This window comes from Oleomonas cavernae, from assembly GCF_003590945.1.
In the GTDB taxonomy this organism is placed as follows: Bacteria; Pseudomonadota; Alphaproteobacteria; order Zavarziniales; family Zavarziniaceae; genus Zavarzinia; species Zavarzinia cavernae.
Genome location: NZ_QYUK01000008.1, coordinates 164,098 through 611,637 on the forward strand (window position 1 = coordinate 164,098; position 447,540 = coordinate 611,637).

The window sequence follows — 447,540 nt, forward strand, 5'->3', positions numbered from 1 at the left end:
GCATCCGCAGCTTCGTGCCCCGCATGCTGGCGCAAGGGGGCGAGGCCCATGTGGTCAACACCGCTTCCGCCGCCGGGCTGGTGTCGCCCAAGGGCTCCAGCGTCTATTGCGTCAGCAAGCATGGCGTCGTCACCCTGTCGGAATGCCTGTACCACGAGCTGCGCGAGGCTGAATCCTCGATCGGCGTCTCGGTCCTGTGCCCGGCCTTCGTCGACACCGGCATCGCCCATTCCGACCAGACGCGGCCCGAAGGCACTGCCGCCAATCCGCTGTCGCAGCGCTATGCCGAACAGGTCCGCCGCGCCACCAAGGCCGGCAAGCTGAGTGCCGCCGACGTCGCCCGCATCACCCTGGAAGGCGTGCGCGCCGGCCGCTTCTACATCCTGCCCCACAAGGCCATCAAACGCGCGATCGAGACCCGGATGCAGGACATCCTGGAAGACCGCGTGCCCACCGACACCACGCCCCGCCCCTGATTGAACCGGAGAGATCCCATGAATTTCGAATATTCGGCCAAGGTCCAGGACCTGATGGAGCGCGTCAGCAGCTTCATGGACCGTCACGTCTACCCCAACGAGCACGTCTTCGAGGAACAGGTGAACGAGGGCAGCCGCTGGGAGCCCACGCGCATCATCGAGGAGCTGAAGGAAAAGGCCAAGGCCGAGGGCCTGTGGAACCTGTTCCTGCCCGAAAGCGAGCTGGGCGCCGGCCTCACCAACCTCGAATACGCGCCCTTGTGCGAGATCATGGGCCGCGTCGTGTGGTCGCCGGAAGTGTTCAACTGCTCGGCGCCCGACACCGGCAACATGGAAGTGCTGGCGCGCTATGGCACCGCGGAACAGAAGGAGCAGTGGCTGAAGCCCTTGCTGGAGGGAAAAATCCGCTCGTGCTTCGCCATGACCGAGCCCGACGTCGCCTCGTCGGATGCGACCAACATCGAAAGCTCGATTCAGCGCCAGGGCGATACTTACGTCATCAACGGCCGCAAGTGGTGGTCGTCGGGCGCTAACGATCCGCGCTGCAAGGTCTTCATCTTCATGGGCAAGACCGACCCGCGCAACCCCAACCGTCACGCCCAGCAGTCGATGATCATCGTGCCGCGCGAGACCGCCGGCGTGAAGATCCTGCGCCACCTGCCGGTGTTCGGCTATGACGATGCCCCGCACGGCCATGGCGAGGTGCTGTTCGAGAATGTCCGCGTGCCCTTGTCCAACATGCTGCTGGGCGAAGGCCGCGGCTTCGAGATCGCCCAAGGGCGCCTGGGGCCTGGCCGCATCCACCACTGCATGCGCCTGATCGGCCTGGCCGAGCGGGCGCTGGAGCGGATGTGCAAACGGGCGAAGAGCCGCATCGCCTTCGGCAAGACCGTGGCCGAGCAGACCGTGACCCTGGAGCGTATCGCCGAGTCCCGCATCCTGATCGACCAGGCGCGTTACCTGGTGCTGGCGGCGGCCGACAAGATGGACCGCTTCGGCAACAAGGTGGCGGCCAAGGAAATCGCCATGATCAAGGTGGCTGCCCCCAACATGGCCTGCAAGGTCATCGACTGGGCGATCCAGGTCCATGGCGGCGGCGGCGTCAGCAACGACTTCGGCCTGGCCTATGCCTATGCCGGCGCCCGCACCCTGCGCCTGGCCGACGGCCCGGACGAGGTGCACCGCAACCAGATCGGCAAGATGGAACTGAAACGCGTGCAGTAACAAGCGTGCCCTCTCCGCCGCTTGCGGGGGAGAGGGAGGGGACCCGGCGCGTCAGCGACGGGGAGGGTGAGGTGGTGAGTGGGTCAGAGCGCGCTTTACGCCGCCGACCCACCTCACCCAACCCTCTCCCCCTAAAGGGCGGAGAGGGCTTAAGCGATTGGGAGCGGAAGTCATGAGCGTGAAGCAACTGTTCGACCTGACCGGCCAGGTCGCCCTGATCACCGGCGGCTCGCGCGGCCTAGGCCTGCAGATGGCCGAGGCGCTGGGCGAGATGGGGGCCAGGATCGCCATCGCCGCGCGCAAGCCGCACGAGCTGGCGGCGGCCGAGGCCGCCCTCGCGCCCAAGGGCATCGAGGTCTTCTCGGTGCCCTGCGACCTGGGCGATATCGCCGCCAAGCCAGCCGAGAGGCTGACCACGGCGGTGCTGGAGCGTTTCGGCCGCATCGACATCCTGATCAACAATGCGGGGGCGAGCTGGGGCGCGCCGGCCGAGGATCATCCGGCCGAGGCCTGGCGCAAGGTCATGACCCTGAATGTCGACGCCGCCTTCTACCTGGCCCAGGAAGTCGGCAAGCGCGCCATGATCCCGCAAGGCGGCGGCAAGATCGTCAACATCGCCTCGGTCGCCGGCCTGGGCGGTAACCCGCCCAATCTCAACATGTTCACCATCGCCTACAACACCAGCAAGGGCGCCATGGTGAACTTCACCCGGGCGCTGGCCGCCGAATGGGGGCGCTACAACATCAATGTCAACGCGATCTGCCCGGGCTTCTTCCCCTCGAAGATGTCGCAGGGCCTGCTCGACCGCTTCGAGAAGGAAGTGCTGGCGGCAACGCCCCTGGGCCGCCTGGGCGGCGACGAGGATTTGAAGGGGGCGGCGGTCTATTTCGCCTCCGCCGCGTCGCGGCATGTAACCGGCCAGATCCTGGCCGTCGATGGCGGCACCGCCGTGGTCTGATGTTTCGCTCTGTGGAGGAACCATGAAGCAGCTCTACTGGCTCGACGATGAAGCATGGCAGCGGGTCGAACCGCTGTTGCCGTCCGGCGGACGCGGGGCCCCCCGCGTCGACGACCGGCGGGTGATCAGCGGCATTCTGCACATGCTGCATACCGGCGGGCGCTGGCGCGACTGGCCGACGGGCCACTACGGCCCCTATGCCACCGTGTGCAATCGCTATGCCCGCTGGCGCAAGCAGGGCCTGTGGTCGCGCATCCACGCCACGGCCGTGCCCGCCGTCATGTCGAGGCATGCACAGAATTCATAAATCCATCCAGCGAATATTCATTAGACGAATGAAACCCAACGGGTAGGCTATCGCTTGTCGGCCGCCCCCGTTGGGTTAGGCTGGCATGCTGGTTGCGTCGGTACCTGTTGTTGCTTGCCCGGCCACTCACGATGCCGGGGCCCTTTTCCAACAGCCAAGGTCCGCCATGACAACCGCACCAGATCCGTCGGCAGCACCCTCCAAATTCCTCCTGGCCCTGGAGGCGCGGGCCTTCTTCGAGCTTGGCGCCTATGTCGCGGCCTGGCCCCTCTATAATCTGGCCGCCAAGGGCGATGGCCACCCGGTGATGACCCTGCCCGGCCTGGCGGGTGACGATCCCAGCACCTATGCCTTGCGCAGCTTTCTGCGCGGCCGCGGCTACCGCGCCCATGGCTGGCATGCCGGGCGCAACACCGGCAAGGTCGAGCTGCTGGAGCCGCTGCTGGAACGCCTGCACAAGCTCAACACCCGCTATGGCCGCCCGGTCAGCCTGATCGGCTGGAGTGCCGGCGGCCTGTTCGCGCGCGAATTGGCCAAGCAGGCCCCCAAGGCCGTGCGCCAGGTGATCACCCTGGGCAGCCCCTTTGCCGGCAACCCGCGCGCCTCCAATGCCCGCCGCGTCTATGAATGGCTGAGCGGCAAGAAGGACGACGACCCGGCCCTGTCGGAGCGCCTGCGCGGCACCCCGCCGGTGCCCACCACCTGCATCTTCACCCGCACCGACGGTGTCGTGCCCTGGCAGCGCTGCGTCGAGGTGCCGGGCGACCAGGTCGAGAACATCGAGGTCGAAGGCAGCCATTCGGGCCTGGGTCACAACCCCGTGGTGCTGTTCGCCATCGCCGACCGGCTGGCCCAGAAGGAGGGCCTGTGGACCCCGTTCGACCGGCGCGGGCTCCGCTCTTTTTTCTATCCCGATCCTCAACGCCGGGCGCCCAGCCTGGCACCAGCGGAATGATGAAATGCAACAGCTGAGCGGCATCGACACGTTCTTCCTGAACGTGGAGAGCAATACCTGTCCCATGCATGTGGGCGGCCTGGTGATCCTTGAGCCTGGCGAGAAGGCGCCCAAGGACGGCGCCTTCGCCCGCATCAGCGCCCATGTGGAAAGCCGCCTCGACCGGATTCCGCCGATGCGCCGCCGCCTGCTGACCACGCCCCTGGACCTCGACCATCCCTATTGGGTCGAGGATCCGGATTTCGACCTGGTCCACCACCTGCGCCACCGCGCCCTGCCCGGCCCGGGCGACACCGCCCAACTGACCGAACTGGTGTGCGAGCTGACCAGCACCCGCCTGGACCGCAACCTGCCCCTGTGGGAACTGCACTATGTCGAGGGCCTGGCCAAGGGCCGGGTCGCCACCATCACCAAGATGCACCATGCCGCGATCGACGGGGTTTCGGGCGCCGAGATCCTGACCGAACTGCTCGACCTGACCGAGGTGCCCAGGGTCAACCCGCCGCCGGCCAAGCCGTGGAAGCCCGACCACATCCCCTCGCTGCTGAAGCGGCTCTATACCAGCGCCCGCTCCATGTCCAGGCGGCCGGTGGATACGTTCAAGCTGCTGCGCGAAAGCTGGCCCCTGCTCGCCTCGGTCAGCCGCGAGGCCTATGAGCGCGGCAAGATGATCCTGAAGGGCAATGCCACCGACGGCGTCATGGGCCTGGCGCCGCGCACCCGCTTCAACACCCAGATCACGGCGCGCCGCTCCTATGCCTATGGTTCGCTGTCGCTGGCCCGCATCAAGGCGGTGAAGAATGCCCTGGGCACCACGCTGAACGACGTGGTCATGGGCATCTGCGCCGAGGCGCTGCGCAATTACCTGAACGAAAAGGCCGACCTGCCGCCCCGCGCCCTGGTCGCCGGCATCCCCATGTCGATCCGCTCCGAGGCGCAGAAGGGCACCGCCGGCAACCAGGTGGTGTTCCTGCGCGCCTCGCTCCACACCGACGAGCCCGACCCGACCATCCGCCTGCGCAAGATCAGCGCCGACATGGCCGGGGCCAAGGAAAAGATGCGCGCCATGCCGGCCAACCTGATGGGCGACTGGGCCAAGCTGCCCGCCCCCGCCCTGATGGCCCAGGCGGCAAGGCTCTATGAGAATTTCGGCATCCAGAACTACCACGCGCCGGCCTTCAACGTGGTGATCTCGAACGTGCCAGGATCGCCCGTTCCGCTCTATTTCGCCGGCATGAAGGTGGTCTCGAACCACCCGATCAGCATCCCCTACCATGGCGCGGCCTTCAACATCACCCTGATGAGCTATTGCGGCAATCTGGACTATGGCCTGACCGCCGACCGCGATACCGTGCCGGACATCGAGCATTTCTCCGACCTGATGCAGCAGGCGCTGACCTTGCTCGAAGCCCGGGTCGCGCAGGCGGCCTAACCTCATCGTCATTCCAGCTTTCGCTGGAATGACGAAAAAAATAAGCGGCCAGCCAATGGCCCAAGCAAGAACCTAAGGGAGGCTCCATTGTCACAGAACCCGATGCCCTGGCTCCATTCCTATTCGCCCGGCGTGCGCTGGGATGCGCCCCTGCCCACCTCGGCTGTGCCCAAGGTCCTGGCCGATGCGGCAGCCCGCTACGGCGACCGGCCCGCGATCGAATTCAACGGTGCCCGCATCACCTATGCCCAGCTCCAGGCATTCGCCGACCGCGCGGCCAAGGGCTTCCAGAAGCTGGGGGTGGCACCCGGCGTGCATGTCGGCCTCTACCTGCCGAACTGCCCGCATTACATCATCGCCTTCTTCGGCATCCTGATCGCCGGCGGCACCGTGGTGAACTATTCCCCGCTCGATGCCGCACGGGTGCTGGAGCACAAGGTCGGCGACAGCGAGACCGACATCCTGGTCACCCTGGATCTCAAGGTGCTGTACCCGCAGATGGGCGGGCTGCTGAAGTCGACCCGGCTGAAGACCCTGGTGGTCGGCAACCTGGGCGATTTCACGCCCGAGCCAGACACGGTCGCCGCCTTCCTGCGCCAGGCCGGGCAACTGGCCGATATACCGGCGGACGACGCCCATGTCAGCTTCCGCGCCCTGCTGGACAACGACGGCCAGCCGCAACGCCACCCCGTCACCGATCCGGCCGCGACCATCGCCGTGCTGCAATACACCGGCGGCACCACCGGCCTGCCCAAGGGCGCCATGCTGACCCATGCCAACCTGACCGCCGGCTGCGCCCAACTGGTCGAGACCTGCGGCGGCGACAAGCCGGTGTTCGTGCCGGGGCAGGAACGCATCCTGGCGGTGCTGCCGCTGTTCCACATCTACGCCCTGACCATCAACATGATGATGGGCATCGTCATCGGTGCCGAAATCATCCTGCACGCCAAGTTCGAGCTGGAGGTAGTGATCCGCGAGTTGGCGGAGAAACGCATCACCTTCTTCCCCGGCGTGCCCACCATGTATGCCGCCCTGGTCGGCCACCCGGACGCCGCCAAAGTCGACCTGCACTCACTCAAATTCTGCGGCTCGGGCGGGGCGCCCCTGCCCACCGAGGTGCACGAGCGCTTCCAGAAGCTGACCGGCTGCGACCTCTCCGAGGGCTGGGGCATGACCGAGACCACGGCGCTGGGCACTTTCACGCCGGTCTACGGCATCCGCAAGATCGGCGCCTGCGGCGTGCCGCTGCCCGGCATCCTGCTCAAGTTCGTCGATGTCGACGATGCCACCAAGGCCATGCCCCTGGGCGAGCGCGGCGAGATCTGCATCAAGGGCCCCAATGTCATGAAGGGCTATTGGAAGAAGCCCGAGGCGACGGCCGAGAGCTTCACCGCCGACGGCTATTTCCGCACCGGCGATGTCGGTTACATGGACGAGGACGGCTTCCTGCGCATCGTCGACCGCACCAAGGACATGCTGCTGTGCGGCGGCTTCAACGTCTATCCGCGCACCATCGAGGAAGCGATCTACGAGCACGAGGCGGTCCTGGAAGTCACCGTCATCGGCATCCACGATCCCTATCGCGGCCAGACGCCCAAGGCCTTCATCAAGCTGAAGCCCGGCGCAGCCCCCATGACGCTGGAGGCGATGCAGGCCTTCCTCAAGACCCGCATCGGCAAGCACGAGATGATCGGCGCCCTGGAAATCCGCGACGACCTGCCCAAGACCCCGGTCGGCAAGCTGTCGAAAAAGGAACTCTACGACGAAGAGGCGCGCAAGCGGGCCAGTTGAGCCCTGGATCAAGGTCTTGCGTGGTTCGACAGGCTCACCATGACGAAAATCTTTTTGCCAACAAGACTCCCCCTCATCCTGAGCCTGTCGAAGGACGCACCACCCAACTGCCAGCCACGAACAACGTTACAGGAAAGGCTTACCCCATGACCACCCTGCAAAACCGCCAGTTCCGCCTGGCTGCCCGCCCCATCGGCCTGCCCAAGCCCGGCGACTGGGAATTCACCACGCAGGCCGCGAGCACGCCCGGCGACGGTGAGGTGCTGGTCAAGGTGCTGTACCTGTCGCTCGATCCGGCCATGCGCGGCTGGATGAACGAGGGCAAGTCCTATATCCCGCCGGTGGGCATCGGCGAGGTGATGCGCGCCGGCGGCATCGGTGAGGTGATCGCCAGCAACGATCCGGCCTTTGCCGTCGGCGATATCGTCAACGGCACGCCGGGCGTCCAGGAATACGCCGTTGTTTCGGGCAAGACCCTGACCCGTGTCGATCCCAAACTGGCGCCCCTGCCCGCCTATCTGGGCGTCCTGGGCATGCCGGGCATGACCGCCTATTTCGGCCTGCTCGATGTCGGCAAGCCTGGGCAAGGCGAGACCGTCGTGGTCTCGGGCGCCGCCGGTGCCGTGGGCGGCCTGGTCGGGCAGATCGCCAAGCTGAAGGGCTGCCGCGTGGTCGGCATCGCCGGTGGTGCCGACAAATGCAAATACGCGGTCGACGAGCTGGGCTTCGATGCCTGCGTCGACTACAAGTCGGAGGATGTGAAGAAGGCCCTGCGCGGCCATTGCCCCAAGGGCATCGACATCTATTTCGACAATGTCGGCGGCGATATCCTCGATATCTGCCTGACCCAGTTGGCGCGCCACGCCCGCGTCCTGATCTGCGGCGCCATCTCGCAATACAACAACACCACGGCGGTGAAGGGGCCCAGCAACTACATGTCCCTGCTGGTCAACCGTGCCCGCATGGAAGGCTTCGTGGTGTTCGACTATGCCCCGCGCTACGGCGAGGCGGTGCGCGATCTCGCCCAATGGCTGGCGCAAGGCAAGGTCACGGCGCGCGAGGATATCGTGAGCGGCATCGAGACCTTTCCCGATACCTTGCTGAAACTCTTCAAGGGCGAGAATTTCGGCAAGCTGGTGCTCAAGGTCGCTTGAGCCCAATTCTCCCTCGCCCCGCTTGCGGGGAGAGGGAACCTATTGCGGCATCGGCACCGGCCGCCCTTCCGGCGGGACCGAGAGGCCCGGCAGCGGCGGCAGGGCGGGCGTGACCCCGGGCGGGGCCAGCGTCTTGGGCTGGACCAGGTCGGCACGGGCGGGCGTCAGGTCGATCACCCGGGTGCCGTCGATCCGGTAGGCCCAGCCCTTGGTCTTGGCGGCCAGCGCGGCCGCCTCGGCCTTGGCCGCCTCCGGCATCTTGAAGATGGCGGCGCCGTCGGGGCCGGGCGGGGCCTGGATCTTGGCCCCTTCGGCCGCGATCGAATCCTCGAACACGGCAGCGATCGTGGCCCAGCCCTGGCCGTCGACGGTGGCGATCTCGAAGGTCACCACGACCCCGTCGAAGGTCTCGTAGACCACCTTGATCGCCGGCTTTTCCGGGTCGGTGGCGGCCGGCGCGGTCTTCACATCCTCGAACACCAGATAGGTCGCGGCGACGGACAGGGCATTGGCGCGCTGCGTCTTCATGTCCTCGGTGCCCGCCGCCAGGTCGGCGACGAGGAAGGGGGCATCGGGCTTCTCCCGCGCGATACGGACGGTTGCATCGGCATGGGTGACCGAGACGGCCCTGATCCGCACGGGCGCGATCACCGTCAGTTCCCGGTCCAGCCACTGGGCCGGATCGCGTTCCACCCGCAGCTCCGCCTCGCCCAGCCAGGACTGCGCCTCGCCGGCAAAGCGCAGGAAGAAGCGCGACACCTTGGCCGCCCCCATGGTCTCGTCCGGCCGGCCCAGGATCAGGTCGGCCAGGGCCTCGCCCTGCCCGTCCTTCACGGTCAGGCGCAGGCCCTTGGTGCCCTGGGCGACATCCTCGACATCGAGGAAGCGGTAGCGGTCGGGCCGCGCCGTCTTGGGCTCGATCGCCTTCAGATCGGCCAGGGCCAGCAACAGGCGCTGGACCTTGGCGAAATCGACGCGGTAGCCGCCCCGCTGCGGCATCACCCAGGTCTCGCCCTCGACCCGCTTCAGGCTGAACGCGCCTTCGGCCCCGGTGAAGGAGACTTCCGCAACATCGTTCAGCGCGGCCTTGAGGTCGGGCAGCATCAACTGCCCGGAGAGGTCGGCCTGGGTCTCGCGGATGCGCTCGATCACCAGCCAGGCACCGGCGAGCGAGAGCAGGATGGTCAGGCCAAGCAGGATGGCGAGAGTCGAACGGCGCATGTCGTCGGGGCCTCTCGAGCGTCAGACCACGCCACGCCGCGCACGGCGGCGGCGTAGGCGAACCAGGGAAATGAAGAAGGCGACGATCGCCACCACGATCGCCATGGCGGCGATGTTGACGAAGCGCAGGCGGCTTTCGAGATTGTCGATGTCGACTTCCAGGTTGCGCTGCACGTCGCGCAGCTCGCGCCTGGTCGCGACGACCTCGGCGCGGGCCTCGGCCAGGGCCTTCTCGGTCTCGGCCGAGACGATGGCGCCGCCGGCGCCGCCCGGGCGGGCGCTGCGCAATTCCTGGATCCGCGCCTCGGTCGCCTGCAGCTTGGCCTGGAGTTCCTGGCTGCGCGCCAGGAACTTCTGTTCGGCGTCGCGTTTCAGGCCGTCGATCACCTCGAACGGCCGGCTGGCCGCGCCGCGGCTGCGGATGGCGATCAGGTCGCTGGAACCGGCCAGGTTCTCGACCGCGTTGACGATCAGGTTGCCGTTGTCGGCGCGCGGCACCACCTGGCGCTGGGCCCCCTGGCCCATCTCCTCGATCCACAGCCGGTCGTCGATGATATCGACATCGGCAAAGACCACGACATTGATCGGCGTCGCCGATTCCTTCAGCGCCGCCCGTTCCTTGGCCCCGAAGGCGGGCGTCTCGCCTTCCTTGGTGGGATTGGGCGACTGTTCCTCGGTCACCTTGGGGGCGCCGTCGGGGAAAGCGGTCTTGACCGGCCCGGTGACCCGGGCGGCCAGGGTGAAAGGCTTGCCCGTGGGTTCGAAGCCGCGCAGCAGGTCCTGCGGGTCGCCGGTCACGCGCAGCATGATCGGGTCGAAGGCCATGGCATCCTCGGTCGTGCTGATCAAGGGTTCCAGGGTCGTCGTCGCGCCCTCGACGGCCGAAATGGCGCCCGGTGTCGCCACCAGCACCTGGTCGAGATCGGCGGTGACGACATCGTCATGGTTCATCTGCGCCTTGGGCACGCGCAGCCAGACCACATAGTCGACCGGGCGGCGGCTGCCCGGGATCGTCACCTTGGTCGCGAGCCGGCGGTCGCCGATCACCTTGGTGGTGTCGACCTTGATGCCCCAGGCCCCCAATAGCGGTTCGAGGTCGGAGGTCATCTGCGGCGGCGGCGCGCCCTGCCCGGCCATCTGGCTGGCCACTTCGGCATTGGGATCGACCATGACCACGGCCCGGCCGCCGTTCAGGACGAACTGATCGATGGCATAGAGCTGCTGCGGATTGAGCTTGGGCGGATGGACGATCAGCAGCATGTCCACGTGGGCGCCGACTTCCACGAAATCGGACGCCATCATGCGCACGTCGTAGAGTTCGGCCAGTTGCGAATAGGCGGCAAAGGGGTGCGACTGGCCGCGCAGGGCCGCCATCGCCCCACCGAAACCGACATCCAGCGGCAGGGTCGAGATCACCGCCAGCACCGGCTTCTTCTCGGCCGTCAAGGAGACGATCATCTTGGCCAGGTCGTATTCCAGGAACGGCTCGCGATCGGGTGTGATCACCGGCATCACTTCGCGCCCGCCGATCGGCCCGGTGCCGACGACGCCGAAATAGAAGGATTCGCCAGACGGCGTCTCGTTGCCCTGGATGCCCGCCGCGGCGGCTTCGTCTTCCGTGTCGGTATAGGGTGCCGGATCGATGATCTGGATGCGGATATTGCCGTGTCCGGCCCGCTTGAAGGCATCGAGCAGGTCGGTCACCCGGCCGGAAAAGGCTTTGAAGGCGGGGAACTGGTTGGCCAGGGTCGCCGAATAGAACAGGCGCAGGGTGATCGGCTCGTCGAGCTTGGCCAGCACCGCGCGGGTGCCGTCGGACAGGGTGTAGAGGCGGTTCTGCGTCAGGTCGACGCGCTGGCCGGTCAGGCCCACCTGGGCGATCAGGTTGACCACCAGGAACAGGATGGCGATCAGGGCGAGGGCGGCACCGCCGGCGATGCGAACGCGGGTGGCACCCATCTCAGTTCGCCTTCTTCATGTCGATCGTGATCGCGTTGGCGGCCAGGGCCGCGACGATCAGGGTGGTGAAGAAGACGATGTCTTTGAGTTCGATCACGCCGGTGACGATGCCGTTGAAATGGGTCAGGAAGCTGAACGAGGCGACCGTGTCGACGATCGCCTGCGGCGCCCAGCCCGAGAAGGCGTCGAGCACCATGGGCGCACCCGACGCGGTGAACAGGAAGCACACCACCACGGTCAGCACGAAGGCGACCACCTGGTTGCGCGTCGCCGCCGACACGCACGAGCCGATCGCGAGATACGCGCCGGCCATCAGGAACGAGCCGATGTAACCGGCCACGATCACGCCGTTGTCGGGCTGGCCCAGATAGTTGACGGTCAGCCACATGGGGAAGGTCAGGGCCAGGGCGATACCGGTGAAGACCCAGGCGGCCAGGAACTTGCCGACGATCGCCGCCCACAGGGGCACCGGCAGGGTGAGCAGCAGCTCGATCGTGCCGGCCTTGCGCTCCTCCGCCCACAGGCGCATGGCGATGGCCGGGATCAGGAACAGGTACAGCCAGGGATGGAAGGTGAAGAAGGGCACCAGGTCGGCTTCGCCGCGCTCGAAGAAATTGCCGATGTAGAAGGTGAAGATGCCGTTCAGGAACAGGTAGACGATGATGAAGACATAGGCGAGCGGGGTGGCGAAATAGGCCGCCAGCTCGCGCCGGGCGATGACGAGGGTACTGCTCATGACCGCACCTTCTGCGCGTCGCTGGTGGTCAACTGGCGGAACACGTCGTCCAGGCGGCCGTGCTCGGTGCTGAGGTTCTCGACCGCCACACCGATCTGGCGCAACCGGGCGGCCACCCCTTCGATGATCGAGACGCTGCCGTTTGGCAGCACCAGGTAATCCTGGCCGGTACGCCAGCCATCCGGGGTTACCACCCGGGCCACACCGGGCACGTCGGCCAGGCGCGACGGCATGTCCAGGATGACGGCGGCGAGACTGATGCGGATGGCATTGTGCAAGGGCGAGCGGGCGACCAGCTGCGCCGGCGTGCCGTCCGCCACCACCCGGCCGCGATCGATGATCACCGCGCGGGTGCACACCGCCTCGACCTCTTCCAGGATGTGGGTGGAGACGACGATCGCCTTGTCGGGCGCCATGCGCGCGATCAGGTTGCGCACTTCATGCTTCTGGTTGGGGTCGAGGCCGTCGGTCGGCTCGTCCAGGATCAGGCACGGCGGATCGTGCAGGATGGCGCCGGCCAGGCCGACACGGCGCTTGAAGCCCTTGGACAGGGTATCGATCGGCTGGTCGAGCACACCTTCCAGTTCGACCTGCTCGACCACCCGGCCCAGGCCCAGGCGGATCGCGGCCCGGTCCAGCCCGCGTACCTGGCCCAAGAATTCCAGGAAACTGCGCGGGGTCATGTCGCCATAGGACGGCGCGCCTTCAGGCAGGTAGCCCAGGGCGCGCTTGGCCTTCAGCGGCTCGCGCTCGACATCATGGCCGGCGATCGCGACCCGGCCCCTGGTGGGGGTCAGGAAGCCCGCGGCCATCTTCATGGTGGTGGACTTGCCGGCGCCGTTGGGTCCTAAGAAACCCAGGACCTCGCCGCGGCCGACATGAAAACCGACGCCGTCGACCGCCGTGAAGGGGCCGAAGCGTTTCACCAGATCCACAATTTCGATCATGGGCGCCGCGCAATCCGATTGGTCAACCATGTATCGGCGCGCCTTCGCGCCGCCTCCCCTTGTGGCGCGCCAAGCTAGGGGGGACAGGGCGGCGGATCAAGTCGAGATCACCGGGGATGGTTTGGGAGGGGGCTGGTGCCTCGAGGGGTGGCCCGACCGAACGGAGGAAAGGGGGCTGGGGGCTAGGGGGTCTTCCCACCGTCCGGTCGGGCCGTTGTTGAGGACCAACGCTGCTAAGATCGGTGGGCAATGGGGCGGTCGCGGGGCGCAAATGAGGCGAAAGGAAGGCATTTTCTTCGGGCTTTTTTCTTGTGAGCCCGCCCGCCTTGCGTTCACAATGACGGGCACGTGACAGCCGCAGGGAGAGAACGGCGTATGGAGCAAGGCGTGATCGCTTGGTTGTCGGGCCGAACGGCCGAAACAACCGCCCCAGCGAGTGCCCAACCCGCCCCCCGTCGCATCTTCTTCTCCCGCCGCGAACTCGACCGGATCTTGAGTCTCTATGGCCGCATGGTCGCCGCCGGCGAATGGCGCGACTATGCCATGGCCGATGGTGTCGAGGTCGCGGTCTTCGCCGTGCACCGCCGTTCCTCCGAACAGCCGCTCTACCGCATCGAGAAGCGCCCGGCCCTGGCCAAGCGCCAGGGCGCCTTTGCCGTCATCGCCGCCGGCGGCCGCATCCTCAAACGCGGCCACGACCTCGACGCCGTGCTCGCCGTGCTGGAACGCAAGCTGCTGAAGCTGGTCGACGGGGAATAATCTCGCACCGGCATCCTGCGTCCTTCGAGACGGCCCTCCGGGCCTCCTCAGGATGAGGAAAATTGTTTTGGCATAAGAGACTTACCTCATCCTGAGGAGCCACCGCAGGTGGCGTCTCGAAGGACGCACAACGCCGCTCCCAGCCCTACTCCGCCGCCTCCGGCACGGCATGGCTGCGGCCCTTCAGGGGGCTGCCCTCGCCCGTCTCGAACGGCGGCTTGCGGGCCTTGAAGGCTTTGCCAATCTGGGCCTGCAGCATGGCCAGGCGCACGCGGGCCACCCCTTCGTTCACGTAAGGCACCCGGCGCCGCACCTGATTCGCCGCCGCAATCACCGGGCGCAGGGCGCGCGGCAGGTGGCGCCAGCCGGTGCGCGGGATTTCCAGCGTATCGGCCGCCAACTCGCCGATAATGTAGCGCGAGAACCCGGCATAGGAGCGGGCGTCGAGCCCGCCGACGACCCGGGCGACCGGCCCGGGGAGGTTCTTCACCGCCTCGGCCCCCGCACCCAGCAGGGCGTTGGAGAGCGAGCGGCTGTCGTCGTCGGCATCGGGCTGGGAACGCACCAGCAGGCTGAACAGGGCGGCCGCCTGGGCATAAGAGTCGGGCAGCAGGGCCTCGTCGACCCCCATGATATAGCCGACATAGCGCCACAGGTGGACGACCCCCTCCTTCTCGCGCGGGCTGAGGGTGAAGCCCAAGTCGATCAGCGGCCCGACCATGCCCAGCGAAAAGGCCAGCGCAGTCGCCGCCATGTCCGCCTGGTTGATCGGCGTGCCCCAGTCGGCGGCTTTCCAGCGCGGATCGCGGCTAATCCCGGCGCGGACCATGGCGTGCATCACCCGCACCCGCACGGCCGAGGCAAAGCCGGCGGAAAACCGCCCGACATCGCCCGAGGCATAGATATCGACGCCGAACTTGCCGGTTTCCTGCAGGCGCGAATAGGTGCGGCCGTTCAAGGCCCCGGTCATCACGAGCACCCGGGCGATCGCGCTCGAACAATAGCCGACCATCAAGGTGCCCGAGCCCAGGGCATAGCGCAGCAAGGGCCCGGTCGCGAGCGCCGCCCGGCAGCCGATCCGCATCAGGTCGCCCTCGACCCAGTCGGGCCGGCGATCGACATGGGCGAAGAAGTTGGCCAGGGGCGGCGGCGCCTCGGGCACCGCGTCGATGCCCTTGGTCAGGGCCAGGTCGAACATCCTCCAGCCGTCGCTCTTGGCGGCCTTCATCCAGATGACGAGCGCATCGGCCAGCGGATCGCCCTGGGTGAGCCCGGCCCTGACCGCGGCGCGACGCACCGGATCGGTCGAGGGCGCGCCGAAATGGCGGGTCATGTGCAGGGTCCAGGGGGCGGGATCGAGGTCGGGATCACGCCAGCGGCTGGGCACGGGCGATGCGGCGTCTGTGGACATTCTTCTGCACCTCTTCTCAACGCCGCCTATTGTATATGAGTAAAAACTCATATCTACTTACATCGTCGCCCCTCCCCACAAGGCTTGGCCGTGGCTGTTCAACCGCTTGATATCGCAATGAAAAAAGAGCCGACCCAGGGCCGCGCCCGGGCCACGGTCGAGGCGGTGGTGACGGCGGCTGCTCAACTTCTGGCCGAGCGGGGCTATGCCTCGCTCACCACCAACCACATCGCCGAGCGGGCGGGGGTCAGCATCGGCTCGATCTACCAGTATTTCCCGGGCAAGGAGGCGATCATCGCCCGCCTGTTCGAGCAGACGGTGGACGAGATCCTGGGCGAATTTGCCCAAGGCCTGCTGGCCCTGCCGCCCCACGAAGGCAAGGCCCGCCACGCCTATGCCGCCGGCGTGCTCTACGACACGATCGACCGCCGCGCCGCCCTGGTAAGGGCGATGCAATACGAGGTGCCGTTCCTGCGCGACCTGCCGATCATCGGCGAGATGCGGCAGCGGCTGCTGGCCCTGGCAACCCAGATCTATGCCGCCAATATCAGCCCCCGGGCCTTCGCCCGCCCCGACGTCGCCGCCTTCCTGCTCACCGCCATGCTCCAGGCGGCGATCCTGGAAAGCATCCTGATGCCCGTCCCCGGCATCGGCCGGACCGAAGTGGTGGAGACCCTGGCCGAGATCATCGGGCGGATTCTGGGGCCGTTGGCCGGTTGATTGCAGATGATTGTTCCCGTCATCCCGGCGCAGGCCGGGATCCATTCGGGGGCAGCGCGCGACGTCTCAATGGATTCCGGCCGGCGCCGGAATGACGACCGAGGTTCAGGTGATCCGTCTGACAATGCCGGCACCCGAATGGGCTGTGCTATGGTTGCGCCATGGGAACACGCGCCACCGTCGTCGCCGTCAATGTGCCTTTCGCCCGCATGATCGACGAGGCGGAACTGGCCCGTGCGCTTGTCGCAGCCCGGCCCGGTAGCGTCTGGGCCGATCATGCCGAGCGCTTCCTATCCGAATTGGAGGCCGATGAAATCCTGCGTTTCTGCGATGCCCACGGCGTTTCCAAGACCGCGCTGAAAGCGACTTATGCCGCCTTCGATGCCGACCTGAAGCTTGGCAATCGCGACCTCGAGGAATGGCTGGCCGAACCGTGACACGCCACCCCGACGACTGGCTCGAACTCGCCCAAATCGCTTTCAAGATTGCGGATGCCGCCCGGATCGAGGTGTCGAGCGCCTTTGCCTTTGGGGGCGGGACGATGCTGATGTCCCGGATGCACCACCGCTTGAGCCGAGACCTCGACATCTTTCTCGCCGATGCCCAATACCTCACCTACCTGTCACCCAGGCTGAATGCGGCAGCGGAGCATTACGAAAATTACGAAGAAACGTCCCATCACGTGCGGATTGCCGTTGGCGACAGGGAAATCGATTTCATTGTCGCCCCGCACCTGACGTCGGTGCCAACTCAAGCTCAAGAGATTCTCGGCCGGCCAGTGGCTGTCGAGACCACGGCGGAAATCCTTGCGAAGAAACTGTTCTATCGTGGCCGCACTCTCAAGCCGCGTGATGTCTTCGACCTCGCCACCACGATCCGCTTGCAGCCCGACGCGCTTCCGACGGCGCAAGTCATTCGTGATCTGCTGAACGGTAAACTGCGTGAGGGCATCGATCGGCGCCTGGCAGAACTTCAGAGCGACTGGGCCACACGGGCAACAACGATCGATGTCCTGCCCGCCGGCACCCCGATTCTGCCCCACACCATCGAGATCGCCGGGGAATGGATGGCGGGCATCTAAGCCCTGCGCTGCTTCGCCGATTTACGAGACGCGCCGCAGCGCCTATATACCGGGGCATGGACGGCATTTCTTTCATCAAGATGCACGGCCTTGGCAATGACTTCGTCATCGTCGACGGCCGCTCCTCCCCCGTGGAGATCAACGAACCGCTGGCGCAGGCGATCGCCAACCGGCGGACCGGGGTCGGCTGCGACCAGCTCATCGTGCTCGAACCCTCCAGCGCCGCCGATGCCTTCATGCGCATCTGGAATCCCGACGGCTCGGAATCGGGCGCCTGTGGCAACGCCACCCGCTGCGTCGGCGCCCTGCTGATCGCGGGCAAGCGCCGCAACACGGTGACGATCGAGACCTTGGCCGGCGTGCTGACCGCCTCCACCGCGCCGGACGGCTTCATCACCGTCGACATGGGCGAGCCGAGCCTGGCCTGGGAGCAGATCCCGCTGGCCCGCGCGATGGACACGCTGCATGTCGATTACCGCCACTCCTCCGGCCTCCAGGACCCGGTGGCGGTGAACATGGGCAATCCCCATGCGGTGTTCTTCGTGCCCGACGCCGAGGCGGTCGATGTCGAGGCGATCGGCCCGGCGATCGAGACCGATCCCCTGTTCCCCGAACGCACCAATGTCTCCTTCGTCTCGCGCAAGGCCGACGGTTCCCTGCGCCTGGTGGTGTGGGAACGCGGTGCCGGCCGGACGCTGGCCTGCGGCACCGCGTCCTGCGCGGCCGTCGTGGCGGCGACACGGCGCGGCCTGATCGACCGCAAGGCAGCGATCTGGATGGATGGCGGGCGGCTGGACCTCGAATGGCGCGCCGACGACAACCATGTGATCATGACCGGCCCCATCGCCGTCTCCTTCAGCGGCGTCATCGCCCTGCCCCCGCGCGTCGAGGCGGCCTGAGCGCCCGATGACCGCCGGGATCGAGGTCATTACCTTCGGTTGCCGCCTCAACGCCTATGAATCCGAGGTGATGAAGCGCCACGCCCAGGCGGCCGGCCTCAACCATACCGTCATCGTCAATACCTGTGCCGTTACGGCCGAGGCGGTGCGCCAGGCCCGCAAGGCGATCCGCCGGGCACGGCGCGAGCAGCCCGGTGCCCGCATCCTGGTCACCGGCTGCGCCGCCCAGATCGAGCCCGAGCGCTTCGCCCGGATGGCCGAGGTCGACCAGGTCATCGGCAATATCGAGAAAATGGATGCCGCGAGTTTCAGTATCGGTAACACCGAGAAGGTCCGCGTCGCCGACATCATGGCCGTGCGCGAGACCGCAGGTCACCTGGCGGAAGGCTTCGGCAGCCGGGCGCGGGCCTATGTCCAGGTCCAGAACGGCTGTGACCATCGCTGTACCTTCTGCATCATTCCTTACGGCCGCGGCCCCTCCCGCTCCGTGCCGCTGGGCGCCGTGGTCGCGGAGGTGCGCCGCCTGGTCGAGGCCGGCTGCGGCGAGGTGGTGCTGACCGGGGTCGACCTCACCTCCTATGGCGACGACCTGCCGGGCCGGCCCAGCCTGGGGCAGTTGAGCCGCCGCCTGCTGAAGGCGGTGCCGGAACTGCCGCGCCTGCGCATCTCGTCGATCGATGCGGCCGAGGCCGACGACGACCTGATCGCAACGTTGAGCGAGGAGCCGCGCCTGATGCCGCACCTCCACCTGTCCCTGCAGGCCGGCAACGACCTGATCCTGAAGCGCATGAAGCGCCGCCATTCACGCGCCGATGCCGTCCGTTTTGCCGCGCGCCTGCGCGCTGCACGGCCCGATATCGTCCTGGGCGCCGATTTCATCGCCGGCTTCCCGACCGAGGACGAAGCGGCGTTCCAGGACACCCTGGCCCTGGTGGACGAGGTCGGCCTCACCTACCTCCATGTCTTCCCCTTCTCGGCGAGGCCCGGCACGCCCGCCGCAAAGATGCCGCAAGTGGCGCCCATGGTGGCCAGGGAGCGCGCCGACCGGCTGCGCGCCAGGGGCGAGCAGGGGCTGCACCGTTTCCTCGACAGCCGCCTGGGCTTGCGCGAATCCGCCGTCGTCGAAAACGGCGACCTGGCCCGGACCGAACATTTCGCCGCCCTGCGCCTGCCTGCACCGGGTATTGCCGGCGAGATCGTCAAAGTTACCGTTGGCGCCCGCGCGGGCGCGGAGTTGATTGCCGCATGACCGACACCAGCGAAGATACCGGGACCAAGAAGTCCGGCTGGCTCAGCCGGCTGAAGGCCGGGCTGTCGCGCTCGTCCTCGTCGCTGGGCCAGTCGATCACCGGCCTGGTCAAGAAGCGCAAGCTGGACGACGAGTCCCTGGACGAGCTGGAAGAAGCCCTGATCCGCGCCGACCTGGGCGTGGCCGTGGCGGGCGAGGTGCGCGAAGCCCTGTCCAAGGGCCGCTTCGGCCGGGAAATCTCGGACGAGGAGGTCAAGCGCGTGCTGGCCGAGGAGGTCGCCCGCGTCCTGAAATATTCCGAGAAGCCGCTGGTCATCGACAAGTCCCATCGCCCGCACGTCATCTTGATGGTGGGCGTGAACGGCACCGGCAAGACCACCACCATCGGCAAGTTGGCCAGCCGCTTCAAGGCGCAAGGGTTGAAGGTGATGCTGGCCGCCGGCGACACCTTCCGCGCCGCCGCGATCGAGCAGCTTGCCGTGTGGGGCGAACGCTCGGGCGTGCCGGTGATCACCCGCCCCGCCGGGTCGGATGCCGCGGGCCTGGCCTTCGATGCCCTGGAACAGGCCAAGCGCGAGGGCTATGACGTCCTGCTGATCGATACCGCCGGCCGCCTGCAGAACAAGGAAGGCCTGATGGCGGAGCTGACCAAGATCGACCGGGTGATCAAGAAGCTCGACCCGACCGCGCCCCACGACACCATCATCGTGCTGGACGCGACCACCGGGCAGAACGCGGTCAACCAGGTCGACGTGTTCGAGCGGGTGGCCAAGATCACCGGCGTGATCATGACCAAGCTGGACGGCACGGCGCGGGGCGGCGTGCTGGTCGCCATCGCCAAGAAATACTGGATGCCGATCCACGCCATCGGCGTGGGCGAGAGCATCGACGATTTTCAGGACTTCAATGCCGAAGCCTTCGCCAAGGCGCTGGCCGGCGTCGCGGATACGGTGTAACGCCATGGCCACCAAAGCCGCTCACAAGCCGATCAACCCCCTGCTGCGCCTGGCCCTCGAAGCCGGGCCCCTGGCGGTGTTCTTCTTCTGCAATGCCCGCTTCGGCATCTTCCCGGCCACCGGCGCCTTCATGGTCGCGACCCTCGTCGCCCTGGCCGCCAACTGGTCGCTGGAACGCCGCCTGCCGGTGATGCCCATGGTCTCAGGCTTCTTCGTGCTGATCTTCGGCGGCCTGACCCTGATCCTGCAGGACGAACTCTTCATCAAGATGAAGCCGACCATCGTGAACAGCCTGTTCGCGGTGATCCTGTTCGGCGGCCTCTATAGCGGTCGTGCGCTGCTGAAGCCGCTGTTCGGTGCGGCCATGCAACTGTCCGATCAGGGCTGGCGCGTGCTGACCTTCCGCTGGGCCTGCTTCTTCGTGCTGCTGGCGGGTTTGAACGAATTCGTCTGGCGCAATTTCGAGACCGATACCTGGGTCGACTTCAAGGTCTTCGGCATCATGCCCCTGACCTTCGCCTTCATGCTGGCCCAGATGCCCCTGATCATGCGCCATCAGCTCCCCGACGCCGACCAGGGGAAGTAACCGCAGGCACCACCTCACCCTTCCCATCGCTGACGCGACGGGCCCCTTCCCTCTCCCCCGCGAGCGGCGGAGAGGGAGACCTTGGTAGCCCTCTCCGCCCTTTAGGGGGAGAGGGTGGGGTGAGGTGGGTTGGCAGGGCAGGATCAGTGCGGCAAGGTCAGCCGATAGGCCAGGATCATGTTGTCGTTGGTCAGGCCGGCGTCATAGGGCACGCCCTGCATCAGGCCCTTGGCGGTCTGGAAATCGTTGTCGTTGGCGACCAGCAGGAAGTAGTCGTTAGGGCGGGCCTCGTCGAGCGCCGGCACCAGGGCCATCGCCTCCCACTTCTCCGACAGGGTCAGGGGACCGGCCGCCGCATTGTCGATATTGAGGCCGAAGCCGGCGAGCTGCGTGGTGTTCAGCATGTTGACGAGGTCGACAATGCGCACCGGCGTGATCGCGGCGTCGAGTTCCCGGCCCTTGGAAATCGGCTTGGGCGTGGTCTCGAACTCCGTGCCGGCGAGATTGGTCGCCCCCTTGGTGTCGACCAGCAGGACCGATTTGTAGACCTCGGGCGCCTTGCAGCCGCAGCCCAGCCCGTTGCCGTCGCGCGAGAGGACCAGCAGGCGGTGGCCGTCGAGGGCCACGACCTCGCTTTGCGCCGCCGCCTTGTCGGCCGGGCTGCCGTCGCCCTTGCCGGCGAAGATGGGCAGTTGCAGGGCATAATGCTCGACCGGCGCCTTGGGGGTCGGATCGGCCGAAATGTCGTAGACCAGGATGCGGGTGTTGTTGCGGTCGCCGGCATTGCCGGCCGAATCCTGGATCGTGCCGCTTTGCAGGATGGCGATCAGGCGCGTGCCATCGGGCGTGATCGCGACCGCTTCCATGCCCTGGTTGTTGCGGCGCCCGGTCTCGGGCTTGTCGTTAGAGCCGTAGTCGACCACGCCCCCGCTCATGGGCAGCAGGGCGGCCGGCGGCGCGATGAAGCCCTTCATGCGGCCGTCGGCACCGAAGAGATAGATGCCGGCGGTGTATTCGTCGCCGACATAGAAGCTGCCGTCGGCGCGGAAAGCGATCGCCTCGGCATCGAGCGAGACCTTGCCGGCCGCCGGGCCCTCGGCCGGGCTGGGCAGGACATGGCCCTGCTGGGTGACCGTGTGCGAATCGGGGTCGAGGCCGGTGGTCGCGGCACCCGAGAAATCGGTCAGCTTGATGCCCCGACCCGTCGGCTGCAGCACGATCTGGCGCTGGGATTCCGCTGCCGCCGGCAAAGCGGGGCCGCTGTAGGGCGTGAAGGTGAGGTCGTATTCGACCAGGCGGCCCTGATAGTCAGAATAGAATTTCTTGTCGGGATCGTTGAAGCCGCGGTCGGGCAGCGAGACCAGCTTGGCGGTGTAACGCTCTCCATCGCGCTTCCAACTGCCCGGCACCACGGCCATGGACGAGAAAGAGCCGAGCGAATCGCCCATGAAGTCCATCAAATTGGCCGAGAGGCGCCCGGCCCGGCCAGGCCCTGGTTGGCATAGGCGGCACCGTCGAATTCGACCGTCACCGGCCCGGCGTCGGTCGCGACATGGGGCGTGAGATACTCAGGCGATCCCGCCTGCGCCGCCCCCGTGCCCAGCAGCAGGGCGAAGGTGATACCAAGGGCGCCACTGCGGGCGAGTCGGACCGAGGCCATGAAGCGCACTCCCATCGTGATGACGGGGGAATCTGCTATCCACCCACAACACTTTCGCGACGCTTTCGTGACAATTCAAGGTCAGGGTGCCAGCGGGCGGTCGCCGGTTTCGCCGGGAGGGTTGGTAAAGGGCACAAAGACTGCCTGGCCTTCGACCTGGCGCCAATGGTTGAGCGCCCAGACGACCGAGGGGAAGGCGATCTCGCCCCAGGGGATCTCGTCCCAGGCGAACAGGCGAACCTCCAGGCTTTCGGCCCCGGGCGAAAAATCCGGCCGTGCCAGGGTGGCGCGGTGCATCAGTTGCACCTGTGAAATGCGCGGGATCGAATAGACCGCCAGCAAGGCGTCGATGACGATCTCGGCGTTGGCCTCCTCGCGCGCTTCGCGGCGGGCGCCGTCCGCCACCGTCTCGCCCACCTCCATGAAGCCGGCCGGCAAGGTCCAGAACCCCAGGCGCGGGTCGATGGCCCGGCGCGCCAGCAGGAAGCGGCCCTGGTGGGTGACGACCGAACCCACCACGATCTTGGGGTTCACATAGTTGACGAAGCCGCAGGTCCGGCAGACCAGGCGCTCGTGGTCGTCGCCGTCAGGCACGGTCAGGTGGAAATCGTGGCTCGGCCCCTTCCCGGGATCGGGCGGGATCATGCTCACGGCAGGCGGGACCGGGCGGCATCGAGGCCGGCCTCGAGCTCGGCATTGCCGGGGGCCAGCGCCACGGCCTTTTCCCAGGCGGCGACGGCATCGGCCTTGCGGCCCAGCACGTCATAGGCGCGGGCCAGCCGGGTCCAGCCTTCCAGGTCCTGCGGGTTGTCCTTCAGGCGGTCGGCGAGGCGGCCGACCATGCCCTCGATCATGGCCTGGCGTTCGGCCGGGCTCATGTCCTGGGCCGCGGCCATGTCGTCGGCGGTGGGGGCCGGCGCCGTGGGCGCGACCGGCTGGCCGGCGGCGGCAAGGCCGGCGATCACCGCGTTGCGCAGCGGATCGTCGGCCGCCAGCGTCGGCAACAGCGCCTGCCAATCCGCCACGGCACCAGCAAGGTCACCCCCGGCGAATTTGGCATAGGCGGCAAAGTGCCGGGCCGAGGGATCCTGCGGCGCCAGGGCCAGGGCCTGGTCGATCAGGGCCTTGGCTTGCGGCGTGATCTGGCCGTCGGCGGCCGCGATGCGCAACTCGGCGGCGGCCAGGCGCGCCTGGACCGAGTCCGGCACCAGCCCGGCGATCTTCTCGTAAGCCTCGGCCGCCGGGATCAGCTTGCCCTGGGCCGCCCGGGCGCGGGCCAGCAGCATCCAGCCCTGGGGATCGCCCGGGTTGGCCGCCATGCGGGCTTCCAGTTCGGCGATCAGGCGCGCGATCTCGGCATCCTGGCCTTGCGTCGTCAAGCGCTCGGCCAGGGGCCGATCGGGCATGCCGGCGGCACCCAGCCATTCGTACAGCAAGGCGGCCCCTCCAGGGACACCCAGGGCCACGACCAGGGCCAGCGCAAGCGACGGCTTCAGCCGGCGCGACGGCTCCTGTCCCCGCGCGGTCTTGAGCAGGCGCCGCTCGATCTCCAGCCTTGCCCCTGCCGCCTCGGCATCGTTGATCATGCCGGCCGCGCGTTCCGCCTCGAGTTCGTCCAACTGGGCGCGATAGACCGCCCGCTCGGCATCCAGCACCTGCTGCCCCGCACCGGGGCGCAGCAGCGGCCGCAGCAGCAGGATCGCCACCGCGGCGGCGACCAGGGCGAAAGCCACGACCATCATGCCCGGTCACCCGGCGACGGTTTTTCATCCAGCAGGTCGGCCAGGCGCGCCGCCTCGTCCGCGCTGAGCGGTGCCGGGGCCTCCACGGGCAGCGTCCCCCGGCGCCGGCGCCAGGCGATGACGGCCACAGCCGAGGCCAGCAACACAAAGGGTCCCAGCCACAGCACCCAGGTCGCCGGCTGGAACGGCGGGCGCAGCAGCACCCATTCGCCGTAGCGGGCCACCAGATAGGCCTTGATCGCCTCGTCGCTGTCGCCCGCCACCACCCGCTCGCGCACGATGCGGCGCAGGTCGGCGGCCAGGGGGGCGTCGGAATCCTCGATCGACTGGTTCTGGCACACTAGGCAGCGCAGCTCGCGGCTGATCTCGTGGGCCCGCGCCTCCAGGCCTGCGTCGGGCAGCGGCTCGTCGACGCCGATCGCCCAGGCGGCGGAACTGAGCGCCAGCAGCAGGCCCAGCGCGGGCAATATCCTCACTTCAGCAGCCTTTCGGCCATGGGCAGCATTTCGCCCCGGATCACGTCCTCCGTGAGCGGGCCGACATGTTTCCAGGCGATCTCGCCGGTCTTGGAGACGAGATAGGTCTCGGGCACGCCGTAGACGCCCCAATCGATGGCGACCCGGCCGGTCACGTCCGCGCCGATCAGGGTGTAGGGATTGCCCAGTTCCGCCAGGAACGCCTTCGAGGCCTCCGGCTTGTCCTTGTAGGCGATGGCGACCAGGGTGATGCCCGGCACCTTAGTCAGGGCGGTGAGCAGCGGATGCTCGATCCGGCAGGGCGCGCACCACGAGGCGAAGACATTGACCACGGTCACCCGGCCGGCCCGCAGGTCGGCGGCGGCCAATCCGGGCCCGGCCTCGTCCAGCCCCGGCAGGGCGAAATCGGGCACGGGCTTGCCGATCAGGGCCGAGGGCAGGGCCGAGGGGTCCTTGCCCAGGCGATCGAAGAAGGCGCCGCTCAGGCCCAGCACGACGGCCAGCGGCAGGGCGGCGAGCAGGAAGCGGTATTTGCCGGCCATCATCGCCAATTACTCGGCCGCCACGGGCACGGTCGCCGGCCGGCGCTTGGGCGCGCCGACGCGCAGCCGCCGGTCCGAGAGCGAGACCAGGCCGCCCAGGGCCATCATCAGGCCGCCGCCCCAGATCCACATGACGAAGGGCTTCCAATAGATCCGCGTGGCAAAGCCCCGGCCGCTGGGCTCGCCGACCACGACATAGAGATCGCCCAGGATCGTCGGCCGGATCGCCGCCTCGGTCGTTTCCGTCGGCGGGGCGGTGAAGCGGCGCGTCTCGGGCAGCATGGTGCCCAAATCGGCCCCGCCATAGGTCACATGGAAGCGGCCCTGCACCGAGGTATAGTTCGCCCCCGGGATCTCGCCCACCCCCTCGAAGGTGAGCTCATAGCCGCCCGCCAGCACCTTGTCGCCCACCGCCAGGATCTTCAGGTGTTCCTCGGTGAAGCCCGAGGCCGCGGCGATGCCGAAGACCGAAACGGCCATGCCCAGATGGGCAAGCGTCATGCCGACGGCACCGCGCGGCAGGGTGAGCAGGCGGCGCAGGGCACCCAGCGGCCCCAACTGGCGCAGGCGCACCCGCTCCGCCAGTTCGACCAGCACGCCGCCGGCCAGAAAGAAGGCAGCGATAAAGGCCAGGATCGACAGAACCGGCGCCTCGCCGGTGGCCCACAGGATGACGAGCGGAACACCTACCGCGACCAGGGCGACGAACTTGAGCCGGGCCAGCACGCCACCCAGGTCCGCCCGCTTCCACGACAGCATCGGCCCGACACCCAGGGCCACCACCAGCGGCGCCATCAGGGGCAGGAAGGTCGCATTGAAATAGGGCGGCCCGACCGAGACCTTGGCCCCGCCCACCACGTCGAGGATCAGCGGATAAAGGGTGCCCAGCAGCACCGTCGCCGTGGCGGTCGCCAGCAGCAGGTTGTTCAGCACCAGGGCGCCCTCGCGGCTGATCGTCTCGAAGAACCCACCAGGTTTCAGGGCGGGCGCCCGGATGGCGTAGAGCGTCAGGGCGCCGCCGGTCACCGCCAGCAGGAACGCCAGGATGAACAGGCCGCGCGCGGGATCGGAGGCGAAGGCATGGACCGAGGTCAGCACGCCCGAGCGCACCAGGAAGGTGCCGAGCAGGCTGAGCGAGAAGGCGATGATGGCGAGCAGGATGGTCCAGGATTTCAGCGTGTCGCGCTTCTCGACCACGACCGCGGAATGGAGCAGCGCGGTCGCCGCCAGCCAGGGCATCAGCGAGGCATTCTCGACCGGATCCCAGAACCAGAAGCCGCCCCAGCCCAGTTCGTAATAGGCCCAGTAGGAGCCGCCGCTGATGCCGATGGTGAGCGACGCCCAGGCCGCCAGGGTCCAGGGCCGCACCCAGCGCGCCCAGGAGGGCGGCACGCGCCCCTCGATCAGGGCGGCGACGGCGAAGGAGAAGGCGATCGAAATGCCGACGTAGCCCAGGTACAGGAACGGCGGGTGGAAGGCCAGGCCGGGGTCTTGCAGCAGGGGGTTCAGCCCCTCCCCCTCCAGGGGCGCCGGGTCGAGGCGGGCGAAGGGATTGGAGGTGAAGATCATGAAGGCGATGAAGCCCACGCCGATCAGCCCCTGCACGGCCAGGGCACGGGCGCGGAAGCCATCGGGCAGGTTGCGCCCGAACAGGGCGACCATGGCGCCGAACAGGGTCAGCATCAGGGCCCACAGCAGCAGCGAACCCTCGTGGTTGGCCCACACCCCGGTGATCTTGTAGAGCAGCGGCTTGGCCGAATGGCTGTTGGCGAAGACGTTGGCGACCGAGAAGTCGGAGGTCACATAGGCGTGCATCAGGGCGGCGAAGGCGCCGACCACCAGGGCGAACTGCAGCACCGCCGCGGTATCGGCCAGGCGCATCGAGGGCACGTGGCCGCGCGCCGCGCCGATCAGCGGGATGGTGCCCTGGACCAGCGCCACCAGGAAGGCGAGGATCAGGGCAAAATGGCCCAGTTCGGCGATCATGGCTTGGGCGCTCCCTCGGTGCCCGGATGAGCGGTGGCCGGTATCGGGTCGCCTTCCTTCCAGCGGCCGGACGCCTTCAAGGCCTCGACCACTTCCTTGGGCATGTAGGTCTCGTCGTGCTTGGCCAGGACCTGGTCGGCCTTGACCGAGCCGTCGGGCTGCCGCGTGCCTTCGGCCACCACGCCCTGGCCCTCGCGGAACAGGGCCGGCAGCATGCCGCGGTAGGTCACGGGCACGCTGGTGGTGAGGTCGGTAACGCGGAAGGTGACGGTGCCGCCATCCTCGCTGCGCGAGACCGAGCCCTGCTCGACCAGGCCGCCGATGCGGATGCGCTGGGTCGGCGGCGGCGCCTTGGCGACGATCTCGGTGGGCGAGAGGAAGAACACGAGCTGGTCGCCCAGGGACGACAGCACCAAGGCCGCGGCGGTGGCCACGCAGGCAAGGCCGGCCAGGCCGAAGATCAGGCGGCGGCGCTTGCGCGGGGTCATGCCGCATCCTTGGGCTGTGCGGCCCGGCGCCGGCGGGCGGGCCTGACCGCTTCCAGGGCCGCCAGCCGCGCCTCGGCCCGTTTCAGGGCGCGCCGGCTCGAGACGGCCAGGGCGATCACCACGATGAAGGTCACGGCAAAGGCCGGCCAGACGAAACCGGCATAGCCGCCCATGGCGAGGAAGTCGGCGATCCGGTCCATGGCCGCTCAGCCTTCCTGCGCCGCCAGGCCCAGGGTCAGGGCGCGGACGCGGCGGGCCACCAGCTCGGCCTTCATCCGCCACAGCAGGACGGTGACGAAGTAGAGCTGGAAGGCCAGGGCATTGATGAACAGGGGCCACAGGATCGAGCCGTCGATGGCCGAACCGCCCAGGCGCATGACCGAGGCCGGCTGGTGCAGGGTCGACCACCAGTCGACCGAGAACTTGACGATGGGCACGTTGACGGCGCCGACAATGGCCAGGATCGCCGCCGCCTTGGCCGCCCGCTCCGGCTCCTCGATCGCCGACCACAAGGCAATATAGCCGACGTAGAGGAAGAACAGCACCAGCATCGAGGTCAGCCTGGCATCCCACACCCACCAGGTTCCCCACATCGGCTGGCCCCACAGCGAGCCGGTGACCAGGGCGACCAGGCAGAAGCCGGCGCCCAGGGGCGCGGCGCTCTTGGCCGCGATGTCGGCCAGCGGGTGCTTCCACACCAGGGCGACGAAGCTGGCGATCGCCATGAAGCTGTAGCCGAACATGGCAAGCCAGGCGGCGGGCACATGGACGAACATGATCCGCACCGTATCGCCCTGCTGGTAGTCCGGCGGGGCAAAGCCCAGCCCCCACACCAGCCCCACCGCGAAGGCGAGCAGGGTCAGCCCGCCGGTCCAGGGCAGGACGGCGTCGGCAAGGCGCAGGAAGCGGGTCGGGTTGGCCAGGCGCGTCAGCATGATGGGATTGGTTTATCTCTCCGCGCGCCCCGCAACAACATGATCTGGATCATCTTAAAGTACAGCGAGGCGCAGTGCCGCAGCGGCCCCGACGGTCCCGACCGGCAGGCTGACCAGCAAAAGTGCCCCCAGCAAGGCAAGGCTGGGGCCGGTTTCGAGGCCAAGGCTGGCGAGCCCCACGGCGCCGGCGCCGAAGATGAGCACCGGCACATAGAGCGGCAGAACCAGAATCGCGATCAGGATGCCGGCCCGGCGCACCCCGACGGTCAAGGCCGCCCCCACCGCCCCGATCAGCGACAGGGTCGGCGTCCCCAGGGCCAGGGTCGCCACCAGAATGACGATCCCCGCCCCGTCCAGGCCCAGCAGCAGGCCCAGCAGCGGGCTGACCAGCACCAGCGGCAGGCCGGTGGAGAGCCAGTGCGCCAGGCACTTGGCCAGGATCACCAGGCTGACCGGCCCGCCCCCAGCAGCAGCAGGTCGAGGCTGCCGTCCTCCAGGTCGGCCTGGAACAGCCGGTCGAGCGACAGGAGGGTGGCGAGCAGGGCGCCGATCCAGATCACGGCCGGGGCGACCTGCGCCAGCTCCTCCCGCTCCGGCCCCGCCGCGAGCGGGAACAGCGTGGCGGCGATGACGAAGAATCCGACGACCAGCCCCACGCTGCCGCCCTGGGCAAAGGCCAGGCGCAGGTCGCGGTGCAGGATGGCGAGGAAGGCGCTCATGCGGGCAGACCACGCGGGCTGACCCATGGATTCCGGCCTTCGCCGGAATGACGCCATAAACACAAATCGTCATCCCGGACTTGATCCGGGATCCATTGGGGCTTGCAGCAATATCCTGCGTCCTTCGACAGGCTCAGGATGAGGAAAACCTTTGTGGCAAAAAGATTCCCCTCATGGTGAGCCTGTCGAACCACGCCATCCGCCCACCTCAGGACCCATGCGGTAAGACCATGCCGGTGGAGAGATGGATTCCAGCTTTCGCTGGAATGACGAACTAACACTCTGTCGTCATCCCGGACTTGATCCGGGATCCATCGGGCCGTCGCGGGGTGCCGGGGCCTGCGGCGCCCAATCGTCACGACGCCTTCTCCAGGACCAGGGTCCGGGCGTCTTCCAGGGCCAGGCCGTCGTGGGTGGCGACCACCACCATGCCGCCGCCCGCGCGGTGGTCGGCGATCAGGCCGGCGAGCATCTCGACGGCGGCGGCGTCGAGGCTGACGGTGGGCTCGTCCAGCAGCCAGAGCGGCCGCGGGCCGAGCGCCAGCCGGGCCAACCCTAAGCGCCGCTTCTGGCCGGCCGACAGGATGCCCGCCGGCAGGTCGGCCAGGGTCGAGAGGCCCAGGCGGTCGAGCGCACCGTCGACCGCGCCGCCGCCCTCGAAGCGCGCCCAGAAGGCCAGGTTCTCCCGGGCGGTCAGCGCCGGTTTCAGGGCGTCGCCGTGGCCGGCATAGCGCAGGCGGCGGCCGTGGTCCTCGTCGATGGCGGCGCCGTTCCAGGTGATGCGGCCGGCGCTGGCCGACAGCAGCCCGGCCAGCAGGCGCAGCAAGGTGGACTTGCCGGCACCGTTGGGCCCGCGCAGCACCAGCGCCTCGCCCGCGGCAACGCCTAAATCGAGGCCGGCGAAGACCGGCCGTTCGCCGCGGATGATGCCCAGGCCCTGCGCTTCCAGCATGTCAGTCGGCGGCGGCGCCGTGGCGCCCGGCGCCTTCCAGGAACCGGGTGGCGCCGATCACCGCCTCGACGTCGAGGGCGCCGGTGCCGATGTAGAATTCATTTTGCAGGGCCGAGTCGAGCGAGAGGTTCCACTGCTCATAGGCCGAGCGGCGATCCGAGCGCAGGCAGGTCTGCGGGAACTTGGCGATTTCGGCCGCCATCGCTTCGGCCGCAGCGCGCCCCTCGCCCTTGGCCACGACCCGGTTGACCAGGCCCATCGACAAGGCCTCCGCCGCCCCCACGGCCCGGCCGGTCAGGATCAGGTCCAGCGCGCGGCCCTGGCCGATGATGCGCGGCAGGCGCACGGTGCCGCCGTCGATCAGCGGCACGCCCCAGCGCCGGCAGAACACGCCCATGACCGCGTCCTCCTCGGCCACGCGCAGGTCGGCCCACAGGGCCAGTTCCAGGCCGCCGGCCACGGCATGGCCGCTGATCGCGGCAATCACCGGCTTGGACAGGTCCAGCCGGGTCGGCCCCATCGGCCCGTCGCCGTCGGGCTCGGTGCGGTTGGCATTGTCGCCGCGCGCGACCGCCTTGAGATCGGCGCCGGCGCAGAAGGTGCCGTGGTCGCCCCACAGCACGGCGACACGCGCCTCGTCATCGGCATCGAAGGCACGGAAGGCATCGGCCAGCGCCTCGGCGGTGGGACGGTCGACGGCATTTTTCGCCTGGGGCCTGGACAGGATGACGGTGGTCACCGGACCTGACGTCTCGACATGCACGGCCATGCCACGGCCCTCCCTTGAACCAATTGCGGCCGCATCATAGGCGAGGCGACGCGACGGGCCAGAAAAATCGAGGGGAACGGCCCTGTTGACCTTCGTCGGGTCTTCACGAGTGCTGCGCGCCTCACTATGCTCGCAAGCGATCGACGCGACCGATCGCACCCGCGATCGCGTCTCATGTTTTCGCTCGCCTTTTCATGGAGTTGCTCCGTGCCCTCGCTCGACAGCCTGAAGACCCGCAAAAAGCTCACCGTGGGCAAATCGTCCTACGATTATTTCAGCATCAAGGCGGCCGAGAAGAAGCTCGGCGACCTCTCCCGCCTGCCGGTCTCCCTCAAGGTCCTGCTCGAGAATCTGCTGCGCAACGAGAACGGCACCACGGTGACCGTGGACGACGTGAAGGCGATCGCTCAGTGGCTGGTCGACAAACGGTCGGACCGCGAGATCGCCTTCCGCCCGGCCCGCGTCCTGATGCAGGACTTCACCGGCGTGCCGGCCGTGGTCGACCTGGCCGCGATGCGCGACGCCATGACCGCGATGGGCGGCGACGCCACCAAGATCAACCCGCTCTCGCCCGTCGACCTGGTCATCGACCATTCGGTGATCGTCGACGAGTTCGGCAGCAAGGCCGCCTTCAAGGATAACGTGAAGCTCGAATACGAGCGTAATGCCGAGCGTTATGCCTTCCTGCGCTGGGGCCAGCAGGCGTTCGACAATTTCCGCGTGGTGCCGCCGGGCACCGGCATCTGCCATCAGGTGAACCTCGAATATCTGGCGCAGACCGTGTGGACGGGCAAGGAAGGCCGCACCACGCTCGCCTATCCCGACACGCTGGTGGGTACCGACAGCCACACCACCATGGTCAACGGCCTCGCCGTGCTGGGCTGGGGCGTGGGCGGCATCGAGGCGGAAGCCGCCATGCTGGGCCAGCCGATCTCGATGCTGATCCCCGAAGTGGTGGGCTTCAAGCTGACCGGCAAGCTCAAGGAAGGCAACACCGCGACCGACTTGGTGCTGACCGTCACCCAGATGCTGCGCAAGCACGGCGTGGTCGGCAAGTTCGTCGAATTCTATGGCCCGGGCCTCGACCAGCTCTCGCTCGCCGACCGCGCCACCATCGCCAACATGGCGCCGGAATACGGTGCCACCTGCGGCTTCTTCCCCATCGATGCCGAGACCATCAACTACCTGAAATCGACCGGCCGCAAGCCCGGCCGCGTCGCCCTGGTCGAGGCCTATGCCAAGGCCAACGGCCTGTGGCGGACGGCGCGCACGCCCGACCCCGTGTTCTCCTCGACCCTGGAACTCGACATCTCGTCGGTCGAGCCGTCGCTGGCCGGCCCGCGCCGCCCGCAGGACCGGGTGCCGCTGTCCCAGGTCGCCGCGAACTTCGCCGAGGAACTGGTGAAGCCCAAGCCGGGCTTCGACAAGGCCGGCAAGGAAAGCCAGCCGACCCCGGTGGCCGGCCAGAAGTTCACCATGGACCATGGCCATGTGACCATCGCCGCCATCACCTCATGCACCAACACCTCGAACCCCAGCGTGATGCTGGGCGCCGGCCTCCTGGCACGCAACGCCGTCGCCGCCGGCCTGAAGGTGAAGCCCTGGGTGAAGACCTCGCTGGCGCCGGGCTCGAAGGTCGTGACCGACTATCTGGCCAAGGCCGGCGTCAACAAGGACCTGGACAAGCTGGGCTTCAACTTGGTCGGCTACGGCTGCACCACCTGCATCGGCAATTCGGGCCCGCTGCCCGAGGCGATCGCCGATGCCGTGACCAAGGCCGACCTGGTCGCCGGCGCCGTGATCTCGGGCAACCGCAACTTCGAGGGCCGCGTCAACCCGCTGGTCAAGGCCAACTACCTCGCCTCGCCCATGCTCGTCGTCGCCTATGCCATCGCCGGCAGCTTGAAGATCGACCTGACCAAGGATCCGATCGGTTACGGCAAGGGCAACAAGCCGGTGTACCTCAAGGATATCTGGCCCAGCAACGCCGAGATCACCGAGACGGTGCGCAAGTGTGTGACCCCGGCCCAGTTCCGCGCCCAGTACGCCGATGTCTTCGGCGGCGACGCCAACTGGAAGAAGGTCAAGACCACCGCCTCCCAGACCTATGCCTGGGACAAGAAGTCGACCTATATCCAGAACCCGCCCTATTTCGAGAAGATGCCGGCCGCGCCCAAGGCGATCTCGGAAGTTACCGGTGCCCGCATCCTGGCGATCTTCGCCGACTCGATCACGACCGACCACATCTCGCCGGCCGGCAACATCAAGAAGGACAGCCCGGCCGGCAAGTTCCTGGTCAAGAACAAGGTCGCCCAGGCCGACTTCAACCAGTATGGTGCCCGCCGCGGCAACCACGAAGTCATGATGCGCGGCACCTTCGCCAATATCCGCATCAAGAACGAGCTGGTGCCGGGGACCGAGGGCGGCGTCACCACCTACTACGGCAAGCCCGGCGAGAAGGTGGAACCCGTCGTGGAGCCGATCTACGATGCCTCGATGAAGTACCAGAAGGCGGGCGTGCCGCTGGTCGTCGTAGCCGGCAAGGAATACGGCACCGGCTCGTCGCGCGACTGGGCGGCCAAGGGCACCAACCTGCTGGGCGTGAAGGCCGTGATCGCCGAGAGCTTCGAGCGCATCCACCGCTCGAACCTGGTCGGCATGGGCGTACTGCCCCTGGTCTTCAAGGACGGCGCCGACCGCAAGTCGATCGGCTTCGACGGCACCGACACAATCGACCTTGTGGGCTTTGCCGAGAAGCTGACCCCGGGCATGGACGTGACCTGCCGCATCACCAAGGCCGACGGCACGGTGAAGGAGATCGCCCTGCTGCTGCGCATCGATACGGTCGACGAGGTCGAATACTTCAAGAACGGCGGCATCCTGCACTACGTGCTGCGCGGCCTGCTGAAAGCCGCCTGAGCGGCTGGTTCCCAGGCGCCGGCGCGGGCAACCGCGCCGGCGCTTTTCTTTCTGGCGTGCGAATTTCCTTGACGCGAGACGGCAGTTTGAGCGATTCCGACTGCAGAACCAACCCGCCCCCTGGGAGCGACAGCATGCCGGCCCTTTGGTCGCAGACAAAAATGGAACCGAACGGCCGCCGGCCGTTGCCGGTCGCCTTTTGCCTGTCGCCCTACGCCGGCCATGCCGGCATGGGGGCAGGCCGCCTGGGCCGTGGAGGGTACGATCGCGGGTAGGCGACCCACGATCCTCGAATTTTCGAGAACCCCTCCAGGACCCGAACTGGAGGGGTTTTTCTTTGCCCGACGCAGAAATTCCTCCAGCGCGAGCGATAACGACCAAGAACCGCAATGAACATGGGATACTGAATTGTAGACAGGAGTTCCCGATGAGACCGATGGCGGCCTACCCGGCCCTTGTCCTGAATGCCGACTACCAGCCCCTGGGGCTTTACCCGCTGCACACCATGCCGTGGAACGACGCCGTGCGCGGCATGTTCAAGGGCAGCGTCGACGTGATCGAGGTCTACAACCGCAAGGTCCACAGCCAGCACCTGGCCTTGAACCTGCCTTCGGTGGTGGTGCAGAAGACCTATGTCCGGCTGGATACGCCGGCCCCCTGTCGCGCGCCGGCATCTGGATCCGGGACGAGGGTCGTTGCGCCTATTGCCGCAAGCGCATGCCCCAGCGGGACGTGACCTTCGACCACGTCCTGCCCAAGTGCGACGGCTATGGCGGCGGCTGGCTGAACACGGCCCTGGCCTGCTTCCCGTGCAACCAGCGCAAAGGCGCCAGGCGGGCGGAGCAGGCCGGCATGACCCTGCATGTCCGCCTGTGGCATCCCACGGTCGCCGAGTTGAACCGGATCGCCCGGCGCTTTCCGCCCCGCGGCGTGCCGGCCACTTGGCGCGCCTACGTGCCGTTCTGGCCGGAGGTTCCGGGCATTCCGGAGCTGTCGGACGAGCGGGTACTGGCCGTGACGAACCCGGCCTTCCCTTCCGGCATGACCGACCAGGACTATTGGAACGTCACGCTGGAGCGGTAATAACCCTGGACGGTAACCATCCGGTTATCGTTCAGGCGGCCGGGCCCAGGCCCTTCTCTTCCAGGCGCTCGCTCATGATCGCCTTCATTTGCGCGATCGATTCGTCCAGGCGCTGGGCGGCGGCGGTCACCTTCTCGCGGCTGGCGGGCCGCAGGCGGCCTTCGGCGGCGGCGGCCAGCAATTCCTCGACGTCGAAGAACTGGTCGATGTCCCAGTCGGCGCACAGGGAATCGATTTTCGAGATCGACTTCTTGCCCGAGGGCAGCTTCAAGGGCGGCGCCAGGGAACAGACGGGCACATCGAACGACGGCGCGGCGAAGATCACCGCATGGAGGCGGCCGACGCTGATCACCAGGCCGCTCTGCGCCATGATCTGCTTCATGCGGCGCGGGTTCCACCAGTGCTCCCAGGTCGGGGCCAGCTTGTCGAGGCCCAGTTCCTTGGCGTTGCGCACGTCTTCCGGGCAGAACGGCAGCAGGACCGGCTCCCAGCCCTGTTCCTTGAGGCCCAAAACCAGCCGCTCGATCTTCTGGACATAGGTGTAGGGAATGATCTCGAGCGCGAATTCACGCAGCACGATGATCGCCCGCTTGGGGTTGGGCGTCTCGTCGGGCGAGGTATCGGCGATCAGGCGCAGGGCCCAGTCGCCGCCCAGGAACACCGGCAGATCGATCTCGCCGGCCACCCGCAGGCTACGCTCGGTGCGCACCATCAGGTGATCGAAGGCACCCAGGTAGGTGCGCAGGAAATCGACATCCAGGCGGCGGGCGATGCGCGCCAGCATCGGCTTGGTCAATTCCTCGGGGTCGGTGGTGGGCGGCGCCAGTTCGGGCAGGTCGACGCCGGCGATGAAGGTCGGGATGCGGCGCATGCGGGCGGAAACCACCAGGTTACCGGCATAGCCGATGGCGAGGCCGCCGCCGCCGATCATGAAACCGGCAATGGTGCGCTTGGCCGAGAAGGCGTGCAGGTCGGTCTGATGGATCACCCGGCACTTGGTATAGGGATACCAGTCCCAGAAGCCGCGGAAGGCGCCATGCTCGTCGACCGCGACATAGATGTCGTAGTCCTCGCAGAAGGCCTCGTAGATGGCATGGAACAGGGCCTCGTCGCCGCTGTTGCCGCGGCCGTAGAAGCCCGCGACCATCAGCACCGGCCGCTGTTCGACCAGCCCCAGGCGCCGCGCCTCGCGCTTGACCGCGCGCTTGGCCTGTTTCTTTTCCTCGCTCTCGCGCCACCACTGCTTGTCCTCGACCTCGTGTTCGGGCAGCAGCAGATAGACGTGCTGGTTGTTCTTGTAGAGCGTTCGGCGCGACACGGAAAAGCCCGCCGCCTCGGCCATCGCGCGGAATTCGCTGGAGGAGTAGTCGTTGACCCAGCCGCTGGCCCGGCGGTTGGCGTTGGGCGCCAGTTCGAGGCTCTTATAGGTGCATAGCACGGCGACGCCCCGCCGGGCGATGGTGGCCAGCACTTCCTGCGCATCGGTCAGGTATTCCAGCACGCCCAGGAACGAAACCAGTTCCACCTCGTCGATCCAGTCGTCGGGCAGCGGCGCCGCATTGAGGTCGATGACGCGGGTGCGGGCATCGCGCGGGACGATATCGACCGGGATGTAGAGCCTGGCCTTGGACGAGTGCTCGAACTGCATGGCGCCGCAGCCGACATCCATCACGGTCAGGCCCTGCGGCACGAAACGCGCGGCGAAATCGGCCCGTTCCGCCCATTTGGCCGAGAGATGCTCGTCGGTCGACCAGCGCGAATAGTCCGTTACAGGCGACTTCGACATGACAACATTCCGATTTCAGCAGACAGGCCCGGTTCGCCCACCCCGGCCGGACAGCCGGGGTGGGCGGAGCGATCAATTGTCCAGGAAGCGGGTGATGCCGGCGACGCGGAAGATCACGTCGGCCAGATCCTGGATGAACTGGAAGCCCTTGAAGGCCATCTCGGGCAGCACGACGATCTGGTCGCCGGCCTGGACCGTCGGGTCCGGGATCAGCAGGATGGCGCCATTGGGCTTCTGCACCAGGAACCGGCCGCGTTCGGCCCGGTCGGTATAGCTGCCCGCCTGGGCGACATATTCCTCGGCCGTGACCCCCGGCTTCCAGACCAGGGTCTGCGGCGCCAGCACTTCGCCGGCGATCAGCACGGTGGAGGAGACCTTGGGGATGACGACGATATCCTCGTTCTCGAGCGGGATGTCGGCGACCCGGCCCTGGTCGTCTGAAACCACCAGGGTTCCGTCGGGCTTGGCGCCGCGCACGCGGTCGATGAACGACAGCACCATCTGCGCCTCGGCCGAGCGCAGGGCCGCCTCGCCGCTGGTCTCGACCACGGCCGTCAGCACGCTGCGCTGCAAGCGGTCGAGGGCGGAATCGAGGGCCTTTTTCTGTTGCTCGGCCACGGTCGTCCGGCGCAGATGCACCGCGCCGAAATTGGCGACCCGGGGATCGATCGGGATGTGCTCGAGCAGTTGGCGCAGGGTGGTCGATTTCGAGACCACATAGGTCGACTGGCCCTCGTAGGAACCTTCGAGGTGGACCGCGATCACCGGCGACATCGAATCCTGCTGGAACTCCACGATGTCCTGGTCGGACAGGGCGAAGCTCTTGAATTCCTGCAGGGTCAGGTACTTGGTGGACGGAATGCCGTTGCGCGTGCCGGTCACGAAGACATTGTTCACGCTGGGCAGCGGCCGCGCCAGGGTGACCAGTTCGGCCCCCGACATCTGCTTGCCGGCAAACTCGAACACGGCTTCGTTGCGGACCTCGCCGCCGGCCTTCACCACCGGATGCTGGCCGCCGACCACGATGGTGTCGCCTTCGCCCAGCGTCAGGGGCGGCAGGTCGCCGTCGAGCAGGAAGTCATAGAGGTCGGCCTTGGCGACGGTGCCGCCGTCACGCTTGATGGTGACGTCGCGGTAGGAGCCGGCGCCCTCGAGAATGCCGCCGGCGCGCACCAGATAGTCGAGCACCGAGTCGGCGGGCGAGCCCATGTGGCGGCCTGGCTGGGCGACGAAGCCGGTGACGAAGACACCGACCGCGCGGGCGTCGATGATGGTGCTGTAGACCTGCACCGTATCGGACGGGTAGGACTTACGGACCTGTTCCTGGATGGCGCTGGTCAATTGCCCCGCGGGCACGCCCTTGACCGAGACCGGGCCGACCTGCGGGATGAAGATGTTGCCCTGGGGATCGACGGTCTGCACCAGGTCCTGCTGCACGGCGCCGAACAGGTGGACCTGGACCTGGTCGCCCGGCTGCACCTTGTATTGCGGGTTGCCGCCGCCGACCGGGGCCGCGGCCTGGCGGTTGATGAACAGGCCGGCGCCGAAGGGACGGTCGGCCAGGCTGGGCGCGGTGGTGGAAACCGCCGCGGTCGAGGGCGCCGCGGTGGGATCGGGCGCCGCGGGGCCGCCGGTAATCAGGGACTGGGCGGCTGCCGGGCCTGCACCGACGGCGACGGCCAGCGCCAGCCCGGCAAGGAAACGGCGAACCGGGGCGCTCATCACGGCCATCATGACGGGCTCCGCTGCTGGAAGGGTATGCTTTGCTGGGAATCGGCCTGCGGCGCCGTGGGATCGGCGACGGGCGAGAAGCGGGGGTCCGCCTCCCCGGGCCGAGCGCCAGCGGGACCACGATCGTCCAGGCGCCATCCTGCAGGCAGGCGACACGCTGAACCGCCAGACCGGTGCCGCCCGCCGGGGTGAGCACCACCGTCGAGCAGCTATGGCCGGCGGCCGAAACATAGGACCGGCCCACGCGCGGCTGCCAGGTCCGGCCGGACTGGTCGACCAGCGGCGCGGTCCCGAAGGCCCCCGCGGGCACCGCCGCCGGCGTCGTCACCTCGCCCGGGCTGCGCCAGGGCGCGTCGCCGGGGATCAGGATCGGCGGATCGCAGGCGACGAGCAAAAGGGCCGCACCAGCCATGATCACGGCCGGCACCGCCTTGCGACTAAAGCGCGTCCTCATGCGTGGCAGCCTCCCCCACTCGACTGCGCGGACAATACTGCGTCCGCAGCAAATGCTGCAAGGCACTCGAGGTTTTGGGTCACAGCTCTATCTCCTTGAGCCAATCCGGCAGCGGCGCTGTCGGCAACGGGGCCGACCAGTGACGCGGCAGCGGGAAGGCGTCGATCAAAGGGGCCGGGTCAAAAACCACGGGCTGGGCATGGGCATCGACGGCCGCGATGGCATCGGCCCAATCGGTAGGTTCGGCCTGGCGTTGGACATAGCACCACACCTGCCGCCGCCCCGTGCCCAGGTAATAATCGGCAAAGCGATGGTCCACGCCATGTCCCGCTTGCGCCAGGTCGCAACGTCGAGGCCCCCGGCCCCTGGCCCCGATATAGAGCGCCGGGATGCCGAAAGCCTCGGCGATGATCAGGCCGTGAAGGCTTTTCGTCAGGATGCGTCTGCACGACAGAATCTCGGCGATGCGCTCGAACAGCGCCGTCACCCGTGGTGCGGTCCAGGTGTGGATCAGGCGGACCGTGGCGCCTGCGTCGCTCGGGATATGGTAGCGCCGATGTTCGGCCTTGGGCCGGGCATCGGGGCCTTGGCGGTCGAGTTCCGACAGGTGGGGGATGACCCCGAGTTCGTATTGCGACCTGGGCGTCAGGGCGAACAGATGCGGCAGCAGCAGCACCGGGTCGCCGTAAACCGCAGGCGCGTCGAGCCCGGCTTCCATCAGCACGGCGCGGGTCAGCGGCCCCCGGGTGGCGTGGACACGAAAGCCCGGCGCCGGCGCGCGGCGCAGATCGCCGCCCTCGTTCTTGGGCCAGAGGTTGCGGTCGAGGCCGGTGCCCCAAAGATGCACCAGGCCCCCGCGCAGGGCATGGCCGATGGTACCGACCGCCGCCAGCCGCTCGACGGGTTCGTCGAAATCGGCATGGGCGACGGCGACGCCGGTCAGGGCCGCGACAATCACCGGGCTCAGCGCATCGCCCAGATTGGCGAAAGGCACCTGCGCGGTAGCCGCCGCCCAGGCGACCCGCACCGCCGCATCGGCGGCCGGCGCCACCGTCTCGCGGCGGAACAGACGGCCAAGGCGCATCATCGGAACCGCGGCGGCCTGGTGGGGTCAGACCATGTGGTCACGAACACCCGCCCATACCAGCCGCCCGATGACCAGGGCGACCAGTGCGCTGAGGAAGGTGAAGAACACCGTCTGGGCGCGGTAAGGCAGGCGCGCCTCCTTGGGCTGCATGGGCGAAACCACGTCGACCACGTAGAGCTTTTGACGGCGCGCCTCGACCAGGGCCGAATCGAGGCCGGTCTGGGCATTGGCATAGGACTGCTTGGCCAGTTCGGCCTGCAGCGTCAGGATGCTGTATTCCTCGATCTGCGCCGCCCAGGAATCGGCGCCGCCGGTCAGCCGCGACTCCTCGATCTTGATCTGCTCGCGCAGGCCGGCCAGCTTGTTGCGCAATTCGGCCAGGCGCGGCACCTCGCCGTGGGAAATGTCGGTTATGGCGCGCATTTCCGCCTCGATCGCCGCCGCCTGGCCTTTCAACGTCGAAATGATCGAGTTGACCGAGGCCGAGGTCGCGGAAGGGTCGAGCGAGCCGTGCTCGTTGCGGAACCGGGTCAGCGCCACTTCGGCATCGCGCATCCGCTGCTCGGCGTCTTTCAGCTCGTTACGGGCGAGCGCCGTCAGGTCGGTCTCGGAGCGGGTGTTGAACTGGTTGATCAGGTCCTCGCCCTGCTTGGCCAGGCCCGTCGCCATCTTGTAGGCCAGGTCGGCATCGAAGGCCCGGGTCTCGAGGTTGATCATGCCGCTGACTTCGTCGAAGTAGATGCTGACCATGTCGTTGTAATAGCCGTAGAACGCCTCCCCGTCGGCGTTGGCGTCGAGCCGGGAATAGGAATCCACCGACTCGTCCGTGAAGGCCTTGCGCAGGTCGAGGGCGCCTTGAAGTTTGTCCATGGCATTGCGCGATTCGATGTAGCGCACCACCGAGAACGACTCGTCCATCGCGCGGCCCATGACCGAGCCGCCCTTGAGGAAGCTGAGCGCGCCCTTGCCGCCACCGCCCATGCCGCCGGCGTCATAGGAGGTGCGGACCTGGAACAGCGTGTCGACCTGGTAGACATCGGAGGCATAGCCGTAGATGTAGACCGCCGAGATCAGCGTCGGCACAACCAGCACCAGCAGGCTGAAGATCGCCGAGCGGATCTTGCCGCGGCGGATCGCCTCCCGGCTCTCCGCCATCGGCAGATGGGTTATCGCAACCTGGCGTGGGCGGGCCTCGCCCGGCTCGTCGCCGTCGCCGAAATCGTCGCCGAAACCGTCGTCGGGCTCGACCTCGCGGTCGGGCCTAGGCGGTCTCGGCGCTCGCCGAATACGCTCGGAAGGTGCGGATGGCTTCATCGATTGTGTCATATGGCGTCAACACACCTTGGTGAAGGACGTAGGCCACGTCACAGAAATGATGCACGAAATTCGTGCGGCTGGTTGCAAGAACGAGCGATGCCCTGGACCTGAGATCTTGCAGAGCGGCCTCGGCCTTGCGGCGGAATTCGTGGTCATGGGTAACAAGCCAGCCATCGATCGGGTAGCAATCGAAGTTCAAGGCCACCGCGGTCGCGAACATTACCTTGGCCATAGTGCTCGAAGGCAGCGCCCCCAGCAATACATCCATGTTTCTGCCCAGGTGAACGAAGTCGTCGACGCTGCGGATGACCTGGGGCGGCGAGCGGCCGTAGAGCTGGGCGGTGAAGCGGATATTGTCGCGCACGGTCATGCCGCGGATCAGCCCGGTGCGCGCCCAGACCGGCCAGCTCACGCTCATGTTGTGATGGGCGACCCGGCCCACCATCGGCGTTTCCAGATTGGCGAGCAGGCGGATGAAGGTCGACTTGCCCGAACCCTTGGTGCCCAGAATGGCGACGCTTTCGCCGCCGCGGATCGTCAGGCTGACGTCGTGAAGGGCCGTCCTGATATGGCCGCGTTCATAGTACTGGACCGTCACGCCCTCGAAGGCGGCGACCTTGGCCGGCGGGGTGAAGGGCGCGTTCATGACAGCGCCGCCCGGCTGCGGGCGGCCCGCTCGGCAATCACGGCAAACAGGACAAGGCCGACCAGCCAGCGCATGACATAGCCGAAGCTGGCCAGCTCCGCCTGGTACTTGCCGAAATATTCCTGGCGCATCAGGTCGTTGAGGTGGAGCAGCGGATTCCACAGGGCGTAGTCGTGCAGGAAATGGGGAATTTCCGGGATGACGAAGAACACGCCGCTGGTGATCATCAGGATGCGCAGGACAACCTGGAGGATCGGGCGCAGGATGCGGATCCGCGTGAACAAGGCATTCAGGATGATGCCGGCAAAAGTGCCGTAGAGGCCCGCGACCACCAGCAGCATGGCGACATAGGCCGGACGGAAGATCGGCTCCGACACACCTACCAGGCGAAAGACGCCGAAGGTGGCGAAGGACAGGATGATGTAGAGGACGACATTCACGATGCCGCGCCCGATCGCAATGTCGAGCATGGTGACCTGGGGGAAGAAGGCATAACGATCGGCCGACATCGAGGTCGACGAGACAAACAACAGGGTGCGCCGGAACATCCAGAACAACAGCACGCCGGTCGCGATGAAGGGGATGATCTCCATGCCGCGGTGGATGCCGCCGCCGCTGAAATAGCGGATGCCCGAGAAAATAGCGATGGCGATCGAGAGGCGGCCGAACTCGGTCCACAGGCCGATGAAGTTCAGCCCCAGACGTGCCTTGGCCTCGCGAAAAATCACCGCGCTCAGCACCCGCAACTGGTTCTGGATGGCGTTCAGCGCGTCATTCATCTGCAGGCAAATGCCACCATCGCAATGTCGACCCCCGCGGCCGCTCTGGCGGCACCCCCGTCACGGCGGCACCAACCGTTTGTCTTTATTCGGCTAATTGCTTCTTTCGGCAAGGAGTATCCGGCCGATCGCGGCCGAAATATGGCAGTGCAGCATAACCTCGGCGCGCGACGCCCCTCAGCGAAACAGGCGCAGAACCAATCGCAACAGGCCCGCGAGCAACCGCCCCGGCCCGCCGCCGCCAGCCCCGGGCCGCGGAATACCTGCCCCCGGCGCGCCCCGCCCACCGGCCGCGCGGCGCAAGGCCGCCTGGGCCTGCCGGCGCTGCTGGCGGGTCGCCGCGGCCTCTCGCCGCAGTTGGGCGCGATTGCTCACCGGGCCGGCCGCGCCCGAGCGGCGCGCGCCGCCTCGGCCTCGAGCCGGCGCTGTTCGGCCGCCTTGCGCCGTTCCTCGGCCGCCGCCTCGCGGGCGGCCAGGGCCTCGTCTCGTTTGGCCGTCAGTTCCTGCTGACGCAGCGCCGTCGCCTCGTCGCGCTCCTTCGCCCGGGCGGCGATCACGTCGTCGCGCGCTTTCAGGCGGGCGACCGACTCGATGCAGGGCACCTTGCCGTCGCCGCGCCATTCGTCGGCCTCTTCCTTGATCCGGGCCATGACCAGCGGGCGATCGGCGCCGTTGAGGGCCAGGTCGCGGTAGCGCACCTCGGCCAGGAATTCGGCGATCTGGGCATCGCCCAAGCCGCTGTCGCAGAAATAGCGCTCGAACATCTTCATGTTCAGCAGGATCGTGTGCAGGAACGGGTGGCGCAGGTCGGGGGTGAACGGCTCGTGGAAGCAGCCGGTCACCACCTCATAGGCCGGGAAATAGTAAAGCTCGGGATCGGCCGCCTGGTGGGCCTGGAAGAATTCGTCGACCGCGCTGCGCAGGATCGCCTTGGAGACCGCGCTGGCAACGATGGTCGCCGCCCCGCGGAAGGTCGCCATCAGGGGAATCGGCGAGACGGTGAAGACAATCTTGGCCGCCGGCCGGTGGGCGCGGATCAGGCGGTAGATGGCATGGAGGTTCTCCAGGCTTTCGGCCTGGCTGATCATGCGGAACTTGTGGCGGCCGGGGTCGTATTTGTCGGCCGGGACGGCGCGCCAGAAGACCTCGCCCGTGGGCTCGTCGTACCAGACTTCCGAGAGCCCCAGGGTGATGATGAAGACATCGCCCATGTCGAACAGTTCGCGGGTGCGCAGGCGAATGCCCTCGTCATAGCCGAACTCGGTCGCCTTGTAGTCGTGCCACAGCTCGACCTGGGGCACCTTGCCCTCCCAGGCCCATTCGAACTGCTGGCGGATGGCGAAGGTGTTGACGATGCCGTCACCCATGCGCGAGACATAGGCGATCGCATCCCGCCTGGTCGCCACATTGTAACCGATCGTGTTCAGGTAGCGGCTGATGTTGTTGGCAAAGCAACTGCCGAAGGCGATCAGGGTGCGGTCGGCGTTGACGAAGGGCGCCGCCGGCATCAGCCCCTTCAGGACCGCATGCTCCAGCGTGGTGTCGGCCGCCATGGCCGCCTCGTCGGGCCAGGCAAGCGGGTGGGGCGCTGTAGCCAAGGGCACCGGCGGATTGGCGCGCAGGGCCTCGCCCGCCGCAAAATCGGCCTGCCTCGCTTCGACATGGGCGGCGGCCAGGGCATCGTCGTCGACGCCTAAGGCAAATGCGCGGGCAAAGGCCGTGCCCAGCAGGGCCAGCGCATGCGGGGCCAGGCTGCGCCGATCGGCCAGGAACGGGTAGTTCAGGCCGGTCTGCACCAGTTCGAAAGCCGGGAAATAATGCAGCCGGTCGTCGCCCGGCCGGGCCTGGCGGTAGAAGTCGTCGACGGCGCTGCGCACAGTCGACTTGCTCGCGATCGAGGCGACCAGGGGCCCGAAGGACGACAGGTTCTGCGCCAGTGGCAGGGGCGACACGGCCAGGACGATCTGCGCCTGCGGCCGGGCCTGACGCAACAAGCGATAGCATGCCGCCAGATCGGCGACAGTCTCGGCATGGGTGGCGGTGAGGCAATCGACCACACCCGGCCCGGCCCCGCCGGCCAGGTACGGCGCCAGGTGGAGGTGTTGCACCGGCTGTTGCGAGACGTGGTACTGGGATTGGCCGGGACACAGCACGATGGTCTCGGCACACCCGACCACCGCCCGCAGGGCCGCCAGGTCCTGATCATCGAGGCCCAACACCGGATCGGCCGCCTGGTCCAGCGCGGCCGCCAGCACCCGGCGCAGGCCGTGAACATGCGCGATGCCGCCATCGAGCGCGCCCGGCAGCCCCGTGCTGGTCAGGCCATGGGCCTGCGCCGCGCGCAGCAGGTCGGACACGATGTCGCAGCCCAGGACGAGGACCTGCTCGCCAGGGCGGGCGCTGGAAACCGCCGGCACCCAGCCGCTAAGGAAGTAGCGCCCGATCCCTTCCGGTTTGCGCAACTCGTCGCGGGTGGGGTAGAAAATGGTGCTTTCGCCGCGAAAGAATGTGTTGCCGACACTGATCTTGCGGCCGTCGACCACGACCTCGGTGCCCGTGTCGCCGACGACCTCGCCATCCTCATCGGTGACGATTAGAGCTTCGTCCGCCGGTATTTCATGCTGCTCGATCATGCTACCCCCAACAACCCGACCTCAACCGCCCAATCAGGGCCGATTACCGCACCAACTGACAGCCGTTTGTAACAGTTCATCGCTAATTTGAAAGCGCTCCGCGGCACCGCGATTAGGCGGGACCTTGTGTCAATTTCGAGACAAGTGAAACCATCTTCATGGTGCCGCCCACAGGATTACACATGACTGCGATGCCGTCTATTATCGAGGATAAATATTTAGCAGAATTTATTGAAGACGGTCCGCTAGAACGTATCAGGATTCCCAATATTGATACGAACTCAACGCGGCTGGCGGAGTATTTTATTCCGCCCGAGTCCGATATTCTTGACCTTGGCTGCGGCCAGGGAAATATGCGTGAACATCACAATTGCCGCTCCTATGTCGGGCTCGACATTGCACCGCCGACCGACGAGATAAGTTATTTCGATCTAAACGCGGGAATACCGCCCGACCACCTCATTCGCGCTGCCAACCTTGTGATAATGACACAGGTTGTCGAGTATCTGGATGATCCAGCCCCCCTCTTCTCGCGCGTTGCCGCCATCGGTCGCCCCTTGTCTGCACCCATTGGACAAACGCCTACACCCGGTTTCCATATCAGTCGTTGCCGGCATGGCGCCGCGAGTACAGCCCGGCAGAATTCGAAGCCATGGCCAAGGCGGCAGGCTTCGACATTGGCTTTCGCCTGATCTTCGCCGGCGGCCAGTTGCTCACCTACATGCTGCTTCCGTCCGACGCGCGGTCGATCAACCCCTGGTGGTTCAGCAACGAGGCCCGTCGGTTCGTCAAGCAGCGGCGCAAGCGGGGCGACCGGCAGATCGAGAAATACATCGCGCAGATTTCGCCCGACGGCTGGCACCCGTCACGCAACTGGGATCAGCGCTCGGAACTCGCCGCTACGCTTATTCCGAAAGGCTTGGCAATCATGGACGTGGGTTGCGGCGGTATGTATTTCGAGAAGCACGCCCGACCGCGCCATTATCTGCCCGTCGATATGGCCCCGCGCGACCATCGCACCCAAGTGCACGACCTCGATGCCGCACCCTTGCCCGCCGAATGGATCGATGCGGTGGATCTGGTGTGCTTTCTCGGCGTGCTCGAATATGTGCAGGATCCTGCGGCACATTTGCGGCGGATCGCGGCGCGCGCACGTCCGATCCTCTGCTCCTACAACGTGGCCGAAAGGCGACGCCACGACAGCCTCCGCTATGCAAAGTGGACAAACACCCTGGACACCGATGCTTTCGAGTCGGTCTTGGCGGAAAGCGGTTTTGTCATCGCGCGACGCCTGCCTTTCGGCAACCGACAGTTGGTGTATTTGGCCTTTCCAGAGCCTGTCGCCAATCCACCCCCCTGGTGGCGCGATCTGCCTCATCCTCCGCTGGTCGCCGAGAATGGCGCCGAGACCCTCCGGGTCGATGGCGACCGGGCGCCCGGCACGAATGCCTGACCTCATGCACCCAGCCATTTCCGGCGGCGCATAGTCGCGTCGACACGCGGCCCAAAACCCCGGATAATCAACGAGCTAGCGGCGCTGCACCGATCGGGTCCGGAGGACTGCGGGCATGGCTGTTCCATCGATCGTCGGCCGCATGGCAAGCTTGTGGTCAAAACCAGCGAGGCCTCTCGTGAAGCATGAAAAATCCGTCGTCCTCCTGGGCTTCTTTGCGCGCGGCAATGCCGGGGACGAAGCATTCCTGCATGTTCAGTACGAACTGCTGAAGGACCAGTACAACATCATCGTGCCGATCGAGCACAAGAACGCTCACCCGGATTTCCACAAGTGGTATCCCTATACCGAGTGCGAGATCATCAACTACGATGAGATCCCGCGGCTCTACGGCCAGGACGTGGCCGGGATCCACATCGGCGGCGGCTCGCTCGCCTTCGGCTTTTCCGGCCAGTTCCTGCTGACCGCCATGGATGCCCGCAAGAAGACGCTGATCAGCGGCATCGATGCCTCGCTGAAGCCGCGCCTGCCGGCCGACCACATCCGCTTTGCGATCTACGACCGGCTGGATTTCCTGTCGGTGCGCACGGTCAAGTCGATCGACAATCTGCGCAAGAACAACATCCCGGTGCATCACGGCGCCGACTGGGCCCTGGGGCTGGGCGTGATCGAGCCGCCCAAGGACAAGCGCGGCGGCGCCCTGATCACCATCCGCGCCTTCGGCGAGCCGCCGGGCGACGAGCACCGGCGCGACATGCTCGCCCTGCACAAGTACCTGGAGCGCCAGGGCCACAAGGTGCGCTACCTGCCCTTCGCGCCCGAGGACCGCAAGTTCCTGGACCACTTCCCGCACATTCGCCCGTCGATCATCGAGAACGTCTGGCACGACCCGCGCCAGGTGAAGGGCCTGATCAAGGAAGCCGATTTCGTGGTCAGCGTCGGGCGCCTGCACACGCTGATCCTGTCGATGACCGCCCACACGCCGACCTTCGCCATCGACCCCAAGATCATGGCGGACGGCCGCCACATCCTCAATCGCAAGAACGTCTTCTTCACCGAGGAAGTGGGCCTGCCCTTCTATTATTCGGTGAACGAGGCGATCGAGGCTTACGGCGACGATTTCAACACCAAGGTCACGGTCAAAGATTTCGCGCCCGACTATTACGAGCGGCTGAAGTCCCAGATGGGTTACGTCCGCCAGATCCTGGGCACCCCGGCCGAGGAACTGCCCGCGCGGGGCACCGAAGGCCACTGGGCGGGCGCCACCGCCGGCGGCCGCACGCTGGCGGTCTCGCAGGCCCAGACCGAGGCCGACGAAGCCGCACGGGAAGAAAAACGCCGCCTCAAGCGCGAGGAAAAGCGCCGCGAGAAACTGGCGGCCAAAGGCAAAGTGTAATCGGTCAGATCTTCAATGGCAGGCCGATGGTGCGTCCTTCGAGACGGGCGCTGCGCGCCCTCCTCAGGATGAGGAGAATCTTTATGGCAGAAAGACTCTCCTTATCCTAAGGAGCCATGCGAAGCGTGGCGTCTCGAAGGACGCAGCCTGCCGGTCCAACGGCCGATCACGCCCCCGCGATGATCGCCTTCATCTCGATGATCGACTTGTCCAGGCGGGCCATGGCGGTGGCCAGCTTGCGCTTGGTCACGCCCTTGATGCCCGCGGCGGTCGCCTCCAGCAGGGCGTCGACATCGGGGAACTGACTGATACCCCAGTCGGCGCACACGGCATCGATCTTGCTGATCGACTGGCGCCCCGAGGGCAAGGGCAAGGGCGGCAGCAGCGAGGCGGTCGGCACCCCGAGGGTCGCCGCGAAGATCAGCGGATGCAGGCGCCCGACCGCGATCACCAGGCCGCTGGAGCCGATCAGCTGCTTGACACGGCGTGGGTTCCACCAGTGCTCGAGCGTCGGGGCCAGGCGGGCCAGATCCAACTGCTCGGTGTTGCGGGCATCCTCGGGGCAGAAGGGCAGGAAGGCCGGCTCCCAGCCCTGGGCGCGCAACCCCAGGATCAGTTCCTCGATCGCCAGGACATAGGAAAACGGCACCAGGGGCAGCGGGAACTCGCGCAACACCACCAGGGCCCGGCGCCTCGACGCGGTCACATCGGGCGCCGCGTCCATCGCCAGTTTCAAGGCCCAGTCCGAGCCGAAGGCCGCCGGCACCTGAAGCTGGCGGCAGACGTCCTGGCCGTGACGCGTGCGCACCATCACCTGGGCGAAGCCGGCAAGATAGTCGCGCATCACGGCGTGATCGACGACATCCGGGCCCTGCACCACCTCGCGGTCGGGCGGGTCGCAGGCCGGCATGTCCAGGTTGGGCAGGTCGACCCCCGACAGGAAAGTGGGAATGCCCCGCGCCCGCGCCTCCATCACCAGATTGGCGGCAAAGCCCACGGCCAGGCCGCCGCCGCCGATCATCATGGCGGCGATGGGCCGGCCGGATTCGAAAATATCCTGGCTGCACTGATGGACGATCTCGCAGCGATTGTAGGGGTACCAGCCCTCGTAACCATCGAGGGCGCCAAACTTGTTGACCGCGACGATGATGTCGCAGCTCGGCGCGAAGGTCTCGTAGATCGACTGGAACAGCGCCTCGTCGCCGCAATTGCCGCGCCCGTAGAAGCCGGCGACCAGGAGCGCCGGGCGCATGGCGGCGGCTGCCGGCTCCACGGTATCGCCACTCGCCAGCCGGGGCGGCGAGGGCCGCGGCGTGGCGGGAGCGAGTTGCATCAGGGTCGGCCCGGTCGCCGCCACCACCGTCGCGGTGACGATCAGGCCCTGTGCCTGGGCCAGGGTGGCCAGGGCGCGCTCGCCCTTCCTGGCCACCGCGCAGATCAGCGCGCAACCGGCCGCGGCGATTCGCGCCAGCACCGCCTCGGCATTGGCGATCCGCCCCCACGGAACCAGCAGCGTTACCAGATCGACCCGCGCGAGGAGCGCGTCGCTCAGGGCCTCGAGGGCGATGGCATGGTTTGCGGCCGGGCCGGCCAACAGCGGCTGCTCGATGACGGCGACGCGCGTGCTGTCGAGCGCCGCGAGGGCCAGGTGCGAGCCGTCGGTCAGGTCGAGAACCAGCGCACCGTCGGGAACGAGCGTCGCAAGCAGGTCGCGGGCGACATCACCAGGCTGTTTGTGAACGGCACGCTGGGCGAGGGTCGCGGTCTTGACAGAGCGGTGTTTGGACATCCCCACCTTGAACATCGGAGCAGTGGCCGCCGCTGTCGGCCAGCGAAAACTCAAGCATCTCGGCGTGCACAAGCACCCTAGCTACACCGGATTAGTGGTAATCACAATCATGCCCGGACAATAAAATGGCACGCGCCGCGGACGGCGCGTGCCAATTCCCGGCGAGACCGCGATCAGCCGGCGCTGGGCGTACCGCGGCTGGGCCGCGACGCCGCGGCGGCTTCCCGGCGGGCGACGGTTTCGCTGCGGCGGGCTTCGGCCGCGGCCTTGCGGGCGTCGGCGGCCTGGCTGCGCTGGGCGGCCGAGGTGGTGCGCTTCTCCGCCGAGGCGGACTTGCGGGCTGCGGCCGCCTGGGCGCGTTCTTCCTTGCTGACCACGGGCTTCTTTTCGCTCATCTTGGAAAATCCTTTCTCATTGACTTGTGCCGGCATCGACCCGCAGGGGAGACCCATGGGTCCCCGGCCTGCAGCCCCCGCCGCCGGCGGTTAAAGCGGTTACTGTTCGCCGCCGGTCCTCGTCTGCCGACGCTCCGCCACCGCGGACCGCCGTTCGATCGCCGCCTGTTCGCGACGCTGAACCGATTGGCTGCGCCGGGCATGGGCGGCGGCCTGACGACCTTCGGCCGCCTGTTCACGACGGGCGATCGCCGCCGCGCGGCGGTCAACGGCCGCCGGCTTGGCCGCGGCGGGGGCTTCCGCGGCGGGGACTTCCGCCACGACAGGCGCCACCGCCACGGTTTCCTCGACGACGGGCTCGGCAACCGGGGCTGCCTCGACGGCGGCCGCGGCGACGGGTTCCGCCGCCTTGGCCGTCGACGCCTTGCCCTTGCCCTTCGTGGAACCCGACTTGCTTCCGGACTTCAACAAACCACCAAACAATTTGGACATGTCACCATCCGTCTTCAGGGAGTTGCGCCGGCCTCAACCGGCCTTGCGTTCGGCGATCGTCTTCAGGCGCCGTTCTTCACGCCGCTCCGACAAGGCCTTGGCCCGCTTCTCGGCCTTTTCGGCCGCGCGCTGCTCGGGCGTCAGGCCGTCGTCCTTGGGCGCCTTGCCCAGGGCCTTCAGCTTGGCCGCGCGAGCCTCCGCCCTGGCGATTTCCTCGACGCTCTTGGAACCGACACGAACCTTGGCCATCTTCTCGCCGCGGATCCGCTTCAGCGCCACCGACCGATCCTGGCCACCCAGTTCGCGGTCCAGGGCCAGGGCCTCGGCGAAGGTCTTCTCGATGTCCTCGTCGGTCAGGCCGGTCTTGCAGAAGTAGCGCTCGAACGCCTTCATGTTCAGGTCCAGCACATGCGGGTGGGCATGGCGGCCGTCCGAACCGAACTGGTTCTTGAAGGCGTTCAGCACGATTTCATAGGACGGGAAGTAGAACAGCTTCGGGTCCTGGGGCTTGTTCTCGCGGTAGAGCTGGTCCAGCGCCGAGCGCAGGATCGCCTTCGACACCGCATTGGCGGTGATGCACGAGACATCGCGGAAGGTCGCGGCCAGCGGGATCGGCGACAGGGTGAAGACCACCGGGGTGCCGGGCTTGTGCTTGCGGATCAGGCCATAGATCGCCCGCAGGTTGGTCAGGCTTTCCTCGTGGGTGGCGACGCGGAACTTGTGCCGGGCGGGGTCGAACTTGTCGAACGGCACCGCGCGCCAGAACACTTCGCCGGTCGGCTCGTCGTACCAGACTTCCGACAGGCCGAGCGTGATGATGAACAGGTCGGCGCTGTCGAACAGCTCCTTGGTGCGGATCCGCACCTGCTCGTCATAGCCGAATTCCTCGGCCTTGTAGCCGTGCCACAGGTCGACCGACGGGGTGTGGTTCTCCCACGCCCATTCGAACTGCTGGCGGATCGCGTGGGTGTTCACGATGCCGTCGCCCAGGCGGGACACGTAGGCGACGTTGTCCTTCTTGGTCGCGACGTTGTAGCCGATGCCGTTCAGGTAGTTGCTGATGTTGGAGGCAAAGCAACTGCCGAAGGCGATGATGTTGGTGTCCTGGTCGATGAACGGCTCGGCCGGCATCCAGCCTTTCAGGAAGTACTTGGCGACGGCATCGGGCCGCTCGAGCATGTCGAGGGTCGGACCGTAGTTGGTGTTCTCGCCGCGGTAGAAGCTGTAGCCGAACGACATCTTCTTGCCGTCGACCACTGCCTCGATCGTCCGATTGACCACCTGAGTTCCGCCGGCTTCAGGCTCGTCAGTTGTTTTGGTCACAGTTTCCGCGCTCATCAGTATAGACCTCCAAATCGGCAAATCGTCACGAGTCTTCGCGCCCGGGCTTGCGTCAGTCAATTCAAATCGTAGTCGACTTTGCCGCACCGCAGCAACATTGCCAATGCCTTATATCGATTGCACTTACCACCGGCATGGCACCAGTTGCTCCACAACGGTACGGCGAACGGCCGCCCTGCTGTTCACACAAACGGCTATGCTTGCCGGGGAGCGTCGAGCCGATTGCCCCGCTAGACGATCTCCTTCAGGCGCGCCGCGTCCTCGAGCCTGGTCACCAGGACGCCCGCCGCGCTGACCACGACGGCAAGCCCCTCGACCCCCAGGACCCGCACCGGCAGGCCATCGGTCACGATGATGCTGCCGGCCGTTTCCTTGGCCTTGGCGTCGCCGATCACGACATTGCCGGCCGCGTCCTTGGGCAGTTCGACCTGCGCGCTGCGCCAGTTGCCGACGTCGGACCAGCCACAGGCCACCGGGACCGTCGCGACCCCGCTGGCATGCTCGAACAGGGCATAGTCGATCGATTTCTTCTCGGCCTGGCCGAAGGCCTCAGCATCCAGGTGCCAGGCGCCGCCGATCTCGACGGCGCGGGTCGTGGCCAGGCGGGCGGCGTCCAGAATGGCCTTCATGTGGATTTCCGCCTGGGCCAGGAAACCGGCCGCGGTGAACACGAACATGCCGCTGTTCCAGTCGAACCGGCCCGACGCGATATAGCCCGCGGCAACCGCCGCCTCGGGTTTCTCGTGGAAACTCGCGACCTCGAAGGCGCCGGGATGGGCGGCGATCGGCGCGGCGCGCTCGACATAGCCGAATTCGGTCGCCGGGCGGTCCGGGGTGATGCCGAAGGTGACCAGGCGGCCCTCGCGCGCCAGGATCGCCGCCAGGTCCAGGGCGTGGCGGAAGGCCGCTTCGTCGCCGATCAACTGGTCGGAGGGGAAAATGCCAATCGGCACGTCGGCGCCGTGGCGCCGGGCCACCCAGGCCGCGGCGACGGCGATCGCGGCGGCCGAGTCACGCCGCTCGGGCTCGAGCAGGATGGTCGCCTCGCCCGCGCCGATCTCGGCCAGCTGGCGGCGGATTTCCGCCTCGTGAACCTTGTTGCAGATGATCAGCGCCGGGGCAGCGCCCCTGCCCGACAGGCGCGCGATGGTGATCTGAAACAGGCTCTTGCCTTGCCACAACCGTAAAAACTGCTTCGGGTTGGCGTCGGTCGACAGGGGCCAGAAACGCGTCCCCGAGCCGCCGCACAGCACAACCGGTACCAAACTCGTCATTCCGCCCCCCGCATGCCGACGTCTCCCTAACTAAAGTGCCCGACCGGAGACGTCCACCCTCTTGCGCGGCACCGGACGAATTGCCGTGCCGCAACATGGAATGGATCTCTAGGGCATCCGGTTCCCGCCCGAAGATGATGAAGGTCACATTTGCGGCATTTTAATGTTGCACTGCCATGGCACGCCCCACGCCAAAAGCCAGGCGGGCCGCTGCTGGAGGCGCCCAAGTCGCCCTCGACCCGGGATCAATCTCTCCGGGCAGCAAGGCTCCGCTTTTCATTTATCGAATGTATATTATCGCTTTGTTCCCGTTATATGACTGAAATGCAGCAAAAACGACTGACGATTTATCCGGTTGCATGGACCAAACGTGACGCTTATCACTTTGCTTGGCCTTCGGTGCGATAGGGCGGGACGCGGTTCTTGACAGGGCCGTTTGTTGCACTGCAATGTAGCCAACAGACATTACTGAAGAGGGGCGGACATGGACGCTGGTATCGAGCGTGCCGAACGTCAGCAGCCAGTCAGGTTGCGCCAAAGCACCACCGCGAAGTATCGCGTTGGCGACAGCGACAAGCGGCCCTGGGGGGACTGGGCCGTTCTAGATGTCGGCAATGGTTACATCGTCAAGCGGATTCGGGTCGACCCCGGCCAACGCCTGTCGTTACAGTTCCATCATCATCGTGCGGAAGACTGGACGGTGATCAGCGGCAAGGGCATCGTCGAAATCGCCGGCAAGCCGATCGGCGTCGGCCCCGGCACCCATGTTCACATCCCGACCATGGCGACCCACCGGATTTCCAATACCGGCGACGAGGTTCTCACGTTCATCGAAATCCAGCGCGGCGAGGTGCTGGACGAAACCGACATCGTGCGGCTTTCCGACGACTACGGCCGCTGAGGCGGTTCGCGCCAAGACCGGTTGCGACACCCGAGAAGAACGCCCGCCGATCCGGCGGGCGTTTTTGCGCCAGGCCCCCTTCCAGGGCGGCGACCGCGCCCTTTGCCCCCAAACCGGGGCAATACCCACCCTTTGGCAGTAATGAAATATTATCAAACCCGCTGGATAGTTCAGGCTGTCGGTCACTCGAGGTTATTGCGTCGCTCATGACGGCTCCCCCCGGCGGTCACTAGAGGTTTACGGTTAGATGCGCTCCCCTTCTTCAAGGTTTCGCAGCAGCGGTGCCAGTCTCGGCACCACTTGGTTCCATGATTGCGCCATGAACGGGCCGACGGACACCCTTCAGGGCGAGCTTTGCAGCGACTGCGGCGCCGTTGAACGAGTCAGCCGGGCAGTGCTGCGGGCACGTCTCCAATGCCTCGAAGGCAGCGCCCCCGCCCGCACCTGAGCCGCCGGCTAGCGGCGAGCCGACAGCGACTGCAACAGGGCGCCGGCCAGGCGCAGACCGCGCAGGCCGCGCTGACGCAGGCTTCTGGTCCCCCGCGGGGTACCACCCGACAGCAAGTTCACCACATGCCAGACATCGCACGGCAGGCCGCTCTGCGGGTCGGCGTAGCGGGGATAGCCGATCAGCGCACCGGCCACCAGTTCATCCAGGGTCAGGCGCCGACGCCGGCGCGGCGCTGACTGCCGGTCGGTGGTAAGGCCCCAGCCGGCATAGAACGGCAGCCCATAGGTCGTCACCGCCAGGCCGCGCACCAGCGCCTCGAAACCGACCAGCGAGGTCATGGTGTGGACCTCGTCGACCAGGTCGAACAGGCGCACCACCGAGGTATCGACGACGATCTGATCGGCCAGGGTCAGGGCAACTGCGGCCGGGATGGCCCCTTGGCGGTTGCCGGCTTCGACATCGGGATGCGGCTTGTAGACGATCCAGGCGTCGGGACAAGCGGCCCGCACCGCCTCGAGCAGGCCCCGGTTGCCGCCGACCCCGGGGGCACCCAGCCGCACCGAAGCGTCGTCTTCGACCTGGCCCGGCACCAGGATGCGCCGGCGCCCGGCCGCGCCATCGACGACGACGTCCTGTGCCCGCCCGACATTGTATTTGGTCAGGCCGCGCTCGACGATGGTCCGGCGCAACCGTGCCGCCTCGGCCAGCAGGCCGGCGTCGAAGCCGCCGGCCTCGAGCAGGGTTTCCAACTCGCTGGGCCCGGTCGGGTCGAAATAGATGCCCTCGCGGTCGACCACCAGCGAAGCGGCCGCGACGTGATCCGAACCCAGCCCGACCGAGCGCAGGAAGCCATCCTCGATCCGCCACAGCGGCACCCCCGCGGCCGCGCAGGCCGCCGCCAGGTCCGCCGGGGCCCGCGCCGCCCAGACGGCGATTCGGCCGCCTTCCCGCCGGGCCCGCCGGACCGCCTTGGCGGTGTGATTGACGAAGGCGACCCTGCCCCAGCGGCTGGCGAGGAACCGGCGCGTGCGCTCGTGCTTCCAGGGCCGCAGCCCCACCACCACGGTATGGCCGGCGAATTCCCGGTCCATGTGCTTCACCCGCGCGATGTAGCGGGCGACGTCGAGCGCGCTTCCAGGCCTGCCGGTCAGCGGGTCGATGTAACGGCAGGCACCCACATAGGCCGCGGCCACCACCGCTTCCAGGCTGGGCCGCGCGGTGCGCCGGGCCACGGCCTGGCGGTCGTCGGTCAGGCCCCAGCCGGCATAGAACGGCAGACCGAAGCAGACGACCGGCACCCCCTGGATCAGCGCCTCGAACCCGGCCAGGCTGGTCGCGACATAGACCCGGGCCGCCCGCCTGGCCAGCGACGGCCAGGAGATTTCCCGCGCCTCCAGCGCGATGCCCTGCTGCCGCGCACTGTCCAGCAGGAAGCCCTGCCGGCGCCCGGCCAGCACGTCGGGATGAATCTTGACCCGGATGTCGGCGCCGGGATTTTCCGCGCGGGCCGCCGCCAGCATCGCCTCGAATGTCGCGGCATCGACCCCGCCGCCGGCGATCGAGGCATCGCCCACGGTCTGGTCGACCACGAGGACCAGGGGCCGGTCGCGGCCGGTGGGGTCGGCGTCGTCCAGGTCGGGGGCGTCGTTGTATTTGCCGATCGCGTGGCGGCGCATCAGGTCGAGCAATTGGCCCGCCATCGCCAGGTCCGCCGCCGGGATGGCGTGCCAGTTCTGGAGTGCGGCCTCGATGTCGGACCGGGCCTGGGCCTCGTAGTGAACGCCGCGGCTGTCCAGGACGATCGACAGGGGCGGCGTGCCCGCGACGCCCAGGCCCACCGACCGCAGAAAGCCGTCCTCGGCGGTGACGAAGGGCAGCCCCCATCGCTCGGCCAGGCGGCGGGCACGCTGCGCCGGCGCCTTGCGGCCCCAGCCGACGATGGCTGTCACACGGGGCGGGGGACGGACCAGGCCGCTGAGCCAGACCGGCGTCCCCAGGGAGCCGAGCAGCGACCGCAGGTGCGGCACCCGCCACCACATGCCGAGCGACAGAACCCCCACCCGCCGTGCCGGCGCCCCTGGTTGGGCGGTATCGCCGCCTGCCGCCATGTGGCGAGAACCTCTCTGAACCCGTTGCTGCGAAAGCGTTGAAAACTGGTGCCGGAACGATGGAACCGGCGGCCTCGATCGGTGTTGGTGTCGACGGGGTTCTCGCATGGCTGGCTGCTGATCGACAAGATGTTTCCCGGTCTTGCCCGGCTAAGCTCTTGCCTTGTCGAGCTATTTGTGATGTCCAGAGTGATCATGTGGATCGTGCTGCCGCCTGCCATGGATTGTTGTGCCGCTGACGCTTCGGCGAATGTCGGCCCGTGTGGGTGCCAGTTTTGATGGGTGTTCCGTTACCCGCCACCGTTTCGCCGATCGACGGCGATCGCCCTGCCCGGGCGCGCTGCTTCCTGTTCCTGCAAGGGCCGATCGGCCCGTTCTTTCGCCGCTTGGGCTTGGCTCTGGCCGCCCGGGGCCACAGGATCGTGCGAGTCAACTTCAACGGCGGCGACACCTACGATTGGCCGTGGCCGTCGGCCCGCCTGTTTCGTGGTGCGAACGACGAATTCCCCGCCTGGGTCGGCGCCCTGGCCAAGGCGCACGACGTCACCGATCTGGTCCTGCTGGGCGACTGCCGCCCCCTGCATGTCGCCGCCGTCGAGACCCTGAAGCAGTGGCGGCCGGCCCTGCTCGTCCATGTCTTCGAGGAAGGTTATCTGCGGCCGGACAACATCACGCTGGAACTGGACGGGGTGAATGCCCGGTCCAGCCTGCCGCGCGATCCCGCCGCCATCCTGGAATCGCCCGAGGCGGCGGCGGATTTGATTCTTTCCCACCCGGTGAGGCCGCAAAACATCGTGATGGGCCGGCGCACGCTGGCCTCCTACAGTTGGCTGTTCCTGCTGGGGTGGCTGTTTCAGCGCTACCGGCACCACCGGGAAAACGGGCCGGCGTTCGAACTCTGGACCTGGTTCAAGCGGCTGGCCGGCCGGCCCGCGCGCCTGGCCGAGGTCGCCCGGCGGGAGAAGCAGCTCCTGGCCAGCGGCGCGCCCTACTACCTCGCGCTGATGCAGCTCAATACCGACAAGCAGTTGCTGTTCCATTCGCCCTTCAAGTCGATTCACGAATTCCTGATCCAGACCGTGCAGTCCTTTGCCGTTCATGCCCCCAAGGACACGCTCCTGGTGGTCAAGGGCCACCCGCTCGACAACGGGCAGACGCCGCATGACCGGCAGTTGAACGAATTGGCGGCGCATTGGGGCGTTGCCGAGCGGATCGTCTATCTCGACGGCGGCAACCTCAGCGAGCTTCTGGGCGCCTGCCGCGGCGCGATCACGATCAATTCGACCGCCGGCATCTCGGCCCTGCACCGGTCGCTGCCGCTGGTCGTGCTGGGGCGCGCCATCTACGACCTGCCGGGGCTCACGCACCGGCGCGGCCTGGACAGTTTCTGGACCGATCCCGATCTGCCGCAGCGCGACCTCTACCTGGCCTGGCGCCAGGTCGTCGCCGCGCGCACCCAGGTCAACGGCGGCTTCTACACCAATCAGGGCATGGCCCTGGCCATGCCCAAGGTGATCGAACGGCTGGAGGCGGCCCCCGCCGCCGCGGCGTTGCTCGCGGCGCCGGGCACGGAGGCCTCGTACGAGGCGCCGGCCCAGGCGCTCGCCGGCTCCTGACTAGCGCTTGCGCCACCAGGACCGCAGCCGGGCCAGGCCCGATTTGCGCGGCTTGACGTGATACATCGGCAGGGACGCGATGAGCGGATGACCGAACAGCCCGCCGCTGCCGACCTGCTGTGCCGTCAGCGGCGCGATCGGCCCGGGAAAAGCTTCGATCAGCCGGTCTCCGTCGAACGGCTTGGGCTCCCAGGCCCGATCGATGGTGCCGATGAGGTCATCCCAATCGGTTTCCCTGACCCGGTGCTGGCGATAGGCCTGGACCTGCGCCATGCCCAGCCCGGCATAGAGGTCGGCGATGCGCAGATCGACCTCGTGCTCGTCCGCCGTCGACAGCGACACCAGCCCCGACGGGCCGCCGCGGGGCGAGAAGTAGAGGCAGGGAATGCCATAGCTCTCGGCGAAGACCATGCCGTGCAGGCTGGTCGAGACGATGCGCTTGCACGACAGGATCTGGTCCAGCCGTTCCTTCATCGCCGCGACGCTGACCGGCGTGACCGTGTTGATCAGCTTGACCGACGACTGGAGTGATTCGGGCACCCGATAGCGCAGGTGCCGGGGATCGGGATGGGCCTCGAAGGCCCGGTCGACCAGATCCGAGAGGTGGATGATCACGCCGAGTTCGTAGCGCTTCTCGATCCCGGGATTGTAGAAGCGCGGCAACAGCCAGACCGGATCGCCGTAGACGCCGCGATAGATGAATTCGGCCCGCTCCAGGATCTTGGCCGCGATCGGCCCCCTGGTCGCCATGACCCGGTAGCGAGTATCGGCCGGCATCTCGAACAATTGCCGATCCTTGCCGGCGCCGGGATTGCGGTAGCGCGAGGAGCCCGAGCCCCAGACCGTCACCTCGCCGCGCGAAAACAGGTTGGCGATGGTCCCGACCGCGCTGATGCGCGGCACCGGCGCATCGAAGAAGGCATGCTCGACCGGCTGGCCGGCGACGCAGGCGACCATCACCGGGCTCAAGGCGTCGCCGATATTCAGATGGTCGTCCGCGTGCGGTGCGGCGACCCAGGTGACCTTCAGGGGCTCAGCCATGTCCTGCCATGCAGTTTAGGAAACCGATACCGGGTTGGTAGTGCATGGTTTTCGCTGCCGTATCGACAAAAACCCGGAATCGGCCGCGGCAGATCGCCTCGCCTGAGTGTTGCATCACAGCAATCCTGCTGCATTCCGTCCAGCGTGTACCATGGTCGGGCCGCCCCAGCCCCATTCCTTCTTGCCCCCGGGCAACGAGGCGCGCGATTATCGCGCCCAAGGGGGGCAGGACGGGGGTCGCGTGTTTCACATACAATCTACCGTCATACGACGCCGCAGAAGCGCTGCATCACTGAAGGGGGACAGCCATCTTGGCGGCACGCTTGAATCCTTCTGACCCGGACCGGCCGACCGCGGCCTGGCCCGAGCCGCTTCAGCCCAGACAGGTTGGCGAGCGGCTGTCGGAAGCGACACAAGGTGCAGCCCCGGTGCCGGCGGGGAGGATCTCCCGGTTGGCCGGGGTGCGCATTGCGATCGACGGCTACAATCTGGCCCTGCCGCGGGGTACCGGGGTGGCGACCTATGCCCGCACCCTGTCCCACTGCCTGCATGATCTGGGCTGCAAGGTCGACATCCTCTATGGCCGGCGCGTCCACCTGGGCGACGCCCCGATCCTGCACGAGATCGCCTTTCTCGACCCCGATGGGGTCAAGCCGCCGCGGTGGCGGCGCCGTCTGCGCCAGTTCGCCGAGGCCTTCACCTCGCCGTTCGGCCGCAAGGCGCAGGTCATCACCATCGAGGGCCAGGTGATCGCCCGCGACGTCGCCGCCACCCTGCCGTATTTCGACCGGATCACGGCGGTGCCCGACCTGATCCACACCGCCATGCGCCATTTCAAGCGCTGGGGCACTTTCCTAGAGGTTCGGGTGCCCGACCCGCCGGCGATCATGCACTGGACCTATCCGCTGCCGATCAGGGTGGCCGGGGCCCGAAACATCTACACGCTGCACGACCTGGTGCCGCTGCGGCTGCCCTTCGCGACCCTCGACGACAAGAAATACTATTACAAGCTGATCCGGAAATGCGTCGAGACGGCAGGCCACATCTGCACGATTTCGCAGCGCTCCAAGGCCGACATCAAGGCCCTGTTCGCGATCGACGACAGCCGGATTTCCAATACCTACCAGTCGGTCGCCCTGCCCGCCGCCACAGCAGGCCAGACCGAGGCCGAATCGCGGCAGTATGTCGAGCGGGTCTACGGCTTTGGCTGGAAGGGCTATTTCCTGTTTTTCGGGGCGATCGAGCCCAAGAAGAATGTCGCCCGGCTGATCGAGGCCGTGCTGAAGGCCCGCCCCGGCCGTCCCCTGGTGATCATCGGCGATGCGGCCTGGAAGGCGGCGGAGGAGGTCACCTTCATTGCCGACTACGAGCGCGAGGTCCAGGCGACCGGCGCGCCGCGGCGGATTCACAAGTTCAGCTACGTTCCCGCCCCCCACCTGGCGGCGCTGGTCAAAGGGGCACGGGCCGTCCTGTTTCCGTCGCTCTACGAGGGTTTCGGCCTGCCGGTCCTGGAGGCCATGCTGATGGGCACCCCGGTGCTGACCTCGACCGAGGGCGCCATGCCCGAAATCGCCGGCGATGCGACCCTGCTGGTCGACCCCTATGACGTCGATGCGATCGCCGCGGCGGTCACCCGGCTCGATGCCGACGACGTCCTGGTCGCCGACTTGGCGCAGCGCGGACCGGGCCAGGCGGCCAAATTCGGCATCCCGTCCTATCTCGCCCGATTGGAAGAAATGTACGCCAAGGTCCTGGACCTCGATCCCGTTTGAAATGTGATAAAGCAGAGCAATGGCAAAGATCCTTCTTGATATTTCCCGACTGGTCGGCCGCGATCCGGAGCGCCCGCCCTCCGGTATCGATCGGATGGAGTATGCCTATCTTTGCCATTTTCTGAATCAGCCCCGGCAGCGGGTCGGCTTCTTCACCATTCGCGGCAACGGCTTCCGCCGCATCACCTGGGAAGATGCCTATGAGCGGCGTGACGACATCGCCGCCAACTGGATCGACCGCGTCAATCCCGACCTGCATCGCCGCCTGCGCCGCTTCTCCCCCTTGATGGACCGCTTCGTCAAGGCAGGCGAGCGCCTGATAGGCGAGCGGGCCGAGCCGGTTCCCGAGGTCAAGGGCCGCGCCATGTTCAAGCGCGGCGCGCCCTCCTCCATCCTGCTGTCGGTCTCGCACGGCGGCATCGACAAGAAGGGCCTGTGGGAGAATCTCAAGCAGCGTTTCGATGCCCGCCTGGCGGTCTATCTCCACGACCTGATCCCCTATCATCACCCCGAATTCGCCCGGGCGGGCGAGGACCGCCGCCACGTCGCCAGGCTCGAGACCATGATCAACACCTCGGATCTGGTGCTCACGAATTCCCACGTCACGGCCCACGACTTCAAGGCCTTCTGCGCGCAGACCGAACAGTCGCCGCCGCCGATCAAGGTCCTGCCGCTGGGCGTCGCCCCGGTCTACCGCAACCTCAAGCCCACGCCGCACCAGGAAGCCGTGCCCTGGTTCATCATGATCGGCACGATCGAGCCGCGGAAGAACCACAATCTGCTGCTGGCGATCTGGCGCCGCCTGCACGGCATCCTGGGCGACAAGACGCCGAAGCTGATCCTGATCGGCCGCCGCGGCTGGGAAATCGAGAACACCGAGCGGATTCTCGATCGCTGCGTCGCCCTGCGCGATTGCGTCGTCGAACTGCCCAGCCTGTCGGACGCCCAGTTGATCGAGTTGCTGCGCCGGGCCAATGCCCTGCTGTTCCCCTCGTTCGTCGAAGGCTACGGCCTGCCGATCGCCGAAGCCCTGACCGTCGGCATTCCGGTGATCTGCTCCGACATACCGGCCTTCCACGAGGTCGGCGGTGATGTCCCCGATTTCATCGATCCCCTGGACGGCCCCAAATGGCTGGACACGATCCTCGACTATGCCTCGGGGCAATCGGCCGCGCGGGCGGCGCAGATCGAGCGGATCAAGAATTATCAGCCGCCGTCGTGGGAGCGCCACTTCAGCATGCTGGAGGCATCGCTGGCCCGCCACTGCGGCCTTGATTCACCGGCAGGACAGCTTGCCCAGGCCTCGACCGCGGTGCTCGATGCCGCGCCGGATCCATTTGCGGTAACCCCTGGCGATTGAAACTCAATTGATAGTCGATTGATTCATGAAGCTTTTCCGGCCGCACACGCGGCAAGTGTGAAATTCTCGTGACCGGTCGGCTGCGTCAAGATTGTCACCTGAACGGCGGCGCATTTATGCTGCAACTGCGTAAAATACTGTAGGATTGTCCGCGTTATTGGCCGGCAAGATCGGTCCGCGCGGGGTCGGTGTTTCAGGTCTTTAGTACACGAGCAGATAGCTGGAGCGGATCATGCAGGAGCTTAAGGGTTCATCGGTGAAGGTCGCGATCATCTGCCCGTCGCTGGGCAAGAGCTGCGGTATCGCCCGGTATTCCCACTATGTCGCCACCTCGCTGAAGAAATTGGGGATCGGCACCGCGCTGCTGCGCTCGTCGTCCGACCTGTTCACCGTCCGGGAAGACGCCGCCCCGTTCGACTTCATCCTGGTCCAGCACGAATACGGCCTGTTCGACAACCTGTCGCCGCTGGGTACGGGCGAGGCCACCTCGACCCTGGTCGGCAACATCGAGCGTTACCAGGTAGCCTATCCGGGCACCCGGTCGGCGATCATCATGCACACGATCGTGCTGACCGATCACGTCCTCAACATCATGAACCAATGCCTGTTCGGCTCGGCCATCCCGGTGTTCAACCTGAACGGCCGGGGCTGCTACGAACTCGCCATTCCGCACCTGGAACACGGGGTCTTCGTCCATGAACCCGAAGGCGAGCCCAAGGCCAGGCCCCCGCGCAGCACCCCGTCCCAGCGCCGCGACCGTCCCACGGTGGGCAGCTTCGGCCTGCTGTCGCCCAACAAGAAGCCCACCCTGATCATCGATATCTGTGAGCGCGCGCAGGCGAACTTCATCGGCAATTTCGCCACCACCAGCCGCACCGCCGCGCGCGAACTCAACGACTATGCCGAGCGTCTGAAGGTGCCGGCAACGGTGTTCACCGACTTCTGCGAGGAAAGCGACCTCCTCGACCGGTTGGCGCCGATGGATTTCGGCATCGTCACCCAGGACCCCATCACGCACTGGGCGACCAGCGGCTCGATCCGCTTCCTGTTCAATTTCGGCGTGCCCGTGCTGGTTCCATACGGCCCGCAGTTCGAAGATTGCGGCGAAGGTGTGATCTTTGCCCACCAGGACGAGATGCACTTCCGCATCGACGAGCTGTTCGCCAGCACCGAAGCCTATGAACGTGCGTCGGAGCGTGCGCGCAGCTTTGCCGAAAAATATGAGATGTCGAAGGTCTATGCGCAATTCCTGGCGCTGCTGGCCGACACCCCGCCGTCGCACCTGACCGCCTATCGGATGCGCAATTTCCGCGATCAGCGCCGTTCGCTGACCCTGATCGACATGATGCTGCTGGGCAAGGTGGACGAGGGCATCGACAGCGCCGATGCCGAGCAGGAGATCATCGCCGCCTGTGCCTCGAGCGATGCCGAAGCGGCGGACGAGGCCCTGCAGGCCGTGATCGACAAGCAGTTCGCCGAAACCCCCTTGAAATTCAGCGTCGCCTGCGAGGGCCTGATCACGCCCTATCTCGAGGCGACCGACCGGCTGACCCTGCTCACCTCCTGCGCAACCCTGCCGTCCAACCTGTTCCAGGTCGAACGCTTCCTCAGCCACGACGACACCCTGCCCCCCGTCGTGCGCCGCGAGGCATTGCGTGATATCCAGGGTATCCAGCGCGAATACCACGAAGTCGTTTCCAACCGCATCTTCTCGGCCTCGGTGACGGGCAAGCTGGTCAAGCAATTGTTCCCGGAAACCTACGGTTCGGTCGGGCGCGACGCGGTGCAGCAGCTCCGCCGTGTCATGCAGGATTACATCGACCGGATCGGCTTCCGCGGCAGCGCCAACAGCGCCCCGATCCGCATCCCCGTGCTGCTGATCATGCCGGCGGCCAAGATCCTGTCCTATCTCGCCCGCGTCGGCGGCCTCGCAGCCAAGGATCTTCTCGACCTGGTCGGCACCTGCGGCCTGCCCACCGACATCTTCGACGACCGCCTGGTGTGGGTCGAATCGGCGGCCAAGTTCATCCAGGCGCAGACCACGGCGCAGCTGTCCGTCTCGACCGGCAGCCCGCTGGAGTTCCACACGCGCTATCGTGCCTACAAGGCCGAATTCGCCATGATGTCGAACGAACAGTTCGTCTATTCGGCGCTGGCCCTGTTCTTCAAGAGCCAGCCGTCGCGCGGCCGCCTGCAGGAAATCTGCAATGCGATCGACGGCAAGACCCGCACCGAGGCACTGATCCATATCTCGCAGCAACCGGAAGCCACCCTGTTCCAAAGCGCGGTGGTCGACATCGATACCCCGGCGTCGCACGAGGATCTGCCCAAGCCGATCTTGATGAAGAAGATCATCGACGAGTTCTTCCTGAGCGAGAGCGGCACCTTCGACAATGCCGTGGGCGACCAGAACTTCTTCCAGATCGCCCGCTTCTGGCTGTTCGACTGCCTGCGCAGCGCACTGGCCAACGATCTGTTCAAGGAAAAGACGGGCTTCGCCGTCAAGCCCGCCGCCAAGCTGTTCCCGCCCAAGCCGGAACCGACCTGGCTGCCCGAAGAACAGGCCCCGGCGTTCATTCAGGCACTGTCCGGCCCGCTGGCTGCCACGGCCCGAAAGGTGCTGTTCGGCGCGCGGGTCGACGAGGCGGCTCTCGATGAACTCGCGCCGGGCCTTGCCGCGGCCCGCAATCTGGTCGACCTCAGCCTGCTGGTCGGCGACAGCCTGACGCTGACCATCAACGTCCAGCCCGAACCATGGGCCAAGCTCGCGGCCCAGATCCCGGCCAGGGCACGGACCACCAACCTGTCCTTCAAGGACAAGGATGCCAACGCCAAGTCGATGCCGATCTTCGATCCCTCCTGGGTCGGCGAGGCGGTCAGTGCCGGCCTGCCGGATCGGGTCTGGGCCAATGTGTGGAATTCGATTTCCCGTTTCACCGCCGCCAAGATCGTCGCGCCATCGGAATTCCGCCGGGTCTCGCCCTGGGTGATTGCCATCGATCAGGTTACGGAAGAGGACGAATTCGACTTCGTCATCGTTCACAAAGGCCAGATCGACACCATGCAGGCTTGGCTGAAGCAGGAAATCGCCAAGAAATGGCAGCCCTACTTCGCCAACGAAGTGTTCATCGTCTTCAGCAAGCCGGAGGTCTCGCCGCTGTTCTTCGACGAGATCCATGTCCGGGTGGCCAAGGACCTGCTGCCGCCCAAGCGCAAGGGCCTGGGCAAGCTGCTGGCACGCTGACCGCGCCTCCCCCGGGGCTCCAGGAGCCCCGGGGGACGATCGGGAAAAGTGATCTTTGGGCGCAGGAATTGAACCCCGGGACCGTTTCAGTGTTGGTGTCGATGAGACGACCTGACCGACACACAAGGGACCCCCGATGTCCAGGGATGCATTCATCGCGGCCAACCGCTTTGGCCTAGGCCCCAGGCCTGGGGAATACCAGGCGCTGTCGGGGGATCCCCGGGGTGCCCTGCTGGCCCAGCTCTCGGCCCGCCCACCCGTCAGCGATCTGCCGGACACCGCCGGCGCCCTGGTCATCGCCAATTCACGCAAGGCCATGATGGCCGAAGGCAACGGCGAGAAAGCCTTGACCGACGGCCGCCCCGACAACCCGGTGCGCGAACTCTACCTGCGCGAGATCGGCGCCCGTTTCCGGCGCTGCGTCGACAGCGAGGCGCCGCTGCGCGAACGGCTGGTGCTGTTCTGGTCCAATCACTTCACCGTCTCGGTGGTGCGCAGCGGCGTGGTGCCGCTGGCCGGCGTGTTCGAGCGCGAAGCCATCGCGCCCCATGTCACAGGACGGTTCGAAGACCTGCTGCGCGCTGCCGCCCTCCACCCCGCCATGCTGACCTATCTCGATCAGGCGCGCTCGGTCGGGCCCGATTCCAAGGTCGGCCAGCGGCGCGATGCCGGCCTGAACGAGAACCTGGGCCGCGAGATTCTGGAATTGCACACCTTGGGCGTCGACGGCGGCTATACCCAGGAGGACGTGATCGCCCTGGCCAAGATCCTGACCGGCTGGTCGGTGGTGAAGGGCGGCGGCGACGCGCCCAAGCAGTTCGGCTTCGACATCAATCGCCACCAGCCCGGCGACAAGGTTCTGGTCGGCACCAAAATCAAGGAAGACGGCGAGAACGAAACCTATGCCGCCTTCGCCATGCTGGCCCGCCACCCCGCGACCGCCAGGCATCTGGCGACCAAGCTCGTGCGCCACTTTGTGGCCGACGATCCCCCGCCCGAGGCGGTCGCCAGGATCGCCAAGGTCTATGCCGACAGTGACGGCGACCTGACCGCCGTGACCAAGGCCTTGCTCGCGCTCGACACCATATGGGCGGCACCGCTGGTCAAGATGAAGACGCCCTGGGAGCTGGCAGTGTCGGTCGGCCGGGCCGCCGGCAGCGCCGAAATCATGAAGGACGAGGCCATGCTGTTCCGCCGCCTGCGCGGCCTGGGCCAGGCGCCCTTCACCGCGCCCTCGCCCGCCGGCTGGCCTGATCGGACAACGGACTGGCTGGGGCCCGATGCCTTGATGCGCCGCATCGACCTGCTCTCGGACGTCTCGGCCAAGATCAGCGGCTCGCTCGATCTCGAGCAGTTGCTCACCAACACGATCGCCCCCGTGATGGCACCGCAGAAGTTGCAGTTCATCAGGCAAGCCGGTGACCGCGCGTCGGCGGTGACCATGGTCTTTGCCAGCGCCGAATTCCAGCGGAGGTAACCCGGATGATTTCGAACCTGAATCGCCGTGCCCTGCTTCAGGCGATGCTGGCCGGCAGCCTGCTGGCGACGGTCCCCCGCGTCGCCTTTGCCAATACCGCCGGCGAGCGCCGTTTCGTCTTCGTCATCCTGCGCGGCGGCATGGACGGCCTCTCGGCTGTGCCGGCCTTCGGCGACCCTGATTTCGCCACCCTGCGCGGGCCGCTGGCCATCGCCGCCCCGGGCAAGGCCGACGGCGCCCTGGCGCTGGACGATCGCTTCGGCCTGCATCCCAGCCTCGCGCCCATCCACGAGATGTGGGCGGCGGGACAGATGCAGGTGGTCCACGCCGCCAGCACGCCCTATCGCGAACGCTCTCACTTCGATGCCCAGAACGTCCTGGAAACTGGCGGCGCCAAGCCCTCGGGCTCCGGGGTCGGCTGGCTGAACCGGGCCCTGGGCCTGATGGGCAGCAGCGGCCTGGGCCTGGCGGTCAGCCCGTCCGCCCCCCTGATGATGTCCGGCCCGACCCAGGTCGCGACCTGGGTCCAGGGCAACGACCAGCCGCCCTCGGCCTATCTGCTCGATGCCATCGACCGCCTTTATGGCGACGACGAGGCCTTCCACGCCGCCCTGGCCTCGGCCCGCGATACCGAGGATCTGCTGGCCGACGCCCAGACCTCGTCGATGATGCGGGAACGCGGCCTGAGCCGGCTGGCCCCGGCCTTCAAGGGCCTGGCCAGCCTGATGCGCGACCAGCGTGGCCCGCGGGTGGCGACGATCGAGGTTACCGGCTGGGACACCCATTCGGCACAAGGCAACGCCAAGGGTCGCCTGGCGACCCTGCTCGGCCAGTTCGGCGACGGCCTGGCGACCTTGAAGAAGGATCTGGGCCCGGTGTGGGCCAAGACCATCGTGGTGGCCGCCACCGAATTCGGCCGCACCGCAGCACCCAACGGCACCGGCGGGACCGATCACGGCACCGCGGGCGCCGCCTTCGTCCTGGGCGGCGCGCTGAACGGCGCGCGGGTGCTGGCGGACTGGCCGGGCCTGTCGCGCGACAAGCTCTACGAGGGCCGCGACCTGGCGCCGACCAGCGACCTGCGCGGGGTCTTCGCCGCGGTGCTGCGCGACCATTTGGGGCTGCCCGAACAGGATATCCGCGCCCGCGTCTTCGTCGATGCGGGCTCGCTGCAGTTCCAGCCGGATGTGGTGAAGGTCTGAGGCGAAGGGCGGCACGTCCGGCGTGCCGCCCAGCCCCTCAGGCGAAGATGAAGTTCGTGGCCGTCAGGTCGGTAGCGAGCGTGTCGAGCAGGGTGACCGAGTCGGTACCCATGAAGGTTACCACGGTGTCCGCGCCCACTTGAGCGATCGAGCCGGTCACCGCCAGATCGGCCAGCGAGGTAAAGCCGTAGCCCGAGACGTCGAGCTTGTCCTGGCCGTCGTGGAAGTCATAGAGCGTGTCCACGCCCGAATGGACCGCGAAGACGAAAACATCGAAGCCCAACTCGCCGTAAAGCCCATCGGCGCCCTTGCCGCCGGTGATGATGTCGTGGCCCGAGCCGCCGAAGATGTCATCGTTGCCGATCCCGCCGTCGATCGTATCGGCGCCGCAGCCGCCGGTCAGGAAATTGCTGCCGCGGTTGCCGATGATGGTATTGGCCAGCGAATTGCCGTTGCCGCTGAGATCGCCCGACCCGTCGAGGATCAGCACCTCGACCCGGCTGGTCAGGGTATAGCCGTCGACCATCGAGATGACGGTGTCGACGCCGTCGCCCAAGGCCTCGCTGACCACGTCGCCGGCATTGTCGACGGAATAGGTATCGTTACCCAGGCCGCCCTTCATGGTGTCGGCGCCGATGCCGCCGTTCAGCGTGTCGTCGCCGTCGCCACCCGTCAGCGTGTCGTTCCCCAGGCCGCCGAGTGCTGTATCGTTGCCCACGCCGCCGGCCAGGGTATCGTCGCCGGAGCGCCCCTCGAGCGTGTCGTTGCCGGTACCGCCCGTCAGGCTGTTGGCGGCGCCGTTGGCCCCCCGCAGGACATCGTTGAAGGCGGAACCGATAAGGTTCTCGACCCCCAGCAGGATGTCGTTGCCCTGGCCCGTGGCCTGGGCAAGGCCGTTGATCGCCAGATCGATCAGCAGGGTCCCGGCGGCGGTGGCATAGGAGGCGGTGTCGATCCCCGCACCGCCATCGATGCGGTCATCGCCCAGACCGCCGGCCAGGGTATCATTGCCGTCCTGCCCCAATAGCCGGTCATTGCCGCCAAGCCCGGTCAGGGTATCGTTGCCGAGGCCGCCGAACAGGATGTCGATGGCGTCACTGCCCGTCAGCGTGTCGTTGCCGCCCAGGCCCTTGACGGTTTCGGCGCCGCCGGCCGAGGTGCGGATGTTGCTGTTGTCGTTCAGGGTGAAGACCTGGGCGGCGCGCAAGGTTACCACCGACAGGTCGAGCAATTCGATCGGGTTGGCGCCGCCCACGGTGCCGATCAGGGTCAATTCGCCGGTATTGGAGTCCACCTGATACAGGGTCGAGCCGGCAACGCCGTAGCTGTCCTCGCCACCGCCGTCGCGGGTGACGATATCATAGCCGGTGATGTCCACATCGGCCGGGCCCAGATTGAACAGGATGCCGCTGTTGGGCGGGTCCTGCAGCACGAAGGCGTTATTGGCGGAGTCGAAATTGTAGAGGTCGGTGGTGGTCGCGCCAGCCACGGAATTTGTATAGGCCGCGGCCGTCACCCCCGGCGCATCGCCAAAATTGGCCTCGTTCTCGTCATAGGCCAGCGAGCCGTCGACCGAGACCACGCCGCTGTCGACATTGACCCGGTAGTTGCGGCCGTCTTCGCCGATCAGGCGCAGGCGGTCGGGAACCGGGTTGAAATCGGTGCCGCCCGGCTGGTTGCCGAAGGCGACCGACAGGGTCGAGGTGAGCGTGGCCTGGCCCGTGTTGATGTCGATTTCATAGACGCGGTTGGTGCTGGAAATGCCGTAGAGCAGGCCATCCACCGGCCGGAAATCGATGCCGAGCAGCCGCCCCGTCACCCCCGTGATGGCGGTGACCGTCGCCGCCGACGGGCTGCTCTCGTCAAAGCGGACCAATTGATTGTTGTCGGTCAAGCCGATCGTCGTCATGTCTCACTCCCCCCGGATGATGACACGCAACCTTACGCCCGTTTACCGACGCCGGACTTTTCCGAATTTGGAATGGATCTCATCATACGACAACTTCGGCACAACTTACAGGCGGATGGGGCCGGGCATCGCGGCTGGTTTGGAATTGATCCAATTCAAGCCGAGAGCGGCGGCAGGCCGAAGTCGCGAAGGTCGGGATCGCGCAGCGGGGCGTCGTAGTCGAGGAAATATTCGTCGAGCTGCGGCGGCGCCACCCTTGTGCTGCTGAGCATGGCATGGGCCTGGCCGCGGTGATGAATCTGGTGCACGAACAGGTGCGCCAGCACCGGGCCCATGGTTTCGATATCCATGCCCTTGGCGCCGCGGTCGAGGCGCACCGCACGGGTCAGGCCCGCGGTATCCAGGGCATCACACAGGGCGATCAGCCGGCGGTCGACGGCGCGCTGCGCCTCGATCAGGTCGGCAGCTTTGGGGCACGGGATCTCGTTCTCGAAATGGGCATAGGTCGGCACCCCGCCCTCCAGCCCTTCGACATAGAAGCGGTCGATGATCAGGATGTGGTTGAGGGTCGCCTGCAGGGACGGAAAGAACCCGACACGTTCCGCCGCGAATTCGGTATCGGACAGGTGCAAACAGGTGCGCAGCAGCCGCTCGTTCGACCAGGCATTGTTGCGCGCCATGTGCCGGAAATGGCTGACCAGATCCATGGGCGGCGGCGCCCTCAGTGCCCGTTCTTGGTCAGCCGGTCGAGGGCCACCAGGCCCTTGAGCACGGCCTCGATCTTGTCGAGCGGCACCATGTTGGGGCCGTCCGAGGGGGCATTGTCGGGATCCTCGTGGGTTTCCATGAACACGGCCGCGACGCCGATCGCCACCGCGGCGCGGGCCAGCGGCTCGACGAAGCGGCGATCACCGCCCGAGGTGCCGCCCTGGCCGCCCGGCTGCTGTACCGAATGGGTGGCATCGAAGACCACCGGACAGCCGGTCTCGCTCGCCATGATCGGCAGCGAGCGCATGTCCGAGACCAGCGTGTTGTAGCCGAAGGAAGCGCCGCGCTCGCACACCAGCGTATTGGGGTTGCCGGTCGAATCGATCTTGGCGACCACGTTCTTCATGTCCCAGGGGGCCAGGAACTGACCCTTCTTGACGTTGATCGCCCGGCCGGTCTCGCCCGCCGCGATCAGCAGGTCGGTCTGGCGCGACAGGAAGGCGGGGATCTGCAGCACGTCCATCACCTCGGCCACCGGCTTGCACTGGTCGGGCAGGTGCACGTCGGTGATCACCGGCAGGCCCAGGCTCTCCTTGATCTCGGCGAAGATCTCCAGGGCGACGTCCATGCCAAGGCCGCGGTTGGACTTGACCGAGGTGCGGTTGGCCTTGTCGAAGGATGACTTGTAGATCAGGCCCAGGCCGACGCGGGCGCAGATTTCCTTCAGTGCCGACGCCATCTCCAGCGCATGGGCCCGGCTCTCCATGGCGCAGGGCCCGGCGATCAGGGTCAGCGGCAGGTCGTTGCCGATGGTAAGCGAGCCGACCTTCACATGGCGTTGCGGGGCGGCGTTGTCGAGAAGCATGGCGTCATCCGGCTGAAACGAACGGGTCGCGCCCTATATAGGCCTTCCCCGGGGCCATTGCCATGATCGAGCGGCGTCAGTCGACGCCCATGCGCGCCAGGTAGGACTCGATCAGGGGCACGTCCTGCGGGTTGTTCAACTCCCAGAACGAATGGCCGCGCGCCTCGACCTCGACCGCCTTGATCGGCCAGCCCATTTCCAGGAAGCGGAGCTGTTCCAGCCCTTCGAGCTTTTCGAGCGGCATCGGCTGGAAACCGGCATAGGCGTTCAGCGCCTCGCGCCGATAGGCATAGAGGCCGACATGGTGAAACACCGGGACCACGCCATCGACCACCGAACGGCCATCGGTATAGGGGATGACCTCCTTGGAAAAATACATGGCGTTGCCCAGGGTGTTGGTCACGACCGTGGTGGCCCCCACGCGGCCCGCCTTGCGATCGGCCATGAAATTTTCCAGCGCCTCGGCATCGCAGCGCAGCACCGGCGTCGCCACCTGGGCTTCCGGGTTGACGATCATCGCCGCCAGCACGTCCGAGACGAACCAGGGCGGGGTCAGCGGCGCGTCGCCCTGCAGGTTGATGAAGATCTCGGCATCGAGGCCCAGCGTGGCGACCGCCTCCGCCACCCGCTCGGTACCGTTGCGGCACGATTCGGCGGTCATCACCACGGCAGCGCCCAGGCGCTCCGCCTCGGCGGCGATGCGGCGGTCGTCGGTCGCGACATGGATCGACGAAATGCCGTCGACCCGGCGCCCGGCCATGATCGTGCGCTCCAGCAGCGTGCGCGCCTGCCCCGAGGCGCCCTTCAGCACCGCCAGCGGCTTGCCGGGAAAGCGGCTCGATGCGAAACGCGCCGGAATGATGATGGCGGCACGTGGCATCTTTGTCTCCTTGGCAACAGGGGCAGCGGACGGGGCTGCGGGCCGGTCTAGCGTTTATGGTGTCGCCCCGGTCCCTGTCAACGCTTCCCATCCCGGGGGATCGGGCCCCGGTTCCCGCCTGGATTGTCCTTCGATCCGCTTGACTTGCTCTTCGGGGCCATCTGCAATGGCGGCAACAGTGAGGCGATGGGGGAGAGCATCATGGCGAACCGGCCAATCCCGGTGGTCGAGCAGGTCGTCGTCTATCGCCAGGGCGAAGCGGCGACGCGCCCCTGGGGCACCTGGGCGGTGCTCGATATCGGCGACGGCTTCATCGTCAAGCGGGTGACGGTCGAACCCGGCCAGCGCCTGTCGCTGCAGTATCATCATCACCGGGCCGAGGATTGGACCATCGTCACCGGCACGGGCCTGGTCGAGGTGGCCGACCAACCCATCGCCGTCTCCGCCGGCTCGCATGTCCACATCCCGCCGCTGGCGACCCACCGGATCACCAATACCGGCGACAAGACCCTGATCTTCATCGAGATCCAGCGTGGCGACATCCTGGACGAAGCCGACATCGTCCGCCTGTCCGACGACTACGGCCGGATTGCGCCGTAGCGGTCATCACCGCGGCCCAATTTTATTGGGTGTAAATGGGTGTCTGCCGGTTGGAAAATGGGTGTTAATGGGTGTAGAAATGGGTGATGATCAATATCTCATCCTTGTCCATCACGCCCGAAATCTTGTTGCTCGTCTCTAAGATCGACGAGTTCAAGGGCGCTTGGCGCACGCTGGGCACGCTGGCCCCTGAACGCTTGTCGGCCTTGCGTCGGGTCGCCACGATCGAGAGCATCGGTTCATCGACCAGGATCGAGGGCAGCAGGCTATCCGACCGCGAGATCGAGCGACTATTGTCCGGCCTTGAGATCAACGCCTTCGCAACCCGCGATGAGCAGGAGGTGGCCGGTTATGCCGAGGTGATGGAAACCATCTTTACCGCCTGGCCAGAAATCGCGATCACCGAGAATCATATCAAGCAACTCCACGGCAACCTTCTGCGCCATAGTGAGAAGGATGACTGGCATCGGGGCAGCTACAAGACCGCGTCCAACAGTGTCGCCGCGTTTGATCCCACCGGTCGGCAGATCGCGACCGTGTTTGAAACGGCAAGCCCCTTCGACACGCCGCGACTGATGGCCGAGTTGGTCACCTGGTACAACGACACAATCAGGGAACATACGCTGCATCCCCTGCTGGCGATCGGTATCCTTGTCGTGGTGTTCCTGGAGATTCATCCGTTCCAAGACGGTAATGGACGACTGAGCCGGATCCTCACAACGCTCGTGCTCTTGCGGGCCGGCTACGCCTATGTCCCCTACAGTTCGCTGGAAAGCATTATCGAGCACGGCAAGGAGGGCTACTATCTCGCCCTGCGCCAGACCCAGGCGACGATCCGGTCGGATGCACCGGACTGGACGCCATGGCTGCGGTACTTCCTGGGCGCGCTGCACCGCCAAGTGCGGCACCTGGAAGACAAGATCGAGCGGGAAAAGCTGCTACTTGCCAAGTTACCCGAACTCTCCATCCGGATTATCGACCATATCCGGCGGCACGGCCGCATCACGATCGCCGAAGCTGTAACCGTCACGGGTGCAAACCGAAATACCCTGAAACCGCACTTCAGGGCGCTGGTGGAACGGAGCCTTGTGGTCCTGCACGGCAGCGGTCGCGGCGCCTGGTACAGCCTGTCCTGATGACCGACCACGGCCTTGAAGCCGTGGTCGCCACGATCACTTCAGCGGTCCAGGCCGCCGACCAGCAGGTATTTGATGTCGACGAATTCGGCGATGCCGTGGTGGCTGCCTTCGCGGCTGTTGCCGCTTTCCTTGATGCCGCCGAAGGGGGCGAGTTCAGACGACAGCAGGCCGGAATTGATCCCGACCATGCCGTATTCCAGGCCCTCGGCGACGCGGAAGATCCGGCCCACGTCACGGCTGTAGAAATAGGCCGCGAGGCCGAATTCCGTGTCGTTGGCCGCCGCGATCACTTCCGCCTCGGTCTCGAAGCGGAACACCGGGGCCACGGGGCCGAAGATTTCCTCGCGCGCCACCGCCATGTCGCGGGTGACGCCCGAAACCACGGTGGGTTCGAAGAAGGTGCGGCCCAGGGCATGGCGCTTGCCGCCCACTACCACACGGGCGCCCTTGGCGGTGGCATCGGCCAGGTGCCGCTCCACCTTGTCGACCGCTTCCGCGGTGATCAGCGGGCCCTGGGTGACATTGGCCGTAGCACCGTCACCCACTACCAGGCCGGCGACCTTCTGGGCCAGCTTGGCGACGAAGGCGTCATAGACCCCGCCTTGAACATAGAGCCGGTTGGCGCAGACGCAGGTCTGGCCCATGTTGCGGAACTTGGAGATCATGGCGCCTTCGACCGCCGCATCCAGGTCCGCGTCGTCGAAGACGATGAACGGGGCATTGCCGCCCAGTTCCAGCGCCACCTTCTTCACCGTGCCGGCCGACTGGCGCATCAAGAGCTTACCGACCTCGGTCGAGCCGGTGAAGCCCACCACCCGCACGGCCGGGTGGCTGGTCAGCACGCCGCCGATCGCCGGGGCGTCGCCGGTGATGACGTTGAACACACCGGCCGGAATCCCGGCCCGCTGGGCCAGCACGGCCAGGGCGAGCGCGCTCAGCGGCGTCTCCGGTGCCGGTTTCACCACCGCGGTGCAGCCGGCGGCGAGTGCGGGGGCCAGCTTGCGCGTGATCATGCCGGCGGGGAAATTCCACGGCGTGATCGCGGCGACCACGCCGACCGGCTGGCGCGTCACGATGATGCGCGCGTCGGGGCGGTGCGAGGGGATGGTCTCGCCGTTGATGCGCTTGGCTTCCTCGGCATAGAACTCGACATAGGACGCGGCATAGTCGATCTCGCCCCGCGCCTCGGCCAGGGGCTTGCCCTGTTCGGCGGTCAGGATCAGGGCCAGGTCCTCGCGGTTGGCGATGATCAGGTCGAACCAGCGGCGCAGGATGATCGAGCGTTCCTTGGCGAGCTTCGCCGCCCAGGGCTTGAACGCCTTTGCGGCGGCATCCACGGCCTGCGTCGCCTGCGCCGCGCCGAAACGCGGCACCCGGGCGATCAGGGCGCCGGTGGCCGGGTTTTCCACCGCATCCACGGCCTCACCGACGAAAACGCCGTCGACGAGGCACCGGGTCTCCAGGAGGCCCGGATCAGTCAGTACAAGAGTCATGATCAGGCACCCACGTGAGCGGCGGCCAGGGCCTTCTCGAGCTTGTCGAGGCCTTCGTCGAGGATCGCGTCCGAGGCGGTCAGCGGCACCAGCACGCGGATCACATTGCCGTGGACGCCGCAGGACAGCAGGATCAGCCCGGCCTTCAGCGCCTCGGTGGTAACCCGCTTGGTGGCGTCGCCGTCGGGATCGTAGGCGCCGCGCGACTTGACGATGTCGAAGCCGATCATGGCACCGGGGCCGCGGATCGCGGTGATCGGCACCACGTCGTTGCGGGTCGCGATCCTGGCGACGCGCGCCTTGATCCGCTCGCCGATCGCATCGGCCCGGTCCAGCAGCTTCTCCTCGGCAATGACGTCGAGCACGGCGAGCGCCGCAGCGCAGGCGATCGGCGGGCCGGCATAGGTGCCGCCCAGGCCGCCCGGCTCGGCGCCGTCCATGATCTCGGCCCGGCCGATCACGCCGGAAATCGGGAAGCCGCCGCCCAGGGACTTGGCCACCGTCACCAGGTCGGGCTCGACGCCCGAATGCTCGATGCCGAACATCTTGCCCGTGCGGGCAAAGCCGGTCTGGACCTCGTCGGCGACCAGGACGATGCCATGGGCATCACAGATCTCGCGCAGCTTGACCAAAAGCTCGGTGGGCGCGGCATAGAAGCCGCCCTCGCCCTGGATCGGCTCGATGATGATGGCGGCGACGCGGCTGGGCTCGACATCGGCGCGGAACAGGAATTCCAGCGCGCGCAGGCTGTCGGCCACGGTGACACCGTGATCGGCGATGGGGAAGGGGATGTGATAGATCTCGCTCGGCATCGGGCCGAACTTCTTCTTGTAGGGCAGGACCTTGCCGGTCATGGCCATGGTCAGCATGGTGCGGCCGTGGAAGGCGCCGGCGAAGGCGATGACGGCCGAACGGCCGGTATGGGCGCGGGCGATCTTCACCGCGTTCTCGGTCGCCTCGGCGCCGGTGGTGAAGAAGATGGTCTTGGCCGGGCCCTTGAACGGGGCCAGCGCATTCAGCCGCTCCGCCAGTTCGACATAGGGCTCGTAGGGGGTGATCTGGAAGGCGGTGTGGGTGAACGCCTTGAGCTGTTCCTCGACCGCGGCGATCACCTTGGGATGGCGATGGCCGACGTTCAGCACGGCGATGCCGCCGGCGAAGTCGACATAGCGATTGCCGTCGACATCCCACAATTCCGCATTCTCGGCCTTGGCCGCGAACACCGGATAGGCGATCGACACGCCGCGCGGAATAGCGCGCTCGCGCCGGGCAAAGAGTTCGGCGTTCTTGGACATCGGACAAGGCTCCCCGCTGGTGTTGGACGGCCAGGAGCGTGAGGCCGGACGATACCCGCGAATAGGAGATTTATTGCAAGGATTGGTGCGTTTTAGGCACCGATAGGCCCGGGCCCTTCGATGTAATCATCAAGCCCCTCGAGTACTGCCCGAAGGAGAGTTGCTGAGGAGAGATAGGCGGGCACATGAAAACTGATCACGTCCTCCTCCCCTTCAGCGAAGCGCGTGACGACATGGAAAGGCGAGATCGCGCCGAACGCTCGAAGATCGTGAAAATGGCGCCGCACACGCCTTTTCTCGCGGCCATCGCTTTCCCAGAAGAAGGCATAGCCGTCATCGAGAAGGGCGAATGCGGCTGAAGTTGTGCCGCCCTTGCGGCTTCCCGAACCAGCAAGAGCCATGCGCACGACTTCCTGACCAAGAAGGTTCTTGGCCCGCAGCATCTCAACGGCATCGATCGAGACGAACACACCTGTTCGCTGTTGCAGCCGGCTCCGGAAATAGAGGGGCAGCAGCAGCACTCCCGATGCGATGCCCGCGCCGACAGCCTTGCCGACTGGGAGCTGGAATAAAAACAGAATTGCGAAACCCACGAACGGCAGCGTGGCCAAGAAAACAAACCTTCGCGAGCCGCGAAAGCCAGGGAAGGATCTGCGTGGCCTGTAGAACCGGCCACGTTGAGCAAGCCACAAAATTGGAAATCCAATGCTGGGGAACAACAGGAGAGCGATGAGCATCGCCATCAGGGTCTTTCCCTGAGACCCGACCCGATCGATGTAGACCCACCCCAGGATAGCCATCAGGAGGCACAGCAGGCTGCCCGCGCTGATGAACACCCTGCCGCGTCTAGTCACCAGGGTGGACTGCACCCCCTCGGTGAGTCAGTCAAATCAGGGACAGTTGGTTGTGACCAAGCCCTCAGGCTGCTGCGCAGCAGCCTGAGGGCTTGACCGGGTTTCGAACTCCACCGGCGAGGTATAGGCCAGCGCCGAGTGGAGCCGTTGCCGATTGTAGACCGCTTCGATGAATTCGCCGATAGCGGCCGTGGCGTGCCCGAGGTCACGGTAGTCGCCGCCGTCGACCTCTTCCTGCTTCAGCGTCTTCATGAAACTCTCGGCCATGGCATTGTCGTAAGGGCAGCCGGCCCGGCTCATGCTGGGCTGGATGCCGTGGGCTTGCAGGCGCTCGATGTAATCACCGCAGGCATATTGGACGCCCCGGTCGGAATGGTGCACCAGCCCGCCGGGAAGCACCTCTCGGCCGTCGAGCGCCATCTGCAAGGCTGCCAGGGCCAGTTCGGCCCGCAGGTGGTCGGCCATCGCCCAGCCCACGACCTTGCGGCTGAAGGCATCGAGCACCACCGCCAGGTAGACGAAGGCCTCGGCCAGCCGGACATAGGTGATGTCGGCCACCCAAAGCTGGTTGACCGCCAGCGGGACCAGCCGGCGCGCCAGGTTCGGCCAGAGCCGCCAGTCGTGTCGGGAGTCCGTCGTCGCCGGCTTGAACGCTGCCTTGCGCAGGCACAGCAGATTGTCCTCGCGCATCAGGCGCACCACGCGCTTGTGGTTGACCGCCCAGCCCTCACGTCGGAGCAGGGCCGTGAGCCGCCGGTAGCCGTAGTGACGGTGGGTCAGCGCCAGGTGCTGAAGCACGTCGCGCAGCGCCGTTTCTTCACGGCCGGGACAGTTCTCGGCCCAGCCCCGGTAGTAGGCGCCACGGCTGACATCGGCCAGGGCACACATCCGCTCGACCGTGGCCGTCACCCCGGCCCCTCGCCTTGCCGGCGCGTCATCGCTTGGATATAGGCGAAGACGCCGTCGCGCCAGGCGCGTCGCTCGCCTGCCGTGACGCCTCGAGATGCCGCAAGGCGTGCTTGAAAAAATCCAGGTCCAGCTGCTGCTGGCCGACCTTGCGCTCGAGCGCGGCGATCTGCCGGCGCGCCTGCTCCAGGTCGCTGGCGCTCGACGCCGGCCCCCGCGCCGCCGCCAGGATCCGCGCCTCCGCCTGCTTCGGCCGTCCCGGTCCCGGGCGCAGCGCCAGTTCACCGCCCGCGCGGAAATGATCCCGCCAGCGGTACAGCAGTCCTCGCTTGATCGACAACTCCCGGGCCAGTGCCGAACCGCTCTCGCCCGCCGCCAATCGTTCAACCACCGCCAGCTTGAAGGCCCGGCTGAACCGCCGCCTCGTCTCTCGGGTCATGCGTTCTCCTCAGCGAGAACTGTCCCCAATTTAACTGACTCAATCTAGGGGTTCACTCCAGGTCTGTCCCCTATTTTCCAACGTGGTCTGTCCCCTATTTTCCCTATTTTCGCGGCGCTTTTTACGCACCACCCCATGCCGTCATCCCGGCGCAGGCCGGGATCCATTCTGGGGCAGCGCGCGACGTCTCAATGGATTCCGGCCTGCGCCGGAATGACGATTAAGAATCGGTGCTCTCGACCGCGGCGACGCTTTCCTTCAACTCATCCGCCAGCCAGCGGCGCAGCCGCACCAGGTTGCGGCTGTCCCAGGCGGCGGTCGGGGCTAAAAGGCTGTAGCTGCCCAGGGTGACGTCTGTCGACAGAACCTCGACCAGGCGGCCGCTGGCCAGGTCATCGCCGACCAGGAGGGCGTTGGCTAGCGCCACCCCCTGCCCCTGCAAGGCCGCCTCGATCGCGGCGTCGGCGTGCCACAGGCGCGGGCCGTGCAGCGGTGGCACCGGATCCAGCCCGGCCTGGGCCAGCCACAGGCGCCATTGCTCCCGGCTTTCCTCGTGGATCAGCGGCGCGACCGCCAGGTCGGCGGGGCCGTCGAAGGGGCCGCGGCGCGCCACGAACACCGGGCTTGCCACCGGGAAAAACCGGGGCCGCAACAACTCCACCTGGGAGAGCCCCGGCAGCGCCCGGAGGTTGAAACCGATTTCCGCATCCGCCTCGCCCTTGGCAAAATCGGGCGAGCGGTCGGTCGGCTGGAGGATGATCTCGACCCCGGGCAACGCCGCTTCCAGGCTCGCGAGGCGCCGGGTCAGCCAGCGCACAGCAAGCCCCGGCACGCAGACGATGCGCATCTCGCCACCGCTGTCGCGGGGCGACAGTTCCTCGGTCGCGTCGGCGATGACGTCGAAGCCCTTGGCGATGCGCTCGTAATAGCGCCGGCCTTCGGCGGTCAGGACGATCCCCCGGCCCTCGCGTTCGATCAGCCGCACGCCCGCCCAGGCTTCCAGGTTGCGCAGGTGCCGGCTGATCACCGTGTGGCTGACGTTGAGGTCGTCGCCGGCGCGGCGCGTGCCGCCTAGGCGGGCGACGGCCTCGAAGGCACGCAGGGCGACGAGTGGCGGAAGACGGCGGGACAAGGGATGGCAAACCGCAGGGCTGACGAGCGCCGACCTTACACGCTCAGGCAGCCACTGGGGAATCCCCCTCCCCTGTGGCGCGCTTGCCGCAATGCACCAGGAAATTGAGTCAGCAGCTTTGCCCCATCTGGACAGGCGTTCGCAATTGCGGCGAAATCGTGACGTTGCATCGCATCATGTCTGCGCAGGGGCCAGGCGGCGGGCAACGTGCTTCAAGAGGGCATCACGCCTCCTCCCCGAGGCGCCGCACCCGCGTGTGGCCTACGTGACGGTCGATCGCCTGCCCGCCGTATGAGTCGCGTGGCGTGGCATTCCGTCACATCCGCCCTTCAACCGGTCCCGTCCCGCTCATCTTCCTCGCATTCCCGCGGTATTGCTGGCCGTTGGCGCGTTATGCGCCGGCCACATAAGGGCGTGCGGGAAGTCCGCGAAGATGGTGCGACCGCGAAGGAACCGGATGATCACATCCCGGGTTGATGCCCTGACGCTCCTTCGGGTCAAACAGCAGATGCGCAAACACGCCGTCAATATCACCGTTCTTCTTGTGGTTCTTGCCGTCCATGCCGGCATCTGGGCCTGGGTCAACCGCCCGGTGCCGATGACCAATTGGGAAGGCAGCATCCAGGCCTTGTCCTACGATCCGCACCGGGACGGCCAGGATCCCGAAGACGCTGTGCAGCCCACCGCGGCCCAGATCGACGAGGATCTGGCGATCATGGCCGGCGTTGCCCAGGGGATCCGCACCTACTCGAGCACCAAGGGCCAGGAAGAAATTCCGGCCCTGGCCGCGCGCTATGGCCTGACGGTGACCGCCGGCGCCTGGCTGGACACCCATGCCGACAAGAACGAGGCCGAGATCGCCGGCCTGATCCGCGTTGCCAACGAAAACAGCAATGTGAAGCGCCTGATGGTCGGCAACGAAGCCATCCTGCGCGGCGACGTGACGGTGCTCGAACTGATCCGCATGATCCGCGACGTGAAGCGCGAGGTCGACCAGCCGGTCTCGACCGCCGAGCCTTGGCATGTCTGGCTCGAACATCCCGAACTGGTCGAGGCGACCGACTATATCGCCGTACACATCCTGCCTTACTGGGAGGAGGTGCCGGCCGATCAGGTGCTGGATTATGTCGCTCGCCGCTATGACCAGATCGCCCGCACCTATCCCGGCAAGAAGATCGTCATCTCGGAAATCGGCTGGCCCTCGGGCGGCCGGATGCGCAGCGGCGCCATCCCCAGCGTGGACAACGAAGCGACCTTCATCCGCGACTTCCTGACCATGGCCCGTGCCCGCGGCTGGGACTACTCGATCATGGAAGCCTTCGACCAGCCCTGGAAGCGGCGGATCGAAGGCGCGGCCGGCGCCTATTGGGGCATCTTCAATGCCGACCGCGAACTGAAATTCCCGCTCTCGGGCGAGGTCGTCGCGATCCAGAACTGGCCGGTGCTGGCCGGCATCGCCGCCGTCGTCGCCCTGCTGCCCATGCTCTACTTCCTGCGCCGCTCGCGGAACTTGAAGCCCCAGGGCAAGCTGCTGTTCAGCGCCCTTTTGATGGTCGCGGCCAACCTGATGGTGTGGACCGTGCACTACGGCACGACCCAGTACCTGAACGGCCCGATGATCGCCGTGTGGTCGCTGCTGTCGCTGGGCATGGTGTTCCTGCTCACCCTGGTCCTGGCCGAGGCGCTGGAACTGTCGGAGGGCCTGTTCGCCAAGCGCATGCTGCGCCACTTCACGCCCTATCGCCTGCCCGCCGGCGCCGAGCGCGACCGCCACTGGCCCAAGGTTTCGCTGCACCTGCCGATCTGCAACGAGCCGGCCGAGATGGTGCGCCGGACCCTGGACAGCCTGGCCAAGCTCGACTACCCCAATGTCGAGGTCCTGGTGATCGACAACAACACCAAGGACCCCGCGATCTGGCAGCCGGTGCAGGCCTATTGCGAACTCCTCGGCGACCGCTTCCGCTTCTTCCACCTGGAAGTCTGCAAGGGCTTCAAGGCCGGCGCGCTGAACTTCGCCATGACCCAGACCGCGGCCGACGCCGAGGTGGTGGGCGTGATCGACAGCGACTATCTGGTCGAGCCCGACTGGCTGAAGTCGACCATCCCCTATTTCGACGAGGCCAAGGTCGGCTTCGTCCAGGCGCCGCAGGATCACTTCGACTGGGCCGGCAACGGCTTCAAGGAGATGATCAACTGGGAATATGCCGGCTTCTTCCACATCGGCATGGTGCTGCGTAACGAGCGTGATGCGATCATCCAGCACGGCACCATGACCCTGATCCGTCGCCAGGCGATGGAAGGTGTCGGCAACTGGTCGACCTGGACCATCTGCGAAGACGCCGAGATGGGCCTGAAACTGATGCAGTCGGGCTGGAAGTCGGTCTACATCAACCACCCCTTCGGCCGTGGCGTGACCCCCGACAGCTTCGAGGGCTATCGCGGCCAGCGCTTCCGCTGGGCCTTCGGCGCCATGCAGATCCTGCGCGGCCGCATGGGCTGGCTGAACCCGTTCAAGAAGACCGGCCTCACCTTCGCCCAGAAGTATCACTTCATCATGGGCTGGGCGCCCTGGGCGGCCGACGCGATGAACCTGGCCTTCACCGTGGCGGGCCTGGCCTGGACCGTCGGCCTGCTGCTGTTCCCGGAAATCTTCGCCTTCCCGGTCACCCTGTTCCTGGTGCCCACCCTGGCGGTGTTCGGCTTCAAGCTGGCCTATACCTTCTCGCTCTATGCCAAGCGGGTGCCCTGCACGCCGACCCAGGCCGCGGGTGCGGCGATCGCCGGCCTGGCCCTGACCTATACCGTGGGCAAGGCCTTCCTGATCGGCATCTTCAAGAAGGAAAAGCCCTTCCTGCGCACGCCCAAGCTGGAAGACAAGCCGGCGGCCATCCGCGGCCTGGTCCATGCCCGCGAGGAAACCACGCTGATGCTGTGCCTGTGGGCGGCGGCGGCGGCCGTGGGCCTGGTCTTTGGCCCGCGCGACCACGAGGCCTATGTCTGGGTGGCGGTGCTGCTGGTGCAGTCCCTGCCCTATGCCGCGGCCCTGCTCCTGTCGATGATGAGTGCGGTGCCCGGCTTGCGCGTCCTCCTGCCCTTCGGCCGCACCGCCGCCGTGCGCGGCGCCAAGGCCCCGGTCGCCAGCCTGCCCCAGCAGGGCACGGGGCATTGAGGCGGGGCGACACCGGAAGAAGCCCTCTCCTCCCCGGAGGAGAGGGTTGGGTGAGGAGGGTCGGTCCTCCCTGCCGTCATCCCGGCGAAGGCCGGGATCCATCCTGGGGCAGCGCGCGATGTCGCAATGGATCCCGGCCTTCGCCGGGATGACGATCGGGAGAAGGTCGTTGCCGATCGCTAATCTCACCCGGCGCCTGATGCGCAGCCGGTTCCTGCGCTTCGCCCTGGTGGGCGCGGGCGGGGCGCTGGTCGATATCGGGGCGCTGTACCTGGCCCGGGACGGCTTCGGCCTCGATCTCTACAGCGGCCGGGTGTTCTCGTTCCTGTGCGCCGTCAGCTTCACCTTCTTCGCCAACCGCGCCTTCACCTTCGGCGACGCCAAGCGCGGACGCCTGGCCCGGCAATGGCTGGTCTTCGCCACCAGCCAGTTGGGCGGGCTGGCGGTGAACTACGCCCTCTATGCCGTGCTGGTGACCTACTGGCCGCTGGCCCATGACGAGCCCGCCATCGCCGTCGTCCTCGGCTCGCTGGCGGGCCTCGTCTTCAATTATGCGGCGGCGCGCCGCCTGGTGTTCCGCGCCGGCTGAGGGATCAGCCGGCGGCGCCGGTCGCCACCGGCGGGATTTCACCGGGACGGCGGCGGGTCCGGCGCGGCGCCCGCGTGACCGGCTCGGCGGCCGCGGCCTTGGCGATGGCCTCGCTCTCGAGCGTCGCCCGCTTGGCCTCCTCCTTCAGGGCGACGATCGCCGCCGCTTCCAGCTCGACCAGGGATTCGCCCAGGAAATCGACGAAATCGGCGATGTCGGGCATGATCCGCCGGCAGGAATTGACGCCGATCGAGATCGTGCCGTTGTAGCTGAAGATGGCGATCAGCAGGCCCATGCCGTCGAAGATCGGGCCAAAGCCGATCTGCGCCGTCATCTGGGCGCCCAGGCTGTAGAGCGGAATCTGCGGGCCCGGCACGTTGGTGATGACGCAGTTGAAGATCGGGGCATGGGCATCCGCGACCTTCATCCTGGTATAGAGCCGGGTCGCCAGCGCCGCCGTGGCCGAGGGCACGAAGCGCGAATAGTCGGTCAGGTTGCGGGCGCCGATGGCGTTGGTCAGGCTCTTGGACTTCTGGGTGTTCTCGTGCACCGCGGCCAGGCGCGCCAGGGGATCGGCGACGTCGGTCGCGATCGAGACCAGCATGCCCGAGACCTGGTTGCCCAGGGCCCCTTCTCGGCCTCGTTGCGCACCGAGATCGGGGCGAAGGCGATCAGCGACTTCTCGGGCAGGGCATCGCGCTTCTGCAGCCAGCGGCGCAGGGCGCCGGCGCAGATGGTCAGGATCACGTCGTTGACGGTCGCCCCCTCCACCGCCTTGCGCACGCGCTTCACCGCCTCCAGCGACAGCACCGTGCCGTCCCACACCCGCTGGGGCGAGATCGGCACGTTGAGCGGGGTCTTGGGCGCCTGGAACGGGGCCGGCGGCGGATCCTCGCGGTACTGCGGCAGGCGCGCGACCGAGGTGATGACGGTCGAGGCGACACGCGGCACCAGTTCCAGCAGCTTGAACGGCGCGGCGATGCCGGTGGCCGCGGTGCGCAGCAGCAGTTGCACGGTCGAGGGTACCCGTTCGGGCACCCAGCGCTTGCGCGGCGGCTCGATATTACGGCCTTCGGGCGTCAGGTCGGTCAGGGCGAACAGAATGTCATTGCCCGAGACGCCGTCGATCGCGGCATGGTGGATCTTGATCAGGGTGGCGAAGGCGCCCTTGGGCAGCCAGTCGATGCCGTCCAGCCCTTCGATCACGTAGAATTCCCACAGAGGCCGCGTGCGGTCGAGCGGGTGGGAGAGAATGCGCGAGCACATGGTGACCAGCGAGCGCCAATCGCCCGGCGACGGCACGGCGACATGGCGCAGGTGATAGTCGAGGTCGAAATCCGGATCCTCGATCCAATAGGCGCGGTCGAGCGAGAACGGCACCTCGACCAGGCGCTGGCGGAAGGTGCGGGCCAGATGCAGGCGCTGTTCGACGCCGCTGCGAATCGCCTCGAAGCTGAACGGCACCGTCGCGGTCGACGGGTCGTAGAAGCACAGCCCGGCGATATGCATGGGGGAATTCGGGTTTCGAGGTAGAGGAACCCCTGGTCCAAACCACTGAGCTGGTGCATCGATCCGGTCTCCTTCACGGGGCGCGACGCGGGCGCGAGGATGCCGGCATCGAACCATCGCCAATACGTGGTGCGGCCGCCGCCACGTCCCTGGCCGGGCGCTGGCGGCGACGATGATGTCAAGCAAACAGGAAGCGACCTTACGCCAATGCGCCGCGCCGGTCACCGCTGCGGTGCAGCAAAGGCCGCGCCAAAACGGCGCGGCAACCGGGCGAGTGCTTACGCAGGCAGGACGGTTGAGAGAAACGCCCGCCTGATCAGCGGGTAGGCTTCACACTGGGCAGGGCGGGCGGCTGGCCCGCGTCGGCGAGCGACGCGCGCATCGGCTTGCCCGAGGAGATCTTGCTCGCCGCGGGCTTCACCGCCACCCGCTTGACCGGCAGGGTCGCCATGGGCGCGCTGAGCGAAACCAGTTGGGGCTTGCGCGGCGACGGACGGCGGGCCTCGTCGGCCCGTTCGGTCGGGCGGCAGGCCGGCTCGACCGCTTCGGGCGGTGTCGGCAGATCGCCGGCCGACACCACGGGGCGGCCCATCACCACCGGCTTGCCGGCGCGAATTTGCACGGTTGCCCCGTGGAATTGCGATTGCAGGGTGCCGGGCGCTGCCAGATCGGGCCGGACGCTGAACGGCGTTGCCACGGGCACGGTCTCCTTGACCTCGACCACCGCGGCTTCCATCTCGGGCACGTCGCCGCTGCCGCCATAGACGAAGCCGTAGAGCGGATAGACGCTGGTGCCGTAGTCGTCGACGATCGGGTACCAGACCCGCACCATCGACCAATCATTGCGCGGGCTGACGTCGATCACCGACACGCCGCGATCGATGCGGCCCTTGCGGCCGCTGCGGCGGCTGGCCCAGTTGGCGTGATCGACGATGACCTCGCGACTGTCGACCACCTGGCGAACCACGGCGACGTGGCCGCGGCGCATCGAGCCGCTGCGCTTGAAGACCATGACCGCGCCCTCTTGCGGGCGCCCGCCGGTCTGGTAGCCGGCGGTACGCGCCTGGCCCCACCAGGTCCAGGCATCGCCCATGATCGCCACCCCCGACACCTGGCGGGCATAGGGGACGCATTCGATGGCATGAGCCGGCGCGTTGAGAGAAAAGACACAGGCCATTGCGATGGCCGCAAGCATGCCGCGGCCAAAAGCCGTCCTTCTCTGCGCCATCTCGCCCCCTGCCCCTTAATTGTGCACTGCCCTCAAACCCGATGTAACAAACCGAAATATTCCTGTCCACCCTCAATCGCCTAAACAAAATGGGGGGATTCGACATCCCCCCTTACCAGCGCAACCACAAGATATTGCAGGTTTGCGCGATGCCATGTTGCGACGGCACGCAACCGCTTGCTAAAGCTGAGGCGGTCGTCGTTTTGAGATTACGCCCGATCCGGGCCGAAAAGGTGCCATGTCCCTGCTTGAGCCCGACGAACCCCCGGCGGTCGAAATCGTCAACCCGCAAGGGACCAGCGAGGCCGTCCTTATCTGCGACCATGCCAGCGCCCGCCTGCCCCGCCGCCTGGGTGACCTGGGCCTGAGTGAAGCGCAACGTCTGGAGCACATCGGTTGGGACATCGGCGCCGCGGCGGTGGCACGGCGGCTGTCGCTGGCGATCGACGCGCCGCTGGTCCTGACCGGCTATTCCCGCCTGGCGATCGACTGCAACCGGCCGCCCGGCGTGCCGACCTCGATCCCCGTCCTGACCGGGAGCGTCGAGGTGCCGGGCAACCGGGACCTGAGCGAGGCCGACAAGGCCGCCCGGGTCACTGGCCTGTTCGAGCCCTACCACGCCGCCATCGCCGCCCTGCTGGACGGCCGGGCGGCGGCGGGCAAGGCCAGCGCCGTGCTGGCGATCCATTCGTTCACGCCCCACCTGGGCGACGCGCGGCCCTGGAATATTGGCGTCACCTATGGCCGCGACCGGCGCCTGGCGGGCTGCTTCCTCGAGACGCTGCAGGCCTTCTGGCCCGGCATCGTCGTGGGCGACAACCAGCCCTATGCGGTGACCGATTCAGGGGACTACGCCATGCCGGTCTATGGCGAGCGGCGCGGCCTGCTCCACGTGCTGATCGAGTTGCGCCAGGACGGCGTGACCGACGCGACGGGCCAGATCCGCTGGGCCGACCGGCTGGCCGCCTGCTGGCGGCAATTCGCGGGCGACCTGCCGGCACTGGCCTTGCAACCGGTCAGTTGACCAGCCGGGCGTCGCCCGAACCGCAGGTGAGATTGGTGCCGACCTCGACCTTGCCCAGATCCATCCCCAGCGTGTCGTCGAGCAGGAGAGCCAGGGTCGGGGACAGCAAGGGATCCAGCAGATCCTCGACCACCGGGTTCAGCAAGGCGGTCACGTCGCCAATTGCCTTGCCGGTCAAATCCATGACCGCGCCCAGCGTGCCGTCGTCCTGCGGTTCGTAGGTCAGGACGTGGATACCGTTGATGGTCTGCGACACGCTGCTGACGAGTTCGGTCGAGGAATAAGCGTGATAGGCCGGTGCTTCGCCGATCTCGGGCGGCCAGTTATAGGTATGTTCCCAATCGGTGGCCCCGGCATCGGTGTCGATCAGGACCCCCACGCCCCGCCTTCGAACGGCCGGCGGGGCGCACAGCTGACGAACAGGATCGCGGTCCGGGTGCAGGTCTTGAGGCCGATATCGACCAGCGCGATCGGCTCGACGCTGGGCTCGATATCGGAGAAAAGATACTGTCGAGATCGACTTGGCCGATGCGCAGGTTGGCGATCGCCGTCTTCACGGCGATCGTCAGCGATTCCGGCTTGCTGTTGGGCGGGCAATTGAAATCGGTGACACGCGCCTTGCCGGCGCCAAGGTCGAGGCTAACATCGATGCGAACCGGGTCGCCCGGCACGATGATGATATCCACCATATCGTGGGGCACGCCCAGGAGCGAGCCGATCACCGTGACCAGGTCGAGGTGGAACAGATCGTTGAGCAGCGTCGTCACCGGCGCGACCAGATTGGCCACTTTGCTGGCGAGATTGGCGATGCCGGTCAGGCCCGCCAGTTCCAGCGAGACCACCGCCCGGACCTGCGCCGTGCGGACATAGATCTGGTTGGGCCCAAAAGGATTGGCCTTCGCCAGTTCCGGATTGCCGATCGCCGATAGTTGCGGCGGCTCGACGACCGACAGGCGCAGCGTGACGGTGTTGTTGTCCCCCAGGTCGAGCGGAATGCTGGCCGCCAGCCCGTTCTCGCCATTGGCCGCCTGGACGATGGCCTGGGTCAGGTCGAAGACGCTGAGCGTCGCGTCCATGCCAGCCGCGGGCGTACCGCTCGCCAGGCTGAGGATCGAGCCCAGGCGCATGGTTTGGCCGGCCGGGACGATGGCCTGGAGGTCGGCGAGGCCATCGATCGCGGTGGCGTTGATCGCGCTGCCGCCGTCACGTTCCAGGGCATCGATGGCGGCTTGCAGCACGGTGCCGACCGCCGCATCCGTCGACAGCACCTGATCCGTGCCGCCCGCGTCGAGGTGGAGGCCGATAGCGAGTTCGTCGACGAAATCCAGCAGGTTGATGTCGGTGTCGATGAGCCCCTGCCAACTGACCAGGGAGAGGTTCAGGTTCCCGCCCAGCAGGCCGCCGAACACCGCGTTCAGGACCGTCCCCTGGCTGCTGTCGAGGTGTACCAGGGTGCTTCGAATGGTCAGCATGGCAAGCGGCGAACCGACGAAGGCACTGGTGGCCCGGGCCGAGACGTCGAGGTCGGTGACGCCCAGCGCACCGGCGAAAAACGACGGGCTCGACCCGCGCCCGCTCAAGCGCACGGCGCGCGGATTGGTCCCGCCCGCGGTGAATCGATCGGCGACCGGGTAGACCAGGCCGCCGCCGCTCTTGTGCGAGTCGTAGGTTCCCAGGCAGAAGGTTACCTGATCATCGGCCGTGGGATCGACGCAAGCCTGGGTCAGCGCCAGCGTGCCGTAGCCGTTGTCGGTCAGCACCACCTGGGCAGCGGCGACCGCCCCTGCCGTGCCCCCGGTGCCGCCGTCGAGATGGCGGGCCGCCGCGATGGCGGCGAGGTCGAGCGTGTCCTGCAAGCTCTGCTTGGCGTGAAAGGCATAGCCGAGGTCGACCACCATGGACAGGGTGCCGATCAGGACCGGCATGGCCACCATGAAGACCAGCGCGGCGGCGCCACGCTCCCAGATCGGCCGCTTCGGCTCTCGTGTTCCCATGCTCGACAACCCCGTCTGCGGCGCTCCCGAGGGATGTACGCCACCAGCACCGGGGTCTATTCAAAGCCGGAAAATATCCACAAGCCGTTAACGGGCATGACGGCAGAGCCGCGATCGCAATCTTCAGTCGGCAGGCACGGTGAAGGTGCTGTCGACGCTCAATTCGTCGGGGATGGGCAGGACTTCGGGCATGATCCGGCAGGAATCGTCGAGCGAGAAGGTCACCGTGATGGTGACCTGGCCGGCGGTCGGCAAGGTGAGCGGCGAGAACGTCGGGCCGGCGCAACCGGTCCTAGGCTGCATGAAGCCCTGGAGGGCCTCGGCGATGGCCCGATTATAGATTTCCTGGCGGTCGGCGGCGTCCTCGCCCACGGATACCTGGCGCGACAATTCGCCCAGCCGGTAGCGCAACTGAACGTAGTCGGCCAGGATCTCGCCATAGGTCATGACGCCGAACAGCAGCGTCACCATCAGCGAGGCGATGAGCGCGAATTCGATGACCGCGGCGCCGCGCTCCCCGCGGCCTTGATCAATTGACGAGACGGGCATCATCACACGTGAGATTGGCCCCAACATCGACGGACGCGACGTCGACGCCGAGTAGATCCAACAGGGTATTGAGAAGCGAATCCACCGTGCTCGACAGCAGACTGAGGACGGGTGCCAAGACGCTGGTCACCGTTGACAGTGTCGTGACGACCCCGGTCAGCAGGGTGTTCACAAGATTCGCGTTGCCAGCCGCGGCTTGGTAGGTGTCGAACTGAATGCCATTGGGGTTCGTCGAGGTTTTCGGGCTGAGCATATTCACCAGGGAGGTCGAGAAGTTCGACGAGTGATGATAGCAATAATTTGCGCCGCTGGGGTCTGCGTCTGCTGTTGCGACGCATCGGCCAGGCGGTGTCACCCCCACTTCCGGCGGATTGATATAGGTATCGGGTAGATAGCTGCTGCCTGCGATGGCGCTGTCTACAAGCAAGCCCAACCCGCCGCCGCCATAGTCGAGCCGCGGACCATCCCAGTGAACATAGTCCGGCGGTGCGTAGCCGGAACACGCGCCAAAAGATTGAGAAGAGGTGGTTTGCAGAAGGTGCCGGATCTTGTCCAGATGTTGAGAATCGGGAGTGGTTCGACCGCAACGGGGACCTTCGATGCAAAGACCGAGGCGGCGTCCATCGTGCCGACGCGAACGATCGCCGCGCTGGATGCGGCCCGCACCGTGAGATCCTTTGTGCCGTTGCCGGTGGGACAAGTGTAGTCCGTCACGTAAGCCTCGCCGCCGGCCAGATCAATGCTGATGTCGAGCCGCGGAGTCGGCAAAACCTCAAGCCCAAATACCGTCTTGTGCTGCGTCGACCCTAGCAGGGCGCCGACCAGCCCGCCGACAACGGTCGACAACAGACCGGCAATGTTCAAACTAGCGGCCTGATTGAGCGCGGTTACCAGATCGCTGACCAGCGGCGCGCTCGCCAGCAGGTTGTTGACCGCCGTGGTTACGGGGCCGAGCACCGGCAACTGGATCGAGATATATACTCGCACCTGGCCGGTGCGGACATAGATCGCGCCCGCCCCGAACCGCTGGTCCGTGGCCGCCTTCGCCAGGGCCGGGTCGCCGATCGCGGACAATTGCGGCGGTTCGACCACGGCGAACTTCACCGTCACCGTGGCGGTCCCGTTCAGGATGCTGCTGCTCGATGTGCCCAGCCCAACCCCACCCTGCAAACCATTGACGCCGTTGGCGGCCATCAGCCCGCCCTGAACCAGATCAAGTGCGTTGATCGTCATATCGAGACCGGCCGCCGCCGTTCCGGTTTGCACACCGATCAGATCGGACAGCGTTATATTCGCCTCTCTTATGGCAGCCGATAAGCCGCTGCCCGCGGTATTGAGGCCGGTCAGTTCGATGCCCGCGGTGGTGCCGGTGCCCAGGACCGTGGCCGCAGTTGTCAGCAGGGTGCCGATGCTGACCTGGCTGCCCAGTACCTGGTCGTAATTGCCCGCGGCAACGCCGACGCTGGGGGCCAGCGCGTCGAGGAAGGTGAGCAAATTGATGTTCGCTGTGGCGATCCCGTTCGAGCCGAGCACGGTCAAGCTGCCGTTGCCGCCCAGCAGGCCCAGCACCAGGTTCGGGTTGGCACTGACCAGGGCGCTCCTGATCGTCAGTTGGGCCAAATTGCTGCCGCCCCGGGCCGCCGTCGATTGCACCGAATAGTCCAGCTCATCGATGCCGAAAATGCGCGCAAAGAAGCTGGGCGAATCGCCCTTGGCGCTCAGGCGGACCGCCTTTTGTTTGGTGCCGCCAGCGGTGAACCGGCTGCTGAGCGGGTATTGGAAAGCGCCGCTGCTGTCCCTGGCGGCGTAGTTGCCCAAGCATAGAAAGACCGCATTGTCGGTGGTGGGTATGGCGCAGCCCGAAGCGAGCGAGAAATCGGTAAACCCGTTGTCGTCGAGAACGGTCCGCGCCGCCGTCGTTGCGGCAGGGGTCGCCCCGGTACCGCCGTCGAGTTGCCGCGCCGCGGCAATCGCCGCCAGATCCAGCGTGTCCTGAAGGGTCTGCTTGGAATAATAGGCGTAGCCCAGGTCGGTCACAAAGGCGATGACACCGACGAGAATCGGCAGCGCCAGTGCAAACAGGATCGCCGCGGCGCCGCGTTCCCTGCGCATTCCCTTCGCCCGCGGCCGGCGCATTCGATCAAACCCCTCCGCGCACGGAAACAAGATTGGAAACCGACAGGGTCGTCAGGCTGGTTGGAAGCGGCACGACCGCGGGCATGAAGCGGCAGGCATCGGTAAGCTGGTAGCTGCCCTCGACGAGCACCTTTGCGTCGGCGCCGGCGCCGGTCGGGGTTATTTTGAAGGAGGCGCAGGTGGCCGTAACGGCATCGCTCTTGAAGGCATCGACCATCTTATCGTGCAGGTTGGTGAACGTCGCGCTGCGCGCGTTCTCATCCTCGCCCACCGCCATCTGCCGGGAAATCTCGCCCACCGCATAACGAAGCTGAATGTAGTGGGCCAATACCTCACCATAGGTGAGGATGCCGAACAGCATGGTGACCAACAATGTACTGACCATGGCAAATTCGATCATGGCGACGCCCCGTTCGCCTTTTCCAGATCGTTCTCGCCGGGTCTTCCACGCCGTCACGGCACCACTACCTTATGCAAGGACTTGTCATGGGGCGGAGGTTACCCCCGATACGCCCAATGTTCACACCAAATCAGGATCATTTTGACCAGAGTATGGTTAACGGATCCTGAAGATGCCTTTGTATCCAGGCGCTTTCCGAGGAAGGCAACGCCGAACATCTATCATTTTGGATGCAATCATCGCAGATTCTGTCAGATGCCGCCGGCGCCGAGCCCGAAGGCCATGCCCCGCATGATCGCGGCGTAGTGACAGGCCGAGGCAGCGAGGACGAAGCCGTGCCAGACCGCGTTCTGATAGGGCATGCGGTGGCGGACGTGGAAGAGAGTGCCGACGGTGAACAGCACCCCGCCCACGGCGATGAGGATCATGGTGGAGAGTTCGAGCGAGGCGAGCAGCGGCCGGATCGGGATCACCAGCATCCAGCCCATCGCCAGATAGATCGCGATCGAGACCCGCTCGTAGCGGCGGGGAAAGGCGATCTTCACGCAGACCCCGGCCACCGCGATGGCCCAGATCACCAGGGTGATGGTGATGGCCCAGGCGCCGTCGAGATAGCGCGTGGTCAGCGGCGTATAGGTGCCGGCGATCATCAGGAAAATGGCGGCATGATCGAAGCGGCGCAGGAATTCCCGGCGCGGCGACGGCTTGGTGAGGTTGTAGGCGGCCGAACAGATCAGCATGGCGTTGAGGCCGATGACATAGGGCACGACCGAGGCAAAGGCGCCGCCATCGCCGAAGATGCCGACCACGATCAGCAGCGCGATGGTGCCCAGCACGGCAAAGGCCACGCCCAGGATGTGCACCCAGCGATCGGCCGCCAGTTCACCGGCACCGTAGGCGCGCGGCCCCCAATCATAGACGCTGTCGCTCACCGATCCTCCCCGATGTTCTGCTTCTCGGCCAGCCCAGCCTAGCTCCGGGGGACGCCCGGGCCATCGCCTTGCACGGGCGGTAGTCCATACGGTGGATCACGACCCCTGACGAAGTGGTTAAGCTGGCCGGGTGTTGGGCAGGACCTGTGCGCGTTCGAGAAATCCGATCCCCAAGCGACCCACAGGAGACACCCCATGCAGCGGCTGAGCGGCCTCGACGCTTCGTTCCTCTATATCGAAACCCCCAGCAACCACATGCACGTCGGCATGCTGTGGGTCCTGAAACGCCCGCCGGCCGGCGACACGCCCTATTTCGACCGGGTGCGCAAGCTGGTCGAGGGCCGGCTGCACCTGTCCAAGACCTATCGCCGCCGGCTGCTGCCGGTGCCCTTCGACATCGACCATCCGCTGTGGCTGGAAGACCCGGATTTCGATCTCGACTTCCACCTGCGCCACATCGCCGTGCCGCCGCCGGGCGACGCGCCCAAGCTGCTGGAACTGGTGGCCCGGCTGCACTCGCGCGCGCTGGATCGCAGCCGCCCCCTATGGGAGATGTACGTCATCGAGGGGCTGGAGGACGGCCAGGTAGCGGTCTACATCAAGATCCACCATTGCTGCATCGACGGCATGGCGGGAACCGAACTGATGGTCTCGCTGCTCGATTTCTCGGCCGAGCCGCGCGAGGTGCCGCCGCCCGACAAGCCCTGGACGCCCGAACGGGCGCCGACCGATGTCGAGGTGCTGCTGCGGGCCTCGGTCAACGGCGTGGTCCAGCCCATGCGCATGCTGCGCCGGCTGCCCAAGGTGATCGGCGCCGGCATCGCCTTCGGCCGCCGCGCCCTGGCCCGCAGCGAGCCGATGCCCACCGCCCCCTTCCAGGCGCCCAAGACCCCGTTCAACCGGGCCCTGACGCCGCATCGGCGCTATGCCGTCGGCGCGGTGCCGCTGGACCGGATCAAGGCGGTGAAGAATGCCCTGGGCGCCACGGTGAACGACATCATCCTGGGCATGTGCGCGGGTGCCTTGCGGCGTTACCTGGAGCTTCACAACGAATTGCCGGACAAGCCGCTGCTGGCGGTGTGCCCGGTTTCGGTGCGCAAGGAGGACGACAAGAGCGGGGCCAACAACGCGGTCTCGGCCATGTTCGTCTCGCTGGCGACCGACATCGCCGATCCGCTGGCCCGGGTCACCGCGATCCAGGCCTCGACCGGCCAGGCCAAGGAGGCGCACAAGGCCCTGCCCGCCACCAATCTCCAGGACTGGTCGGTCTTTGCCGCCCCCCTGGTCGCGGCCCAGGCGGCACGGCTCTATTCGCGTTACAAGGTCGCCGACCTGCATCGGCCGCCCTACAACGTGATCATCTCCAACGTCCCCGGCCCGCCCTTCGCGCTCTACCTGGCCGGGGCGGAACTGCTGCACTCGTATCCGATCTCCCTGCCGATCGAGGGCATCGGCCTCAACATCACCATCATGTCCTACCGCGACGAGGTGGCGATCGGCCTGACCGCCGACCGCGAGGCCGTGCCCGACATCGACCTGCTGATGTCGCTGATGCCCCAAGCGCTGGACGAGATCGAGGCTGCGCTGAAGAAGAAGGCGGCGTAACCTGCCTTTTCACCGTCATGGCCGGGACAAGCCCACGGCTGTCCGGTTAAGATTACGCTCATAGCCAGCTCATCTGGTTGGGGTCGATGCGTTGTCTTGGCTCGGCCCCGATTAGCCGGTCGAGCCGTCGGCGGTGCATGAGGTTTGCGCGCACCAGGCGGGCGAAGGCGAGCGGGCTTTGAACCGTTTGCTGGGCGGCCTGGGCCAGGCGCAACAGCAGGAAGGCGATCAAGGCGACGGCAACCTGAATGCGGACCGCGTTCTCGCTGGTGCCGAGAAAGCGGCGGATCTTCAGGGTCTGCTTGACCCAGCGGAAGAACAGCTCGATGGCCCAGCGCCGCTTGTAGAGGTCGGCGATTTCCTGGGCGCTGGCATCGAGATCGTTGCTCAGGAGGCGCAGCACCTTGCCGGTTTCGATCGTGATGCAGACCTCGCGGACGGGGGCGGAGAACGGGTTCTTGCGGTTCGTGGCCTGGCGCCGCGGCAGCAGGCCGACGCGGTCGGACAGGATGTTGGCAGCGCCCTCGGGCAGCGGCCGTTCGGCGGTCACCGTCAAGGGCGTGTTGGACTTGAAGCGCGTGACGATGCGGCACCCGGCGGCGTCCAGCCCGGCCCACCAGGCGTAGTCGTAGTAGCCCAGGTCGAAGACATAGGTCGCCCCCGCTTCGATGGGCATGGCCTGGGCCGCGGTGATGTCGTTGACCTTGGCCGGGGTGACCGCCGCATAGATCGGCCGGTCGGCATCGGGGTCGTAGATGACATGGGCCTTGGCGCCGCAGGCATTGGCTGAGAAGCGCGCCCACTCTGCCGCCACGCCGGTCAGGCGGATGCTGGTCGAGTCGATGAGATAGGTGGCTTCACCCACGGCCCGGCGCAGGCCGCGCCCGGCACCGGCGACCATGGCGGCGAACAACGCGCTGAACACTTCACTGGGGCGCCCGGCATTGGCGTCGGCCAGGGTCGAACGCGACACCGTACGCCCGCCGACGTGATAGAGCCGCGCGGCATGGCTCTCCAGGCCCGCGACGATCTCCCGCAGGCTGCTCGCGCCGGACAATTGCCCGTACAGCAGGGCGATGAACTGGCTCTTGGTCGGCAGCCGCCGGACCCGGCGATCGGCCTGATGCGCCGCGGTCAGTTGCTCGAACCGATCCCAAGGAACCCACTTCAGCAGATCGTGGAAAACGCTATTGTGGTGTCGCACGGTGTTGCTCCGATTTCATGTCCAGGAGACGCGCCAACGTCTGAACATGAGTAGAATCAACACCGTGCAACCAGTCCACTAAAACTAAACCGGACAGCCGTGGGACAAGCCCGGCCATGACGGGTAGGAATATTGTGGGTTACCACGTCTCGGCGTAGGGGCGCAGTTCCAACTCGTGGGTCCAGGCGGAGCGCGGCTGCTTGTAGAGCTGCCAGTAGGTTTCCGCGATCGCCGTGGGCGAGAGGCCGGAATCCTCGCCCTTGGCCTCGAGATAGCCGGGCAGCAAGCTGCGCACCCGCTCGCCGTTGACCGCGCCGTCGATCACCACATGGGCGACATGGATGCCTTGGGGGCCGAATTCCCGCGCCATGCTCTGCGCCACCGCCCGCAGCCCGGCTTTGGCCGAGGCGAAGGCGGCGAACAGCGGCTTGCCGCGCAGGCTGGCGGAAGCGCCGGTGAAGATCACCGTGCCGGCGCCGCGGGTCACCGCCTCCTGCCCCACCAGCAGCGCGCCCAGGGGGCCCTGCCGCCACATGGCCTCGAAGAAATCGGGCGTGATCTCCAGGAAGGGCATGGGCCAGTTGCCGCCGACATTGAACACCACCAGGTCGGGCCGGCAGTTGTCCGCCGCCACCCGGTCGAACACCCGCTTCACATCAGCCTGGCTGGTCACGTCGGTGACGATCGGCACGACCGAGGCGACGGCGTCCTCCACGGTCTGGAGCTTCTCCTGGTTGCGCCCGGCGGCATAGACCGGCATCCCTTCGGCCGCCACCTTGCGCACCATGGCGCCGCCGATCCCGTCAAGCGGGCCGACCCCGAAGATCACCGCGGCTGGTTTGAAGTCCATGTCTACCTCCATCTGCCTCAGAACGCCCTCTCCGCCGCTTGCGGGGGAGAGGGAGGGGACCCGTCGCGTCAGCGATGGGGAGGGTGAGGTGGTGGTCGGGCCAGCGCGCGCTTTACGCCATCGACCCACCTCACCCAACCCTCTCCCCCCAAAGGGCGGAGAGGGCTTTTCTGGTTACGCCGCCAGGGCTTCTTCGACGAAGTCCAGGCGGTCCTGGCCGAAGAACATTTCCTCGCCCACGAAGAAGGTGGGGGCGCCGAAGGTACCGCGCTCCACTGCAGCCTGCGTGTTGGCGATCAGTTTCTGCTTGACCGCGCCGTCATTGATGCGCGCGGCGAAATCGGCCGGGTCGAAGCCGGCCTGCGCCAGGGTGGCGTTCAAGACCTCGGGATCGCCCAGATTACGCGGGGCGAGCCACATGGCATCGAAGATTGCATCGACGTAATCCATGAAGCGAGGCGTATCCAGGTAACTCACGGCGCCGCGCATCAGGCTGATCGTGTTGATCGGGAAATAGGGATTGAAGTTCAAGGTCACACCAAAGCGCCGGGCAAAGCGCTCCAGGTCCTTGTTCATGTACATGCCCTTGGCCGGGACCATGGCGGGCGACTGGTTGCCGGTCGCCTTGAACACGCCGCCCAGCAGGATCGGGACATAAGTCACCTTGGCCGGAGTGCGGGCCAGGACCGCGGGCAGGCGCTTGTGCGCCAGGTAGGTAGTGGGGCTGCCGAAATCGAACAGGAATTCCAGTTCATGGGTCATAGGGTGTTCCTCACCAGTTTTCCGACCAGGGGCGCAGGTCGAGTTCATGGGTCCAGGCATCGCGCGGCTGGGTGTGCAGGGACCAGTAGGCATCGGCGATGTGCTGCGGGTTCAGGATGCCGTCGGTCTCCCGCGTCTTGTAGAGGTCGGGGAAAGTGTCGCGGATGAAGGCCGTGTCGATGGCGCCGTCGATGATGGTATGGGCGACGTGGATGCCTTCAGGCCCCAGTTCCCGCGCCATGCTCTGGGCCAGGGCGCGCAGGGCATGCTTGGCACCGGCAAAGGCGGCGAATTGGGATTTGCCGCGCAGGGACGCGGTGGCGCCGGTGAAGATGATGGTGCCCCGCTTGCGCCCCAGCATGTGGCGTGCCGCCTCGCGGCCGGTGAGGAAGCCGGAGAAGCAGGCCATTTCCCAGACCTTGAAATAGACCCGGGCCGTGGTCTCGACGATCGGAAACCAGACATTGGCGCCGATGTTGAAGACCATCACCTCTACGGGTCCGATGTCGCGCTCGATCTGCTCGATCATCGGCACCACCGCCTCTTCCTTGCGGGCATCGACGCCGAAGGGTACGGCCTTGCCGCCGTCCGCCTCGATCGACGCGACCAGGGGGGCGAGCTTGTCGGCCTGGCGGCGTACCACCGCGGCGGTGAAGCCTTCACGGGCAAAGCGGCTGGCAATGGCGCCGCCCAGGGCGTCGCCCGCCCCGATGATCAGCGCGACCTTTTCGGCCATCGATATTCCTCCCGGACGACAGAAGGCTTGCGCTTCTGCATGATGTATGTCATCCAGAATTTAGCATGACGAGCATCATGCAGATGGTCAAGGGGGAAACCGATGGGGCATTCCCAGGCACAGAAGCAGGCGAACCACGACCGCATCGTCGAGGCGGCGGTGGGCCTGTTCCGCGAGCGCGGCTTGGGCGGGATCGGCGTGGCCGAGGTGATGCGAGCCGCAGGGCTGACGCATGGCGGCTTCTACAGCCATTTCGAGTCCCGCGATGCGCTGGTGGCGGAGGCCCTGGCCAAGGCCTTCGCGGTCGACGAGCGGCGCCTGGAAAAGGCCATGGCCAAGACCGGCAAGCCGGCAAAGCCGGCGATGCTCGAGGCCTACCTCACCCCGATCCACCGCGACAACCCGGCGATCGGCTGCACCGCCGCTGCCCTGGTGGCCGACATCGCCCGCGGCGGCGCGCAAGCCCGAGCGATCTTCACCGAGCAGATGCGGCGTTATGCCGACAGGGTGGCCGCCGTGCTGCCCAAGGATTCGCCGACCGCCCAGGCCGATGCCCTGTTCGCCTTCAGCGCCCTGGTCGGCGCCCTGCTGATCGCCCGCGCGGTCGACGATCCCGCCCTGTCGGACGCCGTGCTCGAATCCGCCCGGCGCAACCTGACCAAAGCCATTGCGTAACGCTTAACAGCCCATAAAACCCAGGAGAGCAAAGTGACCCAACCCTTCGACCATTCGGGCAAGCACGTCTTCGTTTCGGGCGGCACCAGCGGCATCAATTTAGGCGTCGCCCAGGCCTATGCCCAGGCCGGCGCCCGCGTCACCGTCCTGTCACGCAAGATCGACAAGGTCGAGGCGGCAGTCGCCACCTTGAAGGCGCTGGGCCCCGATGCCCAGGGCTTTGCCGGCGACGTGCGCGACGTCGGCCGGCTCGAGACCGTCTTCGCCGAGGCCGCCGCCACTTTCGGCGAGATCGACGTGCTGATCTCGGGCGCCGCCGGCAACTTCCCCGCCCCCGCCCTGGGGATTTCGCCCAACGGCTTCAAGTCGGTGGTCGACATCGACCTGCTGGGTACCTTCCACGTGGTGAAGTCAGCCTTCCCGCACCTGAAGAAGCCGGGCGGCGTGATCACCAACATCTCGGCCCCGCAGGCCTATATCCCGATGGATTTCCAGATGCACGTCTGCGCCGCCAAGGCCGGCGTCGACATGATCACGCGGGTGGGCGCGCTGGAATGGGGCGAATTGGGCCTGCGGGTCAATTCCGTGGTCCCCGGCCCGATCGAGGATACCGAAGGCATGGAGCGCCTGGCGCCGACGGCGGAAGCCAAGGAGGCTGCCCGCCAGTCGGTGCCCCTGGGCCGCTACGGCACCAAGAGCGACATCGCCAATGCCTGCATGTTCCTGTCCAGCCCCTATGCCACCTATATCTCGGGCGTGGTCCTGCCCGTCGACGGCGGCTGGAGCCTGGGCGGCGTCGCCGCCATGTCGGCCGGCATGAAGAAGATGATGATGGGGCGGTAATCTCGTAAATCCCTCTCCGCCGCTTGCGGGGGAGAGGGAGGGGACCCATCGCGAAGCGGTGGGGAGGGTGAGGTGGTGGGTCGGGACAGATCACGCTCTACGCCGCCGACCCACCTCACCCAACCCTCTCCCCCTAAAGGGCGGAGAGGGCTTTTTATCCCCCGATCAGGACCTTCTCGGCGGATCGGGTAAGCGCCGGCTTGGGCGCCGGCTTGAACAGGTAGTCGTCGGGCAGGCCCATGCGGCGGCAGGCCAGGATCGGCGGCGTGTCCTTCACCAGCCTGGGCAGCAGCTTGGCCAGGAAGCGCATCATCGCCGTGGTGCGCGCCACCTGGGCCGGGGTGCGGTGGAAGCCCAGCTTGTCCTTGGCCCAGTCCGGCAGCAGGTCGATGCCCGCCCCCACCAGCATTTCCTGGATCGCGGGATGGGTCTTGCCCATGCTGGAGTCGCGGCGGGCGACCTCGATGAAATTGTCGACCGCCGGGCGGCGCTCCAGCCTCGGCTCCCACGAGCGGATGTAGGCGTCGATTTCCGCCTGCGTCGTCGGCACCTCGTAACGCCCATAGTCGCGGGTGGAGTTGGCCGATTCGCTGGCCAGCTTCACCTTCTCGGCCTCGGTCATGCCGGGATTGACGTAGCGCTGGTAGGCCTGCGCGAAACCATAGCCGGCGGTCAGGTGCACGAAGGCCATGCGGTCGGGATCGAAGGCGGTGTAGCGCCCGCCGTCGGCCAGGGGGCCGCGCACCTTGGCGTGGCGCTGCGCCACTTCCTTCATCAAGGCGGCCTTGGCGCTCTTGGAGGCATAGGTGGTGGCCATGGCCGCCGACAGGGTGCGCTGCAGCCGCCCCAGCGTATCGGTCTTGTAGTTGGAATGGGTCTCGACGCCCGAGCCGACCCCTTCTTCCGCCATCTGGAGCACCACCGCCGGGAAGGCGCCGATCATGAACACCAGCGGGTTGGCAAAGATGCGCCAGGTGATGCTGTCGGGACCGAAATCGCCCGGATCGCCCTTGGGGCCCAGGTAGTCGACGACATAGGCCGGGTCGACGGGCGTGTAGGCGCGGGCCAGCGACTGCCGCGCCGTGCCGAAGATCGGCAGGGCGGCAGCGGCGGCGGCGGCGATATCAAGCATCGTCATGGGTGGCTCCCGGGGCGGTTGTTCGATCCTGTTGCCTCAAGAATCGCCTGACCGGGGAGATAAGGAAACTTGGTTCCCGGCAGCCCCTTCGGCCGGGCCTCGATCCAAGTCCCAAGCCATTGTCACGAAACGGAAAACTGTCCCGCCGCAAAAGCGCACGGCGGCCGATCGGGCGCCGGATCGTGACGATTGCTCGTTTTTGCATCGGCCGAAAGCCGCGCGGATAGACCACATTTTGGCGCCATATCCGCTTGGGCGCCGGGTACGGGCGGGTCATCGTCGGTTCAGGGCCGTCGAGGTGGGGCGTTCGACGAGGCAACGGCTCGAGCGGTAAGCCGCCACTCAGCTTTCAGCGGAGCAACCAGCCGTGGCCAGCAAGCAATCGCAAGTCATTGACCTCGCGCCCAAAAAACGGCCGAAGCAAAGCCGCTCCCAGGCCAGTTTCGAGGCCGTCGTCGAGGCCTGCGCTCGTCTTTTGCGCGGCGGCGGCTACGACACGCTGACCACCAACCTGATCGCCGAGGTGGCGGGGGTGGGCATCGCCACGCTCTATGAATACTTCCCCAATAAGGAGGCAATCGTCGCGGCCGTGGCCGAACAGACCGTGGCGCGCATGGCGACACGGCTGGCCGAGAGCTTCGATGCGGCCCAGGCCCTGGACGATCGCGAGGCGACCCATTTCTGGATCGCCTGCCTGGTCGAAATCGTCAGCGACGACGCCTTCCTCTACCGCGCCCTGATCGACCACTACCCCGAGATTCGCGACAGCAAGGCCTGGAAGCTGCTGCGCCAGCAATTGCACCAGGTGGCGCTGGGCCGGGCCGCCTCGATCGCCGACCGCCTGGGCCTGGACGATTTCGAGCGCGACAGCCACCTGATCGCCATCATGGGCGAACGCGCCATCCTGGATATCGCGCTGAACCGTGCCCACGACCGCGAGGCCATGACCGCCCGCCTGGGTGAACTGCTCTACCGCATCATCCGCACGCGGTAAGTTACACCCGGGCCGACAGGACCTTGTGGACGGCACCGGTCAGGGTGGCGAGGTCTTCCTCGGTCGCCGTGAAGGCGGGCGTCAGGTAGACGATGTTGCCGAAGGGGCGCACCCAGACGCCTTCGGCCACGAAGGCGCGCTTGAGGGCGTTGAGGTCGCCGATCGCCGCCAACTCCACGACACCGATCGCGCCCTTCACCCGCACGTCGACGACACCTGGCAGGTCACGGCAGGCCGGCAGCGCATGGGCCAGATGGGCCTCGATGGCCGAGACCTGGATCAGGCGCGGCTCGTTCTCGAACAGGTCGAGCGAGGCATTGGCGGCGGCGCAGGCCAGCGCATTGCCCATGTAGGTGGGCCCGTGCATCAGGGCGGCCGAGGGCCGGTCGTCCCAGAAGGCATCGAAGACCCGTTTGGTGGCGATGGTCGCGGCCAGCGCCATGGTGCCGCCGGTCAGCGCCTTGGACAGGGTGACGATATCGGGCACCAGCCCCGCCGCCTCGCAGGCGAACATGGTGCCGGTGCGCCCGAAGCCGACGAAGATCTCGTCGAAAATCAGCAGGGTGCCATGGGCATCGGCGATCCGGCGCAGGTGGCGCAGCACCTTGGCCCCGTGCATCTTCATGCCGCCGGCACCTTGCACCAGGGGCTCGACCAGGATGCCGGCGACACGCTCGCCATTGGTCTGGAAGAACGCCTCCAGGGCCGCCAGCTTTTCCGGCGTGTCGGGCAGGTCGACCACCCATTGTTCCGGCAGCAGGCCGGTGAACAGGCTGTGCATGCCTTCGTCGGGGTCGCACACCGCCATGGTGCCGATGGTATCGCCGTGGTAGCCGTGGCGGAACGAGACGAATTTCGACCGCCCGCGCTCGCCCTTGTTGAGGAAATACTGGATCGCCATTTTCATGGCGATCTCGACCGAGACCGAACCTGAATCCGAGAAGAAGACCCGGTCGAGGTCGCCAGGCAGAATCTGCGCGAGGCGGCGAGCCAAGGTCAGCGCCTGCTCGTGCACCAGGCCACCGAACATGACGTGAGGCAGGCGTTCGACCTGGGTCTGCACCGCGGCGCGGATATGCGGGTGGTTATAGCCGTGGCAGGCGGTCCACCACGAGGCGATGCCGTCGATCAGCTCACGGCCATCGCTCAAGCGGATGCGGGTGCCCTGGGTCGACGCCACGGCCAAGGGTGGCGTCACCGTCTTCATCTGGGTATAGGGCAGCCAGATATGCTCGAGGCCAGCGGCGTACCAATCCGTCACGATTCACCTGTCTTAATCGTCATTCCGGCGAAGGCCGGAATCCATCGGGGTGGCAGGCGATATCTGGCGGACCTGACTGGTCCTATGTCCCGCGCTGCATCGGAATGGATCCCGGCCTTCGCCGGGATGACGGCAATGATCTGCCTTATTCCGCCGCCTGGACCGTCTCGACGGCGGTGATCGGCATCGGGCTGATCCCCAGCCGGTCGAACAGGCGCTGGTCGCGTTCGGCTTCCGGGTTGGCGGTGGTCAGCAGCTTCGGCCCGATGAAGATCGAATTTGCGCCGGCCAGGAAGCACAGCGCCTGCAATTCGTCATTCATCTGCTCGCGCCCGGCCGACAGGCGGATCATCGAGGCGGGCATCAGGATCTTGGCGACCGCGACGGTGCGCACGAAATCGAAACCATCGAGCGGGGCGTGGCCCGACAAGGGCGTGCCCTCGACCTGGACCAGCAGGTTGATCGGCACCGATTCAGGATGCACGGGCAGATTGGCCAGGGTCACCAGCAGGCCGGCGCGATCGGTCAGATCCTCGCCCATGCCGACAATGCCGCCGCAGCAGACATTGATCCCGGCGTCGCGGACGTTCGACAGGGTATCCAGCCGGTCCTGATAGGTCCGGGTGGTGATGATCTCGCTGTAATATTCGGGCGAGGTGTCGAGGTTGTGATTGTAGTAATCGAGGCCGGCATCCTTCAGGCGCAGGGCCTGATCGTGATCCAGCATGCCCAGCGTGACGCAGGTTTCCATGCCCAGCGACTTCACCCCGCGGACCATGTCGATGACCTGGTCGAGGTCACGGTCCTTGGGGCTGCGCCAGGCGGCGCCCATGCAATAGCGGCTGGCGCCGGCGTCGCGGGCGCGCTTGGCCTCCTCCAGCACGGCGCCGACCGCCATCAGCTTGGAGGCCTTTACGTTGGTGTCGAACTTGGACGACTGCGGGCAATAGCCGCAATCCTCGGGACAGCCGCCGGTCTTGATCGACAGCAAGGTCGACATCTGGACTTCGTTGGGATCGAAGAAGCGGCGATGGGCGCTCTGGGCTTCGAAAATCAGGTCGGCGAACGGCTTGGCAAACAGCGCCTCGACCTCCGCCCGGCTCCAGTCGTGGCGCAACCCGTCGGGAACGGGCGCGGACGAACAGGCCTTGGCGGAAACGGCGATCTCGGTCATAGCAGCGACCCAATCCTTTTGTTGTCCCCGTGGCGACGGCCCCGGCACTTGGGCCGCAGACTATGCTGCTTTGCACAGAGGTCAATAGGAAGGCGCCAATCCGGCAGCTTCCCTGGGTTTGCGGGTGATCGTGCCACAAGGGTTGACCGGCGCCCGCAATAGGATAAGAGTCCGCCGCCTTTCAAGGAGGCCCCCCGCCCCATGCACTCGCTCGACGCCTTCGCCACGGCCAAACTCGTGGATCTGGACGCCCGCCATCAATTGCGGCGCTTGATCCCGACTGCCCGGATCGACGGCGTCATCCTGGAGCGCGGCGGGCGCCGCCTGGTCTCGTTTTCCTGCAACGACTATCTGAACCTGGCGACCGACCCGCGCACCAAGGCCGCCGCCATCCGCGCGGTCGAGACCCACGGCACCGGCGCCGGCGCCTCGCGCCTGATCACCGGCAACCACCCGATGATCGAGGAATTGGAACACCGCCTCGCCCGCCTGAAGGGGACTGAGGACGCCTGCGTCTTCGGCTCGGGCTATCTCGCCAATGTCGGCATCATCCCGACCCTGGCCGGCGGCAACAGCCTGGTCCTGACCGACGAACTGGCGCACAACTGCATCAATGCCGGGGCCCAGCTTGCCGCGGCCGATACCCAGGCGTTTCGCCACAACGATCTCGATCACCTGGAAGAATTGCTGATCGAACACCGCGACCGGTACGACCATGTGCTGGTGGTGACGGACGGGGTTTTCTCGATGGACGGCGATCTGGCCCCTCTCGAGGCCTTGGGCGCGCTGTGCGTCAAGCACGATGCCTGGCTGATGACCGACGATGCCCACGGCATCGGCGTCATGGGCCGTGACGGCGCCGGCTCGGCCCATCTCAAGAACAAGCCGGTGGCCGTGCCGCTGCAAATGGGCACCCTGTCCAAGGCCATCGGCTCCTATGGCGCCTATCTGTGCGCCAGCAAGCCGGTGGTCGACCTCATGAAGACCCGGGCCCGTACCGTGGTCTATTCGACCGGCCTGCCGCCGGCCGCCGTGGGTGCCGCCATCGCCGCCCTGGACATCATCGAGAGCGAGCCCGACTTCGTCGCCCTGCCCGTCGCCAAGGCCCAGCGCTTCACCGCCGCCCTGAACCTGCCCCGGGCGGAGAGCCCGATCGTGCCGATCATCCTGGGCGAAGAGACCCGGGCGCTCGAGGCCCAGAAGATCCTGAGCGATGCCGGCTTCCTGGTCGCCGCCATCCGCCCGCCGACCGTGCCCCCCGGCACCTCGCGCCTGCGCTTCGCCTTCACCGCCCGCCACACGGACGAGGATATCGACGCGGTGGTCGCCATCCTGCGCGAACGCATCCTGTGACCCGATGACCGAGACGCTTTTTGTAACCGGCAGCGGCACCGACATCGGCAAGACCCTGGTCACCGCCGCGCTGGCCCACCAGGCCCGGCAAAGCGGCCGCAAGGTCGCGGTACTGAAACCGGTGGCCAGCGGCTATAGCTGGGACACCGCGGCACAGTCCGATGCCGGGGTGATCCTGCAGGCGCTGGGCGAAGAGATCACACCCGAGAACATCGAGCGCGTCTCGCCCTGGCGCTATCGCCAGCCGGTGTCGCCCGATTTCGCCGCCCGCCAGGAAGGCTGGTCGGTCAGTGCCGCGCAGATCGCCGCCTTCTGCCGTGGGGGCGAGCGCGACGCCGATACCGTAATCGTCGAAGGGGTCGGCGGCATCATGGCGCCGATCAACGAACGCCAGACCTTCCTCGACGTACTGCCCGATCTGCCCTACCCCGCCCTGGTGGTGGTCGGCACCTACCTGGGCGCCTTGAGCCACGCCTTCACCTGTGTCGAGACCATCCGTGGCCGCGGCCATCGGGTGGCCGGCATCGTGGTGAGCGAGAGCGAGACGGGTGGCCAACCGGTCGCCGAGATCGCCAAATCGCTCGCCACATTTCTGCCCGATCTACCGGTTGTGATGCTGCCGCGCCTAAATGGCCCCGCCCATGGGCCTCCGCCCCGCTGCTCACACAATTTCTTGTGGAAAAGTCATCATCTTGTGTGGCGCAAAATGCCCCTCACGAGATATAGTGTTTTTGTTGCGGCGGAGACCGCTTTCTGGAGAGAGGACAAGGCCCATGTCCTGGACCGACGAGCGCATCGCGAGCCTTCGTGAATTGTGGGAACAAGGCCTCAGTGCCAGCCAGATCGCGGCGAAGCTGGGGAACATCACGCGCAATGCCGTGATCGGCAAGGTTCACCGCCTGGGCCTGTCCGGCCGGCCAAGCCCGGTGCGCGCCGAACGCCCCGCCCCTGCCCCGCGCGCCGAACGCCCGGCGCCGGCGCCCCGTCCTGTGCGTGTGCTGCCGGCAAGCGAACCCGTGGCCAAGGCCGCGGCCCCGGCCCGTGTTGTCCAGGCAGCGCCCGCCCCGGCACCCGAGCCCGAGCCGATGGTCCGCGCCACCCTGCTGTCGATCAACGACCGCATGTGCAAGTGGCCGCTGGGCGATCCGGGCGATGCCGGCTTCCACTTCTGCGGTCGCCGCGCCCAGTCGAGCATGCCCTATTGCCAGGAGCACGCCCGCATCGCCTATCAGGCAGCAACGCCCAAATCGCGCGAGAAGCGCGATCGTGACCGCGAGCGGGAACGCGAGCGGCTGGTGCGCAGCCTGTCGTAACACCGATCGAACGGGGCCTGCGGGCCCCGTTTTCGCGTCAGGCCGGCAGCGGCTCCGTGCCCTTGTCGAGCAGCGCCAGGTATTTGGCATAGGCGAAGATGCGGTTGCGGCGCTTGCCGGTCGTCTCGCGCAGGATGCCCGCCGACACCATCAGTTCCAGGGCCTTGCCGACGGTCGGGAGCGACAGCTTGAGCTCCCTGGCGGCGGCCGGGGCCGTGACCAGCGGGCGCCGCTGCATCAATTCGTGGACCCGCAGGGCCGATGCGGCCGCGCGGCCACGCTCGGCGATGGCGAGGCGATCTGCGTCAAACAGCGCCATCAGTTCCTTTGCCGTTTCCGCGGCCTGTTCGGCCGTCTCGGCGACACCGGTGAGGAAGAATTCCATCCAGGCCTCCCAGGCGCCGGCCTGTCGCACCTCCTGCAGCAGCCGGTAGTAGTCGTCGCGCCGTCGTTTCAGGAACAGGCTGAGATAGAGGACCGGCTCCCGCAGCGCACCGGCATCGCACAGCATCAGCGTGACCAGCAAGCGGCCGAGACGCCCGTTGCCGTCCAGAAAGGGATGGATCGTTTCGAATTGCACATGCGCCAGGCCGGCGCGAATGAGCGGCGGCAAGGCCGGATCGTCCTCATGGAGAAAGCGTTCGAAGGCATCGAGACAGCCCTCCAAGCGATGGGGCGGCGGCGGAACGAACAAGGCATTGCCCGGCCTGGTGCCACCGATCCAATTCTGCGAACGCCGGAATTCCCCGGCTTGCTTGTTGGCGCCGTGGCCCGACTTCAGCAGGATCTCGTGCATCTCGCGCAAGAGGCGCAGCGACAAGGGAAAGCCGCCGCGCAGGCGCTTCATGCCGTGCTCGACCGCCGCGACATAATTTGAGACCTCCGTCACGTCGTCGAGCGGGACCTGCGGCATCTCATCGTTCTCGAACAGCAGCAGGTCCGAGAGCGAAGATTGCGTGCCCTCGATCTGCGACGACAACAGCGCCTCTTTCCTGACATACATGAACAGGAAAAGCGGGGCGGAGGGCAGGATGGTGGTGACGCCATCAAGCCGGCCGATCGCGCCGCGCGCCCGGTCATAGAGGGTCAGGAACTGGACAAAATCGAGCGGTGGGTCGGGCGGCAACGGCGCGGGCACAAAGGCACGAACCTTTTCACCGCCGACGGATGTCTCGACATATGTCCCCAGCCGCCCGGGGAATGCTCCCGCCACGATCGCCTCATCCTTTATTAGCATCAATTCGCTAATAAAGGATAATGCCTTTTCCTTTATTAAGAAACCGCCTTTGCGAAAGGCAGCGGTCGCGGGCGCATCGGGCACCTAATAGGCAGCGCGCTGTAACCTGCAAATATCGTCATGACCGGGCTTGTCCCGGTCATCCACGTCGGGACGAGCCACCTCTGTTGACGGCATAGGCAGCTTGGCGACGTGGATGGCCGGGACTTCGCCCGGCCATGACGGGTGGAGTATCGAAGCGAGGCAGTTTCACGGCGCCTCAAACACCTCTGTGGCCAATCGGGCGGGCGATGTCTCCGGTTGAGCGCGAGACACTTTAATCCTTCGCGGCGGCGAAGGCTTTCAGCATGGTTTCCATGGTGGTCAGGATCAGGCCGTGCTTCACCGGCGAGGTCGGGGTGTGGTTGACCACGCGCACCAGTTTGCGCACAACTCGGGCCTCGACCACGTCGAGGTCGATCACGTTCATGCAGCCGCTGTCCTGCTCGAAGGCGGCGAAGCTTTGCAGGCCGATGCCGGCCGCCCAGCCCAGGGCCGCCAGGTTGGTGCCGCCATGGGCGACCATCAGCAGGGTCTTCCAGCCGGGGGAGACCGCCAGCGCCTCGAAGGCCGGGACCACGCGGGCGGCGAAATCGTCAAAGCGCTCGCCGCCCAGGAAGCGCGACTCCGGCCGGGTGGCGGCCCGCGTCAACCCTTGCGTGAAATCGTCGAACAGGGTGGCGGGGTCCATGTCCTTGAAATGGCCCGGCGCGATCTCCTCGAAGGCGGGCATCACCTCGACCGCCGGCGCGACCCGGCCGGTCAGGACGATGCCCGCCGTCTCGCGGGTGCGGGGCAGGCCGCTGACCACGGCGCGGTCGAAGGCGATATCGGCCAGGGCCTGGCGCATCGCCTCGGCCTCGGCCCGGCCGCGCGTGGTGAGCGGCACCTGCCGGCTGTCGGTGGTGCGGCGGCCGGCATCGTCGATATAGGCGGCTTCGGCATGGCGCAGCAGGTAGATGCGGCGGCGGTTGGCGGCGGGATCGATCGGAAACATGGGCACACTCTTCCTTGGCGCGCGAGAATACGGTCTCGCACGCCGGCGATCCAGCCCAAGACTATTCCGCCGCGTGCGCCAGGGCGTCGGGCGGGGTGTCGCTGCGGAAGGCGGCCAGCAGGCCCTTGCGCTCCAGCGCCGCCTGGGCCATCGCCGCCTCCTTCACCGGACCGAAGCCGCGGATCCTGGCCGGCTGGGCCAGCAGGGCGACGGCGACCAGGTGGTTGTCGGGCCGCAGCCCGGCGGCGATTTCGGCCGCAAGATCCAGGTACTCGTCGCGCAAGGCCCGCTCGTGGCGGCGCTCGGCGCTGCGCCCGAACGGATCGAAGGCGGTGCCGCGCAGGCCCTTGAAATGCTTCAGGGCGCGGAACAGGGCGAAGACCCAGGGCCCGAAGGCACGCTTGGCCGGCCGGCCCGTGATCGGATCGACCTGGGCCAGCAAGGGCGGGCTCAGGTGGACCTTCAGCTTGGGCCCGGCTTCGAACAGGCCGTCGACCATGCGCTGGAAGCTGCCGTCGGTGTAGAGCCGGGCGACCTCGTATTCATCCTTGTAGGCCATGACCTTGAACAGGCCGTCGGCCGCCGCGCGGGCAAGCTCGCCATGGCCGGGCATGACCTTGGCCTCGGCCTGGCGGAGCGCTGCCACGGCAGCGGCATAGCGGCCGGCATAGGCGGCATTCTGGTACTTGGTGAGGTAATCGGCGCGGCGGGCGATGGTCTCGTCCAGGGTCGCGGAGCGGCGATGATAGGCCGGCACCGTATCCTGCTCGACCGAGGCCACGGCCGCGGCGATCGCCTGGGGTTCCAGGACGTGCAGGCGGCCCCAGCGGAAGGCATGGCGATTGTCCGCCGCCGCGGTCTTGTTCAAGGCGATGGCCGCCTCGATCGCCCGGGCGGTGATCGGCACCAGGCCCTGCTGATAGGCGATGCCCAGCATGAACAGGTTGGTCGCCAGGGCATCGCCGGTCAGGTCGGTGGTCAGGTCCGTGGCGTCAACCAGGGTGACCGGGGCGGTGCCGCAGCCCTGGCGGACCAGGGCCACCAGGCGATCGACCGGCAGCTTGGCATCGGCATCGTGGGTGAATTCCGCCGTGGCGCTTTCATGGGTGTTGATGATGGCGGCGGAATGGTCGAGCGCCAAACGGGCGCGGGCGTCGGCCCCGGCCGCCACGACGATGTCGCAGCCCAGCAGCAGGTCGGCGCCCTCGTCGGGAATACGCACGGCCTTGATCGCGTCCGGCGTGGCGGCGATGCGGATGTGGCTGCTGACCGCGCCGAATTTCTGGGCAAGGCCCGTCTGGTCGAGCACGGTCGCATGCTTGCCGTCGAGATGGGCGGCCATGGCGACCAGGGCACCCAGGGTGACGATGCCCGTGCCGCCGACACCCACGCCCAGGATCGACCAGGGCCGGTCGAGGGCGGGCAGTTTGGGTTCGGGCAGGCGCTGGTCGGCCGGGGCATCGCCGCCCTTGGGATGGGGCTGGCGCAACTGGCCGCCTTCGACCGTGACGAAGGACGGGCAGAAACCCTTGAGGCAGGAGAAATCCTTGTTGCACGAGGATTGGTCGATCTGGCGCTTGCGGCCGAATTCGGTCTCGACCGGGGTGATCGACAGGCAGTTGGACTGGACCGAGCAATCGCCGCAGCCCTCGCACACCGCCTCGTTGATCACCACCCGGCGGGCTGGGTCGGGCATCAGGCCGCGTTTGCGCCGGCGCCGCTTCTCGGCCGCGCAGGTCTGGTCGTAGATGATGATGGTGACGCCCGGCATCTCGCGCAGGCGGCGCTGGATCGCATCCATCTCGCTGCGGTCGTGGAAGGTACAGCGGGGTGGATAGTCGGACTGGACATGGCGGCCGATATCGTCGGAGACCACGACGATGGTCTCGACCCCTTCGGCCCGCACCTGGTGGGCGATGATGGCGGGCGACAGGGGGCCGTCGTGATGCTGGCCACCGGTCATGGCCACGGCATCGTTGTAGAGGATCTTGTAGGTCACCGGCACCTTGGCTGCGATCGCCGCGCGCAGGGCCAGCAGGCCCGAGTGGAAATAGGTGCCGTCGCCCAGGTTCTGGAAGATGTGCTTGGTCTCGACGAAGGGCGCCATGCCGATCCAGTTCGCCCCCTCGCCGCCCATGTGGGTGAAGGTCTCGGTCGCGCGGTCCATCCAGGTTGCCATGTAGTGGCAGCCGATGCCGGCATGGGCATGGCTGCCCTCGGGCACCAGGGTCGAGGTATTGTGCGGGCAGCCGGAACAGAAGAAGGGCGTGCGCTTGGCCGGCGCCGCCTCCGGGCTTAAGCGCCCGGCCAGCAGGTCGACCCGGGCGGCCAGGGCCTCGTCGCCGGTCAGGGCGACCAGGCGGCGGCCGATGGCGACCGCGATCTCGCGCGGCGACAGCTCGTCATGGCTTTTCAGCAGGGTGTGACCGGCCTCGTCGCTCTTGCCGGTGATGCGGGGCCGCTGCGGCTGGTTGTAGAGGATATCCTTGAGCTGGCCCTCGATCAGCGGGCGCTTCTCCTCGACCACCAGGATTTCCGCGTGGCCGGCGGCGAAGGCGGCGATGCCCACAGGCTCCAGCGGCCAGACCATGCCGACCTTGTAGAGCGAGACGCCCAGGGCGCCGCGCCGCGCCTCGTCCAGGCCCAGCAAGCCGAAGGCCTCGCGCACGTCGCCGAAGGCCTTGCCCGCGGTGACGATGCCCAGGCGCGGCTTGTCCGCCCGTTCGATCAGCCGGTTGAACCCGTTGGCCCGGGCGAACGCCAGGGCGGCCGGCAGCTTGTAGAGGTGGAGGCGGGCTTCCTGCGCCTGGGCGGTGTCGGGCCAGCGGATGTGCAGGCCCTCGGGCGGCAGGGCGAAGTCGCCGGGGGTTACGAAATCCTGGAAGGCGGGGCGGGCGGCGATGGTGCCCGATGTATCGGCAATCTCGGCGATCACCTTGAGCGCCACCCAGGTGCCGGTGTAACGCGACAGGGCGATGCCGGCCAGGCCGAAGTCGATGATCTCGGCCAGGCTCGAGGGGGCCAGCACCGGGATCATGGCATCGACGAAGGCATATTCGGTCTGATGCGCGGTGGTCGAGGATTTGCAGGTGTGATCGTCGCCGGCGATGGCCAGCACGCCGCCGCGGGGATGGGTGCCGGCCAGGTTGGCGTGCTTGAACACATCGCCGGTGCGGTCGACGCCCGGGCCCTTGCCGTACCACACGCCGAAGACGCCATCGACCGTGGGCTTCTTGCCCAGGGCGATCTGCTGCGTGCCCCACAGGGCGGTCGCTGCCAGATCCTCGTTCACGCCGGGCACGAAATGGACCCGGGCCGGCTCGAGAAAGCGTTTCGCCTTGCCGATTTCCAGATCGAAGCCGCCCAGGGGCGAGCCGCGATAGCCCGAGACGAAACCGGCCGTGTTCAGGCCCGCCGCCTCGTCGCGGCGATGCTGTTCCAGCAGCAGGCGCACCAGCGCCTGCATGCCGTTGAGATAGATGCGACCGTCGCGCGCCAGATACTTGTCGTCGAGGCCGACGCGCTGATCGGGTGCTGCGACGGGCACGGTTTGCGCAGCTGCGCCATCGGCCATGTCGGCATCTCCCTGATCGTTATTTCTTACATGATCATATTGACATGGAAGCGCCCCGAGGCAAGAGGCGGCCGCCACATGATAGAATGTCGGATCAGTTGCTGGAAAATAGTCGCTAAGTAATCGAATAATATTCGCGTGCCCGATAACGACAGATCGTTTCGTGCAGGACGGTGATCGGGCAAGTGGATTGCGAGCACCCTTGACCAACGGCGGCAGAGACGGCAAAAAACTGCCTTCCATCGCTTGAGGATTTTTTATGACCATCGAACGTATCGAGCCCGGCGCCTGCATGTCCCAGGCCGTGGCCTATGGCAATCTCGTCTTCCTGGCCGGCCAGGTGGCCGAGGAGAACGCCGGCAAGTCGGTGACCGAACAGACCCGCGAGATCCTGGCCGGCATCGACCGCCTGCTGGCCAAGGCCGGTACCGACAAGAGCAAGCTGCTCTCGGCCACCATCTACCTGACCGACCTGTCGGCCTTCGGCGAGTTGAATGCCGTGTGGGAAGGCTGGGTCGTGCCCGGTTCGACCCCGGCGCGCGCCACGATCGAGGCCCGGCTGGTGGCACCCCAGTACACGGTCGAAATCCAGGTCGTCGCCGCGCGCTGAACAGCCTGTTCCCTCGCCCCGCTTGCGGGGAGAGGGCTGGGGTGAGGGGTGTTGGAGACCCGTCCGGTGCCCGACGATCGGCGATTGCTGTGGCCATTGAGACCCCTCACCCCACCCTCTCCCCGCAAGCGGGGCGAGGGAGTCCATTCGCTAGGCCGCCGGCAACTGGAATGCCGCCGCCTCGGCTTTCAGCCAGTTGCGGAACTTGGCGATCGCCGGTTCCTCGCGCCGTTCCGGCAGGCATACCACCCAGTAGGAAAAGACGTCCGGCACCTGGACGTCGAACAGGCGGACCAGGCGCCCGGCCGCCAGATCGTGGGAGGCCAGCGTGCTGCGGGCGAGCGCCATGCCGCCGCCCGCGCTGACGACATCGAGCAGCACTGCCGAGTCCTGGATCGCGGTGCCGAATTTCAGGGTCTTGATGTCGACCCCGGCCGCCCGGCACCACATTTCCCAATCGTCGAACGAATCGCGCAGCAGCGTATAGCGGGGCAGGTCGTCCAGGGTCTTGGGCAAGCCGCCGGCCAGCGTGGGCGAGGCGACCAGGAACAGGTTTTCCGCCATCAGGAATTCGATATCCAGGCCGGGGTACTTGCCCTTGCCGGCCCGCACCGCCAGATCGACCCCGTCGCGGTGCAGGTCGACCAGTTCGCGGCTGGTCTGCAGGTTCAAGACCATCTCGGGATGCTGCTCGTGGAAGCGTTCCAGCCGCGGCACCAGCCAGCGCGCGGCAAACGAGGTGAGCACCGAAATCGTCAGATTGCCGACCGCCTGGCGGCGCACCGCGTTCATGGTCTGGTTGATCTGGGTGAAGGCCGTGCCCAGGGTATTGGCAAGATAGGCGCCGGGTTCGGTCAGCGTCACGCCGCGGCCGCGCCTGGTGAACAAGGTGGTGCCTAACAGGGCCTCGAGTGCCCGCACCTGGTGGCTGATGGCGCCGTGGGTCAGGCGCAATTCCTCGGCCGCGCGGGTCAGGCTCAGGTGCCGGGCGGCGGCTTCGAAAGCGCGCAGGGAATTGAGGGGAAGACGGTCCATCGTGCTCGCCAACCTGTGAACTCAATTCACAGGTTACCTCAATCCTTCTCCTTTGTGCAGATGGCATTTTTGGCGCAAAACAAGGGCCATACAGCACACCCAAGGAGTTCAGGCCATGTCGAACCAGGTTAACAGGATCTCTTCCGTCTCCTTCACCGTCCCCGCCGCTCGCAGCAGCCTGGGCAGCCGTCTCGTCCAGCTCTGGCACCGCTACCAGGCGGCGCGGGAGCAGCGCCGGGCGATGGCCTATCTGCTGACCCAGGACAACCACGTCCTGCACGACATCGGCGTCGACCGGGCGACCGTGCTGGGCCACTACCTCGCGCCCTGGCAGGCGACCGAACCGCGCGATCCGCGGCGCGGCTGAGCGGCCCTCAGGGCAGTGGCAGCACCAGCCGGAACACGGCACCGCCGCCGGGCCGGGGCACAGCCTCGGCCCGGCCGCCGTGACGCCGGGCAGCCGCGGCAACGATGGCAAGGCCCAGCCCGGCATGACCCGAGCCGCTGGCCCGGCTGCTGACGAAGGGCGCGAACAGGTCGCCGACACTCTTGTCCGGCAGGCCCGGCCCCCGATCCCGAACCTCGATGACGACCGTGTCGGCCTTCTCGACGGCAATCTCCACCACCGTCGCCGGGGCCGTGAAATGCACCGCATTGCCGATCAGATTGCGCAGGGCCTCGGCCAGCGCGTCGCGATCGCCGTCGATCGTCAGTGGCCCGGCGAGTGCTGCCTGCAGTTCGATATCGCGCCCCGCCGCAAAGGCCATCGGTGCGCATTCGGCGACGACGTCGCGCGCCAGCGCGACGATGTCGACCGGCGCCAGCGGGCCTTGTCCTGCTCGATCCGCGCCCGGGTCAGCAGGCGGCCGACAATATGCCCCAGGCGATCGACATCCGCCGCCAGGCGCGCGGCGGTGGCCCGGTCGTCGAGGCCGTCGACCCGCGCCCGCAGCACCGCGATCGGGGTACGCAACTCGTGGGCCGCATCGGCCAGAAAGCGCCGTTCGTGCTCGAAAGCCTCCCGAACCCGCTCCAGCGAGGCGTTGACGGCATCGACCAGGGGCACGATCTCGCTGGGCACCGCGTCGCGTTCCAGCTTGACCTTGCTGCGCGCCGGGTCCAACCCGACCAGGGCTTCGGCCACGGCCTTCACCGGCGCCATGCCGCGGCGAACCGCGGCCAGGGCGACGATCAGCGAAACGGCCAGGACCGGCAGCACTGCCGGCAGAACCTCGCGCAGCAACTCGTCCCCAGCCAGTACCAGAAATCATGCAGGCCGCCGGCCTCGCCGCCCGCCACGGCGAGGCGCAGGGGACGGCCTGCGACCACGACCGTGGCCAGGCTGCCTCGCACGGTCCGGCCGTCGGGCAGCGTCACCTTGAAATGCGCCTCGTCCCAGCCCTGCAGCCAGACGTCGCCCAGCGCCTCGATCAGCTCGGGGTCGGAGCCGGGCACGAAGGCCCCGGCCGCCGGGTCGAAGACCAGGAAGCGCAGGCCGCGGATATCCGTCCGTGTCGCCGTCCAAGCCTCGTCGCCGGGGTCGATCATCGGGCGCTGCCGGTCATCGAGCGCCACGGCACCGCCCAGCGTGGCCGAGGCCCGGTCGAGCGCGTAGATCAGCTCGTCCTCGCGCCCGGACAGGCCGATGAAGACAAAGGCCGAGGAGATCCCCAGAAAGGCGAGGACGTTGGCCAGGACCAGCGCCCAGGACAGGCGGCGCGCAAGGCTGGGCTGCCTCATGTCACACCGTCGAGGACATAGCCGACACCGCGCACGGTGGTGATCTCGACCGTGGCTTGGGCCTCGGCCAGGCGGCGGCGCAAGCGCGAGACCACGGCCTCGAGGGCGTTGGGCTCGACCGCCTCGTCGAGCCCATAGAGGGCATCGAGGGCGTTGGCCTTCTGCACCACGCGGCCGGCCCGGCGCAGCAGCAGTTCGGCCAGGGCCAGTTCCCGGCGCGACAGGGCCAGCGGCCTGCCGTCGACCAACAATTCGTGACTGGTCGTATCGAAGGCGAGATTGCCCGACGATACGACCGTTGCCGCCAGGTCGCGCGGCCGCCGCAGCAGGGCGCGCAGCCGGGCCACCAGTTCGGCCTGGACGAAGGGCTTGCCCATATAGTCGTCGGCGCCGGCGTTCAGGCCATCGACCCGGTCGCCGCTGGCGTCGCGCGCGGTCAACGCCAGGATCGGCAGGCCCGGCTGCAACCGGTGCAGCACCGGCACCAGGCTGAGGCCATCGCCGTCAGGCAGGCGGCGGTCGAGGACGGCAATGTCGAACCGGCCGAGCCGCGCCAGGTCGACGGCGTCGGCCAGGCTTGGCGCCAGGTCCACGGTAAAGCCGTCGCGCCGCAGATTGTCGGCGACCACCGGCCCCAACTCGCTGTCGTCTTCCACCAGAAGTACCCGCATGTCCCGACCACCGAAAATTTGCCGCCGTCAGCTTCCAGTCAGCTTGATCGGCGATCTTCGCCCTGCCGGCAAGACCGCCGCAATGATTTCAGGAGCCCCCGATGCACCGCCTGCTGACTGTTACCGCACTCGTCGCCGTTACCTGCCTGTCCGCCGGCGGCGCCTATGCCAAGGACCTTTGCACCGGCACCGGCGAGAAGAAACCCGAATCCGCGATCAAGGCCGCCTACGAAGGCAAGGGCTACAAGATCAAGAAGTTCGGCACGGAAGACGGCTGCTATGAAATCAAGGGCACCGACGCCGCCGGCAAGAAGGTCGAACTCTATATCTCGCCCTGGACCGGCGAGACGGTGAAGACCAAGACCTACTGAGCCCTGACGATCCTGCCCGGGTTCCCCCTCGGCCCGGGCAGCACGGCGGCCCTGTACCCGTTCCCCCTGCGGGTACAGGGCTCGCCGGTTCTCCCGATATTGGATTGCCGACATGACTCAAACCAGCCGACAGATGATCCGCGTCTGGGATCCCTTCGTGCGCTTTTTCCACTGGTCGCTGGTCACAGCGATCGCGATCGCCTGGCTTTCGGAAGAAGGCGAAGGCCTGCACCAATGGGCGGGCTATGCCGCCCTGGGCCTGGTCGCCGCGCGGCTCGTCTGGGGTTTCATCGGCACCCGCTATGCGCGGTTCACCGATTTCGTGCGCGCCCCGCAGGTCGGTCTGCATCACGTGATCGATGAAGCCCGCGGCTCGGCCCGCCGCTATATCGGCCACAATCCTGCCGGCGGCCTGATGATCCTGGTGCTGATCGCCCTGATCGCGGCCACGGGCGCGACCGGCTGGCTGTCGACGACCGATCGCTTCTTCGGCAACGACCTGATCGAGGGCCTGCACGAGGTTCTGGCCAACGGCCTGCTCGTCTGCATCGGCCTGCACCTGGCCGGCGTCCTGGTCGCCAGCCTGCGCCACGGCGAAAACCTGGTCCGCGCCATGGTCACCGGGCGCAAGCGGGCCTGAATGTGCCTCAACCCGTCAGGTTGCCGTCAGCTTGCTGCGGCATTGTCTGCGGGAAGGATGCGTTGATCCTCATCTGAATCTGTCCGGGCGACGTTGCACGGACAGATCGGCGGCCCTGTGCCCGTCACCCCTGCCCTCACGACGGGTACAGGGCTCGCCGTTTCCGCTACCGGCTCTGGCAGGACGCCAGCACCTCGTCGCGGCTGACCTTGCCGTCGTGATCGGCATCGAGGCGCCCGCCGCGTTCGGCCATCTTGGCGATGAATTCATCCTCCGTGACCCTGAAGTCGAGATTCTGGTCGGCCGCCATGACCGGGTCGGCGGTGGCCGGGGTCATCTGGAAGCGGCGATGTTCGGGATCGGGCAATTCGCTGCCGCCCGGCGTCTTGGGCGCCGGCTTGGAGGGTGGCGGCGGTGTCGACAGGGCACCCCGGTACTGGGCCGGATAGACCTTCGCCCGATAGTCGGTGAGTTCGTCCGGCGTGATATAGGCACTGCCATCGGCGTCGACGGCCTTGAAGAAGCGCTGGGCATCGGTGCGGGCCTCGGCCAGATCGAGGACGCCGTCCTTGTTGGTGTCGGCCCGGGCGAACCAGGCGCCGACGGCCTGGGCGCAACTGGCATCGGGATCGTCCACCAGCGGCTCGCCCGCCAGGGTCGACGGCGGGCCGGCAAGGTAGACCGCCCGCGGCTTGCCACAACCGGCCAGCGGCAGGGCGACGGCCAGCAAGATCAATACCCAGCGCTCTCGTCGCAGCATGTGCCCCCTCGACATGGTTAACGGCGCTCGATCCTAGGGAGCGGGGGCCGGGGCGGCAAGCACGCGAATGCCTGCCGCCCCCGGCATCCTAGTTGGCCTTGGCCGGGGTACCGCCCGGCACGTCGCCCTCGTGCGCCCGCTTGATCACATAGGCATGGATCGCATCGGCATCAGCGTCCGAGAAGACGTCGGCGAAGCTGACCATGCCATTGTCCTTCAGCATGCCGCCCAGCACGATTTCCTTCCAGGACTCGTGGATCACCGGGCCGGCATGGCGCAGGTCCGGCAGCACGCCGCCCGAGACCGCGCCGATGCCGTGGCAGACCGCGCAATACTGGGCATAGAGCACCTCACCCTTGGCGATCTGTTCGGCCGGCGCCGTGTGGGCCGGCGGCGGCGGGATCGCGGCGGCCAGGTCCTGGGGCGGCAATTGCGCCGTGCCGCCCACCTTGAAGGTCAGCACCCGGCCGATGTTGGGCAGGTCCGAGGTCTTGGCGGCGCGGCCGAAGGCGAGCGCATAGGCGCCGCCGTAACCCGCCACGACCGTGACGTACTGCTGGCCGTCGACGGTATAGGTGATGGGGGCGGCCTGGATGCCGGTCTGGGCCGGGGCCCACCACAGCCGCTCGCCGGTGCGCGCATCATAGGCGATGAACTTGCCGTCGCTGGTGCCCTGGAACACCAGGTCGCCCGCGGTCGAGAGCACGCCGCCGTTCCACGGGCCCCACAGCTTGGCCCGCCAGGCTTCCTTGCGCGCCACCGGATCCCAGGCGATCAGCGCGCCCGACACCGACTCAGGGGGCGCATCGATCAGCGGCGCATTGTCCGAACCGGTGTTCCACTGCTTGCGGTGATAGACGAACTTGGCCTCGGGCGTGTAGAGGCCGGGGATTTCCTGGGTCGGGATATAGACCAGCCCGGTCTTGGGGCTGAACGACATCGGCTGCCAGTTGTGGCCGCCGATGGCGGAGGGATAGACCAGCGCCGGCTTCTCGGCCCAGCTGGCTTCCGGGTTTTCGACCGGCCGGCCGGTTGCCAGGTCGACATGGGTCGCCCAGGTCGCCTGGACATATTTGTCGGCCGAGAGCAGCTTGCCGGTCTCGCGGTCGAGGACGTAGAAGAAGCCGTTCTTGGGCGCCTGCATGATGACCTTGCGGGGTTTGCCCTCGATCGTCAGCTCGGCCAGAATCAGGTGCTGGGTCGCGGTGTAATCCCAGGTATCGCCGGGTGTCGTCTGGTAGTACCACTTCATGCGGCCGGTATCGGGATCGATCGCCAGGATCGACGACAGGAACAGATTGTCGCCGCCGCCCGGGCTGCGGACATGGCGGGCCCAGGGCGAACCGTTTCCGGTGCCGACGTAGAGCAGGTTGAGGTCGGGGTCATAGGCCATGGAATCCCAGGCCGTGCCACCGCCGCCCACCTTCCACCACTCGCCGGTCCAGGTCTTGGCCGCCGCTTCCATCTCCGGGCTCTCGAAGGGTTTCGCCGGATCGCCGGGGACGGTGTAGAAGCGCCACAGCTTGTTACCCGTGGCGGCATCATAGGCGGTGAAATAGCCGCGCACGCCGTATTCGGCGCCGCCGTTGCCGATGATCACCTTGCCTTTGACCACGCGCGGCGCGCCGGTGATGGTGTAGGGCCAGGGGCCTTCGCCTGCCTTGGTGTCGATTGCCCAGGCGACCTTGCCGGTCGCAGCGTCCAGCGCCACCAGGCGGCCGTCCAGGGTGCCCGAATAGACCTTGCCCTGCCACACCGCGACGCCGCGGTTGACCACGTCGCAGCAGGCGAACTTGCCGTATTCCTTGGGCACCTCGGGATCATAGGTCCACAATTCCTTGCCGGTGCGCGCATCGAGCGCGGTCACGATCGACCAGGGCGCGGTCACATACATGACCCCGTCGACCACGATCGGCGTCGCATGGTGACCACGGTTGCCGCCGGTGTCGTAGGACCAGGCCAGGCCCAGTTGCTTCACGTTGCCGGCGTTGATCTGGTCGAGCGGGCTGTAACGCTGTTCGGAATAGGTGCGCCCATGGCTCATCCAGTTGCCCGGCTCGCGATCAGCTCCGACGATTCGAGGGCCATCGACGGCCGCGGCACTCGGGGGCGGCGGGGGTGGGATATCCGCCAGGGCGATACTGGCAAACAAGGCGGAACAGGCGAGCGCCACCAGAGCGGCGCCACGGGTGCGGCTGTGCAACAAGATCTCCTCCCCTATTTTGTTTTCTTATAGGGATGCGCACGGTAGCGCCGCCTTTGCCATCCGGCAATGGTGAACAAGGCGTCAACTTTGTGGAAAAAAACTCCCTCTCCTCCACGGGAGGAGAGGGCGGGGTGAGGAGGTCGCGGGCGTCAAGACCCGGCCTGCCCACCTCCCCCGGCCCCTCCCCCCAATGGGCGGAGGGGAGACTTTGCTATTCTGCCGGCTGGCGCTGCACCGTGGTGAAGGGCTCGTCCTCCTGCCAGCGGCGCGGCCGGGCTAGGAGCAGGTACATGGTGGGCACCACGAACAGGGTCAGCAGGGTGCCGAAGCTCATGCCGCCGACGATCACCCAGCCGATCTGCTGGCGGCTTTCGGCCCCTGCCCCCGTGGCCAGGGCCAGCGGCACGGCGCCCAGGACCATGGCGCCGGTGGTCATCAGGATGGGGCGCAGGCGCAGGGTGGCCGCCTCGATCACCGCGTCGATCTTGGCTTTGCCCTCGTCGCGGATCTGGTTGGAGAATTCGACGATCAGGATGCCGTGCTTGGTGATCAGGCCGACCAGGGTGACGAGGCCGATCTGGCTGTAGACGTTCAGGGTGCCCCCGGTGATCAGCAGGGTGAGCAGCGCGCCGGCCACGGCCAGCGGCACGCTCAACATGATGATGAAGGGATCGACCCAGCTTTCGAACTGCGCCGCCAGCACCAGGAAGATGAAGGCGATGGCCAGCAGGAAGGTGATGTAGGCACCGCCCGAGGAGGTGCGGTATTCCCGGCTGATGCCCGACAGGTCGGCCTGCGCCGTATTGGGCAGGATGCGCTCGGCCGCGGCATCGAGATAGTCCAGCGCTTCGCCCAGGGTGTAACCGGGCGAGACCGAGCCGGAAATGGTCGCGGCGCGCAGCTTGTTGAAATGGTTGAGGTCGCGCGGCGCCGTCGTCTCCTTCAAGGTGACGACGTTCGACAGGGGGATCATGGTCGCGCCGTCGCCGCCGCGGACATAGATCGCATCGATGTCGTCGGGCCGGCGCCGCTCGTCGGTCTCGATCTGCACGATCACGTCATACTGCTTGCCGGCATATTTGTAGCGGGTGACCTGGCGGCCGCCCAGCAGGCTTTCCAGGGTGCGGCCCACCTGCTCGACATCGAGGCCGATGTTGGAGGCCTTGTCGCGGTCGAGCTCGATGCGCAGTTCCGGCTTGTTCAGCTTCAGGTCGGAATCGACATTGGTGAAGATCGGGCTCTTCATGACCTCGGCCACCAGGGCGTTGGTCATGGCGTCGAGTTCCTCGTAACTGCCCGAGGTCTGCACCACGAAGCTGACCGGACGATCGATGAAGCCCTGGCCCAGCGACGGCGGGTTGATCGGGAAGGCCATCACCCCGGGCAGGCCGAAGAACGGGCCGCCCAGTTCGGCGGCGATCGCCTGCTGCGACCGGCTGCGGTTCGACCAGTCGGTCAGCACGATCGGGGCGATCGCCTGATTGACCGTCTCGATGCCGGGAATCATCACCACCGTCTCGACTTCCGGCACGGCCGACAGGATCCCCTCCATGCGCTTGGCATAATCGGTGGTGTAATCGATGGTGGCGCCCTCCGGCCCCAGCATCACCGCGAAGACCAGGCCGCGGTCCTCCGACGGGCTGAGTTCGGAATCGAGCCCGGAGAGCATGATGAAACCGCCCAGGCCGACCACGACCATGGCGGCGATCACCAGGGCCGGCGCCTGCAAAGCGGCCGCAAGGGCCCGCCGGTAGCCGGTATTGAGCGCCTGGAAGCCCCGCTCGAACGCCTTGTAAAGACGCCCGTGATTGTCCTGGTGACGCAGGATCAGCGACGACATCATGGGCGACAGGGTCAGCGCGACAAAGCCGGAGATCAGCACCGCGCCGGCCAGGGTCAGGGCGAATTCCATGAACAGCTTGCCGGTGCGGCCTTCCTGGAAGGCGACCGGCGTGAACACGGCGACCAGGGTCAGGGTCATGGCGATGACCGCGAAGACGATCTCGCGGCTGCCCTGCAGGGCGGCGCGGAAGGGCGGCATGCCCGCCTCGACATGGCGGGCGATGTTCTCCATCACCACGATCGCATCGTCGACCACCAGGCCGACGGCCAGCACCACCGCCAGCAGGGTCAGGGTATTGATGCTGAAGCCGAACAGCAGCATCAGCGAAAAGGCGCCGATCAGCGACACCGGGATGGTGACGAGCGGGATCAGGGTCGCGCGCAGGCTGCGCAGGAAAATGAAGATGACGATGATGACCAGGGCCACCGCCTCGCCGATGGCATCGATCACGGCATCGATCGAGCGTTCGATGAAGACGTTGGAGTCGTAGTTGACCTTCAGGGTCATGCCCTGGGGCAGCGCGTCGAGAATGCCGGGAACCGCCTCGGTCACCGCCTTGCTGACGTCGAGCGGGTTGGCGGTCGACTGCTTGATCACGCCGACGCCGACCGCGGTCTTGCCGTTGATGCGGAAGTTCACCCTTGTGTCTTCGGCTTCGATACGAGCGCGGCCGATATCGCCGATGCGCACCGGATAGCCTTCGACCTCGCGGATGATGATGGCCTCGAAGCGCTCGGGCGAGGCGATCGAGGTATCGGAGGTCACCGTCATCTCGCGGTCGCGGGCCTCGATGCGGCCCCCGGGAACCTCGACATTCTGGGCCCGCAGCGCATCCTCGACATCCTGGGTCGTCACCTCGTAGGCGGCGAGCTTGGCCGGATCGAGCCAGATGCGCATGGCATAGCGGCGCTCGCCGAACACCCGCACCTCGGCCACGCCGGGCAGGGTCTGCAGGCGATCCTTGACCAGGCGGTCGGCCACGTCCGAGATCACCAGCTCGTTGTGGCGGTCCGAGGTCATGCCGAGGAACATGATCGGCGTCGCATCGGCCTCGACCTTGGAGATCACCGGCTCCTCGATCTCGGTCGGCAGGTCGCCGCGCGCCCGGCCGATGCGATCGCGCACGTCCGCGGCGGCGGCATCGACATCGCGGTCCAGCCGGAAGCGGATGGTGACCTGGCTCATCTCCTGCTTGCTGGCCGAGGACAGGTATTCGATGCCCTCGATGCCCGACAGCGCCTCTTCGATCGGCTGGGTCACCTGGCTTTCGATGATCTCGGCCGAGGCCCCGCGATAGGTGGTCTCGATGTTGATCACCGGCTCGTCGATCTTGGGATATTCGCGCAACGTCAGGCGCGAATAGGCCATGAAGCCGATCAGGATCAGCACGATCGACAGGACGGTGGCGAAGATCGGCCGGCGGATGCAGAGTTCGGACAGGCTCATGGCATCAGCCCCCGTTCGGAACGGCGCCGGGCGCCTGGCCGGCGACGGGCGCCAGGTCGATCAGTTGCACCGGCGTATCGGGGCCCAGCTTGAGCTGACCATCCAGGACCACGACATCGCCTGGCGCCAGCCCCTCGCGGACCTCGACCAGGCCTTCATGGCGAACGCCGAGGGTTACCTTGACGAATACCGCCTTGCCCTCGACCACCTTGAACACGAAGCGGTCACTGCCTTGCGAGACCAGCGCGCGCTCCTCCACGAAGACCGCGTTCGGGCGCTTCTCGACGATCAGCTCGACGCGGGCGAACATGCCCGGGTGCAGGCGCTGATCGTCATTGGGCACGCGGGCACGGACCAGCAGCGAGCGGCCGGCGGCATCGACACGCGGATCGATCGCGAAGATCTCGCCGCTGAAAACCTCGCCCGGCATGGCATCGACGGTCAGGCGGATCGCCTGGCCGATGGCGACACGGGCCAGCACCCGCTCGGGCACGCGGAAATCGACCTTGATGACCTGGGTGTTCTCGAGGTTGGTGATCGCCGTGCCGGTATCGAGATAGGCGCCGGGGCTGACCTTCCACAGGCCCAGCTTGCCGGGGAAAGGTGCGACCAGCTTGGTCTTGCCGATCAGGGTCTGGGCGGTGGCGACCGCGGCCTCGGCCGTGCGCAACGCCGCCAGTGCCTCGTCGCGCTCGCGCCCGGTGCCAAAGCCGCGATCGCCCAGCTTGTCGGCCCGGGCATAGTTCGACTTGGCGACGGCCAGTTCCGCCAGGGCCTGGGACAATTGCGCCTGATAGAGCCCGTCGTCGAGTTCGGCGATGACCGCGCCGGTGTCGACGAAGGCATTCTCCTGCGCGGTCAGCGACCTCAGCCGTCCCTCGATCTCCGAGGCGACGATGATCGCGGCATTGGCCTCGGTATTGCCGACGGCGCGGATGGTCTCGATCGCCTCGGCCACGGTCACCGGGGCGGCGACCACCGGCACGGGGCCCATGTTCCAGCCGGCCTGCGCCGGGGGCGCAGCATCACGGCCGAATTGCCACCAGGCTGCTGCAGCAACGGCGCCTGCGATGATGATGACGGCTGCTGCGGTGCTTTTTTTCATTGTACGCAGACCTTGTTATCCCTGCCCGGTGTACCGGGCGGTCGACAAAATCGCACAACCAGCGGCACAGCCGCAACCGCTGATGCATCCGCCGTCAGTCCTTGGGCCGCTTCGGCCCGAAAGGCTTCAACTTCAGCTTGGTCTGGTGATCGGGAATGCCTTTGCCACCCTCGCTGTTGCGGCCCTGGAAATAGGTCTTCTGCCAGCCCTGGCGATTGGCCTCGGTGCCCTGGACCGGCAGGTCCTTCAGGAACTTGTTGCGCCCGTCCGACCATTCCTTGAAGGCGGCCAGCAGATCCGGCTCGTCGGCCAGGCGCATGACCTCGGGCTCGACCGCTTCGACCATGCCGCGCGGCACCGGGAACAGGAAGGCGAAGGGCTCTCCTTCCTCGAACACCACGGGAATGCCGGGCGCCGTGAAGCGCCAGTTCATGGTGAAGGTCGCCGCCGACCAATCGGTCTCGATGATCCCGGTCAGGGGCACCAGGCCGTGCTTGGCCTCGTTGGGGGACCCCGTGACATAGAGGTTCCAGCCCGGCTCGGTCACGAACAGCGAATGGACGTGGAAGGTCAGGATCCCTGAGCCGAAGTGGCCGATCGCCACCTGCCCCGCGCCCGGGCCGGTCACCTTGACCGAGGTGGGCTCCTTGCCCCCGTTCCACACCGCCTCGATGCGGGCCGGGCACAACAGCTCCCAGCCATGGGCATTGGCGATGTTCAGGGGCAGGCAGCGATAGGCGAAGGACAGCGGCGTGCCGTCCATCCAGTCGCGCGTGGCCGGGGCCACCCTGATCAACGGCTTGTGGTCCCCGATGGTATAGCAGACGAGACGCATGAGCAGACCCTGGAAAGCCGGAACGCCGGCGGATTATAGCGTGATGGGTCGACCGTCCCAGCGCCGATCGAGGGCAATGGCGAGGATGGCGGAAAGCGCGCAGAAACCTGCCATGATCGCGAAAATCGCGCCACCCGCCACGGCGTAGAGCGGCCCCAGCGCCATGGTCGTGGCCGCCACCGCGACCGAAATCCCGACCGAGGAATAGAGGCCCTGGGCCGTTGCCGTCAGGTCGGGGGGAATCGCGCGGGGAATGAAATGCATGGCGCCCAGGTGAGCGAAGGCAAAGCTTGCCGCGTGCAGCCAGTTGACCGCCAGCAGGGCGGCCACGTCCGTGGTCATGGCGATCACGCCCCAGCGCAGGATGCCGCCGAAGCCCGCGACGACGATCAGGGTGGTCGGCCGCAGGCGATTGACGAAGCGGGCGGAAATGGCAAACAGAACGATTTCCGCCAGCACCCCTTCCGACCAGATCAGGCCGATGGTGAAATCGCTCAACCCCGCCTTCTGCCAGTAGAGGGCCGAGAAGGTGTAGTAGGCCGCGTGGCTGCCCTGAACCAGGGCATTGGCCCCCAGGAACAGCAGGAACACCGGATTGCGCAGAAACGCCGCCACGGCGCCCCGGCGGCGCACGGCCGGCAGCGGGACCCGCACATCCGGCAGCAGCCAGGCCGAGGCGGCGGTCAGGCCCAGTGTCCCGATCGCGACCCAGATCACGCCTTCAGGCCCGGTCATCGGCGTCAGCCGGCCCACCACCAGGGTGGCGGCGATGAAGGTGACCGAGCCCCACAGGCGGACGATGCCGTAGTCGTAGCCGCGCTGATAGGCAGCGAGCACGCCCAGGTTCTCGGTCAGCGAGACCTGGGCGGGGTAGAACAGGCTGGCAATCACATAGGCGCCCAGCAGGGCGAAGAAGCCCTGCGCCGGCAGCAGCAGCAGGAACGACAGGAAGCTGATGACCGTCAGCCCCATCAGGATGCGCCGGCGTTCGCCCAGCCGATCGGCCAGGCGGCCGAAGCCGGTGTTGCCAAAGATCCGCACCACCTGCCCCGCCCCCAGCACCAGGCTGATGTCGATGGGATCGAGGCCGCGATGGGCCAGCCAGACCGGCAGGAAGGGCACGATGACGCCCAGCGCGGAAAACGACACCGCATAGAAGAACGCCATGCGCACGGCCACCGGCAGGCGACGCCGCAGCGGCTCGCGGGCGGCGCTCTCCATGGGATGGTTTCCTCGGGACTTGTTGATTTCCGGCCCGGCCATCCTAATGTAGTGACATCACTACAAGCAAGAGGAGGCGGCGATGAAAACCGTGTCCGCCCGCGAGGCGAACCAGCATTTTTCCAAGCTCCTGGCGGAAGTCGAGGCCGGCCGCGAGGTGATCATCACCAAATACGGCAAGCCCGTCGCCAAGCTGGGCCGGGTCGTGCCCAAGGAGGATACGCCCGAGCGGCGCGCGGCGATCGAGAAAATGATCGCGCGGATGCAGGAAGGGGCCGATCTGGGCGGTGCCAAGTTCGATCGCTCGAAGGACTATGACCGCCAGTGACGCGTATCGCCTTCGATACGAACATCTTCGTCTATGCCATCGACACTACGCAGGGTGACAAGCATCACGTCGCCATTGACCTGTTGGCCCGCGCCGCACGGACAGATGCCATCATCCTGCGGCAATGCATGGCTGAATTCGCGAATGTTAGCCTTGGGAAGGGTGGGCAGCCCCCGGCGAAGGTGCGCCAATGGATCGAAGATTGGTTGGCTTCCTTTCCGATCGCCCGAGACGATGGTGAGACCGTCCTGTTGGCGCTAACACTCAAAGAACGCTATCGGCTCGCTTGGTGGGATGCGCTGCTGTTGGCGGCTGCAACTGAGGCGGAGGTTGATTTGCTGGTCACCGAAGATCTGCAAGACAGCCAGATCCTGGGCACCGTCTTGATCGCCAACCCGTTCCTGCCCGCCGGCCGGGCGGCGATCGACGCCGCCCTGACCCAGGCCTGATCAGCGCTCGATCGCCGTGTGGACCAGGTCGGCCAGGCGGCGGTGGCGCTCGACCGAGGCGCTTTCTTCGAGCAGGCCGGCCGACAGGAAGACGAAGGTCACGTCGCTGGCCGGATCGACCCAGAAGCAATGACAGCCGGCGCCCAGCCCGCCGAAGGTGCCCGGGCTCGCCAGATGGCCGAAGGCATGGGGTGGACGCCCTGCCCGCGCAGCCAGAAGCCATAGGAATAATGCGACGGGACGGTCGGCCAGCCGCGCAGGGCCTTGGCGTATTCGTAGAGCAGGTGAGGCGAGGTGCCGGTGCGGTCTTCGAGCGCGAAGCGCACCATGGCGGGCGAGAGGACGCGGGCATGGTCGCGCTTGCCGCCCAGGCGCCAGCCTTCGGCGAAATTGAAGACATCCAGGGCGGTGGTGGTGGCGCCGCCGCCGGGCATGTCGCTGTCAGGCTTCAGCCGGTCCGAGGATTCAAGGACGCCCGGCGGGAACAGGCCGGGCGTGGGATCGCGCACCACCACGGGGACATAGCGCGCCCGCACCTCGTCGGGAATGCCGAGTGCCGTATCGGTCATGCCCAGGGGCTCGAAGACATCGTCGGCCAGGATCCGGCCGAAGCGGCGGTTGCCGCCGTCCAGCCGGCGCACCACCTCGGCCAGCAGGCCATGGGCCAGGATCGGGCTGTACATGACCTGGGCGCCCGGCGCCGCGATCGGCGCGGTGCGCGCCAGGACCGTGGTGACCGAGGCGAGATCGGCGGCGTTCAAATCCTTGGCCATGACCACCGACGGCAGGCCGCTGGTGTGGGTGATCAGGTGGCCGATCTGGATGCCGGCTTTGTCCTGCGTCGCGAATTCCGGGATGACGGCGACCACCGGCGTGTCGACGGCGATCTCGCCCCGCTCGATGCGTTGCAGGACGGCGGTATTGGTGAACTGCTTGGACAGGGACATGGAGATGAAGACATCGTCGGCCTGCATCTCGCGCCCACTCTCCCGGTGGGCGAAGCCGATCGCCTCGTGCAGCACGATGCTGCCGCCGCGCGCGACGATGACGACCGCACCGTCGATCCGCTGGGCCTCGACATCGGCCGCGATGGCATCGCTCAGGCGGGAAAGACGCTCGGGATCGAAGCCTTGGGCGCTGGCGGCAAGCTGTAACGACAAGATGAGTCCCCTCCCTTTTGGCGCGGGAGTGTGCGTTGCCGCTGCCGGCCGTTCAACACATGAAACTCAAGGGCAAGTCCCCTCGCCCCCAACGGGGGAGAGGGCTAGGGTGAGGGGTGCGGGGATGGATGGGCTCTTCTCGCCCTGACAGACCCCTCACCCCAGCCCTCTCCCCGCAAGCGGGGCGAGGGAGGAAAGAGGCCCCAGGAATCAATCCTTCGCGCGTTCCATATAGGCGCCGTCCGCGGTCGAGACGACGACGCGGGTGCCCGATTCGATATGGGGCGGCACCAGGACCTTCTGGCCGTTTTCCAGGACCGCCGGCTTGAACGACGACGAGGCCGTCTGGCCCTTTACCACCGGGTCGGCCTCGACGATCCGCAGGGTCACGGTCTGGGGCAGTTCGGCGGCGACGGCGTCGCCTTCATAGGTGCGGATGTAGCAGACCATGCCTTCCTGGAGCCACACCTTGGGGTCGCCGATGATGTCGCCCGAGATGGTGATCTGCTCGAAGGTCTCGATATCCATGAAGGTGAAATTCTCGCCTTCCGGGTAGAGATACTGGTATTCGCGGTCTTCCAGGCTGACCCGCTCGACCTGTTCGGACGAGCGATAGCGTTCCTGGGTCTTGACCCCGTCGCGGATGCCGCGCAGCTCGAACTGGGCGAAGGCGCCGCCCTTGCCGGGCTGCACCATCTGGGTTTTGAGGACCGCGAGCAGCTTGCCGTTGATTTCAACGACATTGCCGACGCGGATCGAATTCGCGTTTACCTTGGGCATTTCATTACTCTGTAGCCTGACCGAATGGCGGCGGACCCTATCAGACGCAACCGCGATGGACAACCGGCGTGGCGGCTGGTAGCGGACAGGCATGACCGATATGCCCAGCCGTGCGCCCTGGTGGCGCCCCGACCGCTTTGCCGCCCGCCGCCCGTACCTTCAGGCGCGGGCCGCCATCCTCAAGGCCCTGCGCGCGACCTTCGAGGCCCGCGGCTTCCTCGAGGTGGAAACCCCGGCCCTGCAGGTGAGCCCGGGGATCGAGCCGCACCTGATGGCTTTCGCCACCGACCTGGAGCCGGCCGACGGCGGCCCGGCGCGGCGCCTGTACCTGCACACCTCGCCCGAATTCGCCATGAAGAAGCTGCTGGTGGCGGGCGAGCCGCGGATTTTCCAACTGGCCAAGGTGTTCCGCAATCGCGAGCGGTCGGACACCCACCACCCGGAATTCACCATGGCCGAATGGTACCGGGCGGGCGGCAGCCTGGACGACCTGATGGACGATTGCGAGGCCCTGCTGCGCGCCGCGGCCAAGGCGGCCGGCCGCGACGGCCTGATCGCCCACGGCCTGAGCGTGCCCCTGGACGAGGCGTTCGAACGGCTGTCGGTGGCCGAGGCTTTCCTGATGCATGCCGGCGTCGACCTGATGGCGACGATCGACGATCCCTTGAGCCCCAGCGCCGGCGCGCTGCGGGCGGAAGCCGAGGAAATCGGGATCTCGACCAGCGACGGCGACAGTTGGGAAGACATCTTCTTCAAGATCAGCCTGGACCGCATCGAGCCCAACCTGGGCGTGGCCCGGCCGACCTTCCTGACCGACTGGCCGATTTCCATGGCCGCCCTGTCCCGCCCCAACCCCAACGACCCAGCCGTTGCCGAACGCTTCGAGCTTTATGTCAACGGGGTGGAACTGGCCAATGCCTTCGGCGAGCTGACCGACGCGGCCGAACAGCGCCGCCGCTTCGAGGCCGACTGCGCCGCCAAGGAGCGGCTCTATGGTTTCCGCTATCCGGTGGACGAGGATTTCCTGGCGGCCCTCGACTGGGGCCTGCCGCCGTCGGCCGGCATCGCCTTAGGCATCGACCGCCTGGTCATGCTGGCGACGGGCGCGGCGCGGATCGACGAGGTGCTGTGGGCGCCGGTGGCGGGCGCCTAGGCGCTCTTCTTGGTGTCGTTCTTGATCGTCACCCGGCTGTCGGCCTTCTCGTCGCCGGGCATGGGCAGGGCCGCCAGGGTCAGGACCGTGTGGGCCGACAGGGACGGGCCGAACATGCGGGCGAGCGTCTCGGCGGCACCGGCCACGCTGCGCCCGACCTGGCGGCCGACATCCACGGCGGCGGTGACGGTCGCCGTGCCCTGGGCGGTGACGGCCGCTTCAGCCACGGCGCCGGCGTTTTCCAGCTTGTCGGCAAAACGGCGATAGACCTCGCGCACCGAGCGCGCCTGGCCATCCTTGTTGTAGAAAATGCTGCGGTTGGCGGCCGCCGCCTCGGGCAGCAGGTCGGCCGCCTTCGATGTGGGTGACCGCTCCAGGGCGCCGAGGAAGCGCGAGGCACCGCCCGCCCCCAGGAAATGCGCCATGTAGAGATCGGTGGCGCCGACCTCGCGCTTCAGCCGGCCTTCCAGGTATTCCTTGTTGTCGCGGGCGAATTCGGCGCCCATGGCCGCCGCCAGCGCCGGATCGTCGCGCAACGCCAGGATCTGTTTGCGGGCGGCCGCATCCTTGACCTTCATGCGGCCGTCGGCGCCTTGGGTGATGGCGTCGGCCAGTTCGCTCATGCCGTGGTCGTCGCCGTGATCTTTCACCACCTTCAGCCAGGTCTGCTCGATGAACTGGTAGAGGCCGCGGGCGGTCGAGGTTGCTGCCTTGGCCGCCGTGTCGAATCCGCTCTCCAGCTTGGCCTGGGCCAGCAGGTATTTGAAATCGACCCCGGTCTTGGCGGCAGCGGACTGAATCCCGCGCAGGACCGATGCCGGCACCCCGGCATAGGTCGTCTCTCGCGCCACCGCATTGGCGATTTCGGTCGGCAAGGCCATGCTCATCTCGTCATCCTCCCGGCAATCCGGTCCTAGCCACTGGGCGCTTTTTGCCGGGTGGCGGGTAGATGGCCGGGGCAAGACCCCATTTGCCGTATACCCACCTCCCTTCAATGCGAGGAGCGTGCCAACTGGCCTTTACGGCTTGCGCCGGGCATGGCCGACATTGAGCGCGATCAGGTCGATCAGCCGGCGCAGGGCCAGGGCGATGCCATCGTCCTTGGGCGTGGGCGTGAGGGCCGCCAGGGCCGAGGCGACGGCGACGAGGCCGGCGGCGAGCGCCAGCAGGCGGTCGCCGTTGTTCACGATGAACTCGATCATGTGTGCTCTCCCTATGGTCCGATACGATAGAAGAGGTGGCGGCCGACGGTGGCGACCGGCCGGCGGCCCTTGACCCAGGCCGGGCGCAGGCCGCGGGCGTGATAGTGGTCGGCCCCGCCGGTGGGATCGCCCAGGCGGCCGTCCAGCGCGGCATCGGCGACGGTGCGCGCGGGGAGCAGCACCGCCGCATCGGCCGCCAGGGCTTCGAGCGCCGCGCGATTGGGATCGCTGCGGTTCCAGCAGGAAAACTGCCAGGGTGCGCGGCAGACGCTGACGGCATCCGGCCCGCCCCACCACACCGCCGCCTGGCCCTGGCCCAGGCGGCGGCGGCTGGCCAGCATGCGGTTGACGATCACGGCGGCGACCGCCGCCATGCCGGCCACCCCTCGCCCCGCGCCTCGCCCCACAGGGTGCGGGCCAGGGCGTCGCGGTCCGCCTCGCCCGGCCGGGGCAGGGGTTCGACACGGGCGGCAAAGGGTGCGCGAGGCGCGCTCATGGCCGGCCCTCGAGCCGACGCAGGCGCTGTTCCAGATCGCCGATGCGGCCGTCGACGCGGGCGAATTCGCGCACCGCCTCGTCGGCGCTGAAGGCGACCTTGCCGCCGGCCTTCAGTTCCGCGATCTGTTCGCGCAGGGCCTCGATCTGGACCCGCAGGCCGGCGACGGTGGCGGCCGTGTCGCTGACGCTCGAGGCCATCCAGACCACCCCGGCGGTCAGCAGGGCACCCAGGACGATGGCGACCTGGCGCTCGAATTCGCTGCGCCGCGGCTCCAGCGGGACCGATACCGGCATGACATCACTCTCCATGGTTCAAATTCCTTCCCCGGCCACGGTGGCTTCCAACTCGTCGACCCGCGCCTTGACCCGCGACAGCGCGGCCAGGGCATCGGCCAGCGCCTCGCCCACCGCCGCATGAGCAGGCACGTCCTGCGCCGTGATCGGTGCGGGATCGAGCAGGCGGTCGGCAATCACGGCGCCGTCGAGGCTGACCTGTTGCCGGCGCTGGAAATGGGCCCCCTCAAGGCACCTTGCTCATCCCAGCGGACGAGCAGCTCATAGGGCGTGGTGGTAACGATGGGATCGGACATGGCGTTGCCTTCCTTGAAATGAGACTGTGACCCTAATCGGCCCATTCCTGCCCGCGCTCCGCCTCCCACCGTCATGACCGGGCTTGTCCCGGTCATCCACGTCGGGACGAGCCAAGTCCGTTGACGGGTTAGGCAGCTTGCCGACGTGGATGGCCGGGACTTCGCCCGGCCATGACGGTTAGGGTGGGGTTGGTGCCGAGCAGCTTCAGGAAACGGCGGCGCCGTCGGGCCAGCGCCAATTGCTGCCGTCGGAGACCGCCAGACGCTTGTTCGAGGTGCCGTCCGAGACGTAGATCAAGCCTTGAGGGGAAGCGGCGGCGGCCGGCAGGGTGGCCACCGTATAGGCGCGCAGGCGGTGATGGCGGTTCTGGTCGACGACCGGGTTGGCGCCGAACAGCGACAGGCCGCTGGCGTGTTCCAGGCGCAGGATTTCGCTGTAACTCGTACCGCCCACAGGGGTTACGTGGATTTCCAGCCGCGTGCCCATGTTGCCGCCGCTGGGGGTCGGCTCGGTCACCACGCCGCGCAGGCCGACGGCATTGCGGAACGACGGCGTGCCGTTATAGGCGGCGCGCATCCGGTATTCGCCGGCCAGGTCGTTCTGCAGCACCGCGGCGGGGGCGGCGATCGTGCCCCTGGCCTTGGAGGTCAAAAAGGTCGGTGCCGCGGTGTCGCTCGAATAGCGGGTGGTGAACAGATTGGCGCCGGTCTCGCCCCGGGCTTCCAGGAAACCGTTGCCGCCTGGAACGGATACGGTCAAGGCGCCGCTCAGCGTATCGCCCGCCTTGGCGACCTTGCCGTCGAGCGCGTCCTGCAAGCCAGCGGTATCGGCGATCGTCAGGGCCAGGGCCAGGCCCAGGCCGACCCAGCCGACACCGTCGTGGATGACCAGGACGTTTTCATCGGCGACATAGGCGATGAAGCCCGCGCGCGGGCCGGCGAAAACCCAGGCGGTGCCGTACCAGGCGGCGAGCTTGCCGTCCTGCCCCGCCCAGGCCCCGGTGGCAGCGGGCCCGACGATATAGGCATCGCCCGGGGCCGGGCTGCCCGGCGGGGCCGCCAGGTCACGATCCGCGACCGCCGCCTGCACGAGCAGATCGATGGTGTTGAGCGCACTGTTGTGGGTAACCTCCTTGCTCGCCTGGGACTGGACGATATAGGGCAGGTTCAGGCGTGGCGTCGGCATCGCATCCTCGCGTCAGATGGTGGCGGTGGCGGCCAGGCCGCGGCCGTAGAGCGTCGAGACCTGCGCCACCCGCACCACCACGGCGGCGGGCACATAGCCGAAATCGGCCATTGCCTGGGCGGCGCTGTAGCCGGCGGCCGGGGCCGTCACCGCGATCGTGCGCTTCACCGCCGGGCCGGCACCGTCGAGGATATCGACCTCATAGGCCTCGACCTCCTCGCCCAGGGCGACATCGCCCAGGTCGGCCCAGGCCCCGCCCAGGCGGGTGCGCCGGACCCAGGTGATGGCGAGGTTGCCGGCGCCGTCGCGCACGCCTGCGACATGCACCGGCGCATAGGGGCGCAGGCCCACGGCGCGCGGTGTGAAGCTGGCCGCAGCCCAGGCCGGATCGGTCATCGGCAGGGCGGCCGGGCCCCAGCGGTAGTAACGTTCAAGATGGCGTTCGGCCAGGCCCATGTCGAGCTGGCGCAAGGCGCCGTCGAGCAGGACCACCGCGGCGCCCGCGGCCAGCGGCGCCCGCATGGCCTGTTCGGTGCCAAGGCGCCCGCGCAGCAGGCCGCTCAGATTGTAGCGCCGGGGCGCCAGCAACTTGACTTGCGCAAATTGCACGATTTCCCAGTCGCCGTCGCCATTGCGCAGGGCCAGGGCGTTCACCGGCCCGGCCAGCAGCGCCTCGCGATCGGCCGCGGCCAGGGTGCCGCCGTAGAGTTCGACCCCCAGGACATTGCCCTCGTCCCAGAAATCGGTCGGGCCGTTGTAGAAATCATACAGGGTCTCGCCCATGGTCGCCGAAACCGGCAGGACGGTGTCGAGGGCGAAGCTGTCGCCGGCGACACTGTCCATCACCGCGACCGGCGCCGCCGGCACGCTCGACGCGGCCACCCAGGCGGCGTGCGGCAGTGCCGTCTCGGTCAACAGCGGCAGGTCCAGGAAGGCCAATGCCAGGCCGAGCGGCGGCGGCAGCGTTTCGCCCCCGACCGGCCGGCCGCCGGCCAGGCCCGCCGGGCGCGCCGAAGGCTCGACCCCGATGGCCTCCACCGTTCGCTGCCGGTCGTCGCTGACGCGGGTAATGCGGTAGGTGGCAGGGCCGGCGTCGGTGTCCAGGCGCAGGATATCGCCGGGGTCGAGCGCCAGGTGCGACGGCGCCAGGCCGAAGCGCGCCGTATTGCGTCCGGTCCAGGCTTCGATCAGCAAGCGTTCGGCGATGCCCCGCGCCTGTTCCTCGTCCAGGACCAGCGGCAGCGACAGGGCGGCCCGACCGGCAGCGCCGCCGACCAGGCGGCGGCTGGTGATCGCGCTGGTGCGGAAATCGCGGGCGAGATCGCTGAAGCCCACCGAAATCTCGACCGGCAGGTCGGTTTCCTGGCCCCGGGTCAGGGCCAGATCGTCCTGCGGCCGCGCCTCGGCCACCAGATCATCGGTGGCAAGGGCGATGCCGGCGCCCTGCCCGCGCGGCAGGAAGCGCAGCACACCGGCGCTCTCCACCGCGTCGAAACCGAAGGCCTGCATCAGGGCCTCGACCTCGCCCCGCGGGCTGAGCGGACGGTCGCGCAGATAGCCCGGCACGACGGCGTGCAGGGCGCTGACATCGATATCGTCCGGCCCCAGGCCGACCCGGGCGCACAGATGGGCGACCAGGCCGGCCAGGTCGGCGAAGCCCACCTTGCCGTTCAGCCAATGGCCCAGCGGCCACAGGTCGCCGTCGCCCCACAGGTCGTCGCGGGCCGGCCAGGCCGGAAAGGGCCGGGCATCCCAGGTCCACAGGGCCTGGGTCTCGACCATCGGCCCGCCATAGAGGGCTGAGACGGGGTTGGTGGCGCCGCGCCAGTGGCGCAGCCAGGCTTCCAGCCCGGCGCGCTGGATCACGTCGTCGCGCGTGCCGGCGGAGAAATGCGGCAGGGCGCTTTCCGCCGATTTGGGATCATAGAAGACATTGGGCTGGTTGGTGCCCTTGTCGATGCTGGGAATACCCAGCTCGGTGAACCAGATCGGCTTGGCCAGGGGTACCCAGGCGGTGGGCATTGCCGCCTCCACCCCGCCGGGCCGGTCGTAATGTGCGTTCGACCACCAGCCGCGCAGGTCCTTGGGCCGGAAGACCCAGGGCTTGCCATAGGTGCCGTCGCTGATCGGCGTGCGGCTCTGCCCCGCGCGGTCGCCAGGGGTGGCATAGAACCAGTCGAAGTATTCGCCGGCTTCGACATTGCCCGCGAGGTAGGCGGGATCATGGGGTGCCCGCACGCCGGCGGCGTAATCGAGATGATCGGCGCCGTCGCGCCAGTCGCTGAGCGGCAGGTAGTTGTCGATGCCGACGAAATCGATATGGCCGTCGGCCCACAGCGGATCGAGGTGGAAGAAGACGTCGCCGCTGCCGTCCGCCGGCTGGTGGCCGAAATACTCCGACCAGTCCGCGGCATAGGACAGTTTCACGCCGCCGCCCAGAATGGCGCGGCAATCGGCGGCCAGGGCCTGCAGGTGCCCGACGAAGGGAAAGCTGGCGGCATCGCTGCGCAAGGCAGTCAGGCCGCGCAGTTCCGAGCCGATCAGGAAGCCGGTCACGGCGCCGGCATCCAGCGCATTCACCGCCGCCGCCAGCCTTGCATAATGCAGGATCAGGCGCCGCCACGACCACTCGTCGGGCCCGCTGTAACCGACCGAGACAGCATTGTCGCCGCCGACCGAAACCGAGACCTGGCCCGCCGTCACCGCGCCGACGAAGGCCGCGACCTGTGCTTCGACCCCGATGCTCTTGTCCGGGCTGCCGGCAAAGCCCGGCGCCGGCGAACAGGTGATGCGTCCGCGCCAGGGATAGGCTGCCTGCCCGACCCCTGATGCGCCATCGGAATACGGATCGGGCAGCACATTGCCAGCCGGCACATCCATGAACAGGAAGGGGTAGAGCACAACCTCGTAGCCCCGCGCCGCAAGATCCCGGATCGCCCGCACCACGGACTCGTCCGACGGCGTGCCGCCATAGGCGATGCGGCCGTCGAGGGCATTGATCGAGACGATCGGCACCTGGCCGCGATGGTGGCCGTGGACCCGCCATTCGATGCCGGCGCGCCCGGCGAAGGAATACTTCAATGCCGTCTCGGCCCGCGGCATGATTCGGCAATAGCCGCAGCGCAGGTCGTCGCCGAACCAGCCCACCACCAGGAACACCTTGGTGACATTGGGCAGGCTGGCCGCCAGATCGTCCAGCGCCGCATGCCAGTCGGCCCGGGCATCGGTCGCGCTGCGGTTCTGGGGCGCCTGCGCCCCCGCCGCGATCGCCCGCGCGCCGGCCGTGACCACCCGCGTGTCGTAGGCGAACTCGCCCGCACCCGGGATCAGGGTCACCGCCTGGGCCAGATCCTCGATGCTGTCGCCGCCCGGCCGCCCGATGCGCCGGCACAGTTCGAAGGCCAGTTGCGGCAGGCGGTTGCCGAAACGCTCCAGGCCCAGGTTCTCGAACACCACATAGGCGGTGCCGCGATAGGCCGGCGCCGCGCCCTCGATGCCCTCGATCAACGGGTCGGGCAACTGGTCGGCGGCGCCGGGATAGAAGCGCCAGGTGACGCCGGTCAGGTCCAGCGGCTTGCCGTCGGCCCAGACCCGCCCCAGGCGATCGACCGGCCCCTCGCACAGGGCCACGGCGAAGCTGGCGTAATAGGCATAGGTAGTGGTTTTCTGTGCGCCGCCCCCGCCGCCCTTGCCGCCGCCGACCTTCTGCGTCGAGGCGACCTCGCGGAACTTCGCCGCCCAGATCACCTGGCCGCCCAGGCGCAGGCGCCCGGCCATATCGGGGATCGGTGCCCCCTCGGCCGAGGCCTGCACCTGCAGGTCAGTGAGGCGCGGCCCCTCGCGCCTGGTCGAGGGCGGCGCGAACAGATAGCTGTCGATCACCGCGCCGGCCACGGCCGTCGCCGCCAGCACCCAGCCGGGCGCGCCCGCGGCGAAGCTGGACACCGCCGCGGTCAGGACCAGTGTGGCCATGGTTACAGCACCCCGGGAAAGCGGAAGGCGAACCGCAGGCGGCTGCGCCACCAGGGCACGATCCAAACCTCCGCCACCCCATGCGGCTCGTAGGCATGGATCATGCGGGAAGGGCCCGACTGCACGGCGCAGTGCTTGGCAGGCGCCTGCTGCCCATAGGCGAACAGCAGCACATCGCCCGGGGCGGCAAGGGCGGGGTCGATCTCGACCAGATGGCGGCGGGCGGCCTCGGCCAGGGTCTCGCGGCCCTGCGCCTCGGCCCAGTCCGGGCTATAGGCGGGCGGCAGTTCCGGTTCGGTGCCGTGCAACTCGCGCCAGATGCCGCGTACCAGGCCCAGGCAGTCGCAGCCCACACCGCGCAGGGAGGCCTGATGGCGATAGGGCGTGCCGATCCAGGCGCGCGCTGCCGCAACGATGAGATCAGCCGAGGCGGGTGCCGTCATTGCCGTCTCCCTGGTTGGGGTAGGACAGGACGAAGTCGGTTCCTGGCATGTGCGGGAAGCCGCCAAAGTTGACCGTGTTGGCAAAGCGCGCGCCGCAGGTGGCAAAGCGCCGGTCGCAGCCCACCGTGATCGTGGCGGTATCGCCCGCCGCCACCGGTCGCGCCGGCGGCAGCAGGAAGGCCAGGTGCCCGCCGGCCCGGTGACCTGAAATCTCGATGGCGAGGCCGCTGTTGGCGCCGCCGGTCCAGCTCAGCTTGCCGTGCTCGAAGGCGCCCGGTGCGAAGGCCTCGAGCCCGCTTGCCGTGACATTCATGCGGTCGCTCACCGCCGTGATCGTCAAGGTCGCGTGCCGGTCCTCGGCCTCCAGGTCGATGCCGCAGCGGGCATCGCCCAGGTTCCAGGCGCAGCGCCGCTCGAACAGGCGCCCCACGGTCTGGTCCAGGCGGTGGGCCAGGCCGCGCAGTTCGACGCAGTAGCCGGTCCGGCCCCGCGTCACCTGGCCGAAATGGCCGCGCCGCAGCAGGATGCGTTGGGCGACATCCTGCCAGTTGACCAGGAACAGGCGGAATTCGGCATCGTCGTAGAGGCCCGCCGCCAGGTCCGCCGCGGTGATCGCCTCGGCCGCCAGGGCGCCTTCGACGTCGAGGTTGGAGACCGCCAGGCCAAGCTGGCTTTCCATGGCGCTGGCGGTGAAGCCGCTGGCCGCGCGATAGGTGACCGCCTCGAAGCTCAGGTCGCGGTCGTGATCGGTGAAGCCCAGTACCATGCCGTCGCGCCGCGTCAGGCGCCAGCAGCGCGCCAGGGTGGTAACACCACCCGCCAGATGCGCCGCCAGGGCGGAAGGCAGAAGCTTCACGGCAGCACCTCGACCAGGGGAATGGAGGGCACCTGCCCGGCGCGAAAGTCGGCGAGCGAAAAGACGAGCTGGTCGAGATCGAAGCGCACCGCGACGTCGAACTCGAAGCCGGCACTGATCACCGCGCCAGGCAGGGGTGCGACAGTAAAGGTCACCAGGCCGGTCAGGTGATCGACGGCGTGATCCAGGGGCGCGACCGGGGCGCCGTCGAGCGCCACCTGCACCGTGCCGGCCACCGGCTTGCCGATCGCCCGCCGCCAGGACTGCCCGCCCGAGACATAGGTCTTGGCCAGGGCAAACACCGTGGCGGTGCCGTCGCCGCTGCCGATCACCTGGTCGAGCGCCGTGGGCGCGGCGAGCGGCGGGCAGGATTTCCAATCCAGCCAGTCGCGGAAGCGGAAGGCGTGGAGCTTGCCGCCCCGCGCCTCGAAGAATTCGATCACCCCGTGCAGATCGTCGTCCGAGCGCAGGCCCAGCCCGACGTCGTAGCGGCGGCGCGAGCCGGCCCACAGGGCGTTGCGCTCCTCCCGCCCGCTGGCCAGGGTGACCACCTCCACCCGCCGCTCCGGCCCACCGCTGGAGCCGAAGGCGACCGAAACGGGAAAGCGCACGTCATGGAATGTCATCGGTCCCTCACGAATAGCGCCGCGCCAGCATCAGCGCGCGGCCGACCGCCGCCGCCACCTGGCCCTGGCTCTGGCGGAACGAGGCGGCGTCCGGGGTCGAGATGTTGACGATCACGGGGGGCATGGCGGCCGCAATCGGGCTTTGTGGCAGGATGGCGCCGGCAAGGCCCGGCACGAACAGTTCCGGCCCCGCCTCGCCCACCACATAGGCACGATCGGGCGCGACCGGCCCGCCGCCGGCGCGAAAGCCGCCGAACAGGCTGCCCGCGACCTCGGCCAGGCCGCTCCCGGCTTCGACGGAACCCACCAGGCTGCCCAGGGTCTGTTCCAGGGCAGCATTGAGGGCGAGGTCGGACAGGTGCCCGGCCATGCGCCCGATCACCCGGTCCCATTCCACCTCGGCCCCGCTCAAGGCATCGATCAGCACGCCGCGCACGGACTTTGCCGCCGAGGCGACGCCATCGGCCAGGGCGTCGAAGATCCCCGCCTCGCCTTCGCCGGCCAGGGCCTTGGACAAGTCGCCGGCAGCGGCCTTGGTCAGCCGCTCGGCTTCGGCAAAGGCCTGGCGCAAGGGGGCCAGATCGGCGCCGACCTCGACGGCCAGTTGGTCGATGACGGGCATGGGATCTCCTCAGGCGTGATCGAGGCGGGCTTTCAAGGCGGCGAATTCTTGGGCGCGCAGGGGTGCGACCGGCCGGCGCGCGCCTGACAGCGCGGCCCGGGCGGCGAGGGCCAGCAGCAGGTCGCGCGGGGTGGCGGCCCAGGCGGCCTCGGGCGGCCAGCCGAACAGGGCGCAGCCCAGGCCCATCGCCGGCCCCACCCCGCCGCTCATAAAGGGTTGGGGATGTCCCCTTCCGGCGCCAGGGCGGCCGCCAGCAGGGCGGCACAGGCCGGCGCCACCGCCAGCAGGCCGCGGTCCAGCACCAGCTCGCCCACATCCGCCACCGGCACGCCTTGCGCCGCCTTCAGTGCCGGCACCAGCACGGCGACGACATCATTGAGGCGATAGGAACCGTCCAGGAAACGGCGCGCCAACGCGACCAGGCCGCAGCCGGCCAGGGCCTCGCTTTCGGCCAGGGCGGCGAAGCTGGGGCGCAGGATGAAATCCTGCCCGCCCAGGCGCAGGGCGACCTCGCCGCGCAGAGGGTTGCGGTCCGTCATGCGAAACTCACGCTGCCTGCAGATTCCAGCGTGATCGAGAAGGTTTCCTCGCCGTCGTAGTCGCCGGCGAAGTCGAGCGCCGTGACCAGGCAGGGCGCGGTCAGGCTGCTGCCGTCACCCCGGGTGATGCGCCAGTCGCGCCGGGTGCGGCCCAGGAACAGGCTGCGCACCGCCTCATGGGCGTCGCCTGAATCGAAGACGCCGGCGCCGGTCAGGGTGAAGGCCTGGATGCCGGCGCCGTCCAGCAGTTCGCGCTGGCCGCCTGAATCCTTGTTGGTGGTCTCGACCGGTTTCAGCCGCGCATTCAACCCGGTCGAGCGCAGGCCCGCCACCGTGGCAAAGGCCCCGCTGCCTGATGTGTCGACCTTCAGCAGGAACAGATCCCCGCGTTGCTTGGGCATGTGATGCTCCTTCCGGGATTACGACTTGGAGCAGTGTCGTGCGTCCTTCGAGACGCCACGCTGCGCATGGCTCCTCAGGATGAGGAGAGTTTTTATGCCAAAACAGATTTCCTCATCCTGAGGAGGCCCGAAGGGCCGTCTCGAAGGACGCACGACCTCGCTGCCAGCTCGGGTCAGACCGCCTCGGTCACCACGCGCAGGCGCAGCACGCCGTGGGTGGTGACGCCGTCGGGATCGTCGAGCACGGCGCAGTAGGTGACGCGCCCGTTCACCCAGGTGCTGTCGCCGCCCAGGGTCAGCGGCTGGTGGTGCAGGGCGGCGGCGAGGGCGGCCAGGATCTGCTTGGCCTGCGCCTTGCCGCGATAGCGCGACCAGACGTGAAGGGTCAGGCTGTGGACCTGGCCGGGGCGGCTCTTGCTGCCGTCGTCGACGCAACTCGCCTCGCCGATCACCACGTGGGGAAAGGCGCTGCCTTCGGGCCGGCGATCGTGGATGCGCCCGCCGCACAGGGCGAGCAGGTCGCCGTCGGCCATCAGCCGGGCAAAGAGCGCGCTTTGCAGCGCCAGGGCCGCGTCAGGCACCATGACGATGTCCGCTCATTGCGCCCCTCCGCTCCTGGCCAGGATGGTGACATAGGCGCGCCGCTCGTCCGGCAGCACACCTAAGATGTCGAACACCGCCCCGCGCCAGACCAGGCGCCAATCGGCGGTGATGTCGTCGCGCCGGCGCAGCGTTACCCGCCAGGTAACATGGCCCTCGCGCGCCTGGGCTTCGACCGGTTCGGTGCCGGCTGCCGCCTCGACCCGCGCCCAGACCGTGGGGTTGGCGTCGACCGGCAGCCAGGCCAGCGCCCCGCCGCCGGCCCCGTCGGCACCGATGGCCGGGCGTTCGAACCTCACCCGTTCGCGCAATTGCCCGATCACAGGCGCACCAGCCGGTAAGGCGCCCACAGCGCCTCCACCCCCAAGGGCAGCGGCCGCTGACCCAGGCCGCCGGCCTCACGGCTTTCGAACAGGTGCCCCAGCAGCAGGGCCATGCCGCGGCGGATCGGTTCGGGCACGTCGGTCCCGGCAGGGCCGTGGCCCGCCTCGTAATCGATGGCGATGCCATTGACCACCCGCCCCGGCACCGGGGCCGCCACGCCCGCCCGCAGCACCAGGCGGCCGGGCGTGCCGATCCGGTCGGCCAGCCAGGCCGCCGGCTCGACCGGGCTGGGGCTGTCGTCGGCATCATAGACCGTGACCGCGGTAACACTCGCCATCGGTGGCCGGGGCAGGTCGACGGACCGCCGGCCACAGGGCCAGCCATCCAGCCACAGGCGAAAGCCCTGGGTGACCAGGGCCCGCCCGGTATGGCGCTCGGCCAGCTCGCGCGCGGCCTTGATCAGGGCGGCGACCAGGGCATCCTCCTCGCCGCCGTCCAGCCGCAGGTGCAGCTTGGCCTCGTCCAGGCTCAACGGCTCCACCGCCGGGCCGCTGACCCGCTCCAGGCCGGCCATGGTCAAAGCCCCTGAACGCCGGCCCGGCCGCGCGGCGCCAGGCTGGCAACCGCATCGACACCGTGTTTCAAGTCACGCATGGTCATCGGTCATTTTCCATTTCGTCATCCCGGACTTGATCCGGGATCCATGTTGATCCAGGGCGGCGCTTCACCGCGGCGAACACGCCCGTCCCGGCGATGGATCCCGGATCAAGTCCGGGATGACGCCGATGGGGAGGGCGGAGGGTTTCTTTCGGGTTACGCGCTGAACTTCAAGAACTTGAGCGCTTCGAAATCGAGCACGTCGCCGCCGACGCGCTTGGTGGTGTAGAATTTCACCTGGGGCTTGGCAGTATAGGGGTCGCGCAGGGTGCGGATGCCTTGGCGATCGACGATGGCGTAACCTTCGCGGAAATTGCCGAAGGCGATGGCCAGTGCCCCGTTGGCGATGGCGGGCATGTCCTCCGCCTCGGTCACCGGATAGCCGAGCAGGCTGGCCGGGCTGCCGGCGGCCAGGCCCGGCTGCCACAGATACTGGCCCGAGGTCGCGTCTTTCAGCTTGCGCACTTCGGCCACCGTGCTGCGCGCCATCACCCAGGAAGCGCCGACCCGGTGGCCCGCCTTCAGGGCATAGGTCAGGCCGATCAGGGCATCGGCCGGGTTACTGGCGGCAAAGGCGCCGTTGGCGCCGCTGGCGACATGCTGCAACGTGCCCCAGGGGCGGGTGCCGTCCGCCGTCGCCGCGGTGGGATAGGTGGTGAAGCCGCGGGGGGCGCCCACGCCGCTGCCGGCGACGAAGGCCGCATTCTCGGCCCGGCCCATCTTCTCGGCGACCTTCTGGGCCAGATAGGCTTCGACATCGAAGCCGGCATCGTCGAGCAGCTTCTGCGACACCCGCGGCTCGGCATAGAGTTCGTGGACAGGAATGCGCCACATCCCGATCTGCGGCGTCGCCGTCTCGGGCCGGGCCTCCAACTCCGCCGCCCAGCCGGTCGCCGGCTCACCCAGGTCCAGCATGCCCTCGACCGCATCGGCGGTGATGGTCAGGGTCGAGGCGATGCGGCGGATCGGGCTGGTCTCATAGAGCCGTGTGACGATGCGCTCGGCCACCTCGGCCGCGACCAGATAGCCGCCGTCGGGATCGCTGGCGACACTCATGGCCTTGCGCTCCAGGCCCGGCAATTCGTGATCGATGCCCTTGCGCAGGAAGGTGGCGAAGGCCGTGGCATGAGCGGCCTGCGCGGCATTGCGGGCCTTGGTGCCCGGGCGGCGCCCGGCCGGGCCAGGGTGGTTTCGATCGCCTGCACCGTCTCGTTCAGGCGCCCGACCTCGGTATTGAGGCGCTCCACCTTGTCCTGGGTCAGCGGATCGAGCCGGCCCTTGGTCTCGATCTCGGCCAGGCGGCGGTCGTTTTCCAGGCGGAAGGCGGCCATGGCCTGGGCCAGTTCCTGGGTGGCGGCGTGCAGGGCGGCAAGGTCAGTCATGTGATGGTCCTTTCAGGGGCGAAGGGCCGCCGTGGCGCGGCGGAGGTTGGCGGCGATGGCGGCCGTGGCAGTGTCGAATCCCGGGGCGGCCTTCACCCAGGCGATGCGCGCGGCCTCGTTGGCCGGCAGGGTGACGAGGCTGATTTCATGGAGGTCCAGCACCTTGAGCAGGCGCACGCCCTGCCCGTCGACCCCGGTGGTGACGGCGCTGTAGCCGATCGACAGGCCGTCGAGCGCGCCCAGGCGCAGCAGCGACTGCGCCTCGCGCCCGCGCCGGGTGTCGAGCGCCAGGCGCCCCTCGACCCGCAGGCCCTGCCTGTCCTCGGCCACCAGGTCGAAGCGGCCGATCGGCTCGGCCATGTCGTGCTGCCACAGGAAGGGCGGCAGTTGCCCGCCGCTGCGCCAGCGCGCCAGGCTGGCGGCGAAGGCACCGGGCAGCACCCGGTCGCCCTGCACGTCGACGACATCGAACACGCTGGCGTAGCCGGCAAAGGAGCCGTCGGCCGCCAGGCGCTTCACCTGCCAGCTTAAAGGTGCGCTGACCTCGTAGGGTTTCATCCGGTTACACCTCCGTTGTTTTAATTCGTCATCCCGGCGAAGGCCGGGATCCATGGTGGGGACGCTCGCGGTCCAACCGGGCCTGCAGGCTCCCCGATCTCGATCTACATCGGCATGGATCCCGGCCTTCGCCGGGATGACGCAAGGGGGTCAGGGGGTTAGCGGACCGTAACCAAGGGCGGCGCGGCGTTCGTCGCGGGTGAGATCGGCGGCGGCGGCGACCTTGGCCCAGCGTTCGGCGCGGCGGGGTTCCAGGGCCGGGATTTCGTCGAGGTCGGGTTCGAGGCTGGCGAAGCCGAACTGCGGGCCGAACTGGCGGGCGAAGGCCTTGGCGAGGCCCTGGGCCAGCGGCACCACCGTATCCTCGTAGAGGGCGAGCCTGGCTTGCGCATAATTGGCATAGGTCTGGGCATCGGGCACGCCGACCAGTTGCGGCGGGACACCGAAGGCGAGCGCGATCTCGCGCGCCGCCGCGTTGCGCCCCTCGATCCAATCCATTTCGGCCGGCGTCAGGCTCAAGGGCTTCCAGTCCAGCCCGCCGTCGAGCAGCAGGGGCCGCCCGGCATTGCGCGCCCCTTCGAACTGCGCCGCGATTTCCGCCTTCAGCCGGTCGAACTGATCGTCGCCCAGGGCCGCCGGGCCTTCCTTGGGTTGATAGACCAGGGCGCCGGAGGGGCGGGCGGCATTGTCGAGCAGGGCCTTGTTCCAGGCACCGGCGGCATTGTGCTGGTCGATCGCCTGGGCCGCCGCCTCGAGCGAGGGCAGGCCGTGCCAATCGTCCAGCGGGTGAAAGGTCTTGAGATGCAGGATAGCCGAGCGGCCGGTCACCGGGTCGACCGGGATCTGCCGCGTCTCCTGGCCGTCGCGGTGCTCGTAGCCGGCGGGCACGCCGCCAGGCCCCGGCACCACGCGCACCCGGTCGGGCCGCAGCAGGTGAAGCTCGCGCGGCCGCCCCTGGCGCCCGGGGCCGATCGCCTCGACATAGGCGTTGCCGGCAATCAACAGGTGCGAGATCAGCGCTTCGCGGAAAGCGGTCCCCTCGTCGCGCGGGTTGGGCTTGGCCAGCAACTGGTGAAAGACCGGCACCTCCAGCTCGTTACCGGCGCCGTCGCGGGCAATCCAGGGGATCGCCGCGGCACTGCGCGCCACCAGCCCTACCGCCCGGTGCACCACCACGTTGCGGACATAGCCCTCGTCCGCCAGGGTCTCGTAACGGCGGGCGGTCCAGCGGGCACCGGCCGGCGCGGTCCAGGCGACCAGCGCGTGCTTAGGGCTTGGCGCCGGCGCGCGTACCAGGCGGCGCAGGCGTCCCATCAAGGTGGCCATGGCTTACAATCTCCTCAGGCGCGGCGCCGGCGGCACCGGGCCTAGCATCAGGTCGGTCAAGGCCCAGACCAGCGCATCGACCCGGTCGCTGGGGCCATCCGGCCCGTGGCTCGTGAAGCGGCACATCTGGTCTTCCAGCGTCTCCAGGCCGGGCACATGCACCACCCGCCCCTGCTCGTAGAGGGCGGCGATCGGCTCGGCCCGCACCGCCTTGCCGCGCGCCGCGCGCACGGCGCGGTAGGGCACCTCGGGCGCCAGGGTCCGCACCAGGCTTTCCACCAGGTCGCCGCCCTGGTTGACCTCGGCCACCAGCCGGTCGCCCTCGAAGCGGCGCAGGGCATCGATCGCGCGCCTTGCCCAGGCGGTGGGGGCCATGCGGCACGACAGGTCGGCCAGCACCACGGCCCGGCCGTCGATGCCGCGCCCGGCGACGATGATGCCAGTCTCCGCCCCCTCGCCTTCGCCGGCCGCGCCCACAGCCGGGTCGACGCCGACGACGACGCGGGCGAGTTCGCCAGCCCGCGCCACCCGCCCGGCCTCGATCAGGGCCCGCGTCCACAGGGCGCCGGGCACGTCGTCGACCAGCTCTGCATGCAGCTCCTGCCGCCCGAGCCGGGTGCCCTGGTAGCGGCGCACCACCTCGGCCAGGAAGGTCGGCGCCAGGTGCGCCCAATTGTCGAAGGTGGAACCGCGGGTGACGTGCACCTTGGGATCGGCCAGCAGGCCCCTGATCAGGCGGCTGGGCCGGGGCGTGGTGGTCGCCAGCCAGCGCGGGTGCGCGCCCAGGCGCAGGCCCAGCAGCATCTGCTCCCAGGCGTCCTCGTGGCGCCACTTGCACAATTCGTCGGCCCAGGCCAGGTCGTGCTGCGGCCCGCGCAGTTGCCCCGGCCGCTCGGCCGAGAAGGCGGTGGCGACGGCACCGTTGGGCCAGGTCAGCAGGCGCTTCGACGGTTCCCACAGCGGCCGCATCCAGGGTGGCGAAATCGCCAGCAGGCCGGATTCGCCCTCGATCATCACCTGGCGGGCGTCGGCCGCGGTCGCCCCCACCAGGGCGATGCGCCGCGCCCGGCCGGCCTCGACCGCAGCCCGCACCCATTCGGCGCCGGCCCGGGTCTTGCCGAAACCCCGCCCGGCCAGGACCAGCCAGCCGGTCCACTCGTCACCGGGCGGCGATTGCTGATTGGGCCGCGACCAGAACGACCAGTCGTGGAACAGGCAGCGCGCTTCAGCCGGGCTCAACCCGTGCAGGAAGGCCGCCCGATCCGCCGGCGAGGCCGAGGCGAGCCAGCCGGCCTTCGAGCCGTCGCCGGATGCCGTCGGGATCGCCGTCGTCATCGCCTGGCCTATCCTGCTTGTGGTCCAACCCGAAGGCTTGGCGCTCCAGGCGAATCAGCCGCTCGGCCGTGGTGCCCAGCGCGCTGACCAGGCCGGCGACGGTTTCCGCCTTGGCCCCCAGGGGGCCGCCCTCATCCGCCGGCAGGGTCAAATGGTCGCGCAGCGATTGCTGGACCGCGCCCAGCGTCTCGCGCAGTTCGGCCAGCAGGTGGCGATGCTCCCGCGCCACGTCGGCGCCACCGCCCGGCGATTCGGCCGGCCGGCGCGGTTCGCGATCGCTCATCGCCATGCCTTTGCGGGAACGTGTCTAGAATGTACCCATAATGTGCACAATGCGCACAGATGTCAAGCAGCTTTTTGCCCGCGCGCCCGCGCGGCCAAGGCGTCGATCGCCGCAATCACCAGGTCCGGGCTTTCCATCGGGATGAAATGGCTGCTGCCCGCCACCTTCTCGACCGTCGCCGCCGGCTGGAGCTTGCGGAAGGTACGGGCGCCCTCGTCGCGCAGGGTCGAGTGGTGCTCGGCATAGAGCACCGAGACCGGGCAGCGCAGGCGCGGCATGCGCCGCCAGAACATCAGGCTGATGGTCGAGAAGGTCTTGGCCTCCCAGGCGGGCGCGCAGGTCAACGCCACCGCGCCGTCGGCCGTGGGCCTTGTGCCGCCGTCGATATAGGCTTCCAGGAAGCCGGCCCCCCAGGTCTTGAAGGCGCCGCGGCCGCGATAGCCAGCCACCAGCATCTCCCGGCTGGGCCATACCGCCCGGCGCTTGGCCGCCTGCTCGGCAATGGGAAAGCGGCGGTTGAGGCCGGTCGCCCGAGCAACCGCCATGGCCGGCACCGCCGCCCGGGGCAGCACCGCCGGATCGATCATCAGCAGGCCGGCGGCGAGCGTCGGATGGACGGCGGCGAGTTCGCCGCTGACCGCCCCGCCCATGGAATGACCGACCAGGATTGCCGGCTGCCCCCATTGTTCCAGAATGGGTACAAGGTCATGGACGTAACGCTCCCACGAGCGCAGGCGCGACGGTTCGGCCGGCACCGTGGTCAGGCCATGGCCGCGCAGGTCGACCGCCCGCACGGTATAGCGCGCGGCCAGGCGTTCCAGCAGCGGCGCATAGGTCTGCGCATTCATGCCGGTGGCGTGGGCCAGGTGGATCAGCGGCGCCTGGCCCAGGGGCGGGCCGCCGGCCAGGCAGGAGAAAACGCCCTTGCTGGCAGGGATTTCGATCCGGGAAAGCTTTGACGACACGACATATCCTTCAGGCTGGCCCCGCATCCTGGCGCAAGCCATGCACGCCCGTCCATCGACAGCATGTGCTGCATTGCGATATGATTCGGCCATACTGACGCCACAAAATCCTGTTTCGGTGCCTCCCATGGTTCGACGCTTGACTGATGATCCGCCCCTGATGCGCGGCGATGCCGCTGCCGCGCGCCACCCTGGCGCGCTGGGCGGGGTCGAGCCTCTCACCCCGCGCCCGCCGCGCCGCCGCCGCGGCCCCGACTGGGGCCTGCTGATCATCACCATCGCCTTCCTGGGCGGCGCCGGCGGCCTGTTCTATTTCGGCTATATGCGCCACGACACCGGCCTGCTGGGCGAGGGCGAGAGCCGCACCATCGCCGCCCGCCCCGACACGGTGATTCCCGACGGTGGCCCAGCACCCGCCGCCACCGCCGGGGGCGGCACGGCCCCCGCCCCGGCCGCCGGCGGCGGCTACGACATGTCGGTGCCGGCCCAGGGCGGCGACGTTTCGACACGGCCCGGCGCCCGCACCGCGCCGGAACCGGGCGGCGGCTCCAAGCCGCGGCCCACGTCCACGGCGCCGGGCGTGCTGATCGCACCGCCGGGCGTGAAGCCCGTGAAGTGAGGGCCTGGGCCTTTCCCAGATTGACGGCTTGCGTATCGCTGCGCCCTGTGGCAGTTTCCGCGCCCTGACAGGCGGCGCTGCCGTAGCTCAGTGGTAGAGCACTCCCTTGGTAAGGGAGAGGTCGACAGTTCAATCCTGTCCGGCAGCACCAGTCAGTAGCGCAAGCCACGCGCATTCACATCACATCACCCGATCGTCATCAGGCTGGCATTGCCGCCGGCCGCGGCGGTGTTGGTGCTGATGGCGCGCTCCGACAATAGCCATTCCAGCGGATAGTCTTCGCTACCCGCGGCCAGGGCGTCGGCCGCCACGCCGAACACCGGCACGATGGCGCCGGGCCGCGCCGCCATCTCCTGGTTCAAGGCCTGGAGATCGTCGCTGTCGCCCTCGAACAGCACCACGTCGAAGCTGGCCGTGGTGCGATCCTCGACCACGACGACGGCACCCGACAAGGCCGCCGGCAGGCCGGCAAGCTCGGCGGTGACGACCGCCTTGTTGCCTGTCGCCAGTGCCGCGCCGATCTGCGCCGCCAGGCCGAATGCCGTCTGCGCCACGCACAGCACGGCGCCGCGCGGCGCCAGGGAATAGACATTGCGCTCGCCCACCGGCCCCGGCAGTTCCAGCGCCACACCGCTGCAAGTGCGCGCGAGATAGGCATCGAAGCGCGCTGCCGCCTGTGCCTTGCCGCCGGCGGCGGCGAGCCAGGCCCGCCAGGCCAGGGCGGCCGCGCCCGGCGGCACCGTTCCCAGGGCCGGGCCATTGTCCCGGCATTGCGCCAGCAGGCGGCGCAGATAGAGCGGGCCGCCAGCCTTGGGGCCGGTTCCCGACAGGCCGTGGCCGCCGAAGGGCTGCACGCCCACCACCGCCCCGATCAGGTTGCGGTTGATATAGAGATTGCCGGCCGCCAGCCGGTCCTTCAGATGCGCGATGGTCTCGTCGATGCGGGTATGCACGGCCGCGGTCAGGGCGTAACCGGTCGCGTTGATCCGGTCGACCAGGGCGTCCAGGTCGTCGCGCCGGTAGCGCAGCACGTGCAGGACCGGGCCGAACACTTCGCGTTCCAGGAGGTCCAGGCCGGCGATCTCGATCAGGGTCGGCGCCACGAAGATGCCCGCCCTGGTCGACGCCGGCAGGGGCAATTCCTCGACCACGCAACCCTTCTCGCGCATGGCGGCGACGTGGGCCAGCAGGTTGCGCTGGGCATCCAGGCTGATCACCGGCCCCACGTCGGTCGACAGCCGGTCGGGATTGCCGACCGACAATTCCGCCACGGCGCCTTTCAGCATGTCCAGCACCCGGTCGGCGACATCCTCCTGCAGGCACAAGACCCGCAGGGCCGAGCAGCGCTGCCCTGCGGAATCGAAGGCCGACAGCAGCACGTCGGCCACCACCTGCTCGGCCAGGGCGGACGAGTCCACGATCAGGGCATTCTGCCCGCCGGTCTCGGCGATCAGCGGAATCGGCCGGCCGTCACGATTGAGCCGGCCCGCCAGCACCTTCTGGATGATCCGCGCCACCGCGGTCGAGCCGGTGAACATGACCCCGGCGACACGCGCATCGGCGACCAGGCGGGCGCCGACCTCGCCGGCCCCGGTGAGAAGCTGGAGCGCCCCGGCCGGCACGCCGGCCTCGCGCAGGATCGCCACCGCCTGGGCTGCCACCAGCGGTGTCTCCTCCGCCGGCTTGGCCAGCACAGTGTTACCAGCAGCCAGCGCCGCCGCCACCTGGCCAGTGAAGATTGCCACCGGGAAATTCCACGGGCTGATGCATACCACCGGGCCCAGCGGGCGATGGCTGTCGTTGGAGAATTTCGTGCGCGCCTCGACGGCATAGTAACGCAGGAAGTCGACCGCCTCGCGCACCTCGGCGACAGCGTTGGCCAGGGATTTCCCGGCCTCGCGCACGATCAGGCCCATGAGGCCGGTCATCCGCGCTTCCATCAGGTCGGCCGCGCGCAGCAGGATGGCCGCCCGCTCGGCCGGCGGGGTCGACTGCCACACCGGGGCGGCCGCCACGGCATGGGCCACCGCCTCGTCGACCACCTCCGGGCCGGCATCGATCACGGTGCCGACGATGTCGCGCAGGTCGGCCGGGTTGGCGACCGCACGCCCCTCGCCCGCCGCCACCCGGTCGGCCAGCATCGGGGCGGCCTGCCATTTGCCCTCGCGTCCCGAGAGCAAGGCGGCCGACAGCGAGGCCAGGCGCTGCTCGTTGGTCAGGTCGATGCCTTCGGCATTGGGCCGGGCGTCGCCGAACAGGTCGCGCGGGGCGGCGATCCTGGGATGCGGCGCGCCCAGCGGGACAATCGCCTGGGCCAGTTCCACCGGATCGGCGATCAGGTCGTCGATCGAGACATCGGCGTCGCCGATGCGGTTCACGAACGAGGTATTGGCGCCGTTTTCCAGCAGGCGGCGCACCAGATAGGCGAGCAAGGTCTCGTGGGTGCCGACCGGCGCATAGATGCGACACGGCCGGTTCAGCCTGTCCCGGCCCACCACCTCTTCGTACAAGGGCTCGCCCATGCCGTGCAGGCACTGGAACTCGTACTGGCCGGCGTAATAATTCTCGCCCGCCATGGCATGGACCGTCGCCAGCGTATGGGCATTGTGGGTGGCGAATTGCGGGAACACGGCCTCGGGCGCTGCCAGCAGCTTGGCCGCGCAGGCAAGGTAGGAGACATCGGTGTAGAGCTTGCGGGTATAGACCGGGAAGCCTTCCAGGCCGTCGACCTGGGCGCGCTTGATCTCGCTGTCCCAATAGGCGCCCTTGACCAGGCGGATCATCAGGCGATGGTCGCTGCGCCTGCCTAAATCGATCACATAGTCGATGACGAAGGGCGCCCGTTTCTGATAGGCCTGGATGACGAAACCGATACCGTTCCAGCCGGCCAGGGCCGGGTCGAAGCACAGGGCCTCGAGCAGGTCGAGCGACAGTTCGAGGCGGTCGGCCTCCTCGGCATCGAGGTTCAGGCCGATGTCATAGTGCCGGGCCAGGGCCGCCAGGGCTTTCAGGCGCGGCAGCAGTTCGGCCATCACCCGTTCGCGCTGGGCCCGGGAATAGCGCGGGTGCAGGGCCGACAGCTTGATCGAGATGCCGGGCCCCTCGTAGATGCCGCGCCGGTCCGCCGCCTTGCCGATGGCGTGGATCGCCTGCTCGTAGGAGTCGTAGTAACGCTGGGCGTCCGCCGCGGTGGTGGCCGCCTCGCCCAGCATGTCGTAGGAATAGCGGAAGCCCGCGGCCTCGTTGGCCCGGCTGTTGGCCAGGGCCTCGGAAATGGTCTGGCCGGTGACGAACTGCTCGCCCATCATGCGCATGGCGATGTCGACACCCTTGCGGATCACCGGCTCGCCGCCCTTGGCGATCAGCCGGCGCAGGGCCGAGGACAGGCCGGCCTCGCTGGTGGTGGTGGTCAGCTTGCCCGAGACCACCAGGCCCCAGGTCGCGGCATTGACGAACAGCGACGGGCTGTGGCCCAGGTGCGCCTCCCAGTCCCCGCCGCTGATCTTGTCGCGGATCAGGGCATCGCGGGTGGCCCGGTCGGGAATGCGCAGCAGGGCCTCGGCCAGGCACATCAGCGCGACGCCCTCCTGGGTCGAGAGCGAATACTCATGAACCAGGCCATCGACCACGCCGCGCCGCCGCTTGGCCCGCAAGGCTTCGACCAGCGTGCGCGCCAGATCGCGCGCCTGGGCCTTCACCGGGGCCGGCAAGGTCGCCTCGCCGATCAGTAGCGGCAGGCACTCGGGCTCGGGCCGGCGATAAGCCGCCGTGATCTTGGCCCGCAGCACGGATTGGGGTTGCACCGACTGGGCGAAATCGAGAAAGGCGCCGGCCTCTTCCGGTGCCCCCTCCTCGATTTCCAGGGAGCCGCCGCGATCCAGCCGATCGAGCGCCGTCAGGATCGACTGCTTGATCAGCCAGTGGGGTGTCCGCCCGACCTTGTCCGCCGCCTCCTTCAGGCGCGCCCGCAGGTCGTCGTCGATCTTAACCCCGATCGTGGTCATGGCCATGGCAGCGCCCCTTCCAGAATGGGCGCAGGTTGCTCCTATTTTCCAAAAGGTGCAACCCAGGAAAATGCCAGTCGCAACCCACCTTAATCGAGACGCTGGGATTTCCATAAAACTCGTCATGGCCGGGCGAAGTCCCGGCCATCCACGTCGCCAAGCTGCCAAGTCCGTCAACGGCCTTGGCTCGTCCCGACGTGGATGCCCGGCACAAAGGCTGGGCATGACGATTTAAAAATGGTGCGTATTAAGAACCAGCGCTGAGCGGGCCTCGGTAACCTGCCTGTTGGTGAGCAGGTGGTCCGACATGGATTTATTCTAACCGATAATGGGAAATATCGAAGCCCTGTGATCTTCTCAGGAAGGGATCAAGGCGGGGGCCGTTTGATGGAAATCCTGGTCGCGCTGAAATACACCTCCGCGGTGGTGCTGGGCCTCTTGCCGATCATCAACCCGCTCAGCACCGTGCCGATCTTCCTGGCGCTGACATCGAACATGCCGGCCGACATGCGCCAGCAGCAGGCGCGCAAGGCCTGCATCTATGCCTTCGCGATCCTCATCGCCTTCCTCTATGCCAGCAACGCCATCATCGCCCTGTTCGGCATCTCGCTGGCCGGCATCCGTGTCGCCGGCGGGCTGATCATCCTGGTGTTGAGCTTCCGCATGCTGTTCTCGGGCGAGGACGATGCCTCGCGCGTCGCCGACGATGTCGAGGAGGTGCGCCGGGCTCATGTCGACATCTCGTTCACGCCCCTGGCCATGCCGGCGATCAGCGGCCCGGGCTCGATCGCCGTGATCATCAGCTATGCCTCCCAGATCCCCGACGACCAGCAGGTCGCCGGCTACCTGGTGATCACCCTGGCCACCTTGATCACCGTGGCCATCACCTATGTCGTGCTCTACTTCTCCAGCCGCATCGCCCGCTTCCTGGGCGAGCAGGGCATCCATGCCCTGACCAAGATCATGGGCTTCCTGATCGCCTGCATCGCGATCCAGTTCATCGCCTCAGGCATCAAGGAATTCGCGACGACGTGAGGCCTTACGGCTTGCGCCGCGTGCCCGCCGGCTTGAGCACGATGGTCGCCAGGAAGTTCAGCAGGTAGCGCTCGAGCTGCGGCCGCACGATGTCGGGGGCCGCGGGCACGGTCGGCAGCACGAAATATTCCATGCGGATGAAGGTGAGGCCGGCCATGAACAGACGCGCCGTCTCCCGGGGGTCCGGCGCCTTGATCAGGCTCTTGGCCGCGAAACCGCGGAAATAGGCTTCCATGGCGCCTACCTCGTCCTGGAACCAGGACTTGGCGAAGAGGCCGCGTTCGTTCTCCAGGCGCTGGCGCTCGGCAAACAGCAGATGCTGGAATTTCTGCTCCTGCGGATCGGCCCACTGTTCGAGCACATCGGCGGCATGGGTCCGGCAGAAGGCTTCGGGATCGTCGGCCAGCGCCTTGTAGCGGGCGCTGGTGAGGCGCTGGGCCGAGCGGGCCGGCCCGTTGAGGTTGACGAGCGCGGTGAGGATCGCCTCCTTGCCCTCGAAATGATTGTAAAGGCTGCTCTCGCGCAGGCCGATGGCCCGGGTCAGGGCACGGACGGACGTCGCGGCATAGCCCTGCGTCGCGAACATGTCCAGTGCAACCTCAAGGATCGCATCCCGGGTGCTGAGGTCGGCGGTCTTGGGGGAAGCGGCGCGGCGCCCCGCGCGTGGATGCCCAGTCATGGTCTCTCCAGTCGACGGCGCAGGCTAGCAGTTCGACCCTTCAATTGCACCAGGACCAAAAGCCCGTGGACACATGAACGATCGTTCGTTATTGTGCGGCCGACAGTACCTGGGAGGATCGGATGAGCAGGATATTCGGCGCGGTGCGCCAGAACGGCTATGTGGTGCGGGATATCCGCGGTGCCATGGATCACTGGGTGAATGTGATGGGCATCGGTCCCTGGTTCTATGTCGACCGGGTCCAGACCGACTTCTTCCGTCACCGGGGCGTGGCCTCCGACCTGCACATGAGCGTGGCGCTCGCCAATACCGGCGACCTCCAGATCGAACTGATCCAGCAGCGCAACGAGGCACCTTCCATGTACCGCGAATTCCTCGATGCCGGTCGCGAAGGCCTTCAGCACATGGCCTATTGGAGCACGGACTACCAGGGCCTCTACGACAAGGCGCTGTCGCTCGGCTACCGGGTGGGGCAGGAAGGGCAGATCGGCGGCGAGCAGGGCCGCTTCGCCTATTTCGATGCCGAAGGCCATCCCGGCACGGTGATCGAGATCTCCGACATCAGCGGCGCCAAGGGCTTCTTCTTCGAGCATGTCCGCCAGGCCGCGATCGGCTGGGATGGCACCGATCCCATCCGCGAGCTGGGCCGCTGACGTTCCACCGAGAGGCCCTACCCATGCGCACCGTCGTCTCCAGCCCTACCGGCCCCCTCCTCCAAGACTTCCCCGAGCCGTCGCCCGGATCGGATGATGTGCTGGTGCGGGTCAGGGCGGGTGCGCTGAACCGCGCCGACCTGTTGATGCTGACCGGTGGCGCCCACGGCCCCTTCGGCGGGGTTGGCATGCCACTGGGTCTGGAATGGGCGGGCGAGGTCGTCGAGATCGGCGCGGCGGTCAAGAAATGGCGCGTGGGCGACCGGGTCATGGGCGCCGGCTTCGGCGCCTTCTCCGACTATGTGATCAGCGACTGGCAGCGCATCTATGCCATGCCGGTGGGCCTGTCCTTCGAACAGGCCGCCACCTTGCCGGTCGCCCTCCAGACCATGCACGACGCGCTGGTGACCAATGGCCTGCTGCAGCCCGGCCAGTCGGTCCTGATCCAGGGGGCGAGTTCGGGCGTGGGCCTCATGGGCCTGCAGATGGCCAAGTTCCTGGGGCCGGGCTGGTCGTCGGGACCTCCACCTCGGCGGAGCGGCGCGTGCGCCTGGCAGATTTCGGCGCCGACGTGGCCATCGACTCCAGCGCCCCCGACTGGGTGGAACAGGTCTACAAGGCCACGGGTGGCGAAGGCGTGGACCTGCTCATCGACCTCGTCGCCGGCCCCGTGATGATCGGCAACCTCGAGGCAACGAAGATCGGCGGCCGCATGGTCAACGTCGGCCGCCTGGGCGGCAGCCGCGGCGAGTTTGATTCCGACATCCATTCCCTGCGCCGCATCACCTTCGTCGGTGTGACCTTCCGCACGCGCACGACGCAGGAGGTGGCACAGGTCGTGGAACGGGCGACGCTCGCTCTCGGCCCGGCCTTGAACCAAGGCCTGCTGCGCCAGCCGGTCGACATGGTGTTCCCCCGCGACCAGGTGGCGGAAGCGTTCGAGCGCATGGCCCGAAACCAGCACTTCGGCAAGATCGTCCTGTCGCTGGGCGAGGCGCGGGGAACCCCATGAGCATCCGCATCCATCATCTCAACTGCGGCACCATGTGCCCGCTGTGCGAACGGCTGATCAACGGCCAGGGCAGTTGGCGCAAACCCGGCAGGCTGATCTGTCATTGTCTGCTGATCGAGACGCCACAAGCCCTGGTGATGGTGGATACCGGCATCGGCCAGCACGACATCCGCGAACCCGCGCGCCGGCTGGGCGCCGGGTTTCTGCCGCTGTTGCGGCCGCAACTCCGCCTGGCGGAAACCGCGCACGCGCAGATCACGTCCCTGGGCTATGACCCCCGCGATGTCCGCCACATCATCCCGACCCATCTAGACATGGATCACGCGGGGGGCTTGAGCGATTTTCCCGACGCGCAGGTGCATGTGTTCAAGCCCGAGATGCGGGCCGTCCTGCACCCGCGCCGGCTAGACCTGGTGCGTTTCCGCCAGCCGCAATTCGAGCACAAGCCGCACTGGGTCGTCCATGATACCATGACCGAGCGCTGGTTCGACTTCGACGCCATCCGGCCGATTCAGGAAATGGCGGCCGATATCCTGATCGTTCCGCTGATCGGCCACACCGAAGGTCATGTCGGCGTGGCCGTGAAACAGGGCGAGCGCTGGCTGCTTCACTGCGGCGATGCCTACTATCACCACAGCCAGGTGACGGCGACGCCGCAAGCGCCGCTCGGCCTCAAGATCTTCGAGGCGGCCGTGCAGACGCTGCGCCAGCCGCGTCTGCAAAACCAGGCCCGGCTGCGCCGACTGGCGGCCGATCACGGCGACGAGGTGGAACTTTTCTGTGCCCACGATCCAGTGGAATTGGACCGCTACACGAACGCCACCTAGGCCGTCGTCCCGGCGAAAATCGGAACGACGGCAGGGACCGTTTGGCTTATCCCCTAGGCGGCAATGCCAAGCTGCCGCAGGATCGCCCGGGGATCGGTGTAGGGGCGTTCGCTGACGATCTTGTCGGAGCCGGGCTTGAACTCGAAGGTGGCGGCCATGCGCACCTTGATCCGCTTGCCGGTGGGCGGGAGATCGCCGAACGGGGTTTTCAACGGATTGAGGTGGGTGCCGACCAGGTAGAATTCGACCATGGCGATGTCGCCATCGCCGACCACGACGTGAATCACTTCATTGCCCAGGTCTGGAAATGCCGCGCGAGAGCCGCTGAAATAAGCCATCACCTGCTCGCGCCCGTCGAACACGCTGGTGGCGCCGTCCGTGCCCGGAAACGGCACCTGGAACTCGTAGCGGGGACGCTCGAAGGTAGCCAGCACGGCCTCCCAGTCGGCCTCGTTCTCGAGTTGCATATGGGCGCGGATGGTGCGTTCGCGCGCCGCCTTCAGGTCTTCCATCTTTGCTTTCCTCCGAATTATGATTTCGACAGCAAGGTAACGAACGATCGTTCGTTCCGCAAGTCGAATGATCATATTCCCTGTTCGGGCCTACCCCTTCCACCACGGATAGAACGGCGGCATCTGCGAGGCCTTGCCGGCAAATTGCGCGTCGCGCTTCTCGAGGAAGGCCGCCACCCCCTCCTTGCCGTCGGCGATCGAGGTGTAGAACATGGCCAAGCTGTCCACCCGGTGGGCTTCGATCGGGTGGGGCTGCGCGCTGTTGCGGTAGAGCATCTGGCGCGTCAGGGCGACTGCCACGGGCGAGCGGTTGTGGGTGAACTTGCGCGCCAGGGCATAGGCCTCCTCCAGCAGGTGCTCGGGGCAAGGACCGATTTTACCAGGCCGCCGCGCCGGGCCTCGTCGGCATCGAAAATATCGGCGCTGTAGGTCCATTCCAGGGCCTGCTGCAGGCCCACCACGCGGGGCAGGAACCAGCTCGAACAGGCTTCCATGACCACGCCCAAGCGCCCGAAGACGAAGCCGATGCGCGCCTTCTCCGATGCCAGGCGGAAATCCATGGCCAGGGTCATGGTGGCACCGATGCCGACCGCCGCGCCATTGATGGCGGCGATCACCGGTTTCTTGCAGTCATAGATCGCCAGGGTCACCCGGCCGCCGGTGTCCCGCACGCCTTCGATCATCACCGGATCGTCCAGGCGGTCCTGCATGTCCTGGACGGTCGGCTCCTGGGCCTCGTCCAGGCCGAAGACATTGCCGCCGGTACCAAGATCCATGCCGGCACAGAAGGCCCGCCCCGCCCCGGTGACGACGATGGCGCGAACGGCATCGTCGTCGCTCGCCCGGTTGAAGGCATGAACCAGCTCGTTGGCCATCTCGACCGTGAAGGCGTTCAGCTTGTCGGGCCGGTTCAAGGTCAGGGTCAGGATGCCGTCATCCACGGCATAAATGAGGGTCGCGTAGGTCAAGGCGCCGTCTCTCCCGTTCGAATCGGGGCGAGAATAGCGCTTCAGGCGGTGCAACGGTCCATGAACCGACGCATATGCTCCTGATATTTGGCCCGCTCGAAATGCATCAGATGGTTGCCGGGGAACCAGTACATCTCGCTGCCCGGCCAATGATCGCGCAGCAGGGCGACCTGGCGCGGCGTGGTCAGGCGGTCGCCCGACGCGCTCATGATCAGGCGCCGGCCGGCGGGCAGCGCGGGGGCATAGGTCAGCGGCGAATGCACCGCCGTCGCCTGGCGCAGGTCGGGCAGGTCGAGGCCGGTCAGGCGCAGAAACTGGCCAAACAGCAGCCGGGTGCTGGGCCAGTCCATCGCCGCGTCGACGACGGAGACCACCGGGCACATGGGAATGGCGAAGGACAGGCGCGGCTCCACCGCCGCCATGATCGCCGACATATAGCCGCCCAGGCTGTAGCCGGCGATGCCGACATGCGGCGCGCCGCGTTTCAGCAGGTAATCGACGAAGATGCGCAGGTCGAGCACGGCCTGCAGCATCGCCTCGTTGATATGGCCCATGCCCCGGCTGAAATAGCCAAAGCCGCTGAACGGCTCGAACCAGGCCTTGCGATAGCCGTGGAACGGCAGGGTAACCAGCAGGATGTCGTAGCCGGCCTGGTAGAGCTTGCGCAGCCCGAACATGCGGGCATTGAACCAATAGGGATCGGCGATGAAGCCATGGACGAAGATCAGCGTCTTGCGGGCGCCGCCGCGGTGCGACCAGTACTGGGCATAGGCCCGCCCGCCCCCGCCCATACGGGCGTAGGGGCCGCGAATGGCCTTGTCGACCGGCTCATAGGGACTGTCGAAGGACAGCAGGCTGGTGCGGATGCTGAACGGCTGGAAGCCGAAGAACACGGTCGAGGTTTCGATCACCGGCACCTGGGCCGGCGGCGCCTGGAAGCTGGCGGCGGCGGCGCCGTTGGCGGCCAAGGTGGCGTAGATGTCCAGCCTGGCGATCTCGCGGGCGAAATTCTGCCCCGGCATCATCATGTTGGCGGCCAGCAGGCTGCCCACGGTCGCGCCCAGGCCGGTGCAGGTCAGCATGTCCAGGCCGGCCGAGATCGCCGTCGTCAACGGGTAACGACGGTCGATCTCGGTGCCGACCGGGCGGCGATGATAGTCCTTGGGCACCCGCTCCCACCAGGGAGCGGGCGGCTCGGCAAGCGCTGCTTTACGGACCCCCATCAATCGCGGCGGTACAGGGTGACGACGCAGGCGCCGCCCAGGCCCAGATTGTGCTGGAGGGCGATGCGGGCACCGGCGACCTGGCGCTGATCCGCCGTGCCGCGCAACTGCCAGACCAGCTCGGTGCACTGGGCCAGGCCGGTGGCACCCAGGGGGTGGCCCTTGGACAGCAGGCCGCCGGAAGGATTCACCACGAATTTGCCGCCGTAGGTATTGTCGCCGTCCCAGATGAACTTCTCGGCCTGGCCGTCGCCGCACAGGCCGAGACCCTCATAGGTCAGCAGTTCATTGGCCGTGAAGCAATCGTGCAATTCCACCACATCGACGTCATCGGGCCCGATTCCGGTCTTCTCATAGACCTGCCTGGCCGCGCTGGCGGTCATGTCGAAGCCGATCATCTTGATCATGCTCTTCTCCTCGATCGAGGAGGGATAGTCGGTGGTCATGGCCTGGCCGGCGATATAGACCGCATCGGTGATGCCATGCCTGGCCGCGAAGTCGTCCGAGCACAGCACCGCCGCCCCCGCCCCGCAGGTGGGCGGGCAGCACTGGAAGCGGGTCAGGGGGTCGAACACCTCCTCCGACGCCATGATCTCGTCCAGGCTCAGCACCTGATTGAACAGGGCGTAGGGGTTGCGCGAGGCGTGCAGGCGCGCCTTCTCGGCGATCTTGCCGAAGGTCTCGCGCTTGGTGCCGTGCTTCCAGCGGTATTCGCGGCCGGCGCCGCCGAACATCTGGGCGGCCCCCGGCGCCCGGCTCAGGCCCTGGACCTCGACCATCATCTCGGCCTGGGGCTGCATCGGGCTTTCGCGGTCGTTGAAGGCCGCGGCCAGGGCGCCGCGCGCCATCTTCTCGAAGCCCAGCGCCAGGGCGCATTCGACCATGCCGCTCTCCACCGCCTGGCGGGCGAGGTAGAGCGCGCTCGACCCCGTGGAGCAGTTGGAGTTGACGTTGAACACCGGGATGCCGGTCATGCCCAGCGTATAGGCCGCGCGCTGGCCGCAGGTGCTGTCGCCGTAGACATAGCCGGCATAGACCTGCTCGATCTCGTCGTAGCTGATGCCGGCATCGGCCAGGGCGAGACGCCCCGCATCCCGCGCCATGATGTGATATTCGTCCGAGGCGCCCGGCTTGGCGAACTTGGTCATGCCGACCCCGATGACGTTTACGCGACGGCCCATGGCTATCTCCTTCCGGTGGTTCAGTTCAGGCGGGTCAGGGCATCGAGCCGGTGGGCAACGCGGATATCCCCGTCGACCTTCAGCTTGCCCTTCTGGAACAGGTCCCTGGCGGCGACGGCGCCTTGCGCGAGCGCCAGCAGGTCCTCGTCGTCGATGCCGATGGTGGCGGCGGGCGCATCGGCCCGGCCCTCGCTGACCGTGCCCTTCCCGGGGTCGATCACCCAGGCGGCGTCGGGGGCATGCACATTGAACTGCAACACCCCGCCCACCTCGGCGCCGGCCTTCAGCCGCGCCGCGATGGCGGCAAAGACGGGACCCGTGCGCGGCTGCACCGGCGCCGCTTCCGCCTCAGCCGGCGCCGCCGCGGCGGGCGCCGTGCCGGCAGCCCCCGCCTCGATCCGGACATCCTTGAGGAAGCCCAGCTTCTGCGAGGCCATGATATTGCCGGTGATCTTCAGCTTGCCGCCGAAGTACAGCTTCTGCGCATCCGCCTTGCCCGAGCACAGGTCGATGAAATCGCTTTCGGCGACCGCGATGGTGCAGTCCGGCTTCTCGGCCACGCCCGGCTTGCAGGAACCAGCACCGTTCTTCAGGTCCAGCACCCAATTGCTGTTGGGCCCGGTGATGTTCCACTGGTAGACCGTGCCCACCTTGGCCGCGAGGCCCGGCGTCTTCTCGACATAGGCGCCGATCGCCGCGAAGACATCGGCGGTCGACGGCCCGGCGACCGGTGCCGCGGCAACCGCCGACGGTGCCGCCGTCTTGGCCTTCGCCTTGGGGATCTCGCTATAGAGTTCGACGGCGGCGTTGCTCAAGACCACCTTGTCGCGCTCCTTCACCTTCATGCGGAAGACGATGCGGTTGTCGCTTTCCTTCCACATCTCGGTGACCAGGGTCTCGCCCGGGAAGACGCTGTCGGCGAAGCGCACCTTGATGTTCTTGAAGCGGCGCGGGTCGTTGCCGCAGAACGCCTTCACCACATGGCGCCCGGCGTAACCAAAGAAGCACAACCCGTGCAGGATCGGCTTGTCGAAGCCGAAGGCGCGGGCGAAGGCCGGATCGGCGTGCAGCGGGTTCCAGTCGCCCGAGAGGCGGTAGAGCAGGGTCTGGTTCTCGTCGGTCTTCTCCTCGATCACCGCGTCGGGCGCGCGATCGGGCGGCACGTTCACCTCGACCGAGGGGCCGCGATCGCCGCCCCAGCCGCCGGCCCCGCGCACCACCGCCGTCATCTCGTTATAGGCGAGCAGATCGCCCGCCTCGTCGAAAGTCTCGGTCGCATAGGTGATCAGGGCATTCTTGCCCTTATCGAAGACATCCTTCACCCGGGTCTTGTGGCTCAGCTTGGCCCTGGGCGGCATCGGCCGGACAATTTCGGTGAACTGTTCGCCATGCAGGATGCGGTCGAAGCCGAAGTTGCAGCCGGGGAACTTGTGGCCCTGTTGCGCCAATTTGAGGAACGCGTTGGACGAGGGCATCACGCCATAGGTGGGCAGGACGTGGAACCCGTCGTTGTTCAGCTCGTAGACCAGGCCCAGCTCGCTCTCCTCGGCCGGATTGCGGGCGGCGCCGATGCCCAGGGCATAGAGCGAGACGTCGCGCTCGTCATAGCTCGAGGTCATCTCGATGGGGGCGGCACTGGTCGCCTCATCGGCATCGATGAATTCGTTGCCGCCTTTGCCGGGCTTGCCCATCTCGGCCATGATCGGGCCGAAGCTCTCGTTCACATTGGCCGGGTGGTTGGCCTCGGCAAAATCAGTGATCTTCTCCCACTTCGCGGCGACATCCTCGGGGCTAAAGCTGCGGCCGCGGAAATTGTGGCCCAGGGTGCGTTCCCAGCGCAGCTTGCCCATGAAGCCAGCACCCACCTCGAACAGGCCGCCGGTCTCGCTGCAATCCTCGTGGGCCAGCCAGGCGACCAGGGGGCTGACGAATTCGGGCTTCAGGGCCGCGACCACGTCGGCCGGCATTACCGTCTCGGTCAGGCGCGAGCCGGCGATGGGCGCGATCGTGTTCACATTGACGTTCTTGGCCCGGCCCTCGTGGGACAGGGTATTGCCCAGGCCCAGCAGGGCCAGCTTCATCGCGCTGTAGTTGGCCTGGCCGAAGTTGCCGTAAATCCCAGCGCTGGACGTGGTCATGATGATGCGGCCGTAACCCGCCGCGCGCATGTGCGGCCAGGCGGCGTGGCTGACCTTGTAGCTGCCGCGCAGGTGTACGCGGTAGATCAGGTCCCAGTCCTCGTCGGTCATCTTGGCGAAGCTCGCGTCGCGCAGGATGCCGGCATTGTTGATCAGCACGTCGATGCGGCCGAAATGATCCAGCGCCGTCTGTACGATCTTGTCGCCATCCTCGACCGAGTCGTAATTCGCGACCGCCTCGCCGCCTGCGCTACGGATCTCGTCGACCACCTTGTCCGCCGCGGCCGACGACTTGCCGCCGCCATGGGCGCCTCCCCCTAAGTCGTTGACCACCACCTTGGCGCCGCGGGCACCAAACAGCAGGGCATGAGAACGGCCCAGGCCGTTGCCGGCCCCGGTGATGACGACAACCCGGCCGTCGTAACGCAAGTCATTGCTCATGGTGTCTCTCTCCTTGCAGCCCCTCCCCCTCTCGTCATCCCGGCCTTGAGCCGGGATCTTGGGCAGGATGGGGCGTGGTTGCGTAACCTCGATGAGATCCCGGCTCAAGGCCGGGATGACGAACTCCTAGAGTGTCCGGCCGATGATCATCTTCATGATCTCGTTGGTGCCGGCGAAGATCTTCTGCACGCGCGTGTCGGTCCACATGCGGGCAATGGGATATTCCATCATGTAACCATAGCCGCCATGGAGCTGCAGGCACTCGTCGACGACCTTGGAGTTCTGCTCGGTACACCACCACTTGACCATGGCCGAGGTGATGGGATCGAGCGTGCCGTCCAGTTGCCGCACCATCACATTGTCGATGAAGATGCGCGCCGCCACCGCCGCGGTCTTGCATTCGGCCAGCTTGAACTGGGTGTTCTGGAAATGGATGATCGGCTTGCCGAAGGCCTTGCGCTCCTTCGTGTACTTGACCGTCTCCTTGACCGCCATTTCCATGCACACGACCGCGCCCAGGGCGCAGGAGACGCGCTCCCAGCCCAGTTGCTGCATCAATTGCATGAAGCCCTGGCCCTCGGCCCCGCCCAGGACGTTTTGCGCCGGCACGCGGACATCGTCGAAGAACAGTTCCGACGTGTCCTGGTCGGCCATGCCGATCTTTTCCAGGTTGCGGCCGCGGCGAAAGCCCGGCGCGTCGTTGACCTCGACCACGATCAGCGAAATGCCGTGGGCCGCCGCTTCCCTATCGGTCTTGGCCACGACGATGACCAGATCGGCATTCTGGCCGTTGGTGATGAAGGTCTTTTGCCCCGAGATCAGGTAGTCGTCGCCCTCGCGCCTGGCGATCGTGCGCACCGCCTGCAGGTCCGACCCCGTGCCCGGCTCGGTCATCGCCACGGCGCAGATCATCTCGCCCGACGCCATCTTCGGGAGCCAGCGCTGCTTCTGTTCCTCGGTACCATAGGCCAGGATGTAGTGGGCGCAGATCGCCGAATGCACGCCGTTGCCGGCGCCAAAACCGCTGCCCACGCCGGTGCGGGCCGCTTCCTCGGCGATCACCGCCTCATAGGCCAACGTCCCGCCGGCACCGCCGTACTCCTCGGGGATGGAGGCGCACAGGATGCCGGCCTCGCCCGCCTTCAACCAGGCTTCGCGGTCGACCCGGTGCTGCTTCCGCCATTTCTCGACATGGGGGACCATTTCGCGCTCGAAGAAACGCCGCACCTGGTCGCGGAAGATCGCCAGATCCTCGTTCATCCAGGGCGAGACATAGCCCTCCATCAAGACGCTGCCATCCATGACCATCTCCCGCCTATTTATTTAAACTTACTAGTCGGTATATCATATTATAAAGGGCGGGCAAGATGGATTTCGCGAAGATCGCGATGGTGGCAGACAAGCGCCGTCACGGGCTGTAAAACCAAGACCAGGAGGCCGCGGAATGGTGGTGCAGAATCAAGGCGGTAGCGCGAGCGCCAAGCCCAAGCGCTCGCCCGGGCGGCCGCCCGGCGGCACCGAGGAGGCATTCCGCGCCCGGCGCCACGAGATCCTGCGGGCGGCGGCGCAGATGTTCAACGAGCGCGGCTTCCACGAAACCTCGCTCAGCGACCTGGCCGACCGGCTGAATGTCACCAAGCCCTCGATCTATTATTATGTCGAGAGCAAGGATGCCCTGCTGTTCGAGTGCAGCGGCGTGGCCCTGGCCCAGATGCAGCTTGCCGCGGCCGAAATCCTGACCTGCCACACCGGGCTGGAGCGCCTGGAGACCTTCTTCCGCCATTACACGCGGCTGCTGTGCGACGATTTCGGCCGCTGCCTGGCCCTGACCGATCCGCGCTGGCTGGAGCCTGACTCACGCAAATCGAACCTGGCCGGCCGCCGCGCCCTGACCAACAAGGTCGAGGAATTCCTCGTCGAGGGCATGGCCGACGGCTCGATCGGCCCCTGCGACACCCGCCTGACCACCTACACCCTGTTCTCGGCCTTCAACGGCATCGCCCGTTGGTGGAAGGCCGGGCGCGACCCCGCGCCCGACGACATGGCCGCCCTGACCCTGGGCACCTTCACCGCCGGCCTCAAGCCGCGGCAAACGTAACGGTTGACGCCAGACGGCGGGCCGGCCACAGATCAGGCGTTCCAGTACCGGTATCTTGCGTGTCAGCGCCCCACGCGGGCATTCCCGATCCAAAAATGACAAGGGCCAGCGCGTCATGAACTATTTTCTCACCGGGGCCACCGGCTTCATCGGCAAGTTCCTGCTGGAACGCCTGCTCGCCCGGCCGAAGGCGCAGATCTACGTGCTGGTCCGCCCCTCGTCCCGCGAGAAGTACGACGCCCTGCTGGAGCGTTTCGGCGACGCGGCCGAGGGCCGGCTGCACATGGTCGAGGGCGACGTCACCCAGGACGGCCTGGTGGCCATCGCCGACCTGAAGAAGCTCGAAGGCAAGATCGACCACATCTTCCACTTGGCCGCCGTCTACGACATGAACATGGACGATGCGACGGGCGACAAGATCAATAATGAGGGCACCCGCAACGTCGTCGACTTCGCCAACAGCCTGGGCGGCAAGGTGACCCTGCACCATGTCTCCAGCATCGCGGTGGCGGGCGACGGTTTCGCCGGCGTCTTCAGCGAAGACATGTTCGACGAGGGCCAGGACGTCAGCCACCCCTATTACCGCACCAAGTTCCAATCCGAGAAGATCGTCCGCGAGGCGAGCAAGGTGCCCTTCCGCATCTATCGTCCCGGCGCGGTGGTGGGCGACAGCCGCACCGGCGAGATGGACAAGGTCGACGGCCCCTACTACTTCTTCAAGACCATCCAGAAACTCTCCCACGCCATCCCCAAGTGGCTGCCGCTGCTGGGCATCGAAGGCGGCCGGGTGGCGCTCGTCCCCGTCGACTACGTTGCCGCCGCCATGGACGTGATCGCCCACAAGCCGGGCCTGGACGGCAAGGCCTTCTTCCTGATCCAGTCGCCCTCGCCCACCGTGGGGCAGTTGCTCCAGACCATCATGAGCGCCGCCCACGGCCCCGAATTCGCCAAGCGCTTCGAACTGCCCCTGGTTTCCCGCGTGGCGGGCGAATTCACCAAGCGCATGGGCAAGCTGGTGCCCGACGCCGTGAAGCGCCAGGTGTCGAAGACCCTGGGCCTGCCGGTGTCGGTGCTGGGCCAGGCCTTCAACCGCACCATCTTCGACGACAAGCAGGCGCGCGCGGCGCTGGAAGGCAGCGGCGTGCGCTGCCCGGACCTCCATGATTACGCCGACAAGCTGTGGCAGTACTGGGAACAGCACCTGGATTTCGAGACCGACGTCCCGCCCCGCCTGCTGCGCAAGCTCCAAGGCAAGGTGGTGGTGGTCACCGGCGCCTCGTCCGGCATCGGCCTCGTCACCGCCAAGAAGCTGGCGGCGGCCGGCGCCAAGGTGGTCCTGGTCGCCCGCGGCCTGGAGAAGCTGGAATCGGCGCAGAAGATCATCCAGAAGGCCGGCGGCGAGGCCTATGTCTACTCCTGCGACCTGAGCGATCTCAATGCGATCGACGCCATGGCCGAGGCGATCCTGCGCGACTTCGGCCATGTCGACGTGCTGATCAACAATGCCGGCCGCTCCATCCGCCGCGCCGTGTTCGAAAGCCTGGACCGCTTCCACGACTATGAACGCACCATGCAGCTCAACTATTTCGGGCCGGTGCGCCTGATCATGAAGCTGCTGCCGTCGATGGCCGAGCGCAAGAGCGGCCACATCATCAACATCAGCTCGATCGGCGTGCTGGCCAATGCACCGCGCTTCTCGGCCTATGTCGCCAGCAAGGCGGCGCTCGACGCCTTCAGCCGCTGCCTCTCGGCCGAGGTGAAGGCCCGCGATATCGAAATCACCGCGATCTACATGCCGCTGGTGCGCACCCCCATGATCGCGCCCACCAAGCTCTACGACTATGTCCCGACCTGGAGCCCGGAGCGCGCGGGCAACACGGTGATCAAGGCGATCGTCGAACGGCCCAAGAGCATCGCCACCGGTGTCGGCACCGCCGCGGCCCTGTCCTATGCCGTGTGGCCCAAGCTGAACGACTACATCCTCTCCCAGGGCTTCCGCCTGTTCCCCTCCTCCTCCGCGGCCAAGAGTGTCAAGGAAGGCGGCAAGCCGTCGGTCGAGCAGGTCATCTTCTCCAACGTGTTCAAGGGCGAGCACTGGTAATGACAACCCTGCTGCTGGTCGGCGCCACGGGCCTGGTCGGGCAGCACACGCTTGCCCTGGCCCTGGCCGACCCGCGGGTAACCAAGGTGGTCGCCCCGACCCGGCGGCCCCTGCCGGCTGGCCCCAAGCTCGAAAACCCGGTGGTGGATTTCGATGCCCTGCCGGAGGATGCCCCTTGGTGGCAGGCGGGTGCGGTCATCTGCACCCTGGGCACCACCCAGAAGATCGCCGGCTCGCAAGCCGCCTTCCGCAAGGTCGACTACGACTATCCGCTGGCCGTCGCCCGGCTCGCCCGCCGGCACAGCACCCCGGCCTATGCCCTGACCTCCTCGGTTGGGGCATCCGCCCGCTCGCCCTCCTTCTACCTGCGCACCAAGGGGAGTTGGAGAAGGAACTGGCCGGCGTCGGCTTTGCCTCGCTGACCATCGTGCGGCCGTCCGGCATCGATGGCGAGCGCAACCCGCCGCGCGCGATGGAGTCGCTGGGCATGAGCATCGTGCGGCACCTGGCCCCCATCATCCCGCGCCGCTACCGCGTGGTGACCCCCACCCAGATCGCCAAGGCCCTGATCCAGGGCGCCCTGGCCACCCCGCCGGGCGTGAATATCGTCGAGTCCGAAGCACTATAGCCCCGCCCGTCATCCCGGCCTTCGCCGGAATGACGATCATGGGGTCGTGCCTAGAAGCCGACGAACAACACCATGATCGCCAGCACCGGCATCAGCGACAGGACGAAGCCCAGCAACAGCAATTGGCCGCGGATCACCAGGATCAGGGCCGGCAAGGTGAAGACCGCCAGCAGAAAGCCGAAGATCACGGCGAAGGCCTGCGCCAGGCCCTCGCCGGCAGGATCCGAGTTCGCGGTCAACCCGCTGATCACCATGATCCCGCCCAGCATGGTTTCCAGGCACACCAGCACGAGCGTGATCACCCGCAGCGGCGGCCAAGGTTTAAGCGGCTCGATCATTGCGCTCCCCTCGTTCAGTATGCCGGCCCCTTGACCCCGGCCCCACAGTAGATGCCGGCGGCGGGCATCGCGGCAAGGGCACCGCCCTTAGGCAATCCGTTAACGATTGTGGCGGAGGATGGGGACAGGGAGGAGCGCTCACGTGGCTGCCTCGGTCATACATGTTCCGACTTTTGCCATCGCCCTGACCATCCTCATCACAGTGGTCACCGTGGCTTATGGCGCGCTTTATCTGGCTGGGCTGCGCTATCGGTCGAGCCAGACCTTTTTCCTGGCTTACGGCGCCTGCACCGTCGGTGTCGCCGGCGCCTTCGCCCGCCCCTTCATGCCCGAGGCGCTGTCGGTCGGCCTGTGCAACCTGGGCGTCGGCCTGTTTCTGGTCCTGCTGCATCGCGGCCTCGCCCATCTGACCGACCAGCCGCGCCGCCCGATCCGTATCGATGCCGCCCTGGTCGCCGGCCTGGTCCTCGTGCAACTGGCGCTGACGTTCGTCTGGCCCTCGCTCGGCCTGCGCATCGTCGTGTTTTCGGCCGCCGGCATCATCGAGCCCCTGCTGATCATCCGCATGCTGGCGGCGGTGCGCGAGCCTGCCCTACGGCCCGTGATCCGCTTTCAGGTGGCCGGCATCGCCCTCCTCGTCCTGATCAATGTCGCCCGGGTTCCCCTGACTCTCGGCGACGGGCTGACCTCGCTGATGAGTCCCAGCGTTTCGCTCGTGCTCTCCTTCGCCGGCTTCTTCCTGTTCATCATTACCAATGCCGTGGGCAACTTCGCCTTCATGGCTGCGCGCAACCAACTGGCGCTGCAACGGGCGGCGACCGAAGATCCGCTGACCAATGCCCTCAACCGGCGGGCCCTGGATTTCATCATCGAGCGGGAGTTGAGCCGGCGCCTGCGCAGCCGTGGCGACCTGGCCGTGCTGGTGCTCGATCTCGACGATTTCAAGGGCATCAACGATCGCCACGGTCACAAGATCGGCGACGACGTCCTGCGCTCGGTGGCCGACCGCGTGCGCGGCTGCATCGGCGGCTTCGACACGCTGGCCCGCATCGGCGGCGAGGAGTTCGTCGTCCTGCTGCCGGAATGCAACACGCACGGTGCCGGCCAGGTCGCCGACAGGATCTTGCGCGCGATCCGCCAGTCGCCGGCCGCCCATCTCGATGGCGAGGCGATCTCGATCACCATCTCGATCGGCGGTGCCTTGCTGTCGGGAAACACGCAGGAGGATTGGCCCAGCCTGTTCGACCGCGCCGACCGCGCCCTTTACCAGGCCAAGCTTACCGGCCGCGACCGGGCGGTCTTCCACAACGAACCGCGCCTCAGGCTTTCCGCATCGCTTTGAGATCGCGGGCACTTGCCCGCAGCCCTATTTCACGAAGGTGCTTCTGACGCTCGTCGAACTATTGGCATAGGAAACCCCCGCCACGCAGATGACGGCGCCCACGATGACTTGCCAGATCCACCGATTGTCCAACGGTATGTCGAAAATCAGCTTGAGCGCCAATCCATCGACGATGATGACGGCAAGCCACAAGCAGAGCCAAATCGAAAACAATTCGGGCAGTCGCCGATCCCTGCGAAGCACTAAATAAAGACAACGAAGACCAACGAGAAACAATATCAACTTAGCAAACCGCTCTATTTGCCAAGCCTGCATGACATCCTGTTGCAGGGGCATCACTCCGATGAACAGAGCAGGATTGTCATTGGCCAGCACGATTCCCTGCAATGCAACACCCAGGGCGACAACGACTAGGAGCACCAGGAAGCTTACTCCTGAGCCGGATGGGTCATTTGCCGGTTTTTTTTGTGTCACAACCTGACCGCCCCGTAGGTTGACCCTCTTTTTTTAGCACAAGACAGTAGCGGAGCGGCAATTTGGCCTGGAAAAATTATTGCCGTTCCGGTGCGACTTTCCCGGACCTATTCTGTCGAGAAGTTTCCGCCGGGACCGTTACGACAACGAAGGGGGGATCGGTGGTAGTGGAGGAGGGATTTGAACCCCCGACCTACGGATTATGATTCCGCCGCTCTAACCAACTGAGCTACTCCACCCCGATCAGGTGCGCAGACGCCTTGCGCCGCGAGGCCGCTGATATAGGCGGGGGATGCCGTCCCTGTCAAGCCGCGGGGCGCGCCGCGGCTGTTTCCTTGACGATCCAGCCGCCGCCCAGCACCCGCTGCGGCGCTGCGGCGTCGTAAAGCACGCAGGCCTGGCCCGGCGCCACGCCATATTCCGGCGTCTCCAGCATCACGGCGGCCCGGCGCGGGTGCTGCGGGTCGCGCCGGAACAGGCCCGGCACCGGCTCGCGCGCCGAGCGGATGCGGGCCAGCACGGGCACGGCCGCGTCCGGCGCCGGCGCCAGCCAGTTCAGGTCGCTGAGCGCGATATGGGCGCGCGCCAGGGCTTCGCGCGGGCCGACCACCACGCGCCGGCTCTCGGGCTCCAGGCGCACGACATAGAGCGGGGCATTGTCCTGCGTCACGCCGCCGCCGATGCGCAGGCCCTTGCGCTGGCCCACGGTAAAGCCGATCACGCCATCGTGCGTGCCAAGGACCCGGCCCTCGATATCGACGATCTCGCCGGGGTCCATGGCGCCGGGGCGCAGCTTCTCCACCACCGCGGCATAGCCGCCGCTGGGCACGAAGCAGATGTCCTGGCTGTCGGGCTTTTCGGCCACGGCCAGCCCTAAGCGCGCGGCCAGGGCGCGCACCATCGGCTTTTCGATCCCGCCCAGCGGAAAGCGCAGGAAATCGAGCTCTGCCTGGGTGGTCGCGAACAGGAAATAGCTCTGGTCGCGGGCCGGATCGTGGCCGCGGTAGAGGTGCGGGCCGTCGGGACCGCTTATCCGGCGCACATAGTGGCCGGTCGCCATGGCCATCGCGCCCAGGTCGCGGGCAGCGCCCAACAGGTCGCGGAATTTGACCGTCTGGTTGCAGCGGACGCAGGGCACCGGCGTCTCGCCCGCCAGATAAGAGTCGACGAAGGGCTCGATCACATTGGCGCGGAAGGCCTGCTCGTAATCGAGCACGAAGTGGGGAATGCCCACCTGCTCGGCCACCCGGCGGGCATCGCGGATGTCGAGGCCGGCGCAGCAGGCGCCCTTGCGGCCCGCGGCGGCGCCCTGGTCGTAAAGCTGCAGGGTGATACCCACGACATCATAGCCGCGCGCCTTCATCAGCGCGGCGGTAACAGATGAATCCACCCCGCCGGACATGGCCACGACAATGCGCGCGCCGGCGGGCAGGTCGTCCGCGGCGGTCGGCAACAGCAAGGCGTCGAGGTCGGCCGGCTCAATCATGGGCGGGACCATAAGCCGCCCGGCAAGGATGGACAAGCGGACGGAAGGAATTGCCGGGCTGTGCCAGCCGCAACACGCAGCGCCCCGGCCGCAACCCCGCGCCGCGCCAGGGTTTCCGCCCTTGGCCCGATCCCTGCAGCGACTTGCGCGGTACAGGCATCGGAAGCCCCATGGATATCGCCCCTCTCCCCGCCCCCGTCAGCAACCCGGCCCCCTCGGCCAGCGCCGAGCCGCCGCGCGAGCGGGACGGCGCGCCGAGCTTTGCCGAGCGGCTGGACGAGCAGTCGGGGGCCCGGCACGCCAAACAGGCGGCCCGGTTGGAGAAGAAGACAGCGGCGACCGATCAGGCGCCTGCCCCCGCCACGGCGCAGGCCCCCGTCGACGACGCGACCATGACGGTGGAGAGCAGCGGCAAGGGCGCCAATCCCGGCACCCGCCTGGAAGACAGCGCCGCCGCCCTGGCGAGCGAGAAGGTGGCGGACGACGCCGCGACCGATCCAGCGGCTGTCATGACCCAGATGCTGCAAGGCCTGACCGCCCCGGCCCAAGCCGCCCCGAACGCACCAAAGGCACCGGCCGGCGGCGTCGAGGCAACGGCCAAGCCCGACCCGCGCGAGGCGCTGGCGACCGCCGCCAAGGCAGGTGCGGAAGCTGCCGAAGCCGCCGCGAAGACCGATGGCGACGACACCGCGTCGGCCCCGGCCGATGATGCCGCGGCGACCGCCGACATGCCCCCGGCGCCCGCGCCAACCGCCGACAACAGCCAGGTCGCGACCGCGGGGACCGGCACGCCGGTGGTGACGCCGCCGCCTTCGCCCCATGGCCACGAGGCCGCGGCCCCCGCGCGGCACCCGTGCCCCTTACCCCCGAGGCCTTGGGCCTGAGCATCGCGAAGCACGCGGCGGCAGGCGAGAAGGTCTTCGAGATCAGCCTGACGCCCGACGATCTGGGCCGCATCGATGTCCGCCTCGAATTCGCCGACGACGGCCGCCTCACCGCCCATGTCTTCGCCGACCGGCCCGAGACCCTTCACCTGCTGGAACGCGACCGGGGCGAATTGGCCCGGGCCCTGGGCGGCCAGGGCCTGCCCGGTGACGGCAGCAGCCTGAACTTCGCCCTGCGCGATGACCGCACCGGCGGCAATACCGGCGGCGACGGTGGCGGCCGGCGCAACCGCAGCCGCGCCGGCGCGACCGCCCAAACCGAATCGACGGCCAAGCTGGCCGCCGCCGGCCGCCGCCGTGACACCACCACCACCAGCGCCGTCGACCTCGAAGTCTGACCGGAAGGAGAACCCCATGACCAGCGCCGTCCAGGGCACCACCAGCACGCCGACCCAGGCCGCCACCAGTTCGGTGAACCTGGCCAAGAACTTCTCCTCGTTCCTGACCCTGCTGACCACCCAGTTGCAGAACCAGGATCCGCTCAAGCCGCTCGACTCCAACGAGTTCACCAGCCAGTTGGTGCAGTTCAGCCAGGTCGAGCAATCGATCAACACCAACAAGACGCTGGAAAGCATGCTGGCCATGCTCCAGGGCAAGACGACCACCGACTCGATCGGCTACATCGGCAAGCAGATCGAGGTCGACAGCGCCACCAACGCCTATTCGGGCGATCCGCTCACCTGGCGCTATTCGCTCGACGGGTCGGCGTCGGCGGCCCAGGTCGCCGTGGTCGACGCCAAGGGCCATGTCGTGCGCACGCTTGCCGCCAGCACGGCCGCCGGCGCGCACGAATTGACCTGGGACGGCAAGGATGCGAGCGGCAATGCCGTGGCCGCGGGCAACTACACCCTGAAGGTCACCGCGGTCGACGGCAGCGGCAAGGCGGTCACCAGCACGATCGGCAGCATCGCCACCGTCACCGGCGTCGAAGCTTCGGGCAGTGCGCTCTCGCTGGTCACCAAATCGGGCACCGTCGCGATCGACAAGGTGAAGGGCATTTACGCCCCCGCGGCGTCTTAGGCGGCTGTTAACCCGCGGCTTTTACCCTGTGGGCATGACGCGGCGCAGCTACATGCAGGAAATGCTCGACGGGGTCCCCGGCCCCGACGGCCGCCCCTTGCGCATCGAAGACCTGCCGCCGCCCGAGACCAAGCGCTGGGTGATCCGGCGCAAGGCCCTGGTCGTGGCGGCCGTGCGCGGCGGCCTGATCAGCCTCGAGGACGCCTGCGCCCGCTATACCCTCTCGATCGAGGAATTCCTGTCCTGGCAGCGGGCGATCGACGCCTTCGGCCTGCCGGGCCTGCGCGCAACCCGTCTCCAGGACTACCGCGAGTTCTGATTTCAAAAGCCGCCAGACCACGCACCAACCGGTGCGCACAACTCTCTATCGTCATGCCCGGCCTTGTGCCGGGCATCCACGTCGGGACGAGCCACATTCGTTGACGCAAGAGGCAGCTTGCCGACGTGGATGGCCGGCACAAGGCCGGCCATGACGAGTTTGGGTGGTGTGGGCGGAGGGAAACCACCCGAGAGAAGCAGTTTTCCGCGCGTTAATCACTTATTCAACCAAGCCTGGGAAATTATTGCCTAGGGCGGTGGCGACACTGCTCCAGGGCTGGAACTTCCCGGGGGCGCGATGAACGCGATTATCGACAGACTGCGGCAACTGGGCGTCAGGCGCCTGGTGTCGATTGCCGGCATCGTCGTGGCACTGGCCGCCTTCCTGATCTTTGCCGCCAACCGCATGATGGCACCGCCCATGGCGCTGCTCTATGGCGACCTGGCGCTGGCGGACTCGGGCCGCATCGTCGAACAGCTCGAAACCATGAAGGTACCCTATACTCTGTCGGCCGACGGCACCCGCATCATGGTGCCGGCCGACCAGGTCGCCCGCCTGCGCATGGCGATGGCCGAAAGCGGCATGCCCGCGGGCGGTTCGATGGGCTACGAGCTGTTCGACCGTTCGGACTCGATCGGCACCACCAGCTTCGTCCAGAACATCAATCATCTGCGCGCGCTCGAAGGCGAGATCGCCCGCTCGATCGGCGCCATCGACCGCATCGCCTCCGCCCGCGTACACCTGGTACTGCCGCAGCGGCAGCTTTTCAACCGCGAGACCGAGGCGCCCTCGGCCTCCATCGTCCTCAAGCTCAAGTCCGGCAGCCTCGACAGCTCGCAGGTGCGCGCCATCCAGCAACTGACCGCAGCGGCCGTGCCGGGCCTCAAACCCGATCGCGTCTCGATCGTCGACGACCACGGCAATCTGCTGGCCTCGGGCGTCGCCAACGAAGGCGCCGACAGCGCGGCGGAAGCCGTTGCCAGCAAGACCCGCGACTACGAAACCCGCATGCGCCGGGCCCTGGAGCAACTGGTCGGATCCTCCGTCGGCTTCGACAAGGTGCGCGCCGAGGTGGCCGCCGAGCTCGACTACGACCGGGTCACGACCCAGACCCAGACCTACGATCCCGACGGCCAGGTGGTGCGCTCGACCCAGACCGTCACCGACCGCGGCCGCAACACAGAGGCCAGCACCCCGCCGGTCAGCGTGCAGAGCAACCTGCCCGGCAGCCAGCCGGCCGGCGCCGGCAACGGCACCCAGTCCCAGACCGACCGCAACGAAGAGACCATCAACTACGAAATCTCCCGCACCGAGAAGACCATCGTGCAGGAGGGCGGCCGGGTGAAGCGCCTGTCGGTCGCGATCCTGGTCGACGGGACCTTCGTGACCCAGGCCGACGGCACCCGCACCTATCAGCCGCGCCCGCAGCAGGAACTCGACCAACTCGAAACCCTGGTCAAATCGGCCATCGGCTTTGACGAGAAGCGCGGCGACCAGGTACGCGTGGTCAACCTGCCCTTCGTCGATGCCAATGCCGGGGACGCCGGCGGCGCCCCGGCCGCGGAAGGCTTCCTGGGCCTGACCAAGGCGGACTATTTCCAGATCGGCGAGATCGCGATCTTAGGGTTGGTCGCCATCCTGCTGACCTTGTTCGTGGTCCGCCCGATGGTCGGCCGCCTGCTGGCGCCGCTGGCGGGGACGCAGTTTGCCGGCGCCGTGGCCGGCGGCGGCTCGATGGGGCACCCCGGTGCGGCACAACTGGGCGGCCCCGCAGCGCAACTCGCCATCGCCGGCCCGGACGGCCGAATCATGCCGGCCCCGTCCAGCGGCATCGCCGGCGAGATCGACCAGATGGTGGACATCGCCAACGTCGAAGGCCGGGTGAAAGCCTCGAGCCTGAAGAAAGTGGGCGAAATCGTCGAGAAGCACCCTGAGGAGGCGATCGCGATCATGCGCAACTGGATGTATCGCGAGGCATAACATGGCGACCGCAACCCAGAAAGACGACAACCGCAACCTGACCGGCCCCGAAAAGGCAGCCGTGCTGATGCTCGCCCTGGGCGAGGATCACGGCGCGCCCTTGTGGCGCCTGATGGACGATGACGAGATCAAGGAGATTTCCTCGGCCATGGCCACCCTGGGCCGGGTGAACTCCGGCCTGGTCGAGCGCGTCTTCGTCGAGTTCGCCTCCAACATGACGGCGTCGGGCTCGCTGATCGGCTCGTTCGAGTCGACCGAGCGGCTGCTGTCCAAGTCGCTGCCGACCGACCGCGTCGTCCAGATCATGGAAGAGATCCGCGGCCCCGCGGGCCGTACCATGTGGGACAAGCTGGGTAACGTGAACGAGCAGGTTCTGGCCGCCTACCTGAAGAACGAATACCCGCAAACCGTCGCCGTGGTGCTGTCCAAGATCAAGTCGGAGCATGCCGCCCGCGTGCTGGCCAACCTGCCGGAGGATTTCGCGCTGGAAGTGGTCAACCGGATGCTGAAGATGGAATCGGTGCAGAAGGAAGTGCTCGACAAGGTCGAGCAGACCCTACGCAACGAATTCATGTCCAACCTCGCCCGGACCGCCCGGCGCGACGCCCACGAGCTGATCGCCGAGATCTTCAACAACCTGGACCGTGCCACCGAGGCCAAGTTCATCACCGCCCTGGAAGAGCGCAACCGCGACTCGGCCGAGCGGATCAAGGCCCTGATGTTCACCTTCGAGGATCTCCAGAAGCTCGACCCCAGCGGCATCCAGGTGCTGATGCGCGCGATCGAGAAGAGCCGCCTGGCCCTGGCGCTGAAGGGCGCCTCGGACACGCTGCGCGACATGTTCTTCTCCAACATGTCGGAACGCGCCGCCAAGCTGCTGAAGGAAGAGATGGAGCAGATGGGCCCGGTGCGCCTGCGCGATGTCGACGAGGCGCAGATGCAGATGGTGCAGAGCGCCAAGGACCTTTCTGCCCAGGGCCAGATCGTTCTCGCCGACGCCAAGGGCGACGACGAGCTGGTTTATTGACGGCGGGATGACCCATGATGGCCCATGAACCCGTGAAATTCACCTTCGACACCAGCTTCGAAGCCCCCGGCAGCCGTCGCAAGCAGCAGGCCCCGCCCGAGCCGACCTTCACGGCGGCTGAGCTCGACGCCGTTCGGCAGCAGGCCTTTGCGCAAGGCGAGGCGGCCGGGCGCGCCGAGCAGGCACGGGCCAACGCCGCCGCCCTGGCCCAGGCGAGCACCGCCCTGGCGCAGGAAATTTCTGCCGTTACACAGTCCCTGGCCGGCCGGCAGGCCGCCCTGACCGCCGATGCCGCAACCCTGGGCCATACGGTGGCCCGGCGCCTGTGCGAGACCCTGACCGCGGCACTGCCGCTGGCCGAAATGACGGCGATGGTCACGGCCTGCATCCAGGATCTCAAGGACGAACCACGCATCGTCGTCTATGCCCATCCGGATCTGCTGGACGAGGCCCGCCCGCTGTTCGAGGCGACCGCGGCGGCGCAGGCCTTCCCGGGCCGGCTGATCGTGCTGGCGGACCAGGCCCTGGCCCGCAGCGATGTCCGCATCGAATGGGCCCACGGCGGCATCCTGCGCGACATGGGCGCCTTGATGCGGACGGTCGATGCCACGGTCGGCCGCTATGTCGCGGCACGGCGCGCGTGAAACGCAAGACAGGAGTGAACCGCAATGGCCGGTGAGCAGGATATGACGCTCGAAGAACTCGAGGACGGCTACAGCGTCGCCCAGGACGACAGCGATGTCACGCGGAACGCCCAGGAACTGGAGGCGGTCTTCGACATTCCCGTCGCGGTTTCGGCCGTGCTGGGCAAGGCCCGGCTGCAGGTCAGCCAGTTGCTGCGGGTCGGGCGCGGCGCCGTGATCGAACTCGACCGCAAGGTCGGCGAAGCGATCGACATCTACGTGAACAACCGGCTGGTGGCCCGCGGCGAAGTGGTGGTCGTCGAAGATCGCTTAGGGATCACCATGACCGAAATCATCAAGGGCGACCGTCGCTAGCGCGACGGGGCGGGAGTACGAAAGATGCGGTTACTCATTGTCGGTTCCCTGTCGGGCGAATTCGGCGCGGCGTCCAAGATCGCCATGGCCCGGGGGGCCAAGGTGGCGCAGGCCGAGTCGGTCGAGGCGGCGCTCAACGCCCTTCGCTCGGGACGCGGCGCCGACCTGCTGATGGTCGATGTCCGGCTGGATATCGCCGCCCTGATCCAGGCCCTGGCCACCGAGCACATCCATATCCCGGTGGTCGCCTGCGGCATCGGTTCGGACACGCGCGCCGCCGTCATGGCGATCCGCGCCGGGGCCAAGGAATATGTGCCCCTGCCCCGGAAGCCGACCTGATCGCCGCCGTGCTGGAAGCGGTGGCCGAGGAAAGCCACACCCTGCTGGTGCGCGATCCCGCCATGGCCGAGATCGTGCGCCTGGCCGACCAGGTCGCGCCCAGCGAGGCGTCGATCCTGATCACCGGCGAGTCCGGCACCGGCAAGGAGGTCATGGCGCGTTACGTCCACCGCAAGAGCCGGCGGGCGAATGCGCCCTTCGTCTCGGTGAACTGCGCCGCGATCCCTGAAAACCTGCTGGAATCCGAACTGTTCGGCCACGAGAAGGGCGCCTTCACCGGCGCCGTGACGCGGCGCGTCGGCAAGTTCGAGGAAGCCAACGGCGGCACCCTGCTGCTCGACGAAATCTCGGAAATGGATGTCCGCCTGCAGGCCAAGCTGCTGCGCGCGATCCAGGAGCGCGAGATCGACCGGGTGGGCGGGTCCAAGCCGGTCAAGGTCGACATCCGCGTCATCGCAACCTCCAATCGCGACCTGACCGAGGAAGTCCGCAAGGGCACGTTCCGCGAAGACCTGCTGTTCCGCCTGAACGTGGTCAATCTCAAGATCCCGCCGCTGCGCAAGCGCCCGGCCGATGTCCTGGTACTGGCCGATCACTTCGTGCGCAAATATGCTGAGCTGAACGCGACCGGTCCCAAGTCCCTGCCCGAAGAGGCCCGCAAGCTGCTGCTGGGCCATGCCTGGAAGGGCAACGTGCGCGAGTTGGAAAACACCATGCACCGGGCGGTGCTGCTGTCGCCCAGCCCCGTCATCGAACCGTCGGCCATCGTCCTGCCCGACGGCTCGCGCCCCGGCGCCACCGATTTCATCAATGCCTCGACCCCGGGTGCCGTCACCCTTGCCGTGTCGTCCGCCGCCACGGGCGCGGCGCCCAAGGGCCTGGTCGGCCGCACGGTGGCGGATGTCGAGCGCGACCTGATCCTCGATACGCTCGACCACTGCCTAGGGAATCGTACCCATGCCGCGAACATCCTGGGGATTTCGATCCGCACCATGCGCAACAAGCTGAAGCAGTACACCGACGAAGGCGTCCCCGTGCCGACGCCGGGCGAAGCCCGCAGCGGCCTCGCCTGCTGACCATGGCCGAGAAAATGCCCCGGCATCCTGCGTCCTTCGAGACGCCGCCTTCGGCGGCTCCTCAGGATGAGGAGAATCTTGGTGGCATAATGACTTACCTCATCCTGAGGAGCCCCGCGCAGCGGGGCGTCTCGAAGGACGCGCAACGCGGCCCCGGGGCCTCGACAAGGATCGCCCGATGAGTGACGTGCAGGTAGCGGGTCCCACGGTGCTGGGCAGGATCAACACCGCCCTGCGGCGCGGCGATATCCTGATGGCGGTCGGCGTCATCGTCATCCTGACCGTGCTGATCTTCCCGATGCCGAGCTGGCTGCTCGACATTTCGCTCGCCCTCTCGGTGACGCTCAGCGTGCTGATCCTGATGACCTCGCTGTTCATCGAAAAGCCGCTGGATTTCAACTCGTTCCCGACGGTGCTGCTGATCGCCACCATGCTGCGGCTGGCGCTGAACCTGGCCTCGACCCGGCTGATCCTGGAAGCCGGCCACGAGGGCACCCATGCGGCGGGCGACGTCATCGCCGCCTTCGGCGCCCTGGTCATGGGCGGCAATTTCCTGATCGGCGTGATCGTCTTCGCGATCCTGGTGATCGTGAACTTCGTCGTCATCACCAAGGGCTCGGGCCGCATCGCCGAGGTCGCAGCGCGTTTCACCCTGGATGCCATGCCCGGCAAGCAGATGGCGATCGACGCCGACCTGTCGTCGGGCCTGATCGACGAGGCCGAGGCGCGCCGGCGCCGCACCGAGCTGGAACAGGAATCGACCTTCTTCGGCGCCATGGACGGTGCCGCCAAGTTCGTCCGCGGCGATGCCGTCGCCGGCCTGCTGATCACTGCCATCAACCTGATCGGCGGCGTCATCATCGGCACGATGCAGAACGGCATGTCGGCGGGCGACGCCATGCACACCTATTCGACCCTGACGGTCGGCGACGGCCTGGTCACCCAGTTCCCGGCGCTGATCGTCTCGACCGCGGCCGGCCTGATGGTGACCAAGGGCGGCACCCGCGGCACCGCCGACAAGGCGGTGTTCGGGCAACTGGGCGGCTCGCCCCGGGCCATGGGCATGGCCGCCGCCCTGGCGCTGACCCTGGCCCTGCTGCCGGGCATGCCGGCCCTGCCCTTCCTGGTGTTGGCCGGGGGCGCCGGCTATTTCGCCTATCGCATCAACCGCCGCCAGGAAGCCGAGGCCCGGGCCGCCGACAAGGCGCAGGCGGATGCCAGCCGCGCCGTGCCGGTCGAAGAGCCGATCTCGACCGCGCTGGCGATCGACAGCCTGCGCCTGGAACTGGGCTATGGCCTGATCCCGCTGATCAACGACGGCACCGGCGTGCGCCTGACCGAGCAGATCAAGGCCCTGCGCCGCCAGATCGCGGCCGAGATGGGCTTCGTCATGCCCGCGGTGCGCATCCTCGACAATGTCCAGCTCACCTCCAACACCTATGTCCTGCGGGTGAAGGAAATGGAGGCCGGGCGCGGCGACATTCGCCCCCACATGCTGCTCGTCATGGATCCCCGCGGCGAGCCCGTGGGCCTGCCCGGCGAGCCGACGGTGGAGCCGACCTTCGGTCTCACGGCGGCCTGGATCGATCCCTCCCTGCGCGAGGAGGCCTCGTTCCGCGGCCTCACCGTGGTCGACCCGGCGACCGTGATCAGCACCCACCTGACCGAGGTGATCAAGGACAACATGGCCGAGCTGCTGTCCTACACCGAGACGCAGAAACTGCTCGACGAACTGGCCAAGCCGCAGCAGAAACTGATCGCCGACCTGATCCCCGGCCGCTTCACCATCGCCGGCGTGCAGCGGGTGCTGCAGCAGCTCCTGGCCGAACGCATCTCGATCCGCGACCTGCCGACCATCCTGGAAGGCATCGGCGAGGCGGTCGGCTACAGCCAGAACATCATGGTGATCACCGAGCATGTGCGCAGCCGCCTGGCCCGCCAGATCTCCTTCGCCAACATGAATGCCGGCGGTTACATCCCGCTGCTGCCCCTGTCGCCCGACTGGGAACAGGCCTTTGCCGAGGCGCTGATCGGCCCCGGCGAGGAGAAGCAGTTGACCCTGGCCCCCAGCCGCCTGCAGCAGTTCATCCAGTCGGTCAAGGCCGCCTTCGACCGCATCGCGGCCGACGGTGAGCTGCCGGTGCTGCTGACCAGCCCGGCCATCCGCCCCTATGTCCGCTCGATCGTCGAACGCTTCCGGCCCCAGACGGTGGTGATGTCGCAGAACGAAATCCATCCCCGCGCGCGTATCCGCACGCTGGGCCAGGTCTGAGGGGGATAGCGGCTCATGCGCCTGCGCACCTTCCACGCCCCCAACATGGCGACCGCGATGGACGACATCCGCAGGGCGCTGGGCACCGAGGCAATCATCGTCTCGACCAGGCGCGCCGCGCGCGGCACGGTCGAAGTCGTCGCCGCGGTCGAGGATACGACCCTGGCTGCCGTCACCCCGGCCCCGCGCCCGGCCGAGGCGAAGGCCGAAGCCGCGCTGGATCGCCGCCTGGAACGACTGCTGGGCCAGGATCCGGCCGAGGAGCGGCAGAACGAACTCTTCACCCGGCAGATTGCCCGGGCCCTGGATCATCATCGCACGCCGCGGCGCCAGATCACCCGCCTCACCCGCGCGGCCGGCGCCTTCGTCGGCGCGGCCCCCAGCGATGCCCTGGCCCATGCCCTGTCGGGCCTGCTGCGCTTCTCGCCCCTGAGCACGCCGCTGGCCCGCTCGATCATGCTGGTCGGCCCGCCCGGCGTGGGCAAGACCGTGGTAACCGCCAAGATTGCAGCGCGCGCGGCCCTGGACGGCGCGCCCCTGCGGGTGATCAGCACCGATACGCTGAAGGCCGGCGCCACGGCGCAGTTGGAGGCCTATCTGCGGGCCTTGGAACAGCCGCTGGGCCTGGCCGCCTCGCCGGCCGAACTGGCCAAGCTCGAACACGCGGGCGGGCGCAGCCGGCGCGCGGTGATCGATACCGCGGGCGTCAATCCCTTCGCCGAGGGCGACATGACCCAATTGACCCGCCTGCTGGCCGCCGCCGACGTCGAGCCGGTGCTGGTGCTGGCCGCCGGGACCGACTCCCACGACGCCATGGATATCGCCCGGGTGTTCTCGCGCCTGGGCGTGCGCCGCATGATCGCGACACGGCTGGACGCCACGCGGCGCATCGGCAGCCTGATCGCCGCGGCCGAGGCCGGGCACATGGCCCTGGCGGAAGTCAGCGCCAGCCCGTTCGTGGCGCAGGGGCTGCGCCCGCTCGATGCGGTCGAACTGGCCCAGCGCCTGATGCAGGATTACGACGAACCCCAAGCCGACAGTGACTTCGAGGAGGCCGCCCAATGACCATTGAGACCACGATGGCCCGGGCACCCGCCAGCCTGAACGCCAGGCGTAACGAGGCGCGACGCATCGTCGCCGTCGCTTCCGGCAAGGGCGGGGTGGGCAAGACCTGGCTGGCGATCACCCTGTCCCATGCCCTGGCCCGCCAGGGCAAGCGGGTGCTGCTGTTCGACGGCGACTTGGGCCTGGCCAATGTCGACATTCAATTGGGCCTGATGCCCGAACACGACCTGGGCGCGGTCATCGCCCATGGCACTGATCTCGACGTCGCGGTCACCCCGGTCGCCGCCACCGGCTTCGACGTCGTGGCCGGCAAGTCGGGCTCGGGCCAATTGTCGTCCCTGTCGCGCCAGGAAGTCACCGGCCTGCGCCAGGGCATCATCGACCTCGCGCCACGCTACGATCATGTCGTCGTCGATATCGGCGCCGGCATCGACGCAACCCAGTTGATCCTCGCCTCGGCCGGCGGCCCGGCCCTGGTGGTGGTGACCGACGAGCCGACCTCGCTGACCGACGCCTATGCCTTCATCAAGGTGGCCAGCCGCCTGTCGCCCCGGCCCGACTTGAAGGTCGTGGTCAACATGGCCACGACCCGGGCCGAGGGCGAGCGGACCTATGCCACCCTGCGGCGCGCCTGCGAAAGCTTCCTCAAATTCAGCCCGCCGCTGGCCGGCATCGTGCGCCGGGACGCCAAGGTGAAGGACGCCATCCGTCACCAGGTGCCCCTCCTGACCCGCCACCCCAATGCCGACGCCGCCCGCGATGTCGAGGCGCTGGCAGCCGGGCTGGCCCCGCCGCCATGACCGATCCCGTCGCCGGCCCGAGCAACGCAACGGCTGTGGGCCTGACGCCCGACAGCATGCGTCAGCCGCGCGACCAGGGTTCGCCGCGATCCCGCGCCGGTACAGGCGGCGAAGCCGCGGCGGTGCCGCCGCCGACAGCCGCCGCCTCGGTCGTGCTCGCGGCCGAACTCCTGCGCCTGCGCATCGGCAGCCTGTTGACCGGCCTGATCGGCAAGGCCGATGCGCAAGGTCGCCCGACACTGACCACCGCGGCCGGCCAGTTCGCCCTGCTGGCCTCGCCCGCCGCGGCGGGCCTGGTGCCGGGAACCCCCGTATCCATGGTGGTGCAGGGCGCCGCCGATACCTTGTCGGTCCTGTTGCTGGGGCCGGCAGGATCGCCGCCGCGGCCGCTGGAACTGCTGTTCCTGGGCGCCAATGCGGCACCGGTGCCCAACGCCCCGACGCGGCAGCTCTTCGCCGGCACGCTGCTGCCCGCCGGCGGCGGCCCGCCCCAGGCCATCGCCCTTCACCTCGATACCGAGGCGCCGGTCCTCAACGCCAGCGTGACCAGCCGCAGGCCCCAGGCCGACGGCACGATACAGTTGCGGCTGGCAACCCCCGAAGGGGTTGTAACCCTGAACGATGCCCCCGCCGAGCTGGATCCCGGCACGCGGATCGCGCTCGACATCGTTGCCCGCAACGGCGCCCGGTCGCCGGCCTCGCCGTTGCCGTCGGCGACGACGCTGCCCAGCCTGGCCGGAGCATCGCCGGCCGTTCTGCAATTCGCCGCGGGGCGGACCGTTCTGTCCGATATCGAGCGGCTGCTGGCCGCGGCGCAACCAGACGGCGGGCTCAGCCTGGCGCGGATCCTCCCGGGGCTGGCGCAGAAGGACGGCCAGACCGCGGCGGTCGCCCTGCTGGGCGCCGCCCTCAAGTTCCGCGATTTCAAGCGCCTGGTGGGCGACCAGCGCCGCCTGGCGCTCGAGCACGACGCCGGCCCGGCACCGATGCTGCGGGCCGGGGCCGAGTTCGGCGAGATCGCCCGGGCAGCGACCGAGCCAGCGCCCCAGGGCTGGCGGCCGCTGGTCATGCCCTTCTTCGACGGCCGCCAGATCGTGCCGGTGATGATCTTCGTCCGCCCGCAGGAGGAGCCCGCCGGCGATCCCGACGAGGCCGAAGCGCACGTGCACAAGGGCCGGCGCGGCACGCGCTTCATGGTCGACCTGTCGCTGAGCGAGCTGGGCCTCCTGCAGGTCGACGGCTTCATGCAGGACAAGCGCATCGACACCATCCTGCGCAGCCGGCGCCCGCTCGATCCCGATCTGCGCTCGGGCGTCGAGGCTCGCTATCTTACAGTGCTGGAAACGGCGGGTTTTGCCGGCAGCCTGCTGTTCCAGGTGCAGGACGGCCCGCCCGGCCTGGTCATCGGCCCGCCCGCCGCCCAGCCCGCCGGGCACATTTCACTGACCGCCTGAGGCGGGCGACACCCGGCCTGCGATCTGCGCTAGCATGATTCCTGGATCGAGAATCGCCGCCCGCGGAAGCCTTGAATGTCCCTGCCCCATGCGCTGCTGACTGCCCTCCTGGAACACCCCTGCTCCGGCTCCGAACTGGCCAGCCGCTTCGACCGGTCGATCGGCTATTTCTGGCAGTCCACGCACCAGCAGATCTACCGCGAACTGGGCAGGCTCGAGGCGGCGGGGTGGATCGAATCCCTTGCCCCCGAAGGCGGCCGCGGCCGCAAGCGGGCCTATCGCGTGCTGCCGGCGGGGCGCCAGGAACTCAAGCGCTGGGTCGGCGAGTCGAACGATCCCAAGCCGCTGCGCAACGAGCTGATGGTCCGCCTGCGCGCCGAAGCCGTGGTCGGCCCGACCGGCATCGCCCGCGACATCGAGCGGCAGATGGCCCTGCACCTCGCCCAGCTCGCCCTCTACCGCGAGATCGAGACCCGCGACTTCTCGAGGGTGGATCCCACCAAGGCCGATGCGTTGCGGCACCTGGTGCTCACCGCCGGCATCATGACCGAGACCCTGTGGGTCGAATTCTGCCGCCAGGCGCTCGCCGTCCTGGCAGCGCCCGGCGACTGAAGGCTTGGCTGAAGCCTTGCACGAACGTTGTGCGTCCTTCGAGACGGCCCTTCGGGCCTCCTCAGGATGAGGAGAATCTTTGTGGCAAAAAGACTTTCCTCATCCTGAGGAGCCATGCGAAGCGTGGCGTCTCGAAGGACGCACAATGCCACAAAGGTACCCTTCGAGTCCCGTTACACAGCCGTCTTGAACGCCGGCAGCAGGTGGCCCAGGCGGGCGCCCATTTCCTTGCCCAACGCTTGCAGCCCGGTGAACGGCCGGACCATGACCTCGAACTCGACGATCTTGCCCTGCTCGTCGAAGCGGATGAGGTCGATCCCCTTGAGCTGGCGGTCGCCCACGTTGGCGCTGAATTCCAGCACCACGTTGAGGCCGTCCTCGCTCGCCAGCTCGCGGTGATAGGTGAAATTCTCGAAGACCTGGATGACGGTGCTCACCGCCAGAGTCAGCGCCGCCGCCGAATGATAGGCAGTGATCGCCATGGGCGAGCGGAACACCGCATCGGGATGGACGATCGCGGCGAGATCATCCAGGTTCCGGCTGGCCACCAGCCCGTGCCAGGCGGCAAGCGAGGCGGCGGCAGCCGGGTGCAGATGGGACAATGTCGAGGTCATGGTGTGTCTCCTCTCTCTCAGATGGCCGCGGCCAGGCGTGTGCCCTGGTCGATGGCCCGTTTGGCATCCAGTTCGGCCGCGACATCGGCGCCGCCGATCAGGTGAACAGTGCAGCCGGCTTGCCTGAGCGCGCCCAGGAGTTCGCGCTGCGGTTCCTGGCCGGCGCAGATCACCACGTGGTCGACCTGGATCAGCTTCTCCTGGCCGCCCACGGCGACATGCAGGCCGTCATCGTCGACCCGGCGATAGGTGACCGCCGGGACCATCGCCACCTGCCGCGCCTTCAGCGCGGTGCGGTGGATCCAGCCCGTGGTCTTGCCCAGTTGCTCGCCCACCTTGCTCTGCTTGCGCTGCAGAAGATAGACCTGCCGGGGCGCCACCTCGGCCTGCGCCGCGCGGATGCCGCCGGCGTTGCGATAGTCGGGATCGATGCCCCATTCGGCATAGAACTTGGCCGGGTCCAGGCTGGCGCTTTCGCCGCTGTGGGTCAGGTATTCCGAGACGTCGAAGCCGATGCCGCCCGCCCCGACCACGGCGACACGCGCCCCTACGGGCACCTCGTCGCGCAGGACGTCGAGATAGCCCAGCACCTTGGGATGGTCGGCGCCTTCGATTTCCGCCACGCGAGGGGTTACCCCGGTCGCCAGCACGATCTCGTCGAAGCCGCCCTGCGCAAGCTCGGCCGCAGACACCCGGGTGTCGAGCTTCACGGTCACGCCCAGGCGTTCGAGGCGGCGCCGGAAATAGCGCAGCGTCTCGTGGAACTCTTCCTTGCCCGGCACTTTCTTGGCGATGTTGAACTGGCCGCCGATTTCGGCGCCCGCCTCGAACAGCACCACCTCGTGGCCCCGCTCCGCGGCGGTGGTCGCAAAGCTCAGGCCCGCAGGCCCCGCGCCGACCACGGCGATGCGCTTGCGCTGCGGCGCGGGCTCGATCACCAGTTCGGTCTCATGGCAGGCCTGCGGGTTGACCAGGCACGACGTGATCCGCCCGCTGAACGTATGGTCGAGGCAGGCCTGGTTGCAGCCGATGCAGGTGTTGATCTCGTCGGCCCGGCCCTCGCGCGCCTTGCGCACGAAATGCGGGTCGGCCAGGAAGGGCCGCGCCATCGAGACCATGTCGCAATAGCCGTCGGCCAGGAGCTGTTCGGCAACCTCGGGCGTGTTGATTCGGTTGGTCGCCACCAGCGGAATGCCCACCTGCCCCTTCAGCAGCCGGGTGACCCAGGCATAGGCGGCGCGCGGCACCTTGGTGGCGATGGTCGGGATGCGCGCCTCGTGCCAGCCGATGCCGGTGTTGAGGATGGTCGCGCCCGCCGCCTCGATCGCCTTGCCCAGGTGGACGACCTCGTCGAGCGAGGAACCGCCGTCCACGAGATCCAGCATCGACAGGCGGTAGACGATGATGAAATTGGCCCCCACCCGCTCGCGCACCCGGCGCACGATCTCGACCGGGAAGCGGATGCGGTTCTCGTAGGCGCCGCCCCAGGCATCGTCGCGCTGGTTGGTGCGGGCGGCGATGAACTCGTTGATCAGGTAGCCCTCGGACCCCATGATCTCGACGCCGTCATAGCCCGCGTATTGCGCGAGTGCTGCACAGCGCACGAAATCCTCGATCGTCTGTTCCACCTCGTCGGCGCTCAGCGCGTGCGGCACGAAGGGGTTGATCGGTGCCTGGACCGCGCTGGGGCCACCAGGGCGGGCTGATAGGCATAGCGGCCGAAATGGAGGATCTGCATGGCGATGCGGCCGCCTTGGGCATGCACGGCCCGGGTGATCACCCGGTGGTGCTCGGCATCGGCCTCGCTCGCCATCACCGCGCCGCCCATCATGGGGCTGCCCCGGTCGTTGGGGGCGATGCCGCCCGTCACGATCAGGCCCGCCTCGCCCCTCGCCCGCTCGGCATAGAAGGCCGCCATCCGATCAAAGCCGCCCGGCGCCTCCTCCAGCCCGACATGCATCGAGCCCATCAGCACGCGGTTCTTCAGCGTGACGAAACCAAGGTCGAGGGGTTCGAGAAGACGGGGATAGGGGCTCATCGATCCATCTCTATGCAATCAGTTGCGCTTATCGTTGCCACATCGGCAGACAATTTGCAACTAGTTGCATAGACGGCCGCTCGAAGGCCGGGCGGGTCAGCTCCCCAACCGCCGCCCACGCCGGCGGTGCTGAACCAGGGCAATTTCGTCGAGTTCGCCCTGTTCGGCCTGGGCCACGGCCTGGCGGCGCTGCCGTTCTTTCAGATCGACCGCGATTTCATAGCGCTTCACTTCCTGGAAGGCGGCGGCGACGGTGTTGGCCGCAAGCTCGATCTGTTCGACCAGTTCGTCGATCGACCGCACCAGGGTCTCGCGTCGCAACCGGGCGCCGCTCAGATAGGCGGCGAACTGCCGCGCGCCCTCGGTCAGATTGTCGGCAACCAGGCGTTCGCGGGCAACCTCGGCGTCGAGCGCCGCCACCTTGTGATCCAGCTCGGCGCGCAACTGTTCGAGCTCGGCCAGGACGCGGCGCTTTTCGTCGAGCTGGCGTTGATGAAGCTGGATCAGGGTTCGCAAGCCTCGAACGTTACGCATGAGATTACTCCATCACCGGTGCAAGGATCTGGCCGAGCCGGGCATAGCCCTGGTCGAGGCTGGATTGTTCGGTCTTGCCCTGGCCCAGGAACGCCTCGAGCCCGGGATTGAGCTCGATCGCCTTGTCGATTTCGTCGCTGGCGCCGCGGCGGTAGGCGCCCAGCCGGATCATCTCGGCCATGTCGTCATAGGCGGCCATGTAGCGTCGCGCCGTCTTGACCAGGCGGGTTTCGTCCTCGCTGTTGCAGCCGGGCATGGTGCGGCTGACCGAGCGCAGGATGTTGATGGCGGGAAACCGCCCGCGTTCGGCGATCGCGCGTTCGAGCACGATGTGACCGTCAAGGATACCGCGTACCGCGTCCGCCACCGGCTCGTTGTGATCGTCGCCTTCCACCAGCACGGTGAACAGGCCGGTGATCGTGCCTTTCCCGGTGCCCGGGCCGGCGCGTTCCAGCAGCTTGGGCAGTTCGGCGAAGACGGTCGGGGTATAGCCCTTGCTGGTCGGCGGCTCGCCGCCCGAAAGGCCGATCTCACGCTGGGCCATGGCAAAGCGCGTCACCGAATCCATCAGGCACAGCACATCCTTGCCCTGGTCGCGGAAATACTCGGCCACGGTCAGGGTCATGTGGGCCGCCTGGCGGCGCATCAGGGCGCTTTCGTCCGAGGTTGCGACCACCACCACCGAACGGGCCAGGCCGTCGGGGCCCAGGTCGTCCTCGATGAATTCCTGCACCTCGCGCCCGCGTTCGCCGACCAGGCCGATGACGATGACATCGGCGCTGGAATAGCGCGCCAGCATCGCCAGCAGCGACGACTTGCCCACGCCCGAGCCGGCGAAAATGCCCATGCGCTGGCCGCGACAGCAGGTCAGGAAGGTGTTCATGGCGCGCACGCCCAGGTCGATCTTGCCGCCCACGCGCTTGCGCTTGTGTGCCGGCGGCGGCTGGCAGCGGATGGGATAGGCCTGCGCGCCGCGCGGCAGCGCGCCCAGCCCGTCGACCGGCCGCCCCAGGGCGTCCACCACCCGCCCCAGCCATTGGTCGCAAGGGTGCACCGCCGGGGCGGTATCCTCGATGATGACCTTCGAGCCCATGCCGACGCCGTCGACCGGCCCGAACGGCATGGCCAGTGCCCGCGTTTCCGAGAAACCGACGACTTCGGCCAGGGTTTCGCCGCCATCGCGCCCGACCAGGCGCAGGCGCGAGCCGACCCCGATCGCGCCCTTGGCCCCGGCGACTTCGACCAGCAGCCCCTGCACCGCCACGACCCGGGCGAAGCGGGTGGCGGTGGGGGTCACGGCGATTTCGGCGATCAATGCTTGCACGCATGCCTCCCTGAAGGAGCATGATCATGACCCGCGGTCGATTAACCGAGCGTAAAAGCAAACGTCCACGAATTGTTAAGCATAAGGGTTGTATGCAGGTTGCAATCGTTGTCCCTGAGGGGCACATTAACCTTCGTTAATTCCCTGATCGACAACAGAGCGATCGGGAGGGGGGTGGCCGATGCGAGTGCTGCTGATCGAAGACGACGCGCAGGTGTCGAAGAGTATCGAGCTGATCCTCAATACCGAGGGCTTCAACGTCTATGCGACGGACCTCGGCGAAGAGGGGCTCGATCTCGGCAAGCTCTATGACTACGACATCATCCTGCTCGACTTGAACCTGCCGGACATGAACGGCTTCGACGTGCTCAAGAAGCTCCGGGCTTCGAAGATCAACACGCCGATCCTGATCCTAACCGGCGTCGCTGGCCTCGATTCCAAGGTCAAGGGCCTGGGCTTTGGTGCCGACGACTACCTGACCAAGCCCTTCCACCGCGAAGAGCTGGTGGCGCGCATCCACGCCATCGTCCGCCGCTCCAAGGGGCATTCCCAGTCGCAGATCAGGACCGGCCGCATGACCGTCAACCTGGACGCCAAGACGGTCGACGTCGAGGGCACGCCGGTGCATCTGACCGGCAAGGAATACGCCATGCTGGAACTGCTCTCCCTGCGCAAGGGCACGACCCTGACCAAGGAGATGTTCCTCAACCACCTCTATGGCGGCATGGACGAGCCGGAGCTGAAGATCATCGACGTCTTCATCTGCAAGCTGCGCAAGAAACTGGCCCAGGCAACCAACGGCGACAATTACATCGAGACGGTCTGGGGCCGCGGCTATGTCCTGCGCGACCAGACCGATGCCATCGGGGCCAAATCACGCACGGCCTGACCTTAAGCTGCTGCGCCGCGGGCGCGGCGCAGATGGTTCACGATCAGTTCGTTGACCAGTAGCGGCTGTTCGCGATGGAGGAAATGGCCGGCCTCATCGATGATTTCCAGGCGCACGCCGGCGGGATAGTCCGCCTCGTTCATGGCACGCTCGAAGGCGACGGCCGGGAAGCAGCCGTCGCGCCGCCCGGCCAGGATCAGGCTGGGCACCGGCACCGGTTGCGCTGCCCGGCGCTGGCCTTCGCGAAAGCGCGGGCTCAGGAAATCGAACATCGCCCGATAGTAGCCCAGCGCCGCCCGCCGCACCCCCGGCGCGCCCAAGGTCGCCTTCACCTGCGCCAGCGCCCCTGCCGGCGGCGTCCAGCCCGGTGACCAGCGGCGCCACAGCAAATCGATGAACTGCCAGTCCTGACGCGAGACCAGCCAGTCGGCCAGGCCGCGGGCCTGAAACAACGCGATATACCAGAAGGGCAGCAGGATCGACGGCTTGGCCCCCATCACGGCCAGGATGCGGCCAGCCGGCGGGATCGCGATGTCGGTCCAGCTTTTGAGGCCCGGCGGATTGCCCGCGGCGATCAGGTGCCCGACCATGGCGCCCCAATCGTGCCCGATCAAGTGCAGTTCCGCAGCATTCAGGCCGTCGATCGCAAGGCGCAGATGATCGGCCAGGGCCGGCACCGAATAGTCGCGGTCACGCGGCTGGGACGAGGGTTCGTAGCCCGGCATCATGGGGGCGATCACCCGAAAGCCCGCGGCCGCGAGTACCGGTGTCAGTTCATCGAAACTGTGAAAATCGTCGGGGAAGCCATGCAGGCACAGGGCCACCGGCGCGTCGGCCCGGCCATCGGCGGCGGGCGTTTCGAGTGCGCTGAGGCGCAGCGTGCCCGCCTGAAGGCTGATGATGCCGGCCATGTATCCTCCCGCCGCCCGTTTGCGGGGAGTCTGACCGCACGACCGCGCTCAGGCAAGCCAAAGATGACAAAGTGTCAGACGCGCGGGCAAAGCCCTCTCCTCCAAGGGAGGAGAGGGTTGGGTGAGGAGGTCGTGGAGGCAAAACACCAGTATCTCGAGGCGTCCCGACCCACCTCCCCAGCCCCTCCCCCGCAAGCGGGCGGAGGGGAGAAAAAGGCGCGGCCCGTAGCTTAAGCCAGCATCGCCTGGGCGACAGGCACGGGCTCGTAAAGCCCCCGGCGATCCTTGACCGGGCGCAGGCGGTTGGTCAGGCCCAGGACGGTTTCGGCGGCGCCCAGGAACAGGCTGCCGTCCTCGGGCATGATCTTCACCAGGCGCTCCAACACCGCAGCCTTGGTGGTCTGGTCGAAATAGATCAGCACGTTGCGGCAGAAGACGATGTCGAAGCGGCCGAGGCCCGAGAAATTGTCGAGCAGGTTGAACTCGCGAAACTGCACCACGTCGCGCAGTTCCGGCGAGATACGCCACTGGTCACCTTCCTTCTTGAAGTGCTTGACCAGCATCTGAATGGGCAGGCCGCGCTGCACCTCGAACTGGGTGTAGAGGCCGGCCCGGGCACGGGCCAGGACATCGGCCGACAGGTCGGTGCCCACGATCTCGATCCGCCAGCCGGCCAGCGCCGCCTTCTGTTCGGCCAGCAGCATGGCCAGGGAGTAGGCCTCCTGCCCGGTCGAGGCCGCCGCCGACCAGATGCGGATGCGTTTGCTCGCCGCGCGCGCCGCCAGCAGGTGCGGCAGGACATGGGACTTGAAGATGTCGAACGGCGTGTTGTCGCGGAAAAAGAACGATTCATTGGTGGTCATCGCCTCGACCACCTCGCGCACCGCGGCCTCGTCCTTGCGACGCAGCACCGCGACCAGCGCATCCAAGGTATTGAGCCCCCGCTTGCGCGCGATCGGCAGCAGGCGCGATTCGACCAGATAGCCCTTGTCGGCGCTCAGGATCAGGCCTGAACGGGTCTTCAGCAGATCGGCCAGGAACTGGAAATCGGACGGGCTCATGCGCTTTCTCCGGCCTTGAAGGAACCGCCGGACAATCGCTCGATTGCGCCCCCCATCTCGCCCAAGGGCAGCACGGCACTGCACAGGCCCGCCGTCGCCACGGCGCCCGGCATGCCCCAGACCACGGACGATGCTTCGTCCTGCGCGATCAGGGTGCCGCCCGCCTCGACGATCGCCTGGGCGCCCTTCAACCCGTCCTGGCCCATGCCGGTCAGCATGACCGCCAGGACCGCGCCGCCATAGGCCGCAACGATCGAGCGCATCATGGGATCGACCGAGGGGCGGCAGAAATTCTCCGGCGGCTCCTGCGTCAGGCGAATGACGCGCTGCGCACCCTGGCGTTCCACCACCATGTGGTGATTGCCCGGCGCCACATAGATGCGCTGCCCCTGGATCGCTTCGCCGTCCCGGCCCTCGGCCGCGGCGACGCCGGTCGCCTTTTCCAGGTGCTGCGCCAGGATGGCCGTGAAGGTCGCGGGCATGTGCTGGGTGATCAGGATCGGCTGCTGAAGCCGGCGGGCGAGCGGCCCCAGCAGGCTGCACAGGGCCTGCGGCCCGCCGGTCGAACTGCCGATGGCGATGACCTGGGGGCGCTGCGTGCCGGCGGCCCGGCAGGCGATGCGCGGCGTATCGCGGGTCAAGGGCGAAGTGGCCGGGCGCAGCGCGGTCACCGCGGACGCCGCCGGCGCCCGCCGCCGCCGCCGGCCCGCCTGGCCCAGGGCGCGGATCTTGGTGATCAGTTCATGGCGGAAGGCTTCGACCGTTCCCGCCTCGCGCGTGGAGCTGGGCTTGGTCAGATAGTCGGCGGCGCCCAGGGTCAGGGCCTTCAACGTCACCTCGGCGCCGGCCTGGGTCAGCGTCGAGGACATCAAGACCCGCACCTGGCGCACCTGGCGCAGAATTTCCGGCAGGGCGGCGAGGCCGTCCATTTCCGGCATCTCGATGTCCAGCACCACGACTTCCGGGTTGGCACGCGCCACATCCCGCACGGCGATGGCGCCGTTGCCGGCGACCGCCACCACCTGGATATCGGCCTCCGCCGCCAGCCAGCGCCCGACCAGGCCGCGGATCACCACTGAATCATCGACGACCATGACCCGTAGCGGTCCACCGTCCGGCATGGCAGCGGCTGCGGGCCTAGGCTCGATCGCCATCTCAGATGGCACCAACCGAGACGAGCTTGGCCTCAAGGATCTCGCGATCGAAAGGCTTCATGATATATTCGCTGGCACCGGCTTCGAGCGCCGCCTGGATGTGCTCGATATCGTTCTCCGTGGTGCAGAACACCACGATGGGGCCGCCGCCGTCCGGCGCCGCGCGCAGGGCCTTGAGAAACTCCAGCCCGTTCATCACCGGCATGTTCCAGTCCAGCAGGATGAAATCCGGCAGGTGGGCGGCGCAACGGTCCAGCGCCTCCTTGCCGTCCCCCGCCTCGTCGACGGCAAAGCCGATCTCCTCCAGCATCCGGCGGGCAACCTTGCGGATGACGCGTGAGTCATCGACGACGAGGCATGATTTCATCACGGCAACTCCGGACTTGACCAACTCAAGCGGCACGGCGGCCATCCAGGGTATGGCGCAGGGATTCAAGCAGGCCGTCGCGATCGCCCTTGGCGATATAGTCGACGAAGCCGACCTTGCGGCCACGCTCGAAGTCGGCCGGGGCGGTACGCGACGACAAAGCGATGATCGGCGTATCGCGCCAGCGCCCCTCGCGGCGGATGGTGGCGGCGAATTCGAAACCGTCCATGCCCGGCATCTCGATATCGGACACGATCAGGTCGAACTCGGCGCCCTGGTCGCGCAGCTTCAGGGCGGCATCGGCATCGACGCTGGTGGTCACGTCATAGCCGGCAACGGACAGCACCGGCACGATCATGTTGCGGAAGAACGGGCTGTCGTCGACCAGCAGGACCGAGCGGTGGCGCAGCGCCGCACCGGCATCGTCGGCGGCCGAGCGATGGAACCAGTCGTCATAGGCGAGCGTCAGGTAGTGCGCGACATCGATCATGCCGGTCGCCTGGCCTGCAACCACCGCCGTGCCGATCAGGCCGGGACGGGAAGCCTTCAGTTCGACATCGAGGCGATCATCGACGATGTCGATGATCTCGTCGACGGCCAGGCCCATCGCCCGGTCGCCGTCGGCGAACACGATCACCGGCTGGCCGCCCTGCTGGCGCAGGCGATAGTCGGGATCGGCACCGACGATCGGCATCAGCTTGCCGCGATACTGCACCATCGGCCGGCCGTTCGAGTGCTCGATCCGCGCCACCTCGATTTCTTCCAGGCGCGCGACCAGCGCCAGGGGCACCGCCTTGCGCTCGGCGCCGCCCGCCCGGAACACCAGCAGCGAGGTGGTATTGCCTTCACGCTGGCCGACCGCTTCCGCCGCCGCCGTCTCATGGGGATCGCGCAGGGCCTCGCCGGTGCGCTGGGCCAGGCCGTTGGGATCCAGGATCATGATGACGCTGCCGTCGCCCAGGATGGTGTTGCCCGAGAACAGGGCATTGTCGCGCAGGATCGAGGCGACCGGCTTGACCACGATTTCTTCCGTATCGAAAACCCGGTCGACGGCGATGCCGAAGGTCTGCGTGCCGACCTGGGCGACGATGATGAAGGCGCTGGTCGGCCGGGGCGCGTTCTCGGGCACCAGGCGCATCGCCTCGGCCAGGAAGATCAGGGGCAGCAGGCGGTTGCGCAGGCGCACCACCGGCGTGCGGTTGATCACCTCGACCTTGTGCTCGGACTCAGGGCTGGTGTGGACCAGTTCGACGACGCCGATCTGCGGCACCGCGAATTTCTCGCCCGCGCATTCGACGATCAGGGCCGAGACGATGGCCAGGGTCAGCGGGATCTTGATCTGGAAGCTGGTGCCCTTGCCCGGCGCGGTCTTCAGGTCGACGGTGCCGCCGATCTTCTCGATATTGGTCTTGACCACATCCATGCCGACGCCGCGGCCCGAGACGTTGGTGACCTTGTCGGCGGTGGAAATGCCGGGATGGAAGATATAGCGGCCCAACTGGGCGTCGGTCATGGCATTGAGCTCGGCCTCGGTCGCCAGCCCGGCCGCCGCCACCTTCGCCTTGATCCGCGCCAGGTCCAGCCCGCGCCCGTCGTCGGCGATCTGGATGATGATATGGCCGCCTTCGTGATAGGCGTTCAAGGTAATGCGGCCCGTCTCGGGCTTGCCGGCGGCACGGCGCTGCTCGGGCCGTTCCAGGCCGTGATCGGCCGAGTTCCGCACCATATGGGTGAGCGGATCCTTGATCAGCTCCAGCACCTGGCGATCCAGCTCCGTCTCGGCGCCGATCATCTGCAGGTCGATCTTCTTCTTCAACTCGTGGCTCAGGTCGCGGATGACGCGCGGCAGCTTGGCCCAGGCATTGCCGATGGGCTGCATGCGCGTCTTCATGACGCCTTCCTGCAACTCGCTGGTGCATAGGGACAGGCGCTGCAAGGGGCCGGCAAATTCGGTGTCGCCGGCCTGGCGCACCATCTGCAGGAGCTGGTTGCGGGTCAGCACCAGTTCCGAAACCATGGTCATCAGGTTTTCAAGCAGGTCGACCGAGACCCGCAGGGTCTGGTTGCCGACGTTGCCGTCGCCCCGCGCCTCGGCGGCGTCCGGGGCGATTTCCGCCATTTTGGCCGCCGGGGCCTCGGGCACTACCGCGGCGGTTGCCGCGGCCTCGGCCTCGGACAGGATCGGATCGATGCCGGCCGCGATCTGTTCGGGGCTGGGCGCCATCTGGAAGGCGGCTTCCAGCTCTTCGAGCGAGACCTCGCCCGGCTTCAGAACACGCGGCAGGTCGACCACCGGTGCCGGCAGCGGCACCACCACGGCGACCGGCGCCGGTGCCTTGGCGGCCCGTCCTTCGGCCAGATCGTCGAGGCGGGCGATCAGTTCCGCGTCGTCGCCCTCGGGCTCACGCTCGGTGGCCCCCAGCGCGGCGAGGATTTCCTTGATGCGATCCAGCGAGGCCAGGATCAGGGTCACCGCCTCGGGGCTGACGACCATCTCGCCGGCGCGGAACTTGCCCAGCACGTTTTCCGCCGCATGGGCAATCGTCTCGAGCCGCGGCAACCCCAGGAAGCCGCAGGTGCCCTTGATGGTGTGAACCAGGCGGAAAATATTGGAAAGAACCGGGCCGTTGTTGGGGTCCTGTTCCAGCTTGACGATTTCGACATCGACGACGTCGAGGTTTTCCGCGGTTTCGGTAAGGAATTCGCTGAGCAGGTCGTCCACGGGCACCCCCGGCCAAGGCGCGGCCGCCACGGGCGGCGGGCGCACAATTCTCTGTCTTGGCAACAGGGTCGGTCAGGGCCAGTAAAGATTCGATGAACAGGCGGGCCTGAGCGCTCAGGAAGCCTGCGCGCTCAGGCCGATGGTCACGGCCCCGTCGGCAGCGGCGGCGGTAACGACCAGCCCCTCGGCACCGGCCAGTTGGCGGGCCAGCGCCCCCGGGGCACTGCGCGGGTCCAGTTCGGCCTCGGCCCCGGCCAGGGCCGCCGCCAGGCCGGCCGGCAGGGCGCAGCGGTCGCCCTGGGCGACGAAGGTGGTGGTTTCGAGGTCGAGCGTCAGCCGCCCGCCCCGCGGCAGGCAATCCGCCGCGATCAGCGCCAGGGTGAACAGCAGGCGCAGTTGCTCCCGCGGGACGCCGTCGCGCGCGCCCTCGACGCCAAGGCTGATGCGCCGCCCCTGGAGCACCGGGGCAACGATGGAAACCAGTTCGTCGCGTGCCATGGGCACGTCGCCGCCGGCGGCACCGAAAGCGATGCGGAAGAAGCGCAGGCGCGCCGAAAGCTCGTTGGCGCTGTCGCCGATCAGGGCGATCGACTGATCGCGCAGATCGTCGTCGTCGGCCGCGTCGGTCAGCAGTTCGACCCCGTTCACCACGGCCCCTACGGGACCGACCAGATCATGGCAGAGACGCGAGCAGAGCAGACCGACGAGGCGCAGCGGATCGTTCATGGAGCGCGCTCAAACCCAATGAGTTGCCCCGGCAGGACGGCCGGGCGACAGTACGGACGAATCGAGATTAACCGAGCAACCCCATGAGCGCCACACCATGACGCGCCCCATCCCATGACCAGGCATATCGCCGCCAGCCTGTTCGCCCCCGGGGTGCGGGTTCGCCATCCCGGCCAGCCGGATTGGGGGATCGGCCAGGTGCAAAGCGTGGTCGGCGCACGGGTCACGGTGAATTTCGAACATGCGGGCAAGCGCCTGATCAATGTCGAGGTCGTCGACCTCCAAGTGGTCGATGACGGAAGCCGCGACCGCCACTAGAGTGCGCTTCGCCTATATCGTTCCCCTGAACCAACCGGAAGTGCCATGTCGCGTTTGGATGCCCCTGCCCGCGCCGAATTGATCGTCGCCCTCGCCGATCTTGCCCGCGAGGCCGGCATCGCGATCATGAAGATCTATGAAAGCGACTTCGACGTCCGCTCGAAGGGTGTGAACGATCCGGTCACCGACGCGGACCTGGCCGGCGAAGCCGTGATCCTGGCCGGTCTTGCCAGGCTGACCCCCGACATCCCGGTGGTCGCCGAAGAGATGGCCTCGGCGGGCAAGCTGCCGGCGGGCGATCCGGCGTCCTGGCGACACTTCTGGCTGGTCGACCCGCTGGACGGCACCAAGGAGTTCGTCAAGCGCAACGGCGAATTCACCGTGAACATCGCCCTGGTCGAAGACGGCGTGCCCGTGATAGGCGTGGTGCACACGCCCGCCAAGGGCTGGACCCATACCGGCCACGGCGCCGGCACGGCAATGGTCTACAAGGCGGGCCTGCCGCCCCAGGAAATCACCGTCCGCCCCGTCCCGCCCGAAGGCCTGACCGTGGTCGCCAGCCGCAGCCACCGCGACCACGAGACCGATGATTTCCTGGCCGGCTATTCGGTTGCTTCCATGGTCGCCGCCGGCTCGAGCCTGAAATTCTGCCTGGTCGCGGAAGGCCTGGCCGATCTCTACCCCCGCATGGGGCCGACCATGGAATGGGATACCGCCGCCGGCCATGCCGTCGTGCTCGCCGCGGGCGGCACGGTCAGCACGCTGGAAGGCGCCGCGCTGTCCTATGCCAAGCCCGGCTTCCGCAACCCGAAGTTCATCGTCAAGGGCGGGTGAGGCGTCTCAGCCGGCCAACAGCGGATGATCGATCAGGCTGGCCAAGGCCCATATGCCGAAGCCGACGATGGCGACGCCCGATATCTGGTTGATCAGCTTCAGGCCCCTGGTTTCCAGCTTGCCGCGCAGCAGGCCGACCAGCAGGGACAGGGTCAGCCACCAGGCGACCGAGCCGCCGAAGACCCCGGCGACGGTGATCGCGGCGTTGGAGTAGCTGCCGTCGCTGGCAAGGCCCGTGGAGGCGAAGACGGTGGCGAAGCCCAGGATCGTGATGGGATTGGTCACGGTCAGCAGGAAGGTACCGGCCATGGCGTGCGGGACCGAGCCCTCGTCGGCCTTCATGCTGCGGTCATGGGGTTCGGTGAAGAAGGTCCGCAGCCCCAGGATGACCAGGAAGATCCCGCCGAACAACCGCATCCAGCCGTCATGAGACAGCATCCAGTTGGACACCGCCGTCAGGCCGAAGGCGGCGACGACGGCGAACAGGCCATCGGCAAGGGCGCCCCCCACCCCGGCCATGAAGCCGTTCATGCGCCCCATGTGCAGGGTGCGGTGAATGCAGACGAGATTGACCGGTCCGACCGGCGCCGCAACGACGTAACCGACGACTAGGGCGCGGACGAACAGTTCTAAATCCATAATTCCCCGAACTCAGGACCGACGATCAAATCACGATCACGTCGTTGCCCGGCGGATCTGCATAAAGCTTTTCGACGAGATGTGCCCGGCGGGTCAAGGCCGCTTTCTGGTTGATGTAGCCCTTGTCGGTCATCTCGCCGCCATCGAGGCTGGCCGGCTCGGCCATGAACAGGACCCGTTTGATCGCGGTCGACGATCCCGGATTGGCCCGATTGTGGGCGCGCAGACCCTGGCGGACATGCTCGACCAGCTGGTTGGCGTTCAGCATGGTCTCCAGCGAGCCCAGCGCCGCCTCGTCGGTCACGATCTTGGGCAGGCCGACATAGTTGGGCCAGGCCAGCACGGCGACGTACTTGCGGTCATGACCGCAGACAACGGCATCCTGGATCGCCGGGGCGGCGGCGGTGACCACGTCGACCCGCAGCTTGCCCGCCTGCACCCAGGTGCCGGTGTCGAGCTTGAAGTCCTCGGCCACGCGGCCGTCGAACACCAGCCCCAGTTCGGGATGCGCCGGATCCTCGAACTTCGCCGCGTCGCCGATGCAGTAGAAGCCTTCCTCGTCGAACGACTCGGCGGTCTTCTTGGGTTCCTTGAAATAGCCGGGCGTCACCAGCGGCCCGCGGACGCGCACCTCGTAGGTGGGGCCGGAGGGCACCAGCTTCAGTTCGACGCCGGGCAGCGGCAGGCCGATCATGCCCACCCGCTCGCTCTCGCGGAACACGCTGGTCGCGGTCGGCGCGGTTTCGGTCGAGCCCCAGCCGGTGGTGAAGATCACCCGCTCGCCCGTGGTCTTGACCGCCAGCGCCTGGAAACGTTCCCACAGGTCCTGGCTCAGCGCCGCGCCGCCATAGGCGCAGAAGCGCAGCTTCTTGAAGAAGGTCTTGGCCATCGCCTCGTCCTTCTCCATGGCCGACAGCAGCATGGAATAGGCCACCGGCACGTTGAGGTAGGTGGTGGGCGAAATCTCGCGCAGGTTGGCGATGGTCTCGTCGAACAGGCCGGGCAGCGGCCGGCCGTCATCGATATAAAGGCTGCCGCCGGCGGCCAGGAGGCCGTGCAGGTTGGCATTGCCGCCGAAGGTATGGCTCCAGGGCAGCCAGTCGACCGCGACCGGCGGGCCGTCCTCGGCAAACCACTTGTCATGGTCGAGCACCAGCGACCGCGACATGGCAGCATTGGCGCACAGCATGCGGTGGGTGTTGATCACCGCCTTGGGCATGCCCGTCGAGCCCGAGGTGAACAGGTACTTGCAGACGGTGTCGGGACCCAGGCGCTGATAGGCGGCCTCGACCTCGGGGCCCACGGGGGTCTTCAACAAATCGTGGAAATCGGTCGCGGGGATGGCACTGGGCGCATCCGCGACATAGACGACTTCGACCCCGTCGAGGTTCAGCTTCGAGATCGCCGCCTCGAAGAAGCGGCCGTTCTGGACGAACAGGATCTTGGGCTTGATCAGGTCGAAGACGTAGACCAGCTTGGCATGGTCGTTCGACATCAGCGAATAGGCTTGGCTGATCGAGCTGACCGGCACCCCGGCGGCGATCGCGCCGTACATGATCAGGGCGTGCTCGATCGAATTGCCCGACAGGACCATGACCGGGTCCTCCTCGGTCAGGCCGCGCGCCAGCAGCGCCGCCGCGATCGCGTCGACATAGCCCAGGCCCGCCGCATAGCTGATCTTGCGCCAGCTCCGGTCGGCCCCGCGCTGGGCCAGCCAGGTCACATCCGGCCGCGCCGCCGCCCATTTGCGCAAGGGCACCAGCATGTTGCGGTCGTAATCGCCCAGGGGGTGGGCCAGCCGCAGGATCATCTCGCCATTGGGTCGACGCTCGACCTCGAGATCGTTCGACAGGTAGCGGATCTTGCGAAACGGCGGCTTCATGGTGCTCCCTCTCCCTTTTTTTGCCGCCGGACAGAGCAGACCGGCGGCGTCTGGGCCGCGAGTGTGCAAACCTGGGGCCACTTTGCAACCAACAAAGTCGTCGGTATGGCGGCGCCTCAGCCGTTGACGTCGATCACCACCCGCCCGCGCACCTTGCCGTCGAGGATGGCATGGGCCAGGGCCGGAACGTCGTCCAGCCCCTTGGTCTGCGTGATGGCCTGCAGCTTGGCCCTGTCGAGATCCGTGGCCAGGCGTGCCCAGGCCTCCTCGCGGCGGGCGCGGGGCGCCATCACCGAATCGATGCCGTAGAGGGTGACGCCACGCAGAATGAAGGGGAAGACGCTGCCCGGCAGGTCGGCCCCCTGGGCCAGGCCGCAGGCGGCGACGGCACCGTTGTAGCGAAGCTGGGACAGGGCATTGGCCAGCGTGGAACTGCCCACGGTGTCGATCACCCCGGCCCAGCGTTCCTTGGCCAGCGGCTTGGCCGGGCCGGACAGTTCCGCCCGCTCGACGATCGTCGACGCCCCCAACGCCTTCAGCCAATCCGCCTCGGCCGGCCGGCCGGTGGCGGCGGCGACGGTGAAGCCCTTCCCGGCGAGCAGCGCGATCGCCACCGAGCCGACGCCGCCGGCCGCCCCGGTCACCAGAACCTCGCCCCGGTCGGGGGTCAGCCCGTGTTTTTCCAGCGCCAGGACCGAGAGCATGGCGGTATAGCCGGCGGTGCCGATGGCCATGGTTTCCGCTGCAGTGAAGGCGGCGGGGCGGCGAATCAGCCAATCGCCCTTCACCCGGGCGCGGGTGCCAAGCCCGCCCCAGTGGCCTTCACCCACCCCCAGCCGTTCAGGACGACCGCATCGCCCGGCCGCCAATCGGGATTGTCCGAGGCTTCGACCGTCCCGGCGAAATCGATGCCGGGAACAAAGGGGAACTTGCGCACGATCTTGCCGCGCCCGGTGATCGCCAGGCCGTCCTTGTAGTTGATGGTCGAATGGCTGACCGCCACGGTGACGTCGCCGACAGGCAGATCCGCCAGCGGCACGGCCTTGATCTCGCTGTGTGTCTTGCCGTCGATATCGGTCAGATAGACGGCGCGGAACGTGTCGGCCATGGTGGCGTTCTCCCGGTGTGTTGCGCGCAGTCTAGTGTCTGCACGGGCGCCGGCAATCGCGCCGGGGGTTGGGGCCCATGCACAGGCTTCATTGATCGGCGGCGGTCTTGTAGGTTGGGCTCCCTTGCTTTCATCGAGGATGTAGCGATGCTGCGACGCCTGCTGACCATCGGATTCCTGGCCGCCGCGCCGGCCTTGGGCCTCGCGACAGCCGCGACGGCAGCCGAGCGCCCGGCGGTGATCGCGCGGGACGGCAGCGCCGTCACCTTCCCCGAAGCCACCCTTGCAGCACTCGATCTGGCGATCCTGCAAGGCGCCGACAGCCTGCGGCTGGATGTCTATCAGACCCTGGACGGTGTCCTCGTCATACGCACCGCCCGCGATCTCGCCGCCACCACCAATGCCGCCTCGGTGCTGGCCCGCCCGGTGGGGGTGAAGGGCGAGCCGCCGGTGGCGGGTTTCCCGGTCGATCTGGTGCCCTACAGCAGCTATGCCCAGTTGACCGCGCGCCAGATCGTCGCCGGCCGCGATCTGCGCTTCGACGACATGTTCCCGGCGCCGATCCTGGAGGACGCCTTCGCCCTGATCGCCAGGCGGCAGATCGACAGCCGCCGCACCATCGGCCTGCTGATCGTGCTGCACGACACCCAGGTCCACGCCGCGCGCGGCCGCCCGATGGAGCCGCGGCTGATCGCCTCGATGCAGAGATACGGCCTGGCCGGGGCGCCGCAGATCATGATCGGTGCCAGCGAACCCACGAGCCTTCAGCAACTGGCCGGTCCGGGCAACCCGCGCGTCTTCGTGCTGGGTCCGTCGACCGCGCGCCCGGCCGATTCAGCGGTGACCAGGAACAGCGCGACCTTCGGCGACTATCAGGCGCCTGCAGGCTTGCGCGCCATCCGCGGCTTTGCCGATGCCGTGCTGGTCGATTTCCCGGATGTCCAGGGTTACTACGCCGACGGCGCCGCGATGCCGCCCTCGACCATCGTCGCCGATGCCAGGGCCGCCGGCCTCGGCCTTTATGTCGGCGGCTTCGCCGACGCCGACGACCCGCTGAAGCCCCGGCGCGAGGCGATCGATTCTTATGCGCGGGTCTTTGCCCTGGGCGTCGACGGCATCGTCACCGACGAACCGGCTCGCGCCGTCGCCGCCAGGCGCCACGGCCGCTAGGGAGCTTGTTCGGCAAACAGAGATAAGTCATCGCCGGGCCTTTCAGTTATTGCAGTTAGATATCCCTTGCGGTATTTTTCCTGGGCAAGGAGCAACCACCATGACCACCCAGATCGTTCGGTTCGCCGGATTGTCGGAGCAGGATCGCCGGACCACCGCGCCGTTGCCGAAGCTCGGGCACGGCGATCGGGTGGAACTGCGTGTCCGCCGCGAGGGTGGCCAGAATCAGACGTTTTTCCTGCCGCCGTCCGCACTCGCGGCCGTCGAGACCCTGTTGGCCCATTTGCTGAGCGGCGAGCGCGTCGCGATGCTCACAGAAGATCAGGAAGTAAGCCCGAATGACGCGGCAAGCGTCCTCGGCATATCGCGCCCCCTCGTGGTCCACCGCATGGATATCGGCGATCTGCCCTTCCGCTACGTGGGGAAGCACCGCCGGGCCAAGCTGAAAGACGTGCTGGCGCTGAAGCTGCGAATCGACACTCAGCGCGCCGCGATGGAAGCCCTTGCCGACGATGCCGAGGATCTCAATCGGCGCCATGGCGTTTGAGCCTTCCGTCGCGGTTTGCGATGCCTGCGTCCTCTACCCGTTCCACCTGAGGAACATCATCGTCCAGGCCGCGGTCGATCACCTCGTCGACCTGCGCTGGACAGCCGAGATTCACGACGAATGGATCCGCAATCTGATTGCCAAGACACCAGCCATATTGGTTGAGCGCTTGCAGATTACACGGCAACTGATGGAACGCGCGTTGCCGACGGCCACGGTTGTCAACTACGAGAAGCATATTCCGGCGGTAGTCTTGCCTGATCCCAACGATCGCCATGTCGTCGCCGCGGCGATAGCGGCCAAGGCCTCGCTGATCATCACCTGGAATTTGCGCGACTTCCCTATAGCCACGCTTGAGAAACACGGGCTACGCAGACTATCGCCGGACACTTTCCTGGCCGATCTCTACGACAAGGTGCCACAGTTGGTTGTCGGTTCCTTGGCGAATGCCCGGCGCAATCTGCGCAAGACCGATACGTCGGTTGCCGGCTTCATCGACATCCTGACCCACCACAAACTCGCCCGGCTCGCAAACCGCGTCGAGAAGCATCTGGCTGATCTCTGACTGATCAGTGCCGGCGACCGCCGTCGCCCTCGCCGGCTCAAGCGCGCACCACACCGTCCAGCGGGCGCAGGCCGCCGCCGTCGGGGAAGACCCGGGCCGCCACGTCCGCCGCCGGCAGTCCCAGGTGGTTGATCAGCGTCGCCAGGTAGAGGCGGCGCAGGTCGGTAGTCGGCGCCAGGTCGCGGCCGTCGAGCAACTGCGCCTTGTCGAGGCCCGGCCATTGCCCGTGGACCGTGGCACCGTCCAGGTTGCCGCCGAAGATGAAGGCGGCCGAGGCGGTGCCGTGGTCGGTTCCGCCGGTGCCGTTGGGCGCCGCGGTACGGCCGAATTCGGTGACGGCGATGACCAGCGTGTCGCGCCAGACCGCAGGCCCCAGTTCGTTCTTCAACAGCACGGCCCCATCGGCCACCGGCCGCAGCGCCGCCGCCAGCCGGCCGTCGGTGACACCCTGATTGGCATGGGTATCCCAGCCCAGCAGGTCGATGGTGGCGACCCGCGGCCCTTCGCGGTCGCGCAGCAGGCGCGCCAGGCCGACGATCAGCGGTTCCATCTGCTTGGGGCCGGCGGCCATGCTTCCCGGGGTGGCCAGGTCCATCCCGGCCCCTGCCGCCATCGCGCTGGTCTCGCGCGCTTCGGCCAGCATGGCGTGAAACAGTTCGTCCTTGGCATAGAACCGGTCGAGCGTGTCGAGCAGCACGCCATCGGGCGCCGGCAGGATCTGCGGCGACCAGGTCGTGACCGAGGCCGGGCCGGTGAGGAGCAACGGCACCGCCAGGCCGACCGCCAGCCCCGTCCCCCGGCCACGGCGACCGCCCGGTTGAGCCAGCCGGTGGCACTGCCCGACGGCCCCGTGCCGCCGTTCTCCAGGACATTCTGGGCATCGAAATGCGAGCGTTCGCGATAGGGCGTGGCGGTGGCGTGCAGCACCTGCATCTCGCCACCGCGCCACAGCGGCATGGCCGATTGCAGCGCCGGATGCAGGCCGAAGCGGCCGTCGAGATCGATCATGCCGCCGCTCTTGCCCGGTACGGCCAGGGCCAAGGCCCCCCGGGTCGCCCCATAGGCGGGATCGGCATAGGGCGGCACCGCCGCCAGGCCGTCCATGCCACCGCGCAGCACCAGGACGATCAGGCGCTTGTTGCCCGGTATGCGGGCCAGCGCGAAGCGTGGCCCCAGGGCCAGGCCCAGCCCGCCCAGGCCGGCCGAAATCAGGAAGCGACGGCGATCGAGACGAACCATGGCCCTACCTCCGCAGGAATTGAGGGCTGGCCAGCACCAGGGCAATCGCACTGGCCCTGTCGCCCGCCCGGCGCACCGAATCGGCCACGTCGGCCGGCGCCGCCGCGCCCAGGGCCTGCACGAGCAGGGCATTGCCGTCGCCGACGGGCGCCAGGCGCGCGCCCACCTTCTGGGCCAGTTCGATCCGCCGCATCAGCGAATCGGGGCTCAACCACTCCCGCCCCGTGTCGGGCCAGCCCTTGGGCGAAGGGGCGGTGAAGGGTTGCTGCCCCAGCAGCTTCATGGCGCCGACCGCGACCTCCGGCTCGGGCACCAGGCCGATCAGGCGATAGATCGAGATGACGAGATCGGTGGGCGACTTCACCTTGGTCAGGGGCGCCTGCCAGGGCTGGGCCAGGTCGACCAGGGCCAGCGACATCGCCTTGAGATCGCCGCCGCTGTCGCGGAACACCTTGGCGATGCCGGCCACCGCCTCGGCAGGGGGATCGTCGGCCACGAAATGGCGCACCAGCTTGGTCGCCAGGTGGCTGGCGGTGGCCGGGTGATGGGCGAGCAGGGCCATGGCCTCGTCGCTCTGGGCGACCGCCGCCTCGCGGATGGTGGTGCCCAGCAGGCGCTGGTCACCCGGTTCGTGGATCTTGGGCTCGAAGAAACTGGCCTCGCCCTGGCCGGTGGGGTTCACCGTCCAGCCGGTCAGGATACGGGCCAGCGCGCCGACATCGGCCTGTTCATAGCCACCGTCGACCCCCAGTGTGTGGAGTTCCAGGATCTCGCGCGCCAGGTTCTCGTTCAGCCCCCTGTCGCGGCGCCGGCCGGCCAGCGAATTGGGCCCGAACGAGCCCGCCTGGTCGAGATAGAGCAGCATCGCCGGGTGCCGGGTCGCCGCTTTCAGCAGGTCGACGAAGCGGCCGGTGACGTGGGGGGCGATCGCCTCGCGCTGGAAGGCGCCGACCAGCCCGGTGACCGCCGGCTTGTGGGCCGACACGGTGAAATGATTGGCCCAGAACAGAACCAGGCGCTCGTAAAAAGGCGTGTCGGTATTGACGGCACGCGCCATCTGCGCCCGGATTTCGGCCAGATAGATCTTCCGCGCCTCGCCTTTGAGATAGGACAGCACGGTCGCCTCGTCGGCGTTCCTGATGGCCTTCAGCAGATTGGCGACCAGCGCCGCCGTCGGCGCCACGTCGCGGGGCGGCGGCGGGACGAGCGGCGCCCGCACCTGCGCCTTGACGGCGCCGCGCGGATCGGCGCCGGCCGACGCCAGTTCGCCCGGCCGCGGCCCCAGGCCGAACCGTACTGCCGCGATCAAGGCCTCGACCGCCATCGGTCAACCTCCATGCGTGGACTGGCTGCAACACCCAACGAAGCAATGGGCCAAATCCTGCGCTGCCGCATATGGCATATTTACGGCGGGCCGGACGATGTTACGCTTTATTTACGAGTAGAGCGTTCCAATCAAAGAACCGGCGCGACGCTGTCGGACGGCCGGTCACGGGGAACACGCCATCAGAAGGGATGGATTGGTCAACGGACTGGAGCCTTGCATGAGCGATTTCGAGCGTATGCTATCGGATTATCGCCTGACCACGGCGGAAATCCTCTATCACCTGCCCGACCACCCCAGCCTGCTGCAAAGCTATACCTGGCAGGAACTGGACCTGGCGCCACGCTTTCCCGAATTGAAGAAGTTCCTGGATTTCTGGGAAGCCAATCTGGACGGCAAGCTGCACTCGGTGAAGGTTGCGACCAACCGCATCATCAGTCCCAGCGAGTTCCGCCACACCAAGAATTACTTCACGCTGCATTGAAGGCCGGCATTCCCTCGCCCCCGACGGGGGAGAGGGCCAGGGTGAGGGGGTGTCTGGCGTTACGCACCCCTCACCCCACCCCTCTCCCCGCAAGCGGAGCGAGGGAGCAGAAGGACGTCACCCGGCGAAGGCCGCCGGCACCTCGGCGAAGCGGATGGGCGCGCCCAGGGCGGGGCCTTCCACCGCGCCGTCGCGCATGACCACGTGGCCGCGGATGATCGTGGCCATGGGCCAGCCGGTCACCGTGTCGCCCTCGAACGGGCTCCAGCCGCAGCGGCTGGCCAGCCAGTCGGCTGTGATCGTGCGCGTGGCCTTCAGGTCGACCAGGGTCAGGTCGGCATCGTAACCCAGGGCGATGCGCCCCTTGCCCGAGAGGCCGAAGATGCGCTGGGCGCCGGCGCTGGTGAGATCCACCAGGCGCTGCAACGTCAGGCGCCCCTTGGCGGCATGATCGAGCAGCAGGGGCAGCAGGGTCTGCACCCCGGGCATGCCCGACGGGCTTTGCGGGTAGGGCTTGGCCTTTTCCTCGATCGTGTGGGGTGCGTGGTCCGAGCCGATGACGTCGACCATGCCGCTGCGCACGCCGGCCCACAGCCCGTCGCGATGGTGGCTCTCGCGGATCGGCGGGTTCATCTGGGCATAGGTGCCCAGGCGGCGATAGGCCTCGGGCGCCGCCAGGGTCAGGTGCTGCGGCGTGGTCTCGATGGTGACCAGGTCCTTGTGGTCGGCGAGCCAGGCGATCTCGTCGGCCGTGGTCACATGCAGGATATGGATGCGCCGTCCCAGGCGCCGGGCGATCGCCACCGCGCGCCGGGTCGCCTTCAGGGCCGACTCGGCATCGCGCCAATTGCAGTGGTCGGCCGGGTCGCCACTGTCGGCGATGGCACGGCGCTCCTTCAGGCGGGCTTCATCCTCGGCATGGATGGCGACGCGGCGTCGGCCGGTGCCCAGGACTTTCTCCAGGCCCTCGTCCTCGGCCACCAGGAGGGACCCGGTCGAGGCGCCCATGAAAACCTTGATCCCGGCACAGCCCGGCATCGCCTCCATGGCGGCGAGCGCGCCCATATTGTCGTCGGTCGCCCCGGCATAGAAGGCGTGGTCGCAATACATGCGGCCCCGGGCCAGGGCCAGCTTGTGGTCGAGTTCGTCCGGCGTGGTGGTCGAGGGCTTGGTGTTCGGCATCTCGAATACCGCGGTCACCCCGCCCAGCACGGCGCACAGGCTGCCGGTGGCGAGGTCTTCCTTGTATTCGAGGCCCGGTTCGCGGAAATGGACCTGGCTGTCGATCACGCCGGGCAGGACATGCAGGCCTCTGGCAGCGAACCGCTCCCCTGCCGAGGCCTGGGAAAGATCGCCGATCGCCGCGATCCGGCCCCCGCGCAGCCCGACATCGGCGGCCCCGATGCCGTCGTGGTTCACCACCGTGCCGCCGGCGACGATGAGGTCGAAAGTCTGGGACATGATCTCTCAAGCTTCCTGAAAGGCGCCGATGACGTCGATGAGCCTATCTTCCAGCCGGCGCGATTGCACGGCGGCCGACAGCCGCTCCTCGGCCAGCGCCCGCCCGGCGGCGCCGAGGGCGGCGCGACGGCCGGGATCGGTCACGATGGCCTGAATGGCATCGGCCAGGGCGGCGGGATCGCCGGCCGGCACGACCAGGGCATTGCGGCCGCTTTCCACCACGCCGGTCAGGCCGGCCGCATCGGTCGCGACCACGGGCACGGCCGCCGACATGGCCTCCATGGCGACGGTCGGCAAGCCCTCGGCATCGCCGCCGGACGCGGTGATCGAGGGGACGACGACCAAGCTCGCCCCGCGCATCCGGTGGCGTGTCGCCGCTTGGCTCTGCCAGCCCAGAAACTCGACCCCGTCCAGCCCGGCGGCACGCCCCTTCATGTCGCTCAGCATCGGACCATCGCCCGCCAGCACGACCCCAACCCCCACACCACGTTCACGCAGGATGCGGGCGGCATCGATCAGGATCGGAATGCCCTTTTTCTCGACGAAGCGGCCGGCGAAGAAGACATAGGGCGGCTCCTTCGGCGTCGCCATGGCCGGATCGAGGTCGATGCCGATATTGACCACGGTCAGCTTGGCGGCCGGAAAGCCGCGCTCGATCAATTTTTCCCGCACCGAGTCCGACACGCAGATGAACAGCGACGCCTGCGCCTTCAAAGCCTCGAGCCGGCGCTGGTAGATGGTCGGCAGCAGGCGCTTCTCATAGTGCTTGTTCTTGTGGGCATCGCCGCCGTGGTAGGTCACCACCAGGGGAATGCGCAGCGCCCGCGCCAGGGGCAGCGCGAGCGCCCCGCCCCGGCCGAACTGGGCATGGATCAGGCGGGCGCCCAGCGGGCGCAGGCTGGGCGCCTCGGGCACCCGGGCGCATTGCTTGAACAGGGCGCGATCCAGCGTGCCGAACGGCCCCGCCCGGCCCAGCACGATGGGCGAGGGCGTCAGTTCACCGACCTCGGCCGTCGTGCTGCAGCCAACCCAATGCGGCTCGAGACGGGAGAAAGCCGAATACTGCCGGCGCAGGAAACCGATCTCCGACTTCGGCACCAGCTTGTCGCGATAGACGAGAATCGCTGTCATCGACGGCAATCATACCCCTCTCCGCCCTTCAGGACGGAGAGGGTTCTGGTCCCGGCCAGGATCACTCCGCCGCCGTCTGCGCGGTCGGCAGGGTGTAGTCCTTGAAATCCTCGCGCAGCTTGGTCTTCAGCAGCTTGCCGGTCGCCGTGTGCGGCAACTCGTCGACGAAGACGACATCGTCGGGCATCCACCACTTGGCGATCTTGCCGACCAGGAAGTCGAGCATTTCCTCGCGGCTGATGTCCTTGCCCGCCTTCCTGACCACGATCAGCAGTGGCCGCTCGTCCCACTTGGGATGCACGATGCCGATCACCGCGGCCTCGGCGACCGAGGGGTGGCCGACGGCGGCGTTCTCGAGATCGATCGAGGAAATCCACTCGCCGCCCGACTTGATCACATCCTTGGCCCGGTCGGTGATCTGCATGAAGCCCTCGGGGTCCAAGGTCGCCACGTCGCCGGTATCGAAATAGCCGTTCTCGTCGAGAATGTTGCCGCCCTCGCCCTTCAGGTAGGCGTTGGCGATCCAGGGGCCGCGCACCATCAGGTGGCCGAAGGCCTTGCCGTCGCGCGGCAATTCCTTGCCGTCGTCGTCGGTGATCTTCAGGTCGACGCCGAACACCGCGCGGCCCTGCTTGCACTGAACGTCCAGGCGCTTCTCCTTGGGCCAGGTGTCCATCCCGGCCTTCAGCGTGCCCAGGGTGCCCAGCGGGCTCATCTCGGTCATGCCCCAGGCATGGCAGACGGAGACGCCGTACTTCTCCTGGAAGGTATCGATCATGCTGCGGGGTGCAGCCGACCCGCCGATGACCACGCGCTTCAAGGTCGAGAGGGTCTTCTCCTCCTTCTCGAGATACTGCAGCAGCATCAACCAGATCGTCGGCACCGCCGCGGTCATGGTAACGCCTTCGGTCTCCAGCAGGTTGTAGACGCTGGCGCCGTCGAGGGCAGCACCCGGCATCACCAGCTTGGCCCCGGCCATGGGCGCGCCGTAGGGGATCGACCAGGCATTGGCGTGGAACATCGGCACCACGGGCAGCACGGCGTCGACCGAGCGCAGGCCGAAGGCATCGGCGTTGTTGGCGACCATCGAATGGATCGCGGTCGAGCGATGCGAATAGAGCACGCCCTTGGGATTGCCTGTGGTACCCGAGGTGTAGCACAGCGACGAGGCGGTGTTCTCATCGAAATCCGGCCAGGCGAAATTGGGCGAGGCCTGCGCCACCAGTTCCTCGTAGCACAGGGCATCGGGCAGGCTGGTCTGGGGCATATGGGCGCGATCGGTCAGGATCACGAAATGGCGCACGCCTTTGAGCTTGTCGGCGAACTTCTCGACCAGCGGCACGAAGGTCAGGTCGATGAACAGCACCTTGTCGTCGGCATGGTTGACGATATAGGCGATCTGTTCGGGAAACAGGCGCGGGTTGATGGTGTGGCAGACCAAGCCGGAGCCCGAGGTGCCGTACCACACTTCCAGGTGGCGATGGGTATTCCAGGCCAGGGTGCCGATGACGTCGCCGAACTTGGCCCCCAGGCCCTTGAGCACATTGGCCACCCGGCGCGCGCGCTCCTCGGCCTGGGCATAGGTGTAACGGTGCAGCGAGCCTTCGACCAGGCGGGAGACGATCTCGCGATCCTGGTGATAGGTCGCCGCAAAGGTCAGAAACGACGAAATCAGGAGCGGCCGCTCCTGCATGAGTCCGCGCATAGGATCCCCTCCGCTATTGTTATGCGTTTTCCTGAATTGGACTTAAGTGCAAGCAGGCCCGACGTCAACCGGGTGACGCATTGTCAGATCAACCCCTGGGGGTGACAGCAGGCCATCCTCGCCGGCTCAGACGGCGAACAGCGGGCTGCCCAGGGAAGCAGGGAACGGCAGGCGGCCGGCATCGGCCGGACGAATTCGACGAAGCCCCAGGATTCTCGCGCCTCGACCCAGCCCTGGGCGCGGTAGAATTCGCGCACCGACGAATTCTGGGCATCGCACAGCAGATGCGCCCCCGGCCCCAGGATCCGCCCGGCCTCGGCCAGCAACAGGGCGCCGACGCCCCGCCCCTGTTCGAGCGGCGAAACGAAGAGGTGGCTCAACTCCCGCTGTGCCCGGTCCAGGCCGACGAAGCCGACAACCAGGCCGCCACGCTCGGCAACCAGGATTTCCAGATCGTCGGTCGAGAGGTTGAAATCTTCGATGGCAAAGCGATCCGCCGGGATGTCGGGATTGGCCCACATCCGCGCCGCCAAGAAGATCTCGGCGCATGCCCCGTGGTCGGCCGGCCGGGCCGGTCGAAAGCGGAGCCTGTCGCCCTCCGCCATAGTCATTCCCACATCCTTTGGCCCGATCCGACTGGAACCAGGCCCTACCCCCGATGGAAATCGCAGCCGCTGAGATGATCGTTCACCATCCCGACCGCCTGCATGAAAGCATACACGATCGTCGGCCCGACGAAACGGAAGCCGTATTGTCGCAGGGCCTTGGAAAGTGCCTGCGCCTCGGCGCTCTCGGTCGGAATATCGGCCATCGTTTCTCGGCTGTGAACGATCGGCTTGCCCTTCACGAAGGACCACAGGAATTTGGAAAAGTCGCCTTCGGTTCGTGTGATTTCGAGATAGCCCTGGGCATTGCCGATGGTCGCCTCGATCTTGCCCCGATGGCGCACGATCCCGGCATCCCCCAAGGCGCCTTCGATTTGCTTGTCACGCCAGCGCACCAGCTTCTCGGGCTCGAAACCATTGAAGCGGGCGCGGAAGGCGTCGCGCTTGCGCAGGATGGTGATCCAGGACAGGCCGGCCTGGAAGCCGTCGAGCATCAGTTTCTCGAACAAGGCGCGCGAATCATACTCGGGCACGCCCCATTCCTGATCGTGGTAGGCGACATATTCGGGCGAGACGCCGCACCAGGGACAGCGGTGGCGCCCGTCTTCGTGGTGGATCAGGCCCAGCTCGCGCATCACAGGACCAGGAAAGCCGGCTTCACCGGGGTGACCGCAACATCGCCCACGGTCAGCGGGCGGCCGTCGTCCGCGGCTTTCTCGATTTCTTCGAGACGCAGCAGGGCGATGCCGGTACCGGCCACGGCCGAGCGCATGGTGCCGGCATCGCGGTCGCCCAGCAGGACCGGGCTGTCGGGCAGCGGCGGCGGAACGCCGGGATCGAAATCGACCCGGAACAGGCGCTTGCGGATGGTGCCGCGATGCTTGGTGCGGGCGGTCAATTCCTGGCCGACATAGCAGCCCTTGGTGAAGGAGACACCGTTCAACTCCTCGAAATTGGCTTCGAGCAGAAACCCCTTGTCGACGGGGATATCGCGGGAGCCGTCCGGCACGCCCAGCAACAGGCGGTGACGATCGAATTGTGCCTCGCCGTCGCGCAGGGCGATCCCCGCGGCTGCCAGCACCGACAAGATCGTGGCCCTGGGCGCGATCAGGCGCGCGCCCAGGGCGTCCAGGCGCGGGTCGACGAAGGCCACGCCGCCCTCCAGCGCGCGGGCCGCGCCGGCCAGGCCGTCCAGCCCCAGCGCGGCCGTTGCGCCCTCGCCGAAAACGACGGCCACGACCAGGTCGTCGGCCGGGGCGATCGCGATCTTGGCGCGCAGGCGGTACATGGCCAGCCGGCGGGCCAGGTCGGCCCGCCGCGCCGCCTCGGTATCGATCAGCACCGTCTCGCCGGCCTGCGCCAGGATCAGCTCGTGCAGGAACTTGCCCTGAGGGGTCAGCAAGGCGGCGTAAAGGGCGTGGGCGGGCGACAGCAGGGCGGTGTCGTTCGACACCAGGCCTTGCAGAAACGCGGCGACCTCGGTGCCGGTCAGGGCCAGCACGGCCCGGCCGGGCAGGAGCGTCGCGATCGGGGATGAAGTCTGTGTCATGGCCAACGACTTGGGGACGCCGGGGGGACAAGTCAAGAGGCGCCGGCAGCATGACAGAAGCGCCCTGCCCTAACGGCCGAAGATGCTTGCCGGGGCCTTGGCGAGTTCGGCCTTGGCAAAGCTCCAGCCCAGTGAAATGGCCCGGTCGAACGCCTTCCAGTCGAGGAAGTCGACGCCTTCCACCGGCGGCTTCAGGTAGAGATCGGCCCCGGCCCGGTCGAGCCTGTCGCTGGGCGTCTTCACCGTGCCGGCACGCAGCAGGATCTGCAGGATATTCGGCATCTTGGGCCGCCGGCGCAGGAACAGGCGCTCGAACCAGGTCTCCTCGGGCAGGGCGCCCTGGGCCGCGAAGGCCACCGCCCCACCGACATCGACCGCGATCACCGGGCCACGGCCGAAGGCGCGCATGGGACCGACCGGCAGGTTGTCGAGCACGCCGCCGTCGGCAAAGACGTCGCCGTCCTTGTTCACCCAGGGCGGCATGATGCCGGGAATGGCGACGCTGGCACGCAGCCACTTCCACAATTCGCCGTGGCGATGCACCGCCAGGGTGCCTCGGGTCAGGTTGGTCGAGACGCAGAAATAAGGCAGCCACAGGTCTTCGATCCGCCGCTCGCCGAAGGCGTCGAGCAGGCGCCGGGTGACCTTGCGCCCGGCGGTCAGCGCCACCAGCGGCAGGGTGAAATCATTGACCGGGTTGCTGTCGACGAAGGCACGGCGCAAATGCCGCTCGGCTTCGAAATTGTCCCACATCATGGCGGCACCGGCCCCGACGATGGCACCCATCGAGCAGCCGCCGACCATGTCGACCGGCACCCCGGCCTCGGCCAGGGCGCGCAGCACGCCCATGTGGGCGAAGCCGCGCGCGCCGCCACCCGACAGGACCACGCCCACTGCGCGCCCCGCCAGTTGCCGGGCCAGCCGTGCCGTGTCGCCCCAGACCCCGATGCGCACGTGATGATGCAGCCCCGCCAGGCGCCCGCCGAGGAAGGCCGCGGTTCCCGAGGGCGAAAGGCGGTCGGGGGATGCATCAGCACCAGTTCCAGCGGCAGGCCGCGGGCATGGGCCGTCATCTCCATGGGGTGGCGTTGGCGGGCATCCCGGGCATCGGCGGCAGCGAGGACCAGGACCATGTCGGCCTGGCGCAGGCACAGTTGCGACCAGGGCCCGGCCGTATCGTCCGCCTCGTAGAGGACGAAGTCGTGGCCGGCCTCGATGTCGTGGAACCAGGCGGTCTGCTGCTGCCCGCCGGCGGCTTCGCCGATTTCCGCCACGGTCCCGAACAGCCGCAGGCCACGGGCCAGGTCACGGCGCAGGGTGGTGCAGTCGGCGACACCGCCCAGGGGCAGGATTGCCACCGTTCGCGGGCGCGTCGGGATGGTGCTGAGCGTTGGGGCCTGCGCCCCTTCCAGGCGCCAGACGATCTGGCGCGTAACCCGCAGCATGGCTTGGGGATGGGTCGCGACCAGGGACTGGAACGCGGCCTGGTCCAGGCGCAGCACCTCGCTGTCGCGCTCGGCCAGCACGGTCGCCGAGCGCGCGCGCCCCGACAGCAGGGCCATCTCCCCCACCACCTCGCCGGGGCGGACCCAGCCGATGCGCTGGCGCACCGCGCCGGCCCCGTCGCGCAGCACGCCCAGGCTGCCCCGCAGCAGGACATAGAGCGCATCCCCGGGATCGCCCTGGCGGAACAGGACCTGGCCGCCGGGCAGGCTGTACCAGTCGGCGCGATCGACGATCGTCGCCTTGGCGGCCGCATCGAGTTCGGCAAAGATAGGCACATCGTCGATCAGCGTGCACGTCTCGACGACAGCTTCCATGATCGGCCTCAGGCCAGCCGCCAAACGGCATCAAGGCCGGGCGGCCGATCCGCCGCCACCCGCCCGGTCTCGTGCATGTGCAGCAATTGCGCCAGGGTCGAGCGCGCCGCCGCCGGATAGAGCCTGGCATCGACGGCGGCATAGATCACCGGCACCATGTCCATGATCGCCGCCGGCCCCTTGAGCAGTTCGGCCACGATCTGCGCCTCGCGCTCGGCCCGGTGGTCCAGGAAGGCGGTGACATGGGCCTTGGGATCGGTGATCGCGGGGCCGTGGGTCGGCCAATAGACCGCATCGTCGCGGGCCAGCAGCTTGCGCAGCGAGGCGAGGTAATCGGCCATGTCGCCGTCGGGCGGGGCGATGACGCTGGTCGACCAGCCCATGACATGGTCGCCGGTGAACAGCACCTTGGCCTCGCGCCAGCCAAAGCACAGGTGGTTCGAGGTATGGCCAGGCGTGTGCACCGCCTCGATCGTCCAGCCCGGGCCGGCGGTGACGTCGCCGTCGAGCATCACGTGATCGGGCACGAAGTCGCGGTCGCCGCCTTCCTCGACCGCATCCCCCACGCCGCTGCCGTGAGGGCCGAAGCCATAGGTCGGCGCGCCGGTCGCCGCTTTCAGCAGGGCGGCACCGGGCGAATGGTCGGTATGGGTGTGGGTGATCAGGATATGGCTGACCGTCTCACCCGCCAGGCCGTCGAGCAGGGCATCGATATGCTCCTGGCTGCGCGGGCCGGGGTCGATCACCGCCACCCGCCCCTCGCCCACGACATAGGTGCCGGTGCCGTGGAAGGTGAAGGCGGACGGGTTGCGCGCCACGATCCGGCGCAGGCCCGGGGCGATCAGCTCCAGCCGGCCGTATTCGAAGCTCATGTCACGCCGATAGGGGATCGCGACAGCCATTTTTCTCTCCCTTGACGCCCACTATCTAGATCGCCGGCACGCCGGTCATCAGCAGAACCAGCGCGGCAGCCATGAAGCCCGGGCCGAACGGCGGATCGTCGGCCAGCGGCCCGCGCAGCCGGAGCGCCAACGCCAGCACCAGCGTGGCGACGCTGGCCCCCATATAACACCAGACCAGCCCCACCGGTCCCAGCCAGAAGCCCAGGCCCACGGTCAGCTTCACATCGCCCAGGCCCACCCCCTCGCGCCCGCGCAGCCGGGCATAGAGGGCCGATGCCGCCCATAATATCAGCGCGCCGCCCAGGCCGGCGGCAAGGGCGGGGATCAGCCGGTCGCCGAGCCAGGCCGCCACGAGGCCCAGCACCGCCACAGCCAGGGAGAGTTCGTCGGGGATCCGCCGATAGGCCAGATCGAAGGCGATGATCGCCACGGCCAGCGCCCCCAGGACCACCAGGGCGGCACCTTGGGGCACCATGCCCTGCCGCCACAGGGCGAGCGCGCCGAAGCCGCCGGCCAGGGCCAGCCAGAAGCCGCCGCCACGCAACGGGGCCAGGTCCCGCAGCCGCGCCAGCTCGGCCGTGATGCGCCAGATCACCAGGCCGGCCAGCAGGCCCAGCGCCGCCCCGGCGGCCGGGTGAACGATCGCCAGGTCAGCCAACGGCGGCCACCCCCAGGAGGATCGCCACCAGCGCGACCTGCGCGGTGGCGCCGAACACGTCCCCGCTGTAGCCGCCGATCTGCCGGCGTGCCAGCCCGGTCATCAACGCCCCCGCGGCGATCGTCAGCAGGGCCGCCGTCACCACGCCCCAGCCCAGGCAGACGAGGCCGATCCCCAGGGCGAATACCCCGCCGGACAGCGCGCGCTCGGGATCGATCTCGCCGACCGAGGCCCCCAGGCCGTCGGCCCGCGCCGGCGGCAACAGCGCCATGGGCAGCAGGATTGCCGCCCGCGCCCCGGCATTGGCCGCGATCAGGGCCCAGAACATGACATCGACACCGTCGGCACCGCCGATCTGCGCCAGCGCGACCAGCCTGCCGGTCAGGGCCACCCACAGGGCGGCCGCGCCATAGGTGCCGATGCGGCTGTCGCGCATGATGGCCAGCTTGGCCGGCGCGTCGCGCCCGCCGCCGAAGCCGTCGGCCACATCGGCCAGGCCATCCTCGTGGAAGGCGCCGGTCACCAGTAGTTCCGCCGCGACCGCGACCAGGGCCACCGCCCATACGCCCAGGCCCAGGCCATCGGCGACGAGCAGGGCAAGGCCTGATATCAACCCGACCAGGCCGCCGATCAGCGGCAATGCCCACACACTGCGCCCCAGCGTCCCCGGCGGCAGCAGGGCGGGCGGCCCGACGGCCAAGCGGGTGAGCAGGCTGGCGGCCAGGCGAAATTCGTCGAGGGCTGAGGGCGGTGGGTGTTGCATTGGGGCTTCTTGTTCGGGTCGCGATTGGCTAAAGCTTGGACCCCTTCCTGGACCCTGCCAGCTTTAGCCATGACGATCAAACCACCTGTCGATATGGCGGCCCTGCGCGCCGCCACCCAAACCATGCCCCTGGGCGACGACGCTGCGGCCGCCCGGGCTGCGGCGCGCGACGCCGTGCTGACCAAGCCGCCCGGCGCCCTGGGCCGCCTGGAAGAGATCGCGATCTGGCTGGCACGCTGGCAGGGCCGGCCGCGCCCGGCGGCCGAGGCGATTCGCATTGCCGTCTTCGCCGGCAACCACGGCGTCACCGCCGCCGGCGTCTCGCCCTATCCGCCCAGCGTGACCGCGCAGATGGTCGCCAATTTCGCTGCCGGCGGGGCGGCGATCAATGCCCTGGCCAAAGCGATCGGCGCCGAGCTGATCGTCACCCCCCTGGACCTGGACCGGCCGACCGCCGATTTCCGCGACCGGCCGGCCATGAGCGAGGCCGAATTCCTGGGCGCCGTCGCCATCGGCATGGGCGTGGTCGCGCCCGGCCTGGACCTGCTGTGCCTGGGCGAGATGGGCATCGGCAACACCACCACGGCTGCCGCCCTGTGCGCTGCCCTGTTCGGGGGCGAGCCCGCCGCCTGGGTCGGCCCCGGCACCGGGGCGACGGGCGATGTCCTGGCCAAGAAGGTCGCCGCCGTTACCGCGGCCGCGCGTTTCCACGGCCGCGAGACCGATGACCCGCTGGAACTGGCCCGTCGCCTGGGCGGCCGCGAGCTGGCCGCCATGCTCGGCGCCTGCCTGGCCGCGCGCCATGCCCGGGTGCCGGTGATCCTGGACGGTTACGTCGCAACCGCCGCCGTGGCCCCGCTGGCCAGGCTGCGCGGCGACGCCCTGGCCCACACCGTCGCCGGCCATTGCTCGGCCGAGCCGGCTCATCGCCGCCTGCTCGATGAATTGGGCCTCGTGCCGCTGGTCGATTTGAGAATGCGCCTGGGCGAGGCTTCGGGCGCTGCCGTAGCGGCCGGCATCATCCGCGCCGCCGCCCGCACCCACAACGAAATGGCCAGCTTCGCCGAGGCCGGCGTCGACGGCAAGGATACTTAAGGTTACAGGCCGGTTCACCGGGCGTAGAGAACCCGGCGAGTGCTCACGATACGGCGAATGACAAGAAGGTTTTCGTCTTCTCGGTCTTCGTAGACAATGATGAGCCAGCGTTTCAAGACGGAACCCCGGAGCTGGACTCCGTGCAGTTGTTCGCGCCGCCGGCCAAGCCCCGGCAGGATTGAAAGAAGCTCGATACGATCGAAAATGCGGTCCATCCAGGCCGCGGCCACAGCCGGCCCCTGTTCACGGGTTAGGAGTTCGTCCAGTTCCGCAAGGTCGGCGTCGGCCCCTGGCAGAAATCGGATCCGGCGGCGCACCGTTCGCTCGGACCAACATCAAGCGTCGGTGGAGCGGCGACGGAATTTTTCGAGGAAGTAAGCCCGATGCTCGGCAGGCGTGCCATCGCGATACTCGCCTCGGGCAATGGCCTCGTTGCCTTTCAAAATGGACTGCGCCAGTGCTTCGCGGTTGTCACGAAACCAGCGGTCGACGTCAGCATCGGTGACGCCCGGCCCAAGACTATCGGCCTCGACCTCGTCAATGAGGTCGAGCGCTGCCTGAACCTTCTCGAGATCATGTTTCGTCGTCGCCATGCCTGAATCATACCCCCTGTCTGCCGAGCGTCAACCAGGGCGAGCCTCGACGGCCCGCCTACTCCCGGTCGCGGGGATAGATGATGATCGACAGGTACTTGGCGGGCAGGGCGGTTAGCCGCTCGGGCCCATGGGCAGCGCCGCTGTCGAACAGCAGCGCGTCGCCGGGCTTGAGGTTGTAGTTGCTGTCGGCGTGGCGGTACTGCAACTCGCCCGCCAGCATGTAGATGAACTCGACGCCGCCATGCTGGAACGCGGTATAGGGCGTCGCCTCTTCCCGCAGGGTGATCAGATAGGGCTCGCACACCGTATCGCCGCCCAGGGCATGGCCCAGCAGTTCGTATTGGTGCCCGACCTTGGTGCCCCGGCGATCGATGATCACGCCCTGCCCGGCCTTGACATAGGAGCAGTCGCGCTTTTCGTCGAACGAGGCGAACAGGGCCGTGATCGGCACGTTCAGGGCGCCCGCCAGCGCCTGCAAGGTACCCAGCGACGGCGAAATCTGCCCGTTCTCGATCTTCGAGAGCATGCCGGTCGAAATGCTGGCCGCCGTCGCAAGATGGGCCACGGTCAGGTCGAGCTGGCGGCGCAGGCGGCGGATCTGCGCGCCCAGCGCCTGTTCCAGCGTGCGATTGGCAATCGCCGGCGCGCCCGAGCCGGTGACATAGTCCTCGGCGCCGGTCTCCACCACGTCCCCGCTCTCGTTCTCCGTCAACCGACGATCTCCTCGACCCCGTTTGGAATTGCCATTCTATACGGATTTGTTGCCTCTGGGGAAACAGATCACGCTTTTTCGCGCGCGATGGCGAAGGGCGACCAGCTCTGGCTGACCGGCATCATCTCGATGCAGTTCAGGTTCATGTGCGCCGGCAGGGTGGCGACGTAGTAGATCGTCTCGGCGATATCTTCGGGCTGCAGCGCGTTGGCGCCGCCGTAGAGCTTGTCGTAGGCCTCCTGGTTGCCGCCGGTGCGCACCAGGGTGAACTCGCTCTCGCACATGCCAGGCTCGATCGAGGTGACGCGCACCCCGGTCCCCGCCAGGTCGCAGCGCAGGCCGTAGGAGAACTGCCGGACGAAGGCCTTGGTCGCGCCATAGACATTGCCGCCCGGATAGGGCCAGTGGGCGGCGACCGAGCTCAGGTTGATCACGCCGCCCTTGCGCGCGATCAGGCCGGGCAGCAGCAGGCGGGTGATGGTCACCAGGCTGGTCACATTGGTGTCGATCATGGTCTTCCAGTCGGTGAGCACCGCCGCCTGGGCCGGGCCGGTGCCCAGCGCCAGGCCGGCATTGTTGACCAGCCAGTCGATCTCCTTGAACCCCGCCGGCAGGCCCTCGACCGCCGCTGCCAGGGCCGCCTCGTCGCGCATGTCGAAGGCCAGGCCATGGAACGCGTCGCCCAATTCCTGGCCCAGGGCCTCCAGCCGCTCCGCCCGCCGGCCGGTGCCGACCACCTGCCAGCCGCCGGTCACGAAACGCCGCGCCGCCGCGGCGCCGAACCCGGCGGTCACGCCGGTGATGAGAACGGTCTTGGTCATGCCCTGTCTCCGCAAACTGATTCCACGAGGAGGATACTAGCGATCGATGACCGCTCGCTGGACCTACAATTTCTCGGCTGTGGATCTAACATCCGCCGGCTGTAAGTTCGATGCTGGCCGCATCCCTCCGGAACGAAGTGCAAATCATGAACGCTCTCGCGCCCAACATGGACCACCACTGGCTGCCCTTCACCAACAACCGCCTGTTCAAGCAGGAACCGCAGGTTTTCGCGCGGGCGCAGGGCGTACGCTATTGGACGCCCGAGGGGCGGGAAATCCTGGATGGCTCGTCGGGGCTGTTCTGCTGCGCCGCCGGCCACGGCCGGCCGGAAATCGCAGACGTGGTGCATCGGCAACTGATGACCCTGGACTACACCCCGCACTTCCAGCGCGCCGCCCCGGTCTCGTTTGAATTTGCGCAGCGTCTGGCCGCATTGCTGCCGCCGGGCCTGGACCGCCTCTTCTTCGGCAATTCAGGGTCCGAGGCGGTCGATTCCGCCGTCAAGATCTGCCTCGCCTATCACCGCGCCCGGGGCCAAGGCCAGCGCAGCCGCTTCGTCTCGCGCAACTGGGCCTATCACGGCGTCAATATCGGCGGCACCTCGCTGGCCGGCATGGTCAACAACCGGCGCGACTACTCGGGCGTCACCTTCGACACCCTGCATATGCGCCACACCTGGAGCGAGGAGCAGCGCTATACCCGTGGCCAGCCTGAGAGCGGTGCCGACAAGGCCGACGACCTGGAAGACCTGTGCCGGCTGCACGGCGGCGAGACCATCGCCGCCGTCTTCATCGAGCCCGTCGCCGGCTCGATCGGCACCATCGTGCCGCCCAAGGGCTATCTCGAGAAGCTGCGCGCCACCTGCGACAAATACGGCATCCTGCTGGTGTTCGACGAGGTCATCACCGGCTTCGGCCGCACCGGCGCCGCCTTTGCCGCCCAGGAATTCAAGGTGACGCCGGACCTGATCACCATGGCCAAGGCCCTGACCAACGGCGCCATCCCGATGTCGGCGGTCGCCGTTCATCGCGACATCCAGGCGGCGGTGATCGACGCCGCCAAGGGCGACCGCCCGGAACTGTTCCACGGCTATACCTACTCGGCGCACCCGGTCGCCTGCGCCGCCGGCCTCGCCGCGCTCGACATCTACCGCGACGAGGGCCTGTTCGCGCGCGGCCAGGCCATGTCGCCCAAGCTGCTGGACCTGGTCTTCGGCCTGCGCAACCTGCCCCAGGTCACGGACCTGCGCGGTTACGGCATGATTGCCGGCATCCAGCTCAAGCCGGGCGCCAACCCGGGCGAGAAGGGCAGCCTGGTGCAACGCCTGCTGTTCGACGCCGGCCTGCATGTGAAGGCCACCGGCGACGCCCTGATCTTCGCTCCCGCCTTCGTGGTCGAGGAGGATGAGTTGGCCCGCATGGGTGAGGTCCTGCAGAAGGTGCTGGGCCGGGGGGATATCTGAGGCTCGATTGGCCTTTCATTCTGCACACCACTCTCAATCGTCATGCCCGGCCTTGTGCCGGGCATCCACGTCGGGACGAGCCACATTCGTTGACGAAAGAGGCAGCTTGCCGACGTGGATGGCCGGGACTTCGCCCGGCCATGACGGTGGAGGCTTTGGGGACGTAAGCGGTACGACTTGGTGCTGCTGGAGCGACCAGACGACACTCAAGCGCTGGACTCATCGAGTCGCCGCAGCAATTCCTCGCGCTTGGCAGCAAACCGCGCCTCGATCTCTTCGTTTGACGATACTCGACCATCCCGAAGCGCAGTCCGGCCCGCCTCGACCTTGCGGCGGAACCAGGCTTCGTAATCATCGTCGACCTGGATCGTGGATTTGGACACGCCATGCACTCCGATTGTGGCGCCGAAAGCGTAACACGCGGCGCTGGTGCAGGGCGAGTCCGCGCTCAGGCCGCCACTGACTCGCGCCTGACTTCGTTGATGGCTTCGCGCAATTGCATGAGCCCCGGCACGATCGCCTCCTGCGCGATGGCGGCATAGCCCAGGCGGATGATGTTGCGCGGCGGCTGGTCGTCGATGAACTGGATGTCGCCCGGTTCGACCAGGACGCTGCGCTTGAGGGCAGCGCGCTGCACGTCCCAGCAGTCGATGCCCCAGGGCAGGCGCAGCCAGATGGCCGAGCCGCCCGTGGTCTGGGTGAATTCACAATCGGGCAGCAGGCTGACGATCTCGCGCTGCATGGTCGCCCATTTGCGCCCCAACTGTTCGCGCACCCGGCGGATATGGGCGTCCAGATGGCCCTCGGCGATGAAAATCGCCATCGCGCGCTGGTCGTGCGCCGAGGTGTGCCGGTACATCAGCCGGCGCAGGGCGCGCAACTCGCGGATCAGCGGTTCGGCCGCCAGCACGAAGCCCAGGCGCAGGCCGGGAAACACGGTCTTGGACAGGCTGCCCAGATAGATCGTGCGGTCGGCGTTGTCGAAGCTGCGCACGGCGGCGCGCTGGGGGCCGACGAAATTCAACTCGTGCTCGTAGTCGTCCTCCAGGATCAGGGCGTCCTGCCGCTCCGCCATGTCGAGCAGGGCCAGCCGGCGCTGCAGGGACATGGTCACGCTGGTCGGCGACTGGTGGCTAGGCGTGACATAGACCAACTCGCAACCGCGAAGCCGGTCGTCGACCACCATGCCGTTGGCATCCACCGGAATCGGCACCAGGTCGGCGCCGGCGTCCCGCAGGATGTTGCGGGTGTCGACATAACCGGGGTTTTCCAGGGCGACCCTGGTCCCTGGCCCGCACAACAGGTTGCCGGCCAGATACAAGCCGTTCTGCGACCCGGTGGTGATCAGGATCTCCTCGGGCTTGGCCTTCAGCCCCCGCTGCGGCAGCACCCGGTTGATGATCTGCTCGACCAGCATGGGGTCGTCGCCGTCCACTAGGTCCAGCACCCAGGACGGGGCGTGGAAGGCCGAACTGGCGAGCCTGGTCGCGTCGCGCCAGCGGGCGATTGAAACCTTGTCGATGGCGACCTGGCCATAGATGAAGGGATAGCTGAACTCCTGCCAGTTTTTGGGCTTCACGACATTGCGGTGCAGCGACGGCCTGGACAGCATCCGGTCCGACCAGTCCACCGCTTTGACCGGGCCGTCCTCGCGCGGCTCGGAGGCCATGTACCCGGCGACGCGCATGTTCAATTGCTGGCGCAGGAACTGCTGATCGATGAAATAGCCGCGGCGCTTGACCGGGGCCAGATAGCCCTCCTCGGTCAGCCGCTCATAGACCAGCACCACGGTGTTGCGCGACACGCCGATGCGATCGGCCAGATCCCTGGTCGCCGGCAGGGGGTCGTGCGGTGGCACCCCGCCGTCGAGGATCGCCTCGACCATCCGATCGTGAACCTGCTTCTGCAAGCTCTGCGCCGGATCGAGCGGCGAGAGGAAGTAGCGATCCAGAAGCGACATGCACGATCCTCTGGCACCATAAAAATTTCCTGTGGATCTAATACCAAAATCGATGGCGGACCTAGCCTTTTGCACTGCATCATCTACGCTGGCGTCTCTCGGGGAATAGGAGTGGGGCTTATGGCAATGAGGAAGCACACGGGTAAATCCGTCAGCCGGCGTTTGGTTCTGAAGGCGGCGGCGGTGGGGGGAACTGCCCTGGCCATGCCGGCGATCGTCAGCCGGTCGGTATTGGCCTCGTCGGGCGAGATCAACATCATGATGTGGTCGGACTACCTGCCCGACCCGTTCCGCGACGCGTTCACCAAGAAGACCGGGATCAAGATCAACTTCACCGGCATCGGTTCCAACGACGACATCCTGAACAAGATGAAGGCGACCAACGGCCAGGGTTTCGACCTGATCTCGCCGACCCTGAACCGGTCGCTGCTGTGGGAGCCGCTGGGCCTGATCCAGCCCTTCGACATGAAGAAGATCCCCATCGACAAGGTCAACCCGGCCATGGCCAAGATGGGCGAGACGGTGTGGAACTTCGGCGGCAAGGGTGTCGCCTGGGTCCCGCATATCTGGGGGACCGAGGGCGTTTCCTGGCGCACCGACAAGTTCAAGCCGGCCGGCGAATTCCCGTCCTACGGCGACATCTGGGACGATGCCAACGCCGGCAAGACCATGGGCCGCGGCCATTCCGTGATGCTGGGCGCCGGCCTCGCGCTGGAGCGGAAGGGCGAGATGGCGCCGGGCTCGATGTGGGCCGCCTATCAGAGCCCTGAAAAAATGACCGAAGTCTGGAGCAAGCTGACCGAATATTGCATCGGCAAGAAGAAGAACCTGAAGCTGCTGTGGAACGATGCCGATACCCAGAAGAACGGCCTGCTGAACGAAGGCGTGATCGTCGCCCAGACCTGGGACGGCCCGCCGATCGCGCTGAAGACCGCGGGCGAACCGGTGATGTACCGCGCCCCCGTCGAAGGCGCCATGGCCTGGGTCGACGGCCTGGCCCTGCCGGTCGGCGTCAAAAACGTCGACCAGGTCTATGCCTTCATCGAGGCCTGCTATGACGCCGCCCTGGCGGGCGAGGCGATCAAGACCCACGGCTACAATTCGCCGGTCACGGGTGCCGACAAGTTCGCCGGCGACGTCTATGCCAAGAACTTCGCCGACGCCTATCCGGGCGATGCCCTGGCCAAGCTGAACCCCTGGCCGCCGGAAGCCCCCTGGTACGCCGAGAAGCGGACGGAGTTCGTGAACAAGTTCATGAGCGCCTGATCGCTCACCTTGATCGTCATTCCGGCGAAGGCCGGAATCCATGGCAACGGCACGCGGGATGTGGGGGATTTCCCCACCCCGCGCGGCCCGGGGATGGATCCCGGCCTTCGCCGGGATGACGGCAGGACCAGTACCTGCTTGAGAACGAACGGAGCGCAGATGAGCAAGAACGTCACCCTGGAACATGTGACGATCCGCTTCGGCGCCCATGCCGCCGTCGACAATGCTCATCTCGACATCGCCGGCGGCGAATTCTTCTCCTTCTTAGGTCCCTCGGGCTGCGGCAAGACCACGCTGCTGCGCTGCATCTCAGGCTTCATCGCGCCGACCGAGGGCCGCGTCCTGATCGGCGGCAACGACATGAAGGGGGTCGGCCCCAACCAGCGGCCGACCGCGCTGATCTTCCAGAACCTCGCCCTGTTCCCCTTGATGACCGTAGCCGAGAACATCGCCTTTCCGCTCGAGGTGCGCGGCGTCTCCAAGCGCGAGCGGCGCAAGCGGGCCGACGAATTGCTGGACCTGATCGCCCTGGCTGGCCAGGGCGACAAGAAGGTGACGGAACTCTCGGGCGGCCAGCGCCAGCGTGTCGCCATTGCCCGGGCCCTGGCGGTCGAGCCCGATATCCTGCTGCTGGACGAGCCGCTGTCGGCCCTGGACCTGAAGCTGCGCCAGCACATGCGCAGCGAACTGCGCGAGATCCAGAAGCGGGTCGGCCTCACCTTCATCTATATCACCCACGACCAGGGCGAGGCCCTGATCATGTCCGACCGGGTCGCGGTGATGAGCAAGGGCGTGATCGAACAGGTGGCGGACCCGGTCACCCTCTATGACCGCCCACGCACCTCCTTCGTCGCCTCCTTCGTGGGCGAGACCAATGCCATCGCTGCCACCGTGGTCGCCCGCGACGAACTGGCGGTGGAGGTCGAGACGGCGGCGGGCCTGCGCCTCCAGGGTGTCTCGGCCGGCGGACGGCTCTACCGCGCCGGTGAATCCTGCATCATCTTCATCCGCCCCGAACAGTTGAAGCCGGTGGTGGCGACAGCAGCCGTCAACCACATCCCCGCCCGCCTGATCGGCGAGGAGTTCGAGGGCAACGCCCGCCATCTGCTGCTCGATGCCGGCGGCGGCCAGCGCCTGCGCATGTCGCTGGTCAATGACGGCGCACCGCCCGCGATCGATGCCGACGGCACGCTGCCCGTCACCTTCTCGCCCGACCTGGGCCTGGTGCTGCCCGACGGGCCGTTGGCGCGGGGCTGACCGCATGGGTGCGCTGCGCGATTTCAAGGCCCTGTTCACCCGCCACGGCACGGGCGTCGGCATCTTCGTCGTGGTGGCGATCACCCTGTGGGTCTTCGTGCTGATCGTGCTGCCGCAATTGGCCATGGTCGACATGTCGTTCAGCCACAACCTGCCCCCGGCCGATCAGGGCGGGCCCAGGGACGTCTACACGCTGTCGAACTACGGCTATTTCGTGCAGGGCAACGACGGCAGCTTCAACAGCCTGCATGTCACGATCCTGGTCAAGACCGTGGTCGCCTCGGTCATCGTAACCTTCCTCGACCTGATCCTGTGCTACCCCATCGCCTATGTGCTGGCGCACGGTGCCAGCAAAAGCACGGCGCGCCTGATGATGATCGGCCTGATCGTGCCCTTCTGGGTGAACGAAGTCTTGCGCGCCTTCGCCTTCCGCATCCTGTTCGGCGCGACCGGCCTGGTGAACGGCCTGGGCCTGTCGCTGGGCCTGTGGGACCAGCCGGTCGACTTCATCCGTGAGGATGTCGCCCTCTATGCGGGCCTCACTTATGCCTACATCCTCCTGATGATCTTCCCGATCTACAACGCCGTGGAAGCACTCGACCGCAACCAGATCGAGGCGGCGCGCGACATGGGCGCCAGTTGGTGGCGCGTCCACTGGCGCATCGTCATCCCCATGGCCAAGCCGGGCATCGCCTCGGGCACCACCATGGTCTTCATGCTGACCACCGGCGCCCTGGCCGCGCCGCAGATCCTGGGCGGGCCGTCGAACCTGTGGTTCACCCAACTGGTCTACCAATGGTTCAACGATGCCGGCAACTGGCCGCGCGGTTCGGCCTATGCGGTGATCCTGGTCGCGGTCAGCATCCTGTTCACGCTGCTGATGATGCGGGTCTTCAAGGTCGGCATCGGGGCCATCGGCCGATGAGCAGCGGCATTGTCACCCGGGCCGGGACGGTCGCCTTCTGCCTGCTGTTCTTCGGCTTCCTGTTCGGGCCCCTGGTGATCATGGTGATCACCGCGTTCAATTCCTCGTCCTTCCCGCGCATCGTGCCGTGGGATTGCTTCACCACCGACTGGTTCGGCCGCCTGTCACGCGACCTGCTGCTGATGAAGGGCCTGGGCAATAGCTTGGCTATCGGCGCCGGCGTGGTGGTGGTCTCCACCCCCATTGGTCTCGCCGCGGCCCTGGCCTTGAGCGAGGTCGGGCCGAAGCTGAAGGGCCTGCTCTATACCGTGTTCATCTCGCCGATCCTGATGCCCGGCATCGTCATCGGCATTTCCACCCTGTTGTTCTGGGGCAGGATCGGCAGCGGTCTGGGCTTCGGCTTCGACTCGATCTTCTACAACGGCTTCTTCCTGACCATCCTGGGCCAGGTCTGCTTCATCGCCGCCTATTCGATGCTGGTGTTCCTGGCCCGGCTGCAGCGGTTCGACACCTCGCTAACCGAGGCGGCGCTGGACCTGGGTGCTACACCCGGCCAGGCGTTCCGCCGCATCCTGCTGCCCTTCCTGCGCCCGGCGATCTTCTCGGCCGCGATCCTCGCCTTCCTCGCCTCGCTCGAGAACTACAACACCACGGTCTTTGCCATCGTGGCCGAGAGTACCTTCACCACCGTCCTCGCCTCCAAGGTCCGGCTTGGTATCGATCCCTCCATCTCGGCGGTCGCGGTGGTGATCATCGCGATTACCCTGATCGGCGCCATCGTGCACGAGGTGCACCAGCGCCGTGCCGATACCCTGGCCCAAGGCGGCGCGGCGGCCAGGCGCATTCTCGAGAACCCTGTCGCCGCATTACTGCGCCACCCGGCGACGGTCGCCACCATCATGATCGCCTTGTTGGGCACCGCGGTCTGGTACGGCAGCCAGCATGATTCAAGGGCCTGCGAGAAAACGATCCTGGACGCCAAAATGCTGGAACAGCAGCGCCTGCAGGAGCAACAGCGCCAACCCGCGCCGGCCCCCGCCGCGCCCAGCGGGACCGCGCCTGCCCCCAGCACGCCCTTCGGCGGCGTGTTCACGCCCGACAACCTGGGCGGCCCCAAGCCCTAGGCTGCGGGTCGGTCGTGCGTCCTTCGAGACGGCCCTGCGGGCCTCCTCAGGATGAGGAGGTTTGTTGTGGCATATAGATTTTCCTCATCCTGAGGAGCCACCAAAGGTGGCGTCTCGAAGGACGCACCCCGCCGGCCCCCTGCACCCGGCGCAAAAGCCTCCGGCAACACGAACCCGTGACCTTGCGCCCGAACCGGCCCATCATGGCCCGGTTCGAGACGTCAGACAGAGCATCATGCCCGATACGGATAACCAACCCGCCCGACAGAAGGCAGGGGATGACGAGCAGGCCACCCTGCCCATGGCGCCGGCCGCACGGCGGCGGGCCTTTGCGGTCCTCACCATCTGCCTGATGTGTACCGGCTTCAGCCAGTCGGTCGTCTATGCCATCCTGCCGCCGATCGCCCGCGACCTGGGGCTGACGGAACTCCAGGTCGGCAGCATCTTCGTGCTGTCGTCCGCCTTCTGGGTGGTGACCACGCCCTGGTGGGGCCGGCGGTCCGATCATCTGGGCCGCCGCCGCACCATCCTGATCGGCCTGCTGGGCTTCACCCTGTCGATGCTGCTGTTCACCCTGGTGCTGCAGGCCGCGCGGGAGGGCTGGATCGCCGTGGCCCTTGCCTTTCCCCTGCTGGTCGCCGTCCGCTCGACCTATGGCCTGGTGGTCTCGGCCGCCTCGCCTTCCGCCCAGGCCTATGTCGCCGACCGCACCACGAGGACGGAGCGTACCCGCGCCATCGCATCTTTGGCCGCCGCCTTCGGCCTGGGTGCCACGCTGGGTCCCGGCCTCTCCGCCAGCCTCGTCGTCCTGGGCATTCTGGCCCCCTTCTACTTTACGGCCTTCCTGGGCCTGCTCAGTGTCCTGCTGGCCTGGAAGGCCTTGCCCGAACATGCGCCGCCGCAACCATCGAAGACCCGCATCCGCCTCAGCGTGTTCGACAGGCGCATCGTCTTGAACCTGGCCAACGGCGCGATCATCTCCTCCGCCCAGGCGGCGATGATCCAGACCGTCGCCTTCTACATGATGGACCGGCTGACCCTGCCGCTCGATTCCGCGGCGCAGTTCGCCGGCATCGGCCTGATGGCGGCCTCGCTTGCCGCCCTGTTCGGCCAGCTCGTCGTCGTGCATCGTTTCCGCATGTCGGCCCCGGTGCTGGAGCGGGTGGGCCTGGGTGTCAGCGCCGTCGCCTTCTTAGGATTGGCCTTCGCCTACGAACTTGGCCCCCTGGTGTTCGCGCTGACCATCATCGGCCTGGGCCAGGGCATGTCCCGGCCGGGCAATGTCGCCGTGGGCTCCCTGGTCGTGCAGCGTCACGAACAGGGTGCGGTCGCCGGCCTCAACAATGCCACGGCCGCCTTCGGCTTCCTGGTCATGCCCTTCATCGTCATGCCGGCCTACAAGATCAATCCCGCCCTGCCCTATTTCATCGGCGCCGGTCTGCTGGGCATGGGCCTGCTGATCTCCTTCCTCGATCCCAACACACGCAAGGCGCTGGCGGTCGGGCCCGACGGCTACGACACCGACGAAATGGACGACAACCTGCCGCCCATATGAATGCTTGAAATCAGCCGCCGCGCGCCCCAGTTTCGGCCTGGTTCGAACGAGAGGACAGGCGATGTTGGAACGGATGATCGAGCAGACGATTCTGGCCAGCCGGTGGCTTCTGGTGCCGTTGTACCTAGGGCTGGCCGCCATGCTCCTGGTCCTGATCTGGCAGTTCTATACCGACTTGTTCCATGTCGTGGGCAGCCTGGGCGCGGCCGATGATTCCGCGATCATCCTCGAGACCCTGGCCCTGATCGACCTGGTGCTGGTCGCCGGGCTGATCACCATGGTGGTGATCTCGTCCTATGAAAGCTTCGTCTCGAAGATCGACGTGAAGGAAGGCAGCGACACCCCGCCGCTGTTCGGCAAGCTCGATCCCGGCACCTTGAAGATCAAGCTGGGCGCCTCGATCGTCGCCATTTCCTCGATCCAGCTTTTGAAGGCCTTCGTCAGCGTCGAGAAATACACCTCGTCCGACCTCGCCTGGCTGATCGGCATCCACATGACCCTGGTGGTTTCCACCCTGCTGATGGCGATCATCGACAAGCTGACCTTCGCCAAGGCCCGCGACAAGGTGAAGGAAGCAGGCCTCAGCTCGTCCGGCCATTGAGGATGGCGAGCAGTTCGTCTTTCACGCCGTTCGCCCACAGGGGCTGGAAGTCGTGGTTGTTCACGGGCAGCGGGATGAAGCTCGCCGCCACGCCGCGGGCCTTCAGGCCGTCCACATAGCCGGTCACCGTGGCCGGCGCGGTCCAGCCGTCGCCCCGCCCGGTCATCGCCACCACGTCGGTCGCCGTCGCCACCCGGTCCAGATAGGCCATGGGCAGCAGGCTGCGGGTAAAGGCCGTCCGGTGGATCATCTGGTTCCACTTGACGATGTCGCAGGGGCACGAGATCAGCATCGCCACGTCGATCAGGCCGGGATGCCGGCCGATCACGATCGCCGTGGTCACCGCCCCGCCCGAATGGCCCAGCACGATCAGCCGCCGGGCCTTGTACTGGGTCTTGAGTTCGCGCAACGCCGTCGCCACCGCGTCGATATTCTCCGGCGTGTAGAGATCGACCCGGCCCCAGTTGCGGCCGTCCGAGACCTTGCCCGCGCCATCGCTGTACCCCGGGCGCAGCAGGGCGACTGCCACCACGTCCGGCTCGGCCGAGACCTGGGCGGCGATCGGGTAGAAATAGTCGACCGGGCCGCCCTGGCTGGAATCGCCGTGGATCATGACCACGAGCTGGGGCCGCGGGCCGACCTTGTCGGCGCCGAAGGTCTCTATCCCCAAGCACAGGCGCCCGGCGCGCAGCCATTCACGGCCGTCGCCCGAGGCGCAGGTGCCCGCCTCGCCGGCGTCTTCCGCGCGCGCCACGCCCAGCGCCGCCGTGAGGCACGCCCAAACGATCAGCACACTACGCAATAGCATCCAACGCCCCTCGGCCCCGACGGCAAGCCCGCATGATGAGCGAACTCGCCACCGCCGCCAAGGTTGGGTGCAGGGTGCTCAGGCCTTTATTGGCCCGATGTTGCGTTTGGACATCGCCCGGGCAAGGGCGAAGGCAACCAGCACGCCAGTGGCATAGCCGGCGATGACATCGGCCGCGAAGTGGTTCGCCATGACCATGCGCGCGGCGGCCGGCAGCACGGCCAGCGCCAGGAAGACGAAGCGCCAGCGCGGCCAGATCAGGCCCAGGGCCGCGGCGAAGGCGGCAATGGCCTGGGAGTGGCCCGACGGAAACGAATTCCAGTGGGCGTCGATATCGAAACCGTGGACGCCATAGGTGCCATCGGCGATCAGCAGCCGGGGCCGGGCCCGCGCCACCACCACCTTGACCACGTTGACGACCAGGCCGCCCAGGGCGACCGACCCCATCACAAAGGCTGCGCGCACCACCCAGTCGGCCCGGCGGCGCCAGGCCGCCACGACCAGCACCAGCCCGGCCACGGCAAACATCCAGCCCGACCGGCCGACCTCGTTGATGGCGGCGAAGGCCACCTTGTCCTGCGCGGGCAAGGCGAAGAACCACAGCGCCAGCGGCCGGTCCAGCCACAGCATCGCAGCGACGATGATCAGCGCCAGGGCCAGCGCCAGCCACCAGCGGCGGGCGGCGATGCCCACCGCCTCGACCAGCGCGTCGCCGGCAAGGTCCCAGATCAGCCGGACTGTGGCGGCGGCGCTCATGGCGCCACGGGGCCTCGCCGCAGAATGGCGATGTCGATCGGCTTGCCGCGCGACACGTTGACCCCGCGGACATGGGCGAGCTCCTGCACCGCCAGGCCGCCCAGGGCCGCGTCGAAGCCCGGCCTCGACCCTGCCTCGACAAGGGCGACGGCGCCCGGCGCGGCGGCAAACGCCGCCGCTGCCTCGGCCGGCGACAACAGGCGGATATCGGTCCTGGTCAGGAACACCAGGCTGGGCTCGCTGTAACCGCTGGAGACCAGCAGCGGCGCATCGGTCAGCCCCAGGCGATCCAGTTCCGCGGCGATTGCCGGGGCGGGCCACAGCACCGTCGCCCCCGGCAGGATCGTCGTGAAGGCCGCCGCATAGAGGGCACCGGCCCCGATCACCATGACCGCGATGGCCCGGCCAACGGCCGCCCGGCTGATCAGGACCAGGCTGGCCGTGACGGTCAGCAGGGCCACCACGACCGCAGCAAGGCCAGCGGTGCCGGCCCCGCCGGTGAAATACCATTCCAATCCGGCCAGCCCCAGCCCCAGGGCCACGCCCACCGCAGCGAACACGGCCAGCACGAACCGGCGCCAATGCCGGCCCAGGCGCGTCACCGGCTTGAAGGCTTCCAGCGCCGCGCCGGCCCCCAGCAGCAGGAAGGCCGGGAAATAGGGCATGGTGTAGTGGGGCAGCTTGGTCGGCACCAGCTCGAACAGGATGAACCCCGGCACGCCCCAGGCCAGGGCAAAGCGCACCCAGGGCCGGTGCCGATTGGCCCAGGCCCAGGGCAGGCTCAAGCCGAACAGCACCCCGCCCGGCCACAGCATCGCCGCCATGGTGACGAAGTAGTAGCCGGGCGGCGCGCCGTGGCTTTCCTCGCCGCCCAGCAGCTTGGGCACCAGGTCGCCGCCCACCGAGTTGGACAGGAAGGCGCCGTCGGTCTTCAGCGAGATGGCAATCAGCCAGGGCGCGGTGATCACGGCCAGGACCAGCAGGCCGGACAAGGGCCGCAGCGCCCGCAGGAAAGTGCCCACCCGGCCGCTGCGCCGATCGGCCAACGCCAGGGTCAGGACGGCGAGCCCCGCCACCAGGGGGGCGATCGGTCCCTTGATCAGCACGCCCAGGCCCAGGAAAGCCCAGCCCGCCAGGGCAGGCCACGGCGCCGTGCGCAGCCCCTGCGTGACCCGCTGATAGATCAGGCCGAAACAGCCCAGCGCGCCCACGACGGTCAACAGCAGCGTCGCATCGGTCTTGGCCAGGCGCGCCTCGATGTTCAACACCAGCGCCGCCGCCAACAGGGCAGCGGCGGCAAAGGCGACATCCTCGCCGGCAAAGCGCCGGGCCAGGCCATAGAGCAACAGGACCGCCAGCATCGATGCGATCATGGACGGCAGGCGATAGACCCAGATCGGGCTTGCCGCCCCCTCGCCCGTCACGGCGACAGCGGCCGCCTGCAGCCAGTAGATGCCGACCGGCTTCTTGTAGCGCGGCACATCCTGGAAGCGGATATCGACATAGTCGCCGGTCTCGACCATCTGCCGCGTCGCCTGGGCGAAACGCGACTCGTCCCGGTCGGTCGGCGGCAGGCTGGCGATGCCTGGCAGAAAGGTGCCCAGGCACAACAGCAGCAGGAGGAGAACCCGCGCCAGATGACCGCCGGGCAGGGGCATGATCCTAGTTGATCCCGCCGCCGTCGCGCAGACGGATGGGGAATTTGGAGCGGCGGTTCAGCCACCACACCCCGAACAGGTCGGTGATGCCGACCAGGGCGCGGTCGAAAGTGCCGTATTTGGAGGTGCCGGCATCGCGCGGGCGGTGGTTCACAGGGATCGGCAGCACCGTGGCCCCATGGCGCCGGGCCAGCGCCGGCAGGAAGCGGTGCATGTGATCGAAATGCGGGAATTCCAGGAACAGCGAGCGCCGGAACATCTTAACACCACAGCCGGTGTCCTTGACCCCGTCCTTCAGCATCTTGTTGCGCAGCCAGTTGGCGAAGCGCGAGGCATAGCGCTTCTGCCAGGGGTCGTTGCGCTTGATCCGCTCGCCGGCCAGCAGGTCGGGCTTTTGGGGGCCGTTCGCCGCCGCCCACAGGCTGGGCAGGTCGGCCGGATCGTTCTGCCGGTCGCCGTCCAGGGTGCCCACCCAAAGGCCGCGGGCGGCGAGCACGCCCGAGCGCACGCCCATGCTCTGGCCATAGCGCTGGGCATGGCGGACGATGCGCAATTCCGGCGCATCCGCCTGCCGCGCGGCCAGTTTGGCGGCGGTATCATCGTCCGAGCCGTCGTCGACGAAAATCACCTCGAAGGCGATCCCGACCGGGCGCAAGGCGGCGAGAACCTCGTCGAGCAGCGGCCCGACATTCTCGGACTCGTTCAGAACAGGGATGACGATGCTTAAGTCCATGGGGCCCATTTTCCCGGCCAAGTGCGCGAATGGCTTAGCCGGTCGGCGCCGCTTTGTCACCCGTCACAGCAGCAGGAGTGCCGCGAGCCCCAGGAATGCGAAGAAACCGACGACGTCGGTCACCGTGGTCACGAAGACACCCGAGGCGATCGCCGGGTCGATGCCGAAACGATCCAGCACCAGCGGGATCATGACCCCGGCGAGCGCGCCGGCGACCATGTTGATGATCATGGACATGGCGAAAACCAGGCCCAGTTCCCAATCGCCGAACCACAGAAAGCCGATGCCGCCGACGATCGCGGCAAAGACCACGCCGTTGATCGCCCCGACCAGGGCCTCCTTCAGGACCACCCGCCGGGCATTGGCGGTGGTCAATTCCTTAGTCGCCAGGGTGCGCACAGCGACCGTCAGGGTCTGGGTTGCGGCATTTCCGCCCATCGAGGCGACGATGGGCATCAGGATCGCCAGGGCCACGATCTTCTCGATCGCCGCATCGAACATGCCGATCACGGCCGAGGCCAGGATCGCGGTGCCCAAATTGACGAACAGCCAGGCAAAACGGGTACGGGTCGTGGTCCAGACCGTCTCCTGGATGTCGGTCTCGGCGACGCCGCCCAGCAGCATGGCGTCTTCCTCGACCTCGGCCTCGATGACGTCGGCGATGTCGTCGGCGGTGACGGCACCGGCCAGGCGGCCGTCGCGATCGACCACGGCGGCGCTGACCAGGCGGTATTGCTGGAACAGGAAGGCGACTTCCTCCTGGTCCATGTCGACCGGCACCAGGTGTTCGGCCGGTTCCATGATCATGCCGATGGGCAGGTCGGCATTGGTGCGCAGGATGCGGTCCAGCGGCACCGTGCCCACCGGCCGGCGATCGCCGTCGATGACCACGATCTCGTAGAAGCGATCGGGCAGGTCGGCCTCGCGCCGCAGGTATTGCAGCACCCGGCCCACGGTCCAGAAATCGGCCACGGCGACGACGTCGCGCTGCATCAGCCGGCCGGCGGACTCTTCCGGGTAGGACAGGCCCGATTGCAGCATCAGCCGGTCTTCGACCGACAATTCGGCCATGACCTCGCGCTGCTGCTCGTCGTCGGCCTCGTTCAGGACATAGACGGCATCGTCGGTGTCGAGCTGGGACAGGGCCTCGGCCGTGCCGCGCGGCCCGATCAGTTCCATGACCTCGGTCAGGACCGGGCCGTGCAGTTCCGAGAGCAGCTCCGGATCGAGATCGTCGCCCAGGGCGGCGATCAGGATGCGGCGCTGCTCGTGGCTCAACTGCTCGATAAGGTCGGCAAGGTCGGCGACATGCAGGCGGTCGACGGCGGCGCGCAGGGCATTGGTGTCTTCCGCCTCGACGGCGGCGACGATTTCGCCCCGGACGGCCTCGTCGAGGCCGACGGCGGTATCTTCAACCGGCTCGCGCAGTTGCGGTTCGACCATGGTGCCTCACGAAAACGGCGACCCGGGTGGACTTGCCGCAATGCAGTGCGAATGCGGCCGGACCCACCCGAGTTCCGCGACATTAAAGCAAAAACGCCCGAAGCGCGGGGCTTCGGGCGTTTTGACTTTGGTGCGGTCGAGAAGACTCGAACTTCCACGGGTGTTACCCCACAAGCACCTCAAGCTTGCGCGTCTACCATTCCGCCACGACCGCATCCGGGCAGGCGCGGGTGGTAGCAAATTCGCTCTGGACAGGCAAGCTTTAGTTCGCCACGCACTCGAAGCTGACGAGGCGCTTGCCGTCAATTTCACCCACGCTCACGAGGCGGGTCCCGCGGCTGAACTGGGCGCAGTGAACCTGGGCCTGCTTGGTGGCTTCGGCCAGTTCATCGACATCGTCGTCGATGGTCACGACATAGCTTTGCGGGGTGGCGGCCATCGGCGGCGGTTTGCCGCCGCAGCCTGCGAGGACGACGGCAGAAACGGCGAAGGGGGCAAGCAACAGGGCTCGAGATCGCATGCGAATATCTCCAGGTACGCCCAACCCCATGGAGCTAACGCCGCCTAAGCGCTTGTGTTCCCAACAGCCTGCGCCCAGGCGCCATTGAGGCGCCGCGGAGCTTTAGCGCAGCGAGCCAAGGGGCCGCATGGCCCCGCCCGGCGCCTGAGGGGCCCCTTAAATACCCGAGCCGTCGATTTCCAGGTGGATGCCACATTCCTTCTTGTCGGTCCCCGACCAGCGGCCGTCGCGATAGTCGCCGCCGGGGATGACGCGGTCGGTGCAGGGCATGCAGCCGATCGAGAGGTAGCCGTCCTCGACCAGCGGATGGGCCGGCAGGTTGTGGGCGACGCGGTAAGCTTCCAGCGCCTCGGCGTCCCACGAGATCAGCGGGTTGATCTTCACCTTGCCGTCGCCGGCCTCGATGGTCGGCAGCAGGGCGCGCTCGTTGGTCTGGAAGCGCTTGCGGCCGGTGATCCAGGCGTCGAATTCGCCAAGCGCGCGGGCCAGCGGCTCGACCTTGCGCAGGCGGCAGCAGGCATTGGGATTGTCGCGCCACAGCACGCCGTCGGGATCGCGGGCGTCGACCTCCACCGGGTCGGGCTCGATCGAGCGGACATCGGTCAGGCCCAGCATCTTCACCAAGCGATCGCGGTGGCGCAGGGTCTCGCCGAACAGCTTGCCGGTGTCGAGGAAGACCACGGGTACGGTCCGGTCGACCTTGGAGATGAGGTGGAGCAGCACCGCCGATTCGGCCCCGAAGGACGAGACCAGAGCGATGCGGCCGCGGAACTCGAGCTGGGTCATGACCTTCAGCAGCCCCTCGCCCTCCAGCGGACCGTAGAGGTTGCGAAGCGCCGCCGCATGATCGCGCGCCCATTGCTTGGCGTCGGCGTTCAAGGCGTTCATGACAACCATTCCTTTTCGTCCATCAATGCTTCGGACCGCCGCGAAACCTCGCCGGGGGTCAATCCCTGTTCACGCCACCCCGCCGTGCCGCCGCCAGCTCTTCCAGCCGCTGCGTCCATTCCGGGCCGAACTTGGCCTCGAGATGGCGCCGCAACCGGCGTGCCAGCGCCGGGCTCTTGCCGGCGGTCGATACGGCGATGGTGAGATCGCCCCGGCGCACCAGCGCCGGCAAATGGACGTCGCACAACGCCACGACATCCTCCACATTCACTAACGCGCCCACGGCCTTCGCGGTTGCAGCAATTTTCGCCGCGACATCGAACGGCAGCCCGGCGACCACCACGAGACGCACGTCTTTCAGTGCCGCCTCGTCCGGCAGGCTGGCCCGCAACCGAGACCCGGCCGCCGCCGCCAATGCCGCATCCGCTTCCAGCGCGAACACCGTGACACTTGTCGCCCCCGCCTCATCGAGCAGCGACAGACGCTTGAGAACGACCTCGCCCCGGCCGACCAGCGCCACGGCAAGCCGCGACATATCCAGGGCGATCGGGAGCATTACCGCGCTACCACACTAATCCTGGTGACCATTTCCGAGGCCTTACACGAACAAGAGTGCAAGACGGCCATGACACCACACCTCGTACACAATGAAGGTTGGGGACCATATGGGAATTCCCATTAATGACGCAATGCAGAATTTGATCACCGCAGTATTACACCTGCCATTTGTTTTTACGAGATATTAAGGCCGCCAGATCACGCTGAAACCAGGAGGCCGACCATGATCGAGCTTGCGACCACCGTTATGGCGATGAAGCAGTATCAGACGCAGAGCGAGCTTTCCGTCGCGTTTGCCCGGCAAAATGCCGATTTCCAGCGCCAAACCGTGGCCGCCCTGATCGAAACCTTGAAGACCACGCCATCGCCGCCGCCGGGCATGGGCAGTGCCGTCGACGTCAAGGTGTGACCCTTCGCGCCCGTGCGATCAGCTTTACCGATGTAATAGGGTCGCCTCAGACATGCCGCCGCCGCATGGACGCGCGGCAGCCTCAGCGTGGCCGGCCGATCAGCAGCTCGGTCACCGAGACGGCGATGCGGTCACCGGAGATGACGATTTCGCCCCGGGCGATGGGCCGGCCGTTGGCCAGGATCATCACCGGCTGGTCTTCCTTGCCGTCGAGTTCGATCACCGCGCCGCGGCCCATTTTCAGCAATTGGTTGATGGGCATGGTGGATTGGCCCAGCACCACCGATATGTCGATGAAGACGTCCCCGACTGCCGTCACAGCGCGTTTCTCCGCTTGTCCAGCCTCGAAGATCGCGTATCTAGCTTAGCGTCTGGTTAACGGAAGCCTTTGAAATGAGCCTGTCAGCCGCTCCGAGCCGCCCCATCGACTGGCTGGTCAGCCCGGCCCTGGTCGACTATCCCACCGCCCTGGCGACCATGGAGGCACGGGTCGAGGCGATCCGGGCCGGCACCGCGGCCGAATTGATCTGGCTGGTCGAACATCCGCCGCTCTACACCGCCGGGACCAGCGCGGCGGCGGAGGAACTGCTCAGCCCCGATCGTTTTCCCGTCTATGACGCCGGCCGCGGCGGCCGGTTCACCTATCACGGGCCGGGCCAGCGGGTGGTCTATGTCATGCTGGACCTGACCCGCGACGAGCGCGACCTGCGTGCCTTCGTCTGCAAGCTGGAAAAATGGATGATCGCGGCGCTGGCCCGCTTCAACGTCAAGGGCGAGATGCGCGACGGCCGCGTCGGCGTCTGGGTCGTGCGCAACGACGGCGGGCCGATGCCGCGCGAAGACAAGATCGGCGCCATCGGCGTGCGCGTGCGCCGCTGGGTGACCTTTCACGGCCTGTCCTTGAACGTCGAACCCGACCTTACGCATTTCGACGGCATCGTGCCCTGCGGCATCAGCCAGCACGGCGTCACCTCGCTGGTCGACCTGGGGCTGCCGGTGACCATGGCCGATGTCGATGTCGCCCTGGCCGAGACCTTCGAGGAGATCTTCGGGCTGAGCCCGACGCGCTGATACCTCAGGGCACCACGGGCGCGGCCGGCGCCGCGGCCGGGCTCGATTCGGTCGGGGGTTCGGGTTCGCCGGGCTTGAGCACCCGGTCGACGATCAGATGGCTGACCGAGATCGCAGCTCCCTTGCCGTCGGTATCCGGCAGGATCAGCACCCGCACCGCCTTGCCCACCGCATCCGCCGGGACCGGCACGCCAAAGCCGTAGCTTTCATAGCTGGAGGCGACTAGCGGGAACCGGTGCCAGCCCTTGAAGCCGCCGTCGATCGACAGCGACATGGCAAAGGTCGTGGCCGGCCGGGCGCGGTCCGCCCGGGCCCAGACCGTGATCCAGGCAATGCCGCCGGCCAGGCGGCGGACGATATTGGGCGGAATCTCGACCATCGCCGCGGCCGAAACCTCGTCGCCCGGCGGCGGCACCGCGCCGACCAGGCGCATGGCATAACCCATCTCTTCCCGCGACGGCTCGGCCAGCGGGCCGCCGGACACGGTGTGGATGGGGGTGCGGGCAGCCTCGACGGGCAGCAGCGGGATCACCACCAGGCGCTCGACGCCATCGTTGGAGATCTCGCCGGCCGGGCGCACGGATACCGGCGCGCTCGCCGCATAGGCGCGGGCGATGCGTTCGGTCGAAAGATCGTAGCCGATCGCGCCGATCACCGTCGCCGCCGCGATCACCCCCACCGCCCATGTCAGAAATCGATACATCGAGGCTCCACGGCCGCCACCCGCCGTATGTCGCAATTGCCCTTGCCCGCGTCAACCCGACCGTCGCAAGTGGGTTCCCTGCGTTCTGCGCGCGCCAGGATTAATTTTACGCGGCCGGTGCGGTCCCCGTCACCTCTCCCGCGCGGCCAGGATCTCGTCCGTATGCTGGCCCAGGCGGGGCGACGGCCGGTCCAGGACCAGCGGGCTGCGCGACATGACGATGGGGGTCCGAACCCCCGGCACGCTTCCCGCCTCCAGCGGCAGGGTCAATTGCATTTCGCGGTGAACCACCTGGGGATCGGCAAAGACCTGGGCCACCGTGTTGATCGGCCCGGCGGGGACGCCGGCCTGTTCGAGGGCCGCGAGCAGGTCGTCGCGGGCGAAAGCCGCAATAGGCGCGGCCATGGCGGCGATCAGTGCCGAGCGGTTGGCGATGCGGTCGCGGTTGGTGCGATAGCGCGCATCGTCCGCCAGGGCGGGCAGGCCGATGACCTGACAGCAGCGGCGGAACTGCCCGTCATTGCCCACCGCGATGATCAGGTGACCGTCGGCCACGGCGAAGACCTGATAGGGCACGATATTAGGGTGAGCGTTGCCGAGCCGGCGCGGGCTGGTACCCGAGACCAGGAAGTTCAAGGCCTGGTTGGCCAGCACGCCGACCTGGGTATCGAGCAGGGCCAGGTCCAGATGCTGGCCCAGGCCCGAGCGCTGCCGCTCGATCAGGGCCGCCTGGATCGCGATCACGCCGTAGAGCCCGGTGAACAGGTCGACATGGGCGACGCCGATCTTCTGCGGCTCGCCCGCCGGGTCGCCGGTCAGGTCCATGATGCCGCCCAGGCCCTGGATCATGAAGTCGTAGCCGGCGCGGGCGGCGTAAGGCCCGGTCTGGCCGAAGCCGGTGATCGAGCAATAGACCAGGCGCGGGTTGATCGCCTGCAGCGAGGCATAGTCGAGGCCGTATTTGGCCAGGCCGCCGACCTTGAAGTTCTCGATCAGCACGTCGGCGCCGCGCACCAGATCGCGCACCACCGCCTGGCCCTGCGCCGTTGCGATATCGACGGCGATCGACCGCTTGCCCCGGTTGCAGGCATGGAAATAGGCGGCCCCCAGGGAATTGCCGTCCGCGTCGGTGACGAAGGGCGGGCCCCAGCCGCGGGTGTCGTCGCCCTCGCCCGGCTTCTCCACCTTGATCACGTCGGCCCCCAGGTCGGCCAGCACCTGCCCCGCCCACGGCCCGGCCAGGATGCGCGCCAGTTCGATCACCTTGAGGCCGGCCAGGGGTGGTTGGGACATTCTTGATTACTCCGCCGAAAGCCCTCTCCGCCCTTCAGGGGGAGAGGGTTGGGTGAGGTGGGTGGTCGGCATGAGACACGATCCATCCCACCGACCACCTCACCCTTCCCATTGCTGGCGCAATGGGCCCCTTCCCTCTCCCCCGCAAGCGGCGGAGAGGGAGATTTCAGAAAAACGCCTGGAGGCCGGTCTGCGCCCGGCCCAGGATCAGGGCGTGGACGTCATGGGTGCCTTCGTAGGTGTTCACGGTTTCCAGGTTCATGGCATGGCGGATGACATGGTATTCGCCCGAGATGCCGTTGCCGCCGTGCATGTCGCGGGCGACCCGGGCGATATCCAGGGCCTTGCCGCAATTGTTGCGCTTCATCAACGAGATCGCCTCGGGCAGGACCTTGCCCTCGTCCATCAGGCGGCCAACGCGCAGCGAACCCTGCAGGCCGAGCGTGATTTCGGTCTGCATGTCCGCGAGCTTCTTCTGCACGAGCTGGGTCTGGGCCAGGGGCCGGCCGAACTGCTTGCGGTCCAGGGTATATTGCCGGGCCGCGTGCCAGCAGGCTTCCGCGGCGCCCATGGCGCCCCAGGAAATGCCGTAACGCGCGCGGTTCAGGCAGCCGAACGGCCCGCCCAGGCCCGAGGCGTTGGGCAGCAGGTTTTCTTCCGGCACCACCACGCCGTCCAGCACGATCTCGCCGGTGATCGAGGCGCGCAGGGAGAGCTTGCCTTCGATCTTGGGCGTCGAGAAGCCCTTCATGCCGCGTTCGACGATGAAGCCGCGGATGGCGTTGTCATGGGCTTCCGACTTGGCCCAGACCACGGCGAGGTCGGCGATCGGCGAATTGGTGATCCACATCTTGGCGCCGTTCAGCAGGTAACCATCGGCGACCTTGGTCGCGCGGGTGCGCATGCCGCCGGGATCGGAGCCGTGGTCGGGCTCGGTCAGGCCGAAGCAGCCGATCCATTCGCCGGTCGCGAGCTTGGGCAGATAGGCCTTGCGCTGGCGCTCGTCGCCATAGGCATGGATCGGGTGCATGACCAGGGACGACTGCACGCTCATGGCCGAGCGATAGCCGGAATCGACCCGCTCCACCTCCCGCGCCGCCAGGCCGTAGGCGACATAGGAGGCATCGGCGCCGCCGTATTCGCTGGGGATGGTCGAGCCGAGGAAGCCCAACTCGCCCATCTCGTTCATGATCTCGCGATCGAAGCGCTCTTGCGCGAAGGCCGAGACGACGCGGGGCAGCAGTTTGTCCTGGGCATAGGCGCGAACCGAATCGCGCACCAGGCGCTCGTCCTCGGACAATTGCTCCTCGAGCAGGAACGGGTCCTCCCAGACGAAGGCCGCCTTGGCTTTTGCTGCACTCATTGCTCGCTCCCGATGATCCGCGCGTATGGCCCGTGAACATGCGCCGTCGCCCAGTCTCGGGCAATCGATGATCGCGTATCAAGTTCATGCGGACTGGTAATGAACCTGGTCGACTCGCCCCGGCGAATTTGCCAAAATCCGCCAATACAAGATGAGCTGAGCGCATGACTCATGGCCTGGGCCGCCGCCTGATTCCGCCGCTGGGGCTGCTCGTCGCCTTCGAGGCGGCGGCGCGCCTGGGCAGTTTCACCAGGGCCGCGGCCGAATTGAACCTGACCCAGGGGGCGATCAGCCGGCAGGTGAAGGACCTGGAGGAACGCCTGGGCCTGGCCCTGTTCGAGCGGGTGCGCCAGCGCGTGGCGCTGACCCCGGCCGGCCGCTTCTATGCTGACAGCCTGCGCGAGACGCTGTCGCGCTTCGCCACCGCCACGGCCCAGACCATCGCCTTCAAGGGCCGCGGCGGCACCCTGGACCTGGCGATCCTGCCCACCTTCGGCACCCGCTGGCTGATCCCGCGCCTGCCGGACTTCTTTGCCCGCCACCGCGACGTGACCATCCGCTTTGCCACCCGCCTGCGGCCCTTCGATTTCGCCCGGGAGGGGCTGGATGCCGCGATCCATTTCGGCGACGACTTTTGGCCGGGCGCCACCCTGCACCGCCTGATGGGCGAGGTGCTGGTGCCGGTGGCAGCCCCCGCCCTGGTGAAGCGGGAGAGGCTGGCCGCCCCGGCCGACCTGCGCCGCGCCACCCTGCTGATCCAGGCGACGCGGCCCAAGGCCTGGCCCGAGTGGTTCGCCGCCAACGACCTGGGCCCGGTGGGCGACCAGCCGACCTTGAGCTTCGAGCAGTTCGCCATGGTGCTGCAGGCGGCGGTGGCCGAACTGGGCGTGGCCATGGTGCCGCGCCTGCTGGTGGCGGAGGAGTTGGCGCGGGGCGAGTTGCAGGTGCTGTTCGGCACGGCAGTGACGAGTACGCAGGGCTATTTCCTGGCCTATCCCACCGAAAAGAGCGCCCTGCCGCCCCTGGCCGCCTTCCGCGACTGGCTGCTGGAGAAGGTGGCGACGGAAACGCTCTAAGTTCGGATCAGAAGTCCCAGGGCGAGATCAGGGCAAGCCCCGTCGTGCTGAAATCCCCTGCGTTGCGGGTGGCCAGGCGCCCGCCGTTGACCCTGGCAATGGCGGCGATCATCCCGTCAGGGGCAGACATGCCGCGGCCCTGCCGGGCGGCCGTTCCCATGATCTGGCCATAGGCCAGGGCCGCCTCTTCCGTCAGGCCGAAGATCCGGTCGGCAAAACGGCGGCGCCACTGGGCAAGGCCCAGGTCCAGCCGCGCAGCACGCTGATCGGGCCTGATTTTCGCAATGCCGAAGGCGATCTCGCCGATGGTCACGGTCGGCAGGGCAAGTTCGGCATCGTGGCGGACGAGCCAAGCGGTCACCGCCGGATCCGGCACCTTTCGCAGCGTCTCCGATACCACGTTGGTGTCGAGAAAAATCATAGATCCGGCCCCGGATTCGGACGCCGCGACTGGCGGATGACCGTTTCCAGGTCGAGATCGGTGCCGGCATCGGCCGACAGCCGGGCATAGAAGTCGGCAGCCGGCTCGCGCCCTGCCTCGCGGATTTCATAGGCCTCCAAGGCACGCTCGACGATGTCGGCGATCGAGCGCTTCTCGCGCCGCGCGAGGCGGTGGGCCAGATCGCGCGCCTTGGCACTGCGAACGGAAAGCTGCGGTTCGGCCATGGCGTATCTCCTTGTCGTCAGAAATATAGATCGGATGCCGCTAGCCATCAAGATGGCAGGTGATGGCTTGCCAGCAACGGATCAAGCCTTCTCCAGCCCGCACCAGCCGGCCATGAACACCGCCAGCACCTGGGCGACCTCAAGCATCGAGTCGATCGAGACCCATTCGTCAAGGCCGTGGTAGTTGCAGGCGACCGGGCCATAGCAGGTGGCGGGCGTATCGCCGTAGAGCACGAAGAAGCGGGCATCGGTGGTGGCGGTCGAGGCCTGGAATTCGATCGGCGCGTTGGTCACCAGGCGGTGGGCATCGGCCAGGCCCATCATCAGGGGCGCGTCGGGATCGATCACGCAGCCTTCGGCCTGGAAGCCCTTGTAACTGACGGTGACCCGCGCGCCCTTCAACTCGACCCGCTCGCGCACGGCGGTGTCGATGGTTGCCTGGATCGCCCGCTTCACCGCCGGGATGGTCATGCCGGGATAGAAGCCGACGCGGACATCGATCGAGGCCGCGCAAGGCACCGACGAGGCCCATTCGCCGCCCGAGACGCGCCCCAAATTGAAGTTCACCGGATGGGCATGGTCCTGGTAGCAGGCATGGCGGGACGAGGCCCGGTTCCACATCGCCTCCAGCCCGCGCAAGCTGTCGAACAGGGCATGGGCCGCCTCGATCGCGTTGATGCCGGCCGCGGTATCCTGGACATGGGCCGGCTTGCCCACCAGGTCGATGGTCAGCCACATCACGCCCAGTTGCGCCACCATCAGGGTCTGGTTGAAGGGTTCGGGGATGATCGCGGCATCGGCCCGGTAGCCGCGGGCCAGGCAGGCCAGCGCGCCGTTGCCGGTACACTCCTCCTCGATCACCGATTGCATGATGACCGGGGCGGCCGGCCGGTAACCCAGCGCGCCCAGCGCCTCGAAGGCCAGGCAATAGGCAACGATGCCGGCCTTCATGTCGCCGGCCCCGCGGCCGTAGACCTTGCCGTCCTCGAGGCGGGGGGCAAAGGGCGGCGTGGTCCACAGCGCGGCCGGGCCGGTCGGCACGACATCGATGTGACCATTGAGGATCAGGGAGCGGCCACCGCCGCCGCCCTTGGGCCGGTGCAAGCCGACGACATTCTGCCGCCCGGTGTAATTGTCGATTACTGGCGGCGAGAACCCAGGCAGGTGGCGGATCGCCTCAAGGTCGATCTCGAAGCGTTCGACGTCCAGCCCCAGGTGCTCGAAGGCATCGGCCATGCGGTCCTGGGCGCCCTGCTCCTGGCCCAGCAGGCTGTCCTCGCGCACCAGGTCGCACAGGAAATCGACGGCCCCCGTCTCCATCGCCTTGACCGCATCGCGGATCTCGCCGGCGAGGCCCCTCTCGATCGTCATGGAAGTCTCCCGGCCGCTCAGTCGATCATTTTCATCCGTATAACATGAGCGACGGCCTGGATCCGGGAATAGACGCCCAGCTTCTTCTTCACCTGCAGGATGTTCCACGACACCGTGGCCGCCGAGATCGACAGGATCTGGCCGATTTCCTCGTCCGTCTTGCCTTCCGAGGCCCACATGATGCAGGACTGCTCGCGCACCGACAGGGCCGGGCCGCTCCAGGCATCGGTCTTGTTCAGCGCTTCCGACAGGCGCTCGTGCGCCCACAGCGCGCCGATGCGCAACAGGCGCCGGACGCTGGGCGACTTCAGGTCGCCCTCGCCGGCCACGCTGAGCAGGAAGACCCGGCCCTTGGGGCCATGGACCGGCATGGTCATGCCGTCGGGCAGCCCGGCGTTGGCCGCTTCCTTCATGATGCGAAAACCCACGGTTTTCTTGGACAGCGCCTTTTCGACCTTGAGGTCGGACCAGGCGAAGGCATGGGACAGGGTGCGCCCGGCCTTCACCACCGGATCGTGGCGCAGGAAATCGCGGCCGAAATAATAATCCAGCCACCCGCCGGGGTAGCGAAAGAAAGTCTCGTTCGCGGGGGCCGCGTCCGGCCCGCTGACCAAGGGGCCACAGGACACCCAGGGCAGGTCCAAACGGCGCCCGAGATCGCCGAAACCTTCGAAAATCTCGGCTGGCGTGGTCAGCGCGTCGAAACGCTCAATGACCTCGATCAGTTCCTTCTGCAGGCCCGGCAATGTCATTGCGCCCCCTGGCGTCGGCGTGCCGCAGCTCGGAGAGGAGGACCAGGCTGTCGGCAAGCAGGCTCTTAGCGTATTCGTAGCCTCCTTCTAAATAAAGCCCCCTGGTGACGCGGATCAATTCCGCCTCGAGGCCCTGCTCGGGTCGAGCCGTATTGCTGTCGGGCATCGGCGCTTATCCCCTTTAAAACTCGACTACCCGTCATCATGGCAGGTTGCCGGGCCGCCTTGGCCCCCATCCCGGCGATGGGCTACAAGTTTTCCGCCATCCGGGTGTGATTACCCCTGTTACGCAGGGGGGCACCATGATCGACCTTGTCGGGCCTTGGAATCACGCCGAATCCGGCCGTTTGCTGCACGCCATGCACGCCATGCGGCACCAGGTCTTCGTCGCCGAGAAGCACTGGTCCTTGCCGGTGCCCGCGGCGCAGGAAGGGCTGGAGGCCGACCAGTTCGACGGCCCGGCCACCGTCTATTTGATCCGGCGCGACGAGACCGGCGCCGTCATCGCCAGCATGCGCATGCTGGCCACCACCGCGCCCCATACCCTGACCCACGTCTTCCGCCACCTGGTCACCGCCGCCCTGCCCACCGGGCCCGGCGTCTGGGAATCCTCGCGCGGCTGCGTGCGGGCCGATCATCGCAACGCGCTGGACCGCCGGGGCCATCCGGCCGGCGACGTGCTGTGCGCCATGCTCGAGCTCGCCCTGCTGCGCGAGGTGCATACCATAACCTTTGTCGTTACCCAGCGGGTGTGGGAGATGTTCTCCGCCCTGGGCTGGACCATGGAGCGCCTGGGCGACAGCGATGTTCTCGACGGCGAAGTGACGTTCCCCGGCCTCGTCCGGGTCAATCTTGCGACATTGAAGCGCACCAGGGCCGCCTTCGCCATCAGCGAGCCCCTGCTGCGCATCGGAGGCGGTTATGCAGATGCAGCCTGAACCCCGGCGCCCTTCGCCCTTCGGGCAGCCGGCCGTCTATTCGCCCGCCTGGCCGGGGGTGGAGCGCCTGGCCGATACGCTGGCCGACACGATCGAACGCTGGGAACAGCTCGACGCCGATTTCAAGGACGGCCTGCTGGGCTCGCCGCCGTTCGCCCAGGTTCTGCGCAACCTGATGATCCGCCAGCATTTCCCCGAGTTCGCGCCGCTCACCCGCGACGATGCCCTGGCCATCGCCGCCCATCTGTGGCTGCTGGTGCCGGCCGACGGCCGCTCCACCATCGTAACCAGGCTCGACGCCACCGGCTCGCTGGTCGCCGGTTCGCTGGGCCGGCGCCTGTGGTTCGGCGACTTCATGGCCGGGCAGATGGTGACCGTGTCACGCCTCGACGATGTCTTCCGCCTGTTCGCGGACAAGGCGCCGATCGCCCTGATCCGCAAGGCCGAACTGCTGCACGGCTTCCGCGAGGAACCGTCGCTGTTCATCGACGGCTTCATGGTGCTGCCGCTGGAACCCAGGCCGGCTCAGGCCTCCTCGGCCCCCAGCGCCAGGAAGGCCGCCCCGTCGATCTGATGGATCCGCTCGGCGGTTGAATGGTGCAGGCCGACGCGGGCATAGAAGCCCTGCGCCGCGACATTGTCCGCCTGCACCGACAGGCGCAGATAGGCCCCGCCCCGCGCCGCGACGAGGGCCGCGGTGCGGGCCAGCAGGCGCCGCCCCAGGCCGGTGCCACGCTGGCCGGGATCGACGAACAGATCCTGGACATAGGCGCCCGGCCGGCCCCGCCAGGTCGAGAACGACGGGAAGAACAGGCACAGCCCCACCGCCCGCCCGCCGGCCTGCGCAATCAATGCCTCGAACGCCGGCCGCGGCCCGAAGCCGTGGCGGCGGATGTCATCGGGCGTGCTCGTGATCTTGTGCGCCTCCCCCTGCGCCGCGCCGATCCCGACGATCATCGCGTGGATGGCGGGAACATCGTCGACGGTGGCGAGGCGGATGATGATGTCGCTCATCTTACCCTCACCGCCGCGTGGGCGAGGAGAGGGCCATGCCCCACCGCGTCATCCCGGCGAAGGCCGGGATCCATGCCGATGCGAGGGGTGGTGCCCCCGGTTGCATCACCCCGGCCGTGCCATGGATTCCGGCCTTCGCCGGAATGACGAGGAAGGTCGCCATCGCCCTCACCCGTTCACCGGCAGGTGCAGTTCCGCCGCCAGCGCGTCCAGAGTCGCCACCAATATCTCCATGATCTCGTCGATCTGGGCCTCGGTGATGATCATCGGCGGGCAGACCAGGAAATGGTCGCCCTCCACCCCGCCGCGGGTGCGCCGGGAATAGATGATCAGGCCGCGCTCATAGGCGAGGTCCACCACCCGCTGATAGGCGTTCAATTCCTTGGGCAGGGGCGCCATGGTTTCCACATCGGCGACGAATTCCGCCGCCAGCAGCAGGCCCTTGCCGCGCACATCGCCGATGAAGGGAAAGCGCGCCTTCAACCCCTCCAGCCGACTTTTAAGGATCGCCCCCATGCGCGCGGCATTGCCCACCAGGTCGTGGGCGGCGATCTCGTCGAGCACGGCGAGGCCCGCGGCACAGGCCAGCGGGTTGCCGGCATAGGTATGGCCATGCTGGAAGCCGCCGGCATCCAGCACCGGCTGCACCATCCAGTCGGGCGCCGCCATGGCGCCCAGCGGGCAATAGCCCGAGGCAAAGCCCTTGGACAGCGCCACCAGGTCGGGCGAGGCCGGCCAGTGCTCCGCCCCCAGGAACTTGCCCGTGCGCCCGGCACCGCTCATCACCTCGTCATAGATCAGGATGATCTTGTAACGATCGCAGATCTCGCGGATGCGCGGGTAATAGCTGTCGGGCGCCACCAGGGCGCCGGTGGAGGCGCCGCCGATCGGCTCCATGATGAAGGCCAGCACGCTGTCCGGCCCCTGGGCCAGGATCTCGGCCTCCAGCAGGTCGGCATAGCGCCGGCCCCGTTCGGGCATCGAAAGCCCGTCGCGGTCGAGATAGGCGGTGGGGGCGGCGATCTTCGGCATCTCGCGCATCATCGGCGCGAAGGGCTGGGTGAGCGCATCATAACCGGTGACGGCCAGGGCGCCCAAGGTGCTGCCGTGATAGGACGGGAAGCGGGAGATCACTTTCCACCGCCCGCCCTGCCCCGTGGCCAGCGCATATTGCCGGGCCAGCTTCAGGCAGGACTCGACCGCCTCGGACCCGCCGGAGACGAAGAAGATCCGCTCCAGCCCCGGCGGCATCAGGGCGGCGGTGCGCGCCGCCAGGTCCTCGGCCGCGTCGTTTTCGAAATGCAGGCGATAGGCGAAGGTGACCTTCTCCATCTGCCGGCGCATGGCATCCAGCACATAAGGGTTCGAATGCCCGATATTGACCACCATGGCCCCGCTGGAACCATCGATCTGCCGCCGCCCGTCCTGATCCCACAGATAGATCCCCTCTGCCCGATCGACCGCCGGGCGGCGCAGGCGCGACTGATAGAAGAGGTGAGACGGGCGACGATTGGAACCGTGATCGGAGGGCATAAGCGAACCTCTGGGGCCTTGGCGAGGCAGCTTAGGGGAGGTTGGGGGCGGGGGATAGGTGGTGCACGCTTGCGTGAAAGGCCTTGCCGGATCTCACAACCTCTTGCACTCTGTCACGAGAACAAATATGGAACATTTACCGGTGGTTTCATCGTTCGCGAACTCGGCGCTAAGCTGACTTGGCCTGCGCATGATTCGGGGGATCTCAATGGGGACCAGGCGATCGGTCAAAGCGCGGCCCGCCAATCTCAACGTGGCGTCGGTAGAGGTTGCGCGCGTCGAACTCGGCCGCATGCGGCTGCTGGCGCGGGCTTGGGCCGAAACAATTCCCGAAGCGCAAAGGGTGGGTCAGGCCGTGACCTTTGCCCGCCGCGCCCTGGAGGCCCTTGCCGCCGAAGCGGCACCGCTGCTGGTACTCGGTACACCACTCGCCGCCCCGCGAGGCTCGCTCGATCCGGCCGCCCTGCGGCTGGCGGCGGGGATCGGGACGGCGGCCGCGGCCCTGCCCGTCATCGAAGGGCTTCACCTCGTCACCGGCCTGTACCCCGCCCTGTTGCCGGGCAACACGCGCAGCGCCCTGGGCGCCTTCTACACGCCGCCGGCCCTGACGCAACGCCTGCTGGACCAGGTGACGGCGGAAGGCCTCGACTGGCGCACCGCGCGGATCCTGGACCCCGCCGCGGGCGGCGGCGCCTTCCTGTTTCAGGCTGCTCAACGCCTGCGCGCAGCCCTGGGGCCGTGTGAGCCTGCTTTCGCCATCCAACAGATCGCCGCCCGCCTGCTGGGCCTGGAATTGGACCCTCATGCGGCGGGGCTGGCCCAGGGAGCCCTGGAAATCCTGCTCGCGGACCTGACCGTGGCGGCCGGGCGGCCGGCGCCGGTGCTGGTCCGGGTCTGCGATGCCTTGGAGGAGCCGCCCGGCGAGAGCTTCGACCTCGTGGTCGGCAACCCGCCCTATGGCCGCGTCACGCTGACGCCCGATCAACGCCGCCGCTATGCGCGCAGCCTTTACGGTCACGCCAATCTGTATGGGGTTTTCACCGACATCGCCCTGCGCTGGGCCAAGGCGGACGGTTTCATCGCCTATCTGACGCCGACCAGCTTTCTGGCCGGGCAATATTATGCCGCCCTGCGCCGCCTGCTCGCCGGCCAGGCCCCGCCCGTCGCCATCGACTTCGTCCACGCGCGCCGGGGCGTGTTCGAGGATGTGCTTCAGGAAACCATGCTGGCGATCTACCGCAAAGGCGCCGGCCCGCGCCGCGCCCAGGTGCACTACCTGCATGTCACCACTGAGAGCGAGGCCCAGGTAACCAGGAACGGCACCATCGGCATACCCGCCGACGGTGCCGCGCCCTGGTTGGCGCCGCGGGACCCGGCGCACAGCGCGTTGATCGCCCGCGTGGAGTTGATGCCGGCGCGCCTGGCGGATTGGGGCTATGGCGTCTCCACCGGCCCGCTGGTGTGGAACCGCTTCAAACCCCAACTGCGCGACAGGCCCGGCGGCAAGGCGACCTTTCCCCTGATCTGGGCCGAGGCGGTAACGGCTGATGGTCAATTCATTTTCCGCGCGCAGAAGCGCAACCACGCCCCTTACTTCAAGCTGGAGGCCGGCGACGAATGGCTGCTGGTCGATCGCCCCTGCGTCCTGCTCCAACGCACGACGGCGAAGGAACAGGCGCGCCGGCTGATCGCTGCGGAACTGCCTGCGGACTTCATCCAGGCCCATGGCGGCGTGGTGGTCGAAAATCACCTCAACATGATCCGCCCGTCGGGCAAGCCTGAAGTTCCGCCGGCCGTGGTCGCCGCGATTCTCAACAGCCGGATCGTGGACCAGGTGTTCCGGTGCATGAACGGCAGCGTCGCCGTCTCCGCCTTCGAGCTGGAATCCCTCCCCCTGCCCGACCTGGCAGACCTGGCAATCCTGCGTAAACTGGTCGCCGCGGGTGCCACCCAGGACCGCATCGAGGCGGAGTGCCACCGGCTCTACGGCGGCGAGGCGGGATGACCCTGCTGCCACCCTATGCATCACGCGAGCTGGTGGCCGGGCGCCTGCCGTTGATTTTCCCACACGGCACGCCGCACCGGACTTATTGTGTCCGTGAATTGGCGGCCAGCACGGTGTTCACGGCCCTCTATATCGGGGCCGTGGAAGGCGCCGATCGCTACCTCGGGCCGGTGCATGTCTATCGCATGACCGGCGAGCAGGCAGCAAAATCCGCAGATTCTGAACGCCTCGCCTATGCCGATGCAGTGCTCAGGAAAGGCGGGCAGATCGAGGGCAAGCGCTGGTACGCCGACAACACACGCGAGCCGATCCGCGATGAAACCCTGCGCGACGGCCTGGTGGCGGTGGGCGCCGTGACACGGCGCGAAGACCTGCCGACGACCTCCGGCCTGCCGCGCTATGCCCTGAAGCGCGGCTTCGCCGCCCTGTTCGATCCCGCCCTGACGGGTGACCAACTCGAGCAGGCAATCGGCGAATTTCAGGCAATGCATCTCAGCAAGAATGCCCTGGCCCGGGTGAACATCATTCGCGCCGGGGCCGCCGCCCGCGACACGGGCGTGCTCGTCACCTTCCCCAATGGCGAAACCCGGCAACTTGCACCGGGGCCGAGTTCCTTCATCACCAAGGCGGTGGTCGAGGTCTTCGCCAAAACCTTCCTCACGCAGCCGGCGATCCTGTGGCTGAGCGAGAGCGGCAACAAGGTGGTGCTGCGCGACGAGAAGATCGCCGCCGCCATCGGCCTGAAGATCGAGGCCGACAAGAACCTGCCCGACCTGATCCTGGCCGACCTCGGCACCCGGGACACGCTGATCGTCTTCGTCGAAGTGGTCGCGACCGACGGCGCCATGACCGCGAGGCGCCAGGAAGCGCTCTATGCCCTCACCGATGCCGCCGGCTTCGACCGCAAGCACATCGCCTTCCTGACCGCCTATCAGGACCGCGAATCCGCCGGCTTCAAGAAAACCGTCGCCCAACTCGCCTGGGGCTCGTTCGCCTGGTTCGCCTCGGAACCCGACCACATCATCGCGCTACGCGATGGCGGCGCGAGCCCGGTGCCTCTATCGGCATTGACCGGCCCCGCTTGCGCCGGGCGGTAGAGTTTCCTACCGTGGCGACAAGGAGTTTCACCATGGCCAAGGTCGAGAAGATCAGCATCGCCCTGACCCCGGAAATGGCTGCCAGCGTGCGCCAGGCCGTGGCGGACGGGGACTATGCCTCCAGCAGCGAAGTGATGCGCGAGGCCCTGCGCGACTGGCAGGCCCGCCGCAGCCTGCGCGTCCAGGCGATCGACGAATTACGCCGCCAATGGGACGCTGGCCTCGCCAGCGGGCCGGCCGTGGATGGCGAAGAAGCCTTCTCGCGGATCGAGGCGGCGCTGGCGGCACGAACCGGCGGCCGCACCGCCGCCCGATGAGTTTCCGCCTCCGCCCGGCGGCCGAAGCGGACATCGAGGCAATCGCCGCCTCAATTTGTTGACATTTTTATAAAAGCCTCTTATTTATGAGCGCATCGACTATCTGCCGAGGAGCATCTGCAATGGCCCTTCCGATCCGCACCACTCTTGCAGATGTTGATGCCTTGTGCGGATACCTGATCACCAAGCCGACCGGCGCCAACACTGCAGAAGCAAAGGCTGTCCTGGACGAAAAAATCCTGGATGGTCGCAAGCTTTCAGCTTTAAAGGTGTGGGGCCTGATAGAAGAAACAAGTGCTGGGAAGATGAGACTCACGGAGCGAGGTCGCCTTGTATCAAAAGACAAAGGCGCTAGACGATCCAGCGCCCTAAAGGAGGTAGTGTCTTCTATCAGTCCATATGTCGCAATCATTGAGAGAGCAATTCATAGAGGGGAAACGGCTCTCACTGCAACCGAAGTTGCCACACACTGGCATCAACACTTTAAATCAGACGCCTCAGATAGCGACAAGATACTAAATGATCAAGCAGTATGCTTTTTTCAGCTTGCGGAGGGAGCGGATTTAGGAAAACTTGTTGTTGGAAGAAAAGGGCAGTCAACTAGGTTTGTTTTTGATGAATTAAATACCCGAGCCTTCATCGAAAATATCGATCCTAAAAATGATGTCGATGAAGAAATTACAGATGAGCATACAAATTCAGAGGAGTTGTCACGGAAAAATCCCATTCCTGGTACGACCAATCCAGATATTTCTATGCCGGAAAAGGCCGCACAGCATGGAAATAGGGTTTTTATTACTCATGGGAAGAACAAAAAAATCCTTGAGCAGGTTAAGGAATTAGTTGCATTCGGGAAATTCGAACCAATCGTTGCTCAAGAGCGAGAAACCGCTGCAAAGCCCGTCCCCGACAAGGTTATGGACGAGATGCGTTCATGCCATGCGGCTGTTATACATGTCGGCCTAGAGGGCATGATTAAAGATCAAGACGGGAATGAACATCCACAAATAAATGGTAATGTTCTGATTGAGATAGGCGCCGCAATGGCCCTTTACGGAAGGAATTTCATTTTATTAGTCGAAGAAGGAGCAAAGCTACCTTCAAATTTACAAGGTCTATATGAATGCAGATATTCTGGAGACGAATTAAATATGCCAGCAACCATGAAACTTCTTAAAGCATTCAATGAATTTCACTGAGAATAGATTCATTCCACCAATAGTTTATGGAATTCAATTCCGATTCATAACTATGCTATAAGTTTTTATTATTTGCAGTATTTCTAATATTCACAGACTAAAGACTATCAATTTTTCTCGCCTTTCTCCGGTAAGCGGATCTCATGGCTTCAGAAGCTTCCTCTTTTGTTGTGCCGAATGTATCAGGAAGCCGTACAGCGCGAGAGCCCTCCGTTTTGCCACGCGCATAGCAGAGCCATTGAGTTGGATTTCCCATCTCCATAGTAAAAAGCAACTCATAGTCGTCGAACATTGGAAAGTCGGGATCTGACGGGCAAAGTTGCCGCTTCTCTCCCCCAAAGTCGCTAAAGCCGCACTCGAATTCTCTCACTGTATCCCAATGTTTCCCTTGGTCGTCGATTGGCGCCTGAATACTACTTACCAAATAGGAGCCGCAATAAGGACACTGGAACTCTGAAATATCCCTTCGTAGCCTAGCCAATTCATCCTGCATTTCCGCAATGGCTTGACCGTTTGCCAAATTAACGAGTTGGCTCCTCGGATGTGCGGCATAGAGATCTGGCCGAATAACTTTTAGGATTTTAAGTGCAATATCAACCGCCTCCGCATCGGATGTTCGCACCGCGAAACTATCTGCGAGAGGCGGACTAAATTGTTCCACCTCCAGGTATTCCACCTCATGCCAAACAGGCAAAATTCGGCCTCTGCCGCTAATTTCTAAAGCAACTAATCCTTTCAATTCCCGTTTTGGCCAAGATTTATTCATAAAATTCCTACTAAGAATGACTATACCATATCTAGATTTTTTAAGCCCCTGATCTATTGATTCTGAAATTGAGTCGCCGATATTGAGCGTGAATTCATCATACCAAACACTAACACCCAAGCTGACTAGCGCGTTAGCTAATGGCCGCACGAAAGTTTCCTTGTCTTCCGACGCGTGCGATATGAATGCATCCCACCCTGCATGGATAGTATCGTCGTTAGCCATGGAGTTTTCCTGAGGCTGCGTAGATCACCTCCGAAAATTGTATCTGAAGTAAAGGCGTTCCGACTATCGACTCACTTCGAATCGGCCACCGCAATATTCCCACTCCCCCGCATTCCCCGAAAAGTCCCTCGTCCCACACCACAGTTGTCATGCCGCATCGCGATATGCTGCACTGGCGGGATACCGGGGTATAGGGGACCGCGACCCGCATGGAGCCTGTTGACGACGCCGTCAGATCTGAGCCGCGCCTGGAGCTGCGCGGGATCACCAAGGCGTTTCCCGGCGTCATCGCCAATGCGGATGTCTCGTTTTGTGTCGGCGCGGGCGAGATTCACGCGCTGCTGGGCGAGAACGGGGCGGGCAAGAGCACGCTGGTCAAGCAGATCTATGGCATCCTGAAGCCCGATCGCGGCGAGATCCTGTGGGATGGCCGCGAGGTGAGCGTGCCCAGCCCCCATGCCGCCCGCACACTCGGCATCGGCATGGTGTTCCAGCATTTCTCGCTGTTCGAGGCGATGACCGTGCTGGAAAACGTGGCGCTGGGCATGGACGACCCGGGGCGCGACCGGGCGGGCCTGGCCGCGCGCATCAAACAGGTGTCCGAGAGCTACGGCCTGCCGCTGGACCCGGCGCGCGAGGTTCACACCCTGTCGGTGGGCGAGCGCCAGCGTATCGAGATCGTGCGCTGCCTGCTGCAGTCCCCGCGCCTGCTGGTGATGGACGAGCCGACCTCGGTGCTCACGCCGCAGGAGGTGGGGCGGCTGTTCGAGACCCTGCGCAAGTTGAAGGCCGAGGGCTGCTCGATCCTCTACATTTCCCACAAGCTGGGCGAGATCAAGGAGCTGTGCGACCGCGCCACCATCCTGCGCGGCGGCAAGGTGGTCGCCGCCTGCGACCCGGGACAAGAGACCGCGCGCAGCATGGCGCAGTTGATGATCGGGGCGGAATTCCGCAGCGTCGCCAGGCGTGAGGCCGGCGGCAGCGATGGCCGCGCGCGCCTGGTGGTGAAGGGGTTGAGCATGGCGCCGGAGATGGCGCATGGCGTGCCCTTGAAGAATATTCACCTGTCCCTGCGGGCGGGCGAGATTCTGGGCGTGGCCGGGGTGGCCGGCAACGGCCAGGGCGATCTGCTGGCCGCCATCGCGGGCGAGCGGCGGGCGGCATCGGCTGAGATGGTCGCGATCGACGGTAAGCCGGTGGGCCGCCTGGGCCCGGCAGCGCGGCGCCGGCTGGGCCTGTGTACGGTGCCGGAGGAGCGCAACGGCCACGGTGCCGTACCGGACATGTCGCTGACCGACAATGCCCTGCTCTCGGGTTTCAAGCGCATGGGCTTCATCCGGGGCGGCTTCCTCGACCGGCCCAAGGCGCGGCGCTTTGCGGCCGAGGTCATCGCCCGCTTCGACGTGCGCACGCCGGGCACCGAGACGGCGGCGGGCAGCCTGTCGGGCGGCAATTTGCAGAAATTCATCGTCGGGCGCGAGATCATGCAAAAGCCCGAGGTGCTGGTGGTGGCACAGCCCACCTGGGGCGTCGACGCCGCCGCCGCCGCCACGATCCAGCAGGCACTGGTCGATCTTGCCGCGACCGGCAGTGCGATCCTGGTGATCTCGCAGGATCTGGACGAATTGCTCACCTTGACCGACCGGATCTGCGTGATCAATGCCGGGCAATTGTCCGATGCCCTGCCCACCGCCACCGTCTCGGTCGAGGAGATCGGCTTGCTGATGGGCGGCATCCACGGCGTGCCTGAAGCCGTTCCTGATCGGGGGGCCGCGTGATGGCCTACAAGATCGAGGCGCGGCGCCAGATCTCCACCCGCATGCTGTACCTCACCCCGTTCATCGCGGTGGCGGCGACGGTGGCGGCGGGGTTCTTCCTGTTTGTGGCCCTGGGCGTCGATCCGGTGGAGACGCTGTATTACTTCTTCATCTCGCCCCTGGAGACCAAGAACGGCCTGGCCGAGCTGGGCGTGAAGGCGGCGCCGCTGATCATGATCGCGGTCGGCCTGGCGCTGGGCTACCGGGCCAATATCTGGAACATCGGGGCGGAGGGGCAGCTCACCATGGGCGCCCTGTGCGGCGGGGCGGTGGCGCTGGCCTTCTGGGAACAGGGCGGGTTCTACATCCTGCCCCTGATGGCGCTGGCGGGGATGGCCGGCGGGGCGGCCTGGGCGGCGATCCCCGCCTTTCTCAAGACCCGCTTCAACGTGAACGAAATCCTCACCAGCCTGATGCTGACCTACGTCGCCACGCTGTTCCTGGCGGTGATGGTGTTCGGGCCGCTGAAAGATCCACAGGGTTACAATTTCCCGCAGTCGCGCCTGTTCTCGGACTCGGCCCTGCTGCCGATCATCTGGGAGGAGACGCGGCTGCATCTGGGCTTCGTGGTGGCGCTGGCGGTTGCCGTGGCGGGTTGGGTGCTGTTGTCCCGCAGCATCATCGGCTTCCAGATCCGCACGCTGGGCTCCGCCCCCGCCGCCGCGCGCTATGCCGGCTTCGACCGCACGCGGCTCACCTGGTTCTGCCTGTTGCTGACTGGTGCCCTGGCGGGGCTGGCCGGCACCTTCGAGGTGGCGGGGCCGGTCGGGCAGTTGGTGCCCAATGTCTCGCCCGGCTATGGCTTCACCGCCATCATCGTCGCCTTCCTCGGCCGCCTGCATCCGCTGGGCATCATCGCTTCGGGCTTCCTGATGGCGCTGTCCTATCTGGGGGGCGAGAATGCGCAGATCACGGTGGGCCTGCCGCAGGCGGTGACCGGCGTGTTCCAGGGCCTGCTGCTGTTCTTCCTGCTCGCCTCCGATTTCCTGGTGCGCTACCGGGTGCGGCGGGTGAAGCTGCTGTTGGAGGGGGTGTGATGAATATCGATACCATCCTGCCCATGCTGCTCACCGTGATTGCCGCGGCCACCCCCCTGCTGCTCGCCTCGATCGGGGAGCTGGTGACCGAGAAGGCCGGGGTGCTGAACCTCGGCGTCGAGGGCATGATGCTGGCCGGCGCCGTGATCGCCTTCGCCACCACCGTGGGCACGGGCAGCGCCGCCCTGGGCATTGTCGCCGCCATGCTGGCCGGCATGGCCACGGCCCTGGTGTTCGGGGTCCTGACCCTCACCTTGATGGCTAACCAGGTGGCGACCGGCCTGGCGCTGACCATATTCGGCATCGGCCTGTCGTCCCTGATCGGCAGCGGCTATATCGGCGTGCCGGTGGAGAAACTCGCCCACCTCGACATTGCCGGCCTGTCCGATCTGCCGGTCATCGGCCCGCTGCTGTTCGGGCACGACGTGCTGGTCTACGCCGCCGTCGCGATCACCTTCGCGGTTGCCTGGTTCCTGAAGCACACGCGGGCCGGCCTGATCCTGCGGGCGGTGGGGGAATCCGATCTCTCGGCCCATTCGATCGGCTATGACGTGATCAAGGTGCGCTACATGGCCGTGCTGTTCGGGGGCCTGTGCAGCGGCCTGGCCGGGGCCTATCTCTCGCTGTCCTACACGCCCATGTGGGTGGAGGGGATGACGGCCGGGCGCGGCTGGATCGCACTGGCGCTGGTCGCCTTTGCCTCGTGGCGGCCGTGGCGGGTGCTGGGCGGGGCCTATATCTTCGGCGGCGTGACCATCCTGCAGCTTTACCTGCAGGGCTCGGGCGGCATCGGCGTGCCCGCGCAGGTGATGAACATGCTGCCCTATCTTGCTACCATCATCGTCCTCACCGTGATTTCGGCCGGCCCCTGGCGGGGACGGCTGGACGCGCCGGCCTGTCTGGGCAAACCTTTCCGGCCTGCAAGCTGACCCTTTCGCCTTCAACGCCGCTGGAGTGTCACCACCATGATCCGACCCATCAACCGCCGCACCTTCCTCGGCACGGCCGCCGCCGGCCTGACCCTGGCCGCCAGCCCGTTGCGCGGGGCCAGCGCCGCCGACCCCTTGAAGATCGGTTTCGTCTATGTCGGCCCCGTGGGCGATTTCGGCTGGACCCATGGCCACGATATCGGCCGCAAGGCGATCGAGGCCAAGTTCGGCGACAAGGTGAAGACCACCTTCGTCGAGAGCGTCGCCGAGGGCCCGGATGCCGAGCGGGTGATCCGGCAACTGGCGTCGAGCGGCAACAAGCTGATCTTCACCACCTCGTTCGGCTATATGGAGCCGACCTTGAAGGTGGCCAAGAGCTTCCCCAAGGTGATGTTCGAACACGCCACGGGCTTCAAGACCGCGCCCAATGTCAGCGTCTACAACTCGCGCTTCTATGAAGGCCGCGCCATCGTCGGCCATATCGCGGGCAGCCTGACCAAGACCGGCAAGATCGGCTACATCGCCTCCGTGCCCATCCCGGAAGTGGTGATGGGCATCAATGCGACCGCGATCGCCGCGCGCAAGGTGCGCCCCGATGCGGAAGTGAAGGTGGTGTGGGTGAACTCCTGGTACGACCCGGGCAAGGAAGGCGACGCCGCCAAGGCCCTGATCGACCAGGGCGTCGACATCATGACCCAGCACACCGACAGCCCGGCGCCGCTGCAGATCGCCGAACAGCGCGGTATCCTCGGCGTCGGCCAGGCCTCGGACATGAAGAACTTCGCGCCCAAGGCCCAGCTCACCGCCATCGTCGACGAATGGGGCCCCTATTACGTCGAACGCACCCAGGCGATGCTCGACGGCACCTGGAAGACCAGCGACACCTGGCACGGCCTGAAGGAAGGCTTTCTCTCGATGGCGCCCTATGGTGACGCGGTGCCCGAGGCGCTGCGCAAGGAAGCCGACGACATCAAGGCCGGCATCATCGCCGGCACCTACCTGCCCTTCGCCGGCCCGATCAAGGACCAGAAGGGCGAGGTCAAGATCCCCGAGGGCAAGTCGATCCCCGACGGCGACCTGCTGGGCATGAACTGGTACGTCGAGGGTGTGCAGGCCTGATCGTCGTTCGTCATCCCGGCGAAGGCCGGGATCCATTCCGGGCAGCACGCGACGTCTCAATGTATTCCGGCCTTCGCCGGAATGACGAGCATGGGATCGGCATGGTTGCGTGGTTCGACAGGCTCACCATGAGGAAAATCTTCATGCCAAAAAGACTTTCCTCATCCTGAGCCTGTCGAAGGACGCAGAATAGTTGGGCCGCATGACCACCTCCTCCCCCCGCCGCGCCCTGCGCGGGCGCCTGCTTGATTTTGTTGCCGACCCCGCCGTGGCGGGCGCGGATGCCCTGCGTTACGTGCGCGACGGCATCCTGGTGGTCGAGGATGGCCGCATCACCGCCCGGGGCGAGGCCGCTGCCCTGCTCCCGGGCCTCGCCTGCCCGATCGACGACCACACCGGCAAGCTGATCCTGCCCGGCCTGATCGACCTGCACATCCATTACCCGCAAAGCCGGGTCATCGCCGCCTTCGGCACCCAGCTCATGGACTGGCTGGAACGCTATACATTCCCCGAGGAAAGCCGGCTGGCCGACCCCGATCACGCCAAGTGGCAGGCCGATTTCTTCCTCGACGAACTGCTCGCCAACGGCACCACCACGGCGATGGTCTACAGCACCGTGCATACCGGCGCGGCCGAGGCATTCTTCGAGGCCTCGGCCGCGCGCAATACCCGCATGATCGCCGGCAAGTCGATGATGGACCGCAATGCGCCGCCCTGGCTGATGGATACGGCGCAGGGCTCCTACGATGCGGCGAAATACCTGATCCAGCGATGGCATGGCAGCGGGCGCCAGCTCTATGCGGTGACCCCGCGCTTTGCCCTGACCTCGAGCGACGCGCAGCTCGAGTTGGCGGCGGCGCTGATGCAGGAATTCCCCGGCGTCTACCTGCAAACCCATCTGTCGGAGAACGACAAGGAAATCGAACTGGTGCGCCAGACCTACCCCTGGGCGCGCCACTACACCCACGTCTACGAGCGTTTCGGCATCACCGGCCCGCGCTCCCTGTTCGGCCATTCGATCCACCTCGACGATGACGAGGTGCGGATCCTGGCCGAGACCGGCTCGATTGCCGTGTTCTGCCCGACCTCGAACACCTTCTTAGGCTCCGGCCTGTTCGACCGCGACCGTTTGGCCGCAGGCGGTGTGCGCTTGGGGCTCGCCACCGATGTCGGCGGCGGCACCAGCTATTCCATGCTGGCGACCGCCGGCGAGGCCTACAAGGTGCTGCAACTGCGCCGCCAGACGCTGCGTCCGCTCGACGCCTTCCACATGATGACCAGGGGCAATGCCGCCGCCCTGAGCCTGACCGACAAGATCGGCACGCTGGACGTGGGCTCGGAAGCGGATGTGGTGGTGCTCGATGCCCGCGCCACCCCGGCCATGGCCCACCGCATGACCGCGGTGGAGGACGACCTGGAACAGGAGCTGTTCGTCCTGATGATCATGGGCGACGACCGCAATGTCGCCGCGACTTATGTCGCCGGGCACCAGCGCAAAAGGCCCGGCTGAGACGTTGTGCGTCCTTCGAGACGGCCCTTCGGCCTCCTCAGGATGAGGAGATTTGTTTTGGCACAAAGATTCTCCTCATCCTGAGGAGCCATGCGAAGCGTGGCGTCTCGAAGGACGCACGCTGCCGCCCCAGCGCTCCCTACGCTGCGATAAGCTCGAATCTGTCGACATCGACCAGGCCGCGGTCGGTGATCTTCAGGTGCGGGATGACCGGCAGGGGCAGGAAGGCCAGTTGCAGGAAGGGTTCGGGCAGCGGGCAGCCCAGCGCGCGGATGACATCGCGCAGGGCGACCAGGTCGGCGCGCACCGCCTCGAAGGGCTTCAGGCTGACCAGCCCGGCCAGCGGCAGGGCCAGTTCGCCGATCACCTTGCCGTCGATCGCCGCGACGAAACCGCCGCCCAGTTCGATCAGGCGATTGACGGCGACCGCCATGTCCCCATCATCGCTGCCCACCACGCAGACATTGTGGCTGTCGTGCCCGACCGACGAGGCGAGCGCGCCACGCTTCAGGCCGAAGCCCTTGACGAAGCCGCGCCCGATGTTGCGGTTGTGGCCGTGACGCCCCAGGACACAGACCTTCAGCACGTCCTGCTCCACATCCGGCTGCCGCTCGCCGTTCACGTAGGGCAGGGTCATGGTCAGGTGCGCCGTCACCACCTTGCCCGGCTCGATGCCGATCACCGGGCCGCTGGGGCCCGAGGCGCGCACGACGAAATCCGCAGGAGAGACCGGCTCCAGCTTCATCGAGTCGAGGCCGATCGGGCTGGGCAGGTCGCGCCCGTCGAACAGGTCAGGCCGCACGATCCGCCCGGCCGAGATCACGCTGTTGACCGCGCAGGTCTCCAGGTCATCCAGCAGCACGATATCCGCCCGCTTGCCCGGCGCGATCAGCCCTCGGTCGCGCAGGCCAAAGCCCATCGCCGCCGACCATGACGCCGCGCGATAGGCATGGGCCACCGGCACGCCGCCGGCGATCGCCTTGCGGATCAGATGGTCGAGGTGGCCTTCCTCGTGAATGTCGAGCGGGTTGCGGTCGTCGGTGCAGAAGCCGATGAAGGACGAGGTATCGGCGGTGATCAGGGGCGCCAGGGTTTCCACGTCCTTGCACACGGTGCCTTCGCGGATCAGCACCTGCATGCCCTTGCGCAGCTTCTCCCAGGCTTCCGGCAGCGAGGTGGTCTCGTGGCAATTGCGGATGCCACAGGAGAGGTAGGCGTTCAGCTCCATCCCCGTGACCATCGGCGCGTGACCGTCGATGTGCCAGCCGTCGAACGCCGCGAGCTTGGCCAGCACCTCCGGGTCCTTGAAGAAGATGCCGGGGAAATTCATGAATTCGGCCAGGCCGATCGAATGCTTGTGCCCGCGATAGGCGACCAGGTCGTCGGCGGTCAGCTTGGCGCCGGCCGTCTCCAGATGCGTCGCCGGCACGCAGGAGGAAAGCTGCACTTTCAGGTCCAGCATGGTGTTGGCAGCAGCAGAGAGGAAATAGTCGAGGCCGCGGGTGCCCAGCACGTTGCAGATCTCGTGGGGGTCGCAGATCGCCGTGGTGGTGCCCCGGGGCAGGACGCAGCGGTCGAACTCGCCGGGCGTCACCAGGCTCGATTCGCAATGGACGTGGGTATCGATGAAGCCCGGCACGCAGGTGAGATTGCGGCCATCGATCTCGACCTTGCCGCGATAGCCCTCGTAGGTGCCGATGATGCGGTTGCCGCAGATGGCGATGTCGCCCTCGGCAATCTCGGTGGTCGCCACGTTGAGAAAGCGGGTGTTGCGGATGACGAGGTCGGCTTGCGTCCGGCCCAGCGCCTGATCGATCATCCGCTCCAGAAAGCTGGTGTCGTACGCCATGGCCACCCTCCGCTTGCTACTTCGTGCCGAACAGGCGATCGCCGGCATCGCCCAGGCCCGGCACGATATAGCCGTGGTCGTTCAGGCATTCGTCGATCGCGGCGGTATAGATCGGCACGTCCGGGTGCGCCGCCCTCAAGGTGGCGATGCCTTCGGGCGCGCACAAGAGGCTGACGAACTTGATCGAGCTGCAACCGGCCTGTTTCACCTTGGAAACCGCCGCCACCGCCGAATTGCCGGTCGCCAGCATGGGGTCGAGCACGATCACCTGGCGCTCGTCGATGTCGCGGGGCAGTTTCATGAAATATTCGACCGCCTGCAGGGTCTTGGGGTCGCGGTAGAGGCCGACATGGCCGACCCGGGCCGCCGGCAGGATGTCCAGCATGCCGGTCAGCAGGCCGTCGCCCGCCCGCAGGACCGAGACCAGACACAGTTTCTTGCCCGCCAGTTGCGGCATCATACAGCGCTTGATCGGGGTTTCGATCTCGATCAGCTCGGTCGGCACGTCGCGCACCACCTCATAGGCCAGCAGCATGGCGATCTCGCGCAGCAGGCGGCGGAAGCCCATGGTCGAGGTTTCCTTGCGCCGCATGATGGTCAGCTTGTGCTGCACCAGGGGATGATCGACCAAAACCACGCCGTCCGCCATTGCCCGTGCCCTATCCATTACCGCTCGTGCCCGCAGTCAAGACGATCGCCGCCACCGCGTAAAGGGGCCGCGATCTTTCGATTTTGCCGAAAGGTCAATTGCCGATCACCGTGGCAGACAACCGGCGCGAGGCCCCCCTATCCTCGACATCATGCGCCCGACCGTCAACGACCTGACACTCGGCCAGCGGCTCTACGAGCGGCTCGAAGCCTTTGCCCGGCACTCGGAGGACGAGGGAAAGCTGACCCGCACCTTCCTGTCGGGCGCCCACAAGGCCGCCGCCGACGAATTGGCCGGCTGGATGCGCGCCGCCGGCATGAAGGTCGAGACCGACGCCATCGGCAACGTCGTCGGCCGCTATGAAGCGACCACCTCCGGCGCACCCTGCCTGATGCTGGGCAGCCACATCGACACCGTGCGCGACGCCGGCAAATACGACGGCAACATGGGTGTCCTGGCCGCACTCGCCTGCGTCGAGGCATTCCACCAGGCGGGCGACCGTTTCCCCTTTGCCATCGAGGTGGTGGCCTTCGGCGACGAGGAAGGCGTGCGCTTTCCCGTAACCTTGTCGGGCTCACGCGCCATCGCCGGCAGTTTCGATACCACCACCCTGTCCCTGCGTGACAAGGACGGTATCTCGCTGCGCGAGGCGCTGGTCGCCTTCGGTTGCGACCCCGCCCGCATCGGGCAGATCGCCCGCAAACGCGAGCAGATCCTGGCTTTCGTCGAATTGCACATCGAGCAGGGCCCGGTGCTGGAGGACGAGGGCCTGGCGGTCGGCGCGGTCACCGCGATCAACGGCGCCAGCCGCCTGTCGGTGGAGGTCAAGGGGGTCGCCAACCATGCCGGCACGGTGCCCATGCACCTGCGGCGCGACGCGCTGGCGGCCGCCGCCGAAATGATGCTGGCGGTCGAGGCCCGCGGCCGGGCCGAGGCGGAACTGGTGGCGACGGTCGGCCGGGTCGACGTCATGCCCGGCGCGATCAACGTCATTCCCGGCCTGGTGCGCTTCACCATGGATGTCCGCTCCCCGTCCGATGCCGCGCGGCGCCGGGCGGTGGCCGACATCGACCGGCGCATCGCCGAAATCGCCCAGGCGCGCGGGGTCGAGAGCGCCATCACCCTGACCCACGAGGCTGCCGCCTGCCGCTGCGCGCCCGAACTGGTCGAGGCGATCGGCGGTGCCATTGCCCGGGCCGGGCTGGCCGTCAAGCGCCTGCCCTCGGGCGCCGGGCACGACGCCATGGCCTTCAGCCGCCTGTGCCCGGTGGGCATGATCTTCGTGCGCTGCGAGAAGGGCATCAGCCATAATCCGGCCGAGGCGATCACGATCGAGGACGCAGACATCTCGATGCGGGTCCTGATGGACTTTATAAAGAATTTCGATGCCGAAAAGCCCTCTCCGCCCTTCAGGGGGGAGAGGGTTGGGTGAGGTGGGTCGACGGCGTAGAGCGTGCTCTGCCCCGCGACCACCTCACCCTCCCCACCGCTTCGCGGCGGGTCCCCTCCCTCTCCGACGCCACGCGGCGGAGAGGGAAATTCGGGCTTCGTGAGGCGGCACAGTTTTGAGAGGACAAGTCATGACGGTGAAGATCGACGGCCGGCGCCTGAGCATCGGCCAGGTGGCGGCGGTCGCCCGGCCGAACGGCAACGGGCGCTTCGACAAGGCGGCCCTGCACCTGCAGTCGCGCGGCAAGCTGGAACAGGCGCGCGCCTTCATCGACGCCAACTGGATGAACGACGACGCGCCGCTGATGTATTCCTTCAACACCGGGGTCGGCCTGTTCAAGGAAATCCGCGTGCCCATGGCCGACATGGCGGCCTATCAGGAGAAGTCGATCCTGGCCCATGCCACCGGTGTGGGCGAACCCTTTGCGCAGGATGTCACCCGCGCCACCATGCTGCTGCGCGCCAATGCCTTCGCCTCGAACTATTCCGGGCCCAGGGTCGAGGTGGTCGACCGCCTGCTGGCCTTTCTCAACGCCGGCATTCACCCGGTGATCCCGCAGAAAGGCTCGGTCGGGGCCTCGGGCGACCTGGCCCCGCTGGCCTATCTTGCCGCCACCATCTGCGGCATGGACAAGGCCGAGGTGATCTACAAGGGCAAGCGCATGCCCGCGCGAAGCGCGATCGCCAAGGCCGGCTTCGAGGTCGATTTCCCGCTGGGGGCCAAGGATGCCTCGGCCCTGATCAACGGCTCCACCGTGTCGCTCGCACTCGCCGTGCTCGCGACCCACGATGCCCGGCGGATCGCCAAGCTGGCGGATATTACCTTGGCCCTGAGCCTGGAGGCCCTGCGCGGCGAGAAGGCGGCCTTCGATCCGCGTGTGCACCGCGCCCGGCCCCATCCCGGCCAGGCCAAGGTGGCGCGCAATGTGCTGCGCCTGGTCGGCGATTCCAAACGCTGCGACCAGGCCGCCCGCGACCTGATTTTCCCCGACGAAGCCCGCCAGCCCGGGAGCAAGGCGCCGCCCCGGGTGCAGGACGTCTATTCCCTGCGCTGCGCGCCCCAGGTCCACGGCCCGGTGGCCCAGGCGCTGGACTATATCGAGGGCATCGTCACCACCGAGATCAATTCGGCGACCGACAACCCTCTGATGTTCGAGCTGGACGAGGGTGGTTACACGGTGATCTCCGGCGGGCATTTCCACGGCGCCTATGTCGCCCAGGCGATGGACCTGCTGGGCATTTCGATGGCGGACCTGAGTTCGATATCAGAACGCCGGCTGGCCCGCCTGATCGATCCCACCATGTCCTACGGCCTGCCGCGCAACCTGCTGGCGGGGCAGCGAGGCCTCAATACGGGGTTTGCCACCGTGCAGTGCTCGATGTCCGCTTTGGTGATGGAGAACCGCCACCTGGCGACCCCGGGCAGCGTCGATTCGATCCCGGGCAAGAGCAATGCCGAAGACCATGTCTCGAACTCCACCTGGTGCGCCCGCAAGGCCCGCACCATCGTCGAGAACACCGAGCAGGTGGTCGCGGTCGAAGCCCTGATGGCCGCCCAGGCCCTGTCCCTGGTCGAGCCGATCGCCAAGGACTACCCCTTGGGGACCGGCACCAGCGCCGCCCTGAAAGCCATCCGCGGGGTGATCCCGGCCGCGCTGGACGGCGACCGCTGGTACCACGACGAAATCGCCACGGCCCTGGACCTGGCCCGCTCCAATGCCATCGTCGACGCGGTGGAGGCGGCCGTTGGGCCGCTGGAATAATTGGATCTGCCTAAAAATTAGCCACCTCCCAATCCCCTGATCATTTCATATTCTTTGAAAATCATTCCGGATTACCGCACTGCCGCATAAGGCGGCGGCCCGGCACAATCGGCCCATCGATTGTGCGGAGGCGGGGGCATGGCGGTACGCGACGACAGCAGTGTGGAGTTGATCGGGGTTACCAAATCCTATGGCGGCACCATCGCCGTCGACCGAATCGACCTCAAGATCCCGCCGGGCACCTATTGCTGCCTGCTTGGGCCGTCCGGCTGCGGCAAGACCTCGACCCTGCGCATGATCGCCGGGCACGAAGAGATCAGCGACGGCTATTTGCGCATCGGCGACCGCCAGGTCGAGGACGAGCCGCCGGTGAAGCGCGGCACCGCCCTGATGTTCCAGAGCTATGCCCTCTTCCCCCATCTCGACTGCGTCGACAATGTCGCCTTTTCCTTGAAGATGCGCGGCGTGGCCAAGGAGGAGCGCCGGGCCAAGGCGCGCGAGATGCTGGCCGTGGTCCACATGGACCGCTATGCCGATCGTCTCCCGGCGCAACTTTCGGGTGGCCAGCAGCAGCGTGTGGCCCTGGCCCGCGCCCTGATCACCAGGCCTTCCGTCCTGCTCCTCGACGAACCCTTGTCGGCGCTGGACCCGTTCCTGCGCGACCGGATGCGCGAGGAATTGAAGCGCCTGCAGCTCGAACTGGGCATCACCTTCATCCATGTTACCCACAGCCAGGGCGAGGCCATGGCCCTGGCCGACCTGGTGGTGATCATGAAGGACGGCCGCATCGAACAGGCCGCCCCGCCCCGCGCCGTGTTCAACGCCCCGGCCACCGCCTTCGTCGCCCAGTTCATCGGCGGCCACAATGTGATCAAGGTCGAGGACGGCAGCCAGGTCGCGGTGCGCAGCGACCGCATCAGCCTGATCCCCGCGGCCGAGGGCATGGTGGTAGACGGCACCTGCGTCAGCGCCATCGTGCGATCCATGGAGTATCACGGCGCCGCCGTGCACCTGCGCCTGGATACCGCGCTGACCGACGAATTCTCGGTGGTGGTGGACGAAGCCGCCTTCTTCGCCAGCCCGCTGGAAATCGGCGACCGGGTCACCGCCCGGTGGAGCGCCGATCACGCCCATCCGTTGACCGCCTGATTTGACCCAAGGAGAACCGACCATGAGCACCAAGTCACGTCGCAAGGGGCCTTCCCGCCGCAGCTTCCTCAAAGGCGGCGCCGCCCTTGCCGGCACTGCGATCGGCAGCGGCGCCATCACCGGCTTCCCCACCCTGTGGGCGCAGAACATCAAGGACGTCACCCTGCGCCAGTTCGGCACCGGCGTGTCCAACCTCAATGCCATCGCCGACAAGGTGAAGTCCGACCTGGGCTTCACCCTGGCCATGACCGCACTCGATTCCGACGCGATCACCCAGCGCGCGGTGACCCAGCCCAAATCCTTCGACATCGCCGACATCGAATACTGGATCTGTAAGAAGGTCTTCCCGACCGGCGGCCTGCAGCCGATGGACGTGAAGAAGATCAAGTATTTCGACAAGATCGTGCCTATCTTCGTCACCGGCAAGCTGACGCCTGAATCGGTGATCGCCCAGGGCACCGCCCCGCACACCGTCAGCTTTGTCGAGTCGCCGGAGGCCAAGGCCTTCGCCAAGCAACCCACCCAGTGGATGACCCTGATCCCGACCATCTACAACGCCGACACGCTGGGCATCCGCCCCGACCTGGTGGGCCGCCCGATCAGCAACTGGAAGGACCTGCTCGACCCTGCCTTCAAGGGCAAGGCCTCGATCCTGAACATCCCCTCGATCGGCATCATGGATGCGGCCATGGTCTGCGAATCCGCGGGCCTGTGGAAATATGCTGACAAGGGCAACATGTCGAAGGAAGAGATCGACAAGACCATGGGTGTGCTGACCGAGGCCAAGAAGGCCGGCCAGTTCCGCGCCTTCTGGAAGAGCTTCGACGAGAGCGTGAACCTGATGGCCTCGGGCGAGGTCATCATCCAGTCCATGTGGTCGCCGGCGGTGGCTGCCGTCCGCTCCAAGGGCATTCCCTGCGTCTACCAGCCGCTCAAGGAAGGTTACCGCGCCTGGGGCGGCGGCCTTGGCATCGCCAAGCACCTGAGCGGCCTCGAGCTCGACTGTGCCTATGAATACATCAACTGGTACCTGTCGGGCTGGTGCGGCGCCTACCTGAACCGCCAGGGTTACTACTCGGCCGTGCTCGACACCGCCAAGGAATTCATGTCGCCGGAAGAATGGGCCTTCTGGATGGAAGGCAAGCCCGCCGCCGCCGACATCCTCAGCCCCGAAGGCAAGGTGATGGAAAAGGCCGGTGCCGTGCGCGACGGCGGCGCCTTCGTCGAGCGTATGGGGGCGGTCGCCTGCTGGAACTCGGTCATGGACGAGGATCGTTACATGATCAAGAAGTGGAACGAGTTCATCGCCGCCTGAACGAGCACCTACACCGCCGTCATTCCGGCGAAAGCCGGAATCCATCGAAGGGGCAGGCTCGACCCGATCCCGCCCCTTCACGGCAATGGATCCCAGCTTTCGCTGGGATGACGATCACCATTCGGGATGCATTGGGGGTAGACCATGAGTACCGCAGTCATCGCCGTGCCGAAACGCAGGCGCTTTCGCCTCGGCGCCATCGCGCCTTATCTTCAGGCGATGCCGCTGGGCCTGGTGCTGGCGGTGTTCCTGGTCATCCCCATCCTGACCATCGTCATCGTCAGCTTTTGGGACTATGACAGTGTCCAGATCTACCCCGATTTCCTGTTCACCAACTATATCGATCTGCTGACCTCGCAGGTCACCTGGAAGACCTATCTCAACACCATCAAATATGCCGTGCTGGTCTGGCTGTTCACCTTGGTCATCGGCTTCACCGTCGCCTATTTCGTGGCCTTCCACGTGAAATCGGCGACGGCGCAGATGGCGCTGTTCCTGATCTGCACTATCCCGTTCCTGACCTCGAACATCATCCGCATGATTTCGTGGATCCCGTTCCTGGGGCGCAACGGCATCCTGAACCAGGCCCTGCAGGGCATCGGCGTCACCGACCAGCCGCTGGAATTCCTGCTGTTCTCGGACTTCAGCGTGATCCTCACCTTCGTTTATCTCTATGCCCAGTTCATGGTGGTGCCGATCTTCAATTCGATGATGCGCATCGACCGCAACCTGATCGAGGCGGCGCGCGACGGCGGCGCCAGCGGCTTCCAGACCCTGGTCAACGTCATCATCCCCCTGACCAAGTCGGGCATCCTGATCGGCACGATCTTCGTGGTCACCCTGGTGATGGGCGATTTCATCACGGTGCGCCTGATGTCGGGCGGGCAGAGCGCCTCGGTCGGGCTGATGATCGCCAACGAGATTTCCCTGCTGCAATACCCCGCCGCCGCCGCCAATGCCGTGGTGCTGCTGATCATCGTGCTGCTGATGGTCGCCGCCATGCTGCGCGTCGTCGACATTCGCAAGGAGCTGTGAGCGATGCGTGAGACCCGCCGCGGCCTGGCCTTCTGGGCGCTCGCCAGTTTCTTCGGCCTGTTCGTGCTGTTCCTTTACGGGCCCACGATCACCATCATGATCCTGTCGTTCCAGGGCGAGGACGGCGGCCTGACCTTCCCCATGAACGGCTTCTCGCTGCACTGGTTCGGGCGGCTGTTCCAGCAGCAGGCGGTGGGCGATTTCGGCGGCTCGCTGTCCCGCTCGCTGCTGCTGGGCCTGATCGTCACCATCCTCACCGTGACCATCTCGCTCTCGGCCGGGCTTGCCTTCCGGCGGCGCTTCTTCGGCTCGACGCCGCTGTTCTATCTCGCCATCGCCAGCCTGATCGTGCCCTCGATCCTGGTCAGCTTGGGGATCGGCCTGATGTTCAACGTGCTGGGGATCGAGCCGGCCTGGAACACCTCGGCGCTGGGCGCGCACCTGACGTGGACCCTGCCCTTCGGCCTGCTGATCATGTTCGCCGTCTTCAACCGCTTCAACAAAGCCTTCGAGGAGGCGGCACGGGACCAGGGCGCCAGCCCATGGCAGACCCTGCGCCATGTCACCGTGCCGATCCTGCTGCCCTCGCTGATCGGGGTGGGCCTGTTCGGCTTCACCCTGTCCTATGACGAATTCGCCCGCAGCCTGATGACCACCGGCAGCTACAACACCCTGCCCCTGGAGATCTACGGCATGACCACCAGCGTCACCACCCCCGTGCTCTATGCCCTGGGCACGGTCACCACCCTGCTGTCGATCGTGGTGATCACCGCCGCGCTCTACGGCGTGGTCTATGTCCAGCGCCGGCGGGCGGGCAAGGGCTCCGACGCCGGGCGCGGGGTGTGATAGCGTGGCGCCATGCGCATCAAGCTGATCAACCCCAACACCACCTGGTCGATGACCGACAAGATGGCCGCCGCCGCCCGTGCGGTGGCCATGCCGGGCACCGAAATCGTGGCGGTGTCGCCGCAAGGCGGGCCGGCCTCGATCGAGGGCCATTATGACGAGGCGGTCGCCACCATCGGCCTGCTCGAGGAAATTCGTTCGGGCGAGGCCCAAGGTTTCGACGGCTACATCATCGCCTGCTTCGGCGATCCCGGCCTGATGGCCGCGCGCGAGCTGGCCAACGGCCCGGTGGTGGGCATCGCCGAGGCGGCCATGCACATGGCCAGCCTGATCGCGCCCGGCTTTTCCGTCGTCACCACCCTGGCCCGGACCAAGGGCATCGCCGAACACCTGGCCGAGCGTTACGGCATGGCCCGTTTCTGCCGCAAGGTGCGCGCAACCGACATCGCGGTGCTGGAACTGGAAGACCCCGCCTCCAACGCCGGCACCCGCATCATCGAGGAATGCCGCGCCGCCCTGCGGGAAGACGAATCGGGCGCCATCGTCCTTGGTTGCGCCGGCATGGCCGATCTGGCGGCCGAGATTTCGCGGGCCATCGGCGCGCCGGTGGTCGAAGGCGTCACCGCCGCGGTGACCCTGGTCGAATCCCTGGTCCGCCTGAATCTCAAAACCTCGAAACGGGGCGAACTCGCCCCACCGCTGCCCAAGTCCTATAGTGGGGGTCTCGCGTATCTTTCCCCCTGAGGCGCATTGTGGCGACAGCGACCTTCGATTTCGACGACCTCTCCCCCCAGGACCAGTACAAGCTGCTGATCGGCACGGTGGTGCCCCGGCCCATCGCCTGGGTGACCACGGTGGACGCGCAGGGCCGGGTCAATGCCGCGCCGTTCAGCTTCTTCAACGCCCTGTGTTCAGCACCGCCGATCGTGGCCCTGGGCCTAGGCAGCCGGCCCGGCGGCGAGGCCAAGGACACGCCGGCCAATATCGCCGCGACCAACGCCTTCACGGTGAACATCGTCTCGAACGACCTGGCCGAGAAGATGAACGTGACCGCCACCACCTTCGCCCCCGGCATCGACGAACTGCGCGAGGCCGGCCTGACCACGGTGCCCGGCACCAAGGTGCCTTGCCCGCGCATTGCTGAGGCCCCCGCCGCCCTGGAATGCCGCCTCTACATGACCATTCCGGTGGGCGAGGATGTCATCGTCCTGGGCCAGGTGGTCGCCGCCCATTACGACGAGCGGGTGATCAATGTGGCGCGCAAGCACATCGACCCCAAGGCCCTGGATGCCATCGCCCGTCTGGGCGGCAACGGTTACGCCACCACCCGCGACATCTTCGACCTCGCCAGGTTGAGCGTCGAGGAATGGGAGACGAACCACACGCCGAACGCCAGACGGCCGCGGTGAAAGTCCCCTCTCCGCCGTTTGCGGGGGAGAGGGAGGGGCCCATTGCGCAGCAATGGGAGGGTGAGGTGGTCGATGGGACAGATCTCGCTCATGTCAGCCACCCTCCTCACCCAACCCTCTCCTCCGGGGAGGAGAGGGCTCTGCTGGTGATTAGGGGAGCATCTGGCGTAACCGCAACAGCGCGATGCGCTTTACCTGTTCCAGGGCGGTGGCGAATTCGACTTCCGGTGCATTCGTCACGCGCACCTCGAACGCGGCCAGGATGGCGTGCTTGTCGAGGCCTTTGACCGCGATGATGAAGGGGAAGCCGAAGCGCGCCTTGTAGGCCTCGTTCAAGGCGGTGAAGCGCGCCAGTTCCGCCGGAGTCAGCCGGTCCAGGCCGGCGCCGGCCTGTTCCGCCGTCGATTCGGCGGTCAGGCCCTTGGCCAGGGCCAGTTTGCCCGCGAGATCCGGGTGGGCGTTCAGCAAGGCCAGCTTCGCCTCATGCAATGCCGGTTCCAGCGCCCGGCACAGCGCCGCGTGGATTCCCTCAGCCGAATAATCGCCGATCCCGGCATCGAAGGCGGCCGCGGCAATCCAGGGCGAATGTTCGAACACGCCGCCGAACCTGGCGATGAAGGCATCACGGTCCATGGGTCACGCCGGGTGGTACTGGTGCCAATGGCGCGCGATATCCACCCGCCGGGCAAACCAGACCCCTTCATGGGACTGGGCATAGTCGATGAACCTCTCCACCGCCGCGAAGCGCCCGGGCCGCCCGGCCAGCCGGCAATGCAGGCCGATGGAGAGCATGCGCGGCGTCTCCGCGCCTTCCTTGTAGAGCGTGTCGAAGCTGTCCTTCAGATAGCTATAGAACTGCTGCCCCTCGCCGAAACCCTGGGCGTTGATGAAGCGCATGTCGTTGGCATCGAGCGTATAGGGCACGATCAGCAGGGGCTTGCCCGCCACATCCTGCCAATAGGGCAGTTCGTCGTCATAGGCATCGGCGTCGTAGAGGAAGCCGCCGTGTTCGGCGACCAGGCGCCGGGTATTGGGGCCGGTGCGCCCGGTGTACCAGCCCAGCGGCCGGGTGCCGGCGACCTGGGTCAGGATTTCGACGGCCTGTTGAAGATGGGCGCGCTCCACCGCCTCTTCGACATACTGGTAGTTGATCCAGCGCAGGCCGTGGCTGGCGATCTCGTGGCCGGCGTCGACCATGGCGCGGATCAGCGCCGGGTATTTCTGCGCCGCCAGGGCCACGGCGAACACCGTCACCGGCACCTTCTTCGCCTCGAACAGCTTCAGCAGGCGCCACACGCCGACCCGCGCGCCATAGTCGAAGATCGATTCGACCGACAGGTGGCGCACGCCGGTCAGGGGTTGGGCATTCACCACCTCGGACAGGAAAGCCTCCGACGCAGCGTCGCCGTTCTCGATCGAATTCTCGCCGCCCTCCTCGTAGTTGAGGACGATCTGCACCGCGATCCGCGCACCACCCGGCCAATTGGCCTTGGGCGGCGTCGGGCCATAGCCGATCAGGTCGCGCGGGGGCTGCCAGGTCATGAAACGCTCTCTTGCCGTGTCTGCCCGCATCTTAATGCCTGTTGGGCCCAAGGCGATGGGGCGATCATTCGCGATTATTGTAAGATGTTTGAGCAAATCCAGCCTTCCCCCGGTGCGGCCCCCGCCGCCACCATGGGAAAGGCTTAGAGGGTGACGTGATGAGCGCTGGCAGATTGACCACCCATGTGCTGGATGCCGCCCACGGCGTGCCCGCGGCCGGGGTGAAGATCACGCTCTATCGCCTCTCGGCCGCAGGTGCTGGCGAATTGCTGGTCAGCGCCATCACGAATCACGACGGCCGCTGCGACGGGCCGATCCTGGCGGGTGACGCCTTGGTCCCGGCACTTATGAGCTGGTCTTCGAGGCCGGCGCCTATTTCCGCGCGCGCGGCGTCGCCCTGCCCGAGCCGGCCTTCCTCGACGTGATCCCGATCCGCTTCGGCATCGCCGATGCCGGCCAGCACTATCATGTGCCGCTGCTGGTCTCGCCCTACAGCTTCTCGACCTATCGGGGAAGCTGAGCCATGACCAGCCGCGATACCTTGCGCTTCCTGCTGGGCACCGAACTGCGCGAGATCAAGGTGATGGAGCCGACCACGACCGTGCTCGATCATCTGCGCCTGGTCGAACGGCGCACCGGCACCAAGGAAGGCTGTGCCGAGGGGGATTGCGGCGCCTGCAGCGTCGTCGTGGCGCGCCCCGGCGAGGGCAACCACCTGACCTACCGCGCGGTCAATGCCTGCATCCAGCCCCTGGGCACCCTGGACGGCTGCCAGTTGATCACCGTCGAGGATCTGGCCGCCGCCGATGGCACCCTGCACCCCGTGCAGCAGGCCATGGTCGATGCCCATGGCTCGCAATGCGGTTTTTGCACGCCGGGCTTCGTCATGTCGCTGTTTGCCATGACCAAGGCGGATCTGGCCGCGCCGGACGACCAGGATATCGACGAGGCCCTGGCCGGCAACCTGTGCCGTTGCACCGGCTATGCCCCCATCGCGCGCGCCGCGCGGGACCTGGCCGACGCGCCGGCACCCGATCAGTTCGATCTGGCGCAAAGCCAGACCCTGACCCGGCTGCGCGCCCTGGACGATGGCGCCCACCTGGCCTTGAGCGATGGCAAGGGCCGGCGCTTCTTCGCCCCCGCCAACGGCGACGCGCTGGCGGATGTCCTGGTCGACCATCCCCAGGCGACCATCGTCGCCGGTGCAACCGACGTCGGCCTGTGGTTCACGAAACACTTGAAGCGTCCCACGCCGCTGGTCTGGATCGGCCGCGCGGCCGACCTTGCCCGGATCGAGGAAACCCCCGCCGGCATCGAGATCGGGGCGGGCGTCACCTACAGCGACGCGCTGGAGACACTGGCCCGCCTGTGGCCGGATTTCGGCGCCGTGCTGCGCCGGCTGGGCTCGACCCAGATCCGCAATGCCGGCACCATCGGCGGCAATGTCGCCAACGGCTCGCCCATCGGCGATACCCCGCCCATGCTAATTGCGCTGGGGCCAGGTTGCATCTGCGGGCCGGGGCGATGCGCCGGGTGCTGCCGATCGAGCACTACTTCCTCGACTACGGCAAGCAGGACCGGGGCCTGAGCGAATTCGTCGAGAAGATCTCGATCCCCCGGCCGCACCCCGAAACCGTGTTCAAGGCCTACAAGATCTCCAAGCGCTTCGACCAGGATATTTCCGCGGTGCTGGGCGCCTTCTGCCTGACCTTCGATCACGACCGTATCGTCGCCGCGCGCATCGCCTATGGCGGCATGGCCGGGACGCCCAAGCGCAGCCCCAGCGCCGAGGCGGCCCTGACCGGCAAACGTCTCGACCGCGCCGCGATCGAGACGGCGATGGATGCGCTGGCCGCCGATTTCACGCCGCTGACCGACATGCGCGCCTCGGCCGACTATCGCATGGCGGTGGCGCGCAACCTGCTGCTGCGCCTGCTGGCCGAGGCGGACGACAGCGGTGTCGAGACACGGCTGTGGGACAAGCGGGAGATCAGCCATGACCATGCCTGACCTTGCCGTCCATCGCCCGACGCCGCACGAGAGTGCCGCGCGTCATGTCACCGGCACCGCCCATTACGTCGATGATATTCCCGACCCCGCCGGAACCTTGCACCTGGCCCTGGGCCTGTCGGAACGGGCCCATGCCAAGGTGACCCATCTGGACCTGTCGGCGGTGCGCGCCGCCCCTGGGGTGGTGCTGGTGCTGGCCGGCACCGATATGCCCGCCGAGGTCGACATCAGCCCCATCCACGCCCATGACGAGCCGATCCTGGCCCGCGACGAGGTATTGTTCTATGGCCATCCCCTGTTCGTCGTCGCCGCGACCACGCGCGATGCCGCCCGCCTCGCCGCCCGCCTGGCCAGGGTAACCTACAAAGACCTGCCGGCCGTAACCGATATCGCCGCGGCGCGACCGGGCGGCACCCTGGTGACCCCGCCGATGACCCTGGCACGGGGCGAGGCATCCGCCGCCATCGCCGCATCGCCCCATGTCATCGAGGGCCGCCTGACCGTGGGCGGGCAGGAGCATTTCTACCTGGAAAGCCAGATCGCGCTGGCCATTCCCGGCGAGGGTGACGAGATGCGGGTGCTGTGCTCGACCCAGCACCCCAGCGAGATCCAGCACATGGTCGCCCACACCCTGGGCGTCGCCTCCCATGCCGTCAGCGTCGAGATGCGGCGCATGGGCGGGGCCTTCGGCGGCAAGGAAACCCAGGGCAATATCTTCGCCTGCCTGGCGGCCCTGGTCGCCCGCAAGACCGGCCGCGCCGCCAAGCTGCGCCCCGACCGCGACGACGACATGATCGTGACCGGCAAGCGCCATGATTTCGAGATCGACTACAAAGTCGGCTTCGACGACGACGGCAGGGTGCAGGGCATCGAAGGCCTGTTCGCCGCCCGCTGCGGCTATTCGGCCGACCTGTCAGGCCCGATCACCGATCGCGCCCTGTTCCATGCCGACAATACCTATTACTACCCAGCCGTAAGGCTCACCTCCCTGCCCTTGAAGACCAACACGGTTTCCAACACCGCCTTCCGCGGTTTCGGCGGGCCGCAGGGCATGGTCCTGGCCGAACGGGTGATGGACGAGATCGCCTTCCACCTGGGGCTCGACCCGCTGGAGGTGCGCAAGCGCAACCTCTATGGCCAGGATACACGCAACGTCACACCCTACCACCAGACCGTCGAGGACAATGTCGCGCCCCGCCTGATCGCGGAACTGGAGGCCAAGTGCCGCTATGCCGAGCGGCGTGCCGCGCTCCATGCCGCGAATGCCACGAGTCCGGTGATCAAGCGCGGGCTGGCGTTGACCCCGGTCAAGTTCGGCATCTCCTTCACCGCGACCCATTACAACCAGGCCGGCGCCCTGGTGCATGTCTATACCGATGGCAGCATCATGCTGAACCATGGCGGCACCGAGATGGGCCAGGGCCTGCATGTGAAGGTGGCCCAGGTGGTGGCCAGCGAATTCGGTTTGGGGGTAGAGTCGGTGCGCATCACAGCGACCGATACCTCGAAGGTGCCCAACACCTCCGCCACCGCCGCCTCGTCGGGCTCGGACCTCAATGGCATGGCCGCCCAGGCGGCGGCACGCACGATCCGCGAACGCCTGACCGCCTTCGCGGCCGAACGCTGGCAGGGGCAGGCAGCGCAGGTCGCCTTCGCCGACGGCATGGTGCAGATCGGCGGCGAGACCTTGAGCTTTGCCGATTTCGTCCGCCGGGCCTACGCCGCCCGCATCCAGCTATCGGCCAGCGGCTTCTACAAGACGCCCAAGATCCACTGGGACCGGGCATCGGGCCGCGGCCGGCCGTTCTATTATTTCGCCTATGGCGCCGCCTGCTCGCAGGTCGCGGTCGACACCCTGACCGGCGAATACCGGATGGAACGGGTGGATATCCTCCACGATGTCGGCAAATCCCTGAACCCGGCCATCGACATCGGCCAGATCGAGGGCGGCTTCGTCCAGGGCATGGGCTGGCTCACCACCGAGGAATTGTGGTGGGACGACAAGGGTCGCCTGCGCACCCACGCCCCCTCGACCTACAAGATCCCGGCCTGCGGCGACCGGCCGATGCACTTCGAGGTCACCTTGCTCGACGCGCACGAGAATGCCGAGGAGACCATCTTCCGCTCCAAGGCCGTGGGCGAGCCGCCGTTCATGCTGGCCATGTCGGTGCTGCACGCCCTGTCCGACGCCATCGCCAGCGTCGCCGATCACAAGGTCTGCCCGCGCCTGGACGCGCCGGCGACACCCGAGCGGGTACTGGCGACCATCGAGGCGCTGAAAAATCCCTCTTAAATGGTTTTTCCTATTAACATTCTCCTTTTACGATAGAATACTTTCGTAGACCTCTATGGGTTCGGACTCGCCCCCTAAAATGACACAGGACACCATCTCACCCTTGGTCGACAAAGGAAGCCGTCCGCCCATGACTCAGTTGCGTGCATATGTCGCTTTTGAAGGCGGCGGAGCCAAAGGCTTGGTGCATATCGGCGCACTCAAATTTCTTGAAACCAAGAATGTTCTGTTTAAGGGATTTGCCGGAACCTCTGCGGGCGCGATCATCGCGGCGCTGAAAGCGGCGGGGTACGCAGCCGATGACTTGGTCGATCCAATCGCCAAGACGACGTTGCTCGACGATCAGCCAGTGCAGATGCGCGATGCCCTTGATCTACTTGGCCGCTGGAACTGGCGAAAGATTCAGGCAATAGTTTTTGCAGCATCCAAGATTCCGTATTTCCCGCGGCTTTACCTCGTTGCAACTCTGTTGTCGTTTGGTGCGCTGTTTAACGCCATGTTCGAAGACAACCGGATTGGCATGGTGCTATTTGCCGCAATTTTTGCGTTGCTTCTGTTTGTTCTCAGCCGAGTAATTCTTGGCGTTGCAACACTGGATCACTTCCGCGACCATTTTGCAGAACTGTTGCGTCTTCGGATAGCGCCGGCTTCGCCTGATCACATCGTCTGCTTTCGAGATTTCGGGCCGAAAACAGGCCGGCCAGATTTGATGATCGTCGCAACGAACATTACTGGGGGGCGGATGACGCTTTTTTCCGCAGACACTACCCCGAACGTACCCGTCGCTGATGCAGTTGCGGCATCAATCTGTATACCTGCCATCTTCCGGCCTTGGAAGATCGAGGGTCAGCACTACTATGATGGAGGGCTCGTCTCTAACCTGCCGGCGTGGCCGTTTGACGAAATGCGAGCGATCGACCCCGACGCCTACACCTTTGCGATAGAGATTGAAGGGAATGACAGGTCGCTGGACGCCGACGCCGACGGATTCCAGTGGATTCGTCAAATCCTCCGGACAGCGGTATTCGGGTCGTCTTTTCTGAGCAAACGTGCAATCGGTCGGCTCGAAGTTGTTAAGATGAGGACAGAAACCGGCCTTCTCGAGTTCGATCTTCGCCGTGATGCCGTTATGAAATTGGTCGCAGATGCTACGGCTTTCGCCGCCGCGGACATCGGCACAAACCTGTTTGCCAACCCTGCAATCCTGCATGAGGCTTGTGGAAGATTACGGGACGCTGCCATACAGGTATTTCGGGATACAGTTGAGGTTTTCGCTGCCGGCGCTTTCGTCGGGCGCGTTCGCGTCGCTGTCGCTATGCTTGAAGACGGCTATACTAGGTCACTACGCCTGCGACATGGCGTCGGTTTCGAAACCGATACGGACGAAGCCCTGCTTCTACCGATCGACGGATCTTTTGTCGGCGAGGCCTGGAATAAGAAGGAGCGCTATTTTACCGTCATGCCGGATGGTTGGGCCGAGGCACCGGAGTGGCCGATTGGCTCACTTGAAGGGCCCGAGAATAGGCAACTGCGAAAGCTGATTTGGCCAAACTTAATGTGGTCACTTTCGGTGCCGATATTGGGCGGTGACGGCAAGGTCCAATTTGTTGCTGTGCTGGACGGCAATGATAGAATCGGACCGACCTCGGCAAAACTCGAAGCAGTCATCGACTTGATTTCCGACCATGCGAAGACAATATTCAAAACGGCGGTGGAGAAATTGATCGTTTTGGCCTGACCTGGATAGCGTTTTGTACACCATTTGACCGCGATTGCGGTCCCAGGGTGGCGTGGTCGATGATTGCGTGGTTTGGCGCCGTTCAGCCCCTTGGAGGGAGTAACATGAAGCTAAACATTGTCCGTATCGGTCAACCGGAAACCTCGCTTTTGCGGGTTGAGCCGGTAGCGCTTGATCCGGTCGTCGTTTCGCGAAGCAACACTCTCGTTAATGCATCGGCGGCGGCACTCGATCTAAAAATCGAAGAAATTATTCGCGACAGAGATCTGCGCATCTCGACGATAAGTGATACCGCGATGCTGCAGGCACTAAAGCACCCCGGCTAGTCTGCTCAGCCGAACTCAGCCTTTGGATACGGCGCTGGCACAGCTCGTCCGCGCGCTGGCGGCGACAGGTGCCGCGGCGATCCTGGTGAGCGTGCGCGAGGCGCAAGGCTCGACCCCGCGCGATGCCGGCACGATGATGCTGGTCACCACGGAGGCGATTCACGGCACCATCGGCGGCGGGCGCCTGGAATGGACAGCCATCGCCAGGGCCCGGGAGATGATTGCGGCCGGCGAGCTTCATGCCTTGATGAGCCTGCCGCTGGGTCCGGCGCTCGACCAGTGCTGCGGCGGCCATGTCCTGCTCAGCCTGGACCGGGTCGATGCCGCCCTGGCCGACAAGGTCGAGGCGGCGGAACGCGAGGAGGCCGCGGGCTGGCCCACCGTCCTGCTGTTCGGGGCCGGCCATGTCGGCGCCGCCCTGGCCCAGGCGCTCAGGCCCCTGCCGCTGGTCCTGCACTGGTTCGACGAGCGCGCGGAGGCGGCCGAGGGCGCCGTTGCGGGCGATCTCGAGGGTGCCATCGCCGCCGCCCCGCCAGGTTCCGCCGTGCTGGTGATGACCCATGACCACCCGCTGGATTTCCGCCTGACCGCGCTTGCCCTGGCGCGCGGCGACCTCGCCTATGTCGGCATGATCGGCTCCGCCACCAAGCGCGCCCGCCTCATCCGCCACCTCGGCCACGAGGGCTACAATCCGGCATTGGCCGATCGGCTGACCTGCCCGATCGGCGGCCGCAACGTCCGCGACAAGCGCCCCGCGGTCATCGCCGCGCTGGTCGCCGCGGAACTACTGGCGGTGCTGTCGCCATAAGCCCCGCGCCGCCGCTTGCGGGGGAGAGGGCTTTAGGTTCAGGCAGCCGAGACTTTCTGCTCGGCCACCTCGCCGATCGCCTCGAGGATGGCGGCACTGCCGCGGTCGAGGATGAAATCGGCAAAGGCACGGGTCTTGGCGGCGACCAGGCGGCGATGGGGGTAGACCACCGAGATCGAAATCGGCGGCGGCGGGAAGTCCGGCAATACCGGCACCAGGCGGCCGTCGCGCAGATAATCCGCCACTTCCCACAGGGGCTTCATCACCACGCCGTGGCCGCGCAGGGCGAATTCGGTCAGGATCTCGCCGAAATCGGCATCGACCGGGCCGGAGACGGCCAAGGTTACCGGACCGTCGGGACTGGAGAGGACCCAGCGCACCGGCCGGGCGCCGGGCAGGCGCAGGATCAGGCAGGCATGTTTCAGCAGGTCCGCCGGCTCGGCCGGGGTGCCGTGGCGCTTCAAATACGCCGGGGCGGCGCACAGCACCTGGGGGCAGTCGGCGATCTTGCGGGCGATCAGGCTCGAATCCGCCAGGGTGCCCATGCGCAGGGCGACATCCATGCCCTCTGCCAGCAGGTCCAGCACATGGTCCGACAGGCGAAGCTGGACCGAGACTTCCGGATGGGCCTCGCGGAAATCGGGCAGGATGGGCGCCAGGATCTGGCGGCCGAAGCCCAAGGGCGCTGTGATGCGCAAGGTGCCGCGCGGCAGGCGCCCGGCATCGGCCACCGTCGCCTCGGCCCGTTCCAGGGTCGCCAGGACATCCTGGCACGCCTCGTAGAAGGCGGAGCCGTGCTCGGTCGGCTTCACCCGCCTGGTGGTGCGGTTGAGCAGGCGCACGCCCAGATGGGCTTCCAACTGCTGCAGGCGATGGCTGACCACGGCGGGCGACAGGCGCATGTGGCGGCCGGCGGCCGACAGGCTGCCCAGTTCCAGCACACGGACGAAGACCCGGATATTTTCGATCAGCGCCAAGAGCCCAGCCTCTATTCTTCTGATATTTTTGAAGATGATATGGTCAGTGAAAAGGTTTTCTTTGCGTAACGCAACTGCAACGATGCTGCGGTGCAAAATGCGTGACGGCGCGCGGAGGGGTGATGGACCCGATTGTCTGGGATTGGATCGGCGCCGGCCTGCGCTGGCTCCACGTCATCGCCGGCATCGCCTGGATCGGCAGCTCGTTCTATTTCGTTCACCTGGATTCAAGCCTGAAGCCGCGCGAGGGCCTGCCGCCCGGCGCCTATGGCGAGGCCTGGCAGGTCCACGGCGGCGGCTTCTACCACATGGTCAAGTACCTGGTGACGCCGCCCAACATGCCCGACGAGCTGACCTGGTTCAAATGGGAGGCCTATGCCACCTGGATCTCGGGCTTCGCCCTGCTGGTCTTCGTCTATTATTTCGGCGCCGAGCTTTACCTGATCGACAAGGCGGTGATGGACCTGTCGCCCTGGGCCGCGATCGGCATCAGTGTCGGCTCCCTGGTCCTGGGCTGGGCGGTCTATGACCTCTTGTGCCGCTCGCCCATCGGCCGTTCCGAGGCCTGGCTGGGCCTGGTAGGCTTCGGCTTCATCGTCGCCGTCACCTGGGGCTTTACCGAGTTCTTCTCGGCCCGCGGCGCCTTCATGCAGGCCGGCGCCCTGATGGGCACGATCATGGCGGCCAATGTCCTGATGATCATCATCCCCAACCAGCGCAAGGTGGTGAAGGTGCTGCTGGCGGGCGGCACGGCGGACCCGCGGCTGGGCCGCATCGGCAAGCAGCGCTCGATGCACAACAACTACATCACCTTGCCGGTGGTCTTCGTGATGATCGCCAATCATTACCCGCTGGCCTATGGCGCGGCGCAGAGCTGGCTGATCCTGGCCTTCCTGATCGTGATGGGCACCGCCATCCGCCATTTCTTCAACACCATGCACAAGGGCCTGCCCGCCCCCTGGTGGACCTGGTGGATCGCCGGCGGTTGCGCCCTGATCATCGTGGCGCTGAGCCGCGGCACGCCGGCCGACCCGACCACGACCACGGGTTTCCTGCCACAACCCGCTGTCTCGGCGCAGGCCGTCACCCTGGCCCAGGCCAGCGAAATCGTCTCGACCCGCTGCAGCATGTGCCATGCCCGCGAACCGGTGTGGGACGGCATTATCACGCCGCCCAAGGGTGTGCTGCTGGATACGCCCGAGCATGTGGCCGCCCATGCCGAGGAGATCTATGTGATCAGCGTGTGGACCCACGCCATGCCGCCGAGCAACATCACTGAGATGACGATCGAGGAGCGCCGCCGCCTCGCCCGCTGGATCGCGGACGGGCAGGCGGCGCGACTGGCACAACAGTAAGCCAGGCTCAGCCCACGGCGCTGCGCTTCTTCTTGCCCGGATCGTCGAAGGGCAGGCTATGCGCGGTCGCGCTGGCGCTCAGCTTGGCGCCTTTGACCTCCAGCGGCGTGCCGTGGACGGCGGCGGCGACGTCGAGGCGGGCGATGGCCATCGATTTGCCGGTCAGCTTCGAGGTCATCGCGCAGGTGACGACGCCGACCTTGGCGCCGCCGCTCCACAGTTCGTCGCCGGCGTCCGCCGCCACGTCCGCCTCGATCAGCACGCCGAAGATCTTGAAGCGTTCCTGGCCTTTCAGCTTGTAGTGCTGTTCGGCCCCGCGGAAGCCGACCTTGCCGGGGCTGACGGTGAAATCGAGGCCCAGTTCCCACAGCGTGTCGCCCGGCGGCTGGTCCGCGAAGGGATACATCTGCGAATTGTCGTAAGGGTAGAACAGCAGATAGCTTTCGACCCGCAGCATGTCGAGCACGGTGAAGCAGCAGGGCACGATGCCCATCCCCGCGCCTTGCGTCAGGATCGTGTCCCAGATCACCGGTGCGTCGGCGCCCTTGCAGAAGATCTCGTAGCCGCGCTCGCCGGTATAGCCGGTGCGGGAAATCATCACCGGCTTGCCGAACAGCCGGGTCTGGGTGTGATGGAAATAGGGCAGGTCGCGGATACCCGGCACATGCCCGGCCAGGAAATCCACCGCCACCGGCCCTTGCAGCGACAGGTCGTGGAGATCGTCGTCGAACAGCACGGCGACATTGCGCGCCTGGGCCGCCTTGGTCAGTTCCTCGTGCCCGGTGCCGGTGCCGTGCACCACCATCCAGGCATTGGGCCCGGTGCGGTAGAGGATGCAGTCGTCGGTGAAATGGCCGGCATCGTTCAGCATGCAGGCATAGGCCGACTTGCCGGGATAGATCTTCGACGTATCGCGCGTGGTTACGTATTCGATCACCGCCTGGGCATGGGGGCCGACCAGGTGCATCTTCTTCAGGCCCGAGACATCCATCAGCCCGGCCTTGGTGCGGATGGCGACGTGCTCGTCGCCCATGTCCTTGGCATAGGTCCAGGCGGTGCCCATGCCGCTCCAGTCCTCGAGCTTCGAGCCCAGCGCCAGATGGCGATCAGCGAGGACGGATGTTCTCCAACTCAACGGCATGAAGCCCCCTTGAGACGCGGCACGAGATACTTTCTTCACGGTAACGTATTTTTCTCTCTACGCAATATCCCGCGCGTAATTCATCATTCCGGACGATTGCTCGACGACCTTGGATTCGGATTGCCTAATTTTTAGGCGACGCGCACCGGCCCCTCACCGAGCCCGCTGCGCGGACAGGCACTTCTGCCTTGCGCCAAAAGTTGATCAAGGATAAATATTTTTTCCAACGAATATCGCTACGGCAAGGAGCCGGCCATGAGCAGCACGAAGACCTGGGGTGGGGAAGAGTTCTGGGGTCTTGGCTTCGAATGGGACCCGCAATGGGTGCTGAACGATGCGCAAAAGGCGCTGCAGGCCAGGCTGATCGAGCTTTGCGCGGCCACGATGCGCGACAATGCGATCGAAAGCGACAAGACCTATACCTACCCGCGCAAGAACTTCGAGGCGATGGCTGAACTCGGCCTGCTGGGCCTGCTGGTGCCTAAGGAACTGGGCGGCCTGGGCGAGTCGCACACCTGCGCCGCCATGGTGGTCGAGACCATTGCCCGCTATGGCTGCCCGTCGACCGCCATGTGTTACACCATGCACCTGGGCGCCACCGCCGCCGCCCTGCTGCGCCACCACGACAATGCCCGCCTGACCGATATCCTCAAGCGCCTGGACAAGGATGTGCTGATCGGCACCCTGTCCTATTCCGACCCGGAAACCGGCTCCCACTTCTGGTACCCGATCTCGTCCAAGGCGGAACGCCATGGCGACGGCTGGAAGGTGTTCAAGAAGGCGTCGTGGACCACCTCGGGCGGCTTTGCCGACTGGTACATCGTCCAGACCACCAGCCCGGATTTCGCCGGCGACTATTCCGACCTGTCGTGCTTCCTGATCCCCGCCGATGCGGTTAAGTCCGATCCCTCGTCCTGGGACGGCCTGGGCCTGCGCGGCAACCAGTCGGGCCCGATCGAGGTCAACGGCGTGGTCCTGCCCAAGGATGCCCTGGTCGGGCCGACCGGCGACGGCGCCCGCTCGAACGACGAGGCGGTCGACCCGTTCTTCCTGCTGTGCTCGTCATCGTGCTGGAACGGCATCGCGCTCGGCGTGATCGACATCGCCAAGCGCCACACCACCCGCAAGACCCACAACGACGTGGGCATGCGCGTCGCCGACTACCCGACCATCCAGGACTATGTCGGCGAGGCGATCATGGACACCAACGCCTCGCGCGCCTTCGTCTTCCAGATGGCCAAGGCCCTGGACGACGTCACCAATGGCTGCGACTGGTCGGTGCATACCGACCTCGACGCCCTGCCCCGCGCCACTTTGCTGCACTGGATGTGGCAGGTGAAGTTCATGGCGGCCAAGAATGTCGCCCATGTCACCGACAAGATGCTGCATGCCTGCGGCGGCACCGGCTTCCGCCCCGCCCTGCAGATCGAACGCTATCTGCGCGACGGCAAGGCCGGCTGGGTCATGGGCCCGACCAACGAGGTGCTGCGCCAGTTCGTGGGCAAGGCCTCGCTACTGGGCTTTGGCTCGCTCGACTATTGGAACAAGTCGGTGAACCACCGCGTCCTCGACAACGAGATCAAGAAGCTCGATGCCGAGGGCCGCCGCCAGCTTGCCGAAAAACTCCTGGCCGACGACAAGCAGAAGGTTGCCTGACCATGGCAATGGTCGAGCGGTTCGGCGTCGCCGGGGGGACCAGCATGGCAGTCACCCTGGGGGCCGGCGACCGCCTGACCATCCGCGACGCGGAGGGCTTGCAGCCGGCCGGGCTGGTCGTCCTCGAGGGCGATCTCGGCCCGCTGCCCGAGCGCCTGCTGACGGGCGCAACCGCCCCCGGCAGCAGCGTCACCCTCGAGGCCCCCACCGCCTCCACCGTCGTGATCTCGGCCCCCGGCGCCGACATGGCGCCGGACGAACAGGCCCCGCCCACCGACCTGGTGGTGGAGATCGCCCGGCACGGCGCCAATGCCCGGCCCCTGCCGCCGCCGCTGGGCAGGGTCAAGGCGGAATTGCACATCGATGCCGCCACCGCCAGCGCCTATAAGGTTTCGGCCGGCGACTATATCCAGGTGATCGACGTCGACGGCAAGCAATGCTCGGACTTCCTGGCCTTCGATGCCGCACGGCTTGACGATGGCGAGGAGATCGGCATCGACGCCACCACCACCACCACCCTGCTGGGCGCCGCCTATCCCGGCCCCGGCCTCCTGTCCAAATTCTTCGACGGCCGGATGCGGCCGCTGGTCGAGGTGGTGCGCGACACGGTGGGCCGGCACGACACCTTCGCCCTGGCCTGCACCGCCAAGTATTACGAGGACATGGGCTATCCCGGCCATCCCAGTTGCTCCGACAACTTCAACGGCGCGCTGGCCCCCTACGGCATCGCCCCGCGCAAGGGCTGGCCGGCGATCAACCTGTTCTTCAATACCGCCATGGGGTCCGACAACCGCCTGTCGTCGGACGAACCCTGGTCGCGGCCCGGCGACTATGTGCTGTTCCGCGCCATGACCGACCTGGTCTGCGCCTCCTCGGCCTGTCCCGACGATATCGATCCGTCGAATGCCTGGATGCCCACCGACATTCATGTGCGCATCTACGACAAGGCGCAGGAATTCTCCAAGGGAAATGCCCACCGCATGACGCCCGACGCCATTCCCCGCCTGACCCGGACCAGCGGCTTCCATGACCGCACCAGCGTCCTGACCCGCAACCTGGTCGATTACCGCGGTTTCTGGACGCCGGACTGCTATGCCGGCAACGGCCCGATCGACGAATACTGGGCGGCCCGCGAGCGTTGCGTGGTCATGGACCTGTCGGCCCTGCGCAAGTTCGAAGTCATCGGTCCCGATGCCGAAGCCCTGCTGCAGAAGGCCCAGACCCGCAACCTGGCCAAGCTGGCGGTGGGCCAGGTGGTCTATACCGCCTTCTGCTACGAACACGGCGGCATGATCGACGACGGCACCATCTTCCGCCTTGGGCTGCAAAACTTCCGCGTCGTCTGCGGCGACGATTACCTGGGCGTCTGGCTGCGCCAACTGGCCGAACAGCACGAACTGAAAGCCTGGGTCAAATCCTCGACCGATCAACTGGGCAACCTGGCCGTCCAGGGCCCCTTGAGCCGCACCGTCCTGGAACAGGTGATCTGGACCCCGCCTGTCCAGGCCAGCATCACGGAACTGAAATGGTTCCGCTTCACCATCGGCCGCATCGGCGGGCCGCAGGGCCCGGCCGTGGTGGTTTCGCGCACCGGCTACACCGGTGAACTGGGCTTCGAGATCTGGTGCCATCCCAAGGATGGCGTCGCGGTATGGGATGCGATCTGGGCAGCGGGCAAGCCCCACGGCCTGGCCCCGCTGGGCCTCTCGGCCCTGGACATGCTGCGGGTCGAAGCGGGCCTAGTCTTCGCCGGTTACGATTTCGACGACCAGACCGACCCGTTCGAGGCCGGCATCGGCTTCACCGTCGCCGACAAGGCGGAGGACTATGTCGGCAAGACGGCGCTGGCCCGCCGGCGCGCCAACCCCTTGCGCAAGCTGGTGGGGCTGGAGATCACCGGCAACGAGGCTATCGGCCATGGCGACTGCCTCCACATCGGCCGGGCGCAGATCGGCGTGGTGACCAGCGCCGCCCGTTCACCCCTCCTGGGCCGGACCATCGCGCTGGCCCGCGTCGATGCGCTCTATGCCGATCTGGGCCGGACGGTGGAGATCGGCAAGCTGGACGGCCAGCAGAAGCGCATTGCCGCCCGCGTCGTCCGCTTCCCGCACTACGATCCCGAGAAGACGCGGGTCCGCGCATGATGGCCGACACCATCCCCAGCCGGCCCCGCTATGAACGGCTGCGCCGCGACGAGAGCGGCCGGCGGCACCTGCTGGTGACCGACGGCGAAACGGTGCCGGCGCAAAGCCTGGCCGAGGATGGCGGCGGGCTCGACGCGGTCGAGACCTGGACCATCACGCGCAGCAGCCGCGCCCTGTCCAGCCCATTGGCGCCTGAGAACCTGCCGCGCCGGCACGTCTTCCGCTCCAATGCCCATCTGATGGCCAGCCTGGAACGCCGCCTGAAGGATGAGAGCATCGGCTTCCGCCTCTATGCCGTGGGCACCGAGCCATTCCTGTGGGATGTCGCGGCACTTGCCCGCGGCTTTGGGCTGAGCACCGGGGAATGTTTTGTCGCCCATGCCGGCTCGCTGAAGCGGCGGGTGATCTGCGTGCACTGCAAGGCCGTCACGGACGAGGTTGTGACCAACATCGTCGCCTGCAGCGGCTGCGGTGCCCAGCTTCTGGTGCGCGATCATTTCTCCAAGCGGCTGGCGGCCTTCATGGGGGTGCAGATCGATTCTGAAGTGCCGGGTGACCTTCCCCCGTCGAGGAGGTCTTCCCGTGATCGCCCACGGCCCCCTGACCTTGAAGGTGCGCAGCGCCGAACCCTTGGGGCACAGCCTGAAACGCCTGGTGCTGGAGGCGGCCGACGGCGGCCCCCTGCCATCGGCCGGGGCCGGCGGCCATATCCAGTTGCGGCTGAAAGGTCCCACCCGCGGTTGGCGGAATGCCTATTCGCTGACCTCGCCGCCCGATGCCCGCGACCACTACGCCATCATCGTCCGCCGGGTCAGCCAGTCGCGCGGCGGCTCCGCCTTCGTCCACGAGGCAGTGGGGGCCGGCACCATCGTCGAAGCCGGCATGCCCAATAATTTCTTTGCCGTCTCCAACGTCGCGCGCAAGCACCTGCTGGTCAGCGGCGGCATCGGCCTCACCCCTTTCCTGTCCTACCTGGAACAGTTCCGCCAGCGCGGCAGCCCTTTCGAGCTGCACCACCTGTGCCGCGCGGAAGACATGCCGGTGTTTGCCCGCCTGCTGGAACCCTTCGGGGCCCGCTCGATCCACCTGCACCCCACCCGCCGCGGCTTCGATTTGGCGGCGCTGCTGGCCCGGCAACCGCTAGGCACCCACCTCTATACCTGCGGGCCGCACAGCCTGATGGACCAGGTACTTTCCACGGCCTCGGATCTGGGCTGGCCGGCGTCCAAGCGCCATGCCGAATCCTTCGGCGAAACGGCGGTGGGCGGCGCCCCGTTCCATGTGCTGCTGGCCAGGAGCGGCATCGAAATCGCCGTGGGGCCGGAGCAAAGCCTGCTCGAAGCCCTCGAGGCCGCCGGCATCGATGCCCCCTGCCTGTGCCGTGGGGGCGCCTGCGGCGAATGCCGCCTGCCCCTGCTGGAGGGAGTCGCCGATCACCGCGACGATTTCCTGTCGGCCGAGGAACACGCAGCGGGCAAGTTGATCCTGACCTGCGTGTCGCGTGCCAAGGGGCCGCGCCTCGTCATCGACCTGTGAGGCTTGCATGGGCCTGATCTTCAAGCCGACCGAAACCTTCCGGGGCGACTTTTCCTATCGCAACAGCGATGCCGCCCTCCTGCGCTTCCCCTTCCCGTTCCCGGAAGACGCCTACATGTATGCGGTGAACATCGAGCCCCATGTCCGCGGCGGGCCGACCGCCGCCTACGACCATGTCTTCGATGTCGACGAGCATTACATCGCCGAATGCCACGAGCGCGCCCTGGTGCTGGAACAGGATCCACTACGCTGCCAGGTGCTGCCGCACATGATTACGGCGGAATGGGACACGCTGGAACTGATCATGGAGAGCCTGGCGACGGATTACCCCGCGCAGTTTTCGCTGGCCCGTGAGGGCGACCGCTGGACCTGGGTGAACCGGCCGCTGGGCATCACCCAGGCCTTCACCTTCGGCGATGCCGCGACCCTGCCCTGCGGCCCGTTCGAATACATCACCCGCCAGGCCCAGGGCGATTTCACCATCCAGGACCAGCGCGACGACAACCTGTTCATGGACGGCGGCATGGTCACCACCCAGGCCGACTGGTCGCTGCACGTCGACCTGGGCATGGCGTTCCACGAATGGCATGGGCCGGTGCCCCTGGCCCACCCGATCGGGGTGTTCGACCGGGCGCTGAAATACCTGCTGCGCCTGCAATACGGCCGGCCGGTGCGGCGCCTGAACTGGACCATGACCATCAACCCGCGCCTGGACACCTCGCCCGAGAATTACCCCGTGTGGGGGCCTGACCGCACCACGATCACGCCCGACAACGTGGCCGACAAAGTGCACCTTAGGGTCGAATTGCAGACCCTGTTCCGCCTGCCACGCTCCAACGGCGTGCTGTTCGGCATCCGCTGCTACCTCGCCTCGGTGCGGGAACTGGCCCGGGTGCCGAAATATGCCAGGCGGCTGCACCGGGTGCTGCGCGACCTGCCGCCGGAGATCATCGACTACAAGGGCCTGACCCGGTTCCGGCCGATGGTGATCGACTGGCTGGCCCCGTTCGACGACGGCGCCCCGCTCGCCAGCGGCACCGCGCCGGAGATCGATGCGCTCTAACGCCAACGCTTGGCTGCCTTGACGATCCTGGGCTTGTTGCGCACCGTGCCAGCCCGCACGGTGCGGACAAAGTCCATCTCAAGGGCCACTGCCGATGACGTCCCTGCCCCGCATCGTTTTCCTCGACAGCGACACGCTTTCGCCCCAGACCCGGCTGCGGGCGCCGGATTTCGCCCATGAGCTGACCCTCCATCCGCGGACCAAAGCGGCGGAAGTCGCGGAAAAAATCGCCCAGGCGGACGTGGTCATCACCAACAAGGTACCGGTCCGGGCCGAGGCGATCGCCGGTGCCGCAAAGCTGAAACTGATCGCTGTGGCCGCCACCGGTACCGACAATGTCGACCTCAAGGCCTGTGCCGAGCGCGGCATCACGGTCAGCAATATCCGCGGCTATGCCGTCAACACCGTGCCGGAACACACCTTCGCCCTGATCCTGGCCCTGCGCCGCAGCATCGTCGCCTATCGCCAGTCGGTGCTGGACGGCCGCTGGCAGGATGCCGGGCAGTTCTGCTATTTCGACTATCCCATGAAAGATCTCGCCGGCTCGACCTTGGGCGTCATCGGCGGCGGCACCTTAGGAAAGGCCGTGGCCAGGCTGGGCCAGGCCTTCGGCATGACGGTGATCTTCGCCGGCCGCAAGGGGGCAAGCGAGGTGCCGCCCGACCGCACCCCGTTCGAGACGGTCCTGCGCACCAGCGATGTGCTCACCCTGCACCTGCCCCTGACGCCGGCGACCCGCAACCTGATCGCAGGCCCCGAATTCGCCCTGATGGCGCGCCAACCGCTGATCGTCAACACCGCGCGCGGCGGCCTGATCGACGAGGCGGCACTGGGCGAGGCCCTGGCCCGGGGCCAGGTCGCCGGCGCTGGCATCGATGTGGCAACGCCCGAACCGCCGCCGCCCGATCATCCCCTGATGGCCCTGGCCAAGCTGCCCAATGTGATCGTCACCCCGCATGTCGGCTGGGCGGCGCAGGAGGCGATCCAGGCCCTGGCCGACCAGTTGATCGACAATGTCGATGCCTTCTGGCGCGGTGCCCCGCGCAATTGCGTCACCCCGGCATGACCGGCGACAAAGAGATCCTGCGCGGCCTGTTCGACGCCGCCCTGGCCGCCGCCCTGCCCGACGGCCGCTTTGCCGGCCGCCTGCCACCGCCGCCTAGGGGCCGCACCATCGTGCTTGGTGCCGGCAAGGGGGCCGCCCGCATGGCCCAGGCCTTCGAGGCCGCCTGGGAATACCCTTGCGAGGGCCTGGTCGTCACCCGTTACGGCCATGGCGCGGCAACACGATCGATCGAGGTGGTCGAGGCCTCGCATCCCGTGCCCGACGCGGCGGGCGAGCGCGCAGCCGCGCGCATCCTGGCGCTTGCAGCCGGGGCCGGGGCCGACGACCTGGTGATCTGCCTGATCTCGGGCGGGGCCTCGGCCCTGCTGGCCCTGCCCGCCCACGGCATCACGCTGGAGACCAAGCGGCGCATCAACAAGGCCCTGCTCAAATCCGGTGCCGCGATCGACGAGATGAACGCGGTGCGCAAGGCCATGTCGGCGATCAAGGGCGGCCGGCTGCTCGCCGCCGCCCAGCCGGCGCGCTGCATCACCTACCTGATCTCGGACGTGCCGGGCGACGAGCCGGCCATCATCGGCTCCGGCCCCACCATCCCGGATGCGACGCCGGTCGAGGCGGCGCTGAGCATCCTGGCCCGCCATCGGATCGAGGTGGAACCGGCACTTGCCACGGCGATCAGGGCGAACACTTTACCCCAGGTGTTGCCCGGCGAGATCCATATGCTGGCAACGCCGAAGATGGCACTGGATGCCGCGGCGGCCCATGCCCGTTCGCTGGGGTTCACCCCCCTGATCCTGGGCGATGCCATCGAGGGTATTGCGACCGAGGTGGCGACGGTCATGGCCGGCATCGCCCAAAGTGCCGCCCGCCACGGTGCGCCGGTGGCCCGGCCGGCGGTGCTGCTGTCGGGCGGGGAAACCACGGTGATGGTCAAGGGCCATGGCCGCGGCGGGCGCAATGCCGAATTCCTGCTGGCACTGGCCCTGCGCCTGGACGGCCTGGCCGGCGTGTCGGCCATCGCCTGCGACACTGATGGTATCGACGGCTCGCAAGACAATGCCGGCGCCTGGATCGGCCAGGATATCCTGGCCCAGGCAAGATCACGCGGGCTCGATGCCCGCGCCTTCCTCGACAACAACGACGCCTACAGCTTCTTCGCGGCGCTGGACCGCCTGGTGGTGACCGGCCCGACCCTGACCAATGTCAACGATTTCAGGGCGATTTTGATCCGGTAGGTCGAGTCCCCTCTCCGCCGTTTGCGGGGGAGAGGGAGGGGCCCATTGCGTCAGCAATGGGAGGGTGAGGTGGTGGGCCGGGACAGATCTCACTCTATGCCATCGACCCACCTCACCCAACCCTCTCCCCCCTGAAGGGCGGAGAGGGCTACTACCCCCGGAACACCACCGTCTTGTGACCGTTCAGCAGGACGCGGTCATCCAGGTGGTAGGCCAGCGCGCGGGCCAGCACGCGACGCTCGATATCGCGGCCCTTGGCCACCAGTTCCTCGGCCGAATCGTGGTGGGTGATGCGTTCCACGTCCTGTTCGATGATCGGGCCTTCGTCGAGGTCGGAGGTGACGTAATGCGCCGTCGCCCCGATCAGCTTGACGCCCCTGGCATGGGCCTGGTGATAGGGCTTGGCCCCTTGAAGCCGGGCAGGAAGGAATGGTGGATATTGATGCAACGCCCGGTCAGCTTGGCCGCCAGCCCGTCCGAGAGGACCTGCATGTAACGGGCCAGGACCACGACGTCCGTGCCCGTCTCCTTGACCAGGGCCCAGATCGCCGATTCCTGTTCCAGCTTGGTTCCCTTGCTGACCGGCATGTGGTGGAAGGGAATGCCGTCGAAATCGAGGTGGGGATAGGTCTCGCGCGGGTGGTTGGAGACGACCGCCGCGATCTCCATCGGGATCTCGCCGATGCGCCAGCGATAGAGCAGGTCGGCCAGGCAATGATCGAACTTGGAGGCGAGCAGCATCACCTTGCGCTTCTCGCCCCGCTGGCGAAGGCCCCAGTTCATGCCGAATTCCTCGGCGATGGCGGCAAAGCCCGCACGCACCTCGGCGAAGCTGGCCTTGGGGGTCACCTGGTTGAACACCACGCGCATGAAGAAGCGCCCGGTTTCGGTATCGTCGAACTGGTGCGCCTCCAGGATATTGCCGCCGACCTCGAACAGATAGGTCGATACCCGGGCGACGATGCCCGGGCGGTTGGGGCAGGACAGGGTCAGAATCGCGTCATGGGCGGACATGGTTTGCTCGTCGGCTAGATTGAGAATCCGGGGTGGTGGGAAGAGCGCGCGCCGCGCCGCCCCTCAACCTCGTCCCTTGGCGGGAACAACCTCGATCCCGAATTCGGCACCGCTGGCAATCAGCCAAGCCATGAAACTCACCCAATAGCTGCGCGCGATCAAAAGCGCGAAACGGGGCGTCGCGTCAAGGCACCAAAGGGTGACGCCGATATGGGCGACGATGGTGGTCGCGGCACTCCCGGGCGGGAAGGCAGCCGCATGCAGGTCCAGCGGCACGCCCTTGGCCAGGCATTTCAAGACCGACGGACCCGACAGGGTCACCGGGACGAAGCCGTCGCTCTGCTCGGTGACTGAGGCAACGCCATGCAGGCTGCGGCCGAGATCGGGCGGCGCGCCCAGGACCAGCCAGCGCCCGGGGCCAACCGCCACTGCCCCCAGTGCCCCCGCACCGACATGGGCCGGGCGCCTGGGCAGGGTCAGGCCGTAATTGATCGCCATCAGTTCGGCCAGGCCGGCCGCGCCGTGGCGGCGCTCGGCCACGCTGGCGATCGACAGGCCTTCGATCACCTCCGCGGTGACACCGGCCAGGCCCTCGGCCACACCATGACGGCCATAGATCTGCGCGGTCTCAAGCACGGAGCCGCTCCCCCGCCGGATCGACGAACACCGGGTTGCAAACCTCGACCAGGATATCGCCCAGCCCACGCACCGGATCGACCGCGCGCACCTGTTGGCCCAGGCGCGTGGCACCTTCCGCCATCAGCCCCAGGCCGATCCAGGTGTCGGTGTGCGGCGAATAGGCGACCGAGGTCACGTAACCCAGGTCGTTGGCCGCATCCGCCGGCGCGCCCGTGGCAATGAAGTGGGCACCGGCCCGCAGGCGCGCCTTGGGATCGACCGGGCGCAGGCCCACCAGGCTGGGCCGCCGGGGATCGGTCAGGCCCGGGCGATCGGCCATCACCTTGCCGATGAAGTCCTTCTTGGCCGACATCATCCGCCCCAGCCCCAGGTCCATGGCCGTGGTCTGGCCCGAGAGTTCGTTGCCGGCCGGATGGCCCTTCTCGATGCGCATCACGCCCATCGCCTCGGTCCCGTAAGGCGTGGCACCGGCCGCCAGCAGGGCATCGGCCACGGCCGGGGCCTGGGCCGCCGGCACCGCCAGCTCGTAGGCCAATTCGCCGGAGAAGGAGAGGCGGAAGAGCCGTGCCTTGATGCCGCCCAGCACCGTCAGTTCCAGCACGCCCATATAGGGCAGCGCGATATTGGAAATATCGAACCGGGCATCGACCAGCCTGGCCAAGGTCTCGCGCGATTTCGGTCCTGCCACGGCGATCTGCGCCCATTGATCGGAGATCGAGGTCAGTTGCACGTCCAGTTGCGGCCACAGCACCTGCAGGCAGAATTCCAGGTGCTGGAACACTTTCACCGCATTGGCCGTCGTCGTGGTCATGACGAAGTGATCGGAGGCGAGGCGTGCCGTGGTGCCGTCGTCCATGACCATGCCGTCCTCGCGCAGCATGACGCCGTAGCGCGCCTTGCCCAGGCCAAGGCTCGAGAACATGTTGATATAGACCCGGTCGAGCAGGGCTGCGGCGTCCGGCCCCTGGATATCGATTTTTCCTAAGGTGGAGACATCGCAAAAGCCGACGCTGCCGCGCACGGTTTGCACTTCCCGGGTTACGGTGGCCAGCCAGTCGCGCTCGCCGGCTTTCGGGAAATACTGTGCCCGTAGCCACGGGCCGGCCTCGACGAAGACCGCGCCCTGCGCCTTGGCCCATTCATGGGTGGGGGTGAGCCGCGTGGGACGGAAATCCTTGCCGCGATGGTGCCCGGCCAGCGCGCCGATGGCGACCGGCGTCCAGGGCGGGCGGAACATGGTGGTGCCGGTCTGCGCAATGCCCTGCCCGGTCAGCGCCGCCATCACGGCCAGGCCGTTCACATTGGCGGTCTTGCCCTGGTCGGTCGCCATGCCCAGCGTGGTGTAACGTTTCAGATGCTCGACCGAACGGAAACCCTCGGCATGCGCCAGCGTGATGTCCTTCACGGTGACATCGTTCTGGAAATCGATGAAGGCCGGCCCTTTGCCATCCTCGACCAGCCAGAAGGCGCGGATCGACGCCGGCTCATCAGATGCCTTGGGCACGGCGCCCGCCTCGATGCCAAGGGCCGATGCCGCCGCCCATGCACCGTCAGCCAGGCAGGCGGCAAGGGTCAGCTTGCCGGCGGCAGCACCCGCGGCGATCAGGCCAGGGGGTGCCTTGCCGGGGACGAAAGCGGCCAGCGCCGCGTCCCACACCGGCCGGCCGCCGTGATGGCTGGTCAGGTGCAGGTTGGGCGACCAGCCGCCGGAGACGGCAAGGCCGTCGACCGCGATCTTGCGCCGGGCACCGCCCGCGACGAGCTCGATTGTTTTCAGACGCTTGCCGGCCGTACCGATCACCCGGCCGCCCAGAACGACCTCGACACCCAGTTTCGCCAGCGGCGCGGCCAAGGCCGGATCCACCGTCTCGCGCACATCGATCACCGCCGCGATATTCACCCCGGCGGCGGCCATGTCCGCGGCGGCACTCCAGGCGGAATCATTATTGGCGAAGACCGCCAACCGCTCGGCCACGACAACGCCGAAGCGCCGGGCATAGGCCCGCGCCGCACCGGCGGTCATGATCCCCGGCCGGTCGTTGTTGCCGAAAGGGATCGGCCGTTCGGTGGCGCCCGCCGCCAGCACCGCCGCCTTGGCCGAGATCTGCCACAGGCGCTGGCGCGGGCAGAACGGCGGCGGCAGGGCCATGTGATCCGCCACCCGTTCCAGGGCGCCATAGGTGCCGTGGTCGAACACGCCGAAGACACTGGTGCGCGGCATCACCGTAACCGTGGACGCGGCGGCCAGTTCGGCCGCCGCCTGTGCGGCCCAATCCAACCCCGCCATACCATTGATCTCGGCTGTCTCGGCCAGCAGGCGCCCGCCCAGGCGGTGATCTTCCTCGGCCAGGATCACCCGCTTGCCGGCCCGCGCGGCAGCCAGCGCGGCCATCAGGCCGGCCGGACCGCTGCCGATGACCAGCAGATCGCAGAAGGCGAAAGCCTTTTCGTAAGTGTCGGGATCTGCCTGCGTCGCCGCCCGGCCCAGGCCGGCGGCACGGCGGATCGCGGGTTCGTAGAGCTTCTCCCAGAAGGCGGCCGGCCACATGAAGGTCTTGTAATAGAAGCCCGCGCCAAAGAACGGCGCCGCCAGGCGGTTCACCGACAGGACATCAAAATTCAGGCTTGGCCAGCGGTTCTGGCTGGCGGCCTCGAGGCCGTCGTAAAGCTCGACCATGGTGGCACGGCTGTTGGGCTCGCGCCGCGCGCCGCCGCGCAGTTCGACCAGCGCATTGGGCTCCTCCGGCCCGGCGGAGGCGATACCGCGCGGCCGGTGATACTTGAACGAGCGGCCGACCAGGGTCACGCCATTGGCGAGCAGGGCCGAGGCCAGGGTATCGCCGCCATGCCCGGTGAAGGCCTTGCCGTCGAAGCTGAAACCCAGCGCGGTGCCACGATCGATCAGGCCGCCGCTGGCAAGACGCCGGCTCATGATCGGCCGCCCCGGGCCAGCCGGGCGCCGGTCACGCTGTGATCCAGGGTGTCGCGCTCCACCACCAGCCAGCTACGACAGCCCTGGCCGTGGTACCACAGTTCCTGCAGCAGGCCCGCCGGATTGTCGCGCAGATAGACATAGTCGTGGAAACCCTCGGCCGTTTCCGGCCGGTGCGGGCCGGCATCGCCCAGGTAGCTGAATTCATGGGCGTCGCGCAGGCCGCAGAAGGGACAGGGCAGTTTCATCTCAATGCAGGTTCGGCTGCGCGCCGACCCCTTTCTCGTCGATCAGATGGCCGGTCGCGAAGCGGTCCAGGCGATAGGCGGCACTCGTCCCATGGGGCTCGTCCTTGGCCAGGGTCCAGGCGAAGCAGAAGCCGGACGCCGGCGTCGCCTTGAAGCCGCCATAGCACCAGCCGGCATTGAGGTAGAGGCCGGGCCTGGGCGTCTTGTCGATGATCGGGCTGCCGTCCATCGACATGTCCATGATCCCGCCCCACATCCGCAGCAGGCGCAGCCGGCCGATCACCGGCATCAGGGCCATGCCCCCTCCGCCACATCCTCCACCACCGGCATATTGCCGCGCTGGGCATAGGAATTGTAACCGTCGATATCGCCGCCGAAGACCAGCCCGCCCTTGTCGGACTGGCTGACATAGAAATGCCCGGCGCCATAGGTCACCACGCCGTCGATCAGCGGCTTGATGCCCTCGGAGACGAAGGCCTGCAAGGCATGGGATTCGATGGGCAGGCGCAGCCCGGCCAGTTTTGCCACGCGCGAGGTGTTGCCGGCCACCGCCAGGCCCACCTTGCCCGCCCGGATCGGCCCGCGGCTGGTCTCGACGCCGGTGATGGTTTCACCCTCCGTCAAAAAGCCTGTCACCTCGCAGTTCTGGATGATGTCGACGCCCAGCCTGTCGGCCGCCCGGGCATAGCCCCAGACCACCGCATCGTGCCGCGCCGTGCCGCCGCGCCGGTGCAGCAGGCCGCCCTGGATGGGAAAGCGGGCATTGTCGAAATCGGCGAAGGGAACGAAGGGCCGCACCTGGTCGCGGTCGAGCAGTTCGGCATCTACGCCGTGCAGGCGCAGGGCATTGCCGCGCCTGGCATAGGCATCGCGCTGGGCATCGGAATGGTAGAGGTTCAACACACCGCGCTGGCTGACCATGGTGTTGTAGTTGAGGTCCTGTTCCAGGCGTTCCCACAGCTTCATCGAGAATTCGTAGAACGGGATGTTGCCGGGCAGGAGGTAGTTGGAGCGGATGATGGTGGTGTTGCGCCCGGCATTGCCGCCGCCGATCCAGCCCTTCTCGATCACCGCCACATTGCGGATGCCGTGTTCCCTGGCCAGGTAATAGGCCGTCGCCAGCCCATGCCCGCCGCCGCCGATGATGACCACGTCATAGGCAGGCTTGGGCGAGGCATCACGCCACGCCGGCCGCCACCGCTTGTTGCCGGTCAGCGCGTTGGCAAGGATGGCGAAGGCGGAGTAACGCATCATGCTCTGCTTGCGTCATCCCGGCGAAGGCCGGGATCCACGGTGGTGGCAATACGGGTGCGCCCCAGTGTTCCACGACAGTGGATCCCGGCCTTCGCCGGGATGACGAGGTTGGAAAACATCCTCAGCAATCCAGCGTCGTGTCGCGTTCCCACTGGGTCAGGTGGCGGGAATAGGCGTTCCAGTCGTCGTGCTTCAGCTTCAGGTAAGACGAGATGAAGCCCTCGCCCAGGCCGTCGGCCAGCACCTTGGATTTCTCCAGCGCGCGCAGGGCGTCGAGCAGGTTCAGGGGCAGCTTCTTGGCGCCCTTCACCTTGTGGCCCTCGGTGTACATGTTGATGTCCAGCCGCTTGCCGGGATCGCGGGCATGCTCGATCCCGTCGAGGCCCGCGACCAGCACCGCGGCGGGCAGCAGGTAGGGGTTGGCGGCACCGTCGGCCAGGCGGAACTCGAAGCGGCCCACATCGGGGATGCGGATCATGTGGGTGCGGTTGTTGCCGGTATAGGTCACGGTATTGGGCGACCAGGTGGCGCCCGACAGGGTGACCGGCGCATTGATGCGCTTGTAGGAATTCACCGCCGGGTTGGTCAGGGCGCACATCGCCTGGGCTTCCGCCATCACCCCGCCGATGAAATGATAGCCGGTCTGCGACAGGCCCAGCTCGTCGGCCTTGTCGACGAACACGTTCTTCGCCCCCTTCCACAGCGAGACATGCATGTGGCAGCCGGAACCGGTCAGGTTCATGAAGGGCTTGGGCATGAAGGTGGCGCGCAGGCCATGCTTCTCGGCGATCGAGCGGACCATGTATTTGAAGAAGGCATGGCGGTCGGCGGTCAACAGGGCGTTGTCATATTCCCAGTTCATCTCGAACTGGCCGTTGGCGTCCTCGTGATCGTTCTGATAGGGCTTCCAGCCCAGCGCCAGCATGGCATCGCAGATCTCGGTGATGATGTCGTAGCGACGCATCAGGATGAGCTGGTCGTAGCACGGCTTGGCCGCGCTATCGGCCGCGTCCGAAATGCCGGCGGCATCGGGGGTCAGCAGGAAATATTCGCACTCGACCCCGGTCTTCATCTCGAAGCCCCGGGCCTTGGCCGCCGCCATCGCCTTTTTCAGCACCGTGCGCGGCGCCTGTTCCACCAGCTTGCCGTCCATCCACAGGTCGGCCGCGACCCAGCCCACCTCGGGCTTCCAGGGCAACTGTATCAGGCTGTCGGGATCGGGCACGGCGAACAGGTCGGAATCGGCCGGCGACATGTCCAGCCAGGTGGCAAAGCCGGCAAAGCCCGCCCCCGCCTTGGACATCTCGCCGATCGCCGCCGCCGGCACCAGCTTGGCGCGCTGCACGCCGAACAGGTCGGTATAGGAGATCAGGAAATACTTGATGCCCTTGTCCTTGGCCGCCTTCACCAGATCGATCGCCATACGCCCACGCCCCCCGCTGTCATCAATACTGCCCCGCGCCCGGAATCCAGTCGGTGCCGGCCAGCGGCACGCGCGCCATGGCCGCCGCCTCGACGGTCAGCGCCACCAGATCCTCGGGCTCCAGATTATGCACATGGCTCTTGCCGCAGGCGCGCGCGATGGTCTGCGCCTCGAGCGTCAGGACCGCCAGGTAGTTGGCCAGGCGCCGGCCGGCCTTCACCGGGTCGAGGCGCGCGGCCAGCAGTGGGTCCTGGGTGGTGATACCCGCCGGATCACGGCCCTCGTGCCAGTCGTCGTAGGAGCCGGCCGTGGTGCCCAGGGCGGCGTATTCAGCCTCGTGCACCGGGTCGTTGTCGCCCAGCGCCACCAGCGCCGCCGTGCCGATCGAGACCGCATCGGCCCCCAGCGCCAGGCATTTGGCGACATCGGCGCCATTGCGGATCCCGCCCGAGACGATCAACTGCACCTTGCGGTGCAGCCCCAAGTCCTGCAGCGCCTGCACCGCCGGCCGGATCGAGCCCAGCAGGGGAATGCCGACATGTTCGATGAACACTTCCTGGGTCGCCGCGGTGCCGCCCTGCATGCCGTCGAGCACGATCACGTCGGCACCCGACTTCACCGCCAGGGCCGTGTCGTAATAAGGCCGGGCGGAGCCGACCTTGACATAGATCGGCTTTTCCCAGTCGGTGATCTCGCGCAGTTCCTCGATCTTGATCTCCAGGTCGTCAGGCCCGGTCCAGTCGGGGTGGCGGCAGGCGGAACGCTGGTCGATGCCCTCGGGCAGGTTGCGCATCTGGGCGACGCGGGCCGAGATCTTCTGGCCCAGCAGCATGCCGCCGCCGCCCGGCTTCGCGCCCTGGCCCACCACCACCTCGATGGCGTCGGCCTTGCGCAGGTCGTCCGGGTTCATGCCATAGCGCGACGGCAGGTATTGATAGACCAGGATCGAGGACTGGCCGCGTTCCTCCGGGGTCATGCCGCCGTCGCCCGTGGTGGTCGAGGTGCCCATGGCCGAGGCGCCGCGCCCCAGCGCCTCCTTGGCCTGGGCCGAGAGCGAGCCGAAGCTCATGCCCGCGACCGTGACCGGGATCTTCAGCTCGATCGGCTTCTTGGCGAAACGGCTGCCCAGGATCACATTGGTCCCGCACTTCTCGCGGTAGCCTTCCAGCGGATAGCGGCTGATCGAGGCGCCCAGGAACAGCAGGTCGTCGAGGTGGGGTACCCGGCGCTTGGCGCCGCCACCGCGGATGTCATAGATGCCGGTGGCCGCCGCCCGGCGGATCTCCGACAGGGTGTAATCGTCGAAGGTCGCGGATTTGCGTGGGGTGGTGATCATCCGCTGAACCTCAGTAGGCGCCGGCATTGTCGACATGGAAATGATAGAGCTGCCGGGCCGAACCGTAGCGCTTGAAATCCGAGACATCGACGGCGCCGTTAAGGCCGGCCGCTTTCAGCCGCGCAAACAGCATGGCCTTGTGCTCGTCGCGCAGTTCCTTCTCGATGCAGTCGGCGCCGAGGCTGGCGACCGAACCGCGCACGAACAGCCGCGCCTCGTAGATTGAATCGCCCAGCGCCTCGCCGGCGTCGCCCAGCACGGTCAGGGAGCCGCTCTGCGCCATGAAGGCCGACATGTGACCGATGCCGCCCTTCACCACGATGTCGACGCCCTTCATGGAAATGCCGCAGCGGGCCGAGGCATTGCCGTCGACGATCAGCAGCCCACCCTGGGCGGTAGCACCCGCCGCCTGGCTGGCGTCGCCCTTCACATGCACGATGCCCGACATCATGTTCTCGGCCACGCCCACCCCGGCATTGCCGTTGACGATCACCTTGGCCAGCTTGTTCATGCCGGCACAGTAGTAGCCGACATGGCCGTCGATCTCGATCGTCAGCGCCGCATCGACGCCGGCCGCCACCGAATGCCGGCCGCCGGGGTTGAGCACGCGCCACAGCCGCTGATTGACGTCGGGCCCGACCTTGTGAAGTGCTGCATTGAGCTCGCGTACGCTGGCGCTGCCCAGGTCGATCGTGTGCTCCATCAGCGGCAAGGTCATGCTGCACGTTCCCAGAAGTAGACCGTCGCCGGCTCGGGCTCGAACACCCGGGCATTGGCGATGCCGGGCAGGTCGGCCAATGCCCGGTATTCGGAACCGAAGGCGACGTAGGATTCGGTTTCGGCCATCACGGCGGGCTTGCAGGCGATGGGATCGCGCAGCACGCCAAAACCCGATTCCGTGCCGACCACGAAGGTGAAGAAGCCGTCCAGCGTATCGAGCGTGGAGGTCAAGGCATCGCCCAGCGCCTCGCCCTTGGCCAGCCGGTGGGTGAGGAAACCGGCGGCGACCTCCGAATCGTTCTGGGTCTCGAAGCGCAGGCCCTCGCGGATCAGGACCCGGCGCACCGCATTGTGGTTGGACAGCGAGCCGTTATGGACCAGGCACTGGTCAGGCCCGGTCGAGAAGGGATGCGCGCCGTTGGTGGTAACAGCCGATTCAGTCGCCATGCGGGTATGACCGATGCCGTGGCTGCCGGTCATGGTGCTCAAGGCAAAGCGCCGCGCCACGTCACCGGGCAGGCCCACTTCCTTGAAAATCTCCATGCGCGTGCCCGCGCCGACCACGGCAATCCCGGGATGGCCGGCGGCCAGCGCCGCCCGCACCGCGGCTTCCGTACCCGCCGGAATGTCGATGATCACATGGGTATCGCGGACGACATGGCCGATATCGTTGCCCACGGCCGCCCTGAGCGCCGCCGCCAGGGCGTCGAAGTCGGTGCCGGCGGGTGCGCGCAGCGACAGTTTCAGCCGGTCCGGCCGGCCCTCGCCATAGACGGCGAAGCCGGCACTGTCGGGCCCGCGGTCACTCATCACCTCGAGCATGGTCACCAGCATGGCGCCCAAATCAGGCTCGAGCTTCCGATCCTTGATGAACAGTCCGACGATGCCGCACATGAGCGCGCCCCAGGCTTGAAACCACTGGGTTCTTCATAGCCTGGGGCGCCCCGCTCGTCAACAGATAGGAATATAAATTTCTTCTAGGGAAACTATTTCCGCCACTGGCTGACCTGGGCCCGGGGCTGGAAGGTCAGTTGTGCGACGACATCGCCGAAGATCTGCAAAATGGCCCTGAACATGACGCACCTCCTGTGCTGATGGCCAGAAGATGAGCGCGTTCCCCAGGCCCCTCAAACGCCGATCGGTTGCGTCAAGCGTGACGAAAAGTTACGCTTCCCCCATGTCGCGTCACCTGCCCCCGCTCAATGCCACCCGCGCCTTCGAGGCGGCGTTCCGGCACGAGTCCTTCGCCAAGGCGGCGGCGGAGCTGAACGTCAGCCATGCCGCGGTCAGCCGGCACATCCGCGACCTGGAACTGTGGCTGGGGGTGACCCTGTTCGAGCGCCGGGCCAAGGGCGTGGGCCTGACCCTGGCCGGGCGGCGCTTCGGCGCCGCCCTGGTGCCGGCTTTCGACGCCCTGGAACAGGCGACGGCGGCCGAGCGCCCCGGACAGGCGGGCAAGCGCATCACGGTGACCCTGGAGCCGGTCTTCGCCCAGCGCTGGCTGCTGCGGCGGCTGAGCGATTTCCAGGCCGCGCAGCCTCAAGTCGAGATCGTGCTCGACCCGTCGAACCGCCTGGTCGACGTGGCGGCGGAAGGCGTCGACCTGGGCGTGCGCTATGGCCAGGGAAGCTGGCCGGAGGTCGACAGCCAGCTTCTGGCCAGGGTGGAAGTCTACCCGGTGGCAGCGCCGGCGATCGCCGCGCAATTGCCGCCCGAGCCGACGTCGGACGACCTGCGGCGCTTCACCCTGGTCCACGAGGACGGCGAATTGTGGTCGCGCTGGTTTGCCCTGGTCGACGGCGAGGGTAGCGAACCGCCCTCGCCTCCCGGCCTGATGCTGCACGACACGCACCTGGCGATCGAGGCGGCCGCCCTGGGGGCGGGCATCGCCCTGGGGGATTCCGTGCTGGATATCGACGACCTCAGGTCCGGGCGGCTGATCCGCCTCACCCCGCGGGCCATGCCGTGCTACGCCTATTGGATCGTCACCCCGCCCCGGCGACGGCTGTCCGCGCCCGCCCGGCTGTTCCGCGACTGGCTGCTGGCGACGATGGCCGCCGCCTTGCCGGGGTCGACATGATTTCGCCAAGTCTTGCGCTCTCTCCGCCGCTTGCGGGGGAGAGGGAGGGGACCCGGCGCGAAGCGACGGGGAGGGTGAGGTGGTGGAACGGGCAGGAGCACGCCCTACGCCGACGCCCACCTCACCCAACCCTCTCCCCCTGAGGGCGGAGAGGGCTAACACAAGGAGAACAGCCATGCTTGATCATCTGGGTTTCGCCGTATCGGACCTTGCCCGCCTCAAGGCCTTCTACCTGGCCGCATTGGCCCCTTAGGGATCGATGTGATCATGGAAGTGACAGTCGAGCAGACCGGGGCGGAGGCCCACGTCGGCCTTGGCACCCAGGGCAAGCCGTTCTTCTGGATCTCCAGCGGCGGCCGGCCGGCCGGGCACATGCACATCGCCTTCGCCGCGCCCGACCGGGCGAGCGTCGATGCCTTCTACGAGGCGGCCCTCGCCGCCGGCGGCAAGGACAACGGCGCGCCGGGCCTGCGCCCGCACTATCATGCCAACTATTATGGCGCCTTCGTTCTAGACCCGGACGGCCACAACGTCGAAGCCGTGTGCCATGGCCCCAATCCCGCCTAGCCACCCCCGAAACGGGCGCCCATAATCGCCCACCACGCGTCGCCGGCGCATTCGAGTCGCTCATGCAGATCTACCTGCCCATCGCGGAATTGTCGGTCGACGTTTTCCTTCTTCTGGGGCTGGGCGGCGCGGTCGGCTTTCTGTCGGGCCTGTTCGGCGTGGGCGGCGGTTTCCTGATCACGCCGCTGCTGATCTTCATCGGCGTGCCGCCGGCGGTGGCGGTCGGCACCGGGGCGCAGCAGGTGGTGGCCACCTCGGTCTCGGGCGTGATCGCCCACTGGCGCCGCGGCTCGGTCGACATTCCCATGGGCCTGGTGCTCACCGCCGGCGGCCTGGTCGGCTCCGGCCTCGGCTCCTGGGCCTTCGCGGCCCTGCGCAAGGCCGGCACCGTCGATGTCGTCGTCGCCGTGTTCTATGTCGTGTTCCTGGGCACCATCGGCAGCCTGATGCTGATCGAGTCGGCGGGCACGATCTGGAAGCAGCGGCGCGGGACCGCCCGGCGGCGCAAGCTGCACCAGCATAGCTGGGTGCATGGCCTGCCCTTCAAGATGCGCTTCCGCAAGTCGCGCCTCTATATCAGCGCGCTGGTGCCGCTGGCGCTGGGCTTCGGCATCGGCATCCTGTCGGCCATCATGGGCGTGGGCGGCGGCTTCATCCTGGTGCCGGCCATGATCTATCTGCTGGGCATGCCGACCCAGGCGGTCATCGGCACGTCGCTGTTCCAGGTGATTTTCGTCACCGCCTCTGTCACCTTCCTGCAGGCGGTGGCAAACCAGTCGGTCGATATCCTGCTCGCCATGATCATGCTGTTCGGCTCGGTCATCGGCGCGCAATTCGGCACCCGCGTGTCGCTGCGGCTGAAGGGCGAGCAATTGCGCATCCTGCTCAGCCTACTGGTGCTGTCGGTGGGGATCCGGCTGGCCTACGACCTGCTGGCCGAACCGGCCGAGCTGTTCTCGCTCAGCCTGATCGGGGCACGGCTATGAGGCGCCTCTGCCTTCTCCTGCTGTGCCTCCTGTCCCCCCTGACGGCGCGGGCCGACAGCCTGATGACCGACCTGTCGGAACGCCTGATCGCCATCACCTCCAGCTTCACCGGTTCGTCGATCCTGGTCTTCGGCGCGGTGGTGGCCGACGGCCCGGGCAAGCGCGACGTGGTGGTGGTGCTGCGCGGCCCGGACCAGGGCCTGCGCGTCCGCCGCAAGGAGCAGGTGGCGGGCATCTGGATGAACACCGATGCCCACCCCTTTGAAGCCGTGCCCGCGTTCTATGCCGTGGCGGCCACCCGCCCCTTGGCCGAGATCAATGCAGCCAGTGCCTTCGCCCGCCACCAGATCGGCTTGAGCGCCTTGAAGCTGAAGGTGCGCGGCCTGTCGGAGACGTCCGAGGAGGCGAGCGAGGCCGTGCCCTTCCGTACCGCCCTCCTGCGGCTGAAAGCCCGCCAGGGCCTCTACCCGCTGATGACCCAGCCGGTCACCTTCGTCGGCCCCAGCCTGTTCCGTGCCACCTTCCAGTTCCCGTCGAACGTCCCCGTCGGCAGCTACAAGGCTGAGATCTATCTGTTCAAGGACGGCGAGTTGATCGGCGCCAATTCCTCGGCCCTGTTCGTCGACAAGACGGGCATCGAACGCTGGATCTACAAGGCGGCGCTCAACTATCCCGTGCTCTATGGTCTCAGCGCCGTCTTCATCGCGGCCGGCATCGGCTGGCTCGCGGCACTCGCCTTCAGAAGAACCTGAGACCTCGATGTTCTTTGTCGCGGCCAAGCTGTTCTGGATCGTCGCGGCACCGGCCAGCCTGGCCTGCTTGCTGGCGGTGCTGGCCCTGGCCGCGCGCCTTGCCGGCCGGCGGCGGTTGGCGATGGCGGCCCTGTGGGCTTCGGCCTCGATCCTGATCGTCGCCGGGGCCACCCCGCTCGGCCCCTGGGCGGGCAGCCTCCTCGAGACACGCTATCCGGCGCGGCCGCCACTGCCGGCCGAGATTGCCGGCATCGTCGTCCTGGGCGGGGCGCTGGACACCGATCGGTCGATCGCCTGGGACATGCCCGTCATCGCTGGCGAGGGCGAGCGGATTTTCGGCCTGGTCGAGTTGGGCCGCCGGTTTCCCGGCGCGCCGATCATCTATGCCGGCGGCTATGGCGGGCTGGGCACGGTCGAGAAGGTCGAGGCGGCCTTCGCCCGCACCCTGCTGGAACAGATCGGTTTCGATGCCGACCGGGTGCGCTTCGACGACCAGCCGCGCAACACCATCGAGAACGAGGCGCGGGCACGCGAACTGGCGGGCGATATCGCCAGCAGGCCCTGGCTCCTGGTCACCGGCGCCATGCACATGCCCCGCGCCGTGGGCGTGTTCCGCGGTGCCGGCTGGTCGATCATCCCCTGGCCGGTCGGCCCCGCCACCCTGTCCCCCGATGGGCCATGGCAACCGCTGGCCCCGGGCGAGACCTTGATGGTCTCGACCCAGGCCGCGCGCGAGTGGATCGGCCTGCTCGCCTACTACCTGGCCGGTAACACCGAGTCCCTGCTGCCAGACTGATTACGGCCTTCATCGCGCTGTGGCGATCCGCACACGTATATTTAACAATATATTAAAGTTATATTTATTTAATTGACTAATAATCACTGTTTGAAAATTTTAACCACATTCGCTAGCGCGCTTTTGCGTAAATGCCTTCAAGGATGTGCATCATGGGACACCACCGCCTCACTCCCCGCCCAGGCCGGATCGTGCTGGCCGGCGCCAGCCTCGGCGCGCTGCTGGCCGCCGCCGTTCCGGCGCTGGCGACCGACGGCTATTTCTCGAACGGCATCGGCCCCCAGGCCAAGGGCATCGGCGGCGCCGCCATCGCCTACCCCAAGGATTCGCTGGCGATTGCCAGCAACCCGGCCTCGGCCACGGTGCTGGGCAACCGGGTCGATATCGGCGTGGAATGGTTCCGGCCCGACCGTGAAGCCTCGATCAACGGCAACCTGGCCGGCCCGGACCAGACCTTCGACGGCAGCGGCAAGGAAGACTTCTTCATTCCCGAGATCGGCTATGTCCAGCAGATCGGCAACGGGCTGGCGGTCGGCATTGCCGTCTACGGCAACGGTGGCATGAACACCACCTACGAGCAGAACCCCTATGCCCGGTTCGGTGCGACCGGCGAGGCCGGCGTCAACTTCGAACAGCTTTTCGTCTCGCCCGTCATCGCCTATGAGGTGGCGCCCGGGCACAGCATCGGGGTCTCGTTCAACCTGGCCTATCAGCGCTTCAACGCCAAGGGCATCGGCCTGTTCGCCGGCTTCTCGCAGGATCCGGCCCATGTCTCGAACCAGGGCAACGACGATGCCTTCGGTTACGGCTTCCGGATCGGCTATCTGGGTCAGATCACACCCTGGCTGACCGTCGGCGCCACCTATCAATCCAAGACCTGGGCTGAGGAATTCGACAAGTATGCCGGCCTGTTCGCCGACCAGGGCGATTTCGACGCACCTGCCAACTATGGCGTGGGCGTCGCCTTCCACGCCCCCCATGGCGTCGACCTGGTGGGCGAGATCCAGCAGATCGAATATTCCGACGTCAGCGCGGTCGGCAACAGCGTCAACAGCCTGTTTGCCGGCAAGCCGCTGGGCTCCAGCGACGGGCCCGGCTTTGGCTGGGACGACGTGACCGTGTTCCGCCTGGGCGCCAACTACCAGATCACGCCGGAATGGCAGATCCGCGGCGGCTGGGCCTATGCCACCCAGCCGGTGCAGGAAGGCGAGACCTTCTTCAACATCCTGGCCCCGGGTGTCGTCCAGCATCACTTCACCCTGGGCGCCACCTGGAGCGCACCCAGCGGCCTGGAGGTCAGCGCCTACGGCCTCTATGCCCCCAAGACCACGGTTGAAGGCGAGAACTCGATCCCGGCAAGCTTTGGCGGCGGCAATGCCGATGTCAGCCTCAGCGAGGTCGCCTTCGGTCTCCAGGTGGGCTGGAAATTCGGCGCGCGATGACCTGACGGGTAATTGCCCCTGGCCGGATGTGCCGCGACGCTGTGGCCATCAGGTCAGGAGCAACCCATGTCGCTTGAAACCCCCGCCCGCAGCTTCATCGAAGCCATCATCACCGGCGCGCCGCTGGCCCGCAAACTGGGCGTGACGCTCACCGCGGTGGGCAGCGACACGATCGAACTGGCCCTGCCCTTCTCGCCCGGGAACGTGACCGTGGGCGAGACGGTGCACGGTGGCACCATTGCCAGCCTGATCGACATTGCCGGCGCCGGCCTGTCGACGCTCGCCGCCGATCCGGCCCGCCACACCAGGGGTTCCACGTCGTCGCTGGTCATCAACTATCTGCGGCCCGCCAACGGCGTCGACCTGGCGGCCAAGGGCACCATCCTGCGTGCCGGCCGCGACACGGTGATCAGCGAAATCGAGGTGGCCGGCCCCGACGGCAAGCTGGTCGCCAAAGGCACCGTGACCAGCCGCCTCGCCTGACGGCCCGCCACGAGCCCTCTCAGATCGGGCCGCCGCGGGCGGCCAGGCGGCGGCGGATCTCGGCCAGGAAAAGCTGGGTCGGCAGGGTCTGCTGCGCCGCCGGCTTGGTGATCAGGTAGAGCAGGTAGTTGGGCAGCATGGCCGAGGGCAGGATCGGCCAGAACTCCTGGCGGCGCGCCGTATCCTCGATCACCGGCGTGGGCAGGAAGCCGATGCCGATGCCCAACCGGATCATGCGCTGGGCCTCGGTCAGGTTCTCGGCCTCGCCCACCGGAACCTCGCCTAAGCGATAGCGCTGGCGGAAGTGGCGCACATCGTCGGGCTCGTCGAGGCCGGCAACGATGAAGCGCTGGTCGAACAGGCTTTCCGGGTTGGTGACATGGGCGCCGTAGAGCGGGTGCGACCGCCCGCAATAGAGTTGCTGGCGCTCGCGCATCAGGGGCTCGTACAGCAGGTCGGCCCGGGGCGCGCTGTCGAACGAGATGCAGGCCTCGGCCGCGCCCTTCTGCAGCGCTTCCAGCATCAGCCGGTGCGGGGCGATCTCGATATGCAGGCGGATGCGCGGATGGCGCCGGTACATCGCCTCCAGCGTCGCATCGAGTTCGGGCGAGACCACGCCCGAGACGGCACGGATGGTCAGCAGGCCCTCGATTTCGCCGGCCGCCGCCGCGACGGAGGGCGGCAGGCTCTGCACCTGCTGGAAAATCCGCTCGGCAAAGGCGGCGACGACGCGCCCGGCCGGGGTCAGCACGATGCCCTTGGTGTTGCGGCTGCACAGCACCGCGTCGAGGTGCCCCTCCAGCCGCTTCAGCGCCAGGCTGACGCTGGGCTGCTGGACATTCAGCCGGCGCGCCGCGGCGCCGATCCCGCCCGCCCGCGAGATTTCCAGGAAAATACGAAACAGGTTGAGGTCGATCCGTTGGAACAGGTTGGTGTCGACCCGGGGAATTTTACTGCTCAACGTCGGTGCCTCCGGCGCTCGCAGTCTGCCCGCACTCATTAATCTGATCAATGATCGGCATTGACCTTTTGCGGCTTCGCTGCGTCCGCCGCGGCCGACATGCTGGCCGACGGTCGTGCTGTGGGAGTTTGCGTGATGGGCGAGGGGTTGCAAGGCAAGCGCGCGGTGGTCACGGGTGCCGCCAGCGGCATCGGCCAGGCCATCGCCCAAGCCTTCGCCGCCGCCGGGGCCACGGTGATCGGCCTCGACCTCGAGAATGGCCGGGGGGCGGGTTTCGAGATCGTCGCCGCCGACCTGGCCGCGCCCGCGGCGATCACGGCGGGCGTTGCCAGTGCGGCCGCGCAACTGGGCGGGATCGACGTGCTGGTCAATTGCGCCGGGATCGAACTGCCGGCACCGCTGGCCAGCCTGACCCTCGAGGCCCTGGACCGCACCATCGCCGTCAACCTGCGCGGCCCCATCCTGGTCACCCAGGCGGCCCTGCCGCACATGGGCAAGGATGGCCGGATCATCAACATCGCCTCGGAACTGGCCTATCTGGGCCGTGCCGGCTCATCGGCCTATGCCGCGACCAAGGGCGCGATCCTGTCCCTGACCCGGTCCTGGGCGCGGGAACTGGCGCCCGACATCCTGGTCAATGCCGTGGCGCCCGGCCCGATCGACACCCCCCTGCTCGACTTCGCCAACCAGCCGGCGGCGGTGCGGGCCATGGACCTGTCCAACCCGCTGCAGCGCATCGGCCGGCCGGCCGAGGTGGCGGCCGCGGTCCTGTTCCTGGCCGGCCCGCAGGCAGGCTTCATCACCGGCCAATGTCTGGGCGTCGACGGCGGCGCCGCGATGCACTGAAGGAAGTACCCGATGACCGACAGCGTCTTCATGGCGGAAATCACCTGGCCCGAATTCGACGCCAAGACCCGGGCCAAGGTCCCCTTCTTCCTGCCCGTCGGCGCCACCGAGCAGCACGGGCCCCATCTGCCGCTGGGGGTCGACGTCTACCTGCCCACCCATGTCGCGGCCAAGGTCGCGGCCGAGGTGGGCGGCCTGGTCGCGCCGACCATCCCCTATGGTTACAAGTCGCAGCCGCGTTCGGGCGGCGGCCAGGCGTTTCCCGGCACCACCAGCCTGGCCGCCCATACCCTGAGCCTGGTGGTCCGCGACGTGGTCCATGACCTGGGCCTGCACGGCGTGCGCCGCTTCGTCATCGTCAACGGCCATTTCGAGAATACCTGGCCGATCATCGAGGGGCTGGACCTTGCCATCCGCGAGTTGCGCCGCGACGGGATCGACGATGTCACGGCCATGCGCCTGGAATACTGGGACTTCGTCCACCGGCAAACCCTGGACCGCCTGTTCCCCGAGGGATTTCCCGGGACCGATCTCGAACATGCCAGCCTGCTGGAAACCTCGATGATGCTGGTGGTCCGGCCCGACCTGGTCGACATGGAAAAGGTCCCCAGCGACGGCCCGGCCCGCTTCCCCACCTATGACCGCACGCCGGTGCCGCCCGGCATGGTGCCGGCCTCCGGCGTGCTGGCCCGCGCCCAGGGCTCCACGGCGGAGAAGGGGCAGTGGCTGATCGACGATCACGTCTCCCTGATCGCGGCGGCGGTGCGTCGTGAATTCGGCCTGTGAGGGTCCCATGGCCGCGCTCGACGCCATCCGGCAGGACGTGATCGCCACCGCGGCCCGCCCGCTCGATCAGGCGATCACCCTGCCGCCCGCGGCCTATACCGACGAGGCCCACTTCGCCCTGGAGCGGGAGGCGGTGCTGAAAAGCGGCTGGCTGTGCCTCGCCCATGTCTCGCAGCTCAAGACCGCCGGCAGCTATCTGGCGCTCGACCTGTTCGACGAACCGCTGCTGGTCGTCCGCGACAAGGCCGGCGAGATCCGCGTGCTCTCCCGCGTCTGTGCCCACCGGGCGATGGACATCATGCCGGATGCGCCCGCGAGCGGCAAGGTCGGGCTGCTGGTCTGCCCCTATCATCGCTGGGTCTATAACCTGGACGGTTCCCTGCGCGGCTGCTCCCAGATGCAGCATGCGGCGAGCTTCGACAAGCGGGACTGGCCGCTGGCCAGCTTCCGCAGCGAGGTCTGGCACGGCTTCGTCTTCGTCAATTTCGACGGACAGGCCGAACCCCTGGAACAGCAATATGCCGACTTTGCCCGGGCGATCGCACCGTGGCAGGTGGCCGAGATGGAAATCGCCATCGACATGGCCTGGGACTGCCCGTTCAACTGGAAGGTGATGATCGAGAACTGGATGGAGTCCTATCATCACATCGGCGCCCACAGCAAAACCCTGAACCTCTCCATGCCCGGCGAGGCGACCTGGAGCGAGCCGGAACATCCCCACTTCATCCAGGCCCACCTGCCCTATACCGACAAGCTGCGGGGCGAACTGGCCGCGGCGGCGGCCGGCGGGGACAAGGTGCCGGGCTTTGCGCCCGTGCCAGGGTTGAGCGACGAGCAGGCCCACGAATGGGGGCTGTTCGTCGGCCATCCGTGCTTCATGTTCCTGACCACCCATGACCGGGTGCTGTGGTACCGCCTGCTGCCCGTGGCCGCCGATCGCTGCACGCTGCTGACCACCACGCTGGTCTCGAAGGCGGCCATGGCGGCAGCGGATTTCGAGGCGTCGCTGACAAGCGAGACGGAAATGCTGCGCGCCTTCCACTGCGAGGACATGGTGGTGAACGCCGGGGTGCAGCGCGGCCTGAAATCGGCCAAGGCGGTGCGCGGCCGCCTGAGCCACCTGGAGGAGCCGGTGTGGCTGATCCAGCGCCACCTCGCCGCCCGGCTCCAGGGCCGCCACCCTGCCCGTGCCAGCCGCGCCCCCTATTTCGGGCCGCGGGCCGCAAAGGCGGCGGAGTAGCCCCCCACTTTCGTCATCCCGGCCTCGAGCCGGGATCTCGGGACCAGAGTTCTCAGCGCTCGAACGTCACAAGATCCCGGCTCAAGGCCGGGATGACGACCTGGGTTACGATATGCGCCTGGTCTCAGCCGCGATCCTGCCGCCCGCCGGGACCTCAGGCGGCGAGGCCCAGCTTCAATTCCGCCGCGATCTCGCGCATGGCCTTGTCGGCCCTCTCGACGGTGCCGGGGAACGACACGAAACCGTGGATCAGCCGCTCGTACATCAGGGTCTTCACCGGGACCTGCGAGGCGGCCATGGCTTGCGCATAGGCTTGGCCCTGGTCCTGCAGCGGATCGAAGCCGGCCAGGACGACGGTCGCCGAGGGCAGGCCCGCCAGGCTCGGCGCGCGCAGGGGCGTTACCCGCGGATCATCGACATCGGCGCCGGCCGGCAGCACGCTGCCCATGAAATGCTCGAGCAGCGGCTTGGTCAGCATGAAGCCCTCGGCATAGAGGTCGAGGGAGGGCCAGGCTTGCGTCATGTCGGCCGACGGATAGATCAGCAATTGGTGCTTGGGCCGCGGCGCCCCCCGGCTTTCGGCAACCTGCGACAGGGCGGCGGCGATGTGGCCGCCGGCGCTGTCGCCGCCCACGGCGATCCGCTGCGGATCGGCCCCCAGGCTCGCCGCCTGCGCGTTGGCCCAGCGCCACACGGCTTCGGCATCGTCGCTCTGCGCCGGGAACTGGGCCTCGGGCGCCAGGCGATATTCGGCCGACAGCACCAGGCATTTCGCCTCGTCGGCCAACAGCCGGCACGGCACTTCGTAATCATCGAGATCGCCCACGACGAAACCGCCGCCATGGAAGAACACCAGCATCGGCGCCGGCAGCGCCGCGCCATGGGGAACATAGAGCCGCGCCCGCAAGGCGCCGGCCGGCCCGGGGATCGCCAGTTCCTCGACCCGCTCGACCGCGCGCGGCGTGCCGCCCATGGTGCTGGCCAGGCGGTTGTAGAGCAGCCGTGCCTTGACCGGCGAAACCCGCTCCATGCGCGGCTGATAGGAGATCAGCTTGAGCAGGAATTGCAGTTGCGGGTCGAGGGTCCGGCTGCCGATCCTGATCGGCCGCGCCCCCGACAGCAGCAGCAGGACGCGTTCCGGCAGTTTGACCAGAAGGCCGACGATGAACCGCTCGATCCTTCTGATCAGTCGCAAAAATGCCCGCATCACCCCGCCATCCCCTCTATGTCGGGTGACAAAATATCGATATTGCAGAACGATGACAATGGCCTCAGGCGCCGAGGCCGGCCCGCACCGCCGCCGAAATCTCGGCCATGGCCCCGTCGGCTGCCTTGACGACCCCGGCCAGGGAGATCAAGCCATGGGTCAAGGTGTTGTAATTCAACACTTTTACCGGGACGCCCGCCCGGGCCAGCGCATCGCCGTAGGCCCGTCCCTCGTCCTGCAGGGGATCGAAACCGGCGATCACCAGGGTTGCCGGCGGCAGACCCGAGAGATCGGCCGCCTGCAGGGGCGAGACCTTGACATCGGCGACGTCGGTCCCCTCGGGCAGGAACTTCGACATGAAATAATTCATCAGGTCGCGGGTCAGCAGATAGCCCTCGGCATAGGTCGTGTGCGAGGCCCATTCGCGGGTCAGGTCGGTGACCGGATAGATCAGCAACTGGTGACGGGGCAGCGGTTCGCCCGCCAGCCTGGCCTGCTGGCTGATCACCGCCGACAGGTGCGCGCCGGCGCTGTCGCCGCCCACGCCGATGCGGGCCGGGTCGGCGTTATAGTCGGCCGGATTGGCCGCGACATGGCGCCAGACCGCCAGGCACTCGTCGACCGGCCTGGGGAAGGGATGTTCCGGCGCCAGGCGGTATTCGACCGACAGCACCTGGCAACGCGCCTGGTCGGCAAGCTGCCGGCAGGGCAGGTCGTAACTTTCCAGATCACCGATGACGAAGCCGCCGCCATGGAACCAGACCAGCGTCGGCGCCGGGCCCTGGGGCAGGCCGTTGGGCACGTAGAGACGCACCGGGATATCGCCGTAGGGGCCGGCCACCCGCCGCTCTTCGGTCCGGGACATGGGCCGGGCCCGCCCGCCGAAGCTGTAGGCCATGTCGCGGTAGAGCTGGCGGGCGCCGTCGACCGGCAACTGGTCGATCCGCGGCCGCTTGGCGGCCAGGGCCAGCAGGAACTGCAACTGGGTGTCCAGGCGCTTGCCCTCCGCCGTCAGCGGCGCGCCGCCCGACATCTTGAGCAGCCAGCTTTCCGGCAGGCGCACCAGACCGGCGACCAGGTATTTCTCGAATGTCCGACGGATACCCACAACACTGCTCCCTATCAAGTCTGCTGGCCCTGGTACGCCCTAGATATCCTGCCGGCGGCGGCCGACGCCGGCGGCGCGGCCGACCCCGCCGGTCAGCAGGCCGGTGGCAAAGCGCGCGGCATATTCGGCATCGGTATCGCCCGCCTCGATCATGCGGCCGGCCAGGTTGACGGCGATCCCCTGGACCGCCAGCGTCAGGTAGTCGACATCGGTCGAGGCCGGCAACAGGCCGCGCTCGACCGCATCGGCGATATCCTCGCGCAACTCGTCGCGCCCTTCCGCCAGTTCCGGGCTGTCGAAAACGCTGGCGATGGCGGCGGTATTGCGCCGGATCAGGTCATAGGTCGGGCGGTCGTCGATGACATAGCGGAAATAGGTGAAATAGGCGCGCAGACAGAATTCCTCGAAGGTGCGGGCGCCGCGGCGATCGACGCGCAGGCGCTGGCGCACGGTGCGGGCGCTGTCCTCGACCACGGCACGGAACACCGCCTCCTTGGTCGGGAAGTAGTTGTAGAAGGTGCCGGAGGCGAGCGAGGTGCGGCGGATGATGTCGCGCACCGTGGTGCCCTCATAGCCCAGCTCGGCGAAAACCTCCCGCGCGGCGGCCAGGATCTGGGCCCGGTTCAGCGCCTTGGTGGCCGCGCGCTTGCCCGACATCGGCTCGTCCTCGGCACCGATGTCCTCCAGGTCGACCGCGGCTGCTGCAGTATCCGTCCTCATGCGCCCTTCCGTCCCTCTACCCCGTCACGGCGGCGCGCCACCGTGAATCATGGCCAGCCCCGGCCGCGACAGCAGATGATAACCATTTGCACGGGCACGGACACGCCCTTCGCACGGTCACAGCATGACGGCGAGTTTATCGGCACCGGCCTGGGCGAGCGACAAGCAAGGCCATGGCCTTGCTCCCCTTATGGTCTATCTCCCCGGCCGCCATGATCACGAAAATGACGCTTGCGTCAAACCGATCGTTGTCCCTCAGGTCCCGCTGAAGACCGGCGGGCGCTTTTCGATGAAGGACATGACACCCTCCCGGGCATCCTGCGACCGGGCCAGGGTTTGCTGGATCTCGCGGAACTGGGCAATTGCCGCCGCCTGGCCCTCGAGGGCGTAGGTCATGGCATTGCGCCGTGTCGCCCGCACCGCCAGCGGCGCCTTGTCGGTGATCTCGCCGGCGATTTCCAGGGCGCGGTCGAGGACGCCGGCGGGCTCGACGATCTCCTGGACGAAACCGATGCGCTGCGCCTCCTGCGGGCCGAATTCGCTGCCGGTCAGGAGCCAGCGCATGGCATTGCCCCAGCCGGCCCGTTCGACGAAGCGGAAGGTGGCGCCGCCGGTCGCCATGATGCCGCGCTTGGGCTCGATCTGGGCAAAGCGGCAATCGGACCCGGCAACGACGATGTCGGCAGCCAGCATCAGCTCGATCCCGGCGGTGAAGCAGATGCCCTTGACCGCGGCGATCACCGGCTTGGTGCGGGGACGGCCGCGCAGGGCAAAGGCATCGACCTTGTCAGGGGCATGGGGCAAGTCGCCGCCGTCGGCCATCCGGGCGGCGAAGCGCGGCAGGTCGATGCCGCCGGTGAAATGGTCGCCGTGGGCATGGAGGATGCCAACCCACAGTGCCGGGTCGTCTTCGAGGAGGGTGTAGGCGTCGTTCAAGGCCTCGAACATTTCCGGCGTCAGGCCGTTGCGCTTGGCCGGGCGGTCCAGCCCGATCAACAGTACCTGGCCCCGCCGTTCGACGCTGATGCGCCCGGTTGCATCGTCCACGGACATGGCTTCTCCCTCCAATCGTTACCGTTCGTTGCTCAGGCCCCGGCACGCCGCGGCCAAGGGCTGCATCCTGGCATAGCGTTCGGTGCCCGCAAGCCTCGGGCGCTGTCGCCTGAATTCCCCTGCGGCAGGTTCGGCCCGCCGATGCGCCGCTTGTCGCCTGCCCGGCGCACCGTTAGTGTCCTCCCGGTTTGGTGCCTTGCGAAAGCTGTCGATGCCGCGCCTGTTCTGTCATCCCTTCCTGGCCCGCCTGCTCGTCGCCTTTGCGCTCCTGTCCGTCCTCCCCGGCGCCGCGTTCGCCCAGGAATCCGCCGACAAGGCGCTGGCCGGGGCGCCGCCGCCGATGGATTCGCGGCAGTTCAACAGCCAGATCACCCTGTGGACCGACACGCTCGACAGGATCGCCGGCCGGATCGCCGATGCCGGCCTGAGCGATGCCGACCTGGTCGCGATCAGGTCGCAGGTCGAGGACATCCGCAACGCCGCGACGGCGGCGGCAGACCTGGCCAATACGGCAGTCGAGGACAAGCGCCGCCTGCTCGAGGCCCTGGGTCCCGCCCCCACCGACGACACCACCAAGGAAGCGCCCGAGGTCGCCCGGCAACGGGCCGCCCTCAACGGCGAAATCGCCGATCTCGACGGCCGGGCCAAGCGGGCGGCGGTGATTGCCGCCCGCGCCGATGCCCAGATGCTGCAAGCGGCGGAGACGGTGCGCAAGCGCATCGCCGAGCAGATCATGGCCCGGGGCATGTCACCCTTCACTCTAGGCCTGTGGGAAGAGGGCATTCCCCAGATGATCGACGCGCTGACCAGCGCCGCCGTCTCGCCCGTCACCTGGTGGGAAACCGAGGGGACGCCCGCGAAAGTCCGCGACGCCTGGCCCACGGTGCTGATGGTGATCGTGGTCGCCAGCATCATGGGCTGGCCCATCCGGCGCTGGCTGCTGCGCAAGGGCGGGCCGCGGGCAGACATCGAGGCCCCGACCTATACCAGACGGGTCCTGGCCGCCACCGCCGGGGGCTCGCCTCCTGCGTCAATCCCGTGCTGGCCATCGGTTCGATCCTGCTCTCCTTCGAGGTCCACGGCCTGCTGCTGGGCGATTTCGAGGAGGTTGCCAGGGGCCTGGCGCTGGGCTTCTCGATCTATCTGGTGATCGCGGGCTTTGCCCATGTCGCGCTGCAACCCCATCAGCCGCAATGGCGCGTGGCCCCCCTGTCGGAGGAGAGTGCCGACACCCTGGACGATCGCCTGAAGCTGCTGGCGGTGATGCTGGGCATCAACAGCTTCATCTGGATCGCGCTGGACGTCGCGGATGCCGGCACGGCCTTTGCCGGCCTGCTCAGCCTGTTCGGCTTTTCCATCATCGCGCTCGGCCTGTGGCCGATCCTGGGCGACCGGGCCTGGTATCGCAGCGAGGCCAGCATGGCGGCCGAAAACGCCAGCGGCGAAGCGGTCGACCCGCGCCTCTACGTCACCGCCCGGCGGCTGCTGCGCCTGGTGGTGCTGACCATCCCGGTCACGGCCCTGGCCGGCTACTACAACCTGTCGGAATTCCTCACCCGCAATGTCGTCCTGGCCTGCGCCCTGTTCGCGGCCTTCTCGGGCCTCACCACCCTGGTGAGCGAACTGACCTCGGCCATGCTGACCGCCGACTCAGGCCCCCTCAAGCAGGTGCGCCGGGCCCTGGGCGTGTCGGAGGATTCAGGCCGCATCGTTCACTTCTGGATCGCCGGCTTTCTCAACATCCTGATCGCGATCGGCCTGTTCCTGGCCTTCCTGCCCAGTGCCGGCGTGCCCACGCAGGAAATCGCCGACTTCCTGGAAACCGGCCTGAGCGGGGTGAAGATCGGCAATTTCACCATCTCCTTCGCCGACATCCTGCTGGGCATCATCGTCTTCATCGTCGCCCTGCGCGTCACCCGCATGGCGCAGCGCCTGCTCGAGAAGCGCATCCTGCCGCAGACAAGGCTGGACACGGGGGTGAAGAACTCGATCCGCTCGGCAGCGGGCTATGCCGGGGCGACGCTGGGCCTGGTCATCGCCGTGTCGACCGCCGGCATCGACTTCTCCAACATCGCGATCATCGCGGGCGCGCTCTCGGTCGGTATCGGCTTTGGCCTGCAGAACATCGTCAATAACTTCATCTCAGGGCTCATCGTGCTGGTCGAACGGCCGGTGAAGGTGGGCGACTGGGTGATCGTCGGCGGTTACGAGGGGACGGTGAAGCGGATCAACGTCCGCGCCACCGAGATCGAGACCTTCAAGCGGGCCACGGTGATCGTGCCCAACGGCGAGCTGATCTCGCAATCGATCACCAATTTCACCCTGCGCAACAAGCTGGGTCGCATCGATATCCCGGTGGGCGTCGCCTACGGTTCCGACCCGGCAGCGGTCGAAAAGATCCTGATCGAGATCGTCGGCACCCACAAGGCGGTGCTGTCGTTCCCCAAGCCGCGGGTGATCTTCCAGAATTTCGGGGCCAGTTCGCTGGACTTCGAACTGCGCTTCTTCATCGCCAATATCGAGGACGGCATCTTCGTCCGCTCGGAAATCATGTACGCCATCGAGCGGACGTTCCGCGAACGCCACATCGAAATTCCCTTCGCCCAGTCCGAGGTCAACTTCAAGGACCGGGATCTCGACCGTATCGAAGCCATGCTCGCACGCTTCACCCCGGCGCCGGCCGCCGCCCAGGAGAAAGAACCCGATGACCGCGCCTGAAGCCCGCCCCAAGGTCATCGGCGAGATGATCGGCGACAACAAGGACATGTTGCTGTCGACCATCCCCTTCTCGGTCGCCACCGGCATGGAGGTGGTCGAGGTCGGCCCGGCCCGCGCCCGCATCCGCCTGCCCTGGCGCGCCGACCTGGTGGGCAATCCCAATACCGGCGTCCTGCACGGCGGCATCATCACCGCCCTGATCGACAATGCCTGCGGCTGTGCCGTGATCTGTGCCCTGCCGGCGATGACCAGCATCGCGACCCTGGACCTGCGCATCGACTACCTGCGCCCGGCCACCCCCGGCGAGGCGGTCATCGTCGATGCCGAATGCTACCGCCTGACCCGCAACATCGCCTTCATCCGGGCGCTCGCCCATCACGGCGACAGGGATGATGCCATCGCCCATTCGGTCTCGACCTTCATGCTGGGGGCCAATCGCGCGCCGGCGAAAGACCTGGACAGGAAGGACCACGGCCATGGCGCCTGAGGACGAACAAGCCATGACCGGGCTGCCGCTGACCCAGCCGCTCGATGCCGGCGGGCTGCAGAACCTGCTTCAGGCGATCCCCTTTGCCAAGCTGCTGGGCGTCACCGCCACCACCGACGACGCGGGCCGGGTGATCGCGCACATGGCCTTCGCCGAACATCTGATCGGCAACACCCGCCTGCCCGCCCTGCACGGCGGCACCATCGGCGCCTTTCTGGAAATGACCGCGATCATCCAGTTGATCGCCGACATGGAGCGCCCGGGCCTGCCCAAGACGGTGGACATCACGGTGGACTACCTGCGCTCTGGCCGGCCGCGCGACACCTTCGCCCGTGCCATCGTCGCCAAGCACGGCCGCCGCGTCGCCAATGTCCGCGTCGAGGCCTGGCAGGACGACCCGACCCGGCCGATCGCCACCGCCCACGGCCATTTCCTGCTGCCCGACGGCGGCGGCGCCCGCCAGGTGGTGGAAAAGGACGAGATCTAGACCCGCTCGCTCAGCCAGATCGCGGCGCGGCTGCCGGCCTTGATCAGGCCGCTCAGCAGGGGATAGGCCGGGGCCTCCTCGGCACCGCGGGCGATGGCGGTGTCGTGGTGTTCGGCTTCCTCGGCCCGGAATTCCTCGATCACCGCCTTCAGCGGCGCCTCGTCCGGGCCGAGCACGTCGGCCTGTTTGGCATAGTGCTGGTCGATCACCGACTCGACGGCGGCGGTGCAGGCCATGGCCGCCTTCTCGCCCATCAGCGCGGTGACGGCGCCCAGGGCGAAGCCCGCGACGGTCCACAAGGGCTGCAAGGCGGTGGGGCGCACCCCGCGCTCGACCACCAGGGCCTCGAACTTCTCCAGGTGCCGGCGTTCCTGCTCGGCCATGTGCTGGATGGTCTGTGCCGACGCGGTCTTGCCCAGGACGGCGAGCTGGCCCTTGTAGATCTGCACCGCACCGAATTCGCCGGCATGATCGACCCGGATGATGCGGTCCATCATCTCAGCCTTGTCCAGGTCACCGGGCAGGCGCCGGCCGGCGGTTTCCAGTTCGGGCGCGCTCTGGCTCATGACCACATTCCTCAACGCTCAGGCACGCCGGCGGGCAAGCACCGTCGCCACGATCGCCAGCACTAGGGAGGCGATGGCATTCCATGCTGCCATCGACAGGCCGAACAGGGACCATGCGACGTCGCCGCAGCGCACCACCGGGGCGGCTTCCACCGCGGCCAGCAAGTCGTCGACCGAGGTCGCCGGGGTGCCGGTCGCGCCGCAACTGGCCAGGCCCTGCCACCATGCCTGCTCGACGCCGACATGGAAGATGGCGATGCCGACGCCGCAGAGCAGCCCGGCAATCCCGATCGCCAGCCCCAACGCGGCAATCGGTCGCGGTGCCAGCACTGCGGCGAGCGCGCCGGCGAGTACCGCGCCATGGGCCCAGCGCTGCCAGATGCACAATTCGCAAGGGGGAAGGCCGCCCAGGTATTGGAATGCCAGCGCCCCGCCCAGCAGGGCGCCCGAGCCGAGCAGGATCACCAGGCCGGCGAGGCGGATATTGCGGGCGCGCCTCATGGCTGCCGCCGCTCCCGGGCCTTGCGCCGGTGCCGCCAGACCAGCCAGCCCACCAGGCCCAGGGCCACGATACCGATGGCGATGCCGCCCGTACCGCTCAAGGACTGCTCCACCACGCCCCAATTCTGCTGGAGGGTGAAGCCCAGATAGGCCAGGACACCGATCCAGATCACCGAACCCAGGGCCGAATAGAGCAGGAAGGTGAGGAAGCCCATGCTCGACAGCCCGGCCGGGATCGAGATCAGGGTGCGCACGCCGGGCACCAGGCGCCCCAGGAACACCGCCCAGGGCCCATGGCGGTCGAACCAGGTGATGGCGGCGGTGACATCGTCCGGCCGCACGAAGAAAAAGCGCCCGAAGCGGGCGGTGATGGCCAGCAGCCGCTCGGCCCCGAACCAGCGGGCGGCGAAGAACCAGGGCAGGTTGCCGACCAGCGACCCGGCCAGCGCGACGACGACGACCGTGGCGAGGTCGAAGCTGCCCTGGCCGGCGGTGAAGCCGGCAAAGGGCACGATCGCCTCGGAGGGGATGGGCGGAAAGACATTCTCCGCCACCATCAGGAAGAACACGCCGAGATAGCCGAACCGGGCCATCACGTCGACGATCCACTGATCCATCTTGAAGCTTCTCCCAGGCGACCGACGCCCGCCACGCTCATAGCAGCGCAGATGCGCCGACTAAAGCCTTTCCGCGTTGAGACCCAGCTTGCCCAGGGCCGCCTGGACACTGTCCGGGCCGACCAGGTGGCCGGCGCCGACGGCGATGAAACTGGTGCCGGCACCGTCCATCATGGTCTTGATCCGATCGGCCCAGGCCAGGTTCCGCCGGCGGATCAGGACATCGTAGAGAACCCCGTCGGGCGAGAACTCCTCCTCCTTGAAGGCGTTCTCCACCCCGCTCTGGTCACCGGCGGCCCAGGCCTGCGCCATCTCGTCCAGCGCCTCGACCGGCATCGGCCCGCGCGCCAGCACGTCGGCCAGCATGGCCATTTCCACGTCCGGCGGCAGATCCGCGAAAAAGCGCAATTGCTGGGTGTCGGTCTCCAGGATGCGCAGGGGCTTGCCGGCTTCCTTGGCCATCCGTTGCAGGGTGCTGTCGGCCCCCGCCTTGTCGTCGTAGCCGTCGGCGATGGCGGGCACGGTGGAGAGCACCATGGCGGCAAGCCAGGGCCGCATCGCCTCGAACGATCGCACCGTCATGCCGGCGGCCGCCGCGGCCTGCGCCAGTTGCTCCCGCTGCACCGGGGTCAGCTTGGACGACAGCGGTGCCGAGAAATCCATGCCGTAACGCAGGAGCTTGAAGGCCGTCGCCACGCCCGAGCCGACATCGGTCTCCAGCCACAATTCCGACGAATCGCCGAGCGCCGCCTCCAGCCTGGGCGACAGCCATTCCATCTGTGGCCTGAGGACATGAATCGTGCCGAACAGGTAGATGGTCGAATCCGCGTCCCGCACCACCCACAGCGCCGGCTCCGCCGCCGCGGGGCGGGCGGCGGCGAGGGCCAGCAGGACAAGGCCGAGACCGGCGAGGCGGGACAAGAGGCGATGCCTCAACATGCTTCCGTTGTCTCTCAACTGCCCGCCCGTTGGCATCAGGCGAACAGAAAGTCGCCCCTGCCGATCTCGGCCAAATCAACACCCACGAGCCGCACATAATCCTGGCGCTGGGCATCCATGAATACAACGACGTCGGCGCCGCTGGCGACAATGCTGCCACCGCCGGCCAGGAAGCTTGCATAGGAATCGGGGCCGCCCACGATCTTCAACCGGTCGAGCCCATCCTCGAAATCCATGATCCGGTCCTGGCCCGAGGGACCGTCGGATCGGCTGAAGGCGAAGTAATCCCGGCCATCCCCGCCGTAGAGCGTATCCCTGCCGCCGCCGCCTTCGATGGTGTCGCTGCCGCCAAGTCCCGACAGGGTGTTGGCGCCGGCATTGCCGTCGAGCAGGTTCGCTGCGCCGTTGCCGGTACCTTTGAGCGAGGCGGTGCCGACGAGGATCAGGTTCTCCACGTTGCTGCTCAAGGTGTGGCTCACGGTGGCGTGAACGGTATCCGTCCCGCCCCCGCGGCTTCGCTGATCGTGTCCCTGGCGGCATCCACGACGAAAGTGTCGGTGCCGGCCCCGCCCGCCATCTTGTCGGCGCCGGTGCCGCCGTCGAGTTCGTCATTGCCGCCGCCGCCGCTCAGCGTGTCGTCGCCGGCATCGCCCCGCAGAACATTGGCAGCACCGTTGCCGACGATCCGGTTGGCCAGGGCATTGCCGGTTCCGTCGAGCGCACCGCTGCCGCTCAAGGTCAGGTCGTCGACATCCGCACCGAGCACGAAGCTCACGCTCGATATAACGATATCGGTTCCCTCACCGGCCAGTTCCACGACCCTGTCGCTGGCGGAGTCGACCAGATAGCTGTCGTCGCCGACACCGCCCTTCATCGTGTCGCCGCCGGCACCGCCGTCGAGATCGTCGTTGCCGGCTTGACCTGCAAGCGTGTCGTTGCCGCCGTTGCCCTGCAGCTTGTCGTTGCCCTCGCCGCCGGCGATGACATTGGCCGCTGCGTTGCCCACGATCGTGTTTGCCAAGGTGTTGCCGGTGCCCTTGATGGCAGCGCTTCCGACGAGAACCAGTTGTTCCACATTGGCGCTCAAGGTGAACGAGACGGAAGATTCCACGGTGTCGAAGCCGGCATTGGGGTCCTCGCGCACCGAGTCCGATGCCGAGTCGACAATGAAGCGATCATTGCCGGTGCCGCCGTAGAGCGTGTCGTTGCCGGTGCCGCCATCCAGCGTGTCGTTGCCCGCATTGCCACGAATGACATCGTTCCCCTGGTAGCCGAAAATCTCGTCGGCGGATGACGCGGCCGTTAGCGTGTCGTTGCCCTTGAGGATCTCTTTCTCCAAGGCAGAGGGGTCGGCCGAGTCGAGCAGCGTCAGCAATTGCTCGCCGTCCAACGAAAAACCCGACATGTCAAAGGTCGGGCTTCCGTTGAACTGGTCCTTGATACCGGTGACGGTACCCGCCAGGGTACCGTCGTCGTTCGCGTGAAGCCCATATCCGGTAATGTCGAAAATATATTCGATGCCGGGCATCACCGCCCGAACCCGGATGAACGTCGAGGTGAAGGCGACGACTTCACCGTTGTCCAGCAATTGGTCGAGCATCTCGTCGGACAGATTGTCGGCGTTGTCGTAGGTCGTGATGTTGGTCATGGCTGGTTTCTTTTCCCGACACTCTCAGGCCCGCATCACCTTATAGCGAACAGAACCCCAAAAATCATCCTTAAGGAGAATCGCGGCATTCAGATGGCCTGAATTGGGCGTTGAACGGCATGACTTACCCGGTTGACCGGCGGAAAACGCCCGCTATGATCGCGCCCTCGCCTCGCGCCGCCTCTACCGGGCGCGAAGGCCCGCCCGGTGCCCCAGTGGCGGAATGGTAGACGCGGCAGACTCAAAATCTGTTGCCGGCAACGGCGTGTTGGTTCGAGTCCGACCTGGGGCACCAATCACTTAGAGGGAAATCTGGAATAATCCCGATCGGGCAAATCGCTCTCTTGCGCGATTTGTCCCCCACTCGCCCCCATTTTCAAATGGGGCGAGTGAAGGCCTGCCGATCAATCACGCTCGGTGAGGGTGTTGCCTTCAGGCCCCGCGCCAGCCCGGATCGACCTGGTCGAGCAGGCGCAGCAGGGATGGCCACATGCGATGGCCGGCAGCCGGCGGGTTGAAGGCGCTGGTATATTGCCGGGCGGTGGATTTCACCACCTCCAGCGGCGGCTCGACGATCTTGCGGCCGCTGGCCAGCACATCCATCTGCACCCGCGCCGCCTGTTCCAGGTAGTACATGAAATAGAAGGCGGCCGGGATATTGGCGCCCACGGTCAGCAGGCCGTGGTTGCGCAGCACCAGGGCGACGTTCTGTGCCAGGTCGCGGTGCAGGCGCGGCCCTTCGTCCAGGTTGAAGGCGATGCCCTCGTAATCGTGGTAACCGATCCGGTCGTAGAATTCGATGGCGAACTGGTTGATCGGCATCAGGCCGTCGGCCAGGCAGGAAAGCGCCACCCCCGCCCTGGTATGGGTGTGGATCACGCAGTCGAGGTCCGGGCGGTCTTTCAGGATCGCGCTGTGGATCACGAAGCCCGCGGCATTGGCCGGGTTGGTGTCGCGGCCCAGGATGCGCCCCTCGTAATCGATCTTGACCAGGGTTTCCGGCGTGATCTCGCGGAACATGAGGCCGAAGGGATTGATCAGGAAGGCATCCTCGCCCGGGATCCGCGCCGAGGCATGGGTGAAGATCAAGTCGTCCATGCCGAAATGGGACAGCAGCCGGTAGACCGCCGTCAGATTGAGGCGAACCTCCTGTTCGGTGTCGATCGCGATCTTTCGGGACACCACGTCCTTGACGACATTCATCAGGTTACTCCATTACTAGACGATGCTGCTCGAGGTCCGGCGATGACGTTTTCCCTGCTCGCGCGCTGCGCTTCGACCGGACGGATGGGCATCGCGACCGCGACGTCGAGCCTGGCCGTCGGCGGCCGCGTGCCCTTTGCCCTGGCGCGCGCCGGCGCAGTCGCCACCCAGAACCGCACCGATCCCATGATCGGCCCGGCCGCGCTCGCGGCCCTGACACAAGGCGCCGGCGCCCAGGCGGCGCTCGACCGGGCGGTGGCGGGAACCGCCTTCCCCGAATGGCGCCAGGTCGCGGTGATCGACGCCCAGGGCCGCATCGCGACCTATCATGGCGAGCGGTGCAGCGGCATCCATGCCGAGGCGCGCGGCGAAGGCGCCGTGGCGCTGGGCAATATCCTTGCCACACCAGCGGTGCCACAGGCCGTCATCGACGCCTTCATGGTGGCCGGCGGCAGCCTGGAGGAGCGGCTGGTCGCCGGGCTGATGGGCGGGCTTGCCGCGGGCGGCGAATTCAAGCCCCTGCGCTCCGCCGCCCTGCTGGTCGTGGATGCCGATCCCTTCCCTTATGCCAACCTGCGCATCGATATGGCGGAGGCGCCGCTGGAGCGGCTGCGCGAACTGGTCCCGGCCTGGGCCGGCGAGGCCGAGAAATGCCGCAAATGGGCGCTCGATCCCGACAACGCGTAAGGACCGCCGCCGGTCTGCGCCGCGTCGCATCACGGCTTGCGCTTGGTTCGCCGCCGGCCGGCGGCAGCTTCCGCCGCCGCGTCCTCGTCGCTGGCTTTCAGCAGCATGGCATAGGCCCCGCGCAGGTGGTCGCGCATCGCCTTCTCGGCCCCGTCGGGATCGCGCTGGGCGATCGCCTCGGCGATATGGGCGTGATCGTCCACTGCCTTGCGCGTCTCGCTGGGCGAATAGGCCTTGAGGATATGGGGGCTGGCGAAAAGCTCGCGGTAATCGCTGATCAGCCGGTCCAGGCGCGGGGCATTGGCCGCGGCCGAAATGGTCAGGTGAAATTCGGTATTGAGGGTGGCGCGGGCCTCGACATCCGCCGGGTCGGTGTCGCGGCTGGCCTGGGCCAGGGCCTCGATGCGGGCGATCTGCTCGGCGCTGGCGCGCATCGCGGCCAGGCGGGCGGCGCAGCCTTCGATCATTTCGCGGATATAATAGATGTCGACGAATTCCTGGCGCGGGTCGACCACCTCGATCCCCGCCCCCTTGGTGTTGCGGACCAGGCCGTCCTTGGTCAGGCGGGCGAACGCCTCGCGCACGGGGTGCGGCTGACGCCCAGGAGTTCGGCCACCGCCGCCTCGGTCAGGCGTTCGCCGGTCTTGAACTCGCCTTCGATGATGGCGCGGCGCAACCGTTCATAGGCCTGGGCCGAGTTGGTCTTGGCCGTCTGGATGCGCCAGGGATTTGCCGAAGTCATGCTGCCTCGCCGTTGGGCGCGAGGCTCTCCAGCCGATCGAGGCCAGCGGCGACTCGCGCACGGGTGATGGACCGATCCCTATCATAAGTCGCAAACAGGGCGGCTTCCTGCGCGAAGATCGGCGTTTCGGCGAAAAGCTGGTAGGCCTGGGTCCGCCCGGCATAGCCGGACGCCGAGAGTTCGCGCGCCAGGTGCAGCACCCGCAGGCGATCGTCCGCGTCATGCTCGCCGGCGCGGAAATATTTGCGCAGGTCGGCGCCGATCTCGGGGTTCATCAGCATGGCCCGGTCGGGCAGCATCACCGCCTGGCCGCCGGCAATCTCGCGCAGCAGGTGGACCATGTCGTTGTAACCCTGGGAACAGAAGATGCGCCCGGCATTCTGGATCGCCTGGTTGGGCATGACATAGCCCGAGACCGTGGTCTCGCACGCCGTCTCCGCCGCCAGCAGGAAGGACAGGATGGTCTGCTTGAAGACCATCAACTGGCTGATCTTGGAGCGGATCGGCGGCAGCTTGATGGTGCCCGACTGTTCGGCCACCAGCAGCGCCGTGCCCACCAGCAGGTCGGCCTTGGCCAGGCAGCGGGTCAGGTAGCCCTGGGCCGCCCAGCGGGCGAATTCGCTGCGCATCAGGGCCGCGAGCTCGGGCTGGCGGCTGAAGATCACGTTTTCCCAGGGCACCAGCACATTGTCGAAGACGATCAGCGTGTCGATCTCGTCGAACCCGGCCGACAGCGGATGCTCGAAACTGTCGGCCCGGCCGCCGCCGCCCGCATGGTGCGGCATGCGGCAAATGTGGCGGACACCGGGTGCGTTCAACGGCACGATGCACGAGACCGCATAGTCGCGGTTCTGCTCCACCCAGGCGCCCACGGTCGGCTTGATGAAGGCGACATGGGCATAGGGCGCGCCGGTCTCGAACTTAGCACCGGCGATGACGATGCCGGCATCGGTCTCGCGCACCACGCGCAGGTAGAGATCCGGGTCATCCTGCTCGAAAGGCTGTTTCGAGCGGTCGCCCTTGGGATCGGTATTGCCGCTGGTCATGAACAGGTTTTCGCGCTGCAGGCGGTTCAGCCAAGCCTCGCCATTGGCGCGGTAGCGCGGATCGAAACGGTCGAGCAGGTCGCCCCGGTCCTTGATCACGAACAGCGGGGTCACCGTCTCGTCGCCGAAACGGTCCATGGTCGGGCAGACGCGGTCCAGCACGGTGGCGGTCATCTGCCGGCGCAGGATCAGGTCCTCACGGCTGGCCGGGATCTTGTAGAAGCGCGAGCCGCGCCCGCCCTGGGGCAGGGCGAAGGTCATGATCTCGCGCAGCGAGGGATCATTGTGCAGATCGTAGATTTGCGAGACCGCCTCGACCATGGGCGCGAAGGCGGGATGGCGCGTGACATCGTCGACCTTCTCGCCGCCGATCCAGACCTGTCGCCCATCGCCCAAGCTGCGGCGATACTCGGCCCGCGTCATGAGTCCCATCGATACACCCCACACCGCATACGGTATACATCGTACCAGCAAACCAAGCCCTGTCCAGCGCCGATGAGCCGCGCCGGGGGCGGCCCGTCGGCACCGGCGGTCACTTCCGGCTGATGATTTTGTAACCGTAGCTGTTTTTCTTGCCGTCGCCGGTGGTGCCGTTGAAGCGGTGGTTGGTGAACACCGTGTCCCACAGGCGGTCGGCCAGCACGCTGTCCGGCAGGGTCGTGAAGGGCTTGTAACGATGGTGTTCCTGGCCTTCCTCGATGAAGGGGGAATTCTCGATCGTGTTGTAGGAACAATGCAGGATGGTGCGCGGGAAGTCGGATTCGTTGGCGCCCGAGGCGTGCAGCGCATTGGCGTGGAAAAAGCAGACGTCGCCCGGCTCCAGTTCCACCGGCACGGTCGGCAACTGCTTCATGATCAGGTCCAGGCGCTCGGGGTCGCAGCCGTTCGCCTCACCGATCGGCACATGGTTGACCCTGCCCAGCAGGTGCGAGCCCTTGACCAGTTTCACGCAGCCGTTCTGCTGGGTGATGCGGTCGACCGCGATCATGGCGGTCAGCATGTCGGGCCACAAGCAGCCCTCGTCGTACCAATAGGGATAGTCCTGGTGCCAGTCCCAGCGCCCGGCGGTGTGCGGCGCCTTCATGGAAAGCTTGGAGTGCCAGTGATAGCTGGGCTTGCCCAGCAGCGACTGCGCGCCGGCGATCAGGCGGGAGATGCGCGGTATCACGCCCACGTAGTCGTTCGAGAACTCGGTCCAGCCGATGACGTCCTGGGCATTGCCGCTGCTGTCGGCGACCGCGCGCAGGCGCCCGCCGACCGTGGGATCGGCCAAGCAGGCATCGCGCAGGGGACAGATTTCCTCATTCGTGAACATGCCGGGGACGACCACGTAGCCGTCACGCTCGAACGCGGCGATCTCGCGCGGGCTCAGCGGCCGGGCGGTGGCGGGGACATGGTGAACGGCCTCACTCAAAGCAACCGACGACATCGCCAATCTCCATTTTTCGAACGCAGCACGATTTTGCATACTGTACACATTCAATGGTGCCGTGCAATATGCTTGGCAGTGGCAGGCCAGTGTTTGCGTTGCCCAGTGTCCGCGTTGCGAGGTGTACGAGTTCCGACATGCAGCCGACTTCATCCCTCGATCACCCCCATCCGCACGAACAGATCTGGATTCCGCTGCCCGACGGCGCCCGGCTGTGCGCGCGCCTGTGGCAGCCGGCCGGGGACGTGCGGGTGCCGGCGGTGATCGAGTGGATCCCCTATCGCTGCACCGATGCGACCGCGGTCGGCGATTCCATGATGCACGGCTATTTCGCGGCCGATGGCATCGCCTCCTTACGCATCGACATCCGCGGCAGCGGCAATTCGGACGGCGTGCTGACCGATGAATACCTGGCGAACGAACAGGACGACGCGGTGGCCGCCATCGCCTGGATCGCGGCCCAGCCCTGGTGCAATGGCGCGGTCGGCCTTATCGGCATCTCCTGGGGCGGTTTCGCCGCCTTGCAGATCGCCGCCCGCCGGCCGCCCGCGTTGAAGGCCATCGTCACCGCCTGTTCGACCGACGACCGCTACCGCGACGACGTGCACTATATGGGCGGCTGCCTGCTGAACGACGGGATCTCCTGGGGCGCCGGCCTGTTCACCCAGATCGCCCGCCCGCCCGATCCGGCCCAGGTCGGCGAGCGCTGGCGCGAGATGTGGCAGGAACGGCTGGAGGGAATCGCCCCGCCACTGGAATCCTGGCTGGCCCACCCTTCCCGCGACGCCTTCTGGCGCCACGGCTCGGTCTGCGAGGACTACGCCGCCATCCAGTGTCCGGTCTTCGCCGTGGGCGGCTGGACCGACGGCTATTCCGACGCGATCCTGCGCTTGATGACCCATCTCGACGTGCCGCGCCGGGGCCTGATCGGGCCCTGGACCCACGTCTATCCGAATTTCGGCATGCCCGGCCCCGCCATCGGCTTCCTCCAGGAATGCGTGGCCTGGTGGCGGCGCTGGCTGGTCGACCGCGAGGATCCGGCACCGGTGCGCGACGAGACCCTGCTGCAGGTCTGGATCGGCGAGAAGCTGGAGGCCGATGCCAAGTGCCTGCGCATCGACGGGCGGTGGGCCGCGCTCGATCGCTGGCCGATTGCCGGCGGGCAACACCGACTTCATTTCGGCACCGGAACGCTTCAGGCCGATGCGTCCGATGCCGCGCCTGTATTGGTGGATTCGCCTCAGGACTGCGGCCTGGTCAGCGGCGAATGGTGCCCGCTGGACGGCGGCGGCGAAGGCCCGGAATTCCAATCGGACCAGCGACCCGACGACGGCCGCAGCCTGTGCTTTGACACCGGCCCCCTGGATGCCCCATTCGATATCCTGGGCGCGCCCATCCTGACCCTGCGCCTGGCCATGACCACCCCGGCCACAACCCTGGCGGCGCGCCTGTGCGAGGTGACGCCCGATGGCCGGTCGTCGCGCGTCACCTATGGGCTGCTGCGGCTGAAGGCGCCGTCGATCGATACCCCCTTCGACCTCGAATTCCCGCTCAAGGCCGTCGGCTATCGCTTTGGCGCCGGCAACCGTATCCGTCTCGCGCTGTCCAACGCCTATTGGCCGCTGGCCTGGCCCGAAGCCGCGCATGCGCCCTGGCGCCTGTGGCCCGCCGAGAGTGCCCTCACCCTGCCCCTGCGGATGCCAGAGATCGAGCAAATGGCCCCTGTCTTCGGCCCGGCCGTTTCGGCGCCGCCCATCCCCTACGAGACCGTGACGCCGGAACGCTCGCAGCGGCTGGTCACCCAGGACCTGGCCAGCGGAGAGACCACGCTGGCCGTGCTGTTCGACCGGCCGACGACGCGCCTGGGCGCCTTGCGCTTCGGCGGCCAGGGGGCCGAGCGCTACACGATCAAGGCCGATGATCCCGCCAGTGCGCAGACCGCGATCGAGCGGGAGGCCTGGTTCGAACGGCCGGGCTGGAAGGTCACCATCCGCACCAGCACCCGCCTGCGTTATGCGGGTAACCTGCTGGAACTGACCAGTTCCCTGACCGCGCTCGAGGGCGACCAGCCCGTGTTTTCCCGTGAATGGAATCGCTGCTTTCCGCGAGATGTCGAGGCATGATGAAACCCCAGTGGAGCGCCCCCGCCGATCCTTTCGATCCGGCCCATTTCGCCGGCTTCCGCCGCCCGGTGCTGGAGGCCGACACCCTGCCGCCCTGGTGCTATACCTCGCCGCAATTCCATGGCCGCGAAGTCTCGGAGATCTTCGGCAAGGTCTGGAACTTCATCGGTCGCACCGACATGCTGGCCGAACCGGGCAGCTATTTCACCCTGGACCTGGTGGGCGTGCCCATCGCCGTGGTGCGCGGCAAGGATGGCGAGATCCGCGCCTTCGCCAATACCTGCCGCCACCGCGGCGCGCGGCTGCTGGACGGCGAAGGCAAGGCCAACGCCATCCGCTGTCCCTATCACAGCTGGACCTACGACCTGACCGGGCGGCTGCGCGGCGCCGCGCAGATGGAGGATACGGTCGGCTTTGCCAAGGACGACTACGGCCTGGACAGTTTCCGCCTGGCGACCTGGGCCGGCTTCCTGTTCCTGACCTTCGACCCCGAAGCTGCACCACTGGAGGATTTCCTGGGCGACCTGCCCCAGCTCCTGGCGCCCTACGCGCTCGACGACATGCAGACGGTGCGGATCAAGAGCTGGGACGTCGCCTGCAACTGGAAGATCTATGTCGAGAACGCGATGGAGTCCTATCACGTGCCCACCGTGCACGCGAAGACGATCCAGTTGCAGAAGCGCGACGTCAACCCGCCGGTGTTCGGTACGGGCGAGTGGTGCGGCCTCTATACCCGCCACGAAGGCAGCCGGGCCCTGGAAGTGGGCGACACCGGCTTCCCCTATATCCCGAGCCTGAGCGGCCCCAGCGCCGAGGGCACCTACTACATCCTGATCTATCCCAGCACCATGCTGGCGCTCACCTTCGACTGCATGTGGTGGCTGGAGATGTACCCCGCCGGGCCGGAGAAGATCCACCTGCGCGCCGGCTCGTGCTTCCCCAGATCCACCGTCGCCCGCGAGGATTTCGAGGAAGTCGTGCAGCGCTACTACCGGCGCTGGGACCGCTCGATCCCGGAGGATAATGTAATCTCAGAAGTGCAGCAGCATGGGCTGTCCTCGCCCTTCGCGCGCACGGGCCGCTTCTCCAACCTCGAGCCGCTGGTCCATACCCTGGGCAACTGGGTGCTCGACCGGGTGGTGCGATCATGAGGGTGGGGGAGATGACCTGCGTGGTTCGACAGGCTCACCATGAGGAGAGCCTTTTTGCCACAAAGACTTTCCTCATCCTGAGCTTGTCGAAGGACGCACAACGAAAGGGCAACGCAGCATGACCGCGGCCCTGCACCTGCTGTTGGCCCGCGCGCCGGAGCAGCAGCCGATCTTCTGGGTTACACCGGAACAGGTGGCCGAGGCGCGGGCCCGTGCCACCGTGCCCCTGCCCCCGATGGAGGCCACCGTCTGCCCGATCGACGATCCGTCCTTCGCCGCCATGATGGACAAGTCCTTCGGCATGGTCGGCTTCCGCTTCCCACGCGAGACGGTCGGCGCCAGCAAGGGTGCGCTTTCCCTGCTGCAACTGACCTCCGCCGGGGTCGAGCACCTGCTGCCCTTCGACTGGCTGCCGCCCCATGTGGCCCTGGCCAATGCCAGCGGCGTGCACGCACCCAAGGTCGAGGAATGGGCGACCATGGTGTTCCTGATCCTGCACACCCACATGCCGCATTTCGCCACCGCCCAGCGCCGCCATCAGTGGTCCAAGGCCTATAGCTCGACCATCGAAGGCCGCCACGCCGCGATCTTCGGCACGGGTGCCATTGGTGCGGCGATCGCCCGCGGCGGCAAGCGCCTGGGCCTGAAGGTCACCGGCATCAGCCGGTCGGCCCAGCCGGTCGACGGCTTCGACAGCGTGATCACGCCGGCAGCAGCGGGGGCGACCCTGGCCCAGGCGGATTTCGTGGTGCTGGCGACGCCGCTGACGCCGCAGACCAAGGGCATGATGGATGCCGCCATGTTCGCCCGTCTGCGCAAGGGGGCGGGCTTCGCCAATTTCGGCCGCGGCGGCCTGGTGGTGCAGGAGGCGCTGATCGAGGCGCTGGCCAGCGGCCACCTCGACGGCGCGGTGCTGGACGTCACCACGCCCGAGCCGCTGCCGCCGGACTCGCCCCTGTGGGACGCGCCCAACCTGCTGATCTCGCCGCATGTCTCCTGCGACGATCCGGTGACCTATATCCCGCGCACCCTGGACATCTTCATGGACAATATTCACCGGCGCCTGAGCGGCCTGCCGCTGCGCAATCTCGTCGACCCGACACGGTCGTACTGATTGCCATGCGGGCGGCAATCGGACGACGATCGCAGTGCCGCGAATTTGGTGCGATGCCGCAGAAAAATGTATGCAGCATGCAGCATGTCATATACCGTATTCCTTGTTCCCGCAGGCCACCTCCGTGAAGGGCGTATTCCGACGGATGACCCATCAGGCTGATACGATCGGCGGCTTCTTCAGGCCGCCCCGGCAACTGCCGGCAGGGGCCGCGCGCGGGGGCGGGCAGCCATGATCGCCTACACGCTGCAGCGCCTGGGCTGGTCCGTCGTAATCATGATCGTTACCATGACCCTGCTGTTCGGCCTGGTCTACGTCATCCCCGGCGACCCGGCGACCGTGGCCCTGGGGCCGCGCGCGACACCGGCCATGCGCGCCGAACTCCACGCCCGCATGGGCCTGGACAAGCCGGTGGGCGAGCAACTGGTCCGCTTCATCGGCAATGCCGCGACCGGCGACCTGGGGCTCGACGTGTGGAGCCGGCGGCCGGTCTCCACCATCGTGCTTGATGCCCTGCCCAATACCTTGAAGCTGGCGGGCGCCGGCATCGGCTGGGCCATCCTGCTGGGCATTCCCCTGGGCTGCTGGTCGGCCCTGCGCCGGGGCCGCCTGGCCGACCGCATCATCGGCGCGGGTTCCGCCGTCGGCATCGCCCTGCCCGCCTTCGTGGTGGCGATCTACGGCCTGCTCCTGTTCGCGGTGAAGCTGAAATGGCTGCCCGCCCTGGGGGCCGGGCCGGCCGACGATTTCGGCCGCCAGCTCGTCTACCTGATCCTGCCCTCCTTCGCGATCGGCTTCGGCTGGGTCGGCTATCTGGCCCGGCTGGTGCGTGCCTCGATGATCGAGGTGCTGGGCGAGAACCATGTCCGCATGCTGCGCGCCTTCGGCGTCGGCGAGGCGCGCATCCTGCTGCGCTATGCCCTGCCCATCGCCATCGTGCCCACCATCACGATCCTTGGCATGGGCGTGGGCAGCCTGCTGTCGGGTGCCGTCCTGGTCGAGATCATCTTCAACCGGCCGGGCCTGGGCAAGCTGACCTACGAGGCGGTGATCTCGCGCAATTTCCCGGTGGTCAGCGGCACCGTGCTGGTTACCACCGCCTGCTATGTCGTCTGTACCATCATCGCCGACCTGACCGTCGCGCGTCTGGATCCGCGTGTCCGTGGCACACTTTGAACTGCATACGACCCTGACCCAGCCGCGCGCCCACGGCAGCACGGTGCGCTTTCTGCGCGCCCTGATCAGCCGCCCCGAAGGTGCCTTCGGCGTCGCCTGCGTCTGCCTGTTGCTGTTCACCGCCCTGTTCGCCACGCTCATCGCGCCCTACGACCCGATCAAGTTGAACGTGCTGGAGCGGCTGCAAGCGCCCAGCCTGGCGCACCTGATGGGCACCGACCAGTTGGGCCGGGACGTGCTGTCGCGCATCATCTTCGGCACCCAGACCGCCCTGGTCGCCGCCGCCAGTGCGCTGGCCTTCTCGCTGGCGGGTGGCTTGGTCCTTGGGCTCATCGCCGGCTATGGCCCGCGCCTGGTCGATACCGCCCTGCTGCTGCTCTTCGACTCGGTCAAGTCGCTGCCCGTGATCATCATGGCCCTGGCCCTGGTCACCCTGCTGGGGCCCAGCCTGACCACGGTGGTGATCGTCGTGGTGGTCTTCACCCTGCCCGGCTATGCCCGCATGGTGCGCAGCCAGACCCAAGTCCTCAAACGCAGCGAATACGTCCTGGCGGCGCGGGCCATGGGCGCGTCGCCCGGCCGTATCCTGCTGCGCCATATCCTGCCCAACCTGTTCGGGCCGCTGATCGTCCTGGTGTGCATGGATGTAACCACAGTCATTACCGTCGAATCCGGCCTGGCCTTCATCGGCCTGGGCGCCCAGCCGCCGACGCCGAGCTGGGGCAGCATCCTGAACGACGGCTTCTCCTTCATCCAGCAGGCCTGGTACCTGGTCGCCGCCGCCGGCCTGCCGATCGTGATCGCCACCATCGGCTTCAATTTCTTAGGCGAAGCGATTCGCGACGTGCTCGACCCCAAGAACGGCGGCACGCCATGACGCCGCTGCTCGACATCCAGGGCCTGTCGATCGACTACCTGACCCCGCACGGCCCCGTGCATGCGCTGCGCGGCATCGACCTGACCGTCGAGCGTGGCGAGGTCCTGGGCCTGGTGGGTGAAAGCGGTTCGGGCAAGTCCAGCCTGATCAGCTCGATGATGGCCCTCTTGCCCGCCAATGCCCGGCTGGACGGCAGCCTGCATTTCGAGGGCCGCGACATCGCCGCGATGGGCGAGCGGGAACGGCGCCAGCTGCGCGGCGACGGCATCGCCAGCATCTTCCAGGATCCCTTCACCGCGCTGAACCCGGTGGTTGCCATCGGCACCCTGCTGGTCGAAGTCCAGCACCACAAGCGGGAGCTGAGCCGGCGCGAGAAGAAGGCTCGCGCCGTCGACATGCTGACCCGGGTCGGTATTTCCGATCCTGAGCACCGCCTGCGGCAATATCCCTTCGAGCTGAGCGGCGGCATGCGCCAGCGCGTGGCCATCGCCGCCGCCCTGCTGACCGATCCCACCCTGCTGATCGCCGACGAGCCGACCACCGCCCTGGATGCGACCACCGAGGCGCAGATCATCGACCTGCTGCGGCAGACCCGCTCGATGGTTCAGGGCGCCATTGTCTTTGTCACCCATCACCTGGGCCTGGTCGCCGCCCTGTGCGACCGGGTGGCGGTGATGTATGCGGGCGAGATCGTCGAGATCGGCCCGGTTACCTCGATCTTCGCGGCACCCCAGCACCCCTATACGCGGGCGCTGCTGGAATGCGATCCGGCCATGCTGCGCGACGTCGCCCGCCGCCTGCCCACCATCGGCGGCACGGTGCCCGACCTGCACGAGTTGCCGGCCGGCTGCGCCTTCGCCCCGCGCTGCCCGACCGCCTGCACCGCCTGCGTGCAAACCCCCGCTCCCGTCGTCGCCAGTGCCGGCGGCGGCTGGGCCCGTTGTCACAGGCTGGCATCATGATCGTGCTCGACGTCGAGGACGCGGTCGTCCAGTACAAGGCGGGAAGCTGGCTCGGCGCCAAGGTGGCCGGCCGGCCCTACCGGATCGATGCGGTCGCGGGCGTCAGCCTGGAACTGCCCGCCGGCAAAACCTACGGCCTGGTGGGCGAAAGCGGCAGCGGCAAGACCACCCTGGGCCGCGCCATCGTCGGCCTGGTGCCCCTGACCAGCGGCATCGTCCGCATCGACGGCGCGGACGCGCAAGGCTATGGCGACGGTCCCTGGCGCCTGATCCGGCGCGACGTCGCCCTGATCTTCCAGGATCCGGTGGCGGCCATGAACCCGCGCATGACGGTCGAGACCCTGATCACCGAACCCCTGGCCATTCACCGGGCCGAACGGTTCGACCGCCGGCAGGAGGCGCGGCAACTGCTCGACATGGTCGGCCTGCCGGCCAATTTCCTGGACCGCTACCCGCATGAACTCTCGGGCGGCCAGGCCCGGCGCATCGCCGTGGCCCGGGCGCTGGCCCTGCGGCCCAAGCTGATCATCGCCGACGAGCCGACCGCCGGCCTCGACGTGTCCGTGCAGGGCGACATCCTGAACCTGCTGAGCGATCTGCAGGACGAGTTGGGCATGAGCTACCTGATCATCACCCACAACCTGGCGGTGGCCCGTCACGTCACCGATTACGTCGGTATCATGTACCTGGGCCGCCTGGTCGAGACCGGTGCGACGGCCGACGTCTTCAAGGCGCCCAGCCATCCCTATACGAAGGCCCTGCTCGCTGCCCACACGGCCGAGCCGGGCCATGCCGCCGCGCCGATCCGTGGCGAGATCCCCAGCCTGTGGCACCGCCCGACAGGTTGCGAATTCCATTCCCGGTGTCCGGCCGCCCAGCCCATCTGCAGCACGCAGACGCCGCAGGCGGCCGAGGTCGCGCCCGATCACCATGCCAGTTGCCACTTCGCCGTTGCGTATCATGCGGCGGAGGCCTGATGCGATGATGCCGCCAGCCCCCCCGGCTTGCCTCGTCGCATCAGGCGAAATTCCCCCGGCCGCGCGACCGCGGTCGCGCTCGAGGCCGGCGAGCGCTTGCGCATCGTCAACCACCTGGGCCAGCAGGTGGTCGACACCTGGGCCCATATCCAGGGCGATATCCACGAGTGCCTGTCGATGGAGCATTGCCGGGACAAGCTCTACAAGCTGTTCTTCGAGGTGGGCGACGTCCTGATCTCGAACCGGCGACGGCCCTTGTTCCAGATCACCGCCGATACCTCGCCCGGCCGCCACGACACGCTGTGCGCCGCCTGCGACGCCCGCAGCTATGCAGCGCTGGGCCTGGGCGACGACCATCCCAATTGCAGCGCCAACTACCGCCGCCTGCTGGGCGAGGCGGTCACGGTGCCCTGCCCGTGGAACCTGTTCATGGACATTCCCGTCGACGCCGACGGGCGCCTGAGCGACCGGCCCTCGGCCGCCGGGCCCGGTGACTTTGTCGAGTTGCGTGCGCTTACCGGCCTCGTGGTCGTCTGCTCCCCCTGTCCGCAGGAATTGATCCCCATCAGCGGTGTCGGCCGCCCCGTGCGCGGGGTGCTTTGGCAACGTCTGCAAACCGGCGACGAGGGCTCGCCGGCGCTTCATCCAACGAGTGATTGCAAGGAGGTCGGGGCATGAACGAGTTTCAATTGAACAGGCGTCAGATTCTGGTCGGCGCATCCGTCCTCGGCGCGGGCGCCGTGGCCGCCATGTCGTCGGGGCGCCTCGCCTTCGCGGCGCAGGGCAAGATCCTGCGGGTGCAGAACGACAAGGACATCTCGGTCATCGATCCGGCCAACCGCAGCGGCTGGTGGGAAGAAACCGCGATGTTCGCGATCTTCCAGGGCCTGATCCAATACAAGTCGGGCACCGAATGGGAGTGGCGCCTGGATGCCGCCGAGGAACTGGATGCGACCGACCCGGTGGCCATCAAGTTCCGCCTGAAGAAGGGGCTGCAATGGACCAACGGCTTTGGCGAGCTGACCTCGGCCGATGTCAAGTTCTCCTACGAGCGGATCGGCGATCCCAAGTACAATGCCGGCTATCAGACCGACTGGGCGCCGCTGAAGGAAGTCGAGATCATCGACAAGTACAGCGGCATCATCCGCCTGACCAAGCCGTTCCCGCCCCTGTTCCGCAGCACCCTGCCCCACGGCTCGGGCCTGATCGTGTGCAAGGCGGCGCTGGAAAAGAACAACAACACCATGACCACCGACCCGTTCGCGACGTCGGGCCCCTACAAGATCGGCCAGTGGCTGCCGCGCGAGAAGCTGATCCTGGTGCGCAATGAACTATGGGCCGGCGACAAGCCCTATTTCGACGAGATCCACCTGGTTCCCATCACGGACCTGAAGACCGCCGAGATCGGCTTCCAGAGCGGCGACCTGGACGTGACCAAGGTCTCCATGAGCTCGATCCCGCAGATGAAGGCAGCCGCCGATCCCAATGTCCAGATGCGGGCCCTGCCGGCGCTCAAATACATCTGGATGGGCATAAACGTCGAGCATCCCAAGCTGAAGGACCTGAAGATCCGCCGCGCCATTCAGCAGGGGGTGGACGTGCCCACGGTGATCCAGGCCGCCTATTTCGGCGAGGCGGCCGTCGCCTATGGCACGGTGCCGCCCTCGGTCCCCGGCCACCGCAGCAAGAACATCTATCCCTTTGACCCGGCGGCATCGAAAAAGCTGCTGGCGGAGGCTGGTGCCACCAATCTGAAGATCCGCCTCGACCTGCCGGCCGATACCGACCGCATCACCATGGCCCAGGTGATCCAGTCCCAGTTGAAGGAGGTCGGCATCGAGATCGAGGTCAACCCGATGGATCGCGGCGCCTTCGAGGAACAGTTCATGGAATCCCATGGCGACGCCTGGAAGGATACCCAGATGTTCATCGTCGAGTTCTCGACCCCGCCCGACGCGAGCTGGGCCACCACCTGGCTGACCTGTTCGCAGGTCGGTTCGTGGAACTGGCAGCGCCTGTGCGACAAGGACTATGACGCGATCAACGACAAGGCGACCTACGAGCTGGACGACAAGCAGCGCACGGCCGACTTCATCAAGGCCCAGGACATGCTGGAGGAAAGCGGCGCCTATGTCTTCCTGACCCATGGCTCCAACGTCTGGGTCAATCATCCCAGCCTGAACGCGGCCCTGTCGCCGGACGGCCAGTGGCTGATCCTGCGCGACGTCGCCGCCGCCTGACGGATGCGCCCCCGTCGCGGCGGGGGCGCCATCCTTCCATGACGCCAAGCTTTTTCCTGGAACGCCTGCGCGCCCGGACCCCCGACATGCTGACGCTGCTCGAGGCCCTGGTGCAGCAGGACTCCGGCTCCCATGACATCGCGGGCGTGAACGCGGTCGGCGCCCGCCTCGCCCAGGAATGGCGTGCCCTGGGCTTCATCGAGGAACGCCGCGCGGTTCCCGGCCGCGGCGACCTGCGCCTGCTCAGGCGCCTGTTCCCCGGCCGGGGCCGCCTGCTGATCCTCGGCCACCTCGACACCGTGTGGCCGGCGGGCACTGCCGCGACGTGGGGCTTCGCCCAGGACGGTCACCATGCCCATGGCCCTGGCGTGGGCGACATGAAGGGCGGCCTAGTCATGGCCCTGTTCGCCCTGCGCGAACTGCTCGCCGCCGGCTTCGAGGGTCTCGCGGAGGTTGCCTGCCTGCTGGTGCCGGACGAAGAACTGGGATCGGTCGGATCCCGCGCCCATATCGAGCGGGAAGCGGCCCGGTCGGACTGGGTGCTGGTCCTGGAACCGGCCAGGCCCGGCGGCGGCGTCATCGTCGGCCGGGGCGCCGTCGGGGCCCTGATCGTCGAGGCGCGGGGCCAGGCCGCCCACGCGGCGGTGAACCCCGAGGCGGGCCGCAGCGCGCTGAAAGCGCTCGCCGCCCTCGTGGCCCCCATGGAGGCCCTGACCGACCTTGCCGCCGGCACGGTCGTCACCGTCGGCATCCTGCGCGCCGGTTCTGCCCGCCAGGTCGTGCCCGACCACGCCGAAATGCACGTCGACCTGCGCAGCGCCCACGCCGCCGGCGCCACCCGCCTGATGACCGCAATCGCGGCTATCCTGGATCAGGGCCGCCACGACGGCATCCGCCTGACGACAACGGGCGGCTTCACCCGCCCGGCGTTTCCGCGGGCCGCCGGCGACGCCCTCTACGAAATCTATGCGCAGGGTGCCGCCACGCTCGGCGTCGGCGCCCCGGCGCTGACCACCAGCGGTGGCTCCGACGGCAGCTTCGCCGCCGCCCTGGGACGCCCGACCCTGGACGGTCTCGGCCCGGTCTGCACGGACACCTGCAGCCCGCGCGAACATATCGCCATCGCCAGCCTGGCGGAACGCGGCGCCCTCTTCGCCGCGCTCGTCGCCCGGCTGCCGGACATCAGGCCGGTCTCGCGCTCGGCGCCTCGGTGATCGCCGTCCTGAGCGAAAATAGGGGCAACCTTCCCGATGGCCCTGGCCCCGCCCTCACCAGACCCCCGTGTTGGCCATCGACGCCCAGGGTTCGGCCGGGGCCAGCGCCTCGCCCTTCTGCAGCAATTCGATCGAGATCAGGTCCGGCGAGCGGACGAAGGCCATGTGGCCGTCGCGGGGCGGGCGGTTGATGGTGATGCCGGCCGCGGCGAGCCTGGCGCAGGTGGCATAGATATCGTCGACCTCGAACGCCAGGTGGCCGAAATTGCGGGCCGAGCCATAGTCTTCAGTATCCCAATTGTAGGTCAGCTCGACCAGCGGCGAGGTCTGGCCGTCGCCGCTCAGATCGTCGGGCGCGCCCAGGAAGATCAGCGTGAAACGGCCCCGGGCGGATTCCATGCGGCGCACCTCGCGCAGGCCCAGGTGATCGCAGAAGAAGGCAAGCGAGGCATCCAGATCCCGAATGCGGATCATGGTGTGGAGATAGTGCATTGGCGGACTCCTGGTGAAGCAACCCTTCGACGCGCGACAGCTTGAGCGATTCCGGGTCGACGGTCGAGCGCTGCGGCCTAGCGTGCGCCCCCGGCGCCATAGGCCTCGCGCAGTTCCCGCTTGAGGATCTTGCCGATCGCGCTCCGCGGCAAGCTGTCGACGATCAGCACATCGGCCAGGCGCTGGGTCTTGCCCAGGCGGGCATTGGCGAAGGCCTTCAGGGCCTCGGCTTCGACCGTCGCCTCGGGCCGCACCACGACATAGGCGACCGGCGTCTCGCCCCAGGCCTCGCTGGGCACCCCCAGGACCGCGCTCTCCAGCACCGCCGGATGAGCCGCCAGCTCCGCCTCCAGGTCGCTGGGGTAGATGTTGAAGCCGCCCGAGATGATCATATCCTTCTTGCGGTCCAGCAGGGTCAGGAAGCCGTCGGCATCGAAACGGCCGACGTCACCCGTGCGGATGTAGCGGAAGCCCTCGGGGCTGAGCCATTCGGCCGCCCGCGTCTTGTCGGGCTGGTTGTGATAGCCGGCCATCATCGCGGCGGAACGCCCCACGACCTCGCCCGCCTCGCCGGGCGGCACTTCCCGGCCCTCGTCGTCGATCAGGCGGATGTCATGGCCGGGCACGGGCCGGCCGACCGTGTGCAACTTTCCCGGATACTCGTGGGCCAGCAGCATGCAGGTGCCGCCGCCCTCGGTCATGCCGTAGTATTCGACCAGGCCGCCCGGCCAGCGCTTCAGCACGTCGGCCTTGAGCTCGGCCGCGAAGGGGGCGCTGGTCGAAAATTTCAGCCGGAAGCTGGAGAGGTCGTAGGTGTCGAAATCGGGCCGCGCCATGATCCGGCGATACTGCACGGGGACCAGCATGGCGTGGGTCGCCCGGTGCCGGGCTGCCAGCGCCAGGAACGCCGCCGCATCGAATTTCGCCATCAGCACGGCAGTGCCGCCCACGGCCAGGGTGGGCAGGAAGCTGACCAGGGTGGTGTTGGAATAGAGCGGCGTCGAGACCAGGGTGACCGAGTCGCGGTCGAAGACCACGCGGCGGAACTGGCTCCAGCGCATGCCGTGCGGCTGCACGATGCCCTTGGGCGTGCCCGTAGTGCCGGACGAATAGATGATGTTGAACGGATCGCCCGGGCCGATCTCGACCGGCGTGGGCAACCGGCCCGCCGGCGCCAGCCAGTCTTCCAGCGGCTGGCCGGCAGGAGACCCGTCGAGCGACACCCGCCGGGCCGTGATGCGATCGGCCACCGGGGCCAGGAGCTGCGCCACGCCGGCGTCGAGGAAGACGATGCCGGCGCCGCAATCGGCCAGCATGTCGGCCAGGCTCTCGGGCGTCGACGACGGCGCCAGCGGCGCCACCGCCGCACCGGCCCGCAGGGTGCCCAGGAAGGCGGTGGCATAGGCGATGGATGTGGTCGCACAGATCGCCGCGACCCCGCCCTTGCCGACGCCGTCACGCTGCAGGGCCGCGGCGATACGGTCCAGCCGGGCGTTCAGGCCGCCGTAATCCAGGCCTTCGTCATTCTGCGCCAGGGCGGTGTGGCGCGGCTGGGTCGCGCCATGGGCGGCGATCAGGGCATCGAGCGTACAGAAATCGAGATTGAACAGGTCTTCCGGTGACAAGGCGGTCCTCCATCGCGTTGCCCCATCATAGCGTGCCCGAGCCGGTGCACGAGCCCCTTGCCGGTCAACCCGCCGCCGCGGTCGGCGTCTGCCTGGCTTCGTCGGCAATCCAGGCCTTGAACAGGCGAACGGCGCGCTGCCGGCCGGCCTCCCGCCGGTGCAGCAGATAATAGGCGTGGGCGGGTTTCATCGTCTGCGGCGTGGCCATGACGAGCCGCCCGGCGGCCAGTTCGCCCTGGGCCAGGAACAGGGGAATCAGCGCGATGCCCATGCCCGCCGCCGCCGCTTCCGCCAGCATGAAGAAATGCTCGAAGGAGAGTTGCGGCACCTTGTCGGGCGGTTCCAGGCCGAAGGGCGCCAGAAACTCGCGCCAGGCGCCCGGACGCGTGGCGTGATGGAGCAAGGGGTGACGCAACAGGCCCGCCGGCGCCTCGATCCTGCCGCCGGGGCCGAGCCGCGACGGCGCACACAGGGCGGCCACCTCCTCCACCATCAGGCGTTCGGCCACGACATCGCCGAATGGCGGAATCCCTAAGCGGATGGCAATTTGGGCCCGGTCCGTGGACAGGTCGATCGGGCCGTCGCCGGCGGTCAGGTCGACGAAGATATCGGGATGGGCCGCCTGGAAGGCCGGCAGCCGCGGGATGAGCCAGCGCATGGCCAATGTGGGCAGCACGTTGATCGAGAGCACGTTGCTTTCGACCGACCGGCGCACCGCCCGGCTGGCGACGGCGATTTGGCCGATCGCTTCGCTGACCTCCCGGTGATAGGCGGCGCCGGCCGTGGTCAGGATGAGATTTCGGCCCTGCTTGGCAAACAGCGCCACCCCCAGGTCGGCCTCCAGCGCCTGCATCAGCCGGCTTACCGCGCCCTGGGTCACGCCAAGCTCCGCGCCAGCCACGGTGAAGCTCAAGTGCCGGCCGGCGACGGCAAAGCAGCGCACGGCATTGAGGGAGGGGAGGCGTGTCGTCGGCATGGTCAATGAGTTTAACTCATTGATTGGCGTTGAGAAGTCGCTTGTCTTTGCCAGCCCCTTGGCGCTTCGATGAGACGCTTTTCCGATTTGACGCAAGGCCCCCCCGATGACCGCCCTCACCCCTTTCCACATCGCCTTTCCAGTCGACGATCTCGCCGCCGCCCGCCACTTCTACGGTACGGTCCTGGGCTGCCCGGAGGGGCGCAGCGCCGACACCTGGATCGATTTCGACCTGTTCGGCCATCAGATCGTGGCCCATTACAAGCCCAAGGCGGCCGCGGCCGAGAGTGCCCACCACAACCCGGTCGACGGCCACGACGTGCCGGTGCCGCATTTCGGCGTCGTGCTGGAAATGCCGACCTGGGAAGCCCTGGCCGAGCGCCTGAAGGCAGCCGGCACCAGCTTCGTGATCGAACCCTATGTCCGCTTCAAGGGCCAGGTCGGCGAGCAGGCGACCATGTTCTTCCTGGACCCGGCCGGCAACGCCCTGGAGTTCAAGGCCTTCGCCGACCTGTCGCAGATTTTCGCCAAGTAGGGCCGGTTCCGCCCGATCAGCCGGGCGTCACCGCGGGGCGCCCACGGCGCGCCCCGTCCCTGCCGGCTTGGGCAGCCCCTGGTGCGCCGCGCAGATGGTGGTCAGCCGGTCCAGCACCTGGGCACCGGCGGCACCGGCCCGGCCGCTTGCCGCCTCGACGTGCAGCAGCATCTGTTCGGCACTGGCGACGCAGAAATCGTCACGTGAGCGGACGATCCGGTGGAACAGGTGCAGGCGCTTGGCGTCGACTGAGAGGATCTGCGTCGCCACATGCAGCCCCTCGCCCATCTTGGTTTCGCCCCGATGCATGATGTGGGTCTCGACCGTGTAGTAGGAGCCCTTGGCGGCGAGATAGGCCTGGTCGAGGCCGATATGACGCAAGAGTGCGTCGGTGGCGTCGCCAAAGACCTGGAGATAGCGGTATTCGGTCATGTGGCCGTTGTAGTCGATCCAGTCGGCCGGCACGGTAACCTCGTGCAGCACCAGCAGGCCATCGGCAGCCTGCGCCTTCGAGACCGGTGCGGTGGCGGCCATCAGGGCCTGGTGATGGCGCTTGACCACGGCACCGGCGCCGTAATCCTCGCTGCGCAGGCCGGCCAGGACCGAGACCAGGCAATCGTCGCGCAGGGCCTCGAGTTCGCGGATCGAGACGCCCTTGGCCTGGTCATCCGACTGGCCTGCTACCGCGTCGACCAGGGCATCGGTCAATTCCGGGGCTTCCAGCTTGGTCCAGGGCAGTTTCAGGGCCGGGCCGAACTGGGCCAGGAAGTGGCGCATGCCCGCCTCGCCGCCGGCCAGGCGGTAGATCAGGAAAGTCCCCATGAAGGACCAGCGCAGGCCGGCGCCGTAACGCACCGCGTCGTCGATCTCCTCGGTCGTGGCGACGCCGTCGTTGACCAGCCACAGCGCCTCGCGCCACAGGGCTTCCAGCAGGCGATCGGCAATGAAGCCGTCGATTTCCTTGCGGACGTGGAGCGGGTGCATGCCGATCGCGGAGTAGAAGGCCGCGGCGGTTTCCTTGGCCGCAGCACCGGTCTTCTCGCCGCCGCAGATCTCGACCAGGGGCAGCAGATAGACCGGGTTGAACGGGTGGCCCACGACCAGGCGTTCGGGATGGGCCATGTCGGCCTGCAAGCTGGTGGGCAGCAGGCCCGAGGTCGAGGAGCCGATCACCACATGAGGCGGCAGCACCGCGTCGATCGCGGCCAGCACCCGGCGCTTCAGATCTTCGCGCTCCGGCAGGCTTTCCTGCACGAAATCGACGCCCGCCACCGCGGCCTCCGCCGTCGCCGCGATGGTGACCGTGCCTTCACGCAAGGCAAGGCCGGGGAACAACTTGCCATAGGCGCGCCTGGCATGGGCGATGACGGTGTCGAGCTTGCGCGCGATCTCAGGGTCGGGATCGAAGACCTGGACATCGATCCCGTTGAGGACCATGCGCGCGGCCCAACCGGCCCCGATGACACCGCCGCCGACGATGCCGGCCCTCTTGATCGCCATGATGCTCTCCCTCAACGCCTACTCAGTGCTTGACCAGCTTCAACTTCGCCCGCACGTCGGCGGGGGTCAGGATACGGGCGCCCATCGCCTTCAGGATGGTCACCGCCCGTTCCACCAGTTGCCCGTTGGAGGCGAGCACGCCCCTATCGAGATAGATATTGTCCTCGAGTCCGACCCGGACATTGCCGCCGGCCAGCGCCGCCATGGCGACGAAAGGTAACTGGTGGCGTCCGATCGAGAAACCGCTGAACACCGCGTTCTCCGGTATCTGGTGGACCATCGACATGAAGGTCAGCGGGTCGTCCGGGGCGCCATAGGGAATGCCCATGCACAGTTGGATCATGACGGGATCGTCGAGCAGGCCTTCCTTGATCAACTGCTTCACGAACACCAGGTGGCCGGTATCGAACACTTCCAGTTCCGGGCGCACGCCCAGGTCCTGCACCCTGGCCGCCATGGTGCGCAGCATCGAGGGCGTGTTGGTCATGACGTAGTCACCGGCGGCGAAATTCATCGTGCCGCAATCGATGGTGCAGATTTCCGGCCGCAGTTCCTCGACATGGGCCAGGCGCTCCAGCGGGCCGATAATGTCGGTGCCGGCGGGATCGAGCGGCAGCGGCCGTTCGCCCTGGCCGAAGATCACGTCGCCGCCCATGCCGGCGGTCAGGTTCAGCACCACGTCGGTATCGCTGGCGCGCACCCGCTCCACCACTTCACGATAGAGGGCGACATCGCGGGCGGCCTTGCCGGTCCTGGGGTCGCGAACGTGGATATGGGCGATGGCGGCACCCGCCCTGGCTGCCTCGATCGCCGCATCGGCGATCTGGGCCGGGGTCACCGGCAGGTCCGGGTGCTTGTCGGCGGTATCGCCGGCACCGGTCACCGCGCAGGTGACGAAGACATCGAAATTCATGGGTCCACTCCCCTCGGGCACTGGACCTGATGATAGGGGCGGCCGACAGCGGCCCCTTGACGGCGACCGACCATCACTTTGCCCCAGGCGACACGGGCCCCATGTCGTTTTTGGTATGATCGATTTTACGCAGCGTGCCACACTGCGGGTCACGCGACGCCACAGTCCCCAATGAAAAATCGGGAAACGCCATGCTGGAACCAGAAATCGCGGCTTTCGTCGAACGCTCACAAAGCTTCTATCCGCCGGGGGCGGAGGCACTGTCCATTGCCGAATCGCGGCGGCGCTACGATGCCTTGTGCGCCGCCTTCACCCCGCCCCGGCCGCCCGGCGTCACCACCACGGAATATGCCCTCGACCTGCCCGATCGGGCGGTTCCCCTGCGCCTTTACCAGGCCGGCGCCCCGCGCGGCACCGTGATCTACCTGCACGGCGGCGGCTTCATCCTGGGCTCGCTCGACAGCCATGATCTGGTCACGGCGCGCCTGGCCGCCGATACTGGCGCCGCGGTCCTTGCCGTCGACTACCGCCTGGCCCCGGAACACCCCGCCCCCGCCGCCTTCGAGGATTGCCTGGCCGTCGCGCGGGCCGCACTCGACGGCGACCTGCCTGGCCCCGTCGTGCTGGCCGGCGACAGTGCCGGCGGCTGCCTGTCGGCCAGTGTCGCCCTGGCCCTGCGCGATGCTCCCGCCGCGCGCAAGATCCAGGGGCTCGCCCTGATCTATCCCTGCCTGGGGTTCGAGCCGGCGCTGCCCGCCGCGGTCGAGGAAGCCGGGGCCCCCATGCTGACCCTGGCCGAGATGCGGGCCTGCCGCGAAGCCTATCTGGCCGGCCGGCCGCCCGGCCCCTACGACTTTGCCCTGGATCATGCCGACCTGCGCGGCCTGCCGCCGACCCTGGCCCTGGCGGCCGAGCATGATCCCTTGCGCGACGACGCCCGCCTGTTCGTCGAACGGCTGCGCGCGGTGCGGGGAGTCGGGGAGTACTGGCTCGGCCCCGGCCTCGTCCACGGCTGCTTGCGGGCCATGCGGACAAGCCCGACCGCGGCCGCCCTCTATGACCGGATGGTCGAATTTGTGAAGGCGAGGCTGAGCGCGCAGGAAAATTGATCAATGTCGCCCCGGGCAAAGATCGAGGTCGCTTCCCGTCAGATCGATCCGCCCAACCGTGCCTACCATTCGACCATGCGCAGGCCCCAACGTGGGTTTGTGGCGCCGCAATAGGCAGACACGGGGACTAGAAGATGACCAAGCCTGACGCATTCGGCAGCACCGGCTTCGATCGCCGCACCTTCCTCGCCGGCACCGCCCTGGTCGGCGCGGTCTCGCTCCTGGGCCTCAGGCCCGCCCGCGCCGACACGCCCAAGGCCGGCGGCAGCTTGAAGATCGGCATGTCGGGCGGCGCCACCGCCGACAGCCTCGATCCCCGCACCTATACCGACTGGGTGCCGACCAATATCGGCTACCAGCTCATGAACGGCCTGGTCGAGATCGACGCCAACAACAAGGCGACGCCCGAACTGCTCGAGTCCTGGGAAGCCAAGCCCGGCGCCATCGACTGGATCTTCAATGTCCGCAAGGGCGTTACCTTCTCGAATGGCAAGACGCTCGACGCCGACGACATCATCTATTCGATCAACCTGCACCGGGGCGACACCACCTCGGCCGCCAAGGCGGTGCTGGAGGATATCGTCGACATCAAGAAGCTCGACGCCAACCAGATCCTGGTCTCGCTGAAATCCGGCAATGCCGACCTGCCCTACCTGCTGTCCGACTATCACCTGATGGTGGTGCCCAACGGCTTCGCCGACTGGGCCAAGCCGATCGGCACCGCCGGCTACGTGCTGGAGAGCTTCGAGCCCGGCGTGCGCGCGGTGACCAGGAAGCAGGGCAGCTATTGGAAGGCCGGTTGCGGCCATGTCGACGGCATCGAGACCCTGGTGATCAACGATACCGCGGCGCGCACCAATGCCCTGCTCTCGGGCCAGGTCGACCTGATCAACCGGCTGGACGCCCGCACCGTCGACCTGCTGGCCAAGAAGCCCGGCGTGCAGGTGGTGCGCTCCTCGGCCGGGCAGCATGCCTGCCTGGTCATGAACACGACCCTGGCCCCCTATTCCAACAAGCATCTGCGCCTGGCACTGAAATACGCGATCGATCGCCAGAAGGTGATCGACACGGTCCTGAAGGGTTACGGCGTAATCGGCAACGACCACCCGATCCCACGCACCAGCCCCTATTTCAACGGCGACCTGCCCCAGCATACCTACGATCCCGACAAGGCCAAGTTCCACCTGAAGGAAGCCGGGGTTTCCGACCCGAAGTTCCAGCTCGCGGTGGCCGAGGCCGCCTTCACCGGTGCCACCGATACCGGCGTGATCTTCCAGGCGACCGCCGCCAAGGCCGGCATCGCCCTCGACGTGAAGCGCGAGCCGTCCGACGGCTATTGGGACAATGTCTGGATGAAGGCGCCCTTTTGCGCCTCCTACTGGGGTGGCCGGCCGACGCCGGACCAGATGTTCTCGATCGCCTACAAGTCCGATGCCAAATGGAACGACACGGCCTGGAAGAGCGAGGCTTTCGACAAGCTCCTCATCGAGGCGCGGGCCGAACTGGACGAGGCCAAGCGCAAGACCATGTACGGCGAGATGCAGCGCCTGGTGTCCGACGACGGCGGCGCCCTGATCCCCATGTTCATCGACTACCTGGAAGCCGGCACGGCCCGGGTGAAGGGCATGGGACCGCATCCCATGTTCGACTTCATGGGCCAGCGCATCGGCGAGAAGGTCTGGATCGAGGCGTAACCCCTGCCCCCTCGACTCGTCATCCCGGCCTCGCGCCGGGACGACGAGACAGGGCTTTTTGAGAAGGACGCCGCATGTTCCGCCTCGTCGCCGGACGGATAGGGCTTGGGCTGCTGACACTGTTCGCGGTGTCGGCCCTGCTCTATCTCGGCACCCAGATGCTGCCGGGCGACGTGGCGAGCGCCCTGCTGGGCCAGCAGGCAACGCCGGAAACGCTGGCCGCCCTGCGTGAAAAACTGGGCCTGAACGAGCCGGCCTGGCTGCGTTTCCTCCACTGGCTGTGGGGTGCCGTTCAGGGCGACCTCGGCAACTCGCTGGCCAACGGCCGGCCGATCGCGGCGGAGTTGCTGCCGCGCCTGGGCAATACCCTGTTCCTCGCCTCATACGCCGCCCTGCTGGCCGTGCCCCTCGCCGTCGGGCTGGGCATCCTGGCGGCGATCCGGGCCGACGGCATCGTCGATAGGGTCGCCACCACCTCGACCCTGATCGCGATCTCGGTGCCGGAATTCTTCGTGGCCTATGTCCTGGTCATCATCTTTGCCTCGGAACTGGGCTGGCTGCCCAGCCTGGCCACGGTCTATCACACCATGGGCTTCCTCGAGCGGCTCTACGTCACCACCCTGCCGGCGATCACCCTCACCCTGGTCGTGGCCGCGCACATGATGCGCATGACCCGGGCCTCGATCCTGGCCGTCATGTCCTCGCCCTATATCGAGATGGCGACGCTCAAAGGTCTGCGCCGCCGCCGGGTCGTGGTGCGTCACGCCCTGCCCAACGCGGCCGCCCCGATCATTGCCGTGGTGGCGCTCAACCTCGCCTATCTGGTGGTCGGCGTGGTGGTGATCGAGGTCGTCTTCGTCTATCCCGGCATCGGCCAGTTGATGGTCGATGCGGTCTCCAAGCGCGACCTGCCGACGGTGCAGGCCTGCGGCCTGATGTTCGCCACCACCTTCGTTACCCTGAACACCCTGGCCGACGTGCTGTCGATCCTGGTCAACCCGCGTCTGCGGCACAAGCGCTGAGGGCCGGCCCATGAAGCATCGCCCCACCACCAGCGCCTGGATCGGCATCGCAATCCTCGCCGTGATCGTGCTCGCCGCCCTGTTCGCCCCCTGGGTCGCGCCCAATGGCGAGGCCGACCTGGTCGGCGGCGTCTGGGACCCCCCGGCCGGCGAATTCCTGCTGGGCACCGATGCGGTCGGGCGGGACATGTTCTCGCGCCTGGTCTGGGGTGCCCGCACCACCATCGGCATAGCGCTCGCCACCAGCCTGCTGTCTTTTGCCCTCGGCACCATGGCGGGCTTCACCGCGGCGGCGCTGGGCGGGGTCGCCGATGCGATCCTGTCGCGCATCGTCGATATCCTGCTGGCCGTGCCCTTGCTGATCTTCGCGCTGATGGTCCTGTCGGTCCTGGGCACCTCGATCCCGGTGATGATCGGCACCATCGCCGTGCTCGACTCGACGCGGGTGTTCCGCCTCGCCCGCGCGGTCGCCATGAACATCTCGGTGATGGAATTCGTGCAGATCGCCCGACTGCGCGGCGAGCGGCTGGACTGGATCATCCGCCGCGAAATCCTGCCCAGCGCCATGCCGCCGCTGATCGCGGAATTCGGCATGCGCTTCTGCTTCACCTTCCTGTTCATCGCCTCGCTGAGTTTCTTGGGGCTTGGCATCCAGCCGCCCGATGCCGACTGGGGCAGCATGGTCCGCGAGAATGCCCAGGCGATCAATTTCGGCGGCTATGCCCCCCTGTTCCCGGCGGCGGCGATCGCCCTGGTGACCATCGGCATCAACCTGATCGTCGACTGGATGCTGTCGCTCCACGCCCGCCCCGGCGGCGTGCAAATGGAGCTTTAGGTCCATGAACAAGGCGATCCTGACCATCGAGGGCCTGCGGGTCGAGGCGGCGTCCGGTGCGGTGCTGGTCGACGGTGTCGACCTCGAACTGGCCCGGGGCGAGGTGCTGGGCCTGATCGGCGAAAGCGGGGCCGGCAAATCCACCATCGGCTTGGCGGCCTTGGCCTATGCCAGGGCCGGCTGCCGCCTCTCGGGCGGCACCATCCGCCTGAGCGATACCGAGCTGCGCGGTGCCGGTGGCGATGGCCGGCGGCGCATGCGCGGTGCCCGTGTCGCCTATATCGCGCAGAGTGCCGCCGCCGCTTTCAATCCGGCCATGACCCTGATGGATCAGGTCGTCGAAGGCCCGGTACGCCACGGCCTGGCGACCCCGCTGGAGGCGCGGGCCTGGGCGATCGAGCTGTTCAAGGCCCTGGACCTGCCGGATCCCGAGCATTTCGGCGATCGCTATCCCCACCAGGCCTCGGGCGGGCAGTTGCAGCGGGCCATGGCGGCCATGGCCATGTCGTGCCGGCCCGACGTGCTGGTGCTGGACGAGCCGACCACGGCGCTGGACGTCACCACCCAGATCGAAGTGCTGGCGCTGCTGAAGAAACTGATCCGCGAGCACGGCACCGCCGCCCTCTACATCACCCACGACCTCGCCGTGGTGGCCCAGGTGGCCGACCGGATCATGGTCCTGCGCCATGGCAAGATGGTGGAATTGGGTGATACCACCACGATCCTGACCAACCCCAGCACCGACTATGCCCGCGCCCTGGTCGCCGAACGCCGGGCCGCCGGCAGCGTCGATCCGACCACATCGGAGACGGTGCGCAGCGTGCCCGTCCTGGAACTCGACCACGTCACCGTGCGCTACAACACCCTGAAGGCCGTCGACGATGTGAGTTTCGACGTCTGCCGGGGCGAGACCGTCGCCGTGGTCGGCGAGTCGGGTTCGGGCAAGAGCACGCTTGCCTATGCCATCGTCGGCCTGCTGGCCCGGCGCGAGGGCGCCATCCGTTACAAGGGCGCGGACCTGCCCCTGTCCTACAAGGAGCGCCGGGGCGAATCGCGCAACCGCATCCAGCTCATCTACCAATTGCCCGACGTGGCCCTCAACCCGCACCAGCCGATCGAGGAAGTGATCGGCCGGCCGATGTATTTCACCCGCGGCCTTTCGGGCACCGCGCTCAAGCGCCGGGTGGCGGAACTGCTCGACATGGTCGGCCTGCCCCAGGATTTCGCCGGGCGCAAGCCGGGGCAATTGTCCGGCGGGCAGAAGCAGCGCGTCTGCATTGCCCGGGCGCTGGGCGTCGAGCCTGACCTGGTGATCTGCGACGAGGTCACCTCCGCCCTCGACCCGCTGGTGGCCGAGGAGATCCTGAAACTGCTCCGGCAGTTGCAGGACGACCTGGGCCTGTCCTATCTGTTCATCACCCATGACTTGGGGACCGTCCGCCGCGTCGCCCACCGGGTGGTGGTCATGCTGAAGGGCCGCATGGTGGCGGAAGGGCCGACGGCGGAGATCTTCGACCAGCCGGAACACCCCTATACCAGGCGCCTGCTGTCCTCGGTGCCGGAAATGCGCACCGACTGGCTGGACGAGGCGCTGGCACGTAACCAGGCACGAGCATGAGCGTGATCGAACATCTGATGGTGCCCTTGAAGGACGGCACCCGGCTGGCCGCGCGCCTGTGGCTGCCGGACGGGGAAGCGCACCCGGTGCCGGCGATCCTGGAATATATCCCGTACCGGAAGCGCGACGGCACCCGCGGCCGCGACGAGCCCATGCATGGGTTTTTCGCGGCCCATGGCTATGCCGCGATCCGCGTCGACATGCGCGGTTCGGGCGAGTCCGAGGGCCTGCTCGAAGACGAGTATCTGGTCGAGGAACAGGACGACGCCCTCGAGGTCATCGCCTGGATCGCGCAGCAGGCATGGTGCAACGGCCATGTCGGCATGATGGGCAAGAGCTGGGGCGGCTTCAACGCACTGCAAGTCGCGGCGCGCCGGCCGCCGGCGCTCAAGGCCATCATCACCGTCTGCTCGACCGATGATCGTTTCAGTGACGATATCCATTACATGGGCGGCTGCCTGCTCAACGACAATCTGTGGTGGGGCAGCATCATGCTGGCCTATCAAGGCCGCCCGCCCGATCCGGCCCTGGTGGGCGAGGACTGGCGCCGGCAATGGCTGGAGCGGCTGGAACACATGCCGTTCTGGCCCGCCCTGTGGCTGAAGCACCAGCGGCGCGATGCCTATTGGCGCCATGGCTCGGTGTGCGAGGACTGGTCCGCGATCCAGTGCCCGGTCTTCGCCATCGGCGGCTGGGCCGATGCCTATACCAATGCCGTGCCCCGCCTGCTGGAACACCTGACCGTGCCGCGCCTAGGCGTGATCGGCCCCTGGGCCCATATCTACCCGCAGGACGCCGCCCCCGGCCCTTCTATCGGCTTCCTGCAGGAAGCCCTGCGCTGGTGGGATCACTGGCTGAAGGGTGCCGACACCGGCATCATGGCCGAGCCGCAATTGCGCGCCTTTGTCGAGGACTGGCAGGCACCGTCGACCAGCAAGCCCGACGCGAACGGCCGCTGGGTCGGCGAGCCGCGTTGGCCCAGCCCGGCGATCAGCCCCCGCACCTGGCATCTGGCCCCGGGTCGTCTTGCCGCCACCCCCGCGGCCCCCGCCAATCTTTCCATCCGCTCGCCCCTGTGGACGGGCATGGCCGCCGGCGAGTGGATGGGCACCGGCGTTGCCGGCGAAATGCCGGCGGACCAGCGCCTCGACGACGGCCTGTCCGTGGTCTTCGACACTGCCCCCCTGGCCGAGGCGGTCGAGGTGCTGGGCAATCCCGAACTGACCCTGACCTTGAGCAGCGACCTGCCCCAGGGCCAACTCGCCGCCCGCCTGTGCGACGTGGCGCCGGACGGCTCGTCCCTGCGGGTCAGCTATGCCGTGCTGAACCTCACCCACCGCCACGGCTCAGGCGAACCGCAGCCGATGGATCCGGGCAGGCCCGAGACCATCGCCGTGCGCCTGAAGGTCTGCGGCCACCGCTTCGCGCCGGGCCACCGCATCCGTCTCAGCCTGTCCAGTGCCTATTGGCCCCTGGTCTGGCCCGCCCGCGACCGGGCGACCTTGAGCCTGGAGACCGGCGCCAGCCGCCTGGTCCTGCCCTGCCGCGCGGCGAATCCCGATGAAATCGCCCCGGCCTTCGCGCCGCCCGCCCGCGGCCCGGCCACGCCGCAGACCATGCTGATGCCCAGCCACCTGGAACGCACTGCCTCGCTGGACCTGCTCAGCGGCGTGGCGACCTATGTCACCGTCGGCGAGGGCGGCCTGTTCGGCGAGGGCTTGCTGCGCTTCGACGAGATCGACACCAGCGTGAACCATTCCCTGCGCCGGTCCCTCACCATCCAGGCCGACGACCCGCTGTCCGCCACATCGGTCATCGACCAGACCTACGAGATGGGCCGCGACGGCTGGCGGATCGAAATCGAGACCACCACTAGCCTGACCGCGCAGGCCGACGGCTTCATCATCGAAGGCACCCTCATCGCCCGGGAGAACGGCGACGTCGTCCACCGCCGCAACTGGCAGCGGCGTCTTGCGCGCGACCATCTGTGATGCGCTATGGTGATCGGCACATGGCCACCAAGTCGGCCGGCGGGGTTACCGATCGCACCATGTACCAGCCCTATGAAGGTTCCGGGCCCGAGCCGATCGGCTTCCTGCTGATCCCGGGCTTCTCGATGATGGCCTTCTTCTCGGCCGTGGAACCCTTGCGCGTGGCCAACCGCCTGGCCGGCCGCCCGCTGTTTTCCTGGCATGCCTTCTCGGGCGACGGGGAACCGGTGGAGGCGTCCAACGGCATGCGCCTGATGGTCGAAGGCCCCGTCGCCGCGCTCAAGGGGGTGCCCACCCTGTTCACCGTCGCCGGTTTCGAGCCGCAGGTGGCCGCCACCAAGCGCCTGCTGGGGACCTTGCGCACCCTGGCGCGGGAGGGCCTGACCCTGGGCGCGCTCGATACCGGCGTGCACCTGCTGGCCAAGGCGCATCTGGTCGATCACGTCCGGGTCACCATGCATTGGGAGGCGGTCTCGGGCTTCCAGGAGGAATTTCCCGAGATCGAGGTCTCCGACGAATTGTTCGAGGTCGCCCCGGGGCGCATCACCTGTGCCGGTGGCACCGCGGCACTGGACATGATGCTGGACATGATCGGCGCCAAGCACGGGGCCGACCTGGCGGTGGCGGTATCGGAACAGTTCATCCACGACCGCATCCGCGACCGCCGCGCCCATCAGCGCATGGAACTGTCCAGCCGCCTGGGCGTCACCAATTCGCGCATCCTGAAAATCGTCGACGTCATGGAGCGCAACCTCGAGGCGCCCATCGGCAATGACGAGTTGGCGGCGGTCGCCGGGGTGTCGTCCCGGCAGTTGGAGCGGCTGTTCCGCCTGCACCTGACCACCACGCCCTCGGCCTATTACATGCGCCTGCGGCTGGAGCGGGCACGGCAGTTGCTGCGCCAGACCGACATGAGCGTGGTCGACATCGCCATGGCCGCCGGCTTCTCGTCGGCCTCGTGCCTGTCGCGGGCCTACCGCGCCCGCTTCGGCCGCCCGCCCCGCCAGGATCGCCATGAACTGCCCGCCGGCATGGGCGGCCAGGTCGATCAGGCGTCGCCTGCCGGCCCGCCCCGCGCCAGCACCCGGATGCGCGAGAGCAATTCGTCCCGGTCGACATAGCAGCCCTGCAGGTGGCGGGCGCCGCTCGCGGGATCGAACTCGGTGCGGGCGTGCAGCACCCGGCGATTGTCGAACACCCACATTTCGCCTGCTTCCAGCCGATGGACGACGCGGAAGCGCGGATCCCGCGTCATCGCCTGATAGCGGCGATAGGCGCGGTAGAACGGGGCGACCACCTCGGCCGGGGCATCGAGCGGTCCGCGCAGGAAGTTGGCGCAGCGCAGTTCCGCCACCTTAGCCGTTACCGGGTCGAGCGCGATGACGGGCGCCGAGAAGCGGTAATCGGTCCGGTCGTCCTTGTTCCAGAAGGCGACCGGCACCGTGGTCAGCAGGGCGAAATCCGCCGGGTGCTCCCGCGCCAGGGCATCGGCGATGGCAAAGCCGTCGACAAAGATGCTCTCGCCGCCGGTCGCCTCGTTGACCAGGCAGTGGAGGAATTGCAGGCCGGGCTGCAATTCCCGGGTCGGCAGGTCGGTATGCGGCGGCAGGTTGACGGCGGTGTAGGCGGCACTGTCGGGCTTGGGCTTCGACGCCACGTCGAAGATCACACCGAAATTGGTCTCGCGGACGAAGGCGATGCGCCGCGCCAGCGTCGCCACCGTATCCGGGGTCGTCGGCACGCCGTCGACCAGAACCAGGCCGCGATCGCGCAAGGTTACCAGCCAACCATGCAGCGCACCGTCGTCGGCCATCAATCGGCCATAGGGGAAGCGCGGCACGGGCGCCCCGGCCTGCCACAGCAGGGGCGCATCGGCCATGCGCCGTTCGGCGCGGGAGGCCTCGTCATAGGCACTGGCACGCAGCCAGCCCGCCCCATAGCGGCTGTCATGACCGTCGCTCCAGCGGACGTTCAAATCGCCGTTGCCGTCGAGCACCGCCCCGGCGACGGCAAGGTCCGTCGGTGCATCGGCGATCTCGAACATCTGCTCGCGGGTCAGGCGCTGGACGCAATCGGCGCAGGGGCAGTTGTCGCGCAGCCAATCGGCATGAAACGGGCTGATGCGGCCGTCGCTCCAGGCGGCATCAACGCGCCCGGGGGCAACGGTCAGGTGCCTGATGGCATGCGTCGTGGCAAAAACCCGCCAATCGGCAATGATGTCTCGTACCGCGTCCGTCCGCATCGCCACGCTCCATGACCAGGGCCACGAAGACGATAGCCTGCCCGCCGGCGGGCGGCGGGCCGGATTCCGTCATGCTTGGCGCAAAGCTCGACACCGGGCCGGCATTGGCGCCCGAACCGGCTCAAGGCATCTGCAGGCGCATGGTGAAGGCGACGATGGCGGCGCGGCTCTCCACCCCCAGCTTGTTCAGGATGTTGATGATGTAGGTCTTCACCGTCGCGACGCCGATGCCCAGAATCTGCGCGATGGTGAGATTCGATGCCCCATTATTGAGCAGGCCCACGACCTCGATTTCCCGCGGGGTCAAGCCATACTGCTTGGCCAGTGCCGTCATCAGGCGCAGGCGGCGCATCCTCGAATGCATCTTCAAATTGAATTCGAGGTAGCCACGCATGGCCTCCCAGTCGAACACATTGGCCGAGAACGGCGGGTCGCCCGGCCGCTTCAGAATACCTAGGAACGCAAAGGGCGCGCCATCGTGCCAGAACAGGAAGTCGACCTCGTCGACCAGGCCGTAAGAACCCAGGAACTCCGCATAGATGCGGTTGTCATCCGCCGAGCGGCGACAACGTTCCTGTTCAAGAACAGCGATCCTCTTTTCGCTGTTGAGCAGTTCGAAAATATTCAGCGGGTCATAGATATTCATACCGCCGAGGTAGCGGTCCATCAGGTCTTCCGGCATGCCGACCATTTCGACACCGGAAATGCTCTTGCGATCCTCGATCCAGAAGAACACGGTCGCGGAAGCATCCAGCGATGAACGACTGAACTGGAGGGCCTCTCTGACCATGGCCGTGGACATGTGGTCATCTGCCAGCAGCATGGGAAACTCCTCGACCAATATCGGCGGTTGCCGTCCGCGGACGCCGCTCGACTGGGGCTCCTCCTTAGCCGGATGTTTTTATCGGGAATAACCCGCAAATATCGTGCCATCGGATCGCCATCCGGCGATCCGGCCTGCGGGGTCAGGCGGCGTCGATATCGGGGGCGAGCACGCCGCCCTCGGGCAGGATCTGGCCACCGTCGACGATGATCGACTGGGCCGTGACATAGCCCGCCTCGTCGGAGGCGAGGTAGAGTACCGCATTGGCGATGTCGTCGACCGTGCCCAGGCGCTTGAGCGGCACGGACGCTTCCATCGCCTTCACGTGGTCAGGCCCGAGGCCGGCCAGCCCCTCGGTCAGGATATTGCCCGGCAGCACGGCATTCACCGTAATGCCCCAGGGCGCCAGCTCGACCGCGGCCGCGCGCATGAAGCCCAGTTGCCCTGCCTTGGAAGCGCTGTAGTGGCTCTGCCCCGGCACGCCGGTGTAGGGACCGGTAATCGACGAGGTCAAGACGATGCGCCCGGCCCGCCTGGCCTTCATGGTGGGCAGGCAGGCGGACACGCTGAGGAAGGTGCCCTTCAGGTTGGTGCCCAGGACATGGTCGAAGTCCGCCTCGGTCATGGTGTCGAGGCTGGCCATGGGAAAGATCCCGGCATTGGCGCACAGGATATCGATGGTGCCGTGCAGCTCGATCGCGGCCTGCGCCATGGCCTGGGCCTGGGCGGTGACCGAGACATCGGCGGCAAAGCCCTTGGCGATGCCGCCGGCGGCGACGATTTCGGCGGCAACCGCCGCGGCTTCGGCCAGGTTTCGCGAGACTACCAGCACCTTGGCGCCCACCGCGCCAAAGCGCCGCGCAATGCCGCGGCCGATGCCCTTGCTGGCACCGGTGACGATGACGCTGCGGCCGGTCAGCGGCGTCAGCATCAGGCGTCCACCGCGATGGCGGTGATTTCCAGCATCTGGTCGGGATGCACGAAGCCGCTGACCGCGAGGTGGGTGGTGGTCGGCCGGTGGTCGCCGACGAAGGCCTTGAACAGCGGCCCCCACACCTCCATGAGGTCCGCGAGCCTGGTCGTGTAGATGGTCAGGGCGGCCAGGTTGGACGAGGTGAACCCGTCGGCCGCCAGGCAGTCGCCGAGCACGCCAAGGACGAACGCGGTCTGGGCCTTCATGTCGTCCTTGCCGACCAGTTCCATCGCGGCAAGCGTGCCACGCAGGGGGGCCACGCCGGAATAATAGACGGTATTGCCCGCGCGCAGCGACTGCGAGAAGGAGAAGGCGTCGAAGACATCGGCCGCGAAATAGCCGCTCTCGGGATTGCTGGTGGTGATCATCACATTCTCGCTCGTTCAGGCGGCCTGACCGCCGCGCAGCAGCATGGCGGCGTCCTGCGCCTCGCCCGATTTCTTCTGCAGCATGTCGACATTGAAGACGGCGCGGACCTCGGGTTCCTTGATCACGGTCATGGGATCCTCGAAGTCACCCACGTAGCCCATGGCGAAGCAGCCCATCTGATAGCCCATGACCTTCAGCAGGTCTTCGGGCAGGGTCCGCGCGACCTCGAGCGGGCAGGCCAGGTACTGGTTCTCCTCCTGGCGCACCCAGCCCACGGCGTAGGTGATGTTGATCGCCTGGCGAATCGTGTCCGACTTGTTCTCACCCGCGCCGTGATAGACCTTGCCGGTATAGAACAGGGCCGAGCCGCGCTTCATCACCGCCGGAATCGATTCCTCGACGGCATATTCCTTGTCGGGCATCAGGTGGCTGCCGGGAACCACGCGGGTGGCGCCCATTTCCTCGGTATAGTCGGTCATGGCCCACAGCAGGTTGCACTGGACCTCGTAGTCCTGCGGGAAAGGGAAGAAATCCCAGGCGACCTGGTCGCGGTGGATGGGCTGCGCCTTGGAGCCGGGAAAGACGCTGATCACCTGAGTCAGGTGAAGCTGGAAGGCCGAGGCATGGGACAGGAACTTGCCCGCCGTCGCGATGGCCGTCGGGTTCATGACCAGTTCGCGCGCGGCGGCCGAGCGGGCGATCATGGCGCCCGTCCGCTTGGTCAGCTTGCCCACGAAATTGTCGTCGCCGTGCAGGCTGCGGTCGACATAGGGCTTCATTTGCGCCGCAATGCGGTCCATGAGCTCGCTCGAGGCCAGTTCGTCGACGATGGCATAGCCGTATTTGCGCAGGGAATCGACGACATCCCCGGGCGTGGCGTCAGGGGGCAGGTGGGGGGCGACTTCCATGGGTCCACTCCTCTATTCGGCAGGCTCGGCCATTTCGACGTCGCGCAGGAAACCCTGCAGCGCCTTGCGGTTCTTCGCGTTGTCCTGAAGGATGCCGCAGTTGTAGGGCACCCGCTTGTCGGGCTCGCGGATCGCGACCATGGGATCCTCGCCATCGCGCACGTAACCCAGTGAGAAACAGCCGAGCTGATAGCCCATGACCTTGAGCAGGTCGTCGGGCAAGGTGCGGGCGATCTCGATCGGGGTGGTGAGGAACTGGTTCTCCTCCTGCCTTACCCAGCCCACGGCATAGGTGATGTTGATCGCCTGGCGCAGGCGGTCGGATTTGTTGGCACCGGCGCCGTGGAAAATCTTGCCGGTGTAGAACAGGGCCGAGCCGCGCTTCATCACCGCGGGCAGGGTGTCTTCCTGGGTGTATTTCTTGCGCTCGGACAGGTGGCTGCCCGGCACGACCCGGGTGGCCCCCATCTCTTCGGTGTAGTCGGTCATGGCCCAGAGCGTGTTGCACTGGATGTTGTAGTCGAGGGGGAAGGGGAAGAAGTCCCAGGCGACCTCGTCCTGGTGCAGCTTCTGCGCCGGCTCGCCCGGATGGACGCTGATGATCTGGGTCAGGTGGAGCTGGAAGGCCGATGCCTTCTCCAGCACGATGCCGGCGGCCCCCAGCACGGTGGAATTCATGACCAGCTCGCGCGCGGCCGGCGAGCGGGCGATGAGCGCGCCCGTGCGCTTGGTCTTGAAGCCCAGCATGTTGTCGATGCCGAACATCGAATCGTTCACGTAGGGCCCCATCTCCTCGCCGATGCGGTCCATCAGCGCGGTGGGGACCAGTTCGTCGACGATGACATAGCCGTCACGGTTGATGCAGGCCGCGACCTGTTCGGGCGTGGCATCGGCGGGGAGGTGATTGAGCGACATGGTTGACTCCCGTGCTTTCGGTGGGCCAATGATCTATGTAACCAATCATATTCCCAGCACGCGACCGCGCCCATCCACCTTCGGGTGGATGTCACGAGGCGGGCTGGTCGGCGGCGAGCGCCGCGCCCTGCGCCTTGCGGGCACGGCGGTTGCGCAGGATATCCTCGAATTCGTCGTCGCCCAGGATGCCGTCGCGGCGCAAAGTCATGCACAGCACGATGACGGCGCCCAGGAAAAAACCGGTCAGGCCGAACATCGTGGGCAGCTTCTGCCCCAGGATGGTTGGGCCGTTCTCCAGGATGCGCGCCAGTTCCGAGCCCGCCGAGATCAGCGCGGTGCCGACGATGGTGCCCGAGACGCTGCGCATGCCGCCCAGGATCACCATGGCCATGATCAGGAAGGTCTGGGTGAAGTAGTAGCTGTTGGGCCCGATCGTGCCGAGGTAGGTCGCATGCAGCATCCCGCCCAGGCCGACCAGCCCCGCGCTGATCACCCAGGCCCGATGGCGCAGCCTCTCGACCGGCACGCCCATGGCGCGGGCGGCCAGCAGGTTGTCGCTGGAGGCGCGAAGCTGAAGGCCGCCTTCCGAATCCCGGAACATCTTGGCGACGAAGATCGCCACCGCGCTGGCGGCCACGGCCCAGGGCAGGCTGGAAGCGACGGGAATGCCGTAGAGCGAGCGGGGCCCGCGCGTCAGGTCGATCCAGGCGTTGAACACGACATAGCTGACGACCAGCAGCGCCAGCGTCAGGATTTCCGCCGCCGCCCCGCCCAGGCGCTTCAGGACGAAGCCGAATGCCCAGGCGATCGACGTGGTGATCAGCAAGGCGGCGACCACCGCCGGCGCCACGTCGAGATGGATCTCCGGCAGGCCGAAGGGCGCGTCGGGGATCAGCGTCTTCTTCAGCGACAGCGGGATGGTGAGCAGGGCCACCGCATAGGCGGCGATGCCCATGAAACTGACATGGCCGAAGCTGACCACGCCCGAATTGCCCATGAAGACCTGCAGGCCGACGGCGATCGTCAGGTTCATGAAGAAGGCATAGGCGATGCGCACCTGGAAGGGTTCGGCGAAGAGCAGCACGATCGCGCCGAACAGCACCAGGAGCAGGATCGGCAAAGCGGCATTGACACTGGTACGCAGGAACAGACTCATGCCTCTTTGTCTCCCAGTTCGACCTTGCGGCCCAGCAGGCCCTCGGGGAATACGACCAGCACCACCGCGACCGCGGTGAAGACGATGGCATCGCGGAAGGCCGTCACCTCCTGCGGCAGGAAGGCCTGCAGCATGACCTCGAAGACGCCCAGCGCCATGCCGCCCACCACCGCCCCCTGGAGCGACGTGAGACCGCCCAGGACGCAGGCGACGAAAGCCTTGAGCACGGGGACCGAGCCCATGAAGGGATCGATCGCGCCGCGCCGGCTGATGATGAAGACGGCGGCGAGGCCGGCCAGGAAGCCCGACAGGACGAAGGCCGCCTGAATCACCGAGTTGGCCTTGATGCCCATCAGGCGCACGGCGATGAAATCCTTGGAGGCGGCGCGCATGGCCATGCCCACCGTGGTCTTCTTCAGCACGAACAGCAGGGCGCCGATGGCGATCGCCGTGACCAGCGTCTCGAGGATCTGCAGAACAGGCAGGCGATAGGAACCGACCTCGACCATCGACGACAGCCAGCCGGGCGTCTCGACCGGCTTGGGCCGCGTGGCGACGAAGATGATGAAGGCGTTCTGCACCACAATGCTGACGCCGAAGGCCGTCAATATGCCCGTATTGGTCGAGGCATTCCGGATGTAGCGGAAGGCCACCTTCTCGAACACCACGGCAGCCACCATGGCGCCCGCGATGGCGATCGGCAGGGCGAGCCAGGGCGACGGCAGGAAGACGGAGGCGGTAAAGAAGATCGCATAGCCGCCGACGGTGATCAGCTCGCCATGGGCGAAGTTCACCAGGCCGATGATGCTGAAGACGATCGCCAGCCCCAGGGCCAGCAGCGCATATTCGCTGCCGACGCTGAGCGCGTTGATGACCTGCTGGACGAAATACTCCATGCCACTCCCCCACTCACACGTGGACTGGCGTCAATGGACGCCGGCGCCCAGATAGGCTTCCATCAGGTCCTCGGACTCGGCCATCATCTTGGCCTCGCCCTCGTAGACGAGCTGGCCGCTGGCCAGGATGTAGCCCCGGTCGGCGATGCGCAGGGCCTCGGTCGCGTTCTGCTCGACCACCAGCATGGTGAGGCCGGTCTTGCGCAGCTCGACCATCAGGTCGAAGATGCGGTCGACGATGCGCGGGGCAAGGCCCAGCGACGGCTCGTCCAGCATCAGCATCTTGGGGCGCGACATCAGCGAGCGGGCGATGGCCAGCATCTGCTGCTCGCCGCCTGACAGGGTCTTGGCGGTCTGGCGATAGCGCTCGCCCAGGATGGGGAACATCTTGAGATACAGGTCGATATCGTCGGCGATGCCCGCCTTGTCCTTGCGGATCGCGGCACCCAGGCGAAGATTTTCGGCGACGGAGAGATCGGCGAAGACGCGGCGGCCTTCCGGCGTCAGGGTCAGGCCCATGGTCACCACCGCCTCGGCCGGCTTCTTGGTGATGTCGGTGCCGTCGAAGTTGATGGCGCCGGCGGCGACCGGCAGGATGCCCACGGCGGCCGAGACCAGGCTGCTCTTGCCCGCGCCGTTGGGGCCGAGAAGGGCGACGATCTCGCCCTTCCCGACCTTCAGGCTGACATTCCTGACGGCCTTCACCACGCCGTATTGGACGACGATGTTGGAAAGCTCCAGCATCAGGGTGCGGGCACGTATTGCGGCAGGATGTGATCGACCAGGCTGAACGCCCCGTTCTTCACCTCGACGATCGCCATGCGCTTGATCGGCACGCCGCCACGGTCCTTGAAGGTGATCTCGTCGGTGGTGATCCCCTTCATGTCGGTGATCTCCTTGATCGCCGCATTGACCGCCGCCGGTTCGGCCGAGCCCGCCTTCTCGATCGCGGTCTTGATGATCAGCACCCCCTCGCCCGCCAGGCCGAAGAAGATGTTCTGGATCTGGTAACCGCGCTTGGTGCAGTCGGCGTAGAATTCCTCGAGCGCACTGCCCGGGGTGGGGAAGCCGTGGGTGATGAACTTGATCGCGGAGGCCGAGTCGCCGGCGATCTTCAGGATGCCGGCGTCGTCATAGCCGTCGGTCCCCATGAAGACGATGCTGCCCAGGCCCGCCGCCTTGAACTGGCGCGGGAAGACGCCGCCGTCGGGCGTGATGAAGCCGCCGAAGATGACATCGGGCTTGGGATCCATGGCCTGGATTTCGGCGAGCTGGGCGCTGTAATCGGAAAGGCCCGTGTTGAAGTTGATCTTCTTCAGGACCTTGCCGCCCAGGTGCGTGAAGGCGTCGCCGAAATATTCAGGCAGGGCAAGGCCGTAACTACCGATATCGCGGGTGATCATCAGCACGGCATTCTTATAGCCCAGCTTGATCGCGTATTCGGCGGCGGCGGCGGCCGACAGGTTGTCGCCATAGGGCACGAGATAGGCATTCTCGGGCTGGGCGGCGGGGAACTGCACCTGGGTGGAGGCGACCGAAAGCACGGGAATGCCCATGGGCGCCGCCAGGGCCGCGATGGGGATCGAGGTATCGTCGGACGGCGGCGACAGGATCGCGGTGGCCCCCAGGTCGATCAGTTCCTGGCCGGCGGCGGCGGACGCGATCGCATCGCTCTTCATGTCGCGGGCTTCCAGGCGCAGCTTGCGCCCCAGCACGCCGCCCTTCTCGTTGATCCGGTCGATCTCGCACTTGGCGCCGTCGACGCTGTCATAGGGCGCGTAGAGGCCGGTGATGGCGGCGGCGTAACCGATGATGATATCGTCGGCGGCAGCGGCGTTGGTCGCCGGCAAGGCCGATGCGCCGAGCGCCACGGCCAGCGAGAGCGCGCATACCTTCTTCATTGGAACCCCTCTTCGAATAAAGCCCACAGAACCCCTGGAAACCGGCCCCTACTTGCGGGCCTTGCGGCCCAGATAGATCTCGATCACCCGCTCGTCATGGCGCACCTCGTCGGGGATGCCGCTGACGATCACTTCCCCCAGATGCATGACGTAGAGGTACTCGCTGACCTCCATGATGAATTTCAGGTCGTGGTCGATCACGATCACGCCGCAGCCGAAGCGGTCGCGGATCAACTGGACGGACCCGATGAGCGCCCGCGACTCCTGCTCGTTCATGCCGGCGGCCGGCTCGTCCAGCAGCACCACGCGGGGCGACAGGGCGACCGCGCGGGCGATCTCGACCCGGCGCTGGTGGCCGTAGGGCAAGGTGCCGGCCTTGGCCTCGGCGATGCCGTCCAGGCCCAGGAGCTTCAGGATCTCGTCGACGCTGGGCGCCTTTTCCGCGCCCCTGGCGAGGCGCCGGCGGGTGATGCGCGCCACCTCGACGTTCTGGCGCACGGTCAGGCGCTTGAACAGGCGGATGTTCTGGAAGGTGCGGGCGATGCCGGCTTCCGCACAGGCGGCGGGCGAGGTTGCGCTGACCACCTTGCCGTCGAGATAGACGGCGCCGCCGGTGGGGGTCAGCGTGCCGGAAATCAGGTTCATCAGCGTGGTCTTGCCGGCGCCGTTGGGCCCGATCAGGCCGACGATCTGGCCCACCCGGCATTCGAGCGAGACGTCGCGCACCGCATAGATGCCGCCGAACTGCTTGGTCAGGCCGTCGACCACGATGCCGGATGCCGCCGACGGCTCGGCCTCGGGCGGGCGCTCGGCCGGGGCCGAGACAGCCAGCATTTCCGCGATATCCGCCTTCCGAAGTGCCTTCACCGCCTTGCCCTCGCCAGCCTGGAATTGCCAAAGTCCTGATTTTCAGACCAATAAGATCCCGCCATCAACCATCCGCACCGCAGACTTTGGTCGCATGGACCCGTCGGCCGGAATGCCTATTCCTCAAAAGAATGATTGATGACGGCTTGAATTGGCCATCCACCTTTCGGTGGACCGCTCCACCAAAAGGTGGAAAGCCCTGGAAAGATAATGATTTCCCCGAAAATCGGCGCTGCTATTTTGAGAAGGCAATCGGCTTGTCCAGGCTGATTGACATGGCTGGATCAGGAATTAGGGAAAATTCTGCACTGCCGCGACATGAATTGACGCGGCGCCGCGAAGTAAAACGGGCGGTCCCGTGACCGTACCTTTGCGGCGGCGGATGGTTCTTCCAAGACCGGCCCATCACAACCGGCTGCCCGCAGCCCGATCAAGGAGTGGCGATCATGCTGACACCCGTGCTGAAGAACGATCTGGCTGCCCAGGCGATCGATCACTGCATTTTCCCGATCATCGATGCCGCCGAGGTGAAGCGCGACGGGCCGGCGATCGTCGCCTCGGGGACGGGCCTCACCATCATCGACGGCGCCGGCAAGCCGCACCTGGACATGATCAGCGCCTATACGCGGGCGAACTCGCTGGGTTACGGCAACCAGGAAATCGCCCGGGCGATGTACGACCAGATGGTCAAGATGCATTATGCCGGCACGGTCTCGATCGTGACCGAGCCCATGGTCCAGCTGGCCCGCTCGCTGGCGGAACTCACCCCGGGCAAGCTGTCGCGCGCCTTCTTCGTCTCGGGCGGCTCGGAAGCGGTCGAATCGGCGGTGAAGATCGCCAAGCAATACCAGGTGGGCAGTGGCAAGAAGCCCCATGCCTACAAGATCATTTCCCGCTGGAACGCCTATCACGGGGCGACGGCCGGGGCGATGGCGCTGACCAACCACCTGTCGGTCGCCAACACGCCCGACCCGGCCATGCCGGGGGTGAGCAAGATCCCGAACCCGAGTTGCTACCGCAACCCGTTCGGCATGGCCGAGGACGAGTATTTCGAGTTCTGCGCCAATTACCTGGAGCAGCAGATCCTGCACGAGGGGCCGGAACTGGTCGCCGCCTTCATCGGCGAGCCGGTGATGCAGGCCAACGGCACCCAGATCCCCTCCAAGGCCTATTGGCAGCGGGTGCGCGAGATCTGCAGCAAATACGGCGTCATGCTGATCATCGACGAGGTGATCTGCTGCTTCGGGCGCACCGGCGCCTGGTTCGCAACCGAGCATTTCGGCATCGAGCCCGACATCATGACCATGGCCAAGGCGCTGACCGCCGGCTATGCCCCCATGGGCGCGGTGATGACCACCGAGGCGATCGCCGATGCGATCCCCCATTTCCGCCATGTCCACACCTTCAGCGGCCATGCCGGCTGCGCCGCCGCCGCCAATGCGGTGATCGCGATCAAGAAGCGGGAAGGCCTGATCGACAAGGCCTATGACAACGGCGTCTATTTCCTGGCCGCGCTCAAGGACAAGCTGACGGACCTGCCCAGCGTGGGCGACATCCGGGGGATCGGCCACTGGCACGCGGTCGATTTCACCAGCAACAAGAAGACCAAGGCCCTGCCCGAGCCCAGGATGGTCAAGGCCATCGCCGACAAGATGAAGTCCCTGGGCGTCCTGGTCGGCGCCGCGGGCACCGCCATCGAAGTGGCGCCCGGCCTGATCGCCACCAGGGAAGACTTCGACCGCACGGTGGACGCCTTCAAGGAAGCGATTGTCGCCATCGCCAAGGACTATGAGATCGCGGCTGCTTGAGCTTTGGCCCTGCCCCCTCCCCCGACCCCTCCGCCCTGAAGGGCAGAGGGGAGCTAAGTAGCCCTCTCCTCTCGAGAGGAGAGGGTGGGGTGAGGAGGGGGGTTATGATGAATGAGAGTGCGAATGAGCAATGAATCAGGCAAGGGCCGCAAGCGGGCGATCGTGTCCGGCGGCCTGGGGGTGATCGGGCGCAACCTGGTCGATCACCTGTCGGCGCACGACGACTGGGAGATCATCGCTCTGTCCAGGCGCAGCGCCGATTTTCCCTCGGCCGCGCGCTTCGTCCCCGTCGACCTGCTGGACGAGACGGCGGCGCGCCCGGTGCTGGCCGGCCTCGGCCCGGTCGACTACATCTTCCACGCGGCCTACCAGGAACATGCCCGGCCGGCGGACCAGGTGGCGGTCAACCTGGCCCTGCTGCGCAACCTGGTGACGGGGGTGGAGGCGGCCGGCCTTGCCCGCGTCGTGCTGTACGAGGGCGCCAAGTATTACGGCGTCCACCTGGGGCCCTTCACCACGCCGGCGCGCGAGGACGACCCGCGCCACATGCCGCCCAATTTCTACTACGACCAGGAAGACTGGCTGGCCGAGAACAGCAAGGGCAAGGCCTGGGACTATTGCGTGCTGCGGCCCGACGTGGTCTGCGGCTTCGCGGTGGGCAGCCCGATGAGCCTGATCATGGTGCTGGCCGTCTATGCCGCGATCTCCAGGGAATTGGGCCGGCCCCTGCGCTTTCCCGGCACGCCCGACTGCTATGGCCGCCTGGCCCAGGTGACCGATGCCGGGATCCTGGCTCGCGCCTCCACCTGGGCGGCGACGCAGGCACCGCCGAACCAGGCCTATAACGTGACCAACGGCGATCTGTTCCGCTGGTACCGGCTCTGGCCCAAGCTGGCGGCCATGTTCGACATGGCGGTGGGCGAACCGCAGACGATCCGCCTGATCGACTTCATGGCCGACAAGGCGCCGGTGTGGGACCGGGTGGTGGCGAAATATGGGCTCACCCCCATTCCCTACGAGCGGGCGGCGGCCTGGGGCTTCGGCGATTTCGTCTTCCGCTGCGATTTCGACGTGATCTCCAGCACCACCAAGATCCGCCAGGCGGGCTTTGCCGATATCGTCGACAGCGAGGACATGTTCGCCCGGATGTTCGCCGAACTGCGCCGGCGTCGGGTCATCCCCTGAGCCGGTCGGCATCCAGGAAGGTGATGATGGCCTTGCGCGTCAGGTCGATGTGCAGGCGCATCATCTCGCCGGCACGGGCGTCGTCGCGGTCGAAAATGGCATCGTAGATGTTGCGGTGATAGACATCGGCATCGGTGCGGGTGCGCACGAAGAAGCCGCCGAACGGCAGGTACATTTCGCGCCTGATGTCTTCGACCGCCTTGCGCAGCATGCCGTTGCGTGCCGCCGCCGCGACCTCCAGGTGATAGACCGTGTCGGCGGCATTGAATTCGGCCGCCGCCTCTGTCTGCGCCAGCGCCGCGTCCTTCGACCGGTCCATGCGCTGCAGGGCGGCCTCCATCCGGGCCAGATCCTCGTCGGTTCGCCGCCGGGCGGCGAATTCGGCCGCCGCCCCCTCGATCACCATGCGGTAGTCGAGCAGTTCGTTGAGGTGGGCGCGCTGGGTACGGATCCAGGCGCGCAGCTCAGCCGGATCCTCGACATGGGCGTCGTGGACGATCAGGCCGCCTGCAGCGCCGCGGCGCACCGACAGGTAGCCCGCCGCCCGCAGAACCCGGACGGCCTCGCGCAGGGTCGACCGCGAGACCGACAGCCGCTCCGCCAGCATGCGCTCGGGCGGCAGCTTCTCGCCGGGCAGGAACAGGCCGAGCTGGATGCAGCGCTTGATCTGCTCCGTCGCCAGTTCGTGGGCGGCAACCGGGCTGATCGGCGCCATCAGCGCCTGCTGGATCGCATCGGCTTCCATCGCCTCTCCTGATGCCTCATTGGTTCTGTAGCCATACCAATGCCGGGGCGGGCTGTCGATCACCCGCTTGCCCGAGGCCGGCTTTCACCCCCACCATTTGGGGGGATCGCCTGGGCGCGGCCTCGGCCAAGATCGCAGGGTGAAAGACGGGTGTCAGACCCGCCGTGGAGGGGCTTATGGAAGCGACGGCACGCAATCTGGGGAGCAATCAGTTGACCTCGCGGTTCTGGCGGCTGGACCGCCGGCCCCAGGAAAACATCGAGGACGGCTGCCTGAGCGTGCAGACCGAGACCATCGCCCCCCTGGCCGAGGGCCAGGTCCTGCTGCGCAACATCTATCTCTCGCTCGATGCCACCAACCGGCTGTGGATGGAAGACATCGAGGAAATGTACATGCCGCCGGTCCCCCTGGGCGCGCCGATGCTGGGCTTCACCCTCGCGCAGGTGATGGAGAGCCGGAACCCCGCGTTCAAGACCGGCCAGCTCGCCATGGGCCTGGGCCACTGGTCGGAATACCTGGTCAGCGACGGCACCGGCCTGATGCCCATGGACCGGCCCGAGGGCATTCCTCTGCCGCTGGCCTTCGGCGCCCTGGCGATTGCCGGGCCGACGGCCTATTTCGGCCTGCTCGATGTCGGCCGGCCCCAGCCGGGCAGCACGGTGGTGGTCAGCGCCGCCGCCGGCGCCGCGGGTTCGTGCGCCGCGCAGATCGCCAAGATCAAGGGCTGCCGGGTCATCGGCATCGCCGGCGGCGCCGAGAAGTGCGGCTGGCTGAAGAACGAGGCCGGGCTCGACGCCGTCATCGACTACAAGGCCGAGGATGTTCTGGCGGCCTTGAAGCACCACGCCCCCGATGGCATCGACCTGCTCTACGAGAATGTCGGCGGCGATATCCTCGACGCCAGCCTCAGCCACATGAAGCTGGGCGGCACGGTCGTGGTGTGCGGGCTGATCTCGACCTACAACAACGGGCATTTGCAGGGCTCGGGACCGCGCATGTTCCACAACGTGATCATGAAGCGGCTGCGTATCGAGGGCTTCGTCGTGCTCGACTACCTCGCCCGCTACGGGGAAGCCTGGGCCGAGCTGATCCCCTGGCTGCGCGAGGGCAGGCTCAAGTTCCGCGTCGATGTCGTCGACGGGCTCGACAATGCCGTCGACGCCCTGCGTTCGATGTACACCGGCGCCAACCAGGGCAAGCTGATGGTGCAGATCGGCAGCGAACCCTGAGTGCGTTCGCCCGGCCCGGCACGAGCCTCCCGCGGGCCGGGCGAACCTGCGTGCCTCAGGTGATGGCGAAGACCTCGTAGGTGACACCGCCGTCGCCGATGCGCCCCTGGCCCACGGCCACCACATTGTTCAGCCAGGCGTAATCGGCGCTCCCCGTCTCGAACAGCGGGTTGGTGCGGAAATAATAGCGTGACGGGTCGACGGCCTGGGCCGCGCCGAAATCCATCACCTGGGCAAAGATTTCCGGTGGGATGACCAGCCGGCCGCCATAGCTCACGAAGATCGTGGCGCCGTCGTCGGTTTGCAGGCAGATGCGCACATCGATCGCGCCCGAGCCGTCGGCGCGCAGGCGCAGCCAGTCGCCGCCGCCCGGCAGCACTTTGCCGCGCAGGCGTGGCCCCGTGAACGACCCGCCGGTGACATAGACAGGCAGCATATGCCCGGCCCCGGACGGGCCGATATCGATCGGCGGCGCCAGGCCGGCAAAGACGGTGAACAACAGTTCCGATTGTAGTTGTGGCATTGCCGCCTCCCTTGACGGCCCCCAGCATGCATGGCCGCGCTGGCAACGGCCCCCCATCCGTGGGGGGTGCCGGCACCACCGCCCCGGCCGAGATTGGGATGCTGTGTGTTGCATCGCCGTCATGGGGCGGGCCAGCCAAGAACGGGAACGGAAACAATCATGACGGACAGTACGAACAACCACCGTCTCGACGGCAAGGTCGCCCTGATCACCGGTGCTGCCCGCGGCCTGGGCGCCGAGACCGCCAGGGTTCTGGCGGCGGCCGGGGCAACGGTGGTCCTCACCGACATTCGCGACGAACTGGGCCAGGCGACCGCGGCCCAGCTCGCGGCCGACGGCGCCACGACCAAATTCCTGCACCAGGACAGCAGTCTCGAGGCCGATTGGGTGCAGGCCATCGATGCCACGATCAAGGCCTTCGGCGGGCTGGACATCGTCGTCAACAATGCTGGCATCGAGGCTGTCTGTCCCATCGTCGACACCACGGTCGAGACGTTCGAGCGCATCATGCGGGTGAATTCCACCGGCGTGTTCCTCGGCATCAAGCAGGCGATCCTGGCCATGCGCCCGGGCGGCGGCGCCGGCCACGGCGGCTCGATCATCAACCTGTCGTCGATTGCCGGCCTGCGCGGCTTCCCCGGCTTCTTCGCCTATTGCGCCTCCAAGGGCGCGGTGCGCCTGATGACCAAATCCGCGGCGGTCGAATGCGCCAACCTCGGCTATGGCATCCGGGTCAATTCGATCCATCCCGGCCTGATCATGACCGACATGGGCCATGCCGCCGTCGATGGCCTGGTCGCCATCGGTTTCGTGCCCGACGCCCAGACCGCCTCGACCACCTTCGATGCCCGACAGGCCTTAGGGCTGGGCCGCCCCGCCGATATCGCCGAAGCCGTGCTGTTCCTGGCCAGCGACGCCGCCGGCTGGATCACCGGTGTCGAACTGTCGGTCGACGGTGGTTTCGCGGCGAGTTGAATGGCCGATCTAGCCCTCTCCCCCTCGGAGGAGAGGGATCGCTTGCATCATGACCCGTGGCGGACCATGGCGCTCTGGGTCAGGAAGCGGTCATAGGAGTCGGGATCGTTGGTCACCGTCTCGTAGCCGCCGGTGATCTTCTTCACCTGCTGCAGGCGGGTGATGCGGTTGGTCTGGATGTTGTGGGCATGGACATGGGTCCAGGACCAGTAGGGATGCGCCCCGTCCATGACCGATTTGCCGCCCTCGTCATAGAGCGAGAAGGCGCCGTCGAAGGAGCGGAAGGCCTTGCCCTGCCGATCGAAGCTGATCATGCCGATGGGCAGCATGGTGCGCAGGTCGAAGGTCACCTGCTTCTTCGAGATCGGCGCCCGCGGGAACATCACCGGTTCCGCCTCGATCGTCACCGCTTCCGGCACCAGCTCGACCGCGGTATCCCAGAACGACTGGCCCTTGGCCCCGCCATGGACGCCGCGTTCCCAATTGGGCTGATCCGCCATCCAGTTGCGCGACAGCGCGGCCAGGGCCGGGCCGCGGGCGACGATCTTGTAGTTGCCCCAGGTCAGGAACGGATCGCCGGCGGCCCAGGCGTCCGACAGGTAGAGGTCGGAGCCCGGGATCAGCGGCTCGAAGCGCTGGTTGGTGGGGTAGCGGCGGATGCGCTTGAAACCCGGCAGGTAGCCATAGAGTTCGGGGAACTGGGTCTGGTCGTAGGGCCAGATATTGAGGAAGGCCGTGCCCTTCACATTGTTGGGCCAGGGGAAAATGATCGACTGGTAGCGCAGCTTGTCCTCGTGGCCCGGCAAATAGGGCTTGGGCTCCAGCACCACCCGCCCCACCGGCGCCATTTCGACCCACAGGGATTCGTAGAGATAGGCGACGGTGCCGTCGGGATCGAGGTCGTATTCCTTGATCGCATAGTTGGAAATATCGTGCCGGCCCCAGCTCAAGGTCAGGCCGGCGAAGACTTCCAGCGCCGTCTTGGCCTCGGGGAACGGGTTGCCGCCGATCCACGGCTTGCCCTCCCGGGTGACGACATTGCCGGTCGTATCGAACTGGGCCTGGCCCTTGTTGCGCAGGGTCGCCTCGAGATACTCCCACGGGCTCAACTTCATGATCTCGGTCGTCGCCGGCACCACTTTCAGGCGGCGGCCCATCTCCTTGATCTGGACATAGCGGATGGGATCGAGCAGATCGCGGACAAGATCCACGTTGTCGGCCGTGATCTCGTGCCCCGTGGCGATCTTGCCCTTGGTGTAGGCATCGATCGACAGCAGCTCGTCGGGATAGGCCGCGGCGGCCGTGCCCCGTGCCGCGATGGTCGCCCACAACGGCGCCAGGACACCGGCGGCGAGGATACCCCTCGCCGCCTGGCCCAGAAAGTGACGGCGGGAAAAGCCGTGATCGTACTTGATGACATGCATGCCCCGCCCCCAAGCCTGTCAGAACTGACGCGTGACGCGCAGGAAAGCCTCGCTGGCGAAGTCGAGGGTCGAGAGCGCGTTCTTGTTGTCGTCCGACGCCGTGATGATCGACGAGTAGAGATCGACCTGCCAGGCATCGTCCGGCTTCCACTTCACACCCGGCTGGAACAGGGCCCCGCCACGCAGATCGTAGAGCACGGTCAGGTCGAACCGCCATTCCAGCGTGGGCGACGGCTGCTGAATCGCCAGGGCGAAGGCGTTATAGCCATCGACACCGGTAGGATCCCGTTCGGCGGTGCCACCATAACCGTCCAGATTACGCCCAAATAGGTCGCTTTCGGACTTGTGGAGATACTGAAACACCATGTACGTTGCAGGGAATTCATCGGTGAAGCGGTAGTACTTCTCGAGCACCAAGGCCAAGGTCCATTCGTCGCTCTCGATGGGCCTTTGCGACAGAGACGGACTGGTGAATTTCTTGTCCGGCGTATAGGACATTTCGATCCGCGCGATGAGCTGATCGAAAAGCGTGTCGGGCTCGTCCTCGAAGACGTAGTTGGCCCCGAAACCAAAGACGTTTTCGTAAGGATAGATCCGTTCGATATGGCCGCGCAGGCCGCCGGACAGGGCAAAAAACGTGTCGAGTTCCTGACCGGCCAAGGCATGATTGTTGCCGGCGTTGAAAGCGCCGAGCAGGCCCGTGAACGGCTGGAAATCATCCACCGCGGCGTTCAACCCGGCGGTGCCGTTGAGCCGGACCATGGTCGCATAGTCGAACCATTCCTGTGCCGACAGGACACCGTTGATGGGATCGACCTGGAACGGCGTTTCCGCCAGGACGGCGCCCGAACCCGGCAAGCCCGGCAGATCGGCACTGCCGCCTGATTTTGTCCAGCGATAGATACCATCCGGGTTGCGCCGGCTGGTCGCCATGAACTGTACGCCCAGCGGCCCCATCTGGCCACGCAGACGGCCGCCAACATTCCACGACCCATCGACCTCGTGATAGCGATCATGGACGGTGAACTGGTCCGGGATCACGTTGTACGGTGTCGACGGATTGGCATTGATCGACGGGTTGAACTGCTGGACGAAGGCATCGATCTCCCAATTGTCGGTCACCTGGTAGGAGGTCCGTATGCCCAGGGCCGGCACCCGCTTGTCCGAGAATTCCTCGGCCGCCGGATCGAGGATCAGATGGCGGCGAAGGTCGAGGCCGTTGGGCACGTCGAGAACGCGGAAGAAGATCGACTCGCCCCAGGCAATCTGCTGATTGCCGGCCCGGATGAACAGCGGCCCGTTGGAATAGTCGAGATAGGCCGCCGGCAGATCGACCATATAGTCGTTGTCATTGATTTCCAGCAAGGAACCCCGATCATCACCACGGATCGGCGCTTCGAAGAAACTGGTGTCGCCGTTGTCGTCGTAGACATTCCAGTCGTAGTAGCCGCGCAGGGTAAAATGCGCCTTGAGATCCGGCGAGAAGGCCGCGTCGAGGTTTAGTTCCAGCCGCGTCGCAAACAGGTTGAAATCGTTGTCCGTGCTGCGGGCCGCCCGGGTCGCCGTCGTCGGCAGGCCGGCGATCAGCGGATTCAGCGCCACGGTGACGCCGTTGTACTTGTTGCCCTGGGTATTGAAGGGATTCTCGTCGCCCGAGATCCCCGCTGCCACCTCCTGTCGCACAAAGCCCGAAAACGAGATGTCGACCGCTCTCGCCGACATCACCGGTGCGACCACCACGGTCGCGCCTAAGGCGATGCTCCACCATCTGTTGCTGCCATTGCCCCTATCCCTCATGCTTGTCGCTCCCTTTGTTGTTCTACTCACTCAACAAGACCACCCAGCACCCCGCGCAGCAGGCCGCCGATCATCGGCACATCGGCAAACGGCCCCATGGGACCGATGGCGTCCGCCAGCGGCGCCAACTCGCCCAGCAGGGGGCCGCCCGTGGCGTTCTCGATCGAACCGCCCAGCAGGCCGCCCACCAGGCTCAAGGTCGTCTCGGTCTTGGCATCGGCACCGCCCGCCAGGAACGAGCCGGTCACGGCACCCAGCAGGTCACCCACCAACGGCACACCGGTCAGTGGCCCGCCGACAGCCAGGAAGCCGCCGCTGGCAGTCCCCAGCCCGTCGCCCAGGGTGGCGACGACCGGATTCAACGCCTCGCCCAAGGTCTCCAGCGGTGCGGCCAGGGCGCTGGTCAGGGGACCCAGCGGCCCGCTATCGATGGCGGTCGCGGCATTGAGCTGCGAGGTCAAGGGGGCTAGCACGCCGCCGGCGGGATCGACCAGGCTTTGCACCAGGCCGGTAACCGGCTCCAGCGCGGTCTGGCTGCCGAGATCGCCCAGCAGCGTGTCGACCGAATCGATCAGGCCTTCGCCCGCCACCCCACTGCCGCCGAGCGCTGATGCCGTGCTGCCCGATGCCGTGCTGGACGATGCCGCGCTGCTCGCGCCGGCCGCATCGCCCTCGCCGGGCGACAGGCTGCCGAAGCCGTCGTTGTCGCCATTGAGCGCGCCGGCCGCCTGGGCGATCTGGCGCAGGCCGAAGCCCGGATCGCTGGTGATGAAATTGGGCCGCGTGCCGTAGCGATGACGCTCGAACAGGGTCGGGCCGTCCGACGCCTGCTTGGTGCGGTCGGTGGCGAGCAGATCATCGCCCGCGTTGAAATAGAAGCGCACGCCGGCGACGCCCAGGGCGCCGTCGTCGTCGAACACGCCGGTGGCATAGAGCGACAGGCCGGGGGAATTGCCCAGCAGGGCCTCGACCTGGACATCGCCGGCCCATTCGCTGACCTCGTCATAGCGCACGCCGGCGCCCAGGCGCAGGTTGGGCGTGGCATAGACCGACAAGCCGGCCCGGCCGTACCAGCTGTCGGCAATATCGCCGCCCTGGTACCCGACCATGCCCTCGAGCGTGATCGTGTCGAGATAGAATTCGGCAAAGCCTGCGACCGCGTATTGCGACACGGAGTCGAGGGCGTAGCCGCCGCCGGCGATGCCGACCGAGAAACGCTGCGGGTCGCGATAGAACAGCTGCAGGGCGCCGCCGCCAAAGCCGGTATCGCCCCCCGCCACGCCGGCGATGGCATCGGCCTGCAGGCCGCCGCGATCGCCCAGGGGGATGGCGATACTGCCGGCACCGCCGTAGATCGCGCCGTTGTCGTCGCCGCCGCCGAAGCCTTCGAGCACGAAACTGGTGCCCGCTACCGCGACCGGGCCGCCATCCTGGCCGGCGCTCGCCGACACGGGCTCGGCATCCTGGCCAAGGCCAAGACCTGCCGCGGCGCTGGCCGAGACCAGCACCGCCGAACCCAGCAGCAGGTTTGTCATCCGCATTGCACTCATGAGCCACACCCCCTGTTTGCCGCCTCTTGCCGTCGCGTCAGCCGCCCCTCACCCCGAAAAGATCGGGAGGGCGAACGGGGTTACGCACCGTCCGCCCTCCCCGAGTTGTCCGGGGGAGCCGGATCAAAACTGATAACTGACACGCAGAAAGACCTCGTCGGCGTATTCGATGCTGGACAGCGCGTTCTTGTTGTCGTCGTCGGCAACCACAAAGGTGCCGTAGAGATCGACCCCGACCTTGTCGTTGGGGCGCCAGCGAATGCCGGGCTGGATCAGCACCCCGCCCTCGATGTCGTAGAGCACCGCGAGATCGGCCCGCCAGATCAGGTTGGGGAACGGCTGCTGGGCGGCAAAGGCAACGGCGGTATAGCTGTCGATGCCGTCCGGCGTGTGGTTGACCGAGCCGCCGAAGCCGCTGAGCGCCCGGCCGAAGATGTCGGACTGGGACTTGTGCAGGGCTTGCAGGACCATGTAGGTCGCCGGGAAGTCGTCGAAGAAGCGCTGATACTTCTCGAAGATCAGGGCCATAGTGTATTCATCCTTCTCGATGAATTCCTGGCCCAGGGTGATGTTGGTGAACTTCTTGTCCGGCGTATAGGTCATCTCGAAGCGGGTGATGAGCTGGTCGAAGATGGTGTCCGGCTCGCCCGAGAAAACATAGTTGATGCCGAAACCGAAGACGTTCTCCTGCGGATAGACCCGCTCGATATGGCCCCGCAGGCCGCCCGACAGGGCGAAGAACAGGTCCAGCTCGGTCTCGGCCAGCATCATGTTGTTGCCGACATTGAAGGCCAGCAGGTTGCCGGTGGCGGGCTGGAAATCGTCGATGGCGGCATTGAGGCCCTGGGTGCCGTCCAGGCGGACGTCACCCGCGTAATCATACCATTCCCGGGAGGAATGCACGCCGGTCGGATCGACCTCGAAGGGGGTATCCTTCAGGCTGTTGCCGCTACCGGGAATGACCGGGATGTCACGATTGACGCCCGATTTCGTCCAGCGGAAGACACCGTCGGGATTGCGGCGGTTGACGGCGATGAATTGCAGGCCGATGTCGCCCAACTGGCCGCGGATGCGACCGCCGACATTCCACATGTTGTCGACCGCATCATAGCCTTCGCGCTGATGCACGGTGAACTGATCGGGGATGATGTTGTAGGGCGTGTTGGGGTTGGGCAGGATGGACGGGTTGAACTTCTGAACGAAGGCTTCCAGCTCCCACTCGTCCGTCACCTGATAGGAGGCGCGAATGCCGAGGCCAGGAACGCGCTTGTCGGAATATTCCTCGCCCGCCGGATCCAGCACCAGGTGGCGGCGCAGATCGAGGCCGTTGGTGACGTCCAGGACGCGGAAGAAGATCGCCTCGCCCCAGGCAATCTGCTGATTGCCCACCCGGATGAACAGGGGGCCGGTGGCATAGTCGACATAGGCATCGGGGAAATCGACCATGAAATTCTGGCCGGTGACCTCGAGCGGCGTGCCGCGGTTACCGGTGAACGGCACTTCGAAGAAGTTGGGATCGCCGTAGTTCTCATAGAGGCCGGTGTCCCAGAAGGCCCGCAGGCGCACGGTCGCGCTGAGGTCGTCGGTGAACTTGGCGCCGAAATTGAGCTCGAGCCGCGTCGCCAGCATGTTGAGGGCGTTGCTGTCGCTCTTGATCTTGCGCTCGCCCGTCGCCAGATCGACGGGCAACAGGCCCAGAACCGGCGCCGGGACGAGGCCCAGCAGCGGCCCGATCGAGTGCGGGAACAGGGGCACGGGGACATTGTTGTAAGGGTTGCCCCCCTGGTTGTTCTGGTTCTCCTGGCCACTGACCTTGAACGCGATCTCTTCCCGGATGAAACCGGAGAACGAGAAATCGACACCGAGCGCCGGCGTCATCATGCCGATCGCAGCGCCCCCTGCCATCAGCTTGTAAAGGAGTTTCTTCTCCCGCATGTGCCCCTCCCCAATGTCAATCCATTCTGGACTTCGACAATTTCCACGTTATGGCGCGAGTTCGACGATCCGCCCCCTGTGACCGGTGACAATCCATTGCGTGTTGCCGCCGGCGGCAACGCCCTGATACCAGGTGGTCGCGACATCGCCGGGGGTGGCGACGGCCCAGTCGGACCCGCCTTTGGTGCCACGCAACAGGGCCCGCATGCCGGTTACCAGCACCGCCCCGTCATCCCTGATTTTCACCCCCAGCAGGTTGACCTGGGTCGGGGTCCGTTCCGCCGCCCAGCTTGCCCCGCCATCGCTGGTACGCAGGACGGTGCCCTTTTGCCCCACCGCGTAACCTATCCCATCGCGACCGATCGCCAGATCGAACAGCGAGGCCTCGCCGCTGTGCGCGGCACTCCAGGTCGCACCGCCATCGGTGGAGCGCAGGATCAACTCGAACTCGCCAACCACGGTGATCGCGCCGGCGTCATCGACCGTCACGCCGTAGAGATGCGGCTCCAGCCCTTCGGGGTTGAAGGCCGCCCAGTCGATGGCGACCTGGGTCCAACTCTTGCCGCCGTCGCCCGAGCGCAGCACGGTACCGAAGGCACCGACCGCCACGGCCTGGCCGCTGGCATTCAGGTCGATATCGAACAGCCGGCTGGTCGAGCCGCTGGCGATCGCAGTCCAGGCGGTTTGCCCCTTCTCGCGGCGCAGGATAGTGCCGGCCTGGCCGACCACCAGGCCGACGCCCTGCTTCAGCGAGCAGCCCAGCAGGGCCGAGACGGTCAAGCCGTGCTCGACCTTGTGCCAGCCGTGGCCGCCGTCATTGCTCTCGAACAACAGGGCCGGGGCACCGACCGCCAGGGCCTCCTTGCCCTGGACATCGATGCAATAGACCGCCTCATGGGCCGTGCCCGCGCGCAGGACGTCGAGTGTCGTGGCCGGCGGCGCGCCGGCGGTTGCAACCGAGGCAGCCAGGACCGCCGCAGCCGATGCCGCCAGAAGGCTTGTCAAACGTGTCATATCGTTTCCGTTCCCCTGAGATCGCCGGCAGCAATGCGCTGCCGGCGACCAAGCCCGATCAGGCGCCCAGGCGCCGCACCGCCTGGATGGTCAGGAACTTGTCGTAGAGACTGCCCTGGTTCCAAGACGAGTTGTAGCCGCCGGTGATGCTCTTGGCCTGGACGAACCGGCTCATGCGGTTCGACTGGATGTCGTGGCTGTGGACATGGGTCCACGACCAGCCGGGGTTCTTGCCGTCCATGACGACGTTGCTGGCCGTCTTGTACTGGCTGAAGCCGGGCTCGAAGGATTTCCAGATTTCGCCGCGCCGGTCATAGGTGACATAGGCCACGAACATCATGTTGCGGACGTCGATCCAGACCCGCTTCTTGCCCACCGGCGAGCGCGGATAGCCGACCGGCTCGGCCTCGACCACCATCACCTCGGGGATCAGCTCCATGTAGGTGTCGAAGAAGGTCTCGCCCTTCGGCCCGCCATGGACCTTGCGCTCCCAGTTGGGATCGTCGCCCATCCAGTTCTGCGAGACCGAACCCAGGTGCGGCTTGCTGCCGATCACCTTGTAGTTGCCCCAGGTCAGCATGGGGTCGCCCGCCGCCCAGGCGTCCGACAGGAAGATGGTGATGCCGGGCACCAGCGGCTCGAAGCGCTGGTTGGTGGGGAACCGGCGCTCGCGCTTGAAGGCGGGGAGATAGCCGAACAGGTCGGGGAACTTGGCCTGGTCGTAATACCAGGTGTTGACGAAGGAGGTCCCCTTGACGTCGTTGGGGCCGATGAAGAACACCGACTGGTAACGCAGCTTGTCCTCGTGGCCTGCCCAATAGGGGCCGTCGGGATTGTTGACCAGGCAGGTCGTGTTCTGTTCGGCCCAGCAGAAATCATACTGGTAGGAGGTGGTGCCGCCGGGCGAAATGTCCCAGTCGCGCACGGCGTAGAAGGACTGATCGTGGCGGCCCCAGCTTAAGGTCAGGTTGGCGAAGGCTTCCACGCCGTCCTTGGGCTCGGGGAACGGGTTGCCGCCGATCCACGGCTTGCCGTCGGCGTTGAAGGTATTGCCCGAACCGTCCAGCTTGGCCTTGCCCTTGTTCTTCAGGGTGGCTTCCAGATATTCGTGCGGGAACAGCTTGGTCACGTCGCTGGTGGTCTCCACCAGGGTGATGCGCCGGCCCATTTCCTTCACCTGGCGGTAGGCGATGGGGTCGAGCAGGTCCTTCACGATATCGACATTGTCGGCGGTGAGCACGTCGCCGGGCTTCAGCTTGCCCTTGGTATAGGCGCTGATCGAGCGCAGTTCTTCAGGGTAGGCGGTCGTGGCGTCGCCCGATTTGGCGATGGTCGGCCACAGCGGGGCGAGCACGCCGGCACCGACGATGCCCTTGGCCGCGCGCTCCAGAAACAGGCGCCTGGAGTAGTCGAAGTCGTATTTCTTAATGTGCATGGTTACAGTCCTCCCTGAGCGTTGCTTCGTCACTGGGCCGCGGCCAGCGTCGACAGTTCTTTTTCGTCAACCGTATAGGCGGAAAGATCGACCCCCTCGCCGACCAGCAGGTCGTCGCGGGTCATGAACTGGGGCTTCACCAGCCAGACCAGCAGGGGCACCACGATCAGTGCGATGACCATGTTGATCAGCATGACCATGACCAGCAGCAGGCCCATGTCGGCCAGGAACTTCAGTTCCGACAGGAAGTACCAGGGCAGGATGCCCAGCAGCATGATGGTGGCGGTGAAGAAGATCGCCTTGCCGGTGGTGGCAACCGAGGCGAGGATCGCCGTGTCATATTCCTTGTGGCCCTGGAATTCCTCGCAGATCCGGCTGAGCAGGTAGATGCCGTAATCGATGCCGACACCGATGCCGATCGCGGTGATCGGCAGGCTGTTGATGTCGAGGCCGATGCCCATTTCGACCATGACCGCGGTCAGGAAGAAGTTGGACAGGTTCACGGGCACCAGCAGCATCAGGCCGGCAACGATCGAGCGATAGGCAAAGGCGCAGCTCACGAACATCGCCAGGTTCAGCAGGCCCAGAATGATCCAGTGGTAGTGCTCGACCGCGTCGTTGACCGACTGTTGCAGGGCGATGGTGCCGGTGGCGAGGCGGATGCGGAAATCCGGGTGGTCGGAGCCGACAAAGTCGACCGCGGCCTGGGCCTGGGCAATCGCCTGGTCGACCGTTTCCTGTTTGTTGTCCTTGTACCACAGCGAGACAGTCGAATTCTGCTGCTCGAAATCGGTTACATGGAGGAAGGCCTTGGGGCTGGTGCCCACCATCAACGCCCCTACCGCGGCGCCCACGGAGGCATCGTCGGGATCGAGCGGCGACCATTTCGGGTTGCCGCCGGCGAACAGGCGATTGGCCTCGGGCAGGTAATCGGCGAAGGCCAGGGTGGCGACCGGCGGTTTCTCCTGCTGTTCCAGGAAATATTCGATGCGGGCCATGGTCGCGATGGTTTCGGCCTGGCGCGCCACCCGGTTGGGATTGATCGGATTCTTGGCCTCAAGCACGATTTCGAGCGTGTTCAAGCCCGGAAAGTGATCGTTGATCTGGGCGACCGCCGTGTTGAACTGGCTGTTTTCCCACAACAGGTTGCTGCCCTCGACCGGGTTGCCGATCTTCACATGGGCGGTCTGCCAGATGCTGAAGGCGGCGACGATCAGCACGGCGACGGTGGTGAAGCGTGCCCGCTTGCCGAAGGTCCAGGTGGAGAGGCCGCGCAGCAGGTTGCGGATCATCACATGGACCCCGCGGTCGCCGTCACGCCCGGTGATCTTCAGGATGTTGCGCGGCGTCGGCAGGTAGGACAGCAGCAGGGGCGTCAGGAAGATGTTGGTGGGCACCAGCATGAAGGCCCAGAAGCCGCAGAACAGGGCCAGGCGCTCCATCACCGGGATGGGTGCCACGGCGATCAGGCACAGGCCCACGGCATCGGTGACGATGCCCAGCGTGCCCGGCACCATCATCACGCTGAGCGCGATTTCGGCCGCCTTGGTCTTGTTCTTCACATGGTGAAGGATCTCGCAATAGCGCTCGATGAACTGCACGCAATGGCTGAACGAGCGCGCGACGTGGAGCAGCGGCACCACCATGATCAGCGGCTCGATCGGGATGTTCAACCAGCCGACGAAGCCAAAGCCCCACAGGGCGGCGATCGTGCTCGCACCCAGGGGCACGACGACACCGATGATGTTCCGCATGTAGACGATCAGGCACAGGATCAGCGCGCAGACCGTGGCCGCGAAGATGAACAGCATCTGGTGTTCATAGTGATAGACCCAGCCGGTCAGGGCCGGCTGGCCCGCCATGTAGACCTCGTGGTTGGCGTCGCGGTTACGCTCCACCAAGCCTTGCATGTATTCGAAGGTGGCGCCGTAATCGAGCAGGCGTTCGATGAAGGTGACGGTGATGATGGTCGCCGTCTCGTCGTCGGAGATCAGGAAGGCGCGGGCGTTGGGCGCCATGTCCACGCGGCGGCGGAATTCGTCGATATCGGCCTGGGTGGTAGGCACGGTATCGCCCATGATCGGCTGGGTATCGATGCCGTCCGGCACCGCTTCGGCATAACGCGCCTTCTCGGTGGTGATCGACAGGACCTGGTCGTGGTCGACCGCGGGCGCCAGATCGGCCTCGCGGGTCATGTTCCAGACCTTTTGCAGGGTATCGATATTATAGATCGTGCCGGTCTTGCGCTTGACCATCAGGGTGATGGTCAGCGGGTTGCCGAAGTTGGGGTGATCCTTGAAGGTCTGGACGTAAGGGTGGTCCGACGGCAGCAGGTCGGAGAAGATCGTGCGCAGCTCGACATTGCGCAGGCCCAGGCCCAGGAAGATCGTAATCCCGATCATTACGGCGACGGACAGCAGGCGGTTCTGCATCACGAATTGCGCGATGGAATGGCGGGTGATCTTCACTGGACTGAGCTCCCTTCCGCAGCGAGCTGCCGGCGCCCGCTGGAGCATGTAACCTGCTCGACGATGTCCGTTGCAGTGGCGAGGGCGTACCTCGCCGTGGCGGCATGACTGCCGACCCGACGCCTCATTGCGTTTCCCCCGTCGCAGGTGCCGCCCCTAGGGGTCCCGGGCCCTGCCGTTGTGACCGTGGCGCCTCTGGTCCGATGCAGACCCGCAGCGTTTTGCAGGCTCAGCGTGCGACAGAGCGCAAGGCCATCCTCCCCCCATTCGGAGGGGGATCGGGGGTGGGCATGGATCGGGCTGGGGCCCTTGCGGCCATCACCCGGGCATGGCCGGGGCGATGGCCGGGAAGGCGGCGGCTAGAGCACGCGGGCGCGGCGGGCCTGGCGCACCGCTTGGGTGCGGGTGTTGGCGCCAAGCTTCAGGAAGATCTGCTTGACGTACCATTTTACCGTTTCCGGCGCGATCGCCAGCGCCGCGGCAATTTCCTTGTTGGTCAGCCCTTCGGCCATGCAACTGAGCACTTCGCGTTCGCGCGCGGTCAGTTGCTGGTAGAGGCTCTGATCGCTCTCGGCCTCGCCCTGCAGCACGGCCATGCGTTCGGGCAGGATGCGCGTCGGCCGGCCGACCTCGGTAAAGTTCACCACCTCGGCACGCTTGGCGCCGGTGTCGCCGCGGCCTTGCAGAAGTTCGGCCGCAAAGGCCTTCTCCTCGGGCGACAGGCCGGCAGCATCGAGGCCGGTCTGCAACGCCTTGAGCAGGGGCAGGACATAGATCCGCTGATCCTGGAACGCGCGGCGGTATCGCTTGGGCAAGGCCATCGACAACGCGGCCTGGAACACCCCCACCGCCTCATCCTGGCTGCCCGTCGACCACAGCGCGCTGGCCAGCAGGATGCGCCCGGTCACCTGGTCGCCGAAACGATCGAATTCTTCGGCTTCGGCCAGGTAATTCTGCAGGAAGCCCAGGCTGCGCTTGGCCTCGCCCAGCATCAGGTCGGCCCGCGCCTCGCCCAGGCGGATGATCTCGTTGGTGAGGGTGACCGCGGTGCGGCCCAGTGCCGGATTCTCGGCCTGGCGCAGCGCCTGCAAACGATTGGTCCAGTGACGCACCTGGCGCCAGTCGTTGGCCAGCAGGGCAAGATGCAGGCGCTCGGCCAGGCAACCGGCCACGATACGGGCAAAGCCCAGGCGATTGGCGATCGCCTCCAGCCGGTCCAGCCGCTCCAGCGCCCGCTTCATGTCACCATCGGCGACATGGACCTTGACCAGCGAGATCGCCCCGCGCGCGCTAAAGCTCGGCGGTGTGCGTGAACAGGCGATGTCGAACCGTCCCGCCAAGACCTTCTGCGCGCCCAGGAGATCGTCCTGATCGTAAAGCAACCCGGAAAGACACGAGGCCGGCAAGGCCGCCGGCACCGAACGGCGGCCGCCGATTTCCTCGCCCCGGCGCAGCGCCATCTCGTAATGTTCCCGCGCCTTGTCGAACTCGCCACGCTGCTCGTGGGCGGTGCCGATGCAGCAATCGGCATAGATCATGGTGAAGTGGCTGCGCTCCGCCATGGGCCAGGATTCGCCGATCAACTGCGCCTCAAGCGCACGGTCGAATTCGCCCCGGATGTTGCGGTTGTAGGTGACCACATTGGCCAGCGCGCCGATCTTGAACTGGTCGTTGCGCGGCCCGTTGGCCAGCCATTCCTCGGCCACCTGCAGGCCTTCGCCGCGATCGTTCAGCGTGTAGTAGGCGGCCTTCACCGCCTGCAATTCCCACCGCACCGTGTCGTCCGGCTGGGGACGTTCGGCCAGCGCCTTCTCCACCTCGGCGATGGCGGCCCCCGCCTCGTCCATGCGCATCGACAGGCTCAACGCCCAGATGACATCGACCGCCAGGTCCAGACGTTTGGCGAAGGCTTCCTTGGGCAGCCGTTCGTACCAGCTCATCAGCAGCAGGATCTGGGCGCTTTCCACCATGCGCCGCGACTGGCGCGCGATGAGCTGAATCGCCCAGGTCGAATCGCCTTCCTCGATCGCGTGGTGGATCGCCTCGGAAATCGCCTCGCGAGCGGAAAACCACTGTGCCGCCCGGCGATGCAGACCGACGAACTCGTCATGGGCCAGCAGCTTCACCTCGCCGGCCAGGAATTCGCGCAGCAGGGGATGCAGCCGGGCCCAGCCTTCCGCCCCCTCCAGGGGAATGATGAAGGGCACCTCCTCGACCAGGCGGGCAATCCGCGCCGCCGAATCCGCCCGTTCCAGCACCTCGTCGCACAGGGCCGGACAGAAGCGCGAGAAGATCGAAATGCGCACCAGCCAGCGGCGATCCTCCTCGTCAATCTGGCGAAACACGGTGTCGCGGATGTAATCGGTGATTTCCTTGGTCTGGCCGCAGAAGGTCTCGACGAATTCCGAGACGTTCTTCTTGCGCGCCAGCGACTGGCTGGCCAGGCACAGGCCGGCGACCCAGCCCTCGGTCGCCTGGTTCAGCGTGTCGATGTCGGTCAGGCGCAGCAGGTCGTGGCCGCGCAGGCGGAAAAACTCGATGGCTTCCGAAATGTCGAAGCGCATCTCGGCGATATCGGTTTCCTGCACCCGGCCCTGGACCTTCAGCCGCGACAGGCCCAGCCGGATGGCGGGCCGGCCGGCCAGCACGAAATGCAGGTTGGGCGGCGCGTAATGGATCAGGTCATAGAGGATCGACAGCGCCGCGGGGGCATTGAGATCATGCACGTCGTCGAGGAAGACATAGATATCGTCGCTGAGCTGCTGCACCTCGTTGACGATGAAGCCGGCGACCAGATTGGGCGCAAGGTTGCCCGAGGCGGAGAGAAACGAGGTCGTCACCGCGCGATCGTTCTCGAACGCCTGGTCGAGCGCGCCCAGCAGGTAGCTGAGCAATTGCGCCGGCTCGTTGTCGTGTTCGTCGAGGCTGAGCCAGGCGACCCGGCTGCCGTCGAACAGCAGGCGTTTGCGCCAGTCGGCCAGCAGGGTGGTCTTGCCGAAGCCGGCGGGCGCGCGCACCAGCGTCACCGAATAGGCGGGCAGGTGCTCGAAATAATCTTCGAGGTTTTTCCTACGCACGAGGTTGGTCAACAGACTCGGCGGCAGAAATTTGGTCCTGACGAGCATTGCAGCCCCAATCCGATGTTGTCTCGGTTATCGTTATCCAGGCCCTGATGGTCGAACGGTGCTGCGCACCGCCGATGGCCGATTATTTCGGCCTTTCCTCCCCCAACCAGTCAGTGTCCCATTATGGGAGATCACCCCGAAAATTCGAGCATACATTCTCCCGAATAGGTACCAACAGTTCGGTATATCGGGGCCACCCCCTATGCAACAGCCGTGCGCTGCCGCCGCTGCGCCAGCGCAATATACCAATCCAGCGCCGGCGGATTGGTCATGGCGTCCCGGCTGGCGGCCTTGTCCGGCGCCCATCCCATCAGGATCTTGCGCACCGGGATCTCCATTTTCTTGCCCGTCAGGGTATAGGGCACGTCCGGCACCTGGTGGATTTCATCGGGGACGTGGCGCGGGCTGCAATCGGCGCGCAACTTGGCATTGATCGCCAGGCGAACACTATCGGTCAGATCGCATCCCGGCTTCAGCTTGACGAACAAGGGCATGTAGAAGTTTCCGCCCGGCAGTTCGCAGCACACGATCAGGCTGTCGAGCACCTCGTCGACCTGCTCGACCGCCCGGTAGATTTCGGCCGTGCCGATGCGCACACCGTAGCGGTTCAGGGTCGAGTCCGAACGGCCATAGATGTAGCAGCCGCCGCGACCATTGATCTTGATGAAATCGCCGTGGCGCCACACGCCGGGGAACACATCGAAATAGGATTCGTGATAGCGCTTGCCCTTGGTGTCGCCCCAGAAAAAGATCGGCATCGACGGAAATGGGTTGGTTACCACCAGCTCGCCGACTTCATCGGCCAGTTCCCGGCCGTCGTCGGACCAGGCATGGACGTCCATGCCCAGCATCCGGGTCTGGATCTCGCCGGCATAGACGGGCAAGGTGGGCGACGCGCCGACGAAGCCCGAACAGATCTCGGTGCCGCCGCTCTGCGAGGTCAGCCACAGGTCGGATTTCACCGCCCGGTAGAACCAGGCGAAGCTTTCCGGCGTCGCCGGCGAGCCGCCCAGCAGGATCGAGTCGAGGCGCGACAGGTCGAACGTCTTGCCCGGTTCCAGGCCCTTGCGCTCCAGGATCTGGACATAGGTCGGGCTGGCGCCGAAACAGGTGGTGCCGGTTTCGGCTGCCATCTTCCACAAGACGTCGGGTTCGGGATGGACCGGGCTGCCGTCGTAGAGCACCACGGCAGCGCCGGCGAGCAGCCCGGACAGCACGATGTTCCACATCACCCAGCCGGTGGTGGTGTAGAAGAACATCACCCCGCCCGGCTTCAGGTTGAGGTGGAAATGGCTCAGCTTCTGGTGCTCGAGCAGGGCGCCGATGTGACTATGCGCGATCGCCTTGGGCAGGCCCGTCGTGCCGGACGAGAACACCACCCACAGCGGATGATCATAGGCGACCTGCTCATAGGCGAAGAGGTGGCGCGGCACGTCGGAATGATCGAGCAGTTCGCGCCACAGGATCGCGTCCGACAAGGGCGGCACGGCCGCCGCCTCGTCCAGATAGGGCAACCAGACCACGCAGGTCAGCGACGGCAGGGCCGCCACGATCTGCTTCACCTCGGCGATGCGCGAGAAATCCTTGCCGGCGAAGCGATAGCCGTCGGCGGCGAACAGCACCTTGGGCTCGATCTGCGAGAAGCGCTCGATCACCGTGGTCACGCCGAACTCAGGGGCGGCACTTGACCACACGGCACCGATCGCCACCGCCGCCAGCATGGCGATCGCCGTCTCGGGGATGTTGGGCATGTAGGAAACCACCCGGTCGCCCGGCGCCACGCCCAGGCCGCGCAACTGCGTCGCCACGATCCGCACCTGGCGGCCCAGTTCGCGCCGGTTCATGGTGGCCAGCGGCCTGGTCTCGCTCATGTGATGGAAGGCCGGGGCATTGCCGTCGCCCTCGGCGCGCAGCATGTGCTCGGCATAATTGACGCGCGAGCCCTCGAACCAGCGCGCACCCGGCATCACCCGGCGGTCCAGCACCCGGGCATAGGGCCGCGACGACTGAACCTCGAAATAATCCCACAGCGATTCCCAGAAGGCCTCGATCTCGGTCACCGACCAGCGCCACAGCGCATCATAGTCGGCGAAATTCAGGCCCCGGTTGTCACGCAGCCAGCGCAGATATTGCGTAACGTTCGAGTTCTCGACAAAGGCCCGCGACGGCGTCCACAACAGGTCCCCTTCCTTCACCATGGCAAGCCCCCTCCCGTTTTTCAAGGCAATGCCGCGAGCCGTTCGAGCACGAGCTCGGGCCGCGCATCCGCCGGAATGGCGCCAAACAGAAAATCCCCGCCGCCGCCTGGCATCGGCGCATCCGCCTCGGTCCAGAAGCCGCCGGGCAGTTGCAGCCCGGTCGCCGCCCCCGGCACCGGCAGCGGCGCGATCAGGAAATCGATCCCGGCCAGGCCCCCCGCAAGGTCGTCGGCCGCGCCGCCCAGCCGCAGGCCGATCTCCCAGCGATAGTGACCGGCAATGTTCAAGACCGCCTGATAGGCGGCAATGCCCTCGCGCGACACCGGCTCGCCCGGCCGCTCCTCCAGCAGCAGGAGGTCGATCCCGGCATCGCCGAAGGCGCGCAGGAAATCGGCCAGATACATCGACGCACTGTCCGCGTCGTCGTTCTCGATCGCTTCGTCCGCGTCGGCCGTCCCGGCCCAGGCGGCGGCAAGCTGGATGAAATGGCGCGGCGACGGCAGGACCAGGGCCAGCGGCAGGCCGGCATGGGTCCGGCGCAGGCCGTCGAGCGCACTGGCGACATGGCCACGCATGGCCTCGTCCGCCAGCAGGGTCTTGAGCGGATAGAGCAGGCGGCGGCGGCCGGCCAGCGCCTCGCGCAGGTCGCCATGGCTGACCAGCCAGGCCTCGACCAGCGGCCGCAGCGGCAGGGCCGCGACGTCCGACTTGAGCAGGCCCTGCGCCTTGCGGTGCCAGTCGACAAGACGCGTGACATCGCCCCAGGGGATGGCGCCCCCGGCCAGCAGGCGCCCGCAATAATCGGTATAGTCGAGCCAGCGTGGCTGCCGCCCGCCGGCCGCCAGCCGATCGCGGAATGCCCCCATGCCGGTCATCCTTTCAGGGCCGCGACCTGGGCCTCGAGCTCGGCGATCCGCACCTCGCGCGGGTCGGGCATGAACACGGGCTGGATTGCGCCTGCGTCCATCTCCTGGCGGGCCTTGCCCGGCGTGGCCAGGATCACCGAATGATCGCCCCAGGAACCGAAATAGGGCAGATCCGCCGCCGGCCCCTCGGTCACCCAGTCCTTGACGAAGGCGGCATAGGGCTTGGCCCGGGCCTTGCGCGCGGCACGCTCCGCCGCGCGCGCCTCGTCGGTCGCCTTCACGTCGACCAGCAGGGTGCGCCGGCTGTAGACGACACGGTAGATGTCCCAGGCGCTTTCATGGGTGATCAGGTCTTCGCGCAGGTCCTTCATCACCAGTTCGGGATCGCGGTCCAGCACATCGCCGTAACCGCCGCCTGCACCCTGGCAGATCATGTAGATCTCGCCTTCCTCGACCAGCTCGAAGGTCATGCCGGCATTGGCGGTGACATAGCGGGCATTCTCGATCGGCTGCTCGTTCATCAGTTCGAGGATGTCATAGGGGAAACGGCTGGCGTTGCCCTGGCCCTTGAACCAGTCGAAGACGTTGATGTCCTTGACCTTGGCGATCGGATAGGCCGGGCAGCTATAGCCGCCGAACAGGCCGGGCGCCGAGGGAAACCACGATCCGGACTGGCCGGTCATGAAGCCCCACATCGCCGTGCCGCGGGCCGAGACCATCTGTTCGTAGCCCAGGCCGCCGCGATACTTGCCCCAGCCCACCCGGTCGCGCGCCAGGTGCTGCGCGATCAGGCGCACCATGGGCAGTTCTTCCTCGGCCAGTTCGTATTCGCCGGTGTCGCACATGAAGCCGAACAGGGGCGAGACGCTGCTTTCGCCGTCACGGTTCTCGCGCGCGCCCTGGCCGTTGCCGTTGATGTCGGCGCAGAAATTGCCGGTCACGTCCATGTGCTGGGTCAGGCCGCCATAGACGAAGGTGGCGGGCTGGTTGTACTGCGCGGCCAGGGTCACCGTGGCGCGGGCCTTGGCGCCGTCAGGCAGGCCGTAGAGGAATTTCGGGAAGGCCACCGTCGACATGGTGATGGTGCGGAACATCGGCAACAGGCTCATCGCACAAGGCGCGTCGTTGTTGGCGTCGATCAGCGAGTTCGGGTCGGTCTCGAAATCCAGGGCCGCGAGCACGCCCTGGTTATGCGGCAGGTCGGGCCAGATGTTCTGCAACAGGCCGGTGAGGAAGCACACCTTGGTCGAACCCAGCACGGCATTGACCGAGCGGTTGGAGAGCTGGGGCGAGGAGCCGCGGAAATCGATGGTCAGGCAGTCGCCCTTCACCCGGGCGGCGCAGGCGATCTTCAGCAGGGCCGGCTCGCGCAGGGTCGAGTCGATCCAGGAATTGAAGCGCACGATGCCGTCGGGCATTTCCTCGATGCGGCGATGAACCTCGGCCTCGGTATCTTCCAGGTTCCGGCGCAGATAGGCGACCAGGGCATCCTTGCCGAATTCGGCAATCACCGCGCGCACTCGGTCCATCAGCCGCATGCAGGCATGCAGCTTGACCTTCACGTCCTCGTACTGAAGCTTGGGATCGCGCACCGAGTTCTGCAGGAAGGTGAGGATGTCGCGCTTCACCTGGAAATTCTCGACGATGCGGAACGGGCTCATCTTGAGGCCCTCGTCCCAGCGCGATTCCGCCTTGGCCGGCATGCCGCCCGGCTCGATCGCGCCGTTCTCGCCCTCGTGAATGGTCGAGGAGACCCAGCATACCAGCTCGCCCTCGTGATAGACGGGCATGATCATGCTCTGGTCGGTATTGTGGATGCCGCCGTAACGCGAGTCATTATGGATGAAACCGTCGCCGTGGCGCACGCCGACGGTTTCGTCCTTGCTCCAGTACTTGTTGATGAACTTGATCGGGTACTGGCAGACGCCGGCGAAGGTGACGATGCCGGCCGGCGAAATGTCGGAGAGGTCGCCCGAAGCGGTGAACACACCGGTGACCAGGTCGCCCCACTTGGCGCCCGGCGCCGCCCCCATCTGCTCGATCATGCGGAAGCTCTCGGCCAGGGCCGAGATCACCCGGCCGCGCACCTGGTTCAACAGGTGCGAGTCCGTATGGCTTGCCAGTGCCGCCTCTTCCATGGCGCTGCGCGGTTCCAGCTTGTGGCTGCGCATGATCGCCGGGTCGGGGCCGTAGAACAGCTGATGCTCGTCGACGAAGTCCTGCAGCAGCTTGCGGTCACCGACGCTCAGCGTGGCAATTCCGGGCATGACGTTCATGGTTGCTCTCCCAAGTCTTCGTACGGGCCGGTCACGCGTCGATCCGCGTGAACCAGACGGCCCCTTGTGCCGCGGCCTCGAAACGCCAGCCCGGCTCGATCAGGTAGGTGGTGTGGCTGGTGGTGACGATGGCCGGGCCGTTCAGCACCACGCCATGTTCCAGCGCCTTGTCGTCATAGACCGCGGTATCGATTGCTTTGTCGTGATCGACGAAATGGCAGGAGCGATGGCCGACCGGCTCGGGCGCCGGCACCCGCTTCTGGCCGGGATGGATGTTCTCGAAATCGACCGCGTCGATCTCGACATAGGAGCAGACGCGCACGGTGTTGATGCGCACGCCCGCCTCCGCCGCCTGGCTGCCCTCGCCGAAGCGATCGCCGTAGGAGCGGTGGAACTGGGTGATCAGCTTCACCACGTCTTCCAGCGCGGTGAGGCGGTGCAGGTCGGTCACCACCGCGGTCTGCACCCGCTGATTGCCATAGCGCATGTCCAGTTCCAGGCGATAGCGGATCGCCTCGACCGCCATGCCCTGGCGCAGCAGGTCCTCGCGCCCGCGCCGCTCCAACTCCTCGACCATGGCGTTGAAGCGGTCGAAGTCGGTGAAGAGCTGCTTGGTGTTGGCGTCGAACATCACCGTGAAGGTGGACATTTCGTGAATGTGGAGCTGGCTCAAGTTACCCGCCCCGCAGGCCGAGAAGACGCTGGCGAACGGCGGCGCCAGGATGCGGCCGATCCCCAGGCCCTTGGCGATGCCGCAGGCGTGCAAGGGACCATTGCCGCCATAGGTCAGCAGGGTGAATTCCATCGGGTCATAGCCGAAGGTGCGCAATTCGGTGGCGACGCCATTGGCCATGTCGAGGTCGACGGTGCGCTTGATCAGCTTGCAGGCCTCGATCAGGTCCAGATCCAGGACATCACAGATCTCGTCCTCGATCACCTGGCGCGCCCGCTTGGGGTTCAGCTTGATATAGCCGTTGGCGTAGTTGGCCGGATCGAGATAGCCAAGCAGCAGGTCGGCATCGGTCACGGTGGGCTTCAGGCCGCCACGGTCGTAGCAGGCAGGCCCCGGATCGGAACCCGCACTCTTGGGCCCGCACTGCACCGTGTCGTACATGCGGTTGTGCTGGGCGATCGAACCGCCGCCGGAGCCGAGCGTCGCCAGGTGGACCATGGGCACCGAGACCAGCCAGCGTTCGATGGTCGGCTGGAAGTCGTAGAACTTCACGCCGCCGTCGACCACCAGGCCGATGTCATAGCTGGTGCCGCCCATGTCGGTCGCCACCACGTTGCCGAGCTTGGCCTGACGCGCCAGATGCTCGGCCGCGGCAATCCCCGAGACCGGGCCGGAGTGCACGGTCTGCAAGGCGTCGGTCGAATTGAGCTGGGCCATGCCGCCGGAATTGTGCACCACCAGCATCGGCTTGGTGTAACCCGAACTGCGCAGGTTGCGTTCGAGCGAGGACAGGCCGAAATACATCGCCTTGTGCAGGAAGGCATCCATGATGGTGGACATGGAGCGGACATACTCGCCCTTGCGCCCCGCCACTTGGTGCGACAGCAGCAGGGGCATCGCGCCCAGCATGTGTTCGGGATAATCCTCGACGAAGATTTCCTGCAGGCGCAGCTCGTGCACCGGGTTGACCACCGAATTGGCCAGGGTCACCACCAGCGCCTCGGCCCCGGCATCGACCAGGTCGCGGATCTGACGGCGCAGGTCGTCCTCGTTCAGCGGGATCAGCACCTCGCCCTTGTAATCGATGCGTTCACGCACGGTGCGGATCATCTCGATGGGCACCAGCGGGTGGGGCCGCTCGGCATTCGGGATATCCTGCTGCTGCTTCATCGACAGGCCTTCGCCATAGCCGCGACCGCGCGACAGGGGCACCACCGACTTGAAGCCGGCCGTGGTGATCAAGCCGATCTTGGGGCCGCGCCGCTCGATCAGGGCATTAGTGCCGAGCGTGGTGGCATAGCGCACCGAGTCCACCTGCGATAGCATCTCGTCGCGCGTGGTCCCCACCTCGCGGCAGGCGAAGTCCAGCGCCTCGTTGAAGCCCTGGGCAAGGTTGTGCTTGGTCGTCAGGGCCTTGCTTTGGACGTAGCGGTCACCCCAGATGACGAAGCAGTCGGTGAAGGTGCCGCCGATGTCGACAGAAACGCGCTTCATCTTCTCAGTCCTTCGCCGGGGCGTGGGCGTGGCTGTGGCCGTGGTGATGATGGCCCTCGAGCTTCGGCGGTTCCTTGCCCGGGTTGCGGTTGACCACTTCCTTGCGCTTGGACCATTGCGCCTTCAAGGCGTCGATATCGAACTCGATGTCATGGGTCGGCGGGTGGCCGGGCACGGTGTACTCGGTCTCGACCATGGTCCCGCATTCCGGGCAGTAATATTCCAGGATCCGGCACCAGGTCGGGTTGGGCGAATAGGTGTAGTCGTACTTGGCGGGGTCCAGCAGCGGCTTGTGGATCTCGCGCGGGTCGCGGTTGTAGACCAGCAGGCCTTCCTTGTAGTTGCCGCGCGCCGGCGCGATGTCATGGTCGCAACGCCGGCATTCCCAGCGTTCGCTGTCCAGGTTGATGCGCAGGTATTCGGTGATCAGGACCTTCACGTCGGGTCTCCTCAAGCGTCGCGGCTGAGCAGGGTGTCGCGGTTGGAATTCACCGCGAAACGCCAGCCGCGGCCGATGCGCGCGGTGAAAAAGGCTTCTTCCAGGATGCAGGGGCCGGCGGCGAAGGCACCGGGACCCTGCGCTTCCAGCCGGTGAACGGGCAGCGTTACGCTGCCGTCGCCCGGCATCGTCAGTGCGCGACTGCCGGCAACCACCGCGGCGATCGGTGTCGGCGCCGCGCCGTTGACGAGCTTGGCGTGATTGATGTCCTTGACCACCCGCAGCTCGACCGCCAGGTCGCCCGCGCCCGCCAGCTCGGCCGGCAAGGGCGTGCCGGGCTGCCAGGCGTGACGGCTGTCGTCATTGCCGCTGGCATGGGACACCGACCATTCCTGCCGGCACTCGGCAATGTCGAAGCCTTCGGCGAACATGTCCCGGCCGGCGCGGGTGCGCAGTTCGTCGACCGTGGCCGGCACCCCGTCCACCGCCGCCATCAGGCGATAGCCTTGGGCGATGTCGGAGAAGCCGATGCCGAAGGCCGAGAACACGGCAGCCAGGCCGGGAATGATCACCTTTTGGATACCCGCCGCCTCGGCGATCGCCGAAACCACGAAAGGCCCCGCCCCACCGAACGCCGCCAGGGTCGTGTCGGCATCGATGCGGGTGAACTGCTTGAGACTGTCGGCGACCTTGGCGATCCAGGCTTTCTCGGCCACTTCCAGCGCCGCCTCGAAGCCGAGGCCCAGGGGGCCGGCGATATTCGCCTCGATCGCGGCGCGGGCCCGGTCGCGGTCCAGGGTCATGGCCCCGCCGAAATAGGTCGCCGGGTCGATCAGGCCGGTCAGCAGGAAGACGTCGGTGATGGTCGCTTCCTTGCCGCCCAGGCCGAAGCAGGCGGGCCCCGGGGCGCCACCGGTCGATTCCGGCCCGACATGCAGCACCCCATCCCGCACTTTCAGGATCGAGGAACCGCCGACGCCCACGCTGACGATTTCCGAGAGCGGGAAGGCGATCTCGATCCCCTCGACCTCGCCGCGGCGCTTGATGTGGGGCACGCCGTTCTCGACCAGGCCGATGTCGGTGGTGGTGCCGCCGATATCCATGGTCAGCAGCCGCTTGAAGCCGTAATGGGCGGCCAGCGCCCGCCCGCCTTCCATGCCGCCTTGGGGGCCTGAAGAATAGGTCTTCACCGCGATGGTGCGGGCAACGCGGGAGCTGTCGCCGTCGTTGCGGAAGATCAGCAGGGGGTTCTGGTGCTTGTATTCGCGCAAGATACCCTCGGCGTTATAGAGGAAGGTCTCCATCGCCGGGTGCAGGAAGGCGTTGATCAGGGCCGACCAGGCGCGCCGTTCGGGCTCGCTGTCGTCGACCAGGTCGCTGGCACACAGCACGGGCACGACGCCCAGCAGGTGGCGCGGGAACTTGCGCAGGATCGCCTGCTTCAGGCGGCGCTCGGCACCGCGATAATCGGCGCCGTCCAGGCTGATCACGATACGGTTGGCGCCGGCATTGGTCAGGCCGTTGATCACCTGGACCAGGGCGCTGTCGAACGCGTCGCCGTCCAGCGCGGTATCGATCACCTCGATGCGGGCCCCACCAGGGCGGCGAACATGTCGCGGGTCTGGGCCGTGCGGGTCAGGATCGCCGCGTCGCTGCCCTTGGAGAGGACCAGGCCCAGGCGCGGGCCCTTCTTTTCGACGATGGCATTGGTGCCCTGGGTGGTCGAATAGCGGATGTGGTCGGTCGCCAGCATCAGGTCGAGGAGCCGTTCCTCGCCATAGATCGCGACGGACGCCTTCTTCAAGCCCTCGAAGAAGCACTTCGACAGGTCATAGGGCGTGGTGATCGTCTTGGTGTGATGGACGGTTGCACCATCGATGACGCAGATGTCCGTCAGCGTGCCGCCGTTGTCGATATTGATGAGCAGACCCATGCCCCATTCCCGTCATCAAGGAGGGCACGGCCAGTGGCTGTTTCGCCTGGCGCAGGGCGCAAGCCGCCTGTGGCGGGCGGAATGGCCGCTCGCGTTGAGGTGACTCGGGCTCTACCTGACCGTTTCCCCGTTTTCGTTGTCCGCAGTGTTCACCGGGGCGGTGCGGCGCTACTCCCCCTGATCGGGGGGACCGATAGAGGGGCCGGTTTCAGGGCTGGGGCTGGCCGAACAGCTTGGCCTCGATCGCCGCCGCGCAGCCGCGCAGGGCCGGAATCAGCACATCGGTGCCAGGTGCCTGGAGATCGGCACTCGACAGGGAAATGGCGGCGATGACCCGGCCCTGGCCGTCATGGACAGGCACCGCGACGCAATGGACGTTTTCGGCCATTTCGGCATCGTCGATGGCATAGCCCTGCCCCTCCACCGCCGCCAGGCTGCGGCGCAGGTCGCCTGGTTCGGTCAGCGTGGTGCCAGTCAGGGGGACGAACGGCCCCGCCGCCAGGTAGCGCTCCCTGGCGGCCGTATCGAGGCCCGCCAGCAGAACCTTGCCGATGCCGGTGCAATAGGCTTCCAACTGCATCAGTTCGCGGGTGAAGACGCCAGGGCCCCCGCCGTGTTCCTTCACCAGGTAGGTAACCATGTCGGCCTCGAGAATGCCTAAATGGGCGGTGCTTTTCTGCGCCCGCGCGACCCGGCGCAGCAAGGGGCGGCTGGCCTGGATCAGCACGGCCCGGCGATCGGGGCCCAGCTCGGCCAGCCCCATGCCGGCGACATAGCGCCCCCTGGCCCCGCGGGTGATCAGGCGCTGGCGCTCGAATGCCGCCATCAGGCGGTGCGCCGTGGAAATCGGGATGTTCAGCCGCTCGGCAAGCTGGCCCAGCGGTGTGCGGCCCCGGTCCTTCATCACCGCGACGAACAGCGCAAGGGCCCGGTCCAGCGCCTGGGCCCCCGTCTCCCGACTTGATGGCTCTATTTTCATTCTCTCACAATATGAGCAAACGGCGACGGCGTAAATTGCCAGTGCCTTCGCCCTGCTCAATCATCCGCCCAACATCGATCGGGAGGATAGGTCATGAGTGAAAAGGTAAAGGTGGCAATCATCGGGTCGGGCAATATCGGCACCGATCTGATGATCAAGATCATGCGCACCTCCAAGGTGCTGGAAATGGCCGCCTTTGTCGGCATCGACCCGGAATCGGACGGGCTGAAGCGGGCGCAGCGCCTGGGCGTCGCCATCACCCACGAAGGCATCGAGGGCCTGCAGAAGCTGCCCGTGTGGCCTGAAATCGGCATCGTCTTCGACGCCACCTCGGCCGGTGCCCACCGGCACCACAACGCGGTCGCCCAGGCGGCGGGCAAGGTCATGATCGACCTGACGCCGGCGGCGATCGGCCCCTACGTCATTCCGGTGGTGAACGGCGACGATCACCTGGATGCGCCCAACGTGAACATGGTCACCTGCGGCGGCCAGGCGACGATCCCGATCGTCGCGGCGGTTTCGTCCGTCGCCACGGTGCACTATGCCGAGATCGTCGCCTCGATCTCGTCGAAGTCCGCCGGGCCCGGCACCCGTGCCAATATCGACGAATTCACCGAGACCACGGCCAAAGGCATCGAGCAGGTGGGGGGTGCCGCCAAGGGCCGGGCGATCATCATCATGAACCCGGCCGAGCCGCCGATGATCATGCGCGACACCGTCTTCACCCTGTCCTCGGGCGCCGACACGGCAACCATCGAGGCGGCCGTGAAGGCCCAGGTCGAGCGGGTCCAGGCCTATGTCCCGGGCTACCGCCTGAAGCAGGAAGTGCAGTTCGAGCATTTCGGTGCCAATAACCCGGTGCATATCCCCGGCCACGGCACCTTCGAGGGCGTCAAGACCAGCGTCTTCCTGGAAGTCGAGGGCGCCGCACACTACCTGCCCGCCTATGCCGGAAACCTGGACATCATGACCTCGGCCGGGCTCAAGACCGCCGAGAAGATCGCCGCCCGCAAGCTGCTGAAGGACGCCGCATAATGGCCCTCGATCCGACCACCACCAAACTCTACATCCAGGACGTGACCCTGCGTGACGGCATGCATGCCATCCGCCACCAGTACGGCCTGGACCACGTCCGCGCCATCGCCAAGGCCCTGGACGAGGCCGGCGTCGACGCGATCGAGATCGCCCACGGCGACGGCATCAACGGCGGCACCTTCAACTACGGTTTCGGCCGCCATACCGACTGGGAGTGGATCGAGGCGGTCGCCGATGTGGTGAAGCACGCCGCCATCACCACCCTGCTGCTGCCCGGCATCGGCACGGTGGAGGAACTCAAGCACGCCTATTCGCTGGGCGTGCGGTCGGTGCGTATCGCCACCCATTGCACCGAGGCCGACGTCTCGAAACAGCATATCGAGGCGGCGCGCAAGCTGGGCATGGACACCATCGGCTTCCTGATGATGAGCCACATGATCGAGCCCGATCACCTGGCGAGCCAGGCCAAGCTGATGGAGAGCTATGGCGCCACCTGCGTCTATGTCACCGATTCGGGCGGCGCCCTGGACATGGATGGTTACCGCGCGCGCTGCGAGGCCTATGACCGGGTGCTGAAGCCTGAGACCCAGCGCGGCATCCATGCCCACCACAACTTGTCGCTGGGCGTCGCCAATTCGATCGTCGGCGTGCAGGCCGGCGCCATCCGCGTCGACGCCAGCCTGGCCGGCATGGGGGCGGGTGCGGGCAATGCCCCCCTGGAGGTCTTCATCGCCGCGATCGAGCGCAAGGGCTGGAAGCACGGCTGCGACCTCTACAAGCTGATGGACGCGGCCGAGGACCTGGTGCGGCCGCTGCAGGACCGCCCGGTGCGGGTCGACCGCGAGACCCTGACGCTCGGCTATGCCGGGGTCTATTCCTCGTTCCTGCGCCATGCCGAGAAGGCCAGCAAGGATTACGGCGTCGATGCCCGCGCCATCCTGGCCGAGGCCGGCGCCCGGCGCATGGTCGGCGGACAGGAGGACATGATCGTCGACATCGCCCTGGACCTGGCCAAGAAGCAGCAGGCGGTGGCCTGACAACCACAGACCTCATGCCCGGGCAGGATACCCGGGCATGAGGTTTTGCCTCATCGCAAGTGCTGGCGAATCCGCTAGGTTTCGCTCATGACCAGCGCCACCCGCAAACCCGTCGCGATCACCAAGACCCAGGCCCGGCGCCTGTGGCTGCGCGCCCAGCGCCTCGATGTCCCCGAGCCCTTCGGCAGCGGCCCTCAGGCGGCGACCGCCGCGGTGGAGCATCTGGGCTATGTCCAGATCGACACGATCAATGTCATCGAGCGCTGCCATCACCACATCCTGTGGAACCGCATCCCGGCCTATCAGCGCGAGCACCTGCGCCAGGCCCAGAGCGTCGACAAGAGCGTCTTCGAATACTGGACCCACGCCCTGTCCTATGTCCCGACCAGGGACCTGCGCTTCTTCATCAACGATATGAAGCGCCACCGGCAATCGCCGGGCACCTGGTTCGGTTCGGTGAAGCCCGAGGATCTGCGCAAGGTCCTGACCCTGATCCGCAAGGACGGCCCGCTCTCGATCCGCGATATCGACGATGACGTCCTGGTCGAGAAGGATCACGCCTGGGCCAGCCGCAAGCCGTCGAAGCGGGCCTTGCAACTGGCCTTCTTCACCGGCGCCCTGACCGTCAGCGAACGGGCCGGCATGCTCAAGACCTACGACCTGATGGAGCGGCATTTCGCCTGGGAGGCCAGGCCCCGGCCCGCCTCGGAAACCCAGACCCTGAACTACCTGCTCGACCGCGCCCTGCGGGCCCAGGGCCTGGTCAGCCTCGATTCGATCTGCCACCTGGATGCCAAGCGCAAGGCGCCGATCCGGCAGTTGATCGAGGGCCGGGTCCGGCGCCGGGAACTGGTGCCGCTGGCCGTCGACGGGGCCGGCAAGGTGGAACATTGGGCCCCGCCCGAAGCGCTCGATGCACTCGCCGAGGCGGCCCCGCCGGCGGTGGTCCATGTCCTGTCGCCCTTCGACCCGCTGATCATCCAGCGCAAGCGGCTGCACCTGCTGTTCGACTACGAGCACCGCTTCGAGGCCTATATCCCGAAGGAGAAGCGGGTGTTCGGCTACTTCGCCCTGCCCGTGCTGGTCGGCGATGAAATCGTCGCCGCCGTCGACCTGAAGGCCGATCGCGAGGGGCGCAAGCTGCTGGTCCAGCAATGGACCTGGGTCGGCCACGGTTCAGCCAGGACCCACAAAAAGCTGATCGAGCAGGAACTGCATCGCTTCGAGGCTTTTCAGCTCGACACCTGACGACGCACCCCGAAAGTCTGCCCGCAACCATCGAGCAGTTGATAGATATTGGAAGACCTGCAAGTAATGAGTTGCGCCGCGCCCCTGCCGCTGGCGTATGATGATGTTTTCCGAGGTCTCCCCCCGATGAATTCCGACGATCTGCCGGCACTGTCGCCCGGCACTTCAGCGAACGGCACAGGCGAAAGCCAATTGACCCTGGCAACACTTGCCCAGCTTGTATCGGCCTATTGTGTTGGCAACAGCGTTACCGCCGCCGATTTGCCATCGGTCATCGTCGCTATACACGACACTGTTGCCGGATTGGGACAGGCGCAACCCAAGGCAGAGGCCGTTCTTGTCCCGGCCGTGCCCGTGAAGGACTCGGTTACGCCGGCGCACATCGTCTGCCTGGAAGACGGGCTGAAGTTCAAGTCGCTGAAGCGCCACCTGGGCGCCAGTCACGGCTTGTCGGCCGAAGAATACAAACGCAAATGGGGCCTGGACGCGCACTATCCGATGGTCGCGCCCGATTATGCCAAGCTGCGCTCCACCCAGGCCGTGGCGATCGGGCTGGGCCGAAAGGCACCGGCAGCACCGCCCCCAAGCCGGCGAAGGCACCGGCCCCTGCCGCCAAAGCGGCAAAGCCGGCAAAATCGGCAGCGTCCGTTCAGCCGCCCGCCAAAGCCGCCGCCCCGGCACCGGCCAAGGCCGCACCGCCCGTGACCAAGGCCACCCAGCCCCCGGCCAAGGCCGCCCAGGCCACGGCCAAGGCTACCCAGGCACCGGCCAAAGCCCCGAGCGGCGAGGCGAAATCGCTGCCCCCGTTCCGCTATCCCGCCAATCGCTTCGCCAAGAAGGGCAATTGACCAGCCCCTCGGCGGCTAGCGGGTTTGGCCTTGAGGCGTCGTCCACGGCTGTGTCGCGGGCGGCGTCCATTGTGTAACCAAGAAAATCTCGCCGGACGAGTTGGTGGCCCGCATCCGGGCTACCGCCATGCTGGCATCGCGCCGCTTCACAAGCTCACTAAGGCTTGTATCCGATCACCATCGAATCCGGCCCCACCAATGGCTCCACGCGCGTGGAGACGAAGCCGGCCTCGCGCATCCACGTCTGGCAGTCGGCGCCGGTGTAGTCGAAGCCGCCATGGGTTTCGATCAGCATGTTCAGGCTCATGAGAAGGCCGAAGGCATTCTCGCGGCGCTCGTCATCGATGACGGCGTCGTAGACGATCACGGCCCCGCCCTTCGGCAGCGCGGCGAAGGCTTTATCGAGCAGAAGCCTTTTCTCCGCGAGATCCCAGTCGTGCAGGATGTGCCCCATCACGATCACTTCTACGCTGGGCATCGGATCGTCGAAGAAGCTGCCGGCCTGGAAGCTGATGCGGTCGCTGAGCCCCTGCTCGGCGATGAATTCCTCGAAGACCGGCCGCACGGCGGGCAGGTCGAAACCGACGCCGCGCAGGTGGGGGTGGGCCCGCGCGACCACCACGGGCACCATGCCCTGCGCCGCACCCACGTCGGCAAAGGTCTTGTACTTCGACCAGTCGAACTTGGCGGCGATCGCCTGCGCCGCACCGGCGCTGATGCCGCTCATGGCACGGAGGAAACCACGCAGCCGTTCGGGCTCGGCATAGAGTGCCGCGAAGAAGTCCTCGCTGTTTTTGCCTTCGTTCTGCGCCTCGCCCGTCTGCAGGGCTTCCGTGAGCGAGCCCCAGAAACCGTAGAGCCGGGCATTGGCCATTTCCAGGATGCCGCCCACATAGGACGGCTTCGCCTTATCGAGGAAGAGATCCGTATCGGGGCTGTTGCGATAGGCGCCGTTGTCACGCTCGAGCAGCTTCAGGGCCACCAGGGCGTCGAAGAAGTCGCGCGCCGCGCGGGGATGCAGTTTCAGCCTGGCCTGCAAGGTCGGCAGGTCGGCCGGACCCGCGGCGAGTTCGGTGAAGACGCCGAGCTCGACAGCGCTCAGCAATGTCTTGGAGTCCCAGAAGCCCAGGCCAAGCTGCATGATTTTGTCTGGTGTCACGTCGACCATGATCCCGTCCCCCGGCTTCAAGTGCGCGCTGAAATCGTGGCACCGCTCGGCGGGGCGCCCTGCCAAGGGCACCGGTGCCACGGTAAGAAATTGTTTCGAAAAGTCCGTTTCGGCCTGCCGTTCGGTGACACGGGCGAGCCGTTTGCGTCTCCGCACGGCACACCTTTTGAAACAGCCCCAGATATCCCCCGGCCGGAACGCCAACGAACCAGCCCTGTTTTCCCCAAGCAGGCAGACGTTAGCAAAGCCGTTGCAAACGGCAATACATTCCCCGTGCGGCTGCGTCGACTATTTTGCCAGCCGGCCAGCAGCCTCGGATCTGGGCGAAACCGCCGGTGGCGACATGTATAGCGCGCCAAGAAGTTTGAGCACACACGCCTAGCAGTTTGAGCACAGAGCCGAAGCGAAAAATCGGCCAGATCAGCGCCTGCTTCGGGGTAGCAACCAATACCCACAAGGGCCGGCCACCTCGGTGTGTACTGCGGTCCTATCTGGCGACCGCCAGAAAGCGCGCCAGCCGGCGACAATTCGGATCGGCAGGGCGACTTGGCAGCGACCCTGCTCGGCCTGCCGATCGGCACCGACTAACGCACGATCAGCGCGTCACCTTGTCGAGCAGCAGCTCCACGAAGCCCTTCTTGTTGCAGCCCTCGCACTTCAGCCGTGGCCGCAGATCCTTGAAGTAGACGCTGGCGAGCCCCAGCGCCTCGAATTGCTCCCTATTCAGCACCTTCCGGTGCTGCCGGCAGGCCAAGCACCGTACAACCACAACGTCCCATCGCCGCAGATCGCTGGGGCAGAGCGGGCCGTGGGGCAGCTCTGAAAATGGGGTGGGTTCCTTGACCATGCCCCATCCTAAAATGAGAACATTGCAGGAACAAGACGAGTCTCATTCCCGGTGGTCATTCACAATGTCAAAGAGCGGGTATCGCCGGCCGCGATCAGCGGCCGGGTGACGTGATGATCAGCTCGGCCGCCTTGATCGGCCGGATGCTGCCGTAAGTGGTTTCGACGGCCTGGATGGATGCCCAGGCGAACAGGCGCCGGATCTCGGGGCGGTCGTTGAGGGACAGCACGAAGCGGCCTCGAAGGCCCTTCAGAACCGCTTCGAGCCGCCCGAAATCCGCCCGCGAGAACAGGCCGTCGCCATAGTCCGCCTCGCAGCCCCAATAGGGCGGGTCCACATAAATTAATGTGTCCGGCCGGTCGTAGCGCTTGATGAAGACCTCGAAATCCAGCCGCTCGATGGTGACCCGCGCCAGACGCCGATGGGAGGCCAGCAGGTGCCGGCGCACGGCCACCGGCGACTTGCCGCGCGCGGTTGCGGGGTTGCTGATGAAGGAGCCATCGGTGGGGTCAGATCGGAACCGCGCCCCCTGAAGCATGTGGAACCGGGCTGCCCGCTCGATATCAGTCAGCGTCGCCGGGTTGCTGGCCAGCAGCCGGTCGAAGGTGGCGCGGGCATGGAGATCGAGGCGCAATTGGTCGAGCAGGGCCTTGGGGTGGCGCTGGACGATGCGGAAGAGGTTGACGATCTCGCCGCCGGCATCGTTGATCGCCTCGACCACGGCCGGCTTGGTACGGCGGAAGAAGATGCCGCCGGCACCGACGAAGGGCTCGGCATAGCAGCGATGCGGGATGGCCTCGATCATGGGGACGATGCGGCTCGCGAGATTGCGCTTACCGCCGAGGTAGGGGACCAGGCCCTTGGCCGACTTCATGAAGATCTGCCGACGCTCGCGGGCGCTCTGGCGTCGGGCTCGTGGCCCTGAAATGGGTGACCAGGCCGCAACGGCGGCACTTGATCTCGATGCCGTCCAGGCAGGCCGAAGGAGCCGCCCGGAACAAGAGAACATTACAGCAACATCTAATAGCGCGCACGCTCGAATCACCGCATTCTTGGCCCCGCCTGGTCGACAGGTGGCGGGACGGCCTAGCAGAGGCCTGGCGAAGTCGTGCGGGTGCCCTCCCCGCGGTTCGGGGTGCGTCAACACCCCGTCCCCCGCCGGCCGGTGGCCGCCAAGGAAATCAGCCGTCACGTTGGCCACCCCGCGTCGAGATCGAGCAGGTCGAGCGCGGTGTGCGTGTCAGCCGCGTCGATCGCCGCCTTGCCTTCCCAGGCCACGGCATAGAGTGCGGCGACCCGCATCGTGACCGCCTGAGACAGCCCGATCACCTGCTCTGGGGTCAGCAGCCTGGTCAGGTCGTCGGCTGCCCGGAAGGGGATCAGCACATTCTCGGCTTGGGCGGTGATGGCGAGCAGGGCAAAGGTGGTGAGCCCCAGGATATTGCGGAAGTCGGTGTCGTTCCTGGTGTCGACGGTGAACACCAAGCCCCCGCCCAGGTCGACCGGAACCCCCGCCGCGATATGGCTGTCGCGGATCACGTCAACCTCGGCGCGCAGGGCCAGGCGGTAGGCCTGCAAGGCCGGCGGCGGGGTCAGCCCGCCTGCCGGTACCGGCTCGATGTCCGCCCCCGCGACCTCGAACGGCGCCAGCGCTGCCGGCATCCGGTCGATGCTGGCCAGGAAGGCGGAACCAGGCCCGCGCTCGCCCTGGTCGCCCTCGCTCGAAGGGTCGGGTCTGCGCAGCCAATGGTCCACGGCCTGCGCGCCCACCGCCGACAACGCGGCATCGACCGCGGCGGCCGCCTCTGGACTGTCGAAGATCAGGACAACGCTGCGCATGTCGGGCCTATGCCGCCAGGGACTGCAACTCGGCGTCGGCGATCCGCGCCGGCCAATACTTCAGGCGGCGCAGATACCCGTCGAGATAGGAGGTCGCGCCGGCCGCCTCGCTCTGGCCGATGGTCAGCTTGTTGACGCCCGTGGGCATGTCCGCCGCTGTGTCGCTGACCACCGTCGCCGGGGTGTAGACCGCGGCGACGCTGTCCTTCACCCAGGCCGTAGCACAGCGGGCGACGGCGCCGGCCGAGAGCACCGCCCCCGAGAGCTGTGCCTGGGCGACGCCCGCGGTGGTGACGCGGGCGCGGGGCGTGCCGCCGGCATCGACGCGCAGGTTGACGGTGTTCGAACTCGACCCGTCCGACAGGGTGGCGATGTAGTAGGTCTGGGTCACCCCCGACTGCGTCGGATAAGCGTGGTCGGCCGACCATTCGGCGAGGAAGGCACCCGCCAGCGCATTGAAGCTGATGCCGGTAAAGGGAAACGACACGGTATCGACCGCCCGCGTCACCGTCGCCGCCGTGGTCGGGATATAGGAGCTGGGATAGGCGCCGATCTCGCACTGGGCGCCGCCAAGGTAGAGGCCCGACGTGCCGTCGCCGGCATAGGCTGACGCCCCCAGCGCATCGAGCATCTCGACCTCGGCATTGCCCGACGCGGTCGCGGTCGCCGTGCCCACCACATAAGCATAGAAGAAGCCGTTGACCGCCGGCAGGATGCCGCCGCGCACGGCGCCGCCGCCGGTCGCCGTCACCGCACCGGTCGACAGGTCGACGTCCACGAAGCAGTTGGCCGCGAACTGTGACGACGGCAGCCGGATCCGAGCACGGGTGCGCTCGCCCTTCAGCAAGCGCGCGCCCCAGCAATAGTCCTGGCCGGTGGTGTAGGCGATCGACTGCGCCGCGTAGTGTCGCACCGACGATGCCGCCTCGACCAGCTTGTCGGCGGTGACGGTACCGAAGGGGCCGGCGACGGCATTGGCGGTGACGCTCGCCGCCGACTTGATCCAGGCGGCGTTGTCGATCTCTTCCGAGCGCAGCGCCAGGTTGGTTCGAGAACCTTCGATCTGAAGGCCTCGGCGCTCGCGCGTGACCGGGTCATAGGCGATGCGTGGTTCATTGACCTGGGCGGTGCGCAGCAGGCCGTCCTGGCCGATGCAGGTGGCGATCGATGCGCGGCTGAAGGTCAGGCGCGGGTCGAGCATGCCGGCATGGACGAATTCAAGGGTAAGGCCGGGCGCGGGAATGGTCATCAAAGCACCTCGTAGTTGGTGGCGCTGGAGGCGCCGATGTTGACGGTGGTTTCGGACGCTATAGTGAGGTCGGCGGCGGTTCGATTGATCGTGTCGCTGCCGGCACGGGCGACGGTGAGCGAGGTCGCTCCACCCCGCTTGATGATGACCCGCCACGGATCACGCAGGCTTGCAGCGGGTGGCAGGGCGAAGGTCAACGCGCCGCTGATCGCGATGAAGGTCTTGCGGTTGTCGGCCGCCGACAGGGTGAAGCTGTTGGTGACTTCCAGGATGGGCGCCGTGCTCAAGGCTTCGGCCGGCAGGAAGGCTGCGCTGCCCAATTGGTGGAAACGCACGAGGTCGAGCATGCCCCAGCCCAGGTGTGCCGGGATGCGCGTGAGATCGAACCAGACCGCGGCGGCGGCGGCCGCATCCACGCAGACGTAGATGGTCGAGGGCGTCGTGGTGGTGTCGAGCCAGAGCGAGCCGAACCAGGCGCCGACGCTCAAGTCGTCGGTCGCGATCGGCGCCCGCGCTTCCTTGAAGTGGGCGACCTGGCCGGCAGCGATCCGCATCAGATGCTCCTGAAGCCCGTGGCGGCGCGATAGATCTCCTTCGCGGTGCCGGCCGTCACCGACAGGGGACCGGCGCCACCGTCGATCGTGTCGGCGCCGACGACGGCGACCGAGACGGCGGTGGAACCGTGGATGTTCTTGGTCTTGCACCACCAGCCGTCACGGCAAGAGGCGAAGGCCGGCAGCGTGAGCGGATGGCCGTTGCTGAAGATCACCGCGCCCACCTGGTGGGGCGAGATCGTCAAGGCCCCGGTGGTCTCGATCGGCAGCAGCAGGGGCGCCACCTGGTCGAGGAAGGCGAGCGCCCCCAGGACGGCGATACGCGGGATGCCGGTCGGGGTCAGGTTGATGCCCCCGGTACCGCCGACGATGGCCGCGATGTTGCTCGCATCGGCCGCCGTTTGAACCGCGCTCGCGGCCACTTCGAGGGCCATTCGAGCAGCACCCTTCATGACCAGGGCGACGTCATCGAGGGACGGCTCGAAATTGACCTGGTGACCACCCGCCGCCATGCCGCCGGCATTGCTGGTCGGGTTGTAGGCAGCGCCGTTGTAGAAGGCTTCGAGGCGCAGCCGGGCGGCCTCTTCAAGCGTGGTGAGCCCGCTCATGCGAGGATCTCCTCAAGTTCAAGGGACAGGGTCCAGAAGCGCCGATCCTGGCGCCTCGGCTCGCCACCGCCCGTGATGCGGGCGGGCCAGGCTTCGCGGAACAGATTGCCGGTGTCGTCGATATCGGGAACGAACAGGACAGGGTCGACCACGTCGCGGTTGATCGACATGTCGTAGAGGCGCATCGCCTCGTCTTTCGACAGCATCGACCACTGCATGGTCTGGCGCCGGGCGATGCGGCGGCGATCGACAATCACGCCACCGCCTGGTGTCTCGTCGACGATCGAGCGGCTGCGGCGATTGAGCGAGCGGCCGAGGTCGAAGTTGTACTCGGCCACGATCGGGTCGCCCATCATCAGGTAGCCGATATCGAACTGACCGGCCGTGTTCGCCGTGTCGGACAAGTCGATGCGCCAATAGCGGGCGACGGTGCCGCCAGCCAGCGGGATGACCAGGTGGCGGGAATAACCGGCGATGTCCTTCACCCGCGGCTGGCCGGTCCAGAAATTGGGCTCTTCCCAGGGCAGCGAGAGCGATGACACCACGCGGCCCAGGACGAGTTGCGAGGCGACGTTGAGGATATCACCGGTATGGCCTGACGTGGTCGAGGCGCGATAGGCAAAGGTCGCCTGCAGGGACAGGGTGTGATGGCACAGGGCAATCCAGCGCACGGCCTTGTTCGCCCCCAGGTCGATCTCGATGCGGCTGTTGACCGGGTTGGCAATGGCGGTGCAGCGGGCCGGCCGGGCGATCATCCGCGGGTCGAGCAGGTTGGTCAGCGGCAAGGCCCAGGTGCCGCCGGAAAGCACCACGCCGGTATCGAGGCTCAAGTTGTCGTGAAGGATTGCGCCCTTCGCCATATCAGCCCCACAACCTCAAAGTGACCAGATGCCGCGCGGGCGTCAGGGGGCGCTTACCGATCACGCGGTAGAGCCCGGAAATCGCCTGCTGGGGATAGTCGAGCTGCACGCAGTCGTCGCCCAGGCGCAGCCCCAGGCTGACCTCGTCCAGTTCGACCACCACGCGCCAGCTCTCCCGCGCGACGCCGAACAGGGCGCCGAGGCTGTCCGCCAGTGCCTGGGCGTCGGCGGCGGCAACCAGGGGCGTATCGATTGTCAGCTCGCGGGCATTGGGATAGGCCGCGGCGATCGTGGGCGACGTCCAGACCGCGGTGCGCCATTCCTCGGCCAGCTCGCGCGCCCGGTCGGTGCCGATCACCGCGCCGGCCAGGTCGGCCTCGCGCATGACCGTGTAATTGCGGGCATAGCGCACGGTGATCTTCTTGGCCGGGACCAGGCTCTCGCTGTCATCGACCTCGATCGAGCGGACGGCATACTGGTCGATGGTCAGGGCGGCGGGGCCGGATGGTGCGGTCAGCCGGCCGACCTGCCACACGCCCGCGGCATCGGGGATCGCCCAGCCAGCGAAGCCTCGCGCCAGGGCGCCGATGGCCTCGGCATAGGTGGTGGCGTCGGGCAGCCACAAGCCGCAGGCGGCGGGCGCTGAGAGCGTTCCGAAGCTGGCGCCAATATCGCCTGGGGGCGTGCCGCGGCGCTCGAGCAGGCGCTTGATCAGGGCGGGTGCGGTGGCGGTGTAGCCGCCAGCCCCGATGGTGCCTTGCATGCCCACGGTCACGGTGCCGCCCAGGCCGCCGCCGTACTTCAGCAGGCCGCGGGTGCGGTCGCGCAGATAGTGCCCGGAAACCGGCGAAGCTGCGTCGAAGGCGGCGCCGGTCAGGTCGGCATCGCGCACCAGGTTCGCATCGCCGCCACGGTCGCGGATCGTCTCGGTGGTGAAGTCGCCGCCGTCGTTGATCTGAAGCACCTGGGCGGGGCCGTTCGCACGCGGCGGCGTGATGTTGGCCTTGGTCAGGTCGCCCAGGGCCAGCGGCACCGGCTTGCCCTTGAGATCGTCGGACAGGCCCTCGTAACCGGTGGCGCCCACGTTGGTGCCCAGATAGAGGCGGGTCTGCACGTCCTGCTCGATATCGGCGCGCTTGTCGTGGATCGCCAGGCGCAGGCGCGACGGGCCATCGGTTCGGACCTCCCATTGCGGCCGTTCGACCCGGCCTTTCAGCAGGCAGGTCCAGGTGGCGAAGGGATCGGGCGTGCCATCCTGCGCCGCCCGGCCGAGATAGATGCCGATGTCCTGCCAGCGCCAGGTGCGATAACCCGACAGGCTGCCATCAGCGTTGCTCACCACCAGGTCGCCGGCACCCAAGGCGCCTTCGAGCCGTGACAGGTCGGCATAGACGTCGAGCGAGACGTCGCCGCCTTCCAGCAGCCGCGGGTCGCATAGCGCGTTCGCGCGGTCGGGATCGGTCGCGGCAAAGGGCCGGATCGGGGTATCGGTCCACCGGAAGGTGTTCGTCGAAACCCCATCGGTGGCCGTCACCTCGGCGAGCAGGACGCGGGTCGCGCTCATGCCGCACCTCGCCGGGCCGCCAGCTTGGTCACCTGGGCATTGGTGGTGGCCAGCTCGCGGGTCATCGCATGCACTTCACGGCGCAGCTCGGCGTTGTCCTCGGCCTGGCCGTTCTGACCCGACACCAGGACATCGACCACCTGGCGCAGCATCTCGGCCATGGCCTGGATGTCCCGGCGCAGGGCATTGAAATCGGCGGCGGCGACCGAAGCCCCGCCGTTGCTGCCCGTCGCGGACGCGTCGGCGATCGGCGGCGGGGTGACGAGCGCGATCGGCGTGTTGACCGGCTGGCGGCCGGCGGCGTCGATCGCGCGCCGGGCGTCGCGGCCGACGTCCAGGCGCAGGGTGCGGATGATGCCGTCAAGGCCGTTGTCGTTGGCGGGGAGCCGGCCGGTGCGGTTGACCATGTCCAGCCAGGGACGGGTTTGCGCGGTGACGGACGATGCGCGGGTGACCCATTCGCCACCAGCCAGGCCGATGGTGCCGCCGCCGGCATATTGGGCCAGCACGCTGTCGACGTTCCACGTACCGTTGCCGACCTGGCCGCCGTCGCGCATGGCGGCGACGGGCGGGACGAAGGGATGCGCCGCCCGCTCGATCGCCTCGGCCAATGCCTTGACGCCCGCCTGGGGATCGCTCCAGTCGATGCCCTTCATCGCCTTGCGATCGTCGCCGTCCAGCCCACCCATGGTGCCCGACAGATTGGCCAGCCACTGGGCGATGATCCCGTCGTAATCGTTGGGGTCATCGACAAGCAACCGGCGCTCGCCACCCGAGGCCGCGTTGATGATCAGGCGCATGCCATAGCCATCCGCGCCGCCGACGCCCTGGGAGCGCATGGTCAGCTTGAAGCCGGGCAACGTCCCTCCCACCAGCTTCTGCACTTCCTTGCCCATGTCGCTGATCATCTTGCCGACGGTCTGCAGGCGGGGGATGTTGGTCTCGCTGCCGATATCGGTGTTTTTGACCACCTCGCCGAAGGTGTCGGTCGCACCGTCGTAGCTCTGGGTCACCGCCCGCATATGGTGGCCGTCTTCGACGGCATCGGCGATGCCGCTGGTCTGCGCCATCACGTTGCCAGCACCCTTCGCCGCGGCATCGCCCTTGGCGCTCACCTGGGCGTCATAGGAGGCGCGGGCGGCAGCGACAGCGGCTTCATGCGCCTTTCGGGCCGCGTCGGCATCCAGGATGGCCTGCTGGTCGGCGTCCAGCTTGAGGTATTGCGCCAGCAGCGCCGCGACCTTCTCGCTGCCGGCGACGACCGCGGCGACCAGGCTGGCCTGGGCGGCATTGCCCCCGCGATCACCTGTTTGATCTGCTCGCTGACCGCGCCTTGCTCCTGCGCCAGGCGCGCCAGGATATCGGTGGTGGCATTGCCGGTGATGATCTCGCCGGTCTGATCCTCGATCGCGTTGCCCAGGGCATCGGACAGGTCGAGGCCGTCCAGCAGCGCCTTGACCTGGGCATCGGTCAGGTCTCGGATCTTCACCACCTGGCCGGTGGTGGCGTTGGTCGCGACGACCTGGTCGCCGAGCAGATCGGCCAAAGCCTCCTGCACCTCGTGCAGGCGCTCGCGGATGGGCCCGCCCGCCGCCGTCTCGCTCAAGCCGGTCGCGGTGATCGCCCGCAAGGCCTGGATGACCTCGCGAATGCCGGTCGCGCCGGCCGTGGTGCGACCGCTGATGCCCTGCTCGGCCGCCTGCAATGCGGCAGTGACCGCCGCGGCCTTGGCCGTGCTGGAGAGCCCGCTATCGGTGATCGCCGACAGGGCCGCCAGCACCTTGCGGGTGGCCAGGCCCTCGGCCGTGTCGTTGCCGGCCAGCAGTTGAGACGAGGCCTGGATCGCGGCCTTGAGCGGCGCGGCTTCCGAGACGCTGACCAGGCCATCCGCCGTCGCCACTGACAGGGCATCGATCACCCCCTTGAGGGCGCGGGCCTCGTCGGAATTGTTGCCGGTGATGCCGATGGTGGCGCGGCCGAGCGCATCGCGCACCGTGTCGGCGCGGGCGACCGCCACCAGGCCGGTGCGGGTGACATCCTGCAGGGCGGCGATCGTGCCGCGCAGGCTGGTCGCCGCGGCGGTGTTGTTGCCGACCAGGGCGGTCTGCGCCGCGTTCAGGGCGCCGGTGATACCCCGCGCGCGGTTGACATCGATGCCGCCTGCGATCTCGCTGCGGACGTCACGCACGGCCCGGATGGCATCGCCCAGCTTGCCGGTTGCCGAGGTGGCCTGGCCGACCGAAAGGGTGTTGGTCCGCTCGATCAGATTGCCGATGACATCGAGCGCCGAGAGCTGCTCGCGCAGCAGGGCCGCATTCGGGCCTTCGGGCGCGGTCAGGTTCTCGCGAATGGCTTCCAGGACGCGGGTCTGGGCATCGAGCAGATCGGCCTGAGTGTCAGCCGACCCGGCCAGGCCCCCGGCCGAAACGCCCGCCTGTTGAAGCAGCTTCGAAGCCCAGTCGAAATCGCTTTGATAGGCGGGCGCGGAGGCGTTGTAGGCGCGGCTGTCTTCCAGGAAGGCCTGGACGGCGGCGGGCAGGTTCTTCATGGCGTCCAGGTCGCCGCCCTTGGCCTTGGTGGCGGTCTGCGTCAGTTCCTGGCGCCGCTGGGCCAGGATCTCGGCCGGCGACAGGGTCGAGAGGTCGCCCGTCTTCAGGGCGGCAATCGCGTCGTTGATCGAGCCCAGGGCATCGCGATAGGCGGCCGCCGATCGGCGCGCCGCGGTGGCGGCATCCATGGACGTCGAGATCTGCTCGTCGATCGCCCGGCTCACCAAGCCCAGCGACAGGCCCAGCTGCGCGCCCAGGTTCTCGCTGGCATTCACGATCTCGGCGATGCCGGCGAGCTGGGCGTCGGTGGCCTGGCGCACGGCGGCGGCGACTTCCAGCGCGGCCAGCCGGGCGACCTTGGACATATCGAGGCCGAGCGTCGCGGCTTCCTTCTGCCGGATCTCCTGGGCTTTGAGCAGATCGGTGACCTGATCGAAGATCCCGAAGCCGGCGCCCTGGTTGATCGCGCGGTCGAGGCCGTCGTCGAAGCTGTCGCGGATCTTCTGCATCGACGCGGCATAGCCCGCGGCGACCTCGGTCTGGGTCAGCCCCAGGTCGGACGCCCGCTCGCGCAGCACCTTGAAGGTCTCGTCGAGCGCCTTCATGGCGGCCTCGGTCTGAGTGATGTCCGTCTTGGCGTCCTTCAGCCCGACCAGAACGAGGGCATACTCGCGCACCGCCGCGGTGGCGCCGCCCAGGTCGAGTTCCTCGGCATCGTCCTGGAACTTCTTCAGCGCATCGATCTGCGCCGTGAGGCTGTCCCTGATCCCCTTGCGCATGTCGTCTTCAATGCCGACGCCGCCGCGCAGGGCGTCCACGGCATCCTTGAAGTCGGCGGCGAAGACGAGCAGGCGCAGCGCTTCGTCGATGTCACCCGAGAAGTCCACCTTGCTCAGGGCCTTGGTGACCTCTTCGGGCAGCTTGTCGGCATAGAGTTCGCTGATCTTGATGATGGTGCGGCCGATGATCGACTTGACCCCATCGGTGCTGGTCTCGCCCCGGATCTGGCCGAGATCCTTGCCGTCCTGCCAGAGCTGTGAATAGGAGCCCTCGCGGCTGCCGATCTCGAACTTGAGCTGCAGGTCGCTGAAGTCGACGTATTTGCCGAAGGCGGCAAGGGAGGCATCGCGCACCGCGGCACCGGCACCCGTGGCGGCATCGAGATTGGCCTGGCTGAACTTCTTGCCGTTCTGATGGAACGTCCGCGGGTCTTTGTAGAAATCGTCATAGACCACGTTGGCCGTCTTGTTGCTGGGCTTGTCGTTGTCCATGCCGCCGATCAGGCCGGCGATGGCGCCGATGATGGCGCCGATCGCCGTGCCGATCACCGGGACAACCGAGCCGATCGCCGCACCGGCCGCGGCGCCGCCCACGGCACCGCCGCCCATCGACACCAGCTTGTTGCCGGGCGCAATGCCGCTGAGCAGCTGGCCGATGCCGTAACCCGCCGCCAGGATGCCGATGCCGGGGATGATCGTGCCGCCCAGCGTGACACCGCCCGCCGCGGCACCGCCGCTGGCCGAGAGGCCGCCGGCAACGGCCCCGCTGGACGCCGCCCCGCCGCCGATGGCAAAGCCGCCCGCACCCGAGGTCAGGCCGCCGGCCAGGGCGCCGCCAGCGGCAGCGCCGCCGCCGACCGCAAAGCCCGAGCCCACAGAGGCCACGCCCGTCCCGAAGAGCGGCGTGCTCATGAGGCCGCCGACGCCCGTGATGCCCAGGCTGTCGGTGATGCCGGCGAAGATCGACGAACCGGCGCCGCCGCTCAGGCTGTCGGCCAGGCCGAGGACTTGCTGGCCGGCGCCCAGATAGTCGAAGCCGCCACCGGCACCCCCGTTTATGCTGGGCATGGGCACGCCGCCGCCCGTGGTCAGCCCCAGCTGCGAGGCGGTGCCCTGGCCGAGGAAGGCATTCGCCACGCCGCCGACGATCGGCTGGAACACCAGCAGTGCTGCGATCTGGGCGGCGACGTCCTTCATGATGTCCAGCAGCCGGTCGCCGAAATCCTCGAAGCTGTCGACATTGCCGTCGAGGACGTCGCGGAAGGTATCGCCCAGGCTCTCCTGGATGGCTTCGCCGGCCTTGCGCACGGCGCCGGTCAGGGCGTCCGAGATCTCGGTGCGCTGGCGCAGGGCTGCGTTGGTGCGCAGGGTCTCGTCGTAGAGCCGCAATTCCTCGCCGGCCTGGACGCGCCAGTTGTCGCCGTACTGGCGCTGCAGCTCCAGTTCCTTCTGGCGCAGGGCGACCAGATAGGCCCGGCGCTCGGCGGTCTCGCCGGCCAGGCTGAGTTCATATTGGGCGAGGCCCAGGCTCTCCCGCTGGGCCTGAAGGGCGGATGCGGCACTGAAGCCGGCGGCGGCATCGTTCGCCTCCCCGTAGGCATCCCGCAACAGCTGGATGATGCGGGTCAGTTCCTTCTTCGCCGCCCCTTCGGCGTTGGCCTCGGCCACCAGCAGCGGGCGCAAGGCCTGCTCGAGTTGAAGCTGCTTCTGGGCCTCGGCCTGCGTCATGGTGCCGGCAGCGACGGCCTCGGTGACCCCGCGGTGCGCGGCGGCCTGGTCGCGCAGGTCGGTGACCTGGCGAGCCCCCTCCACGGCGGTCTGCGCGACCTGCTGGGCCAACAGTTCGCGGGCGCGGGCCTCGGCATCCACGCCACTGGTCAACGATGCCTGGACGGCCTCGCGCTGGGCCGCGGCGGCCTCGCCGGCCGAGGCGCTGGTCAGGTAGGCATCGGCGACGGCGTAGAGCGAGGTGACGTTGGCAGACAGCGCCGCGCTCTCGCGGCCGATCGCGACGGTGCCTTCAGCCAAGGCACGCGCGCGGGCCTGCTCTACCCGGGCGGCGGCCTCGCCGGCCGTGACCTCTTCGCCGGACAGGGAAATGCGCTCTCGCTCGCCGGCCAGCCGCGCCCGCTCGGCGGGCGACCTGGCGCTCAAGAGTTGGATATCGATCTGGGAGAGCTGCTGGGCTTTCTCGGCAGCCGGAATGTAGGTCGTAATTGCGCGACTGGTCGCGTCGATCGCGGCCGCGATCTGCGCTTGCTCGGCAGCGGTTTGACCAGGCGCCCCGACGCCAGTCTTGAGCGCCGTAAGCTGATCCCCCAGGCGCTGTTGGCGCAACATGTCGGAGGTCGCGGGCGATCGTCCAGCCACACCCAAAGCGGCATCACCTGCGGCTCTGGCGGCGCCAAGTGCAGCTTGCTCGGCCGCGGCGGCGTCGCGAACCTCTACCCTGCTTTCCAGGTCCCTAAGCTCGCGCTCCATCTCCACGATGCGGGCATCCGCCGACGCGCTACCTGGCACTGAGCCGGGCCTGTTGCGCCGATCGGCTTCAATCAGGCGGCGCACCTCAGGCGGTGTGTCGGCCGAGATTTCCGGGGCACCCTCCCTGAGCCTGGCGATAGCCGTGCGCAGTTCTGCAATCCGGTCATCATCGGATGGCCCGGATATAGCCCTGTCCACCGCGCTACCGATTGCGCCCATGGCATTGGATGCCATGCGTGCCACAAAATCCCATGCCCGACCGAGAGCTGTAGTCGCTTCGGTGGCATCCACCAACCGCGGCCGAAGCGCGTCGAGCAGCACCTTCTGGGCTTCGGTCCTGTTGTTCTGGTCGACCAGGCGCTGGACGTAGCGGGCAGTGGCGCCATCGACCAGGCCGAGGGTCTGCGACAGGGTCTGGGCACCGCGCGCCGGGTCGGCGAACAGCTCGGCCAACTGGCCGGTGGCGGTCTCGACGTCGGCGCCGATCGTCGCCGCGAAATCCTTTGCAATGCCGATGAGGCCCTCGAACTGACCCACCCCGATCTTGCCGGTGTGCAGGAGGGCGACCTCGATGTCGCGAGCGGCCGCGACCGAGATCTCCCCGGCATCCGATGCTTCGTCGGCGATACGCCGCAGCTGCTCGACGGTGGCGCCACTGGCCCGCCCGACGCCGGCGGCGGCAACCTCGACCTGCTTGGTCGAGGCGATGTAGCTGTAGAAGGCCAGGCCGGCGGTAATGACGCTGCCGGCAAGCGCACCGAAGCCCACGCGGGCAACTGTCACCTGCTCGCCCAAAGCCTTCAGGGTATTGCGGGCACCGCCAAAGATGGGCGTGATCTGACTTCCCTGCTGCAGCAGGACGAGCAGCGGGTTCATGCCGCCGGCCAGCGACACCGCGACGTCGTTGAGCTGGAAGGAGAGTTGGCCCAGTTCACGGCCGGTCAGCTTGCCGGTGGCCGCGTAACCCGACATGGCGCGATTGTGGCGGTTGAGCGCCTGCGTCGCCGCCTCGAATGCGACGCCGCTCTTGGTGACGGCTGCCGCGGCCTCGGCTTCACTGATTGCCCCGATCTTCAGTGCGCGCGAAATCTCGTCCAGGGCGGCCTTGTGCTGTGCCTCGGCGGCATAGAGGGGCACGTATTTCGTCCGCAGGCCATCGACCTCGGAAGCATGCTGCGAGACGCCGGCGGTCAGGTTCCGCCAGGACGCCCGGATGTTCTCGATCTCCGTTGCCTGTAGGGCCACCGCGGCCGAGATACCGCTCCAGGACGAGGCGACCGCATTGCCCGTCACCGTCGCCTGCTGCGCCAGCTCGCGGATCTCGGTTCGCGCCGCGGCGGTCTCGGCGGCCAGGCGATCCGCCGCGGCAGCACCCGCATCAACCGCTGCCGCCTCTTTGGTAACGGCCGTCGACACGATATCGAGCGTGCCGGCAAGATCGCTCGCTGCCGTCTCGCCCTGCTTCAGGCCCGCGTCAAGCTTTGCCCCGGCTGCCGTGGCCGCGGCGCCCAGGATGGTCAGAGCCTCCTTGGAGCCAACCAGTTCGGCCTTGAGTTCACTGCCATCGGCGGTGATGCGGAGACGCAGGGACAGATCAGCCACGGCGCGACCTCGCCTGCTGGCGCTCGCGTTCCTCGCGGCCGCGGAACACGGCCAGTGCCTCGATCTCCATGGCTTGCAGGTCGGCCATCACATTCCCGTCCAGCGTCAACCCCTGGGCATTGGCCACCACCGCGACGGCGGCGTAGTTGAGGCCGACGATCGAGCCCCCCATGCCGGCGTGCAGCCATTGGGTGGCCACCGACTGAAAGAACGCGAAGGCGGCCAGGTTCTCAGGCCACAGCTCGATCTCGGTCTCGGTCGCGAAGCGGGCGCGAAGCTGGTCCGCGCCCGGCCCGACGATGCCGAAGCCCGCGAGTTCTTCCTCAAGAGCCTCGCGGGCTTTGGTGGTACTGCCGCCGCCCGTTGCCCAGGTCCGGGCGGCGTCGCTCAGTTTTTTCGCTTGGCCATGCCGTTCGACAGGCTGGGGAAGTAGGCCTGGGCGACAGCGATGGCGACCGGGGGATTGCGCAGGAGCGCGTCCCGGATCTCGTCGCTGAAGGAGATCGGCTGGTTGGTGTCTTCGTCGATCAGGCCTTCCCAGCCGATCCACGCCTCGCGCAGCACTTCCTTGTCGGGATCCTCGGTGATCGAACTGCGCAGCTCGCGCTGGCGGTCGTGATCGATGACCTTGAAGCGGCCCTTGAACGACTCGGTGTCGAAGCCGCCCCGCTCGTTGGGCTGCTTCACGGTGACGGTCGCGGTGAAGGTGCGCTCTTTGCCGATCGAGATCTTCATGACGAAATCAGTTCCTGTCGTTGAGTGGATGCTTGCGGTTACGCCGCGTTACTGGATCGTGATGGTGAAATCGTCCGTCGCCGAGTTGACGCAGAGGTTCAGCCCGGCCTGGATCATCAGGAGCTTCTGATCCTCCTGGTACTGCGGGTCGACCAGCTGGGTCTTGCTGCCGGTGACGATGACCTTCTTGCCCGCGGCCGAGCCGTGGGTGATCGACAGGACGTCACGGGTCTCGGTTTTGATGGTGGCGATCCAGTCCTTGGTCAGGATGTCCGGGGCTTCGAACAGGATCGTGCCGACCGCCTTGCGGTCGACATAGTTGATGCCCTCGTAGTTAGTGTTGTTGCGGTAGACGTTCTCGACCCCGAAATCGACCTCGAACGACTTCACGCCCAGCGTCGTGCCGTGCAGGGTGATCACGGTGTTGGCGAAGGAGACTTCCTCGGGATCCTTGAACGCGGTCAGGGTCGCCGAGGGCATGGCCGCATCGGCGATGCCGCCATAGAGGCCCATGAACGAGAACTGGAAGCGCGGGATGGCCAGGGCGGCGCCGACCAGCTTCACGGTACCGCGGCAGCCCAGGGCCTTGTGGCGCAGCCGGCCGATGTAGAAGTAGATGCTGGCCGAGGTCTCGCCGCTGTCCACTGGCTTGTAGTCGACGCGGGTGGTGGCGACGACGGTTTCCGCCATGGCGCAGGCGATCAGGGCCGGGCCATAGCCAGGCGCGGTGCCCAGCGGGGTGCCGGCGCCGGCCGCTTCGACCTCGAAGCTGATCATCATGTGCTCGCCGACGATCAGGGCGCCCTCGTTACCGAGGCGGCCACCATCCAGGTCGCGTTCCACCTTGTCGGCCTTCAGCGGCTCGATGCTGCCGTTGTAGGTCATGACCGCGTTGCTGCCGCCGACCGGCACGCTGTCGACCCCGTAGGTCGCCTCGGCCTTCAGCAGGACGATCTTCTGTTCCCATTTGTAGGCCATTGGTCAGGTCTCCTTAACGCTTGGGCTTGAGCGAGGGCGGCGGGGGCGGCGAGAGGGTGACCGGATCGCCACCCTCTCCATCGACCTGCTCGGCTCGCGGGGTATCGGGGACTACCGGCGCCGCCGGCTTGAACTTGTCGGTGGTGTAGACGCTGCTGCCGTCCGCATTGCGCGGGCCTGCGGCGCTGGGCGTGGTCGGCCCTTCGACCTGGACCAGCTTGCCGCCATCGTCGACGCGATAGCGGCCACCCTGGGTCGGCGTTGCGGGAGTCTCGTCGGACATCAGGAGACCTTTCGGATGTAGCGGTCGGTCGACCAGGTCGTAACAAACCAGACGACGCCGTTGCCGGCCGGGGCCGAGCGGGAGGCGACGAAATTGATCGGGGCGTGGCGCTCCACGTCCGGGGTCCAGCCGGCGAGGGCGTCCTCGGTCGCGTCGCGAAACTGATCGACCGCCGAGATCCGCTTGCCGCCCTTGGCATCGTCGTATTGGCGGATCACCACGGCGGTCAGGAATTCGACCTGGACGCGCTGGCTATGGGCGCCGGTGCTGCGCGTGTTGGGTTCGCCCGCCTCGTCGTAGGGCAGAACGAAGCAGGTGCCGTGCCGCGGCTTGGTGCCGGCGGCCAGCGCTTCAAGGGCCTCGGCTCCCTCGATCGCGATGAAGGGCGGCATCGCGGCGGCGACCAGGCGGTCGATGATGGCGCCGATCACAGGAAACCCTCCAGATTGGCGTCCGTGAAGACGGGGTCGGACCCCGCATACTGGACACCGCCCGCAGTGCCCGCCTGGGGGGTGATGCCCGCCAGATCGGGCAGCAACAGGCGGCCGGCGGCAGCATCGCGCAATTCCGCCAGCGCATCCTTGTAATCACGCACGACATGATCGGGGGCGCCGTCGCGGTGCAGGTGGTAGCGGGCGATCGAGACCGCCCACTTGAGCACGATGCTCGGCACCGTCGACAACGGCATGAGGTATCGGATGGCGAGGTAGGCGTCGATGGTCTGGCCAGCGGTGTCGATCGCCGCCGCGATCACCGCGGGGTCGGCGATGTCGTCGTTGTCGCGATCGGCGATCTGAAGGATCTCAGCTGCGCCGGCCCGTTCGACCAGGTCATCGAGGGTGGCGTAGCTCACGGGGTCTGCCCCGCGGCACGCGTAGCCCAGAAGACCGCCTCTTCAAGCCGCCGCTGAGCGAGGATGGCCTCGGCCTTGTTGGGCAGCTCGTCGAGCAGATCCCAGAGGGCGGTGGCGGCGTAGAATGTGGCGTGGACGCAGAAGGCCACCGGCTCGGTTTCCGGCGGCACCGCGCGCTTACCAATGAAGTCCTTGAACGGGTTGACCGCCATGATCAGGCCCCCTGCCGGGGCGCTTGCCGGGCTTCTGCGAACCCTTCGAGGCGGCTTCGGCACGCATGGCCACGATGGCGGCGTCAAGGCGCGACTCACGATCGTCGTCAGGCAGGCCATTCCACGCATCGACCGTCAGTCCGCTGTCGCGGTGGGCGCGGACCACCACGGTACCCAACTGGACTTGGGCACCGCCGATATCGATGTGCGAGGGCTGGACCGAACTGCCCACGAGGGCCTTTGCGGGGTCAGGCCCGCCTTTGCCCGCGTCCGTAAGCTCGACGACGCCATCGGGCAGGCCGGCGATGATCTCGTCGGGAAGATCGATGACCTTCCCGCCGGCCTCGTACAGCTTGCCGTCACAGTGCAGGTCGCGGAGGATGCGGACCTTCATCACGCCACCGCGCTCTCGAAGAAGTAGCCGAGGTCGGGCGCCGTGATCAGCTCCTTGACGCTTTCGCCCGCACGCACGCGGATGGAGCCGCGCAGGCCGGTCTTGGGCTCGGGGATCTGGCCCGCGACCTTGCCGCCGTACTGCATGGTCATGCCGAAGGTGGCACGGCCATTCTTGTTGCTGGCAAGGCCGTCGCGGCGGATCAGGGCGGCATGCTTGCCCCAGAGGCGAGCCTTGGCCAGCGCCTGGCCCTTCTTGGCGGTATTGACGAAGGCCGAGCCGACGATGATCTCGTCGAGTTCGAACAGATCCGCCACGGCCTGGCGCGTCGCAATGCCCTTGTCACCGTCGTTGCGGTGCACGGCCTTCAGGATCGCCGGGTTGGTCGAAAGGGCGGTCCACGTGGGCCGGCCCAGCACGAGCACATTGGCCCGCATGATCAGCGCATCCTGTGCGGCCGTGATGGCCGCGACGGGATCCGACGATGCGTGCGACCACTGTGAGGTACCGGCCAGCACCACCTTGTTGCCCACCGGATAGGTGGCCGCTGCGAAGACGGAATTGGCCACGCGGCGCTCGCGATCCAGCAGGACCAGGTCCATGACACCCTGGGCGGCGTGCGAGAGCGGGTTGTAACCCACCGGGGCATTGTTCACGTCGTCGATCGGCACCACGTCATCCAGGCCGTAGTCGATGGTCTTCGAGGTATCCTCGGTGGCCGAGAATTCGACCTCGTTGGGTTCGCCCTTGCGGCCGACAGTGGTGTCGGGGATGGTGATCTGCTCGCCGAACTCGAACTTCAGCCATTCGAAGGTCTGCTTGCTGAGAAGCGGGCTGATACGCGGCAGCACACGATCGGCGACCAGGTCGCCATTGGCGTAGGAGATGACAACCCCGGTCAGCTCGGGATCGACAGGAAACGGAAAGCCGGTCATGTGGAAGCTCCTTAGCCCTGGACCTGGGCGGGCAGGATGAAGACGAGGGCGATATCGCCTGCGACGGCCGATACTTCGGCCCGGCCAACGACGCCGTTGTTGGTGCCGGCCGCCGGGGCCGCCGCGACGGCCTTGCCGTCCACGTCGGCGGTGACGTAGCCGCCGCGGGTGACGGTGCCGCCGAATTCGACCTCGGTGAAACCCGAGCGAACCACGTCGACACGCTCGCCCGATGCCGCGCCGCCAGGATGGTCGGTCACACCGATCAGCCCCTCGGTGGCCGCGGTGGCCTGGAGCACGGCGCCATCGGCGGCACCGAACTTGACGATGCGGCGATGCGCGATGGCACCGCCGGCGGTGTAGGTTTTCACGAGCTTGCCCATAGGCTCAGGCCCCCTTCTGCTTGAGACGGTCCAAGGCGTCGGCAGGCGAGATCGTCTCGCCCTTCTTCTTGGCGTCCTCGATTTCGGTGTTGATGGCGCCGGCAATGGCGACGGGGTCGGCGAAGTCGACCGAGTGGGCCTTGCCACCGGCGATCTCCTTGGTCACGACGGGCAGGGGCAGACCTGCCAGCAGGTCCCGAAAAGCCTGGCGTCCGGTGCTTGCCTTGGTCTCCCCGCCATCGGCGAAGGACAGCGTGCCGTCGTCGAGCTGCGAGAACAGCGCGGTGGCAGTAGCCTGCATGCCGATCGGCAGGCGGCCGGCGGCGACGACGGACGTCACGAAGGCCGCGTCTTCCTCGGCGCGGGCCTTGGCCTGGCTGTCGGCAAACTGCGCCTGATCGGTGGCGAACTTCGCCTCCTTTGCGGCAAGCTCGGCCGCGCGCCGTTCGAGTTCGGCTGCATTCGCAGCGGTCATGTCAGGCTCCTTGGTGGGGTCGGTGTAGAGAGGGGACGGGTCCGGCCGGGCTTCGACGGCAGTTTCGGTCAGGCTCTGGATTTCCCACTCGGACAAGATTTCGTCGGCCTTCGCCAAGCCCTCCTTGCCGATCATCCAGTCGCGCAGGCGGCGGAAGAGACGCGCCGCGGTACCGGCGGTGGCCGAGGTCGACCAGTCCGAGAATTCGATGGTGACCACGCCGTCGCCGCCGGCTGCGAATTCGACGGGCTTGAGGCCCTTCACGGCGGGGGCGGCGGCGCCCAGGAAAGCGACGTGGCGCAGGTACCAGCCGCCAGGGGTGGGGTTGTTGGGTGAGGTGGGCGTGTAGAACGCCGCCGAGATCGTCTTGAAGCGCTTGGCCTTCACCAGGTCGGCGAAGGCGGGGTCGATATCGGTGGGCGTCGCCACCAGGCGGTCGCCGTCGACGGCCAGGCCGCCGATCCACCCATAGGCGGGCGCGTCGGTCTTGGGATGGCCGACGCAGATCGGCGCCTGGTGGTTGGCCGGGTCGTAGGCATCGGCGATCACGGCGAGGTCGCCCTCGGCATATTCGAGGGTCACCCCCTCGTTCGAGGTATGGGTGCCGGCGCGGAAGATTTGAAATGGCTTCATGGGGGCCGATCGTGCCCGCGCGGGGCGTCTCGATCAGACCGAAGGAATGACCCCCGAGCCGAGCCCCCGGATGGCCCCGCGAAGCCTTTCCGAATGCCCCCGAATGATGAGCAAACAGTTTTCAGGGCCCAAGGGTGCGCCAGGCAGCTTCCGGCGCTGTAGCACCCGCTTTTGAGGGGTCGGCCCTCAAGGGCCAGATTGTCCCCCGACGCCAGGTCGAGGAAGTCGCCCAGGATCTCCAAAACCGCGACCTTGTCCTCGGCCGAGATCCCGAGGAAGGGCCGGGCCGGGATCGGGATGGTGTGCTCGCCGATCGTCACCCACCTGGCACTGCTGCCGGGTGAGCCCGGCGCGGCGAAGCGCAGCTTCGAGCCGGCCTTGGTGCCATCCTTTTTGGTAAAGGCCCCCTCGGAAGCCGTGCGGAACGACATCTGCCGGCTGCGGGCATGCCGGGTCACCGAGCCGCCGAACTGGTGGATGGCGGCGTAGATCGCATTGGTGCCGACATCGAGCTGGCCGTCGGCGGCCTGGTAGACGATCTGCGCCAGCGTGCCGGTCTCCCGCAGGATCCCCGGCCCCTTCTTGGTCTTGGCATAGGCCGGGCTCAAGGGCTTGAAGGCCGTGCCGTCCGGCGATTTCTCGGCCTTGATGCGCGCGATCGTGCTCTCGCGTAGGTGCTCGCCGATATTCTTCAGGGCGGGTTCCGGCCGCTCGCCGGCCGCGATCAGGCCCTGCAGCGCGGCAATAATCGCCGAATCATCGACGGTGATCTTAGCGCCGGCCATGTGCCCTCACATTGCAAAGGCGGCCCAGCGGGCCTATGTTGTGGGTGTCCTGGCCGAGGCGCCGAACGCCCTCCGTAGGCTTCAGGACATGAGCGGGTGCCGGTCGGCCGGCCCCGCTCTTTCTATTTGCTGGCATAGAGCAAAGCGCCACGGCGGAACTGCTCCACATAGGTTTCGGTGGTGTCGAAGCCGGTGATGCCGAACCAGCCCCGCGGCGACCACTCGAAGCGCACGAACAGGGTCTTGCCGTTGGGCAGGAGCACCCGCTTCAAGTAGGACCGGCGCAGGGCGACCCCGCTGGCCACCGCAACCCATTCAGCCCAGATCTCGTCGGGATCCTTGATCGCATCGGCCAGCAGCAGCGTGTAGAGCCCGCGGTCGCGCTTCATCGACTTGAAGCCATAGACGGCACCGTTCGGGCCGCGCTGTTCAAATAGCGACTTGTCGATGCCGATGATCCCGCCCGATGGGTCGCGCCACTCCACCGGTGTCGCGAGGTCGGCGCCGAATTCCTTGAGGAAGCTCTCGACATACTCCTGGTCCGGCCGGCCGGCCGGCAGCACGCGCGACGCCGGCACGGCCTGGGCTGGACGCAGCAGCGGCAGCTTGGCCGGTGCCGGCGGCGGCGTCAGCGGCGACAGCGGCGCCTGCAGCTCGACGGGGACCACACCCTTCAGCGAGGCCTCGCCGACGTTGTATTCCCAGCCGCGGTCGATGCCGGGATAGCGGGTTTCGGGCTGGCCGGTGCGCGGATCCACCGTCTCGATCGGCCGCTCGTAGGGCGCCTTGTCCGGCCCGCTCTTGCCCAGCGCCGTCAGCTGCCGCTTGCTCAGGGCCACGACGTCGCAGTTGCAGCCCCAGCCGTTGGGGGGAAAGTGGGTCTTCCACCAGGGATCGTCGGCCGCCAGGCACTGGCCGTTCCAGGCGACGTGGTGCGGCCGGGGATAGCGGCTGTCGTTGTGCCTGTACTGCCAATAGGGCCGGTACTTCAGCACATCCGGGTCGGTCATCTGCGCGTAGCGGCCGGCCATGTAGGACGTGCGCAGGTTGGTCTTGTAGATCAGCCTGGCGCGCCAGGCGCGGCGCTCGGCATCGGTCTTGCCGCGGGCATAGAACTGCCAGCCGGTGCGGGCGACGATGTTGTCGAAGTCCTTCTGGAACTCCTGCAGGCTGACGCCCTTGGTCACCGCCTTGTCCACAGCGGCGCGAAAATCGGCCAGCATGTCGGCCTGGACGACGCCGGCCACCGAGAAGGCGCGGGCGTGCGCCTGGTGGCGCAGGTCATCCCATTTCCGGGTGGGCAGATCGACCTTGCGCTGGAAGAAGTCGATCGCCTCCTGGAAGGGCAGCGAGACCCCTTCAATTGCCATTCGAGACCTCGTTGCGGCCGGCCAGGCCGGCGACGGTGATCGCCTTCTCCATCACTTCGGCCAGGTTGGAGGGGTCGATATCCGGCAAGATTGTCAGCAGGCGCTCGGCCAGGTCCTCGTAGGAGGCCGCGGCAAAGACCTGCTCGCGGATCCTGGCGATCATCGCGCTGATCGCCGGGGCGGCGGCCTGGTCGAGCTGGTCGACCAGCGGCGCCAGGTCATCGTCCTCCTGCGGGTCGGCGAACTCGGCCTCGGGCCGGGGCGGCGGCACAACCAGGCTGTCGTCTTCGTCGGGCTCGTCTTCCTTCTCGACCCAGTCGCCGCCGTAGGTCTCGTTGATATACTCGGCATCCTTGGGCCGGTAGCCCATGTCGTAGATGGTCTTGTCGCGCGCCGCCCGTTTATCCAGATCCTCGGCCTCCGAGAAGTCGCGCCAGACCTGGGGCAGACCGGCGCCGGGCATGTTGACCTCGACGATCCACTTCACCAGCGTGTCGTTGAGCGTGCTCGAGACAAGGTCGGCATCGGCCTTGGCAATCGCCACGCGCACCTCGTTGTGCACCTCGCCCAGCGACCGGGAACCGCGCTCGCCCGAATTGGTCGACAGGGTCTCGCCCAACACTGCCTCGGACATCAGCTCGTCGAGATAGCGGGCCAGGCCTTCCTGGGTATCACCGCCGCCGCCCCGCGCGGCTTCCAGCAGCTCGATCACGACGCCTTCGGGCACGACGATGCCGGCATCACGGATCATGGCCCGGATCGACGCGAGCAGCTTGTCCTGCTTTTCCTTGTCGTACCCGCCGGGATAGGTGGCTTTCACGGTCGGCGCCGCGAAGCGCTCGCTCGCCTGGAGCCAGTGGCCCAGCACCTGACGCTTGAACCAGGCCGGCCAGAACAGGACCGTGCCCAGGCCCAGACCATAGGGCTCATCATCGTCATGGTCGACGTTGTAGCGGTGCACCACGAACTTGCGGCCGGGCAGCTCGATGCCGTCAAAGCCGCTCTCGCGGGTAAGCAGGCGGGGCTCACCTTCAGGCGTGAAGCGGAACCGCCGCTGTTTGCGCACCTTGGTCCTGGCAACCGTCCACACACCGCCGCGGTTCTCCCACATCGCCTCGGCGACGGCATAGCCCTTCAGCACCGCGCCCATCAGGCCCATGGTCAGACGATCAAAGCCGATGCCCTTGAGCTGCTGCTTGACCAGCTCGGCCGCCTTCTTGTCGCGCAGCCGGTCGGAGGCCTCGATGACCGTCCATTCGCGCGAGGTGACCTCCAGGGTGCGCTTCTGCAGGACCGAGAAGGCATGCGGGTCGCGCTTGATCTCGTCATAGAGTGCCAGGCCCTTGCCGCCGCCCCGCGCGATGATGGTCGCGTCGGTCGGGTCGATGGTGGTCGAGAACTGCGGCACCATCGGGTCACGGGCGACGGTGGCGATCTCCTGGGTCGTGGGATTGGCCATGTCATCACCTCAGATAGTCGAAATCGGCGCGCAGGCCGTATTCGCCAAACGCGTCGCCGCGGGGCAGGCCTGGTCGGTCAGCTGCACCGAAGGTGGCGTCGAGCATTTCGGCGCTCGCCCGCGGCGCGCCGATCGGCAGCACGTCGCCGTCGACGACATTGGCCACCGTGGCGGCCCAGGCCAGTGCCAGGGCCACCGCGAAGTCGCCATGACGGCCCTTGCCATCACTGCCCTTGTGGGTGACCTCAGGCACGCGCGGCGTACCCTTGACCAGCTTGATCTGGCGCAGATCGTCGATGTGGTCGGCATCGGCCGGCAGGTCGACGTCGCGGTCGGCAACGCCGGCCACCATGCGGGGCATGTTCTCCAGGTACCAGGCCTCGGTCATGTGGACCGGCTCGACGATCGAATAGCCGTACTTCTGGGCAGTCAGCTCGCCCAGGTGCGCACCGTTGCCGGTGGCATCAAGCTTGACCGCACCGCGCCGGGGCAGATGGTCGATCAGCCACCACAGGATCTGGCGCTGCTGGTCGAACGGCACGTTGCGCATTTCAATGACGAAAGGCGCGTGACGGCGCAGCGCCTGCATGACGGCGAGTGGCACGATGACCGAGACGGCGCCCGATCGCGCGAAGTCCTGCCCCACCGAGTAGCGCCAGCGCGGATCCAAGGTCTCGACCAGGGGCGCCAGGTGGTCTGCTATCCAGGCCGCGGCAAAGGCCTCCCGAGCCTCCCTCGTCTGCATCTCGAAGCCAGGCGGGCATTCCAGGCGCAGCACCGGCAGGCCCGGCACCATGCAGGCCTCGATCTGGGCTCGGGTGAGCACCACGCCGGAACCCTGGCTGGGGATGCAGCGCAGTTCCTCGTCGGCGTCGGCGCCGTAGCTCTTGTAGATTTCGGCACGCCACTTGGCTTCGCCCTCCGGGGACCATTCAATTCCCCGTGTCAGGCAGACGCGTTGGTATAGGCCCTGCTCGATCGCGTCATCGAAGGTGCACCGAACGACTGCGCCCGGTCGCTTGCCTGCGCGGATCTCGTTGATCAGTTCGTTGAAGGGGTTGTCGACGCCGTTGTGCGTCGAGATCACCAGCACCTTGCCGCCCCAGATCAACAGCGCCATTGCCGCCTTCAGGAGGGCTGCAGCGTCGTCGTGGAAGGCGAATTCGTCGAGGATGACATAGCCCTGGCGACCACGCAGCGACCGCGGCCGGGACGAGAGGGCGACGATCTCGTAGCCTGACGCAAAGCCGATGCGAAAGGCCTGGATGGTCCGCGGGTCGCCGTGGCTGTCGACGTCCTGGAACAGGAATTCCCCGACCTCGGTGATGCCGGGCATGAAGGCCTTGGCCCACATGGCGCAAGTGTCGATGAACTCCCGCGCCATATCGAGGTTGTAGCCGATATAGAGGACGTCCATGCCGCCGGCCGCGCGCTGGGCGCCGGCAGTCAGGACTGCATCGGCCCCCACCGCCCAGGTGAAGCCGACGCGGCGCGACTTGTCCGATACGACCAGAGCATTCGTGGCGGTGGACCGAAGCAGTTCCTGTTGCTTGGGCAGCAGCACGTCGGGCAGCGATTTGCCCACCAGCATGGGGGGCAGTGACTGGGTCTGTATCCGCCGATGCTCTGCCCACTCCTGGTCGGTGATCGGCCCCAGGCCGCCGTCCGGCGGGCTCATGCGGCGACACCCAGGATCTGCTTCTTGATCTCGTCGATCGTATCGCGGGACATGCCGCGTTGCTTCATGACGCCCTCGGCCGCCTTCACGGCGTCACGCTTCGCCTTCTCGGTCGCCCGCTTCTCGATCTTCTCAATACGGTCGGCATCGGTCTTGGCGGCGCTCGCGATATTCTTCATCGCGCCGGTCGCGAACAGCAGTTCTTCAGGCCCCAGCACCACGCCCTGGCCCTGCATGGCGGCGCGACTGAACTTGAACAGCAGGCCTTGCATCAGTTCCAAATTGAGGCGGAACAGCTTGTCGTCGGGCTGGTCGCCATACTTCGCTAAGATCCCCTCGGCCATCGCCCGCTGTGCCCGCATCTCCTTGCCCAGCTCGTCCATCTCGGCCAGGTGCCTGCCCATGGCAGATCGCGAGATCGGATCCGAGGCCATGGTGCCCAGTGCCTCGTTGATCCGTTCGACGATCTCGTCGAGCGTATGACCGGCCTGGCGCAGCGCGCCGATCCGGTTGCGGACCTCCGGCGGCAGGCGGTCGATCTTCGAGGGACGGGGCATGGGCTCAGTCCCGCGGTTCCGGGCGGCGGATACCGTGGACAACCAGCAGCCCGGCGGCGACTTCGCAGCCACGCTCTGTTGGATGGACAACAACGAGGTCGCCGAGATGGTCGAGTCTGACCATGCCACCGTTTTCGAGGAACGAGAGTTCGGCGCGGATATTTCCCCGGGTTGCCTTGAACCCATAGGGGGCGACCAGGTCGACCAGCATGAAGTCATTGGCGCCATGGAGCCGCCAAAGGAGGTCGAGAAGGCACAACCTCAGGCCTTCGCGCCAAAGAGTGCTTACCATGCGCTGCAGATCGTTCATTGCGAAACCTCACACGCCCATGGAAGGGTATTCGATGCCGGACACCGGATCGACCTGGCGGGCCAGGAAGGAGACACCGCGCTTGGTGAGCGTGGCGATCCGCACTCTACCCTGGTACCACTCGTCCACTATCAGACCCGCTTCCTTGAGCATGTCGAGGTCGCTGCGCACGGCATCGTCGGTGGCCAGGCGGCCCCGGAAGCCAAGTGCGGCAAGGGCGACCTTGATCACGCTCTCGTTGGCGCTGCCCTCGTTCTCGGCCAGCACCCGCAGCAGCGCCAGGCGGCGGGACCGGGCATTGGCATCTGCGTAATCGGTCATGCCCGTCCCCTATTGGCCAGCAGGTGATCCTCGATCCGGCTGAGGGTGGCGCGCTGGGCCGACTGCTCCTGGGCCACCCCGCTCATCTTGCCGCTCAGCCCGGAGATCTCGGCGCGCAGTTCGGAAATGTCGTCGCTGGACGGCAGGTGTTTCAGCTCGTTCTCGATCAGCAAGGTACGGCTGCCCAGCGTCGCCATTTCGCTGTTGGTCGTGGTGAGCTTCGAAAGCAGGGCCTTCTCCACCTTCTCCAGGTCCTCCTTCGACGCCAGCCCCTTGCGGATCGCCCAGCCGAGAACGGTCAGCGCCCCCGCGATGCCGAAAGCGATTACCCCCCACCATTCACGCACCCAATCCATCACCGTCTCCGCTCGGCTCGCGTTTGACATTCGATGCACCGCATCGTTCCGGGAACCGCCCGGCGCCGGTCTTCAGGGATCTCTTCCCCGCAGTCGACGCACCAACGGTGCTCGGGGCCGATCACCCGGCGACGATGCGCATCGAGCGCCTCGTCACTCAGGATCTCGGCCCGGCGCTGTGCCAGGTCCATCGCATCAGCCACCGCCACACCAGGTCAGGGCTGGACGGTGCCGGCCGGCAGCAGGAAGGGCTGATCGATGCGAGCCAACGCCATCTCGTGCAGGTCTTCGTGATCCAGGGCGAAGCGCTTCACGGCGTCGGGGAACTTCTGCGCCAGGATCTTCGCCGCATCGGCCGCCAGGCCTTCCTTGACTTCCACGGTCAACTTGCCGTCGAGCATCTGACTACTTCGGGCCTTGGCCAGGTCGATCGCGGCATAGGCGCCCTGGTAGAGATATTGGCGCACCACATCGTCGCTCTTGAGCTTGAGCCAACCGGCCAACAGCTTGACGCCCAGCCCGACCAGGGCAGCCAGCGCCAGGCCGATCGCCTCGGTCACGGACGGCTGGAAGTCGATGGCGGTCGAGCCGTCCGCGGCATAGGCCTGCGACACGAATGTGGCAGGAACGAGCACGACGTCGGCCTCATCGGCCAGGGCCGGCTTCAGCTCGAAGTCGGCCGGGGCCACGGTGACGACGGTGGGCGCCACGAACGGGGACGCCTCGGCGATCGAGGTCATGGAACCAGCCGCCACGAGAACGGCGGCGGCAGCGAGGACAAGGCGAAGAAACCGCATTGGTTTTCCTTCAGTCGATATCGTTGAAGAACAGGTGCCCGCCGATCGTGCAGAGCGGTGTCTTGCCCCGGCTCCAGGGCGGGGAGACCGCCGGGGTGTGGTAGTGGGTCGAGCCCGAGGTGTTGTCGGCGGCCTGGCCGTGCAACACCATCAAGGCGGCGCAGGTCGCGCGCTGCAGCCGGGCATCATCCAGGTTCGCCGCCACCACGGCGCGGTAGGTCGGATCGCCCTGGTTCCAGCAGCTGAACTGCAGACGGGCCTTGCAGGCGCTGCCGATCGTGCCCGAGCCGTAGAGCGGGTGGCTCTTGCCGTTCTTGGTGAAATACGCCTGGGCGATCCGAACACGGTTCAAGATCACATTGGCGACGGCGATCTGCCCCTGCATGGTCTCGCCGCGGGCCTCGCCGAAGATCGTTCGGGCGAAAACATCGACGTCGAAGGCGGTGGCAATGACCGGTGTGGGCTTGGGTGCGTTTGGCATGGCCCGCAGTTTCACGCGTGCGGGCAGGCGTGATCAGACCGATGGAATGACCCCGGAGGCCTGGGCGATGAAGCCGAAGCACAACTGGCTGGAGCTGGCGGCGGCGGGTTTTCTGGCCCGGTGCTTGTGGCCGCACACCGGGCAGTGGGGTGCCTGGTCCTCGATCGGCGGGCCGCCATTGCCCTTCACGATGCCGTCCGTCAGGCGCTTGACCAGGCCGCGCGACAGGTGGGTCTCGGCGACGATCTCGTTGATCGACTTGCCGTCCGCCCACAGGCGCCGCACCGAGACGGCATTGCGCTCGGTCTTGGCGGATGGGATCACCATGCTCTCGCCACGATGATGGGCGGCAAACAAGCGGGCGGCCTTCACCCCCAGCGCCTGGGCCAGCCAATGCGCCCGATCGATGGTGTCGGGTTCGGGAATGTACTTCTGCTGGCCGCCGTGCCGCTCGCCGAAGGCAAGGGCAACGTCGACGCCGGCCAGGGTGGCGACCAGTTTGAGCACACCCGGCAGGGTCTCAGGCTTGGGATACCAGTCTGGGCTCATGACTTCCCGCCTCCCGGCCAGTCGTAGATGACGCGCTTCACTTGCCAGGCCTGGCGCACTTCGGCGTCCCACCGCTCTCGGATGGTGTCCGCCACGAACTTGTTGGCGGCCCGGACGATCAGGGTCGGGACACCGTCGCGTTTCTCGACGGCGAACTGGGAATGACCGAACCAGGCGCGGGCAGAGGCTTCCTCTATCCCAGCCGCCATCAGGCGGTCGTAGAGCGGATCCTGGCTGGCCGACTTGTCGATCGTGAGGTGACGCTCGACCGGGTCGGGGTAACTTTCGTGTCCGGCATCGTTCAGCCAGGTCGAGACCAGCGGCAGGAACAGCGGCTCTGATTTCAGGCGCTTGCACTCGGCAGCATATCGGGCGGCGGCCCTGGCCAGAAAGTGGGGGTCTACACCGGCGGCCACGGCCTTGGCGAAGGCCGCACGGGCCTTGCCGGGCCGGTCCTGGGGCCGCCGCGGGAAGACCTGCCAGAAGGCTTCGAAGGGCTCTTGAAGATGGGTCGGAAAGGGTTTCATAGGTAGGCACCATGCAAAATTCGGTCAATCACTTGGACGACCTCAGCGCTTTTGCCCTGCTCGATCAAGTCGACGGGCAACTGGCCATCGAGTTGGGGGTGGGGCGAGACCAGCCACAGCTTGGCCTCGGCCTCCGTGTAGATCTCCAGCAGCCGGGCCATCACCTCGAACATCATGCTTGGCCTCTCTTTGCCTTGCGGATCAGGTCGCCATAGCCGCGGATGATCGTGGCGACTTGTTCCTTGCGCGCCTCTCGGACGCTGGCGGTTCCCCAGACCAGCGTTACGTCGGCACTGTCGATTGCCCCCTGTTCTGCCAGGGCGATCAGCTTTGCCATCTGCGCGGTGACCAGCAGGCGATTGGCTTCCTCGGTATCGACGCCGGGCTTGACCTTAAAGCCCTCGCGCTCGCACCAGGCGCGCAGGGCCTCGATGATCCGGCTGGCGTCGTGCGCCGACACCCATTGCAGTGCCTGGACGCCGCACTGGCGCTCGGCGAATGAGGCGATCGCCCCCTCGCTGGCATCGTCGACGGCGCCCAGCGCCCACAGGGAGAGCCACAGGGCGCGGATCTTGCGCGCGTGGGCGCTGTCGGCCAGGGCACGGCCCTTCGGTGCCCTGGCGCGCGCGCCTGAGCGCCCCTTGATGGCGTCCAGGGCCTTGCCCAGCTCGTTGTTCGTCAACTCGGCGGATGAACGCTTGCCGGTGGCCTGGAAGATCACCTCCCGGCGCAGCTCGTCGTCCAGGCCCTGCCGCTTGGCCTCGGCATGCACCGCCGCGATCAGCCGCTTGCGGGCGTCGGGGTTGTGAGCGCCCTTCATGACTTCAGTTCCTTCCCCATTGCGTTGAGGTAGCCGCGGCACGTGCGCATGGCGCGCGCGTCGTAGGTCCCATCGGGTTTTTTGGGATAGGCGAAGCCGACGTCGTCGCCCTTCGAGAGCGGCACGCCCTTGTGGCAATAGAAGCCGGCAAACGCCTTCACGTTCGCCATGACCTGCGCCCAGGTCTCGGGATCGGATTGTTCCGGCGAGCCTTTGCGAAACGCGCAGTTGTCGCAGGGCTTCTCGAACGGCCATTGGGCCTCGAAGGCGCGATACCCTTCCGGCAGCGGCTCCCACAGCGACCGGCAATCGACGCAGCCGGTTATCTGGCGGCCCTTGTAGAAGCCCCCCTGGTCGAAGGTGACGGTATGGGTGCGGAGCGACAGGCACCGCGGGCAACGCCGAGCCGAGCCTGGGAGATTGACCACCTCCCATAGGGCCGACGCCGCGTTGGATGCCGGCGACCGCCGGACCTCCCCGGCCGCTTCGAGTTTGCGCAGTGCCGCCCGGGCCTGGGCCGAGGTCAGTTGATGGCCTTGGCGCCGAAGATGGCCGCGCAGGTAGCAGGTCGTTGCAGGCCCCATGCCGGTCGACAGCACCTGGATCAGGAGGCGAGAGAAATTGGGGGCGGAAGCGGTCATTTTCCACCTCCGATCAGCGCCGGGCCCTCGGCCTGGCCACCCGTCATCGCTTCGGACAGATGGACACCTTCGGCTGCCTTAATGCCCTGGCTGTAGCCCGCGTGATTGAAGATCTGATCGATCCGCTTCGCGGCACGCTTTTCCTTCTTGCTCAAGGCGCGCGGCTCGGCCGTGGCGGTATCGGGGACAGTGACCTCGGGCCTCACCAGGCGCGCCGCAAAGATCGAATTCATGCGCTCCCACAGGCGCAGGCAGAAGCCGGTCATGTGGGCTTCCATCGCAAGGTCGCGGGTTTTGCGGGAACGTTTCAGGCGCCAGGTCTTGTCCTTACGAAAATCGGCGCAGACACGGCTGATCGCCCGATCCAGCACCTCGTACAGATACTCGGCCATGAGCATGTCGGGCTCACGCGCGGCGAACACCAGGCGATACTCCCAGCCCTTGCCGCGCCGGACGGCCTTCCAGCTACTGCTGGCTCGGCAGACATCCTCGATTGCGTGCCACAGCAAGCTGTAGGGGAAAAGGTACCGGGCCCTTGTCAGCGCGATCGGCGCGCTGCTCATGATCTCGGCGCCTTCGGCGTCGACCCCATAGGTCGCCATCAGCGCCGCCGCCTTCTGCATCGCGGCCGACGCCTCCGCCTCGGTGCAGCCGTTGGCCATCGTCTTGGACCGCAGGGCGCGGATCTTCGCCTTGATGCCTTCCAGGTTACTCATGGCCGACCTCCAGCATCTCGTTGCCTGCCGCCGTGATCTTGAGATGCTCGATCATCACGCTGGCACGGCGCCGAAATGGGGACGGACGGAGGACGATCTCCACAAGCCCCCCGCGCAGCAGGCGGTTGACGACGCCGGGATTGACCGAGCAGCGGGGCACGGGTGCGACAGCGATGTTCCGCAGCTCGGCAGTTGCATAACTGGAAAGAGGGCGGGTCTTGGATCCATTGAGGGGCAACACATGGTTCATCGGCCTGCCTCCCCATGGGTATCGGTCAGAGCCGCCGCGCTCGCCTGCCGGCGATACATCGTGGCGAGCTTCTCGAACTTCGACCGGTCCTGCCGCTGTTGCGGCGTCTTGGGGCACCGGGCCAGGAAGTCGTGCCAATCGGCGTGCCACTGGAAATAGGCCGCGGTGTTGGGCTGATAGGGGTTTGCCGTCACCGGATGGCCAGCACGGGCGCACACGTCGCCGCGCTGCATTTGGGGTGGGATGTGGCTGGTCATGACTTGTCTCCCCGCGTCGCCTTGAAGCGGCGCATCTGCTCAGCCCGGCGCGCCTTCATCCGGTCGACGGCGCCCTTGTGGACGCTCCAACTGCCATCGTCGTCCAGCACCGGCACATTCAGCCGCTCGCCGCCCTGCACCACGCCGACATAGGCGGGCGGGCAGACCGTGACCTTGCCATCGGCGATGGCCGCGGCGACCAGGTCCGCATCGGGATCCTTCTTGTCGACGATCGGTGTCGGCGGGGGCGGCACGAATGGCGCGGAGACGATGCGCACGGGCGCGGCGGGTTGCTTTGTCGGGCGGGTGGCCAGCAGCTTGAGCCGGGATGCCACGCTGGTCGCCGGACGGCGCAGCTTGGTGCCGATCTGCGCCTGGGTCAGGCCCTTGGCCGCCAGGTTGCGAAGCTGCAAGTCTTCGGCCTCGGTCCAGCTGCGGAATTTTTTCGGGGCGGCCGTTCGCGCGGCCGGCCGCGCCTTGGGCTCCGCATTCGGGGCAGCACGCTGACCTGCCCCTACTGACTTCACCTCGACCGCCCCACCGGCGACGGGCACCACGGCCCCACCGGGTTTCAAATTCTGCTCTGGCGCCGCGTCAAGCCGGCGATAGCGCCGGGTGGAGGCAGTCCCCCCGGCCTGGACCAGGCCGCGCTCGCTCAGCACACGCAACGCGCCGTGGACCTGGTCGCGGGAGAGGCCCGTCGCCAGCTCGATATCCAGCGCCTTGAAGGCGACGCCGACAGCCCGCCACATCACCGAGCGGCGCACCCGCTCGGTCACCTGATCGTCATCGGGCTGGTCGACCGCTTCGGGCGGCACCTCCACAGGCAGTTGCAGCCAGGCGCCCACCAGGCCGACAAGGGCAACGGCCATCATGCCCTGGGCGACCAGGTAGGCATTGCCCGAACGCAGGGCGGATGCGTCGATTTCCATCGGTCCCTCCTTCAGCGGTCGGGCGCGCGGCGCGCCCGGTCGTTCACGATTTCGACGAGATCCTGCCAAGGGATCGCCCCGGTGCTGACGATCAGCGACACCAGGGTTTCCATTGCCGCTCGGGCGGCCTGGGGCGAGGCGTCGAGGCCGGTCACCCGCTCGACGATGGCGAGCCGGCCGGCACTGGCGCGCAATTGGTCGCCGGCCTGCGCAATGCGGCGCCTGGCGGCTTTGCCCATGCCGCGGGACAGGTGGGCTGTCGCCACGTCCCAGGCGCGGGTGGCGGCATCCAGTTCGAGGACGTCCTCGGCAACGGGGCGCACGGTCATGCCTCCCTCGGCGCGATCGGCTCGGGGCCGGTGGCGGTGACATCGATGGAGGCCTGCCGGTCGGCTTCGAGCGCGCCGGCCTCGCGATCCAGCATTTCGAGAGCGCCCACTGCCGGCTCGATGTGCGAGTAACGCCAGGGAAGGCCCATCACGACGAAATACAAGCCGATGTACCGGTAGTGGATGCCCGCGCCCATGTAGACATCGACGCGCGCCAGCCGGGCATCGGCCACGCTGCGATAGAGGACATGATCCTCGTCGCGCAGCGTAGTGTCGGCCGCGCGGGCCCAGCCCATATCCCTGGCCTGATCGACCGTTAGGGGCACTTTCCTGTCAACCATGTTCACCTCCTGGTAGGGGCGCCCTGCCTCGCGTGCACGTGCACGCGCGAGAGGCGCGGTCATTCGTCACCTGCCGGGGCCTTCATGCCCAAGGCTTCGAGGTAGAGGTCGAGGATGGCGTCCATCTCCTGGCGCTCGGCTTTGTCGATCTTCCGCAGGCGGATGACCTGGCGGATGATTTTGGTATCGAAGCCGTTACCCTTGGCCTCCGAATAGACCTCGGCCTTATCGGCATTCAGGGCGTGGATCTCGCCATCCAGCCGCTCGATGCGCTCGACGAACCGGCGAAGCTGATCGCCCGCGATGCCGACGACGTTGTGCCCCAAACTAGCCATGTTCCACCTCGTGATAGGGCCGACCGGCAGCTTCCAAGAGCGCCTGGCGGGTCGCGATTTCGTGCTCGTAGGGGGCCAGCAGGGCGGGGTTGTCCCGCACCATCTCAAGCCATTGGCCGGCCAGCTTCTCGATCGCCTTGCGGCGCGGCAGCCGGGCCTCGGCCAGGCGGCCCAGCATGGTCACCGCGCGCGACGGGGCATCGCCCTGCCGCATGACGTGGGACACCTGCTCCGCCGCCACGCGTTGTGCGACGTCACCGATCGCCTCGGCGAGCAGCAGCAGACGCCGGCGGGCGTCCCTGCTGATCATGTCGAGGGCGGTGACGCGCATGGCCGTGCCTCAGACCCGCGCCAGGTCGAGCGGGATCTGCTCGAAATTCTGGTCGTGCGCCGGCCGGCGATAGAGACGGATGTATTCCTTGGTGCGCGTGACCCGGATGCTGTCGTCGATCGCCTTCATCGCCGCCTGCCAGGTCTCGTCGGCGATGTTGAACCGGCGCAGATCGAGGATGCGCTGCGGGTCGAGCCGGCCCTGCTTGTTGACCTCGAAGGCGCTGGTCACGAAGTTTTGCAGATCGGGGTGAGCGCCTTCCGACCAGGTCGTCAGGCATTTGTCGATCAGCGCCTTGGCGACTTGCAGGGTCGGCCCGAACTCGACGAAGTCCCCGACAGAGATCTCCACCTTCAGCGTGCCGTCATAGCTCTGCAGGGTCATATTGCCCTTGGGGCCACCCCGCGCGACACCGTACTTCTCGCCGAGCAAGTCGATGAACGCGGCGATGTCACTGCGCAGGTCATTGCGCAGGGCAACCAGGCTGGCCGAGGCCTTGTCGGCCTTGGCGACCATTTCCTTGACCAGGTCGTCTTCCAAGACGTCCTGTTGCCGGACGTTGGCGATCGGCACATAGCGTCCTCGCTTGTCCTTCATCATTTGGCTGGTGTCGGGGGCGATATCGGTCATCAAAGGATCCTCCGAAGGTATTTCGAGAGACGGTCGAACAGGCCCCGGCGGCGGCGCGCCGGGGCGGTGAAGGCGCCCGACAGGGCGAGGAGGGCGAGGCCGGTCATGCGCTGGCCGCCCGCTTGCGCAGTCCGCGGTCGAACCCGGCCTGGAGTTCGTATTGCACGGCCGCTAGGAGGCTGGCTGGGTCTCCGGGCTCAGGGCCTGCGGCACGAGCCGACAGGTATCCCACCAGGTCGGCAAGTTGCAGCACCAGCATCCCTGCGGGGATGCCCTGGGCCACGAAGGCCGAGCGAAGCTGGATCACATGTTTTGCGCACAAGGCCGATCCCCTTGCGGCCTGGTCGGATGTGATTGATACGATTTCAGTCATGCCCGGCCCCCCTCGGCGACCAGGCTGGCGAGCAGCACGCCCGGCCGCAGCGGCAGGAGCTGGCATTCGCAGACGAAGTAGCTTCCGGTCTCGGTGGTGCAGCGCCAGATGGCGCAGCCCGTGAATGGGTCGATGCCCTCCCGGTTGCGGACGGTCACGATTTCGGCGCCAGCGCTCAGCGCTCGGTCACCGGCGGAGACCCAATTGGCTCGCAGGCTCATGCCGCCGCTCCCTCGTAGATGTAGG

Annotated in this window: 444 protein-coding genes, 4 tRNA genes and 7 pseudogenes (2 of these 455 cut by a window edge); 170 read left to right on the forward strand and 285 right to left on the reverse strand. The window is 67.1% G+C overall.

The features are described 5' to 3' along the window. From D3874_RS01030 to D3874_RS01065, 8 genes are all read left to right on the forward strand, one after another. Nucleotides 1-476, forward strand: the 3' portion of a protein-coding gene (locus D3874_RS01030) for an SDR family NAD(P)-dependent oxidoreductase (RefSeq protein ID WP_119775510.1). 361 nt of this gene lie to the left of the window's left edge; 476 of the gene's 837 nt are visible here — the last part of the coding sequence; the start codon falls outside the window, past its left edge; the stop codon is at nt 474-476. Nucleotides 477-494: 18 nt separating this feature from the next. Then, on the forward strand, nt 495-1,700 hold the full coding sequence (locus tag D3874_RS01035; RefSeq protein WP_119775512.1) for an acyl-CoA dehydrogenase: 1,206 nt from the start codon (nt 495-497) through the stop codon (nt 1,698-1,700). Nucleotides 1,701-1,872: 172 nt separating this feature from the next. Next, entirely contained in the window at nt 1,873-2,658 is a 786-nt protein-coding gene (locus tag D3874_RS01040) for an SDR family oxidoreductase (protein WP_119775515.1), read from the forward strand. 22 nt (nt 2,659-2,680) lie between these two features. After that, nucleotides 2,681-2,965, forward strand: a complete 285-nt coding sequence (locus tag D3874_RS01045) for a transposase (protein WP_158595758.1) — start codon at nt 2,681-2,683, stop codon at nt 2,963-2,965. Nucleotides 2,966-3,131: 166 nt separating this feature from the next. Next, complete coding sequence (locus D3874_RS01050) at nt 3,132-3,920, forward strand: alpha/beta fold hydrolase (protein WP_119775520.1); 789 nt, start codon at nt 3,132-3,134, stop codon at nt 3,918-3,920. A gap of 4 nt (nt 3,921-3,924) precedes the next feature. Then, nucleotides 3,925-5,352, forward strand: a complete 1,428-nt coding sequence (locus D3874_RS01055) for a WS/DGAT/MGAT family O-acyltransferase (protein WP_119775523.1) — start codon at nt 3,925-3,927, stop codon at nt 5,350-5,352. Nucleotides 5,353-5,439: 87 nt separating this feature from the next. Then, on the forward strand, nt 5,440-7,143 hold the full coding sequence (locus tag D3874_RS01060; RefSeq protein ID WP_233559783.1) for a long-chain-fatty-acid--CoA ligase: 1,704 nt from the start codon (nt 5,440-5,442) through the stop codon (nt 7,141-7,143). 146 nt (nt 7,144-7,289) lie between these two features. Beyond that, nucleotides 7,290-8,297: an NADP-dependent oxidoreductase gene (locus D3874_RS01065; RefSeq protein ID WP_119775528.1), complete on the forward strand. Its 1,008-nt coding sequence runs from the start codon at nt 7,290-7,292 to the stop codon at nt 8,295-8,297. Nucleotides 8,298-8,336: 39 nt separating this feature from the next. Here the strand turns inward: D3874_RS01065 and D3874_RS01070 are convergent, their stop codons facing one another. From D3874_RS01070 to D3874_RS01085, 4 genes are read right to left on the reverse strand one after another with little or no spacing between them, the layout of a single operon-like run. Beyond that, nucleotides 8,337-9,518: a DUF4340 domain-containing protein gene (locus D3874_RS01070; protein WP_119775531.1), complete on the reverse strand. Its 1,182-nt coding sequence runs from the start codon at nt 9,516-9,518 to the stop codon at nt 8,337-8,339. Between the two features lie 21 nt (nt 9,519-9,539). Then, a complete protein-coding gene (locus D3874_RS01075; RefSeq protein WP_119775533.1) occupies nt 9,540-11,477 on the reverse strand; it encodes a Gldg family protein in 1,938 nt (645 codons plus the stop codon). Nucleotide 11,478: 1 nt separating this feature from the next. Further along, a complete protein-coding gene (locus tag D3874_RS01080) occupies nt 11,479-12,213 on the reverse strand; it encodes an ABC transporter permease subunit (RefSeq protein ID WP_119775536.1) in 735 nt (244 codons plus the stop codon). Further along, nucleotides 12,210-13,160, reverse strand: a complete 951-nt coding sequence (locus D3874_RS01085; protein WP_119775539.1) for an ABC transporter ATP-binding protein — start codon at nt 13,158-13,160, stop codon at nt 12,210-12,212. Before D3874_RS01085 ends, D3874_RS01080 begins: the two co-directional genes overlap by 4 nt. Before the next feature lie 387 nt (nt 13,161-13,547). Here D3874_RS01085 and D3874_RS01095 point away from each other — a divergent pair, with 387 nt between their 5' ends. Further along, nucleotides 13,548-13,919 carry a DUF2794 domain-containing protein gene (locus tag D3874_RS01095; RefSeq protein ID WP_233559784.1) on the forward strand — a complete coding sequence of 124 codons (372 nt, stop codon included), beginning with the start codon at nt 13,548-13,550 and terminating at the stop codon, nt 13,917-13,919. Nucleotides 13,920-14,064: 145 nt separating this feature from the next. Here D3874_RS01095 and D3874_RS01105 read toward each other — a convergent pair whose 3' ends face one another. Then, nucleotides 14,065-15,330, reverse strand: coding sequence for an oxygenase MpaB family protein (locus tag D3874_RS01105; protein WP_158595759.1), 1,266 nt, complete (start codon nt 15,328-15,330; stop codon nt 14,065-14,067). Between the two features lie 117 nt (nt 15,331-15,447). On the opposite strand from D3874_RS01105, the gene D3874_RS01110 reads away from it, so the two are divergent. The 7 genes from D3874_RS01110 to D3874_RS01140 all read left to right on the forward strand — a co-directional run bounded on the left by D3874_RS01110 (nt 15,448) and on the right by D3874_RS01140 (nt 20,821). After that, complete coding sequence (locus tag D3874_RS01110; RefSeq protein ID WP_119775554.1) at nt 15,448-16,050, forward strand: TetR/AcrR family transcriptional regulator; 603 nt, start codon at nt 15,448-15,450, stop codon at nt 16,048-16,050. 161 nt (nt 16,051-16,211) lie between these two features. Beyond that, nucleotides 16,212-16,487, forward strand: a complete 276-nt coding sequence (locus D3874_RS01115) for a hypothetical protein (protein ID WP_119775556.1) — start codon at nt 16,212-16,214, stop codon at nt 16,485-16,487. Then, entirely contained in the window at nt 16,484-17,131 is a 648-nt protein-coding gene (locus D3874_RS01120; RefSeq protein WP_158595760.1) for a nucleotidyl transferase AbiEii/AbiGii toxin family protein, read from the forward strand. Before D3874_RS01115 ends, D3874_RS01120 begins: the two co-directional genes overlap by 4 nt. Nucleotides 17,132-17,187: 56 nt before the next feature. Further along, on the forward strand, nt 17,188-18,030 hold the full coding sequence (gene dapF, locus D3874_RS01125; RefSeq protein WP_119775560.1) for a diaminopimelate epimerase: 843 nt from the start codon (nt 17,188-17,190) through the stop codon (nt 18,028-18,030). A gap of 7 nt (nt 18,031-18,037) precedes the next feature. Continuing rightward, nucleotides 18,038-19,279 carry a tRNA (N(6)-L-threonylcarbamoyladenosine(37)-C(2))-methylthiotransferase MtaB gene (gene mtaB / locus D3874_RS01130; RefSeq protein WP_119775562.1) on the forward strand — a complete coding sequence of 414 codons (1,242 nt, stop codon included), beginning with the start codon at nt 18,038-18,040 and terminating at the stop codon, nt 19,277-19,279. Further along, complete coding sequence (gene ftsY, locus D3874_RS01135) at nt 19,276-20,235, forward strand: signal recognition particle-docking protein FtsY (protein ID WP_119775564.1); 960 nt, start codon at nt 19,276-19,278, stop codon at nt 20,233-20,235. The genes mtaB and ftsY overlap by 4 nt, the downstream gene beginning before the upstream one ends. Nucleotides 20,236-20,239: 4 nt before the next feature. Next, entirely contained in the window at nt 20,240-20,821 is a 582-nt protein-coding gene (locus D3874_RS01140; RefSeq protein ID WP_119775566.1) for a septation protein A, read from the forward strand. 143 nt (nt 20,822-20,964) lie between these two features. Here the strand turns inward: D3874_RS01140 and D3874_RS01145 are convergent, their stop codons facing one another. The 14 genes from D3874_RS01145 to D3874_RS01200 all read right to left on the reverse strand — a co-directional run bounded on the left by D3874_RS01145 (nt 20,965) and on the right by D3874_RS01200 (nt 31,090). Further along, complete coding sequence (locus tag D3874_RS01145; RefSeq protein ID WP_199698871.1) at nt 20,965-22,269, reverse strand: esterase-like activity of phytase family protein; 1,305 nt, start codon at nt 22,267-22,269, stop codon at nt 20,965-20,967. A gap of 8 nt (nt 22,270-22,277) precedes the next feature. Continuing rightward, nucleotides 22,278-22,481, reverse strand: coding sequence for a hypothetical protein (locus D3874_RS29000; RefSeq protein WP_199698872.1), 204 nt, complete (start codon nt 22,479-22,481; stop codon nt 22,278-22,280). 81 nt (nt 22,482-22,562) lie between these two features. After that, on the reverse strand, nt 22,563-23,126 hold the full coding sequence (locus tag D3874_RS01150) for an NUDIX hydrolase (protein WP_119775568.1): 564 nt from the start codon (nt 23,124-23,126) through the stop codon (nt 22,563-22,565). 2 nt (nt 23,127-23,128) lie between these two features. Then, nucleotides 23,129-24,223, reverse strand: a complete 1,095-nt coding sequence (ccmI, locus tag D3874_RS01155; RefSeq protein ID WP_119775570.1) for a c-type cytochrome biogenesis protein CcmI — start codon at nt 24,221-24,223, stop codon at nt 23,129-23,131. Then, on the reverse strand, nt 24,220-24,699 hold the full coding sequence (locus tag D3874_RS01160; RefSeq protein ID WP_199698873.1) for a cytochrome c-type biogenesis protein: 480 nt from the start codon (nt 24,697-24,699) through the stop codon (nt 24,220-24,222). Before D3874_RS01160 ends, ccmI begins: the two co-directional genes overlap by 4 nt. Beyond that, entirely contained in the window at nt 24,696-25,244 is a 549-nt protein-coding gene (locus tag D3874_RS01165; protein WP_119775573.1) for a DsbE family thiol:disulfide interchange protein, read from the reverse strand. Before D3874_RS01165 ends, D3874_RS01160 begins: the two co-directional genes overlap by 4 nt. Before the next feature lie 6 nt (nt 25,245-25,250). Continuing rightward, nucleotides 25,251-27,227 carry a heme lyase CcmF/NrfE family subunit gene (locus D3874_RS01170; protein WP_119775575.1) on the reverse strand — a complete coding sequence of 659 codons (1,977 nt, stop codon included), beginning with the start codon at nt 27,225-27,227 and terminating at the stop codon, nt 25,251-25,253. Beyond that, the gene (gene ccmE / locus D3874_RS01175; RefSeq protein WP_119775578.1) at nt 27,224-27,715 is read right to left on the reverse strand and encodes a cytochrome c maturation protein CcmE; all 492 of its coding nucleotides are present in this window, start codon (nt 27,713-27,715) and stop codon (nt 27,224-27,226) included. The genes D3874_RS01170 and ccmE overlap by 4 nt, the downstream gene beginning before the upstream one ends. Then, on the reverse strand, nt 27,712-27,915 hold the full coding sequence (ccmD, locus tag D3874_RS01180) for a heme exporter protein CcmD (RefSeq protein ID WP_119775580.1): 204 nt from the start codon (nt 27,913-27,915) through the stop codon (nt 27,712-27,714). The genes ccmE and ccmD overlap by 4 nt, the downstream gene beginning before the upstream one ends. Before the next feature lie 6 nt (nt 27,916-27,921). After that, the gene (locus D3874_RS01185; RefSeq protein WP_408899950.1) at nt 27,922-28,650 is read right to left on the reverse strand and encodes a heme ABC transporter permease; all 729 of its coding nucleotides are present in this window, start codon (nt 28,648-28,650) and stop codon (nt 27,922-27,924) included. A 54-nt stretch (nt 28,651-28,704) separates the two neighbouring features. Next, nucleotides 28,705-29,094 carry a heme exporter protein CcmB gene (locus D3874_RS31460; RefSeq protein ID WP_338016676.1) on the reverse strand — a complete coding sequence of 130 codons (390 nt, stop codon included), beginning with the start codon at nt 29,092-29,094 and terminating at the stop codon, nt 28,705-28,707. Continuing rightward, nucleotides 29,091-29,396, reverse strand: coding sequence for a heme exporter protein CcmB (locus D3874_RS31465; RefSeq protein ID WP_338016677.1), 306 nt, complete (start codon nt 29,394-29,396; stop codon nt 29,091-29,093). Before D3874_RS31465 ends, D3874_RS31460 begins: the two co-directional genes overlap by 4 nt. Nucleotides 29,397-29,724: 328 nt before the next feature. Continuing rightward, nucleotides 29,725-30,321, reverse strand: a complete 597-nt coding sequence (ccmA, locus tag D3874_RS01195) for a heme ABC exporter ATP-binding protein CcmA (protein WP_119775583.1) — start codon at nt 30,319-30,321, stop codon at nt 29,725-29,727. A gap of 1 nt (nt 30,322) precedes the next feature. After that, the gene (locus D3874_RS01200; protein ID WP_119775585.1) at nt 30,323-31,090 is read right to left on the reverse strand and encodes a crotonase/enoyl-CoA hydratase family protein; all 768 of its coding nucleotides are present in this window, start codon (nt 31,088-31,090) and stop codon (nt 30,323-30,325) included. A gap of 207 nt (nt 31,091-31,297) precedes the next feature. On the opposite strand from D3874_RS01200, the gene acnA reads away from it, so the two are divergent. The 3 genes from acnA to D3874_RS01215 all read left to right on the forward strand — a co-directional run bounded on the left by acnA (nt 31,298) and on the right by D3874_RS01215 (nt 35,092). Next, a complete protein-coding gene (acnA, locus tag D3874_RS01205; protein WP_456306387.1) occupies nt 31,298-34,009 on the forward strand; it encodes an aconitate hydratase AcnA in 2,712 nt (903 codons plus the stop codon). A gap of 427 nt (nt 34,010-34,436) precedes the next feature. After that, complete coding sequence (locus D3874_RS01210) at nt 34,437-34,745, forward strand: hypothetical protein (RefSeq protein WP_147385474.1); 309 nt, start codon at nt 34,437-34,439, stop codon at nt 34,743-34,745. Beyond that, nucleotides 34,727-35,092 (forward strand): HNH endonuclease, encoded by a 366-nt coding sequence (locus D3874_RS01215; RefSeq protein WP_119775593.1) that lies wholly within the window; start codon nt 34,727-34,729, stop codon nt 35,090-35,092. The genes D3874_RS01210 and D3874_RS01215 overlap by 19 nt, the downstream gene beginning before the upstream one ends. 31 nt (nt 35,093-35,123) lie before the next feature. Here D3874_RS01215 and D3874_RS01220 read toward each other — a convergent pair whose 3' ends face one another. The 7 genes from D3874_RS01220 to D3874_RS01250 form a co-directional block, all read right to left on the reverse strand. Further along, a complete protein-coding gene (locus tag D3874_RS01220; RefSeq protein ID WP_119775595.1) occupies nt 35,124-36,878 on the reverse strand; it encodes a polysaccharide pyruvyl transferase family protein in 1,755 nt (584 codons plus the stop codon). A 72-nt stretch (nt 36,879-36,950) separates the two neighbouring features. After that, the gene (locus tag D3874_RS01225; RefSeq protein ID WP_158595761.1) at nt 36,951-38,612 is read right to left on the reverse strand and encodes a polysaccharide biosynthesis/export family protein; all 1,662 of its coding nucleotides are present in this window, start codon (nt 38,610-38,612) and stop codon (nt 36,951-36,953) included. Nucleotides 38,613-39,142: 530 nt separating this feature from the next. Beyond that, entirely contained in the window at nt 39,143-40,150 is a 1,008-nt protein-coding gene (locus D3874_RS01230) for a polysaccharide pyruvyl transferase family protein (protein WP_119775600.1), read from the reverse strand. A gap of 24 nt (nt 40,151-40,174) precedes the next feature. Next, nucleotides 40,175-41,464, reverse strand: coding sequence for a hypothetical protein (locus tag D3874_RS01235; protein WP_147385475.1), 1,290 nt, complete (start codon nt 41,462-41,464; stop codon nt 40,175-40,177). Further along, nucleotides 41,412-42,113, reverse strand: coding sequence for an ATP-binding cassette domain-containing protein (locus tag D3874_RS01240; RefSeq protein ID WP_119775605.1), 702 nt, complete (start codon nt 42,111-42,113; stop codon nt 41,412-41,414). Before D3874_RS01240 ends, D3874_RS01235 begins: the two co-directional genes overlap by 53 nt. Continuing rightward, entirely contained in the window at nt 42,110-42,892 is a 783-nt protein-coding gene (locus tag D3874_RS01245; protein WP_119775607.1) for an ABC transporter permease, read from the reverse strand. The genes D3874_RS01240 and D3874_RS01245 overlap by 4 nt, the downstream gene beginning before the upstream one ends. A gap of 371 nt (nt 42,893-43,263) precedes the next feature. Further along, nucleotides 43,264-45,525, reverse strand: a complete 2,262-nt coding sequence (locus tag D3874_RS01250; protein ID WP_119775609.1) for a GSCFA domain-containing protein — start codon at nt 45,523-45,525, stop codon at nt 43,264-43,266. A 182-nt stretch (nt 45,526-45,707) separates the two neighbouring features. Here D3874_RS01250 and D3874_RS27775 point away from each other — a divergent pair, with 182 nt between their 5' ends. The 3 genes from D3874_RS27775 to D3874_RS01260 all read left to right on the forward strand — a co-directional run bounded on the left by D3874_RS27775 (nt 45,708) and on the right by D3874_RS01260 (nt 48,374). Continuing rightward, nucleotides 45,708-46,217 (forward strand): methyltransferase domain-containing protein, encoded by a 510-nt coding sequence (locus tag D3874_RS27775; RefSeq protein ID WP_147385476.1) that lies wholly within the window; start codon nt 45,708-45,710, stop codon nt 46,215-46,217. Next, on the forward strand, nt 46,178-46,978 hold the full coding sequence (locus D3874_RS01255) for a class I SAM-dependent methyltransferase (protein ID WP_119775611.1): 801 nt from the start codon (nt 46,178-46,180) through the stop codon (nt 46,976-46,978). Before D3874_RS27775 ends, D3874_RS01255 begins: the two co-directional genes overlap by 40 nt. Nucleotides 46,979-47,156: 178 nt before the next feature. Beyond that, nucleotides 47,157-48,374 (forward strand): polysaccharide pyruvyl transferase family protein, encoded by a 1,218-nt coding sequence (locus tag D3874_RS01260; protein ID WP_158595762.1) that lies wholly within the window; start codon nt 47,157-47,159, stop codon nt 48,372-48,374. Between the two features lie 166 nt (nt 48,375-48,540). Here the strand turns inward: D3874_RS01260 and D3874_RS01265 are convergent, their stop codons facing one another. The 5 genes from D3874_RS01265 to D3874_RS01285 form a co-directional block, all read right to left on the reverse strand. After that, entirely contained in the window at nt 48,541-50,163 is a 1,623-nt protein-coding gene (locus tag D3874_RS01265; RefSeq protein ID WP_147385477.1) for a polysaccharide pyruvyl transferase family protein, read from the reverse strand. 173 nt (nt 50,164-50,336) lie between these two features. Next, entirely contained in the window at nt 50,337-50,558 is a 222-nt protein-coding gene (locus D3874_RS01270; RefSeq protein WP_119775617.1) for a hypothetical protein, read from the reverse strand. 99 nt (nt 50,559-50,657) lie between these two features. Further along, nucleotides 50,658-51,050: a hypothetical protein gene (locus D3874_RS01275; RefSeq protein ID WP_147385478.1), complete on the reverse strand. Its 393-nt coding sequence runs from the start codon at nt 51,048-51,050 to the stop codon at nt 50,658-50,660. A 33-nt stretch (nt 51,051-51,083) separates the two neighbouring features. After that, a complete protein-coding gene (locus tag D3874_RS01280; RefSeq protein WP_199698874.1) occupies nt 51,084-52,388 on the reverse strand; it encodes a GSCFA domain-containing protein in 1,305 nt (434 codons plus the stop codon). A 233-nt stretch (nt 52,389-52,621) separates the two neighbouring features. Further along, nucleotides 52,622-53,665, reverse strand: a complete 1,044-nt coding sequence (locus D3874_RS01285) for a mannose-1-phosphate guanylyltransferase (protein WP_119775621.1) — start codon at nt 53,663-53,665, stop codon at nt 52,622-52,624. Between the two features lie 484 nt (nt 53,666-54,149). Between D3874_RS01285 and D3874_RS01290 the strand changes: the two genes are divergently transcribed. After that, the gene (locus D3874_RS01290) at nt 54,150-54,566 is read left to right on the forward strand and encodes a phosphomannose isomerase type II C-terminal cupin domain (protein WP_119775623.1); all 417 of its coding nucleotides are present in this window, start codon (nt 54,150-54,152) and stop codon (nt 54,564-54,566) included. A 456-nt stretch (nt 54,567-55,022) separates the two neighbouring features. Here the strand turns inward: D3874_RS01290 and D3874_RS01295 are convergent, their stop codons facing one another. Next, entirely contained in the window at nt 55,023-57,125 is a 2,103-nt protein-coding gene (locus tag D3874_RS01295) for a capsular polysaccharide biosynthesis protein (RefSeq protein WP_158595763.1), read from the reverse strand. A 278-nt stretch (nt 57,126-57,403) separates the two neighbouring features. On the opposite strand from D3874_RS01295, the gene D3874_RS01300 reads away from it, so the two are divergent. Further along, nucleotides 57,404-58,741, forward strand: coding sequence for a capsule biosynthesis protein (locus D3874_RS01300; RefSeq protein WP_119775627.1), 1,338 nt, complete (start codon nt 57,404-57,406; stop codon nt 58,739-58,741). Here the strand turns inward: D3874_RS01300 and D3874_RS01305 are convergent, their stop codons facing one another. Continuing rightward, entirely contained in the window at nt 58,742-59,782 is a 1,041-nt protein-coding gene (locus D3874_RS01305) for a polysaccharide pyruvyl transferase family protein (protein WP_119775629.1), read from the reverse strand. It abuts the gene before it with no gap. A 461-nt stretch (nt 59,783-60,243) separates the two neighbouring features. Between D3874_RS01305 and D3874_RS01310 the strand changes: the two genes are divergently transcribed. The 5 genes from D3874_RS01310 to D3874_RS01330 all read left to right on the forward strand — a co-directional run bounded on the left by D3874_RS01310 (nt 60,244) and on the right by D3874_RS01330 (nt 68,837). Further along, complete coding sequence (locus D3874_RS01310) at nt 60,244-61,554, forward strand: glycosyltransferase family 4 protein (RefSeq protein ID WP_233559819.1); 1,311 nt, start codon at nt 60,244-60,246, stop codon at nt 61,552-61,554. Between the two features lie 19 nt (nt 61,555-61,573). Continuing rightward, the gene (locus tag D3874_RS01315; RefSeq protein WP_119775631.1) at nt 61,574-62,914 is read left to right on the forward strand and encodes a glycosyltransferase family 4 protein; all 1,341 of its coding nucleotides are present in this window, start codon (nt 61,574-61,576) and stop codon (nt 62,912-62,914) included. A gap of 232 nt (nt 62,915-63,146) precedes the next feature. Then, the gene (locus D3874_RS01320; protein ID WP_147385479.1) at nt 63,147-66,158 is read left to right on the forward strand and encodes a glycosyltransferase family protein; all 3,012 of its coding nucleotides are present in this window, start codon (nt 63,147-63,149) and stop codon (nt 66,156-66,158) included. Nucleotides 66,159-66,294: 136 nt separating this feature from the next. Continuing rightward, a complete protein-coding gene (locus tag D3874_RS01325) occupies nt 66,295-67,635 on the forward strand; it encodes a DUF1800 domain-containing protein (protein ID WP_119775635.1) in 1,341 nt (446 codons plus the stop codon). A gap of 5 nt (nt 67,636-67,640) precedes the next feature. Further along, nucleotides 67,641-68,837, forward strand: coding sequence for a DUF1501 domain-containing protein (locus D3874_RS01330; RefSeq protein ID WP_119775637.1), 1,197 nt, complete (start codon nt 67,641-67,643; stop codon nt 68,835-68,837). A 37-nt stretch (nt 68,838-68,874) separates the two neighbouring features. Here D3874_RS01330 and D3874_RS01335 read toward each other — a convergent pair whose 3' ends face one another. The 4 genes from D3874_RS01335 to D3874_RS01350 all read right to left on the reverse strand — a co-directional run bounded on the left by D3874_RS01335 (nt 68,875) and on the right by D3874_RS01350 (nt 73,199). Continuing rightward, nucleotides 68,875-70,746 (reverse strand): DUF4394 domain-containing protein, encoded by a 1,872-nt coding sequence (locus D3874_RS01335; RefSeq protein WP_119775639.1) that lies wholly within the window; start codon nt 70,744-70,746, stop codon nt 68,875-68,877. A gap of 155 nt (nt 70,747-70,901) precedes the next feature. Beyond that, nucleotides 70,902-71,453: a DinB family protein gene (locus tag D3874_RS01340; RefSeq protein ID WP_119775641.1), complete on the reverse strand. Its 552-nt coding sequence runs from the start codon at nt 71,451-71,453 to the stop codon at nt 70,902-70,904. 14 nt (nt 71,454-71,467) lie between these two features. Further along, nucleotides 71,468-72,319 (reverse strand): 3-deoxy-8-phosphooctulonate synthase, encoded by an 852-nt coding sequence (kdsA, locus tag D3874_RS01345; protein ID WP_119775643.1) that lies wholly within the window; start codon nt 72,317-72,319, stop codon nt 71,468-71,470. Nucleotides 72,320-72,395: 76 nt separating this feature from the next. Next, entirely contained in the window at nt 72,396-73,199 is an 804-nt protein-coding gene (locus D3874_RS01350) for a 3-deoxy-manno-octulosonate cytidylyltransferase (protein WP_119775645.1), read from the reverse strand. Nucleotides 73,200-73,400: 201 nt separating this feature from the next. Between D3874_RS01350 and D3874_RS01355 the strand changes: the two genes are divergently transcribed. Together D3874_RS01355 and D3874_RS01360 are read left to right on the forward strand one after the other, a co-directional pair. Then, nucleotides 73,401-73,799, forward strand: coding sequence for a phosphomannose isomerase type II C-terminal cupin domain (locus D3874_RS01355; protein WP_119776648.1), 399 nt, complete (start codon nt 73,401-73,403; stop codon nt 73,797-73,799). A gap of 86 nt (nt 73,800-73,885) precedes the next feature. Continuing rightward, nucleotides 73,886-74,935, forward strand: coding sequence for a Fic family protein (locus tag D3874_RS01360; protein ID WP_119775647.1), 1,050 nt, complete (start codon nt 73,886-73,888; stop codon nt 74,933-74,935). 41 nt (nt 74,936-74,976) lie between these two features. On the opposite strand, the gene D3874_RS01365 is transcribed toward D3874_RS01360, so the two are convergent. From D3874_RS01365 to D3874_RS01390, 6 genes are all read right to left on the reverse strand, one after another. Next, a complete protein-coding gene (locus tag D3874_RS01365) occupies nt 74,977-76,431 on the reverse strand; it encodes an NAD-dependent succinate-semialdehyde dehydrogenase (RefSeq protein WP_119775649.1) in 1,455 nt (484 codons plus the stop codon). A gap of 2 nt (nt 76,432-76,433) precedes the next feature. Then, entirely contained in the window at nt 76,434-77,726 is a 1,293-nt protein-coding gene (gabT, locus tag D3874_RS01370) for a 4-aminobutyrate--2-oxoglutarate transaminase (RefSeq protein ID WP_119775651.1), read from the reverse strand. Nucleotides 77,727-77,818: 92 nt separating this feature from the next. Further along, a complete protein-coding gene (locus D3874_RS01375; RefSeq protein WP_147385480.1) occupies nt 77,819-78,469 on the reverse strand; it encodes a hypothetical protein in 651 nt (216 codons plus the stop codon). Nucleotides 78,470-78,616: 147 nt separating this feature from the next. Continuing rightward, nucleotides 78,617-79,489 (reverse strand): IS3 family transposase, encoded by an 873-nt coding sequence (locus tag D3874_RS01380; protein WP_119775655.1) that lies wholly within the window; start codon nt 79,487-79,489, stop codon nt 78,617-78,619. A 25-nt stretch (nt 79,490-79,514) separates the two neighbouring features. Further along, nucleotides 79,515-79,925, reverse strand: coding sequence for a helix-turn-helix domain-containing protein (locus D3874_RS01385; protein ID WP_119775657.1), 411 nt, complete (start codon nt 79,923-79,925; stop codon nt 79,515-79,517). Between the two features lie 220 nt (nt 79,926-80,145). Next, nucleotides 80,146-81,057: a LysR substrate-binding domain-containing protein gene (locus D3874_RS01390; RefSeq protein ID WP_119775659.1), complete on the reverse strand. Its 912-nt coding sequence runs from the start codon at nt 81,055-81,057 to the stop codon at nt 80,146-80,148. Nucleotides 81,058-81,565: 508 nt separating this feature from the next. On the opposite strand from D3874_RS01390, the gene D3874_RS01395 reads away from it, so the two are divergent. Together D3874_RS01395 and D3874_RS01400 are read left to right on the forward strand one after the other, a co-directional pair. Next, entirely contained in the window at nt 81,566-84,226 is a 2,661-nt protein-coding gene (locus D3874_RS01395; protein WP_233559785.1) for a glycosyltransferase, read from the forward strand. Nucleotides 84,227-84,395: 169 nt separating this feature from the next. Beyond that, nucleotides 84,396-84,815, forward strand: a complete 420-nt coding sequence (locus D3874_RS01400; RefSeq protein ID WP_158595764.1) for a GtrA family protein — start codon at nt 84,396-84,398, stop codon at nt 84,813-84,815. A gap of 4 nt (nt 84,816-84,819) precedes the next feature. Here D3874_RS01400 and D3874_RS01405 read toward each other — a convergent pair whose 3' ends face one another. The 3 genes from D3874_RS01405 to D3874_RS01415 all read right to left on the reverse strand — a co-directional run bounded on the left by D3874_RS01405 (nt 84,820) and on the right by D3874_RS01415 (nt 87,519). Then, nucleotides 84,820-85,419 carry a WS/DGAT domain-containing protein gene (locus D3874_RS01405; RefSeq protein WP_119775665.1) on the reverse strand — a complete coding sequence of 200 codons (600 nt, stop codon included), beginning with the start codon at nt 85,417-85,419 and terminating at the stop codon, nt 84,820-84,822. Beyond that, nucleotides 85,332-86,441, reverse strand: a complete 1,110-nt coding sequence (locus D3874_RS01410) for a wax ester/triacylglycerol synthase domain-containing protein (RefSeq protein ID WP_119775667.1) — start codon at nt 86,439-86,441, stop codon at nt 85,332-85,334. The genes D3874_RS01405 and D3874_RS01410 overlap by 88 nt, the downstream gene beginning before the upstream one ends. 199 nt (nt 86,442-86,640) lie before the next feature. Continuing rightward, nucleotides 86,641-87,519: a CHAP domain-containing protein gene (locus D3874_RS01415; protein ID WP_158595766.1), complete on the reverse strand. Its 879-nt coding sequence runs from the start codon at nt 87,517-87,519 to the stop codon at nt 86,641-86,643. A 271-nt stretch (nt 87,520-87,790) separates the two neighbouring features. Here D3874_RS01415 and D3874_RS01420 point away from each other — a divergent pair, with 271 nt between their 5' ends. Continuing rightward, nucleotides 87,791-88,576, forward strand: coding sequence for an N-formylglutamate amidohydrolase (locus tag D3874_RS01420; RefSeq protein WP_119775671.1), 786 nt, complete (start codon nt 87,791-87,793; stop codon nt 88,574-88,576). On the opposite strand, the gene D3874_RS01425 is transcribed toward D3874_RS01420, so the two are convergent. From D3874_RS01425 to trhA, 7 genes are all read right to left on the reverse strand, one after another. After that, nucleotides 88,569-88,955, reverse strand: coding sequence for a hypothetical protein (locus tag D3874_RS01425; RefSeq protein ID WP_119775673.1), 387 nt, complete (start codon nt 88,953-88,955; stop codon nt 88,569-88,571). The genes D3874_RS01420 and D3874_RS01425 overlap by 8 nt on opposite strands. Continuing rightward, on the reverse strand, nt 88,900-90,570 hold the full coding sequence (locus tag D3874_RS01430) for a TadG family pilus assembly protein (protein WP_119775675.1): 1,671 nt from the start codon (nt 90,568-90,570) through the stop codon (nt 88,900-88,902). The genes D3874_RS01425 and D3874_RS01430 overlap by 56 nt, the downstream gene beginning before the upstream one ends. Before the next feature lie 123 nt (nt 90,571-90,693). Further along, a complete protein-coding gene (locus D3874_RS01435) occupies nt 90,694-91,122 on the reverse strand; it encodes a TadE/TadG family type IV pilus assembly protein (protein ID WP_158595767.1) in 429 nt (142 codons plus the stop codon). Further along, on the reverse strand, nt 91,100-91,546 hold the full coding sequence (locus tag D3874_RS27780) for a hypothetical protein (RefSeq protein WP_147385481.1): 447 nt from the start codon (nt 91,544-91,546) through the stop codon (nt 91,100-91,102). Before D3874_RS27780 ends, D3874_RS01435 begins: the two co-directional genes overlap by 23 nt. After that, nucleotides 91,537-93,231, reverse strand: coding sequence for a pilus assembly protein TadG-related protein (locus tag D3874_RS01440; protein ID WP_158595768.1), 1,695 nt, complete (start codon nt 93,229-93,231; stop codon nt 91,537-91,539). The genes D3874_RS27780 and D3874_RS01440 overlap by 10 nt, the downstream gene beginning before the upstream one ends. Nucleotides 93,232-93,259: 28 nt before the next feature. Continuing rightward, nucleotides 93,260-93,655 (reverse strand): TadE family protein, encoded by a 396-nt coding sequence (locus D3874_RS01445; RefSeq protein WP_119775681.1) that lies wholly within the window; start codon nt 93,653-93,655, stop codon nt 93,260-93,262. Between the two features lie 251 nt (nt 93,656-93,906). Continuing rightward, nucleotides 93,907-94,587 (reverse strand): PAQR family membrane homeostasis protein TrhA, encoded by a 681-nt coding sequence (gene trhA, locus D3874_RS01450; protein ID WP_119775683.1) that lies wholly within the window; start codon nt 94,585-94,587, stop codon nt 93,907-93,909. Nucleotides 94,588-94,782: 195 nt separating this feature from the next. Between trhA and D3874_RS01455 the strand changes: the two genes are divergently transcribed. Beyond that, nucleotides 94,783-96,192: a WS/DGAT/MGAT family O-acyltransferase gene (locus D3874_RS01455; RefSeq protein WP_119775685.1), complete on the forward strand. Its 1,410-nt coding sequence runs from the start codon at nt 94,783-94,785 to the stop codon at nt 96,190-96,192. Nucleotides 96,193-96,250: 58 nt separating this feature from the next. Here the strand turns inward: D3874_RS01455 and D3874_RS01460 are convergent, their stop codons facing one another. The 4 genes from D3874_RS01460 to D3874_RS01475 form a co-directional block, all read right to left on the reverse strand. Beyond that, nucleotides 96,251-97,396, reverse strand: a complete 1,146-nt coding sequence (locus tag D3874_RS01460; RefSeq protein WP_119775687.1) for an IS4 family transposase — start codon at nt 97,394-97,396, stop codon at nt 96,251-96,253. A gap of 139 nt (nt 97,397-97,535) precedes the next feature. Next, entirely contained in the window at nt 97,536-98,246 is a 711-nt protein-coding gene (locus D3874_RS01465; protein WP_119775689.1) for an SDR family NAD(P)-dependent oxidoreductase, read from the reverse strand. A 174-nt stretch (nt 98,247-98,420) separates the two neighbouring features. Beyond that, on the reverse strand, nt 98,421-99,008 hold the full coding sequence (locus D3874_RS01470) for a 2-hydroxychromene-2-carboxylate isomerase (RefSeq protein ID WP_119775691.1): 588 nt from the start codon (nt 99,006-99,008) through the stop codon (nt 98,421-98,423). A gap of 10 nt (nt 99,009-99,018) precedes the next feature. Continuing rightward, nucleotides 99,019-99,744, reverse strand: a complete 726-nt coding sequence (locus D3874_RS01475) for an SDR family oxidoreductase (RefSeq protein ID WP_119775693.1) — start codon at nt 99,742-99,744, stop codon at nt 99,019-99,021. Between the two features lie 102 nt (nt 99,745-99,846). Between D3874_RS01475 and D3874_RS01480 the strand changes: the two genes are divergently transcribed. Together D3874_RS01480 and D3874_RS01485 are read left to right on the forward strand one after the other, a co-directional pair. Continuing rightward, nucleotides 99,847-100,419, forward strand: a complete 573-nt coding sequence (locus D3874_RS01480) for a TetR/AcrR family transcriptional regulator (protein ID WP_119775695.1) — start codon at nt 99,847-99,849, stop codon at nt 100,417-100,419. A gap of 33 nt (nt 100,420-100,452) precedes the next feature. Further along, nucleotides 100,453-101,262, forward strand: coding sequence for an SDR family oxidoreductase (locus D3874_RS01485; RefSeq protein ID WP_119775697.1), 810 nt, complete (start codon nt 100,453-100,455; stop codon nt 101,260-101,262). Between the two features lie 154 nt (nt 101,263-101,416). On the opposite strand, the gene D3874_RS01490 is transcribed toward D3874_RS01485, so the two are convergent. Next, nucleotides 101,417-102,400: an oxygenase MpaB family protein gene (locus D3874_RS01490; protein WP_119775699.1), complete on the reverse strand. Its 984-nt coding sequence runs from the start codon at nt 102,398-102,400 to the stop codon at nt 101,417-101,419. A 367-nt stretch (nt 102,401-102,767) separates the two neighbouring features. Between D3874_RS01490 and D3874_RS01495 the strand changes: the two genes are divergently transcribed. Further along, nucleotides 102,768-103,394, forward strand: coding sequence for a TetR/AcrR family transcriptional regulator (locus D3874_RS01495; RefSeq protein ID WP_119775701.1), 627 nt, complete (start codon nt 102,768-102,770; stop codon nt 103,392-103,394). A gap of 1 nt (nt 103,395) precedes the next feature. Here the strand turns inward: D3874_RS01495 and D3874_RS01500 are convergent, their stop codons facing one another. Both D3874_RS01500 and bioB read right to left on the reverse strand, forming a co-directional pair. Continuing rightward, entirely contained in the window at nt 103,396-104,601 is a 1,206-nt protein-coding gene (locus tag D3874_RS01500) for an adenosylmethionine--8-amino-7-oxononanoate transaminase (RefSeq protein ID WP_233559820.1), read from the reverse strand. A 199-nt stretch (nt 104,602-104,800) separates the two neighbouring features. Further along, nucleotides 104,801-105,829, reverse strand: a complete 1,029-nt coding sequence (gene bioB, locus D3874_RS01505; RefSeq protein WP_119775705.1) for a biotin synthase BioB — start codon at nt 105,827-105,829, stop codon at nt 104,801-104,803. 201 nt (nt 105,830-106,030) lie between these two features. Here bioB and D3874_RS01510 point away from each other — a divergent pair, with 201 nt between their 5' ends. From D3874_RS01510 to D3874_RS01520, 3 genes are read left to right on the forward strand one after another with little or no spacing between them, the layout of a single operon-like run. Beyond that, the gene (locus D3874_RS01510) at nt 106,031-107,182 is read left to right on the forward strand and encodes an aminotransferase class I/II-fold pyridoxal phosphate-dependent enzyme (protein WP_119775707.1); all 1,152 of its coding nucleotides are present in this window, start codon (nt 106,031-106,033) and stop codon (nt 107,180-107,182) included. Nucleotides 107,183-107,186: 4 nt separating this feature from the next. Continuing rightward, the gene (bioD, locus tag D3874_RS01515) at nt 107,187-107,993 is read left to right on the forward strand and encodes a dethiobiotin synthase (protein ID WP_119775709.1); all 807 of its coding nucleotides are present in this window, start codon (nt 107,187-107,189) and stop codon (nt 107,991-107,993) included. Continuing rightward, complete coding sequence (locus D3874_RS01520; protein ID WP_119775711.1) at nt 107,956-108,495, forward strand: GcrA family cell cycle regulator; 540 nt, start codon at nt 107,956-107,958, stop codon at nt 108,493-108,495. The genes bioD and D3874_RS01520 overlap by 38 nt, the downstream gene beginning before the upstream one ends. A gap of 37 nt (nt 108,496-108,532) precedes the next feature. Here D3874_RS01520 and D3874_RS01525 read toward each other — a convergent pair whose 3' ends face one another. From D3874_RS01525 to D3874_RS01535, 3 genes are all read right to left on the reverse strand, one after another. Continuing rightward, nucleotides 108,533-109,816: a Fic family protein gene (locus D3874_RS01525; RefSeq protein ID WP_233559786.1), complete on the reverse strand. Its 1,284-nt coding sequence runs from the start codon at nt 109,814-109,816 to the stop codon at nt 108,533-108,535. A 232-nt stretch (nt 109,817-110,048) separates the two neighbouring features. Then, nucleotides 110,049-110,768 carry a histidine phosphatase family protein gene (locus tag D3874_RS01530; RefSeq protein ID WP_119775715.1) on the reverse strand — a complete coding sequence of 240 codons (720 nt, stop codon included), beginning with the start codon at nt 110,766-110,768 and terminating at the stop codon, nt 110,049-110,051. Nucleotides 110,769-110,829: 61 nt separating this feature from the next. After that, nucleotides 110,830-114,342, reverse strand: a complete 3,513-nt coding sequence (locus tag D3874_RS01535) for an indolepyruvate ferredoxin oxidoreductase family protein (protein WP_119775717.1) — start codon at nt 114,340-114,342, stop codon at nt 110,830-110,832. A gap of 259 nt (nt 114,343-114,601) precedes the next feature. On the opposite strand from D3874_RS01535, the gene D3874_RS01540 reads away from it, so the two are divergent. Beyond that, the gene (locus D3874_RS01540; protein ID WP_119775719.1) at nt 114,602-114,952 is read left to right on the forward strand and encodes a RidA family protein; all 351 of its coding nucleotides are present in this window, start codon (nt 114,602-114,604) and stop codon (nt 114,950-114,952) included. Between the two features lie 150 nt (nt 114,953-115,102). Here the strand turns inward: D3874_RS01540 and gcvA are convergent, their stop codons facing one another. Further along, on the reverse strand, nt 115,103-115,987 hold the full coding sequence (gcvA, locus tag D3874_RS01545) for a transcriptional regulator GcvA (protein ID WP_119775721.1): 885 nt from the start codon (nt 115,985-115,987) through the stop codon (nt 115,103-115,105). Nucleotides 115,988-116,102: 115 nt separating this feature from the next. On the opposite strand from gcvA, the gene D3874_RS01550 reads away from it, so the two are divergent. After that, nucleotides 116,103-116,354, forward strand: a complete 252-nt coding sequence (locus tag D3874_RS01550) for a DUF1127 domain-containing protein (RefSeq protein ID WP_119775723.1) — start codon at nt 116,103-116,105, stop codon at nt 116,352-116,354. Between the two features lie 7 nt (nt 116,355-116,361). Here D3874_RS01550 and D3874_RS01555 read toward each other — a convergent pair whose 3' ends face one another. From D3874_RS01555 to D3874_RS01570, 4 genes are read right to left on the reverse strand one after another with little or no spacing between them, the layout of a single operon-like run. Continuing rightward, nucleotides 116,362-116,754, reverse strand: coding sequence for a sensor histidine kinase (locus D3874_RS01555; RefSeq protein ID WP_119775724.1), 393 nt, complete (start codon nt 116,752-116,754; stop codon nt 116,362-116,364). Beyond that, nucleotides 116,697-117,230 (reverse strand): histidine kinase dimerization/phospho-acceptor domain-containing protein, encoded by a 534-nt coding sequence (locus tag D3874_RS01560; protein WP_119775726.1) that lies wholly within the window; start codon nt 117,228-117,230, stop codon nt 116,697-116,699. The genes D3874_RS01555 and D3874_RS01560 overlap by 58 nt, the downstream gene beginning before the upstream one ends. Then, nucleotides 117,179-117,727 carry a hypothetical protein gene (locus D3874_RS01565; protein ID WP_119775728.1) on the reverse strand — a complete coding sequence of 183 codons (549 nt, stop codon included), beginning with the start codon at nt 117,725-117,727 and terminating at the stop codon, nt 117,179-117,181. The genes D3874_RS01560 and D3874_RS01565 overlap by 52 nt, the downstream gene beginning before the upstream one ends. Further along, entirely contained in the window at nt 117,724-118,398 is a 675-nt protein-coding gene (locus D3874_RS01570) for a response regulator transcription factor (RefSeq protein WP_119775730.1), read from the reverse strand. Before D3874_RS01570 ends, D3874_RS01565 begins: the two co-directional genes overlap by 4 nt. Before the next feature lie 101 nt (nt 118,399-118,499). On the opposite strand from D3874_RS01570, the gene D3874_RS01575 reads away from it, so the two are divergent. Next, nucleotides 118,500-118,769, forward strand: coding sequence for a PepSY domain-containing protein (locus tag D3874_RS01575; RefSeq protein WP_119775732.1), 270 nt, complete (start codon nt 118,500-118,502; stop codon nt 118,767-118,769). A 112-nt stretch (nt 118,770-118,881) separates the two neighbouring features. Next, on the forward strand, nt 118,882-119,409 hold the full coding sequence (locus D3874_RS01580; protein ID WP_119775734.1) for a cytochrome b/b6 domain-containing protein: 528 nt from the start codon (nt 118,882-118,884) through the stop codon (nt 119,407-119,409). A 166-nt stretch (nt 119,410-119,575) separates the two neighbouring features. Here D3874_RS01580 and D3874_RS01585 read toward each other — a convergent pair whose 3' ends face one another. The 6 genes from D3874_RS01585 to D3874_RS01610 form a co-directional block, all read right to left on the reverse strand. Then, nucleotides 119,576-120,169 (reverse strand): EF-hand domain-containing protein, encoded by a 594-nt coding sequence (locus D3874_RS01585; RefSeq protein WP_158595769.1) that lies wholly within the window; start codon nt 120,167-120,169, stop codon nt 119,576-119,578. 88 nt (nt 120,170-120,257) lie between these two features. Further along, on the reverse strand, nt 120,258-122,372 hold the full coding sequence (locus D3874_RS01590) for a PQQ-dependent dehydrogenase, methanol/ethanol family (protein ID WP_119775736.1): 2,115 nt from the start codon (nt 122,370-122,372) through the stop codon (nt 120,258-120,260). 214 nt (nt 122,373-122,586) lie between these two features. Continuing rightward, nucleotides 122,587-125,664 (reverse strand): efflux RND transporter permease subunit, encoded by a 3,078-nt coding sequence (locus D3874_RS01595; RefSeq protein WP_119775738.1) that lies wholly within the window; start codon nt 125,662-125,664, stop codon nt 122,587-122,589. 4 nt (nt 125,665-125,668) lie between these two features. Beyond that, on the reverse strand, nt 125,669-126,769 hold the full coding sequence (locus D3874_RS01600; protein WP_119775740.1) for an efflux RND transporter periplasmic adaptor subunit: 1,101 nt from the start codon (nt 126,767-126,769) through the stop codon (nt 125,669-125,671). A gap of 94 nt (nt 126,770-126,863) precedes the next feature. After that, nucleotides 126,864-127,604, reverse strand: a complete 741-nt coding sequence (locus D3874_RS01605; RefSeq protein WP_119775742.1) for a DUF6065 family protein — start codon at nt 127,602-127,604, stop codon at nt 126,864-126,866. 33 nt (nt 127,605-127,637) lie between these two features. Next, the gene (locus tag D3874_RS01610; protein WP_158595770.1) at nt 127,638-128,825 is read right to left on the reverse strand and encodes an MFS transporter; all 1,188 of its coding nucleotides are present in this window, start codon (nt 128,823-128,825) and stop codon (nt 127,638-127,640) included. An 82-nt stretch (nt 128,826-128,907) separates the two neighbouring features. Between D3874_RS01610 and D3874_RS01615 the strand changes: the two genes are divergently transcribed. Both D3874_RS01615 and D3874_RS01620 read left to right on the forward strand, forming a co-directional pair. Then, the gene (locus D3874_RS01615; RefSeq protein WP_119775746.1) at nt 128,908-129,153 is read left to right on the forward strand and encodes a type II toxin-antitoxin system Phd/YefM family antitoxin; all 246 of its coding nucleotides are present in this window, start codon (nt 128,908-128,910) and stop codon (nt 129,151-129,153) included. After that, nucleotides 129,150-129,602: a PIN domain-containing protein gene (locus D3874_RS01620; RefSeq protein WP_119775748.1), complete on the forward strand. Its 453-nt coding sequence runs from the start codon at nt 129,150-129,152 to the stop codon at nt 129,600-129,602. Before D3874_RS01615 ends, D3874_RS01620 begins: the two co-directional genes overlap by 4 nt. Nucleotides 129,603-129,700: 98 nt before the next feature. On the opposite strand, the gene D3874_RS01625 is transcribed toward D3874_RS01620, so the two are convergent. Both D3874_RS01625 and efp read right to left on the reverse strand, forming a co-directional pair. Further along, nucleotides 129,701-130,762, reverse strand: coding sequence for a serine hydrolase domain-containing protein (locus D3874_RS01625; RefSeq protein ID WP_158595771.1), 1,062 nt, complete (start codon nt 130,760-130,762; stop codon nt 129,701-129,703). 210 nt (nt 130,763-130,972) lie between these two features. Beyond that, nucleotides 130,973-131,542, reverse strand: coding sequence for an elongation factor P (gene efp, locus D3874_RS01630; protein WP_119775752.1), 570 nt, complete (start codon nt 131,540-131,542; stop codon nt 130,973-130,975). Nucleotides 131,543-131,633: 91 nt separating this feature from the next. Here efp and epmA point away from each other — a divergent pair, with 91 nt between their 5' ends. Then, complete coding sequence (epmA, locus tag D3874_RS01635) at nt 131,634-132,695, forward strand: EF-P lysine aminoacylase EpmA (protein WP_119775754.1); 1,062 nt, start codon at nt 131,634-131,636, stop codon at nt 132,693-132,695. Here the strand turns inward: epmA and D3874_RS01640 are convergent. The 25 genes and pseudogenes from D3874_RS01640 to D3874_RS01750 all read right to left on the reverse strand — a co-directional run bounded on the left by D3874_RS01640 (nt 132,692) and on the right by D3874_RS01750 (nt 151,060). Beyond that, nucleotides 132,692-133,582 carry a transglycosylase SLT domain-containing protein gene (locus D3874_RS01640; RefSeq protein WP_119775756.1) on the reverse strand — a complete coding sequence of 297 codons (891 nt, stop codon included), beginning with the start codon at nt 133,580-133,582 and terminating at the stop codon, nt 132,692-132,694. The genes epmA and D3874_RS01640 overlap by 4 nt on opposite strands. Nucleotides 133,583-133,714: 132 nt before the next feature. After that, the gene (locus D3874_RS01645) at nt 133,715-133,897 is read right to left on the reverse strand and encodes a hypothetical protein (protein ID WP_119775758.1); all 183 of its coding nucleotides are present in this window, start codon (nt 133,895-133,897) and stop codon (nt 133,715-133,717) included. An 11-nt stretch (nt 133,898-133,908) separates the two neighbouring features. Then, entirely contained in the window at nt 133,909-134,271 is a 363-nt protein-coding gene (locus D3874_RS01650; protein ID WP_199698875.1) for a cell wall hydrolase, read from the reverse strand. Beyond that, nucleotides 134,250-134,393 carry a hypothetical protein gene (locus tag D3874_RS29005; protein WP_199698876.1) on the reverse strand — a complete coding sequence of 48 codons (144 nt, stop codon included), beginning with the start codon at nt 134,391-134,393 and terminating at the stop codon, nt 134,250-134,252. Before D3874_RS29005 ends, D3874_RS01650 begins: the two co-directional genes overlap by 22 nt. Beyond that, complete coding sequence (locus D3874_RS01655) at nt 134,390-134,689, reverse strand: hypothetical protein (RefSeq protein ID WP_119775760.1); 300 nt, start codon at nt 134,687-134,689, stop codon at nt 134,390-134,392. The genes D3874_RS29005 and D3874_RS01655 overlap by 4 nt, the downstream gene beginning before the upstream one ends. Nucleotides 134,690-134,707: 18 nt before the next feature. After that, on the reverse strand, nt 134,708-134,869 hold the full coding sequence (locus tag D3874_RS28290) for a hypothetical protein (protein ID WP_158595772.1): 162 nt from the start codon (nt 134,867-134,869) through the stop codon (nt 134,708-134,710). A gap of 321 nt (nt 134,870-135,190) precedes the next feature. Then, entirely contained in the window at nt 135,191-136,171 is a 981-nt protein-coding gene (locus D3874_RS01660; protein WP_119775762.1) for a DUF2793 domain-containing protein, read from the reverse strand. A 12-nt stretch (nt 136,172-136,183) separates the two neighbouring features. Next, nucleotides 136,184-140,143 (reverse strand): baseplate multidomain protein megatron, encoded by a 3,960-nt coding sequence (locus tag D3874_RS01665; RefSeq protein WP_119775764.1) that lies wholly within the window; start codon nt 140,141-140,143, stop codon nt 136,184-136,186. A gap of 2 nt (nt 140,144-140,145) precedes the next feature. Beyond that, nucleotides 140,146-140,586 (reverse strand): NlpC/P60 family protein, encoded by a 441-nt coding sequence (locus D3874_RS01670; protein ID WP_119775766.1) that lies wholly within the window; start codon nt 140,584-140,586, stop codon nt 140,146-140,148. Next, nucleotides 140,564-141,442 carry a DUF2163 domain-containing protein gene (locus D3874_RS01675; protein ID WP_119775768.1) on the reverse strand — a complete coding sequence of 293 codons (879 nt, stop codon included), beginning with the start codon at nt 141,440-141,442 and terminating at the stop codon, nt 140,564-140,566. The genes D3874_RS01670 and D3874_RS01675 overlap by 23 nt, the downstream gene beginning before the upstream one ends. Then, nucleotides 141,439-142,068 carry a DUF2460 domain-containing protein gene (locus tag D3874_RS01680; protein WP_119775770.1) on the reverse strand — a complete coding sequence of 210 codons (630 nt, stop codon included), beginning with the start codon at nt 142,066-142,068 and terminating at the stop codon, nt 141,439-141,441. The genes D3874_RS01675 and D3874_RS01680 overlap by 4 nt, the downstream gene beginning before the upstream one ends. A gap of 7 nt (nt 142,069-142,075) precedes the next feature. After that, nucleotides 142,076-142,690 (reverse strand): hypothetical protein, encoded by a 615-nt coding sequence (locus D3874_RS01685; protein ID WP_119775772.1) that lies wholly within the window; start codon nt 142,688-142,690, stop codon nt 142,076-142,078. Nucleotides 142,691-142,699: 9 nt separating this feature from the next. Further along, a complete protein-coding gene (locus tag D3874_RS01690; protein WP_119775774.1) occupies nt 142,700-142,900 on the reverse strand; it encodes a phage tail assembly chaperone in 201 nt (66 codons plus the stop codon). Beyond that, nucleotides 142,897-143,229, reverse strand: coding sequence for a GTA-gp10 family protein (locus D3874_RS01695; RefSeq protein ID WP_119775776.1), 333 nt, complete (start codon nt 143,227-143,229; stop codon nt 142,897-142,899). Before D3874_RS01695 ends, D3874_RS01690 begins: the two co-directional genes overlap by 4 nt. Beyond that, nucleotides 143,226-143,630, reverse strand: coding sequence for a phage tail tube protein (locus tag D3874_RS01700; RefSeq protein ID WP_119775778.1), 405 nt, complete (start codon nt 143,628-143,630; stop codon nt 143,226-143,228). The genes D3874_RS01695 and D3874_RS01700 overlap by 4 nt, the downstream gene beginning before the upstream one ends. A 173-nt stretch (nt 143,631-143,803) precedes the next feature. Beyond that, nucleotides 143,804-144,214: a DUF3168 domain-containing protein gene (locus D3874_RS01705; RefSeq protein ID WP_119775779.1), complete on the reverse strand. Its 411-nt coding sequence runs from the start codon at nt 144,212-144,214 to the stop codon at nt 143,804-143,806. A gap of 12 nt (nt 144,215-144,226) precedes the next feature. Beyond that, nucleotides 144,227-144,580 carry a phage head closure protein gene (locus tag D3874_RS01710; protein ID WP_119775781.1) on the reverse strand — a complete coding sequence of 118 codons (354 nt, stop codon included), beginning with the start codon at nt 144,578-144,580 and terminating at the stop codon, nt 144,227-144,229. Further along, nucleotides 144,550-145,128, reverse strand: a complete 579-nt coding sequence (locus tag D3874_RS01715; RefSeq protein ID WP_119775783.1) for a head-tail connector protein — start codon at nt 145,126-145,128, stop codon at nt 144,550-144,552. Before D3874_RS01715 ends, D3874_RS01710 begins: the two co-directional genes overlap by 31 nt. A gap of 239 nt (nt 145,129-145,367) precedes the next feature. Then, nucleotides 145,368-146,327, reverse strand: a pseudogene (locus D3874_RS01720) (phage major capsid protein); the annotation flags it as partial. After that, nucleotides 146,264-146,593 (reverse strand): hypothetical protein, encoded by a 330-nt coding sequence (locus D3874_RS29860; RefSeq protein ID WP_119775785.1) that lies wholly within the window; start codon nt 146,591-146,593, stop codon nt 146,264-146,266. The gene D3874_RS29860 and the pseudogene D3874_RS01720, both read right to left, overlap by 64 nt. Before the next feature lie 12 nt (nt 146,594-146,605). After that, entirely contained in the window at nt 146,606-147,151 is a 546-nt protein-coding gene (locus tag D3874_RS01730; RefSeq protein WP_158595774.1) for an HK97 family phage prohead protease, read from the reverse strand. Between the two features lie 150 nt (nt 147,152-147,301). After that, the gene (locus tag D3874_RS01735) at nt 147,302-148,477 is read right to left on the reverse strand and encodes a phage portal protein (protein WP_119775789.1); all 1,176 of its coding nucleotides are present in this window, start codon (nt 148,475-148,477) and stop codon (nt 147,302-147,304) included. Between the two features lie 3 nt (nt 148,478-148,480). Beyond that, a complete protein-coding gene (locus D3874_RS01740) occupies nt 148,481-149,812 on the reverse strand; it encodes a DNA-packaging protein (RefSeq protein WP_119775791.1) in 1,332 nt (443 codons plus the stop codon). Further along, nucleotides 149,703-150,095: a hypothetical protein gene (locus D3874_RS01745; protein ID WP_147385482.1), complete on the reverse strand. Its 393-nt coding sequence runs from the start codon at nt 150,093-150,095 to the stop codon at nt 149,703-149,705. Before D3874_RS01745 ends, D3874_RS01740 begins: the two co-directional genes overlap by 110 nt. 62 nt (nt 150,096-150,157) lie before the next feature. Further along, complete coding sequence (locus D3874_RS01750; RefSeq protein WP_158595775.1) at nt 150,158-151,060, reverse strand: alpha/beta fold hydrolase; 903 nt, start codon at nt 151,058-151,060, stop codon at nt 150,158-150,160. A gap of 139 nt (nt 151,061-151,199) precedes the next feature. Between D3874_RS01750 and D3874_RS28295 the strand changes: the two genes are divergently transcribed. Together D3874_RS28295 and D3874_RS01760 are read left to right on the forward strand one after the other, a co-directional pair. Next, nucleotides 151,200-151,679, forward strand: coding sequence for a hypothetical protein (locus tag D3874_RS28295; RefSeq protein ID WP_158595776.1), 480 nt, complete (start codon nt 151,200-151,202; stop codon nt 151,677-151,679). 76 nt (nt 151,680-151,755) lie between these two features. After that, nucleotides 151,756-151,830: transfer RNA gene (locus D3874_RS01760), tRNA-Thr, on the forward strand. Nucleotides 151,831-151,864: 34 nt separating this feature from the next. Here the strand turns inward: D3874_RS01760 and putA are convergent. Further along, complete coding sequence (gene putA, locus D3874_RS01765) at nt 151,865-155,689, reverse strand: trifunctional transcriptional regulator/proline dehydrogenase/L-glutamate gamma-semialdehyde dehydrogenase (RefSeq protein WP_119775799.1); 3,825 nt, start codon at nt 155,687-155,689, stop codon at nt 151,865-151,867. 381 nt (nt 155,690-156,070) lie between these two features. On the opposite strand from putA, the gene D3874_RS01770 reads away from it, so the two are divergent. Next, on the forward strand, nt 156,071-156,718 hold the full coding sequence (locus D3874_RS01770) for a MarC family NAAT transporter (RefSeq protein ID WP_119775801.1): 648 nt from the start codon (nt 156,071-156,073) through the stop codon (nt 156,716-156,718). A 4-nt stretch (nt 156,719-156,722) separates the two neighbouring features. On the opposite strand, the gene D3874_RS01775 is transcribed toward D3874_RS01770, so the two are convergent. Beyond that, the gene (locus tag D3874_RS01775; protein ID WP_119775804.1) at nt 156,723-157,397 is read right to left on the reverse strand and encodes a TetR/AcrR family transcriptional regulator; all 675 of its coding nucleotides are present in this window, start codon (nt 157,395-157,397) and stop codon (nt 156,723-156,725) included. Nucleotides 157,398-157,519: 122 nt separating this feature from the next. Between D3874_RS01775 and D3874_RS01780 the strand changes: the two genes are divergently transcribed. From D3874_RS01780 to D3874_RS01790, 4 genes and pseudogenes are all read left to right on the forward strand, one after another. Beyond that, nucleotides 157,520-158,050: a VOC family protein gene (locus D3874_RS01780; protein ID WP_119775807.1), complete on the forward strand. Its 531-nt coding sequence runs from the start codon at nt 157,520-157,522 to the stop codon at nt 158,048-158,050. Between the two features lie 23 nt (nt 158,051-158,073). Then, nucleotides 158,074-158,376 (forward strand): annotated as a pseudogene (locus D3874_RS31035) (alcohol dehydrogenase catalytic domain-containing protein); the annotation flags it as partial. Continuing rightward, nucleotides 158,298-159,062, forward strand: a complete 765-nt coding sequence (locus D3874_RS29870; RefSeq protein ID WP_233559787.1) for a zinc-binding dehydrogenase — start codon at nt 158,298-158,300, stop codon at nt 159,060-159,062. The pseudogene D3874_RS31035 and the gene D3874_RS29870, both read left to right, overlap by 79 nt. Next, nucleotides 159,059-159,889: an MBL fold metallo-hydrolase gene (locus tag D3874_RS01790; RefSeq protein ID WP_199698879.1), complete on the forward strand. Its 831-nt coding sequence runs from the start codon at nt 159,059-159,061 to the stop codon at nt 159,887-159,889. The genes D3874_RS29870 and D3874_RS01790 overlap by 4 nt, the downstream gene beginning before the upstream one ends. A 53-nt stretch (nt 159,890-159,942) precedes the next feature. On the opposite strand, the gene D3874_RS01795 is transcribed toward D3874_RS01790, so the two are convergent. The 7 genes from D3874_RS01795 to D3874_RS01820 all read right to left on the reverse strand — a co-directional run bounded on the left by D3874_RS01795 (nt 159,943) and on the right by D3874_RS01820 (nt 167,654). Next, nucleotides 159,943-160,401, reverse strand: a complete 459-nt coding sequence (locus D3874_RS01795) for an ester cyclase (protein WP_119775810.1) — start codon at nt 160,399-160,401, stop codon at nt 159,943-159,945. A gap of 90 nt (nt 160,402-160,491) precedes the next feature. Beyond that, nucleotides 160,492-160,701 (reverse strand): Clp protease/crotonase-like domain-containing protein, encoded by a 210-nt coding sequence (locus tag D3874_RS29015; protein WP_199698880.1) that lies wholly within the window; start codon nt 160,699-160,701, stop codon nt 160,492-160,494. Then, a complete protein-coding gene (locus D3874_RS01800) occupies nt 160,686-161,369 on the reverse strand; it encodes an enoyl-CoA hydratase-related protein (protein WP_199698881.1) in 684 nt (227 codons plus the stop codon). The genes D3874_RS29015 and D3874_RS01800 overlap by 16 nt, the downstream gene beginning before the upstream one ends. Before the next feature lie 41 nt (nt 161,370-161,410). Beyond that, nucleotides 161,411-162,592, reverse strand: a complete 1,182-nt coding sequence (locus tag D3874_RS01805) for an alpha/beta hydrolase family protein (protein ID WP_147385483.1) — start codon at nt 162,590-162,592, stop codon at nt 161,411-161,413. After that, the gene (locus D3874_RS01810; RefSeq protein ID WP_119775815.1) at nt 162,592-163,773 is read right to left on the reverse strand and encodes a lipid-transfer protein; all 1,182 of its coding nucleotides are present in this window, start codon (nt 163,771-163,773) and stop codon (nt 162,592-162,594) included. The genes D3874_RS01805 and D3874_RS01810 overlap by 1 nt, the downstream gene beginning before the upstream one ends. 20 nt (nt 163,774-163,793) lie before the next feature. Continuing rightward, a complete protein-coding gene (locus D3874_RS01815; protein ID WP_119775818.1) occupies nt 163,794-166,352 on the reverse strand; it encodes a peroxisomal multifunctional enzyme type 2 in 2,559 nt (852 codons plus the stop codon). Nucleotides 166,353-166,478: 126 nt separating this feature from the next. Beyond that, the gene (locus tag D3874_RS01820; protein WP_233559788.1) at nt 166,479-167,654 is read right to left on the reverse strand and encodes an acyl-CoA dehydrogenase family protein; all 1,176 of its coding nucleotides are present in this window, start codon (nt 167,652-167,654) and stop codon (nt 166,479-166,481) included. Between the two features lie 142 nt (nt 167,655-167,796). Here D3874_RS01820 and D3874_RS01825 point away from each other — a divergent pair, with 142 nt between their 5' ends. The 4 genes from D3874_RS01825 (at nt 167,797) to D3874_RS29020 (ending at nt 171,179) form a co-directional block, all read left to right on the forward strand. Beyond that, nucleotides 167,797-168,450 (forward strand): TetR/AcrR family transcriptional regulator, encoded by a 654-nt coding sequence (locus D3874_RS01825; RefSeq protein ID WP_119775821.1) that lies wholly within the window; start codon nt 167,797-167,799, stop codon nt 168,448-168,450. Between the two features lie 115 nt (nt 168,451-168,565). Next, nucleotides 168,566-170,551, forward strand: a complete 1,986-nt coding sequence (locus D3874_RS01830; protein ID WP_119775824.1) for an SDR family oxidoreductase — start codon at nt 168,566-168,568, stop codon at nt 170,549-170,551. Next, nucleotides 170,551-170,973, forward strand: coding sequence for a Rossmann-fold NAD(P)-binding domain-containing protein (locus tag D3874_RS01835; protein WP_199698882.1), 423 nt, complete (start codon nt 170,551-170,553; stop codon nt 170,971-170,973). The genes D3874_RS01830 and D3874_RS01835 overlap by 1 nt, the downstream gene beginning before the upstream one ends. Further along, entirely contained in the window at nt 170,934-171,179 is a 246-nt protein-coding gene (locus tag D3874_RS29020) for a Rossmann-fold NAD(P)-binding domain-containing protein (RefSeq protein ID WP_199698883.1), read from the forward strand. Before D3874_RS01835 ends, D3874_RS29020 begins: the two co-directional genes overlap by 40 nt. A 50-nt stretch (nt 171,180-171,229) precedes the next feature. On the opposite strand, the gene D3874_RS01840 is transcribed toward D3874_RS29020, so the two are convergent. Then, nucleotides 171,230-171,517, reverse strand: a complete 288-nt coding sequence (locus D3874_RS01840; protein WP_147385484.1) for a hypothetical protein — start codon at nt 171,515-171,517, stop codon at nt 171,230-171,232. 142 nt (nt 171,518-171,659) lie between these two features. On the opposite strand from D3874_RS01840, the gene D3874_RS01845 reads away from it, so the two are divergent. After that, nucleotides 171,660-172,859, forward strand: a complete 1,200-nt coding sequence (locus tag D3874_RS01845) for a GGDEF domain-containing protein (protein ID WP_119775829.1) — start codon at nt 171,660-171,662, stop codon at nt 172,857-172,859. Nucleotides 172,860-172,883: 24 nt separating this feature from the next. Here D3874_RS01845 and D3874_RS01850 read toward each other — a convergent pair whose 3' ends face one another. The 3 genes from D3874_RS01850 to mnmA all read right to left on the reverse strand — a co-directional run bounded on the left by D3874_RS01850 (nt 172,884) and on the right by mnmA (nt 174,819). After that, nucleotides 172,884-173,279 (reverse strand): DUF2569 family protein, encoded by a 396-nt coding sequence (locus D3874_RS01850; RefSeq protein WP_119775831.1) that lies wholly within the window; start codon nt 173,277-173,279, stop codon nt 172,884-172,886. Nucleotides 173,280-173,495: 216 nt separating this feature from the next. Then, nucleotides 173,496-173,572, reverse strand: a tRNA-Met gene (locus tag D3874_RS01855). A gap of 65 nt (nt 173,573-173,637) precedes the next feature. Next, nucleotides 173,638-174,819, reverse strand: a complete 1,182-nt coding sequence (mnmA, locus tag D3874_RS01860; RefSeq protein WP_199698884.1) for a tRNA 2-thiouridine(34) synthase MnmA — start codon at nt 174,817-174,819, stop codon at nt 173,638-173,640. 170 nt (nt 174,820-174,989) lie between these two features. Here mnmA and D3874_RS01865 point away from each other — a divergent pair, with 170 nt between their 5' ends. The 15 genes from D3874_RS01865 to D3874_RS01930 all read left to right on the forward strand — a co-directional run bounded on the left by D3874_RS01865 (nt 174,990) and on the right by D3874_RS01930 (nt 188,725). Continuing rightward, nucleotides 174,990-175,703 carry a hypothetical protein gene (locus D3874_RS01865; RefSeq protein WP_119775836.1) on the forward strand — a complete coding sequence of 238 codons (714 nt, stop codon included), beginning with the start codon at nt 174,990-174,992 and terminating at the stop codon, nt 175,701-175,703. Then, nucleotides 175,673-176,101 (forward strand): flagellar hook-length control protein FliK, encoded by a 429-nt coding sequence (locus D3874_RS01870; protein WP_119775839.1) that lies wholly within the window; start codon nt 175,673-175,675, stop codon nt 176,099-176,101. Before D3874_RS01865 ends, D3874_RS01870 begins: the two co-directional genes overlap by 31 nt. Nucleotides 176,102-176,117: 16 nt before the next feature. Beyond that, complete coding sequence (locus D3874_RS01875; RefSeq protein ID WP_158595777.1) at nt 176,118-176,783, forward strand: flagellar hook assembly protein FlgD; 666 nt, start codon at nt 176,118-176,120, stop codon at nt 176,781-176,783. Between the two features lie 34 nt (nt 176,784-176,817). Next, the gene (gene sciP / locus D3874_RS01880) at nt 176,818-177,102 is read left to right on the forward strand and encodes a CtrA inhibitor SciP (protein ID WP_119775845.1); all 285 of its coding nucleotides are present in this window, start codon (nt 176,818-176,820) and stop codon (nt 177,100-177,102) included. A gap of 297 nt (nt 177,103-177,399) precedes the next feature. Beyond that, complete coding sequence (gene fliF, locus D3874_RS01885) at nt 177,400-179,082, forward strand: flagellar basal-body MS-ring/collar protein FliF (protein ID WP_119775848.1); 1,683 nt, start codon at nt 177,400-177,402, stop codon at nt 179,080-179,082. Between the two features lies 1 nt (nt 179,083). Further along, the gene (fliG, locus tag D3874_RS01890) at nt 179,084-180,109 is read left to right on the forward strand and encodes a flagellar motor switch protein FliG (RefSeq protein WP_119775851.1); all 1,026 of its coding nucleotides are present in this window, start codon (nt 179,084-179,086) and stop codon (nt 180,107-180,109) included. Between the two features lie 14 nt (nt 180,110-180,123). Further along, nucleotides 180,124-180,753, forward strand: coding sequence for a FliH/SctL family protein (locus tag D3874_RS01895; protein ID WP_119775854.1), 630 nt, complete (start codon nt 180,124-180,126; stop codon nt 180,751-180,753). 24 nt (nt 180,754-180,777) lie between these two features. Further along, a complete protein-coding gene (fliN, locus tag D3874_RS01900) occupies nt 180,778-181,107 on the forward strand; it encodes a flagellar motor switch protein FliN (protein WP_119775856.1) in 330 nt (109 codons plus the stop codon). A gap of 24 nt (nt 181,108-181,131) precedes the next feature. Further along, a complete protein-coding gene (locus tag D3874_RS32355) occupies nt 181,132-181,446 on the forward strand; it encodes a hypothetical protein (RefSeq protein ID WP_456306388.1) in 315 nt (104 codons plus the stop codon). Between the two features lie 8 nt (nt 181,447-181,454). Then, on the forward strand, nt 181,455-182,522 hold the full coding sequence (locus D3874_RS01905; RefSeq protein WP_456306389.1) for a sigma-54 interaction domain-containing protein: 1,068 nt from the start codon (nt 181,455-181,457) through the stop codon (nt 182,520-182,522). A gap of 178 nt (nt 182,523-182,700) precedes the next feature. Then, complete coding sequence (gene flhA, locus D3874_RS01910; protein WP_119775859.1) at nt 182,701-184,794, forward strand: flagellar biosynthesis protein FlhA; 2,094 nt, start codon at nt 182,701-182,703, stop codon at nt 184,792-184,794. Between the two features lie 15 nt (nt 184,795-184,809). Further along, entirely contained in the window at nt 184,810-185,859 is a 1,050-nt protein-coding gene (locus D3874_RS01915; protein WP_119775862.1) for a flagellar biosynthesis protein FlhF, read from the forward strand. Next, nucleotides 185,856-186,659: a nucleotide-binding protein gene (locus D3874_RS01920; protein WP_233559789.1), complete on the forward strand. Its 804-nt coding sequence runs from the start codon at nt 185,856-185,858 to the stop codon at nt 186,657-186,659. Before D3874_RS01915 ends, D3874_RS01920 begins: the two co-directional genes overlap by 4 nt. After that, entirely contained in the window at nt 186,656-188,113 is a 1,458-nt protein-coding gene (locus tag D3874_RS01925) for a hypothetical protein (protein WP_119775864.1), read from the forward strand. The genes D3874_RS01920 and D3874_RS01925 overlap by 4 nt, the downstream gene beginning before the upstream one ends. 75 nt (nt 188,114-188,188) lie before the next feature. Next, nucleotides 188,189-188,725: a PadR family transcriptional regulator gene (locus tag D3874_RS01930; RefSeq protein ID WP_119775866.1), complete on the forward strand. Its 537-nt coding sequence runs from the start codon at nt 188,189-188,191 to the stop codon at nt 188,723-188,725. Between the two features lie 173 nt (nt 188,726-188,898). Here D3874_RS01930 and D3874_RS01935 read toward each other — a convergent pair whose 3' ends face one another. From D3874_RS01935 to fliI, 5 genes are all read right to left on the reverse strand, one after another. Then, complete coding sequence (locus D3874_RS01935; RefSeq protein WP_119775868.1) at nt 188,899-189,339, reverse strand: nuclear transport factor 2 family protein; 441 nt, start codon at nt 189,337-189,339, stop codon at nt 188,899-188,901. Nucleotides 189,340-189,356: 17 nt separating this feature from the next. Continuing rightward, a complete protein-coding gene (locus D3874_RS01940; RefSeq protein WP_274380553.1) occupies nt 189,357-190,994 on the reverse strand; it encodes an oxidoreductase in 1,638 nt (545 codons plus the stop codon). Continuing rightward, the gene (locus D3874_RS31810; RefSeq protein ID WP_274380554.1) at nt 190,979-191,377 is read right to left on the reverse strand and encodes an oxidoreductase; all 399 of its coding nucleotides are present in this window, start codon (nt 191,375-191,377) and stop codon (nt 190,979-190,981) included. Before D3874_RS31810 ends, D3874_RS01940 begins: the two co-directional genes overlap by 16 nt. Nucleotides 191,378-191,473: 96 nt before the next feature. Continuing rightward, a complete protein-coding gene (locus tag D3874_RS01945) occupies nt 191,474-191,911 on the reverse strand; it encodes a flagellar FliJ family protein (protein ID WP_119775870.1) in 438 nt (145 codons plus the stop codon). A gap of 4 nt (nt 191,912-191,915) precedes the next feature. Further along, nucleotides 191,916-193,235, reverse strand: a complete 1,320-nt coding sequence (gene fliI, locus D3874_RS01950) for a flagellar protein export ATPase FliI (protein ID WP_119775873.1) — start codon at nt 193,233-193,235, stop codon at nt 191,916-191,918. Between the two features lie 181 nt (nt 193,236-193,416). Here fliI and ctrA point away from each other — a divergent pair, with 181 nt between their 5' ends. Further along, on the forward strand, nt 193,417-194,124 hold the full coding sequence (ctrA, locus tag D3874_RS01955; protein ID WP_119775875.1) for a response regulator transcription factor CtrA: 708 nt from the start codon (nt 193,417-193,419) through the stop codon (nt 194,122-194,124). Nucleotides 194,125-194,126: 2 nt separating this feature from the next. On the opposite strand, the gene D3874_RS01960 is transcribed toward ctrA, so the two are convergent. From D3874_RS01960 to D3874_RS01985, 6 genes are all read right to left on the reverse strand, one after another. Next, the gene (locus D3874_RS01960) at nt 194,127-195,035 is read right to left on the reverse strand and encodes an alpha/beta fold hydrolase (RefSeq protein WP_119775878.1); all 909 of its coding nucleotides are present in this window, start codon (nt 195,033-195,035) and stop codon (nt 194,127-194,129) included. A gap of 230 nt (nt 195,036-195,265) precedes the next feature. Next, nucleotides 195,266-196,096: a CheR family methyltransferase gene (locus tag D3874_RS01965; protein WP_119775880.1), complete on the reverse strand. Its 831-nt coding sequence runs from the start codon at nt 196,094-196,096 to the stop codon at nt 195,266-195,268. Continuing rightward, the gene (locus D3874_RS01970) at nt 196,093-197,190 is read right to left on the reverse strand and encodes a protein-glutamate methylesterase/protein-glutamine glutaminase (protein WP_456306390.1); all 1,098 of its coding nucleotides are present in this window, start codon (nt 197,188-197,190) and stop codon (nt 196,093-196,095) included. Before D3874_RS01970 ends, D3874_RS01965 begins: the two co-directional genes overlap by 4 nt. Nucleotides 197,191-197,251: 61 nt before the next feature. After that, on the reverse strand, nt 197,252-197,662 hold the full coding sequence (locus D3874_RS01975) for a response regulator (RefSeq protein WP_456306391.1): 411 nt from the start codon (nt 197,660-197,662) through the stop codon (nt 197,252-197,254). After that, a complete protein-coding gene (locus D3874_RS01980) occupies nt 197,643-200,339 on the reverse strand; it encodes a hybrid sensor histidine kinase/response regulator (protein ID WP_119776663.1) in 2,697 nt (898 codons plus the stop codon). Before D3874_RS01980 ends, D3874_RS01975 begins: the two co-directional genes overlap by 20 nt. Nucleotides 200,340-200,453: 114 nt before the next feature. Beyond that, nucleotides 200,454-201,065 carry a histidine phosphotransferase family protein gene (locus tag D3874_RS01985; RefSeq protein ID WP_119775885.1) on the reverse strand — a complete coding sequence of 204 codons (612 nt, stop codon included), beginning with the start codon at nt 201,063-201,065 and terminating at the stop codon, nt 200,454-200,456. A 114-nt stretch (nt 201,066-201,179) separates the two neighbouring features. Here D3874_RS01985 and D3874_RS01990 point away from each other — a divergent pair, with 114 nt between their 5' ends. Both D3874_RS01990 and cysQ read left to right on the forward strand, forming a co-directional pair. After that, nucleotides 201,180-201,383 carry a DUF3553 domain-containing protein gene (locus D3874_RS01990; protein ID WP_119775887.1) on the forward strand — a complete coding sequence of 68 codons (204 nt, stop codon included), beginning with the start codon at nt 201,180-201,182 and terminating at the stop codon, nt 201,381-201,383. Nucleotides 201,384-201,428: 45 nt separating this feature from the next. Next, nucleotides 201,429-202,217, forward strand: coding sequence for a 3'(2'),5'-bisphosphate nucleotidase CysQ (cysQ, locus tag D3874_RS01995; protein ID WP_119775889.1), 789 nt, complete (start codon nt 201,429-201,431; stop codon nt 202,215-202,217). A gap of 6 nt (nt 202,218-202,223) precedes the next feature. Here the strand turns inward: cysQ and D3874_RS02000 are convergent, their stop codons facing one another. From D3874_RS02000 to acuI, 3 genes and pseudogenes are all read right to left on the reverse strand, one after another. Continuing rightward, nucleotides 202,224-202,856, reverse strand: coding sequence for a LysE family translocator (locus D3874_RS02000; protein WP_119775891.1), 633 nt, complete (start codon nt 202,854-202,856; stop codon nt 202,224-202,226). 25 nt (nt 202,857-202,881) lie between these two features. Beyond that, on the reverse strand, nt 202,882-204,819 hold the full coding sequence (locus D3874_RS02005; protein ID WP_274380555.1) for an AMP-binding protein: 1,938 nt from the start codon (nt 204,817-204,819) through the stop codon (nt 202,882-202,884). 35 nt (nt 204,820-204,854) lie between these two features. Further along, nucleotides 204,855-205,846, reverse strand: a pseudogene (acuI, locus tag D3874_RS02010) (acrylyl-CoA reductase (NADPH)). 147 nt (nt 205,847-205,993) lie between these two features. Here acuI and D3874_RS02015 point away from each other — a divergent pair. The 3 genes from D3874_RS02015 (at nt 205,994) to D3874_RS02025 (ending at nt 208,128) form a co-directional block, all read left to right on the forward strand. Next, nucleotides 205,994-207,016 (forward strand): glycerophosphodiester phosphodiesterase family protein, encoded by a 1,023-nt coding sequence (locus D3874_RS02015; protein ID WP_158595778.1) that lies wholly within the window; start codon nt 205,994-205,996, stop codon nt 207,014-207,016. A gap of 100 nt (nt 207,017-207,116) precedes the next feature. Then, the gene (locus D3874_RS02020; protein ID WP_119775895.1) at nt 207,117-207,563 is read left to right on the forward strand and encodes a MerR family transcriptional regulator; all 447 of its coding nucleotides are present in this window, start codon (nt 207,117-207,119) and stop codon (nt 207,561-207,563) included. Further along, complete coding sequence (locus D3874_RS02025) at nt 207,553-208,128, forward strand: PIN domain-containing protein (protein WP_119776668.1); 576 nt, start codon at nt 207,553-207,555, stop codon at nt 208,126-208,128. The genes D3874_RS02020 and D3874_RS02025 overlap by 11 nt, the downstream gene beginning before the upstream one ends. A gap of 37 nt (nt 208,129-208,165) precedes the next feature. On the opposite strand, the gene D3874_RS02030 is transcribed toward D3874_RS02025, so the two are convergent. From D3874_RS02030 to D3874_RS02035, 3 genes are read right to left on the reverse strand one after another with little or no spacing between them, the layout of a single operon-like run. After that, a complete protein-coding gene (locus tag D3874_RS02030) occupies nt 208,166-208,723 on the reverse strand; it encodes a DUF1501 domain-containing protein (RefSeq protein WP_233559790.1) in 558 nt (185 codons plus the stop codon). Then, nucleotides 208,666-209,367, reverse strand: coding sequence for a DUF1501 domain-containing protein (locus D3874_RS28300; protein WP_158595780.1), 702 nt, complete (start codon nt 209,365-209,367; stop codon nt 208,666-208,668). Before D3874_RS28300 ends, D3874_RS02030 begins: the two co-directional genes overlap by 58 nt. Before the next feature lie 4 nt (nt 209,368-209,371). Beyond that, complete coding sequence (locus D3874_RS02035) at nt 209,372-210,691, reverse strand: DUF1800 domain-containing protein (protein ID WP_119775899.1); 1,320 nt, start codon at nt 210,689-210,691, stop codon at nt 209,372-209,374. 220 nt (nt 210,692-210,911) lie between these two features. Between D3874_RS02035 and D3874_RS02040 the strand changes: the two genes are divergently transcribed. Continuing rightward, nucleotides 210,912-211,175 (forward strand): usg protein, encoded by a 264-nt coding sequence (locus D3874_RS02040; protein WP_119775902.1) that lies wholly within the window; start codon nt 210,912-210,914, stop codon nt 211,173-211,175. A 117-nt stretch (nt 211,176-211,292) separates the two neighbouring features. On the opposite strand, the gene D3874_RS02045 is transcribed toward D3874_RS02040, so the two are convergent. The 11 genes from D3874_RS02045 to cobS all read right to left on the reverse strand — a co-directional run bounded on the left by D3874_RS02045 (nt 211,293) and on the right by cobS (nt 221,769). Next, a complete protein-coding gene (locus D3874_RS02045) occupies nt 211,293-212,636 on the reverse strand; it encodes a dihydroorotase (protein ID WP_119775904.1) in 1,344 nt (447 codons plus the stop codon). 6 nt (nt 212,637-212,642) lie between these two features. After that, the gene (locus D3874_RS02050; RefSeq protein ID WP_119775906.1) at nt 212,643-213,767 is read right to left on the reverse strand and encodes a glycosyltransferase; all 1,125 of its coding nucleotides are present in this window, start codon (nt 213,765-213,767) and stop codon (nt 212,643-212,645) included. Between the two features lie 61 nt (nt 213,768-213,828). Then, complete coding sequence (locus tag D3874_RS02055; protein ID WP_119775908.1) at nt 213,829-215,472, reverse strand: 3-(methylthio)propionyl-CoA ligase; 1,644 nt, start codon at nt 215,470-215,472, stop codon at nt 213,829-213,831. Nucleotides 215,473-215,555: 83 nt separating this feature from the next. Continuing rightward, the gene (locus D3874_RS02060) at nt 215,556-216,005 is read right to left on the reverse strand and encodes a GNAT family N-acetyltransferase (protein WP_158595781.1); all 450 of its coding nucleotides are present in this window, start codon (nt 216,003-216,005) and stop codon (nt 215,556-215,558) included. Nucleotides 216,006-216,121: 116 nt separating this feature from the next. Next, nucleotides 216,122-216,712 (reverse strand): DNA-3-methyladenine glycosylase I, encoded by a 591-nt coding sequence (locus tag D3874_RS02065; RefSeq protein WP_119775913.1) that lies wholly within the window; start codon nt 216,710-216,712, stop codon nt 216,122-216,124. Further along, nucleotides 216,712-217,626 (reverse strand): CAF17-like 4Fe-4S cluster assembly/insertion protein YgfZ, encoded by a 915-nt coding sequence (gene ygfZ, locus D3874_RS02070; RefSeq protein WP_119775915.1) that lies wholly within the window; start codon nt 217,624-217,626, stop codon nt 216,712-216,714. The genes D3874_RS02065 and ygfZ overlap by 1 nt, the downstream gene beginning before the upstream one ends. 69 nt (nt 217,627-217,695) lie before the next feature. Continuing rightward, a complete protein-coding gene (locus D3874_RS02075; protein WP_119775918.1) occupies nt 217,696-218,475 on the reverse strand; it encodes a patatin-like phospholipase family protein in 780 nt (259 codons plus the stop codon). Further along, on the reverse strand, nt 218,379-219,446 hold the full coding sequence (locus D3874_RS02080) for a cyclic nucleotide-binding domain-containing protein (RefSeq protein ID WP_119775921.1): 1,068 nt from the start codon (nt 219,444-219,446) through the stop codon (nt 218,379-218,381). Before D3874_RS02080 ends, D3874_RS02075 begins: the two co-directional genes overlap by 97 nt. Nucleotides 219,447-219,454: 8 nt before the next feature. Next, a complete protein-coding gene (locus D3874_RS02085; RefSeq protein WP_119775923.1) occupies nt 219,455-220,348 on the reverse strand; it encodes an MBL fold metallo-hydrolase in 894 nt (297 codons plus the stop codon). A 25-nt stretch (nt 220,349-220,373) separates the two neighbouring features. After that, nucleotides 220,374-221,006 (reverse strand): prepilin peptidase, encoded by a 633-nt coding sequence (locus tag D3874_RS02090; RefSeq protein ID WP_119775925.1) that lies wholly within the window; start codon nt 221,004-221,006, stop codon nt 220,374-220,376. Further along, nucleotides 220,999-221,769: an adenosylcobinamide-GDP ribazoletransferase gene (cobS, locus tag D3874_RS02095; protein WP_119775928.1), complete on the reverse strand. Its 771-nt coding sequence runs from the start codon at nt 221,767-221,769 to the stop codon at nt 220,999-221,001. The genes D3874_RS02090 and cobS overlap by 8 nt, the downstream gene beginning before the upstream one ends. Before the next feature lie 69 nt (nt 221,770-221,838). Here cobS and cobT point away from each other — a divergent pair, with 69 nt between their 5' ends. Continuing rightward, nucleotides 221,839-222,864, forward strand: a complete 1,026-nt coding sequence (cobT, locus tag D3874_RS02100) for a nicotinate-nucleotide--dimethylbenzimidazole phosphoribosyltransferase (protein WP_119775931.1) — start codon at nt 221,839-221,841, stop codon at nt 222,862-222,864. 14 nt (nt 222,865-222,878) lie between these two features. On the opposite strand, the gene D3874_RS02105 is transcribed toward cobT, so the two are convergent. From D3874_RS02105 to D3874_RS02120, 4 genes are all read right to left on the reverse strand, one after another. Beyond that, nucleotides 222,879-223,181 carry a type II toxin-antitoxin system RelE/ParE family toxin gene (locus D3874_RS02105; RefSeq protein ID WP_119775933.1) on the reverse strand — a complete coding sequence of 101 codons (303 nt, stop codon included), beginning with the start codon at nt 223,179-223,181 and terminating at the stop codon, nt 222,879-222,881. 18 nt (nt 223,182-223,199) lie between these two features. Further along, nucleotides 223,200-223,457 (reverse strand): hypothetical protein, encoded by a 258-nt coding sequence (locus D3874_RS02110; RefSeq protein ID WP_119775936.1) that lies wholly within the window; start codon nt 223,455-223,457, stop codon nt 223,200-223,202. Nucleotides 223,458-223,515: 58 nt separating this feature from the next. After that, a complete protein-coding gene (locus D3874_RS02115; protein ID WP_119775938.1) occupies nt 223,516-224,172 on the reverse strand; it encodes a helix-turn-helix domain-containing protein in 657 nt (218 codons plus the stop codon). A 68-nt stretch (nt 224,173-224,240) separates the two neighbouring features. Next, nucleotides 224,241-224,993, reverse strand: coding sequence for an SDR family NAD(P)-dependent oxidoreductase (locus D3874_RS02120; RefSeq protein WP_119775941.1), 753 nt, complete (start codon nt 224,991-224,993; stop codon nt 224,241-224,243). A 146-nt stretch (nt 224,994-225,139) separates the two neighbouring features. On the opposite strand from D3874_RS02120, the gene D3874_RS02125 reads away from it, so the two are divergent. Further along, nucleotides 225,140-226,456: an aminotransferase class III-fold pyridoxal phosphate-dependent enzyme gene (locus D3874_RS02125; protein WP_119776671.1), complete on the forward strand. Its 1,317-nt coding sequence runs from the start codon at nt 225,140-225,142 to the stop codon at nt 226,454-226,456. A 206-nt stretch (nt 226,457-226,662) separates the two neighbouring features. Here D3874_RS02125 and D3874_RS28305 read toward each other — a convergent pair whose 3' ends face one another. Then, the gene (locus tag D3874_RS28305; protein ID WP_158595782.1) at nt 226,663-226,839 is read right to left on the reverse strand and encodes a hypothetical protein; all 177 of its coding nucleotides are present in this window, start codon (nt 226,837-226,839) and stop codon (nt 226,663-226,665) included. Nucleotides 226,840-226,904: 65 nt separating this feature from the next. Next, a complete protein-coding gene (gene pdxR, locus D3874_RS02130; RefSeq protein WP_119775943.1) occupies nt 226,905-228,416 on the reverse strand; it encodes a MocR-like pyridoxine biosynthesis transcription factor PdxR in 1,512 nt (503 codons plus the stop codon). Nucleotides 228,417-228,599: 183 nt separating this feature from the next. Here pdxR and D3874_RS02135 point away from each other — a divergent pair, with 183 nt between their 5' ends. The 6 genes from D3874_RS02135 to D3874_RS02160 all read left to right on the forward strand — a co-directional run bounded on the left by D3874_RS02135 (nt 228,600) and on the right by D3874_RS02160 (nt 235,144). Then, nucleotides 228,600-229,682, forward strand: a complete 1,083-nt coding sequence (locus tag D3874_RS02135) for an extracellular solute-binding protein (RefSeq protein WP_233559791.1) — start codon at nt 228,600-228,602, stop codon at nt 229,680-229,682. 159 nt (nt 229,683-229,841) lie between these two features. Further along, nucleotides 229,842-230,939, forward strand: coding sequence for an ABC transporter ATP-binding protein (locus tag D3874_RS02140; RefSeq protein WP_119775946.1), 1,098 nt, complete (start codon nt 229,842-229,844; stop codon nt 230,937-230,939). 4 nt (nt 230,940-230,943) lie between these two features. After that, nucleotides 230,944-231,864, forward strand: a complete 921-nt coding sequence (locus D3874_RS02145) for an ABC transporter permease (protein ID WP_119775949.1) — start codon at nt 230,944-230,946, stop codon at nt 231,862-231,864. Next, complete coding sequence (locus D3874_RS02150; protein ID WP_119775951.1) at nt 231,861-232,988, forward strand: ABC transporter permease; 1,128 nt, start codon at nt 231,861-231,863, stop codon at nt 232,986-232,988. The genes D3874_RS02145 and D3874_RS02150 overlap by 4 nt, the downstream gene beginning before the upstream one ends. Nucleotides 232,989-233,223: 235 nt before the next feature. After that, on the forward strand, nt 233,224-234,543 hold the full coding sequence (locus D3874_RS02155) for an MFS transporter (RefSeq protein WP_119775954.1): 1,320 nt from the start codon (nt 233,224-233,226) through the stop codon (nt 234,541-234,543). Nucleotides 234,544-234,604: 61 nt separating this feature from the next. Then, on the forward strand, nt 234,605-235,144 hold the full coding sequence (locus tag D3874_RS02160) for a TIGR00645 family protein (RefSeq protein ID WP_119775957.1): 540 nt from the start codon (nt 234,605-234,607) through the stop codon (nt 235,142-235,144). On the opposite strand, the gene D3874_RS02165 is transcribed toward D3874_RS02160, so the two are convergent. The 9 genes from D3874_RS02165 to D3874_RS02205 all read right to left on the reverse strand — a co-directional run bounded on the left by D3874_RS02165 (nt 235,125) and on the right by D3874_RS02205 (nt 242,506). Continuing rightward, nucleotides 235,125-235,952, reverse strand: coding sequence for an alpha/beta hydrolase family protein (locus tag D3874_RS02165; RefSeq protein WP_147385486.1), 828 nt, complete (start codon nt 235,950-235,952; stop codon nt 235,125-235,127). The two genes, D3874_RS02160 and D3874_RS02165, sit on opposite strands and share 20 nt — an antisense overlap. A gap of 78 nt (nt 235,953-236,030) precedes the next feature. Next, entirely contained in the window at nt 236,031-236,708 is a 678-nt protein-coding gene (locus tag D3874_RS28310; protein WP_158595783.1) for a phosphatase PAP2 family protein, read from the reverse strand. After that, nucleotides 236,705-238,366, reverse strand: a complete 1,662-nt coding sequence (locus D3874_RS02175) for an ArnT family glycosyltransferase (RefSeq protein WP_119775961.1) — start codon at nt 238,364-238,366, stop codon at nt 236,705-236,707. The genes D3874_RS28310 and D3874_RS02175 overlap by 4 nt, the downstream gene beginning before the upstream one ends. A 4-nt stretch (nt 238,367-238,370) precedes the next feature. Then, nucleotides 238,371-239,099, reverse strand: coding sequence for a glycosyltransferase family 2 protein (locus D3874_RS02180; protein ID WP_233559792.1), 729 nt, complete (start codon nt 239,097-239,099; stop codon nt 238,371-238,373). A 63-nt stretch (nt 239,100-239,162) separates the two neighbouring features. Beyond that, a complete protein-coding gene (mgtE, locus tag D3874_RS02185) occupies nt 239,163-240,542 on the reverse strand; it encodes a magnesium transporter (RefSeq protein ID WP_119775965.1) in 1,380 nt (459 codons plus the stop codon). A gap of 128 nt (nt 240,543-240,670) precedes the next feature. After that, nucleotides 240,671-240,756 (reverse strand) — tRNA-Leu (locus D3874_RS02190). A gap of 48 nt (nt 240,757-240,804) precedes the next feature. Next, nucleotides 240,805-241,062 (reverse strand): hypothetical protein, encoded by a 258-nt coding sequence (locus D3874_RS02195; RefSeq protein WP_147385487.1) that lies wholly within the window; start codon nt 241,060-241,062, stop codon nt 240,805-240,807. Between the two features lie 156 nt (nt 241,063-241,218). Then, nucleotides 241,219-241,950, reverse strand: coding sequence for a phosphoadenylyl-sulfate reductase (locus D3874_RS02200; protein ID WP_119776680.1), 732 nt, complete (start codon nt 241,948-241,950; stop codon nt 241,219-241,221). 58 nt (nt 241,951-242,008) lie between these two features. After that, a complete protein-coding gene (locus D3874_RS02205; RefSeq protein WP_119775970.1) occupies nt 242,009-242,506 on the reverse strand; it encodes a precorrin-2 dehydrogenase/sirohydrochlorin ferrochelatase family protein in 498 nt (165 codons plus the stop codon). Nucleotides 242,507-242,731: 225 nt separating this feature from the next. Here D3874_RS02205 and D3874_RS02210 point away from each other — a divergent pair, with 225 nt between their 5' ends. Then, nucleotides 242,732-242,917, forward strand: a complete 186-nt coding sequence (locus D3874_RS02210) for a putative motility protein (RefSeq protein WP_119775972.1) — start codon at nt 242,732-242,734, stop codon at nt 242,915-242,917. An 82-nt stretch (nt 242,918-242,999) separates the two neighbouring features. Here D3874_RS02210 and D3874_RS02215 read toward each other — a convergent pair whose 3' ends face one another. After that, entirely contained in the window at nt 243,000-243,236 is a 237-nt protein-coding gene (locus D3874_RS02215; RefSeq protein ID WP_119775975.1) for a FliM/FliN family flagellar motor switch protein, read from the reverse strand. A 74-nt stretch (nt 243,237-243,310) separates the two neighbouring features. Here D3874_RS02215 and lipB point away from each other — a divergent pair, with 74 nt between their 5' ends. After that, nucleotides 243,311-243,988: a lipoyl(octanoyl) transferase LipB gene (lipB, locus tag D3874_RS02220; RefSeq protein WP_119775977.1), complete on the forward strand. Its 678-nt coding sequence runs from the start codon at nt 243,311-243,313 to the stop codon at nt 243,986-243,988. Between the two features lie 4 nt (nt 243,989-243,992). Here the strand turns inward: lipB and D3874_RS02225 are convergent, their stop codons facing one another. The 3 genes from D3874_RS02225 to D3874_RS02235 all read right to left on the reverse strand — a co-directional run bounded on the left by D3874_RS02225 (nt 243,993) and on the right by D3874_RS02235 (nt 247,347). Then, the gene (locus tag D3874_RS02225) at nt 243,993-244,691 is read right to left on the reverse strand and encodes a hypothetical protein (protein ID WP_119775979.1); all 699 of its coding nucleotides are present in this window, start codon (nt 244,689-244,691) and stop codon (nt 243,993-243,995) included. Between the two features lie 129 nt (nt 244,692-244,820). Next, nucleotides 244,821-245,984: a CaiB/BaiF CoA transferase family protein gene (locus D3874_RS02230; RefSeq protein ID WP_119775981.1), complete on the reverse strand. Its 1,164-nt coding sequence runs from the start codon at nt 245,982-245,984 to the stop codon at nt 244,821-244,823. A 166-nt stretch (nt 245,985-246,150) separates the two neighbouring features. Further along, the gene (locus D3874_RS02235) at nt 246,151-247,347 is read right to left on the reverse strand and encodes an acyl-CoA dehydrogenase (protein WP_119775984.1); all 1,197 of its coding nucleotides are present in this window, start codon (nt 247,345-247,347) and stop codon (nt 246,151-246,153) included. Between the two features lie 164 nt (nt 247,348-247,511). Between D3874_RS02235 and D3874_RS02240 the strand changes: the two genes are divergently transcribed. Beyond that, complete coding sequence (locus tag D3874_RS02240; RefSeq protein ID WP_119775986.1) at nt 247,512-248,423, forward strand: LysR substrate-binding domain-containing protein; 912 nt, start codon at nt 247,512-247,514, stop codon at nt 248,421-248,423. Between the two features lie 7 nt (nt 248,424-248,430). On the opposite strand, the gene D3874_RS02245 is transcribed toward D3874_RS02240, so the two are convergent. The 5 genes from D3874_RS02245 to D3874_RS28315 form a co-directional block, all read right to left on the reverse strand. Beyond that, a complete protein-coding gene (locus D3874_RS02245) occupies nt 248,431-248,844 on the reverse strand; it encodes a type II toxin-antitoxin system VapC family toxin (RefSeq protein WP_119775989.1) in 414 nt (137 codons plus the stop codon). Continuing rightward, a complete protein-coding gene (locus D3874_RS02250; protein ID WP_119775991.1) occupies nt 248,841-249,089 on the reverse strand; it encodes a type II toxin-antitoxin system VapB family antitoxin in 249 nt (82 codons plus the stop codon). The genes D3874_RS02245 and D3874_RS02250 overlap by 4 nt, the downstream gene beginning before the upstream one ends. 81 nt (nt 249,090-249,170) lie before the next feature. Further along, nucleotides 249,171-250,460: a M20 family metallopeptidase gene (locus D3874_RS02255; RefSeq protein ID WP_119775993.1), complete on the reverse strand. Its 1,290-nt coding sequence runs from the start codon at nt 250,458-250,460 to the stop codon at nt 249,171-249,173. 17 nt (nt 250,461-250,477) lie between these two features. Next, the gene (locus D3874_RS02260) at nt 250,478-251,212 is read right to left on the reverse strand and encodes a helix-turn-helix transcriptional regulator (protein WP_119775995.1); all 735 of its coding nucleotides are present in this window, start codon (nt 251,210-251,212) and stop codon (nt 250,478-250,480) included. After that, complete coding sequence (locus tag D3874_RS28315) at nt 251,169-251,378, reverse strand: hypothetical protein (RefSeq protein WP_158595784.1); 210 nt, start codon at nt 251,376-251,378, stop codon at nt 251,169-251,171. The genes D3874_RS02260 and D3874_RS28315 overlap by 44 nt, the downstream gene beginning before the upstream one ends. 136 nt (nt 251,379-251,514) lie before the next feature. Here D3874_RS28315 and D3874_RS02265 point away from each other — a divergent pair, with 136 nt between their 5' ends. Both D3874_RS02265 and D3874_RS02270 read left to right on the forward strand, forming a co-directional pair. After that, nucleotides 251,515-252,150: an acyl-homoserine-lactone synthase gene (locus D3874_RS02265; RefSeq protein WP_119775998.1), complete on the forward strand. Its 636-nt coding sequence runs from the start codon at nt 251,515-251,517 to the stop codon at nt 252,148-252,150. Further along, complete coding sequence (locus D3874_RS02270) at nt 252,140-252,724, forward strand: hypothetical protein (RefSeq protein ID WP_147385488.1); 585 nt, start codon at nt 252,140-252,142, stop codon at nt 252,722-252,724. The genes D3874_RS02265 and D3874_RS02270 overlap by 11 nt, the downstream gene beginning before the upstream one ends. On the opposite strand, the gene D3874_RS02275 is transcribed toward D3874_RS02270, so the two are convergent. Both D3874_RS02275 and D3874_RS02280 read right to left on the reverse strand, forming a co-directional pair. Next, the gene (locus D3874_RS02275) at nt 252,676-253,164 is read right to left on the reverse strand and encodes a GNAT family N-acetyltransferase (protein WP_119776002.1); all 489 of its coding nucleotides are present in this window, start codon (nt 253,162-253,164) and stop codon (nt 252,676-252,678) included. The two genes, D3874_RS02270 and D3874_RS02275, sit on opposite strands and share 49 nt — an antisense overlap. A 168-nt stretch (nt 253,165-253,332) precedes the next feature. Beyond that, complete coding sequence (locus D3874_RS02280) at nt 253,333-254,697, reverse strand: aminotransferase family protein (protein ID WP_119776005.1); 1,365 nt, start codon at nt 254,695-254,697, stop codon at nt 253,333-253,335. A 355-nt stretch (nt 254,698-255,052) separates the two neighbouring features. Between D3874_RS02280 and D3874_RS02285 the strand changes: the two genes are divergently transcribed. From D3874_RS02285 to D3874_RS02300, 4 genes are all read left to right on the forward strand, one after another. Continuing rightward, the gene (locus D3874_RS02285) at nt 255,053-256,702 is read left to right on the forward strand and encodes an HsdM family class I SAM-dependent methyltransferase (RefSeq protein WP_233559794.1); all 1,650 of its coding nucleotides are present in this window, start codon (nt 255,053-255,055) and stop codon (nt 256,700-256,702) included. Further along, on the forward strand, nt 256,699-257,799 hold the full coding sequence (locus D3874_RS02290) for a BsuBI/PstI family type II restriction endonuclease (protein ID WP_119776011.1): 1,101 nt from the start codon (nt 256,699-256,701) through the stop codon (nt 257,797-257,799). Before D3874_RS02285 ends, D3874_RS02290 begins: the two co-directional genes overlap by 4 nt. Before the next feature lie 32 nt (nt 257,800-257,831). Then, nucleotides 257,832-258,116, forward strand: a complete 285-nt coding sequence (locus D3874_RS02295; protein ID WP_119776013.1) for a ribbon-helix-helix domain-containing protein — start codon at nt 257,832-257,834, stop codon at nt 258,114-258,116. 122 nt (nt 258,117-258,238) lie between these two features. Next, nucleotides 258,239-259,315, forward strand: a complete 1,077-nt coding sequence (locus tag D3874_RS02300) for a TIR domain-containing protein (RefSeq protein ID WP_158595785.1) — start codon at nt 258,239-258,241, stop codon at nt 259,313-259,315. A gap of 97 nt (nt 259,316-259,412) precedes the next feature. Here D3874_RS02300 and D3874_RS02305 read toward each other — a convergent pair whose 3' ends face one another. Continuing rightward, entirely contained in the window at nt 259,413-260,306 is an 894-nt protein-coding gene (locus tag D3874_RS02305; protein WP_119776018.1) for a toll/interleukin-1 receptor domain-containing protein, read from the reverse strand. 209 nt (nt 260,307-260,515) lie between these two features. On the opposite strand from D3874_RS02305, the gene D3874_RS02310 reads away from it, so the two are divergent. The 5 genes from D3874_RS02310 to guaD all read left to right on the forward strand — a co-directional run bounded on the left by D3874_RS02310 (nt 260,516) and on the right by guaD (nt 266,718). Next, nucleotides 260,516-262,084, forward strand: coding sequence for an ABC transporter ATP-binding protein (locus D3874_RS02310; RefSeq protein ID WP_119776020.1), 1,569 nt, complete (start codon nt 260,516-260,518; stop codon nt 262,082-262,084). Beyond that, complete coding sequence (locus tag D3874_RS02315; protein ID WP_233559795.1) at nt 262,084-263,160, forward strand: ABC transporter permease; 1,077 nt, start codon at nt 262,084-262,086, stop codon at nt 263,158-263,160. The genes D3874_RS02310 and D3874_RS02315 overlap by 1 nt, the downstream gene beginning before the upstream one ends. After that, nucleotides 263,160-264,089: an ABC transporter permease gene (locus D3874_RS02320; RefSeq protein WP_119776023.1), complete on the forward strand. Its 930-nt coding sequence runs from the start codon at nt 263,160-263,162 to the stop codon at nt 264,087-264,089. The genes D3874_RS02315 and D3874_RS02320 overlap by 1 nt, the downstream gene beginning before the upstream one ends. 36 nt (nt 264,090-264,125) lie before the next feature. Beyond that, the gene (locus D3874_RS02325; RefSeq protein WP_119776025.1) at nt 264,126-265,208 is read left to right on the forward strand and encodes a BMP family ABC transporter substrate-binding protein; all 1,083 of its coding nucleotides are present in this window, start codon (nt 264,126-264,128) and stop codon (nt 265,206-265,208) included. A 202-nt stretch (nt 265,209-265,410) separates the two neighbouring features. Continuing rightward, nucleotides 265,411-266,718, forward strand: a complete 1,308-nt coding sequence (gene guaD / locus D3874_RS02330) for a guanine deaminase (protein WP_119776028.1) — start codon at nt 265,411-265,413, stop codon at nt 266,716-266,718. A 139-nt stretch (nt 266,719-266,857) separates the two neighbouring features. On the opposite strand, the gene ade is transcribed toward guaD, so the two are convergent. Both ade and upp read right to left on the reverse strand, forming a co-directional pair. Further along, nucleotides 266,858-268,567 (reverse strand): adenine deaminase, encoded by a 1,710-nt coding sequence (gene ade, locus D3874_RS02335; RefSeq protein WP_119776031.1) that lies wholly within the window; start codon nt 268,565-268,567, stop codon nt 266,858-266,860. Between the two features lie 16 nt (nt 268,568-268,583). Continuing rightward, the gene (upp, locus tag D3874_RS02340) at nt 268,584-269,216 is read right to left on the reverse strand and encodes a uracil phosphoribosyltransferase (RefSeq protein ID WP_119776033.1); all 633 of its coding nucleotides are present in this window, start codon (nt 269,214-269,216) and stop codon (nt 268,584-268,586) included. 151 nt (nt 269,217-269,367) lie between these two features. On the opposite strand from upp, the gene D3874_RS02345 reads away from it, so the two are divergent. The 8 genes from D3874_RS02345 to D3874_RS02380 all read left to right on the forward strand — a co-directional run bounded on the left by D3874_RS02345 (nt 269,368) and on the right by D3874_RS02380 (nt 278,182). Then, nucleotides 269,368-270,648, forward strand: a complete 1,281-nt coding sequence (locus D3874_RS02345; protein ID WP_119776035.1) for an allantoate amidohydrolase — start codon at nt 269,368-269,370, stop codon at nt 270,646-270,648. A gap of 148 nt (nt 270,649-270,796) precedes the next feature. Continuing rightward, nucleotides 270,797-272,428: an HAL/PAL/TAL family ammonia-lyase gene (locus D3874_RS02350; RefSeq protein WP_119776037.1), complete on the forward strand. Its 1,632-nt coding sequence runs from the start codon at nt 270,797-270,799 to the stop codon at nt 272,426-272,428. Nucleotides 272,429-272,566: 138 nt separating this feature from the next. Continuing rightward, nucleotides 272,567-273,577: an ABC transporter ATP-binding protein gene (locus tag D3874_RS02355; RefSeq protein WP_119776039.1), complete on the forward strand. Its 1,011-nt coding sequence runs from the start codon at nt 272,567-272,569 to the stop codon at nt 273,575-273,577. A 22-nt stretch (nt 273,578-273,599) separates the two neighbouring features. Next, entirely contained in the window at nt 273,600-274,892 is a 1,293-nt protein-coding gene (locus tag D3874_RS02360; RefSeq protein WP_119776040.1) for an ABC transporter substrate-binding protein, read from the forward strand. A 144-nt stretch (nt 274,893-275,036) separates the two neighbouring features. Further along, nucleotides 275,037-275,927 (forward strand): ABC transporter permease, encoded by an 891-nt coding sequence (locus D3874_RS02365; protein WP_119776041.1) that lies wholly within the window; start codon nt 275,037-275,039, stop codon nt 275,925-275,927. 3 nt (nt 275,928-275,930) lie between these two features. Further along, entirely contained in the window at nt 275,931-276,773 is an 843-nt protein-coding gene (locus tag D3874_RS02370) for an ABC transporter permease (RefSeq protein ID WP_119776042.1), read from the forward strand. Between the two features lie 12 nt (nt 276,774-276,785). Continuing rightward, nucleotides 276,786-277,517 (forward strand): aspartate/glutamate racemase family protein, encoded by a 732-nt coding sequence (locus D3874_RS02375; RefSeq protein WP_119776043.1) that lies wholly within the window; start codon nt 276,786-276,788, stop codon nt 277,515-277,517. Between the two features lie 8 nt (nt 277,518-277,525). Continuing rightward, the gene (locus D3874_RS02380; protein WP_119776045.1) at nt 277,526-278,182 is read left to right on the forward strand and encodes a flavin reductase family protein; all 657 of its coding nucleotides are present in this window, start codon (nt 277,526-277,528) and stop codon (nt 278,180-278,182) included. 150 nt (nt 278,183-278,332) lie between these two features. Here the strand turns inward: D3874_RS02380 and uraD are convergent, their stop codons facing one another. Next, nucleotides 278,333-278,815, reverse strand: a complete 483-nt coding sequence (gene uraD / locus D3874_RS02385; RefSeq protein ID WP_119776047.1) for a 2-oxo-4-hydroxy-4-carboxy-5-ureidoimidazoline decarboxylase — start codon at nt 278,813-278,815, stop codon at nt 278,333-278,335. A gap of 3 nt (nt 278,816-278,818) precedes the next feature. Next, nucleotides 278,819-279,724: an allantoinase PuuE gene (gene puuE, locus D3874_RS02390; protein WP_119776050.1), complete on the reverse strand. Its 906-nt coding sequence runs from the start codon at nt 279,722-279,724 to the stop codon at nt 278,819-278,821. A gap of 158 nt (nt 279,725-279,882) precedes the next feature. On the opposite strand from puuE, the pseudogene uraH reads away from it, so the two are divergent. The 7 genes and pseudogenes from uraH (at nt 279,883) to xdhC (ending at nt 286,899) form a co-directional block, all read left to right on the forward strand. Further along, nucleotides 279,883-280,244, forward strand: a pseudogene (gene uraH / locus D3874_RS02395) (hydroxyisourate hydrolase). 3 nt (nt 280,245-280,247) lie between these two features. Further along, the gene (locus tag D3874_RS02400; protein WP_233559796.1) at nt 280,248-281,312 is read left to right on the forward strand and encodes a xanthine dehydrogenase small subunit; all 1,065 of its coding nucleotides are present in this window, start codon (nt 280,248-280,250) and stop codon (nt 281,310-281,312) included. Then, entirely contained in the window at nt 281,249-281,734 is a 486-nt protein-coding gene (locus D3874_RS29875) for a hypothetical protein (protein WP_233559797.1), read from the forward strand. Before D3874_RS02400 ends, D3874_RS29875 begins: the two co-directional genes overlap by 64 nt. Then, nucleotides 281,721-284,027: a xanthine dehydrogenase molybdopterin binding subunit gene (gene xdhB / locus D3874_RS02405; RefSeq protein ID WP_119776052.1), complete on the forward strand. Its 2,307-nt coding sequence runs from the start codon at nt 281,721-281,723 to the stop codon at nt 284,025-284,027. The genes D3874_RS29875 and xdhB overlap by 14 nt, the downstream gene beginning before the upstream one ends. Nucleotides 284,028-284,157: 130 nt before the next feature. After that, nucleotides 284,158-285,765: a patatin-like phospholipase family protein gene (locus tag D3874_RS02410; protein ID WP_158595786.1), complete on the forward strand. Its 1,608-nt coding sequence runs from the start codon at nt 284,158-284,160 to the stop codon at nt 285,763-285,765. Nucleotides 285,766-285,869: 104 nt separating this feature from the next. Beyond that, entirely contained in the window at nt 285,870-286,091 is a 222-nt protein-coding gene (locus D3874_RS27785; protein ID WP_147385489.1) for a hypothetical protein, read from the forward strand. 22 nt (nt 286,092-286,113) lie between these two features. Then, nucleotides 286,114-286,899: a xanthine dehydrogenase accessory protein XdhC gene (gene xdhC, locus D3874_RS02415; RefSeq protein WP_233559798.1), complete on the forward strand. Its 786-nt coding sequence runs from the start codon at nt 286,114-286,116 to the stop codon at nt 286,897-286,899. A 38-nt stretch (nt 286,900-286,937) separates the two neighbouring features. Here xdhC and D3874_RS02420 read toward each other — a convergent pair whose 3' ends face one another. Beyond that, on the reverse strand, nt 286,938-287,876 hold the full coding sequence (locus D3874_RS02420; RefSeq protein WP_119776058.1) for a LysR family transcriptional regulator: 939 nt from the start codon (nt 287,874-287,876) through the stop codon (nt 286,938-286,940). 122 nt (nt 287,877-287,998) lie between these two features. Between D3874_RS02420 and D3874_RS02425 the strand changes: the two genes are divergently transcribed. Further along, the gene (locus tag D3874_RS02425) at nt 287,999-289,231 is read left to right on the forward strand and encodes a urate hydroxylase PuuD (RefSeq protein WP_119776060.1); all 1,233 of its coding nucleotides are present in this window, start codon (nt 287,999-288,001) and stop codon (nt 289,229-289,231) included. A gap of 7 nt (nt 289,232-289,238) precedes the next feature. Here the strand turns inward: D3874_RS02425 and D3874_RS02430 are convergent, their stop codons facing one another. Beyond that, entirely contained in the window at nt 289,239-290,372 is a 1,134-nt protein-coding gene (locus tag D3874_RS02430; protein ID WP_119776062.1) for an aminomethyltransferase family protein, read from the reverse strand. A gap of 255 nt (nt 290,373-290,627) precedes the next feature. Here D3874_RS02430 and D3874_RS02435 point away from each other — a divergent pair, with 255 nt between their 5' ends. The 7 genes and pseudogenes from D3874_RS02435 to D3874_RS02465 all read left to right on the forward strand — a co-directional run bounded on the left by D3874_RS02435 (nt 290,628) and on the right by D3874_RS02465 (nt 299,072). Then, nucleotides 290,628-292,028 carry an acyl-CoA dehydrogenase family protein gene (locus D3874_RS02435; protein WP_119776065.1) on the forward strand — a complete coding sequence of 467 codons (1,401 nt, stop codon included), beginning with the start codon at nt 290,628-290,630 and terminating at the stop codon, nt 292,026-292,028. A gap of 44 nt (nt 292,029-292,072) precedes the next feature. After that, nucleotides 292,073-294,172 (forward strand): DUF1989 domain-containing protein, encoded by a 2,100-nt coding sequence (locus D3874_RS02440; RefSeq protein ID WP_233559799.1) that lies wholly within the window; start codon nt 292,073-292,075, stop codon nt 294,170-294,172. Continuing rightward, nucleotides 294,172-294,657, forward strand: a pseudogene (locus D3874_RS31815) (dimethylamine monooxygenase subunit DmmA family protein); the annotation flags it as partial. The gene D3874_RS02440 and the pseudogene D3874_RS31815, both read left to right, overlap by 1 nt. Nucleotides 294,658-294,754: 97 nt before the next feature. Further along, on the forward strand, nt 294,755-295,708 hold the full coding sequence (locus tag D3874_RS02450; RefSeq protein WP_119776071.1) for a PDR/VanB family oxidoreductase: 954 nt from the start codon (nt 294,755-294,757) through the stop codon (nt 295,706-295,708). A gap of 7 nt (nt 295,709-295,715) precedes the next feature. Further along, complete coding sequence (locus D3874_RS02455; RefSeq protein WP_119776073.1) at nt 295,716-296,771, forward strand: heme-dependent oxidative N-demethylase family protein; 1,056 nt, start codon at nt 295,716-295,718, stop codon at nt 296,769-296,771. Between the two features lie 94 nt (nt 296,772-296,865). Further along, nucleotides 296,866-297,837 (forward strand): D-2-hydroxyacid dehydrogenase, encoded by a 972-nt coding sequence (locus D3874_RS02460; RefSeq protein ID WP_119776076.1) that lies wholly within the window; start codon nt 296,866-296,868, stop codon nt 297,835-297,837. Continuing rightward, nucleotides 297,834-299,072, forward strand: a complete 1,239-nt coding sequence (locus D3874_RS02465) for a glycerate kinase type-2 family protein (RefSeq protein ID WP_119776079.1) — start codon at nt 297,834-297,836, stop codon at nt 299,070-299,072. The genes D3874_RS02460 and D3874_RS02465 overlap by 4 nt, the downstream gene beginning before the upstream one ends. Before the next feature lie 274 nt (nt 299,073-299,346). Here D3874_RS02465 and D3874_RS02470 read toward each other — a convergent pair. From D3874_RS02470 to D3874_RS02510, 9 genes and pseudogenes are all read right to left on the reverse strand, one after another. Continuing rightward, nucleotides 299,347-300,086: pseudogene (locus D3874_RS02470) on the reverse strand (formyltetrahydrofolate deformylase); the annotation flags it as partial. 63 nt (nt 300,087-300,149) lie between these two features. After that, nucleotides 300,150-300,722, reverse strand: coding sequence for a sarcosine oxidase subunit gamma (locus tag D3874_RS02475; RefSeq protein ID WP_119776082.1), 573 nt, complete (start codon nt 300,720-300,722; stop codon nt 300,150-300,152). Continuing rightward, entirely contained in the window at nt 300,715-303,657 is a 2,943-nt protein-coding gene (locus tag D3874_RS02480; RefSeq protein WP_119776085.1) for a sarcosine oxidase subunit alpha family protein, read from the reverse strand. The genes D3874_RS02475 and D3874_RS02480 overlap by 8 nt, the downstream gene beginning before the upstream one ends. Continuing rightward, the gene (locus D3874_RS02485) at nt 303,654-303,905 is read right to left on the reverse strand and encodes a sarcosine oxidase subunit delta (RefSeq protein ID WP_119776087.1); all 252 of its coding nucleotides are present in this window, start codon (nt 303,903-303,905) and stop codon (nt 303,654-303,656) included. The genes D3874_RS02480 and D3874_RS02485 overlap by 4 nt, the downstream gene beginning before the upstream one ends. Nucleotide 303,906: 1 nt before the next feature. Then, nucleotides 303,907-305,159: pseudogene (locus tag D3874_RS02490) on the reverse strand (sarcosine oxidase subunit beta family protein). Nucleotides 305,160-305,280: 121 nt separating this feature from the next. Next, nucleotides 305,281-306,582 (reverse strand): type III glutamate--ammonia ligase, encoded by a 1,302-nt coding sequence (gene glnT / locus D3874_RS02495; RefSeq protein WP_119776089.1) that lies wholly within the window; start codon nt 306,580-306,582, stop codon nt 305,281-305,283. 22 nt (nt 306,583-306,604) lie between these two features. Beyond that, nucleotides 306,605-307,918 carry an FMN-binding glutamate synthase family protein gene (locus tag D3874_RS02500; RefSeq protein WP_199698886.1) on the reverse strand — a complete coding sequence of 438 codons (1,314 nt, stop codon included), beginning with the start codon at nt 307,916-307,918 and terminating at the stop codon, nt 306,605-306,607. Nucleotides 307,919-307,928: 10 nt separating this feature from the next. Continuing rightward, the gene (locus tag D3874_RS02505; protein WP_119776095.1) at nt 307,929-308,636 is read right to left on the reverse strand and encodes a protein glxC; all 708 of its coding nucleotides are present in this window, start codon (nt 308,634-308,636) and stop codon (nt 307,929-307,931) included. Beyond that, nucleotides 308,633-309,532 (reverse strand): class II glutamine amidotransferase, encoded by a 900-nt coding sequence (locus tag D3874_RS02510; RefSeq protein ID WP_119776097.1) that lies wholly within the window; start codon nt 309,530-309,532, stop codon nt 308,633-308,635. The genes D3874_RS02505 and D3874_RS02510 overlap by 4 nt, the downstream gene beginning before the upstream one ends. Before the next feature lie 283 nt (nt 309,533-309,815). Here D3874_RS02510 and D3874_RS02515 point away from each other — a divergent pair, with 283 nt between their 5' ends. From D3874_RS02515 to D3874_RS02545, 7 genes are all read left to right on the forward strand, one after another. After that, nucleotides 309,816-310,718: a LysR substrate-binding domain-containing protein gene (locus D3874_RS02515; protein ID WP_158595788.1), complete on the forward strand. Its 903-nt coding sequence runs from the start codon at nt 309,816-309,818 to the stop codon at nt 310,716-310,718. Between the two features lie 267 nt (nt 310,719-310,985). After that, nucleotides 310,986-311,285 carry a VOC family protein gene (locus D3874_RS02520; protein WP_199698887.1) on the forward strand — a complete coding sequence of 100 codons (300 nt, stop codon included), beginning with the start codon at nt 310,986-310,988 and terminating at the stop codon, nt 311,283-311,285. A 62-nt stretch (nt 311,286-311,347) separates the two neighbouring features. Continuing rightward, the gene (locus D3874_RS02525; RefSeq protein ID WP_119776103.1) at nt 311,348-312,271 is read left to right on the forward strand and encodes a sulfite exporter TauE/SafE family protein; all 924 of its coding nucleotides are present in this window, start codon (nt 311,348-311,350) and stop codon (nt 312,269-312,271) included. Next, on the forward strand, nt 312,268-313,023 hold the full coding sequence (locus tag D3874_RS02530) for a TIGR02186 family protein (protein ID WP_119776106.1): 756 nt from the start codon (nt 312,268-312,270) through the stop codon (nt 313,021-313,023). The genes D3874_RS02525 and D3874_RS02530 overlap by 4 nt, the downstream gene beginning before the upstream one ends. A 7-nt stretch (nt 313,024-313,030) precedes the next feature. Continuing rightward, nucleotides 313,031-313,819 (forward strand): YdcF family protein, encoded by a 789-nt coding sequence (locus tag D3874_RS02535; protein WP_158595789.1) that lies wholly within the window; start codon nt 313,031-313,033, stop codon nt 313,817-313,819. 152 nt (nt 313,820-313,971) lie between these two features. Then, the gene (locus tag D3874_RS02540; protein WP_199698888.1) at nt 313,972-315,261 is read left to right on the forward strand and encodes an OmpP1/FadL family transporter; all 1,290 of its coding nucleotides are present in this window, start codon (nt 313,972-313,974) and stop codon (nt 315,259-315,261) included. Between the two features lie 66 nt (nt 315,262-315,327). Next, on the forward strand, nt 315,328-315,744 hold the full coding sequence (locus D3874_RS02545) for a PaaI family thioesterase (RefSeq protein WP_119776111.1): 417 nt from the start codon (nt 315,328-315,330) through the stop codon (nt 315,742-315,744). A gap of 19 nt (nt 315,745-315,763) precedes the next feature. Here the strand turns inward: D3874_RS02545 and D3874_RS02550 are convergent, their stop codons facing one another. Further along, nucleotides 315,764-316,705 carry a LysR family transcriptional regulator gene (locus D3874_RS02550; RefSeq protein WP_199698889.1) on the reverse strand — a complete coding sequence of 314 codons (942 nt, stop codon included), beginning with the start codon at nt 316,703-316,705 and terminating at the stop codon, nt 315,764-315,766. A gap of 135 nt (nt 316,706-316,840) precedes the next feature. On the opposite strand from D3874_RS02550, the gene D3874_RS02555 reads away from it, so the two are divergent. The 3 genes from D3874_RS02555 to D3874_RS02565 are packed head-to-tail and all read left to right on the forward strand — an operon-like array spanning nt 316,841 to nt 319,577. Further along, entirely contained in the window at nt 316,841-317,551 is a 711-nt protein-coding gene (locus D3874_RS02555) for an SDR family NAD(P)-dependent oxidoreductase (protein WP_119776116.1), read from the forward strand. Between the two features lie 12 nt (nt 317,552-317,563). Further along, on the forward strand, nt 317,564-318,337 hold the full coding sequence (locus tag D3874_RS02560) for a creatininase (RefSeq protein WP_119776118.1): 774 nt from the start codon (nt 317,564-317,566) through the stop codon (nt 318,335-318,337). A 7-nt stretch (nt 318,338-318,344) separates the two neighbouring features. Then, nucleotides 318,345-319,577 carry an aromatic ring-hydroxylating oxygenase subunit alpha gene (locus D3874_RS02565; protein ID WP_119776121.1) on the forward strand — a complete coding sequence of 411 codons (1,233 nt, stop codon included), beginning with the start codon at nt 318,345-318,347 and terminating at the stop codon, nt 319,575-319,577. A gap of 154 nt (nt 319,578-319,731) precedes the next feature. On the opposite strand, the gene D3874_RS02570 is transcribed toward D3874_RS02565, so the two are convergent. From D3874_RS02570 to D3874_RS02585, 4 genes are all read right to left on the reverse strand, one after another. Then, complete coding sequence (locus D3874_RS02570; RefSeq protein WP_119776123.1) at nt 319,732-320,784, reverse strand: alpha/beta hydrolase; 1,053 nt, start codon at nt 320,782-320,784, stop codon at nt 319,732-319,734. A 64-nt stretch (nt 320,785-320,848) separates the two neighbouring features. Beyond that, a complete protein-coding gene (locus tag D3874_RS02575) occupies nt 320,849-321,892 on the reverse strand; it encodes an alpha/beta hydrolase (RefSeq protein WP_119776125.1) in 1,044 nt (347 codons plus the stop codon). A gap of 39 nt (nt 321,893-321,931) precedes the next feature. Next, nucleotides 321,932-322,612 (reverse strand): TetR/AcrR family transcriptional regulator, encoded by a 681-nt coding sequence (locus D3874_RS02580; RefSeq protein ID WP_119776128.1) that lies wholly within the window; start codon nt 322,610-322,612, stop codon nt 321,932-321,934. A 255-nt stretch (nt 322,613-322,867) separates the two neighbouring features. Beyond that, nucleotides 322,868-323,665, reverse strand: a complete 798-nt coding sequence (locus tag D3874_RS02585) for a crotonase/enoyl-CoA hydratase family protein (RefSeq protein WP_119776130.1) — start codon at nt 323,663-323,665, stop codon at nt 322,868-322,870. Between the two features lie 211 nt (nt 323,666-323,876). On the opposite strand from D3874_RS02585, the gene D3874_RS28325 reads away from it, so the two are divergent. Genes D3874_RS28325 through D3874_RS02600 form a run of 4 tightly spaced genes read left to right on the forward strand, consistent with a single transcriptional unit; the run spans nt 323,877 to nt 327,357 of the window. Next, nucleotides 323,877-324,815, forward strand: coding sequence for a hypothetical protein (locus D3874_RS28325; RefSeq protein WP_158595790.1), 939 nt, complete (start codon nt 323,877-323,879; stop codon nt 324,813-324,815). Next, nucleotides 324,704-326,383 carry a mechanosensitive ion channel family protein gene (locus D3874_RS02590; protein WP_158595791.1) on the forward strand — a complete coding sequence of 560 codons (1,680 nt, stop codon included), beginning with the start codon at nt 324,704-324,706 and terminating at the stop codon, nt 326,381-326,383. The genes D3874_RS28325 and D3874_RS02590 overlap by 112 nt, the downstream gene beginning before the upstream one ends. Further along, complete coding sequence (locus D3874_RS02595) at nt 326,370-326,870, forward strand: PaaI family thioesterase (protein WP_199698890.1); 501 nt, start codon at nt 326,370-326,372, stop codon at nt 326,868-326,870. The genes D3874_RS02590 and D3874_RS02595 overlap by 14 nt, the downstream gene beginning before the upstream one ends. Nucleotides 326,871-326,883: 13 nt before the next feature. Next, a complete protein-coding gene (locus D3874_RS02600) occupies nt 326,884-327,357 on the forward strand; it encodes a PaaI family thioesterase (RefSeq protein ID WP_119776134.1) in 474 nt (157 codons plus the stop codon). On the opposite strand, the gene D3874_RS02605 is transcribed toward D3874_RS02600, so the two are convergent. From D3874_RS02605 to D3874_RS02630, 6 genes are read right to left on the reverse strand one after another with little or no spacing between them, the layout of a single operon-like run. Continuing rightward, nucleotides 327,354-327,923, reverse strand: coding sequence for a demethoxyubiquinone hydroxylase family protein (locus tag D3874_RS02605; RefSeq protein WP_119776689.1), 570 nt, complete (start codon nt 327,921-327,923; stop codon nt 327,354-327,356). The genes D3874_RS02600 and D3874_RS02605 overlap by 4 nt on opposite strands. An 18-nt stretch (nt 327,924-327,941) precedes the next feature. Then, complete coding sequence (locus D3874_RS02610) at nt 327,942-328,424, reverse strand: disulfide bond formation protein B (protein WP_119776136.1); 483 nt, start codon at nt 328,422-328,424, stop codon at nt 327,942-327,944. Continuing rightward, nucleotides 328,421-329,041, reverse strand: a complete 621-nt coding sequence (locus D3874_RS02615) for a DedA family protein (RefSeq protein WP_119776140.1) — start codon at nt 329,039-329,041, stop codon at nt 328,421-328,423. Before D3874_RS02615 ends, D3874_RS02610 begins: the two co-directional genes overlap by 4 nt. 60 nt (nt 329,042-329,101) lie before the next feature. After that, nucleotides 329,102-329,962 carry a TraB/GumN family protein gene (locus tag D3874_RS02620; protein ID WP_158595792.1) on the reverse strand — a complete coding sequence of 287 codons (861 nt, stop codon included), beginning with the start codon at nt 329,960-329,962 and terminating at the stop codon, nt 329,102-329,104. Between the two features lie 53 nt (nt 329,963-330,015). Beyond that, the gene (locus tag D3874_RS28330; RefSeq protein ID WP_158595793.1) at nt 330,016-330,447 is read right to left on the reverse strand and encodes a calcium-binding protein; all 432 of its coding nucleotides are present in this window, start codon (nt 330,445-330,447) and stop codon (nt 330,016-330,018) included. Nucleotides 330,448-330,455: 8 nt separating this feature from the next. Then, nucleotides 330,456-331,628, reverse strand: a complete 1,173-nt coding sequence (locus D3874_RS02630) for a calcium-binding protein (protein ID WP_119776148.1) — start codon at nt 331,626-331,628, stop codon at nt 330,456-330,458. Between the two features lie 209 nt (nt 331,629-331,837). Between D3874_RS02630 and D3874_RS02635 the strand changes: the two genes are divergently transcribed. Continuing rightward, nucleotides 331,838-331,923 (forward strand) — tRNA-Leu (locus D3874_RS02635). A 137-nt stretch (nt 331,924-332,060) separates the two neighbouring features. Here D3874_RS02635 and D3874_RS02640 read toward each other — a convergent pair. Next, nucleotides 332,061-332,831, reverse strand: coding sequence for a class II aldolase/adducin family protein (locus D3874_RS02640; protein WP_119776151.1), 771 nt, complete (start codon nt 332,829-332,831; stop codon nt 332,061-332,063). Between the two features lie 42 nt (nt 332,832-332,873). Here D3874_RS02640 and D3874_RS02645 point away from each other — a divergent pair, with 42 nt between their 5' ends. Continuing rightward, on the forward strand, nt 332,874-333,518 hold the full coding sequence (locus tag D3874_RS02645) for a DUF1028 domain-containing protein (protein ID WP_158595794.1): 645 nt from the start codon (nt 332,874-332,876) through the stop codon (nt 333,516-333,518). Nucleotides 333,519-333,547: 29 nt separating this feature from the next. On the opposite strand, the gene D3874_RS02650 is transcribed toward D3874_RS02645, so the two are convergent. The 4 genes from D3874_RS02650 to D3874_RS02665 form a co-directional block, all read right to left on the reverse strand. Then, on the reverse strand, nt 333,548-334,102 hold the full coding sequence (locus tag D3874_RS02650; RefSeq protein WP_119776153.1) for a GntR family transcriptional regulator: 555 nt from the start codon (nt 334,100-334,102) through the stop codon (nt 333,548-333,550). After that, nucleotides 334,078-334,260: a GntR family transcriptional regulator gene (locus D3874_RS02655; protein ID WP_119776156.1), complete on the reverse strand. Its 183-nt coding sequence runs from the start codon at nt 334,258-334,260 to the stop codon at nt 334,078-334,080. The genes D3874_RS02650 and D3874_RS02655 overlap by 25 nt, the downstream gene beginning before the upstream one ends. Further along, nucleotides 334,257-335,738: a 4-hydroxyphenylacetate 3-hydroxylase family protein gene (locus D3874_RS02660; RefSeq protein ID WP_158595795.1), complete on the reverse strand. Its 1,482-nt coding sequence runs from the start codon at nt 335,736-335,738 to the stop codon at nt 334,257-334,259. The genes D3874_RS02655 and D3874_RS02660 overlap by 4 nt, the downstream gene beginning before the upstream one ends. Before the next feature lie 100 nt (nt 335,739-335,838). Further along, on the reverse strand, nt 335,839-336,735 hold the full coding sequence (locus tag D3874_RS02665) for a phytanoyl-CoA dioxygenase family protein (RefSeq protein WP_158595796.1): 897 nt from the start codon (nt 336,733-336,735) through the stop codon (nt 335,839-335,841). Nucleotides 336,736-336,872: 137 nt separating this feature from the next. On the opposite strand from D3874_RS02665, the gene D3874_RS02670 reads away from it, so the two are divergent. From D3874_RS02670 to D3874_RS02715, 10 genes are all read left to right on the forward strand, one after another. After that, nucleotides 336,873-338,858, forward strand: a complete 1,986-nt coding sequence (locus D3874_RS02670; RefSeq protein WP_119776162.1) for a CocE/NonD family hydrolase — start codon at nt 336,873-336,875, stop codon at nt 338,856-338,858. Further along, nucleotides 338,855-340,009, forward strand: coding sequence for an aromatic ring-hydroxylating oxygenase subunit alpha (locus D3874_RS02675; protein ID WP_158595797.1), 1,155 nt, complete (start codon nt 338,855-338,857; stop codon nt 340,007-340,009). Before D3874_RS02670 ends, D3874_RS02675 begins: the two co-directional genes overlap by 4 nt. A 118-nt stretch (nt 340,010-340,127) precedes the next feature. Beyond that, nucleotides 340,128-341,123, forward strand: a complete 996-nt coding sequence (locus tag D3874_RS02680) for a D-2-hydroxyacid dehydrogenase (protein ID WP_119776167.1) — start codon at nt 340,128-340,130, stop codon at nt 341,121-341,123. Nucleotides 341,124-341,354: 231 nt separating this feature from the next. Further along, on the forward strand, nt 341,355-342,299 hold the full coding sequence (locus D3874_RS02685) for an ABC transporter permease (RefSeq protein WP_119776170.1): 945 nt from the start codon (nt 341,355-341,357) through the stop codon (nt 342,297-342,299). Further along, the gene (locus tag D3874_RS02690) at nt 342,286-343,176 is read left to right on the forward strand and encodes an ABC transporter permease (protein ID WP_233559800.1); all 891 of its coding nucleotides are present in this window, start codon (nt 342,286-342,288) and stop codon (nt 343,174-343,176) included. Before D3874_RS02685 ends, D3874_RS02690 begins: the two co-directional genes overlap by 14 nt. Next, complete coding sequence (locus D3874_RS02695; protein WP_119776173.1) at nt 343,173-344,138, forward strand: ABC transporter ATP-binding protein; 966 nt, start codon at nt 343,173-343,175, stop codon at nt 344,136-344,138. Before D3874_RS02690 ends, D3874_RS02695 begins: the two co-directional genes overlap by 4 nt. Then, nucleotides 344,135-345,115: an oligopeptide/dipeptide ABC transporter ATP-binding protein gene (locus tag D3874_RS02700; protein ID WP_119776176.1), complete on the forward strand. Its 981-nt coding sequence runs from the start codon at nt 344,135-344,137 to the stop codon at nt 345,113-345,115. The genes D3874_RS02695 and D3874_RS02700 overlap by 4 nt, the downstream gene beginning before the upstream one ends. Before the next feature lie 27 nt (nt 345,116-345,142). Further along, a complete protein-coding gene (locus D3874_RS02705; RefSeq protein WP_119776179.1) occupies nt 345,143-345,793 on the forward strand; it encodes a DUF1989 domain-containing protein in 651 nt (216 codons plus the stop codon). Next, nucleotides 345,790-347,355, forward strand: a complete 1,566-nt coding sequence (locus D3874_RS02710; protein ID WP_119776181.1) for an ABC transporter substrate-binding protein — start codon at nt 345,790-345,792, stop codon at nt 347,353-347,355. The genes D3874_RS02705 and D3874_RS02710 overlap by 4 nt, the downstream gene beginning before the upstream one ends. 38 nt (nt 347,356-347,393) lie before the next feature. Then, nucleotides 347,394-348,569 (forward strand): M20/M25/M40 family metallo-hydrolase, encoded by a 1,176-nt coding sequence (locus tag D3874_RS02715; protein ID WP_119776184.1) that lies wholly within the window; start codon nt 347,394-347,396, stop codon nt 348,567-348,569. 54 nt (nt 348,570-348,623) lie between these two features. Here the strand turns inward: D3874_RS02715 and D3874_RS02720 are convergent, their stop codons facing one another. The 3 genes from D3874_RS02720 to D3874_RS02730 form a co-directional block, all read right to left on the reverse strand. Further along, nucleotides 348,624-349,061: a VOC family protein gene (locus D3874_RS02720; RefSeq protein ID WP_119776186.1), complete on the reverse strand. Its 438-nt coding sequence runs from the start codon at nt 349,059-349,061 to the stop codon at nt 348,624-348,626. Between the two features lie 77 nt (nt 349,062-349,138). After that, nucleotides 349,139-350,686 carry a class I adenylate-forming enzyme family protein gene (locus tag D3874_RS02725; protein ID WP_119776189.1) on the reverse strand — a complete coding sequence of 516 codons (1,548 nt, stop codon included), beginning with the start codon at nt 350,684-350,686 and terminating at the stop codon, nt 349,139-349,141. A 64-nt stretch (nt 350,687-350,750) separates the two neighbouring features. Continuing rightward, complete coding sequence (locus D3874_RS02730) at nt 350,751-351,662, reverse strand: LysR substrate-binding domain-containing protein (RefSeq protein WP_119776192.1); 912 nt, start codon at nt 351,660-351,662, stop codon at nt 350,751-350,753. A gap of 106 nt (nt 351,663-351,768) precedes the next feature. Here D3874_RS02730 and D3874_RS02735 point away from each other — a divergent pair, with 106 nt between their 5' ends. Further along, on the forward strand, nt 351,769-352,197 hold the full coding sequence (locus D3874_RS02735; RefSeq protein WP_119776195.1) for a VOC family protein: 429 nt from the start codon (nt 351,769-351,771) through the stop codon (nt 352,195-352,197). Nucleotides 352,198-352,224: 27 nt separating this feature from the next. Here D3874_RS02735 and D3874_RS02740 read toward each other — a convergent pair whose 3' ends face one another. Both D3874_RS02740 and D3874_RS02745 read right to left on the reverse strand, forming a co-directional pair. After that, nucleotides 352,225-353,697 (reverse strand): carnitine 3-dehydrogenase, encoded by a 1,473-nt coding sequence (locus D3874_RS02740; protein ID WP_119776198.1) that lies wholly within the window; start codon nt 353,695-353,697, stop codon nt 352,225-352,227. Nucleotides 353,698-353,719: 22 nt separating this feature from the next. Next, nucleotides 353,720-354,610: a BKACE family enzyme gene (locus D3874_RS02745; RefSeq protein ID WP_119776201.1), complete on the reverse strand. Its 891-nt coding sequence runs from the start codon at nt 354,608-354,610 to the stop codon at nt 353,720-353,722. A 191-nt stretch (nt 354,611-354,801) separates the two neighbouring features. Here D3874_RS02745 and D3874_RS02750 point away from each other — a divergent pair, with 191 nt between their 5' ends. The 7 genes from D3874_RS02750 to D3874_RS31045 all read left to right on the forward strand — a co-directional run bounded on the left by D3874_RS02750 (nt 354,802) and on the right by D3874_RS31045 (nt 364,000). Then, nucleotides 354,802-355,719 carry an alpha/beta hydrolase gene (locus D3874_RS02750; RefSeq protein ID WP_119776204.1) on the forward strand — a complete coding sequence of 306 codons (918 nt, stop codon included), beginning with the start codon at nt 354,802-354,804 and terminating at the stop codon, nt 355,717-355,719. 134 nt (nt 355,720-355,853) lie between these two features. Continuing rightward, a complete protein-coding gene (locus D3874_RS02755; RefSeq protein WP_119776206.1) occupies nt 355,854-357,413 on the forward strand; it encodes an ABC transporter substrate-binding protein in 1,560 nt (519 codons plus the stop codon). Between the two features lie 74 nt (nt 357,414-357,487). Continuing rightward, nucleotides 357,488-358,435, forward strand: coding sequence for an ABC transporter permease (locus tag D3874_RS02760; protein ID WP_119776209.1), 948 nt, complete (start codon nt 357,488-357,490; stop codon nt 358,433-358,435). A gap of 10 nt (nt 358,436-358,445) precedes the next feature. Continuing rightward, on the forward strand, nt 358,446-359,270 hold the full coding sequence (locus tag D3874_RS02765) for an ABC transporter permease (RefSeq protein ID WP_119776211.1): 825 nt from the start codon (nt 358,446-358,448) through the stop codon (nt 359,268-359,270). 4 nt (nt 359,271-359,274) lie between these two features. Next, on the forward strand, nt 359,275-360,888 hold the full coding sequence (locus D3874_RS02770) for an ABC transporter ATP-binding protein (RefSeq protein WP_119776214.1): 1,614 nt from the start codon (nt 359,275-359,277) through the stop codon (nt 360,886-360,888). Next, on the forward strand, nt 360,885-362,879 hold the full coding sequence (locus tag D3874_RS02775) for a CocE/NonD family hydrolase (RefSeq protein ID WP_119776217.1): 1,995 nt from the start codon (nt 360,885-360,887) through the stop codon (nt 362,877-362,879). The genes D3874_RS02770 and D3874_RS02775 overlap by 4 nt, the downstream gene beginning before the upstream one ends. A gap of 20 nt (nt 362,880-362,899) precedes the next feature. Continuing rightward, a complete protein-coding gene (locus D3874_RS31045) occupies nt 362,900-364,000 on the forward strand; it encodes a GlxA family transcriptional regulator (protein WP_274380558.1) in 1,101 nt (366 codons plus the stop codon). On the opposite strand, the gene D3874_RS02785 is transcribed toward D3874_RS31045, so the two are convergent. The 11 genes from D3874_RS02785 to D3874_RS02835 all read right to left on the reverse strand — a co-directional run bounded on the left by D3874_RS02785 (nt 363,928) and on the right by D3874_RS02835 (nt 373,929). Continuing rightward, nucleotides 363,928-365,121: a TauD/TfdA family dioxygenase gene (locus D3874_RS02785; RefSeq protein WP_119776220.1), complete on the reverse strand. Its 1,194-nt coding sequence runs from the start codon at nt 365,119-365,121 to the stop codon at nt 363,928-363,930. The genes D3874_RS31045 and D3874_RS02785 overlap by 73 nt on opposite strands. Before the next feature lie 121 nt (nt 365,122-365,242). After that, on the reverse strand, nt 365,243-365,944 hold the full coding sequence (locus D3874_RS02790; protein WP_119776223.1) for a helix-turn-helix transcriptional regulator: 702 nt from the start codon (nt 365,942-365,944) through the stop codon (nt 365,243-365,245). 142 nt (nt 365,945-366,086) lie between these two features. Next, nucleotides 366,087-366,875: a 3-oxoacyl-ACP reductase FabG gene (gene fabG / locus D3874_RS02795; protein ID WP_119776225.1), complete on the reverse strand. Its 789-nt coding sequence runs from the start codon at nt 366,873-366,875 to the stop codon at nt 366,087-366,089. After that, nucleotides 366,875-367,285 carry a Rid family hydrolase gene (locus D3874_RS02800; protein ID WP_119776228.1) on the reverse strand — a complete coding sequence of 137 codons (411 nt, stop codon included), beginning with the start codon at nt 367,283-367,285 and terminating at the stop codon, nt 366,875-366,877. The genes fabG and D3874_RS02800 overlap by 1 nt, the downstream gene beginning before the upstream one ends. A 15-nt stretch (nt 367,286-367,300) precedes the next feature. Continuing rightward, entirely contained in the window at nt 367,301-368,194 is an 894-nt protein-coding gene (locus D3874_RS02805) for a phytanoyl-CoA dioxygenase family protein (protein ID WP_119776230.1), read from the reverse strand. A gap of 12 nt (nt 368,195-368,206) precedes the next feature. Further along, complete coding sequence (locus tag D3874_RS02810) at nt 368,207-369,109, reverse strand: phytanoyl-CoA dioxygenase family protein (RefSeq protein WP_119776232.1); 903 nt, start codon at nt 369,107-369,109, stop codon at nt 368,207-368,209. A 91-nt stretch (nt 369,110-369,200) separates the two neighbouring features. Continuing rightward, nucleotides 369,201-370,265, reverse strand: a complete 1,065-nt coding sequence (locus D3874_RS02815; RefSeq protein ID WP_119776235.1) for a branched-chain amino acid ABC transporter permease — start codon at nt 370,263-370,265, stop codon at nt 369,201-369,203. Next, on the reverse strand, nt 370,262-371,161 hold the full coding sequence (locus tag D3874_RS02820) for a branched-chain amino acid ABC transporter permease (RefSeq protein ID WP_119776237.1): 900 nt from the start codon (nt 371,159-371,161) through the stop codon (nt 370,262-370,264). The genes D3874_RS02815 and D3874_RS02820 overlap by 4 nt, the downstream gene beginning before the upstream one ends. Nucleotides 371,162-371,191: 30 nt before the next feature. Then, complete coding sequence (locus D3874_RS02825) at nt 371,192-371,905, reverse strand: ABC transporter ATP-binding protein (RefSeq protein WP_119776239.1); 714 nt, start codon at nt 371,903-371,905, stop codon at nt 371,192-371,194. Next, complete coding sequence (locus tag D3874_RS02830; RefSeq protein ID WP_119776241.1) at nt 371,905-373,062, reverse strand: ABC transporter substrate-binding protein; 1,158 nt, start codon at nt 373,060-373,062, stop codon at nt 371,905-371,907. The genes D3874_RS02825 and D3874_RS02830 overlap by 1 nt, the downstream gene beginning before the upstream one ends. A gap of 48 nt (nt 373,063-373,110) precedes the next feature. Then, the gene (locus D3874_RS02835; RefSeq protein WP_199698892.1) at nt 373,111-373,929 is read right to left on the reverse strand and encodes an ABC transporter ATP-binding protein; all 819 of its coding nucleotides are present in this window, start codon (nt 373,927-373,929) and stop codon (nt 373,111-373,113) included. A gap of 446 nt (nt 373,930-374,375) precedes the next feature. Here D3874_RS02835 and D3874_RS02840 point away from each other — a divergent pair, with 446 nt between their 5' ends. Together D3874_RS02840 and D3874_RS02845 are read left to right on the forward strand one after the other, a co-directional pair. Then, on the forward strand, nt 374,376-375,737 hold the full coding sequence (locus D3874_RS02840) for an aminotransferase family protein (RefSeq protein WP_147385490.1): 1,362 nt from the start codon (nt 374,376-374,378) through the stop codon (nt 375,735-375,737). 123 nt (nt 375,738-375,860) lie between these two features. Continuing rightward, nucleotides 375,861-376,922 (forward strand): SDR family oxidoreductase, encoded by a 1,062-nt coding sequence (locus tag D3874_RS02845; protein ID WP_119776247.1) that lies wholly within the window; start codon nt 375,861-375,863, stop codon nt 376,920-376,922. Here D3874_RS02845 and D3874_RS02850 read toward each other — a convergent pair. Then, complete coding sequence (locus tag D3874_RS02850; RefSeq protein WP_119776249.1) at nt 376,912-377,667, reverse strand: FadR/GntR family transcriptional regulator; 756 nt, start codon at nt 377,665-377,667, stop codon at nt 376,912-376,914. The genes D3874_RS02845 and D3874_RS02850 overlap by 11 nt on opposite strands. A gap of 176 nt (nt 377,668-377,843) precedes the next feature. Between D3874_RS02850 and D3874_RS02855 the strand changes: the two genes are divergently transcribed. Continuing rightward, entirely contained in the window at nt 377,844-378,896 is a 1,053-nt protein-coding gene (locus D3874_RS02855) for an NADP-dependent oxidoreductase (protein ID WP_119776252.1), read from the forward strand. 55 nt (nt 378,897-378,951) lie between these two features. On the opposite strand, the gene D3874_RS02860 is transcribed toward D3874_RS02855, so the two are convergent. Beyond that, on the reverse strand, nt 378,952-379,419 hold the full coding sequence (locus D3874_RS02860) for a DUF3237 domain-containing protein (RefSeq protein ID WP_119776255.1): 468 nt from the start codon (nt 379,417-379,419) through the stop codon (nt 378,952-378,954). A 159-nt stretch (nt 379,420-379,578) separates the two neighbouring features. Here D3874_RS02860 and D3874_RS02865 point away from each other — a divergent pair, with 159 nt between their 5' ends. Beyond that, on the forward strand, nt 379,579-380,394 hold the full coding sequence (locus tag D3874_RS02865; RefSeq protein WP_119776258.1) for a glucose 1-dehydrogenase: 816 nt from the start codon (nt 379,579-379,581) through the stop codon (nt 380,392-380,394). Between the two features lie 47 nt (nt 380,395-380,441). Here D3874_RS02865 and D3874_RS02870 read toward each other — a convergent pair whose 3' ends face one another. From D3874_RS02870 to D3874_RS02940, 16 genes are all read right to left on the reverse strand, one after another. Next, on the reverse strand, nt 380,442-381,818 hold the full coding sequence (locus tag D3874_RS02870) for a DUF1329 domain-containing protein (protein WP_119776260.1): 1,377 nt from the start codon (nt 381,816-381,818) through the stop codon (nt 380,442-380,444). A gap of 18 nt (nt 381,819-381,836) precedes the next feature. After that, a complete protein-coding gene (locus D3874_RS02875; RefSeq protein ID WP_119776263.1) occupies nt 381,837-383,615 on the reverse strand; it encodes a DUF1302 domain-containing protein in 1,779 nt (592 codons plus the stop codon). Nucleotides 383,616-383,641: 26 nt separating this feature from the next. Continuing rightward, entirely contained in the window at nt 383,642-385,150 is a 1,509-nt protein-coding gene (locus D3874_RS02880) for a hypothetical protein (RefSeq protein WP_147385491.1), read from the reverse strand. Between the two features lie 138 nt (nt 385,151-385,288). Further along, on the reverse strand, nt 385,289-387,100 hold the full coding sequence (locus tag D3874_RS02885) for a DUF1302 domain-containing protein (protein ID WP_119776268.1): 1,812 nt from the start codon (nt 387,098-387,100) through the stop codon (nt 385,289-385,291). Nucleotides 387,101-387,148: 48 nt separating this feature from the next. Continuing rightward, complete coding sequence (locus tag D3874_RS02890) at nt 387,149-388,114, reverse strand: WD40/YVTN/BNR-like repeat-containing protein (protein ID WP_119776270.1); 966 nt, start codon at nt 388,112-388,114, stop codon at nt 387,149-387,151. A gap of 58 nt (nt 388,115-388,172) precedes the next feature. Beyond that, nucleotides 388,173-389,549, reverse strand: coding sequence for a DUF1329 domain-containing protein (locus D3874_RS02895; protein WP_119776273.1), 1,377 nt, complete (start codon nt 389,547-389,549; stop codon nt 388,173-388,175). A gap of 29 nt (nt 389,550-389,578) precedes the next feature. Next, nucleotides 389,579-392,017 (reverse strand): efflux RND transporter permease subunit, encoded by a 2,439-nt coding sequence (locus D3874_RS02900; protein ID WP_199698893.1) that lies wholly within the window; start codon nt 392,015-392,017, stop codon nt 389,579-389,581. Between the two features lie 359 nt (nt 392,018-392,376). Next, a complete protein-coding gene (locus tag D3874_RS02905) occupies nt 392,377-395,094 on the reverse strand; it encodes a LuxR C-terminal-related transcriptional regulator (RefSeq protein WP_147385492.1) in 2,718 nt (905 codons plus the stop codon). Nucleotides 395,095-395,342: 248 nt separating this feature from the next. Continuing rightward, on the reverse strand, nt 395,343-397,340 hold the full coding sequence (locus D3874_RS02910; protein WP_119776282.1) for an acetoacetate--CoA ligase: 1,998 nt from the start codon (nt 397,338-397,340) through the stop codon (nt 395,343-395,345). A gap of 20 nt (nt 397,341-397,360) precedes the next feature. Next, the gene (locus tag D3874_RS02915; protein ID WP_147385493.1) at nt 397,361-398,206 is read right to left on the reverse strand and encodes a hypothetical protein; all 846 of its coding nucleotides are present in this window, start codon (nt 398,204-398,206) and stop codon (nt 397,361-397,363) included. Nucleotides 398,207-398,211: 5 nt separating this feature from the next. Then, the gene (locus D3874_RS02920; protein WP_119776287.1) at nt 398,212-400,482 is read right to left on the reverse strand and encodes a hydantoinase B/oxoprolinase family protein; all 2,271 of its coding nucleotides are present in this window, start codon (nt 400,480-400,482) and stop codon (nt 398,212-398,214) included. A 31-nt stretch (nt 400,483-400,513) separates the two neighbouring features. Continuing rightward, entirely contained in the window at nt 400,514-402,649 is a 2,136-nt protein-coding gene (locus D3874_RS02925; RefSeq protein ID WP_119776289.1) for a hydantoinase/oxoprolinase family protein, read from the reverse strand. A 4-nt stretch (nt 402,650-402,653) separates the two neighbouring features. Then, complete coding sequence (locus D3874_RS02930; RefSeq protein ID WP_199698894.1) at nt 402,654-403,088, reverse strand: acetone carboxylase subunit gamma; 435 nt, start codon at nt 403,086-403,088, stop codon at nt 402,654-402,656. Between the two features lie 11 nt (nt 403,089-403,099). Beyond that, a complete protein-coding gene (locus D3874_RS02935; protein WP_199698895.1) occupies nt 403,100-404,668 on the reverse strand; it encodes a hydantoinase/oxoprolinase family protein in 1,569 nt (522 codons plus the stop codon). Next, a complete protein-coding gene (locus D3874_RS29025; RefSeq protein WP_199698896.1) occupies nt 404,665-405,021 on the reverse strand; it encodes a hydantoinase/oxoprolinase N-terminal domain-containing protein in 357 nt (118 codons plus the stop codon). The genes D3874_RS02935 and D3874_RS29025 overlap by 4 nt, the downstream gene beginning before the upstream one ends. A gap of 208 nt (nt 405,022-405,229) precedes the next feature. Continuing rightward, a complete protein-coding gene (locus D3874_RS02940) occupies nt 405,230-406,000 on the reverse strand; it encodes an IclR family transcriptional regulator (protein ID WP_119776291.1) in 771 nt (256 codons plus the stop codon). A gap of 93 nt (nt 406,001-406,093) precedes the next feature. Between D3874_RS02940 and D3874_RS02945 the strand changes: the two genes are divergently transcribed. The 5 genes from D3874_RS02945 to D3874_RS29030 all read left to right on the forward strand — a co-directional run bounded on the left by D3874_RS02945 (nt 406,094) and on the right by D3874_RS29030 (nt 410,168). Then, nucleotides 406,094-407,035, forward strand: a complete 942-nt coding sequence (locus D3874_RS02945) for an acetaldehyde dehydrogenase (acetylating) (protein ID WP_119776293.1) — start codon at nt 406,094-406,096, stop codon at nt 407,033-407,035. Then, on the forward strand, nt 407,035-408,072 hold the full coding sequence (gene dmpG, locus D3874_RS02950; protein WP_119776296.1) for a 4-hydroxy-2-oxovalerate aldolase: 1,038 nt from the start codon (nt 407,035-407,037) through the stop codon (nt 408,070-408,072). The genes D3874_RS02945 and dmpG overlap by 1 nt, the downstream gene beginning before the upstream one ends. 87 nt (nt 408,073-408,159) lie before the next feature. Further along, the gene (locus tag D3874_RS02955) at nt 408,160-409,320 is read left to right on the forward strand and encodes a winged helix-turn-helix domain-containing protein (protein ID WP_119776298.1); all 1,161 of its coding nucleotides are present in this window, start codon (nt 408,160-408,162) and stop codon (nt 409,318-409,320) included. 48 nt (nt 409,321-409,368) lie between these two features. Next, entirely contained in the window at nt 409,369-410,025 is a 657-nt protein-coding gene (locus D3874_RS02960) for a MucR family transcriptional regulator (RefSeq protein WP_233559801.1), read from the forward strand. Then, nucleotides 410,022-410,168: a hypothetical protein gene (locus tag D3874_RS29030; protein WP_199698897.1), complete on the forward strand. Its 147-nt coding sequence runs from the start codon at nt 410,022-410,024 to the stop codon at nt 410,166-410,168. The genes D3874_RS02960 and D3874_RS29030 overlap by 4 nt, the downstream gene beginning before the upstream one ends. A 157-nt stretch (nt 410,169-410,325) precedes the next feature. On the opposite strand, the gene D3874_RS02965 is transcribed toward D3874_RS29030, so the two are convergent. The 51 genes from D3874_RS02965 to D3874_RS03190 all read right to left on the reverse strand — a co-directional run. Then, a complete protein-coding gene (locus D3874_RS02965) occupies nt 410,326-411,336 on the reverse strand; it encodes a methyltransferase (protein ID WP_119776304.1) in 1,011 nt (336 codons plus the stop codon). A 595-nt stretch (nt 411,337-411,931) separates the two neighbouring features. Then, a complete protein-coding gene (locus D3874_RS31050) occupies nt 411,932-412,066 on the reverse strand; it encodes a hypothetical protein (RefSeq protein WP_274380559.1) in 135 nt (44 codons plus the stop codon). Between the two features lie 211 nt (nt 412,067-412,277). Further along, nucleotides 412,278-413,057: a DNA adenine methylase gene (locus D3874_RS02970; protein ID WP_119776307.1), complete on the reverse strand. Its 780-nt coding sequence runs from the start codon at nt 413,055-413,057 to the stop codon at nt 412,278-412,280. Continuing rightward, nucleotides 413,017-413,217 carry a Com family DNA-binding transcriptional regulator gene (locus D3874_RS31820; RefSeq protein WP_119776309.1) on the reverse strand — a complete coding sequence of 67 codons (201 nt, stop codon included), beginning with the start codon at nt 413,215-413,217 and terminating at the stop codon, nt 413,017-413,019. The genes D3874_RS02970 and D3874_RS31820 overlap by 41 nt, the downstream gene beginning before the upstream one ends. 154 nt (nt 413,218-413,371) lie before the next feature. Then, on the reverse strand, nt 413,372-414,022 hold the full coding sequence (locus tag D3874_RS02980) for a DUF4376 domain-containing protein (protein WP_158595798.1): 651 nt from the start codon (nt 414,020-414,022) through the stop codon (nt 413,372-413,374). A gap of 7 nt (nt 414,023-414,029) precedes the next feature. Next, nucleotides 414,030-415,271 carry a phage head spike fiber domain-containing protein gene (locus D3874_RS02985; protein ID WP_119776314.1) on the reverse strand — a complete coding sequence of 414 codons (1,242 nt, stop codon included), beginning with the start codon at nt 415,269-415,271 and terminating at the stop codon, nt 414,030-414,032. Beyond that, nucleotides 415,271-415,825 carry a hypothetical protein gene (locus D3874_RS02990; RefSeq protein WP_119776316.1) on the reverse strand — a complete coding sequence of 185 codons (555 nt, stop codon included), beginning with the start codon at nt 415,823-415,825 and terminating at the stop codon, nt 415,271-415,273. The genes D3874_RS02985 and D3874_RS02990 overlap by 1 nt, the downstream gene beginning before the upstream one ends. Continuing rightward, entirely contained in the window at nt 415,825-416,433 is a 609-nt protein-coding gene (locus D3874_RS02995; RefSeq protein WP_119776319.1) for a hypothetical protein, read from the reverse strand. The genes D3874_RS02990 and D3874_RS02995 overlap by 1 nt, the downstream gene beginning before the upstream one ends. Next, nucleotides 416,430-417,293: a hypothetical protein gene (locus D3874_RS03000; protein WP_119776322.1), complete on the reverse strand. Its 864-nt coding sequence runs from the start codon at nt 417,291-417,293 to the stop codon at nt 416,430-416,432. Before D3874_RS03000 ends, D3874_RS02995 begins: the two co-directional genes overlap by 4 nt. A 1-nt stretch (nt 417,294) precedes the next feature. Beyond that, nucleotides 417,295-418,857 (reverse strand): hypothetical protein, encoded by a 1,563-nt coding sequence (locus tag D3874_RS03005; protein WP_119776324.1) that lies wholly within the window; start codon nt 418,855-418,857, stop codon nt 417,295-417,297. Further along, nucleotides 418,854-419,972 carry a hypothetical protein gene (locus D3874_RS03010; RefSeq protein WP_119776327.1) on the reverse strand — a complete coding sequence of 373 codons (1,119 nt, stop codon included), beginning with the start codon at nt 419,970-419,972 and terminating at the stop codon, nt 418,854-418,856. Before D3874_RS03010 ends, D3874_RS03005 begins: the two co-directional genes overlap by 4 nt. Then, a complete protein-coding gene (locus D3874_RS03015) occupies nt 419,969-426,268 on the reverse strand; it encodes a phage tail length tape measure family protein (RefSeq protein WP_119776329.1) in 6,300 nt (2,099 codons plus the stop codon). The genes D3874_RS03010 and D3874_RS03015 overlap by 4 nt, the downstream gene beginning before the upstream one ends. Beyond that, complete coding sequence (locus D3874_RS31055; RefSeq protein ID WP_274380563.1) at nt 426,261-426,659, reverse strand: DUF1799 domain-containing protein; 399 nt, start codon at nt 426,657-426,659, stop codon at nt 426,261-426,263. Before D3874_RS31055 ends, D3874_RS03015 begins: the two co-directional genes overlap by 8 nt. Continuing rightward, complete coding sequence (locus D3874_RS29890) at nt 426,656-427,003, reverse strand: hypothetical protein (RefSeq protein WP_233559803.1); 348 nt, start codon at nt 427,001-427,003, stop codon at nt 426,656-426,658. Before D3874_RS29890 ends, D3874_RS31055 begins: the two co-directional genes overlap by 4 nt. A 48-nt stretch (nt 427,004-427,051) precedes the next feature. After that, nucleotides 427,052-427,981 carry a phage tail tube protein gene (locus tag D3874_RS03025; RefSeq protein WP_119776333.1) on the reverse strand — a complete coding sequence of 310 codons (930 nt, stop codon included), beginning with the start codon at nt 427,979-427,981 and terminating at the stop codon, nt 427,052-427,054. 13 nt (nt 427,982-427,994) lie between these two features. Next, complete coding sequence (locus D3874_RS03030; protein ID WP_119776335.1) at nt 427,995-428,264, reverse strand: hypothetical protein; 270 nt, start codon at nt 428,262-428,264, stop codon at nt 427,995-427,997. After that, complete coding sequence (locus tag D3874_RS03035) at nt 428,264-428,695, reverse strand: phage tail terminator protein (RefSeq protein ID WP_119776337.1); 432 nt, start codon at nt 428,693-428,695, stop codon at nt 428,264-428,266. The genes D3874_RS03030 and D3874_RS03035 overlap by 1 nt, the downstream gene beginning before the upstream one ends. Next, entirely contained in the window at nt 428,692-429,117 is a 426-nt protein-coding gene (locus D3874_RS03040) for a gp436 family protein (protein ID WP_119776339.1), read from the reverse strand. Before D3874_RS03040 ends, D3874_RS03035 begins: the two co-directional genes overlap by 4 nt. Further along, entirely contained in the window at nt 429,114-429,329 is a 216-nt protein-coding gene (locus tag D3874_RS27790) for an Acb2/Tad1 domain-containing protein (protein WP_147385494.1), read from the reverse strand. The genes D3874_RS03040 and D3874_RS27790 overlap by 4 nt, the downstream gene beginning before the upstream one ends. Then, a complete protein-coding gene (locus D3874_RS03045) occupies nt 429,295-429,723 on the reverse strand; it encodes a hypothetical protein (protein ID WP_119776342.1) in 429 nt (142 codons plus the stop codon). Before D3874_RS03045 ends, D3874_RS27790 begins: the two co-directional genes overlap by 35 nt. Then, nucleotides 429,723-430,658 carry a major capsid protein gene (locus tag D3874_RS03050; protein ID WP_119776344.1) on the reverse strand — a complete coding sequence of 312 codons (936 nt, stop codon included), beginning with the start codon at nt 430,656-430,658 and terminating at the stop codon, nt 429,723-429,725. Before D3874_RS03050 ends, D3874_RS03045 begins: the two co-directional genes overlap by 1 nt. A gap of 11 nt (nt 430,659-430,669) precedes the next feature. After that, a complete protein-coding gene (locus D3874_RS03055) occupies nt 430,670-431,029 on the reverse strand; it encodes a DUF2190 domain-containing protein (RefSeq protein WP_233559804.1) in 360 nt (119 codons plus the stop codon). Nucleotides 431,030-431,045: 16 nt separating this feature from the next. Beyond that, the gene (locus D3874_RS03060) at nt 431,046-432,149 is read right to left on the reverse strand and encodes a peptidase (protein WP_119776349.1); all 1,104 of its coding nucleotides are present in this window, start codon (nt 432,147-432,149) and stop codon (nt 431,046-431,048) included. After that, on the reverse strand, nt 432,146-432,934 hold the full coding sequence (locus D3874_RS03065) for a phage virion morphogenesis protein (RefSeq protein WP_119776351.1): 789 nt from the start codon (nt 432,932-432,934) through the stop codon (nt 432,146-432,148). The genes D3874_RS03060 and D3874_RS03065 overlap by 4 nt, the downstream gene beginning before the upstream one ends. 122 nt (nt 432,935-433,056) lie before the next feature. Then, on the reverse strand, nt 433,057-434,304 hold the full coding sequence (locus D3874_RS03070) for a PBECR2 nuclease fold domain-containing protein (protein WP_119776353.1): 1,248 nt from the start codon (nt 434,302-434,304) through the stop codon (nt 433,057-433,059). Next, a complete protein-coding gene (locus D3874_RS03075) occupies nt 434,294-435,763 on the reverse strand; it encodes a DUF935 domain-containing protein (protein WP_119776356.1) in 1,470 nt (489 codons plus the stop codon). The genes D3874_RS03070 and D3874_RS03075 overlap by 11 nt, the downstream gene beginning before the upstream one ends. A gap of 4 nt (nt 435,764-435,767) precedes the next feature. After that, entirely contained in the window at nt 435,768-437,441 is a 1,674-nt protein-coding gene (locus tag D3874_RS03080) for a terminase large subunit domain-containing protein (protein WP_158595799.1), read from the reverse strand. Further along, nucleotides 437,438-437,998 carry a DUF3486 family protein gene (locus D3874_RS03085; RefSeq protein ID WP_158595800.1) on the reverse strand — a complete coding sequence of 187 codons (561 nt, stop codon included), beginning with the start codon at nt 437,996-437,998 and terminating at the stop codon, nt 437,438-437,440. The genes D3874_RS03080 and D3874_RS03085 overlap by 4 nt, the downstream gene beginning before the upstream one ends. A 4-nt stretch (nt 437,999-438,002) precedes the next feature. Next, nucleotides 438,003-438,308 carry an ArsR family transcriptional regulator gene (locus D3874_RS28335; RefSeq protein WP_158595801.1) on the reverse strand — a complete coding sequence of 102 codons (306 nt, stop codon included), beginning with the start codon at nt 438,306-438,308 and terminating at the stop codon, nt 438,003-438,005. Between the two features lie 9 nt (nt 438,309-438,317). Next, nucleotides 438,318-438,629 carry an ArsR family transcriptional regulator gene (locus D3874_RS03090; RefSeq protein WP_119776361.1) on the reverse strand — a complete coding sequence of 104 codons (312 nt, stop codon included), beginning with the start codon at nt 438,627-438,629 and terminating at the stop codon, nt 438,318-438,320. Next, the gene (locus D3874_RS03095) at nt 438,626-438,985 is read right to left on the reverse strand and encodes a DUF2730 family protein (RefSeq protein ID WP_158595802.1); all 360 of its coding nucleotides are present in this window, start codon (nt 438,983-438,985) and stop codon (nt 438,626-438,628) included. Before D3874_RS03095 ends, D3874_RS03090 begins: the two co-directional genes overlap by 4 nt. Continuing rightward, complete coding sequence (locus D3874_RS03100; RefSeq protein WP_233559805.1) at nt 438,985-439,176, reverse strand: TraR/DksA C4-type zinc finger protein; 192 nt, start codon at nt 439,174-439,176, stop codon at nt 438,985-438,987. Before D3874_RS03100 ends, D3874_RS03095 begins: the two co-directional genes overlap by 1 nt. A gap of 24 nt (nt 439,177-439,200) precedes the next feature. Then, the gene (locus tag D3874_RS03105) at nt 439,201-439,782 is read right to left on the reverse strand and encodes a hypothetical protein (RefSeq protein WP_147385495.1); all 582 of its coding nucleotides are present in this window, start codon (nt 439,780-439,782) and stop codon (nt 439,201-439,203) included. 10 nt (nt 439,783-439,792) lie between these two features. After that, the gene (locus tag D3874_RS03110; protein ID WP_147385496.1) at nt 439,793-440,263 is read right to left on the reverse strand and encodes a cell wall hydrolase; all 471 of its coding nucleotides are present in this window, start codon (nt 440,261-440,263) and stop codon (nt 439,793-439,795) included. A gap of 33 nt (nt 440,264-440,296) precedes the next feature. Further along, entirely contained in the window at nt 440,297-440,812 is a 516-nt protein-coding gene (locus D3874_RS03115) for a hypothetical protein (protein WP_119776371.1), read from the reverse strand. Beyond that, entirely contained in the window at nt 440,809-441,339 is a 531-nt protein-coding gene (locus D3874_RS03120; RefSeq protein WP_119776374.1) for a hypothetical protein, read from the reverse strand. The genes D3874_RS03115 and D3874_RS03120 overlap by 4 nt, the downstream gene beginning before the upstream one ends. Beyond that, nucleotides 441,336-441,515, reverse strand: a complete 180-nt coding sequence (locus D3874_RS03125) for an MbcA/ParS/Xre antitoxin family protein (RefSeq protein ID WP_119776376.1) — start codon at nt 441,513-441,515, stop codon at nt 441,336-441,338. Before D3874_RS03125 ends, D3874_RS03120 begins: the two co-directional genes overlap by 4 nt. Beyond that, nucleotides 441,512-442,159: a regulatory protein GemA gene (locus D3874_RS28340; protein ID WP_158595803.1), complete on the reverse strand. Its 648-nt coding sequence runs from the start codon at nt 442,157-442,159 to the stop codon at nt 441,512-441,514. Before D3874_RS28340 ends, D3874_RS03125 begins: the two co-directional genes overlap by 4 nt. Beyond that, entirely contained in the window at nt 442,156-442,800 is a 645-nt protein-coding gene (locus D3874_RS03135; protein ID WP_119776379.1) for a FaeA/PapI family transcriptional regulator, read from the reverse strand. Before D3874_RS03135 ends, D3874_RS28340 begins: the two co-directional genes overlap by 4 nt. Next, nucleotides 442,797-443,516, reverse strand: coding sequence for a DUF7168 domain-containing protein (locus D3874_RS03140; RefSeq protein ID WP_119776381.1), 720 nt, complete (start codon nt 443,514-443,516; stop codon nt 442,797-442,799). The genes D3874_RS03135 and D3874_RS03140 overlap by 4 nt, the downstream gene beginning before the upstream one ends. Further along, complete coding sequence (locus D3874_RS27795) at nt 443,509-443,766, reverse strand: hypothetical protein (protein WP_147385497.1); 258 nt, start codon at nt 443,764-443,766, stop codon at nt 443,509-443,511. Before D3874_RS27795 ends, D3874_RS03140 begins: the two co-directional genes overlap by 8 nt. Beyond that, nucleotides 443,763-444,023, reverse strand: coding sequence for a hypothetical protein (locus D3874_RS03145; RefSeq protein ID WP_119776384.1), 261 nt, complete (start codon nt 444,021-444,023; stop codon nt 443,763-443,765). The genes D3874_RS27795 and D3874_RS03145 overlap by 4 nt, the downstream gene beginning before the upstream one ends. Continuing rightward, nucleotides 444,020-444,955: a hypothetical protein gene (locus D3874_RS03150; RefSeq protein WP_119776387.1), complete on the reverse strand. Its 936-nt coding sequence runs from the start codon at nt 444,953-444,955 to the stop codon at nt 444,020-444,022. Before D3874_RS03150 ends, D3874_RS03145 begins: the two co-directional genes overlap by 4 nt. Before the next feature lie 11 nt (nt 444,956-444,966). Next, nucleotides 444,967-445,284: a hypothetical protein gene (locus tag D3874_RS03155; RefSeq protein WP_119776390.1), complete on the reverse strand. Its 318-nt coding sequence runs from the start codon at nt 445,282-445,284 to the stop codon at nt 444,967-444,969. Beyond that, entirely contained in the window at nt 445,281-445,625 is a 345-nt protein-coding gene (locus D3874_RS03160; RefSeq protein ID WP_147385498.1) for a hypothetical protein, read from the reverse strand. The genes D3874_RS03155 and D3874_RS03160 overlap by 4 nt, the downstream gene beginning before the upstream one ends. 59 nt (nt 445,626-445,684) lie before the next feature. After that, the gene (locus tag D3874_RS03165) at nt 445,685-445,960 is read right to left on the reverse strand and encodes a DUF2312 domain-containing protein (protein ID WP_119776395.1); all 276 of its coding nucleotides are present in this window, start codon (nt 445,958-445,960) and stop codon (nt 445,685-445,687) included. Further along, nucleotides 445,953-446,291, reverse strand: coding sequence for a hypothetical protein (locus D3874_RS03170; RefSeq protein ID WP_119776397.1), 339 nt, complete (start codon nt 446,289-446,291; stop codon nt 445,953-445,955). Before D3874_RS03170 ends, D3874_RS03165 begins: the two co-directional genes overlap by 8 nt. Nucleotides 446,292-446,300: 9 nt before the next feature. Further along, entirely contained in the window at nt 446,301-446,921 is a 621-nt protein-coding gene (locus tag D3874_RS03175; protein WP_119776399.1) for a DUF3164 family protein, read from the reverse strand. 103 nt (nt 446,922-447,024) lie between these two features. Further along, nucleotides 447,025-447,294 (reverse strand): hypothetical protein, encoded by a 270-nt coding sequence (locus tag D3874_RS03180; RefSeq protein ID WP_147385499.1) that lies wholly within the window; start codon nt 447,292-447,294, stop codon nt 447,025-447,027. After that, nucleotides 447,291-447,515: a hypothetical protein gene (locus tag D3874_RS03185; RefSeq protein ID WP_119776404.1), complete on the reverse strand. Its 225-nt coding sequence runs from the start codon at nt 447,513-447,515 to the stop codon at nt 447,291-447,293. The genes D3874_RS03180 and D3874_RS03185 overlap by 4 nt, the downstream gene beginning before the upstream one ends. Beyond that, on the reverse strand, nt 447,512-447,540 hold the final stretch of the coding sequence (locus tag D3874_RS03190; RefSeq protein ID WP_119776407.1) for a hypothetical protein. Its footprint extends 271 nt past the window's final position; the window shows 29 of its 300 coding nt (coding positions 272-300); the start codon falls outside the window, past its right edge — the gene reads right to left on this strand; the stop codon is at nt 447,512-447,514. Before D3874_RS03190 ends, D3874_RS03185 begins: the two co-directional genes overlap by 4 nt.

What these genes read in the sequence shown, in the direction of transcription:
- D3874_RS01035 (WP_119775512.1), top strand. Translation starts at nt 495, where the DNA reads ATGAATTTCGAATATTCGGCCAAGGTCCAGGACCTGATGGAGCGCGTC.
- D3874_RS01040 (WP_119775515.1), top strand. Translation starts at nt 1,873, where the DNA reads ATGAGCGTGAAGCAACTGTTCGACCTGACCGGCCAGGTCGCCCTGATC.
- D3874_RS01045 (WP_158595758.1), top strand. Translation starts at nt 2,681, where the DNA reads ATGAAGCAGCTCTACTGGCTCGACGATGAAGCATGGCAGCGGGTCGAA.
- D3874_RS01050 (WP_119775520.1), top strand. Translation starts at nt 3,132, where the DNA reads ATGACAACCGCACCAGATCCGTCGGCAGCACCCTCCAAATTCCTCCTG.
- D3874_RS01055 (WP_119775523.1), top strand. Translation starts at nt 3,925, where the DNA reads ATGCAACAGCTGAGCGGCATCGACACGTTCTTCCTGAACGTGGAGAGC.
- D3874_RS01065 (WP_119775528.1), top strand. Translation starts at nt 7,290, where the DNA reads ATGACCACCCTGCAAAACCGCCAGTTCCGCCTGGCTGCCCGCCCCATC.
- D3874_RS01070 (WP_119775531.1), bottom strand. Translation starts at nt 9,518, where the DNA reads ATGCGCCGTTCGACTCTCGCCATCCTGCTTGGCCTGACCATCCTGCTC.
- D3874_RS01075 (WP_119775533.1), bottom strand. Translation starts at nt 11,477, where the DNA reads ATGGGTGCCACCCGCGTTCGCATCGCCGGCGGTGCCGCCCTCGCCCTG.
- D3874_RS01080 (WP_119775536.1), bottom strand. Translation starts at nt 12,213, where the DNA reads ATGAGCAGTACCCTCGTCATCGCCCGGCGCGAGCTGGCGGCCTATTTC.
- D3874_RS01085 (WP_119775539.1), bottom strand. Translation starts at nt 13,160, where the DNA reads ATGATCGAAATTGTGGATCTGGTGAAACGCTTCGGCCCCTTCACGGCG.
- D3874_RS01105 (WP_158595759.1), bottom strand. Translation starts at nt 15,330, where the DNA reads ATGTCCACAGACGCCGCATCGCCCGTGCCCAGCCGCTGGCGTGATCCC.
- D3874_RS01110 (WP_119775554.1), top strand. Translation starts at nt 15,448, where the DNA reads ATGAAAAAAGAGCCGACCCAGGGCCGCGCCCGGGCCACGGTCGAGGCG.
- D3874_RS01115 (WP_119775556.1), top strand. Translation starts at nt 16,212, where the DNA reads ATGGGAACACGCGCCACCGTCGTCGCCGTCAATGTGCCTTTCGCCCGC.
- dapF (WP_119775560.1), top strand. Translation starts at nt 17,188, where the DNA reads ATGGACGGCATTTCTTTCATCAAGATGCACGGCCTTGGCAATGACTTC.
- mtaB (WP_119775562.1), top strand. Translation starts at nt 18,038, where the DNA reads ATGACCGCCGGGATCGAGGTCATTACCTTCGGTTGCCGCCTCAACGCC.
- ftsY (WP_119775564.1), top strand. Translation starts at nt 19,276, where the DNA reads ATGACCGACACCAGCGAAGATACCGGGACCAAGAAGTCCGGCTGGCTC.
- D3874_RS01140 (WP_119775566.1), top strand. Translation starts at nt 20,240, where the DNA reads ATGGCCACCAAAGCCGCTCACAAGCCGATCAACCCCCTGCTGCGCCTG.
- D3874_RS01145 (WP_199698871.1), bottom strand. Translation starts at nt 22,269, where the DNA reads ATGGGCGATTCGCTCGGCTCTTTCTCGTCCATGGCCGTGGTGCCGGGC.
- D3874_RS29000 (WP_199698872.1), bottom strand. Translation starts at nt 22,481, where the DNA reads ATGGCCTCGGTCCGACTCGCCCGCAGTGGCGCCCTTGGTATCACCTTC.
- D3874_RS01150 (WP_119775568.1), bottom strand. Translation starts at nt 23,126, where the DNA reads ATGATCCCGCCCGATCCCGGGAAGGGGCCGAGCCACGATTTCCACCTG.
- ccmI (WP_119775570.1), bottom strand. Translation starts at nt 24,223, where the DNA reads ATGATGGTCGTGGCTTTCGCCCTGGTCGCCGCCGCGGTGGCGATCCTG.
- D3874_RS01165 (WP_119775573.1), bottom strand. Translation starts at nt 25,244, where the DNA reads ATGATGGCCGGCAAATACCGCTTCCTGCTCGCCGCCCTGCCGCTGGCC.
- D3874_RS01170 (WP_119775575.1), bottom strand. Translation starts at nt 27,227, where the DNA reads ATGATCGCCGAACTGGGCCATTTTGCCCTGATCCTCGCCTTCCTGGTG.
- ccmE (WP_119775578.1), bottom strand. Translation starts at nt 27,715, where the DNA reads ATGACCCCGCGCAAGCGCCGCCGCCTGATCTTCGGCCTGGCCGGCCTT.
- ccmD (WP_119775580.1), bottom strand. Translation starts at nt 27,915, where the DNA reads ATGGACCGGATCGCCGACTTCCTCGCCATGGGCGGCTATGCCGGTTTC.
- D3874_RS01185 (WP_408899950.1), bottom strand. Translation starts at nt 28,650, where the DNA reads ATGCTGACGCGCCTGGCCAACCCGACCCGCTTCCTGCGCCTTGCCGAC.
- D3874_RS31465 (WP_338016677.1), bottom strand. Translation starts at nt 29,396, where the DNA reads ATGGGTCAGCCCGCGTGGTCTGCCCGCATGAGCGCCTTCCTCGCCATC.
- ccmA (WP_119775583.1), bottom strand. Translation starts at nt 30,321, where the DNA reads ATGCTGGAAGCGCAGGGCCTGGGCATCATCCGCGGCGAACGGCCGGTC.
- D3874_RS01200 (WP_119775585.1), bottom strand. Translation starts at nt 31,090, where the DNA reads ATGGCCGTGCATGTCGAGACGTCAGGTCCGGTGACCACCGTCATCCTG.
- D3874_RS01210 (WP_147385474.1), top strand. Translation starts at nt 34,437, where the DNA reads ATGAGACCGATGGCGGCCTACCCGGCCCTTGTCCTGAATGCCGACTAC.
- D3874_RS01215 (WP_119775593.1), top strand. Translation starts at nt 34,727, where the DNA reads ATGCCCCAGCGGGACGTGACCTTCGACCACGTCCTGCCCAAGTGCGAC.
- D3874_RS01220 (WP_119775595.1), bottom strand. Translation starts at nt 36,878, where the DNA reads ATGTCGAAGTCGCCTGTAACGGACTATTCGCGCTGGTCGACCGACGAG.
- D3874_RS01225 (WP_158595761.1), bottom strand. Translation starts at nt 38,612, where the DNA reads ATGATGGCCGTGATGAGCGCCCCGGTTCGCCGTTTCCTTGCCGGGCTG.
- D3874_RS01230 (WP_119775600.1), bottom strand. Translation starts at nt 40,150, where the DNA reads ATGATGCGCCTTGGCCGTCTGTTCCGCCGCGAGACGGTGGCGCCGGCC.
- D3874_RS01235 (WP_147385475.1), bottom strand. Translation starts at nt 41,464, where the DNA reads ATGAAGCCATCCGCACCTTCCGAGCGTATTCGGCGAGCGCCGAGACCG.
- D3874_RS01240 (WP_119775605.1), bottom strand. Translation starts at nt 42,113, where the DNA reads ATGAACGCGCCCTTCACCCCGCCGGCCAAGGTCGCCGCCTTCGAGGGC.
- D3874_RS01245 (WP_119775607.1), bottom strand. Translation starts at nt 42,892, where the DNA reads ATGAATGACGCGCTGAACGCCATCCAGAACCAGTTGCGGGTGCTGAGC.
- D3874_RS01250 (WP_119775609.1), bottom strand. Translation starts at nt 45,525, where the DNA reads ATGATCGAGCAGCATGAAATACCGGCGGACGAAGCTCTAATCGTCACC.
- D3874_RS27775 (WP_147385476.1), top strand. Translation starts at nt 45,708, where the DNA reads ATGACTGCGATGCCGTCTATTATCGAGGATAAATATTTAGCAGAATTT.
- D3874_RS01255 (WP_119775611.1), top strand. Translation starts at nt 46,178, where the DNA reads ATGGCCAAGGCGGCAGGCTTCGACATTGGCTTTCGCCTGATCTTCGCC.
- D3874_RS01265 (WP_147385477.1), bottom strand. Translation starts at nt 50,163, where the DNA reads ATGTCCAAACACCGCTCTGTCAAGACCGCGACCCTCGCCCAGCGTGCC.
- D3874_RS01270 (WP_119775617.1), bottom strand. Translation starts at nt 50,558, where the DNA reads ATGAGCGAAAAGAAGCCCGTGGTCAGCAAGGAAGAACGCGCCCAGGCG.
- D3874_RS01275 (WP_147385478.1), bottom strand. Translation starts at nt 51,050, where the DNA reads ATGTCCAAATTGTTTGGTGGTTTGTTGAAGTCCGGAAGCAAGTCGGGT.
- D3874_RS01280 (WP_199698874.1), bottom strand. Translation starts at nt 52,388, where the DNA reads ATGAGCGCGGAAACTGTGACCAAAACAACTGACGAGCCTGAAGCCGGC.
- D3874_RS01285 (WP_119775621.1), bottom strand. Translation starts at nt 53,665, where the DNA reads ATGACGAGTTTGGTACCGGTTGTGCTGTGCGGCGGCTCGGGGACGCGT.
- D3874_RS01290 (WP_119775623.1), top strand. Translation starts at nt 54,150, where the DNA reads ATGGACGCTGGTATCGAGCGTGCCGAACGTCAGCAGCCAGTCAGGTTG.
- D3874_RS01295 (WP_158595763.1), bottom strand. Translation starts at nt 57,125, where the DNA reads ATGGCGGCAGGCGGCGATACCGCCCAACCAGGGGCGCCGGCACGGCGG.
- D3874_RS01300 (WP_119775627.1), top strand. Translation starts at nt 57,404, where the DNA reads ATGGGTGTTCCGTTACCCGCCACCGTTTCGCCGATCGACGGCGATCGC.
- D3874_RS01305 (WP_119775629.1), bottom strand. Translation starts at nt 59,782, where the DNA reads ATGGCTGAGCCCCTGAAGGTCACCTGGGTCGCCGCACCGCACGCGGAC.
- D3874_RS01315 (WP_119775631.1), top strand. Translation starts at nt 61,574, where the DNA reads ATGGCAAAGATCCTTCTTGATATTTCCCGACTGGTCGGCCGCGATCCG.
- D3874_RS01320 (WP_147385479.1), top strand. Translation starts at nt 63,147, where the DNA reads ATGCAGGAGCTTAAGGGTTCATCGGTGAAGGTCGCGATCATCTGCCCG.
- D3874_RS01325 (WP_119775635.1), top strand. Translation starts at nt 66,295, where the DNA reads ATGTCCAGGGATGCATTCATCGCGGCCAACCGCTTTGGCCTAGGCCCC.
- D3874_RS01330 (WP_119775637.1), top strand. Translation starts at nt 67,641, where the DNA reads ATGATTTCGAACCTGAATCGCCGTGCCCTGCTTCAGGCGATGCTGGCC.
- D3874_RS01335 (WP_119775639.1), bottom strand. Translation starts at nt 70,746, where the DNA reads ATGACGACGATCGGCTTGACCGACAACAATCAATTGGTCCGCTTTGAC.
- D3874_RS01340 (WP_119775641.1), bottom strand. Translation starts at nt 71,453, where the DNA reads ATGGATCTGGTCAGCCATTTCCGGCACATGGCGCGCAACAATGCCTGG.
- kdsA (WP_119775643.1), bottom strand. Translation starts at nt 72,319, where the DNA reads ATGCTTCTCGACAACGCCGCCCCGCAACGCCATGTGAAGGTCGGCTCG.
- D3874_RS01350 (WP_119775645.1), bottom strand. Translation starts at nt 73,199, where the DNA reads ATGCCACGTGCCGCCATCATCATTCCGGCGCGTTTCGCATCGAGCCGC.
- D3874_RS01355 (WP_119776648.1), top strand. Translation starts at nt 73,401, where the DNA reads ATGGCGAACCGGCCAATCCCGGTGGTCGAGCAGGTCGTCGTCTATCGC.
- D3874_RS01360 (WP_119775647.1), top strand. Translation starts at nt 73,886, where the DNA reads ATGATCAATATCTCATCCTTGTCCATCACGCCCGAAATCTTGTTGCTC.
- D3874_RS01365 (WP_119775649.1), bottom strand. Translation starts at nt 76,431, where the DNA reads ATGACTCTTGTACTGACTGATCCGGGCCTCCTGGAGACCCGGTGCCTC.
- gabT (WP_119775651.1), bottom strand. Translation starts at nt 77,726, where the DNA reads ATGTCCAAGAACGCCGAACTCTTTGCCCGGCGCGAGCGCGCTATTCCG.
- D3874_RS01375 (WP_147385480.1), bottom strand. Translation starts at nt 78,469, where the DNA reads ATGGCGATGCTCATCGCTCTCCTGTTGTTCCCCAGCATTGGATTTCCA.
- D3874_RS01385 (WP_119775657.1), bottom strand. Translation starts at nt 79,925, where the DNA reads ATGACCCGAGAGACGAGGCGGCGGTTCAGCCGGGCCTTCAAGCTGGCG.
- D3874_RS01395 (WP_233559785.1), top strand. Translation starts at nt 81,566, where the DNA reads ATGCGCAAACACGCCGTCAATATCACCGTTCTTCTTGTGGTTCTTGCC.
- D3874_RS01405 (WP_119775665.1), bottom strand. Translation starts at nt 85,419, where the DNA reads ATGCTGGTCTCGATCGCGACCGACGTCGCCGATCCCCTGGCGCGCCTG.
- D3874_RS01410 (WP_119775667.1), bottom strand. Translation starts at nt 86,441, where the DNA reads ATGGTTCGATGCCGGCATCCTCGCGCCCGCGTCGCGCCCCGTGAAGGA.
- D3874_RS01415 (WP_158595766.1), bottom strand. Translation starts at nt 87,519, where the DNA reads ATGCTTGCGGCCATCGCAATGGCCTGTGTCTTTTCTCTCAACGCGCCG.
- D3874_RS01420 (WP_119775671.1), top strand. Translation starts at nt 87,791, where the DNA reads ATGTCCCTGCTTGAGCCCGACGAACCCCCGGCGGTCGAAATCGTCAAC.
- D3874_RS01430 (WP_119775675.1), bottom strand. Translation starts at nt 90,570, where the DNA reads ATGGGAACACGAGAGCCGAAGCGGCCGATCTGGGAGCGTGGCGCCGCC.
- D3874_RS01435 (WP_158595767.1), bottom strand. Translation starts at nt 91,122, where the DNA reads ATGATGCCCGTCTCGTCAATTGATCAAGGCCGCGGGGAGCGCGGCGCC.
- D3874_RS01440 (WP_158595768.1), bottom strand. Translation starts at nt 93,231, where the DNA reads ATGCGCAGGGAACGCGGCGCCGCGGCGATCCTGTTTGCACTGGCGCTG.
- D3874_RS01445 (WP_119775681.1), bottom strand. Translation starts at nt 93,655, where the DNA reads ATGATCGAATTTGCCATGGTCAGTACATTGTTGGTCACCATGCTGTTC.
- D3874_RS01455 (WP_119775685.1), top strand. Translation starts at nt 94,783, where the DNA reads ATGCAGCGGCTGAGCGGCCTCGACGCTTCGTTCCTCTATATCGAAACC.
- D3874_RS01465 (WP_119775689.1), bottom strand. Translation starts at nt 98,246, where the DNA reads ATGGACTTCAAACCAGCCGCGGTGATCTTCGGGGTCGGCCCGCTTGAC.
- D3874_RS01470 (WP_119775691.1), bottom strand. Translation starts at nt 99,008, where the DNA reads ATGACCCATGAACTGGAATTCCTGTTCGATTTCGGCAGCCCCACTACC.
- D3874_RS01475 (WP_119775693.1), bottom strand. Translation starts at nt 99,744, where the DNA reads ATGGCCGAAAAGGTCGCGCTGATCATCGGGGCGGGCGACGCCCTGGGC.
- D3874_RS01480 (WP_119775695.1), top strand. Translation starts at nt 99,847, where the DNA reads ATGGGGCATTCCCAGGCACAGAAGCAGGCGAACCACGACCGCATCGTC.
- D3874_RS01490 (WP_119775699.1), bottom strand. Translation starts at nt 102,400, where the DNA reads ATGACGATGCTTGATATCGCCGCCGCCGCCGCTGCCGCCCTGCCGATC.
- D3874_RS01500 (WP_233559820.1), bottom strand. Translation starts at nt 104,601, where the DNA reads ATGAAGACGGTGACGCCACCCTTGGCCGTGGCGTCGACCCAGGGCACC.
- bioB (WP_119775705.1), bottom strand. Translation starts at nt 105,829, where the DNA reads ATGACCGAGATCGCCGTTTCCGCCAAGGCCTGTTCGTCCGCGCCCGTT.
- D3874_RS01510 (WP_119775707.1), top strand. Translation starts at nt 106,031, where the DNA reads ATGCACTCGCTCGACGCCTTCGCCACGGCCAAACTCGTGGATCTGGAC.
- bioD (WP_119775709.1), top strand. Translation starts at nt 107,187, where the DNA reads ATGACCGAGACGCTTTTTGTAACCGGCAGCGGCACCGACATCGGCAAG.
- D3874_RS01520 (WP_119775711.1), top strand. Translation starts at nt 107,956, where the DNA reads ATGTCCTGGACCGACGAGCGCATCGCGAGCCTTCGTGAATTGTGGGAA.
- D3874_RS01530 (WP_119775715.1), bottom strand. Translation starts at nt 110,768, where the DNA reads ATGTTTCCGATCGATCCCGCCGCCAACCGCCGCCGCATCTACCTGCTG.
- D3874_RS01535 (WP_119775717.1), bottom strand. Translation starts at nt 114,342, where the DNA reads ATGGCCGATGGCGCAGCTGCGCAAACCGTGCCCGTCGCAGCACCCGAT.
- D3874_RS01540 (WP_119775719.1), top strand. Translation starts at nt 114,602, where the DNA reads ATGACCATCGAACGTATCGAGCCCGGCGCCTGCATGTCCCAGGCCGTG.
- gcvA (WP_119775721.1), bottom strand. Translation starts at nt 115,987, where the DNA reads ATGGACCGTCTTCCCCTCAATTCCCTGCGCGCTTTCGAAGCCGCCGCC.
- D3874_RS01550 (WP_119775723.1), top strand. Translation starts at nt 116,103, where the DNA reads ATGTCGAACCAGGTTAACAGGATCTCTTCCGTCTCCTTCACCGTCCCC.
- D3874_RS01555 (WP_119775724.1), bottom strand. Translation starts at nt 116,754, where the DNA reads ATGGCCTTTGCGGCGGGGCGCGATATCGAACTGCAGGCAGCACTCGCC.
- D3874_RS01565 (WP_119775728.1), bottom strand. Translation starts at nt 117,727, where the DNA reads ATGAGGCAGCCCAGCCTTGCGCGCCGCCTGTCCTGGGCGCTGGTCCTG.
- D3874_RS01570 (WP_119775730.1), bottom strand. Translation starts at nt 118,398, where the DNA reads ATGCGGGTACTTCTGGTGGAAGACGACAGCGAGTTGGGGCCGGTGGTC.
- D3874_RS01575 (WP_119775732.1), top strand. Translation starts at nt 118,500, where the DNA reads ATGCACCGCCTGCTGACTGTTACCGCACTCGTCGCCGTTACCTGCCTG.
- D3874_RS01580 (WP_119775734.1), top strand. Translation starts at nt 118,882, where the DNA reads ATGACTCAAACCAGCCGACAGATGATCCGCGTCTGGGATCCCTTCGTG.
- D3874_RS01585 (WP_158595769.1), bottom strand. Translation starts at nt 120,169, where the DNA reads ATGCTGCGACGAGAGCGCTGGGTATTGATCTTGCTGGCCGTCGCCCTG.
- D3874_RS01595 (WP_119775738.1), bottom strand. Translation starts at nt 125,664, where the DNA reads ATGAGCCTGTCCGAACTCTGCATCCGCCGGCCGATCTTCGCCACCGTC.
- D3874_RS01600 (WP_119775740.1), bottom strand. Translation starts at nt 126,769, where the DNA reads ATGAAAAAAAGCACCGCAGCAGCCGTCATCATCATCGCAGGCGCCGTT.
- D3874_RS01605 (WP_119775742.1), bottom strand. Translation starts at nt 127,604, where the DNA reads ATGCGTCTCGTCTGCTATACCATCGGGGACCACAAGCCGTTGATCAGG.
- D3874_RS01610 (WP_158595770.1), bottom strand. Translation starts at nt 128,825, where the DNA reads ATGGAGAGCGCCGCCCGCGAGCCGCTGCGGCGTCGCCTGCCGGTGGCC.
- D3874_RS01615 (WP_119775746.1), top strand. Translation starts at nt 128,908, where the DNA reads ATGAAAACCGTGTCCGCCCGCGAGGCGAACCAGCATTTTTCCAAGCTC.
- efp (WP_119775752.1), bottom strand. Translation starts at nt 131,542, where the DNA reads ATGCCCAAGGTAAACGCGAATTCGATCCGCGTCGGCAATGTCGTTGAA.
- epmA (WP_119775754.1), top strand. Translation starts at nt 131,634, where the DNA reads ATGACCGATATGCCCAGCCGTGCGCCCTGGTGGCGCCCCGACCGCTTT.
- D3874_RS01640 (WP_119775756.1), bottom strand. Translation starts at nt 133,582, where the DNA reads ATGAGCATGGCCTTGCCGACCGAAATCGCCAATGCGGTGGCGCGAGAG.
- D3874_RS01645 (WP_119775758.1), bottom strand. Translation starts at nt 133,897, where the DNA reads ATGATCGAGTTCATCGTGAACAACGGCGACCGCCTGCTGGCGCTCGCC.
- D3874_RS01650 (WP_199698875.1), bottom strand. Translation starts at nt 134,271, where the DNA reads ATGGCGGCGGTCGCCGCCGTGATCGTCAACCGCATGCTGGCCAGCCGC.
- D3874_RS29005 (WP_199698876.1), bottom strand. Translation starts at nt 134,393, where the DNA reads ATGAGCGCGCCTCGCGCACCCTTTGCCGCCCGTGTCGAACCCCTGCCC.
- D3874_RS01655 (WP_119775760.1), bottom strand. Translation starts at nt 134,689, where the DNA reads ATGCCGGTATCGGTCCCGCTGGAGCCGCGGCGCAGCGAATTCGAGCGC.
- D3874_RS01660 (WP_119775762.1), bottom strand. Translation starts at nt 136,171, where the DNA reads ATGCCGACGCCACGCCTGAACCTGCCCTATATCGTCCAGTCCCAGGCG.
- D3874_RS01665 (WP_119775764.1), bottom strand. Translation starts at nt 140,143, where the DNA reads ATGGCCACACTGGTCCTGACCGCGGCGGTGTCCAGCTTCGCCGCGGGC.
- D3874_RS01670 (WP_119775766.1), bottom strand. Translation starts at nt 140,586, where the DNA reads ATGACGGCACCCGCCTCGGCTGATCTCATCGTTGCGGCAGCGCGCGCC.
- D3874_RS01680 (WP_119775770.1), bottom strand. Translation starts at nt 142,068, where the DNA reads ATGACATTCCATGACGTGCGCTTTCCCGTTTCGGTCGCCTTCGGCTCC.
- D3874_RS01685 (WP_119775772.1), bottom strand. Translation starts at nt 142,690, where the DNA reads ATGCCCGTCATCGACCAACTGGCCGTCGAGGTCGGCGCCGATCTGGCC.
- D3874_RS01690 (WP_119775774.1), bottom strand. Translation starts at nt 142,900, where the DNA reads ATGAGCGGCGGGGTGGGGCCGGCGATGGGCCTGGGCTGCGCCCTGTTC.
- D3874_RS01695 (WP_119775776.1), bottom strand. Translation starts at nt 143,229, where the DNA reads ATGACGGACCGCAACCCTCTGCGCGGCGAGGTCGCCCTGCGCCTGGGC.
- D3874_RS01700 (WP_119775778.1), bottom strand. Translation starts at nt 143,630, where the DNA reads ATGCCCAAGCAACGCGGGGATCTGTTCCTGCTGAAGGTCGACACATCA.
- D3874_RS01705 (WP_119775779.1), bottom strand. Translation starts at nt 144,214, where the DNA reads ATGGTGCCTGACGCGGCCCTGGCGCTGCAAAGCGCGCTCTTTGCCCGG.
- D3874_RS01715 (WP_119775783.1), bottom strand. Translation starts at nt 145,128, where the DNA reads ATGGCCGGCCTGGAGCGGGTCAGCGGCCCGGCGGTGGAGCCGTTGAGC.
- D3874_RS29860 (WP_119775785.1), bottom strand. Translation starts at nt 146,593, where the DNA reads ATGACTGACCTTGCCGCCCTGCACGCCGCCACCCAGGAACTGGCCCAG.
- D3874_RS01730 (WP_158595774.1), bottom strand. Translation starts at nt 147,151, where the DNA reads ATGAAACCCTACGAGGTCAGCGCACCTTTAAGCTGGCAGGTGAAGCGC.
- D3874_RS01735 (WP_119775789.1), bottom strand. Translation starts at nt 148,477, where the DNA reads ATGGCCACCTTGATGGGACGCCTGCGCCGCCTGGTACGCGCGCCGGCG.
- D3874_RS01740 (WP_119775791.1), bottom strand. Translation starts at nt 149,812, where the DNA reads ATGACGACGGCGATCCCGACGGCATCCGGCGACGGCTCGAAGGCCGGC.
- D3874_RS01745 (WP_147385482.1), bottom strand. Translation starts at nt 150,095, where the DNA reads ATGAGCGATCGCGAACCGCGCCGGCCGGCCGAATCGCCGGGCGGTGGC.
- putA (WP_119775799.1), bottom strand. Translation starts at nt 155,689, where the DNA reads ATGGCCATGACCACGATCGGGGTTAAGATCGACGACGACCTGCGGGCG.
- D3874_RS01770 (WP_119775801.1), top strand. Translation starts at nt 156,071, where the DNA reads ATGGAAATCCTGGTCGCGCTGAAATACACCTCCGCGGTGGTGCTGGGC.
- D3874_RS01775 (WP_119775804.1), bottom strand. Translation starts at nt 157,397, where the DNA reads ATGACTGGGCATCCACGCGCGGGGCGCCGCGCCGCTTCCCCCAAGACC.
- D3874_RS01780 (WP_119775807.1), top strand. Translation starts at nt 157,520, where the DNA reads ATGAGCAGGATATTCGGCGCGGTGCGCCAGAACGGCTATGTGGTGCGG.
- D3874_RS29870 (WP_233559787.1), top strand. Translation starts at nt 158,298, where the DNA reads ATGGCGCGTGGGCGACCGGGTCATGGGCGCCGGCTTCGGCGCCTTCTC.
- D3874_RS01790 (WP_199698879.1), top strand. Translation starts at nt 159,059, where the DNA reads ATGAGCATCCGCATCCATCATCTCAACTGCGGCACCATGTGCCCGCTG.
- D3874_RS01795 (WP_119775810.1), bottom strand. Translation starts at nt 160,401, where the DNA reads ATGGAAGACCTGAAGGCGGCGCGCGAACGCACCATCCGCGCCCATATG.
- D3874_RS01805 (WP_147385483.1), bottom strand. Translation starts at nt 162,592, where the DNA reads ATGGGGGTCCGTAAAGCAGCGCTTGCCGAGCCGCCCGCTCCCTGGTGG.
- D3874_RS01810 (WP_119775815.1), bottom strand. Translation starts at nt 163,773, where the DNA reads ATGGGCCGTCGCGTAAACGTCATCGGGGTCGGCATGACCAAGTTCGCC.
- D3874_RS01815 (WP_119775818.1), bottom strand. Translation starts at nt 166,352, where the DNA reads ATGAGCAATGACTTGCGTTACGACGGCCGGGTTGTCGTCATCACCGGG.
- D3874_RS01820 (WP_233559788.1), bottom strand. Translation starts at nt 167,654, where the DNA reads ATGGATGGCAGCGTCTTGATGGAGGGCTATGTCTCGCCCTGGATGAAC.
- D3874_RS01825 (WP_119775821.1), top strand. Translation starts at nt 167,797, where the DNA reads ATGGTGGTGCAGAATCAAGGCGGTAGCGCGAGCGCCAAGCCCAAGCGC.
- D3874_RS01830 (WP_119775824.1), top strand. Translation starts at nt 168,566, where the DNA reads ATGAACTATTTTCTCACCGGGGCCACCGGCTTCATCGGCAAGTTCCTG.
- D3874_RS01835 (WP_199698882.1), top strand. Translation starts at nt 170,551, where the DNA reads ATGACAACCCTGCTGCTGGTCGGCGCCACGGGCCTGGTCGGGCAGCAC.
- D3874_RS01840 (WP_147385484.1), bottom strand. Translation starts at nt 171,517, where the DNA reads ATGATCGAGCCGCTTAAACCTTGGCCGCCGCTGCGGGTGATCACGCTC.
- mnmA (WP_199698884.1), bottom strand. Translation starts at nt 174,819, where the DNA reads ATGATTGAGCCGGCCGACCTCGACGCCTTGCTGTTGCCGACCGCCGCG.
- D3874_RS01865 (WP_119775836.1), top strand. Translation starts at nt 174,990, where the DNA reads ATGGATATCGCCCCTCTCCCCGCCCCCGTCAGCAACCCGGCCCCCTCG.
- D3874_RS01875 (WP_158595777.1), top strand. Translation starts at nt 176,118, where the DNA reads ATGACCAGCGCCGTCCAGGGCACCACCAGCACGCCGACCCAGGCCGCC.
- sciP (WP_119775845.1), top strand. Translation starts at nt 176,818, where the DNA reads ATGACGCGGCGCAGCTACATGCAGGAAATGCTCGACGGGGTCCCCGGC.
- fliF (WP_119775848.1), top strand. Translation starts at nt 177,400, where the DNA reads ATGAACGCGATTATCGACAGACTGCGGCAACTGGGCGTCAGGCGCCTG.
- fliG (WP_119775851.1), top strand. Translation starts at nt 179,084, where the DNA reads ATGGCGACCGCAACCCAGAAAGACGACAACCGCAACCTGACCGGCCCC.
- D3874_RS01895 (WP_119775854.1), top strand. Translation starts at nt 180,124, where the DNA reads ATGATGGCCCATGAACCCGTGAAATTCACCTTCGACACCAGCTTCGAA.
- fliN (WP_119775856.1), top strand. Translation starts at nt 180,778, where the DNA reads ATGGCCGGTGAGCAGGATATGACGCTCGAAGAACTCGAGGACGGCTAC.
- D3874_RS32355 (WP_456306388.1), top strand. Translation starts at nt 181,132, where the DNA reads ATGCGGTTACTCATTGTCGGTTCCCTGTCGGGCGAATTCGGCGCGGCG.
- flhA (WP_119775859.1), top strand. Translation starts at nt 182,701, where the DNA reads ATGAGTGACGTGCAGGTAGCGGGTCCCACGGTGCTGGGCAGGATCAAC.
- D3874_RS01915 (WP_119775862.1), top strand. Translation starts at nt 184,810, where the DNA reads ATGCGCCTGCGCACCTTCCACGCCCCCAACATGGCGACCGCGATGGAC.
- D3874_RS01920 (WP_233559789.1), top strand. Translation starts at nt 185,856, where the DNA reads ATGACCATTGAGACCACGATGGCCCGGGCACCCGCCAGCCTGAACGCC.
- D3874_RS01925 (WP_119775864.1), top strand. Translation starts at nt 186,656, where the DNA reads ATGACCGATCCCGTCGCCGGCCCGAGCAACGCAACGGCTGTGGGCCTG.
- D3874_RS01930 (WP_119775866.1), top strand. Translation starts at nt 188,189, where the DNA reads ATGTCCCTGCCCCATGCGCTGCTGACTGCCCTCCTGGAACACCCCTGC.
- D3874_RS01935 (WP_119775868.1), bottom strand. Translation starts at nt 189,339, where the DNA reads ATGACCTCGACATTGTCCCATCTGCACCCGGCTGCCGCCGCCTCGCTT.
- D3874_RS31810 (WP_274380554.1), bottom strand. Translation starts at nt 191,377, where the DNA reads ATGAGCCCCTATCCCCGTCTTCTCGAACCCCTCGACCTTGGTTTCGTC.
- D3874_RS01945 (WP_119775870.1), bottom strand. Translation starts at nt 191,911, where the DNA reads ATGCGTAACGTTCGAGGCTTGCGAACCCTGATCCAGCTTCATCAACGC.
- ctrA (WP_119775875.1), top strand. Translation starts at nt 193,417, where the DNA reads ATGCGAGTGCTGCTGATCGAAGACGACGCGCAGGTGTCGAAGAGTATC.
- D3874_RS01960 (WP_119775878.1), bottom strand. Translation starts at nt 195,035, where the DNA reads ATGGCCGGCATCATCAGCCTTCAGGCGGGCACGCTGCGCCTCAGCGCA.
- D3874_RS01965 (WP_119775880.1), bottom strand. Translation starts at nt 196,096, where the DNA reads ATGAGCCCGTCCGATTTCCAGTTCCTGGCCGATCTGCTGAAGACCCGT.
- D3874_RS01970 (WP_456306390.1), bottom strand. Translation starts at nt 197,190, where the DNA reads ATGGTCGTCGATGATTCAGTGGTGATCCGCGGCCTGGTCGGGCGCTGG.
- D3874_RS01975 (WP_456306391.1), bottom strand. Translation starts at nt 197,662, where the DNA reads ATGGCCGCCGTGCCGCTTGAGTTGGTCAAGTCCGGAGTTGCCGTGATG.
- D3874_RS01985 (WP_119775885.1), bottom strand. Translation starts at nt 201,065, where the DNA reads ATGAACGATCCGCTGCGCCTCGTCGGTCTGCTCTGCTCGCGTCTCTGC.
- D3874_RS01990 (WP_119775887.1), top strand. Translation starts at nt 201,180, where the DNA reads ATGACCAGGCATATCGCCGCCAGCCTGTTCGCCCCCGGGGTGCGGGTT.
- cysQ (WP_119775889.1), top strand. Translation starts at nt 201,429, where the DNA reads ATGTCGCGTTTGGATGCCCCTGCCCGCGCCGAATTGATCGTCGCCCTC.
- D3874_RS02000 (WP_119775891.1), bottom strand. Translation starts at nt 202,856, where the DNA reads ATGGATTTAGAACTGTTCGTCCGCGCCCTAGTCGTCGGTTACGTCGTT.
- D3874_RS02015 (WP_158595778.1), top strand. Translation starts at nt 205,994, where the DNA reads ATGCTGCGACGCCTGCTGACCATCGGATTCCTGGCCGCCGCGCCGGCC.
- D3874_RS02020 (WP_119775895.1), top strand. Translation starts at nt 207,117, where the DNA reads ATGACCACCCAGATCGTTCGGTTCGCCGGATTGTCGGAGCAGGATCGC.
- D3874_RS02025 (WP_119776668.1), top strand. Translation starts at nt 207,553, where the DNA reads ATGGCGTTTGAGCCTTCCGTCGCGGTTTGCGATGCCTGCGTCCTCTAC.
- D3874_RS02030 (WP_233559790.1), bottom strand. Translation starts at nt 208,723, where the DNA reads ATGGACCTGGCCACCCCGGGAAGCATGGCCGCCGGCCCCAAGCAGATG.
- D3874_RS28300 (WP_158595780.1), bottom strand. Translation starts at nt 209,367, where the DNA reads ATGGTTCGTCTCGATCGCCGTCGCTTCCTGATTTCGGCCGGCCTGGGC.
- D3874_RS02035 (WP_119775899.1), bottom strand. Translation starts at nt 210,691, where the DNA reads ATGGCGGTCGAGGCCTTGATCGCGGCAGTACGGTTCGGCCTGGGGCCG.
- D3874_RS02040 (WP_119775902.1), top strand. Translation starts at nt 210,912, where the DNA reads ATGAGCGATTTCGAGCGTATGCTATCGGATTATCGCCTGACCACGGCG.
- D3874_RS02045 (WP_119775904.1), bottom strand. Translation starts at nt 212,636, where the DNA reads ATGTCCCAGACTTTCGACCTCATCGTCGCCGGCGGCACGGTGGTGAAC.
- D3874_RS02050 (WP_119775906.1), bottom strand. Translation starts at nt 213,767, where the DNA reads ATGACAGCGATTCTCGTCTATCGCGACAAGCTGGTGCCGAAGTCGGAG.
- D3874_RS02055 (WP_119775908.1), bottom strand. Translation starts at nt 215,472, where the DNA reads ATGCGCGGACTCATGCAGGAGCGGCCGCTCCTGATTTCGTCGTTTCTG.
- D3874_RS02065 (WP_119775913.1), bottom strand. Translation starts at nt 216,712, where the DNA reads ATGCGCGAGCTGGGCCTGATCCACCACGAAGACGGGCGCCACCGCTGT.
- ygfZ (WP_119775915.1), bottom strand. Translation starts at nt 217,626, where the DNA reads ATGACACAGACTTCATCCCCGATCGCGACGCTCCTGCCCGGCCGGGCC.
- D3874_RS02075 (WP_119775918.1), bottom strand. Translation starts at nt 218,475, where the DNA reads ATGGGCGTGCTGCGCGCCCTGGCCGAGGCCGGGGTGCCGGTCGACATG.
- D3874_RS02080 (WP_119775921.1), bottom strand. Translation starts at nt 219,446, where the DNA reads ATGGAAGCTGTCGTCGAGACGTGCACGCTGATCGACGATGTGCCTATC.
- D3874_RS02085 (WP_119775923.1), bottom strand. Translation starts at nt 220,348, where the DNA reads ATGGCTGTCGCGATCCCCTATCGGCGTGACATGAGCTTCGAATACGGC.
- cobS (WP_119775928.1), bottom strand. Translation starts at nt 221,769, where the DNA reads ATGCAACACCCACCGCCCTCAGCCCTCGACGAATTTCGCCTGGCCGCC.
- cobT (WP_119775931.1), top strand. Translation starts at nt 221,839, where the DNA reads ATGACGATCAAACCACCTGTCGATATGGCGGCCCTGCGCGCCGCCACC.
- D3874_RS02110 (WP_119775936.1), bottom strand. Translation starts at nt 223,457, where the DNA reads ATGGCGACGACGAAACATGATCTCGAGAAGGTTCAGGCAGCGCTCGAC.
- D3874_RS02120 (WP_119775941.1), bottom strand. Translation starts at nt 224,993, where the DNA reads ATGACCAAGACCGTTCTCATCACCGGCGTGACCGCCGGGTTCGGCGCC.
- D3874_RS02125 (WP_119776671.1), top strand. Translation starts at nt 225,140, where the DNA reads ATGAACGCTCTCGCGCCCAACATGGACCACCACTGGCTGCCCTTCACC.
- pdxR (WP_119775943.1), bottom strand. Translation starts at nt 228,416, where the DNA reads ATGTCGCTTCTGGATCGCTACTTCCTCTCGCCGCTCGATCCGGCGCAG.
- D3874_RS02140 (WP_119775946.1), top strand. Translation starts at nt 229,842, where the DNA reads ATGAGCAAGAACGTCACCCTGGAACATGTGACGATCCGCTTCGGCGCC.
- D3874_RS02145 (WP_119775949.1), top strand. Translation starts at nt 230,944, where the DNA reads ATGGGTGCGCTGCGCGATTTCAAGGCCCTGTTCACCCGCCACGGCACG.
- D3874_RS02150 (WP_119775951.1), top strand. Translation starts at nt 231,861, where the DNA reads ATGAGCAGCGGCATTGTCACCCGGGCCGGGACGGTCGCCTTCTGCCTG.
- D3874_RS02155 (WP_119775954.1), top strand. Translation starts at nt 233,224, where the DNA reads ATGCCCGATACGGATAACCAACCCGCCCGACAGAAGGCAGGGGATGAC.
- D3874_RS02160 (WP_119775957.1), top strand. Translation starts at nt 234,605, where the DNA reads ATGTTGGAACGGATGATCGAGCAGACGATTCTGGCCAGCCGGTGGCTT.
- D3874_RS02165 (WP_147385486.1), bottom strand. Translation starts at nt 235,952, where the DNA reads ATGCTATTGCGTAGTGTGCTGATCGTTTGGGCGTGCCTCACGGCGGCG.
- D3874_RS28310 (WP_158595783.1), bottom strand. Translation starts at nt 236,708, where the DNA reads ATGAGCGCCGCCGCCACAGTCCGGCTGATCTGGGACCTTGCCGGCGAC.
- D3874_RS02175 (WP_119775961.1), bottom strand. Translation starts at nt 238,366, where the DNA reads ATGCCCCTGCCCGGCGGTCATCTGGCGCGGGTTCTCCTCCTGCTGCTG.
- D3874_RS02180 (WP_233559792.1), bottom strand. Translation starts at nt 239,099, where the DNA reads ATGGACTTAAGCATCGTCATCCCTGTTCTGAACGAGTCCGAGAATGTC.
- mgtE (WP_119775965.1), bottom strand. Translation starts at nt 240,542, where the DNA reads ATGGTCGAACCGCAACTGCGCGAGCCGGTTGAAGATACCGCCGTCGGC.
- D3874_RS02195 (WP_147385487.1), bottom strand. Translation starts at nt 241,062, where the DNA reads ATGCGATCTCGAGCCCTGTTGCTTGCCCCCTTCGCCGTTTCTGCCGTC.
- D3874_RS02200 (WP_119776680.1), bottom strand. Translation starts at nt 241,950, where the DNA reads ATGAACGCCTTGAACGCCGACGCCAAGCAATGGGCGCGCGATCATGCG.
- D3874_RS02205 (WP_119775970.1), bottom strand. Translation starts at nt 242,506, where the DNA reads ATGCTCCCGATCGCCCTGGATATGTCGCGGCTTGCCGTGGCGCTGGTC.
- D3874_RS02210 (WP_119775972.1), top strand. Translation starts at nt 242,732, where the DNA reads ATGATCGAGCTTGCGACCACCGTTATGGCGATGAAGCAGTATCAGACG.
- lipB (WP_119775977.1), top strand. Translation starts at nt 243,311, where the DNA reads ATGAGCCTGTCAGCCGCTCCGAGCCGCCCCATCGACTGGCTGGTCAGC.
- D3874_RS02225 (WP_119775979.1), bottom strand. Translation starts at nt 244,691, where the DNA reads ATGTATCGATTTCTGACATGGGCGGTGGGGGTGATCGCGGCGGCGACG.
- D3874_RS02230 (WP_119775981.1), bottom strand. Translation starts at nt 245,984, where the DNA reads ATGTCCCAACCACCCCTGGCCGGCCTCAAGGTGATCGAACTGGCGCGC.
- D3874_RS02235 (WP_119775984.1), bottom strand. Translation starts at nt 247,347, where the DNA reads ATGAGTGCAGCAAAAGCCAAGGCGGCCTTCGTCTGGGAGGACCCGTTC.
- D3874_RS02240 (WP_119775986.1), top strand. Translation starts at nt 247,512, where the DNA reads ATGACTCATGGCCTGGGCCGCCGCCTGATTCCGCCGCTGGGGCTGCTC.
- D3874_RS02245 (WP_119775989.1), bottom strand. Translation starts at nt 248,844, where the DNA reads ATGATTTTTCTCGACACCAACGTGGTATCGGAGACGCTGCGAAAGGTG.
- D3874_RS02250 (WP_119775991.1), bottom strand. Translation starts at nt 249,089, where the DNA reads ATGGCCGAACCGCAGCTTTCCGTTCGCAGTGCCAAGGCGCGCGATCTG.
- D3874_RS02255 (WP_119775993.1), bottom strand. Translation starts at nt 250,460, where the DNA reads ATGACGATCGAGAGGGGCCTCGCCGGCGAGATCCGCGATGCGGTCAAG.
- D3874_RS02260 (WP_119775995.1), bottom strand. Translation starts at nt 251,212, where the DNA reads ATGACATTGCCGGGCCTGCAGAAGGAACTGATCGAGGTCATTGAGCGT.
- D3874_RS28315 (WP_158595784.1), bottom strand. Translation starts at nt 251,378, where the DNA reads ATGCCCGACAGCAATACGGCTCGACCCGAGCAGGGCCTCGAGGCGGAA.
- D3874_RS02265 (WP_119775998.1), top strand. Translation starts at nt 251,515, where the DNA reads ATGATCGACCTTGTCGGGCCTTGGAATCACGCCGAATCCGGCCGTTTG.
- D3874_RS02270 (WP_147385488.1), top strand. Translation starts at nt 252,140, where the DNA reads ATGCAGCCTGAACCCCGGCGCCCTTCGCCCTTCGGGCAGCCGGCCGTC.
- D3874_RS02275 (WP_119776002.1), bottom strand. Translation starts at nt 253,164, where the DNA reads ATGAGCGACATCATCATCCGCCTCGCCACCGTCGACGATGTTCCCGCC.
- D3874_RS02280 (WP_119776005.1), bottom strand. Translation starts at nt 254,697, where the DNA reads ATGCCCTCCGATCACGGTTCCAATCGTCGCCCGTCTCACCTCTTCTAT.
- D3874_RS02290 (WP_119776011.1), top strand. Translation starts at nt 256,699, where the DNA reads ATGACCCTGCTGCCACCCTATGCATCACGCGAGCTGGTGGCCGGGCGC.
- D3874_RS02295 (WP_119776013.1), top strand. Translation starts at nt 257,832, where the DNA reads ATGGCCAAGGTCGAGAAGATCAGCATCGCCCTGACCCCGGAAATGGCT.
- D3874_RS02300 (WP_158595785.1), top strand. Translation starts at nt 258,239, where the DNA reads ATGGCCCTTCCGATCCGCACCACTCTTGCAGATGTTGATGCCTTGTGC.
- D3874_RS02305 (WP_119776018.1), bottom strand. Translation starts at nt 260,306, where the DNA reads ATGGCTAACGACGATACTATCCATGCAGGGTGGGATGCATTCATATCG.
- D3874_RS02310 (WP_119776020.1), top strand. Translation starts at nt 260,516, where the DNA reads ATGGAGCCTGTTGACGACGCCGTCAGATCTGAGCCGCGCCTGGAGCTG.
- D3874_RS02315 (WP_233559795.1), top strand. Translation starts at nt 262,084, where the DNA reads ATGGCCTACAAGATCGAGGCGCGGCGCCAGATCTCCACCCGCATGCTG.
- D3874_RS02320 (WP_119776023.1), top strand. Translation starts at nt 263,160, where the DNA reads ATGAATATCGATACCATCCTGCCCATGCTGCTCACCGTGATTGCCGCG.
- D3874_RS02325 (WP_119776025.1), top strand. Translation starts at nt 264,126, where the DNA reads ATGATCCGACCCATCAACCGCCGCACCTTCCTCGGCACGGCCGCCGCC.
- guaD (WP_119776028.1), top strand. Translation starts at nt 265,411, where the DNA reads ATGACCACCTCCTCCCCCCGCCGCGCCCTGCGCGGGCGCCTGCTTGAT.
- ade (WP_119776031.1), bottom strand. Translation starts at nt 268,567, where the DNA reads ATGGCGTACGACACCAGCTTTCTGGAGCGGATGATCGATCAGGCGCTG.
- upp (WP_119776033.1), bottom strand. Translation starts at nt 269,216, where the DNA reads ATGGCGGACGGCGTGGTTTTGGTCGATCATCCCCTGGTGCAGCACAAG.
- D3874_RS02345 (WP_119776035.1), top strand. Translation starts at nt 269,368, where the DNA reads ATGCGCCCGACCGTCAACGACCTGACACTCGGCCAGCGGCTCTACGAG.
- D3874_RS02350 (WP_119776037.1), top strand. Translation starts at nt 270,797, where the DNA reads ATGACGGTGAAGATCGACGGCCGGCGCCTGAGCATCGGCCAGGTGGCG.
- D3874_RS02355 (WP_119776039.1), top strand. Translation starts at nt 272,567, where the DNA reads ATGGCGGTACGCGACGACAGCAGTGTGGAGTTGATCGGGGTTACCAAA.
- D3874_RS02360 (WP_119776040.1), top strand. Translation starts at nt 273,600, where the DNA reads ATGAGCACCAAGTCACGTCGCAAGGGGCCTTCCCGCCGCAGCTTCCTC.
- D3874_RS02365 (WP_119776041.1), top strand. Translation starts at nt 275,037, where the DNA reads ATGAGTACCGCAGTCATCGCCGTGCCGAAACGCAGGCGCTTTCGCCTC.
- D3874_RS02370 (WP_119776042.1), top strand. Translation starts at nt 275,931, where the DNA reads ATGCGTGAGACCCGCCGCGGCCTGGCCTTCTGGGCGCTCGCCAGTTTC.
- D3874_RS02375 (WP_119776043.1), top strand. Translation starts at nt 276,786, where the DNA reads ATGCGCATCAAGCTGATCAACCCCAACACCACCTGGTCGATGACCGAC.
- uraD (WP_119776047.1), bottom strand. Translation starts at nt 278,815, where the DNA reads ATGGACCGTGATGCCTTCATCGCCAGGTTCGGCGGCGTGTTCGAACAT.
- puuE (WP_119776050.1), bottom strand. Translation starts at nt 279,724, where the DNA reads ATGACCTGGCAGCCCCCGCGCGACCTGATCGGCTATGGCCCGACGCCG.
- D3874_RS02400 (WP_233559796.1), top strand. Translation starts at nt 280,248, where the DNA reads ATGACCAGCCGCGATACCTTGCGCTTCCTGCTGGGCACCGAACTGCGC.
- D3874_RS29875 (WP_233559797.1), top strand. Translation starts at nt 281,249, where the DNA reads ATGCGCCGGGTGCTGCCGATCGAGCACTACTTCCTCGACTACGGCAAG.
- xdhB (WP_119776052.1), top strand. Translation starts at nt 281,721, where the DNA reads ATGACCATGCCTGACCTTGCCGTCCATCGCCCGACGCCGCACGAGAGT.
- D3874_RS02410 (WP_158595786.1), top strand. Translation starts at nt 284,158, where the DNA reads ATGACTCAGTTGCGTGCATATGTCGCTTTTGAAGGCGGCGGAGCCAAA.
- D3874_RS27785 (WP_147385489.1), top strand. Translation starts at nt 285,870, where the DNA reads ATGAAGCTAAACATTGTCCGTATCGGTCAACCGGAAACCTCGCTTTTG.
- D3874_RS02425 (WP_119776060.1), top strand. Translation starts at nt 287,999, where the DNA reads ATGGACCCGATTGTCTGGGATTGGATCGGCGCCGGCCTGCGCTGGCTC.
- D3874_RS02430 (WP_119776062.1), bottom strand. Translation starts at nt 290,372, where the DNA reads ATGCCGTTGAGTTGGAGAACATCCGTCCTCGCTGATCGCCATCTGGCG.
- D3874_RS02435 (WP_119776065.1), top strand. Translation starts at nt 290,628, where the DNA reads ATGAGCAGCACGAAGACCTGGGGTGGGGAAGAGTTCTGGGGTCTTGGC.
- D3874_RS02440 (WP_233559799.1), top strand. Translation starts at nt 292,073, where the DNA reads ATGGCAGTCACCCTGGGGGCCGGCGACCGCCTGACCATCCGCGACGCG.
- D3874_RS02455 (WP_119776073.1), top strand. Translation starts at nt 295,716, where the DNA reads ATGGGCCTGATCTTCAAGCCGACCGAAACCTTCCGGGGCGACTTTTCC.
- D3874_RS02460 (WP_119776076.1), top strand. Translation starts at nt 296,866, where the DNA reads ATGACGTCCCTGCCCCGCATCGTTTTCCTCGACAGCGACACGCTTTCG.
- D3874_RS02465 (WP_119776079.1), top strand. Translation starts at nt 297,834, where the DNA reads ATGACCGGCGACAAAGAGATCCTGCGCGGCCTGTTCGACGCCGCCCTG.
- D3874_RS02480 (WP_119776085.1), bottom strand. Translation starts at nt 303,657, where the DNA reads ATGAGCCGGCGTCTTGCCAGCGGCGGCCTGATCGATCGTGGCACCGCG.
- D3874_RS02485 (WP_119776087.1), bottom strand. Translation starts at nt 303,905, where the DNA reads ATGAAACTGCCCTGTCCCTTCTGCGGCCTGCGCGACGCCCATGAATTC.
- glnT (WP_119776089.1), bottom strand. Translation starts at nt 306,582, where the DNA reads ATGGCGATCGATCTGGTGAAGGCGGCCAAGGACAAGGGCATCAAGTAT.
- D3874_RS02500 (WP_199698886.1), bottom strand. Translation starts at nt 307,918, where the DNA reads ATGATCACCACCCCACGCAAATCCGCGACCTTCGACGATTACACCCTG.
- D3874_RS02505 (WP_119776095.1), bottom strand. Translation starts at nt 308,636, where the DNA reads ATGACCTTGCCGCTGATGGAGCACACGATCGACCTGGGCAGCGCCAGC.
- D3874_RS02510 (WP_119776097.1), bottom strand. Translation starts at nt 309,532, where the DNA reads ATGTGCGGCATCGTCGGACTGTTCATCAAGGATCGGAAGCTCGAGCCT.
- D3874_RS02515 (WP_158595788.1), top strand. Translation starts at nt 309,816, where the DNA reads ATGTCGCGTCACCTGCCCCCGCTCAATGCCACCCGCGCCTTCGAGGCG.
- D3874_RS02520 (WP_199698887.1), top strand. Translation starts at nt 310,986, where the DNA reads ATGGAAGTGACAGTCGAGCAGACCGGGGCGGAGGCCCACGTCGGCCTT.
- D3874_RS02525 (WP_119776103.1), top strand. Translation starts at nt 311,348, where the DNA reads ATGCAGATCTACCTGCCCATCGCGGAATTGTCGGTCGACGTTTTCCTT.
- D3874_RS02530 (WP_119776106.1), top strand. Translation starts at nt 312,268, where the DNA reads ATGAGGCGCCTCTGCCTTCTCCTGCTGTGCCTCCTGTCCCCCCTGACG.
- D3874_RS02535 (WP_158595789.1), top strand. Translation starts at nt 313,031, where the DNA reads ATGTTCTTTGTCGCGGCCAAGCTGTTCTGGATCGTCGCGGCACCGGCC.
- D3874_RS02540 (WP_199698888.1), top strand. Translation starts at nt 313,972, where the DNA reads ATGGGACACCACCGCCTCACTCCCCGCCCAGGCCGGATCGTGCTGGCC.
- D3874_RS02545 (WP_119776111.1), top strand. Translation starts at nt 315,328, where the DNA reads ATGTCGCTTGAAACCCCCGCCCGCAGCTTCATCGAAGCCATCATCACC.
- D3874_RS02555 (WP_119776116.1), top strand. Translation starts at nt 316,841, where the DNA reads ATGGGCGAGGGGTTGCAAGGCAAGCGCGCGGTGGTCACGGGTGCCGCC.
- D3874_RS02560 (WP_119776118.1), top strand. Translation starts at nt 317,564, where the DNA reads ATGACCGACAGCGTCTTCATGGCGGAAATCACCTGGCCCGAATTCGAC.
- D3874_RS02565 (WP_119776121.1), top strand. Translation starts at nt 318,345, where the DNA reads ATGGCCGCGCTCGACGCCATCCGGCAGGACGTGATCGCCACCGCGGCC.
- D3874_RS02570 (WP_119776123.1), bottom strand. Translation starts at nt 320,784, where the DNA reads ATGCGGGCATTTTTGCGACTGATCAGAAGGATCGAGCGGTTCATCGTC.
- D3874_RS02580 (WP_119776128.1), bottom strand. Translation starts at nt 322,612, where the DNA reads ATGAGGACGGATACTGCAGCAGCCGCGGTCGACCTGGAGGACATCGGT.
- D3874_RS02585 (WP_119776130.1), bottom strand. Translation starts at nt 323,665, where the DNA reads ATGTCCGTGGACGATGCAACCGGGCGCATCAGCGTCGAACGGCGGGGC.
- D3874_RS28325 (WP_158595790.1), top strand. Translation starts at nt 323,877, where the DNA reads ATGCCGCGCCTGTTCTGTCATCCCTTCCTGGCCCGCCTGCTCGTCGCC.
- D3874_RS02595 (WP_199698890.1), top strand. Translation starts at nt 326,370, where the DNA reads ATGACCGCGCCTGAAGCCCGCCCCAAGGTCATCGGCGAGATGATCGGC.
- D3874_RS02600 (WP_119776134.1), top strand. Translation starts at nt 326,884, where the DNA reads ATGACCGGGCTGCCGCTGACCCAGCCGCTCGATGCCGGCGGGCTGCAG.
- D3874_RS02605 (WP_119776689.1), bottom strand. Translation starts at nt 327,923, where the DNA reads ATGAGCCAGAGCGCGCCCGAACTGGAAACCGCCGGCCGGCGCCTGCCC.
- D3874_RS02610 (WP_119776136.1), bottom strand. Translation starts at nt 328,424, where the DNA reads ATGAGGCGCGCCCGCAATATCCGCCTCGCCGGCCTGGTGATCCTGCTC.
- D3874_RS02615 (WP_119776140.1), bottom strand. Translation starts at nt 329,041, where the DNA reads ATGGATCAGTGGATCGTCGACGTGATGGCCCGGTTCGGCTATCTCGGC.
- D3874_RS02630 (WP_119776148.1), bottom strand. Translation starts at nt 331,628, where the DNA reads ATGACCAACATCACGACCTACGACAACGCCGACAATCTGTCCGACGAG.
- D3874_RS02640 (WP_119776151.1), bottom strand. Translation starts at nt 332,831, where the DNA reads ATGAATGTCGTCAAGGACGTGGTGTCCCGAAAGATCGCGATCGACACC.
- D3874_RS02645 (WP_158595794.1), top strand. Translation starts at nt 332,874, where the DNA reads ATGACGTTTTCCCTGCTCGCGCGCTGCGCTTCGACCGGACGGATGGGC.
- D3874_RS02655 (WP_119776156.1), bottom strand. Translation starts at nt 334,260, where the DNA reads ATGACTTCGGCAAATCCCTGGCGCATCCAGACGGCCAAGACCAACTCG.
- D3874_RS02660 (WP_158595795.1), bottom strand. Translation starts at nt 335,738, where the DNA reads ATGGGACTCATGACGCGGGCCGAGTATCGCCGCAGCTTGGGCGATGGG.
- D3874_RS02665 (WP_158595796.1), bottom strand. Translation starts at nt 336,735, where the DNA reads ATGTCGTCGGTTGCTTTGAGTGAGGCCGTTCACCATGTCCCCGCCACC.
- D3874_RS02670 (WP_119776162.1), top strand. Translation starts at nt 336,873, where the DNA reads ATGCAGCCGACTTCATCCCTCGATCACCCCCATCCGCACGAACAGATC.
- D3874_RS02675 (WP_158595797.1), top strand. Translation starts at nt 338,855, where the DNA reads ATGATGAAACCCCAGTGGAGCGCCCCCGCCGATCCTTTCGATCCGGCC.
- D3874_RS02680 (WP_119776167.1), top strand. Translation starts at nt 340,128, where the DNA reads ATGACCGCGGCCCTGCACCTGCTGTTGGCCCGCGCGCCGGAGCAGCAG.
- D3874_RS02685 (WP_119776170.1), top strand. Translation starts at nt 341,355, where the DNA reads ATGATCGCCTACACGCTGCAGCGCCTGGGCTGGTCCGTCGTAATCATG.
- D3874_RS02695 (WP_119776173.1), top strand. Translation starts at nt 343,173, where the DNA reads ATGACGCCGCTGCTCGACATCCAGGGCCTGTCGATCGACTACCTGACC.
- D3874_RS02700 (WP_119776176.1), top strand. Translation starts at nt 344,135, where the DNA reads ATGATCGTGCTCGACGTCGAGGACGCGGTCGTCCAGTACAAGGCGGGA.
- D3874_RS02710 (WP_119776181.1), top strand. Translation starts at nt 345,790, where the DNA reads ATGAACGAGTTTCAATTGAACAGGCGTCAGATTCTGGTCGGCGCATCC.
- D3874_RS02715 (WP_119776184.1), top strand. Translation starts at nt 347,394, where the DNA reads ATGACGCCAAGCTTTTTCCTGGAACGCCTGCGCGCCCGGACCCCCGAC.
- D3874_RS02720 (WP_119776186.1), bottom strand. Translation starts at nt 349,061, where the DNA reads ATGCACTATCTCCACACCATGATCCGCATTCGGGATCTGGATGCCTCG.
- D3874_RS02730 (WP_119776192.1), bottom strand. Translation starts at nt 351,662, where the DNA reads ATGCCGACGACACGCCTCCCCTCCCTCAATGCCGTGCGCTGCTTTGCC.
- D3874_RS02735 (WP_119776195.1), top strand. Translation starts at nt 351,769, where the DNA reads ATGACCGCCCTCACCCCTTTCCACATCGCCTTTCCAGTCGACGATCTC.
- D3874_RS02740 (WP_119776198.1), bottom strand. Translation starts at nt 353,697, where the DNA reads ATGGCGATCAAGAGGGCCGGCATCGTCGGCGGCGGTGTCATCGGGGCC.
- D3874_RS02745 (WP_119776201.1), bottom strand. Translation starts at nt 354,610, where the DNA reads ATGAATTTCGATGTCTTCGTCACCTGCGCGGTGACCGGTGCCGGCGAT.
- D3874_RS02750 (WP_119776204.1), top strand. Translation starts at nt 354,802, where the DNA reads ATGCTGGAACCAGAAATCGCGGCTTTCGTCGAACGCTCACAAAGCTTC.
- D3874_RS02755 (WP_119776206.1), top strand. Translation starts at nt 355,854, where the DNA reads ATGACCAAGCCTGACGCATTCGGCAGCACCGGCTTCGATCGCCGCACC.
- D3874_RS02760 (WP_119776209.1), top strand. Translation starts at nt 357,488, where the DNA reads ATGTTCCGCCTCGTCGCCGGACGGATAGGGCTTGGGCTGCTGACACTG.
- D3874_RS02765 (WP_119776211.1), top strand. Translation starts at nt 358,446, where the DNA reads ATGAAGCATCGCCCCACCACCAGCGCCTGGATCGGCATCGCAATCCTC.
- D3874_RS02770 (WP_119776214.1), top strand. Translation starts at nt 359,275, where the DNA reads ATGAACAAGGCGATCCTGACCATCGAGGGCCTGCGGGTCGAGGCGGCG.
- D3874_RS02775 (WP_119776217.1), top strand. Translation starts at nt 360,885, where the DNA reads ATGAGCGTGATCGAACATCTGATGGTGCCCTTGAAGGACGGCACCCGG.
- D3874_RS31045 (WP_274380558.1), top strand. Translation starts at nt 362,900, where the DNA reads ATGGCCACCAAGTCGGCCGGCGGGGTTACCGATCGCACCATGTACCAG.
- D3874_RS02785 (WP_119776220.1), bottom strand. Translation starts at nt 365,121, where the DNA reads ATGCGGACGGACGCGGTACGAGACATCATTGCCGATTGGCGGGTTTTT.
- D3874_RS02790 (WP_119776223.1), bottom strand. Translation starts at nt 365,944, where the DNA reads ATGCTGCTGGCAGATGACCACATGTCCACGGCCATGGTCAGAGAGGCC.
- fabG (WP_119776225.1), bottom strand. Translation starts at nt 366,875, where the DNA reads ATGCTGACGCCGCTGACCGGCCGCAGCGTCATCGTCACCGGTGCCAGC.
- D3874_RS02800 (WP_119776228.1), bottom strand. Translation starts at nt 367,285, where the DNA reads ATGATCACCACCAGCAATCCCGAGAGCGGCTATTTCGCGGCCGATGTC.
- D3874_RS02805 (WP_119776230.1), bottom strand. Translation starts at nt 368,194, where the DNA reads ATGGAAGTCGCCCCCCACCTGCCCCCTGACGCCACGCCCGGGGATGTC.
- D3874_RS02810 (WP_119776232.1), bottom strand. Translation starts at nt 369,109, where the DNA reads ATGTCGCTCAATCACCTCCCCGCCGATGCCACGCCCGAACAGGTCGCG.
- D3874_RS02815 (WP_119776235.1), bottom strand. Translation starts at nt 370,265, where the DNA reads ATGAGTCTGTTCCTGCGTACCAGTGTCAATGCCGCTTTGCCGATCCTG.
- D3874_RS02820 (WP_119776237.1), bottom strand. Translation starts at nt 371,161, where the DNA reads ATGGAGTATTTCGTCCAGCAGGTCATCAACGCGCTCAGCGTCGGCAGC.
- D3874_RS02825 (WP_119776239.1), bottom strand. Translation starts at nt 371,905, where the DNA reads ATGCTGGAGCTTTCCAACATCGTCGTCCAATACGGCGTGGTGAAGGCC.
- D3874_RS02830 (WP_119776241.1), bottom strand. Translation starts at nt 373,062, where the DNA reads ATGAAGAAGGTATGCGCGCTCTCGCTGGCCGTGGCGCTCGGCGCATCG.
- D3874_RS02840 (WP_147385490.1), top strand. Translation starts at nt 374,376, where the DNA reads ATGCTGACACCCGTGCTGAAGAACGATCTGGCTGCCCAGGCGATCGAT.
- D3874_RS02845 (WP_119776247.1), top strand. Translation starts at nt 375,861, where the DNA reads ATGAGCAATGAATCAGGCAAGGGCCGCAAGCGGGCGATCGTGTCCGGC.
- D3874_RS02850 (WP_119776249.1), bottom strand. Translation starts at nt 377,667, where the DNA reads ATGGAAGCCGATGCGATCCAGCAGGCGCTGATGGCGCCGATCAGCCCG.
- D3874_RS02855 (WP_119776252.1), top strand. Translation starts at nt 377,844, where the DNA reads ATGGAAGCGACGGCACGCAATCTGGGGAGCAATCAGTTGACCTCGCGG.
- D3874_RS02860 (WP_119776255.1), bottom strand. Translation starts at nt 379,419, where the DNA reads ATGCCACAACTACAATCGGAACTGTTGTTCACCGTCTTTGCCGGCCTG.
- D3874_RS02865 (WP_119776258.1), top strand. Translation starts at nt 379,579, where the DNA reads ATGACGGACAGTACGAACAACCACCGTCTCGACGGCAAGGTCGCCCTG.
- D3874_RS02870 (WP_119776260.1), bottom strand. Translation starts at nt 381,818, where the DNA reads ATGCATGTCATCAAGTACGATCACGGCTTTTCCCGCCGTCACTTTCTG.
- D3874_RS02875 (WP_119776263.1), bottom strand. Translation starts at nt 383,615, where the DNA reads ATGAGGGATAGGGGCAATGGCAGCAACAGATGGTGGAGCATCGCCTTA.
- D3874_RS02880 (WP_147385491.1), bottom strand. Translation starts at nt 385,150, where the DNA reads ATGACAAACCTGCTGCTGGGTTCGGCGGTGCTGGTCTCGGCCAGCGCC.
- D3874_RS02885 (WP_119776268.1), bottom strand. Translation starts at nt 387,100, where the DNA reads ATGCGGGAGAAGAAACTCCTTTACAAGCTGATGGCAGGGGGCGCTGCG.
- D3874_RS02890 (WP_119776270.1), bottom strand. Translation starts at nt 388,114, where the DNA reads ATGACACGTTTGACAAGCCTTCTGGCGGCATCGGCTGCGGCGGTCCTG.
- D3874_RS02895 (WP_119776273.1), bottom strand. Translation starts at nt 389,549, where the DNA reads ATGCACATTAAGAAATACGACTTCGACTACTCCAGGCGCCTGTTTCTG.
- D3874_RS02910 (WP_119776282.1), bottom strand. Translation starts at nt 397,340, where the DNA reads ATGGTGAAGGAAGGGGACCTGTTGTGGACGCCGTCGCGGGCCTTTGTC.
- D3874_RS02915 (WP_147385493.1), bottom strand. Translation starts at nt 398,206, where the DNA reads ATGGGGGCATTCCGCGATCGGCTGGCGGCCGGCGGGCGGCAGCCACGC.
- D3874_RS02920 (WP_119776287.1), bottom strand. Translation starts at nt 400,482, where the DNA reads ATGAACGTCATGCCCGGAATTGCCACGCTGAGCGTCGGTGACCGCAAG.
- D3874_RS02925 (WP_119776289.1), bottom strand. Translation starts at nt 402,649, where the DNA reads ATGAAGCGCGTTTCTGTCGACATCGGCGGCACCTTCACCGACTGCTTC.
- D3874_RS29025 (WP_199698896.1), bottom strand. Translation starts at nt 405,021, where the DNA reads ATGGGTCTGCTCATCAATATCGACAACGGCGGCACGCTGACGGACATC.
- D3874_RS02940 (WP_119776291.1), bottom strand. Translation starts at nt 406,000, where the DNA reads ATGAAAATAGAGCCATCAAGTCGGGAGACGGGGGCCCAGGCGCTGGAC.
- D3874_RS02945 (WP_119776293.1), top strand. Translation starts at nt 406,094, where the DNA reads ATGAGTGAAAAGGTAAAGGTGGCAATCATCGGGTCGGGCAATATCGGC.
- dmpG (WP_119776296.1), top strand. Translation starts at nt 407,035, where the DNA reads ATGGCCCTCGATCCGACCACCACCAAACTCTACATCCAGGACGTGACC.
- D3874_RS02955 (WP_119776298.1), top strand. Translation starts at nt 408,160, where the DNA reads ATGACCAGCGCCACCCGCAAACCCGTCGCGATCACCAAGACCCAGGCC.
- D3874_RS02965 (WP_119776304.1), bottom strand. Translation starts at nt 411,336, where the DNA reads ATGGTCGACGTGACACCAGACAAAATCATGCAGCTTGGCCTGGGCTTC.
- D3874_RS02970 (WP_119776307.1), bottom strand. Translation starts at nt 413,057, where the DNA reads ATGAAGTCGGCCAAGGGCCTGGTCCCCTACCTCGGCGGTAAGCGCAAT.
- D3874_RS02980 (WP_158595798.1), bottom strand. Translation starts at nt 414,022, where the DNA reads ATGCGCAGCGTTGTCCTGATCTTCGACAGTCCAGAGGCGGCCGCCGCG.
- D3874_RS02985 (WP_119776314.1), bottom strand. Translation starts at nt 415,271, where the DNA reads ATGACCATTCCCGCGCCCGGCCTTACCCTTGAATTCGTCCATGCCGGC.
- D3874_RS02990 (WP_119776316.1), bottom strand. Translation starts at nt 415,825, where the DNA reads ATGCGGATCGCTGCCGGCCAGGTCGCCCACTTCAAGGAAGCGCGGGCG.
- D3874_RS02995 (WP_119776319.1), bottom strand. Translation starts at nt 416,433, where the DNA reads ATGAGCGGGCTCACCACGCTTGAAGAGGCCGCCCGGCTGCGCCTCGAA.
- D3874_RS03000 (WP_119776322.1), bottom strand. Translation starts at nt 417,293, where the DNA reads ATGGCGAAGGGCGCAATCCTTCACGACAACTTGAGCCTCGATACCGGC.
- D3874_RS03005 (WP_119776324.1), bottom strand. Translation starts at nt 418,857, where the DNA reads ATGAGCGCGACCCGCGTCCTGCTCGCCGAGGTGACGGCCACCGATGGG.
- D3874_RS29890 (WP_233559803.1), bottom strand. Translation starts at nt 427,003, where the DNA reads ATGAAGATCTCGATCGGCAAAGAGCGCACCTTCACCGCGACCGTCACC.
- D3874_RS03025 (WP_119776333.1), bottom strand. Translation starts at nt 427,981, where the DNA reads ATGGCCTACAAATGGGAACAGAAGATCGTCCTGCTGAAGGCCGAGGCG.
- D3874_RS03030 (WP_119776335.1), bottom strand. Translation starts at nt 428,264, where the DNA reads ATGTCCGACGAGACTCCCGCAACGCCGACCCAGGGTGGCCGCTATCGC.
- D3874_RS27790 (WP_147385494.1), bottom strand. Translation starts at nt 429,329, where the DNA reads ATGGCGGTCAACCCGTTCAAGGACTTCATTGGTAAGCGCGCGGTGCCG.
- D3874_RS03045 (WP_119776342.1), bottom strand. Translation starts at nt 429,723, where the DNA reads ATGAAGGTCCGCATCCTCCGCGACCTGCACTGTGACGGCAAGCTGTAC.
- D3874_RS03050 (WP_119776344.1), bottom strand. Translation starts at nt 430,658, where the DNA reads ATGACCGGCTTTCCGTTTCCTGTCGATCCCGAGCTGACCGGGGTTGTC.
- D3874_RS03060 (WP_119776349.1), bottom strand. Translation starts at nt 432,149, where the DNA reads ATGAAGCCATTTCAAATCTTCCGCGCCGGCACCCATACCTCGAACGAG.
- D3874_RS03065 (WP_119776351.1), bottom strand. Translation starts at nt 432,934, where the DNA reads ATGGCCGGCGCTAAGATCACCGTCGATGATTCGGCGATTATTGCCGCG.
- D3874_RS03070 (WP_119776353.1), bottom strand. Translation starts at nt 434,304, where the DNA reads ATGGCAATTGAAGGGGTCTCGCTGCCCTTCCAGGAGGCGATCGACTTC.
- D3874_RS03075 (WP_119776356.1), bottom strand. Translation starts at nt 435,763, where the DNA reads ATGGCCAATCCCACGACCCAGGAGATCGCCACCGTCGCCCGTGACCCG.
- D3874_RS03080 (WP_158595799.1), bottom strand. Translation starts at nt 437,441, where the DNA reads ATGAGCCCGCCGGACGGCGGCCTGGGGCCGATCACCGACCAGGAGTGG.
- D3874_RS03085 (WP_158595800.1), bottom strand. Translation starts at nt 437,998, where the DNA reads ATGCCCCGTCCCTCGAAGATCGACCGCCTGCCGCCGGAGGTCCGCAAC.
- D3874_RS28335 (WP_158595801.1), bottom strand. Translation starts at nt 438,308, where the DNA reads ATGAACGATCTGCAGCGCATGGTAAGCACTCTTTGGCGCGAAGGCCTG.
- D3874_RS03090 (WP_119776361.1), bottom strand. Translation starts at nt 438,629, where the DNA reads ATGACCGATTACGCAGATGCCAATGCCCGGTCCCGCCGCCTGGCGCTG.
- D3874_RS03095 (WP_158595802.1), bottom strand. Translation starts at nt 438,985, where the DNA reads ATGGATTGGGTGCGTGAATGGTGGGGGGTAATCGCTTTCGGCATCGCG.
- D3874_RS03100 (WP_233559805.1), bottom strand. Translation starts at nt 439,176, where the DNA reads ATGGACCTGGCACAGCGCCGGGCCGAGATCCTGAGTGACGAGGCGCTC.
- D3874_RS03105 (WP_147385495.1), bottom strand. Translation starts at nt 439,782, where the DNA reads ATGCGGTTTCTTCGCCTTGTCCTCGCTGCCGCCGCCGTTCTCGTGGCG.
- D3874_RS03110 (WP_147385496.1), bottom strand. Translation starts at nt 440,263, where the DNA reads ATGCCAAACGCACCCAAGCCCACACCGGTCATTGCCACCGCCTTCGAC.
- D3874_RS03115 (WP_119776371.1), bottom strand. Translation starts at nt 440,812, where the DNA reads ATGAGCCCAGACTGGTATCCCAAGCCTGAGACCCTGCCGGGTGTGCTC.
- D3874_RS03120 (WP_119776374.1), bottom strand. Translation starts at nt 441,339, where the DNA reads ATGAAACCCTTTCCGACCCATCTTCAAGAGCCCTTCGAAGCCTTCTGG.
- D3874_RS03125 (WP_119776376.1), bottom strand. Translation starts at nt 441,515, where the DNA reads ATGATGTTCGAGGTGATGGCCCGGCTGCTGGAGATCTACACGGAGGCC.
- D3874_RS28340 (WP_158595803.1), bottom strand. Translation starts at nt 442,159, where the DNA reads ATGAAGGGCGCTCACAACCCCGACGCCCGCAAGCGGCTGATCGCGGCG.
- D3874_RS03135 (WP_119776379.1), bottom strand. Translation starts at nt 442,800, where the DNA reads ATGACCGCTTCCGCCCCCAATTTCTCTCGCCTCCTGATCCAGGTGCTG.
- D3874_RS03140 (WP_119776381.1), bottom strand. Translation starts at nt 443,516, where the DNA reads ATGAGTAACCTGGAAGGCATCAAGGCGAAGATCCGCGCCCTGCGGTCC.
- D3874_RS27795 (WP_147385497.1), bottom strand. Translation starts at nt 443,766, where the DNA reads ATGAACCATGTGTTGCCCCTCAATGGATCCAAGACCCGCCCTCTTTCC.
- D3874_RS03145 (WP_119776384.1), bottom strand. Translation starts at nt 444,023, where the DNA reads ATGACCAGCCACATCCCACCCCAAATGCAGCGCGGCGACGTGTGCGCC.
- D3874_RS03150 (WP_119776387.1), bottom strand. Translation starts at nt 444,955, where the DNA reads ATGGAAATCGACGCATCCGCCCTGCGTTCGGGCAATGCCTACCTGGTC.
- D3874_RS03155 (WP_119776390.1), bottom strand. Translation starts at nt 445,284, where the DNA reads ATGACCGTGCGCCCCGTTGCCGAGGACGTCCTCGAACTGGATGCCGCC.
- D3874_RS03160 (WP_147385498.1), bottom strand. Translation starts at nt 445,625, where the DNA reads ATGGTTGACAGGAAAGTGCCCCTAACGGTCGATCAGGCCAGGGATATG.
- D3874_RS03165 (WP_119776395.1), bottom strand. Translation starts at nt 445,960, where the DNA reads ATGGCTAGTTTGGGGCACAACGTCGTCGGCATCGCGGGCGATCAGCTT.
- D3874_RS03170 (WP_119776397.1), bottom strand. Translation starts at nt 446,291, where the DNA reads ATGCGCGTCACCGCCCTCGACATGATCAGCAGGGACGCCCGCCGGCGT.
- D3874_RS03175 (WP_119776399.1), bottom strand. Translation starts at nt 446,921, where the DNA reads ATGACCGATATCGCCCCCGACACCAGCCAAATGATGAAGGACAAGCGA.
- D3874_RS03180 (WP_147385499.1), bottom strand. Translation starts at nt 447,294, where the DNA reads ATGACTGAAATCGTATCAATCACATCCGACCAGGCCGCAAGGGGATCG.
- D3874_RS03185 (WP_119776404.1), bottom strand. Translation starts at nt 447,515, where the DNA reads ATGAGCCTGCGAGCCAATTGGGTCTCCGCCGGTGACCGAGCGCTGAGC.